This is a genomic window from Rhizobium sp. NLR16a (assembly GCF_017948245.1).
In the GTDB taxonomy this organism is placed as follows: domain Bacteria; phylum Pseudomonadota; class Alphaproteobacteria; order Rhizobiales; family Rhizobiaceae; genus Rhizobium.
On the sequence record NZ_CP072865.1, the window covers coordinates 454,973 to 912,389 of the forward strand.

Below are 457,417 nucleotides of genomic sequence, written 5' to 3' on the forward strand. Positions count from 1 at the left end.
TCACCTGCCGGCAATCGAGCGCTGCGGCATAGTCGAGCGCCTGCTCGAGTCCATCGCGGAACTCCTCTGCACGCTCCGGCAGGCAGGCGATGCCGCGCTCGCCGCCGGCCCAGTCGCCGGACGGCACGTTGAAGAGCGCCTGTTTCAGGCCGCTTGCCTTCAGCGCCTCGGCAACCTTCTCCCTGGGTTCGGCATAGGGGCCCAGATATTCGAGGGCACCGAAGCCGTCCTTTGCAGCAGCGGCGAAGCGGTCGAGAAAGGGCAGGTCTTGGTAGAGGAAGGAAAGGTTGGCGGAAAATTTCGGCACGGGATCGTCCTTAGATATCGGCAGACGCGACGAAACGATGCCGGTGCAGCATGCGCTTGTCGCGAGGGTCGGGATTGGGAACGGCGGAGATGAGGCTCTTTGTATAGGCCCCCTCAGGAGCGGTGCAGATCTGTTCGGCCTCGCCGAGTTCGACGATCTTGCCGCGATGCATGACGGCGACACGATCGCAGAAATAACGCACCACCGAAATGTCGTGCGAAATGAAGATGAAGCTTAGGTTCAGCCGTTGACGGATATCGAGCAGCAGGTCGAGAATCTGGCTGCGAATCGAGACATCGAGAGCGGACGTCGCCTCATCGGCGATGATGATGCGTGGGTCGAGCGCAAGCGCGCGAGCGATGCCGATGCGCTGGCGCTGGCCGCCGGAGAAGGCATGTGGATAACGCTCCATCCCCATCGGGTCGAGGCCGACAAGGCGCATCAGTTCGGCGACACGGTCCGCCAGCGCCTTGCCCCTTGCCAGCCCGTTGACAACAAGCGGATCGCCGATCACCTCCTTGACAGTCATGCGCGGATTGAGCGAGGCGAAGGGATCCTGAAAAACCAAGCGGACTTCGCGATGGAATGTGCGGAGTTCGCGCTTGGTGAGTTTGGTGACGTCGATCTCGCCGCCGTCCTTGCCGCAATAGCTGATGCTGCCCGAGGTCGGCTCGACGGTGCGCAGGATGAGCCGACCGAGTGTCGTCTTGCCGGAGCCGCTTTCGCCGACAATACCGAGGTTTTCGCCGGGATAGAGATCGAAGCTGGCGTCGTCGACGGCGCGCAACGTGTTGGCCTTGCCGTGCCAACCATAGATCTTGCTGAGGTGGCGGACGGACAGGATCGGCTGCGGTGCCGCCGGCGACAGTGCTATGGCGGGCAGCTTGCCATCGACATGATGCGTGAGCTTGACTGTCGAGGCAAGCAGTTGGCGGGTATAGGGATGTTCGGCGGCATGGTAGATTGCATCGACGGGTCCGCGCTCGACGATGCGGCCGAAGCGCATGACGGCGACATCGTCGGCCACTTCGGCGACGATCCCCATGTCATGGGTGATGAGCAGCATGGCCATGCCGCGTTCGACCTGCAGGCGCTTGATCAGATCGAGGATTTCGGCCTGGGTGGTGACGTCGAGGGCTGTCGTCGGCTCGTCGGCGATGAGAATGTCGGGATTGCCGGCAAGCGCCATGGCGATCATGGCGCGTTGGCGCATGCCGCCGGAGAATTCGAAGGTGTAGCGGTCAGCCATCTTGTCCGGGTTCGGGATCTCGACCTGTCGCAGCAGTTCGACGGTCCTTTCGCGGGCGGCGCGATGATCGAGATCACTGTGCAGGCGCACCGCCTCAATGATCTGCGAACCGATGGTGTGAACCGGCGACAGCGAACTCATCGGCTCCTGGAAGATCAGGCCGATGCGGCGACCGCGGATGGCCCGCATCGCCCGATCGGACGGCTTCAAGACGGCAATATCGGTGATGCCGTTACTTCCGGTGGCCCCGTCGCCGTCCCTGAGCAGGATGCGGCCGGAAACAATACTGCCGGGGCTGTCGACGATCTGCAGCAGCGAACGGGCGGTGACGCTCTTGCCGGAGCCGCTTTCACCGACGAGGCACAGCGTTTGCCCGCGTTTCAGCTCGAAACTGACATTTTCGACGGCGTGCAGGATGTGGGTGCGCAGCCTGAAATCGATCGAGAGGTTTTCGACGGAGAGAACGACGTCTTTTGAAAGGTCGGCCATGGTTTCCTCCTCAATTGTCGTAGGGGTCGGCGGCATCGCGCAGGCCGTCGCCGAAGAAATTGAAGGACAGGACGGCGATGACGACTGCGAGCGACGGCCAGATCAAGAGCCACGGCGCGGTGGCGACGGTGCGGATGTTCTGGGCGTCCTGCAGCAGCACGCCCCAACTGACGACCGGCGGCTTAAGGCCGATGCCGAGGAAGGAAAGAGAGGTCTCGGCGACGATCATGGTCGGTACGGCCAGTGTGACGACCGCAAGGATATGGCTTGTCAGTGACGGCAGGATATGCCGAAAGATCAGCCTGGTCTCGCTGGATCCGTCGAGCCTGGCGGCAACGACGAAATCCTCACTGCGCAGCGCCAGGAACCGGCCGCGCACTTCACGCGCCAGGCTGGTCCAGCCGAGCAGCGAGACGATGATCGTTATGACGAAATAGACATTGACCGGCGACCATGTCAGCGGGATCGCCGCCGCCAGGCCGAGCCACAGCGGGATGGTCGGCATTGCACTGACGACCTCGATGACGCGCTGGATCAGCGTATCGACCCAGCCGCCGTAGAAACCGGAGATCGAGCCGAGCACGACGCCGAGGATCAGCGACATGGCGACGCCGACGAGGCCGATCGACATGGATACGCGGGTGCCGTAGACGAGCCGAGAGAAGACATCGCGGCCGAGCCGGTCGGCGCCGAGCAGGTACATCGGGTCGTTTTGGTTGAGCGGGCCGATCAGGTGCCGGTTCATCGGGATCACGCCCCAGAGATCGTAGGCCGCGCCTTTGACGAAGAAGCCGATCGGGACGACCTTGGTGTCGTCGACGACGAAGGTGCGGCGTAGCGCCACCTTGTCGATCTCGACCTTGTAGCCCTTCACATGGATATTGAACTCAGAGCTGCCGTCCGGCTTTTCGACGAAGAAGCTGAAGCCCTGCGGCGGGGCATAGGTGTATTGCGGCCGCGAGGTCATCGGCAAAGCGGGCGCCAGGAATTCGGCGAACAGACCGACCAGATAGAGGCAGAGGATAATGACGCCGGCCACCATCGCCACCTTCTGGCGGATCAGCTTGCCAGCGACCAGCCGCCAGGGACCGATCGCTGCGGTCGAGACGGTCTTGCCCTGTTTCAATGGGCTGATCGAGGGGCCATCGGCAACAGTGTGAAGCGGACCAGCATGATTTCCGAAGGTCTCGTGCGTGCTCATCGCGTTCGCCCTCAATTGAACCGGATGCGTGGATCGAGCAGGGCCAGCAGCAGATCCGACAGCAGCATGCCGACAAGGGTCAGCGCGCTCAAAAGCAGAATGAAGCTGCCGGCGAGGTACATGTCCTGCGAGATCAGCGCGCGGAAAAGCAGGGGACCAGCGGTCGGAAGGTTCAGCACGATGGCAGTGATCGTCACGCCCGAAACGAGATGCGGCAGCACCCAGCCGATCGCCGAGACGAAGGGATTGAGCGCGATTCTGACCGGATACTTGAGGATCACCTTGTATTCCGGCAGTCCCTTGGCGCGGGCCGTAACGACATAGGGCTTGTGCAGTTCGTCGGTCAGGTTGGCGCGCAGGATCCGGATCATCGCTGCCGTTCCAGACGCGCCAATGATGATGATCGGGATCCAGAGATGGGCGAGGAAATCGCCGACCTTGGCAAAGCTCCAGGGCGCTTCGGCATATGCCGGCGAGACCAGCCCGCCGACGCTCTGGCCAAGAAATTTATAGGCGATGTACATCAACGTCAGCGCCAGGATGAAGTTCGGCACCGCAAGGCCGATGAAGCCGAGAAAGGTGAAGACATGGTCGCCGACGGAGTGGCGGCGGACGGCGGAATAGACGCCGATCGGCAAAGCCACGATCCAGACGAAGAGCAGGCTCAAGAGCGAGATAACCAGCGTCGAGCCCATACGCGCCCAGATCAGCCCGGAGACTGGCTGACCCCACTCGAAGGAGTAGCCGAAGTCGCCGCGGCTGACGATGCCCCAGATCCATTTGAGGTATTGGACATAGAAGGGGTCATCGAAGCCGTAGATTTCCTTCAGCCGCTCGATCTGAGCGGGATCGACGGTTTGGCCGCTGTCGCTCATGGTGGCGATCATCGAGGTCAGGTAATCACCTGGCGGCAGCTGGATGATCAGGAACGAGATCAGCGACATGCCGAACAAGGTCGGGATCATGTAGAGTACGCGCTTGAAGATATAGCCAAGCATCGAAACGTTTCTCCTCCCGTCGGGAACGCTGTGACGCGCCTCCCCCGGATCTTCACGCGCCGTCGGCCCTTCAGGCCGAAAGCGCTCCTCCGTCGCCTGTCACTTCATTTCCAGGTGAGATGCAGGACTTCCAGCCGGTCGATACCGGGCACCTCCACCTGCGCACGGCCGTTCGCAAGGCTGAAGCTTGCGGCGCGGTCGGCAACGACGAGCCATGCCTTCGCCACCGATCGGCCCTCCGGAATCTCCACCGAAATGGTCTGCGCTGCCAGAGGGTAATTGTCGCGGATCGGGCCTTTCATCATCATCGGGTTGGTGAGGTTGAAGAGGCTGACTGCCATGCCCTCACCGTTTTCGCGTAGCGCCAGATCGATGACGCCCTTGCCCTCGATGGTGACGCGTGGTGTCTTGCCGAGTGCCCAATGGACGGCGTTGGCGAGGAGCCGCGCATGATCGACGGCATAGACCTCCCAGAAGATCTCACCGATATTCCAGGGAATATAGACTGTGCGGCCACCCTTGCCAGTCTCGCGGGCGATGACGGCAGCACCTTTTGGTTCTTCTCGCGGATAGACCTCTTCCATCGGCAGATCGGGAAAGTCGGGAACGTAGAGGAAGGGCGCCTTCGCATCGGCCGACGGTACGGCGTGGATCAGGCGAGTGCCGCCCATGATGCGCTCGGCGCCGTCGAAGCCCCGGTTGATCGGGTGATCGCCGGAAAGTGCGACATAGGTGTTCTTGACGATGCCGCGCGGGCCGGAGACGTAGCTGGCACCCAGCACGTCGGCGAGGCCGAAGTCGGGGCGCTTCTTGCCGAATTCGTCGCGCAGCGACGTCTCGTAAGAGGCAATCATGCTGCCACCGCGATCGACATAGGCGCGGATCGCCGCGTTCTGCGCATCCGAAAGGCAGGAAGCGTTGGCAAGGATGATGAGCTTGAACCGATCGAGGCTCTCGTCGGTCAACACCTGGTCCGAAAGCAGCTCGAAGGGCAGGCGGGCCTCGACGAGGGCATGGTAGAAACCGAGGTCGTGCTTCTCGGCGGAATGCCGTTCTTCCGGCGCCCAGTGGCGCAGCGTCGTCGAGGGATCGATGACGGCGATTTCGGCGGTCGGCTTCATGCTTTCCAGCACCGGCTCGATGGCTGCCTGCAGGGCGAATGCGTCGGCCACCGGCTCGACCCAGCGTTTGTCAGGCACGACGCCGTTGAACTTGGTGAACCAGGCGTAGAGGCCGTGGGCGGTGCCGTCATTGATCCAGAGCTGCATCTCCTCGCCCGAGGTGACGGCATCCTTCCAGCGATATTCCTCCTCGGGGCCGATCGAGGTGATCAGCACGACCGGGCGGTCGGGGAAGGTGGCTCGGATGCGCTTGCCATTGCGGCCTGCCGACCAGCCGAGCTCAAGGCCCTTGCGGCCCTGATGGTCGACGACGAGGAAGGGGCAGTGTTTGGCGATGACCGAGAGATCGAATTCCATCAGCGAAGCGCCACCCATGTTCGGAATGAAGCTCGCATGCGGGCGGATCGCTTTGACGGCATCGTCCCACTGCGCGATCATGTCGGTGAGCACGCGGCGGCGCCACTGCACCCAGGCCTGCCAGGCGGGATCCTCGGCATCGGGTCTTGCAGGAAGGGCATAGCCGAACATGTCCTTGAAGCGGCGGGCGCTGTCTTCGCTGTAATCGACGCCGTGGCCCTGCCAGCGATTGGCGAAGACCGCGTCGATATCGTATTTGCGGACGATCTCCTTGACCACCTCAGGCATGAAGACGGTGTTGTAGTCGCCATAAGCATTGGTGACCCAGACATCGGGATAGGCCCAGTGGCGGCGCGGCGTGCCGTCGGCATTGATCATCACCCATTCCGGATTGGCTTTGGCGGCATCGTCATGGACCGCATGCGGGTCGACGCGGGCCATGACGTGCATGTCGAGCTTGCGGGCGGCATCGACGAGCGCGCCGAAGATATCCTTGTCGCCGAGATATTTGCTGACATAGTGGTAAGGCACTTCGCTCGGATAATAGGCGATATAGCCGCCGGCACTGAGGCAGACCGCGTTCGATTTCGTGCGTTTGAAGACGTCGATCCAGAAGGCCGGGTCGTATTTCTCCGGGTCGTCTTCCACGAAGGTCAGCTGGGTCCAGCGGGTCGCGGTCTTAAACCAGTCCGGCGTCCTCAGCGTGTGGGTGTTCTGTCTCCTGGCGTCGAGCATCGTCTTCATCCAATCATTGGCAAAAGAGAGCGCCTCAGCGCCAACCGGAGGGGCCGGCGCCTGAGAAGGCATCATGGAAAAAGGTCATCAGAGCGGTTCAATCTTACCAGTCGTGTAATCGCTCTGAGTTTTTGTCTTAACGCAGTTCCAGGAAAACCGCTTCGCATTTTCCTGGAACTGCTCTAGACCTTGTAGAACTGCTCCGGCATGGTCGGAGCGGGCGTCGGCCAGCCGAAGGAGTTCGGCATGGTTTTCGTGATGTTCTTCATGTTGTTTTTGACGATGCCGTAGCCGTCGGGCGGCAGCGAGATGCCGAAGACATAGAAATTGTCGGCGGCGCCTTGAAGGATCTGCTTCATGACCTCGCGCTGGCCCGATGGGTCGGAAGTCGTCTTCAGCTTGTCGTAGAGCGCAAGCTGGTTCTTCGTGCTTTCCGGCGGTTCCTCGGCATTGGCATTGGTGCGGTCGCGATACCAGAGTTGCCAGGCCGGGGCGTACATGGCGTTGGCATCGGTCGGCACGTAGTAGCGCGGGTCGAGCATGGCGGCGACGCCGCCATTTGCGCCGAACTGATGGGCGGTCGCATCGAAATCACGGCCCTGGCGGACGCGCGTCTCCCAGAGCGAACGGTCCATCGTGCGCATCTGCGCATCGATGCCGACCGCCTGGAACATCGGGATCACCAGCTGGAAGAGATCGAGGAAGACGGCGCGCGCCTGGTCGATCTCGAAGATGATCGTCAGGCGGCGGCCCTTTTCGTCGAGGCGGAAGTTCTGGTCGTCGCGCTTCGGCACGATCTGATCGAGCATGGCATTCGCCTTGTCGACGTCATAGGCCGTGAACTGCGTGGCGAGTTGCTCGTTGTAAAGCGGATCTTCCTTCTTGATCGACGGCTGGGCAGGCGCCCCCTGGCCGACGAGCACCGCATCGATCAGCGACTGCCGGTCGAGTGCGGTCGAGAGTGCGGCACGGAAATCCTTGTTCCGGAAGAGCTTCCGCTTGGTCTCGTCATTGTGGTTCAGGTTGAAGATGAAATTCATGACATTGGCTTCGGTCGAAGTCAGCGTGTAGAAATCATAGCCGCCCTGCTCACGCGCATCGTAGAGAACCGATTTGTTGTTCGGCGTGGCAATGTACTGGTCCATCAGGTCGACCTCGCCCTGCATGGCCTTCAGCAGCAGAACCTGCGGGTCGGCGACCATCTGGTAAACGATGCGGTCCATATAGGGCAGCTGGTTGCCCTCGCTATCAACCTTCCAATAGTATGGATTGCGCTCGGCAACAGCCCGTTCGGTGTTTTCGCCTGGCGCGATCGTGAACACCCAGGCATGCACGCAGGGCTTCTTCGAGGAGTTGAGGAAGAAGGCGTTGTCGTCCTGGAAGCCGGCGGCCGCCTGGAACGACGCGATCCAACTTTCGAAGCCGCGTTGGTTGGCGAGTTCATCGGCCTTCGGATTGTAATCGATGTGGAATTGCTCGAGATAATGCTTCGGCGTGCGCGTCGTCTGATCGTTGTTTGCCCAGGCGACCTGCAGCGGGAACAGGCCGTTCGGCTTGTCGAAGATGACCTTGAAGGTCTGCTCGTCCACGATCTCCAGCTTGGCCGGCTTACCGCCGGATTTCCAATGATCCTGACCGACAAAGGCGACGCGCTTGTCGGTGAAAACAGTATCGTACCAGAACTTGATGTCGGCGGTGGTGTAGGGATGGCCATCCGACCATTTCATGCCCTTGCGCAGGCGGATCGTATAGACCTTGGAGTCGGCATCGCCCTCAAAGGACTCGGCGACATTCAGCGTCACGCCAGACCAATCGCGCGTATAGCGTAGCAGCGGCTCATAGGCCTGGTAGCGGAACAGCATCGACAGCGACCCGCCGCCGACTAGCGCCATGTTCCAGTCGCCGCCGTATTTGCCGATGCTTTCAACCGGTTTGACGACGAGCGGATTTTCGGGAAGCCTCTCCTGGAGACCCGGCAGGGCGCCGCTCGACACTTTCGCTTTCAGGACATCCGCTTCCTTGAAGTCAGCGGCGAAAACCGGCAGGGCCGGCATTATCAGGGCGGCCGACGTCCCGGCCAGAAACGCACGTCGTTTCAGCTTGATCATAGGGATCTCCTCCAAAAACCCGTGCCATTATCATTATTTTTGCTGTGGGGCCGGGATGAGGGAAAGATTACATTTGGATATTGTTAGGTAAAGCGTTATGTTCACGTTAGTGAGAAAATTTGGCATACAGGCGCAGTTGGTATAACCAGCGCCTATCAATCGAAGGGCGAGGTGCCACGTGGGAAGCAGGGGCCGGGTTACTTTGCAGACGATCGCGCGAGAGGTCGGGCTGTCGAAATTTGCGGTCTCGCGGTCGCTCGCCGGCAAGAGCGGTGTCAGCGAGGAAACGCGCGCGCTGATCCGCGACACGGCGCAGCGCCTAGGCTACACCAAGCCCGCCGGGCATGGTGCTGCCGGCGAGGTTGCGGTGGTCTTTCACGATCTCGATGCCGTCAACAGCGAGCTCTATATGCAGGTGCAGAACGGTGTGCAGCGAGAGGCTCATCGGCTTGGCATGACGCTGCGCGTGCGCTGGACCCATGATGTCGGCCAGTTGGAAGAGTTGGCGCGCAGCTGTGATGGCCTGATGCTCGTTGGTCCGCATGCCCGTGAGGCCGTGGCAGCGGCGAGCGCCACCGGCGTTCCGATCGTGCGTTTCGGCTGGGTCGATGCGCTCGAGCAGGTCGACCATGTCGGCGGCACCGACCATGAGGCAGGGCAGGCGGTGGTGGAGTATCTAGTCGGACTCGGCCACCGGTCCATCGTGTACGTCTATGGCATGCCGGGCCTGCGGGGACGTCAGGAGCGCCATTACGGCGCTCGCGAAATCGCCGAACGTTATCCTGATGTTGCGCTCCATGTTATGCAATTCGACGAAGAGAATGGCTTCGGCACGGCGTTCCGGGCGCTCGTGGACAAAGGCATTCGCCCGACGGCTTTTTTCTGCGCCCATGACGGGTTAGCGCTGACCGTGGTCTCCGAACTGCTTGGGCAGGGGTACCGCATTCCGGACGATATTTCGGTTGTCGGTTTCGGCGACTACTCGCCGGCGTCACTGATCTCGCCGGCGCTGACGACGGTGAGGATGGAGGGGCAGGAATGCGGGGCCGTGGGGCTGCGGCTATTGCTTGAGCGGATCGAGAATCCACGCCTGCCGGGCATGCCGGCGAGGCGCATCATGATCGCCTCGCGCATTATCGAGCGCCGCTCGGCCGGACCTTGCAAGGCGGCGGCGAGCGTCGATGTCCCCGGGGTTTAACCACCGAGCGCAGCAATGGCAGCCTTGACTGCGTCCGCGCCGGGCTTGGTCGGCCGGTATTCCAGACCGACGGCGCCGGCATAGCCGTTGGCGAAGATCCAGTCGAGGCGATGAGCGAGGTCTATCCCGCCGGAACCCGGTTCGTTGCGGCCGGGATGATCGGCGACATGGACGTGGAAAACACGGTCGAGGCGGCCGTCCAGCACGTCTTCGGTGCGTTCGCCCATCACGGCGGAATGGTAGATGTCGTAGACGATGCCGATCTCGGGGCGGGCGACGTCATCGACGACGTCGAGGCCTTCGCGGGTTGAATCGAGGAAGTAGCCGATATGATCGATACGGATGTTGAGAGGTTCTACGCCGAGCCGCACGCCGCTGCCTTTCAGGATATCGGCACCTGGTTTCAAGGTTTCGCTGAGGGCCCGGCGCTGTTCTTCACGGCTGAAGCCGGCGAGATCGTCGCCTGCCTGGGCGATCAGCACCGGCGCGCCGAGGCGTTTGGCGACTGTGACGGAATCGGCAAGGCCTTTCAGCCAGGCCTTCCGGTTGGCGGCATCGGTCAGCGCGATCATCGGCTCGGCGACGAGGCTGGTGACGGCAAGGCCGGTTTCCTTCAACGCCGCCTCGATCGCGTCCAGATCCTTGTCGGTCCAGCGCCAGAATTCGACCGCCGTCAGGCCGCCAGCATGGGCGCGACGGATGCGGTCGGGAAAGCTGTCGCCGTCCTCGGCAAACAGCCACTCTATACAGGCTGAATAACGTCGCATGAAAACTCCTCCCGGTGCGGATGCAGGCTGCGACAGAACGGAGACCGCCGCAAGAGGCGTTTGGGTGCTTGACGCCCGGATTCATTGGCGGAACACTTGCTTCCACGAGCCGGGATCGCCGGCGCTTCGGAGGAAGACATGGATCTGGGATTGAAGGGTAAGATCGCCGTCATAACGGGTGCGTCGGTCGGCATCGGACTGGCGATCGCCGAAGGGCTGGCGGCTGAGGGCGTGGACCTCGTGCTGGCTGCGCGTGGCGGCGAACGGCTGGAGGCGGAGGGCGCCCGCATTGCCGAGAAATTCGGCGTCAGCGCCACCGCCGTCGCCGCCGACGTCGCGACGGCTGCGGGAACGGAGGCGATCATTGCCGCGGCTGCCGAAAAGGGTGGCGCCGATATCCTCATCAATAATGCCGGCACCGGATCGAACGAGACCGTCATGGAGGCGCCTGATGAGAAATGGCAGGCCTATTGGGACCTGCACGTGATGGCCGCCGTGAGGCTTGCGCGCGGCATCGCACCGCAGATGAAGAAGCGAGGCGGCGGGGTGATCCTGCACAATGCCTCGATCTGCGCCGTCCAGCCGCTCTGGTACGAACCGATCTACAATGTCAGCAAATCGGCGCTGATGATGTTTTCAAAGACGCTCTCGACCGAGCTCATCCAGGACAATATCCGCGTCAACTGCATCAATGCCGGCCTGATCCTGACGCCCGACTGGATCAAGACCGCCAAGCAGCTGACGGCCGAAAGCGGCGGAAACTGGGAAGGGTACCTGCAAAGCGTTGCCAATGAGCATGCTGCCTCCAAACGCTTCGGCACGCCGGAGGAACTGGCGAACGTCTTCGTCTTTCTGAGTTCGGAGAGGGCGAGTTACTGCATCGGATCGACCTATTTCGTCGATGGCGGCATGCTGAAGACGATTTGATCGAAGCTGGCGCAATGAGCAGCACGGCAAGCCTGTTCTTCGCATGACTGCCAGCCGGCCGTGGACGTTGCCGATACAAGCTATAAAAATTAGCTATTTTGTTGTATCTTCACGCTTTCGACGTTATTTGCCTGCTATTGACGGGCAAATATTGCGGTTTTCAAAAGGCGACGACAATGCTGACGAAGAAGGGAAAATACGGCCTGAAGGCACTGGTCGATCTGGCGCGCCTGGCGCCGGGCGAGACTGCCTTCATCAATGACGTCGCGGCGCGCAACAATATTCCGAAGAAGTTTCTCGACACGATCCTGCTCGAGCTGCGCAATGTCGGTATCCTGCGTTCAAAAAAGGGGCCTGGCGGCGGGTATTCTCTCTCGCGGCCGGCTTCCGAGATCCGCATCGGCCATGTCATCCGCACGCTCGATGGGCCGCTGGCGCCGATCCGCTGCGCCAGCCGGACGGCTTACGAGGCCTGCGACGACTGCGCCGACCCGGAAACCTGTCAGGTGCGGCGTTCGATGACCGATGTTCGGGATGCGATCGCCGCCATTCTGGACAATATGACCCTCGACCAATTCGTCGCAGCCGGCGGCCGCATTGAAGACACCGGGGACGAATTGCCGATCTCCGCCGCCAGCTGAGACGTTTCGATTTCATACGGTCTAAAGCGCCATGCTGTGTCGTTCAGGGCTCATCTCGACATATGGTCGCCGGCGCGGTCCAGCAATCGATCGCGAGGCAGCGACAGCGCGTGGATGCGTGCATTGCGCCAATGGCGGTCGAGATTAAGGCCTATGCCGGTTGACGCTTCGCCCGCGAGCTCGAACAGTGCGTTTGCGGCGTTGAGAGCGGTTTCTCCGGCAGTGATCGCGGCCGCCGAGGCGGAAAAATAGGCATCCGCCATCGCAGCCTCTACAGGATTGACCTGGGCGATATCGAGTTTGCGGCCCGCTCGCTCCAGAGCTGCCGCCGTGATTTCGATGCCGACGGCGTGTTCGCCGAGCCGGGAGCGGGAGACGGTATGATCGCCAATGGCTGTCATCAGGTCGGCCCAGGCGGCCCGCGCGATGCCGAGGGCCACTCCAGCCTTGAGCAGCAGGCCGAGCGAAACGCCCGTCGAACCGGACGACGGGGCCGGCGCGATCGTGCCGGCATCGACATGCACTGCGCCGGCGAGCGTCGTTGCCGATCCATTGGTGCGCTGGCCGAAACCGTCCCAATCATCGACCACTTGCACGTCCCCGCTGTTGCGGCTGAGGTAGAGCGTCACAGGGCGGCCGGGCGGAAGTGTGAGGGCAGCGGCAATCCAATCGGCATAGAGAATACCGGGCGCCGGCCGCATCCGCCCGCTCAAACGGTACCCCGGTCCGTCGATCGACAGCTCGCTGCCGTCGGCGACGGTTGCGCCGGCGAAGCGGTCGCCGAGCAGCACACGGGCAAACAGCGATGCTTTCAGATCCTCGGCCGCCTGGGTACGGAGGGTTTCCAGTACGGAAAAGTGATTTTCCAGTGTCTCGCCAATCGAGGCGTCGGCCTCGGCAATGATCGCGATGATTTCGGCAAGCAGGGCGTTCGACACGTCGAGCCCTTCATGTTCGGGCGGAACAGAGATTGCCGTCAGTCCCGATATCGACAGCGCGTCGAGCTCGGCAAAAGGCAGGATGCGGTTGATATCGCGCTCATTTGCCTGATGACGGAATGTGTCGGCGAGGTTGCGAGCCGTGGATACGGCCTCCTCTTCGTTTTCGATGCGGCGGGCCGGCGGCCTCAGACGGTCTTGAAACTGCGATAACGTTCCCATCGCTCACTCTTTCCTCGAAGGATGACAGGATTGAGGGATTTTCCTTCGAATGATAAGAACGGTTTTTCCAGAAAAACCGGACGCTTCGAATTTTCTCACCAACTTGATCGCCTCGCCCTCCACTCTACTTATGGTTAACCGGGGCTATCCAATTGAGGAACATGATGGGTGAAGCACTTGCTCGCCATAGCGAGGTTTGGAAAATGGGGCGCCAGCCGAGACCGCGTCTGACGCTGGATATCGCCGAGATTCCAACTTATGCGATCGGCGACATTCACGGCCGCTACGATCTGCTTTTAAAAGCTGAGGAGGCGATCCTGCAAGATGGCGCGCGATTGCCCGGGCAAAAGCTGATCGTGACACTGGGTGACTATATCGACCGGGGTCTGGAATCGGCGCAGGTCATCGCTCACCTCATGGAGCCGCCGCCTGATGGTTTCGACCGCATCTGCCTTGCCGGCAATCACGAGATCGCCATGCTCGACTATGTCGACGGCTGGCTCCCTTATGACGACTGGATGCGGATGGGGTCAGCGGAATCGCTGAAATCCTATGGCCTCGATCCGGAGCATCTGCCGCTCGTCTTTCCCTCCGGCGTGCAGCTCGACGCCTTTCTGCGGCAGTCTCTGCCGCATACGCATCTCGATTTCATGCGAGCGCTGCCCATCATGCTGGACACACCGAGCGTGGTGTTCGTGCACGCCGGCATCGACCCGATGCTGCCGCTCTCCGCACAGACGGATGAGGACCTGGTCCTCATCCGCCACCGCTTTCTTGAAAGCAGGGTTCCCTTGCCGAAACTCGTCGTCCACGGCCACACGCCCAGCGACGAGCCCGACATTCGCCCGAGGCGGCTCAATCTCGATACGCGCGCCTTTCGCAGCGGTAGGCTGACCGTTGCCCGGTTCTGGCAGGGCCGGGTGCATCTGTTTTCCACCTGACATCATCCCACCGGGAGGCTGTATGACACCGTGATCAGACCGTCTCGCTTTGGGCCGGGGCGGCTTCGACCGGCCTTTCAGCCGGCCGGCTGCGGCGCCAGCCGCGCAGAACGACATAGAAGACCGGCGTCAGGAACAGGCCGAAGAGCGTCACCCCGAGCATGCCCGAAAAGACGGCGGTGCCGAGCGACTGGCGCATCTCGGCGCCGGGGCCGGTGGCGATGGCGAGCGGCAGAACGCCGAAGATGAAGGCGAATGCCGTCATCAGGATCGGGCGCAGGCGAAGGTGGCTCGCCTCGATGGCGGCCTCCACTGGCGTTTTTCCTTCCTCTTCCGCCTGCCTGGCGAACTCGACGATCAGAATGGCGTTCTTGGCCGCAAGGCCGATCAGGACGATCAGGCCGATCTGCGTCAGGACGTTGTTGTCCATTCCTCTCAGCGAGACCCCGATCAGTGCGGCGAGCACGGCAAGCGGGACGATGAGAATGATCGCGAGTGGCAGAACCCAGCTTTCATATTGGGCCGCCAGCGCCAGGAAGACGAAAATGACGGAGAGGGCGAAGATGTAGACGGCGGTGTTGCCGGTATGGGTTTCCTGATAGGCGAGTTCCGTCCATTCGAAGGTCGTCCCCGGCGGAAGGATCTTGGCCGCCAGCTCCTCCATCTTCTTCAGCGCGTCGCCCGTCGAGGTGCCGGGTGTCGGATTGCCCTGAAGCGGCACCGAGACATACATGTTGTAGCGCTGGACGAGCGCCGGGCCGCTGGAATCCTGAATGTCCATCAGAGTGCCGAGAGGAACCAGCGCGCCGGTCGCCGAGCGTACCTTCAGCGCGAGAATATCCTCCCTGTCCATGCGGTATTGCCGGTCGGCCTGGGCGCGAACCTGGTAGACGCGGCCGAACGCGTTGAAATCGTTCACGTAGGCGACGCCGAGGTTGATCGAAAGCGCATTGAAGATATTGGGGATCGGCACGTTCAGGAAGCGCGCCTTGTCGCGGTCGATCGACAGGAAATATTGCGGGCTGGCATCGGAGAAGGTCGTAAAGACGCCGGTCAGCCCTTCGGTCGTTGCCGCCGCCCCCATCATCTGGCGGGCAAGGCCCAGCACGCGCGTCATGTCGGGATTTTCGAGATCGGAAATCTGCATCTTGAAGCCGCCGGAGTTTCCGACGCCGCGCACGGATGGCGGCGGGATTGCGATGATGAAGGCTTCCTGGATGCTCTGCAGCTTGCCGAAGAGCTCGCCGATGATCTTGTTGGCGTTTTCTCCGCCTTCCTCGCGTTCGGCGAAGGATTTGAACGGAACGAAGACGACCCCCGCATTCGAGGCATTGGTGAAGGTCGCTCCGCTGAAACCGGCAAACTGCACGGCATTGCCGACGCCGGGCACGGTTCGGGCGATGTCGCCCACCTGTTTGACGACGGCATCAGTCCGCGCCAGCGAGGCGCCGTCCGGAAGCTGCACCACAACGATCGCGTAACCCTGGTCCATGGTCGGGATGAAACCCGAGGGCACCCGGGTGGTCATGTACCAGGTCGCGCCGAGCAGGCCGGCGAAGGCGAGCATCGAGCAGGTCAAGCCTATCCAGCTGCCGACCAGGTGCCGGACGGTCCACGAATAGCCGGAGCTCATCCGGTCGAAGCCGCGATTGAAGCCGTTTGCAAGACCGGTGCCCAGGCGTGAGGCAATGCTTTTGCGCTTCGTCTCGTGATCGTGGGCTTTCAGCAATATGCCGGCAAGGGCGGGCGAAAGCGTCAGGGAGTTCAAGGCCGATATCGCAGTGGTGACCGAGATCGTCACGGCGAACTGCCTGTAGAACTGACCTGATATGCCCGGAATGAAGGCCGTCGGCACGAAGACCGCGATCAGCACCAGCGAGATCGCCACCACAGCGGTGCCGACTTCGTCCATCGTCACGTGCGACGCCTGCTTCGGCGTCATGCCGCGCGCCAGATTGCGCTCGACGTTTTCCACCACCACGATCGCGTCGTCGACGACGATGCCGATGGCGAGCACCAGGCCGAACAGCGTCAGCATATTGAGCGAGAAACCGAAGGCGAGCAGGATAGCGAAGGTGCCGATCAGCGACACTGGGATGGCGACGATCGGGATGATCGCGGTCCGCCAGGATTGCAGGAAGACGAGAACGACGATCGCCACCAGGATGGCCGCTTCGGCGATGGTTCTGTAGACCTCATCGATCGAATCCGAGATGAATTCGGTCGTGTCGTAGACGATGCGATATTCCAGGCCCTCCGGGAAACTCTGGGAGATATCCTTCATCAGCGTCTGGACCTGGTGGGCCGTATCGAGAGCGTTGGTTCCCGGCCGGGCGAAAATGCCGAGAGCGACCGCAGGGTCGTTGTTGAGGTAGCTGTTGGTGACGTAGTCCTGCGCGCCGAGTTCGATGCGGGCGACATCCTGCAACTGTACGAGCCGGCCCGCCCCCGTCGATTTGACGATGACATAGCGGAACTCGCGCACATCGGAGAAACGCCCATCCGTTCGCACCGTATATTCGAAGGCGTTCCTGCCGGTCACCGGCGGCGCGCCGATCTTGCCGCCGGAGACCTGTACGTTCTGGTCCCTCAGGGCGGAGACGACGTCATCCGAGGTCATGCCATAGGCGGAGAGTTTTTCCGGATCCAGCCAGATGCGCATCGAATACTGCCGTTCGCCGAAGATCTGCACATCGCCGACGCCGTCGAGGCGCACGAGCACGTCACGGATGCGGTTGCGGGCATAGTTCGAGACGTAAAGCTGGTCATAACGATGCGACGGCGACAGGAGGTGCACCACCATCATCAGGTCGGGCGAGCTCTTGTCGGTGGTCACGCCGAGCCGCTGAACCTCCTCGGGAAGACGGGGCAGCGCGATGGAAACGCGGTTCTGGACCAGCACCTGCACCTTGTCGAGATCGGTGCCGAGCTTGAAGGTGATCGTCAGCGACATGGCGCCGTCGGCGCTGGAATAGGACGACATGTACAGCATGTCTTCGACGCCGTTGATCTGCTGTTCGAGCGGGGTCGAAACGGTATCGGCGATGGTCTGCGGGTCGGCGCCAGGATAGGAGGTGCGCACGACGATGGTCGGCGGCGCGATCTCCGGATATTGAGAGACCGGCAGCTGCGTATAGGCGATGCCGCCGACGACGAGAAAGAGGATCGAGATGACGGCCGCAAAAATCGGCCGGTCCACGAAGAAATGGGCGAATCTCATTGTCCGCTCTCCGCGTTTGCGGATTCGGGGGGCGTGTCCTGCCGCTCCTGCGGCAGTTCGCTCATCTGCGGCGTGATGGTCGAACCCGGCCGCGCCCGCATCAGGCCGTTGACGATGATCGTCTCGGTGCCGTCGAGACCTTCGCGGATGACGCGATAGCCGTAGAGCCGAGGTCCGGGCCGCACCGGCTTGGTCGAAACCTTGCCTTGCGCGTCGACGACATAGACGACGCGTTCGTTCTGGTCCGAGCCGATCGCCTCATCGGGAACGAGAATGGCCTTGTAGGTATTGGAGGCTGCGACCTGCACACGGCCGAACAGGCCCGGCTGCAGGACGAGGTCGGGATTTGCAAGGCGGGCGCGGATGCGGATGGTGCCGCTCTCATTGTCGACCCGGTTCTCGGCGAAATCGAGCTTTCCCATGAAAGGTTTGGCGGTGGGGTCGGAGATCGTGACGGATACATCGACGCCGCCGCCGCCGAGCTGCAGATCCTTGCCCTGCTTGCGTGCGGTGTCGGCGAAATTCAGCAGGCGGCGCTCGTCGACGTCGAAATAGAAGTCGATCGGGTCGAGCGAGACGATCGTGGTGAGCACCGTCTGGTCGGCCTGCACGAGATTGCCGGTCGAGAGCAGGCGGCGGTCGATGCGGCCGCTCAGTGGCGCCCTGATCTCGGTATATTCGAGGTCGAGCGCCGCGCGGTCGGCGGCGGCCTGAGCGCCGCGGACATTGGCCTGGGCGGAATCGAATTCACGGCGGCGATCGTCCAGCGTCTGTGCGGATTGGCTGCCACTCGAAGCGAGCGACTGGGCGCGCTTGTACTGAGCGTCGGCGAAAACAAGGGTGGACTGCGACGCTTCGAGCGCGGCCTTCGCTTGGCTGAGCGCGGTGACGAACGGCCGCTGGTCGATGACGAAGAGCAGGTCGCCCTGCTTGACCAGGGCGCCATCTTCGAAATGAACTTCCTGCAGGTAGCCGCCGACGCGCGAACGCACGGAGACTTCGTCGACCGGCTGGAAACGGCCGATGAATTCGTCATTGTCGATGACATCGCGCACCACCGGCTTCGCGACCGTGACAGGGGGAGGGGCGGACGGTGCGCCCTGCGCCATCGCGACCATAGGCATGAACGTGGCGATGCAGGCGAGCAACAATTTCCGTCGAAGCGCGAAAGTCATATCGGTCCCTCCAATCGCGGCGGCCGATCGACTGCCACCGAACTTAAGATGAAGTGATGCTATTCATGTCTTGTTGCTTTGAACGAAAGCCTCTGGCTCCCGTGATTTCCCCGGCGTTCAATCGTTGGAAGGGAAAGCCGGTATGCGATGCACAATGGAAAATCGAAACGCTATGGAACGGGATATAAGCGGCAGCGACAAAAAATAGCAAATGCCAATTATTCGCTTTTCCGGAATCCGTGAACTTCATGGAACGGCATCAGCTTTCGACGATCTCATCTCGACCGGGCGGCAGAACGGCAAGCTCAGCCCAATCAAGCTCCTGTTCCAGCATATGAAAGACGTCGTCGTCGATCTCGCCGGCGCGGCGCATCGCGGCCAGTTTGCGGCGTTTCGCACCGATGACATTGCGGCGCTGTTTGTCGAGCCTGCTGACCTCGCGCGGGTGTTTGCCGTCGGCGGCGATCTCGCGCTCAGAGGTATAGACGTCACGCAGAATGCGGGTCGATTTGTCTTGACCTTCAAGCTCGGCAAGCGCCGCGTCGATCAATGCCACGCGGGCTTTGGTGATGTCGCGGTTCAGGGATGTGTCCGGATCGAATTTCAGGAAGCGGATCAGCGGCCCGAGCGTCAATCCCTGGACGATGAGCGTGCCGAGAACGACGGCCAGCGCGCTGAGCAGGATGATATCGCGATCATGGAAGTCGATCGGCAGGGCGAGCGCAGTTGCCAATGTTACGAGACCGCGCATGCCGCACCAGCCGGCAAGTAGGCTCGCGGCAAACGTGGGAGCAGCTTGTGTCGTGAGACCGCGCTCGGCAAGAAAGGTGATGGCGCGGTTATAGACGAGCACCCAGGCCAGGCGCACGACAATGACAGTGACGAAGACCGCGGCTGCCAAGGTCATGGCAAAATTCAGGCGGCCGGGATCGAGATCGAGGACGATCTGGCGGACCTGCAAGCCCATCAGCAGGAAGGCGAGCACGTTAAGCAGGAAAACCGCGGCTTCCCAAACCGAATAGGAATGAATGCGATGCCGGGCCGTCTGCCGCTCCGGCATGTAGCGGGCGATCACCATGGCATATGCGACGATCGCCAGGATCGCCGAAAGGTGCAGTCGCTCGGCAATGATCCACGTGCCGAAGGTGGCGACGAACTCGAGCAGCGTGCCGCCGAGCGTGCCGGCGAGCTTCAGACCAACGATCATGTAGAGACGGCCGAGAAGATAGCCGAGGATGAGACCGCCCGGCGCTGCCAGCGTCAATTCTGCCAGAATGCCGGTGAAGAAGGCGGGATTGGTGGCGGCCGCCACTGCGGCGCTGAAGATGAGGAGGGCGACTGCGTCATTGAGCAGGCTCTCGCCCTTGAGGATTACATAGGTCTGGCGCGGCAGATTGAAACGGTCGAGCATGACGGTCGCCGCAACCGCGTCCGGTGGGGCGACGATAGCGCCGAGTGCGACGGCCACGGCAAGCGGCAGGCCGGCCATTGCGACGCCGACGGCTGTGACGGCCGCGGCCGTCAAAATGACGGCGATTGCGGCGAGCGAAAAGAGTGGCAGCCAGTTGCGCCTCAACGTCCTCGGCGGCAAATCGTACGCGGCATCGAAAAGTACGGGTGCGATGAAAAGCGCCAGCGCCAGCCTGGGATCGATCGCCACCTCCGGAGCCCATGGGAAGGCAGCGACAATGATGCCGGCGATCGCCAGCATGGTCGGATAAGGAACACGGAACTTCCTGGAGAATTGCAGGAAGATGATCGCCACCAAGAGCAGCGTCAGCATGCTTTCGAAGAACGCCATGGGCCCTCCAGGCCATTTCAGCGGGTGGTTCTTTGCCTGAAACTAGGGCCGGGCGATGCCACGGCTACCGTTCGAGCCTAAAGCTGTGAGGGACGGCAAGCGCCCGGCCGCGGCCTGCGGCATTTTGGCCGGGGTTGCGGAATCGCCGGCTTACGCTCTTGTGCAGGCATCTGTACTCAATATATGTGGCCATATCATAAGTATGCTTATAAATATCCGGCATAGGTTTCCATGAACGCCACGCCCACACTCGGTTTCCTTCTGCACGACGTCGCACGGCTGCTGCGCAAGCGGTTCGAGCAACGCGCGAAATGCCTCGGCCTGACGCGGTCGCAATGGCAGACGCTCGCCTATCTCTCGAACAACGAGGGCATCCACCAGAGCGGCCTTGCCGAGATTCTCGAAGTCGAGCCGATCACGCTGGTGCGCATTCTCGACAAGCTCGCCGAACGTGGGCTCATCGAACGCCGCCAGCATCCGACCGACCGGCGGATCTGGCTGCTCTACATGCGCGACGAGGCGCATCCCCTGCTCGCCGAAATGCGCGAACTTGGCGATGTCACCCGCGCAGAGGCACTGGACGGGGTCTCAGCCGAGCAGCGCGAGCAGCTTTTCCACATCCTGTCCGTAATGAAGACCAACCTGGTCCAGGCATGCAGGACCCCGGTTGACGAGAATGAGATGAACGATGGCTGATCAATCTCCCCTCCGCGTCGTTGCCGACGCCAATGCCAAGTCACCTGTTGAAGAAAATGAAGCGAAACAGCAGGAAACGGTAGCCGAAGCGCCTTCATCCAATTCAGCGCCGGCTGCTGCCGTGGCTGCGCCTGGCGGTAGCAAGGTCCGCCGCCGGCGCAGTCTCACGCGGCCGATCCTGTTCGCGCTCCTGCCGGTGGCGCTCGTCGTCGGCGGCTATTATTACGTCAATGGCGGCCAGGTGATGTCGACCGACAACGCCTACATCCAGGCCGACATGGTCGGGGTCACCACCGATGTCTCCGGCATCGTCGATCAGATCGACGTGCATGAGAACGAGGCGGTCAAGGCGGGGCAGGTGCTGTTCAGCCTGAGGGCCGATTCCTTCAAAATCGCGCTCGACGGCGCCAAGGCGCAGCTCGGCGCGCAGCGCAACCAGATCATGAACCTCAAGGCGAGCTATCAGCAGTCTCTCGCCGAGATCACCCAGGCGCAGGCCGATCTGCCCTATTACCAGGATCAGTTCGACCGGCAGCAGGCCCTCGTCAACAACGGCAGCGCGACGCAGTCGGCCTACGACGAGGCCAAGCACAATCTGGAGGCCGCTCAGCAGAAGGTTGCCGTCGCCAAGGCGGAAGCAGCAACGACGCTCGCCCAGCTCGGCGGCAGCGCCGACCAGCCGGTCGAGGAAAACCCGCTCTATCTGCAGGCCAAATCGCAGGTCGACAACGCCCAGCGCGAACTCGACCACAGTGTTGTCAAGGCGCCGTTCGACGGCATCGTCACCAATGTCAACGCGCTTCAGGTCGGCTCCTACCTGCAGGCCTCGCAGCAGGCCTTCTCGCTTGTCGCCACCGATCATCTGTGGATCGCCGCCAGCCCGAAGGAAACCGAGCTGACCTATGTCAAAGCAGGTCAGACCGCCGAGATCTACGTCGACACCTATCCCGGCGTGACGTGGAAGGGTAAGGTCGAGAGCATCAGCCCGGCCTCCGGCTCCAGCTTCTCGCTGCTGCCGGCGCAGAACACCACCGGCAACTGGGTGAAGGTCGTGCAGCGCATTCCGATGCGCGTCAGCATCGAGGATGCCGCAGGCAAGCCGCCGCTGCGCGTCGGCATGAGCACGGTCGTCGACATCGATACCGGCCATATCAGAGGCCTGCCCGACTTCGTCAACACGCTTCTGGGCCGGCCTCAGGGCGAGGACCATGAGTGACGCTCTGGCATCTCCGGCGACCTCGGTCGCCAATCGCGGCGCGATCACGGCCTGCGTCATCCTCGCCGTCATCATGCAGGCGCTGGACACGACGATCGCCAACGTGGCGCTGCCCTATATCCAGGGCAGCGTGTCTGCCTCCGCCGACCAGATCAATTGGGTGCTCACTTCCTATATCGTCGCGGCGGCGATCATGACGCCGCCCTCCGGTTTCCTCGCCGCGAAATTCGGCCGCAAGCGCGTGCTGCTCGTCGCCATCGCCGGCTTCGTGGCCGCCTCCGTTCTCTGCGGCCTTGCGCAATCGCTGAACCAGATCGTCGCCTTCCGCCTGTTGCAGGGCCTGTTCGGCGCATCGCTGGTGCCGCTTTCCCAGGGCATCCTTCTCGACATCTATTCTGTCGAGGAACGCGGTTCGGCCATGGCGCTTTTCGGCGTCTCGGTCATGGTCGGGCCGGTGCTCGGCCCGGTCATCGGCGGCTGGCTGACCGACAATATCAGCTGGCGTTGGGTGTTCTACATCAACGTGCCGATCGGCGCGCTCGCCTTCATGGGCATCGTCGTCTTCGTCACCGAGACCAAGCGGGATCTGCTCGCCAAGCTGGACTGGTTCGGTTTCGGAATGATGAGCCTGTTCATCGCCGCGCTGCAGCTCTTCCTCGACCGCGGCGAACAGCTCGACTGGTTCTCCTCGGGCGAGATCATGGTCGAAGCGATTGTCTGCGCCGCGGCATTCTATCTGCTTCTGGTGCACACGCTGACGGCAGAGAAATCCTTCGTTAATCCGAAGCTGTTTCTCGACCAGAACTTCACGGTCAGCATGATCTTCATCTTCGTTGTTGGCGTCACCTATCTCGCCTCGTTGGCGCTGATGACCCCCTATCTGCAGACGCTTATGGGCTATCCCGTCATCACCGCCGGCATCGTCATGGGGCCGCGCGGGCTCGGCACCATGCTCTGCATGTTCATTGTCGGACGGCTGATCGGCAAGGTCGATACGCGCTTGCTGCTGGTGCTCGGCCTCGGCTTGACCGCCTGGGCGATGTACGACATGACGGGCTGGACGCCCGATGTTTCGCAATGGACGATCGTCTCGGTCGGCTTCATCCAGGGCGCCGGCCTCGGCTTTCTCTTCGTGCCGCTGACGACGATTGCCTTCGCGACGCTGCCCGCCCAAATGCGTGGCGACGGCACCGGCCTCTACAATCTGTCGCGAAACATCGGTTCGGCGGTCGGCATCTCGATCGTCTCGGCACTGATCGTCGAGAACACGCAGAGCAATCACGAGTCGATCGCGGCCTATGTGACGCCTTTCAACCACGCCTTCAACGCCATGGCGGCGCAAGGGTTGAGCCCCCTGACGGCCACTGGCCGTGCTTCGCTCAACGAGATCATCACCCTGCAATCGACGATCATCGCCTATATGGACGATTTCAAGCTCTTGATGCTGATGTCGCTCGCGGTCATCCCGCTGGCGCTGCTGCTGCGCAAGCCGAAGGCGGCGCCCGCCGTCGACCACAGCGCGGTCATGGAATAGACTTCAAGCGTTTACGCAATCCCTGGGAAAGCCGGCTTCCGGTTTTTCCTGGCAAAACCGCTTCACACTTTTGCTGGAATTGCTTAGCGAAACGGTTTGCTGAGATATCGCGATCCCTGAATGCCGAAGCGCCACGGTGCTTCGGCATTTCTAGTGATGCCGATGCGTTTTCCCGAGACGACAGGCACCGGCGCAGACGGTGTCAGCGCATAGGGCGGGCGGTCGAGCGGCCTGTCGTTGATTTCGATATCGATGCCGAGCGCCTGGCAGAGCTTGCCCGGGCCGCTGCAGAGCGCCGTCAGCATATCGGTGCCGCGCCGCTCCGTCATGGCGGCAATTCCCGTTTCCGGCTCGAGCGCCCGGATCAGCACGGCCGAGCCCGGATGACAGACGAAGTTCAGGCACCAGTACATGCCGTAGATGCGGTAGATGTAGACATTGCCGGGCCGGCCGAACATGGCGCCGTTGCGCCTGGTCGGGCCGCGAAAACTGTGCGAGGCTTCGTCATCGGGGAAATAGGCTTCGGTCTCGGTGATGCGGCCGCCGGCGCCATGAACTGTGAGATGGCAGCCGAGCAGGTCGCGGGCCACAGTGATCGCGTCGCGCTCGAAAAACGCCCTGAGGCCTTCGCCGGCAAGCGCGCCGGCGCCGATCGAGCTCTTTGTCATTCCACCATCGGTCATAACCGAGGCAGATAACATTCGCTGCCGCCGCCGTCATCCCAAAACCATTTGATGAGGCCGGCCGCGTCAGCGGCCGGCATTCGGATCACGCATCGGGATCGAGGATGATGTAACCGAGACCGGATCACTGGCAGGGAAGGAATCTTCCAGACCTTCCTCCAGCTCCTCTTCGAGCAAGGCCGGATCCTTGCTGCGTGCGCCGTCGCCATGGGCTGGTTCGGTTGCTGCCGCAAGCAGGGCCCTGGCGCGCGCGACCGCATTTTCCGAAGTCAGTTGGGCTGCGCTTCGCAGCGTTACGGCAATGCTGTCTTCGCCTTCACCGCCGAATTCGACGACGAAACCGTCTTCCGTCTGATAGACGGTGATATCGCTGAGTGCCATGGCCCTTCCCCGCAAGCGCTCATATTAGCAAAGCGTGTTTTTGGAATTTTGTCGAGTGAAGACCTTCACCAGCCAATCGACGAAGACGCGCACGCGCGGCGAAAGCTGGCGGTTGCGGGGATAGAGCAGGGAGACCGGCGTCGGGGTCAGCGGAAAATCCGGGAGCACGTGGACCAGCGTGCCGTCGGACAGGTCTTTTTCGGCGTGGTAGCGCGGGATCTGGATCAGGCCGAGGCCCATCCTCGCTGCAGCAACATAGCTTTCGGCGGCGTTGACGGTGACGGCCGCGGGAATACTTAGCTTGCGTACCGTGCCATCGACGATGAATTCGAGCGGCAGCAGACCGTCCGCGCTGCTGGAGCGGAAGCCGACCATGCGATGGCCGGCAAGCCGGTCCGGATGCTGCGGCAGGCCGCGCGCGGCGACATAGGCGGGAGAGGCGAGCGTGACCTCATCAAGCATGGCGACACGCCTGATGATCATGTCGCTGTCCGCAGGCGTACCGACGCGCAGCACGCAATCGATGCCTTCGTGCACCAGATCGACCAGCCGATCGCCTTCGCTCATATAGAACTCGATCTCGGGATAGCTCTCCAGAAAGGACGGCAAGCTCGGCAGCACGAAATAGCGCGCGAGCGTGCCGTGCACATCGACGCGCAGCAGGCCTTTCGGTCTGGCGCCGGCAAAGGCCCCTTCCGCGTTCTCGATGTCGGCGAGGATCGACAGGCAGCTCTGATAATAGGCCTCGCCGTCGAGCGTCGGGCTGACATGGCGCGTCGTGCGCTGGAGCAGGCGCACGCCGAGGCGGGCCTCGAGCTGCTTGACAGCGTCAGTAACGGTCGAGCGCGGCAGGCCGGTGTCTCCCGCAGCGAGGGTGAAGCTGCGGCGCTCTACAACGCGGCAGAACACACGCATGGCATCGAACCTGTCCATCTTCTTTGTTCGTATTTCCCGGATAGTGATGGCGGAGAATGCACGATTATCCGCCGCAGGAAAAGGCTCATCTTCTTCTCATCGAAAACGCGCTGCGGCGCAGAAGGAGAAGAACAATGGCTTCCAACAAAGACAGCAAGATCGCACTGGTCACCGGCGCTTCCCGTGGTATCGGCGCGGCCGTTGCCAGACGCCTCGCCAGAGACGGTTTCACCGTCGTCGTCAACTATTCCGGCAGTGCGGCCGCGGCCGAAGACCTCGCCCGAGAGATCGAGCAGGCTGGCGGCAGGGCGCTGGCGGCCAAGGCGGATGTCAGCGATGCTGAAGCCGTCCGGCGGATGTTCGACGCTGCGGAAGACGCCTTTGGCGGCGTCGATGTGCTCGTCAACAATGCCGGCATCATGATGCTGTCGTCGCTTGCCGAGGCTGACGACGAAAACTTCGATCGCCAGATCGGCGTCAATCTCAAGGGCACTTTCAATACGCTCAGGGAAGCGGCCCGGCGCCTGCGCGATGGCGGCAGGGTCATCAACTTTTCGACTTCGGTCGTCGGGCTGAAGCTCGAAACCTACGGGGTTTACGCCGCCACCAAGGCCGCCGTCGAAACGCTGACGGCGATCATGGCCAAGGAGATGCGCGGCCGTAACATCACGGTCAATGCCATCGCGCCCGGGCCGGTGGCTACTGATCTTTTCCTCAACGGCAAGACGGAGGAACTCATTGCCCGCATGGCGAAGATGAACCCGCTGGAGCGGCTCGGCTCGCCTGAGGACATTGCCTGCGTGGTCGCCTTTCTCGCCGGCCCGGACGGCGGCTGGATCAATGGCCAGACGCTGCGCGCCAATGGCGGCGTGATCTGACGAAGGCGCCGTCATCGCAATCATGTGAACGAAGATTGTAGGTCTTCCCCCTTACAATCTTGTCGGGAGTGGCTATAGTTACTTTATCGCGAGAGAGTGGAGTTCCCTGACGCTCTCTCCCGAACCTCCAGAGCCTGCCGCGCCCAGTCTGCGGCGCGACAGGTCCGATGTTCAAAATTTGCGGCCCGTCGAAGGTTTCTCTTGCCTTCCGGGCCGTCTCTGTTTTGCCGCCGCGCGACATGCTCTAGAAATCGTTCAGCTTGGCCTCGACCAGGAGCTTGACCAGCCAATCGACGAAGACGCGGACCTTGTTGCTGAGGTGGCGGTTCGGTGGATAAACCACATAAAGCGGCACCGGATCGCGGCGCCAGTCCGGCAGCACGCGGACGAGTTCGCCCCGCCGCATCGGTTCACGCGCCATGAAGGTCGGCACCTGCGCGACGCCGAGGCCCGTCAGGGCCGCGGTCAGATAGGTGCGGCTGTCATTGACCGAGGCGATGCAGCGCGGGGTAGTCTCGACCATTTCGTTGCCCCTGCGAAATTCGAAGGGCAGGGTCCGGTTGTTCTGGGCGCGGAAATAACTGACGGAGTAGTGCGTGGCCTCCAAATCCTCCGGCCGTTCGGGCATGCCGAATTTCTGAATGTAGCTCGGCGAAGCGCAGGTGACGAGCTCCATCTCCGAAACGCGCCGGGCTATCAGCGACTGGTCGGTGGGCGTGCCCGCCCGCAGCGCGCAATCGACGTTTTCGACCAGGTAATCCACCGTGCGGTCGCTGACCCCCAGATCCAGACGGATGTCGGGATAGCGTTGGTAGAAATCGCAAAGTGCCGGAACGACGATGGCGTCAGCAAAGGCGCCGCTCATCTCGATGCGCAGCCGCCCGCTCGGCAAGCTTTGCGAGTTGGAGAGGCTGCCGTCGAGTTCCTCCAGCTCGGAGATGATCTGGGCGGCGCGTTCGTAATAAAGCGCGCCGTCCGTGGTCACCATGACCCGTCGCGTGGTGCGGTTCAGAAGCTTGGTGCGCAGATGCGCTTCCAGGCCCTGGATGAGATTGGTCACCGTCGCCTTGGGCATTGCGAGCATGTCGGCGGCGCGGGTGAAATTGCCCGTCTCCACGACGCGGATGAAGACGCGCATTGCCGAAAGTTGATCCATCGGTTTCAAGTCCGCAGTTTGCGTTGCACCATTATTCGAGAATCGGAACAGTGTTATCGCGATATTGCTTCTTATTCCCTGTTCTGAATAACAATATCTTTTTTATACGAAATGCAAGCGGCAGGTGCTGTGTGCCCGGCGGTTGCGTGCAAAAGAGACAGGATCGATGACGGTAGAATGGAAGGACATGATGCTGGATAAGGTGGCCATCGGCCCCGTTTCCGCGCGCGTCTACCAAGGCGCCGATTACGGCAAGGGTCCGCCGATCGTGCTTTACCTGCATGGGGGGGCATTTCTCGACAGCGAAACGAATGTCGACCGGCCGGTTGCCGTCAGTCTCGCCAAAGCCGGCGCCATCGTCGCCGCCGTCGACTACAGCACACTGTCCGGCAACCTCTTTCCGAAGGCGTTGGAAGTCTCCTTCTCCGTTTTCACCTATCTCGCCAACAAGCGCGCCGCTGGTCTCGGCGACCGCAAGTCGCTGCTATTCGTCGCCGGCGAGGAGGCGGGCGGCAACGTCGCTGCCGGAGTGGCGCTCAAGGCGCGCGATGAGATGCCGGATGCGCTCGACGGCCAGGTACTGATTTCACCGCTGCTCGATCCCTTCATGGGCACGTCGTCGATCCGCAAGGCCGAAGCGATCGGCATGCGACAGCGCTGGGCGGACGGCTGGAGCCATTATCTGAGCGGTGGCGGCTGCCACCCCTACGCGGCCCCCTGCCTCTGTTCGCGTCTTTCAGGCGTCGCGCCAGCGCTGATATTCACCGCAGAGGACGATCCTCTGCACGACGAAACACTCGGTTACGGTGCCCGCCTGAAAAAGGCCGGCGTCGGTGTGCGCCAGCATGTCCTTCCCGCCGGGACGGGCTGGCCCTCGATTTATGGTGGGAAATCTGGGGAGGCACCCGACTGGCAGGAACACGTCAGCCGCCATTTCGGACGTTTCCTACAGGACGTAAGCGTCCAACCGCAATTGCATTGAAGAAGATCTGATATTTTGGCGGCCTGGGGCCGCAAGGAGAGTACTGATGACGTCCAGAAGCAAGCGCTGGGCCCTCGTGGGCGCCGGCATAGGACTTATTGCGTCCGTTTCAGGCGCTGCATTGTTTTTCGAGCTGCCGATGAGCACGACGGCTACGGCAGCTTCCGCTCCCGCGCAGCCTCCCGCCGTACCGGTGACGGTGGCCGTGGTCGAAGCCCGCGACGTGACGGCCTGGGAGACCTTCTCCGGCCGTCTCGAAGCGGTCGATCGTGTCCAGGTCCGTCCCCGTGTCGAAGGCGCGATCCTTTCGGTGGCTTTCCGTGAGGGCGCGCTGGTGAAGCAGGGCGACCTGCTCTTCACCATCGATCCGGCTCCCTACCAGGCGAGCGTGGCGCAGGCCCAAGGCCAGGTGGCTTCGGCCGAAGCCAAGGTCAGTCTGGCGCAGACCGAGCTTGACCGCGGCCGCAGGCTTTCCGATAACCGCACCATCTCCCAGAGCGATCTCGATCAGCGCCAGAGCGCGCTGGCCGAGGCGCAGGCAGGCTTGCGTTCGGCACAAGCCGCGTTGCAGTCTGCCCAGCTCAATCTCGATTATACTCAGGTACGGGCGCCGGTTGCCGGCCGCATCGGCAAGATCGAGGTGACGACAGGCAACCTGGTTGCGGCCGGATCGGCCTCGCCTGCGCTGACGACGCTCGTTTCGGTCGATCCGATCTATGCGAGCTTCAACGCCAGCGAAGAGATGGTGACCCGCGCTCTCGCCCAGCTGCCGCAGACGGACGGCGCCCTGCCGCCCGTCGAAGAGATTCCGGTCGAGGTCGGCACGCTCGCCGACGAAGGCACGCCGATCAAGGGCAAGCTGCAGTTGATCGACAACGAGGTTGACGCATCGAGCGGCACCATCGGTGTGCGCGCCGTCTTCGATAATCCGGGCGGACGCCTCATCCCCGGCCAGTTCGTGCGCGTGCGCATGGGCCAGCCGAAGGCCGAGAACAAGATCGTCATCAGCGACCGCGCCGTCGGCACCGACCAGGACAAGAAATTCGTCTTCGTCGTCGACGGTGAGAACAGGGTCGCCTACCGGCAGGTGCAGCTCGGCGCTTTGACTGAGGGGCAGCGGGTGGTCGAAAGTGGCCTGAAGGCCGGCGAGAAGATCGTCGTCAACGGCCTGCAGCGCATCCGTCCCGGTGCCGTCGTCGTTCCGCAGATGGAAGAGAAGGTCGCGACCGCTCAGTAAGATCCCGCCTTCTCCTGCGGGGAAGGCCGATACCCGAAATAATATGACCCGCCGGCGGCGCCTCACCCGCCGGAGAGGGAGTTTGCATCCATGTTCACCCCGGAGAGGGCTTTGAAATGAACATCTCCAGATTCTTTGTCGACCGGCCGGTCTTTGCCGGCGTTCTTTCGGTCCTCATCGTCGTTGCCGGCCTGATCGGCCTGCGGGCGCTGCCGATTTCCGAGTATCCCAACGTCGTGCCGCCGTCGGTCGTCGTGCGCGCCACCTATCCCGGCGCAAATCCGAGCGTCATTGCCGAAACCGTGGCGACACCGCTCGAAGAGCAGATCAACGGCGTCGAGGACATGCTCTACATGTCGAGCCAGGCGACGTCGGATGGCGTGCTCAATGTCACCGTCACCTTCAAGCTCGGCACCGACCCTGACAAGGCACAGCAGCTCGTGCAGAACCGCGTTTCGCAGGCCGAACCGCGCCTGCCGGCGGAGGTGCGCGCCCTCGGGATCACGACAGTCAAGAGCTCGCCCGACTTCATCATGGTCGTCAACCTCGTCTCCGACGGGAACAGCCACGACATCACCTATCTTCGCAACTACGCGACCTTGAACATCAAGGATCGGCTTGCCCGCATCCCCGGCGTCGGCCAGGTGCAGGTGTTCGGCGCCGGCGATTATTCGATGCGTGTCTGGATCGACCCGCAGAAGGCCGCCGAGCATGAACTCGCCGCCAGCGACATCAGCAACGCGATCAGCTCGCAGAACGTCCAGGCGGCCGCCGGCATTATCGGCGCCTCGCCGAGCCAGCCGGGCGTCGACCTGCAGCTCAACGTGAATGCCCAGGGCCGCCTGCGTACGCCCGAGGAGTTCGGCAACATCATCGTCAAGACGGGCGCCAATGGCGAGATCACCCGCCTTCGCGACGTCGCCCGCATCGAGCTTGGCGCCGCCGACTATACGTTGCGGTCGCTGCTCGACGGCAAGCCGGCCGTCGCCGTGGCCGCCCTTCAGGCGCCCGGGTCGAATGCGATCGAAATCGCCGACAACGTGCGCGCAACCATGGATCAGCTGCAATTGGCCATGCCTGAGGGCGTCAAATACGAGATCGTCTACGATACGACGAAATTCGTCCGCTCCTCGATCGAGAAGGTCATCGACACGCTGCTTGAAGCCATCGCGCTCGTCGTCCTCGTCGTCATCGTCTTCCTGCAGACGTGGCGCGCTTCGATCATTCCGCTGATCGCGGTTCCGGTCTCCATCATCGGCACTTTCGCGGTCATGTATGTCTTCGGCTTCTCGATCAACGCGCTCAGTCTGTTCGGATTGGTGCTTGCCATCGGTATCGTGGTGGACGACGCGATCGTCGTCGTCGAAAACGTCGAGCGCAATATCGAGCATGGCCTGTCGCCGCGCGCGGCCACCTATAAGGCGATGAAGGAAGTGTCCGGTCCGATCATCGCGATCGCGCTGGTGCTCGTCGCGGTATTCGTGCCGCTCGCCTTCATCTCCGGCCTGTCGGGTCAGTTCTATCGTCAGTTCGCGCTGACGATCGCGATCTCGACCGTCATCTCGGCCTTCAACTCACTGACCCTGTCGCCGGCCCTCGCCGCCCTTCTGCTGAAGGGCCACGACGCGCCCAAGGACTGGCTGACGCGGTTCATGGACGCGATCTTCGGTTGGTTCTTCCGTGGCTTCAACCGCCTCTTCGGCGCAGGCTCGAATGCCTATGGCAAAGGTGTTGGCGGCCTGGTGTCGCGCAAGAGCATCGTCATGGTGGTCTACCTGGCGCTGGTCGGCGCGACCTACAGCATGTTCACCACGGTTCCCGGTGGCTTCGTGCCGTCGCAGGACAAGCAGTATCTGATCGGCTTCGCTCAGCTGCCGGATGCCGCAAGCCTCGACCGCACGGAAGACGTCATCAAGCGCATGACCGATATCGCGCTCGCGCAGCCCGGCGTCGCCAATGCAATCGCCTTCCCCGGCCTGTCGATCAACGGCTTCACCAACTCTTCGAATGCCGGCATCGTCTTCGTGACGCTGAAGGATTTCGAGGAGCGTAAGACGCCGGATCTTTCTGGCGGCGCCATCGCCATGGCGTTGAACCAGAAATTCGGTGCCATCCAGGATGCCTTCATCGCCATGTTCCCGCCGCCGCCGGTCAACGGTCTCGGCACGACCGGCGGTTTCAAGCTGCAGATCGAGGATCGCGCAGGCTTGGGCAACCAGGCGCTCGATGAGGCGACCAAGGCAGTGCTTGCCAAGGCCTACCAGACGCCTGAACTTGCCGGGCTGTTCTCCAGCTTCCAGATCAACGTGCCGCAGCTCTATGCCGATCTCGATCGCGCCAAGGCCGAGCAGCTCGGGGTTTCCGTCACCGACGTCTTCCAGACGCTGCAGATCTATCTCGGCTCGCTCTATGTGAACGATTTCAATGCGTTCGGCCGCACCTACAGCGTCCGGGTGCAGGCCGATGCGAAATTCCGCGCCCAGCCGGAAGATATCGGGCAGCTGAAGGTCCGTTCGGCATCGGGCGAGATGATCCCGCTTTCGGCGCTGCTGAAGGTGGAGCCGAGCACCGGTCCCGAACGCGCCAACCGTTACAACGGCTTCCTCGCCGCCGATATCAACGGCGGTCCGGCACCGGGCTTTTCGTCCGGCCAGGCGCAGGCGGCAATCGAGAAGATCCTTCGCGAGACACTGCCTGCCGGCATCGACTTCGAATGGACGGATCTGACCTATCAGCAGATCCTGGCCGGTAATTCGAGCGTCGTCGTTTTCCCGCTGGCGCTGCTGCTGGTCTTCCTGGTGCTGGCTGCCCAGTACGAGAGCCTGACCCTGCCGCTGGCGATCATCATGATCGTGCCGATGGGCGTGCTGGCCGCGCTGACGGGTGTCTGGCTCACCGGTGGAGACAATAATATCTTCACCCAGATCGGTCTCGTGGTGCTAGTCGGCCTCTCGGCGAAGAACGCGATCCTGATCGTGGAATTCGCCCGCGAACTGGAGTTCGAGGGCAGGACGCCGCGGGAGGCGGCGGTCGAGGCCAGTCGCCTTCGCCTTCGCCCGATCCTCATGACCTCCATGGCCTTCATCATGGGCGTCGTGCCGCTGGTCGCCTCCACGGGCGCCGGCGCGGAAATGCGTGCCGCCATGGGTGTCGCGGTGTTCTCCGGCATGATCGGCGTGACCTTCTTCGGCATCTTCATGACGCCGGTGTTCTACGTGCTGCTGCGACGGCTGACGGGCAACCGTCCGCTCATCCAGCACAAGCCGGACGAGCACAAGGAGGAAGAGGCCGAGGTCATCCGGCTAGCAGCGGAATAAACGGAATTCAATCTTCCTTTGTCGAGTAAATCGGGCGGGAACTTCGGTTCTCGCCCGTATCGATTTCCGACACCCGACGAAAATGCGTTACGTTCATCAAAACGGTTGCAACCGTGGACGAGGGGACTATCAAAGACGGATAGCAGATGGGAGGATCGGCGCGGCTCCATCTCCACCATCCGGGTAGTCGATGCCGGCAAGCCGGCGCGGTTGCGGAAATGGTGACGGAATGCAGTGCTTCGCTTCTCGACTTCAAAGAGAAGAATAGCCGATCGGGAGGATGATAATGACGGACAGCCAACCGAAGAAGCGCCGCCTGCGTTCGCAGGATTGGTTCGACAATCCCGATCATATCGACATGGCGGCGCTCTATCTCGAGCGTTTCATGAATTACGGCATCACGCCGGAAGAACTGCGGTCCGGCAGGCCGATCATCGGAATTGCCCAGAGCGGTAGCGATCTGACGCCCTGCAACAGGGTGCATGTCGAGCTCGCCAAGCGCGTGCGTGACGGTATTCGCGACGCGGGCGGCATCCCCATCGAATTTCCGACGCATCCGATCTTCGAGAACTGCAAGCGCCCGACCGCCGCCCTCGACCGCAATCTAGCCTATCTCGGCCTTGTCGAGATCCTCTACGGCTATCCGCTCGACGGTGTCGTGTTGACCACCGGCTGCGACAAGACCACGCCTTCGGCAATCATGGCTGCTTCGACAGTCGATATTCCGGCCATCGTGCTCTCCGGCGGGCCGATGCTCGATGGCTGGCACGAGGGGGAACTGGCCGGCTCCGGCACCGTCATCTGGCGGATGCGGCGGAAATATGCGGCCGGTGAAATCGATCGGGAGGAGTTTCTGCAGGCGGCGCTCGATTCGGCTCCATCCGTCGGTCACTGCAATACGATGGGCACCGCCTCGACGATGAATGCGCTGGCGGAAGCACTCGGCCTATCGCTCACCGGCTGCGGCGCCATTCCGGCCGCCTACCGGGAGCGGGGGCAGATGGCCTACCGCACCGGACGGCGCGCCGTCGAGATCGTGTTCGAGGATCTGAAGCCATCGGATATCCTGACGCGGGCCGCGTTCCTCAATGCGATCCGCACCAATTCGGCGATCGGCGGCTCGACCAATGCGCAGCCGCATCTGGCTGCCATGGCCAAGCACGCCGGCGTCGAACTTTATCCGGATGACTGGCAGGTGCACGGCTTCGATATCCCGCTTCTGGCCAATGTCCAGCCGGCGGGCGCCTATCTCGGCGAGCGCTATCACCGCGCGGGCGGCACGCCGGCGATCATGTGGGAGCTGCTGCAGGCCGGAAAGCTCGACGGCGACTGTCGCACGGTGACGGGGAGGACGATGGCCGAGAACCTGAAAGGCCGCCAGGCCAGCGACCGCGAGGTCATCCGGCCTTTCGACGAACCGCTGAAGGAGCGGGCGGGCTTCCTCGTCCTCAAGGGCAATCTCTTCGATTTCGCGATCATGAAGATGAGCGTAGTCTCGGAAGATTTCCGCCAGCGCTATCTTCTGGAGCCCGGGCGGGAAGGTGTTTTCGAGGGCAGGGCGGTGGTTTTCGATGGTTCCGAGGATTATCACAGGCGCATCAACGACCCTGAACTCGGCGTCGACGAGGATACCATCCTCGTCATCCGCGGAGCGGGGCCGCTCGGCTGGCCTGGATCGGCTGAGGTCGTCAACATGCAGCCGCCGGATCATCTCCTGAAACGCGGCATCCGGAGTCTGCCGACGATCGGCGACGGCCGTCAGTCGGGCACCGCCGACAGTCCATCGATTCTCAACGCCTCGCCGGAAAGTGCAGCCGGTGGCGGCCTCGCCTGGCTTCGGACCGGCGATGTCATCCGCATCGATTTCAATGTGGGGCGCTGCGACATGCTGGTGGATGACGCCGAGATCGAGCGGCGCAAGGCCGACGGCATTCCGGCGGTGCTGGCGGATGCGACGCCGTGGCAGCGGATCTACCGCCGCTCGGTCACGCAACTGTCTGACGGCGCGGTTTTAGAGGGGGCTTCGGAGTTCCGCCAGATCGCGAAAAACACGCCACGGCACAACCATTGATGTGGTTTGAACGCAGATTGCAATCTCATGATCCAAAAAGGAACGTCGTAACGAACAGTTCACCTAGTGACCAGTTCGGGCGTCCGCACAAGGCTTCTTTAATGCCGGCTTGAGACCATATTGCAATTAAGGAAGCTTCCAAGGCTGAGACCGCGTTGTCAGAAAACAAAGCCACACGATCCGAACAAGAGTTCCAGGATCTTCTGCGCCGGCTCGAACTCGCCCTCGATGCATCCCGGATCGGAGTCTGGGAGTACAGCATCGCCAAGGGCGGGATCTTGTGGGATGCGCAGATGCACCGGCTCTACGAAACCGGCGAGACATGCCGACATGTGCCGGCATGGTTCTGGTCGAATGCGATCCACCCTGATGACCGCGAGCGGGCCGAACGCGATTTCGAACAGGCGATCACGGCGCGAGGCGCATACGACTCGCAATTCCGGATCGTGCTGCCGAGCGGCGAGATCCGCCACCTTCGCTCGCGGGCGCATTTCTATGTGGATGCGGAGGGGGCGCCCTCCTTCATCGGCGCCGAATGGGATGTGACGGCCGACGTGCAGCTCAACGCGGAACTCGAGCGACAGAAGATGGTGGCCGAGGCGAGAGCGCTGGCGCTTGAGGAAAGCAATGCGCGCATCGAGCATGTTGCCGATCATGATTACCTTACCGGTCTGCCGAACCGCCGCCTGCTCGACAAACGGCTCGCAGAGCTGCCGGCGGACCGGAGCGTCACGACGCTTGGCGTCCTGCATCTCGATCTCGACCAGTTCAAGCAGATCAACGACAGCCACGGCCATGCGGCCGGCGATGCGGTGCTGCGGGCCGCGGCCCTTCGCATCACCGCTGCCATTCCCGCGAACGGTATGGTTGCCCGCGTTGGCGGCGACGAGTTCGTTATCGTGCTCGTCAATTTCGCCGATCTCGCGGAATTGAGACTGATCACAGAGGATGTTCAGCGGCGGCTGCGGAAGAAGATCCGTTTCGGTCAAGAGATGCTGCAATCCGGTGCATCGATCGGCGTTTCATGGAGCGGCGATCGGCGGGCACGCAACCTCCTGGCCGAATCCGACCTGGCGCTCTATCAAGCCAAGAAGCTTGGGCGCAACCGCATCGAATTCTTTACGAGGCAACTGCAGGAAGATCTGCGATCGAAACGCCGCCTGGCTGAAGAGCTCAAGCTCGGTCTGGATCGCGGCGAGATTGTTCCCTATTATCAGGTGCAGCTCGACGCCCAAACGCGCGAGGTGATCGGCTTCGAGGCGCTGGCCCGCTGGAAACATCCCGAGAAGGGCGTGCTTGCGCCGGGGGTGTTCCTCAAGGTCGCCGACGAGCACGGGCTTGCGGCCGAGATCGACGCCGCGATTCTGAAGAGCGTTCTCGAAGACCGGTTGTCCTGGCAGTTGCGGGGCGTTGCGGTTCCGCGCATCGCCGTCAACATTTCGGCGTCGCGCCTTGCCGATCCGGCGCTGCTCGGCAAATTGAAGAAGCTCGATATTCCGCCGGGCGCAGTCGTGTTCGAGCTGGTCGAGACGATTTTCCTGGACGACAGCGACGAAAAGCTGCTCGATCATATCGATGACATCAAACAGCTGGGCATCGACATCGAAATCGACGATTTCGGATCGGGCCATGCCTCGCTCATCGGTCTCGTCAAGCTGCGGCCGAAGCGGCTGAAGATCGACCGGCAACTCGTTGCTGAGGTCGTCAGCTCGGACGAGCAGCGGCGCGTCGTAGGATCAATCGTCGAGATCGCCAAGGCGCTCGATGTCGAGGTGATCGCCGAGGGCATAGAGACCGAGGCACACGCCGCGGTGCTGGCGCAGTTGGGTTGCGACGGTCTGCAGGGTTATGCGTTCGGCTATCCCGCGCCGGCAGCCCAGACAGACCGGCTGTTCCCTTCGCTCGCGGGCGGAGTGGAAAAGCAAAGGGCAGCGATAGGTGGCTGATTTCCGCTGAAATGCTTCTTGGTCTTCGGGGTTGAGTAAGCGAGAGATTTCGGCGCGACATTTATTCGCGCCGGCAGGACGATTATTGGGCGCCAAGTAATTTTCTTGAGCTTGCAACGGCATTGTTTCATGGTAATGCGGAAACGAAGCTTACTGAAAACGACTATAGGCGTGGTCAAGACCATCGGCGCTGCTTCTCCATCATTCGCAGGTGCGGTGGCGGTGACCTGACAATTGCTTTGCCGTTGGCGGGATGGACTTGCGGGACATTCAATCTGGGAAGGGCGCATGAATTCGGAATTTGCCGTTCGTTCGATGCGGCCCGGCGAATTGGAACTCGTGCTCGAATGGGCGCGTCAGGAGGGGTGGAATCCGGGTCTCGACGATTCGTTTGCATTCCTCGAAGCCGATCCGTCGGGATTTTTCGTCGGCTCCGTCGGTGAAGTCCCCGTCGGCTCGCTCTCAGTCGTCAAATATGGCGACAGCTTCGCCTTTCTCGGCCTCTACATCGTTCACCCGGATTTCCGCGGCAAGGGCTATGGCAAGGCGATCTGGGAAGCGGGGATCGCCACGGCGGAAGGTCGGACGATCGGTCTCGACGCCGTTGCCGCGCAGCAGGGGAATTATCGCAAGGCTGGCTTTGAGCCCGCCTATTCCACCATTCGTTACGGCGGTGTTGCCTCCTCTTTGCCGGGCTCGACGCTTGTCGCGCAGCCGGCGCTGGATTCACGCCTGGAAGGGCTGCAGCGTTATGATGCGGCGATCTTTCCGCAGCCGCGGGATGCCTTCCTCGCCGCCTGGTGCAGCAGCCGTAAGGGGCGGCGTACGGCTGTGGTCCGCAAAAGCCACAAGATCCGCGGCTACGGCACGATCCGCCGCTGCTATGAAGGCTACAAGATCGGCCCGCTTTTCGCCAACGATGCAGACAGCGCCGCGGCGCTGCTTGTCGAATTAATCCCCGAAGCAAAGGGCGCTCAGATCTTCATCGACATCCCCGTCGAAAACCGCGAGGCGATCGCGCTTGCCGAAAGCATAGGCCTCCAGCCGGTGTTCGAGACCATGCGGATGTATCGGGGACCAGCGCCAGCCATCCCGTTGAAGCATGTCTTCGGAGTGACGACGCTGGAGCTTGGTTAGCTAGTCCACGGGCGAGGCGGGCACGGTGGGAGCGGACGCTTTCGGTCGGCCCTTTTCGGCGATCGCGATGCCGCCGAGCGTCAGCATCAGCGCTATCATATGGAAGGACTGAAGCCGTTCTCCGATCAGAACGACGGAGAGCAGTGTTCCGAACACCGGCACGAGATTGATGAAGAGACCGGCGCGGTTGGCGCCGATAGCCTCGACACCCTTGATATATAGGATCTGCGCCAGCAATGAGGGGAAGATCGCCGTATAGAAGGTGATGCTCCAACCGGCCTGGTCCGGCCACTGCGCAACGCCGCGGGCGATCTCCCAAAGAAGCAGCGGCAGCGAGGTCAGCATGGCGGCGAGGGCGGGAAAGGCCATCAGCGTGCGCCAATCCACCGCCGGTTTCCAGCGCAGGAAGATGGTGTAGAGCGCATAGGCGGCAATCGCGATCAGCATCAGCCCGTCGCCCCGGTTGAGCTGCAATTGCAGCAGCGTGGCGAGGTCGCCATGGGAAGCCGTCAGCGCCACGCCCAGCAGCGTCATGCCGAAGCCGAAACATTGCGCCAGCGAGATACCAGTGCGGAAAAAGAAGAAATTCAACAGGAAGATCAGCATCGGAATGCCGGCTTGCTCGATGGCGACGTTGATCGCCGTCGTATATTGTACCGCCGAGTAGAGCATGGCGTTGAAGAGTGTATAGCCGATGGCGCCGTAGCAAAGGAGCAGTGGCAGGTTTTTCCTCGCCACGGGCCAATCCTTCTTCAGTTGCGGCACGGATATCAAGGCGATGAGCGCGACGGCGAGGAACCAACGCAGAAAGGTCAGCATCATCGGGCTGATATGACCGACCGCAAGTTTGCCGGCGACGGAGTTGCCGCCCCAGCAGAGGGTGGCGATGACGAGGCAGATATAGGCTGTGGCTTGCAAGAGCGTGCTTCCTCGTCACTTTGCTAGAGATAATCGGCTTTTTCCCAGGGGAAATAGACTGCCGGCTGCTGATTTGTCACGTAAAAAGCCCAATCGGCTGTGACAACAGGGTCGCTTTCCCAAAAACAAAGCTTTATAGATGCGCGGGTTTGAGCAGGTGCGCGGTTCTCCGCCGGTAACAGGAAGAGTTGGATGACGAACGTAGTCGTGGTCGGTTCGCAATGGGGTGACGAAGGCAAAGGCAAAATTGTCGATTGGCTTTCGGAACGTGCGGATATTGTCGTGCGCTATCAGGGCGGCCACAATGCCGGCCATACGCTCGTCATCGACGGCACGAGCTATAAGCTCTCGCTGTTGCCTTCCGGCGTCGTGCGTCCCGGCAAGATGGCTGTGATCGGCAACGGCGTCGTCGTCGATCCGCATGCCCTGATCGCCGAGATCGGCCGGCTGGAGGCGCAGGGCGTGAAGGTGACGCCTGATAATCTGCGGATCGCCGACAATGCGACGCTCATCCTGTCGCTGCACCGCGAGCTCGACGCGATGCGCGAGGATGCGGCGTCCAACAGCGGCACGAAGATCGGCACGACGCGCCGCGGCATCGGCCCGGCCTATGAGGACAAGGTCGGCCGCCGCGCCATCCGGGTCATGGATCTTGCCGATCTCGACAGCCTTTCCGGCAAGGTCGACCGCATCCTGACGCATCACAATGCGCTTCGCCGCGGCCTCGGCGTCGCCGAGGTCAGCCACCAGGCGATCATGGACGAACTGACCTCGATCGCCGATCGGGTGCTGCCGTTCCGCGACACGGTCTGGCTGTTGCTTGATAAGGAGCGTCGCAAGGGCGCCCGCATCCTGTTCGAAGGCGCGCAGGGCAGTTTGCTCGACATCGATCACGGCACCTATCCTTTCGTAACCTCCTCCAACACCGTGGCCGGCCAGGCGGCGGCCGGTTCCGGCATGGGACCTGGCTCACTCGGCTATATCCTCGGCATCACCAAGGCCTATACGACACGCGTCGGCGAAGGTCCGTTCCCGACGGAGCTAACCGACGAAATCGGCCAGTTCCTGGGTGAGAAGGGGCATGAGTTCGGTACCGTGACGGGGCGCAAGCGTCGCTGCGGCTGGTTCGACGCAGCATTGGTGCGCCAGTCGGTCGCCACCAACGGCATCACCGGCATCGCGCTCACCAAGCTCGACGTGCTCGACGGTCTCGAGGAATTGAAGATCTGCGTCGGTTATATGCTCGACGGCGAACAGATTGATCATCTTCCCGCAAGCCAGGGAGCGCAAGCTCGGGTCGAACCGATCTATGTCACGCTGGAGGGATGGAAAGAATCGACCGTCGGCGCCCGCAGTTGGGCGGATCTTCCGGCGCAGGCGATCAAGTATGTTCGCCAGGTCGAAGAACTGATCGGAGCGCCGGTCGCGCTCCTTTCCACCAGTCCGGAACGGGACGACACGATACTTGTGACCGATCCGTTTGAGGATTAAGGTCACGGCCCACTGTGGAGGACAGTTCGGCAGAAGGCCGGACTTCTTGAGAAAGTAAGAATGGCGGATTTTATTGCAGTTATTCGGCGGGCCGTCGATGGCCTGGCTGAAAATACCCCCGAGATGCGGGTGAAAGTCTACGAGCGTGCTCGCGGCGCAGTGCAGCGGCAGCTCGAGAATATGAAGCCGCGTCCGCCGGAAGCCATGCTGCAACGCCAGCTCGAAAAGCTCGAGGCCGCCATCCGCGAAGTGGAGGCTGAACACTCCGAAGCGCTGCCCCTCGATGAGGCGGCTGGCGCCGGCGCCGCGCCGGAAATCTTGGAAGAACAAGCGGTTCCTGACGAAAGCACGTCGCCGCCTGCGCCCCAGACGGCTGTCGACGAGCCGGCCGGTGAAGCCGATGCGGGATCGCCGACAACCGACGCAGCCCACGAGCCGGATCACCTGGAAGCCGACGCACGGCAGGAAACTGAGGAAGAGGTCGCGGCTGAGGAGCCCCTTTCCGCGGAACCTGAGCCCGAACAAGCACCTGTTTCCGCTGAGACAGCTGCACCCGTCGAGGCCTATTGGCATCCCTCGCATGAGGAGGAGGCGCCGGCCGAGGAATGGCATGCCGGCGAGGCGCGTGACGTCGCCGCCGAAGAAATGCAGCCGGAACATCACGGCTTCGAAACGCCATCTGCCGATCATTCCTACGAGGAAGCCGACGAGCATCGTGCCGATGAGCAGCATCCCCAGGAGATCGCGGCCGAACCGGCGATGGCGGAAAGCCATGAGCCGAAGGCCGAGGCAGCTTACGAGCCCATCGAGTCGTTTCAGCCGATCACACGCGGCATGGAGCATGCATCCAACCGGCTCGTGGAGCCGGTCGCCGATTTCGATCGGGCGGAATTCGTCGAACATAGCCGCGAGGAGCCGCTGCAGGCGGATGCTGCGGGACATTTCGATCCTGTCTGGGCCGAGCCTGCCGTCGAGACGCCGGCTCCGGCGCCCAAGGATGCTGAGACCGAATGGGCCGAAGAGGAGCTCCGGCAATATTCGGAAACGGCGCCGGTCACCGGCGACGCTTCGGCGCGTGCCTTCGAAGACGTGATATCGAGTCTCGAGAAAATGGCGCCCGCCGCTGTCATGCCGGCCGCTAAGGAAGCTTTCTCCTGGGAGAAGGCTGCCTTTGACGACCTGCCGCCGATCGAGGCAGGCACCGACAAGAAGACGCCCGTTTCATCGCATTTCGACGACGTTGATATCTTCGCGGAGGTGCACGACGGCAAGCCTACACCCCCCGCCGGCGCGCCGAGCGAGGAGTGGCGCGAAGCGAAGGCCCTGCGTGGCTATGACCGCCGCGGTCCGATCGCCGCCGACGATGACGACGCCAATCCGGCGATGGATATCGATCAGATCGTCGCCTCGAAGCTGCAGGGCAAGAATTTCCGCATGGAACCGAAGCGCCGCCGCTTCGGCATCGGCACGATAATCACTCTCCTCTTCGCGCTTATCCTGATCGGTGGCGGCGCCTATGCCGGCTGGATGAACAGAGAAGCGCTGGTGGCGATGGTCGATGGGCTTGTCAGCTCGGCGCCATCGCAGGCTACGAGAAACGAGGCGGCAATGACGCCGGCGGGGTCCGAGACGTCGACTCAGGCCACGCCGACTCCAGCCCAGCCAGTTGCGCCGGAAGCGCAGAATCCGCCGCCGGCCGCGGCACAGCCGAACCAGCAAGTGGCGTCATTGAACAATGACGGCGCGGCGGCCAATTCCAAATTTACGCAACGACTGCTTTCCGACGGAACTGAAGTCGATAGCGGTCCGGCGACGGTGCCGGGAACGCCGACTGCCGAAGGAAAATCGGTGGCCGAACAGAATGTTGCGGCAGCGGATACGCCGCCCGCCAGCGCGCAAGGCGATGCGGCCCCGCCCGAAACGCTGACGCCGAACGGTCCCACGGCATCGCCGCAGCAGGCTGCGCCGGTCGGTTCGTCGGAAAAAATGTTCCTCTATGAGGAGCGTATCGGCCAGAGCTCGCCGACGGCCATCGAGGGAACGGTCGTCTGGAGCGTCCAGCACGAGGCCGGCCAGGACGGCCGGCAGGAGGCGACGGTGCAGGGCAACGTCAGCGTTCCCGAGCGCAACCTCTCCGCTCTCGTTACCTTCAAGCGCAACTCCGATCCGTCCCTGCCGGCAAGTCATCTCGTCGAGATCGTCTTCTCGGTGCCGCCGAATTTCGAAGGCGGCAGCATCGAGAGCGTCCAGCGCATTTCGATGAAGCGCACGGAACAGGATCGCGGCGACGCGCTGATCGCGGTTCCGGCCAAGATCACCGATGATTTCCACATGATTGCGCTCAACGACTATCCCGATGCGCGCAAGGCCAATCTCGATCTGTTGTCGACCCGCAACTGGATCGATATTCCGATCACCTACCGCAACGGCCGCCGTGCGCTGCTGACAATGGAGAAGGGGGGCACGGGAACGAACGCCTTCAATACAGCCATCAAGGAGTGGACTGCACTCGGGGATGTCTCCACGAGCCAGTGAGTGGGTTCTCGATGCCTTGTGCCACCGGCCTCCTCATTCGCCGGCTGGCTCCCGCTGGCGTCGAGCCACAGGTCTCGACCCGTCCTTCGGACCCCCGCTGGGGAGAAGAGAATCGTGGCAAGCTCCTGTCTTTCATAAAGCATTCTTTTTGGAAATGAGGGCGAGCAGCTTGCTCCTCCTCTTCTCCCCAGCAGACGGTGGCCCGAAGGGTCGGATGAGGGGGGCTGCACGGCACCCCTTTGACGTCCTTCCCGCAGGCGTCGCCCGCTACAAAACAAAAACGCCACCTCCCGTCTAGGAGGTGGCGTTTGCAATTCTCGAGCTCAGCCGATCAGGCCGTGGCTTCGACGACGCGAATGGCCTTGGCGCGTTCCAGGGCTTCCTTGCGAACAGCATCCTGCACCTTTTCAAAGGCGCGGACTTCGATCTGACGGACGCGTTCGCGGCTGATGTCGAACTCGGCCGAGAGATCTTCCAGCGTCACCGGATCCTCGGCAAGGCGGCGGGCCTCGAAGATGCGGCGCTCGCGTTCGTTCAGAACACTCATTGCTTTGGCCAGCATGCGCCGGCGGGTTTCGAGCTCATCCTGTTCGATCAGCACGTCTTCCTGGCTCTCATGGTCGTCCACAAGCCAATCCTGCCATTGACCGCTGTCGCCTTCGGCCGCCTTGATCGGCGCGTTCAGCGAGGCGTCGCCGGAGAGACGGCGGTTCATCGAGATGACCTCCTCCTCCGAGACGTTCAGCTTGGTGGCGATTTCCGAGACGTGCTCCGGCTTCAGGTCGCCGTCGTCGATCGCCTGGATGCGGCCCTTCAGCCGGCGCAGATTGAAGAACAGACGCTTCTGGTTGGCGGTCGTGCCCATTTTCACCAGCGACCACGACCGTAGGATATATTCCTGGATCGAGGCCTTGATCCACCACATGGCGTAGGTGGCGAGGCGGAAGCCGCGTTCGGGATCGAATTTCTTGACGGCCTGCATCAGACCGACATTGCCTTCAGAGACGACTTCGCCGATCGGCAGGCCGTAGCCGCGATAACCCATCGCGATCTTCGCGACGAGGCGAAGATGGCTGGTGACGAGTTTATGGGCAGCGTCGCGGTCGCCATGCTCGGCATAACGCTTGGCCAACATATATTCCTGCTGCGGCTCCAGCATCGGGAATTTGCGGATTTCGTCGAGATAACGGTTGAGACCGGCTTCGCCGGCGGTAATGGACGGCAAGGTATTTCGGGCCATAGTGCACCCTCCTAAAGTGAATTCCGGCTCCCGATGGAAACGCGCCCCCGCGTTAAAAGGCGAACCGGGACGTGCGGCTTTTGTTCCAAGCCCGCACTAAGTCCATATACAGATAAGTATGGCGAAACGGCGGTTCAAGGTGCCGCTCACGCAGGTGTGAGGCGGCGAGAGCGGTGTCCCGAAGCCGCTTTATCGTCGCAATGCCTCGACCAGTTTCACCATATCGTCCGGCAGCGGTATTTCGAAATGCTTGAGTTCGCCGGTGCGGGGATGCTCGAATTGCAGCATGAAGGCATGCAGTGCCTGACGGCCGAAACCATTGACAACCTTGCGGATCTCTTCGGGCAGCAGATTGGCCTTGGTCCTGAAGCCGGCGCCGTAAACGATGTCGCCAACGAGCGGATGACCGATATGGGCCATGTGCACGCGAATCTGATGGGTGCGGCCGGTTTCCAAGTGGCACTCGACCAGCGACGCGAGCGCGGTCGCGTCAGGGTTCTCCTGGAAGCGCTCGATCACTTCGTAGTGGGTGATCGCCGCGTCGGCATCCTGGCTGTCGGTGCGCTTGACGGCCCGGCGGGTGCGGTCGCCGGTGGCGCGGCCGAGAGGCGCATCGATTGTTCCCGACAGAGCGCGGGGACGGCCCCAGACGACTGCCCGGTAAGCCCGCTCCAGCGGCATGCTGCGGCCGTGGTCGGCAAATTGAAGCGAGAGGTGGCGATGGGCGACGTCGTTCTTGGCGACGACCATGACGCCTGTCGTGTCCTTGTCGAGACGATGGACAATGCCAGGACGGCGCACGCCGCCGATGCCGGAGAGCGTATCGCCGCAATGATGGATCAGCGCGTTGACCAGAGTTCCTGTCCAGTTACCGGAGCCGGGATGGACGACCAGACCTGCCGGTTTCGATATGACGATAAGGTCATCGTCCTCATAAAGGATGTCGAGCGGGATATCTTCGCCCTTTGGGGTCGGGTCTTCAGGTTCGGGCAGGGTGATTTCGAAGCTGTCGCCGACGCGCACCTTGCGCTGCGGATCGGTAACCTGCTCGCCTCGCAAAGAAACCAGCCCCTCCTTGATCAGCGCCTTGATGCGGCTGCGGGAAAAATCCTTACCGACCTGCGCGGTCAGCCATGCGTCGAGCCGGCCTTCGGCGGTTTCATCGGCGGTCAGGACTTTTCTAATGCCGGCTGCTTGTTTAAAGGGGTCGCTCAAGACGCTTCTTCTCCGACGTATTTTTAGAACGGAACGCAAAGATGACCGCAATCGAGCCAGACGACCAGGAAGAGAAGCCCCTTGATCCGGCGATGGAAAGTGTCCGGCGCAAGATGGTCCGCCTGCAGATTGTATCCGGCGCCATCATGTTCGTCAGCCTTATGGCGGTCTTCGGCGCTGTTGTCTACAAGACGATGCGCGAGCCCAAGGAGACCGCGTCCACTGCCGCAGCTTCCGGTGTGCCTTCGGATGCACCGCTTGCTGCGACCCTTTCCCTGCCGCTCGGGTTCAAGGTGCAGTCAACCTCGTTTTCGGCGGGACAGATCCTGTTCTATGGAGAAACGGTTGAAGGCACGAGGAAGGCGCTGGTATTCGATCTGAGGACCGGCCGCACCGTCGCCGACGTCACCGTCGCCGGGAATTGAGGCGAGATGGCCCCGATCGTCATCGACAGCGCCGACGACCCACGCATTGCCGAGTTTCGCGATATAAGAGAGCGTGACCTGACGGGCCGGGAAAACCGCTTTATCGCCGAAGGCACTGTCGTGCTGCGCATGCTCGCCGAGGCGCATGCGGCACGTCGCGGCTTCTCGGCCGAGAAAATCCTGCTGCTGCGCAATCGCGTCGACGGTCTGCAATCCATCCTCGAACGGTTTCCGGCTAGCGTGCCGGTTTATGTCGCCGAGGCTGAAGTGCTCGATGGTGTCGTCGGCTTTCATCTGCATCGCGGCGTTCTCGCCCTCGGCAAGCGAGAGGACCGCGGCGAGGCAGCACTTCTCGACGCATTGCCGGAACGGGCGCTGGTGCTGGTCGGCTGCGGCATTTCCAACCACGACAATGCCGGCTCGATGTTTCGCAATGCTGCCGCCTTCCGGGCGGATGCCGTGCTGCTCGACGAAACCTGCTGCGATCCGCTCTATCGCAAGGCATTGCGCGTGTCGGTCGGCTCGGTGTTGAGCGTTCCGCACCGGCGCGGCGGCAAGGCGCTGGACCTGCTTCTGGCGCTTGCCCAACGTGGGTTTGCGATCTGGACGCTGTCGCCGCATGGGAAGACCGACATCCGCGCCATTCCGGCCGGGGCACGCATGGCGCTCGTCATCGGCACGGAGGGGGAGGGCTTGCCGGAGGCACTGCTGGCGCACTTTCAGAGCGCCCGTATCCCGCAATCGGAGGAGCTCGACAGTCTCAACGCGGCGACTGCGACGGGGATCGCATTGTTTTCCATGGCCTCCGCCATGGGGCGGATCTGACGTTTGGAACGACGCGCGTCGGATCGATGGGCTAACGCACCGGATTGGCGATGACGGCCGCCGCCCTGTCGGCAAGGCTGACGCGATCGTTCGGGTTCTTGTTGCCGGCATCCGGCAGCAGCGCGTGGATCGGTGAGGAAGGGCCCTCGTTGAGTGCGGTCAGCGCGACCATATTGGCGGCGATCGAGGCGATCTCCTCGCGGATCGCGCCATCGCGTCCGGTGACGGACTTTGCCTTCTGCAGGCGCTCGGCAAGGGCGGCGCTGCGCTTGCGGACATCCTCGCCCATCTCAGCCGTCACAGCGGCCGTGTCGAGCACGGATGCGGTCGTGTCTTCAGCCGTCAGTTCCGCCGGTAGTTCCGCCGCTATCTTGGCCAGGCCGGCATCGCGCAGCACCCGGTTGATCTTGCGGATCTCGGCATTGGCGGCTTTCAACTGCTCCTTCAACTTGGCGATCTCCTGCTGACGGCGGGCGAGCTGCGTTTCCTTCTCGGCGGCGGAAGCGCTTTCGCGTGCAGCCTTGTCCTCCAGGCGGATCACCATATGCTGCTGCTGCGTCAGTTTCTGTTCGGCATCCCTAGCCCGCTTCTGGAGCAGGTTGACGTCCTGGCGCAATGTGTCGCGTTCGTCGCGCAGCGCGTTGGCGCGGAATTTCAGGCTTTCCGCTTCGGTCTCACGCGCGGCGAGATCGATTCTCAGCCCGTCGGCCTGTTCGATGAGTTTGCTCAGCCGCGTTCGCATTGTCGCCAGTTCGCTCTCCTTGTCGGCGGCGGATTGTTCGGCAATATGCAGATTGGTTTTCAACTGGCTGATGTAGTTCTCATCCTTGCGCAGGTGCGAGCGCTGCTCGGCCGCCTCGACATGCATCTCGCCGATCTGGGCCTGCAATTCGCCGATCTCGGCGGCGAGCCTGCCGGCATCGACGGCGAGCGCATCGTGGCGCAGCTGGAGCGACAGGGATTTCTCGCGCTCACGCAGAAGGTCCTGGGTGGTGCGGGCATTCTCGGCGGCATGAAGCGCGCGCACCATATCCTTCTGGGCGCGAACCTCCTGCGGGCTCAGCGGCATCGTCGCCTTGAGACGGTTTTCGGTATACCAGACAATGCGGCGGTGAACGGCCGGCGAGACCAGAAAGACGAGGAAGGCCGCGGTCAGGAAGCCCAATCCGAACAAGAGAGCGTATTCGATCACGGCGCGGCCATCGATTCGACAGTTAATACGGGGTCAGCCGCGATGATTAAGCATGCATGGCACGCATGGCAAGGCCGCCGATGCCGGCGGCAGCCGATTCCTGCCGCTTTACCGCCTCAGAAGGGGTTCCAGGTCGGCGCCTGGGTGATCTTGAGATAACCGACATTGACCCCGAGGCGGGCGCCGACGCCAGTGCGGATCGGCACAACCAGCACGTCATTGTTTTTCAGCACCGTCATGCCGAAGCCGGCGATCACATAGGCCGAGCCACTGACGCCGCCGAAGCGGGCATAGATGCCGTCGATGGAGGGCAGGTCGTAGACCAGCATCATGACGCGCGAACCCTGGCCGCCGTAATCGATGCCGAGAGACGGGCCCTGCCAGTAGAGCGGATGCTCGCCGGCGTTCTTGGTGTTGAGTTGGCCTTCGCCGTAGGTGAGACCGGCGATGAAGGCGCCGCCGCCTTCCTGCCCAAGAATATAACCGTTCGGCAGGCCGTATTTCTGGAAGGCGCTCTCGACCACCTTGGCAAGGCCGCCGCTGGCGGAGCCGAAGAAGGAGTGGCCGGCATCGATGATTTCCTGCATCGTATACTGACCGTTGTTCTGGGCCGCGGCCGGCCCGGCAATCATCAGCGAGGAGAAGACGAGGGCCGAAAGCAACCTGCAGAAGCCAATGAATCGGTGCGGAAATCGAGGGCGCATGATGTCATCCGTTCGTCGTTTGGCTGGAGCGGGCACCCGCTCGCGTCGATTGCTGCATTTTGCGCCGATGATCTTAACAATCGGTTTACCAAATATGGTGTCATTATGGCACTGAATACGATCGCAAACTTCGCGCAATTTTGATGAAGCATATTTGCGGGCGCGATGAGATTGCCGCCCTTCAGGAGACGATGATGTCCAAGAACCCGAACCTCACCCTGTCCGGCCCGGATCTGGCCGCGCTTCTCTGCAGCCGCGTTTGCCACGATGTCATCTCGCCCGTCGGCGCGATCAACAACGGCCTGGAGCTTCTGGATGAAGGCGGCGCTGATTCCGATGCAATGGATCTGATCCGCACCAGTGCGCTCAACGCTTCCGTCCGCCTGAAATTCGCGCGCCTCGCCTTCGGCGCATCGGGTTCAGTCGGCGCCTCGATCGATACCGGCGAGGCCGAGCGGGCCGCCAAGGATTTTGCCCTCGCCGAGAAGAAGACCGAGGTGATCTGGAACGGACCGCGTGCCATCGTGGCCAAGAACCGCGTCAAGCTGTTGCTCAACCTCTTCCTCGTCGCCTATTCGGCGATTCCGCGCGGCGGCGTGCTCGAGGTCACGCTCGAAAATCCTGAATTCGAGGCCAAGTTCACCCTCTCGGTGAAAGGCAAGCTGATGCGTCTGCCGCCGAAATTCGTCGAGATATCGACGGGGACGATCGAGGAAGCGATCGACGCCCATTCGATCCAGCCGTACTACGCCGTGCTTCTGGCCGAGGAGTGCGGAATGACGCTCGACCACAGCGCAAGTCCGGACGAACTGGTGTTCACGGCGACGGTTGCTGCGGTCTGATTTTTCGGCGTGCAGCAGCATGCTCTCGCCCGTCCGGTAACGATTCCTTAGCCTGATGGACCTATTCTCTTAGGTTGTGGAAGACCCCTCGTTGCGACGAATGCGGGGAAAGGAGTAGTCATGCAAAGGTTCATGATCACCGATAATTCGGACATTGTCCGTAAGGTCGGCAAGCGCATTCTCTCCGAACTCGACTTTCTCGTCAGCGAGGCCTCCGATGCCGCCGAGGCGCTGCAGCGCTGCCAGGCAGAGTTGCCGGAATACCTCATCGTCGATTCCGGCATGGAAGGTGCGCTCGACCTCATCGCGGCGATCCGCGCCATGGACGGCGGCAAAGAGGTCAAGATCTATTACTGCGTCATCGAGGCGGATCTGAAGAAGCTGATGGCGGGTAAACGAGCCGGCGCCACCGATTTCCTGCTGAAGCCGTTCGATCGTAAGATCCTAACCGCCGTTTTCGGAAACCGCGCGATTGCTGCCTGACATCAGCTTTCTTCCCGGCCGCATCGGCCGTCCCTGAGCATAGTGCCGCAAGCGCCGCCGGGCTCCGGCTGACGCTGCGCTTTTCCTTGACCGGAATGTTAACCTGTTCGGCCAGATCAGGCGGAATCCCTCTAACGGGGCGGCAGCGCCGGCGGTGCAAACGAAAAATCCCGCCGAAAGGGCGGGATTTCGTCATCCGATAAGGGGGATCGGAAGATCAAGCGGTTTCCGCATATTCGGTGCCATCCGGCTCGCGAAGAACGTAACCACGGCCCCAGACGGTTTCGATGTAATTGGCGCCGCCGGCGGCGTTGGCGAGCTTCTTGCGCAGCTTGCAGATGAAGACGTCGATGATCTTCAGCTCCGGTTCGTCCATGCCGCCGTAAAGGTGGTTCAGGAACATTTCCTTGGTGAGAGTGGTGCCCTTGCGGAGCGAAAGCAGCTCCAGCATCTGATATTCCTTGCCCGTCAGATGGACGCGCTGGCCGCCGACTTCGACGGTCTTGGCGTCGAGATTGACGATCAACTCGCCGGTCATGATGACCGACTGGGCGTGACCCTTGGAGCGGCGAACGATAGCGTGGATGCGGGCGACGAGCTCGTCCTTGTGGAAGGGCTTGGTCATGTAGTCGTCGGCGCCGAAGCCGAGGCCGCGAACCTTGTCCTCGATGCCTGCCATGCCCGACAGAATGAGGATCGGTGTCTTGACCTTGGACAGCCGGAGAGTGCGGAGCACTTCATATCCGGACATGTCGGGCAGGTTCAGATCGAGAAGGATGATGTCGTAATCATACAGCTTGCCCAGATCGACGCCTTCTTCACCGAGATCGGTGGTGTAAACATTAAAACTCTCTGATTTGAGCATCAATTCGATGCTCTGCGCCGTAGCGCTGTCGTCCTCGATGAGAAGTACCCGCATAATTATCCCCTTTACCGCCGCCGAAAGGTGGTCTGGCCCCCTACACGCTACCCGAACAAGCTACGTGATTTGGAAGCTGCCACGAAATGGTTAACAAATTCTAATTCACTCTGGCAAGGAGTATCGAATTTATTAAATAATTTTTCCATTTCTCTGTTTTCCAATAGGAATCTCAAAAAGGCGTTCCTCAACGTTAACATTAGGAAACAGCGCTAACTGATTCATCCGACTCGCCAATGAAAAGGTTCGAACTTCGTGCCGTGGCATTTACCGACCCTTAAATCATCGGGCCTATCATTAACGATGCCCGTAAACGAAAGGTTACCAGCGGTAGGTTTTTGTTAATATCGCAGGAAATTTTTTAGCAAACCGTGTCAAAGCGGCGCGCAGGGCGGTTTCAAGTTGAGCCGGGGTCTCGCATCACGGGAGTAATGCGTATGAAGTCGCGAGAAAGTCTCGTTCGCCTGAAAGAGTTTCAGGTGAACGAAAAACGACGTCAATTGCAGCAATTGCAGATGATGATGTCCGAATTCGAACGGATGACGAAGGATCTGGAGAGCCAGATCGTCGTCGAGGAAAAGAAGTCCGGTATATCCGACCCGAATCACTTTGCTTATCCGACCTTCGCCAAGGCCGCGCGTCAGCGGGCCGACAACCTGCAGGTTTCGATCAAGGAACTGAAGATGCAGGAAGAGGCGCTGGAACTGGCGCTTGAGGAAATGCAGGCGGAATATGCAAGGGCGACGGCGCTGGAAGAACGTGACAGCGGCGTCCGCGCCGCCAGGGCCTGAGAGAAAATGCGGGCGCCGGCGTCGGCGCCTGACGATCGCCTGAGAGAGGCCATGTATGATGGGCGCGCTGTCCGTCATACATGGCTTTTGGTGTTTCCCGCCTTTTGCGTCCGCACGCCGCCGCTCCCCGCGGCGACCGCTTCAGGCGTCGCGAATCAATTCACGACATCCTGCCATTCCGGATGACGTTGCGCCTGCGCCTTGAAGAACGGGCAGAGCGGGATGATCTTCCAACCGCCGGCGCGGGCCGCTTCCACCGCGTGAAGCGCCAATGCCTGGCCGACACCCTTGCCGCGCAGGGCATCGGGAACTGCCGTGTGATCGATGATGACGTGCTTCGGCGAGGTTCGCGAATAGGTCATCTCCGCCTCGTGCCCCTCGACGTCCACGGCATAACGGCCACCGGATACGCCTTCCTCATTTCGGATATCCATCGTCTTTCCTCGTGCACAGATATTAATCGCAGCCGACGGTGACACGGCGGCGCGGTCGTGCCAAGGCGGTAGAACAGTTCCTCAGGGAGACGCAGTGTTCATGAAAAATGTCGGATCGACGCGAGGTCTTTGGCAATGAGCGCGCTTTCGATCATCCGCCCCGCTCTTCTCGTGGCCGCGCCGTTCCTCCTGGCGCTCGGCCTGATCTTACCGCTGGTCCGTTTCGAGACGCTGTATTTCTTCGATCAGACCCCTTCGCTCATCGAAATCGTCGTCTCGCTCTGGCAAGGCGGCGATGGGCTGCTGGCGGCGGTCGTCGCGCTGGTCTCGATCGTGCTTCCGTTTCTGAAGATGATCGGGATTGCGGCGGAAGCGACGGCTGCCGGCAGCGGGGCCGGGAGGCAGTTCTATCGGCGCGTCGTGCCGCATCTGTCCAAGTGGTCAATGATGGACGTGCTGCTGGTCGCGATCGTCATTGCTGCGGCGAAGACAACGGGGTTGGCGGATGCCTTCACGCAGCCCGGCCTCTGGTGCTACGCCGCCTCGTCAATAATTTCGGGCCTTCTTCATTCCCTGATGGGAGATGCGTCCGGCCCGAAATAAATGTCGGCGATGGCGCGCGATCAGTGGCGATATTGCTGGATGCGCGTGGTGCGCAGGCCGGCGAGGCCATGGCTGTTGATCGACGACTGCCAGGAAAGGAACTCTTCGACCGTGAGCGTGTAACGCTCGCAGGCCTCTTCCAAGCTCAACAGGCCACCGCGAACAGCCGCGACAACCTCTGCCTTGCGGCGGATCACCCAGCGCCGCGTATTGGGCGGCGGAAGGTCCGCGATGGTCAGGGGGCTGCCATCGGGGCCGATGACATATTTCACTCGGGGACGTATCATTTCGGTCATTGGACTCTCTACACAACGCAAGACCACGAGCGCCACTCTAGCCTGCCACATTTAAAAATTGCCTAAGCCCAACGTAAGACTTTGATAACAAATTTAGATGCCCGGAGTGGCCGGTGAACGAGCGAAGCAAAATCCCGCCGGCTCTCACGAGCACGTCGATCTCTTCTACGGCATCGGACCGGTGACGCCGATGAAGCGGACGGTTCCGCCGATCTTCCGTGAGGAGGGATCGATTGCGGGAAGTGCGGCCGATCAGGAAAATTGCCGCCGCTGCACGCTCTTCCAGGTGCCCGGCCTGAAAAACGGCTTCGCCTTCGCATTGCCAGCATTGACCTGAAACAATACATTTTCGCTACTCGGGCAGCCATGCATTCTATGGCAGTGCGCTTTAGCTGCGTGAGCTTCTGGAGCAGCTCTCAGGCAACAGCAATCCTGAAGATGGCTCGCCGGCAACGTCTAGCCGGCCCCAGATCGGAGAGCTGCGCTGTCGGCGAATCGCAAGAGCAGCGATGAGATCGCGATCATTCTCGATCTCTCATCGCACGCTGTCGACGGTTATCTGAAGAGCGCGATGTAAAAGCCATACAGGGTCGACCGCACGCAGGCGGTCGCCAGAACGGCACCGGCCGCCCTGTCCTTTCTCACAAAAAGGCGAGAGCAATTCCAGGCAAAGCGTAAAGTGCTTTTGCCGGGAATTGCACAATACAAAAGGTTAGAGCGGTTCTGCGCTTCCGTGGAAAGCTGAACCGCTGTTAAAAGCCTTTTCCGCCGGTCACTTCTGACACAACGGTCCCGACGATGATGCGCATGTCCATCAAGATCGAGAAATTCCCGACATAATAAAGATCACAAGCGATGCGGGCGCGCGCCTTGGCGGGACGATCGGTCGGACCGCGCAGGCCACGCATCTGGGCAAGACCGGTCATGCCGGGGCGCATGGCGTGGCGCTGATGATATTCCGGCACGAGCTCTTCATAGAGCATGCCGCCGGCGCGCATGCCGATTGCATGGCAGCGAGGACCGACGACCGACATATCGCCCAACAGCACGTTCAACAGCTGTGGCAACTCGTCGATATTCGTGCGGCGCAGAATGGCGCCGATGCGGGTGATACGGGGGTCGTTCTTCACCGTCTGGGCGACGCCCGAGACATCGCAGAGATCGGTACGCATGGAACGGAACTTGTAGACCTTGATGGCCTTGCAGTTCTTACCCCAGCGGGTCTGCTTGAACAGCACCGGTCCCGGGCTGTCGAGCTTGATCAGCAGGGCGACGAGGAGAAGGAAAGGGGCGAGGACGAGGAGGGCGCTCAACGACGAAACTATGTCGAACGCCCGCTTCAGGGCGAGATCCACCCACGGCGCCTGGGAGGCATCGCTATGGATGACAGGGGTTTGAATCTTCAGGCTCGGCTGCTGGCGGCGGCTCGGCCGGAAGGAATCAGTCGAAATGGTGTTGTTTAATTCCGTGATGCTCAAGGATCGTACTCTGTTGTCTTCGAGGGGCGCGGCGGCAATAGGCGATCAATGGTTTGCCCTGTGACCAGGGCTGCACTCAGGTGTTGGTAACCCTACTAAAACGGAAAAATGCGACAATTGTGTAATGGTGTCCAGAGAAATATCGCATCGCAACAAATCTTTCGCACTTGCGTTAAGTTGAGGCAACCTCATGATATTTCGTTAATAATTGGAATTTCGTCAAGGTTTCTAGGCTCTTGGCGAGGGCTTCCACAGGTCTGTCCTCGTGTTGTTTCGACACGCGACCGACGGTTGGCCGACGGCATTTTTAACGAATTCCGACGTGAATTTTTTTGCCGGATATGTTCGGCCGTTCTCAATCTGTGTCAAAATATGACAAAATCAAGGCCGAATCGGCAGGGGTTCGAACCGGTGAAGATGGACGTTAAGCCCACCGGGAATCACGCGCGCCGCATCGGCCAAATCACTTTCCGATTTCTACGAGTGTCTGCGGTGCGGCTCGAACGCGGCAGGACGATATTTGAACGATTAAGAGCAGGGGCCGCAGTGGTCGCCACGCGCCAAGGCGTTCGTGGAGCGGGCGGCAGGCGCAGAACATATCATGAGCGGGACCGCGTATCATGGCATTTGCGAATGCCCGCGGACGGTCACGCCGGTTCGAGGACGCGTTTCCTGCCGCCCCAGGAAATGAAGTTCGGGTTGGCGAAGTCGAAATCGGCCGCTGTCCCCGTCTTGCCATAGGTCAGCGGCGCTCCGTCGAGCGTCACCGTCGATCCCCCGGCAGCGCGCAGCACCGCATCGCCGGCCGCGGTGTCCCACTCCATCGTGCGGGTGAAGCGTGGATAGACGTCGGCCTTGCCTTCCGCCAGCAGGCAGAATTTCAGCGAGGAGCCGATATTGGTGCATTTGGAGATCGCGTGATCGGCGAGGAAGGTTCCCGTCTCCGGGCTGTTGTGACGAAGGCTTGCAAGTGCAAGCCGGTCGTCCGGCTGCTCGCGCACGGCAATTGCGGTGCGCGCCCCGATGGTGAAGTCCTCGGTGACATCAAGCCTTTCGGCACGGCCGTGCTCTCCTAAGAAGGCGAGCCCGAGCGCCGGCGCGTAGACGATCCCGGCGACCGGGGCGCCGTTCTCGATATAAGCGATGTTGACGGTGAATTCCTGCCGTCCGTCGACGAATTCACGGGTGCCGTCGAGCGGGTCGACCAGGAAGAAGCCGCGGCCGCTGATGTCGGGCACGCTTCCAGCGGCAACCGACTCTTCCGCCACGACGGGTATATCGGGATAATCCCTGGACAGATGGGCGAGGATGATGCGTTCGGCCTCCTCGTCGGCAACCGTAACCGGGCTCGCGTCCGCCTTCATGGTGATGGGAAAGCCTTCGCGCAAGATCGCGATGATGGCCTTACCGGCTTCGAGCGCCGCCTTTTCAAATGTCGTCAGCATTGTCCTTTTGCCGTTCGCCGCGCCGCGAGCGCCCGCTGTCGCTCGTCGTCAACCATCCCTGTCGCACCAGATATCGATATGGTGGTTCTCGCCGCGCCCCGCACCCCCGATAACGCAGATTGAAGATGCTACCATAAGTTCCCGCAGCTGTCAGGCGAGGATGGCGGCATTTACCTGTGAAATACCATTCGCAAAAACTGCAGGCTCAAGGGTTGAATTTGCGCTTTCTTCCAGCCTTATGGAATAGCTTACGCGGGAAGCGGCGCAGGAAATCGACGGCGCGCTTGCCGGATGGTTAAGCCGGCAGCAGGTTTTGGCTAAAAATGGGTCGGTCTTTGCCGATTTTCTGTGGATTCTGGTTCAAAATGCGCCATTTAGGCCTGTTCGAATAAGAATCTGCTGGCGTAAATCCTTTTTGTCTTCACATTTTCACCGAAACCGCTATGCATGCGGCCTATGAGGTTCCTTGAACGAGGAGCCGAATAACCAAAAAGAGATGCAGCATCTTCGGCTCGCATCCAGGGGAAAACGACATATGGAGTATTTCGTCCAGCAGCTCTTCAATGGGCTGACGCTCGGATCCATCTATGGCCTCGTGGCTATCGGCTATACGATGGTTTATGGCATTATCGGCATGATCAATTTCGCCCATGGCGACATCTTCATGCTCGGTGGTTTCGCCGCTCTTATCGTCTTTCTCGTCCTCACATCCATCTTCGCAGGTCTCCCGGTGGCAATTTTGCTGCTGGCGATGCTTGTCGTCGCGATGCTGATGACGAGTCTGTGGAATTGGACGATCGAGCGTGTCGCCTACCGTCCGCTGCGCGGATCCTTCCGCCTTGCACCGTTGATCACCGCGATCGGCATGTCGATTGTGCTGTCCAACTTCATCCAGGTGACGCAGGGGCCGCGCAACAAGCCGATCCCGCCGATGGTGAGCTCGGTTTACCAGTTCGGCAACATCTCGGTGTCGCTGAAGCAGATCATCATCATCCTGATCACGGCGGTGCTGCTGACCGTCTTCTGGTATATCGTCAATCACACGGCCCTCGGCCGCGCCCAGCGCGCCACCGAGCAGGATCGCAAGATGGCGGCGCTGCTCGGCGTCAATGTCGACCAGACGATCTCGATCACTTTCGTCATGGGGGCGGCGCTGGCTGCCGTCGCCGGGACGATGTATCTGATGTATTATGGCGTCGCTTCGTTCGCCGATGGTTTCACGCCGGGTGTGAAGGCATTTACCGCAGCCGTTCTCGGCGGCATCGGCTCGTTGCCGGGCGCCGTTCTTGGTGGGCTGATGATTGGCCTGATCGAATCGCTGTGGTCAGCCTATTTCACCATCGCGTATAAGGATGTGGCGACCTTCGCCATCCTCGCTTTCGTGCTGATCTTCAAACCGACGGGCATCCTCGGACGGCCGGAAGTCGAGAAGGTATAACGTCATGGCAAATATCGAGAATTCTGCAGGCAAGCCCGATGCCGGACTTGTCCGCAAAGGTCTTATCGAAGCCCTTTTCGCCGCCGTTCTCTCCCTCGGCATGTTCGTTCTCTATGTCGGCCTAAAAACCGATCAGAACATCAACAACGAGCTGATCATCGTCCAGCGTTGGGGACTGCTGGCGATTTTTGTCGCTATCGCCGCGATCGGCCGTTTCGCGATGGTCGTTTTCATCAAGCCGAATATCGACCGCCGAAAACTCCGCAAGGCGCGGGAAGGCGATCTCGACATTTCGACCGAGAAGAGTTTCTTCCATCGGCATTTCCTGAAGATCGCGCTGCTCGCGCTACTGCTTTATCCCATGGTGATCGTGGCGCTCGTCGGCGCTCAGGGCTCGTTGAAATGGGTCGACAATTTCGGCATCCAGATCCTGATCTACGTGATGCTCGCGTGGGGACTGAACATCGTCGTCGGCCTCGCGGGCCTTCTCGATCTCGGCTATGTCGCCTTCTATGCGGTCGGCGCCTATTCCTACGCCCTGCTGTCGAGCTATTTCGGCCTGTCCTTCTGGTTGCTGCTGCCGCTTTCCGGCATTCTCGCAGCGCTCTGGGGCGTCATTCTCGGCTTCCCGGTGCTGCGCCTGCGCGGCGACTATCTCGCCATCGTCACGCTCGCCTTCGGTGAAATCATCCGCCTCGTCCTGATCAACTGGACCGACGTGACCAAGGGAACCTTTGGTATCTCGAGCATTCCCAAGGCGACGCTCTTCGGCATTCCTTTCGATGCGACGGCCGGCGGCTTTGCCAAGCTCTTTCACCTGCCGATGTCTTCCGCGTACTACAAGATTTTCCTCTTCTACCTGATCCTGGCGCTGTGCATGCTGACGGCCTACGTCACCATCCGCCTGCGGCGCATGCCGATCGGGCGTGCCTGGGAAGCGCTGCGTGAAGACGAGATCGCTTGCCGTTCGCTCGGCATCAACACGGTGACGACCAAGCTGACGGCGTTCGCGACGGGAGCCATGTTCGGTGGCTTCGCGGGCTCGTTCTTCGCCGCTCGCCAGGGATTCGTCTCGCCGGAATCCTTCATCTTCCTGGAATCGGCCGTCGTTCTCGCCATCGTCGTTCTCGGCGGCATGGGCTCGCTGACCGGCATTGCGATCGCCGCGATCGTCATGGTGGGCGGTACCGAAGCGCTGCGCGAAATGGATTTCCTGAAAGCAGTCTTTGGGCCCGACTTCACGCCGGAACTCTACCGCATGCTGCTCTTCGGTCTCGCCATGGTGGTCGTCATGCTATTCAAACCGCGCGGTTTCGTCGGATCGCGTGAACCAACCGCCTTCCTCAAGACACGCAAGGCCGTATCTGGAAGCTTCACCAAGGAGGGCCACGGTTGATGAGCCCCGTCACCAATACGATGTCGAGCGACACGCTTCTCAAGGTCGAGCACCTGTCGATGAAGTTCGGCGGCCTGATGGCCATCAACGACTTTTCCTTCGAGGCCAAGCGCGGCGACATCACCGCGTTGATCGGTCCGAACGGCGCCGGCAAGACCACCGTCTTCAACTGCATCACCGGCTTCTATAAGCCGACGATGGGGATGATCACGCTTAATCAGAGAAGCGGCAAGCAGTACCTGCTGGAGCGTCTCCCGGACTTTCGCATCACCAAGGAAGCCAAGGTGGCGCGAACGTTCCAAAACATCCGGCTGTTTTCCGGCCTGACGGTTCTGGAAAATCTGCTCGTCGCCCAGCACAACAAGCTGATGCAGGCGTCGGGTTATACCATTCTCGGCCTCATCGGCATCGGTCCCTACAAGCGAGAAGCGGCCGCATCGATCGAGCTGGCGCGCCATTGGCTCGAGAAGGCCGATCTGATCGACCGTGCCGATGATCCGGCAGGCGACCTGCCTTACGGCGCCCAGCGGCGTCTCGAGATCGCGCGTGCAATGTGCACGGGCCCAGAATTGCTTTGCCTGGACGAACCGGCCGCAGGCCTCAACCCACGCGAATCTGCTAAGCTCAACGAGCTTCTGCAGGGCATTCGAGCCGATACCGGAACCTCCATTCTCCTTATCGAGCATGACATGTCTGTGGTTATGGAAATCTCCGATCACGTCGTCGTGCTTGAATATGGCCAGAAGATTTCCGATGGCACGCCCGACCATGTGAAGCACGACCCGAAGGTCATTGCGGCCTATCTCGGCGTCGAGGATGAAGAAGTGGAAGAGGTGATCGCAACCGTCGAGCAGCTCGAAGGAGGCGCAAACTGATGGGCGATGCAGTCATGACGGGTCAACCGCTTCTTCAGGTGAATGGCGTCGAAACCTACTACGGCAATATCCGCGCGCTGGCCGGCATCGATGTCGAGGTCAACAAGGGCGAGATCGTCAGTCTGATCGGCGCCAATGGCGCCGGCAAGTCGACGCTGATGATGACGATCTGCGGCAGCCCCCAGGCCCGTAAGGGCTCCGTCGTCTTCGAGGGTCGCGAGATCACCCGTATGCCGACCCATGAAATCGCACGCCTGCGCATCGCGCAGTCGCCGGAAGGGCGTCGCATCTTCCCGCGCATGACGGTCATGGAAAACCTCCAGATGGGGGCGGGTCTCGACAATCTCAAATATTTCGCCGAAGACGTCGAGAAGATCTTCACGCTCTTCCCGCGTCTCAAGGAACGTCACGCCCAGCGCGGCGGCACGCTTTCGGGCGGCGAGCAGCAGATGCTGTCGATCGGCCGCGCGCTGATGGCGCGCCCGAAGCTGCTGCTGCTCGACGAACCTTCGCTCGGCCTGGCGCCGCTGATCGTCAAGGGGATTTTCGAAGCAATCCGGAAGCTCAATGAGCAGGAAGGCCTCACCGTGTTCCTTGTCGAGCAGAATGCATTCGCGGCGCTGAGACTCTCGCACCGCGCTTACGTGATGGTGAACGGCAAGGTGACCATGAGCGGCTCCGGCAAGGAACTGCTCGCCAATCCGGAAGTCCGCGCCGCCTATCTCGAAGGCGGAAGACATTAGTCGAAGGGAGAGTTTGACATGCAGGGACTTTTCTTCGAAAGCGACGACGGCGTCCGGGTTGTCATTCGCGCCCTCGTCGTACTGATCGGCTTCTGGACGGCTTGGCGAGCCGGCAAGGCGGTGGCTGACGGCTGGAACAATTATCCGCTCGCCGTCGTCTACACTTTCCTCCTTGCCTGGGCGATGCAGTTTCTGCACCACGCCCTGTTCAATGGGCCGATGCTCAGCGGTCTCTTCTATGGCATCGACTTCGTGACCTTGCTGGTCTTCTCGACGGCCGGCTACCGCTTTCGCCGTACCAATCAGATGGTCAACAACTATTACTGGCTGTACGAAAAAACTTCCGCGTTTTCGTGGAAGGACAAACATTGACAGTCCGTTGAAACTAGGCATGAATTGCCTTCAGAGTGGAACAGCTTTCCTGGCGCAGTCGATGGTGGGTAATGCGCCGGGCCTTGGACCAGAACCCGCCCAAAAATTGGGAGTAACAATATGAAGAAGTCTCTTCTGTCGGCAGTGGCTCTGACGGCGATGGTCGCCTTCAGCGGCAACGCTTGGGCCGACGTCCTCATCGCTGTCGCTGGTCCGCTGACCGGCCCGAACGCCGCTTTCGGCGCTCAGCTTCAGAAGGGTGCCGAGCAGGCAGCCGCCGACATCAACGCTGCTGGCGGCATCAACGGCGAGCAGATCAAGATCGAACTCGGTGACGACGTTTCCGACCCGAAGCAGGGCATTTCGGTCGCCAATAAATTCGTTGCCGACGGCGTCAAGTTCGTCATCGGCCACTTCAACTCGGGCGTTTCGATTCCGGCTTCGGAAGTCTATGCCGAAAACGGCATCCTCGAAATCACCCCGGCCGCCACGAACCCGAAGTTCACGGAACGGGGCCTCTGGAACACGTTCCGCACCTGCGGCCGTGACGACCAGCAGGGCGCCATCGCCGGCAAGTATCTCGCCGACCACTTCAAGGACGCCAAGATCGCCGTCGTTCACGACAAGACCCCCTACGGTCAGGGCCTTGCAGACGAAACCAAGAAGGCGATGAATGCCGCCGGCCTGACGGAAGTCATGTACGAAGGCATCAACGTCGGCGACAAGGACTTCTCGGCGCTCATCGCCAAGATGAAGGAAGCCGGCGTCTCGATCATCTATTGGGGCGGTCTGCACACCGAAGCCGGTCTCATCATCCGTCAGGCCGCAGACCAGGGCCTGAAGGCAACGCTGGTTTCCGGTGACGGCATCGTTTCGAATGAACTGGCTTCGATCGCTGGTGACGCTGTCGCCGGTACTCTGAACACCTTCGGCCCCGATCCGACGCTGAACCCGGCCAACAAGGAGCTCGTCGAAAAGTTCAAGGCCGCCGGTTTCAACCCAGAAGCCTATACGCTCTACTCCTACGCAGCGATGCAGGCGATCGCCGGCGCAGCCAAGGCTGCCGGTTCGGTGGATCCTGAAGCCGTTGCCACGGCCATGAAGGAAAAGGGTCCGTTCCCGACCGTTCTCGGCGACATTTCGTTCGACGAAAAGGGCGACCCGAAGATTCCTGGCTACATCATGTACGAATGGAAGAAGGGCGCGGACGGCAAGTACACCTACGTCCCGCAGGGCATGTAAGCTTCGCTTGCCTGTCGATAACATGATCTGATCGAAGCCCGGTTCGGCCGGGCTTCTTTCTTTTTAGGGACATCTCAATCGTGGTGCGCCCTTTCGAGGCGAGGGACGTGCCAGATCGAGCCGTTCGAAAGCTTGCAACCGACATCGCGCCGGGTGGCGCTCCGTTTCAATATCCCTCACATTTCATGCAGAACATGCGTCGCCTTCACGGCCGCCGACGCCCGGTTTTCGACGCCGAGTTTCACGTAGATCTGTTCGAGGTGCTTATTCACGGTGCGCGCCGACAAACCCAGTATTTCGCCAATGTCACGGTTGGCCTTGCCCTTGGCGATCCAGAGCAGCACTTCGGATTCTCGTTGGGTGAGCGAAAAACGCTGGCGCAGCATCTCGTCGTCGCTGCGCTGGCTGGCGGCAGTGAGGCGGAAGAGATATTCATCCGGGCCAATTGCGCCTAGGAAGGCGAGCTGCAGCGCCGCCTGGCCGGCATGGGTGATTGAGATGATGCCGTCGCGCACTGCTGCCCCGCGGTCACGCATCCAGCCGGCGATATGGCGGACGACGATCTCCATGCCATCGTCACTGCCCATGGCGGCATTGACCAGCCGGGTCGCCTGCGGCGTCGACCAGTGGATCGCGCCGTCGCCCTTGACCGCCAGCAGGTGACGGCCGGCAGCGTCCAGTGCAACGCGGGCGCTCTGGGCCGAGCGGGCATTGCGCAGATGGACGCGGATGCGGGCGCGCAGTTCGTCGATGTTGATCGGCTTGGTGAGGTAATCGACGCCGCCGGATTCCAGCGCGTGCACGACATGCTCGGTCTCCGTCAGACCGGTCATGAAGATGACGGGCACCTGCGCTACAGTGGCATTCGCTTTCAGCCTTCGGCAGGTCTCGAAGCCGTCCATTACGGGCATGACGGCGTCGAGCAGGATGAGATCAGGCGTGATCCGCTCGACGATGCCAAGCGCTGCCGTGCCCGAGGTGGCGATCAGCACGGAGAAGCCGGATTGTTCGAGCGCGTCTGTGAGGAAACCGAGCGCTTCGGGCGAGTCGTCGACCAGCAGAACGATGTCGCGAGGGAGGGCCGGCTCAGCCAATGGATTCCACCTTTTCGTCGAAGTCGTGCAGGAAGGTCATGAAGCCGGCCAGATCGAAGGCGGCCACATAGGGTCGAAGAGCCTCGGTGAATGGCCGATTTGCCTCCACCTTGGCAAGGTCCGAAAGCTTGGCTTCGATGCCCCTGATGTAACCGATCTCGCCGAGCCGCAGCAATTCCTGCACATGGGCTGCACCCGGGCCCAGCATCGGCGCTGCGATCTTTGCAGGAGCGGCGGGGGCGTCATCGGCATAGACCCAGTTCAGGCCAAGATGCAAGGCGAGCTTGTCGCGCAGCCGGCGGATGTCGACGGGCTTGCCGATCGCATCATTGTGGCTGTCGTCGCTGTCACTTAGAACCGTCGCATCACCGATATTGGCCGAAAGCATCACAACCGGTGCTGTCTGGCCGGCCTCGCGCAGACGCGAGACGAGCTGCCAGCCGCTCATGCCGGGCATCAGGATATCGACGAGGAACAGATCGGGCAGGATGCCGTCGATCAGCGTCAGGCATTCGGCGCCGCCTGCGGCCGTCAGCACGATGAAATCGAGCGGCGCCAGGATTTCGCGCATCATCTCGCGGTGATCCTCATTGTCGTCGACGACGACGATGGTGCGGCGCGGACCGTCGTAACCGGCGATGCGTTTTTCTTGCGGCGGCGCGGCGGCGCGCATGACGGCGGACAGCATCAGCCGCACGCGGAATGTCGAGCCTTCGTCCTTGACGCTCGATACCGCAATCTCGCCACCAAGCGTGTTGGTCAGAAGCCGGGTGATGGTAAGCCCGAGACCGAGGCCCGGCATCGGCCGCACGCTGTCTGCCTCGCCCCGCTGGAAAGGTTCGTAGATCCGCATCAGGTCCTTCTCGGCGATGCCGCGGCCGGTATCGGTGACGGTGAAGGTCGCGACCTGGCTGCGATAGGCGACATCGAAGGTGACGCTGCCTTCGTCGGTGAACTTGATGGCATTGGAGAGCAGGTTGACGAGAATCTGGCGCAGGCGCTTTTCGTCGGTGCGGACGAATTGCGGCAAGGCGGGCGAGCGATCATGGATGAAGGCGAGCCCCTTTGCCTGCGCCTGCGGCCGAAACAGCTCGATGATCTGGTCGAGGAAATCCTGGATGTTGATCTCGTTGGAATAGACCTGCAGGCGGCCGGCCTCGATCTTGGAGATATCGAGCAGGCCGTCGATCAGCCCGGAGAGATGTTCGGCGCTGCGGCGGATGACCTTGATCGAGGATTGGCGCGGCGCCGGGATCGTTTCGTCGCGTTCGAGGATCTGCGCATAACCGAGCACGGCGTTCAAAGGCGTGCGCAGCTCGTGGCTGAGGCCGACGACATAGCGGCTCTTGGCGCGGTTGGCAGCCTCGGCCGTCTCCTTGGCGTTCTGCAGCGCGGCATCGGTTTTCTTGTGGGCGGCGATTTCCTTGAGCAGCAGCGTGTTCTGACGGGAGGATTCCTCCTCGGCAACGACACGGCTGTCATGGGCGAGCACATAGAACCAGCAGACAACGCCTGAAATCACCGAAAACACGAAGAAGACGATGAGGATCGTGCGATTGACCACGTCTGCCGTTTCCGGCGAAGCGGAGGCAACCTGATGGGCGATCATCGCCAGGATCGCGCCGATGGCGGTCAGCGCCAGCGCAACGGCGATGGCGTAGCGGCCGAGGCGCGTCGTCAGCTTGCCCAGAATGCTCTCGGGCAGCAGCGTTCTCGCGACCGTGCCGACCTGGGCATTGAAGCGAGCGGCTGGCTTGCACATGTCGTGGCAGCGGCTGTCGAGCGAACAGCAGAGCGAGCAGATCGGTGCGACGTAGGCCGGACACCAGGCCATATCCTCTGGCTCGAATGGATGCTCGCAGACGGAACAGGTGATATTCGTCTGGTTCTTCCAACTCTGGCGCGGCTTGCGCGCGAGGTAGAATTTTCCCTTTGTCGCCCAGGCGAGCGCCGGCGTGGCGATGAGGGCGATGACGAGGGTGATATAGGGGGCGAGTGAAGCGGCTGTCTCGCCGAAGGCGCCGAAATGGGCGACCAGCGATATCGTCGCCGACAGCGTCATGGCGCCGAGGCCGACCGGGTTGATGTCGTAGAGATGGGCGCGCTTGAACTCGATGCCAGGAGGGGCAAGTCCCAGCGGCTTGTTGATGAAGAGATCGGCCGAGATCGTGCAGAGCCAGGCCATGGCGATGATCGAGAAGATGCCGAGCGTCTCTTCCAGCAGCCGGTAGATGCCGAGTTCCATCAGGAGCAGGGCGATTGCGACGTTGAAGACAAGCCAGATGACGCGGCCGGGATGGCTGTGGGTCAGCCGCGAGAAGAAGTTCGACCAGGCGAGCGAGCCGGCATAGGCGTTCATCACGTTGATCTTGAGCTGCGAAACGACGACGAAGGCGGCCATCAGCAGCAGTGTGGCGTTATGCCAGGGAACCATGTAGCCGAAGGCGGTCAGATACATCTGCGCCGGATCGGCGGCACGGTCGAGAGGCACGCCCGAGGCGAGGGTCAGCACGACGAGGAACGAGCCGGCAAGCAGCTTCGGTGCGCCGATGATGACCCAGCCGGGACCGGCGAGGAAGACGGCGAGACGATGGCGCCACTTGCGCTGCGAGACCGGCGGCAGGAAGCGCAGGAAGTCGGCCTGTTCGCCGATCTGCGACATCAGCGCCAGGATGACGGCGGAGGCCGCGCCGAATTCGACCAGATCGAATTCGGCAACGGTGCCAGCCGGACCCGAAGCATGATGGATGCCGGCGAAGGCGCGCCAGAGATCGAACTTTTCCCAGTCCATGAAGGCGATGAAGATGAAGGGCAGGATATTCAGCACGATCCAGAAGGGCTGGGTCATCAGCTGGAACTTGCTGATCAGCCGCACGCCGTGCGTCACCAGCGGGATCACCATGACGGCGCTGATGATATAGCCGATCCAGAGCGGGATGCCGAGGGTGAGCTCCAGCGCCCCGGACATGATCGAGGCCTCGATCGCAAACAGCATGAAGGTGAAGCCCGCATAGATCAGCGAGGTGATGGTCGAGCCGATGTAGCCGAAGCCGGCGCCGCGGGTCAGAAGATCAATGTCGACGCCGTGCCGGATGGCGTATCGGCTGATCGGCAGACCGATCGCCAGCATGGCGACCGAGGCGACGATGATCGCATAAAAGGCATTGGTGGTGCCGTAGGAGAGGGTGATCGCGGCGCCGATCGCTTCGAGCGCCAGGAAGGAAATTGCACCGATGGCCGTCTGCGAGATGCGCTCGGAGGAAAAATGCCGGGCGCTCTTTGCGGTGAAGCGCAGCGCGTAATCTTCCAGCGTCTGGTTGGCGACCCAGCGATTATATTCGCGTCTCACCGGAATGATGCGTTGGCGCGCTGTCATGCCCTCTTTCCGGCACTCTCGTTGGGCTCATCGTTTCCACTGCAGTTTTGGCGGGATGGACGGGAAAGGCAAGAGGCTGAGCACTGGCGGATTCGCAGAACAGTAATATTTTTGAAACGGCGCTGTCACATAAGCGCTCTAACCCTCCTGCCGTTCGTTCAACCATTTCGGGTGCAGCCATGTCTGTTTCAAAACTTTGCCGCCTGAGCACCGCTCTTGTCTGCCTCCTTTCGATCGTGCCATCGCTTGCCGCCGCCGAGCAGACCACGGCCGCGAAAGCGCCTTATGCTGAAACAGGAAACACCAATAAGCGCGGTGACGCATGCTTCTCGACGGTGGACACCAATGCTGCCGTCCATCTTCTCTCCGGCCTTCTCGAGGTCTGGACCCCGCGCACGCCTTTCGTCGATGCCGGTGTGGAAGCCGCAGCCAAGGACAATTGCCCTGCAGTCGCCAAGACGGATTGGGACGGCATCCCTTTCAGCAAGACCGACGGCCAGATCGTCAACAAGCCAGTCCACGATGCGAACATCGCCTATGTCGTGAAGGCGACGAAGGCGCGGACGGCCGAGCAGGCGGTTGCCGCCTATCTCGACGATCGGCGCGGCAAGAATACCAGCATCGTCGATGGTCTCGGTCCGCTGACGGATGCCTGGAAGGCCGGTTCCAAGCAGATCACCACGATCACTGAGGTGGCGGCCGACGCGACGACGGTCAAATATGACGACAAGGGTAACAATCGCGGCGCCGGCAGCAAACCGGACACGGAAAACAAGACCGATGCCAATCCGGACATGGGTCTCGCCATCGACTTCATCAACGCCGCGAGCGGCGATGGCTCGACAGAGCCCGCCAAGCGCTATTTCAAATATGCCCGCCCCTATCGCTGGAGCCCGGACGTTTCGGTCGTCCCGACGCTCGAGCCCGCCAAAAGCGGCAAGCCGGTCGAGGACGGTGGCTTCCCCAGCGGACATACGGCGGAAGCCTGGCGGGATGCGCTCGCCATGGCCTATCTGGTGCCGCAGCGATTCCAGGAAATGATCGCGCGTGCCAGCGAAATGGGTGAAGACCGCATCCTTGCCGGAATGCACTCTCCCCTCGACGTTATGGGCGGCCGCATGCTCGGCACCGCCACGGTCGTTTATAACCTGAACAAGTCCGACGATTCAGCGCTGAAGAGCGCCGCCTACGCCCAGGCGCAATCATGGCTGATCGCCAAGTCGGGTGTTGCGGATGCGGGTGCGCTCGAAGTCGCAGCCCATGCGGCGCCACTTTCGGCGGACCGTTTCGCCGATCATGATGCCAATCGCGCTTACGTTCTGCAGCGCCTGAGCTATGGCCTGCCGACGATCCATGCGACCGATCAGCCGGCTCGCGTGCCGGAGGGCGCCGAAACGCTTCTCGAAACCCGTCTGCCTTATCTCGATGGTGAACAGCGCCGCGAGGTGCTTGGCACAACGGAAATCGCTTCGGGCTATCCGCTGCTCGACGACGCGGAAGGCTACGGTCGCCTCAATCTCTTTGCCGCCGCCGACGGCTATGGCGCCTTCAAACAGGATGTGACCGTGATGATGGATGCGGCAAAGGGTGGCTTCAATGCGATCGACACCTGGCGCAACGACATCGGCGGCAAGGGCAAGCTGGTAAAACGCGGCAGCGGCATTCTCGGTCTTTCCGGTGCCAACAGCTATGCTGGCGGCACCGTGCTGGAAGAGGGCGTGCTGGTAGCCGGCTCCCCCTCGGCCCTCGGCGCCGGCGGGTTGATGGTCAATGGCGGTTCTCTCATCGTGGCGGCCGACAAGCCCTTGGCCGTGGGCGGCGACTATCAGCAGCTCGCCAGTGCGACGGCGAAGCCGACGCTCGGCGCGAATGGCGCCGGCACGCTGGTCGTTGCAGGCAAGGCGACGCTCGCCGGCGATCTTGACGTGACGCTCGCCCATGGCTTTGCCCCGGCGCCGGGAACGAAGATCGAAATCCTGAAGGCCGCGGCTGTCACCGGCACCTTCGGCAAGTTCACCATCTCCGGCCACAGGGCGACCGTCTCCTACGGCCCGACCTCGGTCACCCTGACGATCCACGGCTAATATCGAACCGACAGGGCATCCCCTTTGATGGGGATGCCCGTGCTTTCCCGGCGTGCTCATTCGACCCCTGCGCCTACGTCATTTTGCGTATGTGTTTTCGCGCTGCAGCACCCGATAGTCCCCTCGGCAACAGTTAACTCCGTTTCCGGCCTGTTGCGGAACAAGAGAGGGGATCAACCAATGAATCTCAAATCCACGATTACCGGTGCCGCGCTCGGCGCCGTCATGGCAGCGTCGGCTGCCTTCAGCTGCGCGGTGGCCGCCGATGACACGATCAAGGTCGGCGTGCTGCATTCGCTCTCGGGCACGATGGCGATTTCCGAAACCACCCTGAAAGACGCCATGCTGATGCTCATCGACGAGCAGAACAAGAAGGGCGGTCTTCTCGGCAAGAAGCTTGAAGCCGTCGTCGTCGATCCGGCTTCCGACTGGCCGCTCTTCGCCGAAAAGGCCCGCGAACTGATCGAAAAGGACAAGGTCGCCGCCGTCTTCGGCTGCTGGACCTCGTCCTCGCGCAAATCCGTCCTGCCGGTTTTCGAAGAGCTGAACTCGCTGCTCTTCTATCCCGTGCAGTATGAAGGCGAAGAATCCTCGCGCAACATCTTCTATACGGGTGCGGCCCCGAACCAGCAGGCGATCCCTGCCGTCGACTACCTGATGAACACTGAAGGCGTGAAGCGCTTCGTGCTCGAAGGCACCGACTACGTCTATCCCCGCACGACCAACAAGATCCTCGCGGCCTATCTCGAATCCAAGGGCATTCCGAAGGAAGACATTCTCGTCAACTACACGCCGTTCGGCTTCTCCGACTGGCAGACCGAGGTCGCCAAGATCAAGGAATTCGGCTCGGCCGGCAAGAAGACCGCCGTCGTCTCCACCATCAATGGTGACGCCAACGTTCCCTTTTACAAGGAACTCGGCAACCAGGGCATCAAGGCGACCGACATCCCGGTCGTCGCCTTCTCGGTCGGCGAAGAAGAGCTTGCCGGTCTCGATACCAAGCCGCTGGTCGGCCATCTCGCCGCCTGGAACTACTTCGAGTCCGTGGAAAGCCCGGCCAACAAGAAGTTTATCAAGGAATGGCATGCCTTCACCAAGAACGACAAGCGCGTGACGAACGACCCGATGGAAGCCGCCTATATCGGCTTCAACGCCTGGGTGAAGGCCGTACAGGCCGCCGGCACCACCAATACCGATGCCGTTCTCGACAACATCATCGGCGTCACCGTTCCGAACCTCTCCGGCGGCTATGCCACCGTCATGCCCAACCACCACATCACCAAGCCGGTGCTGATCGGTGAAATCCAGGCTGACGGCCAATTCGAAATCGTCCAGCAGACGCCCGCCGTCGTTGGTGACGAATGGTCTGATTACCTGCCCGACTCCAAGGACCTGATCTCCGATTGGCGCAAGCCTCTCTCCTGCGGCAATTTCAACGTTGCCACCGGCAAGTGCGGCGGCAAGGGCTCCTGAGGAGACCCATCCGCTGATAGCCTGAAGACTTCCGTCCGGAGCCGATCCGGGCGGAAGCTCCGTCCTTACCGCTGCGCCGCAAGGCCGACGATACTCAAGGCGAGAGAGCCGATGTTTCGCGCCATCAAGATTCTCCTTCTGACATTTTGTCTGATGCTTCCGGGCCTGACGCTTTCTGTGACTGGCCTTCGCGCCGAGGACGACGTGCACGCTCTCGTCGATGCGCTCGGCGTCGGCGGCTTTCCCGAGCGCGAGGCGGCCATCCGGGCGCTCGCCGCGTCCGGGGATTCGCATGTGAGCCAGATCCTGCAGCAGCTGAGCGATGGCCAACTCTACGTCAATTCGGAGGGCGGTCCCGTTCTCGTTCAGGATGGCACGGAGGACGAGCCCACCTATTCGGACCCGATCACCGGCGAGGCGGTTGCCGATGTCGACCCCGACATGATGTCGAAGGTCAAGATCAACAATTCGCTGCGCACCACGATCACGACTGTGATGAGCCAGCTGACGCTTTTGAGCCCGAATCGCTCCGCGCGGCTCACGGCGGCCGAGGGCATGTTGAGGGATGCCGATCCCGCCAATCTCGAACTGCTGAATTCGGCTCTTTCAGCCGAGAAGGACGGCCAGATCAAAAACACGATGGAAGCGGCGCGGGCCGTGATGGTGCTGAAGAGCGATGCCGGCATCGAGGAGAAGCGGGCCGCCATCGACATGATCGCCGCCCGCGGCGGCCGCGATGCGCTGACGATCCTGACGACGGCGATGACGAATGCCCCCGACGATCTGAAGCCCGCGATCCAGACGGAGATCAATGCGATCAACCGCGACCTGGCGCTCTGGGATGTCGTCCAGAACATCTGGTACGGCCTGTCGCTCGGCTCGGTGCTGCTCTTGGCCGCGATCGGCCTTGCCATCACCTTCGGCGTCATGGGCGTCATCAACATGGCGCATGGCGAGATGGTGATGATCGGCGCCTATACGACCTACGTTGTGCAGGAATATATCACCTCGGCCTTTCCGTCGCTTGCCGATTATTCGCTTGCCTTCGCGGTGCCGGCCGCCTTCGTCTTTACCGGTTTCGTCGGCCTCGTCATCGAGCGCGTCGTCATCCGTTATCTCTACGGCCGGCCGCTGGAAACGCTGCTCGCCACCTGGGGCGTATCGTTGATCCTGCAGCAGGCGATCCGCAGCTATTTCGGCCCGACCAACCGCGAGGTGCGCAATCCGAGCTGGATGTCCGGCGCCTTCGATTTCGGCGGGCTCGTCATCACCTGGAACCGGCTCTGGATCATCGTCTTCTCGATGGTGGTGTTCCTGACACTCCTGATGTTGCTCAAGCGCTCCGCCTTCGGCCTGCAGATGCGGGCGGTGACGCAGAACCGACGCATGGCCTCGTCGATGGGCATCCGCACCGGCTGGGTCGACGCCTTCACCTTCGCGCTCGGCTCCGGCATCGCCGGAATGGCCGGCGTGGCGCTCTCGCAGATCGACAATGTCTCGCCGAACCTCGGCCAGAACTACATCATCGACAGTTTCATGGTCGTCGTCTTCGGCGGTGTCGGCAATCTCTGGGGAACGCTGGTCGGCGCGCTGTCGCTCGGCGTCGTCAACAAGTTCCTCGAGCCCTTCGCCGGCGCCGTGCTCGGCAAGATCCTGGTGCTCGTCCTCATCATTCTCTTCATCCAGAAGCGTCCGCGCGGGCTCTTCGCACTCAAAGGAAGGGCGGTGGAAGCATGATAACGGCCTTCCTTCTCCGGTCTCTCGATCGCAGGATCTCCATTGCCGTCGCCCTGTTGCTGGCGGTCGCCATTCTCGTGCCGGTGCTGAACCTTGCTACCGGCCCGACGCACCCGCTGCACGTGCCGACCTATATCATGGCGCTGTTCGGCAAGTATCTGACCTATGCGCTGCTGGCGCTGGCGCTCGATCTCGTCTGGGGCTTCTGCGGCATCCTTTCGCTCGGCCACGGCGCCTTCTTCGCGCTCGGCGGCTATGCGATGGGCATGTATCTGATGCGCCAGATCGGCTCGCGCGGCGTCTACGGCGATCCCATCCTGCCCGATTTCATGGTGTTCCTGAATTGGAAGGAACTGCCCTGGTTCTGGTACGGCTTCGACCAGTTCTGGTTCGCGGCACTGATGGTGCTCCTCGTGCCCGGGCTGCTCGCCTTCATCTTCGGCTGGTTCGCCTTCCGCTCGCGAGTCAACGGCGTCTATCTCTCGATCATCACCCAGGCGATGACCTACGCGCTGCTGCTTGCCTTTTTCCGCAACGACATGGGGTTCGGCGGCAATAACGGCATGACCGATTTCAAGGACATCCTCGGCTTCAACATCCAGGCTGACGGCACACGCGCCAGCCTCTTTGCCGCGACCGCGGTCTTCCTGGCGCTGTCGCTCACGATCGCCTCGGCAATCGTACGTTCGAAATTCGGCAAGGTGCTCGTCGGCGTGCGCGATGCGGAAAGCCGCACACGCTTCCTCGGCTACCGCGTCGAGCATTTCAAGCTCTTCACCTTCGTCGTCTCGGCGATGATGGCCGGTATTGCAGGCGCGCTCTACGTGCCGCAGGTCGGCATCATCAATCCTGGCGAATTCGCGCCCGCCAACTCGATCGAAGTCGTCATCTGGACGGCGGTCGGCGGGCGGGGAACGCTGATCGGGCCGATCATCGGCGCGATCCTCGTCAACGGCGGCAAGACGATCTTCACGGGCCTCTTTCCGGAGTTCTGGCTGTTTGCGCTCGGCGGCCTCTTCGTCGCCGTCACGCTGTTCCTGCCGAAGGGCGTCGTCGGCACGATCTCGCACCATCTCGGCAAACGGAAAGCCGTCTCCGATTCTGTCCCGCCGGCGGCAGAGGAAGATGGCATCGAGCCGAAAATCCAGGCAGCGGAGTGAACACAGTGATTCCCGACGTCAAACCGAATAGTGTGCTTTATCTCAGCGGCGTCTCAGTTTCCTTCGACGGCTTCAAGGCGCTGAATTCGCTCTCGATCGTCATTGAGCCCGGTGAGCTCCGCGCCATCATCGGCCCGAACGGCGCCGGCAAGACGACGATGATGGATATCATCACCGGCAAGACCAGACCCGATGAGGGCGAGGTGTTCTTCAACGGCACAATCGATCTCACGACAAGGGATGAGGCCGACATTGCTCAGCTCGGCATCGGCCGCAAGTTCCAGAAGCCGACGGTCTTCGAAAGCCATACGGTCTGGGACAATCTGGAACTGGCGCTGAACCGCCGCCGTGGGGTGTTTTCGACGCTGTTCTACCGGCTTTCGGGCGGGGACAGGGCACGGATAGAGGAAATCCTGGAAACCGTGCGGCTGACGCACCGGCGCGACGAACTGGCGGCCAATCTCTCTCATGGGCAGAAGCAGTGGCTGGAGATCGGCATGCTGCTCGCGCAGGAGCCGAAGCTGCTGCTCGTCGACGAACCGGTGGCCGGTATGACGGACGCGGAGACGGCGGAAACGGCGATCCTGCTCAAGGATATCGCCAGGACCCGGTCGGTTGTCGTCGTCGAACATGACATGGGCTTCATCCGCGACCTCGGCGTCAAGGTGACGTGTCTTGCAGAAGGTTCGGTGCTGGCCGAAGGATCGATCGATTTCGTCAGCTCCGATCCGAAGGTGATCGAGAACTATCTGGGACGGTGAGGAATGCAACCTCCAGGCTTGAACCTGACAAAAGAAGGCGCTCTAAAACGAGTGGGTTTCATTGTGGGGTTTCATCATGGCTTTTCTCGGTATTCTGGTCGCGGCGCTCAGCGGCGCGGTTATCTGGTATTGGCGGTTTAAAATGGTGCGCGAGGCGGGAAACGAGATTATCGATTCAGTCGAGCGTATGCGGGGCGCTTATAAGCGCGGAAAGCGCCGCAAACAGGCGGAGGCGGCGCCGCTCGCTTCGATCGCCGATCCGGCGATTGCGGCGGTCGCCTTCTTCTTCTGCCTTGCCAAGGAGAAGCCGATGTATGTCGACGCGGCGAGGGATGTCATCCGCGGCCGCATGAAAGGCATCATTCGGCCGGCCGACATGGAAGAGGTTCTGGTTTTCGGCGAGTGGGCGTCCAAGAACGTCACCAGTCCCGAAGATCCGATCCGCCGGTTCAGGGATCTTTGGATCAAGGTGCTCGACATGCAGGAGCGCCAACAACTGATCGGTATCGCCGAGGACGTAGCTGCGGTCGGCGGCGAGAGAACGAAAGAACAGGACTATGCCCTGCAGACGCTGAGGCGCAGCCTGATGAACTGATGGGGAATGGTGAACGGATGCTGACAGTCGAAAACGCAAATCTGCATTATGGCGCCGCGCAGGCGCTGCGCGGCATCTCCATCAAGGCGGAGATGGGCAAGATCACCTGCGTGCTGGGCCGCAATGGGGTCGGCAAGAGCTCGCTGTTGCGCGCCGTCACCGGCCAGCATCCACTGTCGGCCGGCGCCGTCACCTTCAACGATACGAAGCTGAACGGCCTGCCGCCCTTTGCCCGCGCCAAGCAGGGGATCGGCTATGTGCCGCAGGGCCGTGAAATCTTCCCGCTGCTCACCGTGAGGGAAAATCTCGAAACCGGCTTCGCGCCGCTTGGCCGCCGCGACCGCAATATTCCCGACGATATCTTCAGTCTCTTCCCGGTGCTGAAATCGATGCTGTCGCGGCGCGGCGGCGATCTTTCCGGCGGGCAGCAACAGCAACTGGCGATCGGGCGTGCCATGGTGACGCGGCCGAAGATCCTCGTGCTCGACGAGCCGACCGAGGGTATCCAGCCGTCGATCATCAAGGATATCGGCCGGGCGATCCGTTATCTCCGCGATTCCACCGGCATGGCGATCCTGCTCGTCGAGCAATATCTGGATTTCTGCCGGGAGCTTGCCGACTACGTCTACATCATGGATCGCGGCGAGATCGTGCATGAGGGGCTGGCGGAGACGCTGGACACGCCGGAGGCCCGCCGGCATCTGACCGTCTGACGGGCAGATGCCGCGTTTTGCGGCAATGAGAGCGGCGCTTCGTCGATCTCCCGCACGCATCGCGGTGTCTTCCGGGCGGCATGGGAATTGCTTGCTTTCCGTGATCCGCGCGATGAAATGAAAAGCGGTGGCGCGACCGAAAGGGACGAAATGACGATTGCGGCGGCTGGTACCAGACCGCAAAGAGCGGAGGGACGCGGGCATCTGGCGGCAAGGCTGCTCGACGGCCGCACGCGCATCCGCGAGCTCTATCAGGAGGGCGCGGCGAAGATCCGCCTGCCCGATACGTTCGATACCTCGATGGAAGCCGTCATCATCAATACCGCGGGTGGGCTGACCGGCGGCGACCGGATGGATTGGAGCGTCGTTGCCGGCGCCGGTACGAAGATCGACGTTACCACCCAGGCTTGCGAGAAGATCTACAAGGCATCGGCGGGCACCGCCGAGGTGACGACCCGCATCGAAGTTGGAATGCGAGCGCGCGTAGACTGGCTGCCGCAGGAGACGATACTCTTCGACCGGGCTTCACTTTTCCGCCGGCTCGATGTCGATCTCGACGAAAGCGCCGAGTTCCTGGCCGTCGAGGCGGTGCTGCTCGGCCGCAAGGCGATGGGTGAGGCAGTGGAGACGGGACTCTTTCGCGACCGCTGGCGTATCCGCCGTTCGGGCCAGTTGATCCATGCCGAGGAATTGAAGCTTTCCGAAGGTATTTCGACGCTGGCGGCGCGTCGGGCCGTGCTTTGCGGGCAGGTGGCCTTTGCGACGCTGCTCTATGCCGGGCCGCTTGCGGAGGCCTATCTCGGCAAAGTGCGGACGCTCCTCGAAGGGCCGATGGGCGGTGCAAGCGCCTGGAACGACAAGCTCGTCGTGCGCCTTGCGGCAGCCGACGGTTTCTCGCTGAGAAAAATCCTGATCCCGGTCATTTCCACCTTGCGTAATGGTGCGCCTGTGCCGAAAGTCTGGAATCTCTGAATTTAAGCACGAAGCAGATGGATACGTAATGAACCTCACTCCAAGAGAAAAAGACAAGCTGCTGATATCGATGGCGGCGATGGTGGCGCGGCGGCGGCTGGAGCGCGGCGTCAAGCTGAACTATCCCGAGGCGATCGCGCTGATCAGCGATTTCGTCGTCGAAGGCGCCCGCGACGGCCGCCCGGTCGCCGAGCTGATGGAGGCCGGCGCCCATGTGATCGGCCGCGACCAGGTGATGGAAGGCGTTGCAGAGATGATCCACGACGTGCAGGTGGAGGCGACCTTCCCGGATGGCACCAAGCTCGTCACTGTGCACGAACCGATCAGGTGAGGAGATAGAAATGCTGGAACTCAGACCCAATTGCGAATGCTGCGACAAGGATCTGCCGCCGGAGAGCGCTGAAGCGCGGATCTGCACCTATGAATGCACCTTCTGCGCCGATTGCGTGGACGGCGTATTGAAGGGCACTTGCCCGAATTGCGGCGGCAATCTCGTCGCCAGGCCCATCCGGCCGGCCGCCATGCTTGCCAAAAATCCGGCTTCGACGAAACGTGTGCTGAAGGCCGAGGGCTGTGCGCCCAGGGCGGCTTAGGGAGAACTCTATGATTCCGGGCGAAATCATTGCCGCTAGCGGCGATATCGAACTCAATGCTGGCGCGCCGACGGTGACGCTGGAAGTTTCCAATACCGGCGACCGGCCGGTGCAGGTCGGCAGCCACTATCATTTCGCGGAGACCAATGCCGGACTTTCCTTCGACCGCGCGGCGGCGCATGGGAAACGTCTCGATATTCCGGCAGGGACGGCCGTGCGCTTCGAGCCGGGGCAGACGCGTTCGGTGACGCTGATCCCGCTGTCCGGCAAGCGCGAGGTTTACGGCTTCCGCCAACTCGTGATGGGAAAGCTTTAGAAGAACGGGAGAGGCGAATGCGTCTGAATATTTGCCTCATCGGGGCGGCGATGCTGTTTGTGGCCGGCCGTGTGTCCGCGCAGGATGTCGATTGCAAGAATCCGCAGACGCAATCGGATATGACCTCCTGCGAAGAGGAGCGCCATGAGGCTGCCGACAAGGCGCTGAACGAACAGTATAAGAAGACGCGGGCCGCCATGGCCGCGATCGACAAGGATCTCGATGGCGACATGAAAGGCGCGGAGAAGGCGCTGGTCAAGGCGCAGCGCGCCTGGATCGACTATCGCGATGCAGAATGCGATGCCTTCGGATTTCAGGCCCGCGGCGGCACGATGGAGCCGATGCTGGTTGCCGGATGCCTGGCCGAGGAGACGGATAAACGCACGAAAGAGCTGAAACAGCTCGAAGACACGATGAGCAATTAGGGTGATCAAAAAGATCGTAATCGTCGGCAATGGAGAGGTCGCAGAAGGTCAGGCAGGCATCATCGATGCCGCTGATTTCGTCATCCGCTTCAACGATTGCCGCTCCTACGGCGCCGGCGGCAGACGCACGGATGCCGTTGCAGTCTGCAATACCGGCCGGCCGGCCAAGGCGATGCTCGCCTCGCCGGCGTGGCGCGCCCATCCCGGCGTCGTCGCGGCGCGCGAAATCTGGTGCGTGCGCGACCCGGAAAAATTTGCCGCCATGCGGGCGCTGCTTACTGCCTCTCATCCGGAGCTCGACGATTTCTGCGACGACTATACGGATGCGTTCGCTGCCTTCTGCACTGACGCCGGCAAGGCGCATGTCGTCATCGGTAAGGCGCTCCACGAGGACGTTGACGCCTCGCTTTCGGCCTTTGCGCCGGCGCCCTATGTGGTGCCGAGCAGCGGCATGATCGTCATCGCCGAGGTGCTGAACAAATATCCCCACGCCGAGGTGATGCTGGCCGGCTTCGGTCACGCCGGCTGGGAATGGCACCCGTTTGCGGCCGAACGGCAGCTTGTCGATAGTTATGTTGCCGCCAGCCGTCTCACGCGACTCGGCGAAAAACCACTTGTCTCTTCCTCCCACGGAGCCTGATGAATGCCCTACAAGATCTCCCGCGCCGCCTATGCCGGCATGTTCGGACCGACGACCGGCGACAAGGTGCGCCTTGCCGATACGGAGCTCTTCATCGAGATCGAAAGGGATTTCACCAGCTATGGCGAGGAGGTGAAATTCGGCGGCGGCAAGGTGATCCGTGACGGTATGGGCCAGAGCCAGGTGACGCGGGCCGACGGCGCGGTCGATACCGTCATCACCAATGCGGTGATCGTTGATCATTCGGGCATCTACAAGGCCGATATCGGCCTTAAGAACGGGCGCATTGTTGCGATCGGCAAGGCCGGCAATCCCGATATGCAGCCGGGCGTCAATATCATCGTCGGCCCGGGCACGGAGGCGATCGCCGCCGAAGGCAAGATCGTTACTGCAGGCGGCATGGACAGTCATATCCACTTCATCGCGCCGCAGCAGATCGAAGAAGCGCTGATGTCCGGCATGACCTGCATGCTCGGCGGCGGCACGGGGCCGGCGCATGGCACGCTTGCCACCACCTGCACGCCCGGCCCCTGGCATCTCGCCCGCATGATCGAAGCGGCCGACGCCTTCCCGATGAACCTTGCCTTTGCCGGTAAGGGCAATGCCTCGCTGCCGGGAGCATTGACCGAAATGGTGCTGGCCGGCGCGACCTCGCTGAAGCTGCACGAGGACTGGGGCACGACGCCAGGCGCCATCGACTGCTGTCTGTCGGTCGCCGACGAATATGACGTGCAGGTGATGATCCACACCGATACGCTGAACGAAAGCGGCTTCGTCGAGGATACGATCGGCGCCATCAAGGGCCGCACCATCCATGCCTTCCACACGGAAGGGGCGGGCGGCGGGCATGCGCCCGATATCATCAAAATCTGCGGCCAGCCGAACGTCATCCCGTCGTCAACCAATCCGACGCGGCCCTATACCGTCAACACCATCGCCGAGCATCTCGACATGCTGATGGTCTGCCATCACCTGTCGCCGTCGATCCCCGAGGATATCGCCTTTGCCGAAAGCCGTATCCGTAAGGAGACGATCGCGGCGGAAGACATTCTGCACGATATCGGCGCCTTCTCGATCATCTCGTCCGATAGCCAGGCTATGGGCCGCGTCGGCGAGGTGGCGATCCGCACCTGGCAGACGGCCGACAAGATGAAGCGCCAGCGCGGCCGGCTGAAGGAGGAAAAGGGTGATAACGACAATTTCCGCGTCCGCCGCTATATCGCCAAATACACGATCAATCCGGCGATCGCCCACGGTCTCAGCCATGAGATCGGCTCGGTCGAGATCGGCAAGCGCGCCGACCTCGTGCTCTGGAACCCGGCCTTCTTCGGCGTGAAGCCCGACATGGTGCTGCTCGGCGGCTCCATTGCGGCGGCCCCGATGGGCGATCCGAACGCCTCGATCCCGACGCCGCAGCCGGTGCATTATCGGCCAATGTTCGCCTCCTACGGTCGCAGCCTCACCAATTCCTCCGTCACCTTCGTCAGTCAGGCCTCGCTCGACGCCGGGCTGAAGGGCAGGCTCGGGGTCGCAAAGGAACTCGTGGCGGTGAAGAATACGCGCGGCGGCATTTCCAAGGCGTCGATGATCCACAATGACCTGACGCCGGAGATCGAAGTCGATCCGGAGACCTATGAAGTCAGGGCAAACGGCGAATTGCTGACCTGCGAGCCGGCGACGGTGCTGCCGATGGCGCAGCGCTATTTCCTGTTTTAGGCCAGCATCCGTGCATGCGGGGCGGCTGATGAGGACGGGCATCCGCTGGCTGTTGCAGGCCCTATTCCTGCTTCTGATTCTGGCAGCGGGCGGGACCTTCATTCCCCGGCCGTTGATTGCCCCGGTCAAGGCGTCGCCTGCGGTGCCGACCCACCGGGTGCTTCTGCTGTCGGGACCGATCCATACCGATATTGCCATTCCGCTCGATGCGGAGACGCGGGCTGCCTTTTCCTTTCTCGATGATCCCGATTTTCCGCTCGGTCACCCGAATGCGGAATGGCTCGTGGTCGGCTGGGGCGGCCGCGCCTTCTATCTCGAAACACCGACCTGGGGTGAGCTAAAGCCGCTGCCGGTGCTACGGGCGCTGACGATCGATCGTTCGGTGCTGCATGTGGATCTCGCCGGCCATATTGCCGAGCCGCAGCCTGATGTTACCGCATTCGTTATTGGTGACGATGAATTGGCGCGGCTGCGCCAATTCATCGCTGACAGCTTCGTCCGCAACGCGGGCGAGATCGCGCCGATCCCGGATGCGGGTTACGGGGAGATCGATCGGTTTTTCGAAGCCAAGGGATACTTCAATGCCCTCTTCGGCTGCAACACCTGGACTGCCGCTGCACTCCGTTCGGCGGGGCTTCGGACTGGCTTATGGAACCCGCTTCCACAATCATTGCGATTGTCTGTCGGTGTCTACAATTGACGCACTCGCTGGCCTATCCGCTCTTAAACGAAATTGTGAACAGAGCTCTCCGTTCGGTTGTAAAAACCACTGGGAAAACCCGGCTTTTCTCCGGCTAGTCCATTCTGAAACAACCCGGCGCAAGATCGTGATAAAGCTATTATATATCAGTATATTAGCTGCTCGTGCGCGTTGTTCGATTCAGGGATTGGAGACTTGCAGCCCCTGCTAGAAAAAATCTCTCCACCGAATCGTCGGAAATCGTTCGAATTTTAGCGAGTCGATTAAGACACCCGCAGCAATTGGGCTCTTATCAATGCTTTGAAACGCCGGGCAGGAAGGTCGATTCTCATGAGAAACTGGATGTCGCTGCAGGCCGATTTTGGCGATTTTCAATATCGCAGGCACGTCTATGTCTTTGCGCTGAGGATGAGCTTTCTTGCCGTCATTTTCTCCGGCGTCATCATTGCGCTGACGATACCGCCACTCGGTTTTCTCGGGCTGCTGCCGGTGACCCTTTCGCACGCGATCGGCTTCGGCGCCATTTTTTCCTGGCTTGTCGGCGGCACGGTCTCCGGAATGCTGTCGCTGGCCACAGGCTTCACCATGCATGAGCTGACGCTATCGCGGGCGAAGTTCGAAAAGCTCAGCCGCACCGATACCCTCTCCGGCCTGTTGAACCGGCGCGCCTTCACAGAGGCGCTGGATCGGATCGAAGGCGACGCCTCGCTCGTCATTTTCGACGTCGACCGTTTCAAGGCGATCAATGATCGCTTCGGCCATGCCTGCGGCGATGCGGCTATCACGGCGGTCTCGGCGGTGCTGATCACCGCCTTCGACGAATCATCCGTCGTTGCGCGCCTCGGTGGCGAGGAATTCGGCGTCATCGTCTCCGGCGAACCGCTGGAGAAACGGTTGGAGCGGATCCAGGCCGTGCAGTCCGATATCGCCGGCAGGCCGCTCGTGGCAGATGGGAACCATATTGCCATCACCATTTCCGGCGGCGTGGCCGATCTCATTCCTGGGCGCAACAAGCAGCAGGTCTACGCCTCGGCCGACCGGGCGCTTTATCTCGCCAAGGCGCTCGGACGCAATCGCGTCGTGCACGAGCGGGAGGGACTGCATCATGCCTGGCACGGACTTGCCGAAGCTGGTCCCGACACGGAGGGCAGGGGATTAAGCAGCGACAACGTGATGCAGGCCTACGGGATATAAAAGCCAAGCTGCTAACGAAAGGCCATTGGTGCTTGCATCGGCAAGAGCTATTTTGCATGGTCGCCCTTTCAGCAAAACGGACAAGTCATGCAGCGCGTTACCTCCTATCTTCCTGTCGGAACCCCGTCCTCCCACCCGACCGCCCAGGTCAAACTACCGCATGATTTGCGGCATCTGCGCCGCAAGCTGCTGCATCTGGAAAATGGCGAGATGGTCATGCTCGATCTCAAGGATCCGGTGCTCTTCGCCAATGGCGACCTGCTTGTGCGCGAAGACGGCGAACTGATCGAGATCCTTGCGGCCGACGAGAAACTCTTCGAGATTCGCGGACGCGACCGCACGCATCTGGTCGAGCTTGCCTGGCATCTCGGCAACCGCCATCTTGCCGCCCAGATCGAGGAAGACCGCATCGTCATCCTGCGCGACCATGTCATCCGCACCATGCTGCAGGGGCTCGGCGCCACCGTGCTCGATATCGAAGAGCCCTTCCATCCGGCACGTGGAGCCTATCATTCCCATGGCGGACATTCGCATGACCACGGGCACGCTCATCACGACCACGGGCACAATCATGACCATGGGCATGACCATGATCACACGCATGGCCATGACCACAAGCATGACCACACCTGCGACCATGATCATGGGCACGGGCATCACGGCCACAAACACGACTGAGGCTCGATGAGCGAAGATCGTGAGTTACAGGCACTGCTGCGCCTGACGGCATGGCTTTCACCGGCCTTTCCGATCGGCAGTTTTGCTTATTCGGGCGGGTTGGAGCGGGCGGTGGCCGATGGGCTCGTCACCGGTGCGTCCTCGCTTGCGGACTGGGTCGTCACGCTGATCGGCCATGGCTCGGTCTGGAACGATGCGGTGCTTCTGGCAGAGAGCCACAGGTGCCAAGCGATCCTCGCGCGGCTTACGGAGGTTGCCGCACTCGCCGAGGCGCTTGCCGGATCGCGCGAGCGTCATCAGGAAACGATGCTGCTCGGCGCGGCCTTCCTCTTGGCGGCGCGAGCCTGGCCGGATGAAGTTTTCGAAAGGCTGCCCGGCAAGACCGCCTACCCCATCGCGGTCGGAGCGGTTGCGGGCGCCCATGGCATCAGACCGGAGAAGGTGCTCGCAGTCTTTCTGCATGCCTATGCCTCGCAGGCGATTTCAGCAGGCATCCGACTTGGCGTCGCCGGGCAGAAGGATGGCGTTGCCATACTTGCCGGGCTTGAAGAGCAGATTGCGGGGATCGCGCGGCGGGCGGCAGCCTCAACCCTCGACGATCTCGGTTCGGCGACGGTGCAGGCCGATATCGCCAGCCTGCGCCACGAAACCCAGGCGACCAGACTTTTCCGCTCGTAACCTACCAAAATAATCCCGCAACTGCGCCATTTGACGGTGGCGCCTACCGGCGGCCTCGCTATCATCGCAATCCTATTGGAGTACGACATATGAAATCACGAAACGGACCTCTTCGCGTCGGCATCGGCGGGCCGGTCGGCTCGGGCAAGACGGCGCTGACGGAAAAGCTCTGCAAGGCGATGCGCGACGATTATTCCGTCGCTGTTGTCACCAACGACATCTATACGACCGAAGACGCTGAGGCGCTGGTGCGCATGCAGGCCCTGCCTTCGGAGCGCATCGTCGGCGTGGAGACGGGCGGCTGCCCGCACACCGCCATTCGCGAGGATGCGACGATCAATCTTCAGGCGATCGCGAGCCTCAACGAGCGCATTCCCGATCTCGACGTGGTCTTCATCGAATCCGGCGGAGACAATCTGGCGGCAACTTTTTCGCCGGATCTCGCCGATATCACCATCTATGTCATCTCCGTCTGCCAAGGCGAGGAAATCCCGCGCAAGGGCGGGCCAGGCATCACCCGCTCGGATCTGCTCGTCATCAACAAGAAGGATCTGGCACCCTATGTTGGCGCGGATCTGGAGGTGATGGACCGGGACGCTACCCGCATGCGCGCAAGCCGCCCCTTCGTCTTCTCCGACATGAAGCGCGGCGACGGCGTCAGCTCGATCGTCAGCTTCCTGAGGGAGCAGGGCGGGCTTTGAAGCTGCGCGACAGGCGATGTTGCGGAACGTCGAACTGAAACGGGCCGGGAAATTGCTCCCGGCCCGTTCTGTTTTTCGGATTTCGCTCATTCAGCCGCGAACGGCGGCAGGCGAAGCACATTGGTATCTTTGGCGCTCTTGCGCTTGCTTTCCGGCTTTTCGATCGCGGTCAGGCGCTCGTCCAGCGCATCGATATCGCTGCGGTTCTCGCGGGTCACGCGGGTAAGATCCTCGCGCGAGAGCGGCAGGTCTTCCTCGTCCTTCCTGCCGACCAGGCGTCCAAACATCCAGCCGAGCAGGCGGGACAGATCGTCCATGATCAGGAAGAAGGAAGGCACGACGACGAGCGAAAGCACCGTCGAGACGATGATGCCGCCGATCACGGCGATTGCCATCGGCGCGCGGAACGAGCCGCCTTCGCCGACGCCGAGCGCGGACGGCAGCATGCCTGCCGACATGGCAATCGAGGTCATGATGATCGGCCGGGCGCGTTTGCGGCCGGCTTCGACCATGGCTTCGACCCGCGTCATGCCCTGGTGGCGCATCTCGATCGCGAAATCGACGAGCAGGATGGCGTTCTTGGTGACGATACCCATCAGCATGAGAATGCCGATCATGACTGGCATGGACAGCGGATTGTTGGTGACGATCAGGCCCGCCGCGACGCCGCCGATCGCGAGCGGAAGCGAGAAGAGGATGGTGAAGGGCTGGATCACGTCCTTGAAGAGCAGGATCAGCACCGTCAGCACCAGCAGAAGGCCCATCAACATGGCGTTGACGAAGCTCTGCTGCATCTCGGTCTGCACCTTGGTGTCGCCGCTTTCGGCAAGATGCACCGTCGCCGGGATTTTGGCCGCGTTGACGATCTCACGGAAGCGGGCCGAGGCCGTGTCGAGCGCCACGCCCTGCGGCAGGTCGGAACCGATCGAGACGACGCGGTAGCGGTTATTGCGCTTGATCGAGCTTACGCCTTCCGAATAGTCGATATTGGCGACGCTCGAGAGCGGAACGGTGCCGCCGCTGGCGGTCTGGATCTTCAGTGCCCGGATGGCGGCAAGGTCGCGGCGCATGTCGAGCGCTGCCTGCACCCGGATCGGGATCTGGCGATCGTCGAGCGAGATCTTGGCTAGTGCCGCATCGACATCGCCGATGGTGGCGACGCGGATCGTCTCGGAGATCTGCTGCGGCGTGATGCCAAGGCGGGCGGCTTCATCCTTGCGCGGATACACTTGCAGTTCCGGACGGGGCAGGGCACCGTCGGCGCTGACATTGGCGAGCAGCGGATCGGCGCGGAGTTTCGATTCCAGAATGCCGACGGCCTCGTTCAGGTCCTTCTCGTTTTTGGAGAGAAAGTTGAAGGAGAGGTCGCGTTCGCCGCGGTCGTTCAGCTTCAGGATATGGACATCGGGAATATCGCGCAGTTTGGCAAAGACTTCCTTTTCAATATCCCATTGCGGGCGCTCACGGCCGTGGACTTCCACCTTGGGCAGCATCGGCCCAATGACCGGGATACGGCCGAGCACGTCGTTGACCACCTTCTTGACCAGCGACTGGTCGAGCTTGTGGAGTGCCAGCGTGATGGTTGCACGGCGCAGTTCGAGATCGCCCTTCGGAGATGCGCCGCCGAGAACGAAGACGCTCTCGACGCCGTTGATGTCCTTGACCCTGTCATAGATCGCATTGGTCGTCTTCTCGGTGTCGTCGAGCCGCGCATTGGGCGGTAGCTCGACGGAGAGAACGATGCGTGAGGCGTCTTCCGGCGGCAGGAAGCTGCCCGGAACCTTCATCAGCAGGAAAACCGAGCCAACGAGAAAGCCAATCGCCGCAAGCAAAGTCAGATATCGCGAATACTTATGCCCGGTCGTTCCCCGGATCAGGCGCGTATAACCCTTCATCAGCAGACTGTCATTGTCGTGATGGTCTTCCATCCCGTCTTCGGCGCGCATCAGATAGGCGGCCATCATCGGGGTGATCAAGCGCGCGACCAGCAAAGAGAAGAAGACGGAGAAAGCGACGGTCAGGCCGAACTGGATGAAGTACTGGCCCGGAATGCCCGGCATGAAGGAAACCGGCACGAAAACCGCGATGATGGTGAAGGTGGTGGCGATGACGGCGAGGCCGATTTCATCCGCCGCCTCGATCGCCGCCCGATAGGGCGTCTTGCCCATTTTGATATGGCGGGCGATGTTCTCGATTTCCACGATCGCGTCGTCGACCAGGATACCTGTCGCGAGCGTCAGGGCGAGGAAGCTGACGAGGTTCAGCGAGAAACCCATCATGTCCATGACCCAGAAGGTCGGGATTGCAGAGAGCGGCAGCGCGATGGCCGAAATCAGCGTCGCCCGCCAGTTTCGGAGGAACAGCAAAACGACGATGACGGCAAGCAGGGCGCCTTCCAGCAGCGTGTGGATGGCGGCTTCGTAGTTGCCGTAGGTGAAATAGACCGAATCGTCGATCATTTCGATCTTCACGTTCGGATTTTCGCTTCGGACCTTATCGAGGCTCTGCGCGACCGTTTCGGCGACGCTGACCTCGCTGGCGCCCTTCGAGCGGAAAACGCCGAAGGTAACAACAGGCGTATCGTTGAAGCGCGAAAAGGATTTCGGCTCCTCATAGGTGTCCTTGATCACGCCGAGATCGGACAGCTTGACGAAGCGTCCGCTCGGCAGCGCAATCGTCGTGTCGGCAAGTTCGGCGACGTTGCGGGCATCGCCCAGAACGCGGATTGCCTGTTCACTGCCCGCCACCTGGCCGCGACCGGAGCCGAGATCGACATTGGTGCCGCGCAGCTGATCGTTCACGCTTGCGGCGGTGATGCCGTAAGCATCGAGCTTACCAGGCGCGAGTTCGATGCGCACTTCGCGCTCCGCGCCGCCGTAGCGGTCGACGCGGCCGATGCCGGCCTGGCCCTGCAGGGCGCGCTTGATCGTGTCGTCGACGAACCAGGAGAGTTCTTCCAGCGACATGTCGGGTGATGACACGGCGAAGGTCTGGATCGCCTGGCCCTCGACATCGACCTTGGTAACGATTGGTGCTTCGGCCGTCGCCGGCAGATCGCTGCGGATGCGGTCGATCGCGTCCTTGACGTCCTGTACGGCCTGTTCCGTCGGCACTTCCATCCGGAACATGACGTTTGTCTGCGAGCTGCCGTCGGTCACCGTCGACTGGATTTCGTCGATGCCGGTGATCGAGGCGATCGCATCTTCGATCTCCTTCGTCACCTGCATTTCGAGTTCGGCCGGCGAAGCGCCGCTTTGCGTGACGCTGATCGAGACGAGCGGTACGTCGATGTTCGGGAAGCGCGTGATCGGCAGCGTGTTGAAGGACTGAATGCCGATGAAGATCAGCAGGCAGAAGGCCAGCAGCGGCGCGATGGGATTTCGAATGGACCAGGCTGAAAAATTCATCGGATGGTCTCTTTAGTTGGAAGCGGAGGGCTGTTCACGCACCGGCGTGATGTGGTCGCCGTCGCGGACATAGGCGCCCGCCTTGGCAACGACCTCGTCGCCGCTCTTCAATCCATTGACGATCTCGACATAGGCGCCGTCCTGGATGCCGGTCTCGATCTTGGCGAATTTCACCACGCCGTCTTCGACCTTGCGGGCGGAGGAACCTTCGTTGCCGGTGAGCACCGCCGTCAAGGGAAGCGATACGCCCTCGGTTTGGCGGACGATGATCTCGGCGCTACCATACATGCCGGAACGCGCCTTGCTGTCATCGTCGATGGAGATATGGACGAGGCCGAGGCGGGTCACCGAATCGACGGTGGGTGAAACCAGGCGCACGGCGCCGGAAAGCTTTTCGCGGCTGCCGGAAAGCGATATCGTCGCCTTCTGGCCGGCCATGATCCTGACGATATCGCTTTCGGCGACTTCGGCAACGAGCTCGATATCGCCGTCGCGGATGATGGTGAACAGCGGATCCCCGTTGCCGGCGGCGATCGCGCCGACCTTGGCGTTCTTCGCAGAAACCACGCCGGCAACCGGCGTCTTAACGTCGGTGCGGGCGAGCTTCAGATCGGCGTCGGCGATCTGGCTGTCGAAGACCTTCAGATCGGCTTCGGCGACCTCGATCGCCTGTTCGGCGGAGACGACGCGGGCATTGGCGGCAGCGGCGGTTGCATCGGCCTGCTCGACCTGGGCGGTAGAAACGGTGCCCTTCTTGCCCATTTCCTGGGCGCGGGCCTGCTGCTGCCTTGCCTGTTCTGCATTGGCCTGCGCTTCGATGAGCTGGGCGCGCAGCTGGGCGAGGCTTGCCTCGCCCTTGGCCTTGGTCGCCATCATCTGGCTCTTCTCCAGGACCAGCGCGTCGTCGTTCAGCGTCGCCAGCGTGCTATCCGCCTGAACCTTGTCGCCGATATCGGCTTTCAGCGTGCGGATCGACAGTCCCTCGACCTGCGGCTGGATATAGACTTCCTCGACGGGCTTGACCGTTCCGGTGCCGATGACACGGTCGACAAGGGTGCGGTTCACAGCCGTGGTGACAACGATCGCCGGCAGGTTCTGCTGCGGCTTTGCGACCGGCGCCTCCTGCGAAAAGGCGGTGGATGCAGCCAGCGCCGCTGCAAAAAGGGTGGATGCGCCTAAAATTCCGGTCGGCTTGCGTGCCATGCGTTTTCGTCCAATCTCGTCAGAAGGTTAGCCGAATTCGCGCGTCTGCCATTGAGCTCGCGACCAGGCCACTGCCTTTCCTGCATTCTCAGGGGTATCCACACGTCTTTTGCCGTCTTCATCCCTCGCCGGCAAATCGGCTTCTAATTGGTATCGATTTGCTCGATATGCAAGCCCGGCAGAAAACAATTCCCCATGAGCTGATATTAATTACCATCAGAACTTGAATCAATCACCGAAGGGTTATGCGAACATGACGATGATTGATCCTGCCTCTATCCAATGACGTTTGACGCCCGATAAATGCGACAGCTGCACGGTGTTTTTTCATCAAGCGGGAAAAATATCAAACGCGCGGAAATATTCTCCGCGCGTTTGCCTCAAATGTGGCCGTCCTTACTTGGATGCGGCGTCGGTGATCTCGTGCGTCCAGGCGCCCGACGGTTCCTTGCTGATGATCTTCTGGTCGAGCAGCGCTTTGGCGGTGCGGGCATAGAGCGCCTCGTCCAGCTTGCCGGAGCCGTCGCCGACGAGCTTGGCGACTTCGCCCATCATGCGCTTCTGATGGTTTTCGTCCTGGCCGCCATTGTCCACGACGATCTCTGCCGCCTCGTCCGGGTTCTCGGTCGCATATTTCCAGCCCTTCATCGAGGCGCGGACGAACTTGACCATCTTCTCCTTGAACGCCGGGTCCTTCAGCTTGTCTTCCATGGCGTAGAGGCCGTCCTCGAGAAGGTCGTTGCCCATTTGCGTATAGTTGAAGACCGTCAATTCCTCCGGCTTAAAGCCGGCATCGATCGCCTGCCAATATTCATTATAGGTCATGACGGAGATGCAATCGGCCTGCTTCTGGACGAGCGGCTGCACGTCGAAGCTCTGCTTCAGCACGGTGACGCCGTTCGGGCCGCCTTCGGTGGAAAGACCCAGCTTGTTCATCCAGGCGAAGAAGGGGTATTCGTTGCCGAAGAACCAGACGCCGAGCGTATGGCCCTTGAAGTCGGCCTCGGTCTTGACCGGGCCGTCCTTACGGCAGATCATTTCCAGGCCGGACTTCTGATAGGGCTGGGCGATGTTGACCAGCGGAACGCCCTTTTCGCGGGCAACCAACGCGCCGCCCATCCAGTCGACGATGACATCGGCGCCGCCACCGGCGATCACCTGCTCAGGCGCGATATCGGGACCACCCGGCTTGATGTCGACGTCGAGGCCTTCCTCCTTGTAGAAACCCTTCTCCTGGGCGACGTAATAACCGGCGAACTGGCTCTGTGTGACCCATTTCAGCTGCAGAACCACCTTGTCGGCGGCCATAGCATGGGCCGCTGCAAGCGACATGGCGCTCGCCATCATTGCAACCATCAATTTTTTCATTTTCTTGTCCTTACCCTCTGAAGTTATGCCCGGACCCCATTTGCGAGGCCGCGCGCGCCTAGCCACCACGGATAGACGGATGCCAGAACGTCACCGCCCGTTCGGTCAGGGCGATGATGCCATAAAAGATCGAGCCGGCCAGCGCCGCGACGGCGATTTCCGCCCAGACCATGTCGACATTCATGCGGCCGATCTCGGTCGAGATGCGGAAGCCCATGCCGACGATCGGCGTCCCGAAGAATTCCGCAACGATGGCACCAATCAGCGCCAGCGTCGAGTTGATCTTCAGTGCGTTGAAAATGAAGGGCATCGCCGCCGGAAGCTTGAGCTTGAGCAACGTCTGCCAGTCGCTCGATGCGTAGGTGCGCATCAGGTCGCGCTCCATGCTGCCGGAGGCGGAAAGGCCTGCCACGGTGTTCACCAGCATTGGGAAGAAGGTCATGATGATGACGACGGCGGCTTTCGACGGCCAGTCGAAGCCGAACCACATGACCATGACCGGAGCGATGCCGATGATCGGTAGGGCCGACACCATGTTGCCGATCGGCAGCAGGCCGCGGCGCAGGAAGGCGATGCGGTCGGCCAGCACCGCGACGACGAAGCCGCTCAGGCAGCCAACGATATAACCGATCAGGACCGCCTTGAAGATCGTCTGTCTGACGTCGTCGCCGAGGATGGGCAGAGAGGCCATGATGCGGGCGCCGATGGCGCTCGGCGGCGGCAACAGGATGAATGGAATGCCGGCGCCGCGCGTGATCGCTTCCCAGAGGATGAGAATCCAGGCGCCGAAAATCGCCGGAATCAGCAGTTCGAGCACCGATGCACCGAAGGCGGCGGCAGGCGGCACTTTCGAAAGCTCCGTGACGCATCGCCAGGCGAGCAGCCAGGCAGAGAAGAGCAGCAGGAAGTAAGCCCGCGTTGCCGTGCCCTCGTTGCCGGAAAGTGCCGCAAGCAGCAGCCAGGCGGCGCCATGCGCGCCGATGAAAAGCACGGTGGCGCGATAGGCCGGTGGCTGCGGTGCAAAGGACAGGAGAGCGGCCGAAGCGATGACGATGAAGATGAGGCTCGCGGTGCCGTCGGTCAGGGGACGGGCTGCACCGTTGGACAGAAGCGGCAAGGTCGCCAGCGCCGTGACGCAGAGAAGAAGAGCCGCCGTGCCTTGCCAGGAGAAGGTCAGGCGCCTCATGCCGGCCTCCCGCCCATGGCGCGGTCGACGATCTTCGCCGCCAGGCCGACAATCGCGACCAGAACGCCGGCAAGCAGCGAGCCGGCGACCAGCGCCGCCCAGATGTCAATTGTCTGGCTGTAATAGGAGCCGGCGAGCAGCTTCGAACCAATACCGGCAACCGCGCCCGTCGGCAGCTCACCGACGATGGCGCCGACGAGGCTTGCTGCGATCGCGACCTTCATCGAGGTGAAAAGAAACGGGATCGAGGCAGGGACGCGCAGTTTCCAAAAGGTCTGCATCGGACTGGCATTATAGGTGCGCATCAGGTCAAGATAGAGGATTTCGGGTGACCGCAGCCCCTTCACCATGCCGACGGCGACGGGAAAGAAGGAGAGGTAGGTGGAGATCAGCGCCTTGGAGACGAGACGGGAGGCGTCGGAATCGAGGTTCAGCAGATGCGCCAGCGCATTATCGCCTGTGAGCACGTTGTAGGAGATGATGACGATCATCGGCGCGATGGCGAGGATCGGTATCGTCTGGCTGGCCACGAGCCAGGGCATCAGCGAGCGGTCCATGGCGCGGTTGTGCACGATCAGCACGGCGAGAAGAATGCCGAGCAGCATGCCGAAACCGAAGCCGAGCAGGGTGGAGGAGAGCGTTATCCAGCTGTGATAGACGAGGCTGCGGCTGCTCGAAAGGCTGCGCAGGAAAGTGTTCTCATAGACATTCTGCGCCACCTGATGCGGCGCCGGCAGGATCGGCTTTGGCTGCGCCAGCGTCTTGCCGATGAATTCCATCGTGGTCGGCGTGACGCCGGCGCGGCTGTCCATGTCACGCTGGAACGGCGCATTCATGAGAATGGCGGCGACATACCAGATGGCGATCAGGCCGAGCAGGATCGTGGTGACAGGAACGATCTTGTTTTTGAAGGTGTCTGGTTTCACAGCGACTGCCTCCATCTGTTGGCGTCGCGTGCGGAGCCACCCCCCTCTGCCCTTGAGATCAACGCTCTAAACCTCATGGCTATGCCCCGTCCTCAGCCCCTCGCGGACACGATGGGCGATTTCCAGGAATTCGGGGGTGTCGCGGATGTCGAGCGGGCGTTCGGCCGGCAAGGTGGAGTCGATCACGTCGGTCACGCGGCCGGGGCGCGGCGACATCACCACGATCTTGGTCGAGAGGTAGACCGCCTCGGGGATCGAGTGGGTGACGAAGCAGATCGTCTTGTTGGTGCGGGCCCAAAGCTTCAATAGCTCTTCGTTCAGATGGTCGCGGACGATCTCGTCGAGCGCACCGAAGGGTTCGTCCATCAACAGCAGGTCGGCGTCGAAGGCGAGCGCGCGGGCGATCGAGGCGCGCTGCTGCATGCCGCCGGAAAGCTGCCAGGGGAATTTCTTTTCGAAGCCGGAAAGGCTGACGAGGTCGAGCGCCTCGGCGATGCGCCGCGTGCGATCAGCGCCGCGATAGCCCATGATCTCCAGCGGCAGGGCGATGTTGCTTTCGATCGTGCGCCAGGGATAGAGCGCCGGCGCCTGGAAGACATAGCCGTAGGCACGGGCCCTGCGCGCCTCCTCGGGCGTCATGCCGTTGATCGAGATCTCGCCTGATGTGCTCTTTTCGAGATCGGCGATGACCCGCAGGAAGGTCGTCTTTCCGCAGCCGGACGGGCCGATGAAAGAGACGAAATCGCCCTTGCGGACATCGAGATTGACATCGCTCAGCGCCCGAACGGGGCCGTCATTCGCTTGATAGGTGAGACAGAGATCCTTGGCGGATACGACCGAGGGTGCTTGCATCAATGCGACCGATCTTGTTTTCCCCGCGGGACCGCGGTTTGCGTGTTACCATCGCCGCAGGCTCTGCCGGCGGCACAATTTACGGAGTAAGAAGATGGATGCGACATCAAAACCCACCTGCCACATCGTTCGTCCCAAGCACGCCTATGACGGCAAGCAGGGGCTCAGCTATTTCGAAGGGATAGCGGCCGAGACCGTCGGCGCCACGGGCATCTGCATGCACCTCCTGACGATCCCGCCCGGCGTGCGTGCCAAGGCGCACCTGCACGAGGCGCATGAGACGGCGATCTACGTGCTCTCCGGCGAGGCTCATACCTGGTACGGTGACCAACTGGAGCATCACGTCGTCACCCATGCCGGCGAGCTCTTCTACATCCCGGCCGGCGTGCCGCATATGCCTGCGAACCTCAGCAGCACGCCCTGCACGGCGGTCATCGCCCGCACCGATCCGCACGAGCAGGAAAGCGTCGTGCTTCTGCCGGAGCTGGACGCGTTGGTGCCGGCGTGAGGTCATCCGCATGGAGGCGTCGTTCCCCAGATGATGGCCGTATCGTTATGCTCCATCGTCACACGCCGGTTGCCGGGATGCCGCTGCGTTCCACCTTGCGCGGGGAGGTGATCTCCTTCCAGGTGGACAGCGCTTTGCTGACGGCTGTCACCGGTTCGCGTCTGACGAACTCGCCGTGGCCCTCGCGGGTCTGGATCGTGTTTTCCTCGATCGCGACGACGCCGCGCGTCAGCGTATAGCGCGGCAGGCCGGTTACTTCCTTGCCTTCGAAGACGTTGTAGTCGATCGCCGACTGCTGGCTCTTGGACGAGATAACCTTCGAACGGTTCGGGTCCCAGACGACGATATCGGCATCGGCGCCGACGAGTATCGCGCCCTTCTTCGGATAGATATTGAGAATCTTGGCGATGTTGGTCGAGGTGACGGCGACGAATTCGTTCATCGTCAGGCGGCCGGTGTTGACGCCGTGCGTCCAGAGCATAGGCATTCGGTCTTCAAGGCCGCCGGTGCCGTTCGGGATCTTGGTGAAGTCGCCGACGCCGAAACGTTTTTGCGCCGTGGTGAAAGCGCAGTGGTCGGTTGCGACCACCTGCAACGAACCGGAGGCAAGTCCGGCCCAGAGCGAGTCCTGATGCTGCTTGCTGCGGAAGGGCGGCGACATGACGCGGCGGGCGGCATGGTCCCAATCGGGGTTGGAATATTCGCTCTCGTCGAGCGTCAGGTGCTGGATCAGCGGTTCGCCATAGACGCGCATGCCCTTGGCGCGCGCCCGGCGGATCGCCTCGTGCGCCTGTTCGCAGGAGGTATGGACGATATAAACCGGGCAGCCGGCCATGTCGGCGATCATGATGGCGCGGTTGGTGGCCTCGCCCTCGACTTCGGCGGGACGGGAATAGGCATGCGCCTCGGGGCCGTTATTGCCTTCGGCGAGCAGCTTTGCCGACATCGAGGCGACGACGTCGCCGTTTTCGGCATGCACCAGCGGCAGCGCGCCAAGTTCGGCGCAGCGCTGGAAGGAGGCGAACATCTCGTCATCGTCGACCATCAGCGCGCCCTTGTAGGCCATGAAGTGCTTGAAGGTATTGATGCCCTTGTCGCGGACGATGGTCTCCATCTCCTTGAAGACCTGCTCGCTCCACCAGGTGACGGCCATGTGGAAGGAATAGTCGCAATTGGCCCGCGTCGATTTGTTGTCCCACATGGTCAGCGCTTCGAGCAGCGACTGGCCAGGGGCGGGAAGGGCGAAATCGACGACCATGGTCGTGCCGCCGGAAAGCGCCGCACGCGTGCCGCTCTCGAAATCGTCGGAGGAATAGGTGCCCATGAAGGGCATTTCGAGATGGGTATGCGGATCGATGCCGCCGGGCATGACGTAACAGCCCGTGGCATCCAGGCTCTCTTCACCTGAGAGGTTCGGGCCGATCTCGATGATCTTGCCGCCGTCGATCTTGACGTCAGCCTTGTAGGTGAGGTCGGCCGTGACGATGGTGCCGTTCTTGATGACTGTGGTCATGGCTGCTGTTCCTTCTCCCTGCGGTCTCTTGTTGTTACTGCTCAACTGCCATCGTGGGCGTACCACTTCGCAGGAGCGCTGCACCCTTGGCGATGAGGCTGTAGACGGCTTCCTCACTCAGCTCATCTGGCGTGTCATGCTCTTCCTCGTAATACCAGTCGGGCTGGTCAACGACGTCAGTGCCGCCGACGGACAATGACCAAAAACCATCGCTTTCGCGAAAGTAGAAATCCTTGCCATCGATCAGCCCAGTTGACTGTACGGGATGGCCGCCGTTGGGACGTTCGACCAAAATGCCGGGCATGGAAGGGCCGAGTTCGATTCGAACGACACAAGGCCTAGGTCCATAGATATAATAGGTTCGATGGGGCCCATTTGGGTCGGGGTCATCCGAATTGGCCAGTTGGACCCCGGAAGGTTTATACCGCCAAAAGCTGGGTATTTGCGGAAGCCTAATCCGCTCGCCTGCAGTGTTGACGCCAACATAATAGATCTGCACGCTAGGGATGTCGCCCCACGGCCCTTCAGTCACTGGCACCACATTGGAGGTGGCCCATGCGATGTCGTCGGCAGTTCGCTGAATTCCGAACTTAAAGGCATCGGCATAGTCGAGATACGTCGTTGGCAAGTTCGACGCCATCACACCACAATCTCCGCCGTCTCCACAACAGCATGGAACAGCACATCGGCACCCGCGGTCGCCCATTCCTTGGAAATCTCTTCCGCCTCGTTGTGGCTGAGCCCGCCGACGCAGGGGCACATGACCATGGTAGCAGGCGCCACCTTGGCGGCCCAGCAGGCGTCGTGGCCGGCGCCGGAGATGATGTTCATGTGGCTGTAACCCAGGTGTTCGGCGGCAGAGCGAACCGAGGCGACGAGCTTTTCGTCGAAGGTGACCGGCGCGAAATGGCCGATCGCCTCGATGGAACAGCCGACACCCAGTGCATCGCAGATGCCAGGCGCTTCCGCTTCGATCTTTGCCCGCATGCGATCGAGCTTGGCCTTGTCGGGCGAACGGATGTCGACGGTGAAGACCACTTTGCCCGGCAGCACGTTGCGGGAGTTCGGCGAGAAGAAGACCTGACCGACGCCGCCGACGGCGCCCGGCTGTTCGCCCATCGCGACAGCCTGGACCATTTCGAGGATGCGCGACATGGCGAGGCCGGCATTGACGCGCATGTTCATCGGTGTCGAGCCGGTATGGGCTTCCTTGCCGGTGAGCGTGAATTCCAGCCACCACAGGCCCTGACAATGGGTGACGACGCCGATCTGCTTGTCTTCAGCTTCGAGGATAGGGCCCTGCTCGATGTGATATTCGAAATAGGCGTGCATCTTGCGGGCGCCGACCTCTTCGTCGCCGACCCAGCCGATGCGCTTCAGCTCATCGCCGAAGAGATTGCCTTCGGGATCCCTGCGGTTATAGGCGAAGTCCAGGCTGTGCACACCGGCGAAGACGCCGGACGCCAGCATGGCAGGGGCGAAGCGCGCGCCTTCCTCGTTCGTCCAATTGGTGACGACGATTGGATGCTTGGTCTTGATGCCCAGGTCGTTCATCGTCCGCACGATTTCCAGGGCCGAAAGCACACCGAGAACGCCGTCATATTTGCCGCCGGTCGGCTGGGTATCGAGATGCGAGCCGACATAGACCGGCAGGGCATCGGGATCGGTGCCGGGGCGGGTGGCGAACATCGTGCCCATGCGGTCAACACCCATGGTCAGGCCCGCTTCGTCGCACCATGTCTTGAAAAGGTTTCGGCCCTCGGCATCCGAATCCGTTAGCGTCTGGCGGTTGTTGCCGCCGGCGATTCCTGGGCCGATTTTCGCCATGTCCATGAGACTGTCCCAGAGACGGTCGCCATTGACGCGCATGTTCTCGCCTGGTGCTGCCACCATTCTTCAAGCCCTCACCTGTTTGCGGCAGTCATGCAAGGGGCATGCCCGCCTGTTCCCATGGTCTGATCCCGCGCCTCTTATTGGTTTTATCGAGCGCAGGAAAATCGCCAGTTGCCTTTGTTTTTCATCTGGCGGATATTTGACCGATTGGTAAACATTACAACTTCCACCGCCGGGCTCAAGACGAAAATCACGAAAATTGCCGATAAAAATGCGGGCAGTTGCTCAAGAAAATGGCAGGACCGACCCTAGCCAAGACTTGAGCGAAGAAGTTGAATTGCAAGGGGAAACGATAGCCTATGGCTATTCCGAGAGCAGCGAAGACCTTGCGGCGGACGCGAATCCAGGAGGAGAAGGAAGAGCAGATTCTGGAGGCGGCGCTCGATGTCTTCTCGGCCCGCGGCTTTCGCGGCTCGACGATCGATCAGATCGCCGAAGTGGCCGGCATGTCGAAGCCCAATCTGCTCTATTATTTCCGCACCAAGGAAGCCATGCACCGGGCGCTGATCGATCGGGTGCTCTACACCTGGCTGGAGCCGCTGCGCGCCTTCGACGCCGAGGGCAATCCGGAGGAAGAAATCCGCAGCTACATCCGGCGCAAGCTTGAGATGGCGCGCGATTTTCCGCGCGAGAGCAGGCTTTTCGCCAACGAAGTGCTGCAGGGTGCCCCCCATATCGAGGACGAGCTGAAGGGGCCACTGAAGGAATTGGTCGACGAGAAGGCGGAGGTCATCCGCGCCTGGACGAAATCAGGCAAGATCGTCGAGTGTGATCCCTACCACCTGATCTTTTCGATCTGGTCGACGACGCAGCATTATGCGGACTTCGACGTCCAGGTGCGCGCCGTGCTGGGGCAGGAGCACGCCGGCGAGGGGCGCTTCGAGGATGCGGCGCGGTTTTTGGAACAGCTTTTCATCGGCGGGCTGCGGCCGGATACTGCGAGAACTTGACCGTTTCACCCTCCCTTCGGAAGCTGCACCCGGGCAAGAAGATCCGTGATGCCTTCGGTCGTATAGGGCTTCTGCAATACCGGCGCGCCCGAGTGGGTGTTGGCTTGGGCGATGCCTTCGCCATAACCCGTGGCAAAAACGAAGGGCACGCCTGCGGCTGCCAATCGGTCGGCAATCCCGAAACTCGTCTCGTCTCCCAGATTGACATCGAGAAGCGCGAAATCGAAGGACCGGCCGGCCAGGATCTCCATCGCCTCGGCGACGCTGGGCGCCGTCGTCACTTCGGCACCGAGGCGGCGCAGGATATCCTCGCCATCCATGGCGATGATCAGGTTGTTTTCCACCAGCAGGATCTTCAAGCCGGAGAGCGGCTCCCGGTCAGCGGGAACAGTCTTGCGTTCCGCAACGCCGGCAGCCGTCGCCTGGGGCAATAGACTCTGGTCGACATCGCTCACGTAGCGGGCCGGTATCGAAAAATCCGCCTCCAGCCCTTCCTTGATGTAGCGGATTTCGGCCTTGCCGCCGAGGTCATAGGGAATGGAGCGCCGGATGATCGTCGAGCCGAATCCGTGACGCTCCGGCTCGGCGACGGGCGGGCCGTCCTTTTCGCGCCAGCCGATGCGTAGACTGCCTTCATCATCGCGATGCCAGCCGAGCTCGACGGTGCCGCTGCCGGCGCCGGAGAGGCTGCCGTATTTGGCGCTGTTGGTCATCAGCTCATGGAAGACCAAGGCGACGATGGTAAAAGCCTGGGGCTCTAGGAGGACGTCTTCGCCGCTTATCCGGAAGCGTTGCGCGTTCTTTCCGAGGTAGGCCGCGGTTTCAGCCGACAACAATTGCCGCAGCGAAGCGGGTGCCCAGTGATCCCTCGTGATCTGGTCATGGGCGCGGGCGAGCGACTGAATGCGGCCCTCGAGCTGACGGACATAATCGCCGAGGCCGACCGACGTCGTCTGCGACTGCCGGATGATGCCGGTGATCAGGCTCAATATGTTGCGGACGCGGTGGTTGAGTTCGGCGATCAGCAGTTCCTGCCGCTCGTTCGCCACCTGGCGGGCCATGCTGGCCTCGTCGGTCAGACGCAGCACCACCTCGATTAACGTGACGCGGATGGTTTCAGCGACCCGGCGCTCGGCCTCGGTAAAGGGCAGGGAGCGGCCGCGCACCAGTTCGGACCAGGCTTCGAAACTCTTGCGCGGCGTCAGCCGCGGACCGTTGGGGCCGTATTCCACTGGCTTGTGCGGGTCGCCGCCCCAGCGAACGGTGCGCACCAATTCCTGACGGAACAGCACGACGTAATCGCGCGGCGAACGCGAGATCGGTATGGCGAGCATGCCTGCCACCGCATCGTCGATCTCAAGATCCGGATAGGTTTCGCCAAGCCTGTCCACCGCATAGATGCGCCCGCTGGCGTTGCGGTTGAGGTGGCGGACGAGGGCCGAAAAGCCTCTCTCATCCGGCCCGATCCCGGCAAGCGCCATCCGGCCGTTGATCCAGACGCCGATCCCGTCGGCGGGAACGGCGTCGGCGAGCGCCTCGATCAGCCAGGCCGGATCGTCGAGCAGGCTGGCATTGTCGGCGACGGAAGTGAGAAGCCGGTCGGCGATGCGGCGCGCCTTGGTCTCGTAGTCGAGCGCCAGCCGCCGCTCGCGGCTTTCCAGGCGCGAAGCGAACATTTGGCCGAAGAGTTCGGCGGTGGAGCGGCTTTGCGCCGACGGCAGACGCGGACCGTAGTGATGGCAGGCAAACAGGCCCCAGAGCTTGCCGTCCACGACGATCGATATGGAGAGCGACGCACCGACCCCCATGTTCTTCAAATATTCGATGTGGATCGGCGAGACCGAGCGCAGCACCGACATAGAGAGATCGAGCGGCTGGCCCTCTTCGTCCAATTGCGGGAGAACCGGCACGGGCACCGCGTCCACATCGGCGATGATGCGAAACAGATTGCGCAGATAAAGGGCGCGCGCCTGCACCGGAATGTCGGAGGCCGGATAGTGCAACCCAAGAAACGAGCCAATGCCGCTGCGGGCGGCTTCCGCCACGACCTCGCCCGAGCCGCCTTCATCGAAGCGATAGACCATGACCCGGTCGAAGCCGGTAAGCGCGCGTGCCTGCCTCGCGCCCTCGCGGAAGAAGGCTTCCAGCGTCTCAGTTTGATCGAGGCGGGAGATCATGCTGCGCATGGAGAGCGACGGGGCGTTGCGCTTGTCTTGCTGGCTGCGCTCGCCTTCAAGGATGACCAGATTTTCTTGCAGGTGGACGGCGAGGTCGAAGCGGGACTCCTCAGGCAGCAGGGTAATGTCGAAAATGCGCTCGACGACATCGGAGCTGCGTATGGTGGTCAGCTTGTTGCGGATCGTGTGGACCGCCTCGGGCAAGATCAGCGACGAGACGGGACGACCGAGCGCGTCGGTGTGTTCCACCCCGAGAAATTCCGCAAGATTCGCCGAGGCCCGCGTGACCATCCAATCGAGCGATATCGCCAGGAGGAAACCGAACGGCTGGATGGCGCCGAGCTGATGGATGGGCTCACGATCGCAATTGGTGAGATCGACGGGTTGGCGCACGCTGCTCATGCGACGGCTTCCAGTTCGAGTTGGCCGGCTCTGAGGAAAAGTTCGAAGAGCATGCGGGCCGCCGAAATGGTGGCGGCGGGAACGTCGACGCTGCTTGCATCGAGACGATCCATGAAGACCCTAGTAGCGCCCTTGGACCCCTGCGGCGTGAGATAGCTGCTGGGCAGGTGATCGGGCACGGACCTGGCGAGCATGGCGCCGCCGAGCTTGGAGCCTTCAAGGACGTAGAGGGCGCCCCAGAGCGCCGCGTCGCCCTGCAATGGCGGTGGCGGAAGGCGCTTGGGCAACCGGTCGCCGAGTTCGCCGATGTCGGCAAACAGCAGCTGCGCGCGCCTTCTTTCCGGCCAATCGGGCAGCAGGCGAACGACTCCGGCTTCCTCGAGCGCATGTTCGGCTGCCGGTATGATGCGGGCGTGCGCGCGCAGGAATGTCCTGTACTGCTCTCTGCTGGAGAGGTCGAAAATGCCGAAGAGCTTATCGACTTTGGCGTGGCAATCTGCTGTTTCTGCGCGGAGCACGCTTCGAAGTGACATACGGACCGTGTTCTGAGTGAAGTGGCAGAGGATGCTGCGAATGCGAGAGCGACGAACTAGCGATATATTGCAGCGTCTCGGCATTTCCAGAGAAACCTATAGAAAAACATGGGCTTCGCCTCCGGCTCGATTTGGTGAGATTCAGCTCATGATCGCCGGCAGTTCCGCGGCCAGCGTATCGATGGCAAGACGCACTTTCGGCAGCATCACCGGCGATCGCGGCCAGACGGCATAGGCTTCAAATATGGTGGATGGCGTATCGGTCAGAACCCGCACGAGTTCACCTGAGAGGACCCTGTCCCGCACCAGCCAGCAGGTCAGCCAGGCAAGCCCGCGGCCTTCAACCGCGGCGTCTGCGATCGAGGCGAGATCGTCGAGCCGTAACCGCGATGTCGGCAGAACTTCGCGTGGGGGCCCGGCCGGAGCCGGGAAGGTCCAGGCCTTGTCATTATCACCCCTGCGATAGACGATACCATGATGACGGGCGAGATCGTCGAGCGTTTGCGGCACGCCATAGGTTTCGAGATAAGCGGGCGAGGCGCAGACCGTCATTGTTTGCCGGGCGATCGTGCGCGCCATCAGGTCGGGATTGTCCTTCAGAGGACCGTTGCGGACGGCAAGGTCGAAGCCGTCCTCCGAGAGATCGACGACCCGATCGCTGAAGGATAAGTCCAGTTCGAGATCGGGGTGGTCATCGAGCAGGCGGGTCAGGATCGGCGCGGCGCAATGGCGCCCGAACAGTGCCGGCATCGATACCCGCAGCCTGCCGCGGACCTCGCGCCTGCCCGACTCAAGCTGGGCCTCACCGATCCGGATTTCCTCGATGGCTCTCAGGCACCGCTCATAGAAGAACCGGCCCTCGTCGGTGAGACTCTGGGTCCGGGTCGTGCGGTTGAAGAGCCGGACGCCGAGTCGCTGTTCGAGCCTTGCGATTGTCTTGCTGACTGCCGAGCGGGTGAGGTGAAGCCGTTCGGCGGCGGCGGAGAATCCGCCGGCTTCGACCGTCTGGACGAAGATCGAAATCCCCTTCAACTGCTCCATCGTTGTTTCCTTTGCGGCACCAGTTTGACGATTTTATATCGCAACAGGCGATCAATATTCAACGATATATCTGCTACTCCTCCAATCGAGAAGGAGCAGAAAGATGCAGACGACAAGGCAGTGGCAAACCGACGCTATTGGGGCGGAGGCCAATCTGAAGATTGGTGAAGCGAGAATTCCCGACGTGTCCGGCACGATGATCCGGGTGCGGACGCAGGCGGTCTCCCTCAATTTCCGCGACAGGCTGGTGCTCGAGAGCGGCATGGGACTGCCGCTGCAGTTTCCCTTCGTACCGGCCTCGGACATGGCAGGCGAGGTCGAGGCCGTCGGCCCGGATGTCACACGCTTCAAACCCGGCGATCGAGTTATCTCCACCTTTTCCCCGGATTGGATCGACGGACGCGGGCCGGGCACTGCGCGCAATCCGCCTTACCAGACGCGCGGCGGCTTCTATCCCGGCGTGCTGAGCGAACACACCGTGTTTTCCGAAGAGTGGTTCACACTTGCGCCGAAAACGCTCGATGCCGCCGAAGCGAGCACGCTGCCCTGCGCCGGGTTGACGGCATGGTTCGCGCTGATCGAATGCGGCAAGCTCAAGGCCGGCGACAAAGTGCTGGTACAGGGAACCGGCGGCGTGGCGCTCTTCGGCCTGCAGATTGCCAAGGCACATGGCGCCGAGGTCTTCATCACATCGGGCAGCAGCGAAAAGCTCGACCGGGCGCTGGCGCTTGGCGCCGATCACCTGATCAACCGGCATGAGCGCGACTGGGTGGAGCAGTTCCATCGACTGACCGGCGATTACGGCGCCGACCACGTGCTCGAAATCGTCGGCGGACCGCATCTCGGCCAGGCGCTGAAGGCTGTGGCGGTTAACGGACGCATTTCGGTGATCGGCGTCTTCGAGGGTTTCGAGATCTCGGCGCCGGTGGCGCCGCTGCTTCTCAAGGCGCCCGTCATGCAGGGAATTACGGTCGGTCACCGCAGGGCGCTGGAGGATCTGGTGCGCGCCGTCGACCAGATCAGGCTGAAGCCTGTTATCGACAGGCATTATGGCTTCGAGGAGCTGCCGCAGGCGCTCGATCATCTCTATCGAGGTCCCTTCGGCAAGATCGTCATTAAGTTTTGAGAGATGCGCTCCCCTCGCATCGCGAAGGGGAGCGATACCCTATTCGGCAGCGGCGGCTTGGCTTTCGAAGGCGAAGCCCTCGTCGGCCCAGCCGGTCATGCCGCCGATCATCAGCTTGGCCCGGAGGCCGAGCTTGGCGAGGCGGAAAGCGGCCTTGTCGGCGCCGTTGCAGTGAGGACCGGCGCAATAGACGACGAAGAGCGTATCGCTGGCCCATCCCGACATGCGGTGGGCGGTCATCTTGCCGTGCGGCAGGTTAACCGCGCCAGGCACATGCGACTGCGCAAACAGCGCCGGCGAGCGCACGTCGAGGAGAACGAAATCGACCTTGCCGGCGGTAAAGGCAGCGCGGACATCCGAGCAGTCGGTTTCGAAGGCGAGCTTGGCGGCATAGTGGGCGACAGCAAGATCGGGTGCGGCAGCGGGGATTTCGGAGACGGAACTCGGCATTTGTTTTTCCTTCTAGTTGGAATTGCCGCCTGGTATCGCCGATGCTAGAGATTTGCGAAATTGGCCAACATGACTGTCAGCGTAAAGATCATGCCAAACACATCTCCGCGGCGGAACGGACCGCTGGTCGCCGTACTTGCCTATGACGGGCTCTGCACCTTCGAATTCGGGATAGCCTATGAGGTCTTCGGCCTGCCGCGTCCCGAGATGGGCGAGGGGTGGTATCGCTTCTCCGTCTGCGGTATCGAGCCGGGGCCGCTTCGCGCCGCCGGCGGATTGACGGTCGCGGTCGACAAGGGGCTGGAAGTGCTCGATGCGGCGGACCTGATCGTCGTGCCCGGCTGGCGGTCAATCGATGCGCCGGTGCCGGAACCGCTTTCCGCCGCTCTCAAGGCAGCGCACCAGCGCGGCGCGCGAATCATGTCGCTCTGTTCCGGAGTTGCGGTTCTTGCCGCGTCCGGGTTGCTTGCCAACCGCAGGGCTACAACGCATTGGCGCTATGTCGCCACGATCGCAGCGCGTTATCCTGACATCACGCTCGACGCGGATGTACTCTACATCGATGAGGGCAGCCTGCTGACAGCGGCCGGCAGCGCGGCCGGCATCGATCTCTGCCTGCATGTCGTGCGCGGCGATTTCGGCTCGGAGGCGGCAAACAGCGTCGCCCGCCGCCTCATCGTGCCGCCGCACCGCGAAGGTGGGCAGGCACAGTTCATCGGCGCGCCGATTCCGCAGGAACGTGAGGGCATACGCCTCAGCCCGCTGATCGAATGGATGCGTCAAAGCCTTGCCGTGGAGCAGCCGATCAGTCTGCTCGCCAAAAGGGCTGGCATGAGCGTTCGCACTTTCCAGCGCCGCTTCGAAGCGACGACAGGTCTCAGCGTCGGCGAATGGCTGCTGAAGGAGCGGCTGCGCCATGCGCGCGACCTTCTTGAAAGAGAGCTTGCCGTATCGCTCGACGACATCGCGATATCCAGCGGCTTCGGCACCTTGGCGACGATGCGGCACCACTTCCGCAAGCGGCTGGGCACGAGCCCGAATGCCTATCGGAAGTCATTTGGCGGCTGAGCGCGTTATCCCGACATAGGGTCCAACTTTTCAACGCGTTCGATATCGCCGAAAGCCGTCAACCCGTCGGTTGTTTAACAGGCTGGTCCGAGAGCTTCACTTACATTCTATCGCGAAGGTTTCGTACGGCTTGAGCTCAACGGTTTCGCCGATCGTGTGCACCGGTTCATAATTGCAGATCAGGCATTCTCCATGGATCGCCAGCTCTGTCGGCAGACTTACCGCAATTTCCCGCGGCGTGAAATTGGCGACGACAATGATCCAGCTCCTGTCGAGCGTGCGGGTATACACGAAGACATCGGGGTGTTGGTCGAGCCAGGACCGGTACTCCCCATAGACAATGGCAGGGTGGGTTTTCCGGAGAGCGATCAGCTTGCGATAATGGTTCCAGATCGACTTTTCGTCCTTGATGGCGGCTTCGGCGTTGACCTTCGGGTAATTGGGATTGACCTCGATCCAGGGGGCGCCTGTGGAAAAGCCGCCATAGGGGGCAGCACTCCATTGCATCGGTGTGCGGGCGTTATCGCGGCCGTTCTCGTTTGCTCCGCGGATGAATTCCTGCGGTGAAAGGCCGGCCTCCACGTGCAGCCTGTGCATGTTGATGGTTTCGATATCGCGATACTGTTCGATCGAGGTGAAGGGGACGTTCGTCATGCCGATCTCCTCGCCCCGATAGACGAAAGGCGTGCCTTTCAGGAGATGCAACACGGTCGCCAGCATCTTCGCCGACTCGACGTGATAGCCGCTGACATTGCCGTAGCGCGAAACGGCGCGCGGCAAATCGTGATTGCCCCAGAAGAGCGAATTCCACCCATCTTCGGATAGAGCAAGCTGCCACTTGCTGAGCACGGTCTTGAGATTCACGAGGTCGAACGGCTTCGGGCGCCATTTGCCATAGACCGCGTCCCATTGCTGGGTGACGTGCTCGAACTGGAAGATCATCGACAGTTCCCGGCGTTCACGCCCGGAATAGAGAAGGGCCGCGCCGGCGTGGCGCTCCAGGCTTCGCCGACGGTCAGGATATCGCTGTTGCCGAAGGTCCTGGCATTCATCTCCTGCAGATAATCGTGCAGATGTGGTCCGTCCTTGACGAGTTCCTGATCCACCTGCTTGCCGATATAGTCGATGACATCCATGCGGAAGCCGGCAATGCCGCGCTCGAGCCACCAGTTCATCATGTCATAGATTTCCGCCCGTACCCCGTCGATCTCCCAATTGAGGTCCGGCTGGCGGCGGGAAAACATGTGCAGGTAGTATTCGCCGGTGGCGGGATCGAGCGTCCATGCCGGCCCGCCGAAGGAGGATTTTAATCTGTTTGGCGGTCCTCCGTCTGGGGCGGGCTTGCGCCAGATGTAGAAGTCGCGGAATGGGTTGTCGAGGTCTTGGCGGGATTGAAGAAACCACGGATGCTCGTCGGAGGTGTGGTTGACGACGAGGTCGAGCATGATGCCGATCCCCTGGTCTTTCGCCTCAGCCACCAACTGGTCGAAATCTGCGAGCGTGCCAAACTCGAGGGCGATGTCCCGATAGTCGGATATGTCGTAACCATTGTCGTCCATCGGCGACTTGTAGATCGGCGACAGCCAGATGATGTCGATCCCGAGTTTCTTCAGGTAATCGAGCTTTGCGGTGACGCCGGGAAGATCGCCGATGCCATCTCCGTTCGAGTCGCAGAAGCTGCGCGGATAGACTTGGTAGACAGTTGCCGTATGCCACCATTTCGGTTGGAGAGGCGATCGCACGGGACCTCCCAGCGATGTCGTGGACTGATCCATCGGAGGCTTTCCTACTTGTTTGGGATCTTGGGAGAACACCGATGACGCCCGCGGGTTCCACCGGGCCGGACCTTCATCCGGTTTCCCGCGGCCTCGGTGGACCTGGAACCCCTCCTTCCGGGACCGTTAGAAGGTGTGCAAGAGAGATTAACGGGAGACCGTCGCGGTGCCGAACCGTATCAGCAGCTGGTATGAGGACGCGGTGATCCACATCCACAACGTCGGGCGCAATCAGCGCGAAATCATCGACATGAGGTGCTGCCCGCTTTCAGGTCCGGGGGCGACGGCTGCTGCATCTCTCATTCCGGGGGAACGTGAAAGACAGGCCAGGATCAGCTGATGAGGACCTCAAATGCGGCTGCTCTCGCACTCTGCGCACCAGTTGCCTGTCCAAAGGAGGTATCATGTTCAAGAAATACGCCTACGCCTGGATCGCCGTCGGCTTCTTTCTGTTTTCGCTCGCCGGCCATTGGTTATTTGGCTGGTTTGCTTTTGTCGGGGAGCAGCAGAGCCACGGTCAAGCCGCTGATATCGATGCCTATCTCATGGAGATGGGCAGAGACACCTTTGAAAATTGGCAGTCCGAATTCCTGCAACTGCTCTGGCAGGTCGTCGGTCTTGCCTACTTTCTCTACATCGGATCTCCGTCTTCGAAGGAAAATGATGACCGCGCGGAAGCGAAACTGGACGCTCTGATCCGATTAAATGCCGGAGAAAGGGCTGAAGCGATCATCGCCGAAATTGATAAGCACTTCATGAGAACCGGTGGACATGCGGGACCATACGCCCACGACCTGGAAACGCGCAGGGGGTCTGAGAGGATCGGCGGCGCCACCTGAACTGGCCTATGAAGCGCAGCTGCCGATAAGCCCCGCTTCATGGGACGGTTATGCGAGGTATTGGATCAGGCCGGCGTCTTCTGCTCGCGAAATGCCGGCTTGCCAGCCCTTCACGGGTACTCCTGAGGCGTTTCGCCGGTTCCCGACTTTTACAGGTGCGAGGACCAAAGCGATATCTCCGTTCAAGACCCAACGCTTCTGGAAATCATAGGGCCGGCGTCCGCTGCCACCATATGAGGGATCTTCACTCGACCACGAGAGACACCATTGATGACCTTGCGGTGAAGCAAAAAGCGGATCCGGCAGACTGTCGACCACGAGATCATTGCCGAAGTTGATCAGCAATAATCTCTCATCAGACGGTTTTTCCGCGAAGAACCTCAGGAGGAAGGCGGTGCTGGACAAGAGACTGCCGTCCAACTGGCCGTCACGGGCGCACGCCTGGCGAGAAAATGCCTTATCTGTCTGACGCAGATTCAGCAGGTCGCGATGAAGCTGAACGATCGCCGCGTTCCTCTCCCATTCGGCCCAATCAAGCTTCACCTTGTCGAACGTCGCGCGAGCACATGGATCAGCCATGTGTCTAATGAGTTCTTCATCCCTCAGGTTCGGGAATTGGCTGATAAAACTACGCCGTCCCTGCCGTACGATGTCGGCAATTTCTCCGTCGTGATCGGCGAAATAATAGAACGGAGAAGAGGAACCAAACTCCTGTCCCTGAAAGAGCATGGGCGTCTGCGGCCCCAGCAACTGGAGCGCCGTCAGGGCTCGAAGTCGTGCCGGAGACGTTATGTGGCCGATTCTGGCTCCTATGCCGGAGTTGGCGACCTGATCGTGATTTTGGAGAAAATGTACGAAATTCCACGGTTTGAGGTCGAGCCCGGCGGCTCCCCGCGGCCGATCCTGCCAATCATATCTTTGTCCCTGAAACAGGCAGCCATACTTGGCGGCAGAAACGAGTTCCTGAGCCGTACCGCGATGATCATGATAATAGGCTTCATTGCGGCCCGTCAGCGCCACTGTCGCGGAGCGGTGGAAATCCTCATTCCACAAGGCGTCCAGCCCATGCCCTCCCACCTCAGCCGGCCGCACCATATTGGTTTGTTGCGGCTCATTTTCGCTGACGAGATAGATTTGACGCTGTCTCGCTGCTGCGCGAGCTTCCCTGGCGATGACCGTGACGATGTGTTCGCGGCTTGAGTCGAACAAGGCCTGCGTTGCATCGATGCGCAATCCATCAAAATGAAATTCGTCGATCCAATAGGCCGCGTTCTTTGCGACATATTCGCGAACGCCACGGCTGTTCGCACCATCGAAGTTGATCGACTTGCCCCATTCGTTCGAGTAACGCTCGGTGAAATAGTCTGGTGTGAATTCGCAAAAACGCTCGCCTTTACCGAAGTGATTGTAGACCACGTCGAGGATCACCCCCATGCCGATCCGGTGGGCTTCGTCGACGAAGGCGCGCACATCATCCGGTGGTCCATAGAGCCGGGTGGGAGCATAGAGCAACGTGCCGTCGTAACCCCAGCCGAACTCGCCTTCAAACTCGTTGATCGGCATTACTTCCAGGCAGTTGATGCCAATCGACCGAAGTCTTGCCAGTTTTTCCCGGGCTGCCGCAAAGGTGCCGTCCCTTGTGAAGGTGCCGATGTGCATCTCATAGAGAGCAGCTCCGGAGGCGCGGATTCCCTGCCAATCGTGGTCATTCCACTGATACTGCGCCGGATCCACGACAACTGACGGCCCGGATGGACCCTTCGGCTGAAAACGCGAGGCAGGATCGGCAAGAAGATAACCTGCATCCCCAAAGTGAAACCGGTATCGCGTCCCTGCAGCCAGGCCGGGCAGATAGAGGCAGAAGTAGCCGTCGTCCTCCGCCGGCATCTCGTATTCGGAATTTTCCTCGATGACGGCGAAACAGCGTTCTCTGGCAGGGGCCCATAGTCGGAACGAAACGCCGCCAGCATCAACCTCCGCTCCGATCGGGAGGCGTCGGCTCGAACTGGGGGACACCGGTTTCGACTTTTCGCTGTTTGAGTGGTCGTGCATGGCTCTCTCGTGGAGATCGCCTGCGCTAACTTCGGCAGCCTCATGATGTTCCCAGAATTGCTTTCCGCCACCTTTCGGGGCCGCCCATCAGGCCCAAAATCCGCATTTGCAATACAGCGCAACGCCGCGGACCGAACTTGTCCGCGGCGTCGCGAAGCAGTCACTCCGCCGCTTGGCGGGCCATCGGATTATTCGGGTGGGTCGTCCAATTGGCGTAGTTCGGATCGACGACGCGGCCGGTGCGCTTGTCGAGGGTACCGGCAGCAAGCGGTTCCATGGTGATGCAGTTCTCGACCGGGCAGACGTTGACGCAGAGATTGCACCCGACGCATTCCTCTTCGATTACCTCGAAATGACGCAGACCGTTGACGACATTGGTAATTGCCTGGTGCGAGGTGTCCTCGCAGGCGATATGGCAGCGGCCGCATTTGATGCAGGCGTCCTGGTCGATCTTCGCCTTGGCGACATAGTTGAGGTTCAGATATTGCCAATCGGTGACGTTGGGCACGGCGCGGCCGGTAATGTCGTCGAGGCTACGATGGCCCTTTTCGTCCATCCAGTCGGAGAGACCCGTTATCATCTCCTGCACGATCTTGAAGCCATAGGTCATCGCCGCGGTGCAGACCTGGACGTTGCCGGCGCCGAGAACGAGGAATTCGGCTGCGTCCCGCCAGGTAGTGATGCCGCCGATGCCGGAGATGGGCAGGCCATAGGTTTCCGGATCACGGGCGATCTCGGCCACCATGTTGAGGGCGATCGGCTTGACCGCCGGGCCGCAATAACCGCCATGGCTGCCCTTGCCACCGACCGTCGGGTTGGGGGCGAAGTTGTCGAGATCGACTGACACAATCGAGTTGATCGTATTGATCAGCGAAACGGCGTCGGTGCCGCCGGCCTTGGCGGCGCGGGCGGGACGGCGGATATCGGTGATATTGGGCGTCAGTTTGGTGATGACGGGCATGCGGGTGTACTGCTTGCACCAGCGCACGACCATCTCGATATATTCCGGCACCTGGCCGACGGCCGAGCCCATGCCGCGCTCCGACATGCCGTGCGGACAGCCGAAATTGAGTTCGATACCGTCGGCGCCGGTCTCTTCGACCAGCGGCAGGATCGCCTTCCAGGCCTGTTCCTCGCAGGGCACCATGATCGAGGCGATCAGCGCCCGATCCGGCCAGTTCATCTTCACCTGCTTCATCTCACGCAGGTTGGTGTAGAGGTCGCGGTCGGTGATGAGCTCGATATTGTTGAGTCCCAGCAGGCGGCGGTCGGCGCCAAAGATCGCGCCATAGCGGGGGCCGTTGACGTTGACGACGGGCGGGCCTTCCTCGCCGAGCGTCTTCCAGACCACGCCGCCCCAACCGGCCTTGAAGGCGCGCTCGACGTTATAGGCCTTGTCGGTCGGCGGCGCGGAGGCCAGCCAGAACGGGTTCGGGGATTTGATGCCGACGAAATTGTTGCGGAGATCAGCCATTGTTCATTCTCCCCTTCAAGCAACCGCGACAGCCGGAACGGCTGTTGCGGAGAGGGCGCGATGGATGGATTCAGCCGCGTCGCGGCCGTGGGCGACGGCGGAAACCGTGAGATCCTCGCCGCCAAAGACGCAGTCGCCGCCGGCCCAGACGCCGTCGAGCGAGGTGCGGCCTTCGGCGTCGACGGCAATGCGGCCGGACTCCATGCGCAGCGAACCGAGGCCCGCGGCATCAAAGGTCTGGCCGATCGCCTTGAAGATCTGGTCGGCGGCAATCACGCCGGTCTCGCCGGTGCCGACGAGGCGGCCTTCGAGGATTTTGGTATATTCCACTTCGATCGCGGCAACTTTGCCGTCCTGCGACAGGATCGATTTCGGCGCCAGCCAGTGGCGGATGATGACGCCCTTGGAACTGGCCAGATCCTGCTCGTATTCCGAGGCGTTCATGTGCTCCTTGCCACGGCGATAACAGATCGTCACTTCCTCGGCGCCGAGCAGCTTTGCCTGCACGGCAGCGTCGATCGCCGTCATCCCGCCGCCGAGCACGACGACCCGGCGGCCGATGGCAATGTCGCTCTTGTCGTCAGCCTGGCGAAGGGCGGCGATGAAATCGACGGCGTCGTCGACGCCGGCTAGGTTTTCGCCCTCAATGCGCAGGGCGTTGACGCCGGCAAGGCCGATGCCGAGGAAGACGGCGTCATATTGCGCCTGCAGATCGGAAAGCGAAAAATCGCGGCCGAGGAGGGCGCCTTGCTTAACCTCGATGCCGCCGATCGACATGATGTAATCGACTTCCCGCTGGGCGAAATCGTCTACTGTTTTATAGGTGGCGATGCCGTATTCGTTGAGGCCGCCGGATTTTTCCCTGCCGTCGTAAATCGTGACGGAATGACCCTTCACGGCCAGGCGATGTGCGGCGGCAAGGCCTGCCGGGCCGGCGCCGACGACGGCAATCCTTTTGCCGCTCGCCTCTGCCCTGATATAAAACTGTTTGCCGGCCTGCATGGCGGCATCGGTCGCATAACGCTGCAGGCGGCCGATTTCGACGGGCCGTTCCTCGGCCGTATTGCGCACGCAGGCCTGCTCGCACAACTCTTCGGTGGGACAGACGCGGGCGCACATGCCGCCGAGGATGTTCTGGTCGAAGATCGTCTTTGCCGAGCCGAGCGCATTGCCGGTCGAAATCTGGCGAATGAAGAGCGGAATGTCGATCGAGGTGGGACAGGCCGTCATACACGGCGCGTCATAACAGAAATAACAGCGGTCGGCGGCGACCAGCGCCTCATGATTGTCGAGGCGCGGATGCAGATCGGAAAAATTAGCGTCATACTCGGCGGGCGAAAGCCGGCCAGCATGAATCCCGGTTTCCAGTCGTTCCATTGAAGTTCCCTCATTATTGGTAAACGGCCTGTGAGGGAAAGCGTAACTCAGGTTTAAAAATTTATCAAACGGTAAAATTTTGACGGATCCTCCTGGAGAGGGTGCCGGTAAATCGCTGTTTTTTAACGTTTAATTTCTTCAGTTTTGACCGATGATTTATCTGAAGATGCGGCGAGGGAAGAGCATCAGAAAAAAGATTAAAAAAGGACGATTTTTTTCGAATGCGAGGGAACCAAATCCTGGCTTCGCCGTTATCGCGATATCCGGATGGTGATCGCATCGACCCAACATGCGCGCCCCCAACCCACTATCCGGACGTACTCACGGTCCCCTCCCGGTGAGTGAAGACAGCCGGTGCGCCGCCCTCGCACCGGCTGTTTTTCTGTTGCTGACAGGCCTGTCGTTTCCGGCTATCACACACGCTTGAAGATCTCGAATTCGGTTTCCGGAATGGTCAGCCGATATTCGATGCGGCCGGGCACAAGGCTCAATTCCGCTTTGCCGTTGACAGACGAGGGCACGACACGCTCCAGCACGGTGCGGCCGAAGCTGTTGTCGCTGAATTCATGGACCTCCGACTGATCCTGCAGCACTTCGGCCCAGGCGATCTCGATTGCCTTCCTGTCGTTGATCATCGCCTCGCGGCAGTTCAACGTGATTGAGGCGGCGCCGCCTGATATTGCCCCGTAGGAAGCGGAGTTGACAATGAGCTCGTGGAGGGCGAGGCCGAGATGCACGGCGGCATTCGGCGTCAGATGGGCATTGATGCCGTAGATCGGCATGGAGCCTGATGTCTCCGGCCAGTAAGGAGCGAACTGTTTTTCAGCGAGCTCGAAGAGATAGGCGCCCCGCCAGCTTGAATCCGTGACGAGGTCCTGGGAATTGGAAAGCGATTGCAGCCTGCCGCGGAACTTGAGGAGGAAGCTGTCTAGCGAGAGCGTGTTGCGCGCTGTTTGGGTCGCAATGCCCTGAATGATGGCGAGAAGGTTCTTCGAACGGTGCGATAGCTCACGCAGCAGCGATTTCAGCACTTTTTCGCGATGCCGGCTCTCAGTGACCTCCGTCATCACGGACAGAAGTCCAAGCGTGCTGCGGTCGCCAGTGCGTTGGATCTTCAATTCATAGGTACGCATTTCGCCGTCGACATCGATTTCGACCTCGGCATTGTTGGGAATGCCGGTCTCCAGCACCTTGCGTTTCAGCGCCGTCAGATATTGCCCATGGACATCGCCGAAAAGGGCGGCATCACTGCCGCCGGGCATCAAAAGCGCTGCGAAATGCGGCGGCAGATTTTCGGCGTAGAAGATTGAAAGCCGGGCGTCCTGGCAGAGGATCGAAATCCCGGCGCTGCCGAGCGCCCGCTCCATCATTGCGGCTTTGCCTTCGAAGGTGAAAGGCGTGCCCGACAATGGTTCAGTCGTATTCACTCGGCCGCCTTTCCTTGTGACATCTCGGAGCGTCGCTGAACGGAACGCCCCGCCAGAAACCGCCTGCCAACTCTAGAATAAAGCGCTGCAAAAACCGTTAAAGTCATCGGGGCACCCCGGTAGCACGGGAACGCCTGTCTCGGCGGTTTGGTTCCGAGAACCGGAAAATTGCGTCTCAGGCGGCTACCTTGGTCGATTCATTGAAGAAAAGCGCTTGGCTGATCAGGGCCTTGACCATGTCGGGGTTGAACGGTTTGGTCACGAGGAAAGTGGGTTCGGGGCGCTCACCCGTCAGAAGCCGTTCCGGGAACGCGGTGATGAAGATCACCGGCACGCTCGACGTCTTGAGGATGTCGTTGACCGCGTCGATGCCGGAACTGCCGTCGGCAAGCTGGATGTCGGCGAGCACCATGCTCGGCTTCGTCTTGTTGTAGAGCGCTACGGCTTCGGCATGCGTGCGGGCAATGCCGGTGACGCGATGGCCGAGGCTTTCGACCATTTGCTCTATATCCATGGCGATCAGCGGTTCATCCTCGATGATCATGATGTCGGTTGCGACCTGACGGGAGATTTCCTGCGAGGCCTTGTCGAGCAACTGCATGACATCCTGTTCATCGAGTTCGAGGATTTCCGCGATTTCTGCAACGCGGAAATTCTCCACTGAAGCGAGCAGGAAGGCCTGACGAGCGCCCGGCGAAACCTTGGACAGGTTGAGCGTGGCGCGCTGTTCCCATGCATAAGGGGAGGTCGGCTCTGGAATCTGGACCGCAGTGGAACCAAACAGTTGCGTGAACAGTTTGTAAAGCGCGACCCGGTCATTTGGGGTATCCGGAAAGATCGACAGGTCGGCTATAATGGCTTCGAGAACGGCGGCGACGTAAGCGTCACCTGAAGTCTGAGTGCCGGTAAGGGCGCGGGAATAGCGACGCAGATAAGGAAGGTGCGGCGCAATTCGAGTAGAAAGTGTCATCAAGGGCTCCCGTATGCAGGCCGGTCGTAGGTTCAATGGGCGGTTAACGCTTCCTTGGTAAAAAAGTTCCTGAACGGCAGGAACTTTTTTTGTCGCGCCGCATTATCCCACCCGACGAAGAAAGGGCGTAGCATTTGATCCATGCCGCGGCAAATATCAGCGATATCGATAGTGGAACGGTCGGTGTCGGTGGTTGATTTCTTGATTGCACGCCTCTGGAACAGATAACGGTGAGAAGACGAGTTGATGACTACACGCAATAAAGAGGCGGCGGATCAGCGGAAGCTGGAGCTGCGGGCAAGCGATATTCTGGACCCGAACAACCAGATCGGCGTCAAGCTGCGGTCGCTCTATGCCGCGGCACAGGAAGAGGCGATCCCCGATCGTTTTCTCGACCTTCTCGAAAAGCTCGACCATGCTGAAATGATGGCTTCTGCCAAGATGGCCGAATAGGATCGTCGCATGGAAGAGAAACTGCAACCCAGCTTCAAGCGGGAATTGCTGGCGGCCCTCCCTAGCCTTCGCGCTTTCGCCATTTCGCTGATCGGACGGCACGATCGCGCCGACGATCTCGTCCAGGATACCATCATGAAGGCCTGGGCCAAGCAGGACCATTTCGAGATGGGCACCAATATGAAGGCCTGGCTCTTCACGATCCTGCGCAACGAACTCTACAGCCAGATGCGCAAGAGCGGCCGCGAGGTGCAGGACAGCGACGGGCTGTTCACGGAATCGATGGCAATGCATCCCTCCCAGTATGGCGCACTCGATCTGCAGGATTTCAAGAAGGCGCTCGATCAGCTGCCGCCGGACCAGCGCGAGGCGATCATCCTCGTCGGCGCCTCGGGATTTTCGTACGAAGAGGCCGCCGAGATCTGCGGCTGCGCCGTCGGCACTATCAAAAGCCGCGTCAACCGCGCGCGGCAGCGCCTGCAGGAACTGCTGCAGATTTCAGGCGAGGCCGATTTCGGCCCCGACGCCACTTCGGCGCCGCTGACCTCGAAGGCTTTTGCGTTCTGAGAGGTGTTGCATGTGGAGCCGATCTGCTCTTCGGGGCACCGGCTTTTGCCTCGGTGGGGCCGGGAAACGGCGCATCCGCGTAACGGTTGCTTGTGCGAGGCACCAACTCTCCACCTTCATTCCTGCCCTCGGGTCAAAGCCCGAGGACAGGAATGAAGGAGGTTAGCGTGGTGCCGCTATCGATAATCGCACGCCAAGCTTTGTGGCCCTTCCCTAATCCTCCCGCTTCGAACCCATAAGATTGGCCGCGACGATGGCGGCCAGGACGCCGGCAGTGAGCAGCGGTTGGGCGCGGACGAGGCCCAGTCCCACCGTCGCCAGAGATTCCAGCGCCGCACGGCGATCGCGGGCGCGGCGAGCCTCGCGGGCGTTGATGATAGACATCACCACTAGCACGATGATTGCGATCAGCATCGCGCCGACGGCCAGGAAGAAGACGGCGGCGAGCGGACCGTAGATGCCGGCGAGCCAAATGGCGCCGGCGGCCACCGACAGCGCATAAGCCGTGAGGAGGAAGAGCGCGGCAAGCGCGATGAAGATGCTGTTGCGTTTGACGCGCGCGACGGTCCGATGCACGCTTGCGCCCATCAGCAGGCTGAGGATCGAGAGCATCGTGCTTCCTCAGCGACGGGCGAGGAAGGCGATGGCCAAGCCGAAAGCGGCAGCGGCGCCGATAGTTGCCAGCGGATGTTTGCGCACCGTCTCGCGCATTTCGGTGGCTCCGCGCTCATAGCCGTGCTGCAGTTCGCGCAGCAGATCCTCGCTGCGGCTGAGCAGTTCCTCATAGCCAGCGTTGGCCTGGCTGCGAATCTTCTCGCTCTGGTGGCGCGAGTTCTTGCCGACGAGGCGCGTTAATTCGGCGAGCTCGTCGCGCAATGCCTCGATCTGTTCTTCGATACCGGATTCGAGATGGTGGAAGGTGCCGTTGCGGCGGCTGCGGCCGGACTGGAAAATAGAATAGCTCATGGCTGTCTCCATTGGCTGGGGCGCGCGCGAGCCCGCCTGTTTCGCACGAGGGTCACCACCGTCCGTTGCATGAATGATGTCGCCCGGCATTGACCCAGATCATTGCCGACAACGTTTTGGCAGGGCAAAAGTTCCGCCCGCGCAGGCTCAGGGACAGCAGCGGGCGCTGTGGGCAAGCACGAAAGGCGTGCCGTCAGCCGGCGGCGGCGAGCCGGCCGGATTTCATCAGCACGATCCGGTCGGCAACGAGCGCTGTCAGGTTGAGGTCGTGCATGACTGCGATGACGCCGCCGCGTTCGCAGAAATTGCCGGCGAGCGTCACGATGGTCAGCTGGTGGCTGATATCCAGACCGGAGACCGGCTCGTCGAGCAGCAGCCAGCAGGGCTTGCCGTCGACGACGGTTCGGAAATCTGGCAGAGCACGCGGGCAAGCTGCACGCGCTGCTGTTCGCCGCCCGAAAGCTCTTGGTAAAAGCGGCCTTCGAAGCCGACATGGCCGACGGAAGCGAGAGCGGCGGCGGCCGTCTGATCTGATTTGTCGGGGCGCAGGTTCAGGCCCAAGGTGAGGCCCATGCGGACGATCTCGCGCAGGGTGGAGGGAAAGGAAATGGTGCTTGCCTGCGGCAGCACGCCGTCAACGGCGGCAAGCTGCCGCAGGCAAGATCCGCGCTTTCGACGATCCGGTGCTGCGCCGCAGGCTCTAAGGGCAGTGGCACATGCTTAAAGGTGTCTGGCTTTTCAACCATCATTTCGGCAGGCAATTCCGTGGTACCGGGATCTGAAGGCCTCCGGTTGTGTTTACAATTAACTTGACTTGCTTACTCATAGTTTTTTAAAGACGCAATAGGAGACTAAAGCAGTCAAGTTTTTGAGATTGCTGATACGAAGCCGTCCGCTGACGGCTCGCGACAATGCGGAGAAGATTATGACGGGTGGGGTTGCGGCCGTAATGGCCGGCTTGGTGGTTGCAACCGTGGTCCAGGCGCAGGAGGCGGCGCTCGCAACCTCTCTCGATGTCGAACTGAACGCGCTGGCGCCTTCGCAGAAGGGCTGCATGATGACCTTCGTGGCGCTCAACAAGCTGTCCTCCGCCATCAACAAGGTTTCCTTCGAGCTCGCCTTCTTCAATGACAAGAATGCCGTCGACCGCATCACCGTTCTCGACTTCCGCGATCTGCCGCAGGGCAAGAAGCGCGTGCGCCAGTTCGACATGCCGAATGTCAAATGCGAGAGCGTGACCCGCATCCTCATCAACGACACGCCGGTCTGCGACGGGCCGGTCGCCGGCGAATGCATGAAGGGTCTCGTCACCCGCTCGCAGATCTCCGTTCCTTTCGAAGGATGAGAAGACGCCGGGGATGAACCCCGGCGGACATGTTTCCGGCTGTCCGAGGCGTAAAGAATGGCGATTTCAGCGAAATCCGGATCGGAACACGTGCTCATCGGGGAGGAGAGTGCCGACACCAGCCTGAACGACAACGCGCCCGGCATGCACCCCGGCCACGAGCTTCCCGAACTGCGAAACGCGCAGCGGCAGCCGGCCGGCGAAACGGTGATCCACTATACGCATTTAGCACAGATCTCTTCCTTTCCCGGCCATCCGGAAGCCGAACCGGTCGCTCACGTTTCCGCGCCGCCGATGGATGCGGCGGTGGAGAAGCAGGAAGACGATCAGAAGCCGGTGCGGCGGCGGGTGGCGCTGACGTGTGTCGGTTCGTTCTTCTTTCATGTCGCGCTGGCCGTGGCGCTGCTTGTCGTTATGCCCAAGCCTTCTGACGAGACACTGGTGGAAGCAGGCGAAGCGATCAGCGTCATTATGCTCGGCAGTTCTGATGCGGATCAAAGCGCAGCCGGCGAGACCGATGTCACGATCCAGCAAGAAATCGTTCCAGAAGCTGTCGAACCCGATGAGATCAAACCGGTAGAGACAGCAGAGGTGCAGCCGGAGGCCGTCCAGCCGACCGATGCGGAGCCTGTCGAAGCTGTTCAACCGGCGCAGGAGATTACACGTCAGTCAGCGGAGACGGTGACGGCTGCGGAGCCGGAAGTTCTTGTATCGGAAACCCCTGCGGAAACTTCAGTCGTACAGCCGATGTCAACGGTGGTGCCTGAACAACCGGTGGACACTCCGGTGATGTCTGTCGAGCCACCTGTGGCGGCCGTGGTGCAGCCCGAGCAGGAAGAGATCAAGCCTGTCGAGACGGCCGCCATCTCTCCCGAGCCGGAACAGCCGGCAGAAATCGTTACGCCAGCGCCGAGACCCAAGCTTGAAAAGCCAGTGGAAAAGAAGCCGGTGGGAAGAAAACAGCCGCCGAAGAAAGCGCAGGGCTCGGAGGGCGATGCCAAACAAGAAGCGCGCAGAGGTGTGGCAGATGGGCAGGCAGACGCCAATTCCGATAACAATTCACGGACATCGGGCGGTGGGAATGGAGCCGGCGCCGCGTCGGAAGCCAACTATAAGGGCAAGCTCGTTGCACGATTATTCCGTTGCGTCGATCGGATGGAGGCGCGGTATCGGAGGGCTCGCGCCAGCTTAACTGTTCGCATCACCGTCAGCCGCGGCGGCGATATCACAGCGTCGGGCATCGTCCGCGGGTCAAGCTTGCCAGATGTGGATCGTGCCGCACTTGCCAGGGTAGCTTCCTGCAATCTTCCGGCTATGCCCGATGACCTGACGGCATCCCAGCGCACATACACCTTTCCGGTTGAGGTCACTCCGCGATAAATATGATAAATACAATCAACTTTATACTTTACTCCAAAAATCAAGTTTAATAAGGTCCGTCCGCACACGCAGGAATCGTGTGACGATCAACCAGCGAACGGGTGGCATATGGCTCGCAAGGGCAAGAAGGGATCGAACCGGGAGGTCCGCGAGACCGCGGGCGAGGAGGCCGGACAGGCATCCAACGGACGATCCAAACTGGGTGGCCGCAGTTTTCTTTATGTCGGCGGGCGTGACTGCCAGGTGGCGCATCTGCGCCAGATCGCCAGCAATTTCGGCGCCGAGCTCATTCATCACGATGGCGGCCTGCGCGAGGCGGTCTCCCGCATCGACACGCTGCTTCCCTCCGTCGACTGCGTGTTCTGCCCTATCGACTGTATCAGCCACGATGCCTGCCTGCGCGTGAAGACCGGCTGCAAGAAGTTCAGCAAGGCCTTCATCCCGCTTCGAAACGGCAGCAAGTCCAGCCTGGAACGTGCGCTGCAGACGATGAACGAACGAGACACTTCCCGATGAACGACCAGCGCCTCGACGGATTCACCATGATCGGCCTGCACAAGCTCGCCGCGCAGAGCGGCGACGGCCTCGTGCCCGAACTCCACGAACTGTTCCAGCAGCACACCGCACGCCAGCAGCTCCATCAGAATGTGACACTGTTCCCGACCTGGGAGGCGCGCATGCCTGGGGAGGCGGCCACGAGACCGCTTGGCGCGGCTGCGGCAAACGGCAATAATGTTCTCGCCTTTCCCTCGCCTGCTGCGAAGGCGGCCAAGAAGGCGTAAGGAGATTTCATGTATATCGCAATGAACCGCTTCAAGGTCGTAACCGGGACCGAGGGCGATTTCGAGACGGTCTGGCGCAATCGGGATTCCAGCCTCGCCGAGGTCCCCGGTTTCGTCGAATTCCGCCTGCTGCGCGGCAAGGCCAACGAAGAAGAGGGCTACACGCTCTATTCCTCGCACACGGTCTGGAAGAGCGAAGACGATTTTCAGAACTGGACGAAGTCTGAGAACTTTCGCGCGGCGCACCGCAATGCCGGGGACCGCAAGACGATGTACAAGGGGCCGCCGGTTTTTGAGGGTTTTAATGTGGTCGACGGGATTTAAGGCTTGGCCCTTAAGGAATGCCGGTGCCGCCTCCTCCCTCTTCTCCCCGCTGGGGAGAAGGGGTGACTCTACGCTCTGACCCGAAACACAGCACCCGCCGCCACGGCCAGCCAGCCGAGCATCATCGCCCATCCACCGGTCGGCGCGGCATAGGGGAAGAGGCCAGCGCCGGAGAAGCGGAGCGAGACGAGATCGCCGGCAAAGAACAGTGTTCCCACGATCATCAGAAAACCGGCCAGCCCGGCGGTCTTGAGCCTGGCGATGCCGAGCGCCAACGCCAGCAGGGCCGGGGCGTGCGCAAGGCACATGGCGGATGCAGAAGCCGCAAGGTTTGCCTCGCCCCCGCCATGGGCGGCAAGGGCGGCGAGCGCCACGCCGACTGCGCCGAACAGGCCGGCAAAGAGATAGAGCGCCGGCTCCAGGCGCGCGTTGAGGCTCATGACTCTTCCTTGTTTTGCATGTGATGGGCGAGGCGTTCGACCGGCGCCCAGATGAGATCGCGCAGTGCCTGGCTTGATATCGTCTCGTCGAGCGCGCGGCGGAAGCAGAGCAGCCATTCGTCGCGCTCCACCGGCCCGATCTCGGCAACGAAATGGCGGCTGCGCAGGCGCGGATGGCCGCGCTTGTCGGTATAGAGCGGCGGGCCGCCAAGATAGCCGCTCATGTATTCGTAGAATTTTTCTTCGCTGCCTTCGAGGCTCGGCGGGTGCGCGGCGCGCACGTTGCTTGCCTGCGGCAGCGTATCCATCAGCGCGTAGAAGCGATGCGTCAGCGCCCGCACGGTGGGATCGCCGCCGATCGCTTCATATAGAGTGGTGACCTTCTCCGTCACGGAACCATCCCCGGTATTATCTCATCCCCGGCTCTTCATGCACCCGATGGAAAACGATCGCAACTGTCATCAAGGTGCCGCGGCATTTCGCGCATAGTGCCTGTGGGGCATGGGCTTACGCCGATTCTTCTTGACAAAACCGTCCGGACGGTATCTTTATCTCGCATGTCAAACGCTCATCATCGCAAGAAGCAACCCGCTATCGTACGCCAGCAGTTGCTGGAGGTCGCCGCGCGTCTTGCTGCCAGCGAAGGCATGGCGGCCGTGACGCTCGATGCGGTTTCCGCTGCCTCCAGCGTCAGCAAGGGCGGCTTGCTGCATCACTTCCCGACAAAGAATGCGCTGCTCGACGCGCTGTTCGAGAGCCTGCTCGAAAGGTTCGATGCCGATATCGAGGAACTGATGCGCGGCGATCCCGTGCCGCAGGGCCGCTTCACCCGCGCCTATCTCAATGCGGTGTCCGGTCTCAAGGACCGTCCCGACGATTCCAGGAGTTGGACGCAGGTGACGATCGCGCTTCTCGCCGAACCCCGGCTGCGCCTTCGCTGGCGCCAATGGGTTCAGGCGCGGGCCGAGGAATATGTCGGCACCGACTCCTCGCTCGATGCACAGATCGTGCGCTTCGCCGCTGACGGGCTGTGGTTCGCCGATACGTTGGAGAGCCATGACATCAGCAGTGCTTTGAGGCTGAATCTCATCAGCCGTCTTGTCGAGCTCACGGGAAAGTAATGCGAAAAGGAATTCGTCATGAGCCAGGCCGCCATCTACGGGCTGCTCTTTGCAGCCATCGTGCTCGAAGTCATCGGCACTACGGCGCTGCAATTGTCGCAACAGTTTACGCGCATCGGGCCGACGGCGCTTGTCGTCGCGTGTTATGCCGCGGCCTTCTATTGCCTATCCTTGACGCTGAAGAGCATTCCCGTCGGCATCGCCTATGCAATTTGGAGCGCTTTGGGAATCGTGCTGATTTCTTCGGTTGGCCTGATCTTCTTCAAGCAGCGCCTCGACCTGCCGGCCATTGTCGGCCTCGGGCTGATCATATCGGGCGTCATCGTCGTCAATCTGTTCTCTAAATCCGTTTCTCATTGATTTCATTGCTATATTTCAGAAAGTCCTCTGGAGTCTCACGGAAGAAATTTTCCCCTTTGTCAAACCCCTGACAAAGCGATATGTGTTGCTCGGACGTGGAGGAGATCGAGGCGCACCCAAGCGCCTTTTTCCAAAGCGCTTTGAATTTCCCGCCTGTCGATACTTCCGGCTTCCAGAGGAGCACATCATGACCATACGCACCGTCGTCTGGGGTGAAAACATCCACGAGAATACCAATGCGATCGTCCGGGGCATCTACCCTGAAGGCATGCATACGACGATCGCCAATGCGCTGAATACCGATGCCGGCATCTCGGCGACCACGGCGACGCTGCAGGAGCCGGAACATGGGCTGAGCGAGGCCCGGCTTGCCGAAACCGATGTCTTGACCTGGTGGGGCCACAAGGATCACGGTGCGGTCTCAGACGTCGTCGTCGAACGTGTCGCCAGGCGCGTCTGGGAGGGCATGGGCCTTCTCGTGCTGCATTCCGGCCATTTCTCCAAGATCTTCAAGCGGCTGATGGGTACCCCCTGCGCGCTGAAATGGCGCGAGGCGGGCGAGCGCGAGCGGCTGTGGACGATCAACCCGCGCCATCCGATCGCCGCCGGCATCGGCGAGCATTTCGAGCTCGAGAACGAGGAAATGTATGGCGAGCAATTCTCGGTGCCGGAGCCGCTTGAAACGGTGTTCATCTCCTGGTTCCAGGGCGGGGAAGTGTTCCGCTCGGGCCTGACCTGGCGCCGCGGCGCCGGCAACATCTTCTATTTCCGCCCGGGCCACGAGACCTATCCGACCTATCACGACGCCACGGTGCAGAAGGTGCTGATCAACGGCGTCAAGTGGGCCTACAACCCTGAAGGCGCGTTGACTGGCATTACCGACGCTCCAAATGTGCCCGTGGAAAAGGCATTGGAGCCGATCGTCGAGCGCGGCCCGAAACTGCACCAAGCCGGCGAAGCCGGTTATCGCTGAGGAGCATTCATGCGACTACTCGTTCTTGGCACGGGCGTGATGGCGAAAAACCAGCTCACCCACTTCAGCAAAATCGACGGGGTGACGGTGGTTGGCGCTGTCGACACCGACCCCGACCGGCTTTCCGCCTTTGCCGACAAGTTCAATATCGAAAAACGGTTCCATTCCTTGGATGAGGCGATCGCCTGGGGCGAGTTCGAGGCGGCGACGAACATCACACCCGATCGCATCCATCACCCGACAACCATGGCGCTGATTGCGGCCGGCAAACATGTGCTCTGCGAGAAGCCGCTTGCGGAAAACTATCCGAAGGCGCTGGAGATGACGGAAGCGGCCGAGAAGGCCGGCGTCATCAACATGGTGAACCTTACCTATCGCAACGTCGCGCCGCTGCAGCGCGCCCGCGAGATGGTGCTATCAGGCGAACTCGGCACGATCAAACATGTGGAGGCGTCCTATCTCCAGAGCTGGCTCGTATCGCGCGCCTGGGGCGACTGGCGCACCGAATCGACCTGGCTGTGGCGGCTTTCCACCGGCCACGGCTCGAACGGCGTGCTCGGCGATGTCGGCATCCACATCCTTGATTTCGCCGCCTATGGCGCCGCCACCGACATCGACCATGTCTTTGCGCGGCTGAAGACCTTCAACAAGGCGCCGGGCGGCCAGATTGGCGAATATATGCTCGACGCCAATGACAGTTTCACCATGTCGGTCGATTTCGCCAACGGCGCGCTCGGCGTGATCCATGCCAGCCGCTGGGCGACGGGCCACCTGAATGAGCTGAAACTGCGCATCTACGGCGAAAAGGGCAGCCTCGAGGTCATCCACCGGCCGGCCGGATCGGAACTGCGCGGCTGCCTTGGAGACGATGCCGAGACCGCCACCTGGAAGGACATCGAGGTGGCGCCGGTGCCGACCAACTACCAGCGCTTCGCCGAGGCGGTGGCAAGCGGCATCCAGCCCGACCCTAACTTCCGCCACGCCGCCAATCTGCAGAAGGTGCTCGACCTCGCCATGGAGACGGAGCGCGAGCGGCGCGAACTGAAGGTCTGATCAGCGCCTCGAAATAACGAAACCAAACGGTCGGTCAACCAGCTGGCCAGCCGCTGGTGCATGCGCACGAAAAAGGCCCCGCCGAGGCGGGGCCGGAGGTGGCCGGGCCGCAGCATGCGGCCTCGGCGGTTTGATTATTCGATGACCTGCACGACGCGATGGGTGCGGGGTTCGACGATCACGCGGCGGTCATTGATGACCGTATAAGCATATTTCGGGTTGTCGGGCACCGGAGTGACGACGACATCGGCCGGAAGCGGCTTGCCGACGACGATCGGCTGCTCGACGACCACGCGGGAGGTCGGGGCCGGCTGCTGCTGAACGTAGGTGACGACCTCACGCGGCGGCGGATCGACCACGGCACCGGCAACGCCGCCGGCTATGCCGCCCACGGCAGCGCCTACGGGGCCACCGACGATCGCGCCGGTGATGGCGCCGCCGGCAGCGCCGGTCACGGCTCCGTCAGCCAGAGCGTTGGTAGCAAGCGACGACAGCGCAAGGGCGCCGGAGACAAGTAGGATCTTGTACATTTTGCTTCTCCTTTGCTGGGGTTGCGTTTGGGTAACGACGACGCCAAATCGAGGTTCCCGCAGCAAAGAGTCACGCTTTGGAAGGCCGGTTCATATTCTGTGAGGCGGCTGAGGCATCCGCCGGATTGGATTATTCCAGGCGCCGGCGGAATAGCCAGGCGGCGGCGCTGAGCGTCACCGTGGCGATCAGCGCCAGCGGGATGGTCTGGTTCACCACCTCGCTCAACGGGATATCCTTGAGGAAAACGCCTTTGACGATCACCAGGAAATAGCGCAGCGGATTGACGTAGGTTATCGGCTGCAGCCAGCCCGGCATGTTTTCGATGGGGGTCGCGAAGCCCGAGAGCAGCATGGCCGGGACCATGAACAGGAAGGCGCCGAGGATCGCCTGCTGCTGCGTCATCGACAGCGCCGAGATGAAGAGGCCGAGGCCGGCAACCGAGCCGAGATAGAAGATCGCGCTGCCGTAAAGCAGGAAGAGCGAGCCGCGCAGCGGCACCTCGAAGAGAAAGACGGCGGCGAGGACATAGACGGTGATGTGGAAGAGGCCGATCAACATCGGCGGGATGAGCTTGCCGATCAGGATCTCGTGCAGGCGCAACGGTGAGACCATCAGCTGATCGAAGGTGCCGAGCTCGCGCTCGCGGGCGATCGACAGCGCCGTGACGATCAGGCCGATGAGGAGCGCGATGCTGGCGATCAGGTTCGGCACCATGAACCATTGATAGGTGAGGTTCGGGTTGAACCAGTTGCGCGGCACGGATGAGACGATGCTGGCGCCGGCGCGTTTGCCGGCCGTGGTATCGGCGGCAAGCGCCGCGCCGATCTGCGAAAGGTAGCCCGCAACGATCTGCGAGGCGTTGGAGCGGCGGCCGTCGAGCACCACCTGCAGGTCGCTCGGCGTTCCCGCTTCGATATTGCGGGAAAAATCCGGGCCGATTTCGACCGCGGCGATGACCGTCTGATTGTCGATCGCCACCTGGACCTCCGCCTGCTCGGCGGCGATCTCGATATTGCGGAAGGTCGGCGAGCCATCGATGCGCTCGATCAGCTCCTGGCCCCAATGGCCGCTATCGCGGTTGAGGATCATGACGTCGACATTGCGCACTTCGAGCGTCGCCGCATAGGAAAAGACGAGAAGCTGGACGATCGGTGGGCCGATCAGGATGGCGCGGCCCTTGGGGTCGCGCAGCACGGCGAGCAACTCCTTGACGATGAGGGCGTAAAGCCTTGTCCACCCCATCTCAGCCAATCCTCTTTCTGGTGCTGCGTGCGGCCAGCACGAACATGACGCCGCCGATCGTCAGCATGACCGAGATTGCTCGACCGAACATTGGCCAGATGTCGCCGGCGAGAAACACTGTCTGCAGGCTGGGGATCAGGTAGCGGGCCGGCACGATGAAGGTGATCCACTGGATGATCCTGGGCATAGAGTTGATCTCGAACAGGAAGCCCGAGAGCAGGAAGGCCGGCAGGAAGGCGGAGATCAGCGCCAGCTGCGAGGCGAGGAACTGGTTCTTGGTTGCCGTCGAGATCAACAGGCCTTGCCCCAGCGCCGGGATCAGGAAGGCGGCCGACAGGGCATAAAGCCCGGCGACCGAACCGCGGAACGGCACGCCGAAGAGAAAGACCGCAAGCAGCACGCAGAGCGTCATCGAGGTGAGACCGAGCAGAAAATAGGGCAGGATCTTGCCGGCGAGCAGTTCGACGGCCGTCGCCGGCGTCGCCATCATTGCTTCCATCGTGCCGCGCTCCCATTCGCGGGCGACAACGAGCGAGGTCAGCAGTGTACCGACAAGCGTCATGACAATGGCTATCGAGCCCGGCACGAGGAAGTTGCGACTGGTCAGCTCCGGATTGAACCAGAAGCGCTGCTCAACTGCGATGGCGGGACTGTGGGAGGCGACGTCCGCCTGCCTCTGCTGTTCCCAGTTGGCAACGGCGCCCTGCGCATAGTTCTGGACGAAATTCGCCGTGTTCGGATCGGAGCCGTCGACAATCACCTGGACCTCCGGGCGGTTGCCGGCGGTATAACGGGTGGTGAAATCGGCCGGGATGACGACGATGCCGCGCACCTTTCCGATCACGAGATCTTCTTCGAACAGGCGGCGGTCACGGCCGATCACCACGTCGAAATAGCGCGAGGCCCGAAAGCTGGCCGCGAGGTCCTGCGTCAGCGGCGTCATCTCTTCGGTCACGAGGCCAATGCGGGTGCGCGTTGTATCGAGCGAGACGCCGTAGCCGAAGAGGAAGAGCAGGATCAGCGGCAGTACAAAGGCGATGAGGATGCTGCTCGGGTCGCGGATCGCCTGGAAGCTTTCCTTGCGCACCAGAGCTGCAAGACGCCGGAGCCGGCCGGAGGAAATGCTCATGATGCATCATCCGCTTCCGATTGCTGCACCAGCGCGATGAAGGCGTCCTCCATCGTCGGGTCCGGCGCATCCCTTGTCGCGACACGTGCCTTCAACTCATCGGGAGAACCGAGCGCGATCGAACGGCCGCGGTAGATCAGCGATATGCGGTCGCAATATTCCGCCTCGTCCATGAAATGGGTGGTGACGAGCACGGTGACGCCTTTTTCGACCAAGCCGTTGATATGCGTCCAGAACTCGCGGCGAGTGATCGGATCGACGCCGGAGGTCGGTTCATCGAGGAAGAGGGCGCGCGGTTCGTGCATGACGGCGCAGGCAAGCGCCAGCCGTTGCTTGAGCCCGAGCGGCAGATCCTTGGCGGGTTCGCGGGCGTGGCGGCCGAAATCGAAAATATCGGCCATTAGCGCGATGCGCTCGCGCCTGCGCTGCCGACGAAGGCCATAGACACCGGCGAAGAATTCCAGGTTCTGCATGACGGTAAGATCGCCGTAGAGCGAGAATTTCTGTGCCATATAGCCGAGCTGATTGCGCGCTTCCGCAGCGTCGCGGCGAAGATCGAAACCCGCAACGCGGCCTTCGCCGCCGGTCGGTTTCAGCAGGCCGCAGAGCATCTTGAAGGTGGTGGACTTGCCGGCGCCGTTTGGCCCAAGCAGGCCGAAGATCTCGCCGCGGCGGATATCGAAGCTGATGTCGTCGGCGGCGGTGAAATCGCCGAAGCGCTTGGTCAGGCCCTTGGCCTCGATCACCGGCCGGTCGCCCTCGGCCTTCAGCGGCTCTTGCGCTTCGGCAAGCCGGGAGCGGCCGCCGGGGCCGCCGCCGAGCATATCGACGAAGGCATCCTCGAAACGGGCCGGGGCTGGGGAAAGCGATGCGCCGTTACCGGCCTTGCCGATATCGGGCGTCTTGCCGCTGGCTGCGACGAGGCGGATCGCCTCGCCCTGGATCACGCCGTCGATGACCCCATCGGCCTGCAGGAGTTCGGCGAGAACCTGTCGACGGCGCCCCGTGACGTCGGAGACCCGGAAGACGCGGTCTTTGACGCGCTCGGTCATTTCGTTCGGTTTTCCCGAGAAGAGCAGTTTTCCCTGGTTCAAGAGCAGCACGTGGTCGCAGGCTTCAGCCTCGTCAAGGTAAGCGGTCGACCAGACCACGCCGATGCCTTCCTTCGTCAGGTTCTCAACCATCTTCCAGAGGTCGCGGCGCGAGATCGGATCGACGCCGACGCCCGGTTCGTCGAGCAGCAGCAGGCGCGGCTTTTTCAGAAGCGCGCAGGCAAGGCCGAGCTTCTGTTTCATGCCGCCGGAGAGCTTTCCGGCGAGCCGGCCGGTGAAACGCTTGAGGTCGGTGAAGGTCAACAGTTCGTCGAAGGCGCCGGCGCGTTCGCTCTTCGGCAGGCCGCGCAAATCGGCATAGAGATCGAGGTTTTCCTGGACCGAGAGATCCTCATAAAGACCGAAGCGCTGCGGCATGTAGCCGGTCGCCGCCTGAATGCCGGCGGCGTTCTTTCTGGTGTCGAAGCCCAGAACCTCCATCGTTCCGGTATCGGGCAGCATCAGGCCGGTCATCAGCCGGATCAGCGTCGTCTTGCCGGCGCCGTCGGGGCCAACGAGGCCGGTGATCGCGCCGCCGCCGATGACGCCGGAGACGGCGTCGAGGGCTGCAGGCGCACCCCCAAAGCGCTTGGTGACGCCGTCGATCCGAACGAGCGGCCTGGCGTCTCGACCGGGTTCGGGGGCAGTCATTGTCCGCCTGCCGGTGGCGCGGACAGCCGCACCGTGACCGGCATCCCCTGCCGCAGGTCGGGGCCGGGTTTGTCGATGACGATCCTCAGGCGATAGACGAGATCGGTCCTCAGTTCAGGCGTTTCCACCGACTTCGGCGTGAACTCGGCGACCGGCGAGATGAAGCCAATGGTGCCTTCATAGGGTCTATCCGGCAGGGTATCGGAGGCGACGGATACTTTCATCCCGGGGTGGATGCGGCCGAGATCGGGCTCGGCGACGTAGCTGCGCACCCAGACAGGTTCGGTGAGTGAAAGCACGAAGACGGTATCGGCCGGCGAGACGATCGCGCCATTTTCCCGCACCCGCGAGAGGATGACGCCGTCGTTCGGAGCACGCAATTCGGTGTCTGCGAGCGAGGTTCGGGCCGAGGCGAGTGTGGCCTCGGCGGCCTTCAGCTGGGCGTCGGCGGCGGCGATATCCTCGACGCGTGAGCCTTCCTGCAGCAGCTTCAGTGCCTCGCTGGCGGATTGCGAGCGGGCGGCGGCCATCGCCTTTGCGGCGGTCGCCTGGTCGAGGTTCGCTTCGGAAATCGTGCCCTGCGGGCGAAGCTGGCGGGCGCGGTCATAGGCGAGGTTGGCATTCTGCAGATCCGCGAGGCTTTCGTCGTAGGCAGCTCGCGCTTGGGCGATCTCGGTCGGCCGCGGGCCGGCCTTCAGCTTGTCGAGCGTCGCGCGAAGGGCAGCGGCATTGGCCTCGCCGGAGCGAACGGCGAATTCATAGGGTGCGGCGTCGAGGTTCGCCAGGACCGTGCCGCTCCTGACGACATCGCCCTCGTCGACGCGCAGTTCGGAGAGGCGGCCGCTGACGCGGAAGCCGAGCGAGACCTGACGGATATCGACATTGCCGTAAAGGACGAACTCGCGCCGCGCCTCGGGCAACCAGCCGAACCGCTCGGGCAGGCCGTACCACCAGGCGGCGGCACCTGCCGCAACCAAGAGAAGGATCGCGAGGGGGAGGATGCGTTTCATGCTGCGCCTCCTTTCGGCGGGCCGATGACATCGGCCAGTTCGGCAGCAAGGCCCCGGAGGATTTCCACCTGTTCCGGGCCGAAGGCGTCCCATTCCATCTGGGCGAGTACGGAGGCATGGGCGAAGCGGAAGATGAGGATGCTGCCGACGAGGTTGAAAGTGCGAAGGCGCACATGTTCGGACGCCGGATCCTCGCCGAGAATGGCGCCGACCAGACGCCGGCCCATTTCGATCATCGGCCGCATGATGCCTTGATAAACCCGCTTGAAAGCTTCGGTCGGCTCCATCTGCTCGCGGATGAGGAAACGGGCCCAGGGTTCGGATTCCTTGGCGACGAAGAGCGTCACCATGGTCTGCAGAACCTCGGTCAGGAAGAGTCGGGCGTCGGCTTCCCCGAGCGGCTCGCCGGCTGCGTCGAGCGCCATCAGATGCGCGCCAATGCGCGCCCGCATGCCGCTGACATGAGCGTCGATCTGCATCATCAGATATTCGGCGGTGGCGATATAGAGGCCTTCCTTACTGCCGAAATAATAGGGAATCGCCTGCAGGTTGACGCCGGCGGCTTCGGTCAGCTGGCGTGTCGAGGCGCCATCGAAACCGTAGCGCCCGAAGACGTCGAGAGCGGCGGTGAGCATCTTCTGGCGCGCGATCTCGGCGCGGGCTGAAGCTGGCGGGTTTGGCTTGTCGCGTTCTCGGGTCATGACATTTTTATAGCGTCGTTAGTGAAATCAGTCAATCGATTGATTATATCGCGGCAACCACTTTCGGGTGAGGACGCAAGCTGCGACTTTCCCTGCCTTGGATCAGGATGAATTCCACGCACGGGCCCAAATATGCCAAGTGCCATTCTCGGCGGCTCTGAAAGCATATTGTTTCGCGTTATACGCTCATTTTCTGACACAAAACTGCCTTGCTCTTTCCGTATCGGCAGATCGATGCGTATTCAGATCTATATTATCGCGCTGCTGTTGAGCGCCATTATGTGGTCGATCTCGTTCGATGCGGCGCGAGAATCCTATCATGCCGCCCAAAGTGCGGGATTGATGCCGAACCTGCATATCAACAAGAAGCTGGATCGCATTCTCTAGACTGCGATCAGCGTCCAATCATGGACGTTTTGCCGATGCCGCCGTCCAGCCGCCGGCCAAGGCGTTTTCATGCCTGTCTCGAGCCCTTCCGTATAGAAAGTCGAATTTCGTAAAATTTGATCGATCTGCTTAAAAGCCCTGCAAATACTGACCTGTAGAGTGTTCTCATGAAGGCGGCCGAAGCGTGGACAGACGCGTCGATCGCTTGGAGCCGGGTGAAACGAAAGCCCGCCGATCCGAAAACGGGGACTTCGACATGCAGAAAACTCTTGCCGCCATCGCCCTGACCTTGAGCATTGCCGCGGGGGCCGGTCCGGCCTTCGCCATCGGGCCTGCGAGCCTCGCCCGCGACCTGATCTACACTTCCGCCATCGGCCGTTCGCCTGAAATTCCCTTGACGACACGCGCCGGTTTCGTGCGGCCGAGCGCTCCCCTCGTTCTGCGCGGCCCAGCTGTGGTCGAGGCCAGGGGGTATCAGTTCAACGCCTATTCGCGGAGCCTGAGCGTTGCCATCGAATATGTATTCTCGACGGCGGTCGGCGCTGTGGAAGCGGTCACGTTCCTCCGCTAAAGCAACCCGCTTCAGGCATCCAGTTCTCGACGTACGTCGATATACCAGTCGACGAAGGCCTTGACGCCGACGTCCAGTGTCGTGTCGGGTTTGTATCCCGTCAGTGCCACGAGAAGATCGGGGGCAGCGAAGGTGCGCGGCACGTCGCCCTTCTGCATTGCCAGCATCTTGCGGATGGCAGGGCGGCCGAGCGCTTTTTCCACCGTCTCGACGAAATCCATCAGGCTGACGGGCTGACCGCCGCCGATATTGACGACGCGGAAGGGCGCCTGGTGCGAAAGTGTTTCGATCCCAGCGTCACCGAGGCGATTTTCCTCGCTCGGGGCAATTGCCGACAACCTGACGATTGCTTCGATGAGGTCGTCGATATAGGTGAAGTCGCGGCTCATATTGCCTTCGCCGTAGATCTCGATTGGCTGGCCTTCGAGCATGTTCTTGGCGAATTTGAACAGCGCCATATCGGGCCGGCCCCATGGGCCATAGACGGTGAAGAAACGGAAGGCCGTCGTCGGGATCTTGTGGAGATGGGCATAGCTGTGCGCCATCAATTCCATCGATTTCTTCGTCGCCGCATAGATGGTCAGCGGCTCGTCGGCGCGATCGGTCTCGCGGAAGGGGACGGTCGCGTTGGCGCCATAGATCGATGATGTCGAGGCCAGCATCAGGTGGCGAACTTCAACCCGCCGGGCGATTTCCATGATATTCCAGGAGCCTTCGACATTCGAATGTATATAGGCTTCGGGATTTTCCAGGCTGTAGCGGACGCCGGCTTGCGCGGCGAGATGGATCAGGATGTCAGGCGCGGCCGCGGAGACTGCCCCCTCCAGCGCCGGCCGGTCCTCAAGCATTGATATGACAGGCCGGAAGGCCGGAAACTGAGAGAGTGCGGCGTGACGCATCTCTTTGAGCTTGACGTTGTAATAAGGCGTGAGGCCGTCGAAACCCGTCACCTCATGCCCTTCCTGCAACAGGCGCCTGGCCAGATGAAAACCGATAAAGCCGGCAGTGCCTGTAATGAAGTAGCGCATTCCCACCTTTTCTCGGCTCCCTGCCGACGGCAAAAGCCGGTTCCGTAAAATGGCACCCACTTACAGGATAAAAAGAGGCCGAGTCGATAGGCCTTTGAAAGATAGCACCTGACGCGGCTCTGCTGTCGTCGTTTCCGGACATTATGCTGCATTGCACCATAGGGGCTTGCATGTTATGGGCGACGGGTCGTCTCGCGCATGATGCCGAAAAGGTTGAGCGGTTTTCGGGCGACATCCTGTTCAGGCGGAACCAGGGATTGATGAGAAACATAGTTTATTGGATTCTCTCTGCGTTTCTGACCCTGGCCATTGCGGTCGTGTCGCTGCGCTATCTCACGAATTTCTGGCTGCTCTCCTTCATCTACAGTTTTCAGATCCATCTCGGCCTCACATTCGCCGCCGCCAGCCTCGTCATCCTGGCTGTCAGAAGACATGCTTACGGCGTTGCCCTTCTGCTTGTCTCGCTGCTCCTCACGGCGCACGGCGTTATCATGCTACGTGAATTTGCGGAGGACGACAGGGGAACGGGAACGGCGCCGCTTTTCCGTCTGATGTCGTTCAACGTTGCGATCGATAACTGGAAAAATTCGACCGCCGTCGCGGATATGGTGATCGCTTCGAACGCCGATGTCGTCAATCTGCTCGAAGCCAAGCCGCTGACGTTCCATCTGCAGCGATTGTTCAAGGTCTATCCGTATCATATCGGCTGCGACCACGGCAAAGACAGCTGCGACACACTGGTGCTGTCCAAACGCCCGTTCGTGACCCGCCAGGTCGCGAGCATCGGCAGCTTGCGGAAAGACAGGCTGGTCGCAGCGAGCGTCGATTTCGGCGGGCAAACCGTCAATCTCGTATCGGCCCATCTGACCAAACCCTATTACGACGATTACCAGATGGAAGAGTTGGGAGATCTCAGCAAAGCGCTTGATGCGATCTCAGGTCCGCTGGTGCTGTCCGGCGATTTCAATTCGTCGTCGATCGCCCCCAGCATTCAGGCTCTCCTGCGCAAGCAGAAGCTGAAGACTATGGCGCCCGAACCGGCGACATGGCCGATCGCGGCCGATCGATACGGCATCGCCATCGATCACATATTCGCGCGCGCGCCGCTTCATCTGACGTCATTGAAACGCCTCGACGACAATCTCGGCTCCAACCATTCCGGCCTGATCGCCGAATTCATTGTCGATAGGAGCGGCGAGACGGCGCCGGCACAATAAACAGGCAAGATAAGCCGGGCTGAAATCAGAATCTGGTTCGGCCGCCCTTGCGGTCGATCATCTGAAAATTCTTGCCGTCAGTCTTCACGTTGACGCAGTCGGTCGACTTGTCGGGAAACCGGACACAGACCTCGCCATTGTTGATCTTGTAGCCATTCTTGCTGCCTTCGCGATATTCATAGCCGTTGCTGCTTTCTTTCAGCTCCGACGTGCCGGGCAGATGCTGGCGGATTTCCGCCTCGCTTGCGGCGCGCATGTTCGCCGTTTGGGCAAAGGCCATTGCCGGCAGCAGGATTGAAAGAAATCCGGCGAGGGCGGGCAGGGTACGCATCAGAGGACATCTCCTGTCAGGTCTGTCGGCTCATTCATTCTACGAGAATCCCGGAGGGGAATTCAACAGGGATGGTGGTCATGCCGGAAGCGCCGGCGGGCTGATCTGGCCTGCCTGTCGTTCCGGCACTTGGCTTAAGTTCTTCCGAATTCGTCAACGATGCGGATGATATCGTCCTCGCCGAGATAGGAGCCCGTCTGAACCTCGATGAGCTCGAGAACGATCTTGCCGGGATTGGCGAGACGGTGGACTTCTCCGAGCGGGATATAGACGCTTTCGTTCTCGCGCAGCATCTGCACGTTGTCGCCGATCGTCACCTCGGCCGTTCCCTTTACGACGACCCAGTGCTCGGAGCGATGGTGGTGTTTTTGCAGCGAAAGCTTCTTGCCCGGCGTGACGAAGATGCGCTTCACCTGGAATCGGTCGCCGTTGAAGATCGAGGTATAGCCGCCCCAGGGGCGATAGGACGTCGGATGGGTTTCGGTGAATTTCGCCGTGGCGGAAGCGGAGGCCAGCATCTTGACCAACTGCCCGACATTCTGGCTGTCCTTGAGCGGACCGACATAGACCGCGTCCTCGCTGGCGATGACGGCGACATCGTCCATGCCCTGGACGGCAAGGTGCACGCCGTGGGTCATGACGAGCGAGTTGCGGGTGTTGACGACGGTCGTGTTTGCGGCGGCGACATTGCCGTTGTCGTCGCGGACGCCTGATTTCCAGACCGCATCCCAGCTTCCCATATCGGACCACTTGAAGGGCGAGGGGACGACGGCGGCCTTCGAGGTCTTCTCCATGATCGCATAGTCGATGGAGATATCAGGGCTCTTTGCGAAATGATCGGCATCGAGGCGGGTAAAGTCGAGATCGCGGCTTGCCTTGGAAACGGCCTTGCCTGCCGCCTTCAGTACGTCGGGCGCATATTCCTGAAGTTCGGCAATCAGCTCTGTCACCGGGAACATGAAGATGCCCGAGTTCCAATAGAAGCCGCCATCGGCCAGCATCTGCTCGGCCTTGTCCAAGGCCGGCTTTTCCACGAAGCGGCTGACCTTGTGGGCGCCGTTTCCGAGCGCTTCGCCGATTTCGATATAGCCGTACCCGGTCGCGGGCTCAGTGGGGTTAATGCCGAAGGTGACGAGCTTGCCAGCAGCGGCCGCATCGCGGGCGATGCGGATGCAATCGAAATAGCTCTTGTCGGCAAGGATCTCGTGATCCGAAGCGAGCATCTGGATGATCGTGTCCTTGCCGAAGAGCTCGGCGGCGAGCGTCGCGGCGGCGGCCACCGCTGCGGCGGTGTTGCGGGCAACGGGCTCGAGCAGCACGGCGGCGAGCGGAATGGCAAGCGCGCGGGCCTGCTCGGCGACCAGGAAGCGGAATTCCTCGTTGGTGACAACGATCGGGGCTTCATAGAGCGCGGGATCGGAAACACGTTCGAGGGTGTCCTGGAACAGCGTCTTGTTGCCGACGAACTGAATGAATTGTTTCGGCGCGGTGGCACGGGAAAGCGGCCAGAGCCGGGTGCCTTTACCGCCGGCCATGATCACGGGAACGATTTTCTGCGTCATAGGCGGGTTCCTTGAAATACGTTTTCGTCGCATGATTGTCGGGCGCCTGCCCAGTCTCTAATTCGATTGAGCCCTGCCTGCAGCAGGGCCAGAGCTGCAGTTTCGCTTCCGGCCTCGACGTAGCAGCGCATTTCCGGCGCGTTGCCGGACGGGCGGAAATGGATGATCCCGCCATCTCCGAGCGTCACTCGAAGGCCGTCTATGTCGGATTTCGCCGCCACCTCGCCGATCGGCAGCAGGAAAGCGGAGAGATTTTCATCCGAGGCGCGCAGATATCCCATCAGCGCCGCACTGGTCTCGATCGCGAAATTCTCCAGGCGGTCGGCGGCGGCAAAGGGCAGGCGATAGGAGGCAGCGATAACAGAGAGCGGCTGCCGGCGTTTGGCGGCGAGCGACAGGATCGCCAGCATCGGGACGAAGCAATCGCGTGTCGGCAGGGCGCGCACGGCTCTGCCGTTAATAACGAAGGGGGTTGCGGTCAGCAGCCCGCCATTGGCCTCGAAGCCCATTACGTGATCTCGCCCAGCGGCGACGGCTTCTTCCATGCCTGTTATGACGAAGGGCGAGCCGACGCGGGTGCGCGTGACGGTAAAGGAGCCTGCTGCCTCGATGCCGGAATTGGAGGTCACCGGTGTCACCACCGTGCCGGCTCCAAGGAAATTGGCTGCCACCAGGCCGAGAAGATCGCCGCGCAGTGGCGTGCCGGTTTCGTCGGCGACCAGCGGGCGGTCGCCATCGCCATCCGTCGAGACGATTGTATCGAAGCTGTGATCGGAGACCCAGCGCTTCATCAGCGTGATAGTCTCCTCGGAAACGGCTTCTGTATCGACCGGAATGAAGCTTTCCGAACGCCCGAGAACGGTGACCTCAGCGCCATAATGGGCAAGAACGTCGACCAGGAGATCACGGGCTACGGTGCTGTGCTGGTAGACGCCGATCTTCAGGCCGGACAGCGCGCCTTGCGGAAGCAGGGCCGTATTGCGTTCGAAAAAGAGCTGTTGACAGATCGCCTCACGATCTTCCATCGCCGCTGGCGCCTGCATGACCGCTTCGCCGCTTTTCTCGATTTCGGCGGCCAAGGCGGTAATCGCAGCCTCGTCCGATTTGTCGATCTCGCCGTCCGGACGGTAGAACTTGATGCCGTTGCGGTCCGCCGGAATATGAGAGCCGGTTATCATCAGGCATGCGGCCTTGCTTTCAAGACCATAAAGAGCAAGGGCTGGCGTCGGGACATTGCCGCAGTCGAAAATGCGGAAGCCGAGCGCGGCAAGCGCGCCAGCGCAATTGCCCGAGATTTCAGGGCTGGAATCGCGAAAGTCGCGGCCGATCAAAATGACGTCGCCGGTCTGTGCCTTGCCGCTTTTCAGCAGATATTTGCCGAACGCCATCGCGTAGAGAGCCGAGGCACGACCCTTGAGATCCACTGAAAGTCCGCGAAGGCCGCTCGTGCCGAATTTCATTTGAAGAGGTGCCTCCAGTTTACAATCAAGGTTCTACTCAGGCCGCCTGCCGGCGTAAATACCGAAGCCGTCATATAGTTAAACACGAACGACGATGCCTCGGACAGCCTCTCGCAGTCTTCTCCCGCCGATCCTAAAGACGTAGACCCATTGCCGACAGGCATTGCAGCGTAGATCGATTTTGTTAGAACCGTGTGTCCATTGTTTCGTCCTATGCTGAAGGGTTCCTGATGAGCGATACATCCGTCAGTCTCGATGAGGGCTGGAAGGCCGCGCTGGCGGGGGAGTTTTCAAGCCCCTATATGCAACAACTCAAATCCTTTCTCGTCGCGCAGAAACGAGTGGGCAAGCGGATCTTCCCGAAGGGCAGCGAATATTTCCGCGCTCTTGATCTGACGCCGATTGTCAACGTCAAGGCCGTCATCCTCGGACAGGATCCATATCACGGGCTTGGGCAGGCTCATGGACTATGCTTCAGCGTCCGACCCGGCGTGCGCATACCGCCCTCCCTCGTCAATATCTATAAGGAGATGGAGACGGATCTCGGCATAGCGCCAGCGCGCCATGGTTTTCTCGAACATTGGGCAAAGCAGGGCGTGCTCCTGCTGAACAGCGTGCTGACGGTCGAGGAAGGGCAAGCGGCCGCCCATCAGGGCAAGGGGTGGGAGCGCTTCACCGATGCCATTATCGGCAAAGTCAATGACGAATGCGAATCTGTCGTCTTCATGCTCTGGGGCTCCTATGCCCAGCGCAAGGCCGCATTTGTCGATACCACGCGGCATCTGGTGCTCAAGGCGCCGCATCCCTCGCCGCTTTCGGCCCATAACGGCTTCTTTGGCTGCAAACATTTTTCCAAGGCGAATGCCTTCCTTCAGTCCCGCGGACGGGCGCCGATCGACTGGCAATTGCCGGCAGATCCTTACGGCGCCTGATGTGAACGCGGCTCGATCTTCGTTCACTAATAATAGACAATGCGTTTTGGTCTCTGGGTCTATTCCGGAGGCCGGCTGAGGCGCATTTATGATCCATCAAAAGCCCGCGGACTGCGGGCAAGAAAGGGGTCTCACATGCTCGATCAGATCAAGGGTCTGCACCACGTCACGTCGATGGCGGAGGACGCCCGCACCAACAATCAGTTTTTCACCCATGCGCTCGGCCTGCGGCGCGTCAAGAAGACTGTCAATTTCGATGCGCCTGATGTCTACCATCTCTACTATGGTGATGAGACCGGTGCGCCCGGCACGATCATGACCTATTTCCCGTTCCCGAAGATGGCGCAGGGCCGGCCCGGGACCGGGGAAGTCGGCACGACGGTATTTTCTGTCCCGCAAGGCTCGCTCGGCTTCTGGAGCGACCACTTCGCCACGCTTGGTCTCGGCGGTCTGAAGGCTGAGGAAAGCTTCGGCGAAAAGCGCCTGAACTTCTCCGGCCCGGACGGTGACGGCTTCGCGCTTGTCGAGGTCAAGGATGATGCCCGCCAGCCCTGGACGCATGGCGGCATCAGCGAAGACCACGCCATTCGCGGCTTCCACTCCGTCGCTATGCGGCTGAGAGACGAGGGCGCGACGGCCGAACTCTTGAAGTTCATGGGTTATCAAGTGGCTGAGGAGCGGGACGGCATCAAGCGGCTGATCAAGTCTGACGGCAACGGCGCGCACCTCATCGACCTTGAGACGATGCCGAACATTGCCCGCGCGCTTCCCGGCGCCGGCTCCGTCCACCATGTCGCCTTTGCCGTCGAGAATCGCGAAAAGCAGCTCGAAGTGCGCAAGGCCCTGATGGATACGGGCTATCAGGTGACGCCTGTGATCGACCGTGATTATTTCTGGGCGATCTATTTCCGCACGCCGGGCGGTGTTTTGTTCGAGGTCGCGACCAATGAGCCCGGCTTCGACCGTGACGAAGACACGGCTCATCTCGGCGAAGCGCTGAAGCTGCCGCAGCAGCACGCTCATCTTCGTGCCTTGCTCGAGCAGCATCTGCAGCCGCTCGAAGCGTAGGGAGGGCGAGATGACCGAAACCGGATATGTGCACCGGCTGCGTGCCGGTGCACCTGACAAACCTATTCTGCTCGTGCTGCACGGCACCGGCGGCGACGAAAACCAGTTCTTCGACTTCGGCCGACGGCTGTTGCCCGAAGCAACGATTCTTTCGCCGCGTGGCGATGTTTCCGAATACGGCGCGGCGCGGTTCTTTCGCCGCACCGGCGAAGGGGTCTACGACATGTCCGACCTTTCACGCGCGACGGAGAAGATGGCGGCCTATGTCAAGGCGTTTGCCGACGAATATCGGGCTTCCCACATTCTCGGCCTGGGTTTTTCGAATGGGGCGAATATTCTTGCTAACGTGCTGATCGAAAAAGGCATCTTCGATGCGGCGGTTTTGATGCATCCGCTCATTCCGTTTCAGCCCCAGGCTCGCTCGACGCTCACCGGAAGAAAGGTTCTGGTGACAGCCGGGCAGCGGGATCCCATCGCTCCGGCCGCGGTGACCCAGGCGCTGTCTGCGCACCTGGAGGGCCGGGGCGCGGAAGTCAGGACGGTCTGGCATGCCGGTGGGCACGAGATCGCGCCATCGGAGATCAATGCGGTTAGCGACTTCCTCGGCGGCTATTGACCTTTGCCACAGTGGCCAAGACTGCGAACGGGGCCGGCGAATGCCGGCCCCGCATCGTCGCTGATCGACCAATTATTTGAAGCGCGTCGCGATCTTCGATTCGCTCCTTGCGCTTTAGGTCGCTGATTACGCATGGCGTTGCTGCAAAACCGCAGCACAGTTTTGCGCGACATGCTCAGGGGCGATGAGGATATTTGCCCCTTATTGCCTTCATGTAAAAATTCCCCGGCGATTCTGCCATCGTCAAACCGACGACGACGCCTTTGGGGACACCTTCATATTCTCGTCTCTGGCCGTTGGTCAGATAGACCCGTAGATGCCGGCTGTCTTCGTCGTAGCTGATCGCCTCGATAAGTTTCGAATCAACCGCAGTTTCCACTTTGCACCCCGCAGTTTTGGATCTCAGATTCCTGATCAATAATCGTCATTCACGCTCGCGGCGCACCATCTTTAAGCGGCGTCGCAGGGTCGTCAAGCGTGATCTGCTTTAACGTTCATTTTTTCCGGATGCCTCTCGCTGTAGTTGATTTATGCAGCTTTTCCGGAGGCCTCGCCTGTGGAAAGCCGTCGGTTTCGAGTTCTCCCCGGTCTGGAGACTTTGGGTGGCACAGCCGAATATGAAAGAATCGATCCAGTAGACAGAAGATTAACCGGCGATTAATCATCATGTACTAAAATACAACTTGATATTGATGGTGATATCTTCTCTACGAAAACATAAGCACAGAAACGCCGTTGTCCGTGGCAGCCGTTTATCTATCGTTGGCGAGCTTGCCTCGCTTCGCACCCAGGATTCACGCAGGAGACCCTTGCGCTTTCACTTGGGAGCTACAGGGATGGACAATCCGCATTGTTTGATGTGTTGGACGCGCAGCGTTCTGTCGCGACCCCAGACGAGGCTGGTGAAGGCGATTCAGCAAGCGGCGAAAGATCAGGTCGTTTTGAATGTGGCAATAAGTTGCGGCTACATTGTCAACGCCGCGATCAGGCCAACTTCTTATGAACACTGAGTTGCGTGCCATTGCAGCGATGGATGGGAAATCGATCAACCCGCCAATCGGTCGGGTCTCATAAATGGGTTACATGTCTAATTATCTAGGACGGTGGCGACAACAGATACCGATACTGGCCGGCAATCGTAAGAAGCGCGCTCGGTTGAGCTTTGCCGAAGGCGACTTCGCTGCGGTCTACGCCATGAGCGATGTTCACGGATGTTACAACGAGCTCGTCGAGGTGCATCGCCGCATCGAGGAGGATGCAGCACGCATTCAGGGGCCGAAACTCATCGTCATGCTCGGCGATTATGTCGATCGTGGACCCGATTCGAGCGCGGTTCTGGAGTTCCTGAGCAAGAACCCGCCGCCAGGATTTCAGCGCCTGGTTCTTTGCGGCAATCACGATGCTGAACTGGTGAAGCTCTATCGCAAACCGGCTGGTATTCTCGAATGGCTGGGTTTCGCCGGGACGGAGACGCTGCACTCATACGGCATCGATATCGAGCATCTCCTGCAGTCGGCGGCGGGAAATGAAACGATCACCCGCGTCATTCGCAATATGATACCCGAGCGGCATATCCAGTTCCTGGAATCGCTGCCGATCATGGTGCGCCTAGGCAGGGTGGTTTTTGTGCATGCGGGCGTCAGACCCGGCATCGATCTCGAGAAACAAAAAGACAACGACCTGATGTGGATCCGGCAGCCCTTCCTCGACGAAGGACCGCAGCTTCCTGTCCTCGTGATCCACGGACATACTCCGGGGCGAGCCCCGACATTCGGTCCGCAACGCATCGGCATCGACACCGCGGTGTCGGCGACGGGCCGGCTGACCGTACTGACGATCAAGGGGACGAGGGTAGGGCTGCTTTAGCGCGCCGTGCGACTTTTCAGACGAAGGACGCGCTCTCCGCACTCTGGATTTGCGCATCGTATTTTTCCAAGAGTCATTTCTGATCTTCGTGCCGATGCGCTCGGCGAAGAGAGCGTGGCGCACGCTCCAAAAACAAACGCCGCGGGATTGTGCCGCGGCGTCAGAAGGTTCACATGGCTGCCAGGCTCCGTCAGGCGTCCTGGTAAAGATTGGTGCCGATACCGGTATAGGTAAAGCCGTGTTTGCGGATTTCGTCGCTGCGATAGATGTTGCGCAGATCGACCAGGACCGGAGCGCGCATCGACTGCTTCAGGCGATTGAAATCGAGTGCGCGGAACTGGTTCCATTCGGTGACGATGACGATGGCATCGGCGTCGGCCGCGGCTTCGTAAGGGCCGTTCGCATATTCGATGTTCTCGATGACCTTGCGGGCATTGTCCATACCCTCTGGATCATAGCCGACGACCTGGGCGCCGGCGTCCTGCAGCGTCTGAATGATGGCGATGGCCGGGCTGTCGCGCATGTCGTCGGTATTCGGTTTGAAGGTCAGTCCGAGGATGGCGACTTTCTTGCCGCGAATGTCTCCGCCGACCGCCGAAATGACCTTGCGGCCCATTGCCCGCTTGCGGTTGTCGTTGATCGAGATCGTCGTTTCGATCAGACGGACCGGTGCGTCGTAATCCTGCGCCGTCTTGGCAAGGGCAAGCGTATCCTTGGGGAAGCACGAACCGCCGTAACCCGGACCGGCATGCAGGAACTTGGAGCCGATACGGCCGTCAAGGCCGATGCCGCGCGAAACGTCCTGGACGTTTGCGTCGACCCTTTCGCAGAGATCGGCGATCTCGTTGATGAAGGTGATCTTCATGGCCAGGAAGGCGTTAGCCGCATATTTGATGAGCTCGGAGGTGCGGCGGCTCGTGAAGACCAGGGGAGCCTGGTTGAGGTAAAGCGGACGATAGACTTCGGTCATGGTCTCGCGTGCCCGGTCGTCGTTCAGTCCGACGACGATCCGATCAGGACGCTTGAAATCCTCGATCGCCGCGCCTTCACGCAGGAATTCGGGATTGGAGACGACGGCGACGTCAGCCGAAGGATTGGTTTCCCGCACGATGCGCTCGACCTCGTCTCCAGTGCCGACCGGCACCGTCGACTTGGTGACGATGACTGTGAAGCCTTCCACATAGGTGGCAATCTCGCGCGCAGCCGCGTAGACGTAGGAGAGATCGGCATGGCCGTCGCCGCGACGAGACGGCGTTCCGACCGCGATGAACACAACGTCGGCGCCACGAACGCTTTCGCCGACATCCGTCGAAAACGACAGGCGGCCGGTGCTGGTGTTTTCGGCAACCAGTTGATCGAGACCCGGCTCGTAGATCGGAATGCGGCCCTCGCGAAGAGCCTCGATCTTACTCAGATCCTTGTCGACGCAGATGACGTCGTGGCCGAAATCCGCAAAGCAAACGCCTGAAACGAGGCCGACATAGCCTGATCCAATCATCGTGATGCGCATATTTCCCTCAAATCATTAGAGTAGAACGTCATGCTGCGTCGCAGCATGGCGTTCGTCATACTGAATCTGGGCCAAAAGACAATATCGAAGATCGCTTAATACCCACATCGGAAGTCGTGTCGAGGGTGCCGCTGTTCGTTGCCGGCCGCCCGCTCGACAGCAAAAACATAGGTTTATGTGGGCGATATGACAAGTCGAGCGTTCGTGAGAGCCGGCTCTATTTCAATCCGGGAATGAGGCGAACTGCTCTATCGGCTGCTCGGCTGCTACAGCCGGTACCAGACGTACGGGTCCGTTCCCGATTGGATCTTGTCCCAGCGCAGATCTGTATCGCGCCAGTTCTTGATGCTGCTTTGCCTGTTGTCGAGGACCAGGTCGCCCTTGTCGGTTCTGACCACGAGGACGGCATGCCCTTCGCCGGAAGGTGTATAGGCCGTTGCAATCCGCAAGGCGCGCGATGACCAGCCCATCGCTATCAGCCGGCTGCGCTTGGTCAATGCAAAATCTTCGCAGTCGCCGCTGCGCACATTCACCTTCCAGACATCGCCGTTCAGTTCGTTGCGGGAATCGTTGCGGCCAATCATGGTACGATTGACCGTGTGGTTCACATTCTTCAGCTGCAGCATTTCCTTGTCCGTCAGTGCGATGACCGCCAGACCGTTGTTGTCGCGGCATTCGGCGGGGTTCTGGGCGCAGAACAGCACCTGGGCGAAAGGCGGAACGATCTTTTCTTTTTCGGAGATATAGCTGACCTCGGAACTGCTGGTCAGGCCGCGGGCGAAACCTGCGGGGCCGGCCGCAAGTGCAGAGCAGGCATTTCCTACTGTAAAAGCCAGTGCCAGAAGTGTAACGAAGGTTTTCTTCATCTCTTAATCCCCGTCAGGGCAAGCGATTGAGATCAGGCTTGCCTTTTGGTTCAGTCAATGGCATGGCGATTTAGTGATCTGCCAAGTATTGGGCACAGAACGCCTGTCCCGTTTCTGCTGCTTGAAGGAGCATAAGCGGGTCCTGTCTCGATTGGCTTAAGCCGTTCGCGACAATTTTAACGATGTGGAATTCTGTTGCACTTTAACACGCAAGCGCTTGATATGCAACTTATGTTAGTACGAGTATATTAACCGTAATGGTTGTGATTGCCTCGTTTTCCCTGCCGGTGAGTGAAGTCCCAAATGTTATCCAACCTCATCAACAGGCAGGTCTTGCGGGAGACGATTCTCGTTGCCTTCATCGGCCTGGTGATATTGACGCTCATTCCTTTTGGGAGTGTCACACCTTTGCCCTTCGCCTTCGCCGCAATCGGAATGTTTGCTCTCGCGATCGTTTCGATATTGCTGTTTGCCGAGCCAATACAAAGCAGGTGGGTGTTCAAGATCGCCTTGCTTTTGCTCGTCGTGCTGGCGAGCTGGGCATTCATCCAAACGATTGAACTGCCGGCCAACTGGCTGGCAAACCCCGCCTGGGGCGCTGCGCGCGATCTGGCGGGCGTCCAATATGCGGCGATCTCCGTCGAGCCGGCCGACACGCTTGCGTCGATACTCAGGGTGGCCCTGCCTTTCGTGACTTTTCTGACCGGACTTATCTTGTGCGATACCGATCAACGAGCGCGGAAAGTGCTCACCAGCCTGGGGCTCGCGGCGGGGGGCATCGCTGTTTTCGGCCTGCTGCAATTTTCGATGTTTCCCACCATCCTGATCGTCATAGAGAAACACGCCTACCTCGACAGCCTGACGGCCGTCTTCGTCAACCGCAATACGGCCGCGACTTTCCTCGGGCTAGGAACGTTGCTCATGCTGACGCTGGTCAGGGACAATGCCCGGTCTTACTCAGTCCATCCGCCCGGCGAACCAGGCCGAAACCTTCTGCTCTTGAGAACGTGGATCTATATTCTGCTTCTATGCGCATGTTTCACCGCGTTGATGCTGAGCCGATCACGCGCCGGAATATTCGCGACCTTTGTCGCCGCGCTCATTTATTTTCCCTGGCTTGCCCTCAATTGGAAGAGTTCAAGTCAACATTTAACACCGGTGTCGAAATGGCGTTCGGTAGTGAAGTTTCTCTCGGCGGTCATTTTCGTCGTCCTGTTGCTGAGCATGTTTGCAGGGCAGGCGATTTTGCGCGCGCAGGAACGGCGGCTCGAGGATGATGATCGTTTCTGTATTCTGCCCGGCATATGGCGTGCCATTTCGGATCACTGGCTAACGGGAACCGGCCTTGGAACCTTCCGCACCGTGTTTTCCGCCTACCGCGATCCCGCCTGCGGCATCTTCGGGATTTTTGACCGTGCACACAATTTCTACCTCGAAGGCATTCTGGGTCTGGGGATAATGTTTCCGGTTGCGACGTTTCTTGTTTTCGCAGTGCTTGCGAAAGTTTTCCGGCGCGGGCTCTCCGACAGGCGGCGCCTGCGACATTATGTTCTGCTCGGCATAGCGGGGACGGTTCTGGTCGCCCTTCATGCCGCGGTCGATTTTTCGCTGCAAATCCCTGGTTTCGCGGTATTTTTTTCCGCATTCCTGAGCGCCGTCGTTGCGATCAGCCTCGGCCGCAGTCGCGGCGAAATCGATCGGCAATATGGGTGATCGATCCGCGCCAAACGGCTTTAAATGAATGGAATTTATGAAGGTTTTTCGAAAATACCGATTGATTGGGGGCTGCGGGTTGACTCTTAAACGCAAGAAATTTTATAGCGGACGCAGCCTTTAGATTATTGCCGGCGTCAGAGAGCCGGGCTGAGCCGTTCGTTTACTGAAGGGCTCGGCGTTGCCGGGCTGCCACAGTTAGAGAATGATAAACGGCATTCGGTAATTATTGATCAGGGATTGTCTTGTAATTTGTCCGATTGCGGAGCAGTAGCTTCAAGGGCGTCAACACGGGTTATTCTATGGGTTGTTTTCCTGTCGGTAGTACACGCGTCGCCATTGTTGTAGCGCTAACGAGTATTTTGGCAAGCTGCACGTCCTTGCCAAGATCCGGTCCAGATCACAAAGATGTCGATCGAGGGGCCGCGGTAAAGGTAACAACGAAGGAGCGTCGCGTCGGTATCGACTACGCCCTGGTTGACCTCAGCAAGAACGTCCTGTCCTATTTCACCTCTCCGCAACCGACCTCCTTCAAGGGTTTTGGCGGTGGGCGCGGTGGAGCGCCTGAAATTCCGCTCGGTTATGGCGATGTCGTCGAGGTTGCGATTTTCGAAGCTCAGTCCGGCGGTCTCTTCATTCCCTCCGACGCCGGTAGCCGGCCCGGCAATTATATCTCTCTGCCGGCGCAGACCATCGATAGAAACGGAACGATCACGATCCCCTATGCGGGTCGCGTTCCGGCTGCGGGTCGCCTGAAGGAGACCGTCGAGCAGGATGTCGAAGATCGTCTGGCCAGCCGCGCAATCGAGCCGCAGGTGGTTATCACCACGACAACCAACCGCTCCAGTCAGGTGGCCGTGCTTGGTGACGTCAACAATCCGCAACGCGTTCAGATCAGCCCGGCCGGTGAGCGCATCCTCGACGTCATTTCCGCCGCGGGTGGTTTGACGACCAATAACATTGAAACGAATGTGACGCTGCAGCGCCGCGGCAGAACGGCGACCGTCGCCTACAATACGCTGTTGAAAAATCCGGCGGAGAATATCTATGTCGCGCCGGATGACACGATCTCGGTCGATCATGAGCGCCGTACCTATCTCGCGCTCGGCGCCGCCGGCGTCAGCGGCCGGTTCGATTTCGAAGAGTCGGATCTGACTCTCGGGGAGGCCATCGCGAAGGCGGGCGGCCTGCGCGACGACCGAGCGGACCCAGCCCAGGTTCTGCTCTATCGCCTTCTCCCGAGGAAGACGCTTGCGGCGATGCATGTAGATACGACGCGGTTTGCGGGCGATACGGTTCCCGTGATTATCCGCGCCAATCTTCGTGATCCGGCCACCCTGTTTGCCGCTCAGCAATTCAAGATGGAAGACAAGGATATTATCTATATTTCCAATTCGGACTCTGTCGAATTGGTCAAGTTCCTTGACATCGTAAACTCGGTATCGTCCACTGTCGCCGGCGTGTCGGACGACGCACGCGATACCCGTAATGCGGTGCAAGAACTCGGAAATTAAGTGGGAAAGAGCCGGCGCCGAACGCGTACGATCGGCGCCGCGGCCTGTTTTCGACAGCGGATTTGATGAAGGAAGCCACTTTTATGGCAAGGTTTAGTGTTCATCGTAAACTTGCATATAGCGGAATTGCCGCGGCAATTTTTGTCGGCATGACGTCGGGCGCCTTTGCGGCTGCTTGCCTGGGTCCTGCAAACCTGACTTCCATTGATGTCGGCGGATTTACGGCCAATCCCGCCGTTCTGCTCGATCTGTCCGATCCGTTGGTTCTGTCGTCGCGTGTTCGTGCGCTGGTCGGAAGCAGCAACGACGCGCTGTCGCCGGTGATCGAGCAGGCCAAGAAGGCGAATGCCGCACAGATGGCGGCCATCGGCTCCGGTCTCGCGCGGGCGGCAAACAGTTGCCAGGTGACAGATCCGCAATTCAAGCTGGTTATCGAAAAGGCTGTCGCCGAGGCGGCGAGCGCCGATCCGAACCTCGCGCCGCTGCTTGCTGCCTTTGCAAAGGTCCTGGCCGAAGGCGGGACCGCGGCGCTCGGCCCCGGCGCAAGTGCCGCCGCAGCAGCACCCGGCATCGGCAATGATGGGCAGGTTGGACAAACCGGCCCGGGGTCGGACGATGGCACGCCTTTCGACGGCGCTGCGACGACTGCCGGTACGCTGATAGTTTCGAACGCAGATTCCGACTCGTCTTCGAGCACTACTACCACTACTACGTTTGTCAGCACGAATGGGGGAGGACAGTCGTCCGCTGACACGACGGAGTCGACGAGTCAGAGCGTCCCGGTCACACAATAGCTGGAATTGCCTGTAGATCTTGGCGCTTGACGCCTTTGTTGGAGATCGAAATTGCTGTCGCCAGATAAACTTACGCCGCGTATCGACGCCTCCCGCGATACAGGAAACGAAGCTGATTTCATCGATTTCGACAAGCTGATCGCAATTGTTCGCCGGCAATGGCGGATCGTAGCGGTGTGCGCTTTCGCCTTCGCCATTCTTGGTGTCGTCTATGTGCTGACTGCGGTGCCGGTCTACACGGCCGAGACCAAAGTGCTGATCGACCGCAGCGACAATCAGATGATTAACCAACTGGCGGCTTTCGGCCAGCTGGACGATGACGAGGGCACGGTCCTCAGCCAGGTCGAGCTGTTGAAGTCCGACACGATCGCCTATGCGGTCGTCGACAAGCTGAAACTTGTCGATGATCCTGTATTCACGGCGCAGAAGAACTCGCTTTTTTCTGTCGCAACGCTGAAATCCCTGGTCAATTTCCGCTCCTGGTTTGCCGACGACGGGGCCGTTGCTCCTGATGCGGAAATGAAACGGCGATGGGCTGCGGAAACCGTCGCGGGAAATATCGATGTCGAGCGTGTCGGCAAATCCTACGTCCTCGACGTCAGCTACACCTCGCAGTCGCCGGATCTGGCGCGAGAAATCGCCGCTGCCATCGCCGATGTTTATCTGGTTGATAAGCTCAATTCGAAATATGAGGCGACACGCCGGGCCGGCGAGTGGCTGCAGGAGCGTATTGAAGAACTCCGGCAGCAGGCGCTGGACACCGACCTCGCAGTGCAGAAGTTCCGCAGCGAGCATGGACTTGTCGAGGCAGGATCGGGCACTTTGCTCAGCGAGCAGCAGCTTTCCGAACTGAACAGCCAGTTGATCAAGGCTCAGGCCGAAACGGCGCAGGCCGAGGCGAAATATACTCGCATCAAGTCGATCATCGAAGCCAAGCAGACCGATGCGATCGTGACCGATGTGCTTGACAGTTCGATTTCAAACGACCTTCGCAAGAAATATCTGGAAGCTTCGAAGCTCGAGGCCGAGATCGAGGCGCGGCTTGGTCCCGACCACGTGCAGGCAGTCCGGCTCCGTGCTGAGATGGCCGAATATGAACGGCTCATGTTCGACGAGCTGAATCGCATCGCCGAAAGCTATCAGAGCGAGCTCACCGTTGCGCAATCCCGCGAAAAATCGCTGCGCGACAGCGTTGATAAGGCAACGGGTGTAGCGGCAACGGCGGGCGAGACGCAGGTACAGCTCCGCGAGCTCGAGCGGACGCGGGATACTTACAAGAATCTCTATCAGAGCTTCCTGGCGCGCTATCAGGAAGCGATCCAGCAGCAGAGCTTCCCAATTACCGCCGCACGCATCATCACGACAGCGGAGACGCCGACGAAGCCGAGCGCGCCGAAAAGAAGCCTCGTCATCGCTTTCGCCATGTTCCTGGGATGCGCGTTCGGTAGCGGCATTGGCGCTTTCCGTGAATTCCGCGATCGCTTCTTCCGCACCGGTGACGATGTCAAGGATATGCTCGACGTCGAATCACTTGGCGTCATGCCGTTGATCGAGAACAACGTCGAGGATCCGACGCTCGTCGATCCCGGGAACCCGCGAAGCATCGCCAGGGGCGGCAAGACCACGACTTATGTCGAGGAGCATCCGCTGTCGGCATTCGCCGAGACGCTTCGAAGCGCGAAGATCGCGATCGATATCAGTGCCTCCGACCAGCGCTGCAAAGTCATCGGTGTGGTGTCGAGCTTGCCCGGTGAAGGCAAGTCGACGACCGCCATCAATTTTGCCAAGCTTTTGGCCATGCAAGGGGCACGGTGCCTGCTGATCGACGCCGATATGCGCAATCCGGGAGCGACGCGGGCCATCGGCCGCCACGCGGAGGCCGGCTTGCTTGAAGCAATCGTCGACAATCGCCCGCTGAAGGATCTCATTCTCCTTGACCCCAAAACAAAGCTCGCATTCCTGCCGACCGTGGCACGCTATCGCGTTCCGCATTCGTCGGAGCTGCTCGCGTCGCGCGGTATGGATCAGCTTCTCGAGCTTGCGCGTCAAAGTTTCGATTACATTATCGTCGACTTGCCTCCTCTGGCTCCGGTGGTGGATGCACGCGCCATTAACCCGAAGCTCGACGCGGTCGTTTTCGTGATCGAGTGGGGCAAGACTTCGCGGAAGGTGGTTCAGTCGACACTGTTGTCCGAACCGGATCTCTATACGAAGTGCGTCGGTGCCATATTGACCAAGGTCGATCCGGCGCAGATGAAGCTCTACCGGACATTCGGTTCCAGCGAGTATTATTATAAGCGCTATTCGCGGTACTATACCGAAAGCTGATGCTCGGCATTCGGTATGTTTCGCCCACGAGAATCGTTTTCCTCCTCGTCGCTGTGGTCTTTACGGCGCTGGCCGGCCGAGAACTCTATGCTTCGATAAGGACGGCCAGCATTTCGCTTGTCGCCGAGAGGATAGAACGCGGCGAAACTGTCGCGAACGATGTCGCGGCCAGATATGCGGCGCGCGCTGTCGAGGTGGTCGACGGACACTATTGCCGATCTGACATCGTCGCCGCCGGCGTCACGCTCATTCTGACGCAGCTCGATCGACAGAACGTCAATGTCAACTACGACGCTTGGGCCGCTGCGGCGTCAAATGCGCGTCAATATTTGCGGCATGCCCTCTCGTGCATGCCGACAAATAGCAACTTTTGGCTTCGGCTTGCGGCCGTGCAGTCGAAAATCGCAGAAGATCCAGTCTCGATTGCGGAAATGATGAAGCGTTCGGTCGTGCTCGCGCCCCACGATCAAGGAATGATTTTATCGCGGTTTTATTTCTGGAACGATTTTACCAGCGTAACCCTTTCCGCTGCAAAGATTGCGCTTGATAGCGATCTCACCACAATGCTGAAACTTGGCGATCGCTGTATGGTCAATGCCGCGATAAGGAAGGTCAACCCGCAGCTCCGCCCGATCTTCGATCGAACTTGGGCGAGCGTAGGAGAGGGGGCTACAGCGCGGTTTCGACAGCGCTGCGGCAGATAATCGTTCTCCGCCATTCCTGAAGAGCGTAGCAAGCTTAAGCTGCCTAAACCCGCATCTGAGATGAAACATTGTCAGAGCGGACAAAGCAGGTCTTGATACAACATCAACAACGTCCGCCGCGTAAGCGGCGGGCGCTGCATCATCGATGGTTTATCGATGATCAGACGGTTGCGCCGGAGACGACGTCCGTGCCCGTGATGTTGAGCGTTAGAATGCCGACATCCGTATGGCCTTCACCGTCGGAGATCTTGTAGTACTGGATTGTTTCGGTGATATGGTCGCCTGGAGCGATATCCGAAGCTAGGTCATAGGTAAACGAGCCGTCCGCCTTGACATGGAAGGTCCCATAGGTGCCGGCAATGTTCGTTGTTGCGGTCGGGTCGCCGTTTACGCTGGTGTTGGCGAACTGACGCAGGAAAAGATGGCCATTGTCGCCAGGAATGTCGTTGGTCAGCAGATTGCCGGCGATGGCGTCGCCCTCGTTGAAGCTGAGATGGTCGTCAACAGCAATCGGCTTTACCTGGGTGACACCCTGGATATTCAGCGTGAATAGGCCGAAATCGGTATGGCCGGCGCCATCGGAGATCTTGTAGGAAACCCGTTCGTGGAGCGTCTCACCGGCGGTGAAGCCGACCTTTGCAGCGTCACTCAATACGTAAGTATAGCTTCCGTCCGGCTTGACGTAGAACGTTCCGTAGTCGCCTGCGATTGCGGTAATCTGATTGTTGCCCTGCTTGGCACCAACGCTCTGGTGGTCGAAGGCGCGAAGGAAAAGGTTGCCATCGGATGTGTCGTTGCTGAGCAGGTTCCCGGAAATGACGTCGGTTTCCAGAAATGTTGCAGTATCGTCGGTTGCGTGAATAGCCATCTGTGTCTCTCCTTGAAATTGCTCTTCGCCGGTCACTTTTGACTTCGGCAAGCCGGATGATTAAGAGTATCTTAATACATGGAGTCAAGCGTGTAGTTAACGACAGACAAGCACTTCAGAGTGTATTGATCTGCAAGTATACGCGCGCAATGTGCATAAGTCGATGAAAGTCCTAAATATTATAGTTTTAACAATTAGTGATCGCCCGTGCCGTTGTAATCTCGCTGTATGGTTCTTTCGCGATTAGAAAATCGTTGTTCCATGACAAATGTAGTAACCTTGTCCGACAGTGTATCACCCCGTAGGGCTATTGTGTAATCGCGACGGATTATTAAGCGGATTTGCAAAGTCGCAGGGCCCTCTCCCATCGGTTGGTAGTATATCGCCGAAAATAACCCTTCCGTTTACCGCATATAGGTTCAGTTTGGGAACGTTGTGCTGCGCTGGAGCGGGTATATGCCGGCTTCAGCTTGCTGCGGATCACAGTGCGGTAGTGTGCCGAATCGAGGTAGAATGGGCGTTGGTGGCTCTGCAACCTTATCGCGGTACAATATTTTGAGTACACTAGAATAATCATGCTCCGAATGTAAGAATATTCCGAGATATCGCGCATTTTAGTGTTTCATTTTAGCAGCCGGAGAGATGTCCGCAGTTAGAAGGTCTTCCATAACCTCGGGAGATCGCAGCATGACCGTCTATTACGTGAATTCAGTAACAGGATCCGACCATAACAGCGGAACCGGTGAAAGTTCAGCCTTTGCGACGTTGTCCGCTGTGGAAGCCTTAAAACTAAATCCTGGCGACAGCGTGCTGCTTGCTGCCGGAAGCGTCTTCAACGAACAGTTCGACCTGAAATATTCCGGCACTGTCAGCGCTCCGATCACCATCGGCAGCTATGGCATCGGTGATGCGCCGGTCATTCACAGCAGCAATAACGGGATACACGGTTCCAAGGCTTCGAACATCATTGTCGAGAACATCAAGATCGCCGATACTGGCGCCAACGCGATCTATGCAGGGAGTGTATCGAACTGGATCGTCCGCAACGTCGAGGTCTCGAATACCGGTCAGGCCGGAAAGGCCGGCTCGCTCAGCTTCCAAAGCAGCCAGAACATCACGATCGAGAATAGCACCCTGACCGGTGTGCATGCCGATGGCATTTGGATGGATAAGGTCAAGGGCGTCACCCTCGTCAACAATACCGTTACCAACAGTCAGGGGAGCGTGGCTGACGCCATTCAGCTCAACAACAGCAGCAATATCCTGATCAAGGACAATCATCTCGAGCAGACGGAAACCAATAGCGCCAAGGGCGTCCTGGTGCTGATCCGGGCTCAAGATGCCGTGGTTGAGGGCAATACCCTTGTCGGCGGCGGTTTCGGGCTGAGCGCTCAGGCGGGCACGAACATCGCCATCCATGACAACGACATCTCTGGATATGGCGGCTACAGTTGGTCGTACGGCATCGGTCTTGGCGACTCCGGCGATGCGAAAAATTACGATATTAGCGGAAATTACCTGCACGACGGCGTCTACGGCGTCCTGGTCAGCGCTGTCGGCAATCCCGCCTATGTCCGCGAGAACATCATTGTCCACGACAATGTCTTCGACGACCTGACCGCGTCGGCACTGAAGGTCGACAGGTCTGCATCAGGCTCCTTCTATGACAATGTCATCGATAGTTCGGTGTCGACGCTGACGATGCCCGCTGCAATCGCTGCGCAGAACACGTTCTCCATCGGTGAAAACAAGACGCTCGAACAAGCGCAGGCCGAGCTTGACAGCGCAGCGGGCAGCGCGAGCGGCGACACGTCGTCGAGCAATGAGCAGACTCCTGTCGCACCGGTTTCCGAGCATGTGGAGGTACCGGCGCCTCAGGTAGGTTCTCCGGCGCCCAGCATGGAAACGCCGGCCACGACCGCGCCTGCAGCGGTCGTTCCGAAAATTGTTGCGGTCCACGATAGCTTGAAGATCGCGGAAGATACCGGCAGTGCCTATCACGGAAATCTGCTTGATAACGACAATGCGATTAACGGCACAATACTGCTTCGCCGCTTCGGTGACAGCGCGGTGGACAAGCACGGCCTGACGCTGACCGGAAAATACGGCGTCATCCACGTCGAAAGCGACGGCGATTATAGTTATACGGTCGATGCCACCAAACTCGCAGGCCTCAGCGGCAAAGTCAGTGAGTTCTTCCAATACAAAATCTCCGATGGCGCTTCCCATATCGATACCGACAGCTTGAGCGTGTCGATCAACGTCGACGCATTCCATAGCAGTCACGCCTCGCACGTCCTGGCGTGAGGCTGTACCGGAGTCTGGCGCATTCCCGCGAGCCGCGGGCGGATTCAATTTGCGAGGCGGCCAAGTTTTCGCTGGTGGGCGATGCGAACGGCACCCTCTTGATCGGAAAAGTTCGCGTCTGTAAAAGCCAAATCAAACTACAGATTGCATTTATAGTTTAGTTCGTCAGTAAAAGCCGGATTTTAGTTGCCACATGCTCGCCGCTTTTAACCCTTATTGGCGGTCTTGCGATATTCACTTGCTTCGGCTCGTTTACTTATCGTAGTGTTGAAGTTAGACCGCTGAAATTGCTCGTGTTAAGTTTGTATTTTCGGTCATTTTCAGTGGGATTTATGTTCTACGTCATGGCTCGCAAGCGGGATCGGCAACGGTGCCGGGGATCCGAAGGCAGCCATGTCAATGATCGGATTGATGGCCGGTAACTGCACTGTGGACCAGCATTTCGTTGGTGCGCGATGCGGTAGAAGAGGATTGCTTCGTGTTTCAAAGTTCAGCAGCTGATGTCAATGAACCGTCCAAAGCCTTGCGGAAATGCAAAGGAGGACTGATCTTCATTGGTATAGCTAGCGCGCTTATCAACATACTTTATCTGACAAGTTCATTTTTCATGCTTGAGGTGTATGATCGGGTCATTCCCAGCAAAAGCATACCGACGCTGGCCGCCTTGGCAATACTTGCGTTGACTCTTTATGTTTTCCAGGGCGCGTTCGAAGTTCTCAGGAGCAGAATGCTCGTTCGCGTTGCCGGTGCGCTTGACGAGATGGTGAATGGGCGGGTGTTTCGGGCGTTGATCAAAGCGCCGCTGAAGGTCAAGATCGGCGGAGACGGGCTTCAGCCGCTGCGGGATTTCGATCAGATAAGAACGTTCTTGTCCGGCATGGGCCCGACGGCAATGTTCGATCTGCCCTGGCTTCCTTTCTATCTCGTTATCTGTTTCCTGTTTCATCCAGCAATTGGATATATCGCGATCGGCGGATCGCTCGTTCTCGCCATTCTGACGTTCCTGACCAACCAGGGGACGCGCACGCTCTCCAAGCGGCAATCGGAAGCCGCCAACATGCGCAACGGATTTGCGCAGAGCTCGATCCGCAATTCCGAGGTCATTCATGCCATGGGCATGGCAGGCACCATGGCCGAGATCTGGGACCGCAAGAACGGCGAATACCGGAACATCACCCGGCAGGCATCGGATGTCGGCAACGGATATGCGACGCTGTCGAAGATTTTCCGCATCGCCCTGCAATCGGGAACGCTGGCAACAGGCGCGATCCTGGTCATTCAGGGTCAAGCCTCTTCGGGTATTATCATCGCCGGTTCCATCCTGACGTCCCGCGCTCTGGCGCCTGTGGAGGCGGCGATCGGAAATTGGCGCGGTTTCGTTTCCGCCCAGCAGAGCTGGGCGCGGCTTGCGAACCTGCTGAAGACAATTCCGGAGATCCAAGCCCCTCTCGCGCTGGCTGCACCTTCCAAGCAGGTCACGGTTGAAGGTGTCGCCAGCGGACCGCCGGCCGGCCAGCGGCTGGTCATTTCCGATATCAGCTTCGGCCTGAAAGCCGGGAGCGCTCTCGGGGTCATCGGCTACAGCGCCTCTGGCAAATCGTCGCTGGCGCGGGCGATGATGGGCATCTGGCCGACGGTCAGAGGATCCATTCGTCTGGATGGCGCGGCGCTTGACCAGTGGGACGGCGACGCACTCGGCCGGCATATCGGTTATCTTCCGCAGGATGTCGAGCTCTTCTCCGGCACCGTCGCGCAGAATATCTGCCGCTTCGCTAAAGAGATGTCGCCGGAAGCGGTGGTTACCGCGGCGAGGGCGGCGCGCGTTCACGACCTCATTCTGCGTCTGCCGAACGGTTACGAGACCGAAATCGGCGAAGGCGGCGCTGCGCTTTCTGCGGGCCAGAGACAGCGTATCGCGCTTGCGAGAGCGCTCTACGGCGAACCATTCCTCGTCGTGCTCGATGAACCGAATTCCAATCTGGATGAGGAAGGCGAGCGGGCGCTGAGTGCTGCGATCATGAGCGTGCGTGCACGTGGCGGCATCGTCGTTGTCATCGCGCATCGCTCCGGCGTTCTGGCAGTGTGCGACTTCGTGCTGATGATGCAGGAGGGCAGGATGATCGCATTCGGTCCTAAGGAAGAAGTTCTGGCGCGGGTCAGCCGGACCGAGGCAGCACGAACCCCGATTGCCGAGCGCGTGGCTCAGCTTAAGGTCGTGGTCGACGGCAATGCGGCGGAATAGGCCGGAAGGAAGATCGTGAGCAAAGTTATTAGTGAATCCAAACGCTCCCTCAATCGCCATGTGGCGGTTGTCGGCGCGCTCTCCATTGCGTTGGTTTGCGGCATTGGCGGTTGGGCGGCGACGACGGAACTTTCCAGCGCCGTCATCGGCGAAGGCGTCGTTGTCGTCGACGGCGACGTCAAGAAGATCCAGCATCTGACGGGCGGCATCGTCTCGGAACTTCTGGTCTCCGAAAACGAGCATGTGTCGGCCGGACAGGTTTTGATACGGCTTGATGGAACGGCGACAAGAGCACAGCTGTCGATTGTCGAGAGCACGCTTGCTCAGCTTTATGCGCGCCGCGCCCGCCTGAAGGCGGAGCGGATTGGCGCCGAGTCGTTCGAAGTCGAAGAAAACCTCAGCGATCTGACATCCAGCACCGCGGCGCAGCAGCTGCTCGACGGCGAGCGAAAGTTGTTCGACAGCCGCAGATCGGCGCTGACCGGAATGAAGAGCCAGCTGGCGTCGCGCAAGGATCAACTGGGCGAGCAGATCAAGGGCTTGGTCGTTCAGATTAACGCCACAAGCGATTCCCTCGGCTTAATCGAACAGGAGCTCGAAGCCGTCGATGTTCTCTACAAGAAGGGTCTGGTCACGCTTCAGCGTTTGAATACGCTCAAGCGCGCCCGCGCCGATCTCCAGGGTAACAGCGGTCAGGAAATCGCTGCAAAGGCAGAGGCCGAGGGCAAGGCGATCGAAATCGACCGACAGTCGATTCAGCTGGATGAGGATCGCCGTTCGGAGATCGCAAAGGACCTGACCGATGTCGAAGCGCAGATCGCCGAAAATGAGGAGCGCCGCGGCACTGCGCTCGATCAACTCCGCCGTCTCGACATCACCGCGCCGCTCAGCGGCCGCGTTCACGAATTGTCGGTGCACACCGTCAATGGCGTTATCGAAGCCGGTCAGACGCTGGGGCTCGTCGTTCCCGAAAATGACGATCTTACCGTCCAGGCGAAGGTCGCCACCCGCGATATCGACCAGGTCCATGTCGGCCAATCCGTCGATGTGCGTTTCAGCGCTTTTGATCAGCGCACGACGCCCGATGTGCAGGCGGTGATCACCTCAATTGCGCCTGATATCGTCAAGGATGAGCGGACGGGGATCAGCTACTATCCACTGCGCGTCAAGCCGGAGGCTCAAAGTATCGCGAAGCTGAAATCGATAAAGCTCTATCCCGGCATGCCGGCCGAAGTCTTTATCAAGATCGGCGACCGGACCGTCATCTCTTATCTCACAAAACCTCTGACCGATCAGATGCAGCACGTATTTCGTGAGGAGTGATTGGCGCTCCTCGGCGTCGTTGCGGCATGTCGAGGCAGCTGCTATCCCGGTTGAATGCGAGGCTGATTTGCGCACTGAAGCGGACGTGACAATCTGTCCTTCATGATATTGTCTCAAGCCTGCTGCAAGGTCGGCTCCAAGGGCCTGCCAGCCGTTCCACAAGGTTCTCCTGCCGGGCGACGTATAGCTCTCGCCGAGATATGGTTCTGTCATGATATGTTTGCGGCTTTGGCGAGCGGCGCCGACCGAGAGGCGACTGGCATCGGTTCTGGTTCTGCTTTTAGCGTGCCTCGTAATGGTTTTGATGACTGGAAAGAGTGATGCCGAGAACCTTCCGCCGCTGAAAATTGTGGCTTTCGGAACATCGCTGACAGCGCGCGGGGGATGGCAGCCCGGCCTCCAGACAAGGCTTTCTGCCTGCCTGCAGAGATCCGTGAGAGTGGAGAGCGTCGCAAAGAGCGGCGAGACGTCGACATGGGCTTTGACCCAGCTGGATCGGGTCGTTGCCGAGCAGCCGGATATTATTCTGATCGAGCTCTACGCCAATGACGCGACATTGCATCGGTTCGTGTCCCTGGCACAAAGCCGAAGGAATATTGCCGACATTCTCGATCAGCTTCGTCAACGCCTGCCGCGGGCGCGGATCATCCTCATGGCGATGAATCCATTTTCGGGACTGCGGGGGCTAATCCGTCCTTTTGCCGGTAGCTATATCTCGGCTCATCAGGCGGAAGCACGGAAACGCGGCCTGGAGTTTATCGACTATCGGCCCGATTGGGAGCGTCTGACCCCTGACGATCTGGCCGCTGCAATTCCTGACGGCGCCCATCCGAGGCCCGAAGTCGCATCTAAGATCATCGTTCCCCAACTCGCCCGGCACATAGCCGGCCGCGATTGCAGAGAATGAATTTCCTCTGTCTCGAGGGCGTCTGCGCCCGTTGGCGGTTTCAACCTGCCGCGAGATAACCCTTTAAATACTTGACCAGCGACGTCCGGCCGGCATCGGAAACATCTTCATGAGAGGGGCTGTCCAGGTCCTGCAGGAGATAGTCCTTGAGTTCGTCATCGCTTTGGGCGACATAGATGCCCGGCCGGCCGACAAGCTGACTGACCGTGGCAAGCTGGTGATCGTTTCGATGCTCACCAAGAGCCGCCTTCCGTGGAACAAGAATGATCGGTTTGCCGAAACGCTTCGCCGTGAGGACCGTGCCGATTCCCGCGTGAGAGACGATGACAGTCGCATCGCGAAAGACCTTATCGAAGTCCGCAGGCTCGATATTCTTGATCCATTTCATGTTCTGTGGAGTATAGGTGCCCTTGCCAATCTGAGCCAGCACCGGTCTGGTCAGATCCTTGGCGAAGGTATCGACGGCCTTGACGAGGCGATCAAACGGCAGCTGCGTTCCGACGGTGACAAGGATCAAAGGACAGCTCCTGCGTAATGGGGGCCATCCGGCCGCGAGAGATGTTGCCATTGCGTGAGCCAGAGCGTTGCAATATGGCCGGCCAATTTTCCCGATAAGGAGAGTTTCTCGACATTGGCGACACTATCGATCCAGATCGTTCGCTTGCCCATGAGCCTGCCGGCCAACAGGCAGAACAGGCCTGGAGCTGCTCCCGTCGACAGGATGACATCGGGCTTCAGCTTGAAGACAATGTAGAACGCGCTGAAAAAACACTTGATTGACATAACGATCGAGTCCCGGCTGCAATCGGGCAAAACCAAGCCATTGCTGATATCGTACTTTTTTAAGAGACCGGGAATCGTGGTGGCGAAAAATACCTCGCTACCCTCGAAGGCAGCGCGCATAGCCATCATCTGTTCCCAGTGACCACCTCCGGACGAAGCGGCGAGAATTTTCCGTTTTTTTCCGTCAGTCATATTAGGTCCATCCTCGCACTATCTTATGGTTCGCGCTGCTATGGTGTCTCAGCATATTTAGAGCCCGCTGAGAATTGTTCACATTTTGCGAGCCATGCGTTGGAGAGTGTGATTTCCTATTGCAATGCATCATTTTTGAATGCAATGCAATGCAAGCGGCTCGGCCGGCATTGACTTCACGAGTGGCAGTGTATCGTCTTGTATCACCTCGAAAGGACAATCGGATGCACAACAATCCCGTACGCGCTTACCGTCCCGATATAGATGGTCTTCGTTCGGTTGCCGTCATTTCCGTTGTGCTATTTCATGCAGGTCTGAGGTCATTTTCGGGCGGATTCGTTGGTGTCGATATTTTCTTCGTCATCTCCGGGTATCTCATTACAGGACATATTTATGGCGACATTCTAAAATCGGAATTCAAATTCACAAGATTCTATGCGCGGCGGGCACGGCGCATATTGCCGGCGCTGTTTTTCGTATTGGCCGTTTCGTTTCTGATCGGTTTTCTCCTCCTGTCCCCGGGCGAGTTCAGGAAATTTTCGCATAGTGCCGTTGCCGCCATGTTAGGCTTTTCTAACGTCTATTATTGGCTTTCCAGCAACTACTTCTCGCCGGCATCCGACCAGCTGCCCATGCTGATGACCTGGAGTCTCGGCGTGGAGGAACAGTTTTATATGGTCTTTCCCTGGATCATTTTGTTCCTGAACCGCTACTTTAAACAGGCTATTCTTCCCGCGATCGCAACGCTTGTCGTACTCTCCTTCATATTTTCCGTTGCAGCGTTGAAGATCAATCCCGCTTTCACCTTTTACCTGCTTCCGACGCGCGCATGGGAACTGGGGATTGGCGGCATTCTCGCTGTTATGGAGACAAAGGGTTTGCGTCTCGACCGGGGGGGCAGCGCAGTCGTCAATGCCATTGCATTGATCGGCGCGATATTGGTTGTCCTACCGATCTGCGTCTACAACGATTCCACGCCTTTTCCCGGAGCTGCGGCGCTTTTGCCGGTTCTCGGGTCGGCGCTGCTGATTGCGACCCCAAGCTCGATCGTGGCTTTTGCGCTCGGTTCGCGGCCGTTCGTTTTTATCGGGCTTGTCTCATATTCCTGGTATCTGTGGCATTGGCCTCTTTTGAGCTTCGCCAGCGTCGCATCCGTCTGGCCATTGCCGCAATCGACGGCTTTGCTCATCGTTGGAACCTCATTTATTCTGGCGGTTCTGACGTATTATCTCGTGGAGAAACCGTTTCGGCGCCCGGGTCTTTCCAATGGCCGCACACTTTGGCGCTACGCCGCGGCCTTGGCGGTTTTCGCGTTTCCTTTCGCGCTGACCGCACTACTGGCCGGCGTTCCACAGAGATTTGGTTCACAGGTTGCCAGGATTGAACAGATCGCAGGCGGGCGTGAAGCGTGCCTCGTATCTTATGGTGCAACCTCCCCAGCTCTCGGCAGCAACTGCCAACCTGCAGGCAATACCGAGCCTGCGATAGCTTTGATCGGCGACAGCCATGCGGCTGCCCTTGCGCCCGGATTGCGAGCCATCGCGCAGGAGCGGGGTTACCAGCTTTACGTCTTTACAAAAACATCCTGCCCGCCGCTGACAAGCGCCACGCGCTATATGCCCAACCATCCGCTCCATGCTGCAGAATGCTCGGCTTATAATGCCAAAGTATTGGGTTTGCTGCGCGAAAACGACGCGATCAAGAAAGTTATCTTGGCCGGGTACTGGTCTGCTCCGATGCGTGAAGCAGAGACCGGTTCGCGCTATATCAGCCCAGGAGCCAATGGCGCAGAGCAGGCCGAAAACCAAAATGGGCCGACCCTGGAGTCGGCACTTGCATCGCAGATCGCTCAATTGCGGGCCATGAACAAGGATGTCGTCCTTCTGCAAGACGTTCCACTGTTCAACTTTAATCCTGTCCGCGCCGTGCTCCAGCGTGCCATACCCTTCAGAGCTGCGTTTGGAGGATGGCTCGACGGCGATCGTAATCTGACACCATATGATGCTCCGATGAAAGCTGTCGCGAATTTCGACGATCCGGTCAGGGATATCATCACGCGTGTCGCGGAGAAATCACCGCCTGGCGTGATCCTGGTCGATCCTTTCAGCGCGCTTTGCCCGCGAGCTCGGTGCAGTTTTTCCACCGCCGACGGCGCCCCGTTGTTCATAGACAACCAGCATCTATCGACGGTCGGCTCGGAAGTTGCCGCCAGGGCGGTCCTTCCGGCAGATGACGAGGAGAAAATGAGGACGACGTCTTTTTCCGACAAACAGTCTCGGGTGACTGGTATTGTGAGGCATATTGACATGCCGGTGCGCTGAGTTCGCCTCAGCTCCTGTGTGAACAGTGGTGACTTTCACCTCTTCACATCCCGCAACGAATGCGCCCGAGCGCCGGTGCAATCAATGCGCTGTCATCCGCGGCCTCGACGCCATGGGATCGACCAGTTGAAAGATTGGCGGCTTCCAGTGTTCCGGATGACGTGCGTCGTTTGGGACGCACGACTAAAGCGCGTCGCTTTCAATCCACGCATCGTGCTTTCCCAAAGATCGATTCCAACTTTCGGGCAAAGGCGCTACGCCGCAACAACCTTAGCTCTGAGGCTGATGGATTTGAGGTAGCGCCCAACTGGCTTTTCGATGAACATATAAATCAGAGCACCGCCACCGGCAGCAATCGCCACATCCATCGGGCGCCAGAACCAAAGATAGCGAAAATTTATGCCTGAAAGTGCGCTCAGATCACTGAACAGCGTTCGGCTCAAGGTGAAGAACAGCTGCTGAAATATGTAGACCGAAAACGACGCAGCGCCCAAAAATCTCAACCACGGTATGTTAGGTGCCCAGCCAAGCCTCTCGCTCGTCAACGCCGCGACGACGACCAGCACCGCAAGCCCACTCCATGCTAGCCTGCCCAGCAGGTACGAGCAGGCGAACAAGGTGGCGGCGAGAATTATGGATATCAACACGGACCGCAATACCGAAACACTTTGCAGCGTCAAGCCGTATGTTCGCCCTAAAATCGCACCTGCCAAGAACTCAAGGAGAAGAGAGTTGGTATAGATTTTAAAGGCTGCGCCTTGCAGCGGTGCGATCTGTCCCAATGTCACCAGCGCAACGAGGCACCCCGCCAGTGCCCAAATGCGGAGATTTTGCCGGATGAGCAGGATAAGAGAGAACACGGCATAGAAATACATCTCGTAGTTCAGGGTCCATCCCTGCAGGATCACAGGCCAAGTCTCTCCGTCCATGTTCTCGTATGGAATAAAGAGCATAGACAAGATCACCGGAACGATACTGGGTTCATATTGATGAACCGGAATTCCGATCAACACCAAAAGGCCGGCGGAAAGAATCGCGATCCAATACATTGGAACCACGCGAATAACTCTATCGAGCAGGAAGGCAGACGGGCTTTTGTCTTTCGCGTCAGTTGTGGCGATCATAACGAAGCCACTGATAACAAAGAACAAGTCAACGCCATATGCCCCGATCCAAAATATCTCGAATCGGTGATACAGCAACACTCCGATGGCTGCCAAAGCACGAAGATATTGAAGTGATAAAATCTCTTGTGGTTTCTGTTTGGTGAGCATCCCCTTGCCCCTTATTCGCGCGCGACCTCACGCGAAAGCGGGCCGCCGGCACGCCAGCATTACCCCTTGTCGTGACGGCTGTTGGTTCTTTCCTGTCGAGTGTATTTGGTATGGTTTCTCAAAAAATATTTAAAACTTCTATCCACTCTGTGTGTTCATCGACGAGCCATCGCGCTTCATTCTGCTTAGCGGAAGCGAAACAACCAGGTAAGGCCAGAGAATGACTGGCGCCAGCATCATTCCCGCTTCCATCATTGAGCCAACCACGATCAGAAGAATGATTGCAACTTCCTTGGAGTGTGTGGCGCGAAGCTCGGTTGAACGCTGGATCGTTACTAGACGGCCGCCCAAACGCTGAAGAATAAAGGCTGTCCAGGCAATCATGCCCGGAACCCCGATGTTGAGGGCAAGTTCCAAGTAGGTGTTGTGGGTGGAGCGCGCGTCGAAGGTCAGCGAGACATATTGCTCCATAATTTCCGGCTGACGGAAAACGGCAAAACCGTAACCAAAAAGAGGGCGGTCGTACACCAGCGGCATCAACTGTTCCCAGATGTTGGTCCGTCCGGAAAAGGTAAGGTCTTTTCCAAATGCGTCCGCAATCATTTGTGCAACGCCAAGATAGGCGAAGGATGCCGCCACCCCCAATATAATGCAGAAGAAGAAAACAATGAAGGAGCGCGCCAGGGAGTTTCCCACGGTTTGCATCATACGTGAGCCGGCCAATGTGGCCACGCCGATCGCCACCATAACAACCGCAGTCGAAGATTTGGAAACAACGATGAGTAGGAGAGTACACAGCAACGCCGCCCAGCGTAGAAGTTGGCTATAGCGTAATGGTCCTCTTGGTATTCCCAGCGACAGCATGGTTATGAAACTGACGGCACAAAACTGACCAAGACCGTTCTTGTGGTAGAATAGACCCTTAACCATGCCGGCATAGGATCCTCCCATCACAGCATATCTTGGCAAGGCCACGGTATACAGGATGTTGGCAAACGCCGCGAACATACCAAAGGTCGCCAGAAGCCGGAAGGTTTCAACGCTGCCGTATCGATGCCGGTAAAGCAACGGCGCTACTGTCAGTACGGCGACGGCGGCAATGCCGCGCACGGATGCGCTAAAACTGATGGAAAGCCCAAGGGAAATGATTGACAGTATAATAACGACGAAAACCAGAACCGGTATCCTACGAAAATAGGAAAGGAAACGGTTTGGTTCCAATACGAAGTAAAGGCCGATCAACGGAATGAGGCTATACAGCATCAGTTTCTGCGCAAACGGATCAACAGATGCATCTTCATTGAAGTTTGAGGGATAGCCGTACCACATCCCGGTTGTTCGCAAGAGTGTTAGGTAGAACATTCCGGTGAGAAGGACGCGGACAAGCGTTTCCTTTCTGATGCCGCGACGTGGCCGCGGCCGGACGACTGGCCGCAGGATGATTTCCTGGTCCGGAAGATAAGAATGGCCGAGACTCATCCGAGGGTACTCCTGCAAACAGTATCAGAAGGCGGCATTGGGCCTGTATTCCTGGTATGCGTGTCCGAGAATCCCGTTCACCATGCCGGCACCGCGTAGCACATGGGTGAGTGCCCGCATGCCCCAATAGGGTGAAACCAGGATCGCCGGCAGCATGACCAGCCCAAGCATCACTCTCGTGGCGCCATAGGCCGCGCGATAGAGCCGGCGCTTGAGGTTGCCGTGCAGGACTTCGCTGACGGCGAAAGTGTTGCCGAGCCGGTATTGTCGCTGCAACACCCATTTCCAAGTCATGCGGCTGGCGGGAACAATATCATAGACGAGCGCCTTGTCAGCCCAGAAAACCTGCATGCCACGGCGAATTGCCTGATTGAAGAAGAGATAGTCAGTGCCCCCGGTGAAGCGCATTTTCTCTTCGAAGCGTAGATTCCATGAGCGGATGAGGCGATAATCGAACATGACATTGTTCGAAGCCGCATAGGAAATGCGCTGACCGTCCTTGTTCTTCTTGCGCTCGAAAACCCTTGCCTTGATGAAATATTCCGGCGGATTCTCGGGATAGACCGGCTGGACCGGACCGTAGACGCAATCGGCGCGATTATTCTCCCGGGTCTCCAGCATCGCATCGAGCCAGCCGTCGACCGGCCATTCGTCATCGTCGAGAAAGCAGAAGAGGTCGGTGCCGGCTGGGGCCGAATCGAGCGCGCGATTGCGCGCAAAGGGAATGCCCTGGTTCGGTTCGACGACATAGATTAGATCGTAGGCGCCCGTTTGGCCAAAGGCCTCGACCGTGGCTCTTGCACTGCCGGCGGCATCGTTGTCGACGATCACCATCGTGAGATGATAGGGGCGAGCCGGGTGCCTGGTCTGGCGTGTCATCACATTGAGCAGCTTGGCAATTCCGTCCAGCCGCCGATAAGTCAGCACGCCGACGGCGATGTTCAACGGCGGCGCCCCTGACGGATCAGTTCCGGCGGATGAATGCGGAAAGGTGTCCTGCTGGTTCATGACTGTCCTCTCCGCAACATATTGCCCAAACGCTTGCGCGCTGCCATCAAGGCCACTTCGTTGACGGCATCATCGCCGAACGGACCGCCGGCCACCGTGTTGCGGGCTTCGCTCCTCAGTTTCAAGAGCGATGTCGTTTCGGCAATGCCTCCCGCCACCAGGCTCTTGCCGAGCGCATGCAGCCCATCATAGCGGCGCGCCAGCTCCAATCCTGTGGCGATCATGATCCGTGGGCGCAGTGTTTTTGCCCTGTTCGTGCCCGTATAGCGGTTCGAGGCGTGAATGCGCTGAAAGGTCAGCGGCGTTTCGACAATGGCTCCGCGACCGAGATAGGCGGCTGCAAACTTGATGTAATTGTCGCTGAGCACGACATCTTTCGCGACCGACATTGGCAGGATCTGGGACAGAAGATCGCGTCGGAAGCTCAAGCCGGAGGTCGGCACCGGAAGCGAGGGAAAGCCGCCCCTGCGCAGTGTGTCCCGTTTGTCGAACAGCGTCACCTGCAACTGCGCGGGAGGTAGGTCGCCTTCGTTGGTTGTCACACGGTCGAAGCACCAGTCGATCTCGTTGCGGTCATAGATCTCGGCGATGCGCGCGAGTTTGCCAGGCAGAAACGCATCATCGGCATCAAGGAGAAAGAGGATGCCGCCACTCGCGGCCGCAAAACCCGCATTGAAGCTTGAGGCCTGCCCGCCGTTTTCCTTCAATACGGATCGGATCTGCTCGCCGTAGGAAGCGAGGATCTCCCTGGAATCATCCGTGGAGCCATCGTCGACGACAATCACCTCGTAGTCGGGACAGGTCTGCGACAGGACGCTGTCGATGCATGGGCGCAGGAACTGCCCATAATTGAAATTGTTGATCAGCACCGAAAGTTTCAAATTACCGCCTCCTGGGCCAATCGATTACCGCCCCAGCGGCGCGTACCGGCGAATGCCGGCACGATAGCCACGCATGTAGTAATATTTCCAAATCGCCCAGAAACGCTTCTTTGACCGCGGCAGGAGATAGAGGAGGGCAGCACGGAAAGCCCACTGTGCGCTTTCGATCCAGGTCGGCAATGGAACGCCGCTTATCCTCACGCCCTCCGGCACCTCATCAGGAAAGAGTGCCGGCATGCCGTAGCCAAGCCGCTCGCCGCGTTTCTGCACCCAATCCTCGGTCACGCTCGATGCCGGGATCCAGTGGTGAACCACGGCTTCGGCGCAACGATAGGATTTGGCTCCGCCCGCGGCCAGGCGGATGATGATTTCAGCGTCTTCACCCATTGCGAACATCTTTCCCGGAAGAGGGCCGATATCTTCTCGATAGCGTACGCTTGTCCCCAGCAGCTCTCGCCGAACGATTGTGTTCGGGCCCCAAACCTTTGTCGGATCGCACGGTCCGCTTTGCGTTTCATCGACGATCGCGAACGTCGATCCCATGGGAATCCAGTCGATAAAGCGGTCCTTCGGCTCCTCCTCCCAATCTGGAACGATTCTGCCGCCGAAGACGCCATAGCTCGGATGGGCTGCGGCACAGTCGACGATCGCTTTCAGCCAATTTGGTTCGGCGCGGATGTCGTCGTCGGTAAGGACAACGAGATCCCCCTTCACCCGATCCAAGGCCAGATTCAGCGCGCTGGATTTTCCCGGCTTGCGCTGCTGCAGGATGGTGATCGGAAGCTTCTCGCTATACGATTTCAGAAGGTCGAACGTATCGTCCTTGCTATTATTGTCGACAGCGATCAATTCCCATCGATCATGGGGAAGCTCCTGGCTCACCAATGAATCCAGAGTATGGCGCAGCCGGCGGCTGGCGCCATTATAGGATGAAAAGAGCACGCTGGCGAAAAGATCCGACATCAGTTACCAACCCTCTTGGTGAAGTCGAAAGAGAAAAGCCTCATGATTTGACTACCTATGCCTATTGGACGGATCGTTTTGCTATGCGGGATTCGACCGCGTCCCGCCGAAGAATTCGCGCCGATAACCGCCGCCGAGAACCCTCAGCTTGCGAAAATTGCGCAACAACCGTCGCGGCTTCAGAAGTACGCCACGATTGAGAAAATACTGCCGCATCAGGCTCGGCGCGCGGCTGTGCGATCCGCCATGGGCGACCCGGTAGACTGCTCCCCGGAAAGGCAGTTTGGTCAAGGGCGCTCCGCGCTGGGCAAGAATGTCCGCAATGCGGACGTGGCTGCCCAGCATCGACTTGATCCAGTCGAGAGAGGCGTCTTCAAACCGCTGCGGCAGTTCATATAGATCGGCGCGAATGATCAGCGAGGTGCCGCAGAGATGGCTGAAGTCGTCATGGCCGAGCAGAAAATTGCCGCCGTCGTCCCAAATGTAACCGTTGTCGATCGTCCATCCGTTGGCATCCCGGTTTTCCGATACATATTGCACGATCCGGGAGCTGACGAAATCGTCGTCATCGACAATCATGAAAAAGCGGCTGTCGGCCGCGGCCAGCATGCCGCTCAGAACGCGCCGGCCTTTGTCGGCGCGGAAGGCATCGAGGAAGTCTTCCTTGCTGCCCTTTCCGAGTTCGTGCATGTCGTTCGGCGGAAACGTCACACGAACGGCGGAAAATTTTTCCGGCAGATCAGGCAGGTCGGCGCCTTCGTTGGCTACGATGATGCCGCGCCAATCTCCATTGGTCTGATTGGAAATGGAGGCCACGGTCTGGCTGAGATTTGCCTTCAGCTTGCTCCAATCGCGCGCGTTGTCCTGATGTCGGACCGGGATGATGAAGGTGACAAGTGGCATCGAATTCCCCCTTAAGCCCGCAGGCCCACAGCTTCTTTCTCCGCGACGCGTCCGTTGGCAGCCTGCTGACGCGCCCACTCGATTCCGTCTTCGAGCGATGTCGCTTTGTAGGAAAGGTCGGTACCGCCGGAGAAAGCATTCATGAAGCGGCGGATCTTTCCATAGCTGTTGTCCAGCACCGCATGCGGACGGCCGAGCAGCAGCGAGCAGATATGGACGTGCAAGCGATCGGTCACGATCGCGCGGGCGCGCGAAATCTGACTGATGCCACGCTCGAAGCGGTTATGAGCCGCAGCGTCCAGCCTGCGCAAGGCAACTTCGCTCGGCTTCAATGCGAGATAAGCCGAGGCTACGCCCAACTTCTTGGCGATGTCCACCTTCCGCTTCGATTCTGTAATCCAGTCTTCCACAGGAATATCGGAAGGAATCTTGCGATCACCGCCGCCGACGCGTTCCGCATCCTCGCGCAACATGGCGAGGACGGGAATCTGCGTCGCCCTTTCCGGCAGCGGGCCGATGGCAAAGGCCATGTCCGGGCACAGCCGCACGGTGCAGTCGAAGTGCTTCTCGGAAAACTCCTTCGATTCTTCGTCGCGCACCAGCAGTACGAAATTCTTGTGGCGTCCGATGGCCTTTTTGGACTGCTCGATGCGCTCGGGCGAGCTGTAGTGGATCGACTGCGGGAACTGGATGATCTGCCGATCCGGGAAGCGTTCCATGATCATTTCACGGAAGTCCTGGTGGGCGACCCAGATATCGCCGAAATTGCCGCCGCCGTGAATGAAGATCGGGCCGGTCGGCACACGCCGTTTCAGCTCGTCGGCGGAGAAGTCGTGAAGCCTGGAGACATAGTCCGGGCGCTTTCCGAAGCGATCCCTGAGATAGGCCATCTCTCCCAGCCAGATCGCCGAGTCGCCGCAATTGCGGATGTCGGGAAAGTCGAGAATCGCAAGCGGTTCATCGCGCGAGACATAGTCCTTCAGGCAATCATGGATCATGCCGTTGAGTTTTGCGATCAGCTCCGATCTGGATTGGCTGGTCATTCTGCCTCTCTTGTTGATGTTCGTTTTAACTTCAGGCCGATTTGGGTACGGCAATACGTTTTGCTTTTGACAGGAACTTGACAGCGATACGCTGAACTTCAGTTTCCGGGCCGTTGGGCCTTTTCATCGCAACCCAGAGAACAAAGCTCGACCCGGCGTAGATGATGCCGCCCGTGATGACGAGCAATGCGAGATAGAGCGCCAAGTGCAGCTTGTCTGTAGGCATGCTCAGAATGTGCGACAATCCCCAGACGCCGGCGGCCATCAAGGCGACGCTGGCAAGCGCGCGGAAATTGGCTGCGAGCTGCTGCAAGAACGGCAGATTGATCAAGCGCTTGACGAGAAGCATGTTGACCACGGTGGAAATCACGCCAGTCAACACGCGGGCATAAACGACGCCCGGAAGCCCGGCCATCATGAGGCCGGCGATGATGATGGGAATGCGGACCACCAGCATCTGCGTGTCGCGGATGAACAGCATCTTCGTATGGCCCTTCGCCATGCCGAGCGGCTGGACGAGCGAGCCGAGTGTCTGCAGGGCAAACACCGATGCGAGCGCCTGGACGATGAAGATGGCGGGAATCCACTTCTCTCCCAAGGCAAGCCGCATCATTGGCTCGGCCACCACGGCCATGCCGATGCCCGCCGGAAGCGCCACGGCGGCCAGCAGCGCCTGGGCGCGCTGATAGGCTGCGACCAGCCGGACCGGATCGTTGCGGACCTTGGAGAAGCCTGGGTAGATCGTCTGGTTCAACGGCGCCGTGGCCTCGCGCGTCGGCAGCGTCGAAAGGGTGTTGCCGACCGTGTAGTGGCCGAGCTGCGTGGCGCCGAGCAGCTTTCCGATCAGCAGATATTCGATCCGCCAGTTCAGCGTGTTGACGATCTGTCCGGCCGTGAGCCACACCGAGAACGAAAACAATTCGCGTGCATGCCGAAAGGTGATGCGCGGCCAGAACGGCAGGACGGTATAGGAAACGATGATATTGGTCACCTGATAGGCGAGGGTGCCGATCACGAGAGCCCAGTAACTCTGATAGATGGCCGCAATCGCCACCGTCACGATGAAGCCGACCAGCTTTTGCGAGACGTTGAGGACGAATTCCTGCCAGAAGATCAGATCGCGCTGGAGCATGACACGGCGCGGATTGGCAAGACCGCTCAAGAGCAGGCTGAAACTCAAGGCGAGCATGACGCTCGTCAGCCGCGGCTCGTTGTAAAACTCGGCGATCGGATAGGATGCGGCGGCAAACAGCAGCGCCAATATCGCGCTTCTCGTCACGCTCAGGGTCCAGACCGCGCTGAAGTGCGTTTCGCTGGGCGACTCGTGGCGGATAAGCGCCTGATTGAGCGAGAGTTCGGTGACCGAACTCAGAATGACCTGGATCGTCGTTGCAATGGCGACGAGACCGAAATCAGCCGGCACCAGATACCAGGCGAGCACGAAGGTGCTGAGCGCCGAGAGCCCGTTGACGATGGCGCGGGACAAACTCAGCCACATGCTGCCCTGAATCAGCCGGTCGGTAACACTGCTCATGGGCGAACGGCTCCTGAGGTCGATGACGTTGACCATTTCAGCGGGCTGCGGGTCCATCCGGAGTACTTCTTGCCCTTGCGGGAGCGGTGAATATTGGCGGAATTAGAAAGCATCATGCCTTATTGCCTCGTCACGGGGTCTGCGACATCAAAGGGCGCTGGCCGTTGGAAAAATCCTGCTTCAGCCGATCCAGCTCGACCAGCATTTTCTCGTGCGCTCTTCCGATAGCCTCGTCGGAGCTGAGCTGTCCGGGCTTCTCAGCCACCCGCTGCAGCGTCTTGACGGTCGAGCCGAACACATAGTTGCCGGTCAGCTGCCGGATGCGGCGGTGACGGAACGTGATGTTCTTCAACAGATATGTGTTCTTCCGCACCAAAGATGCGCCTGCCTCGACGAGGTTGGAAGGGCCGATGGGATCGAAGTCGATCTCCAGATCGAGCGCACTCGCCCAATCATACCACTTGGCGCGATTGCTTGGTGCGATCGGCCGGATCGCCCGCCACGGAACGCGCAGCGCATCCGATATGATGCAGCCATGCATCGCCTCGGAGACGACCTTATGCGATGCGCTGATTTCGGTCAGAACCTTTTCCACCGACCAGCGGGGATCGATGTAATGGATGCCGGCGAGCTCACAGACCTTGTCCCAGCTGCCGTACATGGCGCTTTCGTAGTGCGGCATAAAGGAGACGGGGTAGCGCTTCTCAACGCTCTTTGCATCCCAGCAACTGCGCGTGAGGATGCCCGAATCGCCGATGGCGTAGCTCGGATCGATGCCGAGGGCCTCGGCAGTCTTCTTTCCGCGCACGAAGTAGAAGGTCCAGGTGCCGTCGACCTTCGGCGCGTTGGTGTAGCCGCCATAGCCCGAGCCGAAGACGATCTTCTGTAGGTCCGGGTCGAAATTGTCGTAGAGGATCGAACCGATGCCGAGAAAGAGTCGGCTCTCATCGTCATTGAAGAAGCCGGGCAGCAGACGTTCCCAGAGCCAATGGTTCAGTTCGTCGCCGAAATTCTCGTGTTTCCCGCGATAGGCAAACATCTTCATCGTGCTTCTCCAGTCGGCAAGTGCGTCACGATCTGCGTGACCGTTTCGTCCTCGCGGGCCATGCGTCCGTAACGCGAAATGATCTTGATGTCGCTGCGGATTATCTTGGCCGGGTTGCCGGCCACGAGCGAGCGCGGCGGCACGCTCTTGGTCACCACCGAGCCGGAGCCGATGACACATTCGTCGCCGATCTCGACGCCGGGCAGGATGATGCTGCGGGCGCCGATGAAGCAGCGTTTGCCGATCCTCGTGTGAAGGTAAAGCCCGCGCGTGAGGTCGTGGGTCAGGATGGCGGCTTCAAAGGCGACGTAGGTTTCGGCGCCGATGTGCAGTCCCTTCGGATTGGTCTTGTCGAAGCGCACGCTGAGTGAAAAGCTGGCAGTCGGATCGATGTCCATACCCCAGAATTTCGTGTAATAGAGCCACTTGGCCTTAACGATCCCGTTCCGCAGCGGCCGAAATACGTTCAGTCCCCATTTCGGCTTCTTTCCTGTCTGCACCATCAAGTCCGACCCCGGCTGGAAAATTCGTCTAGAACGGAACTGTAGTAGTCCTCTAGCATCCCCGTTTGACGACATATGTCGAAGCGCTCGGCCACCAGAAGCGGTGCTCGCGCGCTGAAGGCTGTCCACAGGGCCTGATCGTTGAGCAGCCTTCCGACCGCTTCCGCCATGCCCGCGACATCCCGCTCCTCCACGAGATAACCAGTTTTCCCCTCTTCGATCGCTTCGCCCACGCCCCCCGAGCGGAATGCGACGACCGGAGTACCGACGGCTTCGGCTTCCAGATTGGCGAGGCCGAAGGCTTCCGCATGACCATTGTCGAGCGTCACGCTGCCATGAAGATAGAGTTCCGCACTGGCGAGCAGATCCCTTATCTCAGTCTGAGACAGATTTTCATGGATCGTGACGCTTGGCAAGGAACGGCGCGCCAAGGCCTCGATTTCCTCCTTCAATGGTCCCTGTCCGACCATGACGAATTCAACCGGGGTACCGGCGGCCGCCACGCGTGAAAGCGCGTCGATCATGAAGCGGTGGCCCTTATAGTCGACGAAACGGGCGATGGAAACCACCAATCCCTTTTTTCGGGGGCGCGGCTCCATTTTGAAGAGATCGAGATCAATGCCGATGTGATGGCGAAAGACGCGGTCGGCGCGGAAGCCGAGCGCCAGCAGCCGCTCTCGGATGAAATCGGAAACGGCTATGTTCCAGCTGTTCCAGCCTGCCATCTCGCTCCGGCCCTTGGCGAAGAAACGCACCTGATTGAAGCCGCCCGGCTTTTTCGGATCGCCGCGATAGGTGGCGTCGAAGCCGTGAAATGTCGTGACCAGTGGCTTGCCGGCGGCCCGCGCCAGGGGACCGATGACATAGCCGTTCTTGCCGAAATGGGCATGGACAAGATCGGCTTGGCTGATCGCGGGAAACAGGAAGGGCAGCCCGATCTGCGGGATTTTCAGAAGCAGCTCACCGGCCCGCGCGACCGGAGACCGGCGGATGTCATGAACCGGGACAGTGGATTTTTTCGTATGGGCGGAAGAGATTCGCGAACCGGCAAGAATTTCAGCTTCGAAGGAGCGAAACGCCACTGCCTGGTTGAGAACAAATGCCTGGCTGGCAGGCAGAAATTTTTCCACGTAAATAACGGCTTTTCTCATGAATCTGTTCGCGTCTCCACTGTCTTGGCGATCACATTGCCTCTATTGCCCGCTTGATGCCGTCAATCGAACTTCTCGGATCGTTGTTTTCGTCGTAAAGATTAACGCGCTTCGTGCATGTCGCGCCGGGTTTGGTGTCCTTCTCGTCAAGCCCGCCATATTTCTCCGACATGCCCCAAACGGTGGCGCCTTTCAAGTCACCACGCTCGGCTGCGATGGTGATCACGTCACCGAAAATCTCAGCATAGGAGACCGGCGTGGAGCTCGTCTCCCGGCTGAGGAAGTGGCAGGACGCATCGAGTTCGGTGATAAAGACCCCAACACCCATATCCTTCAGCGTTGCACAGAATCGGCCCATTCCCTCCGGATCAATCCGATCAAGACCGGGGCGGAAATGCGATTGCAGCCCGACGGCGCCGATCGGCGTCTTTCTGGCGACGAGATCCTCGACAATCTTCAGGATGCGTGCACGCTTCTGTTCGAACACGCCGGATTTTTTCTCCAGGTGCGTCTCGTTGAGAACCAGCACCGCGTCGGGATTGGCCTCGTGTGCCATGTCGAAGCTCATGCGGATATAGTCGTCGCCAAGAAGGCGTCGGAAAATACAGTCCCGCAGATCCGGCGCATCATATTCCAAAGGTTCGTTCACCACATCCCACGCATCGATCGACCGCTTATAGCGAGCGACAACCTGTTTTATATGACGGTTCATCGCCTCCCGAATGGTCTCAGCGTCGGTGATGGCGGACACCCAGTCGGGCGTGCGATACCAGACGAGCGTGTGTCCATAAACCCTCATGTTGTTTTTGCGTGCAAACGCAACGATTTGATCGGCGGGCCCGAAGGAAAAGACGCCTGGCCGCCTTTCCGTTGCATTCCACTTCAGCGCATTTCGCGGCGTTATCGAATTGACGTTGTCGATGTATATCTGAGACGCAATCGGATTGCCGACATCCTCCGGATCGATCGCCGAACCGAATCGAAACGATTTTCTGTCGGCAAGGGCGCGCAGCCCCGCGGACGGCGGCACCTGCGCCAAAGCCTGACCCTCGCGCGCATATAACAGGGCGAGCGGAATGGAGGCGAGGAAACGTCTTCTATTCACTCTTTCTCTCACTGTTGGCTGTGTTTAACGTCTGCGGCGGAATCAACGGGTCAAGCTTGCGGACTGCGATCCATCGCCGTCGATCTTAATTAGGATATCGGTACAACTTTCGATGTCTTTTCAGCGATGTGGATAACGACGGTAATTTCCAGATTCTTCTGCATGATCCAAGATATCAAACCGCTGCGGGAGGAAGCTCGCTATGAAAGATTGGTTTAATTACCTGATGAGCTATTTTTGTATGGCATTTCAAAATGCCGCTTTTTTTATGGCGCCTGTTCGCAGCGGCGTATCCCTTCTTGATGATCGGCAGTTCGCGACGTTTGCTCTCGGGGTAGTCGGCATCATTCTCCTCCTGTTCGGCGCGCTCGTCAGAACCTCGTTGCGATTGCGTCGATCGGCACGCGTCATCCGCTCGCTCAACGACGAACTTGCGCAGGCTACTCAGGACCTCAATGTGGAGCGTCTCTGGCGTCTGGCCGGCGGTGAAGGGGCCGAACGGCCAGGTTCAGTCAGCTTGATGGAGCTTTACAGGATCCTGTCCAGATATCACGGTGATGCAAGTCGCATCGTCTGAAGTGCGCCGCACGCGGCTCTAATTGCGATTTTCTGCCGGCGGCTCTTGACGGGGAAGTTGCGGCTGCATGCGGTTGGCCGCAATTGTGGGCTCCGGCGCAGGAAGCCATGTTCTGCCGGAAAAGTAATTCCTCGCCCTTCTTTGGGGGCCCGACGTTGCATCCAGCGAGAGGGTAAAATTGTAGCGCTCCGGATTGAGCACTTCGTGGGTGAAGGCGATGTTGGCTCCGAAGCCGTCTTCCTTGACATCCTTCAGGTTTTTTATCGCATTCAGGGTCTCATGAAAATCGAGCCATTGCGGTTGACGCAGCATGGTTTCGAAAATGCGCAGGATAGCCGGATCGAGCTGGCCGTTCTGATCCGTTCCGGGATTGACGACCTTCACGCGCATACTGCTGATCGTGCCGGCGGCATCGCCACGAACAATGACGAAGATTGAATTCGCGAGCTGATCCTTTTCGCGCTTGGCGCTGTGCTCGTAAAAGCACTCGAACGTGCCGGCGTTGAAGCTGGCCGCCGCCCATTCGCTGGTCTGAACGCCAGCTTGGCGCAGCGCCGCGCACATTGCAGGCCCGGATATGCGCCATGTGCGCAGAAAGGCCGACGCGGTCTGTGCCATGGGCGCTTCGGTGGCATGCAGGGGAAGCTTGTAGACTGCCGGCGGCGCCGGTCGGGGAAGGGTTTTGGGCGGTGACGGCTTAACCTCAGGGGGGGAAAGGTCGAAGCCGAAATAATGCCCAACCGCCTTTAAATGTTTCATGTCGTTGGACAGAAGCACCGTTCCGATGACCAGCGAGAGGGAAATCGTCAGCAACAACCAGAAGATCACGGGAATCCGCGGTTTTCCTGCCGGCTGTTTCGCATATGCGGGCGACGAATTATCGGGCAAGCTTGTCTTCTCCGGCACGCGAGAAGGGTTTCGTTGGTCTGTCTGGAGTATACATGATCCGGTTAAATATCTTTGGCTTCGTGTCTGCAACCGAGCGCGCTCTTTCATCCGCGCCCTCATGAAAAGCGCGACAGGTTCGCCGAAAGCGCTTCAACAGCATTCCAGCCGAGAATTCCACCACAGCGTTCGGCAATTCCGCGAGAGGTAGCCGCTGATCTTGCCGCTTCTGTGATCGCATAAACGGGCATTCTCGGAACTGGATTGAAATAAATTCGAGTTTTTTGAAAAGATTGTTGAATTGACATGTTTATTTCAACTAACGGTCGGTAATATTTGGATATTTCCTATCTTTATCGGGTAAATTAGCTCAATTTCCGCAATTTTTTCGCGCAAAGCATTTAAAATTATCCAACGAATTCCAGGTTTTGCAGAACATATATTTATATGCTGACGAATTTAGGTGAAATCGATCAAATTTTCGACGTATTAATCGATAGGGTTTGCGCGCAACAGCAGAAAGGAGAGACCATGTCCATCGAGCTAGACGCAACCACCTATATTCACGCCAAACCGACAACCGCACACTCCTACATATTGCCCAAAATCTTCGATGTACTGGGGGATCATTTCGACGGGTCTGCGGAAAATGACGTCTTCGATCTCGGATGCGGCACCGGCGGGGCCGCCGCGGCTCTTGCGAAAGCAGGATATGATGTCGTCGGCGTCGATCCCTCCAGCGACGGGATCGGAAAGGCCAATATCCGTCATCCCGGGCTGGCGCTGAGCGTTGGCTCGGCCTATGACGACCTGTCCCGGGATTATGGCAGTTTCAGTGCCGTTATCAGCCTGGAGGTCGTCGAGCATGTCTACGATCCGAAGAGCTTCACCTCGACGATGTTTGATCTCGTCAAGCCGGGCGGCATCGCGGTGATATCGACGCCCTATCACGGCTATCTGAAGAATCTTGCACTGGCTGCGACGGGAAAAATGGACGATCACTTCATGCCGTTGAAGGATCATGGGCATATCAAGTTCTGGTCGAAAAACACGTTGCGCACACTGTTGCTGGAGACCGGCTTCGATAACGTCCGTTTCGAATATGTTGGAAGAATTCCTGCCTTCGCCAAATCAATGATCGCCGTCGCCGACAAGCCGCTTTAGCCAGTCGGCGCGACATCGTGTCGTTCGCCGCAGTAGTTCAGGGTTGGTTTCTACTGCATGCTGTGCTGAAAAAAAACGTTACGAAATATTTACTTTTAGTTGCATTCTTGCTTAAACTCTCCATTATACAGCGCGCGTACTGATGAAGCGGGAGACTTAAGCAGATGAAGGCCAAATCGCCGAATTCCATCGATGTCTATGTTGGCAACCGCGTGAGAGTTCGGCGAAAGACGCTCGGGATGACCCAGCATGGTTTGGCCGAACTTCTTGGCATCACCTTCCAACAGATTCAAAAATACGAAAAAGGAACGAACCGGATCGGCGCCAGCCGCCTTCAGCGCATTTCCGAGATCCTTCGCGTGCCGGTCGGCTTCTTCTTCGAGAACGGTGGTTCCGGGCCGATCGAAGGCGAGACGAGCGAATTGAACAAGTTTTTATCCTCGAAGGAAGGGCTCGCGCTCAATAAAGCGTTCATCGCCATCGAGGATCCCAACATCAGGCAGAAGCTGGTGGCCTTGGCCAAAACTCTGGCGATGACGGGATTGCCTGACGTCGACAGCGACCTGCAGGATCCTTTTATACACAACTGAGGACGGGCCGTGCTTCATCTGCAGACATTCGGCGATCTGCGGCTGACTGAATCGGATGGCGAGCCGGTTCGCTATCCGATCAAGGGTCTGTTGATGATGGCCCATATCTATGCGGGTGGGAGCCATGAACTCAGCCGTTATGAACTGGCCCAATTTCTATGGAGCGACGTCGAGCCCGAGTTGGCGCGGCTCAACTTGCGCAAAATGCTGTCCCGCATCCGCGAGATGGACGGCGGACGCACCGAAATAGCTTTCGATTTCAGTGCCACGATGGTGTGCCTCAACAAGCAGGCGGTTTCCAGCGATCTGGATGTCTTTCGGGCCAGCGGCCCGCCGCTGGATCGACTACAGGCGATCGCCGAATCGACCCAGCGCGGTTTCATCGGAAATATCAAGCCGGCGACAAAGCAGATAGATGCTTGGATCAGGGCGCAGCGTGACGCCCATGCGCTGCAGTTGCGGCAAGCATTGCTGGAGGCGGTGCCCGATGTGCAAAAGCCGGGTGCGGCGCGCATCATTTCCAGCGCCGCCCTGCAAATCCTCGAGCGGGATCCAAATGACGAGCAGGTCAGGGCATTGCTGCATCGGCTATCCGGCGGCTCATCGTTCGGCGAGAGATTGCCGGATGGCGGCGGTCATGCAAGGGTGGAGGTGAAGCGTCCCGAGTCCGGCAGCCAGTCGACCGATATCGAACGCATATCGCCGATCCCGCGGATCCTTCCCCGTCTGGTGTTGCTTCCCCCGACGGCGAAGCACGCCGATGCCGGACTTGCCCTTGCCAACGCCCTGATCGAAGACGTCACAATCGAACTCTGTGCGCTTCGGCATATTTCCATCGTCGCTCCGCACACGGCCGGACAGATCCGCCGCGACTCCGAAAAAGCCGCGGTGGTCGCCAGGCACTCGATCGCCTATCTTCTCGATACCCGACTTTCCGAAGAGGGATTGTTCGCCCAGTTGATCTATTTCCCCACGGATGAGATCGTCTGGGCCAATCGCTTTAAGATGACCCCCGATATATTGCCGCGTCAAAGGCGGGTTATCGCCCAGCAATTGACCGAGTCGGTGGCGCGTGAGTTGGCTGAAAACGAGGAGGAACGGCTACGTTTCGAAGCCAATCCTGAGGCTTATCACGCCTATCTCGTCGGCTCGAGCCTGATGAGCAAGCTGACGCTGCCGCATATCCGGCGGGCAAGGAAGGCGTTCAGGCTGTCGCTGTCGCATAGGTCGGATTTCTCCCCGTCATTTACGGGGCTGGCAAGAACGTTCACCAGCGAGTGGCTCGTGACGGCGCAGGGAAACGATGAACTGCTGCACCTGGCGGAGCAGCATGCGCTTCGCGCAATCGAGCGAGATCCGGAATCGGCGGCGGGCCATCGTGAGCTCGGGGTCACCAGACTTTATCTGGGTGATGTGGATGCCAGCGTCGCAGCCCTTAATCTGGCGGAAGAGCTCAGTCCGCATTTTGCCGATGTCATCTACAGTCATGCCGACACGCTCGTGCATGCATCCCGCCCCGGCGACGCGCTCGCCAAGATCAGAAAGGCAATTTCGCTCAATCCGATCGCACCTGACGCCTATCTCTGGTGTGCCGCGGGAGCAAGTTTCTTCCTGGAACAGTATGAGGAGGCCATCGCCTATGTCGAGGCGATGAAAGACAAAGCACCGGCCCATCGTATCGCCGCGGCCAGTTGCGCAATGATCGGCGATCGAAAACGGGCACTCTTCCATCGGCAGCGCGCCGAAAGCATCAACCCGGTGTTCGACGTCGAGAAGTGGCTCGCCATCGTTCCCTTCAAGGAGCACTGGCAAAAAGAGCTATATCGGGAGGGCCTGTTGAAGGCTGGTTTTTAACAATAGCTGAGGGGCATACCATGGCGAAAGCTGTCATTATAGGAATACCGGGCGAGGAAGGTCTTTGGCTAGCCGATCTCGACGCAGGCACCGTCAAGCCGCTCAATCCGACGGGGGAATTGGCGACTGCGAGCAGCCTGCGCAAAGCCGGCGGCATATTCGTGAAGGGCGTCGATTTGGCCGTCGCCGTTTCGTCGGCGCAGGTCGCGCTTTCCGGTCACGTCGACGGCTGAGCCGGCATTCTGACGGACCGGTCCATGTATTCCGACAGGATCCTGTCGCCGCGGGAAACCCTTTCCCGCGTCGAGCCTTTTTTGGCTCGGTTCGGCATAACGAGGGTTGCGCGACATACCGGGCTTGATGACGTCGGAATTCCCGTCTGGTGCGCCTATACTCCGAATTCGCGATCAATCGTGATTGCTCAAGGAAAGGGCCTGACCGATCTCGATGCCAAGGTGTCCACTGTCATGGAGGCCATTGAACGGGCAGTTGCCGGCGAACCTTTCGTCGATCTTGTCCGCAGCACCTCGTTCGGTCTGCAGGCGATGGGGCACAAGATCGATACGCTGAACTGCCTGATCGCCATGCATAAACCCGATCTCGGGCCCGACGAGGAGACGGAATGGGTGGCCGGCATCAACATCCTCACCGGCGAAACGATTTATATCCCTTTTGAAGCAGTGCTGCTCGACCGCACGCGTGATGCGCGATACTGGATGTCATCTGACGGCCTGGCATCGGGAAACAATATCGAGGAGGCCGTTTTCCACGGGGTGCTCGAACGGATCGAGCGGGATGCGCATGTGCTGTGGCAGGTTGGCGCGGAAAGGGATCGTTATGCCGGCTGCGTCGACCCCCGCGGCTTCCGGGACGATGCACTGACCGGGTTGATCGACAAGATCGAAAAACCAGGATTGGCGCTCAGGCTCTTCGATATCACAAGCGACATCGCCATTCCCTGCTTCACCGCCATTCTGGGTCCCGGCGATTCCGCTCCAGGCCAGCGGGATTGCCGCGGCGGCAGCGACATTCGCCTTGTCGAGGTGACCGGTGGTACGGGAGCCCATCCGTCTCCCGTGCGCGCGGCCATCCGGGCGGTAACGGAAGCCGCGCAATCCAGACTTACTTATATCAGCGGAGCCAGGGACGATATTTCTCCCGCCACGTTCTCGAGATCCTTGCCGCCGCTGATGCGGCGAGCCTTCGACGCAGTTCCGGTCTCGCCGGCTGCCGGTCCTTTCCGCCACCGAACGCCGGAACAACGGGATCTGACGCATTTGCTGCAGCATGTGTTGGAGACATTGCGAAACAAGGGGATCAGTTCGGTCATTGCCGTACGCCTGAGCGACAACACGCTTCCCTTTGGCGTCGTCAAGGTCGTTATCCCCGAACTCGAAAATCCGGAGGGGCCGCGTGCTCGCCAGTTTGGAACAAGGGCGCTCGCTAGAGCGATAGGTTTTTGAAGGTCATTTTCGCGGGTCCCAGTCTTCCCGACGCAGCCTCACTTGCCGGCGAGGGGATACGCGTCCTGCCGCCCGCCACGCAGGGCGATGTTCTGGCTGTGGTGGAACAGGGTGCCAATGTCATCGGCCTGATCGATGGCGGTTTCGAATACGCCGCGCCGGTCTGGCACAAGGAAATTCTCCGTGCTCTTTCGCTTGGCGTGACGGTCTTTGGGGCGGCAAGCATGGGCGCGCTGCGCGCTGCGGAATGTCATTCATTCGGGATGATCGGGATCGGCCGCATTTTCGAAGACTACCGGACGGGTCGGCTGGTCGATGATGCCGCCGTCGCGCTCGTGCATGCGCCGAGCGCACTGGGCGGCAAGCCGCTGACGATACCGCTCGTAAATGTCAGCGCCACGCTCGATGCCATGGAAAGGAATGAGTTGCTCCCAGATCCGCGGCGCCAAGTCATCGAGGACGCCGCGAGCGCAATATTCTTCAAGAGACGGACGTGGCGGGCAATCGTCGAGCAATGCGCTGGCGTAGCTGAGCCGGATCGCCCGCAGCTTCTGACTGCCCTCGTGTCGCATTCCGTTGATCAAAAGCGCGTCGATGCACTGGAATTGCTAAAGGTGGTGCAGTCGACCGCCGATATTCGCGTGCATGCCGATTTGTCCTGGAAACTGCGCGAAACCTCGTTCTCCACACGGCCTGTATTGTGAAGTGAAGCCGACGACCGTCACCGAGAGTTGTGTCACGCTTTTTTCACGGGCCCGACCACGTCAGCCCGCGTATCATCTCTTCCATTCGTTGGAGAAATGGGCATGGGCGTGACATCGACTGTTAAAATAGATGGAGATTTAGGGGCGAAAGACGGTCTGGACGAACTGGTCGCACTGGCACGGATGATCGCCTATGCACGCCAGGTTGCTCAGGATGTCAAACTGCAATTCGCGGCGAATTGCCTCGACCTTGCTCTTGAGGCGGTGAAGCAGGAAGTCGGGGAGGGGCTGACCAGAGAGTTGGCCGAATTGAGCTCTCCGGTTCCCCTCGTGAGCATAAAAAGTCATTAGAGCCCCGTGCGTCCTATCGGACGCACAAAGGACGCTTTAACACCCTGATCCAGGCATCGCGCTTTCCGAAAATCGATTGCGGTTCCCGGCGATGTGCCGGTCGGTGCCTTGCTGCTTCAGAACTTTGGATAACCGTGAAAAATAGCGTGGGCTCCGAGGTCATGGGCGCCCGTGTACCGGTGATGGTCGCGAACAGCAGGGTCTCGATCGTTTCAAGAGACGGGTGCTGCCGGCTGAAATGCCAGCTGCTCTGCAGGCCCAGTGTATCGGCAATCCATCTGAATTATTAGCTTCGGAGAGGCCCGGCGCCTCGTGGGCTGTCGGATGATTGCCGCTTGGTCAGAATTTGTTCGATGCCCGGCAGAAAGATAGGCTCAAATGAATGGTAAGCGGTTTCGTTGACGTTGTCTCCGGGCAAGGAGACGGCGGCGATGCTCGTTTCAGGGGCGTCTGGCGCCGGCCGGCCTGGCCGATCCCTGATTTCAATGGGTCAAATTGCGCTTCTGTGCCAGCAGTAAAATGTAATCGTCGGCAATGTCGGCGATAGCCATTGCGACTTCCGCCGGATCGCACCCCTCGACCTTCGTGTTTGCAATGAACTGATAAACCGCCTTCTCAATCTGTTTCCGGCAGATCATCACGCGTTCATCATAACCAAATTCCGGAATCTGCGATGCCATATCACTCATCAGATCGGCTCCTCACTACTTGCAGTGACCATGACACAAATTACAAGTTGAGCAAGTAAATGCTTTATGAACGGTTAATTCGATGACGAGGTGCGACCATTTCGACACAGGTTTGGTCGTGAGCGGACATTCGGGGCTTGTTGCCTGCGGCGAGGCGTTGGGTGCTCCGGAGCCATCGTTCCATGCGGGGGCGCTTGAACAAGGGTGGACGTCTCTTAGGCTGCGGCTTGTCGTACCGAGGGTCTCGGCTCATCACGCGAATTGTCATGACCAGTCGAAAGCTGCTTCATGCCATCTGGTCGGTGGCGTGATGAACGGCGATAATTCCTTGATTCACCGCTGTTTCAAAGCGTCATTCGCCTCAAGATCATCATTCTTTGATATCGAATTGCGCCGCCACGTCTTCGGTGCCGGTCGATCCGAAGACTGCCGGGTCGCCGGTCGTTGTGCCCCTTCAAAAGTATTATTTGGTTGCTGCGCAGCCGACACGGCGATGGGCAAAATAACCGGAGCGGTTTTGTGTTTTCTAACAAGAATTCATATCGGTTATCTACCGGTCAGAAATTAATAAGCCCCAAGGAGAGCATAATACAAATCAAATTATATCAAACCATGAAAACATTCATTTCAGACAAAAGTTGCATTTATATTTCTACCGAAAGATGAATGAGATTTTGCTAATGATATGTATAAGATGTGGTGACCAAATATAACCCACAGCAGGATGATCTCTGATCGACAATAATATCACCTGCGTAACTGCCCCGTCATTGCACCGGAGCTTCGGTCCTTGCTTGTGTTGTCGCTGATTTCGTCTTGTCCGACCCCGGAACCATCGCCGTTGGCTCAAACGGAGTCGGCCGGCGATCAGTCCGGCATCTCCAGCCGAAGGCGATCGGCTCGCACCTACCAGGGGTATGCCCGTCGCCAATCGCCTTTGCCCTGACGAAAACCTGGCCCGGCGGAATGCTTCAAGCTAACCCTGAAAGACTCTGGTCAGCAAAGCTGAGGACCCGCCGGGGTGGTGACGGGTCCTCGGGCAAGATTGCCTGCGCAGTACGAAGCTATGATTGCCATTAAATTCGATATTGTCACGGATTATTATTGTGGATTATGCTTTTCCCACAATTTATCGCCTTTTCAGTGTGCCTAATATTTGTGGTTTTCTCAATTGTACTTAAAAGGAGGGGTCTTGCCGATAGAGTGGAAGCGCCGGCGTTCCGAAGCATTTCGTTTTCTCTCGATTGGCGGAGATGCTCCATCTTCGAGGCGTCGCAACGGACTTTCCGCCGCACCGGCCGATCTTCGATAGGTGCCGGAACAAGGCCTTCGTCCTGAAGCGTCACCATCCGCCGACCAGCGGGATAGGGGGTCCAATTCCTCTGAGCGGCCGCACTTTGGCCAAAGCCCTGCGCGTCATCGATCTCGACGGGTGTGGGTTCCTTGTCGGGCTAAAGTTCGTTGTTGGGCATGAATGTCGGCATCGGCGAGTTTGAGCTCGGCATCCTGCGAACGCGCATGATTGGCGCGGCCCGCGCCAAAGCGCAGCGGGACCGGCAATCTATCGAATACCAACAGCTGCTGGCTAGAAATACCTTTGTCGAGTAACCACTATTCCATCTATTGACACTCAAGCCTGCATCTTGGTGTATCTTAATTGCGATCGTGGAGACTTCGGAGTTGAGAGCTTGAAGAAATCGGCAAGAAGTGATGTAACTGTTGCTGTTGTAATCCCGGCCTATAACGCGGAACGAACTCTGGCTGAAACAATCAGCAGCGTTCGTAATCAAACACATCAAGCGCTCGATATCGTCGTGGTGGACGACGGTTCTAAGGACCATACCCTGGCTATTGCGCAAGCAATCGCTGACATAGATCCGCGCGTGCGAGTATTAGAGCAAAGAAATTCCGGCGTCGCGGCTGCTCGAAATGCGGGTTGGCGCTCTACGTCTGCCGACCTAGTGGCATTCCTTGATGCGGATGACCTTTGGTCACCTGATAAAATTGAGCGACAATTGGCGGCATTGGAGAGAGGCGGTCCTAAAGTCGGGCTGGTCTACACTTGGTATGCGATGATTGACCACAAGAATTACATCATTTACCGCAGCAATGAAGTTTCCATCGAGGGAGATGTGCTCGACGAGGTACTTGCGGATAACTTCATTGGAAATGCAAGCTCGCCACTCGTACGGCGGAATATTCTTGACGCGACGGGAGGATTTGACGCCTCACTCCAACAGCGTGACGCGCAGGGATGTGAAGATCTCCTCTTCTACTGCTTGGCCGCTGAATTCTCATCTTTTGTGGTGGTGCCGGATCATCTTGTCGGCTATCGCCAAACCCCCGACAACATGTCATCCAACCTGACGCGAATGCTAAGGTCCTGGATTCTGGTCGCGGAGCAAATGCTCAAGAGACACCCGGAAAAGGATTTTGTAATCCGTGTCGGCCTACGCCGCTGTGGCCGGTGGCTCGTCCAGAAGGCGGTTGAACAGGGCCGATACCGCGCGCTCATCGAACTTGTGGCAACAATGTCGCGACATGACAAGCCAATTGCCGCCAAGATGCTCGCGGTCGACACGGGATCAAAGGCAATGAGGAGCCTCAAAAGAAAGGCCCGATCATGGCTGAAACGGGAATCTTGTTTCTCTCCAAACGCCAATCATCGCTTTGCTCTAGGAACAAAGTACGATGCGGGTTGGACGGTGGAACCCTTTGTCTCAGCCAAATAGCAGATTTGCGAAATCTGACTGGGTGATCCCGCGAAAAACCTCCTGTCTTTTCAATGCGAGCTTATCTGCATCCGCCCGCACCGTGCCACCGACGCAGCTTAGCCCGATCCGGTAGCCACACTGTTCGGCTATGTCCCGGATAGCGGGGTCGAAGTCGCCGTACGGATATGCGACCGCCAGCACTTCGCGACCTAGGCATTTCTCAAGCATAGCTTTGGAGCCAGCAAGCTCTCGCAACAGGCTCTCCGGTGCCAGGGCAGATAAACGCACGTGCCGGGCACCGTGGGCGCCCAGCGTCACGTCGCTTTTCGCGACCGCCGCAAGTTCCTCCCAAGTTAGCAGTGGAGCTGGCGGTCCATAGGCCGAATCCCATATTGCAGAGCCGCCGACCCTCTCGGTTGGGACAAAGAGAGAGGATGGGAAGCCGTATCGATGCAGCAGCGGAAGGGCATGCGTCATAAAATCGCGTGTAGCGTCGTCGAAAGTCAGAACTAATGTCTTTTCGGGCGGTTTGGCACCTTCGTCGAAACAGGCAAGCAGCCGATCCAATGTTATTCCGCGCCATCCGGCGTCGCGCAGGAAGGCCAGTTGAGATTCAAAAGCCTCCGGAGACTGGCGGTATCGAGAAAGCTGTTCCGGGCCGTCGTCGGAAACCTGATGATACATCAAGATCGGGACATCGTTCCAGTCGGCGGCCGCTTCCACAACCTGCCCGCCTCTCCAGCGCACTTGGCTGGCGACCTGAAGAGGCAAAGGCTGCGCCGTGTTTACTTCCACGCGTGTCGGCTCAAGGAAGCCCCCGTGCTCTACCTTCTCGAACCTTTGGATTCTATAAAGCGGACTCTTGGCTTCAACCGAGAGAGTTAAGTCCGGATGCTGGTCAAACATCTCACCTATGCCAATCGCGCCGAATTCATGCGGCCACCCAAATCCTGTCTCATTCGGCCTATCAACCAGGAGGTTGGCGTGGGCGGTAACGAACCAACCACCAGTGCGAAGACTGCCCGCAATCTTATCGACTATCTGCCGGAGCTTTTCTCTGTTCTCGAAATAGTACAGAACTTCACTGCAGACGATGAGATCGTAAGGCCCTTCCAGGTCGTCGCGCAAAAGATCCAACTGGCGATAGGCTACCGTGGAATCATGGTCCTGAAGCGAGGCCGCTCGAGCGACCGCCGACGCCGAAATGTCGGTTGCCAGCAGGTTGTCGACGCGGGCGGCCAACATCCGTGTAAAGGTTCCTTCCGCGCAGGCCAGCTCAAGGCCGTTTGAAAAGCGCCGATCGTCCAACAACGACAGTGTTTGGAAATATTTCACAGTCTCATAGTTGTTTCGGTAGTCCCAAGGATCGACCTGGGAAAAAAGCTCCTCCCAGTACGCTTCCGTATCGTACCTTGGCACCTCATCGCCCACCGGTCCGGTTTTTTTCGACGGCGTCTCCTTTAACATCCGGGTCGAGGCTGCAACCGCCCGCTGACGTTCCTCTTCGACGATTCGATCGAATTCAACGCGCCCAGCATGCGCGATGCCCGATATCGACTCGACGCGTGTCGGTGTCGGCTCCTCTCTGCTCCACCGACGCGCGACTCTCTTAGCTTTGGCCCAATATGATATTTTCGCCATGAGCTTCAGCACCCGTCGAGCTACTCCGCGGTGGCTTGGCGCTGCCCTGTTGGCGGAGGAGGCGCGCCGGTCATCCTGATCGAACTCCGGGCCGAACACCATCCTGAGTCGATTTCGTATCGTATCGGCTTCGATTGCTCCAAAGACAACAAACTCCACTTGCCCTAGCGGGGTCGGACCTCGCCAGATGCAACAGCGCAACCGCTCAATGCCGGGCAAGATGAGGTCGACGATAGGGCGATCCAAGTCAATTGGCTGTATCCTTGTTGTTCCGATCGTGGTGAGCACGTTGGTGGGTAGTTGGTCAGCGACCTTTCGCTCCATTGAACGAACCAACAGGGAACCAAAAGCTTCTTGGGGACCATGCCGATTAAACCAAGCCTCCAGTTCGGGAAGCTTGTCCTGGATCTTCGCCCAAAGTCCGGGCCAAATCGGCTCGTCCGGGAAGGCGCCGACCACAATGCCGTCTATCATTACCTCGATGAGCGCGTAGACATCGGCGTCAGGTGGAATAGGCTCTGCCACTCGGTCGAGCAGTTCGCCAGGATTGTCGCCTTGGCCTATTGAGGCGCCGACGAGCCAGATCGCGAGATACCAGCACGCTGTTCCCAACGCGGCCTGCGTTATTCCCTGGGCGAGCGCCGGCACCGGATCGGTGACGCGGGGATCGGAATGGTGGCCGCGCCGGATCACCTTAAGACCAAAATCGAGATGTTTGACCCTGTTTGACGACAGCGAGCCGGCCGTTACGCTAACATCAGCCATCAGGCCTTCGACAGGCGCAAACTCGGCGCCAGCCCGGGCGAGGCGCTGCCACAGGTCCCAGTCCTCGCACATTTTCATCTCTGGATCGAAGCCGCCGATTTCTGCAAGCCGGCACCGGCGAAGCAAGGCGGCGTGAATCGCGAAGGGGCAATAGCGCGCTGTTTCGGCAAACGGATTGTCCATTTTCACCGCGGGGTGAGGCTGCCACCAGGGAGCCCCATGTCTCAGGCGGCGCCAACCACAATGCAGAATGTCGGCCTGCGGCAAAGTTCGTGTGTGATGCAGCATGATCTCGAGATGGGACGGTGCCAACGCGTCGTCTGAGTCGAGAAAGACGACCCACTCGCCTTTCGCCTCTGCCAGCCCCGCATTGCGAGCAGCTGACACGCCGCTCTGCTCCTGCCGCAGCACGCGGAAGCGCGTATCCCGAGCTGCGAAACGATCCGCGATCTCGGCGGTCTGATCGGTTGAGCCATCATCAATGATGATGCATTCCCAGTCAGAATGACTTTGCGCTATCAGGCTCTCCAACGTCGAGGAAAGTGTTGTTTCCGCTCCATGCGCCGGTGTAATGATGGAAACTATGGGCATAATTGTTGCTTCCTGCGATAAAGATCACGCTGGAGTTACCGTGTCAGTTCGCGAGTATGATGATCTTTACTACTTTGAGGCAAGGTGTATTTAACCGATGGCAAAAGTGAGCCGAAATGCCTGAGCATCTCAAGGATCATGCGCTGGATCGCGCGAAGCGAGGGGACCAATACTGGCGTCGTGATCGGTGGAAGGCGTTGATTCACATCTGTCTGCAATGGAACGATCTGCTGTTAGCACTTCTGGCACGCGATCTGAAGATGAGATATCAACGGTCTGCAATTGGCCTCGGCTGGTCCTTGATGCGGCCATTGAGCCAGCTGCTGATTTTTTCCCTGATCTTTCGTCACGTCCTTCCCCTAAATATTCCCCATTACACCACCTTCGTCTTTTCCGGTGTTTTGGCCTGGGGTTGGTTCAGCACTGCTGTACCCGCAGCGGCGACTTCCATAACCGGCAGCAGCGAATTGGTGCGCCGGCCAGGCTTTCCGATCGGGATACTCCCTGTTGTCGCAGTCATCACACAGGCAGTGCACCTTCTGCTCGCTCTGCCACTCCTCTTCATCATCTCGTTTATCGAGACCGGGGGCCTTACTTTAAGCATCGCGGCACTTCCACTCGTTTTCATTGCGCAGGCGCTGTTCACGATGGGTCTGTCCTATCTTGTTGCGATCGCGCATGTCCATTTCCGCGATACTCAACATTTGGTAGGTGTATTTTTGATGCTGGGTTTCTACCTGACGCCCGTGTTCTACAGCCCGCTTAAGGCGAGTGAGCCGATGGCGCTAATTCACACCTTGAACCCGATGGCCTGGATTCTCGAGGGCTACCGCGCCATTTTCGTCGAACACGCGTGGCCTCCCGTTGCTATCTATTGGAAGACTGCGCTGATTTCTTTGCCGATGCTCTTCGCCGGCATTTGGCTGGTCGAGCGTGGCAGCGCGCGCCTGGTGGACGAACTATGAGACAAGGCGCCATCACCGTCCACGACGTCGGCAAACGCTATCGTGCGCAAGGGGGGGGGCGCTCCACCACCTTGAAGGGTTACCTTCTGTCCAGGCGGTCCATGGTGCAGTCGAAAAGCTTTTGGGGCCTGCGCCATATCAGCTTTGCGGTTACGCCAGGGCAAGCTGTGGGCGTTGTCGGGCTGAACGGGGCCGGGAAGTCCACTTTGCTGCGTCTGATCGGCGGCGTTGGTCGTCCCGACGAAGGGCGGATCAAGGTGGTGGGTCGAATTGGCGCCTTGCTCGATATTGGGGCGGGGCTGACCGACGACTTGACGGGGCGCGAGAACATCTACTTGCTGGGCGTTATCGCGGGAATGCGGCGAACCGAGGTTGCCGAGCGGTTTGACGAGATTGTGGCCTTCGCCGAGTTGGAGGCGGCGGTTGAGAACCCGGTTCGCAGTTACAGCACCGGAATGCGCATGCGCCTAGCATTCGCCGTGGCAGTCCATGTGCGCCCGGACGTCTTGCTTATCGATGAGGCCCTCGCCGTGGGCGACCAAGCCTTCCAGCAGAAGTGCATTGCAAGGGTGAAGGAGATACTGAATGGCGGCGCCACTATTTTCTTCGTGTCACACGACGTCTCGCAGATAAGAGAAATCTGCGATCACGTGCTGTTCCTGAGAGCCGGCCGCGTCGTGGGCTACGGGCCAATCGACGAAATGCTGCCGCTTTATACCTCGGCTGTCGAGGCGAAGGTCGCCAGCGTCCAGCACGAACAGTTCGCCGTTACAAAATTGCCCGTCGAACTGGTGCCGCAGGTCAGCCGGTTCGGCAATGGTGAACTCCAGATCACAGCCGTGGCGTTGCTGAATGAGCAAAGCACGCCGACAAGCACCATCGCTGCGGGCGACCGGCTGTCAATTTCATTGACCTATGTTGGTGCCACCAGAGATCGCAATGCCATTATCGTCATCGGCGTCTACGCTGCGGACGATACGTGCTGCTTCGAGATCGACAGCAAGTTGGCCGAATTCGCTCCTGTCGTAGACTCGGACACGGTGCGCATCGAAACAACACTCAATCGAATCGACCTGGCTCCGGGCGACTATCGCGTTACGGTGGGCCTTTTTTCGGCAGATTGGCAGCAGGTTTACGATTATCATGCCGAAGTCTATCCGCTCGCCGTGACCGGACCCGGCCCAAGAAAGGGTATGCTGAATCCTCCGACACTGTGGCAGCAGGTGCAGTCGCGCCCCGCCGCCTCGCCGGACCACGGCTCATTGGGTCAGCCCAGATTGGATCCGAACTCCTGATGCGCCTTGCGGTTCGAGACATCGACATTCTTGACCTTCCGCCGGATTTTGAACCGACGGGTGACTATCAGGGTGCGCTTGTGCTGATCCGGGTCGCCGGTCGTCCGTGCGGCCAAGCCGTGATCGCCTTCGACACCGAAGGCGGCAAGACGCCAATTAAGGAACGAATTCTGTCTGCGGCCGGTTCGTCGGTGTTCGAGGCTTGGTTGAGGCATCGGCTGGCCCTCCCTGACCCGTCACCGAGGCCTAGTCAGCTGCCGAAGGCTTCCGTCGTGATCTGCACGCGCGATCGTACCGAAGATCTGGAGCGCTGCCTCATCGGGCTATTGGCTATGCCCGATAAGGCCGATATCCTCGTCGTCGACAATGCCCCATCGAACGACGCCACGCGAGATTTAGTCAGCCGCTTCAACACTGTGAGATATCTGCGCGAACCGCGCCCTGGTCTCGACGTCGCGCGCAATACTGCCCTTCGCAACGCACGAGCAGACGTCGTTGCGTTCATCGACGACGATGCGGTCCCCGACCCGCTATGGCTTAGAACCTTGCTTCGCAATTTCGAGGACCCCCTGGTGCTGGCCGTAACCGGCCTCACCATGGCGGCAGAGCTGGAAACGGACTCGCAGATCGCCTTTCAACATTTTGGCGGTTTTTGCCGTGGCTTCAGGCGCCAGGTCTATGACGCCCACAACCTTGACCCGTTCACCGGATGGCATGCGGGTGCCGGCGTCAATATGGCATTGCGCCGAACCATCGTTGACGCGGTAGGATGGTTCGACGAGGCCCTCGACGCCGGAACGCTCAGCCTGGCGGGTGGCGACACGGACATGTTCCGGCGTGTGCTCGAAGCCGGTTATCGGATCATCTACGATCCCGAGGCTCTGAACTGGCACCGCCATCGTCGCTCAAGCAAGGAACTGCAGCAGCAGATGTATGGCTACGAGGCTGCATCGTTCGCCATCTTGACGAAGGCCCTCGTGTTCGAGGGAAACCCGCGTGCGCTACCTCGCATGGTTCGTTCTTACATCAGGCTTCTTCGGCGAGTTTTTCAACGTCGACAGACACACCAATTCAGCCTGCCTTACAACGACGCCTTAACCCAGTTCAGAGGGGCTGCGAGCGGCCCGGTCCGTTATCTGCGCGCGCGGGCGCGAGCAGCGAAGGCAGGGCATAAGGATGGTTGACATCAGCGTTATCATACCAACGCATAACCGTGCCGCCATGCTGAGGTCGCTTCTGGGCAAGCTCGACGCTCAGCGAGATGGGACCCCCGCATTCGAAATCCTGGTTGTGGCGGACGGCTGTGAGGACGACACGTCGACAATGCTCGCGTCGCTTCGTACCCGCGTTCCCCTTCGTACCCTGTCGTTGCCGGGCGTCGGTCCGGCACTCGCCCGTAATGCGGGGTCGCAGGTCGCGAGCGGCCGTTTATTGATCTTCCTTGACGACGACATTGAGCCCGGGGAAAACTTTGTTGGGGCGCATGTCGGTGAACATCAGCGCCACCCAGGGGGCGTAGTGATAGGCCCCTATCCGCCACTTCCGCACATTGCGACGGACCGCTTCCGCCTCAGCGCCCGCGAATGGTGGACGAGGCACTTCGAGCGCGTGTCCCTCCCTGGACATCGGTTCGCTTTTACCGATGTGCTGACAGGAAACCTGTCGCTGGATGCGGAACTATTTCACGCTATGGGCGGGCTCGATCCTCAATTCGCCCGTGCACGAGAAGACTTCGAATTTGGTCTCCGTTTGATCAAAAAAGGAGTTCCAATTCGTTTTGCTCCTGACGCACTCGGCTATCATCTCGAACATCAGACGATGACACTCACCGGAAAGATGGTGCGCAGGCATCAGGAGGGACGCTCCGATGCCTTGATGGCTCGCAAGCACCCCGACATACAGCGGCTGCTCGAGATCCATCGGTTTGCCGAAAGAAAGGGGTGGAAGAAACGTTTGCGAAGGATCATCGCCACCCGAGCCGGTTTTGTCCTTGACCCCCTCGTCAAGGCTGGTCCACGCGTCCTCCAAATGTTGGAAAAGGCTGGCCTTCGCAGGCTCTATGAGAAGGTAGAGCGGCAGCTCAATGGATATCATTATCTTCGCGGCGCCGCCGAAGTGTTGGGTGAGGATTGGCGGCTTCCGCCGGATCCGACTGCTTCGGCCAACGAAATCGAGGTGCTCGAGATCAATCTGGACCAAGGCCTTGAGGCAGCCGAAGCCATGCTGGCGGAACGTCGCCCCCTCGCTGCTCGTATCGTGAATGGGACGGTACTCGTCGGCGACATGTGTCACCAGATCGGCGCCGAACCGTGGGACGCACGGCACCTCCGTCCGTGGCTGAACCGTCAGGCAATACGCGGATATCTTCCTGTGGCGCTTGCCGAATGGCAGGCTCTGCCGAACAACGTCCCTACGCGTTTGTCGGACTTCACATTGAACTTCCTCAATAACGCCAGTTTCCGCGCGCATGCATTCGAACAGCACCTCCAGTGGATGCAGGCGAAATTGCGTTCAGCACTCGATGAAAATACGAGTAAATCGTAGCGGCCAGACTGCTGCAGCCGAGGCTAGAGCTTTTCCGGGTTAGATTGAAGCATTCTGCCGGAGCAGGTTTTCGTCAGGGCAAAGGCGATTTGCGACGGGCATACCCAGGTACGTCCGAGCCGATCGCCTTTGATCCTGGCGGAAGCATGCCCGGCCCACCGGCCGCACCGCTTCGCCGTGGGCGAAGCGACAAGTGCGTCCGGCGATTCCAAGGTCTTGCAGATTTGCCAAGCAAATCTGCGGGAGGGTTGGCTGAAACGGGCCGGCTGATCGACCGGCCGGCTTGGCCGTAGAACTGGGCTACGACGCGCGCCGGCCGGTCGACCATCCGACTCCGTTTGAGCCAACAGAATGATTCAATCTAACCCGGAAAAGCTCTAGATAGTGAAGGGGTACCGGAAAATTCATATCCTTGAGATCAGACGGAATTGGTACTCGCATCCATACACTCTCGATCGCACCCTTGAGCCGTGCGCATCGAGCCTAAATCGAGATCGATCTTCGGAAGGCACGATGCGTCAGTTCGGAAAATCGGAGTAGCCTTCGTGCGTCCGAAAGCTGCCCGATTAGCGCCGCGCCGTTCGCAATTGCGATGACTGTTGGTCCGTCTTCAGTTTTTCCCTGAACCAGTCGAGCGTCAGAGCCACACCCTGTTCATAAGTGATCTTGCACGACCACTCGGGCATGACGTAGTTCGCATTGCTGAGGTCCGGCCGCCGGTTGGTGGGATCCTGCGGGGGGGAGGGCTCGAAGACGATCGGCGCGCCGCCGACGAGGCGGGAAACATATTGCGCGACCTCCAGAACCGAGATCTCGCGATCGTTGCCGACATTCAGGGGCCCCTTATAGTCGGTTTGGTTTATCCAGAAATATCGGGCGAAACCGTCGACGATATCGTCGACATAACCCCAGCTGCGGGACTGCAGACCGTCGCCGAATACGGTGATCGGCCGGCCCAAGAGCGCCTGGGTGATGAAGTTGGAGACCGCGCGCCCATCGTCGGCGCGGGTGCGGGGGCCATAAATGTTGAAGGGGCGGACGACCTTGACGTCGAGCCCCTGGGTGCGCTGCATTTCGAACAGCAGCGATTCCGTGCAGCGCTTGCTCTCGTCGTAGGACGAGCGTGGCCCGGTACAGTCGACCTGGCCTTTGTAGGATTCCGGCTGCGGCGAGACCAGCGGATCGCCATAGACTTCGGAAGACGAAGTAAAGCCGAAGCGACCGCCCTTCTTCAGAAGATCGAGAAGCCGCATTGCCCCGAGAAGATTGGCGGAAATCGTCCGCTTCGGCTCCTTCATATACCAGGGCGGCGACGCGGGAGAGGCAAGGTGGTAGATTTCGTCGAATTTATCGGAGGTCTGCAGGGTTTCGACGTCCGATTTCACGAAGTGGAAACGCGGGTCCTTGATGTGCTCTATGTTTTCGAAAAGTCCGGTCCAAAGATTGTCGACAACGACGAGTTTCTGAACGTCAGTCCTGAGCAGAAGTCGGTCACACAGATGAGATCCGATGAAACCAGCTCCGCCCGAAATCAATACAGTTTTCATTTGCATTGCCCCTGATGACTTCAAAAAGGTAATTGTCTATTAGCATTCCCTATAAGAACTGGCAATTGCCTAGAGAAATTCTAAGAAATACTCGCGCGTTAATCTTAATTATTAATGTTCAGTACTTAAGGTAGCATCGACCTGTGTACTGCGGGGCGAAGTTGCGGACTGTTGGACATGCTATAGCCGGCTCGACTACAGCATGTCCGTCAGTCGCAAAGAGTTCTCTATCATAAGGGCGCAGTCGCGCATCGGGCTAAGGTCCGACTCGAGACGAGCACTTGATTCAGAGCATTGCCCTCGCTGTGCTTCGCGGACGACGCGTAAACAGTCCGCTCCGCGTCCGTCACGCAGACTGCACCCTTTGCGATCAGTCGGCCGCAAGCGCGGTCAAAATCTGATAGGCGGCGGCCACCCGATCCTCATTGGGATAATTTTTATTGGCCAGGATGGCGATTCCGAGGCGTTCCTTGGGAATGAAGGCGACATAGGCGCCGAAGCCGTTGGTCGAGCCTGTCTTGTTGATCCAGACGTCGTCACGCGGTTTCATCGGTGGCCTGAACTCAGAGACCGGAATTGTCTTCAGCATCGCGGCCGAATTGCCCTCGAGCAGGCTCGCCAGGGTGGCGGGATAGGCATATTGCTCCCAGATCAGATCCTGGGTCATCGCCCCGACGCTGAAATATCCGGTATGGGTCCTGGCAATCGCCTGCTGCAGCGTTTGGTCGAGCTTGACCAGGCCCATATTGGCGCCGACGAAGCGGATCATGTCGCCGGCGGTCGATCTCACGCCATAGGCTTCGGAGGAGAGCAGGGCGGGGGTCAGCCGCGCCGGCTCGCCACTGCGCTTATAGCCTTGGGCATAATCGGCCAGCCGCGACTTTGGCACCTTGATAAAGGTGTTCTTCAATCCGAGAGCGGCAAACAGTTTGCCCTCCATCAGGGCGGTGAAATCGCCGCCCATCGCCTTCGCCGTGATGTAGCCGAGCATGCCGATGCTTGGATTGGCGTAACTTCTCTGCGTCCCCGCCGCGTAAGAGGGCTCCCAGGCAGCGAAATAGGAAAGCAGCCGCTTTTCGGTGTTGACGTCGTCAGGCAGCTGCAGCGGAAATCCGCCAGCGGCATGGGTGGCGAGATTGATCAGCGCGACATCGCCGAACGGCTTGCCCTTCATCGCCGGCAGATATGTGCTCACCTTGCCGTCAAGCGAAAACCCGCCCTTCGCGTCAGCGTAAGATGCCAGCGTCGCAGTGAAAGTCTTGCTGATCGATCCGAGTTCGAACAGCGTCGTCGGCGCCACGGACCGGCCGGTCTCTTTCGACTCGACGCCATAGGTGAAGACATGCTGCTCTCCATCGATGGTGATGCCGACGGCAACGCCCGGGATGGCATTCTTCTCCATGACCGGCTTGATCGCGGCGTCGGCGATCGCCCTCACTTTCGCGGCATCGGCGGCAAAGCCGCTTGCGCAAGTGCATGTCGAGATCAAAGCGGCTGATAAAATTCTTACCCCAATAATATTCATATCGGTCATCCTCCAAAGGTCGGTCAACAGAGCGTGAAGCGCACTCAGGCCGCGTTTAAAGGCGCTGTTTTCCGATCACAAACGATGATATCTCGCGGGAGATAAAAGAAAATCTAGGGCTTACATGGTTCGTCCATTCCTTCCGCTGAACGGTCTCCGCGCCTTCGAAGCCTCCGCGCGACATCTGAGCTTCACCCGCGCCGCAATCGAGCTCTGCGTCACCCAGGCGGCCGTCAGCCAGCAGGTCAAGGGCCTGGAGAAGCGGTTGGGGGTGGCGCTGTTTCAGCGCCTTCCCCGCGGCTTGAAGATCACCGCGGAAGGCGAAGCGCTGCTGCCGACGGTCACCGCCTCCTTCGACCAGATGGCGACGACGCTCGGCAGGATCGAGGCAGGGCAGGTGCGCGAGCTGCTGTTCCTCGGCGTCGTCGGAACCTTCGCCGTCGGCTGGCTCCTGCCGCGGCTTGCGGATTTCCAGCGCCGGCATCCCTTCATCGATCTGCGCATTTCCACCAACAACAACCGCGTCGATCCGGCGGCGGAAGGGCTCGATTTCGCCATCCGCTTCGGCAGCGGCTCATGGCACGGCACGCAGGCTGAGAGCCTGTTCGAAGCGCCGTTTTCGCCTCTCTGCATCCCGAAACTGGCCGATGATCTCCAATCGCCGGCAGACCTTGCCGGAGTGACGCTGCTTCGCAGCTACCGCACGGATGAGTGGAGCACCTGGTTCCAAGCCGCGGGCGTGCCGCCGGCCGCCCAAGTCAATGCCGGCATCGTCTTCGATTCCTCCGTCGGCATGATGGAGGCGGCCCTGCAAGGGCTCGGCGTGGCGCTCGCCCCGCCCGCGATGTTTTCAAGGCACCTCTGCTCGGGCGCGATCGTTCAGCCTTTCGCCACCGCCATCTCGCTCGGAAACTATTGGCTGACGCGCCTGCAGTCGCGGCCGGTCACGCCGGCCATGCGCATTTTTTCCGACTGGATCTTTTCGGAAATCGAAGGGTAATGCAGGGGAGCGCCCACCGGAATGGGCGCTCCGATTAGGGCGTCATTTCTGGATGCAGGTGTCGACCGTATCCTTGGTGCACTCGTCAAGCCCGGTGAAGACCGGATCGTCGACCTTCTTGCCGGCGATGAGATCCATCATCACGGTCGGCGCCTTGTAGCCCATTTCGAAGGGCCGCTGGCCGACGAGCGCGGTCACGAGGCCCTCCTTGGCGATCGCCACTTCGTCGCCGATCGTGTCGGCGGCGCCGATGACGAATTCGTTCTTGCCGATCTTGTCGGCCATCGGCTTGAACAGGTCGCGATAGGGCTGCGGTGCGCCGAACAGCGGCCAACCGCCCATGATGCCGAAGGCATCGAGGTCGGGATTGGCGGCAAGGATGTCGGTCATCGCCTGCACGCCCTTGGCGCCGTCGTCATTGGTAAAGACCGGGCAGCCCGCCACCTCGGTCCAGCCGCCTTCGCCCTTCAGGGCGTCGAGCCCCTTCTTGCCGCTCAGCGTGTCACGCATGCCCTGGGCGCGGCGCAGGATGTTGTCGGCGCCGGGATTGCCCTCGATGGTGCAGATCTTGCCGCCCTTCGGCTTGGCCTTCTTGATATACTCGCCGATCTTGGCGCCCATCAGGTAGTTGTCGGTGCCGAGATAGGTCTTGCGCAGAGCCGAATCTTCGGCCGCCAGATCGGCGTCGAGCGTCATGACGGGCACGCTCGGATTGGCCGTCTTCAGCGTCTGGGCGATCAGCTTGGCGTTGGAGGGCGAGATGGCGATTGCCGCCGTATCGGCCTTGCCGAGCATATCCTGGACGATCTGCGCTTCGCCGGCCTCGTCCGAGGTCGATGCCGGGCCGGTATAGAAGCATTCATATTCGGCCGAGGCGTTTTCCTTGTTCCACTTCTGGCAACCCTGGTTAATCGCCTCGAAGAACGGATTGTCGAGGCCCTTGACGACGATGACCAGCTGCTTCTTGGCGGCCATGGCCTCACCGGCCGTGAACGCCAGGACTGCAGCAGCACCCAGCAATAATGCCTTCCTCATAGCTTCCTCCCTTTTGAAATGGCGGACGCCTTCGCCCGCCCTGTTATCAACCGGGATACCAGACGATACGAGGCTCCTCCCTTGAACGCCGGTATTCCCAGGCTGAATCGATGAGCTTTTCCAGATCGTAGACGGGGCGCCAGTCCAAGAGGAACTTCGCCTTGCTGTTATCCATCCAGTTCGAGTGATATTCGCTCGGGATGTCGACCGAGCCGAGCCCGCGCGTGCGGGCGAGATAAGCGGCGACCTCGCCGTAATCGACCGGCCGGTCCATCGCGATGTTGAAAAGCTGCCCCACGGCGCGCGGATTGTCGATCGCCGCCAGGATCGCCGTGACAAGATCGTCGACATGGACGAAATTGCGCTTCAGCGGCCGCCCGTCGGCATCGCGCAGCAGCGGCACCGTGCCGGCGCGCGCATAACGTTCCGCATCGGCCGGCGGCACCAGGCTCTTCCAGTCCGGCCCGCCGAAGACATCGTCACCAAAAGAGAGGGTAAACTTGAAATCGTCCTTCTCCATGATCCAGGGAGCGCGCAGGCAGCAGCTGTTGATGCCGTATTGGATGGCGAACTGCTCGAGCATCACCTCTTCCAGCACCTTGGAGAGCGCGTAGCAGCCGGGATAGGCGCTATGCGGCGTCTTTTCGGTCACCGGTCCGTCATGGCGATAGAAGAAATGCCCGATGCCGGCATCGCCGCCGATCAGGATGAACTGCTTTGCCGTGGGGCTGGCGCGGAACGCCTCGAGCAGCCAGAACAGCCCCTTGACGGTGATGTCCATCACATCCGCGGGGATCTCCTTGCAGGTGGCGAGGTGCACGACATGGGTGACACCGTCCATCGCCGCTGCGACGACGTCGCTGTCGGCGATCGAACCCTTCACGACACTGACGCGGTCGGTTTCATCAAGCACGCGATTATGGCAAAGCGCGCGAATGCGTGCTTTGGAAAATCGCGGCTCGTCAAGCAGCCCAGTAATGAAGCGCCGCCCGACCTTGCCCGTAGCCCCGGTGACAAGGATCAGCATACCTCTCTCCCCAGCAACAGCTAATATGCGCGCGTTTCCCGCGTCAATCTGTATTTGTCGTACTAAATAGATTTTTGTGATGAGGGGCCGTTTTAGCGGACATTCGATTGACGATTCCTGGCGCTTTTGCATTAATGAACCCAATCGCTCTTCCGGGAGGAGATCGGCAAAAGCGAGATCGCAGGCGTCTGACCGGCAACTGGCGGCGAAGGCAGACCTGCAGGTTCCGGGGAGGGTGGTCGGCTGGTTGCGGTTCTCGAACTCACCAATATTTCTAAGCACTTCGGCGCCATCCAGGCTGTCAATGACGTGTCGTTTACGCTCGAAGCCGGCCAGGTCGTCGGCCTGATGGGCGATAACGGCGCCGGAAAGAGCACGCTGGTCAAGATGATCGCCGGCAACTTCCGGCCGAGCGAGGGCACGATGCGCCTCGACGGCAAGGAGATCGTCATGCACCGGCCGGTCGAGGCGCGCCAGCACGGCATCGAGATCGTCCATCAGGATCTGGCGCTCTGCAACAATCTGACGGCCGCCGCCAACGTCTTCCTCGGCCGGGAGCTCAGTCGCGGCGTCGGCCCGTTCCGCATTCTCGATTACAAGACGATGTATCGGCGCGCCGGCGAGATCTTCAAGGAGCTGAAATCGGAAACCCGCCCGCGCGATCTCGTCAAACAGATGTCGGGCGGTCAGCGGCAGGCGGTGGCGATCGCCCGCACCATGCTGTCGGAGGCGAAGATCGTGCTGATGGACGAGCCGACGGCCGCCATCTCGGTTCGCCAGGTGGCCGAGGTCTTGAACCTGATCCGCGAGCTGCGCGATCGCGGCATTGCGGTCGTGCTGATCAGCCATCGCATGCCCGACGTGTTCACCGTCGCCGATCGGGTCATCGTCATGCGCCGCGGCCGGAAAGTCGCCGACAAACCGATTGCGGCGAGTTCGCCGGAGGAAGTGACGGGTCTCATAACAGGCGCCATCGAACAGGTTTGAGCGGCGCGGCACGGCAGAAAAGAAGGTCAGCAATGGCAGTTACCCTTGACCAGACGATTGCGCAGAGAGAGCGAAGCCGGCTTTCGGAGTTCGTCGGCAGCCAGACCTTCTGGGTGCTGATCGCCGTCATTCTCGCCTGCCTCTTCCTGTCCTTCGCCACCGATTCCTTCGCGACGGCGAAGAACCTCTACAACATCACCCGCAACGTCACCTTTGTCGCCATCATCGCGCTCGGCATGACGCTCGTCATCATCACCGGCGGCATCGACCTCTCCGTGGGCTCGGTGCTCTGCCTCTGCAGCATGGTGCTGGCGGTCACCATGCATGCCGGCTACGGCATCGAAATCGGCATCGCGGCCGCGATCGGCACGGCGCTTGTCGTCGGCGCCTTCAACGGCGTGATGATCGCCTATCTCGATTTCCCGCCCTTCGTGGTGACGCTCGGCATGCTGTCAGTGGCGCGCAGCCTCGCCATGGTCGCCTCCAACAACACCGTGGTTTTCCAGTTCGGTCCCGATCACGACAAGCTGCTGGCGCTCGGCGGCGGAGCCTGGTTCCTCGGCATTGCCAATCCCGTCCTTTACATGATCATCCTGGCGCTGCTCACCGGCTTCGTGCTGCGCTGGACGCGCTTCGGCCGCTATATCTTTGCCATTGGCGGCAATGAACACGCCGCAACGCTGACCGGGGTTCCCGTGCGCCGCATCAAGGTCGCCGTCTACATGATCTCGGCGCTGTCTGCCGGCATTGCCGGCATCGTCCAGACCGGCTGGCTCGGCGCCGTCACCACCAATATCGGTGCCGGCATGGAGCTGCAGGTCATCGCCGCCGCCGTCATCGGCGGCGCCAATCTCGCCGGCGGCGTCGGCACCGCCTTCGGCGCCCTGGTCGGCGCGGCGCTGATCGAAGTGATCCGCAACAGCCTCGGCCTGCTCGGCATCAACGCCTTCTGGCAGGGGACCTTTATCGGCGGCGCGATCGTGCTGGCGGTGCTGTTCGATCGCATCCGGAATTTCAGGCAGAGCGAGTAGGCTGCGATCCTTCGACAGCCGCCTGCGTAAACCATGAGCTGAAGCGCGAGCGGATCCGAAAGGTCTCGGCGCGCTTTGATGCTACCGCAACCTAGGCTGCCGGCGGGCGGTATCGGATCGACTTCGCTCTTTCCAGGGCCAGGATCGTATCCTCGACTTCGAGCAGCACGGTGGTCTCGATCGAGCTGAGCGCGCCGCCGGCGCCGATCGCAAGCGTGACGGCCGCCATCGATACGTTGTCAGGCGCCTCCCACAAATTCCATCCGTCATGCTCGCCGAAGGCGTACCAGAACCCATGGAGTTTGCCGCCCACGGATTCGATGTAGCTGCGTGCCGCCTCGCGGCGATCCTCAGGCTTTTCGATCATGCGCGCCCAGGTCTCGGGCGTGTAGCTGAAGCGTGTGAGATACATGGCCATGGTCTGCTTCCTCCGCCAGACCGACTGAGTAAACGCTTAAGCCAAGAGGAAGGCGAGTCACTCAATGTGCGTATCCAATGGAGGGTGCCGGGGGACGGCCCGGCGGCGAAGAGGGCGCCGCCGGGACCAGCTGTCAGGCCTCGATGATGTAGACAACCGTCAGAGCATTCGGATCGACGATAACGATCCGGCCATCCGCAAGGATGAAGAAGCGATAGCCTACATACTGCGGAACGATCTTGACGATGCGTGGGGGCAGTGGTTCAAGCCGGACTTTCTTCGGGATTTTCACCCCGACGGAGACCGTGAAGTCCACTTCCTTCACCGGCTTGACATGGACCTCCTTTACGACCGTTCGAATTTCGGTCTGCTGCTCGACCGAGATGTTGACGTTGGTTTTGGTGTTCGTCTGGTTGTTGGTCGTCGTGTTGTTGTTGACGTTGGTTTCGGACGAGCTCTTGTTTGTCATCGTCGCGTTCTGATCGCTCGGCTGCTTCGACGTATCGCCGCTCTGCGTGGTGGTGGTGCCGGATTTGGCGGCGGGCTTCTGTTCGGTCGTGGTGGCGCCGCTGGCGTCCGGCGATGCGGGCTTGGTTTCCGTCGAAGCCTTGCCCGAGGGGCTTCCACTCGTCGAACCGTTGTCGTTCGAAGGCTGTTCAGCGCTCTTTTTCATGTCGGAGCCCTGGCCGGATTTCTGTTGCGTCGTCTGGCCCTTGCCCTGCGGGCAGGCTCCGGAAGCATCGGGGGTGCAGTCGGTCTTGCCGGAGCCGGCCTGCGAACCGGAATCCGTGCTTTGAGAACCGGACTGGGTCTGGCCGCTGCTCTTGGTGGCGTCCTGCTGGGCCGCGGCCGGCAGTGTGGCAAGCGGCGACACGCTAAGCGACAGCACTGCCAGAAGCATGGTGAGATGGTTGCTTTTCATGATCAATCTCCGAAGTTCGAACGCGCGATGCCGCCTGCACCCTCATGTGTGACATGCGCGCCCTGATTGGAATGGCGGCTTTGCCGCCCAGGGGTCATTCGATGACCTGGATAACCGTCCGCGAGGAAGGTTCGACGATCACACGCTGATCGTTGACGATCGCGTATGCATATTTCGGATCATCGGGAATTGGCGTCACGACGACGGTCTCCGGCAGGGGTTGCCCGACGACAACCTTCTCCTTCGCCACGACGCGCTCAGCCGGGGCGGGAGCCTGCTCGACATAGGTCACCACCTTTGACGGCGGCGGATCGATGACGCTGCCTGCGACGCCGCCGACAATGCCCCCGACGGCGGCACCCACCGGGCCGCCGACGATGGCACCCGTCGCGGCGCCACCGACCGCACCTGTGACCGTCGACTGCTGCGCAAAGGCAGACGCCGATGCCAGCAGGATGCCAGCGGCAGTTGTTACTGCTTTGATATTCATTTATTGCTCCATTGATGCGGTTGGTTCCGCTGGAGTGCCAACCGGCTAATGGAGGAACGGTTCCGGAGTTAGGTCTTCAGGCCGGGGCTTTAGCCGACCTTGGTCCCAGCCGCCGACTCCTCGCTACTGCGTCGGGAAACGGCTCAGCATCCGGTCGTGGACATTCTCCTGGCCGACGATCATCGCCGCCAGCGAGATGGCTTTCTCGCGGTCGGCGGGCTTTGTAATATAGCCTTCCAGCAGCACGACGGGACCGAGCATCCTGACCTCGATAGCGCTGCTGTCGATGTCGGGATCAGCGGAAAGGGCTGCTTCGATTGTGGCGATGGTCGCTGCCGAACTGTGGCCTTGCGGACAGCGCTCTTCGTGGTTGTTGTTGTCAGGGCCGAACTTCATCTCCTCCTCCCGTTCCGCCCCTCCACGGACCTGCAGGTTACATGACTCTGTTATATGAACAGCAGGTGCCGCCCTTCCAGTCCGACTTAGGTCCGGCTTTTCCCCGGCATCACCTGCCTTAGATGCTTCCCGTCCGATTCAAGGGACATCTCAGGAAGGTTTTGGTCTGTCGCGAAACACCGCCGAGACCTCCTGGCGAAGCGCCAACCTGCCGATCCAGGCCCCGCGTTTCAGGGGATAGGGAAGGCTTCTTGTGAGGGTAAAGCAACGAATGGCAATACAGACGGTCGGTATCGTGGACTGGCACACAAGCGAAGACTTCGCGCCTCTGATGCTTGTAATGGACGGTCAGGAAAAACACAGGCTGGTCCGGTCGCTCGGCGAGGTCGCCGGCGCGCTTATCGCCGCCTGGCCGACGGATGACGGCCGGGAATATATAGCGGCTGTAAAGACCTGCCTGGACGCGATCCAGGGCAATATTTCGCCCCATGTAGCGCGCGCCGCACTCATTCGCGCCGCGGAGGAAGCCGGAATACGGGTGATCGCGGTTGTTCACTGAGCCAGTGAGATGTTGCCTGAGGCGGCGGCATTTGTACGGCGGCATGAAATGGTGGGTCGGTGTCTTGAGGTATTGTGGATCGCACAGAGCATAGGGGTGCGCGCGGAGACAGGAGAGGCTCCCTCTGCGCGATCCGAAGCAAGAAACGCCCGCGGGCCGTAAGAGTTTCCGTACGGTGCCGTACGGAGCAAAGTACTTCTGCAAAATAAAGCCCCGCTGACTTGCGGGGCTGCAAAGAGTTGGAAAGGACAAATGCGAGGTCGACCGAGCGACGATCACATTCGCACTCCTAACGCACCGGTACTGAAGAAGTTCCTGCGACGCATGATCTATCAATACGGATCTTGAGCACTGGGCGATTGATGATATAGTTCAAACTTTGCGTTGAAACTTTTTGATCGCTCTGATCTGATCGCGAAGAGAGAGAAGAGCATCTCTGTTATTGCCGCGTCGCCATCAGCTCTCCGCCATTGTCCCTACAGCAACTGAGCAATTCTCTGACGCAAGCCTAGAAACGCCTTCTATCGTTTTCCAGTGGTCAACCCTCCGGGAGCGACGAAAACCGGCTGGCGTCGAACGGACCTGTGGCGGCGACCGGAACGGGATTCTCGTCTGAAGCCGCGACATGCGCTTCGCGATGAACCGTGCGGGGAGAAAGGCGAGGCGCGCTCAAGCCAAACGCCGCCCCGGGAGAATGCAGCGCCCATTGCATCAGCGCCGCTTCGGACGTCGATCCAAGGAAATCTGCTTCTTCCCAAGACGCGATCATCGGCAGGGAGGCGATCATGTCAACGTCCTGCCTGGAGGTCTGCTGTGCGCCGACGACGGGATGGAAGCGCGCGTGAGCCGGCGATGCGGGCGGCCGTTTCTCCGGAAGGGCTGCAATCGGGCCGATCGAGGCAGTTTCCAGCCTGTCGTCCGCGCCCGCGTCCTGCGCAACGGCTGACGGGCGCATCGCCGGTATCGGAATCGGGAGAGATGAAAGATCCGAAGCAGAGCCTTTGTCATCCCGCTCGACCGCGCCGGTCTGCTGCGCGAGCGCATTCAAGGCCCGGCTCTTCGGCGCCGGCAGCAGCGCCGTCACCAGCTTGCCGTCCTTGGTGTCGCCGCTCGGCGTGCTCGACGCCGCCACGTCTTCGTCTTCTCCGGCGGTGCTGGCGATCTCGATCGCGGTGGCACTGACGCGCTTCCTGTAGTTTGCAACCGCCTGGTTATATCCCGGCAGCGGGCGGCCATCGGCCGGAAGATGCATCGTCTTCCCATTCGGGAATATGCGCGCGAGTTCCTGCCGGGACATGCGGGGCCAGGCCCGGACATTGCCGACGTCGAGATGCACGAAGGGCGATCCCGAGGTCGGATAATACCCGACACCGCCGACCTGCATCTGCATGGCAATGGCACGCAGCGTTGAAAGCTTCACGCCGGGAACGTAGAAATCCATCGCCTTGCCCAGCATGTGCTGGCTCTTCTTGGCGACTCCAGTGCTGCGCGAGCGATTGCGCAGCATGTTGTTGGTGGCAGGGGACCGATAGGCGGAGACGACGTGGATATAATCCTTGCCGCCGCTCTTCTTGTACACCTCCCAGACCAGGTCCAGCAGCCGCGGATCCATCCGCGTCGGCTCGTTCCTTCGCCAGTCGCGCAGAAACCGGTTGATCTGAGACAGGCCCTTGGGATCGAACTTTCCATCCCGCTTGTAGGTAATCGTGGCCCTTTCGCCCGTATGGGTAAAGAACAGCTTCAGCGCCCGATCTTCCGCTGAGGCGAGGGACGCAGAACCGATAAGTGCCGGCAGCGCAAATAGAGCCGGCAGAATGGTCTGCGATGCGAAGCGTTTGGCACGCGACAGGAGCGCGGCAATTCCGCCCAAGGCTTCACCCGATAAACCCTGTGAATACTTCAACACGAACAAACCCGTCCCACACCAAACACTCGGACGACGCGCGGGAACGCCGCATCCATCAGGCTCAGTAAAGCCAGTTTATGGTCAACAAATTCCTAACGATCAGTTGCGCAAGCTTGGCGTCTCACCGCTTAATTCGATGGAGAAGCGGAAGAGGTGGCGTTCGGCTGAGAACTTGCCGTTCGTTCGGCTTGGCTGGCGTGCGGCGGTACCAGGAAATCGAGCAGGCCGTCGCTGCGTAGATCGGCGGTTCTCTTTTCCAGAATGTCACCAATCAAGGTTGTCAGAAATTCTGCTGTCATATGGTTCCAGTCTGTGATGAACGGAACACCCTTGCTGCTGGTGAGGCATTTCTCCTTGTCGTAATCGCAGTGAAGCTTGACGATATCGACATAGGTGAACGCAAGATCGGAAGGGAACAACGGCAATTGCGCCAAAGGCTGGTTGGCCGGCGGATAGCTCGCTTCCCGCAGGCATATGGAGGCATCGGATTTTCTCTGAAACATCAGCCCCAGGCACGAGTGCGATTCGTCGAGCTGGAAATAGTTTCCGAAAACGAAAACGCGCGCGTTATCCGAGTGGCTTTTCATCCAGGAAATAAGCTCGAACCTGAACGCGTTGGCGGTGTACTCGAAAGGCCGAAGGCTCGTGAGGAAGATCGCTTTCGTTCGGCTGAGCAATGATTTGTCGTTGATATATTGTTCAAAGGGAATGCAGTATTTGTCGTAAATGCTGGCGCGAGAGGGGGCTTTGACATTATCGTTCTTGATCTCGACCATGCAGTTCAAATAGCTGAGGGCCACGACTTGATACCGGTCGGTATCGATGTAATTTTTCAGCGCAATCGACCAGTTTCTGGCGTGCGAGTCCCCAATGATGAAGATCACGGGCTTCTCAGCTTGAATGTTGTCGTTCAAGCTTAAAAACGTGCTTTCGAGCCGTGCTTCGTTCGCCTGCGCGAGAGGTGAATAGACGTCATCCAACCTGTGAGGAAAACCGGCCATCATGATTGCTGAAAGGACAGCAGCCGCGATGGTTGCAACGGATGAGCTTAAGGTGACCCAGAGAGCGCGGCTTCTCCTGCTGTGGCGAAGGGGCTTTTCGACGACGACAAAGCTGACGACTGAGACCAGGACCGTCACCGTGATGGCGAGAAACTTGTCGCTGTTGCCGAAATCCAAGCTCGTCAGCCGCCAGAAGGCGAAGACCGGATAATGCCACAAATATAAGGAGTAGGACACCAATCCGGTGAGCGCCGCAGGCCGAGAAGCCAACAGGCGCCCGATTGCGTTCTCGCGGCTGGCGAATGCGAGCACCAGACAGGTCCCGAGAACTGGAATCACAGTGACCCGGCCAGGATGAACCGTACCCTTTTCAAACAAGATGAGTGAACCAACAACGAGGATAAGCCCGGCCGCCGCGAGCAACGGCTGGGGGCGAGGCCGTCCACGCCGCACCTCGTAATAGGCGAGCAGTGTTCCGGCCAGCAGTTCCCAGGCCCGGGTGAGCGGCGAGTAGAAGGCCTGTTGCGGATCGTGCCGTACCGTGACGAAACAGAATACAAAGCTCAGGGCTGCCGCGACCAACACGCACGGCAAAAACCTGGATTTCAGGTATCGGCGCACGATCAGCAACAAGACCGGAAACCCAATATAAAATTGCTCTTCGACGCTCAACGACCAGGTGTGAAGAAAAGGCTTGAGAAGGGTATTGGGCTCCCCGTACTGCGCGGCGGTAAAATAAAAATAGATGTTCGATCCAAACAGGAGCGAAGAGCCTATGGAGTTCGCGTAGTCAGTGAGTTCCAACGGCAACAAAAAATAATAGGCGAAGGGCATCGTCGCGAAAATGACTGCGAACAATGCAGGCAGAATTCTTCGGGCACGCCGGGCATAGAATTTGAGGAAATCGATACGTCCCGTCGCTTCGATTTCTGTCAGCAAAATCCGGGAAATCAGGAAGCCGCTGATCACAAAAAACACATCGACGCCGATGTATCCACCCTGAAGCAACGTGTGGCCGGCAACCGTGAACTCGGCGTGATAGAGAATAACCGCTATCACCGATATGGCCCTTAGGCCGTCAATCTCTGGTCGGTAAACCTTCAAGCGTACTGCCTTCGATATCGAGAGGGTAACTCTGGTCGCGCGCATCAGTGGCGCTTTCGGGGCTGCCTAGCACAGAGATCTTGGCGGGAGAACAGTAGGGCCTGCTAAAAGGTTTGGGGGCGGGGTCGATTCCGACCTTAATTTTCTGCGCTGTTGTAGTTCAGCATTCCGGAACCCTCCTCAACGGACAATCAGAAGAAGCGACGCAACTGCTATCATCTTCGCACCAGACAGGATTGATTTCTGACGCGCCACTGAGGGCGCTCAGCCTTGCTGAGGAGGGTCGCGCGGAGCGTCGCTTGGGAGTGGACCGGAAAATTGCCTCCGCACGACCCAACTCTGGGTGGATCGCCGAGAGGAAGGCATTATGCGATCTGAAGTACTGGCTTTCTCCCGCGATCCGGTGAGTTAACCTGTATTGTCCAATGCGGTTCCGGTACGATTCTGGACAAACAGCGCCCCGCAGCTTAGCGGGGGTTGGCACAGTGGGGTTCTTTTGAAGGAATCGCGCACCTGGGCGCTGCAAATTACTTTGCACGAGCTCAGAAATTTTTCAAAAATATTACTTTTAACGGTTCTGCGTTCACAAATGAATTTTCAACCAGTGGGAATATTTTTCGATTTCGCACGAAAACACAAATTGACTTCTACTTGCAGTAATATCTCGTAACATTGAGGTGGGTGGGCTGCTCAGCGATCACTTTGCTATACCCCGAGCATTGTATCTCCTGTGCGTTGGGCGGCCATCCCCTATTCGACCTCAATCACACCAATCGTTGCGTCGCCTCGGGCTCCAGCTGCGAGCGAAGCCTTCCACAAGGAGCTTCTTCCCGATCTCTTCCCCATTCGTTCGATAGATGTTTACGAGGGAGTGGGGAGGGGATCATCGCCAAGGATCGGAACAGCACCTATCGGAGCGGCCGAGGCGGCGAGTGACTGAAGATCAAATGCATCCAGAGCGACAGCTTCGCGATCATTGGATATGAGAAGTCGACAGCCTCGTTCGGCGGCATCGGCAGGCTTCTGCTCGCCGCGCGCAAAGGAGGGCAGCTCGTCTATGTCCAGGCAATGAGAAATGGAACATGAACTGCCGCCACACATTATGTGCTTGCAGCTTGGCTCATTTCATCTTGAAGGAGATTTCACATGAATAACCTAATCTGGCTCGTCGGCGCCGTAGTCATCGTACTCGCTATCCTGAGCTTCTTCGGCTTCCGTTGAGAAAGAAGTGCGGCGGCTCAACTGCACCATCCATGAACGCAGGAGCACGCCGCTACGCCGGACGAAGAACCCGACCGGCGCAGCATCTTATATGGGGAGCATTAGCAGTGACTTAAATGCCTGCTGTCCGACTCTCTGTGGGATCGAGGCTGTTCCGTCGAACTCGGGAGCCTCAAATGTCCACGGTTGGCGGCGCGCTCAAACAGAAATGGCGAAGGCATGATGACTAAGCTCGCTAGGCCGCTCCCGTACGGCTGGATGAAGGTAGAGGTGTAAGTAGACTGCTTAGCTGTCATCATTTCGCACGTAGGTGCTCGCCATAATACGGTTTAGGCACTTCCATCAACATCGCATGATCGGCAAATCAGCTCGCGAACTATCTGCGATCCGGCTGGCGGCGTCTTCAGGGAGGGTGACGGTGTCGCGCGTGGTCATGGCCGGCCGTAACCGTTATTCCGACGGGTTGGAGAAGCCGCGGTAGAAGCGTGTCGGCTTCAGCAGCGAACTGGTGATGTTGGCGACGATCGCCCCATCCGCCTCGCTCTTCGCCTTCGCTTCCTGCCACTCACGATCAGCGATGAATTCGGCCCATTTCTGCTCGCGCTCCGCCAGCGACCGCCATTCGAGCAGATAGGTCAGATCGTTGCTGGAAGAACCGATCATCGTCGTCCAGAAGCCGAGTGAGCGGATGCCGAGGCGTTCCCAGATCGCCAGCGTCGCGGTCTCGAAACGCTGCTGTAGTGCCGGCAGCCTCTCCGGCAAACATGTATAGATGCGCAATTCGTGGATCATTGTATGCTCCTCATGCGGGATGCCCTTTGGAGCGTCCTCAAACCGCTCTCGGAAATGAAGGGTAGTTTACGAAATTCCGTAAGGCAATCAATGGTTCCGCGGTGCCCCTCAGATCCGCGATTTAAGAGATTTGGCTGAACCGCTCAGATCGTAAGTGTCGTCATCTTCCATGTCAGCGATGTCGTCAGCCAACACTTCAGCTGCTCGGATAGAATGGCAGCCAGATTGTCGAGAGGCATGGCAAGGTCAGGGTCGCTGCCATTGGCATCAAGGCAAATCCGCCGCAAGGAGCAGTTAAATGCACATAACTCGCATCGAAAGAACAACTGCCGGGCCGGACGATTTTGGCGGCGACGTTATCTTTTGTTTTCGTGTGACAACCTCGTGCCAGGTTGCGCCAAAGATCTCGCCCCGCCACAGCTAAACGGCGAAGTGAGGCATGAGAGATGTGGACAAGGCTATTGGAGCTTGATTCCTATATGCTTCCTGCAGCTTTTCGCCGCTGATGCAAATCCCGAAAATGCCTGAAAAAATTGGCGCACCCGACAGGATTCGAACCTGTGACCTTTGGAATCGGAATCCAACACTCTATCCAGCTGAGCTACGGGTGCATGCCGAAGGCGGTTTGAATCGCCTGTCCGATGGGTGGTTCTTAGCCTAGCTTGCGGCCGGCTTCAATCGCGAAATTCTCGGAAATACCGATGCTTGCAATTTGGCGCGCGTTTTTATCCGTCAGCCTGCGGAATGCCACATAAAAACTCCGCCGGCCTTGTGGGCGGCGGAGCTTGGTTGTCTAGGGCAGGGCGCCGGCGGTCAGATCTGCATGGCGCCGGGGCCGGGGATGGCTTTCGGCGGCACCTTGCCGAGGATGATCATGCCGAGCACCTCGTCCTTGGTCACGTCCTCGGTGCGGGCGTGGCCCACCACCTGGCCGTTCTTCATCACCGAAACGCGGTCGGCGAGGTCGAAGACATCGTGGATGTCGTGGCTGATGAGGAAGATGCCGATGCCTTCCTTCTTCAGCTGCTTGATCAGCTCGCCCACCTGCGCCGTCTCCTGCGGGCCGAGGGCCGCCGTCGGCTCGTCCATGATCAGGATGCGGGCGTTGAAGAGGATGGCGCGGGCGATCGCCACCGATTGCCGCTGGCCGCCCGAAAGCGCCTTCACCGGCTCCTTGAAGCGCTTGAAGTTGGGGTTCAAGCGCCCCATCACCTCGCGCGCCGAGGCTTCCATCGCCACGTCGTCGAGCGTGCCCCAGCGGGTCTTCAGTTCACGGCCGAGATAGAGGTTGGCGGCGGCGTCGACATTGTCTGCCACAGCAAGCGTCTGGTAGATCGTCTCGATGCCGTATTTCTTGGCATCGCGCGGGTTGCGGATCTCGGCCGGCTCGCCATTGATCAGGATCTCGCCGCCATCGCGCTTGTAGGCGCCGGAGAGGATCTTGATCAGCGTCGATTTGCCGGCGCCGTTATGGCCGAGCAGGGCCACCACTTCGCCGGGGTAGAGATCGACCGAGGCGTTGTCCACGGCGTGGATGCCGCCGAAGGAGATCGAGATGTTTTTCAGTTCCACGAGGGGAGTGCGTTGATCAGCCATATCTGGAGCTCCTCTCACTTGGCACGGGCGCGGTAGACGGTGTCGAGCCAGACCGCCACGACAAGGACGGTGCCGACGACGACGCTCTGCAGCGGTGTGTCGACATGCGCCAGCACCATGCCGGATTGCAGAGACTGCATGACGAGCGCGCCGAGCATGGCGCCGGCGATGGTGCCGGTGCCGCCTGCCAGCGACGTCCCGCCGATAACGGCGGCGGCGATGGTGTAGAGCTCGTCGAGCGTGCCCTGCGAGTTGGTCGCGGCGTTGAGGCGGGCGGTGGAAATCGCCGCCGCAATGGCTGCGAGTACGCCCATCAGCGCGAAGATGCGCACCGTCACCCAGCGGGTCTTGATGCCGGCAAGTTCGGCCGCCTCGGGGTTGCCGCCAATCGCGAAGACATAGCGCCCGAAGCGCAGGCGGGTGGCGATGAAGGTCATGATGATGCCGACGACGATGGCGATCAGCACCGGCACGGCGATGCCGTAGGGAATATCGAGGCCGGTTTCCGGCCAGGGGATATTGTTGGTCTCGGCATATTTCTTGGCGATATTGATCGGCCAGTAATAGCTGTTGGCGATCGAGACGGCGCCGAGGATCAGCACGCAGCTCAAGGTCGCGAGAAAATATTCCGCCCAGATCGGCCGGCGCGGAAAGCCAAAGCGGCGGCGCTGATGGCGCGAGCCGATGATGCTGGCGATGACGAAGAGGCAGGCGGCGATGCCGACGACCCAGCTCCAGGTCGCGCCGATCGAGCCCTCGGCGCCGCCGCCCATGATGCGGAAGGTCTGGTCCATGGGGGCAACCGTCTGGCCGCTGGTGACGAGCCAGGTCGCGCCGCGCCAGACGAGCAGGCCGCCGAGGGTGACGATGAAGGAGGGAACGTTGAGGAAGGCGATGATCATGCCCTGGAAGGTGCCGATCAGGCCGCCGGCAATGATGCCGATGAGCAGCGTGACCACCCAGGTGAAGGGGCTGTCGAAGCCGATATATTCGGGCAGGATCTTCGCCTGCGTCACACCCATGATCATGCCGCAGAGGCCGAGCACGGAGCCGACCGAAAGGTCGATGTTGCGGGTGACGATGATCAGCACCATGCCCGTCGTCATGATCGCGATGTCGGTCGTCTGGACCGAGAGGTTCCAGAGATTGCGCGGGGTCAGGAACAGGCCGCCGGTGATGATGTGGAAACCGATCCAGATGATGACGAGCGCGCCGATCATGCCGAGCAGGCGCGTGTCGATCTCGGTGGCGCGGAAGAAGCGGCTCACCGGATTGGCTTCCGCCGTTCGCGGCCCGCTTGAGGTCGTTGATTTTACCATTTCGGCCATGGGTTTGCCGTTCCCCCATTCTTGTTTGGACGGCTGCGCCAGCATGCGAGAGGCTGCCAAAGGCGTCATTCGTCTGTCTTCAACTGACCATCGCGATGCTTCCGGAAGCCGGTCGCGTGGCGTCGCGACGCTCTTCCGGCAGGGAATGCAAGTCTGCGATGGTGCGGCGAGGCGGAGAAAACTTCGTCGTTGGAATTCCCGTCCGCATCCGGCGCCGCAACGGTATCCGCTGCGGCGCCGGTTATTCTAATTCAAAGCTGGCCTATTTGCAGGCAGCAACCGTGCCGGCTTTGACGCCCTGGCAGGCTTCAGCCTTGGAAATCCAGCCGGCGTCGATGACGACGTTCAGATTGTCCTTGGTGATGGCAAGCGGCTTCAGGAAGACAGACTGCATTTCCACGCCCTTCGGCCCGCCCTTGAAGGCCTGGGCGCCGTCGATCTTGCTCATATCCTTGCCGCCCGCGAGGTCGAGAGCGATTTCAGCGGCGCGCTTGCCGAGTTCGCGGCTGTCCTTCCAGACGGAAACCGTCTGCGTGCCGAGCGCGATGCGGTTCAGCGCCGCCTTGTCGCCGTCCTGGCCGGACACCGGAACGGAGCCGGCGAGGCCCTGGGCGTCGAGCGCTGCGATCGCGCCGCCGGCCGTGCCGTCGTTGGAGGCGACGACAGCGTCAACCTTGTTGTTGTTGGCGGTCAGGAACTGCTCCATGTTGCGCTGAGCATTCTCCGGCAGCCAGCCGTCGGTATAGGCTTCGCCGACATTCTTGATCTTGCCGGCGTCGATCGCAGCCTTCAGCACTTCCTGCTGGCCCGAGAACAGGAAGTCGGCGTTCGGGTCGGAAGAAGAGCCCTTGATGAAGACGTAGTTGCCTTCCGGCTTGGCTTTGAAGACGCCCTCGGCCTGCAGGCGGCCGACTTCCTTGTTGTCGAAGGTGATGTAGAAGGCAGCCGGGTTTTCGATCAGCCGGTCGTAGCCGACAACCGGGATGCCTTCGGCCGCGGCCTTTTCGATCGCCGGGCCGATGGCGTCGGAATCCTGGGCAAGGATGATCAGCGCATTGGCGCCCTGCGAGATCAGCGATTCGACGTCGGTGAGCTGCTTGGCGGCCGAGGACTGCGCGTCAGCGGAAATATATTTGGCGCCCTTGGCTTCGAGAGCCTTCTTGATGGCGGCTTCGTCGGTCTTCCAGCGCTCTTCCTGGAAATTCGACCAGGAAACGCCGACGACGAGATCGGCAGCCATGGCGGCAGTATGCACGGAAACGAGAATGGCAGCCCCTGCCATCAGTTTCATAATAGACTTCATAAGTGTCCTCCCGAGTGAGTTGCGACCGGCCCAGCCCATGCTTCCTCCGGCCACCGCGAAAGCTGTCGAGATTTTTTTCTCGACAGTCGAGAAATTAACTGTCAGAGATTTTTTCAACTGTCAACTCTGCATCGCCGGCTTAATTCGCTTGCGCAAAAGCGACCGGAGATGCAGGGGAAGGTGAGGGCGGATGAAGAGCATGATGCCGAAAACCGTAAGCGGTTTTCAGGCGGCGTCATGGTCTCACGAAAGCAGGAGGAGAGGGCGGCATCCATGCTGACCAAGTCGAGCACGGAGCTGGTCCGGCAGAGAAACAGCGTGCTCGTGCTGTCCGTGCTGCGGCGCCACGGCGCGCTCGCCCATACCGAAATATCCGATTTCACCGGCCTTTCCTCGGCCACCATCTCGGCGATAACAGCCGATCTGGAACGCGCCCAGATCATCGAAAAGTCCGAGCAGCAGGCGGCAAGCGGCCGCGGCCGGCCGCGCGTGCTGTTGCGCCAGCGGCGCGATTGCGGCTATCTGATCGTCGTCATCATCTCCTCGGATGCCGTGCAATATTCGCTGGTGGATTATGCAGGCAAGCTGATCGACCGCTTCAGCGAGGAGCGTTCGCATGATCCGGCGGGTGCCGTCCGCTTCGTCGCCCGGGTGCAGGCCGGGCTTTCGCGCATTCTCGATCGCTCCCGGATCTCCCAGGACAAGGTGCTGCTGATCTCGATCAGTTCCAAGGGCCTCGTCCATTCCGCCGAGCCGGTTCTTCTGTGGTCGCCGATCTTCGGCAGTGACCAGATCGATTTCGCATCGGCGCTGCGACCGGACTGGCAGGCCAAGGTCATCCTCGACAACGAGACGCTGCTCGTCGCCGCCGCGCTCGGCGCCCGCGAGGAGATCGCCAAGGGCACCGATTTCCGTTCGCTCGCGGCACTGTCGCTCGGCCACAGCATCGGACTCGGAATCGTCCGGCGCGGCGGCCAGACCGGCCAGGAGATCTCCGCTCCCAATTTTGGCCACATGCTGCACATGGCGGGTGGCGGTCTCTGCCGCTGCGGCACCCGCGGCTGCATCGAAGCCTATGCCGGTTTCTACGCCATCCTGCGCAGCGCCTTCGAAGTGCCGCTCGATACGATCCCGGCCAAATTCGTGCCCGTCGCCGAACTCGACAAGATCGCCGCCCGCGCCCGCCAGGGCCACCGAACCTCGGCGTTCGCTTTCCGCCAGGCCGGGCTGGCGCTCGGCAACGGTCTGTCGCGCATGCTGAGCCTCACCGAACGCATGCCGATCGCCATCACCGGCCCCGGCACCCGCTACTATGACCTGCTGCGCCAGGGCATCGAAGAGGGCCTCGGGCAGTCGCATATCGTGCGCATGGAAGGCATGCCGGAGATCCGCGTCGTCGCCGACGAACCCATCCTCGTCTTCGAGGGCCACCTCAACCGGGCGCTCTCGGTGATCGACCAGGATATTGTGCTGTCGGGGGGGCAGGGGGCGGATTAGGGAGAGATCCTGGCGGCGCTTCGGCGTTGATGGCTGCCCCTCACCCTAACCTTCTCCCCGTAATAACGGGGCGAGGGGACTTGCCCTGCGAGAGGTAGCGAGGGACGGAGAGGCCGCGGCATATTCCCTTCGTCCCGTTATGGCAGCAGCCGGATGAGGGGCAGCCCCGTCACAAGTCGGCCAGCCCTGACACAAGGCCGAGCACAGCCAAACGCAAAACGGCCGGGCAGAGCCCGGCCATCTCATGCACGACTTCCGGTCGGGAGAGGACCGTCAGCCGATCTTGATCAGCTTGCCTTCCTTGACCGACTGGACGGCGGCGTCTGCGAGCGCCAGCGCTGCCAGGCCATCGGCGCCGGAGGGGGCAAACTTCGTGCCCTTCTCGATCGCCGCGATGAAGGCGGCGATCTCGTTGGCATAGGCTTCGGTGTAGCGGGTCATGAAGAAATCATGCAGCGGCGGGCGGGTGTAACCGTCGCCGTTTGCCACCTCGATCGAGACCGGGCGCTGGTTTTCGGCTGCCGCCATGCCCTTGGAACCGTGCACTTCGATGCGCTGGTCATAGCCATAGGTGGCGCGGCGGGAGTTGGAGATGATGGCCTGCTTGCCCGAAGCGGTCTGCAGGACCACCGAGACGCTGTCATAATCGCCGGCTTCGCCGATCGCCTTGTCGACGAGCACGGCGGCGGTCGCCAGCACCGAGACCGGCTCTTCGCCGAGCAGGAAGCGGGCCATATCGAAATCGTGGATCGTCATGTCACGGAAGATGCCGCCCGAGCGCTTGATATAGTCGACCGGCGGGGCGCCGGGATCACGCGAGGTGATCGTCACCATCTCGACATCACCGATCTTGCCGTCGTCGATGACCTTGCGCACCGCCATGAAATGCGGGTCGAAGCGGCGGTTGAAGCCGACCATCAGCTTGGCGCCGGTCGCTTCCACCACCTTGATGCAGGCCTTGACGCGGGCGACGTCGAGATCAATGGGCTTTTCGCAGAAGATCGCCTTGCCGGCGCGGGCGAAGCGCTCGATCAGGTCGGCATGGGTGTCGGTCGGCGTGCAGATGACGACGGCGTCGATATCCTTTGCCGCCTCGATTGCCCCGATGGTGCGGACTTCGCAGCCATAGGCAGAAGCGATTGCTTCCGCCGCCTGCGGAAAGGCGTCCGCGACCGCAACCAGCGTCGCATTGGCATCGCCGCTGACGGCCTTGGCGTGGACCTTGCCGATGCGGCCGGCGCCGAGAAGACCAAATCTTACAGTCATTTCAATCTCCCTTGAATTCGGAACAAATAAACCGAATTACCATAAATCTGGAATTTTCATTCCATCATCTGCGCGTCGCGTCAAGCCCGCGACTCTTTCACATTTGCAAGATTCCAACTAAAGGACAGTGCGACAAAATGCGACCGCGGGGACAGACATGCAACTGATCGATCCGAATCATCCGGCATACCAGCGCCTCTGGGTGCGTGTCGGCATCGTTGCCGTCTGCTTCGGCTGGGCCGCGGTCGAGATTATTGGCGGTGATCCCTTCTGGGCGGTGATCTCCGCGGCGGCCGGCGCCTATGCCTTCTATATGCTGTTCTGGACCTTCAAGCCGCAACAGCAGTCGGCAGAGCCGGCTGCGCAGCCTGGCACCGAGGGAGAGGACGAGGCCGATGAGACATCCGCCAAAAAGCCCTCGAAAGATGGGCAGGCGGAATAGTAGCGGGCGATTCGCCGATCAAGAGATCGGCGAGCTCATCGGCTTCGTCGCAGCCGAAGCGCGCCGCGCTCTTTCCGATGCGCGCCGCGCTTGACATCTTTGTTCGATATTGTCGCAAAGCCGGCGCACGGCTTCGGGTGAAGCGAGCGCGGTCTATGCGCATTCCCGTCCTGTCAGAGTGACAATTCCCTGGCTTGCGCGTCGATCTTTTCGCAAGCATCCCCGAAGGGATCGCGTATCGGTACAAGTGGCGAGACGCCGAGCAGAAGAAGCGCTTTCAAATGCGACCAGCCGCCTCCCAACAAAGGCGCAAAAGATGTCATCACGATGTGTTCCTCGCCATAGAGACGCTGGTATTCTGCAAAATTGCAGAAGTTCTCGTGATTGCTGTTTTTCAGATGGAAGGACTCAGCCGCAGCACCTTCGGCAAGGATAGCTTCGTGCGTATCGAGCATGACGGCATAGTAGTCGATCGATCGGTCGGGGGCGGGAGCGACCGGTGCAATCGTCGTGCCGTTCACGAGCTCCTTCACCTGGATCAAAACGCCGTTCAGGTACAGCGCGTGGCCAGGCGACAGATAAAGATCCGAATGGGGTGTGTGCCCGTCCAGTGCGCGGCGGCAAACTCGGATCGGCACGACGTCTTTTTGCCAGCGTCCGCCGCTCGTCTTGAAGCTTTGGCGGCCGACCCACTTTACCGCACGGGTGCTGCCATCAGGAAGGGCAACGCGATCACCGATGCTGAGATCCTCGACGGGCTTCTCACCGCCATCGGTGAGGATCGCCGTTCCCCGCAGGAAGCAATTTGCGCCGCTGCCGCCATGGCCACCGCTCCCGCCGGAACCTCCGTGTCCACCGGAGCCGCCCCGTCCCCAACGCCGACCCATCGCTTTGGCCGGAGAGATGGAAATTGCCGTGGCCATGGCTGCCAGGCCGGCAAGGCGAGCACCGGCGGCTGCCGCTACACCTAGAAAATGTCTGCGCGCCGTGTTGCGCGGTTGCTTCGGATCTTCCGTAGATGACATGTGGGCGGTCTCCTGAAAACATTTAAACCGCTCGATGCTACAACGTGTTGTATCGCATTCAATTTCGCCAGTTAGCGCTGTGCCCTACTGAAAAGGGCGTAGGCATGGCTGTAGGATCCTGAAAATACGCTATGTCCGATACCAAAAAGCAGGAGGTTTATCCGCTACCTCAGCGCGAAATAATCGAACTGAGTACGATGATGATCGGTTGAATCGCGGGAAAACAGCACATATAGCGTGCTCGAATTGAGCCGGATGGCGGCTCTCTTCCATAGCGTCGGGAGTTTGCCGGCGTTCGAGATAGCGTCAGCTTTGCGGCAGGCGGCGCATCGCCTCGTCGATCAGCAGATTGGCGATCATCATGCGCCTGTTGGCATTGTCGCGGAAAGGCTCTGCGACGCCGTCAGGATGATTGGCCCTGGCAAAGGCGCGCCGCTTCTCGTTCAGCGTCTGTTGGGTATCGGCGGCAGCGATCGCCAGTTCGGCGGCGATCTCTTCCGGGGCGATGCGGGCGAGGTGGTCCGGCATGACCGGTTCCGGCGCCGGCGGGGGAGCCTCCTCGGCCGCAGGCTCGCTGCCCAGATTATCGAAATATGCTTCGCCGATCCGCTGCGATGCGACCGAAATGCCTTCCATGACATCGAATGCGAGGCCGGTGGCAAGCCCGGATACGCGGTGGGCAGCCGGCCCCTGCGTCTCTTCGACCGGTTCTTCCTCCGCCTTCAGCCGCTCGAGCACCGATTCAAATACTGATTGTCCGAACAGCATGCGCCTTCCTCTCGAAGACGTTAGATCCTGGCAAGATGGTGCAGGGCTTGCGGTCAAATCGGTGGAGCATGATGTCGCCCGGAAAGCTCACATCTAGCCGCCCTGCTTGCGGCTCTCCTCGAGGATGATGTCGTAGAGCAGCTTGGCGCTCGGCGGCAGCGCCCGTTCTCTCGCCGTGATCAGGCTGTATGGCTTGACGTTGATGTCGAAATCGATCGGCAGCATGCGCACGTCGGACGCCTTGGCGCCTTGGCTGGCGAGGAAATGGGCGACATCGACGGCGACGGGGGCGATCGCATCGGTTTCGCAGACGATGGCGCAGGTGAGCAATAGCGAAGAGGTGTTGACGATGTTCCCCGGCAGCGCCACGCCGCGCGACAGGAAAATGTCTTCGATCGTGCGGCGCAGCAGCGTGCCCGGCGGCTGGAACACCCAGTCGTAATCCCTGACGTCGGAAAGACTGCTTGTCTTCTTTTTTTTGAGGAGCGGATGGCGGTTGCGCACAATCAGGCAGGCGCGTTCGATGCCAATCTCTTTCACTTCGAACAGGCGCGGGTTGAGGTCGTCGGGAATGCGGCCGATGATGAAGTCGTGGCGGGCCGCAAGCAGCTCGCGCGCCAGCACATTGCTCGTCTCCACCTGGATGTTGATCTCGATGCCGGGATAGGCCTTGCGCACCCTGTTGATCGCCGGCACGACGAGGCTCATGGCCGGCGCCGTCACCGCGCCGATGAACACCGGGCCGCCCTTGCCGCTCTTCAATTCGCCGATCTCGCGGCTCGCCTCGCGCAGCTCCAGCAGGATCTTGCGGGCGCGTCTGGCAAGGGCCGCGCCGAAGGTTGTCAGCACCACGCCTCGGGCGACGCGTTCATAGAGCGATGTCTTGGTGATCGCCTCCATTTCCGACAGCATGCGCGATGCAGCGGGCTGCGAGATGTTGAGCACATCAGCGGCTGCGGAAATTTGTCCGCTATCTTCGATTGCGACGATGATGCGCAGGTGATTTAGCTTAAGTCCCGAACGGAGAAAGCTGTCGTCGCCAAAATTGTCGCTGTGGATATCGACGTGATCCATCGAAACGGGCTCTGAAACGATCGTCATGGTTGCAGCCTCCCCACTGCGCTCCATCAAAAGTAATACTTTTTAACGATATACCAAAATTGTTATGCACATTACCACTTATTCTATTTGACAGTTATAGGAATCCATACCAGTTTGCCGCCGTGTGCTGGTTGGCACTCAACACGTGTGAGATCGTGGAGGAGACCTACTTCGTTTCTCACCATCTGAAGTAACTATCCAATACGGAACCTGCCACAGTTTCGGGGCGGGCGATTTTTCGTCCGCTGCTCTATTAACAAGGGAGAGAGAAATGAAATCCATTATCTCATTGATGGCCGCGGCTGCCTTCGGCGTCGCTTCGTTCGTTGCACCGGCGATGGCCGCCGACAAGGGCACCGTCGGCATTGCCATGCCGACCAAGGCTTCGGCCCGCTGGATCGACGACGGCAACAACATCGTCAAGCAGCTGCAGGCTGCCGGTTACGGCACCGACCTGCAGTATGGCGACGACGACATTCCGAACCAGCTGTCGCAGATCGAAAACATGGTGACCAAGGGCGTCAAGGTCCTCGTCATCGCTTCGATCGACGGCACCACGCTGTCCGACGTTCTGCAGAAGGCACACGACGCCGGCATCAAGGTCATCGCTTATGACCGTCTGATCCGCGATTCGGGCAACGTCGACTACTACGCCACCTTCGACAACTTCCAGGTCGGCGTTCTTCAGGCCAACTCCATCGTTGACGGCCTCGGCCTCAAGGACGGCAAGGGCCCGTTCAACATCGAACTCTTCGGCGGCTCGCCGGACGACAACAACGCCTTCTTCTTCTATGATGGCGCAATGTCCGTCCTGCAGCCCTACATCGACTCGGGCAAGCTCGTCGTGAAGTCCGGCCAGACCGGCATGGACAAGGTCGGCACGCTGCGTTGGGATCCGGCAACGGCCCAGGCCCGCATGGACAACCTGCTCTCGGCAAACTACACCGACGCCAAGGTCGATGCCGTCCTGTCTCCCTATGACGGCCTCTCGATCGGCATCATCTCCTCGCTGAAGGGCGTTGGTTACGGTACGGCTGCTCAGCCGCTGCCGATCGTCACCGGCCAGGACGCTGAAATCCCGTCGGTCAAGTCGATCATTGCTGGCGAACAGCACTCGACGATCTTCAAGGACACCCGCGAACTCGCCAAGGTCACGGTTGCCATGGTCGATGCCGTCATGTCCGGCAAGGAGCCTGAGGTCAACGACACCAAGACCTACGACAACGGCGTCAAGGTCGTTCCGTCCTATCTGCTGAAGCCGGTTGCCGTCGACAAGACCAACTACAAGCAGATCCTCGTCGACAGCGGTTACTACACCGAAGACAAGCTGAAGTAAGTTAAGCTGGAGGCCGGAGCTCGCGCTTGCGGGTTCCGGCCTTCGATTTTATGATTACCCATCCATTGACGGGCTGGGGGCGCTGGAACTTTGACTATGGACAATACCATCCTCGAAATGCGGAGCATCACCAAGACGTTCCCGGGCGTCAAGGCGCTGGAGAACGTGAACCTCAAGGTTCGCAAGGGTGAAATTCACGCATTGGTAGGCGAAAACGGGGCCGGCAAATCGACCCTGATGAAAGTGCTATCGGGCGTCTATCCCACCGGAAGTTATGACGGCGACATCGTCTATGAAGGCGAGACGCGCAACTTCAAGGCGCTGAGGGACTCCGAAGAAATCGGCATCGTCATCATCCACCAGGAACTGGCGCTGGTGCCGTTGCTGTCGATCGGCGAAAACATTTTCCTCGGCAACGAGAATGCCAAGAGCGGCGTCATCAGCTGGGACGAGACCTTCAATCGCACGAAGCAGCTGCTCAAGAAAGTCGGCCTGTCCGAATCTCCGAACACGCTGGTGACCGACATCGGTGTCGGCAAGCAGCAGCTCGTCGAGATCGCCAAGGCGCTGTCGAAGAGCGTCAAGCTGCTCATCCTCGACGAGCCGACGGCGTCGCTCAACGAAAGCGATTCCGATGCGCTGCTCACCCTGCTGATGGAGTTCCGCAAGCAGGGCATCACCTCCATCATCATTTCCCACAAACTGAACGAGATCCGCAAGGTCGCCGACCAGATCACCGTCCTGCGCGACGGCATGACCGTCAAGACGCTCGACTGTCACGCCGACGAGATCAGCGAAGACATTATCATCCGCAACATGGTCGGCCGCGATCTCGAAGACCGCTATCCCCCGCGTTCGGTGCCGATCGGCGAAACCATTCTCGAAGTGAAGAATTGGAACGCCTATCACCAGCAGCACCGCGACCGCCAGGTCCTGCACAATATCAACGTTACCGTTCGCAAGGGCGAAGTTGTCGGTATCGCCGGGCTGATGGGGGCAGGGCGCACCGAATTCGCCATGAGCCTGTTCGGCAAGTCCTATGGCCACAAGGTCTCGGGCGAGGCGCTGATGCACGGCAAGCCGGTCGACGTCAGCACCGTGCGCAAGGCGATCGACGCCGGCCTCGCCTACGTCACCGAAGACCGCAAGCAGCTCGGCCTGGTGCTCAACGACACGATCCTGCACAACACGACGCTCGTCAATCTGAAGGCGGTGTCGAATGCCTCGGTGATCGACAGCGTCAAGGAATCGCGGGTTGCCACCGACTATCGGTCGAAGCTGCGTATCCGTTCCTCGAGCATCTTCCAGGAGACGGTCAATCTCTCCGGCGGCAACCAGCAGAAGGTGGTTCTGTCGAAGTGGCTGTTTTCCGGTCCCGATGTCCTGATCCTGGACGAGCCGACGCGCGGCATCGATGTCGGCGCGAAATACGAAATCTACACTATCATCAACCAGCTTGCCGCCGATGGGAAAGGCGTTCTGATGATCTCATCGGAAATGCCGGAACTGCTTGGCACTTGTGACCGCATCTACGTGATGAACGAAGGACGCATCGTCGCTGAACTGCCGAAGGGAGAAGCAAGCCAGGAAACCATCATGCGCGCTATCATGCGCTCAGGGGAGAAGAAACAATGACGCCGATCAATCAACCCATCGCTGAGCAGGGGCGTGTCGTCTCGATCGGAGACTATATCCGCGGCAACATCCGCGAATACGGCATGTTCATCGCACTCATCGCGATCATGGTGTTCTTCCAGTTCTCGACCGGTGGCGTTCTCTTCAGGCCGCTCAATCTGACCAACATCATTCTGCAGAACTCCTTCATCGTCATCATGGCGCTCGGCATGCTGCTGGTCATCGTCGCCGGCCATATCGACCTTTCCGTCGGGTCGGTCGTCGGCTTCATCGGCGCCATCGCCGGGGTGATGACGGTGCAGTGGCACGTCAATTATGTCCTGGCGGGTGTCGTCTGCCTGGCGCTCGGCGCGCTGGTCGGCGGCCTGCAGGGCTATTTCGTCGCCTATCACAAGATCCCGTCCTTCATCGTCACGCTCGCTGGCATGCTGGTTTTCCGTGGCCTGACGCTGTTCGTGATGACGGCATCGGGCACCGGCACCAGCATCGGTCCGTTCCCGCCGGAGTTCCAGCTGATCAGCATCGGCTTCCTGCCCAACCTCATCGACATGGGCGGCATCAACTCGACCTCGATCATCCTGACCGTCGTCGGCGCCGTCACTCTCTTCTACCTGGCCTGGCGCAAGCGCCTGTCGAACGAGAAGCATGGCAATGACGTCGAACCGATGGGCTTCTTCCTGGCCCAGAACATCATAGTCTCGCTTGCCATCCTGGGGCTCGGCTACCAGCTGTCAATCTATCGCGGCTTCCCGAACGTGCTTGTCGTCATGCTCGTCCTCGTCGCTGCCTATGCCTTCATTACTCGCCGTACCACGATCGGCCGGCGCATCTACGCCATGGGCGGCAACGAGAAGGCGACCAAGCTTTCCGGTATCAATACCGAGCGGCTGACCTTCCTGACCTTCGCCAATATGGGCCTGCTTGCCGGTCTGGCCGGCCTGATCGTGGCGCTGCGCCTCAACTCGGCGACGGCCAAGGGCGGTTTCGGTCTCGAGCTCGACGTCATCGCCGCCTGCTTCATCGGCGGCGCGTCGGCCCAGGGCGGCGTCGGCAAGGTGACGGGTGCGGTGATCGGCGCGCTTATCATGGGCATCATGAACAACGGCATGTCGATCCACGGTCTCGGCACCGACTCGCAGCAGATGGTCAAGGGTGCGGTGCTTCTCGCCGCCGTGTTCTTCGACGTCTACAACAAGAACAAGGGCTGAGCGCCTAAGCGCAGCCCAGGCATTCGCAGTCATATGAATGATGGATTCCGGCTCCCGTGGGAGCCGGACGGGCGGAGCTTTTTCTAAAACTCGCCGAAACGAGAAGGATTGAAGTCGTGCTTATTTCCCAGATCAAGGGTGCCAACGGAGAGATCGTCGTCGCCGTGCGCGAGCAGGGCGGCGCGGCCAGGTCGGTCAACAACGCCGGCAGCGTCTATGCGCTGGCGATGGAAGCCGCCGACGGCGGCAAGTCGCTTGCCGCTGTTATCGAGGCCCATGGTTACGGCGAGACCGTCGACCTTGAGAAGGCTTATGCTGAAGGCCGCTTCCTGCCGCCGATCACCCATCCCGACGCCGCCCACCTGCATCTGACCGGCACCGGCCTCACCCATCTCGGCTCTGCCGCCACTCGTGATTCCATGCACAAGAAGACCACCGAGGCGGCCGAGGAAACGCTGACCGACTCGATGAAGATGTTCAAGATGGGGCTGGAGAACGGCAAGCCGAAGGCTGGCAAAAAGGGCGTGCAGCCCGAATGGTTCTACAAGGGCAACGGCTATGGCACGGCTGCCCCCGGTGCTCCGCTCGTCTCGCCCTCCTTCGCGCTTGACGGCGGCGAAGAGCCTGAGATGGCGGGCATCTATGTCATCGCCAAGGACGGCTCGCCGTTCCGCATCGGTTTTGCCCTGTCGAACGAGTTTTCGGACCACGTCACCGAACGGATCAACTATCTCTATCTGGCCCACTCGAAACTGCGCCCGGCGGCCTATGGTCCGGAAATCCGCATCGGCGCCGCGCCCGACGATATCCGCGGCACTTCGCGCATCAAGCGCGGCGACAAGGTGATCTTCGAAAAGCCCTTCCTGTCGGGTGAGGCGAACATGTCGCACACCTTTGCGAACCTCGAATATCACCATTTCAAATATGGCCTCTTCCGTGTTCCGGGCGATGTCCATGTCCATATGTTCGGCACGGCGACGCTGTCCTTTGCCGACGGCATCAAGACGGAAGAGGGGGACCTCTTCGAGATCGAAGTCGCCGAATTCGGCCTGCCGCTGCGCAATCCGCTGAAGGTGGCGGCCGAAGAAGAGATTGTTGTCAAGCAACTCTGATTTTCGAGGCCTGGCCGCGTCGGCGGCCGGCCGTGTTTGTAAACGGTAAAGGAGGCTTGTTGGGCCCATGACCATTTATCAAAACCTGATCGCCGGCGAATGGGTCGGCACGGACGCGACGAAGAACATCAACCCGTCCGATACGAACGAGGTCGTCGGCCTCTACGCCAACGGCAGCGCGGAAGACACGAGAAACGCTATCGCCGCCGCCAAGGCCGCCTTTCCGGCCTGGTCGCGCTCGGGCATTTGGGAACGCCACGTCATCCTGAAGAAGACCGGCGACGAGATCATGACCCGCAAGGACGAACTCGGCGCGCTGCTCGCCCGCGAAGAGGGCAAGACGCTGCCTGAGGCGACCGGCGAAGTCATCCGCGCCTCGCAGATCTTCGAATTCTTCGCTGGCGAGGCCCTGCGGCTCGCAGGCGAGGTCATCCCGTCAGTTCGCCCGAATATCGGTGTCGAGATCACCCGCGAAGCGCTCGGTGTCATCGGCATCATCACGCCGTGGAACTTCCCGATCGCCATCCCCGCCTGGAAGATCGCGCCGGCGCTCTGCTACGGCAACACGATCGTCTTCAAGCCGGCCGAACTGGTGCCGGCCTGCTCCTGGGCGATCGTCGACATCCTCAATAGGGCAGGGCTGCCGAAGGGCGTCCTGAACCTCGTCATGGGCAAGGGCTCGGTCGTAGGCCAGGCCATGCTCGAAAGCCCCGATGTTCACGGCATCACCTTCACCGGCTCCACCGGCACCGGCCGACGTGTCGCCGCCGCGTCCATCGAGCATAACCGCAAGTTCCAGCTGGAAATGGGCGGCAAGAACCCGATGGTGGTGCTCGACGACGCCGACCTCAACGTCGCCGTCGAGGCTGCCGCCAATTCCGGCTTCTTCTCCACGGGCCAGCGCTGCACTGCTTCCTCGCGTCTGATCGTCACCGAAGGCATCCACGACAAGTTCGTCGCGGCGCTCACCGACAAGCTGAAGACGCTCGTCGTTGACAATGCGCTCAAGGCCGGCACCCATATCGGTCCGGTCGTCGACGAACGGCAGCTGAAGACCGATACCGACTATATCGAGATCGGCAAAAAGGAAGGGGCCAAGCTCGCCTTCGGCGGCGAGGTCATCTCGCGCGAAACGCCCGGTTTCTATCTGCAGCCGACGCTGTTTACCGAAGCGACCAACCAGATGCGCATTTCGCGCGAGGAAATCTTCGGACCCGTCGTCTCGGTGATCCGGGCGAAGGATTACGACGAGGCGCTTGCCCTCGCCAACGACACGCCGTTCGGGCTCTCGGCCGGCATTGCCACGACCAGCCTGAAGCATGCGACGCATTTCAAGCGCAATTCGGAAGCCGGCATGGTCATGGTCAACCTGCCGACGGCGGGAGTCGATTTCCACGTTCCGTTCGGCGGCCGCAAGGGGTCGTCCTACGGCCCGCGTGAGCAGGGCAAGTATGCGAGCGAATTCTTTACCGTGGTCAAGACGGCCTACACGTTGGCTTGAGACATATCCGATGACCCGGGCCGTACGAGGCGGCCCGGCAATCACCTGAAGGACAGAGATTATGAAGAAGAAAGCGGAATGGCCGCGCAGGCTGAGGTCGCAGGAATGGTACGGCGGCACGAGCCGCGACGTGATTTATCATCGCGGCTGGCTTAAAAACCAAGGTTATCCGCACGACCTGTTCGACGGACGGCCTGTCATCGGCATCCTTAACACCTGGTCGGATATGACCCCCTGCAACGGTCATCTCAGAGAGCTCGCCGAGAAGGTGAAGGCGGGCGTCTGGGAGGCCGGCGGCTTCCCGCTCGAAGTGCCGGTGTTCTCGGCATCGGAAAACACCTTCCGCCCGACCGCGATGATGTACCGCAACCTTGCGGCACTGGCCGTTGAAGAAGCGATCCGTGGCCAGCCGATGGATGGCTGTGTGCTGCTCGTCGGCTGCGACAAGACCACGCCGTCGCTCTTGATGGGGGCGGCCTCCTGCGACCTGCCGTCGATCGTCGTCACCGGCGGGCCGATGCTGAACGGCTATTTCCGCGGCGAGCGCGTCGGCTCCGGCACGCATCTGTGGAAGTTCTCCGAAATGGTGAAGGCCGGCGAGATGACGCAGGCCGAATTCCTCGAAGCGGAAGCTTCGATGAGCCGCTCGTCGGGCACCTGCAATACGATGGGCACGGCGTCAACGATGGCGTCCATGGCCGAAGCGCTGGGCATGGCGCTCTCGGGCAATGCCGCAATCCCGGGCGTCGATTCCCGCCGCAAGGTCATGGCGCAACTGACCGGCCGCCGTATCGTGCAGATGGTCAAGGACGATCTGAAGCCCTCGGAGATCATGTCAAAGCAGGCCTTCGAAAACGCCATCCGCACCAATGCGGCGATCGGCGGATCGACCAATGCCGTCATCCATCTGCTGGCGATCGCCGGCCGCGTCGGCATCGATCTGACGCTCGACGATTGGGACCGTTGCGGCCGCGACGTTCCGACGATCGTCAACCTGATGCCGTCGGGCAAATACCTGATGGAAGAGTTCTTCTATGCCGGCGGCCTGCCCGTCGTGCTGAAGCGCCTCGGCGAGGCGGGCCTCCTGCACAAGGATGCGTTGACGGTCTCCGGCGAAACCGTCTGGGACGAGGTCAAGGACGTCATCAACTGGAACGAGGACGTCATCCTGCCTGCTGAAAAGGCGCTGACCTCTTCGGGCGGCATCGTCGTGCTGCGCGGCAACCTGGCGCCGAAGGGCGCGGTGCTGAAGCCTTCGGCAGCCTCGCCGCATCTCCTGGTGCACCGGGGCAGGGCCGTCGTGTTCGAGGATATCGACGACTACAAGGCGAAGATCAACGACGACAATCTCGACATCGACGAGAATTGCGTCATGGTCATGAAGAACTGCGGCCCGAAGGGTTATCCCGGCATGGCCGAGGTCGGCAACATGGGCCTGCCGCCGAAGGTGCTGAAGAAGGGCATCCTCGACATGGTGCGGATATCAGACGCCCGCATGTCGGGAACGGCCTATGGTACCGTCGTGCTGCACACCTCGCCGGAAGCGGCGGTCGGTGGACCGCTGGCGGTCGTCAAGAACGGCGACATGATCGAACTCGACGTGCCGAACCGTCGCCTGCATCTCGACATATCAGACGAGGAACTGGCGCGCCGTCTCGCCGAATGGCAGCCGAACCATGACTTGCCGACATCGGGCTATGCCTTCCTGCATCAGCAGCATGTCGAAGGAGCCGATACTGGCGCCGATCTCAACTTCCTCAAGGGATGTCGCGGAAATGCGGTCGGCAAGGACAGCCACTGAGCAGGGCTTGCGGATCTGGAATCGCGAAGAGGCGGGGCTTTTTGCCCCGCCTTTTTGCTGAAGATTTCTTTCGAACCGTTCGCGCTCGAACTTGTTGAATGCGGATATAGTGCTATATGCTGTACAAGTGTACAGGAGATATGGTCATGTCAAAGGTAATCGGTGCTGCGGAATTCAAGGCGAAATGCCTGAATCTGATCGATCAGATGCGCAGCGACGATGAATCCATCGTTATCACCAAGCGCGGCAAGCCGGTTGCCGTGCTTTCCCCGGCGCGCGACACAGGCGAACGCAAGAGCATCATCGGCGCGATGAAGGGCAGCGTATTGCGCTATGACGATCCTCTGTCTCCGGCCCTCGAGCCGGAGGATTGGGACGCCCTCCGTTGATCGTCATCGATACGCACATCCTCGTCTGGGCAATGCAGGACGATGCGCGTCTGGGTTCACAGGCCCGGGGCATCATTGACGAGATGACCGGCAAAAGCCGGATTCTGATTTCGGCGATCACAGCCTGGGAAATCGCCATGCTCGTGCAGAAGGGGCGCTTGGCGCTCGGCGACGATGTCGGGCGATGGATCGACAGCGCTCTGTCGCTCCCCGGGATTCAGCTCGCGCCGATCGAGCCTTCCATCGCGATAGACAGCGTCCGGCTGCCCGGCGAGTTTCATGCTGACCCCGCGGACCGCATCATCGCGGCTACAGCCCGATTTCATCGCGTGCCGTTGCTGACGGCGGATCAGGCAATCCTCAGCTACGGAGCGCGCGGCCACCTCCAGGTCGTCGCGGCTGGATAGATACGCCGTTACCGCCCTCGCTCAGCTCTGGCTCTGGCTTTGCATCTGCCCGTTGTCTTCCACCTTCACGGTGACGGACAGCGTTTCCCCCGGAGTGCCGATACGCATGCCCGAGATCGGGGCCGCGTCGCGGTAGCAGAGGCCGGAGGCGATGCGGACATAGCGTTCATCCGGGCAGATTTCGTTGGCCGGATCGAAGCCGACCCAGCCGAGCCCGGAGATATGGGCCTCGGCCCAGGCATGGGTCGCCGACTGTTCGATCTTTTCTTCCATCATCAAATAGCCGGAGACATAACGCGCCGGCACCTGCAGGGCGCGGGCGGCGGCGACGAAGATGTGCGCATGGTCCTGGCAGACGCCGCTTTTCTTCTCCAGCGCCTGTTCCGCCGTCGTCGCCGTGTCGCTGGTGCCGGGGCGGTAGTCGACCGTTTCGTGGATGGCGGCCATCAACGCATGCAGACGGGCGAGCTCGTTATCGCCGCTGACGCTTTTAACCAGTTCCTTGACCAGCTTGCCGCTTTTGGTGAGCGGCGTCTCGCGCAGGAAGAGCCAGAGCGGGCAGAAACCGGTATGTGGGCCGGTGACGCCGTTATTGTCCGCGGTCTCGACCTCGCCCTCGGCGAGGATTCGCGTCACGTGCTGCGTGCCTTCCAGCGAGACCAGGTTGACGTGGTTGCCGTACTGGTCGTCGTATTCCACCTCCGGGGTGGCGCCCTCGACTTTCAGGGACCAGCCGAGCACGTTCTGGGCTGCCGTTGTCGGCGGTGTCAGTCTCAGCCGTTGCAGCGAGAACTGCGCCGGTTCGTCGTAGCGGTATTCGGTGAGATGGCTGATTTTCAGTCTCATGTGCTGATCCGCTTAAACGTAGAACCGGTAGCCGTCGGAAATCTCGGCACCGAGCTGGTTGTTGCGTGAGACGAAGTCCTCGAGGAACTCGTGCAGGCCCTGATCCATGATGTCGCGGATCGCCCGCGTCTGCAGCGTGGTGCGGATCGCGTCGGCAGTATCGTGGGCGGGAAGCCGCTCCTCGTAATCCTGGGCGAGATAGCCGAGATTGCTGACGATCTTCTCGTAGCAATAGGCAAGCGAGCGCGGCATCTGGACATTGAGGGTAAGGAAGTCGGCAATGTTCATCGCCCGGTACTCGCCGTCGTAGGCCCAGCTATAGGCGCGGTGTGCGGACACCGAGCGCAGGATCGACTCCCACTGCACGTTATCGAGAGACGAACCGACTGACGAGACCGAGGGCAGCAGGACGTAATATTTCACGTCGAGGATACGGCTGGTATTGTCGGCGCGCTCGATGAAGGTGCCGATGCGGGCGAAATTATAGAGCTCGTTTCTGAGCGTCGAGCCATGAAAGGCGCCGCGGATGAGGCCGGCGCGGCGCTTGATGACGTCGATCACCTCAGGCAGGTCGGCGGCTTTCACGCGCTTTTCGAGCAGGGATTTCAGATCGATCCAGCATTCGTTGGTCGCTTCCCAGGTCTCCCGCGTCAGCGCGGTGCGCACCATGCGGGCATTGTTGCGGCCGAAGTCGATGCAGGACATGACGCTCGACGGGTTGGAGCGATCGCGCAGGAGATAATCGATCGCGTCGGCATTGGTCAGCTTGGCGTGGCCCTCGTCATAGGCCTCGCGTACGCCGGCACTTTGCAGCACGCCGTCCCAGTTGTCGTCGCCGGCGCTGCTGCGGGTGAGCGACATGCGCAGCCCGGCATCGACAAGACGGGCAATATTTTCGGCGCGCTCGATGTAACGAAACATCCAGTAGAGGCCGTTTGCGGTTCTTCCGAGCATCAGTCCTCCAGTACCCAGGTGTCTTTGGTGCCGCCGCCCTGGCTGGAATTGACGACCAGCGAGCCTTGCTTCAGCGCCACGCGGGTAAGCCCGCCCGGAATAATCTGGACCTTGTCGGAAACGAGCACATAGGGGCGAAGGTCGACATGGCGGGGCGCGATGCCCTTGTTGACGAGGATCGGCACGGTGGAGAGCGACAGCGTCGGCTGGGCGATGTAATTGTTCGGCTTGGCCTTCAGCTTCTCAGCGAAATCGGCGCGCTCCTTTTTCGATGCCGTCGGTCCCACAAGCATGCCGTAGCCGCCGGAGCCGTGCACTTCCTTGACGACCAGCTCTTCCAGGTGCTCCAGCACGTATTTCAGGCTCGATGCTTCCGAGCAGCGCCAAGTCGGGACGTTTTCGAGCAGCGCCTTGCGGCCGGTATAGAATTCGACGATCTCCGGCATGTAGGAATAAATCGCCTTATCATCCGATATGCCGGTGCCCGGCGCATTAGCAATGGTGATGTTGCCGGAGCGGTAGACATCCATGATGCCGGGAATGCCGAGGGCGGAATCGGCCCGGAATGTCAGCGGATCGAGGAAGTCGTCGTCGACGCGGCGGTAGAGCACGTCGATCGCCTCGTAGCCGCGGGTCGTGCGCATCTTCACCTTGCCGTCGATGACGCGCAGATCCGAGCCCTCGACCAGTTCGACGCCCATCATGTCGGCCAGGAAGGAATGTTCGTAGTACGCAGAATTGTAGATGCCCGGAGTCAGTACCGCGACGCGTGGCTTGCCGGTGCAGCCGGGAGGAGCCAGCGAGGCGAGGCTTTGGCGTAAGAGGTAGGGATAATCCTCGACGCGCTGCACCTTGTTCTCATGGAAGAGCTCCGGGAACATCTGCATCATGGTTTCCCGGTTTTCCAGCATGTAGCTGACCCCGGAAGGGGTGCGGGCATTATCCTCCAGCACGTAAAACTGGTCTTCGCCTGTTCGTACGATATCGGTGCCGACGATATGGGTGTAGACGCCGCCAGGCGGGCGGAAGCCGATCATCTCGGACAGGAAGGCGACATTGTTTTCGATCAGTTCGCGCGGGATGCGGCCGGCGCGGATGATTTCCTGCTTGTGATAGATATCATCCAGAAAGGCGTTGAGCGCGATTACCCGTTGCTCGATACCCTGGGCGAGCTTGCGCCATTCGCGGGCGGAGATGATGCGGGGGATGATATCGAAGGGGATGAGCTTTTCGGAACTGTCGGCATGGCCGTAAACGGCGAAGGTGATGCCGGTCTTCCGGAAGATATTTTCCGCGTCGCGGGACTTGGCAATCAGATGCGACCGGTCTTGGCTGTTGTACCACTCGAAATATTTTTCATAAGGCGGGCGGGGGCTCTCGTCCCCGGTAATCATTTCATCAAATGCCAAAGGTGCGGCTCCCCTTTTTTGTTCATTTGAATACAACGCAAATTGCAATGCAAGAACCATGCGCAGTTCGGAGAAAAGATTTTGCGGTGCGGGAAAGAGTGAAAATTCGGGCGTTTGGAGCAGCGTCGCGCGGTATGGCGGATGACTGCTCGCCCGGGATTGCGCAAAATGTGAGCATTTGATTGGTTTTCGGTCGATCGCAATGCGTTGGTGGTGCAGGCGCAAATTCGAACGTCTTATTCCTGTGACGAGGAGAAGGCATGCCGTGCGGCACCCCCTCTGGCCTGCCGGCCCCAGGGTCGAGCCACCGGTCTCGACCCGTCCTTCGGACCCCCCATAGGTGGGGAGATTGGCTGGGCGCACTGGCTTCCCCAAACAACGACGGCAGAGCTATTCGATCCAGCAGAGAGGGACGGATGATCCAACCGCTTGTCGATCTCCACCCTTGTGGGGGAGATGGCCGGCAGGCCAGAGGGGGTGCCATACGGGATGTCTATTCTGTAACTCTCCACCCACCCATCAGCGAAATTTCAAATAAGCATCAACGCTTCGCCTTTGACTGCGGCCTTCGGTTGCCGCTATCAGCACGGTAACTCTTTACCCGAGATGTCCCGATGCCCCTCGACCGCTTTGCCCCCGCTCTCTTCGTTTTCCTCTGGTCCACGGGCTGGGTGGTGGCGAAATTTGCGGCGCTGCATTCCGAGCCCTTTACCTTTCTTTCGATACGTTATGCGCTGTCGGCCTTGGCCTTCCTGGCCTTTTGCCTAGTGACCAAGGCCCAATGGCCGAAGAGTCGGGCGACGGTGCTGCGGGCCATTTATTCCGGCTTTTTCCTGCACGGCTTCTATCTCGCCGGTCTCTGGTGGGCGATCGCCAACGGCGTGCCGGCCGGCATATCTGGGATCATCGCGGCGCTGCAGCCGTTGCTGACGGCGACGGCGGCTCCCTTTCTCGTCGGCGAGCGGTTGCAGAAGACCCAACAGGTCGGCCTCGCTCTCGGCTTCATCGGTATTGCCATCGCGATTTCGCCGAAGCTGTTCGATCCGGCGACGGCCGATCTCAGCCATGCCGCCCTGCCGCTGGCGATCAACCTCATCGCCATGGGCTCCGTCACCTACGGTACGCTTTATCAGAAGAAACATCTGCAATCCGGCGACCTCAGGACCATCGCGACGCTGCAATATGTCGGCGCTCTCATCCTCACCCTGCCGCTGTCGCTGATTTTCGAACACCAGCATTTCGACGGCACCCCGCAGGCCTATGGCGCGCTTCTCTGGTCGGTCTTCGGCCTGTCGATGGGCGGTGTCGGGCTGCTGCTTTACCTCATCCGCCGCGGGCAGGTCTCGCGCGCCGCTTCGCTGATCTACCTGATGCCGCCGGCCGTCGCGATCGAAGCCTTCATCGCGTTCGGGGAGCGGCTGACGCTGCCGTTGATTCTGGGCACGGTGATCGTCGTGACGGGCGTATATATGACAAACCGCAGGGTCCTTCAGCAGGCCCAGGCGAGCGTATAGGCTGATCGCTGCGCCAATGTCGAACAAGCGGATGGCCTGAACCTCAACTGACCGAGGTCGCCGGCGATTGCCGACGACCTCACATCCAAAGCGCCGTAGAGCGCTACTCGGCACATCAAGCAGCAAGCAACGATCAGTTGCGGGGCTGCAGCAGCGCCAAGGCAACCGTTGACGCAGCCAGCACAGCGGTGAGAGTCAAGGGTCCCACAGCGCCGTAGTGGTCGACGATATAGCCGCCAAAAACCGCGCCGATACTGATGGCCACCTGGAAAGAGACGACCATCAGGCTACCCGCCGCCTCCAGAGCGTCGGCGGCCGCGCGGGAAAGATTGGTCGGCAGCACTACCGGCGCCATGCCGAAGGCAAACCCCCAAAGCGTGACGAGTGCAAACGCAACGCCGGCATGAGCGCCCCAAAGCACCAGAGCGAGTGCGGCAAACGCCATCAATACAGCCGTGACAGCCAGTGCCATGCGGATGCTCGCGTCGGCCATCCGGCCACCGGCAACATTGCCGATCACGGAGGCGATGCCGAACCCGAGCAGCGCCAGGGCGATCGATTTGGTTTCAAGGAGCGTCACTTGTTCTAGGAAGGGACGCACATACACCGATCCGGCAAAATGCCCGGTCATCAGCAAAAGGATGGCAAGCATTCCCAGTTGAATGCCGCCCCGTCGCGTTAGCCGGAAAACGTCGGCGAGGCTGTTGCTTGTGCTTGTAGGGAGCGTCGGCAGGCTGAGCAGCTGCAGCAGCATGGCAAGCGCGGCAAGCCCGGCTGTCATTGCCATGGCGCTGCGCCATCCCAGCCAATCGCTGATCAAAGCACCCATTGATGGGGCAGCGATCGTGGCGAGCGAAACGCCGAGGGTGACGATAGCCATGCCCCGACCTGTCGCATTTGCGCCGACCAGCCTCGCAACGACGGCCACTGAAAGCGCCCAGAAACCGCTCAGCGCGATGCCCAACCCAGCCCGGCCCAGCAACAACAGCCAAAAATCGGTCGCTAACGATGCAAGTATGTTAGAGCCGACAGCCAACGCACTGAGACCGACCAAGACCGCCTTGCGGTTCAGTCTGCCGATCAGAACATTGCTCAACAGGGCGGCCACGGCGCCGACGGAAGCGGTGGCGGTGACGACTTGTCCGGCCGTTCCTTCGGAAATGCCGAGGTCGCGCGCCATTGGCGTCAGCAGGCCCGCCGGCAGGAACTCAGCAGATACCAGTGCAAAGCTGGTGGCCGCCATCGAAAGAACGGCAAACCAGGTTGCCGCGCTCCACGCCGATGGTTCAGGCGTCTCCAGGCCAATTGCGGCCCCGTCAAATTGTGATGTTGTGTCCGTCATTGATGGATCTCCTGTGTTCGGAGATCTTCATAGACGAAGTTGTCAGGATGATATGTGTCTCAAAATCCGAAATCCATATCCATTCGTCCGGAAGAACTTGTGCGACGCACAATCCCAGGTGAAACGTTTGTGACGCGCTTGAAGGCACGCGCGAAAGACGCCTCGGACTCATAGCCCAACCGGGAGGCAACCTCGGCAACCGACATGCCGTTTTGCGCCAGCAAGTCGCGGGCAAGCTGCATGCGCAGACGGGCGAGATAATGTGCCGCGCCTTCTCCCAAGATAGCGCTGAAGCGCTCGGCGAAGATCGAGCGCGACTGGCCTGCCACACCAGCGAGGCTTTCGAGGGTCCAGTTATGGCCAGGATCCCTATGCATGGCCGCCAACACACGACCGATATTGGGATCGCGGATGGCGGCGAGCCAGCCGGTGGTGGAGGCTCCACTGCAGTTGACCCAGCAGCGGATAAGCCGGGCTGCGAGCAAGTCCGCCATACGCGACAAGACCGTCGCGCTTCCCATCTGGGGCTGTGCCGCCTCCGCCGACATAGCGGCCAGCAGGGGGCCTACGATCGTGTCATTACCGGCCACGTCGCAGCCCTTGATGATCGGCGGCATCAGGGCGATCAAGGGGTTAAGCGCATGGGCGCCCAAAGTCATGGAGCCGCAGAAGAGGGTGCTAGTGGCGCCCGTTCCTTCCCGCAAGACGTCGCAGACGTTGCTGCCCAAATTTGTAATCTGACAGCTTTTAAGCGAGTCGCCCTCAACGTCCGGCGCGCTCGCCAATCGATGTGCGATGCCTTGCGGCAGCAGCACCAGATCGCCATCGTTCAACTCCTGCCAAGCGTGGGCTTCGGTATGGATCCAGCACGGACCCTGGCTGACGAAGTGAAAACGAAGCAGCTGTTGTTGCGGAAAGGCGATGCTCCATGGATGCCTGAGCTCACAGCGTCCATAGTTGACTCCACTCAAGCGAAAGTCCTGCAGGACTTCGCTCAGGGCATCCATTGGGATGGTTGACGGCGACAACGGCCGGGACGGATGGTCAAGCATGGAGCCAATTTAGGTCTCAAGCGTCCGGGATGCAAGCGGTCCGGCTTCTCGGCGCGGTCTTTGCGGCGTTATGCTGCCCGTCGACGGCGGCTTCACAGCGCATTGTTTTGCAAGGCTCCCGCCAGTGCTGCGAAGGCGGCTTCGATCTCCTCAACCGGGGCCGTTCAGAAAACGGGAAGCGCGACCGAGTACTGCCGTCGCGGTGTTGCCGTCTGCACGCTGAGAAAAGGCCGGGGCATCTCACCCAATGCTCCGGCCTCATATTCAAGACCGAAGCACCGGCCTTTTCGCCTTGAAATCAATCGGCGCCTCAGGCGCGTTCGCGGCGCTGGCCACCGTTGCGGTTGCCGCCACGGCGGTTGCCGCCGTTGCCGTCGCGGCGCTGTTCGCCGCCCTGGGCCTGGTGTGGGCCGCGATCTTCGCCGTGTTTGCGGGCCGGGCGGCCGTGGGCGTGCCGGCCGTTGCCGCGGTGATGACCGCTCGGCTCCCCATTGGCGTGGTGGCCATTGCCGCCATGGGCGGGGCGCTGCGGCTTTGCCGGGCGGAAATCGGAGGTCGAGGCCAGATCATTGTCGGGGCCGAAATCCGGGGCCGCTTCGCCGCGGCGCTGGCCGCGGAAGTCCGCGTTGCGGCTTGGGCGCTCGGGACGCGGACGGCGCTCACGGCGTTCCTCACCGCCGGCGCGGGTTTCGCTGCCTTCGCCGTCGCGGCGCGGGCGGCGTTCCTGGCGGCTGCCGCGATGTTCCGAACGGTTGGCATCGTCACGGCCTTCGCCGCGGCCCTGGCCGCCGCCGCGATTGCGGTTGTTGCCATTGCCGTTGCCGCGGCGCGGGCCGCTGGCACTGATATGTGCCGGCGGCTCGCCGCTGGCAACTGATATGTCGATGCCCATCAGGCGCTCGATATCGCGCAGCAGCTTGGCCTCGTCGGGGGCGCAGAAGGCGATAGCGATGCCGTCGCGGCCGGCGCGCGCCGTGCGGCCGATGCGATGGACATAGGCATCCGGCACTTCCGGCAGGTCGTAGTTGTAAACGTGGCTGACGGCCGGGATATCGATGCCGCGGGCGGCGACGTCGGTGGCGATCAGCGTCTTGATGCTGCCGTCGCGGAAGGCCTTCAGCGCTCGCTCGCGCTGGCCCTGGCTCTTGTTGCCGTGGATGGAGGCGACGGAATAACCGATATTGTCGAGATGCTTCATCAGCTTCTCCGCACCATGCTTGGTGCGCAGGAAGACGATGGCGCGGCCGTCGGGGTTTTCGGTCAGCGACTTGCGCAGCAGTTCCGTCTTGTCGTTCTTGCCGGCGACGAAATGCACATACTGCTCGACCTTGTCGGCAGCCTTGCCGGGCGGCGTGACTTCGACCTTCACGGGATCGACGAGATATTCGCCGGCGAGATCGGCGATCGCCTTCGGCATGGTGGCCGAAAACAGCATGGTCTGGCGCTTCTTCGGCACCAGCTTGGCGATCTTGCGCAAGTCGTGCACGAAGCCGAGGTCGAGCATCTGATCGGCCTCGTCGAGCACGAGATAACGCACCGTCGTCAGCGTGATGGCGCGGCGGTTGACGAGGTCGAGCAGGCGGCCGGGCGTGGCGACCAGGATGTCGGTGCCCTTTTCGAGCTGCAGTTGCTGCTTGTTGATCGAGACGCCGCCGACGACGACGTTGACGCGCAGATGCGACTTGCGGATGAACTTCTTCAGGTTGTCGGCGATCTGGTTCACCAGCTCACGGGTCGGCGCCAGGATCAGCGTCCGCGTCGTCCGGTTATCAGGGCGGCGCTCGTCAGCGAGCAGCTTTTCGATGAGCGGCAAGCCGAAGGCGGCTGTTTTGCCGGTCCCGGTCTGGGCAAGGCCGATCAGGTCGCGGCCTTCGAGGAGGAGGGGGATGGCCTGTTCCTGGATCGGCGTCGGTGTTTCGATGCCGAGCTGGAACAAGGTTGCGACGATCGGCTTGGAGACACCAAGCGATTCAAAATTAGTCAAGGCATAACCTTTCGGGGCGCCACAATGATTAGCGCCGGAACGCACCATGCGATCCGGTTTCATTCTGGCGTCAAGAACCCCGCGTGAAGTGGGAACTTGCAAGTTGGAAAAAGCTTTCCAGCGCTTCTGGCCGCTGATTGGGAGTGCGGCGTTCTATCGAAATGCGCTTTTGTCCCTTCTTCCTGCGTTTCGTATTTTCTAGCAGGGGCACGCTCACGCGGCGGCCGGAAGGGTGAAAGCTGAGCCGCATTTGGGCTAGTTCGCTGGAAAAGTCAAGTGCAGCGCACAAAAAGGCATTAGCTCCGGTCGGGCGAGGGCATTCTGAGGACGAAACTTTCCGATGCGCTTTCCGCGCCGTTGACAAGGATGGCAATGCGATGCTCGCCGGGATAGTAGCGCCGCGTGGTGATTGGCCGCATGGCGTGGCGGCGTCCGATCGCATGGGTTTGGCGGGGGGCTAATGTAACCGTCTTGCATTTGACGACCTTGGGCGAAAGCGAGCCATCGGCTTTCACGTGGTGGATGGCGTAGTCGATCATCAGTGAGTGGGTGGTTTCGCCTGAATTGGTCAGGCGGATTTCGAAATCCAGCCCTTCGCCGAACATCACCTCGCCGTTCAGAAGCCGCAGCTCGCACGTCAGCGCGGCAGCGGCACCGAAACCGAAATTGGCAAGCGCCCGCGCATGGCCTTTCTTCAGGAGTGTGCGAGAGGCATGTTTCAGCAGACGGCGGCGCTCGGCCGATGCACCCTCGATGTGGCCGGCGATGAGGGCGGCGACCAGATCCGGATGATCCTTGGCGATATCGTTCAGACTGTTGGCGACGGAGCGGCGCACATAATCCTCCGGATCATCCATCAGCGCGGTGAGGATCGGCAGGATTGGCGCGGGATCTTTCACGAGCTGCGGCAGCCGCATGGCCCAGGGCAGGCGCGGCCGCGTTCCTTCGCTCGCCAGCCGGCGCACATGCTGGTCGGGATCGCCGACCCAGCTGGAGATGATGGTAAGCGCGCGCTCCTGGTCACGATGGATGAAGGGACGGATGCCGAATTCGCCGGTGAAGTGCGGCGTCAGCGCCTTCAGGAGATCAAGGCCGAGATCGAAATGATCAGGGCCACGGGCAGCGATGAACTGATTGACCGGCAACAGCATCCAGCCGGAAAGCCCGGGTCTGCCCGATGCAGGCAGGCTCGCTATCAGGATGGCGGCGGCTTCGGGGAAATCGCCGGGAAGAGTGGCGAACAGCGCGTCGCGGATTAGCGCCGAGCGCTCCATTAGTTCCAGCGCTGCGATGCCGTCGGTCGCGAGCCTTATGAAGCGCTCCCTGTCGAAGGACGGCGCGTTGAAGGCGATGCGATCGGCCATATCGCCAGCCAGCCCTTCATGCAGCAGGTTCTTGAGCGGTTCCGGCATGCTGATCCTCCCTCTGTGGCAGGATTGGACCGGCGCCGCCGGGAGGTCAAGCGGCGCCGGATGCGGTTTTTATTCCGGGCAGACCTTGACGCGGTAGGGGTCGCCCCAATCGTCGTGCCGCCATTCGATGTGGCAAGACGGCCGGTAATAGGTCCGGTAGACGGGATAAGGGCGATAGGCGGGGTAGGCCGGATAGACGGGGTAGGCAGGGCGGGCGGCCTCTGACAGCAGGGCGCCGCCGACGACGCCAGCGGCAAGGCCGCCCCAGAAGGCATCGCGGGGATGGGCATCGGCTGTGGTGGCGGTGGCGAGAGAGGCGCCGGCACAGGTCAGCGCGATTAGGCCCGTCGCCATGGTCTTATGAAGAACGGACATGGTATTTTCCTTGATTTAGACTGGCTTCTCTAAAGCCATGGCCAGACTCCGCCCGGATCGCGGCGGAGCGATGGCCGCACAAGGGCTCTCCGGATTAAATTTTGGTCATGATTTCAACGGCAGTCGAGAGCGAAACGGATTGCGGCCGGCCGCATTTGCTGCCGACGATGCTTCGGGTTCGCGCAGAAAATGCGGCCTCTTCGCCTGATAAGCCGGCGTGTAAAATTCCGCTCTCGAAATTTATGGTTAAAACCTTGTTAAAAGCCTTGGCGTTATAGTCTTTGTCGTTGATATTTCATTCATTGCGGGAGCGACAATTATTTGAAATCAGCCGGCGACATTCTGGAATTGGCTTGCCGCCGGATCGCTGATCTGGACACCCCGGCCTATGTCAAGAATAGCGAGCTGCGCTACATCGCCGTCAACGAGGCCTATGCCGATTTCCTCGGCCGCGAGATTTCCGATTTCATCGGCAGGCGGAGCCGCGAGCTCTTCGACCGTCCCGAGGAAGAGGATCGCGAGGATAAGGAGCGCCGTGCGCTGGTGTTCGGCACCGAGGAAAACGCCGTCTGCTTTGATGCCGCGGGCGTTGGCCACGAGCGCATCCAGATCGAAAGCTTCTCGCCGTCGCCGGAGCGGATTTACGTCCTCGGCATCTTTGAAGACCGCGAGCGCCGGGCCGTTGCCGGCAGGAAGGCCGCCGGCAGCTCTCAGGCTGTAAACGATTCCGGAACTGCCGCCGACCTCGCCCAGGTGCGCGAGGCACTGGAGAATCTCGCTCATCCGATCGGCATCATTGCGGCGGACGGGCGCCCGCTGGTCGTCAATGCAGCCTATCGCAACGGCGCGACGCCGGTGGCCGCCGGCGAATCGGCTTGGGGAGAGAGCGTCAACGAACTCGACGTTCTACGTACCGTCCTGGAGGACCTGCCGGTTGCGGTTTTCGTCCGCGACGACAAGCACCGCCTGGTCTATGCCAACAAATATTATGAGACCTTCAGCGGGCGCGCCCGCTCCGAGTATCTGGGAATGACCGAACACGAAATGTTCGGGCCGGAAGGTGCTGAGGCGATCTACCAGGAAAACCTGCTGGCGCTCAGGGACGGCATTTCGGTGGAGCTCGAGAGCGAGATGCCGAGCAATAGCGGGCATGTCTATCCCGTCATCTCGCGCGTCAACCGTGTCATGACGGCGGATGGGCGAACCTATGTCGTCGGCTCCTTTTCCGACATCTCGCCACTCAAGGAACGCGAAAAGGCGCTGATTGAATCGCGCAAGCAGCAAGAGATACTGCATCGGGACATCGAGAGCATTCTGCGTTCGCTGCCGATCGGCGTGCTGATCCTCGATAACGACCACCAGATTCTCTACGTCAACGACGAATTCTACAGCATCTGGGAACTGCCGCTCGACGATCGCTTCGACGGCCGCCCGTTCATCGACGTCATCCGCCGCAATGACGAGCTCGGCCGCTACGACGGGACGCAGACGCCGGAAGAGATCTACGCCTTCCGCAAACATCTGTTCGAGGCCGAAGAGCCCGAGCCGATCGAGCTTGGCTGGGCGGGCGGCAAATCCGTGATCTTCGACAGCCGCCGCATCTCCAACGATCGTATCCTGCTGACCTATGCCGATATTTCGGCGGTGCGCGAGCGGGAAAAGGAAATCCACGAGACGCGTGCAGCCCTTGAGCGGCTCGGCGAAATGATGCGCGACGCGACGCACGCCATGTCGCAGGGCATTGCCATCGTTCAGGACGGAATCATCAAGATGTCCAATGAGGCGATGGCCGATATCCTGCAGATCCCGCCGCACTATATCGAGGCTGGCCAAGGCTGGCTCGGCATGTTCGAATTCTGTGCGGCGCGCGGCGATTTCCACGATGCGGCGGAACAGATCCTGCAAGAGTGGCGCGCCAACATCGCGGCCAGGCAGCCGATTTCCACCGCCTTCCATGTCGGCGGCGAGCGCTGGGTAAACATGGATGCAACGGTCAGCCGGGGACAGCATTGGGTGGCGCTGTTCACCGACGTCACCGAACTCAAGAGCCGCGAGGAGGAATTGCGCCAGCTCCTGTCGCGCGCCGAAGCCGCCGACCGCGCCAAATCCGAATTCCTTGCCAATATGAGCCACGAGATTCGCACGCCGATGAATGGTGTACTCGGCATGGCGGAACTGCTGGCCAAGACCAATCTCGACGCGCGCCAGAAAACCTTCATCGACATCATCGTCAAGTCGGGCAATGCGCTGCTGACTATTATCAACGACATCCTCGATTTTTCGAAGATCGATGCCGGACAGATGAAACTGCGCAAAGCCGCTTTCGATATCACCGAAGCGGTGGAGGATGTGGCGACACTCCTCTCCTCGCATGCAGCCGAGAAGAATATCGAACTCCTGGTGCGGGCAGCACCGGACCTGCCGGCCGCGGTGATCGGAGACGCCGGTCGTTTCCGCCAAATCGTCACCAATCTCGTCGGCAACGCCGTCAAGTTCACCGAGCGCGGCCATGTCTTCGTCGATGTCGGCTTCGAGACGATCGCTGGTGGGGAGATCATGGCGATCATCCGCATCGAGGATACCGGTATCGGCATTCCCCGAGAAAAGCTCGAAACGGTCTTCGACAAGTTTTCGCAGGTCGACACCTCGTCGACCCGCCGGCATGAGGGAACGGGGCTCGGCCTTGCGATCACTGCCGGCCTCGTCGATCTCTTCGGCGGCTATATCAATGTCGAGAGCGAATGGGGCAAGGGCTCTGTCTTCACCATCAATCTGCCTTTAGCGGTGGCGGCCGCCCGCCTCGAGCCGAAGCCGCTGCCGATCAATGTACAGGGCGCGCGCATCCTCGTCGTCGACGACAATGAGGTGAACCGCCGCATTCTCACCGAGCAGCTTTCGCTCTGGGGCTTCGACGGAGTGGCTGCCGAGGGTGGCGGCACCGGTCTGGCGATCCTCAAGGCAGCGGTCGATCTCGGTGTCACCGTGGACGCTGTCGTGCTCGACTATCACATGCCCGACATGAACGGCGCCGATGTCGCGCGCCGGCTGCGCGCCGATCCCCGCTTCGTCGAACTGCCGATCATCTTCCTGACGTCGATGGATATTTCCGGCACGGAAAAGGAATTCGCGGCGCTGAACGGCCATGCGCATCTGATGAAGCCGGCACGCGCCAACGTGCTGCGCAACACCGTCGTCGAAGTGGTGCGCGCCCGCCGCGTGAAGCAGGCTTCGGAAGCCGAGATCGCCCGCCTGCGGGTTGAGGCGGCCGTGCCGGCGCCCGCGCCTGCCCTGGTGCCGCAGAAGCGGACGGCCGAATTCGTCGACGTCCTCGTCGCCGAGGACAACGAGGTCAACCAGATCGTCTTCACCCAGATCCTGCAGTCGACGGGGCTTTCCTTCCTGGTCGTCAACAACGGGCAGGAGGCGGTTACCGCCTGGGAGAGCCACACGCCGCGCATCATCATGATGGACGTTTCGATGCCCGTCATGAACGGTCATGAGGCGACACGGACGATCCGCGAGAGGGAAAAGGGGCAGGGCCATCGGGTGCCGATCATCGGCGTCACCGCCCATGCGCTCGAAAGCGACCGCGAGGCCTGCCTCGATGCGGGCATGGACGACTACATGTCGAAGCCAATCAGCCCGGAACTGCTGGAGGAGAAGATCCGGCAATGGCTCGGCAAGGACGAGCTGCAGCCGGAGCGCACCAGCTACTGATCTTTTATTCGCTGAACGCCTTTATGCCGCAGAGCATTTCGCGCTTGCCGGCGAAGCCCTTGCGGCGTTCGACGGCAAAGCCGGCGGCGATGAGGTTGCGGCGCACGAAGCCGGCCGCGGCGTAAGTTGCGAAGGTGCCGTCGGCCACGGTCTTTTCGTTAACCTCACGCATCAGTTCCACCGACCACATGTCGCCGTTGCGCGAGGGGGCGAAGCCATCGAGATACCAGGCGTCGAAGCCGGGCTTTGCCGCCGCGACGCCGTCGAGCGCCGCGCCGCAGACGACGCTGAGCCGCGTCTGGGCATCGAGATCGAGCGAGACAGTGCGAACAGGCGTCTGCGGCCATGCCGCCGTCAGGGCTTCGCGCTCGGCATCGATTTCGCCCCAGTGCGAGAGCGCCCGGCCGATCTCTTCGCCGCGCATCGGGTGCAGTTCGAAGGAGATGAAATGCAGGTGCTGACCGTCTGCTCGGTGCAGTTTCCATTGCCGCCAGGTCTCGGCAAAGTTGAGCCCGGTGCCGAAGCCGAGTTCGCCGATCACAAATTCGGGCCGCCCACTCCAACGCTCCGGCAGGCCGTTGCCGGCCAGGAAGACGTGCCCGCATTCCAGCCGGCCATCGGTCTGGCAATAAAAATGATCGCCAAAGGCGGTGGAATAGGGCATATCGCCGTCGCGCCATTCGAGCGGCTGCGGCGCGCCCGCGCCAATCTTATCGGGGTTCACGTCTTTCATGGAAAAAGCCGATAGTCCTCAGCAAGCGCCCGGTCAATCTTCTTGCGATTTGCTGATCGTCGGCGGTGGCATCATGGGTCTCTGGGCTGCCGTCCATGCCGAACGCCGCGGCATGAGCACCCTCCTCGCCGACGCCGGCAGCTTGGGCGGAGGCGCGAGCGGCGGCCTGCTCGGCGCGCTGATGCCGCATATGCCGGACCAGTGGTCGGAGAAAAAGCAGTTCCAGTTCGACGCGTTGGTCTCGCTTGAAACCGAAATTGCCACGCTTGAGGCCGAAACCGGGCTTTCGGCTGGCTACAACAGGTCTGGGCGGCTGATCCCGCTGCCGAAGCCGCATCTCAAGCGCATCGCCCGCGGCCATTCCGGGGACGCCGAACGCCATTGGCGGGCAGGCGAACGCCACTTCCACTGGCATGTGCTCGACAGGGCGCCAGTCGGTGGTTGGCCCGACGCATCTGCCGGCGAAAGTGGCTTCGTGCATGATACGCTCGCCGCCCGTGTTGCGCCCCGCTCATTGATCTCAGCGCTCATCGCCTTGCTGCGGCGGGCAAAACACGTGCGTATCATGGAGCATGCGGCCGTTGCCGCCCTCGATCCCGATCGTGGCACCGCGGAAATTGGCGGCGAAACCATTGCCTTCAGCCGCTGCATCCTGGCTGCCGGCCATCAGTCCTTTCCGTTGCTGCAGGAGCTGACGCCGGGGGCGAAAAGGCCGCTCGGCCAGCCAGTGAAGGGGCAGGCGGCGCTGTTGAGGGCCGATGTCGACCCGGCGCTGCCGACGATCTTCCTCGATGGGCTCTACTTGGTGGCGCACGAAGGCGGGTATGCGGCAATCGGCAGCACCAGCGAGAACCGCTTTGACGATCCCGGCTCGACCGACGCGCAACTCGACGCGCTGATCGAGGCGGCGCGGGCGATCGCGCCGGCGCTCCGCAACGCCCCTGTCATCGAGCGCTGGGCAGGGCTTCGCCCGAAGGCCATCGACCGCGATCCGATGATCGGCCGCCATCCCGTCCATCCCCGATTGATCGCACTGACCGGCGGTTTCAAGGTCAGCTTCGGACTGGCGCATCGGCTGGCGGAAGCTGCGATTTGTATCGCCGGCGATACAGATTGTGAATTTTCGCTGCCGGAAAGCTTCGCGATATCAAGCCATATTGCTGTCGCTTCATGTTAAACGTGAATTAGATACAGCTGCGTTTCGTTATTCTGTCATGCAAATCACCTATCTGCTTGCGCATTGGAAGCGCCGGATCTTGCCGGCGCTCACTTCCTTGATGGAGGAAATTGCATGCGCTATGCTATTTGCTTCACGCCTCCGGCGAGCGACCCCCTGTCGCTCGTGGCCGCCAATTGGCTAGGCCGAAACGTGTTTTCGGGCGATATGGTGGAGCCTCCGGCCGTCCGCGGCCTCGGCATTCACGAGATCGCCTTTTATACCGCCGTGCCGCGACGCTATGGTTTTCACGGTGTTTTGAAGGCGCCTTTTCACCTGTCCGCCGGCACGTCGGAATCGCAACTCCTGCGCGATCTCATGCGTTTTGCCGGGACCTATGCCCCTTTCCAGATTCCCCGTCTGGAGATCGCCCGGCTCGGCAGTTTTTACAGCCTGATGCCGAGCGCTCCCTGTGAGCCGATCCAGTATGTGGCTTCGGCGATCGTCCAGGAGTTTGATCGTTTCCGGGCGCCGCTGAGTGAAGCCGACATCGAGCGAAGTGATCCCGACGGGTTGTCGGCGGCGCAATTTGCCAATCTGCATCGTTGGGGCAATCCCTATGTGATGGAGGAGTTCCGCTTCCATATGCCGGTGACGGGCCCCATCAATGCGATCGACATGCCCCGCATCGAGCCGGTGCTGCGAACGATCTTCGAGCCCGTCTTGAGGGAGCCGGTGATGGTTTCGAATGTGGCTTTGATGATCGAGGAAGGCACCGGCGGCCCCTTCCGCGTTCACTCGCTCCACCCGATGGGCAAGGTCAGCGCGCGCAGGATCGCCTGAGCCGATATCAAGCTAAGCCATTGTGAATGACAGAGAAATTTTGCTGCGCAGTTTCCGTCTCGACATTCCGGCTGCGGATGATACCGTTCCCCGTCTTTTCAGAAGGTGATTTGATGGTATCCGAGACCTACCCGCGCAATCTCGTCGGCTACGGGCGTCAGACGCCCGATCCGAAGTGGCCGGGCGACGCCCGCGTCGCCGTGCAGTTCGTCATCAATTACGAAGAGGGCGGCGAAAGCTGCATCCTCGAAGGCGATCCGGCTTCCGAAAACCTGCTGTCGGAGATCGTCGGCGCGGCCGCCTGGCCGGGGCAGCGCAATCTCAACATGGAATCGATCTACGAATATGGTTCGCGGGCAGGCTTCTGGCGGCTCTGGCGGATGTTCACCGGTCTCAAGGTGCAGGCGACCGTCTACGGCGTGACGCTGGCGATGGCCCGCAATCCCGAAGCCGTCGCGGCCATGAAAGAGGCCGGCTGGGAGATCGCCAGCCACGGTTATCGCTGGCTGGAATACAAGGATTTCCCCGAGGATCTGGAGCGCAAGCACATTCTCGAAGCCGTGCGCCTGCATACCGAAATTACCGGCGAGCGGCCCTTCGGGATGTACCAGGGAAAACCTTCCGACAACACGCTGCGACTGGTGCAGGAAGAGGGCGGTTTCCTCTATTCCTCCGATTCCTATGCTGATGACCTGCCTTACTGGGTGAAGGGCATCGACGGGAAGCCCTTCCTGATCATCCCCTATACGCTCGAAACCAATGACATGCGTTTTGCCACGCCGCAGGGTTTCAACGCCGGCGATCAGTTCTTCACCTATCTCAAGGATGCTTTCGATACGCTTTATGAGGAAGGGAAGGACGGCAGCCCGAAGATGATGTCGGTCGGCCTGCATTGTCGCCTCGTCGGGCGTCCGGGCCGGGCGGCCGCTCTGAGGCGCTTCATCGAATATGTGCTGAAACATGACAAGGTCTGGATCCCGCGCCGCATCGAGATCGCCGAGCACTGGCACAAGCATCATCAGCTGGATGCGCTTTAATGCTGTCGCGCGAGGATTTCGTTTCCCGCTTCGGCGGCGTCTTCGAGCATTCCCCTTTCATTGCTGAACGGGCCTATGACGCGGGCAGCCTAACGGAGCCGCTGACGGCATCAGCTGTGCACGCAGCGCTCACCGCCGTCTTCCGTGCGGCAAGCCGGGATGAGCGTCTCGGCATTCTGCGCGCCCATCCCGATCTTGCCGGGCGTCTGGCGATAGCAGGTGAACTCACGGAAGACAGCCGCAAGGAGCAGGCCGGCGCCGGTCTCGATCGGCTGAGCCCGGCCCAACATGCCCGCTTCACCGAACTTAATGCAGCCTATGTCGAAAAATTCGGCTTTCCCTTCATCATCGCCGTCAAAGGGCTCGACAAGGACGATATCCTTTCTGCCTTCGAAACGCGGATCGGCAATGACCTGGATGAGGAATTCGCGACCGCCACGACACAGGTCGAGCGGATCGCGCTGCTGCGCCTGACATCGATGTTGCCGGAGGGCGAATGAGCGAGCATCGTGCTATCGACTATCTCAATGAAATGCAGAAGGCGGCAGCCGAAGCGCTATACTTCGTGGGCGGAATGGATGAGGCGGCCTTCGCCGAGGACAATCTCACCTTCAAGGCGGTTGCCTTCTGCCACTTCACCATCGGCGCGGCTGCGTCCCGACTGCTCGTAACCCATCCGGAATTCGCAACCGAGCATCCCACTCTGCCGTGGACAAAAATCTGCGGAACGGGCAACCGTATCCTGGAAGACGTCTTCGCCCTCGATGCCTCCGACATCTGGGATGCAACCTATCGCACGCTGCCGGAACTTCTCGTCGAGATCGACGCCATTCGTCACTGGCATGCCGAAGGCGAGTGAACCATTGTCTGATTTTCTCGACACCCGCCCGCTTACCAGATCGGCCTTCGCCCCCTTCGGCGAAGTGATCGAAGCCGATCCAGCCTCGATGCGGCTCATCAACGGCGGCACGACCGAGCGCTTTCATGCATTGGCCGCAGCCGAGGCGGCGGGCGAGGGCGCGCGCGTCATCATCAATATCTTTCGCGGCCAGCCGCGCAGCTTCCCCTATGACGTCGACATGATGGAGCGCCATCCGTTCGGCAGTCAGAGTTTCTCGCCGATTTCCGGCCGCCCCTTCCTCGTCGTCGTCTCCGAGGACGAGGGCGGACGTCCGGGCAGGCCGCAGGTGTTTTTCGCGCGCGGAAACCAGGGTGTGAACTATCGCCGCAATGTCTGGCATCACCCCCTGATGGCGCTCGGCCAGACCTCCGATTTCCTGGTCGTCGACCGCGACGGCCCTGGCAATAATCTTGAGGAATTCTTCTTCGAAACCCCCTATGTCATCAAAGAGCCAGCCCCATGACCGGACTGACGACACATGTGCTCGACACCGCCCTCGGCAAGCCCGCCGAGGGCCTCAGGATCGATCTTTTCCAGCTCGACGGCGAGATCCGCAGACATCTGAAAACGGTGGAGACCAATGCGGACGGCCGAGTCGATGGTGGCCCGATGCTTGCCGGCGAAAACTTTCACGTCGGCACCTACGAATTGGTCTTCCACGCCGGTGAGTATCTCAGGGCCTGCGGCACGCCGCTGCCGCATCCGGCCTTCCTCGACCTAGTGCCGATCCGCTTCGGTATCGCGGATGTCACTGCGCACTATCACGTGCCGCTGCTGCTTTCGCCCTATGGCTATTCCACCTACCGGGGAAGCTAGATGCGTTTTGCCGCAATCGCCGACATTCACGGCAACTATCTGGCGCTCGAGGCGGTGCTTGCCGATATTCAGGCGCAGGGCATCGAGGAGATCGTCAATCTTGGTGATTTCTTCAGCAGTCCGCTGAATGCCGGCCGGACAGCTGATCTGCTGATGGCGCTCGGCCTGACCTCGGTGCGCGGCAATCACGACCGCTATCTCATTGAGCAGGACCCGGCCCTAATGCACGCCTCGGATGCCGTCGCCTACCGGCAACTGACGCCATCCCATCTCGATTGGCTGCGGGGTCTGCCGTTCGATACCGTCTATCGCGGCGAGGCCTATCTCTGCCACGCGACGCCGAAGGACGACAATCTCTACTGGCTTGAGTCCGTCTCGCCGGAAGGGCTTGTCTTCCTGAAGCCGATCGAAGCGATCGAGGCGCTCGCCGAAGGCATCGACCTGCCGCTGATCCTCTGCGGCCACAGCCATGTGCCTCGCGCCGTTCGCCTCTCCAATGGCCGGCTTATCGTCAATCCCGGCAGTGTCGGCTGCCCTGCCTATGATGACGTGCTGCCCTATTATCACAAGGTCGAAGCCGGCCATCCGTTGGCCGGCTATGCCATTCTAGAAAAGACGGCGGCGGGATGGACATGGCAGTTCAGGAACGTCGCCTACGACCATATGGCGATGTCGGCACTGGCCGCCGAAAGGGGCCGTGCCGACTGGGCGAGCGCGCTGGCGACAGGCTGGGTGCGATAGCCCGGACCTGTCTGCGCTCTGATCAATCCTTCTCCGGCGCCTGAGGGGCGATCGTCTGTGCAGGAGCCGCGGCCGGTGCCACAGGCGTTACTGGCGTGGCAGGCGGGGTTGCCTGTTTTGCAGGAGCCGCGGCTGAAATTACCGGTTTTGCGCCATCAAGCTTTCCAAGCAGGGATGAAATGGCATTGTCGCCGTCGAAGCCGGCCTCCTTCAACAATTTGTCGAGGATCGGCTTGTTGGCCTGATAGGAGAGCAACTGGCCGGCCAGCCCATCGCCGAGACCAATGCCGCTTTCACCGTTCGCGCCGTTTCCGCGGCCGAGCATGCCGCCGGTGTCGAAGATCCTGATGTCGGAGATCTTCTCGATCGGCTTGACCGCCTCGGCGAGTGCCTCGGGAATGATGCGGATACGCTCGCGAGTGATCTCGAACTCGATGATGGTCTGGCTGAGCTTGTTGCGGGCTTCGTTGAGCAGGGCTTCGCTTTCAGCCTGAGCCCGGCCGGTTTCGAGAATGCCCTTGGCCTTGATGATCGCCGCATCCGCTTCGGCGGTCGCAAGCGTCTTGATGGCTTCCGCCTGGTCGATCGCGGCCTGTTTCTCGGCTTCGGCGCCGACGGTGACGGCGGTGGCTTCGGTTTCGGCAGTCTTGCGCGCGTCGATCACGGCGATCTGCTTTTCGCGCTCGGCGATTTCGATGGCCTTGGCGGTGCCGACCTTTTCCTCTGCCGCGATGGCGCGGGCGCGGGCCATTTCGGCAGTGGCCTTCGCCTCGGATTCCTCGCGGCTCTTGTTGGCAACGGCGATGGCGCTTTCCTGGGCGACGATCTGAAGGTCGCGCTTGGCTTCGGTATCGCGCTGCTGGACGGCGCGGGCGGCATCGATGTTTGCGCTTTCGCGGGCCTGCTTGGCGGCTGCCTCGCGCTCGGCGATCGCCTGTTCGGAGGCGATGCGGGCCTCCTCCTCGGCGCGTTTGGCCGCCTGTTCCTGCTGTGCGGTTTCGGCGCGGGTCGCGGCGGATTTGTTGGCGATGTCGCGTTCCTGGTTGAGCTCGGCTTCGCGCTTCGTCCGTTCGATCGCCAGCGACTGCTGGCGGGCTTCCAGATCCTTCTGGGCAATGGCGACTTCGGTATCGCGAACGATTTCGTTTCGCTCCTTCTTGCGGCCCTCGGTGATGCGGGTCAGCGCCGCCAGACCTTGGGCGTCGAAGAAGTTGTTGGCGTTGAAATGCTTGATGTCCGTTTGATCGAGGCGGGTGAGCGACACAGATTCCAGCTCGAGACCGTTCGACTGGAGGTCGGCGCCGACGGCTTCCTGCACCGCCTTGACGAAATCCATGCGCTGCTCCTGCAGCGCGTCGAGGTTCATGGTCGCCGCCACCGAGCGAAGGCCATCGACGAATTTCGCTTCGATGAGGATGCGGAGCGCCTCGGCGTCGTTGGTGCGGCTGCCAAGCGTCTGGGCGGCCAGCGCGATCGAGGAGCCGTCGGGTTTGACGCGGACGTAGAATTCGGCGCCGATATCGACGCGCATGCGGTCCTTGGTGATCAGCGCATCGCCTTCGCCGCGGCGGACTTCGAGGCGCAGCGTCTTCAGGTTCACCCGGGCGATCGAGTGGAAGATCGGCAGAACGACTGAACCGCCGTCGAGCACGACCTTCTGGCCGCCGAGACCGGTGCGCACATAGGCCTCGTCGCGGCTGGAGCGCGTATAGAGAGAGGCGAGGACAAAACCGATGCCGAAGATCAGAACGATGCCGATGCCGGCCGGTAGAATAATGTCATACATCATGGCTGCTCCCTGAAAGATTGATTATCCGCTGCAGCGGGATCCGCCAGTGCGGGAATGGCGATAAATACATCTGCCTTGCGATCGACGAGGAGAACCTCGGTGCCGACCTTGAGAGGGCCTTGGTCTCTGGCGGCCTTGGCTCTCAGCACGTGCCAGTTTCCATGCTGGTCCTTGACGCGGACGCGTCCGGGCAGTCCCTGGTCGAGCGGGCCGAGCGATACTTCGGCGGTCCGGCCGATCAGCGCGTCGAGATCGACGGCATAGGTCTCGTCGTGCGGCACGATCCGCGCCACGGTCCTGCTCGATGCCCTGACCATGGGAGCCGTGACCAGGATGGCGGGAATGGCGGCGACGGCGGCAGGAAGCGGGGCCTAGAAGGCGTTGGCGACGGCCTGTATGGCAAAGCCCGTCATGGCGAAGAAGCCGAGCGCCAGCATGATGAGGATGAGCAGGGGAACGCCGCCGACATTGAGCCAGGACAGATAGCCCGAAAGCCCGTCATGGCCATGGAAATCCGGTTTTCCCAGAAATTCCATGATCGAAAAACCCATGACGGTCGCAAGCATTTCGATTGCGGTCAGGCCTGCGAGCACGGCGGCGGCGATGGCGAAGGGAGCACATTCGGGGGCGAAGAGAAGTGCCATCGGCGTTACCGGTTATCCGCCTTGAAGCGCGCGAGGCGCGCCTCGATTGCCTGTTCGCGGTGCAGCCGGTCGAGTTCGTCCAGTTCGGAACTATGGATATGCTCGTCTGATGGAACGCCGGTCAGCCGCGAGACCGCGGCGGCGGCGCGGGCCGCACCCGCGCCCGGCGTGGGCCTGCCGTGCCCGGCCGCGGCCTGTTCGGGATGCTGGGCGATGCTACGCTTGAAATCGGCAAGGCGGGCGTCGGCCTCGCGGCGCGTTGCAAGCACAGCCTGCAGGGCTTTCTGGCCGTCGTCCACCTGCTCGCTGGCATCGGCCAGCGCCTTGTCGAGCGCGGCGATCTGGGATTCCAGATCGATCTGGCGGGCGACGCCGGCCTTTGCGAGATCGTCGCGCCCGGAGGAGACGGCGAGGCGGATCTTTTCATCGAGCGCATTCATGTCCTCGACGATTTCGTCCCTGCGGCTCTGGATACGGTATTCCTCGGCGCGCGCCTTGCCGAGGTCGGTGCGGGCCTCGTCCGCCGCCGCATCGATCTCGCGGATTGCCTGTTCGATAACGGCGATCTTGTTGACGCCTTCCGCCTTGTCGACCGCTGCATTCGCGATGCCCGCGATCAGGCGACCCATGCGTGAAAGAATGCCTTCATTCGCCATGTTTTCCTCCATCCGAGCGGAATTCGGCGTGACGCCGATGTGAATCTCGTAATGATTGTGGCCGGCAACAAGATAGGCCGGAAAAATACTCTCCCATCCCCTGGAATAACCTGCGACGTCGAAGGGTACGGCAACGCGTCCGTGCACGGTGGCGATCGTCAGGTCCGCAGGGCCTTTGATGGCGAAGAGCTTGTCGTCGAGCGGCAGCTGCGGCGGATCGGCGATCACGCCGCGATTGGCGGCGAAATCGCGAAGGCCGAGTGTGACCAGCCGTGCCGGCAGGCCCGTCTGGTCGCGAACGGTTTCATAGGCAAGCTCATGCAGGACGACGAGATTGGCGCCCGCCTTGTCGTCGATGATCTCAGTGAGGATGTCGATCATCCTGCGATAGGCGGCAATGGTGTCGTCAAGCGCCTGCCGGGCCTGATGATCCGGCGCCAGTGTGTAGCGCAGCAGCGATGGGTGAGATGTCTTACCTATGTTTGCCATAGCATAAAACATAAAGCACCGCTTTTGTGCTTTCAAGAGGTTGCGCTGAAAATACAACCTGGTTTTAACGGAGGGAGGTTTGGAAGGAGCACGTGCCAAGCAACTCGAAAGAAACAGCGTTCGACATAGTTTCCGGAATAGCTTGCCGATGCAAGGACCAGCGCCCGATCGGCTCCGCTTCCTATCCGGCGGCCGTTTGCGCCTCACGAATACCGGCGCGGATACGGTTGATGGTGGTCCATACGAGAAGCAGAGCCACAACTGCCCAAAGCCACGAGGTCCACGCTGCAAATGTACCTCCAACCGCGATAAAGATGCCGAGCGCGCCGAACAGCACCGCACGGTCGCTCTTGCCCAGCGGCCCGTCGTAACGCCGGCTTGCGCCGACCGTTTGACCGAGGATGCCGGCAACTTCCGTCAGCGCCGAGAGGAATATGACAGCCATGACCGGCATCAGATCGTTCGGATCGATGAGCGCAAACGGCAAATAAAGGGCGGCATCCGACACGACGTCCCCGATCTCGTTGAGATAGGCGCCCAAAATGCTCGTCTGCCCATGTTCGCGCGCCAGCATGCCGTCAATGGCATTGAGGCCCATGCGCAGCAGAAACCATACAGGCACCAAGAGAAACCAATGCGGAAGCGGGGCGACGCTCAGAAAAAGGCCAAGTGCAACCGAGATGGCGGCAGCAACCGAGGTCACCTGATTGGCGGTGACGCCTCGTGCCGCCAGGGAGCGCACCAGAGGGCGGAGAATATCCTGAAATCGGGACTTCAATTGGTAAACGGACATGCTACCTCAGTGGAATTTCGTGGCATGATCATAGTCTATCGGCTCGGACGTGCAGATCGTCGTACTTGTGAGGAAAGTCCCATTCCATGTCGATCTTCTCAAGGACTTACATTTGCAGCTAGACTTTTGCAATAAAAGCAAATCACTGTTGCCGCTAATGGTTGCAACTCATCCATCAATCAGAATTGGAGAAGATCATGCTGCAAACTGCCGATAGCGTGCAACCGGCCTTGACGGCCAGACCAGTGCGTGAATCCGAATTTGTCTCGCATGACGGCACCCGACTGTTTTATCGGACATGGCCTGCGACCGGCGCTGTAGCGAAGGGCGCGATCATTCTTCTCCATCGCGGCCACGAGCACAGCGGCCGGGTCGCCCATCTCGCCACCGAACTCGGCCTCGATGATTTTGCCTTCTACGCCTGGGACGCACGCGGCCACGGGCGTTCGCCGGGAGAGCGCGGTTATTCGCCATCCTTTGCCGCCTCGGCGCGTGATCTCGATTGCTTCGTCCGTCATGTCAGCGAGACCAGCGGCACTGCTGTCGAAAACATCGCCGTCATTGCGCAGAGCGTCGGCGCGGTGCTGGCCAGCACCTGGGTGCACGACTATGCGCCGCCGATCCGTGCGCTGGTGCTGGCCTCGCCGGCCTTCAGCGTCAAGCTTTACGTGCCGTTTGCCAGGGAAGGCATTGCGCTCCGGGAAAAGCTCAAGGGAACGTTCTTCGTCAATTCCTATGTCAAGGCGAGGTTTCTGACGCATGATCCCGAGCGCATCGCCTCCTTTGAAGCCGACCCATTGATATCTAGGCCGATTGCCTCCAACATTCTGTTGCAACTCTATGAGGCGGCAGCCCGCGTCGTCGACGACGCCCGCGCCATCACCGTTCCGACCCAGTTGCTGATTTCCGGCAGCGACTGGGTGGTGCGGCATGCGCCGCAGCACCGGTTTTACGAAAACCTCGGCAGCCGCATCAAGGAACGGCATGTGCTCGCCGGCTTCTACCATGACACGCTTGGCGAAAAGGACCGCGCGATTGCGCTCGCCGAGATCCGCCATTTCATCGATGCGCGTTTCGCCGAGCCTCGGGCGCCTGCCGACCTTCGCACAGCCCATGTCCAGGGCTATACCAAGGACGAGGCCGACCGGCTCGCGAGCCCTCTGGAGGCCACATCCCCGCGCGGCATCTACTGGGCGCTCAGTCGTCTCAACATCAGGCTCGGCGCGCTGGTGTCCGAAGGCATAAAGACCGGGGTGAAGACCGGTTTCGATTCCGGCTCGACGCTCGATTACGTTTACGAGAACGAGCCGCGCGGGCTCGGTCCCGGCGGGCGATTAATCGACAAGGTGTTCCTCGAGGCGATCGGCTGGCGCGGCATCAGGCAGCGCAAGCTGCACTTGCAGGAACTGATCGACCTGGGGCTGCAGCGCCTGAAGGCAGCCGGCCGGAGCACCCACATGCTCGACATCGCGGCCGGGCACGGCCGTTATGTCCTCGATGCCATCGAGACGGCTGTCGTGCGTCCCGATAGCGTGCGGCTGCAGGATTATTCCCCCATCAACGTCGAGGCCGGCCGCAACAGCATCGCCGCGCGTGGACTGGGTGATTTCGTGAGCTTCCGCCAGCAGGACGCCTTTGACGGCGAGGGGCTGGCTGCAATCACGCCGGCTCCGGATCTCGCGATCGTCTCCGGCCTTTACGAGCTGTTTTCCGACAATGCGATGATCGCCGCTTCGCTCGATGGGATCGCCCGCGCGATTCAGCCCGGTGGCCTGCTCATCTACACCAACCAGCCATGGCATCCGCAACTGGAGATGATCGCCCGCGCGCTCACCTCCCACCGCGGCGGCCAGGCGTGGGTGATGCGGCGGCGGACGCAAGAAGAAATGGACCAGCTGGTCGCCGCCGCCGGTTTCCGCAAGATCGAACAGCGCATCGACCAGTGGGGCATTTTCACCGTCTCGCTGGCGGAGAGAGTTTGAGGGCAAAGCCGTTGGAGCAGGCACGTTCTCCTCTTTCCCGGACAGCGCCGGTCCTGAAGCGGGCCGCACTCTGGCTCGCCTTCCTGGCGCCGTTCTTCTATCTGACCTATGGCGGCGCCAACTGGCTGGCGTCGCAACGCGCTGATGTGCCGAACATCGCCTTCACATGGGAAAGCGCCATTCCGTTTCTCGGATGGACGATCATTCCATATTGGTCGATCAACCTGTTCTACGGGCTCTGCCTGTTCATCAACACGACGCCGCGCGATGTGGATATGCTGGCGAGGCGTTATCTGACGATCCAGTTGATCGCGGTCGCCTGCTTTATCGTGTTTCCGCTCGAAGCGATCTTCGTGCGGCCGGCAACGAGCGGCCTGCCTGGTTTCATGTTCGCCGTCCTCGGCGGCTTCGATAAGCCGTTCAACCAGGCGCCGTCGCTGCATATCGCGCTGCTGGTGGTGATCTGGGACCATCTGCGCGGCCGGCTGCCGCGGAGGGCGCGGCTTGCCTGGCATGTCTGGTGCTTCCTCATCGGTGCCTCCGTGCTGACGACGTGGCAGCATCACGTCATCGACATACCGACCGGCGTGCTGCTTGGCCTTTTTGCCACCTGGCTTTTCCCGCGCGATGCCCGTTCCCCTCTTGCCGATTTTGCGTTGAGCGGCGATCCGAAGTCGCGCCGTCTCGGCACTTATTATCTGTGCGGTGCCCTGGCATTTCTCGGCATCGCAGCACTCTTTACTCCTCTATCGCCTGCAGCGCTTCTGTTGCTCTGGCCGGCCGTTGCGCTGGCGATCGTCGCAGTCGGATATCTCGGCGCCGGCCCGCAGATATTTCTGAAACGTGCCGATGGTCGAGCCGCACTTACCAGTCGCTGGCTACTGGCGCCCTACCGGCTCGGCGCTCTCATCAACGTTTGGCTCTGGACACGCAGAATGCCGGCATCCGTGGCGATCGCCGATGGCGTCCATCTCGGCCGTTTTCCGCGTCGCCACGAGGCCGACCGTTTTGCCACGGTGATCGATCTTACCGGCGAACTTCAGCGCCCGAGCGGGACGTCAACGCAATGGTGCAGCTTTCCCACCCTTGATCTCATAGGCCTCGACAAGATCCAGACGCTTGCCGCGGCGGACCTTATCGAGGTTGCCCGCCACCAGGGACCGGTTCTTGTCTGCTGTGCGCTCGGTTTCCAGCGGAGCGCCGGCGTCATCGTGCGTTGGCTGCTCATCAGCCGACGTTGTGAAAATCCAGCCGAAGCGCTGCGGCTGATCGAACGGGCGGGGCGGCGGGTTCATCTGCCCTTGGAAAGCATTCATGCCGTGACGGAGGGCTTGCAATGACGCAGTGGAATGCCACGGCCTCGGCGGCGGCGCGAAGTCTCGGCCGCAATTCGATCGTCTGCGGGCTGACGGCGCTGTTGCCGCTGACCGCCGGCCCGATCCTCGGGGGATATCGAGGCTTCGCTCCCGGGCTCGGCTGGCTCTTGATGCTCGTTTTCTGCGGGATCGTCCTTGCGCTGGCGATCCATCTCCTTTTCGATGCGCTGTTGTTCCGCCTCGCGTCGAGCCACGAGACAGAGGCCGCCGCTCTCGCCGCCGTCGACGACGTGCTGTCCCGGATGCAGCTTCGCAAGTTTGACGGGGCCGCGCGTGGCCTCGAGCGGCGGATTGCTGGATCGCGCCGCATCATCTGGCGGCAGCGTTTTGCGCTCGCCATCTATCTCGTGATTTTCGCGATCCTTCTGTTCAATGCCGCCGATGGCCAGCCGCTATGCTGAATGGCACGGCAGGTGATTGAGAGGCTCGCCAGCACGTCTGGCCGGCCTCGCCCGCGCAATCAGAGCAGGTCATTGCCGCCCTGATATGATCGACGAGTCTATGTCGTTGATGTCGCGCTTGCCGCAGAGCGCCATGGTGATGTCCATTTCCTTGCGGATGATGTTGAGCGCCAGGGTGACGCCTTCCTTTCCCATGGCGCCGAGCCCGTAAAGAAAGGGGCGGCCGATATAGGTACCCTTGGCGCCAAGCGCCACGGCCTTCAAGACGTCCTGGCCGGAGCGGATGCCGCCATCGAGATGGACTTCGATGCGGTCGCCGACGGCATCGACGATCTTCGGCAGCATGCTGATCGAGGAGGGGGCGCCATCAAGCTGGCGGCCGCCGTGATTGGAGACGATGATCGCATCGGCGCCGGTGTCGGCTGCGGCCTTCGCATCCTCCGGATCGAGTATGCCCTTGATGATCAGCGGGCCGCCCCATTGTTCCTTGATCCAGGCGACATCCGACCAGGACAGCCGCGTGTCGAACTGCTCGTGCGCAAATGTCGGCACCGAGGCGACATTGGCGACATTCTTTGCATGGCCGACGATATTGCCGAAATATCGGCGCTTCGTCTTCAGCATATCAAGGCACCAGAGGGGCCGGGTTGCCATCTGCCAGAGATGTTTCGCGGTCAATTTCGGCGGGGCCGAGAGACCGTTGCGCAGGTCCTTGTGGCGCTGGCCGAGGATCTGCAGGTCGGCGGTCAGCACCAGCGCCGAGCATTTCGCGGCCTTGGCGCGACGGATGAGGTCGAGGACGAAATCCTTGTCTCTCATCACGTAGAGCTGGAACCAGAAGGGACGCGTCGTCACTGAGGCGACGTCCTCGATCGAGCAGATGCTCATCGTCGAGAGCGTGAAGGGAACGCCGAATTCTTCCGCTGCGCGCGCGGCCAGCATCTCGCCGTCGGCATGCTGCATCCCGGTCATGCCGGTCGGCGCGAGCGCCACCGGCATGGACACTTTCTGGCCGATCATCGTCGTTTCGAGCGTGCGGTCGCTCATGTCGACCAGCACGCGCTGGCGCAGCTTGATGTCGCCGAAATCGCTTTCATTCGCCCGATAGGTGGATTCCGTCCAGGCGCCCGAATCCGCATAGTCGAAGAACATTTTCGGCACGCGGCGCTGCGCGAGTTTTTTCAGATCGTCAATGGTGAGCGGAGTGGCCATGAATCGAACCTTCTACACGTATAAATGCGACCATCGCCCATAACATGAATCCCAAAAGGAGCGTTACGGGAAACGGCCGCCCCAGACGGTCTTCACTGTACCTTGTTGGCGGGAACCGATATCGTCAAAGCCCTGTTTTCAAGGCAATGCCGGAAACGTAGGTCTCGGCGATCGCTCTGTCGTCGCCCATCGTCTGAAGCAGGAAGAGTTCCTCGGGCAGGGTCTTTACCGTTTCCATCTTCAGCGCCATGGCCGGCGTCGCGGCCGCGTCGAGGACGACGAGGTCGGCTTCGGTGCCAGGGTCCAGCGTGCCGATCCGGCCAGCGAGCGACAGCGCCTCGGCATTGCCGCGGGTCATCAGGTAGTAGCTTTCCAGCGGGTTCAGCCGTTCACCAAGCAACTGCTGGATCTTATAGGCCTCGTCCATTGTTTTCAGCATCGAATAGCTGGAGCCGCCGCCGATATCGGTTGCGACACCGATGCGGACCGGCTTTTCGCGTCGCGCCAAGGCCTTCAATGGAAAGAGGCCGGAGCCGAGGAAAAGGTTGGAGGTCGGGCAGTGAACGGCGACGGCGCCGGCCTCGCTCATGACATCGGCCTCGCGTTCGGACAGGTGGATGGCGTGGCCGAAGAGACTCTTCCGCCCGAGCAGACCATAGCGGGCGTAAATGTCGGTATAGTCGATCGCCTCGGGATAGAGCTCGCAGGTGAATTTGATCTCGTCGTGGTTTTCCGACAGATGCGTCTGAATGTGCAGGTCGGGAAATTCGCGGGCGAGCGCTGCTGTCGCTTCCATCTGCGCCGGCGTCGAGGTGATGGCGAAACGCGGGGTGATGGCGACGTGGTTGCGGCCCTTGCCGTGCCAGTCCGCTATCACCTGGCGGGTCTCGTCATAACCCATCTCGGGCGTGTCGAGCAGGCCCTGGGGGGCGTTGCGGTCCATCATCACCTTGCCGCCAACCATGCGCATATTGCGCTTCATCGCCTCGGCGAAGAAGGCGTCGGCCGAGGTCTTGTGCACGGAGCAGTAGGCGACCGCCGTCGTCGTGCCGTGGCGGATCAACTCGTCGTAGAAATGTGTGGCAATCCTTTCGGCATGCGCGCTTTCGACGAAGCGGCATTCCTCGGGGAAAGTGTAGGTGTTCAGCCATTCGAGCAGGTTGGCGGCATAGGAGGCGATCACCTGCATTTGCGGAAAATGCAGGTGCATGTCGATGAAGCCGGGGAGGATCAGATGCGGGCGGTGATCGATCTCGGCCGTGCCTTCGGCGGCTTTCGCCTTGATCTCGGCATAGGGGCCGACAGCGGCGATCAGCCCGTCCTCGATCAGCAGGCCGCCGTCTTCCTCGTAGAGATAACTCTGGCTGTCGGCGAGACTCAGGGGCGCGCGATGGAAAGAGAGGAGGCGGCCGCGAAGAAGTGTCGACGTCATTGTTTTTTGCCTTCGACTGCGCTTTCGAACCAGGCGACGAGCAGCCTGCGTTCGTCCGGCGTAATATCGGTCACGTTGCCGGGTGGCATGGCATGGCTGCGGCCTGCCTGTATATAGATTTCCCGGGCATGGGCGGCAATTTCCGCGTCGTTTTCGAGCATCACGCCTTTCGGTGGCCGCACGATGCCTTCATAGGCGGGCTCGGCGGCATGGCACATGGAACAGCGCGTCGAGACCAGCTGCTTGACGGCAGGAAAATGCGGATCGCCGGCGAAGTGCCGGAAGGCGGGGGCGACCGCCGCCGTATCCGCATCGCCGGTCAACAGCTTTGGCGCGGTCGAAAGCCACATGATCAGGATGAAGAGGACGACGGTGACGATCCAGGTCCAGGTCGGGCGGCCTTTCCTCGCATGGGTGGTGTTGAACCAGTGGCGGATGGTGACGCCCATCAGGAAGACGAGCGCCGCAATCACCCAGTTGAACGCCGTACCGAAGGCCAGCGGATAATGGTTCGACAGCATGAAGAAAATGACGGGCAGCGTCAGATAGTTGTTGTGCAGCGAACGCTGCTTGGCAATTTGACCGTATTTCGGATCGGGCGTGCGCCCGGCGATGAGATCGGCGACGACGATCTTCTGGTTCGGAATGATGATCATGAAGACGTTGGCCGACATGATGGTCGCAGTGAAGGCACCGAGATGCAGGAAGGCGGCGCGGCCGGTGAAAAGCTGCGTATAACCCCAGGCCATGAAGACGAGCACGACATAGAGCACTGCCATAAGACCCCAGGTATCCCGGCCAAGCGGGGATTTGCACAGCAGATCGTAGACGACCCAGCCGAAGGCCAGTGACGCCAACGAGATCAGGATTGCGACCGTCGGCGTGATATCAAGGACGTGGCGATCGATGAGAAAAAGGTCGGCACCGCCATAATAGACGATGCAGAGCATCAGGAAGCCCGAGATCCAGGTGAAATAGCTCTCATATTTGAACCAGGTCAGATGCTCAGGCATCTGAGCGGGCGCCACCAGATATTTCTGGATATGATAGAAGCCGCCGCCATGAACCTGCCATTCCTCGCCATAGGCGCCGGGCGGCAGATGCGGGCGTTTCACCAGTCCGAGATCGAGCGCGATGAAATAGAAGGACGATCCGATCCAGGCGATCGCGGTAACGACATGGAACCAGCGCGCCGCGAAGGCGAGCCATTCCCATGCTATGGCATATTCATACATCGAGTTCCCCTATCTTCCTCCGACTCGTGACATTGCGGAAAATTTGCCGGGGAGGGAAGAGGAGAATGATGAACCGCACATGCCCTTTGCAACATGGCGAGCGTCGCGGGTCACGCCAGTCGCCAGCGATGTTGCCGAGGTCGCCAATCGCGGACGCACAGCCGATCTGTTACCCTCGTGCCTAAAAGCTGCCGAGAAGGCCATGCATTATTACTGTCTCATATTGGATCTGCTAAAATTGGCGGATCTTGAAACTATGATGAGCGGATACAGTTAGGTTTGCAGGCCGCCGGCATGAAATAACAAGAACCGTTGGAGATCGGCGGCGCATTCATCGACGGAGAGATGCCCATGCGCAGCATTCTGACGTGTGTAATGATGGCATACGCATCGTTGGCGATGGCTCACGACGCACCTTCGGGGTGGAGTTATGACCCCTATTGTTGCAATGGCGACAGTCATAATGGCGATTGCCAGATGATTCCGTCCAAAAGCGTCGCGGTGACACCAAACGGATATCGTGTGACATTGATGCCGGGCGACCACCGGCTGGTCACGCATGCTCACGTCTTTCTGCTGCCGATGACGAAGGCGATGCAGTCCGGCGATGGTGATTATCACCTCTGTCTGTTCCCCAACGAGAACACGCCGCGCTGCTTCTACGCGCCGGAAATGGGATTTTGAAGCCGAACCTACTAAGCCCTGTTCAGGTTGATTGGCCCTGATGCGTTTGTCGGGTCAGGTTCCGGCGGCGTTCATCTCCTCCAGGATCCAATTGCGGAAGGCCTTGATCTTCGGTACGTTGCGGCGATTTTCGGGATAGGCGAGCCAGTAGGCCTTGCCGTCGCTGCGGGTTAGATCGAAGGGCTGGTAGAGCCGGCCGAGCGCGATTTCGGCCTCATAGAAGGCAGGGTGAAGGATGGCGATGCCGTGGCCGGCCATCGCCGCGTCGGCTTCCATCGCCTGCGAGCCCAGCTGGTTGCGCGGGCGTCGATCGAGATCCGTATCGGTGACGCCGGCAGCCTCGAACCATTGTTTCCACCAGATGTCGCCGGCATCGAAGAGATCGAATTTCAGCAGATCGCGCGGCTCTTTGATGCCCCCTGCCGATTCCGCCAGCTTGGGGCTCAGCATCGGCGTGAACTCCAGGCCCATCAACCGGTGCAGCGCGAGCCCCGGCCAGTTACCGTCGCCCCAGCGGATGCCGACGTCGATCTGCTCGCGGCCGAAGTCGATGATGTCGGAGGTCGCCTGAAACCGAACCGCGATCGCCGGATGCTTCAAATGGAAGGAGCCGAGGCGCGGCGCCAGCCATTTCGACGCGAAGGTATGGGTCGAGCTGATGGCGAGCGTGCCTTCGACGCTGTCGCGCGCCGTCGCCATCGCGTCATGCAGCATGGCGAAGGCTTCGGTCACCTTCGGGGCCAGCCGTACACCGGTCTCCGTCAGCGCGATCTGGCGTGGGCGACGCAGGAAGAGCGGCTCGCCGACATTATCCTCCAGGAGCTTGATCTGGTAGCTGACGGCCGTCTGCGTCATTCCGAGCTCGTCACCCGCCTTGGTGAAGCTGCCAAGCCGGGCGGCGGCTTCGAAGACGCGCAGCGCATTCAGCGGAAATTGCTTCGAAAGTTTCATGGATAAGTTCTCTTGATGCAGGCAGACGATCGTTCGATTGGAATTGCACCATTTTTCGCGGCAGACTGCAACTCATACCATCAATCTGATGAGGTGACGTCATGGATTGCCATGCTATCGAAGAGAGCCAGCCGCAACGGAACAGCAGTGTTTTCCTACGTCTTGCCGGCTGGCTCATGGCCAGTTTCCACCGCTTGCCGCGCCTCGATCTTACGGCCGCGCCCGATCGGGTTAAGCGCGATCTCGGTTTCCTCGACGGGCGCGATCCCTATTATGAGGACGAGCGCATGCGGTAGGCCGCAAGCGCCGTCAGGATCTCGGCAGCGGTCATGGCGGCGATCACTTCGGGGCGCTTGTCCCTGACCGTCGAGCCGCCGATCGGCAGCGTCAGCCGCTCCATCCAGCCGTGCTCGCCGTCGCCTTCGCGTGAAAGCCAGCTTGCGAGGGTGGCGCGCTTGGTGGCGGAGCCGATCATGCCGGTATAGGCGAGGTCGGTTCTCGCAAGCGCCTCGCGAGCGATGAGGAAATCCAGCGCGTGGTCATGGGTCAGGATGACGACCGCGCCGCCGGCGGAAATATCTTTCACCAACGCTTCCGGCATTGGCACGAGCCGGGCCTTGATTTCATCCGGCAGGTTGGCAAGCTCTTGCTGTCTCGTTTCGACGACCGTCACCGACAGCGGCAGCGGCGCAAGGGCTGCCGCCAGCGCCCGGCCGACATGGCCGGCGCCAAAGAGAAAAACCTCCGGCAGGCGCTCAATCTCGCCTGCAAGCCTTGCCTTGAGCTCATCCGTCAGCGCTTGCGTCAACCGCCGAAACCGCAGTTGCGTGCGCCCGCCGCAGCATTGGCCGATTTCGGGGCCGAGCGGGATGTCCATGATGGCCGTTCCGCCGGTTCCAGCCAGAATCTCGCGCGCTTTTGCGATTGCCATGAACTCGAACTGCCCGCCACCGATCGTGCCCCAGAGGGCGTTCGCCGAAACAAGCATGAAAGCGCCGGCCTCGCGCGGAGTGGAGCCTTGCGTGCCGGTGATGTCGACCAGGACGCTCTCGGGGTGGGCGGCGAGGAAGGTGGGGAGGTCCTTCATGGCAAGGCAACCGATGGGTATGTGGCTGCGGTCCCCCCCTCTGTCCGGCAGGACAGAGGGGGGTGCCACCCACTCGGCCCGTCCTGCTCAAACAACAAATCAGCCGGACGCATCCTACACCCGCTTCATCCGCTCCACAGCCATCAGCACCCGTTCCGGAGTCGCCGGCGCATCGAGTCTCGGACAGACGTTATAATCGGCGACGCTAGCGACCGCCATCGACAGGGCTTCCAGCACCGAGATCGCCAGCATGAAGGGCGGTTCGCCGACCGCCTTGGAACGGCCGATCGTCGCTTCGGCATTCTCTGACCATTCGGCCAGCCGCACGTTGAAGATTTTCGGCCGGTCGGAGGCGAGCGGGATCTTGTAGGTCGACGGGGCATGGGTGCGCAGCCGTCCCTTGTCGTCCCACCAGAGCTCTTCCGTCGTCAGCCAGCCCAAACCTTGGACGAAGGCCCCTTCGACCTGGCCGAGGTCGATCGCCGGGTTCAGCGAGCGGCCGACATCGTGGAGAATGTCGGTGCGGTCGATCAGATATTCACCGGTCAGCGTATCGATCGAGACCTCGGTGCAGGCGGCGCCGTAGGCGAAATAATAGAAGGGGGTGCCGCGGCCGGCCTTGCGGTCCCAGTGGATCTTCGGCGTCTTGTAGAAGCCGGCGGCTGAAAGCTGGACGCGGGCGAAATAGGCCTGCTTGATGAAATCACGGAAGGGGATCTCGAACTCGCCGACGCGCACGCGGTTTGGCAGGAAGACGACGTCGGAGGGGGCCACATCCCATTTTTCGGCGGCAAAGGCCACCAGCCGTTCCTTGATCTGGCGGGCGGCATCGTAGGCCGCCATGCCGTTCAGGTCCGAGCCGGAGGAGGCGGCGGTGGCCGAGGTGTTCGGCACCTTGGCGGTCGTCGTTGCGGTGATCTTCACCCTAGAGATATCGATCTGGAAGCTGTCGGCCAGCACCTGCGCCACCTTGGTATAGAGGCCCTGGCCCATTTCGGTGCCGCCATGGTTCAGGTGGATCGAGCCGTCCTGATAGATATGGACGAGGGCGCCGGCCTGGTTGAAGGCGGTCATGGTAAAGGAGATGCCGAATTTGACCGGCGTCAGCGCGATGCCCTTTCTGATGTAGCGGCTGTCGCGGTTGAAGGCGATGATGGCGTTGCGTCGCGCCCGGTATTCGGCCGTCTCCTCCAGTTCGTCGACGACACGGGCGATGATATTGTCCTCGACCTCCTGGTGGTAAGGTGTCAGCGTGCGCCCGGAGCCCGGCTGGCCGTAGAAATTCAGCTTGCGAATATCGAGCGGATCCTTGCCGAGGGCGTAGGCGATCTCCTCGATGAAGCGCTCGGCGCCGAGCATGCCCTGCGGACCGCCGAAGCCGCGGAAGGCGGTGTTGGAGACCGTGTGCGTCTTCAAGGGTTTCGACTGCAGATGCACATGCGGGTAGAAGTAACTGGAATCAGCGTGAAAGAGGGCCCGGTCGGTCACCGGCCCCGAGAGATCGGAGGAGAAGCCGCAACGCGCCGCATAAGTCGCATCGACAGCGTGAATACGGCCGTCAGCGTCGAAGCCCACTTCGTAATCGACGAGGAAATCATGGCGTTTGCCGGTGGCGCTCATATCCTCGTCGCGGTCGGGGCGGAACTTGATGGCGCGGCCGAGCTTCTTGGCCGCAAGGGCGGCAAGGGCCGCGAACTGGCTGCCCTGTGTTTCCTTGCCGCCGAAGCCTCCGCCCATGCGGCGCACATTGACCGTCACCGCGTTCGAAGGGATGTCGAGCACATGGCCGACGATGTGCTGGATCTCGCTCGGATGCTGGGTCGAAGACCAGACGGTTACCTCGTCATCCTCACCGGGAAAGGCGACGGCGATATGGCCTTCGAGATAGAAATGCTCCTGTCCGCCGATGCGCATTTGGCCCTTCAGGCGCATGGGTGCGTTCGGCATTTCCGTTTCCGGCTCGCCGCGCTGCAGCGTCATCGGCGTGGTGACCAGCGGGCTGCCGTTTGCAAGTGCGCCGTCGATATCGCTCCAATGCGGGAGGTCGCGATAGGCGATCTTCGCCAGCCAAGCGGCGCGGCGGGCGGCCTCGCGCGTCTCGGCGATGACGGCAAAGATCGGCTGGCCGTGGAACTGAACCAAAGTTTCGGCGAGCAGCGGCTCGTCATGGCTGCCGTTGGAGCTGACGTCGTTGACGCCGGGCACGTCCTTGCCGGTGAAGACCCAGACGACGCCGGGATAGGCGGCGACCTCGGAGAGATCGATGCTGAGGATTTCGGCGTGTGCCCGGTCGGAGAGGCCGAGCGCGCCGTGCAGCAGGCCGGCGGGTTCGGGGGTGTCGTCGATATATTCGGCCGTTCCGGTAACGTGTTTGTGCGCGGAATCATGGCGCAGAGAGCCGTACATTGGGCCCGAGATGACGACTTTGGGGTCTTCGAAGGTGGACTTGTCCATTAGATCAGCCCTCCGCGAACGGAGTTAGGAAATGCGGCTACTCCGCACTCCCTCATTCCTTTGCCCTCAGGGCTTCGCCCGAGGGATGTCACAGGAATCCAGCCACGGCGCGTCTGCGCCGTGAATGACTCATATGACGCTGAGGAAATGTCTCCTGCGCCCAGGGACTTGGGCGCGCTGGATTCCTGTGACAAGCACAGGAATGAGGGAGAGGAGGAGACCGCGACTATTCCCATCAAGGCTTGCATTCCGGGCGTTCTGATCAATTTCTCCATCACGCCACCTCCTCGAACCGCTTCAGCTCCGCCGGCGCGCCGACAGTTTCCAGATAGAACCGCGTCAACAAATTCTTCGCCGTCAACTGGCGGTATTCCGCCGTGGCGCGCCAGTCGGTGAGCGGTTGGAAATCGACGTCGAAGGCGGGGCGGGCGGCCTCGATCGTTGCTTCAGTCCAGGATTTGCCGATCAGTTCGGTCTCCACCGTGCGAGCGCGTTTCGGCGTTGCCGCCATGCCGCCGTAGGCGATGCGGATGTCGGTGACGATCTCCGCGTCGTCGAGGGTCAGCAGGAAGGCGCCGAGCACGGCGGTGATGTCCTCGTCGCGGCGCTTGGTGATCTTGTAAGCGGCAAAGCGGCTGTTTGCGGGATAGGGCACGAAGACGCTCTCGACGAACTCGCCGGGCCTGCGGTCCTGTTTGCCGTAGGCGATGAAGAAGTCCTCGAGGGGGATTTTGCGCTGGCCTTCGAGGGAGCGCAGCGTCAACGTCGCCCCGAGCGCGATCAAGGGCGGCGGACTGTCGCCGATCGGGGAGCCGTTGGCGATGTTGCCGCCAATCGTGCCCATGTTGCGCACCTGCTCGCCACCGATGCGGTCGATCAGCCGCCCGAGCGCCGGGATTTTCCGGGCGATCGCTTCGAAGGCCCTGGTGTAGCTGACGCCAGCGCCGATGGTGACGCCGTCCTCGCTTTCGGTGACGGTCTGCAATTCGCTCAGGTGGTTGATGAATACGACCGGGCTCAGCCGCCGCATCTGCTTCGTCACCCAGAGGCCGACATCGGTCGAGCCGGCAACGACGGTCGCGTCGGGCTCCTGCGAGAGAACTTCGGCCAGTGCCTGGACAGAAGCCGGCACGATCAACCGGTCTTCGCCTTTGGCAATCAGGATGGTGCCGCTCGCCTGCATGGCCCAGAGCCGTGCGATGATTTCCGAGCGCGTGCGCTCCAGCGGGTCGAACAGCGCGCTCGGGCGCATCAGGCTCACCTGCTCGGCGGCCTTGACGATTGGCTCGTAGCCGGTGCAGCGACACAGATTGCCTTGCAATGCCTTTTCGATCTCGCGGCGACCGGGTTTTTCCTTTGTCAGCCATAACCCATAGAGCGACATCACGAAGCCCGGGGTGCAGAAGCCGCATTGCGACCCATGACAATCAACCAGCGCCTGCTGCACCGGATGCAGCGCGCCATCCCGGCCGGCCAGGTGCTCGACCGTCACCACGTGCGTGGCGTGCAGCGAGCCGGTGAAACGGATGCAGGCGTTGACGGATTCATAGGCAAGCTTGCCGTCGACGAGCCGGCCGACGAGCACGGTGCAGGCCCCGCAATCGCCTTCCGCGCATCCCTCCTTGGTGCCAGTGAGGCGCCGCTTCAACCGCAGAAAATCGAGAAGCGTCTCGGTCGGCCCGACATCGGTGAGCTCGATGTCCTCGCCATTCAGGATGAAGCGAATGCTGTCGTTCATGATATTCCCGGTTATGTTTTCCAAATGGTTAGGCCGCCGTCCAGCCACCGTCAATCGAGATGTGGGTTCCGGTCACCTGGCAGGCGGCATCGCTCGCAAGGTAGATCGACAGCGCACCGATCTCCTCGGCCTTGACAAATTCGCGCGTCGGCTGCGCCTTGAGGATGACTTCGCTCTTCACCTGCTCCTCGGTGATGCCGCGCGCCCTGGCGGTATCGGGTATCTGCTTTTCGACGAGCGGCGTCAGCACATAGCCGGGGCAGATGGCGTTGACCGTCACGCCGAACTCCGCAAGTTCCAGCGCCGCTGTCTTCGTCAAGCCTAATATACCATGTTTTGCCGCCACATAGGCGGATTTGAAGGGGGAGGCGACGAGCCCGTGAGCCGAAGCGATGTTGATGATGCGGCCATATTTCTTGGCCTTCATCAGCGGAATGGCGGCGCGCATGGTGTGAAAGGAGCTCGACAGGTTGATGGCGATGATCTGATCCCATTTTTCGACCGGGAAATCCTCGATCTTCTCGACATGCTGAATGCCGGCATTGTTGACGAGGACATCGACGGTGCCGAAGGTTTTTGCGGCGGTTTCGATCAGGTCGGCGATCTCGGCGGGCTTGGTCATGTCGGCGGGATGGTAGATTGCCCGGCCCTTCGATACCGATTCAAGCCGCTCGACGATCGCGTTGATTTCATCGGCATTTCCGAACCCGTTGATAACGACGTTGTCGCCGGTTTCGGCGAAGGCGGTGGCGATCGCAAGACCGATGCCGCTGGTGGAGCCGGTGACGACGACTGATCTGCTCATGCTGTTTCTCCGTGAATGCCGATGCTGCGTCGCAGCGTTAGCCTCGAGGTTATTCCCAAAGGCGGCAGGCTGGCAATTCCGCTTTATTCGCTTTTCTCGCCCGCATCCGTGTCCTATTGATTTGCCATGATAATCAGCGTGGAGCATTTCCGTTTTTCTCCGAATCACGGAAATGCTCTATCTCTTTGATCCACGCAATTCCGGACGCAAACCGCTACGCGCTTTTGCTGGAATTGCTCCAGGGAGAAGGATTTCATGAGCGGATATGTTCTGGCGATCGATCAGGGAACAACGTCGACACGGGCGATCGTTTTTGATGGCACCATGCAGGTCGTCGGCAAAGGCCAGAAGGAATTCACTCAAATCTATCCGCGCTCCGGCTGGGTGGAGCATGATCCTGAGGAGATCTGGGATTCAGTCGTCTCCACCATCCATATGGCGCTGCGTGAAGCCAAGGTGATGGCGAAGGACATTGCCGCGCTTGGCATCACCAACCAGCGCGAGACCGTTGTTGTGTGGGAGCGCGAGACCGGCCGGCCGATCCAGAATGCCATCGTCTGGCAGGATCGACGCACGGCGAGCTACTGCGACAACCTGAAACGGCAGGATCTGGAACGGGTTTTCACAAAGAAGACCGGACTCATCCTTGATCCCTATTTCTCCGGCACGAAGCTCTCCTGGATGCTTGCTAATGTGAAGGGGGCGCGGGCGCGTGCGGCCCGGGGCGATCTCTGCTTCGGGACGATCGACACCTTCCTGATCTGGCGGCTCACCGGCGGCAAGAGCTTCGTGACGGATGCCACCAACGCCTCACGCACGCTGATGTACAACATTGCCGAAAATGCATGGGACGAGGATCTGCTCGACATTCTGAGAGTGCCGGCCGCCATGCTGCCTGAGGTCAAGGATTGTGCCGCCGATTTCGGCACGGTCGATTTAGAGATATTCGGCGCTGCCATCCCGATCCTCGGTGTCGCCGGCGATCAGCAGGCGGCGACCATCGGCCAGGCCTGTTTTGCGCCGGGCATGCTGAAATCGACTTACGGCACGGGCTGCTTTGCGCTGCTCAACACCGGCACAGACATGGTGCGTTCGAAAAACCGACTGCTGACGACAATCGCCTATCGCCTCAACGGCGAGACGACCTATGCGCTTGAGGGCTCGATCTTTATCGCGGGTGCTGCCGTGCAATGGCTGCGGGACGGGCTTCGCATCATCGGCAGTGCCGCCGAGACCAACACGCTTGCCGAAAAGGCCGATCCGACGCAGGAGGTCTATCTCGTGCCCGCCTTCACCGGCCTCGGCGCGCCATATTGGGATGCCCAGGCGCGCGGCGCGATTTTCGGGCTGACGCGCAACAGTGGGCCCGCTGAGCTTTCCCGGGCGGCGCTCGAAGCCGTCTGCTACCAGACCCGCGACCTGCTCGACGCCATGCAGAAAGACTGGAAGAACGGCGCCGAAGATACGGTGCTCCGCGTCGACGGCGGCATGGTCGCCTCCGACTGGACGATGCAGCGCCTCGCCGACCTGCTCGACGCGCCGGTCGATCGCCCGGTGATCCTGGAGACGACGGCGCTGGGCGCGGCCTGGCTCGCCGGCAGCCGGGCGGGGGTGTGGCCTGACAGGGATGGGTTTTCGGCGACATGGAAACGCGACCGGCGTTTCGAGCCTGACATGGACGAGAAGGTGCGGGCGGCAAAACTCAAGGGTTGGAAGAATGCGGTCAAGCGGACGCTTACCGAAGGCTAGCCTTCGGTAAGCGCCTTGGTTCCTGCAACCGCCGCTGACCCGGATAATTTTTTGATGCGGCCTGTCGGCTAAGCGGTTACTCCTTCGTCATTCGGAAAGAGGAGTGACCGATGCTTTATGCAATCCTTTGTTACGCCCATGAGGAAACCGTCTTCGCCTGGACCAAGGAGGAGGAGGCTGCCGTCATGGAAAAGCTTTACGCCGTGCAGGAGCCGCTTGCCAAAGCCGGTAAGCTGGGTCCCGTCGGTCGGCTGATGCCGACGACGGCGGCGACGACCGTTCGCAAGGGCAAAGACGAGGCTCTCGTCATCGACGGGCCTTTCGCGGAAACGAAAGAGGCGCTTCTCGGCTTTTACGTGGTTGACTTCGAAACGCTGGAGGAGGCGGTCGCCTTCTCGAAACAGCTATCCGCGGTCAATCCCGGCTCCTCCTCTTACGAAATTCGGCCTTTCTACGTGTTCAGGCCGGGAGATGCTGCATCATGACCGACATTGCCTGGATCGACCTCGCGCTTGCCTCGGCCCGCCCGAAGGCGCTCGGCGCGCTGCTGCGCTATTTCCGCGATCTCGATACCGCGGAGGAGGCGTTTCAGGAGGCATGCCTGAGGGCGATCCGGACATGGCCGGAAAGAGGACCGCCGCGCGATCCGGCGGCATGGCTCATTTTCGTCGGTCGCAACAGCGGCATCGATGCGGTGCGCAAACGATCGAAGCTGCAGGCGTTGCCGGACGAGGACGTCATTTCCGATACTGAGGATGCCGAAAGCGACATTGCCGAGCGGCTGGATGCTTCCAATTATCGCGACGATATCCTGCGGCTTCTCTTCATCTGCTGCCATCCCGATCTGCCGGCGACGCAGCAGATCGCGCTGGCGCTGCGCATCGTCTCCGGCCTTTCGGTGACGCAGATCGCGCGCGCCTTCCTGGTCTCCGAAAGCGCCATGGAGCAGCGCATCACTCGGGCCAAGGCGCGCGTCGCCAAGGCGGGCGTGCCTTTCGAAACGCCGAGCCCTGAGGAGAGGGCCGAACGCCTGTCGATCGTCAGCACGATGATCTATCTGATCTTCAACGAGGGCTACACCCAGGCGAATCCCAAACATGAGGCGGCCGCCTTCAGCGACGAGGCGATCCGGCTGGCACGGCTGATGCTGCACATGTTTCCGTCCGAACCGGAACTGATGGGGCTGCTTGCGCTCATGCTTCTGCAGATATCGCGCCGCCCGGCGCGTTTCAGCGCCGAAGGCGAGATCGTGCTGCTCGAGGATCAGGACCGCTCTCTCTGGAACCAGCTTTTCATCAATGAGGCCCTGGCGCTGCTCGACAAGGCGCTACGCCACCGCCGGCCCGGCCCCTACCAGCTTCAGGCGGCCATCGCCGCCATCCATTCGCGCGCGAAACGTGCCGAAGACACCGACTGGACGGAAATCGATCTGCTTTACCGGGCGTTGGAGCGTATTCAGCCCTCGCCTGTCGTAACGCTTAATCGCGCGGTCGTCGTTTCCAAGCTGCATGGGCCGCAGGAGGCGCTGGATCTCATCGATCCGCTCGGCGAGAAACTCGGAGGCTATTTCTATTATCACGGTCTGCGGGGCGGGCTGCTGAAGCAGCTCGGTTTGACCAGCCAGGCGCGCGAAGCCTTCGACCATGCCATCGCGCTTGCCCATTCGGCGGCGGAAGCCGCGCATATCCGCCGGCAGATCGACAAGATGCAGGAAGAGGCGGCGCAGCCGATTGCAAATTAATTCTTCGTGGTGTCGGAACGGCGAAGTTTACACGTCCTTGTAACAACCTGAGACGAAACAGGTTTCATTCAAACGGAGAGATGTTGAAATGACCGCCAGCACGCAACATGAACTCGTCCTTATCAGGGAATTCCACGCCCCGCGCGATAAGATCTTCAAGGCATGGACCGATCCGGATCTCGTGAAGCAGTGGTTCGTCCCGCGCCCGTGGAGTGTGGCAGACGCGACGCTCGATGTGCGCCCCGGCGGCGCGAGTGTTGTCGTCATGCAGGATCCCCAGGGCAATCGGTATCCGAATCATGGCGTCTATCTCGAGATCGTCGAGAATGAGAAGATCGTCTTCACCGACGCCTATACCAGCGCCTGGGTGCCTGCCGAAAAGCCTTTCTTCACCGGCGTCATTCTGCTCGAAGACCTCGGTAACGGCAGGACGAAATATACAGCCAAGGCGCTGCACTGGCGCGCCGAAGACAAGGAAGCGCACGAGAAGATGGGCTTCCACGAGGGATGGGGCAAGGCGGCCGATCAGTTGGCGGAATTGTTGGCGAAAATGTGAGCGGCGGGGACGGCGTGGTGAAGGCTGTGCCGTCCCGTGCTTCAAGTGTGGCACGAGGCGGTTTGGAAGATGATTCCACCTGTGCTTCGAAGTCGTTGAATTCAGATTCTATCCTGTGCCAATCTGCTGGTATGAAAGGGTACGTCTATATCCTCGCATCCGGACGCAACGGCACGCTCTATACCGGCGTGACGCGTGATCTTGCCGGCCGGCTATACGAGCATCAGAATGAGCTGACGCCGGGTTTTACGTCGAAGTATGGTGTCAAGACACTGGTGTGGTTCGAGGAGCATGATCTGCTGACGACAGCGATCACGCGCGAAAAGACGATTAAGAAATGGCCGCGACTGTGGAAGCTCAATCTGATCGAGCGGGAGAATCCTGAATGGGAGGACATTTCGTTTCATCTCTTGGGCCTGTGAGAGGAGAAGTCTCCTGTCGCGCAGTCGCAGAGGTCAACAACGATGGTTCACGCAGTTCAGCATCTAACAAAAACGCTCTGAATAGTATGGGATATGGTTGGCCAGGTGCGCACCATTTGCTCCCTCATTCCTGTGCTCGTCACAGGAATCCAGCAGCGCCATGTCCATGGCGCAGGGACTCTTTGCCATCGTACAATGTTCGCTCAGTTAGATGTAGCTGAGGGTGCGAACCCTTAATAACTGCCGCCGCCTATCAAGATTCTCGAACAATCCGTTCCACAATTTGTGTTTGCGCTCCATCGCCGCCATCCTTATCTCCGGATCGAGTTCAACAGGATGCCGACGATGGAACTGGGCCTTTACACATTCGCCGATGTCAATCCCAATCCCTCCCGCAGCAAGGGAGCGGAAGGGGCCGAACGGCTGAAGCATCTGATCGAGGAGATCGAGCTTGCCGATCAGGTGGGGCTCGATGTCTTCGGGCTTGGCGAACACCATCGGCCGGACTATGCGGCGTCCGCTCCCGCGGTGGCGCTGGCGGCTGCGGCCGTCAAGACCAAAAACATCCGGCTGACGAGCGCGGTTACTGTGCTCTCCTCCGACGATCCGGTGCGTGTGTTCCAGCAGTTTTCGACGCTTGATCTCATTTCGAACGGCCGTGCCGAGATCATGGCAGGGCGTGGCTCGTTCATCGAGTCTTTCCCGCTGTTCGGCTACAACCTCGAGGATTACGACCAGCTTTTCGAGGAGAAGCTCGATCTGCTGCTGGCGCTGCGCGATGATGAGACTGTCGCGTGGAAGGGTGAGCTTCGCGCGGCGATCAACGGACGCGGCGTCTATCCCAGGCCGCTGCAGGATCCACTGCCGCTGTGGATCGCGGTTGGCGGCACACCGCAGTCGGTGGCGCGCGCCGGCGCGCTCGGACTGCCGGTGGCGCTCGCGATCATTGGCGGCGAGCCGCGCCGTTTCGCGCCGCTCTTCGATCTCTACCGCGAGGCTGCGCGCCGGGCCGGGCAGGATCAGGCGAAGCTGAAGACCAGTATCAATGTCCATGGCTTCATCGCGGACACGACGGAGAGAGCCGCCGACCAGTTCTACGGACCACAGGCGGAGGTGATGAACCGCATCGGCCGCGAGCGCGGCTGGGGACCGACGAGCCGGGCGCATTTCGATCTTTCGCGCGGGCCGAACGGCGCGCTTTTCGTCGGCGATCCCGAGCGGGTCGCGGAAAAGATCATCGCCCATCACGCGATATTCAAGAACGACCGCTTCCTGCTGCAGATGGCGATCGGCCTGATGCCGCATGATCAGATCATGCGTGGCATCGAGCTCTACGGGACGAAAGTGGCGCCGATCGTCAGAAAGGCATTGACTGAAAAGAGCGAAGGAGTGAAAGCCTCAGTTTGAGGCGGCCGCGGCCGCCCTGTGGAAGGGCGGAACAGACGAATGGTTATCGCAAACGACGACGAACTGGTGAAGCTCAAGGAGATCGGCCGCATCTGCGCCAATGCCATCCAGGTGATGGCGGCAACGATAGAGCCCGGCATGACGACGCTGGAGCTCGACCAGATCGGCCGCAAGGTGCTCGAAGATGCGGGCGCACGCTCGGCGCCGGAGTTCTGCTATCAATTTCCGGGCGCGACCTGCATCAGCATCAACGAGGAAATCGCCCACGGCATTCCCGGCCCGCGCGTCATCCGCGCCGGCGATCTCATCAATATCGACGTCTCGGCCGAGAAGGACGGCTTCTTCGCCGATACCGGCGCCTCCTTCGCGGTGCCGCCCGTCAAGCCGAAAATCGAGCGGCTCTGCCGCGACGGTAAGCGGGCGCTCTGGGTCGGGCTCAACCAGGTGAAATCGGGCGAATCGCTGGCAAAGATCGGCACCGCCGTCGGCGCTTTCGCGCAGAAGAACCGCTATACGCTGGTCGCCAATCTGGCGAGCCACGGCGTCGGCCGCTCGCTGCACGAGGAGCCGGCCGAGCTCTCGACCTGGCCGGATCCTTCGGAAAAGCGTGTGATGACGGATGGCCTCGTCTTCACCGTCGAGCCATTCCTTTCGCTCGGCGCGACATGGGCCGAAGGCGGCGACGACGCCTGGACGCTCTATGCCGATCCGAAGGCGCCGACGGTGCAGTTTGAGCATACGGTGGTTGCGACGCGGAATGGGCCGGTGATATTGACGCTGCCGGATGGGCGGGTGTAGGGCTGGGGTCAGTGGGCTCGCCCTTGGGCTTGGAATCTTCAGGTCGCTTCGTGGGGAGCGCTCACCTCTCCTTTTTGTTCCTGTGCTTGTCACAGGAATCCAGCCACCGCGCGTCTGCGCGGTGATTGACCCATATACAATTGAAGAGAGTCTCCAGCGCCCAAGGACTTGGGCGCACGGGATTCCTGTGACAAGCACAGGAAATGAGGGTGGTTGTGGTGGGCGCACATGTCAATTCATTCGGCTTGACCGCCACGTCCCTTCGCTCCCGCGCTTCGATCTGCGCCCTAGATATTGTGGTTCAAAAACGGCGGTGAAAATCCTACCTTTCGCAGAATTGATCGATCGATCAGAAATAGTCGTTTGTGGCCTTTGCGTTGCAGCGCGATAAGCGGTGCATGCTTTCCCGTCCGCCTCGCTCCGCGCCCAACCTGGTTTCGATTGCTGCTGCCGGCGCCGTGGCCATGGCGGCAGCCATGGGCTTCGGGCGCTTCTCTTATACGCCGATCCTGCCCGGCATGATGAGCGGCGTGCCGCTTTCGGCGGCGGATGCCGGCTTTATCGCGTCGGCGAATTTCGTCGGTTATCTCGTTGGCGCCGTGCTGGCGGCTTATGGCTGGGCGGCGGGGCGCGAACGGCTGGTGGCGCTCTTGGCACTGCTTGCCAACGCAATCCTGCTCGCTGCGATGGCGGCCACCGATTCCGTTGCGATCTTTGCGGTCATCCGGCTCCTGGCCGGCCTTGCCAGCGCCTTCGCGATGGTGTTCACCTCGTCGATCGTGCTCAGCCACGGGGCTGCTGCCGGCAATGACCATGTGCAGGCGGCGCATTTCGGCGGGCCTGGAGCGGGCATTGCGCTTTCGTCGGTCATGGTGCTCCTGATTGGTCTTGGCTTTCACGATGAGCCGGGCGGCTGGCGCGCCGATTGGATCGGCGGGGCGCTCTATTGCGCGGCAAGTCTCGCCATCGTCTGGTGGCTCTTGCCCACGGCGCCGGCACAGGCAGCGCGGTCGGGCAAGGAACCGGCGCTCAACTGGAGCCGGCCGATGGTGCTTGTCACGCTGTCCTACGGCCTGTTCGGCTTCGGCTACGTCATCACCGCGACCTTCCTCGTCACCATCGCACGCATGGCGGCGACGGGAGCTTTCGTCGAATTTCTCTGCTGGTTCATTGCCGGCGTGACGGCGGCGGTGGCGCTGTTTGCCTGGAAGCCGCTCGTCAGACCGCTTGGACTCGGCGGCGTCTATGTCGCGGCGCTTCTCATCGAGGCCGCCGGTGTGCTCGCCACCGTAGCGCTGCCGCCTTCGGTCGCGCCGCTGATCGGCGGGGCGCTATTCGGGGCGACGTTCCTGGCGATCACGGCCTACGGACTGCAAATCGGCCGCAAGCTTTCCCCGAAGAGTCCGCGGCGGATCCTGGCGATGATGACGGCCGCCTTCGGCGTCGGCCAGATCGTCGGACCGATTGTTGCCGGCTGGATTGCCGAACGCTCGGGCAGCTTTACCCTGCCGACGGTGATCGCTGCCGCAGCACTTCTTGTCTGCGCGGCGCTCGTAATGCCCGTCATCAGGAAAATCGCCTAACCGATTACATCTGCGTAACAATCGGCTGAACCCATTGCTGCTTCCTTCGAACTGCCTTAGTTTCCGGCACAATCAGTGTTCCGACACTCCCGAGACTCACAGTTCAGGAAAGCAAAGCTCCCCGTGTTTCATTCCTTCTTTCCCCAGCCGAAACCTTTCTTCATTTCGCTTGTCGTCTGGACGCTAATTTCAATATTGGGCTGGTATTTCTTCGCGGCCGGTCTCGGCGCGTCGCTCGGATTTGCACCGGTTGCAGAAGAGCAGCAGCCGATCGATCTTTCCTTCTTCTTGCTGCCCGAAAATGTTTGGTTTTACAGCTATTTCTTTCTCTCGGCGATCATCTTCTGCGGCGCTTGGCATCTGAAGGCGCTGCACCATCCCTGGAAGCTGTGGTCGATCTGGGGTTCTGCGCTCATCATTTTTGTGACCTATTTCGGCGTGCAGATCACGGTCGTGATCAACAATTGGCGCCGCCCATTCGGCGACCTTCTGCAGAACGCCCTGTCGAAGCAGCCGGGCATTTCCGTCGACAATTTCTACAGTCTGATGTGGGTCTTCTGTCAGATCGCGTTCCTCAGCATGTTCGTGTCGATCATGACCGACTTCTTCACCAGCCACTACATCTTCCGCTGGCGCGCCGCGATGAACGATTTCTATATGTCGAAGTGGGAAAAGCTGCGGCACATCGAAGGTGCTTCACAGCGCGTGCAGGAAGACACGATGCGTTTTTCGAGCACGCTCGAGGGTCTCGGCATCAGCCTCATCAATTCGGTGATGACGCTCGTGGTCTTCCTTCCGATCCTTCTGGCACTGTCGCACTATGTGACTGAACTGCCGGTCATCGGCCCGCTGGCGAATTCCCTGTTCTGGCTGGCGCTGTTCTGGTCGGCATTCGGCACGCTGCTTCTGGCGGTCGCCGGTATCAAGCTGCCGGGCCTGAACTTCCGTAATCAGCGCGTGGAAGCCGCCTATCGCAAGGAACTCGTCTATGGCGAGGACCATGCGGAGCGGGCGCAGCCGCTGACAGTCAGGGAGCTTTTCAACAACGTTCGGCGGAACTATTTCCGCATGTATTTCCACTACATGTATTTCAATGTCGCCCGCTATTTCTACATTCAGGCGGACGCACTCTTCGTGGTCTTCATGCTGGTGCCGACGATCGTGGCCGGGACGATCACCTACGGCATCTTTCAGCAGATCTCGACGGCCTTCGGCCAAGTCAGCAATTCGTTCCAATATCTGGTCAATTCCTGGACGACGATCATTGAGCTGCTCTCCATCCACAAGCGCCTCAAGGCCTTTGAGGCGGCCATTGACGACGAGCCGCTGCCTGCGATCGATCGACACTATCTGGAGCGCGAGGCTGGTGTCGTGCATGCGGATGGTTGATGCCTAGGATTTGGCTGGAGCGGGCGAGGTGGTGCCATGCGGCCCCCTCATCCGGCTGCCACCACCGACCGGGGTCGAGCCACTGGTCTCGACCCGTCCTTCGGACCCCCGAGGGGAGAAGAGACTCGTGGCAATGCCTCGCCTTGATCCATCGCTCGAGAGAATTTTCGTGGACTTTGCGATTCCCTCTTCTTCCCAGAGGGGAGAAGGTGCCCGTCAGGGTGGATGAGGGGGCCACACGGCACCACCCCCCGTTCTCAAAAGCTTTCGTCAGAGCCCCGACGTCCGCTCCAATTTCCCACGCGCCTCGATCATCGGAATCGCTTCGGAATAGCTCACACAGGCCACGTCCGCCCGGTGGCAGACGTCGCTGACCAGGCGGTCAAGCGCGCGCCAGTAGGCGCCGCCGTTCATTTCGACGAAATGGAAGCCGAGCTGGAGGGGGATGCGGTCGCCGTTATACTGGCTGTCGAAAACCTGGGAGAAGGCGGCGTAGGCGCGGTCCTCGAATGCCTTCGTATCCGCGCTGTCCTCCTGACCCTTGGAATGGCGGACGAAGAGGTTGTAGTCCATGCCGATGACCGGCTTTTCGCTGGGGCCTTCGGGAATCAGGGGGAGGCCGAAGCGGAGGATGCCGTCTTCCTCGACAGGCATCGCCGGGCCTTTGGTCACGAGGCTTGCGTCATAGGTGAAGCCCGCCTTCTTTTCGGCGGCGATCATGTCGGCGCCCGCCGTCGCCGAGAGATAGGGGGCGCGAAAGCCTTTGATGCCATGGTCGACCAGATCCTGCCAGCCGGCGGGTTCTTCAAGGCCGACGCTCTTCCAGGCATTTTTCAACGTCGCATGGAAGGTCGCGTATTCGGCCGACCAGTCGGCCTCGCTCCAGAGGCGGCCGTCAAAATGGCCGCACGCATGGCTTGCTATGTCGTGGCCTTCGAGATGGGCGTGCCAGATATTGCCGAGGCGCTCGCGGATCTCGTCGTCGCTCCGGGCAAAGCCGACATTGGATTTTCCGGGTTTCTGGTGCGGCGCCTGATAGGCCTTTTTCGCCGCCTCGTTCATCAGGAAGGTGCAGGAAAGGAAATAGGTGAAATGGGCGCCGTTCCTGGCGGCCATCTCGCGGCTTTTCAGCCAGAGCGCGTTGTTGTGGGCACCGTCGAAGGAGATGATGACCAGTTGCTTTGGCCGGTCGGCCGCCTCTGCCACCGCGGGAAGAACGAGAGAGGCAATCAGACAGGTGGCGAGGAGAGGGCGAGACATGGGCACCGCGACAATTTGTTCGCGGTTTCCCTCCGATAGAATTGCGGCGAAGCTGCGGTCTTGCTGGTATTTTTTCCCGCCAACCGCTAAGTCATGTCAAACTGCACGGAAGGGACCGCAATGGCACTGCTTATCGTCGGCATCATACTTTTTCTCGGTGTGCATCTGGTGCGGGTGGTGGCTCCGGATCTGCGTCGCTCGATGATCGTGCGCCTCGGCGAGAATGGCTGGCGTGCCGGGTATTCGGTTGCGAGCATCCTCACACTGATCCTGTTGATCTACGGATTCGGGCAGGCCAGGCAGGTGACCGGCATGCTCTACAATCCGCCGGTCTGGATGGCGCATATCACCATTACGCTGATGTTGATCGCGCTGATCTGTCTCGTCGCCTCGCTGTTGCCGGCCGGATACATTGCGAGCAAGACCAAGCATCCGATGGTGCTGTCGGTGAAGATCTGGGCGCTGGCGCATCTGCTCGCCAATGGCGAGACGTCGTCGGTCCTGCTGTTTGCGGCGTTCCTTGCCTGGGGCGTGATCGTGCGCATTTCGCTCAAGCGTCGCGAGCGGGCGGGCGAAATCACGCGCCGGCCCTTCGTCTCGGCCAAGTACGACCTCTATGCCCTTGTCATCGGCATCGTCGTCTGGGCGCTGATCATCTGGAAGCTGCACGAATGGCTGATCGGCGTTTCGCCGCTCGCCATGTGACGAATCTTTCACATCCCCCTTACAATGGCGGCAAAATGGGGTAGAAGGCCGGAAATGTGCGTGTCATGCACATGCGTATAGGTATTTCCGCGGCCGGAGACGAGAATGGCATTCAACGACGACAGCTTCATCCGTGAAGTCAACGAGGAATTGCGGTCCGATCAGATGAAGGGCGCCTGGCGCCGGTTCGGCCGCTATATCATTGTCGTCGCCATCCTGATCGTCGCCGGCACCGCCGGCAAGGTTCTCTATGAATATTGGGACGACAACCGCTCCTCCAGCGCCGGCGACCAGTTTCTGGCGGCGATGAAGCTTGCCGACGAAAACAAGAACGACGAGGCGCTGGCCGCGCTTGAAAAGCTGGAGAAGGAAGGCCATGGCGCCTATCCGGTGCTGGCGCGCATGCGGGCGGCGACCGTCAAGGCGCAGAAGGGCGACGCTGCGGCGGCGATCACCGCCTTCAACGAAATCGGCAAAGACAACAGCGTTCCGGCTGCCGTGCGCGATGCCGCCAAAATGCGCGCGGGCTGGCTGCTGATCGAGAACGGTTCTTATGAGCAGGTTTCGGCCGCGATCGAAGAAATGGCCGTGCCGAGCAGCGCCTTCCGCCATTCGGCGCGCGAAGCACTCGGTCTGGCCGCCTACAAGGCCGGCAACATGGCGCAGGCGCGGCAATGGTTCCAGTCGATTGTCGACGACACCGGCAGCCCGCGTCCTGTTGCCAATCGCGCTCAGATGATGCTTGATCTCATTACCGCATCCGGCAAGGCGCCCGCCGCGCAGGGCTGAGTTTTAAGGAAAAAGAATGAGTTTCACGGTCGCCATCGTCGGTCGTCCGAATGTCGGCAAGTCGACGCTTTTCAACCGCCTGGTGGGCAAGAAGCTTGCGCTCGTCGACGATACACCCGGCGTGACGCGCGACCGCCGGCCGGGTGACGCGCGGCTGATGGGTCTGACCTTTACGATTATCGACACGGCCGGTCTGGAAGAAGCCGACGAGGAAAGCCTGCAGGGCCGGATGCGCGCGCAGACGGAAGCGGCAATCGATGAGGCTGATCTTTCGCTTTTCGTCGTCGACGCCAAGAACGGGCTGACGCCAGTCGATACTGCCCTGGCCGAAATGCTGCGCCGGCGCGGCAAGCCGGTCGTGCTCGTCGCCAACAAATCCGAGGCGCGCGGCTCCGACAGCGGCTTCTACGACGCCTATACGCTCGGCCTCGGCGAGCCGACGCCGATTTCGGCCGAGCACGGGCAGGGCATGCTCGACCTGCGCGACGCGATCGTCGAGGCGATCGGTAAGGACCGTGCCTACGCCAAGGAGGATGTCGCCGTCACGGACGTTGATATCTCCCACTCGGCCGATGAAGGTGAGGACGAGGACGAAGAGCCCGCTTATGACGAGACCAAGCCGCTCCGGGTGGCGATTGTCGGCCGTCCGAATGCCGGCAAATCGACACTGATCAACCGTTTCCTCGGTGAGGACCGGCTGCTAACCGGGCCGGAGGCGGGCATTACCCGCGATTCCATCTCGGTCGAATGGGACTGGCGCGGCCGCACTATCAAGATGTTCGACACGGCCGGCATGCGCCGCAAGGCGCGGGTGACCGAGAAGCTGGAAAAACTTTCCGTGGCCGACGCGCTGCGCGCCATCCGTTTCGCCGAGACCGTCGTCATCGTCTTTGACGCGACGATCCCTTTCGAGAAGCAGGACCTGCAGATCGTCGACCTCGTGCTGCGTGAGGGCCGCGCGGCCGTACTTGCCTTCAACAAGTGGGATATGATCGAGGACCGGCAGGCGGTGCTGGCGGATCTGCGCGAAAAGACCGATCGGCTGCTGCCGCAGGCGCGCGGTATCCGCGCTGTGCCGATCTCCGGCCAGACCGGCTGGGGCCTCGACAAGTTGATGCAGTCGATTATCGATACCGACAGGGTCTGGAACAAGCGCATTTCGACGGCGCGGCTCAATCGCTGGCTGGAGACGCAGCAGATCCAACATCCGCCTCCGGCCGTTTCCGGCCGCCGCATCAAGCTGAAATACATGACACAGGTCAAGGCCCGTCCGCCGGCCTTCATGATTTCCTGCACCCGCTCCGACGCGCTGCCGGAATCCTATACGCGCTACCTGATCAACGGGCTGCGCGCCGATTTCGATATGCCGAGCGTACCGATCCGCATCCATTTCCGCTCGCCTGATAATCCGTACGAGTCGAAGAAGAGGCGGACGTAGGGTTTAAGGGTGGTTGGGCTCTTACGCGGCATTGTTGCGCCGCGCGCCCGTTCTTCTGCTCGTCTAGCGGCGACGACACGCTTCGCAGCGCCCTGCACAGAAAGAACTGATCAGTCTGCGGATGAGAGAGGCCCGGCGGTTTCGCCGGGCTTTCTGCTTCTTGGAAGCGACTTGGCAAATTGCCAGGCCTTTTTCCATTTGGGCGTGATGACCCCATTGGCCGCGCGAATATTGTTGATGAATTGCTGCGTTGCCGCTTCCCAGGAATATTGCATGGCAAGCTCACGCGCCTTGGTGCGCGAGGCGGAGAGAGCGGCCAGGCACGCGGCCTGCAGGTCGGCGTCCAGTGCTCCGACCTCGCTGTCCTCGCCGATGATATCGAGCGGGCCGGTGACCGGGTAGGCGGCGACCGGCACGCCCGATGCCAGGGCTTCGAGAATGGTATTACCAAAGGTATCGGTGAGCGAGGGGAAGACGAAGACATCGGCCTGCGCGTAGATTTTCGCCAGATCCTCGCCGAATTTCACTCCGGTGAAATGGACGTTCGGATAACGCTGCTCCAGCTCGGCGCGCGCCGGACCATCGCCGACGACGACTTTGGAGCCTGGCAGGTCGAGGTCGAGAAATGCCGGAAGGTTCTTTTCCAGCGCCACGCGGCCGACGGTCATGAAAATCGGGCGAGGGAGGCCAAGGGGCTCCGGCTCAAGCGGCATCGGATGGAATTGCGTGGCGTCGATGCCGCGGGTCCAGGGCATCAGGTTCTTGATGCCTCTCGCGGCCAGTTCGCGCGCAAGGCTTGGCGTCGCGACCATGCAGCCGGCGCCGCCATTGTGGAACCAACGCACGAAGGCATAGAGCCAGCTCTCCGGGATCGGCAGGCGGGCAGACACATATTCTGGAAAGCGTGTGTGATAGCTGGTGGAGAAAGGCATGCGCTTGCGCAGGCACCAGCGGCGGGCGGTCAATCCCAGCGGACCTTCGGTGGCAATATGCACATAGGTCGGATTGTGCTTTTCGATCTCTCGCGCGACACGTCGGTAATTGGCAATCGACAGCCGGATTTCCGGATAGGTCGGGCAGGGGATGCTATGGAAACGCTCCGGCGTCACCATCGCAACCTCGACACCCATTTTCGCCAGTTCGCGATTGGTGTTCTCGATCGAGCGAACGACTCCGTTGACCTGCGGATGCCAGGCGTCGGTAACGATTACCAGCCTTTCCGGCAGGTTTCCGGCGGCTGCGGCATGGGCCCAGCTCTCGCCGCTATAAGTGTTTGCCGGACGTTGCAGCATGTCGCGATTTCCATCCGCGTTGCAGTGATCTGTCAACGCTCAACCCCAAAGCGGGGTTCCGGAACGGCGATTCCCGCTTGCCTATTTTGAGGCATGACCATGATGGAAATATTACAGCCGCTTGCCAGTATTTTCAGGCGTTTAGCGGCTCGATCGGCGCGAATATGCCAGCGGCCGACGATGTTTTTCAGGCAGAAAGAATGACGGCGCCGGTCGGAGACCGGCGCCGCTTGGGAGGTTAGGCGGCAGCGGAAGCCGAACCGGCGAGCGGAACTTCCGAGATCGTCTTCAGAACCTGCGAAGCGATCTGGTAGGGGCAGCCCTGCGAGTTCGGGCGGCGATCTTCCAGATAGCCCTTGTAATCGTTCTTGACGAAGGAGTGCGGCACGCGGATAGAAGCGCCACGGTCGGCAACGCCGTAGGAGAACTTGTTCCACGGAGCCGTCTCGTGCTTGCCGGTCAGGCGCTTGTCGTTATCGGGACCATAGACGTTGATGTGATCCATCAGGTTCTTTTCGAACTGCGCCATTAGCGCTTCGAAATAGGCCTTGCCGCCGACTTCGCGCATGTACTTGGTCGAGAAGTTGCAATGCATGCCCGAACCGTTCCAGTCGGTGTCGCCGAGCGGCTTGCAGTGATATTCGATGTCGATGCCGTATTTTTCGGTCAGGCGCTGCAGGAGGTAACGTGCCATCCAGATCTGGTCGGCGGCCTTCTTGGAGCCCTTGCCGAAAATCTGGAATTCCCACTGGCCCTTGGCCACTTCGGCGTTGATGCCTTCGTGATTGATGCCGGCAGCGAGGCAGAGATCGAGATGCTCTTCGACGATTTCGCGGGCGACGTCGCCGACATTCGAATAGCCGACGCCGGTGTAGTAGGGGCCCTGCGGAGCCGGATAACCCTGCTCGGGGAAGCCGAGCGGGCGGCCGTTCTGGTAGAAGAAATATTCCTGCTCAAAGCCGAACCAGGCATCTTCGTCGTCGAGGATGGTGGCGCGGGCGTTGCTCGGGTGCGGCGTGACGCCATCGGGCATCATGACTTCGCACATGACGAGCACGCCGTTGGTGCGGGCCGGGTCAGGATAGATGGCGACGGGCTTCAGCACGCAATCGGAGCTGCGGCCTTCGGCTTGCATCGTCGACGAGCCATCGAAGCCCCAGAGCGGAAGCTGTTCCAGCGTCGGGAATGCGTCGAATTCCTTGATCTGCGTCTTGCCACGCAGGTTCGGTACCGGGGTGTACCCATCGAGCCAAATATACTCGAGCTTATATTTTGTCATCGTGACTCTCTCAATGCGACGAAGGTGAGCAAACCCGGATGATCTGGGCGCGCAAACGCATCCGACCGCCAGGGGATGCACCTAGTGAAGCACGTAGCGTGCCAGTTTGATCGCCGGCGAAAGAAAAATCTTCAATGAGCCGCTCGATCCGCGCTTTTTCTTTCTCGAAAAGAAGCCTGTTTGAACGGTCGAAGGCTGATTCCTCAGGAGGATAAAGAGGTTTTCCGCCTTGGAACCGGATGAAAATTTGGGCGTTTTGCTTGAAATGGTGAAGTGTTGAACAAATAGGCGGAAGCTTCGGGCGCAGACAGCATATGGATCAATCATAGTTACTTCATGCATATATTTTGTGCAATTTGCATAATCTATGTGCATCATGCTATGGTCGCAGTCCTGATATCGATGCGCCGAACGGAATGGAGGCGATCTCATGCCCACCGGTTTCCATCGCGAATCCGCGACGATCTACCAGTTTCCCGTCAAGCCGACCCGGGCCGCAAACCGGTTCGAACGCGCAAGGCTGATGGAGCGCGAGGCGGCTGATGTCTGCGACGCCGCACTCGACAGCTGCTGGTATCATGACGAGGCGGTTCGCGAGACAGATCGGCCGACGAAGTCCTGATTTTTACACCCTTAACCGGGAAGAATGCTGAGAAGGCGGGGAGCGCCCGCGCATGGCATATCTGCGCGGCGGTCACGCGCGGGCTCAGCCACCACTCAACCCGAGTTTTTCTCTTGCAACCAAGGCCCCATGCTCGCTGACGACGCGAGCCGCCACGCCTGCGGCGAAGCGGGCGGCTGCCGGCGCGTCCTGACTCTCAAGATAGCGTGCGAGGAAGGCACCATTGAAACTGTCGCCAGCACTGGTGGTGTCGACGACGTTTTCGACCTTTTCGGCCGGAACGAAGGTCTCCTCACCGGCGAAACTCAAGGTGACGCCGTCGGCGCCGTTCTTGACGACGACATTGATGGCGCCGAGTGCGAGATAGCGCTGGATCGTTGCTTCGATGGAATCGTCGCCGAAATGGGCGGCCTCGTCGTCGAAGCTCGGCATGACGAGCACGGAAGAGCGGGCGCCCTCGCTGATCGTCGCGTGCATGACATCGTAGCTCGACCACAGACGGGGACGGATGTTCGGGTCGAACACCACGAGCTTGCCGGCTGCCTTGGCGCGGCGGACCTCCGCGAGCAGCGTCGCGGCATCCTCCTGCGGCAGGATGGCAAGGGTGATGCCGGAGAAATAGACGAGATCGGCGCTCTCCACCGCCTCGCGCAAATGATCTGGATCGGCAGCCAGGCTGCGGGCGGCCGAACTGTCGCGCCAATAGCTGAAGGAGCGTTCGCCGTTCTTCAGGTTGATCATGTAGAGGCCCGGCGTCCTGCCCTTGATGCGGCGGATGAGGTTCGTGCCGATACCCGCTCCGGCGATAAAGGCAGCCATCTCGTCCGACATGGCGTCGTCACCGAGCGCCGTGAAATAATCGACCGACCAATCGGGACCGAGGCAAGCGCGAGCATACCAGGCGGTGTTGAAGGTATCGCCGGCAAAGCCCTTGCGCAGCAGACCGTCGCCGGCCTGCGAGAGCTCCACCATGCATTCACCGATCGACAGAAACCGTCTTCCGTTCACCTTGCCCTCCCGGCATCGGAGCGCCGCTGATGCAACAGCCGCTCTATCGCTTTGAATAAACGCTTCATGCGCTGATACGCGGAGCCGGGCGGAGTGACAAGGGTCGATATTGCGAGCGCCATTGCGACCAGAAACGGAAAGCCGCCTTCGCAGGCTAAGCGAAGGCGGCGCCGGCGAAGGGTGTCTATTCGTGAATGGTGTAACTGCCGAGCGCGCAAAGGTCCTGCGTGTCTTCGGTGGTGTCGAGGTTCGAGTCTTCGTCGAATTCGAAGCGCATGTCGTATTTGCAGACGGTGCGGCCGTCGGCGATGGTGATGTTCACAGTCTCGCCCGGATTGAGGACATCCTCGCCAAAGACGTCTTCTTCCCAGTTGTTGACGCCGGTCGGCGAGCTGTAGAAGCGCGTCAGGACGGAATTGGTCCCGTTGGTGAGCTGGAATTTCAGATCTTCGGCATACGACGATACGGCGGAGGTGGCGATGATCGCGGCTGCAAGCGCGATCAATCCGGATAGTTTCGATTTCATATATGCGTTCCCCAGGCCCATGATCAGGCGGAGGCAGGGATAGCATATCCGCATCTAATTCTTTGTTATCGGAGACTATGGATTCCGAAGTAAGTGTGTTTTGGCCGTTTCGCGGCGAAGGGGATGTGAGAAGTCTTTGGAAAAGGCGGGCCGCTTCATAGGGCCCGCGTTCCATTCACGGCCTGTCCATATGATAGCAGGCCGCCTTCTGGCCGGGACGAACCTCCTCGGTCGGCGGCATTTCGGTGCGGCAGATGTCGGTTGCCTTCCAGCAGCGGGGAGAGAAGACGCAGCCTTTCGGCGGGTTGAGCGGCGAGGGCGGATCGCCCTGGAGGCGGATGCGGGTGCGCAGGCGCGCGAGCTTCGGATCCGGGATCGGCGCGGCGGAAAAGAGCGCCTGTGTATAGGGATGGGCCGGATGATCGAAGACGGTGGCGCAGTCGCCTGATTCCACTACCCGACCGAGGTAGAGCACCAGCACATCGTCGGAGATCAGGCGCACGACCGAGAGGTCGTGGCTGATGAAGATCAGCGTCAGCCCGAATTCTTTGCGCAACTTGCGCAGAAGCGTGATGACCTGGCCCTGGATCGAAACGTCGAGAGCCGAAACGGGCTCGTCGCAGACGATGAGCTTCGGTTTGGTGATGATCGCACGCGCAATGCCGATGCGTTGCGCCTGGCCGCCGGAGAATTCGTGCGGATAGCGGTTGATCATCTCCGGCACCAGGCCGACGGCGCCCATGATGTCGCGCACCCGCTGGGTACGCTCGGACTTCGAAAGTTTCGGTTCGAAGACAGTGAGCGGCTCGGCGATGATGTCTCCAACCGTCATGCGCGGGTCGAGCGAGGCGATCGGATCCTGGAAGATGATCTGCATGTCGCGGCGCGCGGCGCGCATTTCCTCCTCCGACAGGTCGAGAAGATTGCGGCCTTGCCAGAGAATGCGGCCCCTCTGCGATTTCAAAAGCCGCAGGATGGAGCGGCCGAGTGTGGATTTGCCACAGCCGGATTCGCCGACGACGCCGAGCGTGCGGCCTTCGGCGAGGTCGAAGCTGACATTATTGACGGCGGTAAGGAAGACCGGCGGCTTGAAGAGGCCTTTCGCCGGCAGTTCGAACTGGGTGGTGAGGTTTTCGACTCTCAGCAGCGATCGCTCAGCCATGGTTCAGCAACTCCTCACGACGCGGGAACGGGTGGTAGCAGGCCGCACAGTGGCGCGGCGCCAGGGTTTCGAGCGGCGGCGGGCGGTCGATGCAATCGTCCTGAACCTGCGAACAGCGTGGCGAGAAATTGCAGCCCTTTGGCAGGTGCTGCAGGTTCGGCGGGCGCCCCGGAATGACGACGAGGTGGTCGACATCCTGGTCCGGCCGCGGGATCGAGGCGTGCAGGGCCGCCGTATAGGGATGGGCGGGACTATCGAAGAGTTCGTCGACAGGCGCCTCCTCGACAATGCGGCCGGCATACATGACGGCGACGCGGTCGGCGAGGCCGGCGACGACGCCGAGATCGTGGGTGATCATGATGAGCGCTGTGTTCATCTCCGCCGTCAGATCGTTGAAGAGATCGAGGATCTGCGCCTGGATCGTAACGTCGAGCGCCGTCGTCGGCTCGTCGGCAATCAGGAGCTTCGGCTTGGTGAGCAGCGCCATGGCGATGACGATGCGCTGACGCATGCCGCCTGACAGTTCGTGCGGATAAAGGTGGAAGCGCCGCGTTGGGTCGGGGATGCCGACGCGTTTCAGCATGTCGAGGGCAGCGTCCGATGCGGCGCGCGCCGTCAGGCCGCGGTGAACCTCGAGCTGTTCCGTCAGCTGCCGGGAAATCTTCAGCGACGGGTTCAGCGCCGTCATCGGGTCCTGAAAGACCATGGCCATGTCCTTGCCGCGGATCTGGTCGAGCTCGCGCGGTCTCAGCGACAGCACGTCCTTGCCTTCGAGCAGCGCCTGTCCTGTCGTCTTGCCGTTCTTGGCGATGAGGCCCATGATGCCGAGGAAGGTCTGGCTCTTGCCGGAGCCGGACTCGCCGACGATGGCGATGCGCTCGCCGCGCCGCACGGTGAGGTTCATGTTGGAGACCGCCTTCACCTCGCCGTCGGGCGTCGCGAAGGTGATCGAGTAGTCCTTGAGTTCGAGCAGGATGTCATTTTCTTGGAGCATTCTATCGATCCTTCGGGTCGAACGCGTCGCGCAGGCCGTCGCCGATGAAAAGCAGGCTGAGCAGCAGCATCACGAGGAAACTTGCCGGGAAAATCAGCAGCCAGGGCATGCTTTCCATGGCGTCGGTTCCCTCGGCAATAAGCGTGCCGAGTGAAGTCAGCGGTTCCTGCACGCCGAAGCCGAGATAGGAAAGGAAGCTTTCCGTGGCGATGATTTCAGGCACCGTCAGCGCCGCGAAGATGACCACCGGCCCGACGAGGTTCGGGATGATGTGCTTGACGATGATCTTGAACGGCCGCTGCCCGGAGGCCCGCGCCGCCTCAATGAACTCGCGATGCTTGATCGACAGCGTCTGGCCGCGCACGATACGGGCCATAGTCAGCCATTCCAGCGCGCCGATCGCGGCAAAGAGCAGGTAGACGTTGCGGCCGAAGATCACCATCAGCAGGATGACGAAGAGGATGTAGGGAAGCGCGTACATGATGTCGACGAAGCGCATCATGATCGCATCCAGCCTGCCGCCGATATAACCTGAGATCGCGCCATAAAGCACGCCGATGACGACCGAGACGACGGTCGCCGTCAGCGCGACGGCAAGCGAGACGCGGGTGCCGTAGAGCACACGGGCGAGAAGGTCGCGGCCGTTCGGGTCGGTGCCGAAATAATGGCCCGTCTCGATCGAGGGCGGGATGCGGAAGGCCGCCCAATCCGGATCCTCGTAGTTGAAGGGAATGAACCAGGGGCCGAGGAAGGCGGCGAGGATCAGGAGCCCGAGGACGGCGATCGACAGCACGGCGGCCTTGTTGCGCGCCAGGCGACGCAACGCATCCTTGGTCAGCGAACGGCCTTCGGGTGCGAGACCCTCCGCTTGCAGAAGCTCCTGGGCGAGCAGCTCGCGCTTCGCGGGATTGAGGATCATCGGTTTCTCACTTTCGGATCGAGCCACGCATAGGCGATATCGACGAGAAGGTTCAGGAACACGATCAGCACCATGTAGAAGATGACCGTACCGAGAACCATTCCATAGTCGCGGTTCAACGCCGCATTGACGAAGTAGCGGCCGATGCCGGGCAATCCGAAGATGCTCTCGACAACCAGCGAGCCGGTGAGAAGGTAGCTTGCCGCCGGTCCGAGATAGGAGACGACAGGCATCAATGCAGGCTTCAGCGCGTGGCGCATCACCGTCAGCCGCGGGCCGATGCCCTTGGCCTTGGCGGTGCGGATGAAGTTCTGGTTCATCACCTCGATCATCGAGCCGCGGGTGATGCGCGAGATGCGCCCGGCATGCGGCAGGGCCAGAACGATGATCGGCAACACGAGGAATTTGAGCGAGCCGTCACCCCAGCCGCCGACCGGAAACCAGGCGAGGTGGATGCCGAAGATCAATTGAAGGATCGGCGCGATGAGGAAGTTCGGCAGCACGACGCCGATCAAGATGAGGCTGCCGAGAATGTAGTCCGGCGTCTTGTTCTGGTAGAGCGCCCCGAGACAGCCGACGGTCACGCCGACGAGGATGGCGAGCAGGAAAGCGGCCGTGCCGATCGTGAAAGTATAGGGCAGACCGATCATGATCTGCTGAGCGACGCTGAAATCCTCACTGGAGAAGGAGGGCCCGAGATCGCCCTTGAGCAGATCTCCGACGTAGAGCAGGTATTGCTGGATCAGCGGCTTGTCGAGATTGTAGTGGGCCGCGAGGTTCTTGAGGATGACCGGCGGCAATGGCCTTTCGCCATCGAAAGGGCCGCCGGGGGCAAGGCGCAGGACGAAAAACGAGGCTGTCACGGCGATCCACATAACGGGGATCGTCGACAGCAGGCGACGGAGAGCGTATTTGATCATGGTCGTGGGCCGGTCCTTCCCGCGCGGGGCGGGAAGGACCGTTTTCCCTTACTCTTTCATCGACAGCCAGCGCGTGCGGTGGATGTCCTGGATGTTGTCGACGAAGCCTTCGACCTTCGGTGAGACGACGTTCTTCGAGACATAATAATAGATCGGCAGGGCGGCGGATTCATCAAGCGCCAGCTGCTCGGCCTTCTTGAAGATTTCGGCGCGCTTCTTCAGATCGGTTTCCGCGTTGCCGTCCTTGATCAGCTTGTCGTAATCGGGATTGGACCAGCGGCCGTAATTCATCTGGACGCCTGTTACCAGCAGGTTCAGGAAGTTGTCCGGATCATTATAATCGGCAAGCCAGCCGGCACGGCCGATTTCGACCTGGCCACGCTGCATCTGGTCGTAATGCACCTTGGTTTCGGCATTGACGAGTTCGACGTCGACGCCAAGCGGCTTCCACATGGATGCGATCGCAACGGCGATGCGCTTGTGGTTGTCGTTGGTGTTGTAGCTGAGAACGGCGTGAAGCGGCTTGTCCGGGCCGAAGCCGGCCTCAGTGAGCAGCTTCTTGGCTTCGGCGACCTTGTCCTTATACGGCAGGTCCTTCCAGCTGACATAGGCCGGCTCGCCGTAATTGGCGGTGCCCGGCGGAACCCAGGAATAGGCTGGCAGCTCGCCGGTGCCGAGGATCTGCGGGCCGATGACCTCACGGTTGATCGCCATCGACAGTGCCTGGCGGACGCGCTTGTCGCTGAAGGGCGGCTTCTGCGAGTTGACGACATAATAATAGAGGCCGGAGAAGGGAGCGACATGCGCCTGGCCCGGCAGGTTCTTCTTCATCCACTCGTACTGGTCGGTCGGGAAGTCGGTGAGGATGTCGAATTCGCCGGCACGGTAACGTTTCAGTGCGGCTTCCTGATCCTCGAGCACGAAGAACTTGGCGCCGTCGATCTTCAGGTCCTTGGCCCCGTACCACTGGTCGTTCTTGACTGTTGTGACGTGCGAGCCGGGAACCCATTCGACTGGCTTATAGGGGCCGTTGGTGACGATGTTGCCGATCTTGACCCAATCCTGGTCCTTCGCCTCGACGACATGCTTCGGCAGCGGATAGGCGGTGTAGTGCATCAGCGCATTGAGGAAATAGGGGGTCGGATTTTCGAGGGTGATCTCAAGCGTCTTGTCGTCGATCGCCTTGACGCCAAGCTGGCTGAGATCGGTGATCTCGCCCTTGTTGATCTTTTCGGCGTTCTTGATGGTGAACTGCAGATAGGCATAATCGGCGGCGTTCTTCGGGTCGACGAGGCGCTGGAAGGCGAAGACGAAGTCTCCTGCCGTTACCGGCTGGCCATCGGACCACTTGATGCCGTCGCGAAGCTTGAACGTGTAGACCTTGCCATCAGGCGAGATGGTCCAGCTTTCGGCCTGGCCGGGGACTGGATTGTCCTTGGCATCCTCGGTGACGAGGCCTTCGAAAATGTCGCCGGCGATGCGGTTCTCCCAGTCGCCGGAAAGTTTCTGCGGATCGAGCGACTGCGGATCGCCGCCATTGTGGATGTTGAGCGTCGCCGCGTGCGCCGAAAACGCCAGCAATGTGCCAAGCATCGCGGAGGCGAGAAATTTTTTCGTGAACTGGTTCATCGTGGGTCCACCTTTCTAGGCTTTGCGCCTTTATTAGACATCTGTTCCCGATTTTCGACCTCTTACGTGCAGGTCAGTGCGCACCTTATCGCAAAGGCTTTGCGTTGCAACCCCAAATCCGGGGGCTGGATTGAGGTTGTGGACAAGCCCATATGCGTCTCCCTCTTGTTGGATCGCGACGAAACGTCGCGGCGGTCGCGGTTCCGTTCATAACGGCTTCACGTGGTTGTCTTTTGTTTCGTCCGCTTTAGTGTGTCGAGCGCAAACGAGGCAGGAGATGTAGCCGATGGCATTGCAGGCAGGCGGGAATGCGGGCTGGTGGCGCGGAGCGGTGATCTATCAGGTCTACCCGCGCTCGTTTCAGGACACGAACAGCGATGGGCTCGGCGATCTCAAAGGCATCACCCGCCGGCTGCCGCATATCGCCAGCCTCGGCGTCGATGCGATCTGGCTTTCACCCTTCTTCAAGTCTCCCATGGCCGACATGGGTTACGACGTGTCCGATTATTGCGACGTCGACCCGATCTTCGGCACGCTCGCCGATTTCGACGAGATGATGGCCGAGGCGCACAGGCTCGGCATCAAAGTCATCATCGACCAGGTGATCTCGCACACCTCCGACCGACATCCCTGGTTTGTCGAGAGCCGGGCGAGCCGGAGCAATGCGAAGGCGGACTGGTATGTCTGGGCCGACCCGAAGCCGGACGGGACGGCGCCGAACAACTGGCTGTCGATCTTCGGCGGGCCGGGCTGGGAATGGGACGGCGTGCGCCGGCAATATTACCAGCACAATTTCCTGACGTCGCAGCCCGACCTCAATTTCCACAACGCAGAAGTGCAGGAGGCGGTGCTGGAGACGGTGAAGTTCTGGCTCGATCGCGGCGTCGACGGCTTCCGGCTGGACACGGTCAACTATTATTTCTGCGACAAGCAACTCAGAAGCAATCCGCCGCACGAGCCCGATACCAATGATGGGGGCCTCGATGCGCCCGACACCAATCCCTATGGCATGCAGAACCACCTCTACGACAAGACGCAGCCGGAAAACATTGGCTTCCTCAAGCGCTTCCGCGCACTGCTCGACCGCTATGAGGATCGCACGACCGTCGGCGAAGTCGGCGACGGTGCACGCTCGCTGAAGACGGTGGCCGCCTATACGAGCGGCGATGACAAGCTGCACATGTGCTACACGTTCGATCTGCTGGGACCGGATTTCACCGCCGCACATATCCGCGGCTGCGTCGAAGCCTTCCAGAAGGTGGTGACCGACGGCTGGGTCTGCTGGGCATTCTCCAATCACGACGTCATGCGCCATGTCAGCCGGTTCGCGCTGACCGAAGAGGAGCGGCCCGTCATCGCCAAGCTCGCGATCTCCGTACTTGCGGCGCTGCGCGGTTCGATCTGCCTTTACCAGGGCGAGGAGCTCGGACTGCCGGAAGCGGAGCTTGCCTTCGAGGATCTGCGCGATCCCTACGGCATCCGCTTCTGGCCGGCCTTCAAGGGCCGCGACGGATGCCGCACGCCGATGCCTTGGGAAGCCAGCAAGGCGCATGCAGGCTTCACCTCGGCTGAAAAGAGCTGGCTGCCGGTGCCTTACGAGCAGGCTGCGCTTTCCGTGGATACGCAGGAGGACAGCAACAGCTCGGTGCTGCACCACTACCGCAGGACGCTCGCCTTCCGGAGGAGCCAGCCGGCGCTTGTTGACGGCGAGATGACCTTCATCGGCACCAACCAGGACCTGCTCGCCTTCACCCGCGAAAAGGGTGAAGAGAAACTGCTGTTCGTTTTCAACCTGACGCGCAAACCGGCGGAATTCCGCCTGCCTGACGGCATGGTGTTCGGAGAGCCGTTGACCATGCCGGGGTACGAGGCTGTGGACGGAGCCGGAACGGTCACGCTTGCAGCGCTGGACGGGTTCTGCGCGCGGGTTGGTGGCCTCTCGAAGCTGCTCGGGACGGTGCCCGTTGCGAAACCTGTTGAGAGTGAATGGCCGGAAGCCTGGCAGTAAGCACTCCAACCCTGGCGCTACTTACCCGATCAGCGCGAATTTGTCCACATCGACCATGCCGCGGTCGGAAATCTTCAGATGCGGGATGACGGGCAGCGGCAGGAAGGCCAACTGGAGGAATGGCTCTTCCAGCGTGGCGCCGAGTGCCAAGGCGGCCTTGCGCAGATGGTGCAGCGTGTCGCGCACCTTCTCGTAGGGTTCCAGACTCATCAGGCCGGCGACGGGCAGGGCGATTTCGCCGGTTATCTTGCCGTCCTCGACCACGACGAAACCACCCTTGATCTCGCCGAGGCGGTTTGCGGCGCGAGCCATGTCGTCCTCATTGACCCCGACGACGCAGATATTGTGGCTGTCATGGCCGACGGTGGAGGCGATCGCACCCTTCTTCAGGCCGAAGCCTTGGACGAAGCCGTTGGCATGGTTGCCGTTCTTGCCGTGGCGCTCGATGACGGCGACCTTGATGATGTCGTTGGTTAGATCGACCGTCGTCTCGTTGCCCTTGGCCGGCAGGCGGTAGCGGCGATGCTCGGTGATGATCTTGCCCGGCATGACGCCGATGACCGATGTTTCGCCCTCGGCGACCGGCACACCGAAATGGGCGGCATTGACCGGCCGGGCCTTGACGCTGTCGAGGCCGATCGGGGCGACCGGTCTGCGCGTGGCAAAAAGCGCGTCGGTCACGCGGCGGCCGGCGGAAAAAACCATCTCTGCACGGCAGCTTTCCAGGCTGTCGAGAACCACGAGATCGGCGCGCCAGCCGGGCGCCACCAGGCCGCGGTCTCTAAGGCCGAAGGCGCGAGCGGCCGAGATCGAGGCGGCGCGGTAGATCGCCAAGGGCTCGACGCCGTTGGCGATCGCCGTGCGGATCATATGATCGAGATGGCCCTGTTCGGCAATATCGAGTGGATTGCGGTCGTCGGTGCAGAGCGCGAGGTAGGGGGAAAGCCGCTCGGTGATGATCGGGATCAGCGCGGCGAGGTCCTTGGACACCGAGCCCTCGCGCACCAGGATATGCATGCCCTTGCGGATCTTTTCCAGCGCCTCGGTGGCGCTCGTGCACTCATGCTCGGTGCGGATGCCGGCCGAGAGATAACCGTTGAGATCCTTGCCGGACAGAAGCGGCGCATGACCGTCGATATGACCGCCCTGGAAGGCGTCAAGCTTGGCCATGCAGATGGGATCCTTGTGGATCACGCCGGGGAAATTCATGAACTCGGCAAGGCCGATCACCTTGGGATGGTCGCGGAAGGGCAGCAGGCTTTCGATCGGCAAGTCAGCGCCCGCAGTTTCGAGATGCGTTGCCGGCACGCACGAGGAGAGCTGGACGCGGATGTCCATGATCGTCTCCAGCGACGATTCGAGGAAGAATTCGATGCCCTCGGTGCCGAGCACATTGGCAATCTCGTGCGGATCGCAGATAGCGGTCGTGACGCCATAGGGCAGGACGCAGCGGTCGAATTCATGCGGCGTGACCAGCGAGGATTCGATGTGCAGATGCGTGTCGATGAAGCCGGGAACGACGGTTCTGCCCGAGATGTCGATCTCGGTCTCGCCCGCATAGTCGCCCGCGGTGCCGACGATGCGGTCGGCGCCGATGGCGATGTCGGAGCGGACGATTTCGCCGGTGACGAGATCGAAGAAGCTGCCGCCCTTCAGCACGATGTCGGCGGGGATACGGCCCACACCCTGGTCGATGAGACGTTCGAGTCTGTTGGTCATGGCACCGCTCACATTGCAACCGATTCCGGAACTTATAACCGATCTGCAGCGACATGCGATGCCCACAAGCGAAACCGGGCGCTTATAGCGCCCGGTCGCAATCTCTATATCCTGATTTATTCCGCAGCGACGATCTTCCCGCCTTCCCACTTGTAAAGCGAGAAGCTTTGCGAGGTCAGGTCGCCGGTCTCGCCGTAGGTGAGCTTGCCGATGGCGGTCGGAACCTCCATCCCGTCCTTCAGAGCAGCCGCGACGGCTTCCGCATCCTCGGCGCTGCCGGCCTTTTCGATGCCGGCTTTCAGAACTTCGACGGCGGCATAGGCGTTGAGGGTGAAGGCCTCGGCCGGAATGTTCTTGGCGGCGAGCGCATCGGCAGCCGTCTTGGAGTCCGGGCTCTTGGTGGCGTCGGAAGCATTGGTGAACAGCGTGCCTCCCGCCGCATCGGTGCCGATCGCCCAGAATTCGGTGTTCGAGAGGCCGTCGCCACCGATGATCATCGCGTTGGCGGAGAGGTCATGCAGCTGGCGGGCGAGCAGGCCGCCCTCCGGGTGGTAGCCGCCGAAATAGACGATGTCGACCTTCTCGGACTTGATACGGGTGGTGAGGGCGCTGAAATCCTTGTCGCCAGGGGTGATCGCGTCATTGACGACTTCGGTGACGCCGCCGGCGTTCAGCGTTGCCTTGAAGGCGTCGGCAAGACCTTTGCCGTAGGCGCCCTTGTCGTTGACGATGGCGATGCGTTTGTCCTTGAAATTCTTCAGCACGTATTTGGCGGCGACTTCGGCCTGTTGATCGTCGCGGCCGCAGGTGCGCAGCACATTGGTGAGGCCGCGCTTGGTGAGGTCCGGGGCTGTTGCGGTCGGGGTGACCATCAGCACGCCGTTTTCAGCCAGAACGTCCGACACCGGGATCGCAACGCCCGATGTCACCGGGCCGACGACGAAGCGGATGCCGTCGCCAACAACCTTGTTGGCGGCGGAAACGCCCTGCTTCGGTTCGCCGGCATCGTCGGCCAGTTCCAGCACGACCTTCTCGCCGAGAATGCCGCCCTTCTTGTTGATCTCGTCGACGGCAGTCTGAGCGCCGTTCTTCACCTGATCGCCATAGGCGGCGACGGGACCGGTCAGCGGCGCGATCAGGCCGATGGTGATGTCGGCATGAGCAAGGGGCGCAAAGGCGAGTGACGCGACGAGGGTCGCCGTCAATGTCTTGAGGGTCATTGTCTGTCTCCTTGGATGGGGTCGTCGACCCGCGATGATGTGCCGCGCCGGCTTTCCCGATCATTCAACAGACTCCAGAGGCTGCGCCAAGGACGATCGGTAACGGTGCGATCAGCGAACCCGCCGGCCATGTTTGACTCGGGGAGGGCTCATGGCAAGATTTCTAGAAATTTTGATGGGATTGCGCAAGTTCATAACAAAATGGAAGGAAAATTCGGCGGATCCGGCTGAAAATTCAGTTGGAACGGATCATTTTCTCCGTTTTGTCGCGATTTTCAAACGCGAGGCGGCGAATGGTCACGACCTGCTTCCGGACAAAATCACATCCATAAGGTTGTCTTTAATTTCCCTATTAACCGTTAGTTTGGCCAATGGCAGTAGTATCCATGGGACCCCGAATACCGCCGCATTGAAAAAGAGAACAATACAAAGAATTAGATAGACCTATCGGGAAACAGAGATCTGCATGCTCAAGCGTATCGACGCCGGTCAGGTGTGTATCGGAATGTTTGTGGAGGTTATCGAGGGCCTGTGGCAGGATCCGTTTTTGTCCAAGCGCAGATTTTCCCTGCGGCGTGAGATTGATGCTGCAAAAATTCGTAAATGCGGCACTGCCGGCGTCGTCATCAATACCAGCAAGGGGCTCGATACCAACGGCCTGCCGGGCCGCGACGTCGAGATCGACATTCAGGCCGCGCGCGAGACCGTCCAGAAATCCGTGCAGTTGCTGGAAGAGGCTTTCGCAAAGCTGCGGAACGGCGATGGAGTCAGCATAGATCACGTGGCGCCGGTGATTTCGTCCGTCTCCAAGTCGATGGATGAGAACCCCGCGGTGTTCCTGAGCGTCACGCGCCTGAAATCAAAGGACGAGGTAACCTTCCTGCATTCCATTTCGGTGAGCGCGCTGATGATCCTTTTCAGCCGTCATCTCGCACTCGACGAGCATACGATTCAGATGCTCGGCACCGCGGGTTTGCTGCACGATGTCGGCAAGCTTGAAATTCCGCTTGAGGTGCTGAACAAGACGGGGCCCCTGGAAAAGGATGAAATCGGCTTGCTTCGGGGCCATCCGGAGAAGGGGCACGCGATCCTGTCGCGGCAGGAGGGCATGTCGGACATCGTTCTCGACGTTTGCCTCAATCATCACGAACGCATCGACGGCAAAGGCTATCCGCGCAGCTTGCCCGCCAGCGAGGTGAGCCTGCACGCGCGGATGGCCACGATCTGCGATGTGTATGACGCCATTACCTCTGTGCGGCCATATAAGGCGCCGTGGAGTGCCAGCCAGGCACTGAAATGGATGTTCGGCGCCGAGGGGCATTTCGATCGCCAGCTCCTGAAAAAGTTCGCCCTCTGCCTTTCCGTCGCCTCTGTGAACTGAGGTTTAAATTTTCAGACGGAAAGACCCGCGAGAACATTGTCTATCGCGGGTCTTTTGATGAGAGCCTCGTGAGCGTCTTCAGATGTTGTTCTGAAGAATGGTCCGCAGCTTGCCGAAGAGTTCGTCGATATGCTGCTTCTCGATGATCAGCGGCGGGGAGAGTGCGATGATGTCGCCGGTGGTGCGGATCAGAAGCCCGCTCTCATAGGCCTTCAGGAAGGCGGTGAAGGCGCGTTTCGTCGGCTCGCCGGCGATCGGGTCGAGTTCAATTGCGCCGATCAGGCCGGTGTTCCTGATGTCGATGACGTTGGGGCAATCCCTGAGTGAATGCAGCGCGTCGGCCCAGTAGTTGGAAAGTTCGCCGGCGCGGGTGAGCAGACCTTCTTCCTTATAGGTGTCGAGCGTGGCAAGGGCTGCGGCGGAAGCGATCGGGTTACCGGAATAGGTATAGCCGTGGAAGAACTCGATCATGTGCTCCGGGCCGTTCATGAAGGCATCATGGATCTCGGAGGTGACGAAGACAGCGCCCATCGGAATGACGCCGTTGGTCAGTCCCTTGGCGGTAGTGATCATGTCGGGCTTGACGTCGTAATATTGCGCGGCGAAGGGGGCACCGAGACGGCCGAAGCCGGTGATGACTTCGTCGAAGATCAGAAGGATGCCATGTTTGGTGCAGATTTCGCGCAGCTTCTGCAGGTAGCCTTTCGGCGGAATCAGGACACCGGTGGAGCCCGCCACCGGCTCGATGATGACGGCGGCGATGGTGGAGGCGTCATGCAGCGTGACGATGCGCTCGAGTTCGGTAGCGATGTCACCGCCATGCTCAGGTTCGCCGCGGGTGAAGTTGTTCTTGCCGGGCTGGTGGGTGTGCGGCATGTGGTCGACACCGGTCAGGAGCGTGCCGAACATCTTGCGGTTGGCGACGATGCCGCCGACGGAGATGCCGCCGAAATTGACGCCGTGATAGCCGCGCTCCCGGCCGATCAGGCGGAAACGCGAACCGTTACCCTTCACGCGGTGATAGGCAAGCGCCACCTTGAGCGCGGTCTCGACGGATTCGGAACCGGAATTCGTGTAGAGGACGTGGTTCATGCCCTCCGGAGCGATATCGACCAGCCGGTTCGCCAGTTCGAACGCCTTGGGATGGCCGAGCTGGAAAGCCGGCGCGTAATCGAGTTCGCCCGCCTGCTCGCGGATCGCTTCGGTGATTTTCGGGCGGCAGTGGCCGGCGTTGACGCACCAGAGACCAGCCGTGCCGTCCAACACCTGACGACCGTCATGGGTGGTATAATACATGTCCTTGGCGCCGACGAAAAACCGCGGCTCCTTCTTGAACTGGCGATTTGCCGTAAACGGCATCCAGAAGGCACGAAGATCGTTCGGTGCATTGAGGCGGTTGGACATGCTGTTCTCCTGACCGTTGGCGGCCCGTTCCCAGGGGCTTGTCGCCCGAATTTTTACTGCCCGGTCAAATTATCAGGGCTTCCCAACGCGTCAACGAGAAAAGTCCCGACAAAAAAGCGCGACCGGCAAATTGCGAGATTTGCCGGTCGTTTTGAGTTCAGCTGCTTGAATACGTTGCCGAGATTTGCGGGGAGCATTTCCTACGGCGCGGGCACCGGCCGACGTTCATGTCAGCGCTATCATCAGGCTGCGGATCTGCTTCTGCTCGGAACGAGGTAGATGTCTTCGAGCGTCGCCAGGATCTTCATGACCGGCTCGGATGTACTCGAATAGTAGATGGTTTGAGCGTCGCGGCGGGTCTTGACCAGCTTCTGCGCGCGCAGTTTCGAAAGGTGCTGTGAAAGCGCCGACTGGCTAAGGCCGACTTGTGTGGCAAGCACTCCGACGGCGACCTCGCCTTTTACCAGGCTGCACAGGATCAGCAATCTTTTGGGATTGGCCATGGCTGACAATAGTGCTGCCGCCACATTCGTGTGGTCAGCCAAATCGGGGGTTTCCATATTGTTATCTTCCTAATGCGAAACGTACATCATCTATCTGGTAAGGGCTGTCTGCCGGAGCCCGCGGCAAAATTAGCAACTGGGCTCGAAGATTGTATATACCTAAATTTAAGGTATCGAGTATGCTATTTTAGATATGTTTGAACAAATGTGATCGGAATCCACAGCGAGCGTTTCGAATTCGCATCGCACCAAAAAGTCGCTGGAAATGATCTCAAAACCCGCCGGATCGATACCGCAGATGCGCCAAGAAGCCGATTTCGGGGCTTTTAAGCGCATGGCAAGGGTTTGCGCCACATCGGAATGGCGCTCTACTAAATCTCGCACTATTTCGGCCGCTTTGGCGGCAACCTCTTCGTTTGCCGGTGATTGGATGATGAGATCCCCGCCGTCGAGACGGTAGGCGCGGCCGAAGCCGGCGTTGAGGCTCGCCTGCTCCGGTTTGAGACGGAAGAAGAGGAAATCGGGGAAATCGATATAGAGATTTGCCTTGGGATGGCGATCGAGGAAACGCGTGCGAATGCGCTCGTGGAGCCGATGACCATGCTCAATCGGCTCCGCCGTGCATTGGGTCGTCAGCCGGCCATGGGCAAGCGGATCGCCCTTGCCGGGCTCGCCGGTCAGCAGCGAGGCGCGCGGGTCTCTTGCGAGCGCCTTTGTGTGAGCCGAAAGTTTCGAAACCAGGATGACGGGGGCGCCGTCGATATCGGTGGCGAGGAGCACTCGGCTGGCAAAGGGAAAACCAGTATCGGGATCGAGAACGGCAATCGCCGCGTACCGTGCGGAGCGCAACAGCACGCGGGCGAGCCTGCGGGCCTCGTCGTCGGTTTCGCGTAAGGGCGAGGGCTGATCTTTCATACCCGCTTTGTGGCAAAGCGGATCGAAAACATCAAGCGTCCTCCTTGCGGCGATGACGCGTGAGGCCGGCGACGACATCCTGGGCGGTGATCGTGCCGATGACCGTACCGTTTTCCACGATGCCGATGCTGCCCGGCTGGCGGGCGAGTACGTCGAGGACATCGACGAGCGGAGTTGCGGCACGGGCCGTGGCGCTGACGCTCATGCCGGCCGCCGTCTGGCCGAGACCGGGCTGCATGACGTCGGCGGCGGTCAGCATGTTGATCGGGTTGAGGTTCTGCACGAAGTCGGCGACATACTGGTCCGCGGGGTTCTTGACGATGTCGTGCGGCGTTCCGCACTGAATGATCCGGCCGCCCTCCATGATGGCGATGCGATTGCCGATGCGGAAAGCCTCGTCGAGATCGTGGCTGACGAAGAGAATGGTCTTCTTCAGCCGCCGCTGGAACTCCAGGAGTTCGTCCTGCAGGCGGGTGCGGATCAGCGGGTCGAGCGCCGAGAAAGGCTCGTCCATGAGCAGGATCGGGGCGCCGGTGGCAAAGGCGCGGGCAAGGCCGACACGCTGCTGCATGCCGCCGGACAATTCGTTGACCTTGCGGTTCGCCCATTTCGTCAGGTTGACGAGTTCGAGCTGCTCGCCGACGCGGGCCTTGCGTTCGGCCTCCGGCATGCCGGCGAGTTCGAGACCGAAGCCGACATTTTCCGCGACGGTGCGCCAGGGCAGCAGGGCGAACTGCTGGAACACCATGGAGACGGTGTGGGTGCGCAGTTCGCGCAGCGCCTTGGCATTGCATTTGTAAGGATTGACGAGGCCGGTGGTCGTGGAGACCGCGACGTCGCCGCGCACCACGGGAGCGAGCCCGTTGACGGCGCGCAGCAAGGTCGACTTGCCCGAACCGGAAAGGCCCATCAGCACGAGGATCTCGCCTTCCTCGATCGTCAGCGACGCATCGGCGACGCCGAGCACCAGGCCAGTCGCGGCGCCGATCTCGTCACGCGTTTTGCCCTGGTCGGCCATGGCAAGAGCGGCTTCCGGCCGATCGCCGAAGATAATGCTGACATCCTTGAAGCTTACCGCGGTCATGCGCCGTCTCCTTCACCCGCCGTGCGGAACATGCGGTCGAGAATGATCGCCAGGATGACGATACAGAGACCGGCTTCGAAGCCTTTTGCGACATTGACGGTGTTCAGCGCACGCACGACCGGCACGCCGAGACCATCAGCGCCAACGAGTGCGGCGATGACCACCATCGACAGCGACAACATGATAGTCTGTGTGAGACCCGCCATGATCTGCGGCGCCGCGAAGGGGAGCTCGACCTTGCGCAGCACCTGCATCGGCCGCGCGCCGAAGGCGACCGCGGCTTCGACAAGGGAGGGCGGCGTCGAGATAATGCCGAGACGTGTCAATCGAATGGGAGCGGGGATCGCGAAGATGACGGTCGCGATCAGGCCCGGAACCATTCCAAGGCCGAACAGGATCAGTGCCGGGATCAGGTAGACGAATGTCGGAATGGTCTGCATCAGATCAAGTACCGGGCGCATGGCGGCATAGACCCAGGCGCGGCGGGCGGCCGCGATACCGAGTGGAATGCCAATCACCATGCTGACGAAGGTGGAGGCGAGCACGAGGGCGAGCGTCTCCGTCGTCTCCTTCCAGTATCCTTGGTTCATGATGAGCAGCAGCCCAAGACAGGTGAAGAGCGTGATCGCGATCGACCGCCGCAGCCAGAAGGCGAGGGCGGAAATAATCGCGATGACGATCAGCGGATGCGGCTTTTGCAGCACGAAGAGCAGGCCGTCGATGACGTGCGACAGCAGAAAGGCAAGCTGGTTGAAGAACCATTCGCCATTCGAGGTCAGCCAGTCCACGAAGGATTTGGCCAATGGGCCGATGGGAATCTTAGAGTCGGTGATCCAATTCAAGAGCGCGCCTATCCAGAAAAATAACAATCGGACAAAAATGAAGCGGGGCGGCGAACCGCCCCGTTCATGTGATCAAAGGCCGAGGCTGGTCTTGGCGGCCGCCAGAGCGTCGCCCTTGCCGTCGCGGGTCTTGACGCCGGCGAGCCAGGGCTCGAGCGCCGACGGGTTGGCCTTCAGCCATTCGGTAGCCGCGGCTTCCGGCTCCTTGCCGTCGTCGAGGATCTTACCCATGATCTGGTTCTCCATGTCGAGGGAGAACGTCAGGTTCTTCAGCATCGCGCCGACATTCGGGCATTCGCCGAGGTAGCCGGCGCGGACATTCGTGTAGACCTTGGCGCCGCCGAAGTCGGGACCGAAGACGTCGTCGCCGCCCGTGAGATAGGTCAGCTTGAAGTTGGTGTTCATCGGATGGGGTTCCCAACCGAGGAAGACGACGGGCTTGCCTGCCTTCTCGGCGCGAGCGACTTGGGCGAGCATTCCCTGTTCGGAGGATTCGACGACTTCCATATCCTTCATGCCGAAGGTGTTCTTTTCGATCAGATCCATGACGAGGCGGTTGCCGTCATTGCCGGGTTCGATGCCGTAGATCTTGCCGTCGAGATCGTCCTTGTGGGCGGCGATATCCTTGAAGTCCTTAATGCCGAGCTCAGCACCCTTGGCGTTGGTGGCGAGCGTGTACTTGGCGCCAACGAGGTTGGGGCCAAAGGATTCAACCGACTTGTCATCGATATAGGGCCGGACGTCCTTTTCCTGCGTCGGCATCCAGTTGCCGAGGAAGATGTCGATGTCCTTGTTCTTCAGCGAGGTATAGGTGACCGGCACCGAGAGTACCTTGACGTCGGTCTGGTAGCCGATGCTCTTCAGGACGACGGAGGCGGTCGCCGTCGTGGCGGTAATGTCAGTCCAGCCGACATCGGAGAAGTGGACGGTGGAGCAGCTGTCGGGATCGGCGGCGAAAGCGGCGGTCGCAACGGAGAGGGCGGCGACGGCAGTTGCAGTGACGAGTTTGAATGCGCTTGTTGTTTTCATTTTAGACTCCCAGTCTTTAGGTCCCCAAGCCAATCACCAATAGCCCAGTTTGACAAGCGACCTCAGTGTGTTTGCGTCGTATCGACGGGTGCGATTGCGACGTTCGCAGATTTTTCGCAGTCGCGGGTTTTTTGCGCCTTTCGGCGGGTTTCGGGCGTCAATTCCTGTGATTATTGCCGTTGCGGGGCTTTTCTTTGCCGATCCGAGCTTTCAATAAACCGATCAGGGAGAAATCCGATGGCAAAGCTCTATTTCAACTACTCGACGATGAACGCCGGCAAGTCGACGATGCTGCTGCAAGCCTCCTATAATTATCAGGAGCGCGGCATGCGCACGTTGCAGCTGATCGCCGCCTTCGACGAGCGCGCCGGCCGCGGCGTCATCGGTTCGCGGATCGGGCTGGAGGCGAGCGCCATACCCTTCGAGCCGGACGAGGATCTGTTCCGGCTGGTCATGACGCAGAGCGGCGAAGGGGCGCCGATCTCGTGCGTCTTCGTCGACGAGGCGCACTTCATGACGCCTCTCCATGTCTGGCAGCTTGCCCGCATCGTCGACCGACTCGGCATCCCCGTCATGGTCTACGGGCTGAGGACGGATTTTCAGGGCAAGCTGTTTCCGGCCTCCCAGGAGCTTTTGGCGATCGCCGACCGAAATGCGCGAGGTGCGCACGATCTGCCACTGCGGGCGTAAGGCGACGATGGTGGTGCGGCTGGACGCGCAGGGGAAGGTGTTGCACGAAGGCGCGCAGATCGATGTCGGCGGCAATGAGAAATATGTCTCACTCTGCCGCAGGCACTGGGATGACGAAATGAATGGGGCCTGGATCGCCGAGCCGGTGTGAGGCGGTGACAGAGCCGGTTTTCTTCGGCGTCTGGAGCGGCTAGCTTGGGCAGAAGATTCTCCGGAGGGATGAGGTGCGCAAAGCTCCGCCGTTCGACAGTCAGTACGAAGCCGCAGGCGGCCTTGCCGAAAAGATTGCGGCCGAGGGAGCCTATTGCGAAGCCTGCATCCGCGGCTTTGACAGCGACGAAACACGATCGGCCGACGAGGTTTTTCTCGAACAGAATGCGCGCTTCCAGGCCCATATCGCCGATGGCGCGGCGCTCGATGCGTTGCTTGCCGAGCTGGTCTTTACATTGGACCGGATGACGGGGGAGGTTTCGGCCGATCTCGACAGTTCCCGCGGATTGACGCTGCGCGAGAAAATGGCCGGCTGGACATCGCGCCAGCGGATGTGGCGCATGTATACCGAACGCGTGCGCGAGGCGCCTGCCATCGAGCGGCTGCTCGATCTCCTCGCGAAATCCGACGCGCTCGCCAGGCTGATTGTAAGCCAGCGCACCTCGATCATCGAACGCCACAAGATAGCCGAACACGGTCTCGTAGGCATTGTCGAGCAACGGCGCCGGCTGGTCGATTCGATCGACATCGCCCGACTGAAGATGAAGGAGCTCAACGCCAAAGCACTGACGACGCAGGGCCGTATCGGCGTCTATGGCAACAGGGCGCACTGGGAACAGATGGAGGCAGAGCGGCGGGCGTTGAAGGCGGAGGCCGAACGAATTTCCGCGGAGGAGCACGAGATGCGGGAGGACAGCCAGCGGCGCGAGCGCTTCATCGGCCTGTTCCAGGCTTTGGTGGATTCGCTGAATGGCCGGATCGGTACCTGCAACGTCTTGCTGCGCAAGCTGATGATCGATGTCGAGGAGCGGCTGATCATCTATCAGGCGCAGGTCGATACCGACCGGCCGGGCATGAAGGCCAGGATCAAGCCGGAGCTTTTCCCCGATATTGCAGCGCCGATCAGGCTGTTCGAGAAGGGGATGCTGGTCGCCCAGGATCTGGAGCGGCGCAAGAGCCGCGCCGACCTGGAAGCCGCAGGAAAGTTTCCTGCTTGGGCCGAGCCGTCGCAGGCAGTGTCGGGAGCGCCGCTCATCGATGCCGCCCGCAGGTCCTTCCGCTTCAGGTTGCCATTTCTGCGCTCCTGATCCGTGACGCCGCGCTGTTCGCGCTGCTTTCATTCGTAAAAATCGGGCGGCTCGTGTTGTGCTCGGGCGGGCGAGCGCATATGTGGATGCAGCGGGGCGGCGATGTCCTCCTGCTTAATTCCTTAACTCGGAACCGATTTAAGGAATTATGCAGCAACTCAAAGTGCTACAGCGTCCTTAGCGCGTGTAAAAGCGCGCGGCGCTGTAGTGTTCGCCTCGCCTGACAGGAGACGACGATGCTTGACCGGATTGCCGGTTTTTTCAGGCTGATCGGCCAGACGATCGGCCGCTGGGCCCGCCTGTTTTCCGCCTGGGCCTTCTGGCCCTTCCTCGCCGCGCATGGCTGGTATCAGCGCCGGAGCTGGATGATCCAGTTGCCGATCGTCGCGTTCGTCGCCCTCTTCGTCATGCTCTACGGCTATTTCTTCTGGCAGACGCAGGTGTGGACGAATTTCAACACCGCTTTCGTCGATCAATATCGGCTTTCCGAACGCAAGGTACCCGCCGGGCAGGAACTGCCGGTCGCCGAAGGGGCGGGTGCTGGGACCGCCAAGACCTGCCAGCGCTCGGCTATCGTCGATGTCGCCGCTGACCTGACCGATTTTAACGTCGACCAGAATGCATGGATTTCCTCCATGCTGCTCTACAAGATGGGCTTCTTCGGCATCGACTGGGACCACACGCCCTTCCTCGACAACAAGGCCTCGTTCCAGCGCGGTATCAACCAAGCCGTTCGTCGGACTTCGGCGGAGCTTGTCGACACGCTCGGGCGCGTGCGTGGCACGTCTGGCATCAACAATGACCTGCAGAGCGCACGCGGCAATCTGCAGTTCGACGAATACAGCTGGTATTTCGGGCTCAATCCCTTCGGCCCGAAGACGCCGACGCCTTCCTTCTACCGTACGGCGATAAGAGACCTGCGCAAGTTCAACACAGATCTCGCCGCCTGCAACGCTGTTTTCGACGGCCGCGCCGACAACCTCATGCAGTTCATCGACCGCATCGCCAACGATCTTGGTAGCACCTCCGACATGCTTGCCGAGCGCTCGGAACACCACAATCGCGGCTGGTTCGACACGCGCGCCGACGACCGATTCTGGTTCGCCTACGGCCAACTCTATGCCTATTACGCCATCCTGACCGCCGCGCAGGCGGATTTCTCGCAGGTCGTGCGGGAGCGCAATCTGGGCGCGATCTGGGGCGGCACCACGCGGCAGTTCCAGGCGGCACTGCGCATCCAGCCCGCGATCATCTCGAATGGTCGCGAAGACGGCTGGATCATGCCGAGCCACCTCGCCACCATGGGCTTCTATATCCTGAGGGTGCGCTCGAATCTCGTCGAGATCCGGTCGGTGCTCGATCGTTAGGGCGTCGGTCGTCAGCGGCATGCGGTATGATCTTCAAAGCCAACGACGCGCAGCTAGGCTGCTCGAAGCGAAGAGACACGATTCCCCCTATTCACAGGATGACGTGCCGATCCTCTTCTGATTTTTCAGCTGATCAGCTTTAATCGAATTGCTTTGGCTACCAACTGGGTCCGGTTGACGCAATCGAGTTTTTTGATCGCATTGGTCATATAGGCGTTCACGGTATGGTCCGAGAGCGTCAGGATCTGGCCTATTTCGATCGAGGTCTTGCCCTGTGCCGTCCAGCGCACCACTTCAAGTTCACGCGCCGACAGCGCATTGTGCGCGCTTTCCTCGTTGCGTCTGACCGCATTGAACGCGTCAAGGGCATGCAGAGTGATGATCGCCAGCTCGTTGACCTCGCTCTGGCTGAGCGCCGCACGCTCGCCGCAGAACCAGAAGACCAGGCGCCGGCCATCGACTGCAATGGTCGGCATGGCAACGCCCGCAGGTATCGCATGGCGCAGCATCAAGGCGCGCAGTTCGGCCGGAAAGGCCTGTCCATTGACGGCATCGCTGAGGTGCCAGGCCTGCGGCACGGCCGACTCCCTCAACCGTACGCCGAAAGGGCAACCACGCATCATGTTGGCGCGATCGAAATCTCTGATATAGGCCGCGGGAAGCGAGCTTTCGATCAGCAGCGGCTTTAGGAGAAGGTCTTCCGGTGAGGGAGCGTGCATCAGCGTCGCATAGGACAGTCCGAAGGCCGCGGAGACTCTGCCGAGCCCTTGCGCAAACAGGCTGCGTGTTCCTGCAACAGCAAGTTCCGCCGAAAGCAACGACTGTCTTTCAGAGGTGGTCATGTAAGACATTTGTACGCCTCCGGCAGCCTCAATGTTAACGCTATCAAATACACAAACACCGCCGGAAGCTAGTCCCAATTGCCTTTTGTCAAGCCGATCAGCCTGAAACGCACAGAAATAGTCACAACTGCGCGCGCATCGGTTGAGTTGCGGCTTGCGCAAGTAGCGTTGTGGTATCTTTGACTTCTGCTGCGGCGGGATAGCTGGGGATTCTTCCTGCTCCACGCAGGAAGAGAATCACGCCGGAAGAGCCTGGGCGGCGGGAGGCGTCGAAATCCGGCTTGCTGCGGCACGATGCAATTGATAAGCGTATCATCATGTATAACTGAGGCGATTTAATCGTGCGCTTTGCACCTGGTTGGCATTTTAAGCATCTGTTTTCTCTGGCAGTACTTGTTGTTCTTTTGTTGAACTTGTCGCTCGGTGCCGCGCCTTCGCAGGCGGCTGGGCAGAAGAAGCAGGCAGGGCAACCCCCGATGCGTTTCATCATCGTGCGCAGCCTCCTCTGCATGGAAGACTGTCCTGAATGGATATCGGCGGAGGGCCGCATAACCTCCGATACTCCCACCCAGCTTAGGAAAGTTCTGAAGAAAATCGGGGACAGGAAACTGCCTGTCGTCTTCCAGTCGGAAGGCGGTGAGGTGGATGCTGCCTATGCGATGGGCCGGATGATCCGCAAGGCAGGCCTGGAAACAGCTATCGGGGGGACGCGACTGAAGGATTGCCCGGAGGATGATGCGCGCTGCGCTGCGGCTATCGCCAAGGATGGCAGCTCGGTCGGCGTCACCTATTCGGATGGTGCATACTGCTTTTCTGCGTGTCCCCTGGCCTTCGCCGGCGGCATCTCGCGCGTCTCGTCGCAATGGGCCTTCATCGGCGTCCACCAGATCACGACCGTCTACAACAGGGTGCGTATCTCCTATCGCATCGAATATAAGATCGTGAACGGCAAGAAGGCGGAAATTTCGCGCAAGGAGGTTGGACGCAAGGCGGCGGGACAGAGCAGCTCCACCAAGCTCGGCAAGAAGGCCACTGCTGCCCTGAAGACCTATTTGAAGGAGATGGGCGTCAGCGGTGATCTGATCGCTTTGATGATGAGTACGGCTCCTGATCGCATCACGATCGTACCGCCCGCAGATGCACTTCGCATGGGTCTGAACACCGACATGCTGGCTTACAATGAGTGGCCGGGAATGCCGCTCTGCGGGCCGGGTGCAGCCACTGATGCCGTCTGCCACGGCCATTCGGCGGTCGAAGCGGCTGAGGCGCCCGGGCAGGCTGCAGTCGCAGACACAAGCGAGAAACTGCCGACAACCCAGCCGATGGACTTTCTCCTGATGCATCACGGCAATTGTCAGGAGGAGTGCACGCAGTGGATTTCTGCGGAAGGAGACATCACTCCCGATACCCCGGCCCGGCTGAAGGCGATCTTGAAGCCGCTCGGCGAAAGAAAGCTGCCGATCGTGCTTCAGTCCAATGGCGGGGACATGGATGCGGCTTTCGCAATGGGACGCATCATCCGTGCTGCAGGTCTGGAGACCTCGGTTGGCAGAACACGGTTGCCGAACTGCCCGACCCTAAATCCGCGTTGCAAGGCGAGCATGGCCAAAAGCGGGTCGACCGAGGGGGAGGTCTCCGCCGGCGGTGCATACTGCCTTTCGACCTGTGCTCTCGTCTTGATGAGCGGAACGCCGCGGATTGTCGGATATTCCGATATCGGCCTTGTGAGACCCACGACGGCTGAATCTACGAAATTCTTCGCCTATTTCGAAGAGATGGGTGTCAATGCCGAGTCTTTCGAGGCGATGATGATCGCGACCTCGATTGAGCGAAAAGAAATCCCTCGTGCGCAGGCGCTCGAGCTTGGCATCGTCAATGGCATCATCCCTTATGGTGATGAGCCCGGCGATCGCCTGTGTGGACCCGATGCCAAGGAAAGTCTTCGATGCCCCAGAAAAGCTGAGGCAGAGATCGTTCCTGTTGCTGGGGCCTCGAATTGACGCGGAAGGGAACGCCATGACAGCGGTTTGCCCACGCACTGACGTGACAACCAGTTCGTCGTCCCTCTATCCCTTGTCCTTCAAATCGTTCTTCGATGTCACGCTCATGAGCTTCTCGAGGAAGCCGAGCATGACGGCCGAGGCGACGAAGGCGAGGTGCATCAGAGTCAGCCACATGATCTTGCCGTCGTCGTATTTGTCGGCATTGAGAAAGACCTGCAGCAAGTGGATGGAGGAGATGGCGACGATCGAGGAGGCGACCTTGATCTTGAGGCTACCTGAATCGAGCTTGCCAAGGAAGGAAACCTCGTTGTCCGCATCGCTGGCCTCGTCGAAACGGCTGACGAAATTCTCGTAGCCTGAAATCATCACCATGACGATCAGACTGGCGACGAGGGCGGCATCGATTAGGCCGAGCATGGCAAGGATCATTTCCGCCTCGTCGAGCACGAAAACATCGGCGGCGATTTTCAGGAACTTGTAGCCGAAGGAAACGGCATAGACGGCGAGCGCCGCCACCAGGCCGATATAGAAGGCGACCAGGATCCAGCGGCTCGACAGGATGATGCGCTCGATGATGAGTTCCAGTGCTTTCATGTCTTTACCTTAAGAAGCCGCGATCGTTGAGCGCCACATAATGATCCAGCAGGGCGGTCGCAAGGCGAGCGCTATTCACAGCATGCCGATATTTCGATATCCCAGTGGCGAGGACAAGCGCTTTCGCGCCCGCGAAAGGCCGGGACGGAGGAGCATCCATGCCATCAATCAAATCCGATATCGAAATCGCGCGCGCCGCGGCCAAGAGGCCGATCTTCGATATTGGGGCAAAGCTCGGCATGGCGGCCGAGCAGCTCGTCCCCTATGGTCACGACAAGGCAAAGGTCAGCGCCGAGTTCATCGCGGCGCAGGCGGGCAAGAAGGACGGCAAGCTGATCCTCGTCACAGCGATCAATCCGACGCCGGCCGGCGAGGGCAAGACGACGACAACAGTCGGCCTCGGCGACGGGCTGAACCGGATCGGTAAAAGGGCGATCGTCTGCATACGCGAGGCGTCGCTCGGTCCCTGCTTCGGCGTCAAGGGCGGGGCGGCCGGCGGCGGCTATGCGCAGGTCGTGCCGATGGAAGATATCAACCTGCATTTCACCGGCGATTTCCACGCGATCACCTCGGCGCACAATCTGCTGGCGGCGATGATCGACAACCACATCTACTGGGGCAATGGAGAGAATATCGACATTCGCCGCATCGCCTGGCGGCGGGTCATGGACATGAACGACCGGGCGCTAAGGAGCATGGTCTCCTCGCTCGGCGGCGTCGCCAACGGTTTTCCACGCCAGGGCGGCTTCGACATCACCGTCGCTTCCGAGGTGATGGCGATCCTCTGCCTGGCCACCGATCTGAAGGATCTGGAGCGGCGGCTCGGCGACATCATCATCGGCTACCGCTTCGACAAGACGCCGGTGCATGCGCGCGATCTGAAAGCCGACGGCGCCATGGCCGTGCTGCTCAAGGATGCGATGCAGCCGAACCTCGTGCAGACGCTGGAGAACAATCCGGCCTTCGTACATGGCGGTCCCTTCGCAAATATAGCCCATGGCTGCAATTCGGTGACGGCGACGAAGACGGCGCTGAAGCTCGCAGATTACGTGGTGACGGAAGCGGGATTCGGAGCGGATCTCGGGGCTGAGAAATTCTTCAATATCAAATGCCGCAAGGCCGGGCTGAGGCCGGACGCGGCCGTCATCGTCGCGACCGTCAGGGCGCTGAAGATGAATGGTGGCGTCAAGAAGGAGGATCTCGGCACCGAGGATGTCGTGGCGTTGAAAAAGGGCTGCGCCAATCTTGGCCGCCACGTTGCCAATGTGCGCCGCTTCGGCGTGCCCGTGGTCGTCGCGATCAATCATTTCGTTTCGGATACCGATGCCGAGATCGCGGCGGTGAAGGAATTCGTGTCGCGGCTCGGCGCTGAAGCGATCCTCTGCCAGCACTGGGCGAAGGGTTCGGCCGGTATCGAGGAACTGGCGCATAAGGTGGTGGAACTGGCCGAATCCGGCCAAGCGAAATTTCAGCCGCTCTACGGCGACGACATTTCGCTGTTCGAAAAGATCGAGATCGTCGCCTCGAAGATCTACCATGCCGGCGAGGTGACCGCCGACAAGGCGGTGCGCGATCAGCTGCAGACATGGGAGGAGCAGGGCTACGGCAAGCTGCCGGTCTGCATGGCGAAGACGCAATATTCCTTCTCCACCGATCCGAACCTGCGCGGCGCGCCAGAAGGCCATATAGTCTCCGTGCGGGAGGTACGGCTTTCAGCCGGCGCCGGCTTCGTCGTCGCCATCACCGGCGAAATCATGACGATGCCCGGCCTGCCGAAATCGCCCTCAGCGGAACGGATTTTTTTGAATGAGCAGGGTTATATCGAGGGGTTGTTCTGATCAGGCGTGGTGAAGGGACGGGATGCGGCCTCTCGATCCTCTCTTCTCCCCGAGGGGAGACGGGAATATGCCGCACCGTCTCCGTTCCCCGCCAGTTCTTGTTTGATGATGGGGTCCTGACCTTCGACGTTAATGACAATAACGATAGCCGCCCTTCCTTTCGATGATGTCGAGATGGAAATGGGTTTCGTGGGCCGCGTCGCTTTCGGGGTCGAGTACGGTCGTGAAATAGAGGCAGCCGGCGGCGCTGACGGCGCGTTGGAAGGCACCGGTCAGCGTTGGGTCCTCGCGACGGGAGCGGACGGCGACATCCTCGCCCTTTTCGAAATGGAAGCTGGCAATATCGATGGCGTTGCCGCGGGCATGCTCGGAGATCTTGCCTGTTTCGGCGCCATTGCGCAGGCGGCACATATAGGCGGTAGCCTGGTTGACGACAGTGATGCGACCCTGCTCCGGCAGGGCGGCGGAAGCGGCAGGGATGACGCTCTCCTTCATCCAGCGGGCAAGTGCGAGTGCCGCCGGGCAGCGGATCGTTGCCTCCGGTTTGACGGCGATACCGGGCAGAGCCTCCGAGACGATGATCGGTTTGTCGATGCCGCAGCCGTTGCCGTCATCGATGCGCGGCGTTTCCTTGAAGACGGCACCCAGAGCCTTGAGTGCAGACGTGCATTCGGCATGCTCGGCGTCACTCTCGGATTCGATCGTCAGATGCTGCTCTTCAAGCGTCTGCTCGCCGGGCGGCTTTTCTTCCGGTGGAGTCTGCGGGCTCTCTAGCTGGCCCGGCGGAAGCGGCGGGCCCTGCATCGGTTCTGAATGCTCAGGCTTTGCCGGTTCGGCTGGCGAGGCAGGCGGCTGGTCCGGTGCGGATGTCTCCGGCTCCTTTACGTCAGGTTTCGGCTGAGGGGCCGGCACCTGTTCAGGCGCGGAGGGTTCCGCTTTTTCTGAGGACGGGCGGGTGGGGGCGGCCGTCTGCCCGGCATCGGGCCGAGGCTCTGGCAATGGGCCGTGCGGGGGCAGGCGGGCACCAGCCAGAAAGGCGGTAGCGGCGAGGAGGATCGCCAAAGTCGAAAATTTTCTCAATCCATGCGATTCCTAATATTGGTGGCTAGAGGCAACGCATGAGAGCGTTTTTCGTTGCAATCGTGCAACATTTTTGACGATCGCAAAAACCTGACAATAATATCCAACATAAGGCGGGGCGATTTGTGTTGACTGTTATCGTCATGTTTTCACCGGGCGGATCGCCACTTTCCACACTCGTTATCAGAATTTCATCGAGACGGTGACGAGCGTTGACGCGACCGGCTTCAGAGCTTCAATTACACCAACGTGGCTGCGGCGACGATCTCGGGTGTTGAAGCAAGTGCCGTCAAGACGTTCAATAACGGCATCAATCTGCATGCTCGCTTGCCTATGCCTACGGCAGGAATGAAGAAACCACCCAGCGCCTGCGCTCGGTGGCGCCGTTCAAGGCGATTGTGGGCGGCGGCTGGAGCAATGACACCTTCGGCTTCGATCTGTCCTCGAAGCTATCTGCCGGCATGCTCACAGACCATCTCAATACACCCGTCACCAACACCAACGACACAACCTTCGATGCGCACGGTTACGCAATCATCGACCTGAACGGCTGGTGGACGCCGGAACAGTTGCCCGGCCTGCTCGTTCAAGCTGGTGTCTACAATATTTTCGACCAGAAATATTTCAATGCGCTGGCCGTACGTGACGTCAACCTGGTCTCGACCGCATCGCAGCCTCGCGATTGGTATTCCGAGCCGGGCCGTACCTTCAAGGTGTCGCTCACGAAGACATTCTGATTGCCGGCGACACACTTTCACGGCTGGGGAGGGGCGGCTTTCGGGCCGCCCTTTTTCATTGCGCAATCGCCTCTTGCGCGGCGGCTGATCTCAGGCTAACAATTTTCCATGATTACGTCCTTGAACATTGCTGTTTGGTGGTGGGCTCGCTGAGGCGGCCTCGACCAATCGTGTCCAAAGACGACGAGTGAGCCGCCCGAAACTTCGAGGCGGCTTTTTTGTTTTATCGCCGCCTGTCGTCCGGGCCCCGATAACGGAGTGGAACAATGGTAACGATCCTGCGGGATGATGGTGCGGAACTCTACGAGACCAAGGGCGGCATATCAGTCACCCGGCAGCGGCGGGCAATCCCCTATGCCGATGCGGTCTCTTCCTATATCGACAAGCTCGACGAGCGCCGCGGCGCGGTGTTTTCGTCGAACTACGAATATCCGGGCCGTTATACCCGTTGGGACACCGCCGTCGTCGATCCGCCGCTCGGCATCTCTTCCTTCGGGCGCAACGTCTGGATCGAAGCCTATAATGAACGCGGCGAGGTGCTCCTCGGTTTCGTGACCGAACGGCTGCAGACCGTCCCTGACCTCGTGCTCGGCGCTTCCTCAGCCCGGCGGCTCGACCTCTCCGTCAAGACGCCGGACCGGGTGTTCACCGAGGAAGAGCGCTCGAAGATTCCGACGGTGTTCACAGTGCTGCGGGCCGTGAGCGATCTTTTCTACTCGCAGGCGGATGCGAGCCTCGGGCTTTACGGCGCCTTCGGCTATGACATCGCCTTCCAGTTCGACGCGATCGATCTGAAACTGACGCGCCCTTCCGACCAGCGCGACATGGTGCTCTACCTGCCGGATGAAATTCTCGTCGTCGACAACTATGCCGCCAAGGCCTGGATCGACCGGTATGATTTCGCGAAGGACGGCGTGACGACCGAAGGCAAGGCGGAAGATATCGCGCCCGAGCCCTTCAAGCAGACGGATGCCATTCCGCCGAAGAGCGACCACCGGCCGGGCGAATATGCCGAGCTCGTCGTCAAGGCGAAGGAAAGCTTCCGCAAGGGTGATCTCTTCGAGGTCGTGCCTGGGCAGAAGTTCATGGAGCGCTGCGAAAGCAAGCCTTCCGACATTTCCAAGCGGCTGAAGGCGATCAATCCGTCGCCCTATTCCTTCTTCATCAATCTTGGCAATCAGGAATATCTGGTCGGCGCCTCGCCCGAAATGTTCGTGCGGGTCTCCGGACGGCGCATCGAGACCTGCCCGATCTCGGGCACGATCAAGCGCGGCGACGACCCGATCGCCGATAGCGAACAGATCCTGAAGCTCTTGAATTCGAAGAAGGACGAGTCCGAGCTGACCATGTGCTCGGACGTCGACCGCAACGACAAGAGCCGCGTCTGCGAGCCCGGTTCCGTCAAGGTGATCGGCCGCCGGCAGATCGAGATGTATTCGCGCCTCATCCACACGGTCGATCATATAGAAGGCCGGCTGCGCGACGACATGGATGCCTTCGACGGTTTTCTCAGTCACGCCTGGGCGGTGACCGTCACCGGCGCCCCGAAGCTCTGGGCGATGCGCTTTATCGAGAGCCATGAAAAAAGCCCACGCGCATGGTATGGGGGGGCGATCGGCATGGTCGGCTTCAATGGAGATATGAACACCGGCCTGACGCTGCGCACCGTGCGCATCAAGGACGGCATCGCCGAGGTGCGTGCCGGTGCGACATTGCTCAACGATTCCATTCCAGAGGAAGAAGAAGCCGAAACCGAATTGAAGGCCTCCGCCATGCTTTCCGCCATCCGAGACGCCAAGACCGGCAATTCCGGCAAGATTCAGCGCGACGTCGCCAGCGTCGGCAAGGGCGTCAGCATCCTGCTGGTCGACCATGAGGACAGTTTCGTCCATACGCTCGCCAATTATTTCCGCCAGACGGGGGCAACGGTTTCGACCGTGCGGACGCCGGTGCCGGAAGAGATCTTCGACCGGCTGAGCCCGGATCTGGTCGTGTTGTCGCCCGGGCCCGGAACGCCGAAGGATTTCGATTGCAAGGCGACGATCAAGAAGGCGCGGGCCCGCAACCTGCCGATCTTCGGCGTCTGCCTCGGCCTGCAGGCGCTCGCCGAAGCCTATGGTGGGGAATTGCGCCATCTGGCGCTGCCGATGCACGGCAAGCCGTCGCGCATCCGCGTGCTGGAACCGGGCATCGTCTTCTCCGGCCTTTCGAAGGAAGTGACGGTCGGCCGCTACCACTCGATTTTCGCCGATCCCTCGACTTTGCCGCGTGAGTTCATCATCACGGCGGAGAGCGACGATGGCACGATCATGGGTATTGAACATGCCAAGGAGCCGATTGCCGCGGTGCAGTTCCACCCCGAATCGATCATGACGCTCGGCGGCGATGCCGGCATGCGGATGATCGAGAATGTCGTGGCGCACCTGGCGCGCAAGGTGAAGACGAAGGCGGCTTAAACCAAGTATCATCTCGCCCCTTCCGTACGCGGACGGGGCGAGGGTTGACTCTGCCAGGAAAATCAGAACATTTCCGGAACGATCAACCGGGAATTATCGCCGTGGCCAGTGCCGAGAAATTCATCGTCCTTCCCTACCGCAAGAACCGCGGCAATCTCGTGCCAGGCGAAATGCGGCAGGCATCGAACGCCGTCAGCGCGGAAAAGATCGCCTCGGCGATGGCCGAGCGTTTCGTCGGGGTCGCGGCCTATGCCGTCATCGTCGATGAGGAGACCGGCGACATGAGCTCGCCGCGACTGCTCGCGCGGTATGGCGAGATTGCCGATCTCAACGCCGCCTGAGCGCGATTTTCCCATGGAGACGTCGCTCTACCTGCCGGTCAAAGCCTTCCTGGAGGCGGCGGGTTACGCCGTCAAAGGCGAGGTCGGCGGATGCGATCTCGTTGGCTTGAGCTATGGCGAGCCGCCGGTCGTGGTCGTCTGCGAACTGAAGCTCACCTTCAACCTCGAACTTCTTCTCCAGGCGGTCGATCGCGCGGCGATGAGTGATGAGGTCTGGATCGCGGCGCGGGTTTCGGCCAAGGGGCGTGGGCGAGAGACGGACAAGCGCTACCGCGACCTTTGCAGGCGGCTCGGCATCGGCATGCTCGGCGTCTCGGATGGCGGCGAGGTCAGCGTCATCGTCAGTTCCATCTCGCCGATGCCGCGCACCAATCCCAAGCGGCGTTCGCGCCTCGTCAAAGAGCATCAGTGCCGTCGCGGCGATCCTGCCGTTGGCGGCGGCTCGCGGGCGCCGATCATGACGGCCTATCGCCAGCAGGCGCTGCTCTGCGCGGCCGCGCTCGATCGGGGAATTGTGCGCCCGCGGGATATGAAGGCGCTTACGCCGAAGGCCGGTCCGATCCTGCGCGACAATGTCTATGGATGGTTCGAGCGCCAGGAAAAAGGCGTCTACGCCCTGACGTCGGCAGGCCAGGCCGCTCTTCTGCGGTGGCCGCAATCTCTCCAGTCCGATCCCGCTCCCTCGGCGGTGTAGAAGATCGCGTATCGTGTGCCTGCGCTGCTTTCACATCGGCACGCGGCCACAGCTGTGAAGGACGCGTCATTCTCTTTGACAAATCCTCGATCATCGCCCATATCACCCTCAACTGGGCCGCCTGCGCGACATTCGCGTGGGCGGTTTTGCATTTCAATGGCTTGGATCCTGCAATTCATTCGCAACCGCAGGAGGACGATATGAACGACAACGGCGATCTGACGGTTCGGAAGCTGGCGATGTGGGGAATTCCGCTGTCGCTCGGCGTCATGGGGCTGAAGATGGTGGCTTGGTGGGTGACCGGATCGGTGGCGCTGCTGTCGGACGGGCTCGAATCCACGGTCAACGTTGTTGCCGCCTTCGTCGCTTTCTTCGTGATCCGTTATGCGCAGAAGCCGGCCGATCAAGACCATCCCTTCGGCCATCATAAGGCGGAATATCTCTCCGCGGTCACCGAGGGCGTGCTGATCGTCGTTGCCGCGCTGCTGATCGTCAACGAGGCGGTCGGCTATCTCGCTGCGCCGCGCATGCTCGATGCACCGATGCTCGGCCTTGCGATCAATCTGGCGGCTGGCGTCATCAATGCGGTCTGGGCGAGCCTGTTGATCCGGACCGGACGCAAACATCGCTCGGCGGCGCTGGCGGCGGATGGACAGCATATCATGTCGGATGTGGTGACATCCGTCGGCGTGCTCGTCGGCCTGCTGCTGGCCCTGGCGACGGGTAATGCGATCTTCGACCCGGTTCTTGCGATTCTCGTTGCCATCAACATTCTCTATCAAGGCTGGAGGGTGATCTCGCAATCGATCGGCGGTCTGATGGACCAGGCGGTCGAGCCGCAGGAAGAAGAAGCGATCAAGCAGGCGATCGCCACCCATGCGGCGGGTTCGATCGGCGTGCATGACCTGAAGACGAGGCGGGCAGGCGCCGTCACTTTCATCGATTTTCACATGGTGGTGCCTGGCACTATGTCCGTGCGGCAGGCGCATGATATATGCGACCGCCTTGAGGATGCCATCAGAGCGGTGCATGAGGGCGCCAAAATAGCCATTCATGTGGAGCCGGAGGGCGAAAAGGCCCATGGCATCCGCGTCAAAGTCGTCAAGGAGGCATGATGCCGAATACCGATGTTTCCAGCCTGTCGATGCTGGGTCAGCAAACCGAAACCGCGAAATCGCCGGAGGAGGCGGTGCTGGAAAAAGTGCCGTCCAATCATGCCGGCACCGACTATGTCGTGCGCTTCACCGCGCCGGAATTCACCTCCCTCTGCCCGATGACGGGGCAGCCGGATTTCGCCCATATCGTCATCGACTACATCCCCGGCGAATGGCTGGTGGAATCGAAGTCCCTGAAACTCTTCTTGTTTTCCTTCCGCAATCACGGCGCCTTCCACGAGGATTGCTCGATCTACATCGCCAAGCGCATCGTCGAACTGGTCGACCCCAAGTGGCTGAGGATCGGCGCTTACTGGTATCCGCGTGGCGGCATTCCGATCGACGTCTTCTGGCAGACGGGCAAGCCGCCGGAAGGTGTGTGGCTGCCGGAGCAGGGCGTCGCAACCTATCGTGGCCGTGGGTGAGGCGCGCTCGGGCGTAGCCCGAGCAATCGATTTGAGTGAATCGATTGCAGCGACGAACGCCCTGAGCCCAAGCGAAGGGCCGGGATACGGGGCGGCAATGTAAAACCAACTGCCGCCCATTTCCGCCCGTTAAACCTCAGACATCCGTAACGTCGCCGGACGAGTCATCACTGTAATCGTCCGCATCGTCGTAATCGGCCTGTTGCACATCGTCGTCATTGTCATTGCCGGCATTATCCGCGGCCTGACGGGTGTCGTCATTGCCATAATAATTGTTGATGATGGTCTCTTCGGTCGGTGCGGTAGCATTGCCGAACGGGTTGGCGCCGAAGGGCGAGCCCCAACCGAGCGAAGACATGTGATTGCCGAAGATGCCGCTCAACGAGTTGGCAAGCAGCATGCCGCCGGCAACGCCGGCTGCCGTGCCGAGAGCGCCGCGTAGAAAACTGCCGCCGGCAGACGGCGCGTAGGCCTGCTGGCTCCAGGGGCCGGCGGGCTGCTGCGGCGTCTGGCGATCGTAGCCGCGCGGCTCGTCATAGGCGCGGGACGGTTGGCTCCAGGGGCCGGGGTTGGAGGGGACAGGCGCGGGCTGCTGCGTCTGGGTGTTGCCGAAGATCGAACTCAGGAAGCCGCCGCCCTGTTCTGCCTGGTGGTGCTCGCTGGCTCCGGCTTCAAACTGCCGCACGCGCTCCTCGAGTTCCTTGATGTGGTTGGCGGCCGCTTCCAGCCCTTTTTCCTGCACGATGACGGCCTGGGCGAGATAATAAGTGGCGGACGGCTGCTCGCGCGTCGCCTGATCGATCAGGGCTTCGGCTTCGCGATCGCGCGGCTGGGCTTGCGCGGTGCGCACGCGGTCGAAGAGGGCGGTCAGCAATTGGCGTTCTTCCGGTGACATGTCCGGTCTCCTGTTGATTTCATTTGGCGGTTGCCATGTGAGAGGTGAGGTAGGAACCGATTCCGGCTTTTCAAAGCCTTCCAACCGTTACATTTCAGTAAGGCTTGCGGAACGATGCGCGGCTTCTTAAGGATATCTCCACCGCTTCGGTGCCTTGTGTTTTTCCCGCATTGTTTTAGGCATTGAGTCGCACTATGTGCGAGGAACCCGAATTCATCTCCGAGAGGTTCGAATGAACGACGAAGAACAGGACGACAAGACGAAGGAACTGCCGCTCGGCAAGGAAACGGAGGCGAATCTTTTCAAGTCGCGTTCGATCTTCATCTATGGACCGATCAACCAGGAACTGGCGCAGAAGGTCTGCTCGCAGCTCGTCGCGCTTGCCGCGGCCAGCGACGAAGACATTCGCATCTATGTCAATTCGCCCGGCGGTCACGTCGAATCCGGCGATTCCGTCCATGACATGATCAAGTTCATCAGGCCGAAGGTCTGGATGATCGGTACGGGCTGGGTCGCTTCGGCCGGCGCGCTGATTTACGTCGCGGCTCCCAAAGAGCGGCGCCTGTGCCTGCCGAATACGCGCTTCCTGCTGCACCAGCCGTCGGGCGGCACGCGCGGCATGGCGTCCGACATCGAGATCCAGGCACGCGAGATCATCAAGATGAACGAGCGTCTGAACAAGATCATGGCGGAGGCTACCGGCCAGCCGATCGACAAGATCGCCAAGGATACGGATCGCGACTACTGGCTCTCTGCCGAAGAGGCGAAGGATTACGGCCTCGTTTCGCGGATCGTGACGTCGCAAGCCGACATCTGAGTTTTCTGGACTGAAGCGTTCAAGACGCCCTTGCCTGCCGACCGCAGGCAGGGGTGTCTTGCTTTCAGATGGCTTGAGGTCATCGACCAGCAGAGCTGGACGGAAAGCCCTCAATCTGGACTTGCGCAGGCGGCAGCCATCATGCTCCATGCGCCATTCCCGCAGCTCAGAGTCCGCCATGCTCAAAGATTTTTCCGTCCAGGCCCTGTTCATGGGGCTGCTTACCGCTTTCGTCGGCTCCGCCAGCTCCTTCGCCGTCGTGCTGCACGGGCTGCAGGCGGTGGGTGCGACGGATGCGCAGGCCGCTTCGGGGCTGATGGCGTTGTCGATCTCCATGGGCGTCTGCGCGATCGTGCTCAGCGCCGTCACCCGATTGCCGATCAGCATCGCCTGGTCGACGCCGGGGGCGGCACTGCTGGCAAGCACCGGAGCGATCGAGGGCGGTTTCAATGCAGCGGTCGGCGCATTCCTGATCTGCGCCGTACTGATCATCATTGCCGGGTTGTTCAAACCGCTCGGCCGGGCGGTGGCCGCCATTCCTGCGCCGCTCGCCAATGCGATGCTCGCCGGTGTGCTGATCGGTCTCTGCTTCGCGCCGGTGAAGGCGATCGGCTTCAATCCGCTGCTCGGTCTGCCGATCGTCATTTCCTGGATCGTCGTCGGTGCCTTCAAGCGGCTCTGGGCGGTGCCGGCCGCGCTCGCAGCCTTCGTGCTGGTGCTCGCCTTCGGCATCGATATTCCCGATGGCGCTTTCGCCTCGCTCGAACGATCGCTGATGCCGACGGCGGAAATCGTCCGGCCGGTATTCAGCTTTGCGGCCTTCATCTCGATCGCGCTGCCACTCTTCATCGTCACCATGGCCTCGCAGAACATTCCGGGCATCGCGGTGCTGAAGGTCAATCATTACGATCCGAAGCCAGGCCCGCTTTTTGCCGTAACCGGCTTCTTTTCGCTGCTGTCGGCGCCTTTCGGCGGCCATGCCGTCAACCTGGCGGCGATCACCGCGGCCATGTGCGCCGGGCATGACGCCCATGCCGATCCGAAGCGGCGCTATTGGGCATCGCTGATCGCCGGCGTCGGTTATATCATCCTCGGGCTGCTTGCCGGCGCGGTGACGGCCTTTGTCGCCTTGGCGCCGCCCGTTCTGATCGAGGCGGTGGCGGGGCTGGCGCTGGTCGGGGCCTTCTCATCCTCGGCGATGTCGGCTTTCCAGGCGCAGGAATCGCGCGAGGCGGCGGCGATCACTTTCCTCGTCACCGCATCCGGCGTTTCCTTCGGCGGCATCTCCGGCGCTTTCTGGGGATTGATCGCCGGCGGGCTGATGCTCGTGCTGTCGCAGCTGGTGAGGGTTTGGAAAGACCGGCCTCAGTCCGGGTAACGAAGGCGGCGGGCCGCGAGGGCTTGCCAGTTTCGCTGCCCAAGGTTATAAGCGCGGCCATGAAGACCTCTGGCGCCAAGATTTCCGAGACGATTGCACGCGGCCGCATCGCCCTGCGTGACGTCTCGAGCGCCGTGACCTCGCTTCTTCTCCTCGGCCTTACGCGCGGTTGCCGGGTCCGTTGAGGAGCGCCCGGCGGCCGAAAGCCCGCCCGGTATCGCTCCTCGCGACTCACTTTCAAAATTGACCCAACGACCGAAGAAGGTCCGCATTTGTTTATCGCCAAGTCCGATGCGATCGGCTAAGAGGCGGGGCAAATGCCGGCACGAGGAGACAAGACAATGGACAATACCAACAGCCGATCCTCCGCGAAGGGCATGCCCGATGCCGCGATGAAGTACCGGCCCTATCCGCAGGTGAATATTCCCGACCGCACCTGGCCGACCAAGACCATCACCAAGGCGCCTGTCTGGTGCTCGGTCGACCTGCGCGACGGCAATCAGGCGCTGGTCGACCCGATGGGCCACGACCGCAAGGCCCGGATGTTTCATCTGCTGCTCGAGATGGGCTTCAAGGAAATCGAGATCGGTTTCCCCTCCGCCTCGCAGACCGATTTCGATTTCGCCCGCTGGTGCGTGGAAGAGGGTAACGTGCCCGCCGATGTCTCGTTGCAGGTGCTGGTACAGTGCCGCCCGGAGCTCATCACCCGCACCTTCGAAGCGCTGGAAGGCGCAAACCGGCCGATCGTGCATTTCTATAACTCGACCAGCGAGCTGCAGCGCCGCGTCGTTTTCGCCAAAGATGTGCAGGGCATCAAGCAGATTGCCGTCGACGCCGCCAAGATGATCACCGACATGGCAGCCAAGGCCGGCGGCGGCTATCGTTTCGAATATTCGCCCGAGAGCTTCACCGGCACCGAGCTGGAGGTGGCGCTGGAGATCTGCAACGCCGTCATCGAGGTCGTCAAGCCGACGCCGGACAACAAGCTCATCATCAACCTGCCGTCCACTGTCGAGATGGCGACGCCGAACGTCTATGCCGATCAGATCGAATGGATGTGCCGCAATCTCGACAAACGCGAGAACCTGATCGTATCGCTGCATCCGCATAACGACCGAGGCACCGGCATCGCCGCCGCCGAGCTGGCCTTGCTGGCAGGCGCCGACCGCGTCGAAGGCACGCTGTTCGGCAATGGCGAGCGCACCGGCAATGTCGATGTCGTGACAATGGCGCTCAACATGTTCACGCAGGGCGTCGATCCCGGGATCGACTGCTCGAATATCGAGCGGATCAAGGAAGTGTTCGAATATTCGAACCAGATGGCGATTGCAGAGCGTCACCCCTATGTGGGCGAGCTGGTCTATACGGCCTTCTCCGGCTCGCATCAGGATGCGATCAACAAGGGCATGAAGGCCGCACAGGTCGCCAACCATCCCGTTTGGGAAGTGCCGTATCTGCCGATTGATCCGCGCGATGTCGGCCGTTCCTACGAGGCGATCATCCGCATCAACTCGCAGTCCGGCAAGGGCGGCATCGCCTACATCCTGCAGCAGGATTACGGGCTCAACCTGCCGCGCAACCTGCAGGTCGAGTTCCGTGAAGATATCCAGCGCATCACCGACGTCGAGGGCAAGGAGCTTCCCTCGAAGCGCATCTACGACCGCTTCATCGAGCGTTACGTGACGCAGCCCGAGGCGCGCCTCAAGTTCGTCGACCACCACACCTATCCCGACACCGAGCGCAAAGGCCAGCGGATCGTAGCAGCTGAAATCACCGATAATGGCGAGACCAAGCGCATCGAAGGGCGCGGCAACGGCCCGATCGACGGCTTCATCAACGCACTGTCGCATTATCTCGGCATCGAAATGTCGGTCGAGGACTATTCCGAGCATTCGCTGCAGCACGGCTCGAATGCGGCGGCGATCTCCTATGTCGAGACCTCCTATCCCGGCGGCAAACTCTTCGGCGCCGGCATCAACACCAACATCGTCGCGGCATCGCTGGAAGCGATCGTCTCGGCGGCCAACCGGGTGCTCGAGGTGAAAGCCGGCAAGGCTTGATCTGCGAAAGGTTCAGGCCGCGATCGTTTGGGTAGGACGCGGCCTGACGATTAGGTTGACTTCGTTCCGCCTTCGCTAAGCGCAAGCGAAAGCAGTGAAAGGCGTGCCGTGTGGCCCCCTCATCCGCCCTACGGCCCCTTCTCCCCGCCGGGGAGAGGGGGAAACCGAGACCGTCGCCGCGAGTCTCTTCTCCCCAGTGGGGAGAAGGTGCCGGCAGGCGGATGAGGGGGCCGCTGGCGCTGAACGTCGATTTCCCCTATCGCGTCAAATCGTCGATCTGCCGATCAGATCGCCGTGGCGATCTTCATGGCGAGCTGGCCGAGGGTGGCTTCGGCGGAGGGGCCGGCGAGAACATAGGAGGTGCCGGCATTGTGCCAGGTCACCAGGCCAATCTCGTCCTTGATCGTTTCCTTGAAGTCGTCGGTTTCAGGCGGCTGCGCGTCCTTGCGGAAGCAGATGGAGATGATGTCGCCGTCGCTGTTGGAATAGACGAGCTGACCGACGGGGCGATTGTCGCCGAGAATGACGCGGGCACCCTGGAAGGTCCAGGATTCGGTGCTGAGATCCGGCACACGGAAAGGCACGCCGATGGCGGTCGTCAGCCAGCTGGAGATTTCTTCGGCCTGTGATGCCGGCACTTCGACGAGGTGACGGGGCTGGCGGATCAGCAGGCGTTGATAGGCGGTGACGTCGCCGAGCCAGTCGTTGGTATTGGCAGGCGCCGTGGCGGTCGTGGTGGCGATCTCGTCGGCATCGGGGGTGGTGCCGGCAAAGTAGCCGATGCCGCAACCGACGACGAAGAGGATAAGAGCGGCTGCCAGCGCCTGCGGGCCGCTCGGGGCCAGTTTCACCTGGGGGCGCATGGCGCGCTGGGCGATCGGCGTCTTTGGCGGCTGGGTGCTCTTGATCGAGCGGACGAGGGCGAGCGGCACCGGCTCCTTCAGGACATCGTCGAGGCGGCGGCGGCCGAAATCGGCGCCATGGCGCAGCTTTTCATGCAGACGACGCGCATTCTCGTCGCTTGCCAGGCGCTGTTCCAGTTCGTGCCGCTGCTCGGGAGAGACCTCGCCGTCGAGAAGGGCGGTGAGCTGGGCTTCGAGCGGCAATTTCCTAAGATCGAGCAATTCAGTACCTGTGGATGGGGTGGGTGCCGGCAAGTCCGGCGAAATGCAGCCTTGCGGTGGCAAGCTGGGAGACGACGCTTGCCGTCGAAATTCCCATGATGTCGGCCGCCTGCTGATAGCTATGTCCTTCGACATCGACGAGCAGGAAGACCGAAGAAACGCCGTCCGGCATTTCGGCGATCATGTGATGGATGGCGTCGGGATCGACCGAGGCCGAGCGTTCACGGGCAGCCTCTCGGATGTCGGTGACGTTGCCGCGTGCCGAGGCCTTCGGCTTCCGCTTGCGGCTGTCCTCCGTCCACTGCTGACGGGCAAGCGTGTATATCCAGCTTTCCAGTCGGCCTTCGCCATTCCACTGGTGCCCCTTGGCAATGGCACGCAGACAAACGGCTTGGATAAGTTCGTCGGCCACGCCGGCTTCGCCCGCGAGCGTGATCGCGAAGCGGCGAAGGTGGGGCAGAAGGCCGACGAGATCACGCCGGAGGTCGATGGTCGTTGCGGGCTGACGCATTGTCTATCCAAGAAGCATTCACAATGGTTTCGCGGACGAAAGCTTCGCCATCGGACGCGAAACCGGCTTTGTCGGCACCGGGGATGCAGATGCTTTATGAAGCAAATCCACTGCACTTCGCAAGCATTCGGTCATCTTATCCCCTTCCCAAGGGGTTTTCCTAATCTGGACCGCAAAGCTTGCGTCAATATGTCCTGTAACCGTTTAAGCTTTGCAGCAGCGCGCGGTAGGCCCAGGTGTCTTCGCCGCCGCGGTCGCGAATTTCGACGAGCTGGACGCGCGCCCCTTCGATGTCTCCTTGTTCCACCAGCGCCATGCCCATGTAGGAGCGGGCGAGAATATAATTCTCATCCGCCTTCAATGCCTTGCGGTAATAGGACATGCCGAGCTCCATGCGGCCGGCCTTGCGGTTGGCATAGCCAAGATAGTTCAAAATCCGCGGGTCGTTCTGACTACGGGCAAGGTTGAGCACGGCGATGGCATTCTCATACTGGCCGGCATAGGCGAATTCGCGGGCGAACTTATAGAGATCGTCATCGTTGAAGCTGTTCTTCTTCGGGGTGACGCATTCCTTCTTGGCCTTGTCCCAGACCTTGCCGCCGGTGCAGGTTTTGGTCGTCTGGGTCTTCGGCGGCGGATTGGTGTCGTCGTTGCTGTCGCCGACGGCGAAAGCGGCCGTCGCGATGGCGAAGGCAAAGCCGGCGGCAAGTGTTGTTCTGCACGGGCGATGGAAGGGGGAAGTCATTGGCGGCTCCGTTCTGAGGCAATGCAGTCGGTCGGATTGTACGCTTACCGGCAAAAATACCAAGAGGGTAGGCCGCCTCCGTGGCAAATGTTGCGACAGTGGCAAAGGGCCTTCCGAGATTGATTCACCTACTGCATAAAAAGAGTCCGAAGCCAGCGCTAAGGGGCGAAAATATCGACGCTTTCCGGCATCATCGCATCGCCTGTCCGGTTCAGGCTGAAGCGCTTGCCGGTGAGTTCCCAGGCGCCCGGAGAGCCATCGATGGAAAAGAGGTTGTAGGCCGCCGGCGGCTTAATGCTGCCCGGTCCCTGCGAGGCCGATGCTATGCCGACGACTGGCACCGGCTGCACCTGGCCGCGCAGCCAGTGCAGCGTATTCAGATGCGTGTGGCCATGCAGCACGAGCTCGGCGCCGCCGGTCGAAATCACGGCCGCGAAGCGGCGGATGCCGATCATGCGTTTGTAGAAGGCGGTGGCGCCGCGGATCGGCGGATGATGGATCATGACGACGCGGAAGAGACCGGCTTCGCCGGCCGCACGCAGCATGTTCACCGTATCGCGGGCCTGGCGGGCGCTGAAAAAGCCGGAGGCTGCGAAGGGGGGCGTGGCGACGGCCGTGGAGCAGCCGACGATCGCAACCTTGCCGCGGACGCGCAGATAGGGAAAGATGCGGCGGTCTTCCTGCCATTGCGGCGGGGCGAGGTCGCCGCGGACATAATCGTACCAGGCGCGCATCGACTTTTCGTAAGCGCCCGGCACATAGGCGTCGTGATTGCCCGGAACGACCGAGGTGTCGGCGGGATCACCAAGCACGCGCAGCCAGGCGGCGGCGGCGCGGATCTCGATGCCGCTCGCCAGGTTGACGAGGTCGCCGGTGACGGCCAAATGGTCGGCCTGATGGGCGCGGATGTCATCGAGCAGCAGATCCAGCGTGCTGGCGAAAAGGTGCTTGCGTCGATTTCGATGCCAGTTCACAAAGCCGGTTATGCGTTTGGAAAACAGCTCTTGAATGGAAAGACGGGGCAGTGGTCCGAGGTGGACGTCGGAAATATGCGCGAGCTTGAACATGCTACGAGACATAGACCAGCTTATTGACAAATCAAACACATCCGGCGCGACGAAGAGCCGAAACGGGACGAAGGTGGATAAAGAGAAGCGGCCCCCTCACATCAGGCTGGCCCTGCGCCTGCTGCATGTCTATTTCTCCTTCGCCCGCGGCATGACGATGGGCGTCAGGGCCGCCTGCTTCGATGCGGACGGCCGGATCTTCCTCGTGCGCCACAGCTATATCGGCGGCTGGCATATGCCCGGCGGCGGGCTGGAGCGCAACGAGACGGCGGAAGAAGCGCTGGCCAAGGAACTGCGCGAGGAGGGCAACCTCAGAATCATCGGGAAACCTCGGCTGGTCCAAGTCTATTTCAACACCACGACCACCCGGCGCGACCACGTCGTATTCTATCGCGTGACCGTCGAGCAGACGGCGCCGCGGCCGCCGGATTGGGAGATTTCCGACAGCGGGTTCTTTTCGCTCGACAGCCTGCCCGAGGGCACGACCGAGGCGACGCATCGCCGCCTCGCCGAGCTTCGGGGCGAGCAGGAACCCGACCACCGCTGGTGAGAAGCTTTAGGCCGCATTGCAGCAATTTAAAGTTCTACAGCGTCCTTTGCGCGTCTAAAAGACGCGCGGCGCTGTAGCGCGGCCATGCGGGCTGTCGAGATCAAGCGCCGGGCCGACCGGGACGATGCCGGTCGGATTGATCGTCTTGTGACTGCGGTAATAGTGCTGCTTGATGTGCTGCAGGTTTACCGTCTCGGCAACGCCTGCCGTCTGATAGAGATCCCTGAGATAGCCCGGCAGATTGCGATAATCGGCGATGCGGCGAATGTTGCACTTGAAGTGGCCGACATAGACCGGGTCGAAACGCACCAGTGTGGTGAAGAGGCGCCAATCGGCCTCCGTCAATCTGTCGCCCAAAAGGTAGCGGCCCTTGCCCAGGCGTTCGTCGAGAATGTCGAGTGTTTCGAATAGTTTGCCGACATTTTCCTCGTAAGCTTCTTGAGTTGTGGCAAAGCCTGCCTTGTAGACGCCGTTGTTGACGGTGTCGTAGACGGTGGCGTTCAGCATGTCGATCTCGGCACGCAGATCCTCCGGATAGAAATCGGCCTTCGAACCCGTCAGCCCGTCGAAGGCGCTGTTGAACATGCGGATGATCTCGGCCGATTCGTTGTTGACGATCGTGCCGGTCTGCTTGTCCCAGAGGGCGGGAACGGTGACACGGCCGGAATAGTGCGGATCCGCCTTGACGTAGATCTGCCAAAGCGTCCCAGCGCCAAACAGATGGTCGCTGGCAGCGCCGTCACCGATCTTGAACTCCCAGCCATTCTCGAGCATCAGCGGATCCACGACAGAAACCGAAATCAGCTCCTCCAGCTTCTTCAGCTTGCGGAAGATCAAGGTGCGATGGGCCCAGGGGCAGGCGAGGGAGACATAGAGATGATACCGCCCGGCCTCAGCCTTGAAGCCGCCGCTTCCGGAAGGCCCGGCCTCGCCGTCCGCCGTCACCCAGTTGCGAAATTGCGAGGGCTGCCGTTTGAAGTGCCCCTTGCTCTCCTTCGTGTCGTACCAGATGTCGTGCCAGACGCCGTCCACAAGCATTCCCATGATCTTCATTCCCTTGATTGCCGTGTTGGAATCGAAGTTAGCTGAGATAGTGGGGCTTTGCAGGTGGTAAAGATTGAACAGTGCGTCACGCCCCCCACGCCAGCAGGATCGGGTGTGCATTTTGCGTTGGACGGCGGAAATTTTTCCTGCTATCGGCCTTTTCACGATTTGAGGAACGCCTGCCTGATGTTCATTTCCAGAAACCCGCGACGACGCTGATGCTCCCGAACGCCGAAGGCGTGTTCGAGACCCATCAATCCGTCCAACCGGTTTCTGCCATCATGTACAAGCACGATCTCGTCTACCTCACCGAAGACGCGTCCCACGACGCCGCCATCGAACATATCAATGAAGAAGCCTTCGGTCCGGGCCGCTTCGCGCGGGCGGCCGCGCGTATCCGCGAGCAGGGGCCGCACGACCTGTCGCTCTCCTTCATCTGCGCTGACGACGGCGAGACGATCGCCTCCGTGCGCATGACGCCGGTGCTGGCCGGCACGGTGAAGGGACATCTTCTTGGCCCGCTTGCCGTTCGACCCTCGCACAAAAACATAGGTATCGGCCGAGAACTGGTGCGGATCGCGGTGGAAGCTGCGCGGCGCAAGGGTTCGGAAGCCGTCATCCTCGTCGGCGATCCGCCCTATTACGGTCCGCTCGGCTTCGAGAAGGTGGCCTATAACGCGCTTGCCTTTCCAGGTCCCGTCGATCCCGGCCGGGTGCTGGTCGTTCCGATCGCCGAGGGTGTGCACGAGCGGCTGAAAGGCATAATCGCCTGGCGCGGATGATCAGAGATTTTTCCGGAGGAAGCTGCGGGTGCGGCCTTCCGGGAAATCCTCAAGCTCGCCGAAGATTTCATAACCCTGGCGCAGATAGGCGCGGAGAGCCTGCGGGTTGAAGGTATCGATCCAGGCGCCACGACATCCTCGCGCCTTGGCCTCGTCTTCCGCTTTTGCGAGGATCCTGCCGGCTATGCCCGTTCCGCGCAGCGTATCGGGGATGTAAAGCATTTGGGTGAAGAGCCAGCCCCAGGCAGTAAATCCCGACAGGCCGCCGGTCACCTTGCCGTCGGTATCGCGGACGAGGACGGCGAGCGGCTGGCGGTCCGAAGGGCCGACATCGCTGTTATTGAAGGCCGAGAGCGCATCGGTGATGGCCGCGAGCTCCACAGCCGAAGGCGATGCCGTAAGCTCGAATTCCGGCATGCGACTATCGCCCTTCGCGCCACCACATGGCGCCGAAAGCGAGCAGCAGGATGCCGACGCCGGCGAAGCCGGCAAAGAGCGGCAACGTGTTGATTCCCTTCAGGACCGTTTCGTTGGTCATGCGGATCATCATACGCTCGTTGTCGGAGACGCGGATCTGGCCGCGCACCGGCAGGATCGGCGGAACGCTGATCGCGCCCTTTTCGCTGGCGACACGGGTCACGAGACCTTTGCTCCTGTCAACGACAGGCTTCAGCACATCGGTCGTCGAGATCATTGCCTTGAATTCCGGCGCATCGACGGCGCCGATGTGCACAAGCGTCGATAACTTGCCGTTACGGATTTCAAACAGGCCGACCTCGTACATGCGTTTCTCGGCCTTGTAGAGCCCGGGTTCCGTCTGGGTGAGTGGCAAGGTTTCGGTCTTACCGGAGGGATAACGCACGGTGGCGTTACCGGGATTGTCGCCGATTGTCTGGCGGGTGACTTCAAGGGTTCGGCCGGAGGCGCGCGCCGTCAAGGCTTCCTCCTCGAGCGCCGGTTCCTTCATCAGCCAATGAGCGATGCGGCGATACAGCGAGACATTTGGACCGCCGCCTTCGAAGCCGCGCGCCCAGAGCCAGCCCTGATCTGAAAGCAGCATGGCGACGCGGCCTTGGCCGGCGCGGTTCAGCACCAGCAGCGGATGGTTGTCGGCGCCAACCATGATCGTTTCGCCCTGCGGCCGTTCGACATCGACGCTACGGAACCAGCGGCCCCAATGCGGCGGGTCCTCGCCGGAGCCGTCCAAGCCGCGCGTGACCGGATGCTTGCGCCCTTCCTCGGAGAGACGAGGATAGAAGGCCTTTTCGATCATCCGGCCAGTCGGCTCTGCCGGCAGCACGGAGGCGAGCGGCGTCATCGCGATCGACTCTGGGCTCGCATGTTCCGGACCGGCGGCGATCAGCAGCGCGCCGCCGTTCTCCACGTATTGCGCGATGTTGTCATAATAAAGCATCGGCAGCACGTTGGCGCGGTCCTGATAGCGATCGAAGATGATCAGGTCGAAATCCTTGATCTTGTCGATGAAGAGTTCACGCGTCGGGAAGGCGATCAGCGACAGTTCGTTGATCGGCGTGCCGTCCTGCTTTTCCGGCGGACGCAGAATGGTGAAGTGAACGAGATCGACCGAGGCGTCGGATTTCAGGAGGTTGCGCCAAGCGCGCTCGCCGGCATGCGGCTCGCCGGAGACGAGCAGGACGCGCAGATTCTGGCGAATGCCGTCGATGACGTGGACGGCGCGGTTGTTGGCGGTGGTGACTTCGCCGGGAAGCCCGGCGACGGAAAATTCGAGCACGTTGCTGCCGCCAGCCGGCACCTTGAAGGAGAAAGGCGTATCCTGGCCGGGCGTTGCCTGCAAGGTAGCGATCTCGTCGCCGTTCAGCTTCACCGTGACGTCGGCCGTGCCGCCGGGGCTCGGACCATCGTCGAAGACGCGCAGGACGACCTGCTGCTCCTCGTTGACGATGCCGAAGCGCGGTCCCTTGATGACTTCGATGCGACGGTCGAATTCTTTAGGCTTGCCGGTGACGAGACCATGGATCGGCGCATCGAAGCCGAGCGTCTGATTGGCGGCCGGGACATCATGGACTTCGCCGTCTGTCAGCATGATGGCGCCGCCGATGCGGGCGGATGGGACGTCGGCGATGTTGGCTGCCAGCGCGTCGAACAGGCGGGTGGACGGAACGTCGGAGTTGACGTCGCCTTCGACATCGACGAAGCGGGGTTCTATCTGGGGGAAGCGGGCAAGCTGCCCTTTCAACGCCGCAAGCGCGTCATCGGTCATCTTCATGCGCTCGGGCGTCTGCTGGCTCTGGCTCCGGTCGACGATGACGGGGACGATCGTCGACAGCTGATCTCGATCCTCCTGCAGCAGTACGGGATTGGCAAGGGCGGTCAGCAGGGCGAGGGCGGCCAGTGTCCTGATCCAGGCGCCGCGAATGCCGCGCCAGATCGCAAAGGCGGCGATAAGAGCGCTGACGACGGCCAGTGCGGCCAGAATCGGCCAGGGCAGGAAGGGTGAGAAATCGAAGGTCATCTCATTGCCCTAACCGTTCGAGGAGGTCGGGAACATGAACCTGGTCCGTCTTGTAGTTGCCGGTCAGCATGTACATCATGATGTTGACGCCGGCCCGGTAGGCATATTCACGCTGCCCTTCATCCGAGGGCACGGTCGGCAGTATCGGCGTGCCGTTTTCGTCGACTGCCCAGGCGCCGGCGAAATCATTGCCGGTGATCAGGATCGGCGAAACCCCGTCGGCCGTCGCCGCCGATTTTTCGGTCGTTTCGCGGCCACCTTGGCGGGCTTCGATCCAAAGCGGGCTGCCGGCATAGCGGCCGGGAAAGCTCGACAGGAGATAGAAGGATTTCGTCAGCACGTGATCCGATGGAACCGGTTCGAGCGGCGGTATATCGAGATTGGCGAGGATTTCCTGCAGCCGCTGGCCGTTAGCGCTGACATTGCCGCCATTGTCCAGAGCGCTGAGCTGGTCGCGCGTGTCAAAAAGCACGGTGCCGCCGTTGCGCATATAGGCGTCGATGCGGCTGATCGCGGCCGATGACGGCATGGGCGCCGTTGCCGAAACCGGCCAATAGATGATCGGGTAGAAGGTGAGTTCGTCCCTGGTGAGGTCAAGGCCGACGGGCGGCGCCGGCTCCAACGTCGTGCGGAAGGTCAGGAACTGGGTCAAGCCCTCAAGGCCGCGCTCGGATATATTGTCGACTTCCTGCTCGCCGGTGACGACATAGGCGAGATGCGTGTTGTCAAGCCTCTCCAGAATGAGGTCGTCATCGGGCCGGGAGTCGTTGGCGTGAAGTGTGCCGGGCTGCAGCAGGAAGCCTGCGCCGAGTACGACGGCGATCACGCCCACGGCGCGAGCGGCCGGGCGCAATCGCGAGAAAGCGCCGTTCATGAAGAGGACGATCAGGCTGTCGGCGAGCAGCAGCAGAAAGGCGACCAGGAAAAGAGCCGGCTTTGCCGACCAGCTTTCGCCACCGATCAAGCCTTCGCGCACGGCGTTGGTTCCAGCGGTATCGAGCGGCGTCAGTTCGGCGTTCTCGGGCAGCACGTTCAATGAGGTGAAACCATCTTCCGAACCGTAGAGGCCGGGCGGATTGTCGAAATTCGCCGTCGGTTCGGCTCCGGCCCTGGGGATCAGAGGTCGCGCCGAGCCAGTCTCGGAAACGAGCACACCCTTGGCCGTCAGCATGCGGTAGGGCGGAAGGGTCTCGGAGACACGCGCGCTGCTGCGTGCCTCGGACGTCACACCGCCTGAGCGCGATATCTGCAGGAGGTGACGCAGCATATCGACGAAAGTGCCCGAGATCGGCAGATCGGACCAGGTCGCTTCCGCGGTGACGTGGAAGAGGACGATCTGGCCGGATGCCAGCTGCTTCATCGTCACCAGCGGCGTGCCGTCGGCGAGGCTGGCCCAGGTGCGTTCGGCAAGGTCGGGTGTCGGCTCGGCGAGCACCTGCCGTTTGACGACGACATCGGCGGGACGCGGTATGCCCGCGAAGGGGCCGATGCTCGGAAATTCGGCCAGCGATTGCGGTTCGCTCCAGGACAAGGTCCCGCCCAGCGCTCGTTCTCCCTGGCGTAGGATGACGGGAATGAGCGGATCGTCGGCAGGTGCCGCCGCCATGCGCGGGCCGGCGAAACGTAGGAGCATGCCACCATTCGATATCCAGCGTGTCAGAGGTTCGTAGGTCTCCTCCGGCAGGCGGCCGATATCGGCCATGATGATGATCGAAGGGTTGTTGGCGAGAAGCTTCGGTATGGCGACGGCCAGATCGGAATCGGTGGGCTGGATGAGATCCGCATAGGGCTGCAGCGCCCGCTGGATGTAGTAGAGCGGCGAGAGCAGCGGCTGGAATTCATCGGCTCCGGTGCCGGACAGGAGGACGACGCGGCGGCGCTTGAACGCGTCGTCGAGAAGGTGGACCGCGCCTGCCGTCGCGCCGTTGTCGACGCTGATGCGGGCGAAATCGTTGCGCATCTCGAAGGGAGCGGTGATCGAACTCGTGGCAACGCTCTGGCCGGGACGGAAATCCACCCTGCCGTTGGCGATCGAGCGGCCTTGGGCATCGACGGCGTTCAGCGCCACTGATGCGGGGCGCGAACTGTCGAGCCGTGTGACCTTTACGGTCATGGCGTCGGCCGCATTGCTGGCCGCGGTGACGGCAACCGTCTTCGTGGCATCGCCCTCGATCAGGCGCAGATCGGCGGGCTGGAGCTCGGCGAGCCTGCGCACCGTCGGATCATCGGCCTTGGCGGCGGCGCCGTCGGTCAGGAAGGCGAGAGTGCCGGGCTTGACGCCATTGAGCGCCGCGCGCAGCGCTTGGAAAGCGCGCTCGCGATCGGGAACCAGCGGCCGCGGCTCGGCAGCCCGCAGCTTGTCGCGGGCGCTGGCTGCGGTGCCGGGCACGGCATCGTTGGTCGGATCGGCGGTGAAGGCGATCGCTACCGGCGCGCCGGCGGATTCGGCATCGTCCACCAGCGCGTCGGCGGTCTGGACTCGGCGCTCCCAATCGGGTGCTGCCGCCCAGCTGTTGTCAACGAAGAGGACGAGCGGGCCGCCCGATGCCAGAGAATTGGTGCGCGGATTGAAGACCGGATCGGCAATCGCAAGGATGATGATGGCAGCGAGCAGCATGCGCAGCAGCGTCAGCCACCAGGGGCTTTGCGCCGGCGTTTCCTCGCGCTTCAGCACCGACGCAAGGATCGTCAGCGGCGGAAAGACCTCCGTTTTCGGACGTGGCGGCGTCAGCCGCAACAGCCACCAGATGACCGGCAAGGCGATGAGGGCGCCGAGAATGGCGGGATAGGCGAAAGCGAAGGGGAGGGCGTTCATAGCAGCCCTCCATGCGTTGCCTTGGCCGGCATGCCGGAGAGGTACATGTGGACCGCGACCAGCGCCTCCGAGGCAAGATGATCGGTCCGGTGGGTCGTAAAGGTCCAGCCGAGATGGCGCAGCGACTGGCCGAGGCTCTCCCTGCGGGCGAGGTAGGCGTTGCGATAGGTCTCGCGGATGTGTTCGGCGCGGCCGGAGATGAGCTTGGCCCCCGTCTCCGGATCAATGAATTCGGTGCGGCCGCTATAGGGAAAGATCTCTTCGGCGGGGTCCGATATCTCGACCACGTGGCCGTGCAGGCCGCGGCGGGCAAGCGGACCGAGCCGCTCCATGATAACAGGAGCGTCGTCGAGGAAATCGCCGATGAGCACGAGGTCGCTCCAGCCGCGGATCATTCCCGTTTCCGGCAGTCCGCCGGTCAGCGGCGCGTGCATGAGCGCGGCTGCGAGGCGTTCGGCGGCATTGCGGGTGGAGGCAGGTTCCATGATGCCGGGGCAGCCGATGCGTTCGCCGGAGCGGGCAAGGATTTCGGCAAGCGCCAGCATGACGACCAGCGCCCGGCTTTCCTTGGAGACGCTGCCGTAGCTCGACTTGTACATCATCGAGGGCGACATGTCGCACCAGAGCCAGATGGTGTGCGCTGCTTCCCATTCGCGCTCGCGCACATAAGTATGGTCGTCGCGGGCAGAGCGGCGCCAATCGATGCGCGACAGGCTCTCGCCCTCTGCATAGGGCCGGAACTGCCAGAAATTCTCGCCGATGCCGCGTTTGCGACGGCCGTGCCAGCCGGCGATCACCGTATTGGCGATGCGCTTGGCTTCCACCAGGCAGTCCGGCATCAGGGAGGCCCGCTGCCTGGCGCGGGAGAGGGCATCGCTGCCTGACGTCGGGTTGACGGTCTGTCCGATAGATGCCACGCGTCCGGCTTCCTTATCCCTTTGCCTGCCTGACCAGGCCGGCAATGACGTCGCGCACCGACATGCCTTCGGCGCGGGCGGCGAAGGTCAGCGCCATGCGGTGCTGAAGAATGGGTTCGGCAAGCGCGAAGATATCATCGAGGGACGGGGCGAGGCGGCCCTCGTAGAGCGCGCGGGCGCGCGCGCAGAGCATCATCGCCTGGCCGGCGCGCGGGCCCGGACCCCAGGCGACGTTCTTGTCGGTCGAGGCATTCCCCTGACCGGGGCGGGCGGAGCGCACCAGCGAAAGGATGGCGTCGACGACCGTCTCGCTCACCGGCATCTGGCGCACCAGGGCCTGGATTTCGATCAGCCGTTGCGCATCGATGACGGCTTCTGGCCGGGTTTCGCCGAGGCCTGTGGTCTCGAGCAGGATCTGTCGCTCGGCGGCGAGCTCGGGATAGTTGACGTCGACCTGCAGCAGGAAGCGGTCGAGCTGGGCCTCGGGCAGAGGATAGGTGCCTTCCTGCTCCAGGGGGTTCTGGGTGGCGAGCACATGGAAGGGAGCCGGCAGGTCATAGCGCTGGCCGGCGATGGTGATGTGATATTCCTGCATCGCCTGCAGAAGCGCCGACTGAGTGCGCGGCGAGGCGCGGTTGATTTCGTCGGCCATCAGGAGCTGGGCGAAGACCGGGCCTTTGACGAAACGGAAGGAACGGCGGCCGCTGTCGTCCTGATCCATCACCTCCGACCCCAGAATATCGGAAGGCATCAGGTCTGGCGTGAACTGGACGCGGTTGGCAGCAAGGCCGAGCACCTCGCCGAGTGTCGTCACCAAGCGGGTCTTGGCAAGGCCGGGGACGCCGACGAGCAGGGCATGGCCGCCTGATAGCACGGCGAGGATGGTGTTCTCGACGACGCTCTCCTGACCGAAGATCACTTTGGAGACTTCCCCGCGGATGGCAGCGATATCGGAGAGCGCCCTTTCGGCGGCGGCGACGATCGCCTTTTCATCGAGGCTGGCTTCGGTCTTCATCATACCCACGGGCATCTCCAACGGCTGAAATCATTCGGCAGCGAATCGGCGGACTTATACATCTGCCTCATACTCGATAGAGTTATGGAGATGCGACGGGCTGACAAGTTCGTTACGAATGACTATCTCGTGACTTCACTTCGTTAAGGACAAACCGGGACGGAAGAATGGCAGCCGAAGAAATCAGCGGACAGGCGGATGCGGCGGGGCTTGCCGCGCTGATTTCGCGCGCGTCGCAGGAAACCGCCGGCAAAAAACGAGGATTGCCCCCGGTCGAACGGTGGAATCCGCCCTTCTGCGGGGATATCGACATGGAGATCAGGGCCGACGGCACCTGGTTCTACATGGGCACGCCGATCGGCCGGCCGGCGCTGGTGCGGCTTTTTTCGACGGTGTTGCGCAAGGACGAGGACGAAAAGACCTACCTCGTAACTCCTGTGGAAAAGGTCGGGATCAGGGTCGTGGACGCGCCGTTCGTCGCCGTGGAGATGAGCGTGACGGAGCGGGAGGGCAAACAGGTACTGACATTCCGCACCAATGTCGGTGATGTCGTGGAGGCGGGAGGAGGGCATCGGCTGCGCTTTGCCATTGCGGGCGGCAATGCCGAACTGAAACCCTATCTGTATGTGCGCGGGCGGCTGGAGGCGCTGGTGTCGCGTGCGGTGATGTATGAACTGGCGGCACTCGGCGAGACGCTCGACGTGGAGGGGCGGGCGATGTTTGCGGTCCGCTCCGCCGGCGAGGTCTTTCCCGTCATGCCGGCCGACGAACTGGATGCGCTTTCCCGATGAACGATGCGATCACCCAACGTTATCCGCTGTTCTCAGCAGCTGAATTCCGCCGCCGTGCGCTCGATCAGAATGGCGGGCCGGTGGACCATGCCTGGCGTGATCACGGCGACCATATCCTCAACCCCGATATCGTGGAGGAGATTGCGACCTTCAAGCTGCGCGATGCCGCCGTGCTCGTGCCCGTCGTCGACGACGGCGAGGAAGCGCGGGTGATCTTCACCAAGCGCACGGCGACGCTGCGCAAACATTCCGGTCAGATCGCCTTTCCCGGCGGCTCGATCGATCCGGCCGATATCTCGCCCGAAATGGCGGCGATCCGCGAGACGGAGGAGGAAATCGGCCTGCCCGGTTCCTTCGTCGAGACAGTCGGCAGGCTGCCGAATTATCTCGCTTCGACCGGCTTCCGCATCACGCCCGTGCTCGGCGTCGTCAAGCGGGGTTTCGCGCTGACGCCGAACCCGGCCGAGGTGGACGAGGTGTTCGAGGTGCCGCTCTCCTTCCTGATGAATCCGGCCAATCATAACCGCGACAGGCGCGTGATCGACGGCATCGACCGGCATTTCTACCGCATGCCCTATGAAACCAGAATGATCTGGGGCATCACCGCCGGCATCGTCCGCACGCTCTACGAAAGGCTTTACGCATGACCGGCATTGCCGACCAGGCATGGTTCCGCGATCCGGCGCTCGCCCGGGTCCTGGCACTTCTCAATACCGATGACGGGGAAGGACGGGTGGTTGGCGGCGCGGTGCGCAACAGCCTGATGGGCCTGCCGGTCAGCGATATCGACATCGCCACGACGCTGGCGCCCGAAATTGTCATGGAGCGGGCAGCAGTGGCCGGCATCAAGGCGGTGCCGACAGGGCTGCAGCACGGCACGGTGACGCTCGTCATCGACGGCAAGCCCTTCGAGGTGACGACCCTGCGTACCGATGTCGAGACCGACGGACGCCGCGCCAAGGTCGCTTTCAGCACCGATTGGAAGGCCGATGCCGAACGGCGCGACCTGACGATCAACGCGCTCTATGCCGATGCCAAGGGCGAGGTGGTGGATCTCGTCGGCGGGCTTGCGGACATCGAGACGCGCAAAATCCGCTTCATCGGCGATGCGGCAAGGCGTATCGCCGAGGACTATCTGCGCATCCTGCGCTTCTTCCGCTTCTTCGCCTATTACGGTTCCGGGCGGCCGGATCCCGAGGGTCTGAAAGCCTGTGCTGCGGCGCGTTCGAAACTGAAGACGCTCTCGGCCGAGCGCGTCTGGTCGGAGCTTAGAAAGCTGCTTGGTGCCGGCGATCCCGGCCGGGCGCTGCTCTGGATGCGGCAGGTGGCGGTGCTGACGGAAATTCTGCCGGAATCGGAGCGGTGGGGGATCGATGCAATCCCTTCTCTCGTTGCCACCGAAAAGGCGCTCGGCTGGACGCCCGATCCGCTGTTGCGCCTTGCGGCGATCGTGCCGCCCGATGCGGCGCGGCTCACGGCGCTTGCGGCCCGGCTGAAGCTCTCGAATGCGGAAGCCGCCACCCTGACGGCCTGGGCGAAAGCGGAACCGGTCAATGACGAGATATCGCCGGCCGCCTTCGAGCGACTGCTTTACCGCAACGGCGCGGACGGTATCACGACGCGGCTGAAGTTGGCGCTCGGCGTTGCGCGCGGCAAGGCCGAAGGCGATCTTGGCGAAATGGCGCGCTCCGCGCGGCTCGGCAAGCTCCTGGATCAGGCCGTGAACTGGAAGAAGCCGCAATTTCCTCTAAATGGCGGCGATGTGATGGCGGCGGGCATCGCATCCGGTCCCCGCGTCGGGGAACTGCTTGCGGTGCTGGAAAACCAGTGGGTAGAGGAGAATTTCGCCGCTGACCGGCCAGCACTGCTCGCCCGGCTGCAGGAACGCATCCAATAGGGATTATACGCCGCATCGGGTGGATGCGGCGCTGTCATAGTCGTCGCTGCCAGGACGCGGGCACCCGCTCTCAGGCGGCGGTGGCCTCGTCGCGGATGCGTGCCTTGATGTTGTCAACCATGTTTTCGCGTATGATCGTTTCGCCGTGAGCAGTCTTCAGGTGCTCAACGGCGCGGCGAACCACTTCTGCGTCATTATCCGCCCGGGTGTGCCAGGCGCAGCCGGGAACGAGCGTGCCACATTCGAAAAGTCGCATGGTTTTCTCCTCTGTCTGGAACGCAACGGCCATCGCGTTCTCACGCGATTGATGAAATGTACGTGCGAAGAGAAGGTTCCGGCCGGCAGGAGGTGGCGACCGGAGAAGGTGTTCAGTCGGGCATCGCCCAGGCTTTGAAAGTATCCGAGAGATGGCCCGGCGTGTTGCTGTTGGCTGCGTCGTTCTGCAGTTCCTCCGGCGACTTTCCGCCGGCCAGTTGCAGCTTGACCTGCTCGATGAAGCAGCACAGCGGCAGATCGGAGCCACTCTTGGCCCGCAGTTTCTCGGCAATGCGGATAAGGAACTCGGGTGTGTCGATTGCACGGAATGTTTCCTGGACATCCGTGGACGCAGGCGAGCCGCTTTCTGTCGTCATGACAATCCTCCTCCGATTGTTACGCACGTACATATAAAGTTAGGACTCACTGAATTTTTATGAAGGTCCCTCAGTTCGAATAATCGATGAGATTTTACAGTCTCACGGCCAGCGCACGACAGGCGGCAGCGAGGAGAGAATGGATTCGACGTTGCCGCCGGTCTTCAGGCCGAAGATCGTGCCGCGATCATACAGCAGATTGAATTCGACGTAGCGGCCCCGGCGGATCAATTGTTCGTCACGATCGGCCTCCGTCCACAACTTGTTGAAGTTGGAGCGAACGATCTTCGGATAGACCATGGCGAAAGCCCTGCCGACATCGCGCGTGAAGGCGAAATCGGCGTCCCAGCCGCCGGCTTCTTCGCTCGAATGCAGCCAATCGAAGAAGATGCCGCCGATGCCGCGGGGCTCGTTGCGATGCTTGAGGAAAAAATAGTCGTCGCACCAGCCCTTGTAGGCATCGTAATCGGCGACGGCATGGTTTCGGCAGGCGATTTCCATGGCTTTGTGGAAGAGCTGGCTGTCCTCATCCTCCTGGGTGCGGCGGCGCGACAGCACCGGCGTCAGATCGGCGCCGCCGCCGAACCAGCGGCTTGTTGTGACCACCATGCGGGTGTTCATATGCACCGTGGGAACATTGGGGTTGACGGGATGGGCGATCAGCGAAATGCCCGAGGCCCAGAAACGCGGATCGTCCTTGGCACCCGGTATCTGGGTGCGAAAGTCCGGTGAGAATTCGCCGTGAACGGTAGAGGTGTGGACGCCGACCTTCTCGAACACGCGGCCTTCCATCATCGACATGCGGCCACCGCCGCCAGCGCCTTCTTCACGCGACCAGTCCTTGGCGACGAAGCGGCCGGGCTCCTGATCGGACAAGGGGCCTTGCAGTTCGTCTTCGAGGGCTTCGAAGGAGGCGCAGATCGTATCGCGCAGTCCTTCGAACCAGTTGCGGGCGGCCGCCTTCTTCTCTTCGATATCCGCAGGCAAGCCGATCGGCAGTTCCGGTCTTTCCATGTCACGCCTCCGCGGCCGGCATCCGTTCAGGATGCGACTCGCTCATTCCCTGTTGCCCGCCACATCTAGCAGGTGGCGCCGCCTCTCGCCAAGGCTGCGGCCGGGGCATCGAGATTCGACTCGCAAAGCAAGGGTTTCGATACTATCTTTTCGGCAGAGGTAGGGTTGATGGCAAAAATTCCAGGACCTCCGTCCTTCGACGGCCTGAAGCGCAGAATGGCGAGACACCGGGCGGAAAATCCTGCCCGCAAGAAAGACCATTTCGTGCGTGAGACATATTGCCTCGGCCTCCTCGATGCCCGCGCCAAGGCGCGCGAATGGTTCGACGAATATCCGAAAGCGGCCTATTGGACCGAGGTCGAAAGCTGGCGTCAGCTCGACGGCGACCAGATCGAATTCACCATGCGCCGTCTGCCTTCGGCCGACTGACCGTCACTCCGCGACAGCACGCACGCGGCTTTCGATCAGAAGGCCGCTTTCATCCAGGATCGGATGCGCCACCGAGACGATGTGGGCGTTGATCCTCTTCAGGTCACGCAGCATATCGAGATGCAGCGAGCTTGTCTGCAGACTGTCGGCGCGTCCGTCACGCAGGCGCTCCAGATGGTGTTCGGCCGACTGTTTCTCCATGCGCCGGACCTCTACCTTTGTCTCCATCATCTGACGCGCAAGATTGAAATCGCGAGTGACGAAGATCGTCTGGGCGACACGAAGATTGTCGATCGTCAGGTCGAACAGCTTACGCAATTCCTGATGACCGTCGTCGGAAAACCTGAGCCCGAGCGAGATCTTCTTCGATATCTGCTCCAGCAAGCCTTTCTCGATGATATCGCCCATATGTTCGAGATTGATGGCATAATCGATGATAACGATCGAACGGCGGGCGTTCTCGTCGCTGAGCCCCTCGCGGCCGAGCTTCGAGAGATAGACCTTCACCGCCTGCTGCAGCTTGTCGACACGCTCTTCGAGGATCGCGATTTCGGAAAGCTTGGAAGAGTCATTGCCTTCGAAGGCCTCGGAGACTCGGATCAGCATGCGCTCGATGATGTCGCCGATGCCGAGCACTTCGCGGGTGGCGCTGGTCAAAGCAATGACGGGCGTCGAAAGCTCATGGGCGTCCAGATATTTCGGAGCCGTGTCCGGCTCGGCCTGATCCGGAACCAGTCGGGTCATCAGCGTGGCGAGCGGCCTCGAAAAGGGCCAGGCGAGGGCGGCGAGCAGAACATTGAAAAGCAGATGCGCATCGACTGGGAGCTTTGACGGTCCGAAGGGCAGCACCTGAATGAATTCCGCGCCGTAGCCCGCGAGCGGCAGGGCGATGATGCAGCCGAGCGCACGGACGGCGAGATTGCCGAACGTGACGCGTCGCGCCGAAACCGGCCCGGACATCGTCGCGACGACGGGCGGTATCGCGCCGCCGAGATTGGCGCCGAGCACGAGCACGATGACGAGTTCGGCAGAGATCAGGCCGGCCGAGGCGAGCGACAGGATGAGCACCACCACAGCCAGACTGGACGATGAGACGAAGGCGAGCGCTGCCGAGAAAAGGAGCGCCACGGGCAGAGCGCCATCCAGCAGACTGATGAAAGCGGCGAGAGCGGGGGAGGCGCGCATCGGCTCCGTCGCAAGGCTCAGGAGATGCAGCGACAACAGCATCAGGCCGATCCCGATCAGCGCTGCGCCGCCGCCTTGGCGGGTGCTGGAGCGGCCGCGGTAAAGCACGATGCCGGAGAGGATCAGGAGCGGTGAGAGCCATTCGATGCCTGTCGCGACGATCCATGCAGTGATCGCCGTGCCGACATTGGCGCCGAGCAGGACGAGCTGGGCCATGCGCGGATTGATCAGATCACGTTCGACGAAGGAGGCGGTCATCAGCGCTGTTGCCGTCGAGCTCTGCAGCGCGACGGTCGCGACAAGTCCCGACAGGAATGAGCGAAGGCCGCCGCGCGTGCCGGTCGCCAGCCCCGTTCTCAGCCGGGCGCCGAAGGCCCTGGACACGCCGTCCTTCACCTGCGCGAGGCCGAACAGCAGCAGCGCCACGGCTCCGAACAGGTTGATCATGATGATCGTAGAATCCATTTTCTTGTTTTATTCTGCTTTCGTCAGTCTAAGGGCGTCGGCCTGATGGCCAATCTTCCCAAGTTATTGAAATTGTGAAAATCGTGCGGGGGTTTTGATTGTCCGGCTAATGAATATACGCCGGTTTGATCGATTGACAATGTCGATTTCCGACACTTGTTGATATATTCGGCAATCCGTTCAGACAGCCGCCGATCAAGCCCAGACGGTTTGGCGCATCGCCTCGCCGACGATCATGGCCGCCGAGACTGCGACATTGATCGACCGCTGGCCTTCGACCATCGGAACGAGGATGCGGGCGTCGGCTCTCTCGTGCACGTGATCCGGCACGCCGGCGCTTTCGCGCCCAAACAGCAGGACATCATCCGGGCGGAAGGCGAAGTCGGTGTAGCGGTCGGCGGCCTTGGTCGAGGCGAGGATCAGGCGCCGGCCTGATGTGGCGCGCCAGGCCTCGAAGCGGTCCCAGCTGACGTGGCGGGTCAGCGCCGCGGCGGCGATATAATCCATGCCCGATCGTTTCAGGTTGCGGTCGGAGACGTCGAAGCCGGCGGGCTCGATCAGATCCACGGCAAAGCCGAGGCAGGCTGCAAGGCGCAGGATCGTGCCGGTATTGCCGGGAATGTCCGGCTGATAGAGTGCCAGTCTGAGGTTCGCCATGTATGCGCCGCTTGTTCGTTTAGACGCGGGGAGGCCTAATACAACTGTGATTTCGGCGCAACAGGACGCGGTTTGGCCCTAAAACGCGCTATTTGCGCCAGTTCAGGTCTGGAAGTTTCGCACTTTTCGCGTTATGCATGCACATCTTCGAACGCCAGCAGGGAGGGCCTCATGAATATTTTGCTCATTTCGCGCTTTCCTGCCGTGATGCCGATCAAGGCGACATGGCACCGCTAGAGCGGGCTTCTTTCTAAAACTTCCCTTTTGATCCATTGTGCGGCTGTTTCAGCCTCGCCCCTTGAACGTCCGGTTCCCATATGTGCTTGCATGCGCCGGGATGGCGCGAAGCCGGGAGCCGGAACGGTGATGTTTCGGAGCAATTTCATGTTTGGCTGGTTCGAGCAGCGACTCAATCCCTTTCCGAGCGAGGAGCCCGTCGCCCCCCCGAAAGGTCTCTTTGCCTTCTGCTGGCATTACAGCAAGCCGGCAGCGCCGTGGCTCGGCCTGATGGCAGTGCTGACGTCGCTGATCGCCATCGGCGAAGTGGCGCTCTTCCAGTTCCTCGGCGACATCGTCGACTGGCTGACCAATGCCGATCGCGCCACCTTCCTGCAGACGGAAGGCCACAAGCTGTTCTGGATGGCGGCTCTGGTGCTGGTCGGCTTGCCGCTGGCGGCAGGGCTCGATTCCCTCATCATGCACCAGATGCTGCTCGGCAATTATCCGATGATGGCGCGCTGGCAGATGCACCGCTTCCTGCTGCGCCACAGCATGACCTTCTTCGCCAACGAGTTTGCCGGGCGTGTCGCGACCAAGGTGATGCAGACCTCGCTTGCGGTGCGCGAAACGGTGATGAAGATCCTCGACGTCTTCGTCTATGTCGTCAGCTATTTCCTGACGATGATCATCGTGATTGCCGCGGCCGACTGGCGGCTGATGATCCCGATTCTCATCTGGCTCGCAGTCTATGTCAGCATCGTCTCTTACTTCGTGCCCCGGCTTCGCAAGCTCGCGGCCCAGCAGGCGGATGCGCGCTCGATGATGACGGGCCGCGTGGTCGACAGCTATACGAACATCGCAACCGTCAAGCTGTTCTCGCATGCGGGACGCGAGGAGATCTATGCCAAACAGGGCATGGACGAGTTCCTGCAGACCGTGCACAAGCAGATGCGAAAGGTGACGCTGTTCCATATCAGCGTCTACCTGAACAACTGCGTCGCGCTCTTTGTCGTCTCGGGCCTGTCGATCTGGTTTTGGCTGAACGGGGCGATCTCGGTCGGAGCGATCGCCATCGCCATCGGTCTTGCCATGCGCGTCAACGGCATGTCGCAGTGGATCATGTGGGAAGTCTCGGCGCTGTTCGAGAATATCGGCACGGTCTATGACGGCATGGAGATGATGAGCAAGCAGCACGACATCATCGACCAGCCGAATGCGCCCGCAATGACGGCCAAGAAGGGGGCGATCCATTACGATCGCATTCGCTTCCACTATGGCAAGGGCAAGGGTGTCATCGACAATCTGTCGCTTGACATCAAGGCAGGCGAGAAGGTGGGTCTGGTCGGTCGTTCCGGCGCCGGCAAGACGACGCTGATGAACCTGCTGCTGCGCTTCTATGACCTGGAGGCCGGCCGCATCACGATCGACGGGCAGGATATATCAGGCGTCTCGCAGGAGAGCCTGCGTTCGCTGATCGGCGTGGTGACGCAGGACACCTCGCTGCTGCACCGTTCGATCCGCGACAACATCGCCTATGGCCGGCCGGAGGCCACCGACGCCGAAGTGATCGAAGCGGCCAAACGCGCCAATGCCTGGGAGTTCATCGAAGGGCTCGTTGACATGCAGGGCCGCCAGGGGCTCGACGCGCAGGTCGGCGAGCGCGGCGTCAAGCTCTCAGGTGGTCAGCGGCAGCGGATCGCGATCGCCCGCGTCTTCCTAAAGGATGCGCCGATCCTCGTGCTCGACGAGGCAACCTCGGCACTCGATTCCGAAGTCGAGGCGGCGATCCAAGAAAACCTCTTCGCCCTGATGGAGGGCAAGACGGTGATCGCGATCGCCCACCGGCTTTCGACGCTGACGGAGATGGACCGGCTGATCGTGCTCGACAAGGGGCGGATCGTCGAGGCCGGTTCGCACGCCGAACTGATCGGAAGCGGCGGCATCTACGCCGACCTCTGGAACCGCCAGTCCGGCGGCTTCCTCTCCGATCATGCCGAAGAGGCGGAAGAGGCCGCGGAATAAGAATCGACCCTCCCGGCGTGAGCGGGGAGGGCATTTTCATGATTTCGATGATTTGTGCTCGCGAGACGATTGTCGAAGACCGGATGCGCTCGTGCCGGCGTTCTTTTCAAAGACTGTCGGCCCAGTCGATCACGCGGTCATGTCCGACGACGACGATGCTGTTGGCGGCCGCGATCGTGCGCAGCGCCACGATGCGGCGGCGCTCCTCGCTGTCGAGCCAGGCGGCGATAGCCTCGATGACGATCTCGTCGCGCGGCAACGCCAGGTCGAGAGCCAGGGCATCCAACCTTTCTGCAAGCGGAAGCGGAATATGCGCATCGAGCATTTTCGTTTCCATGACGTCTCTCCGGTTAAGCGCGATCCTATCGTCAGATTGTGACGGGTTCGGGGGCAATCAATGGCGATGCCGCCGATGTTATCGTCTATTACCAAAATATAAGGTTGCGTCCGCTTTTCATTCCCTTTGCCACTCCCCTCAATCCGCCTATATCGCTTGCATGTTTCTGCGACCCCTCTTCCGCCTGTTTGAAACCTGGATCGATCCGTTCCGCCGGCGCGACGACTTGCAGCCGCCGCGCGCTACGCTCGGTTTCATCTGGTTCTACATCGGCCAGGCGAAGATGCCGTTCATCGCCATGCTCATTCTCGGCGGCACGTCGGCGGCAATCGAGGCCGCACTCTTCTGGTTCGTCGGACGCCTCGTCGATATTCTCGCTAGTATTGCGCCCGGCGCCGGCTGGAGCGGTCTTATCGCGGCCCATGGCGGCGAGCTGTTCGGCATGCTCGCTCTCATCGGGCTCGTGCGCTTCGTCGTTGCCTTCCTGATTGCCCTCGTCGATCAGCAGGTGATCACGCCGGGCTTCTACAATCTAGCACGTTGGCAATCTTATCTCCATGTCTCAAGGCAATCATTGTCGTTCTTTCAGAGCGATTTCTCCGGGCGTATCGTCACCAAGGTCTGGTCGGCCGGCCAGGCAACCGGGGATCTCGTCACCTCGTTGATGGAAAGCGTCTGGTTTGTCGGAATTTATGCGGTAACGACGCTGGTGCTCGTCGCCAGGCTGGACTTTACGCTCGCCGCCGTCGTGCTGTTCTGGCTTGGCGCCTTCAGCCTGCTTGCCCGCCACTTCGTCCCACGGATCCGCCATCACTCGCGCGAAACGGCGGAGGCCGGATCGATGCTGAACGGCCGGATGGTCGACGCCTATAGCAATATGCAGACACTGAAGCTGTTCGCGCGCGATGAAGAGAGCGACCGCTACATGCGCCAAGGTTTCGATATCTATCAGGACACGGTGATGCGCTTCACGCGGTTCATTACCGGTGTGAGGGCCTCCATGGCGCTGCTCTCCGGCCTGATGATCGTGACGATGGCGGGCTTGAGCGTCGATCTCTGGCTGCGCGGCCTCGTCAGCTCGGGCGCGGTGGCGTTCTCGCTGGCGCTGGTGCTCCGGCTGAATTTCCTGCTCGGCAGGCTGATGACGCAGTTCAACGGCATCATGCGCAATCTCGGCACCATTCAGAACGCCGCCGAACTGATTTCGCAGCCGCTCGGGCTCGTCGATCGGCCGGATGCGAAGAGCCTGGTGATCCGCCAGCCCGGCGTCCGCTTTGACAATGTCTCCTTCCGCTACGGCAAGGGTCAGCAGCCCGTCGTCGAGAATTTCTCCCTGACCATCCGCCCGGGCGAGAAGGTCGGGATCGTCGGGCGTTCGGGCGCCGGCAAATCAACGCTGATGAATCTGCTGCTGCGCCTCTATGACATCCAGGACGGCCACATCTTGGTCGACGGTCAGGATATATCGGCCGTGACCCAGGAATCGCTGCGGATGCAGATCGGCGTCGTCAGCCAGGATACGTCGCTGCTGCACCGTTCCGTGCGCGACAATATCCTGTTCGGACGACCGGATGCCGGCGAGGAGCGGCTGGTCGACGCGGCCCGACGCGCCGAAGCTGTGGACTTCATTGCGCGCCTGCAGGATCAGCAGGGCCGTAGAGGTTTCGATGCGCATGTCGGCGAACGCGGCGTCAAACTATCGGGCGGGCAGCGGCAGCGCATCGCCATCGCGCGAGTCATGCTGAAGGACGCGCCGATCCTGGTTCTCGACGAAGCGACGTCGGCGCTCGATTCGGAAGTGGAGGAAGCGATCCAGTCCAATCTCCATCGGATCATGGAGGGAAAGACAGTGCTCGCAATCGCCCACCGGCTTTCGACGATCGCCGCGCTCGACCGGCTGATCGTCGTCGACCTTGGCCGGATTATCGAGGAGGGCAGCCACGACGAGCTGCTTCGCCGCGGCGGGCTCTATGCGGAACTCTGGGCACGCCAGTCCGGCGGATTTCTCGCGTCCGACGAGGATGCAGGCTCAAGGATCGAGGACGAATTCCGCCATGAGGCCAAAATGGTTTGATCCGAAACTGTTCTCGATGCGGCGGACCGATTTCAGCCGCAGGGGCGCTTTGCTGAAGACGTGATCGATCGAAATGCCGAGCGGGCCGGCGGCGATCGGCCATGTCGCAGGCTCCAGCGATGCGGTGCCCAAGCCTTGGCTGCGCATGAGATACTGCACATCCGGCGCCAGAATCGACGTATTGAAATCACCAGCAAGCACGAGCGGTCCCGGCAGCGAAGAGATAATCTCGGCGAGATCTTCGACTTCCAGGCCGTGGAATTCGTCATAATAGGGTTTGGTCAGGTGCGCGGCGAGCAAGTTGACCTTCTGGCCGTCGAAATCGATCGTCGAGATCGTCAGCCGGTTGCGCCACAGCAGGCCGAGGCTGCGGATGCGAGGTTCGATCAGCGGGCGCTTCGACAGGACGAGCGTATCGCATTGCTCCATGCCGACGCCGCAGCCGACGTAATAGGGGTATGTCTTCAGCAGTCGCGGCAATTCGGACAATACCGGTTCGGCCTCGAGGATGTTGACGACGTCGGCGCCGGATCCGATCGCCATGTCGGCGATATCAGCGCCGTTTGCGAAATTGTCATTCTCTATATTGAAGGACATCAGCTTGAAGAGAGCAGGGCGGCTCTCGTCTACCTTAGGCTCGACGAATTCACGCGCCATCACGATGCCGTGGACGGCGAGAACCATCGATGCGCCAAGTGTCAGCAGCGCGTACCAATGGCGCTTGAAGAGGAGGGCTATGCCGGAGGCCACTGCTGCGGCCGCTGCCAGATGGATCTGGAAGCTATAAAAAAGAGAAAGCAGATAGAAATCTTTGGCATAGCGCAGCGAGATGATAGCGAGAACGAGGGTTGTGAGAACGCTCATTACGCAAAAGATCGTGTCTCTCATCCGCTCGGGTCCGGCTGGCTGGCATCGTTGCGGTTGCGCCTAACACGGTGGCTTTTGTGTTGCAATGCAACATAAGGGCAAGCGGGTGTTTGCCGTAAAAAATTCATCTGAAATTTCCCGCGACATTGTGCCCTCATCCCCTTGCCAAGGCTGGACATAATTTGCGATCAAGCTTAGAACGCGCCGGATTGCCGGGGAATCTATGGCCGAAATGTGTCCAGATCGATTCGTCAGCAGAGGGGGCGGGGCGGAATTCCGCGATAATTGCGCAGAGGATGGTTAAGCCGTGAGCGAACACGTAACGACAAGCGAGGCTTCAGCAGAGCCCACTCGCCGTGATTTCCTTTATCTCACCACTGGTATGGCGGGCGCTGTCGGCGCCGTTGCTGTCGCATGGCCGTTCATCGACCAGATGCGTCCGGATGCATCGACGCTGGCGCTTGCCTCCATCGAAGTCGATGTCGCGAGCCTTGAGCCCGGCATGTCGCTGACGGTCAAGTGGCGCGGCAAGCCGATCTTTATCCGCAACCGCACACCGGAGGAAGTGAAAGCGGCAGCTGATGTTCCGCTGGCGGATCTCAAGGATCCGATCGCGCGCAACGCAAACCTTCCACCTGAAGCGCAGGCAACCGGTGTTGACCGTTCGGGTGGCAAGGACAAGGAAAATTGGATCGTCATGATCGGCACCTGCACCCATCTCGGTTGCGTTCCGCTCGGTCAGGCCGGTGAGTACAATGGTTGGTTCTGTCCCTGCCATGGCTCGGTCTACGACACGGCCGGCCGCATTCGCAAAGGCCCTGCGCCGCAGAACCTGGCGATTCCGACCTTTTCATTTGTGTCCGATACCAAAATCAAGATCGGTTGAGGGGAGACTGATTTATGAGTGGCCATTCCAGCTACGAACCATCAACCGGCTTCGAAAAATGGGTCGATGCGCGCCTGCCTCTGCCGCGCATGGTCTATGACAGCTTCGTGGCATATCCGGTTCCCAGAAACCTGAACTACGCCTATACCTTCGGCGCGATGCTTTCCGTGATGCTGATCGTGCAGATCCTGACGGGTGTCGTGCTCGCCATGCACTACGCCGCCGACACGACGATCGCTTTCAACTCCGTTGAAAAGATCATGCGCGACGTAAACCACGGGTGGCTGCTGCGCTACCTGCATGCCAACGGCGCATCCTTCTTCTTCGTTGCCGTCTATCTGCACATTGCCCGGGGCCTCTACTATGGCTCTTACAAGGCACCGCGCGAAATCCTCTGGATCCTGGGCGTGGTCATCTACCTGCTGATGATGGCGACGGGCTTCATGGGCTACGTCCTGCCCTGGGGGCAGATGTCCTTCTGGGGCGCGACCGTCATTACCGGCTTCTTTTCGGCCTTCCCGCTGGTCGGCGAATGGGTGCAGCAGTTCCTGCTGGGCGGCTTTGCCGTCGATCAGCCGACGCTGAACCGTTTCTTCTCGCTGCATTACCTGCTGCCTTTCATGATTGCGGGCGTCGTCGTCCTGCATATCTGGGCGCTGCATGTGACCGGCCAGACGAACCCGACCGGCGTCGAGGTCAAGACGAAGACGGACACGGTGCGTTTCACGCCCTATGCGACGATGAAGGACGCCCTCGGCGTCTCCGTCTTTCTGCTCGTTTACGCCTATTTCGTCTTCTACCTGCCGAACTTCCTCGGTCACGCCGATAACTACATCCCGGCCGATCCGTTGAAGACGCCCGCCCACATCGTTCCCGAATGGTACTTCCTGCCGTTCTACGCGATGCTGCGTTCGATCACCTTCAACATCGGCCCGATCGACTCCAAACTCGGTGGCGTGCTCGTGATGTTCGGCGCAATCATCGTGCTCTTCTTCCTGCCGTGGCTTGACACCTCGAAGGTCCGTTCGGCGGTCTATCGTCCCTGGTACAAGCTGTTCTTCTGGCTGTTCGTGCTCAACGCGATCATCCTCGGCTGGCTCGGTTCGCAGCCTGCGGAAGGCAGCTACGTCATCGTGTCGCAGATCTGCACGCTTCTCTACTTCGCCTTCTTCCTGGTCGCGATGCCAGTTCTGGGTCTGGTGGAAACGCCGCGCCGCATCCCGAACTCGATCACTGAAGCGGTGCTTGAAAAGCGCAACAAGACCACTGGCGCCGCCGCGGCGGCCAATGCGTAAGCGAGCGACGGAAGGGAATAGAACTATGAAAACGCTTGTTGCAAGCATTCTGCCGCTTGCCGTCGCCGCTCTCCTTGGCAGTGCCGCTTTCGCAGAGGAAGCGACGCCCGCGAATGGTGCAGCTCCCGCGCATCACGAGGAAGGCGCGACGCCGCACTATCCGCTAAAGGAACCAAAGGAGCAGGAATGGAGCTTTGCAGGCCCCTTCGGCCACTACGACAAGGCTCAGCTCCAGCGCGGTCTCAAGGTTTACACGGAAGTCTGTTCTGCCTGCCATTCGATGAGCCTCGTGCCTTTCCGCACGCTCGACGAACTCGGTTATTCCGAGGCACAGGTGAAGGCATTCGCTGCCAATTACGAAGTTCAGGACGGGCCGGACTCGGCCGGCGAAATGTTCACCCGCAAGGCAGTCCCTTCGGATCATTTCCCATCGCCCTTCGCCAATGCTGAAGCGGCGGCTGCGTCCAACAACGGTGCGGCTCCGCCTGATTTTTCGCTGATCGCCAAGGCCCGTGAGGTCGAGCGCGGCTTCCCGCAATTCGTCTTTGACATCTTTACGCAGTATCAGGAAAGCGGCCCGGACTACATCTACTCGCTGCTGACCGGCTATGAAGAGCCGCCATCCGGCTTCCAGGTGGCTCAGGGCGCGCATTATAACCCGTATTTCCATGCTGCCGCCGTTCTCGCTATGCCGAAGCCGCTTTCCGACGGCCAGGTAACGTATGACGACGGCGCGCCGGCGACTGTCGATCAGTACGCCAAGGACGTTTCCGCTTTTCTGATGTGGGCCGCTGAACCGCATCTCGAGGAGCGCAAGCGCACCGGCTTCATGGTCATGGTGTTCCTGGCGATCTTTACGGTGCTGATCTACCTGACAAAGCGCTCGGTTTACGCCAACAAGGAACATTGAGCGTTCCGTGTCCGAATTCGAAAGGCGGCTTGCGAGCCGCCTTTTTTGTTGGTTCCACCCCCGGCAATTGATAGGGTGCAGCCGGTTTTATGCGCTCGCAGATACGGACTTTCCATGAACAATATGCTTTCGGAGCTTGCCGCCAGCATCCGCTCCATTCCTGACTATCCCAAGCCCGGCATCATTTTCCGCGACATCACCACGCTGCTCGGCAATCCCCGCGCTTTCCGCCGCGCGGTCGACGAACTCGTGCAGCCTTATGCGGGCCTGAAGATCGACAAGATCGCCGGCATGGAGGCTCGCGGCTTCATCCTCGGCGGTGCGGTGGCGCACCAGCTTTCCTCGGGCTTCGTGCCGATCCGCAAGAAGGGCAAGCTGCCGCATGACACCGTGCGGATCGCCTACAGCCTGGAATATGGCGTCGACGAGATGGAGATGCATCGTGATGCGGTCGAGCCTGGGGAGAAGGTGATCCTGGTCGACGATCTCATCGCCACCGGCGGCACGGCCGTGGGGGCGACGCAGCTTCTGCGCCAAATGGGCGCGGAAGTGGTCGGTGCCTGCTTCGTCATCGACCTGCCCGATCTTGGCGGTCGCAGGAAGCTGGAAGAACTCGGCGTCGTGGTGCACACGCTGGTCGAATTCACTGGACACTGACCCCTGTTGCGACGGGGTCAGTCGTACTCCAGCACACCGCTTTCGAAGCGCATCACCGGATCGCCGTTCTGATTGACGCCTTCGCAGAGAATGGTGTTGAGGTGCCACCCCGGCCGCGACGCGAGCGGCCGGCTGGAGAGAAGGGCGACGGAATAGCTCACGACGTCGCCTGCAAAGACGGGCCGCAGCCATTGCAGCTTCTGAAAACCGGGCGAGGGGCCGAGGTTCGGTGCCGTCAGGCCTCTTTCCCTAAGCGCGATGCTTTGCTTTTTCCAGAAGGCGAGGAAGGTCCGCATCCAGGCGGCCGTGGTATGCCAGCCCGAGGCGCAGAGGCCGCCGAAAAGGGTGTCTTTCGCCGCTTCCTTGTCGATATGAAAACGCTGCGGATCGTAGCGTCCGGCAAAGCGGATGATGTCTTCCTCGGTGAAGGCATAGCTGCCGATTTCGGCCTTCGCGCCGAAAGGATAAAGTTCGGCCATTCTCATGCCGGCAGCTCCGGGTTCATATCGGCGTCCTGCGGGGGGCGCATGCGGATCATGACCGAATTCTCCGAAAGGCAGACGAGTTCGCCGCGCTGGTTTTCCAGCACGTGGCGGAATTTGACGATGCCCATGCCGGGGCGCGAGCGCATCGGCCGCGTTTCGAGTACGCTCGAATGGCCCTGCAGCGTATCGCCCGCGAGCACCGGCTTTCGCCATTCCATCAGATCGATGCCCGGCGCCCCCTCGCAGAGGGCGTTCAATATATAGCTGTCGGCCATCATGCGCATGAGCATTGCTGAGGTATGCCAGCCGGAAGCGGCAAGTCCGCCGAGGATGCTGGCGCGGCCGGCAGCTTCGTCGAGATGCATCGGCTGCGGGTCGAATTCTCTGGCGAACTCGATGATTTCTGCGGCGAGCACCAGCTTGGGACCGAGGGGGAAACGGTGTCCGGGCTCGAAATCTTCGAAAGACAGCTTTTCTGCCGGCATTTTCTCCTCCGCCATATGCAGCGCATAATGCTTACAATAGCATCCGCGCGGGCTCAATGATTCCGGGGAGAAACCGGTATGACTGAACTGAGGTCGATACTCGACGAAGCGGCGCGCGAGGGGCTAATTTCGCCGGAAGCGGGTGGGCGTCTTCTGCCGTTTCTCATCGAGCGCGGCGTTGCCGTTGCCGAAGCGCCGGTGACAACAACAGCCGAACCGCAGCAAACATGGTCGGATACCGAGATGCCGCGCTTCGTGCGCGGCTTCCACGACGTGCTGATCACCATCGGCGTTATTGTCGCGGTCGTCGGCCTCTGGGGGCTGGCGCCACTTTACGCCGTGCCGGTTGCCATCATCGTGCTTTCGGAAATCCTGGTGCGGCGCCAGCGGCTCGCTTTGCCGGCTGTCAGCCTGACGATCGCACTGTTCTGCTGGACATTTTTGATGATGTCCCGCGTCTTCACGCCGTGGACCTCCGAAATCGGGGCGGATCTGACGCAGTTCGTCGCCGGCTTTCCGATCCTGCTCGGCGTCTATTATGTCCGCTATCGCGTGCCGTTGTCGCTGGCGCTCACCATCATGTCGACGCTTGCTTTGGTGCTCACGCTGCTTTTGCGACTGGTGCAAGGTCTCAGCGGCAATCCCGCGTTTTTTGTCGATCATCTTGGTGTGCTGGCCGCGGTCGCTTTCGTGTGCGCGCTCGGCCTGTTCGCGACGGCGCTTTATTTCGATCTCGGCGACCGGCTGCGGCGGACGACGCGTTCGGATATCGCCTTTTGGCTGCATCTCGGCGCGGCGCCGGCGCTGCTCTACAGTGCCGTCTCCCTACTGTCGTTCGGGGAAAGCGGCAGGATCTTCGACCTGGCGAACATGTCGGCCCGGACTCCCGTGGTCGTCGCGACCGTGGCGGCGCTGATGCTGATCGGCCTCGTCATCGATCGTCGCGCCTTCGTCACGTCGGGGCTGCTGTCCCTCGGCTTTGCGATCTTCAGCGTCGTTCGGAAGGGAAATGCGACTGTCGACACCTACATCTTCACGACGCTGATCGTCGTCGGCGCGATCGTGCTCATTATCGGAACAGGCTGGATGCCGCTTCGGCGGCTGGTGCTCAGGGCACTGCCGCCGGCAATCGCAAACAGGCTGCCGCCCGGTTAACGCGGCAACGATTTCATCAGGTGTTGAAACGGAAGTGGATGACGTCGCCGTCCTGGACGACGTATTCCTTGCCTTCGTCGCGCGCCTTGCCGGCATCCTTGGCGCCAACTTCGCCATTGTACTTGATGTAATCGTCGTAGGCGATGGTGTTGGCGCGGATGAAGCCGCGTTCGAAATCCGAGTGGATGACGCCGGCGGCCTGCGGCGCCTTGGTGCCGCGCTCGATCGTCCAGGCGCGCGTCTCCTTCGGGCCGACGGTGAAATAGGTGATGAGGTCGAGCAGCTTGTAGCCGGCGCGAATCAGCCGGTCGAGGCCCGCCTCGTCAAGGCCGAGGGCAGAGAGGAATTCCTTGGCTTCCTCTTCGGCAAGCTGGGCGACCTCCGCTTCGATCGCCGCCGAGATGATGACGGTTTCGGCGCCCTGCTCCTTCGCCATGGCGGCGACGGCGGCGGTGAATTCGTTGCCGGTCGAGGCATCGCCTTCGGCGACATTGCAGACGTAGAGCACCGGATGCGAGGTGAGGAGGTTGAGGCCCTTGAGGATAGCGATCTCCTCGGCATCGAGCTTCGACAGCAGCGTGCGCACCGGCTTGCCTTCGTTGAGCAGCTTCAGCGAGGCTTCCATGATCGGCAGCATCGCCATCGACTCCTTGTCCTTGCCGGTGGCGCGCTTGCGCGTCTGCTCAGTGCGGCGCTCCAGGCTCTCGAGATCGGCGAGCATCAGTTCGGTCTCGATCGTCTCGGCATCGGCGACAGGATTGATGCGGCCCTCGACATGGGTGATGTCGCTGTCCTCGAAACAACGCAACACGTGCACGATGGCGTCGACTTCGCGGATATTGGCGAGGAACTGGTTGCCGAGGCCTTCGCCCTTCGAGGCGCCGCGGACGAGGCCGGCGATATCGACGAAGGAGATGCGGGTCGGGATCAGTTCCTTGGACTTCGCGATGTCGGCGAGCTTGCGCATGCGCGGATCGGGCACCGCGACTTCGCCGGTGTTCGGCTCGATGGTGCAGAAGGGGTAGTTCGCCGCCTGCGCGGCCGCCGTCTTGGTGAGCGCGTTGAAGAGGGTCGATTTGCCGACGTTCGGCAGACCGACGATGCCGCATTTGAAGCCCATGGCTTGATCCATATCTAGTGGTAAACTTTGCCCTGCCTATGCGGGAATGGCCGGCTCGGGTCAAGGGTTTGCGGCACGAATCGAAAAAGCAAGGCCGGCCGGCTTGAAGGTAAGGCGGTTTAGCCTTACCTTTGACGGAAAGGATAGAGCTGACATGACAACCCTGACAGTGACGGCAAAAGGACAGGTCACCTTGAGAAAAGAAGTGCTTCGGCACCTCGGGATCAGGCCCGGCGACAAGATCGATGTCGATCTCCTGCCTGGTGGCAAGCTTGAGGTCGTTGCGGTCAAAACGCAGCCGGCCAGCGGCTCCATCGAGAGTTTCTTCGGAAGTATCGAGAACAAGGGCAATATTCATGCGACGCTCAAGGAGATCGATGAGGCCATAAAGGCGGGCGGGGCTGGCGAGGTCGGCGTCGCTGATGATCGTTGATACGAATGTGCTCGTGCGGGCGGCCGTGGATGACGATCCGAAGCAAACGGAACGTGCAAGGATGTTGATGCGCGAGGCTGAGCAGCTGTTCGTCTCCAACCTGACGTTCTGCGAGTTCGTTTGGGTCGTCGGTCGGATTTATCGCAAAAGCGCCGCCGAGATCGCCGCGACCATCCGGCTGCTGATAGCCGACAGGAAGGTCGTCTACGATAGAGCAGCTGTCGAGGCTGGATTGTCCTTCCTCGATGCCGGCGGGGATTTCGCCGATGGCGTCATCGTCTTCGAAGGCCGCAGGCTTGGCGGCGAAGTATTCGCGACCTTCAACAGGAAGGCTGCCGCCATCGTCGAAAGCGCCGGGCGAGCCTGCCTGCTGCTCTCGTCGGAGTGATATCCGTCATTGAACTGCCGTGCTGACGGTGCAATATAGTCCGGCGGATGTTTCTTCCGCCTTTTCATGTCATCAACGGGTGGATTTTCCGATGAGTGACAATGACGTTGCCCTGAAACCGAAGACCAAGGTGAAGCCGAAGCTGGACAGGCCGAAGCTCTACAAGGTCATTCTCGTCAACGACGATTATACGCCGCGCGAATTCGTCATCGTGATCCTGAAGGTCGTTTTCCGCATGAGCGAGGAGACCGGCTATCGGGTGATGATGACGGCGCACAAGCTCGGCTCCTGCGTGGTCGTCGTCTGCGCTAAGGATATTGCCGAGACCAAGGCCAAGGAGGGCATCGACCTTGCCAAGGAGATGGGCTTTCCGTTGATGTTCACCACCGAGCCTGAGGAATAGCTGGGCTCAGGGCCGGCGGATCTGATAGCCCGTCTTGTCCTGCAGGAAGAGGCAAGTCTCGTAGAAGCGCAGCGTCGCCGGGTTTTTATAGCCGGTGAGCCGCATCACCTTGTAACAGCCGGCGTTCCGCGTCAGATTTGGGACGATGATCACCGCGAGGTCGCAGCAGCAAAATTGCCAGCAAAGCCGATGAACAGGTCATGCCGGGCTGAGCGAGGTTGGCGGACAAGATTGCCGGCGCCGGAGGGATGTTAAGATCCTGGTCCGGCATCCGTCTTATTCCCCCTTGTTGCCGAACATCTTCTTCAGCATCTCGGCCATCGGGCCGCTGGTCGGCAGCTTCGGCTGATTGCTGTTGCGGGCCTGGCGGATATGCGATTGGCCGGCCGGCTTCTTGTCGCTATCCCTGCTTTCCTTTCGCGGATTCTCTTCCTCGGCCTTGCCGCCGAGCGCCAGCGCGATCTTGTTCATCAGCTGCGAATCCTCGTTTCGCACCAGCATGTCGGCATTGTCGGCGAGCGTATCGAGAAGCGGCTCCAGCCAGACCTTGTCGGCCTTGGCGAAATCGCCGAGCACGTGGTTCTGCACCATTTCCTTGACGCCGGGATGGCCGATGCCAAGGCGCAGCCGCCGGTATTCCTTGCCGCAATGGGCGTCCAGCGACTTGATGCCGTTATGGCCGCCATGGCCGCCGCCGGTCTTCAGCCGCGCCTTGCCAGGGGGCAGGTCGAGTTCGTCATAGATCGCGACGAGGTCGGCGGGCTGGAGCTTGTAGAAGCGCATCGCCTCGCCGACGGCCTCGCCGGAGAGGTTCATGTAGGTCTGCGGCTTGATCAGCAGGACCTTGTCGCCGCCAAGCTCTCCCTCCGCAATTTCCGCCTTGAACTTCTTCGACCAGGGGGAGAAGCTGTGGCGCCGATGGATGGCGTCGACGGCCATGAAGCCGATATTGTGGCGGTTGCCGGCGTATTTGCCGCCGGGATTGCCGAGACCCGCAATGATCAGCATGGCCTGTCGTCCTCGCTTAAGCTTTTCCGACGTTCACCACCCGGAAACGGGAGCAAAGTCAAGCGGAAAGGGCGGCGGGCGCACCGAGCGGCATCAGTCCGACAGGTTCATGCCGTATTTCTGGAAGATCTGCCTCTGGTCGCCATCAGCGATCAGCTTGTCGAGGGCAGCCTGCATCTTGGCGTGCAGATCGTCGGGAAAGCTCTTCTCGCAGGCGATGCCCATTGGCTGGGAGGAGAGCACGGTTACGATCTCCACCGGCTGATCGGCCTTCAGCTTTTCGAAGTAGAGTTCGGAGATCGGCATCATGTCGATGCGGCCGCTGAGCAGCTTGCGCAGTGTGGCGTTGAAGTCACTGGCGACGTCCAGCTTGGTGAAACCCTTCTCCTTCAGGATCGTCTCGGTGTAGTCCTCGCGCTGGGTGCCGATCGTATATTTCTTTGCCTCTTCGAGATTGCTGGCGGTGATGCCCGAACCCTTGCGGGTGATCAGGATGTTTCGGTCGATGAGCAGCGGTTCGACCCATTTGAACAGTGGGTCGCGCGCGCTGTTGTGGGCGGTGGCGAAAACACATGTCATCGGCGCGGTGCGGGCAAGGCTGAAAGCACGCGCCCAAGGCATGACCTCGATCGTGTAGTCGACGCCGATCGCGGCCATCACCTTCTCGACCTGCTCGACGGTCGCGCCCTTGATCTCTTTGCCTTCGCGATAGTTGAAGGGAGCGTAATCCTCGGTCGTGAAGGCAACCGTCTGTGCGTGAGCCGCGCAGGGCAGCGCCAGGCATGCGAGAAGCAGGAGCTTTTTCATCGTCTCATCTCCTTGGGTCTTCGTTTATGAGGCGCGCGCGACGGCCGACTGCGGGGCCATCAGTTCCTCGATGAGTGCGGCTGCGTGCTGCGGACGATGGAAGAGATAACCCTGGCCGTAGTCCAGACCCATCTGGTGAAGCGTGCGGCATTCCTCTTCCGTCTCGATGCCCTCAGCAATGACGGTGCAGTTCATCTTGTGGGACAGGGTGGTGATGCCTTCAATCAGCATGCGGCTCTTCTGGCGCACGTCGTCGTCGCCGTCGTTAATCGCGCGGGTGAAGGACTGATCGATCTTGATGATATCGACAGGGAAACGATTGAGGTAGCTCAGCGACGAGTAGCCGGTGCCGAAATCATCGAGCGCGATGCGGCAGCCGAAGCGGCGAAGTTCCGTGACAATCATGCGAATCTGCGGGTTGTCGTGCATCAGCACGGCTTCCGTGATTTCGACGACGATGCGCTCGGGGCGGATGCCGTGGCGACCGACGATCGCAGCAAGACGGGCAGGCAGCGCCGGCTCGAACTGCAGCGGCGAGAAGTTGATGGCAAGGTAGGTATCCTGCATCCCCGATATGCGAGAGATTTTCGCGAGATTGGAGATCGCCTTTTCCATGATGAGGTTGCCGACGCGGACGATCTTGCCCGTCTCCTCTGCGACGCTGATTATTTCGGCCGGCGGCATCAGGCCCTTCTGCGGATGGTTGAGCCGCATCAGCGCCTCGAAACCGGCGACGCCGCGGCCGTTCAGATTGACGATTGGCTGCAGGAACGCCTCGAACCAGTTCTCGGAGAGACCGGCTTCGATATTGGCCTCGATTTCGGCGCGGCTGCGGGCGCGGTCGAGCATGGCTTTGTCGAAGAGCTGTGCGCCGTTCTTGCCGTCCCGCTTCTTGGCATACATGGCCATGTCGGATTTCTGCAGCAGCTCGGCGGCGGTCGCGGCATGATGTGGGTAGATGGCGATGCCGATGGAAGCGCTCAGATGCATGTCCGGGGCAAATGGCGTTTCGAAGATTGAGGCGATCTGCTCGCACATCGCCTTTGCGCGTGTTTCGGCGTCTTTCGCCGGCAGCAGGATGGCGAACTCGTCGCCGCCGAGACGGGCCGCCTCGTCGGAGGGGGCAAGATGGGTCTTCAGGCGCTCGACGAGTTCGATCAGCGCCGTGTCGCCGGCAGCGTGCCCCATATTGTCGTTGATCCACTTGAAGCGGTCGAGATCGACGAAGAGGCAGGCGAGTTCCTGGCCGGCGGCGTCTGCGGCAGCGATTTTGTTGTCGAGCACCGCCTCGAAGCCCTGGCGGTTGAGGAGCCCGGTCAGATGGTCGGTGATTGCCTGGCGATGGTTGCGGTCCTCCGAAGCCTTGAGCTCGGTCACATCCGTCATGACGGACAGCGAGAGGCGATCGTGAGCGCCGGCGGCGGCTTCCGATTCCATAATGAGGACGTCCATGGTGCGGCCGTCCAGGCAGACGAATTTGACGGTGACCGTCATGCCATTTTCGCCCTGGCGGCGCTTGACGAACTTATCGCGGCTGCTTGACGTCACCAGATCTGCGAAATTGCGGCCGATGATCTCGGGGCGGCTATATCCGGTGGCAAGCAGCCAATAGTCGCTGACGGCGGTGATGCGGTCTTCCTCATCGAGCGAGAAGAGCATGGCGGGTGTCAGATTGTAGATATCGGTGGCGCGACGATGGGCGAGCTTCAGCTCCATCTCCTCGCTTTCGAGCTTGGTTTGCATCTCGTTGAAGCTCCGGGCAAGCCGTCCCATCTCGTCGTTCGACTGCCAGTCTACATGATGGCGCGAGCCGAGCTGCCGGGTGGCCTCGATTGCCGCCGTCAGACGCATCAGCGGCTGGATGACGAAGAATCGGTTGCCGATCAGCGCTGTGCCGAAAACGGTCAGAACCGCGAAGATGAAGATCGAAATGAAGACGACCTCTTCCTGCTTCAGACCGGAAAACAGTCCGAGGGCGGGATAATAGACGCTGATGCTGCCGAGGTTCTTCGGACCGTCGACGGTGTTGTAGATGATGGCACGCGACACCTGCACGAGCTTGCCGTCAAAGGAACGCGGAATCGTGGATTGGCTGACGTCGAGCTGGCCCGACTGATCACGCACCTCGACCTTGACGATGGCGCCTTGGGAAACGACCGTCGCGCTGATCTGGGTGACACTTTCCTCGTCGAGGTCCCAGAGCGGTTTTGCCAGCGCCTGAGCGTTGGCGACAAGAAGAACAGAGATATGGTCGCGTATTTCTTTGTCGGCGCGCTCCGAGGAAAGAAAAAGGAAGAGAACAAAAAGCGGAGCGACAAAAACAAGCAGCGCTCCGCAAACAATCCCAAAAAACCTGTTCTCAACGGAATTGTTCATGGTTCCGTCTACTCCCCCAGGCCGGCATACTTGCTGTCGCGCGTTCGGGCCGGCTTCTTCGCAGCTGACGGCCCATGCTTTCACGAATATGTTAAATGTTGCTGAAACGGAGGCTTGGCAGGCAATGAAAAGCCCGCCTTCCCCGTAAGCTGGCTCTAGAAAGTTGGATGGCAACTTTCTAGAGCCAGTTCACCGGGGAGGCGGGCTATATGCTTTCAATTGGTCGAAGCGATCAGGCTTCGGCTTCACCTTCAGCTTCCGTGGCGCTCTCGTCGACGCCGGCAGCCGGAGCGACGATGGTGGCGATCGTGAAGTCGCGGTCGATGACCGGGCTGACGCCCTTCGGAAGGGTGACTTCCGAAATATGGATGCTGTCGCCGATCTTCTTGCCGCTGAGGTCAATGTTGAAGAATTCCGGGATCGCATCGGCCGGGCAGTGAACTTCAACTGCGTGGCGGACGATGTTCAGAACGCCGCCGACCTTGAGGCCCGGAGACTTCGTTTCATTGACGAAGTGAACCGGGATTTCGACGGTCACCTGGGTGTTGCCGGAGACCCGCAGGAAATCGACATGCAGCGTGAAGTCGCGGACCGGATCGAGCTGGTAGTCCTTCGGCAGAACCTTGTACTTCTTGCCGTCGACTTCGATGGTCGCTACGGTGGTCATGAAGCCACCGGCATGAATGCGCTTCGTCACCTCATTGGTGTTGATAGCGATGGCAATGGGGGCCTGCTTGTCACCATAGATGACAGCGGGAATCAAACCGTTGCGGCGAAGTTCACGGGCGGACCCCTTACCAACCCGTTCGCGCGCCTCGGCCTTGAGCTCGTAAGTTTCCTGGCTCATGGCTTTTCCTTTCGAGGTTATTTGGAGAGTTCGGCGGCGGGCAAAAGCCTTGTTCCGTCGAACCGGAGGCGGGTTTTCCCGTCCTCATCCGCGTTGCCTCCAAGGGTGTCTACGCGGACCGGTGGCCTATAGTATAAGTCGTCCTGAAACGCAAGTTGCCGATAGCGCCGGTTTTCCGACGATGGAGGGGCTTTCGCCGGGGCGCTCCATCATTTGAGAAGAGCGAACTCGCCCAGATTGCATCCGCACCCATCCCAATGCGAGAACCTTGTTGAAATCACTCGCGATCTGCACCTGGTCAAAGGCAAGATTGCCAGTGCCTATCGCCGCTTGGCTTGACATCGGCGCGCTTCGCATCTTTGGATGGCCGCAACCGAAAAGCGGCTGAGGAGAAAACCGGACCATGCGTCTCAAACTTGTCACGGCAACGAGTATGCTTGCCCTTTGCCTTTTCACCGGGGCCGAGGGCGCGGAGATCAACCAGGAGGGCGCCAATGCGGTCAAGGAGACCCTGACGAAGCTGCTTCCGCAGGATTTGGCAAAAAGCGGTCTCATCACCGTCAATCCGGCCGGCACGCGCTATGAGGTCATCTATGATCTGGCGAAGCTGCTTACCAAGGCCGATCCGGCGACGTTTGCGATCACAGGGCTGACACCGTTTTCGATGTTCGCCACGCCATTGGACAGCGGGCTCTGGAACGTCGAAGGCGACAACAAGCTCAACGTCTCGGGCCATTTCAAGGGTCCAGACCAGAAGCCGACGGATTTCACCTATTCCATCGCGTCGCTTGTTTACACCGGCGTCTTCGACCCGGCGATCAGCTATCTGCGCTCCGGCACCTTCGCGGCTAAAGACATCAAGGTATCAAGCAAGTCCGAAACCGAGGAAGTCCATGCCAGCATCGCCAGCATGGACCAGAAGCTGAGTTCGACCGACAGCACAGGCGGCAATGGACGTATCGATTTTGCCGGCAGCGGCTCGATGTCTGATTTCGTCGAGCAGGTTTCCGGCCTGCAAATGCCGCCCATCGAACTTCGTGCCGGCTCAATCGATGTCGATGCCAAGGTGAACGGCCTGCCGGCCAAGCAGATTCGCGAGATAGTCTTCTTCGTGCTCGACCATCTCGATGAGAAGGAATTGAGCCCGGAAAACAGCGACAAGCTAAAGGGAATAGTGAAGGAAGCCTTCCCCCTTCTGACCTTGTTCAGCGAGACGATCGGGGTCAACGACCTGACCGTCAGCAGCGAGATGGGCAAGGGCGGCGCCAAGGCATTCGGCTACAACCTCGCCATCGATGGGCCCAGTGACGCAATGCGTTTTGGCTTCGGCATGAATGCGCAGGAGATCAGCCTCGACACACCGCTGATGCCGGCAAACTATTCGGCCTTCATGCCGAGCAACTTCGATTTCCAGCTCGCGCTTCCGAACCTGGATTTCGCAAGCTTCGGCGACGCCCTCATGGCGATGGATTTCAAAGATTCGGCGTCCGAGAAGACCGGCGAGGAGATGGCGAAGAAGCTCTTCCGCGATGGCCGGCTTGCCGTCGAGTTTCCGAAGATCAGTGCCAAATCGCAGGTCTATGACGTCGATATAACCGGCAGGATCGAAGGTCGCGTCGATACCGAGAAGGACTATTCGATGGAGGCGACGATCCTCGCCCGCGATCTCGACAAGACGATCGCGGCGGTCCAGGAGCTTGCCAAGACGGACCCCGATCTCAACCAGGTCTCCTTCGGCATCATGATGGTGAAGGGCTTTGCCAAGATCGATCCGGATGGCCGTTCGCGCTGGGACGTCAGCATCAGCCGCGACGGTTCCGTGGCGGTCAATGGCCAGCAGATCAAGGGACCGGATGGCCCGAATCAGGATCAGGGGCTGGAGTCGGACCAGGAGCAGGAACCGGATCAAGGACAGGACGTGATACCTGCGCCGCCGCAGCAGCCTTGAAGGTTCTCGATTGGAATCGAAAAAGAAAGAGGCCGGCTTGTGCCGGCCTTCAGGCCGCTGACAAACCACTGCAAAAGCCGTGTCGCCATCTTCGGCCTTGTGCCGAGGATCTCATCCGGCCGATTAAATATCTGAAAATAATGCTTTCCTGCCAAGGAATTGCAAGGGCCAGATGCTCGGCACGCCGAGTATGACGGAGGAGGCTTTTTAATCGAAAAGGCTGGAGACCGACTCTTCCTGGCTCGTGCGGCTGATGGCTTCGCCGATCAGCGGGGCCGTCGTCACGACGCGGATATTGTGCGCTGAAAGCACCGCCGTTGTCGGCTGGATTGAATCGGTGATGACGAGTTCACGCAGCTTCGAGGAGGTGACGCGGGTGACCGCGCCGCCCGAGAGAACGCCGTGCGTGATATAGGCGGTGACGCTGGAGGCACCCTGGGCGAGCAGTGCGTCGGCCGCATTGCAGAGGGTGCCGCCGGAATCGACGATGTCGTCGATCAGCAGGCAGTCCTTGCCGGTGACGTCGCCGATGATATTCATGACCTCGGATTCACCCGGCCGATCGCGACGCTTGTCAACGATGGCCAGAAGACAGTCCAGCCGTTTGGCGAGCGCGCGGGCGCGCACCACGCCGCCGACGTCGGGCGAGACGACCATGACGTTGCTGAGGTCATAATGGCTCTTGATGTCGCGCGTCAGCACGGGCATGGCGAAGAGGTTGTCTGTGGGGATATCGAAGAAACCCTGGATCTGACCGGCATGGAGATCGAGCGTCATGACGCGATCCGCGCCGGCTTCGGTGATGAGGTTGGCAACCAGCTTGGCGGAGATCGGCGTGCGGCCGGATGCGCGGCGGTCCTGACGGGCATAGCCGAAATAGGGAAGAACGGCGGTGATACGGCGTGCCGACGAACGACGCATCGCGTCGATCATTATCAGCAGCTCCATCAGGTGGTCGTTGGCGGGAAAGGCGGTGGGCTGCACGAGGAAGACGTCCTCGCCGCGCACGTTTTCCTGGATTTCCACGAAGATTTCCTGGTCGGCAAACCTTCGGACACTGGCTCTTCCCAAAGGAACATTGAGATAGTTGCAGATCGCTTCGGCGAGTTGCCGGTTCGAATTGCCTGCGAAAACCTTCATTTTGGTCCGCCTATTATGCGCTGATAGCCGCGCTTTTTAGTCAGCTTCCCCGTGAATGCAAGGGCAAAGGCGCCACAGACTTTCATATTTGCAAAAAGTTTGTGACTAACCACCCTGAGTTTGCCGCCAGGAGGTGAATTCCGCGATGGTTTTCGAAGCGATCTGTTGCATCACCGAAGCCGGGACACCCGCCCAAGGGTCGGCCGCGGCTGTCGGCACGCTTTCCTGGCCTTGGATTCGGTGCAGGCGGGCGCCGCCGCCATCGAGAACGTCCCAGACATAGACCACGGTGACCTTGCCTTCGTCACCGAAGGCAGAGAGGTAACCTTTGAGGATGTAATCGCTGCTCGTGTCATTCGAGCTCTTGATGGAAAGGCCGTGGGCGCGCGCCTCGGCGCCGAGCTGGCGCGAGAGCGGAGTCACGGCTTGCACCGGCGCCCCGATGATCGGCAGGAAGCGCACCGTATTGCCACGCGCGGAAGATGCGCCGGGCGCGAGGCCGGCGGTCTGCTGCGGTTGCTGCGTGTCAAGCAGCTGGCCGGGCTGTGTTGGAGTCTCGGCGCCGGCAGCGGCCGGCGGCAGCGCCTGTCCCTCGATCGGGGCGGAGGCGGCGGGCGAGGAGCCGTTTCTCGACAGCGCGTCTGCCTGCTCCTGCATCGTCGTCGGCGGCGCGCCGCTGCCGGGTCGATAGGTTCTTTGCGACTGATCATAGGCCGGATGATAGCCACTCGGCTGCGTGCTCCCGGCAAAAACCGGCTGGCGGGTGCCGGCCAGACGTTCTGCCTCGCCCTGCGTCACCGGACTTGACGGCGGAGTTCCGGAGGATTCGCCGATGCCGACTAGCGGCGTCAGCGCGTCGGTGGTGTTGCAGGCGGTCAGCAGAGCAATGACGAACAGGAGCGTGGGCACAGTCGCAGTTCGCGTCATCCCGTGATCCGTCCTTCCCACAATCGTATCAGCCCGCCCGGATTTATGCGGGCGGGCACGGTCCTCTGTCAATTCCGGATTCTCACCGGTCAGTCCCGGTCTTCAAAGGCCGATGAAATCGAGCGAATGACGGGAAAGTGGGCGCGGTGCATCCGCCGTCGTCAGGTAGGTCTGTCCGAGCGTCATTGCCGTGCCGGTATCGGAATCGGCAATGATCATGTGCACGAACAGCGACATGTTCGGCTCGATCGGCTGCGGATTGCCGACATGGAACATCTGGTGCTCCATCCAGGAGGGCGAGAAGCGGGCGCCGAGCGAATAACCGCAGGCATTCAGCCGGTGGCGGGCGAGGCCGCGCTCGTCCATGATCCTGGCATGCATGTCGAAGACGTCACCAAAGGTGTGGCCGGGCTTCAGCACCGTCTCGATCGCCTCGATGGTTTCGCGGCAGGCATTGTAGAGCTCGCGATGGCGTTGCATCGGCTCGCCGATGACGATCGTGCGCATCATGGCGGCATGGTAATGCGCATAGGTGCCGGCCCATTCCAGCGTCAGCTGGTCGTTGGCGTCAAGCTTGCGGCGGCCGGCCTTGTAGCGGCAGAGCAGGGCGTCGGCAGCCGAGCCGATGATGAACTCGTTGGCGGGATAATCGCCGCCGCCGGAAAAGACCGCACCCTGCATGGCGGCGAGGATATCGGCTTCGTCAGCGCCGGGCCTGGTCAGCCGGATCGCGGCGTCGAGCGCGTCGTCGGCGAGAGCGGCGGCGCGCTCGACATAGGCGACCTCCGTCGGGCTCTTGACGAGACGAAGACGGCTGACGAGATAGGAGGCGTCGACGATCTGGCCGAAAGTGGTCAATTGTGCGTCGAGCAGACGGGCGACGCGGCCGGTCATGCCGTGGGTGTCATATTCGACGCCGATGCGGGCGCCGAGCAGATCCATCTCGACCATGAGGTTCTTCAGGTCGAGCGTCGGATCGGCATTGACCCTGTCGACCCAGATGTGGACGTCCTCAAGGATCGATGTGTGTCTGGCCTGGCGAAGATCCGCCGAGCGGGTGATCAGCGCCATGGTGCCGTCGCTCTTGACGATCAGCGTCTGGAAAAAGCAGTAGCCGAAGGTGTCGTAGCCGGTCAGCCAGTACATGCTTTCCTGGGCGAAGAGCAGCAGGGCGTCGAGCTTTTCTTCCTTCATCTTCTCGGTGAGGCGCGCAAGCCGGCTTGCGAACTCGGCCTTTTCGAAGTGCAGTGCCATTCTGCTCAAGTCTCCCTGATTGATATCGCTGAAATCTGGCGGCCGTAGTCCGGCTCGCCGCGATGTGTCGTCCGGCGATAGGAAAAGAAGCGCTCGCTATCCGGATAGGTGCAGAGCCCGAGGCTTTCGGCCTGCACGCCAGCCCGCGTCAGCCTGTCGATCGTCAGCGCCGGCAGATCGAACATGGCGCGGCCCGGCGTTGCGGACGGCTTGAAAAAGCGTTCGTAGTCCGAATTCTCGGCGACGAAGCGATCGACGAATTCCGGCCCGACCTCGTAACTCGCCTGACTGATCGAGGGGCCGAGGCAGGCCAGTATGCTGGCGCGGTCGGCTCCCAATGCTTCCATGGCGGCAATGGTGTTTTCGAGAACACCGGTCAGCGCGCCCTTCCAGCCGGCATGGGCGGCGCCGATGACGCGATTTTCGGGGTCGGCAAAGAGGATCGGGCCGCAATCGGCGGCCAGCACGCCAAGGGCAATGCCGGGAACTGCCGTCACCATCGCGTCCGCGTCGGGACGGGCGCCATCGTAATCGGCGCCAATCGTCACGACGTCGGGCGAATGCACCTGATGAACAGTTGCCAGCCGCTCGAGCGGCAGATCGAACCAGGCGGCGACACGGCGGCGGTTTTCCACGACGTTCCCGCGCTCGTCGTTGGAGCCGAGGCCGACGTTGAGACCGCGATAGATCCCTTCGGAAACACCGCCTTTCCGGGTGAAATAACCGTGGCGGATGGTGCCGCCCGTCGCTTCGTTCAGCAGCGTGCTTTGGATCGGTGCGGGAGAGGCCGCGTCCTGCATCTGTAATTCCGGGTTTTTCGAGGGGTTTGTTTTGTCCCGAGCGCATCGCATCCACGGCGCGCTTCAAGTTCCTGTTTCGCGCGGATGTTGGCTCAGCCGCCTGCGCCCTGTCAATCCACCGGGCGAAAGGGCATGAGATCAACGGCAGGGTGGGAGACCGCCATGACCTTGAAGAGTTCGCCCATCCGACCCTCACCGGCGCCGGCAAGCCTGTCGATCGCCGACTGGATCACCTGCTGGGTCTGCGGTTCGCGGTCACGCCCGAGGGCGGCGGCGCGTTCGAGAATGCCGAGGCCGGTCAGAAAGTCACCCTGGTGCAGGGCGCCGTTCAGATGGAGGCCGGCCGTCATCGCCGTCTCGGCGAGCTGCTGGAAATCGACATGGCTCGTCAGGTCAGCTTCGCCGGGGTGGGCGAGCGGCGGGTCGAATTCATGCATGCGCACCGCCTGCAGCGTATCGCCGAAGCCAGTGACGAGATGGCCGTAGTCGATGACCAGCGCCGTGCCGCCGAAGGCGCGCAGCCGCTCACAGATCGCCATCATCACGGCCTGGCGGGCGGGCGAGATCTCGAAGAGCGTGCCGAGCGGGAGGTTCTGCACTGGTTCCGGCAGTAGGGCAGGATCGATGCCCGCGACACCTGCGGCAAAGGTCAGTTCGCCATCGGCGTCAAGCCCGACCATGCGCTCGCGGAAACCCGTTTGCGTGCGGACGAACTGCCGGATCGGGATCGCGTCAAACAATTCGTTGGCGGCAATCAGCGTGAAGCCCGGCGGGACCTCATCAAAGCCACCGTGCCACGCGATCCTTTCGCCATAAGCTTCGAGTGTCTGGCTCTGGACGTCGCGCAGGCGCTCGCTGGTTTCGACGAGATGCACGCTCATCGTGTCGAAGAGCGGCGGGGCGATGCGGGCGATGACGCGCAGCATATCCGCCATCATCGTGCCTCGGCCGGGGCCGATCTCGACCAGGCGCACATCTGCCGGCGTGCCATGACGCTGCCAGGCATGGACGACGAAGACGCCGATCATCTCGCCGAAGATCTGGCTGACTTCGGGCGCGGTGACAAAATCGCCGGAACGGCCGAAGGGCTCGCGGGTGCGGTAATAGCCGTGCTCGGGATCGGCGAGGCAGAGCGAGAAATAGTCGGTGACGCTGATCGGGCCGTTGGCCTGGATGATCGCCTTGATCTTTTCGCCTAGAGCGGTGGTCATGTCGCGCGTCCTGCCGGTTTAGAGCTGCGGCGCGGCCTGGCGGCGGGCCCGCAGGATCGCCCAGAGGCCGAGCAGGATCATCGGGGAGGAGAGGATCATGCCCATGGTCAGCCAGTTGGTGCCGAGGAGGTAACCGAGCTGGGCGTCCGGCTCGCGGAAGAACTCGACGAAGATGCGCGACAGTGCATAACCGCAGACGAAGACGCCCGTGATGAAGCCAGGGCTTTTCAGCGCGCGCATGCCGTAGACGAGGGCGGCAAGCACCAGGAGCAGAACGATGCCCTCAAGGCCGGCCTCGTAGAGCTGGCTCGGATGGCGGGCGAAGGGACCACCGGTCGGGAAAACCACGGCCCAGGGGACGTCGCTCAGCCGGCCCCAGAGCTCGCCATTGATGAAATTGGCGATGCGGCCGAAGAACAGGCCGAAGGGAACGACGGCGGCGACGATATCGAACAGGCTCCAGATCGGAATGGCATTGCGGCGGGCAAAGATGATCATGGCGATCGTCGTGCCGGTCAGGCCGCCGTGGAAGGACATGCCGCCGTTCCAGATTTCGACTGCGCGGATGGGATCGCGCAGGATGGCGGAGAGGTCATAGAAGAAGATATAGCCGAGACGGCCGCCGAGCACGACGCCGAGGGCGGCCCAGACGATGAAATCGTCGAGCTGCGTCTTCGTCATCGGCGATGTATTGCCAGGCCAGAGACTGTCGTTGGCGGCGAGGCGGCGCGCATAGGCCCAGCCAAGCAGGATGCCGGCGACGTATGCCAGGCCGTACCAGTGAATCGCCAACGGACCGAGCGAAAAAGCGATCGGATCGATGTCCGGGAAAGGCATGATGGCAAGGAGATTGGCTGCTATCGGCAAGATTTTCCCATCCGTTGAGGTCGGCGGAACATGCCGCCGCGATCCCGGACGGTCAAGTGCATTGTTCGTGATCGCTCCTCCGCTACCTTCTTCAGGATAAGGCTATCCCGCGCAAAGCGCTTGCATCCCAGGTGGCGAAGCCCTACCTCAATCTTCGGGGCCCCGAAGGGCTGAATTCACCTTATACGAAGGGAGAAAAACGCCATGACGACCGGAACGAACCGCATCATGGACGAGTTCGCCAAGCTGATGACCGACGCGGCAGGTGCCGCCCAGGGCGTCCGCAAGGAGATCGAGACGGCTTTCAACGCGCAGGCCGAGCGTTGGCTGAACAGCATGGACGTCGTCAAGCGCGAGGAATTCGAGGCCGTGCGCGAGATGGCGATCAAGGCGCGTGATGAAAATGAGGCGCTTGCCGCCCGTATCGCGGCGTTGGAGGCCAAGCTCGCCGGCGAGAGCCACTAAATTCCCATATGGCGCAGATGCGGCGTTGCCTTCATGCCACACGCCGCATCTGTCACAAAAAATTCCAGGTGAGTTTTCCACCTGTGGACACTGCCAAAAAAGCCAATACGCAGAGTCGTTTAATCTCCCTTCTGAATTGAGTTTCGAAGTGCTTTCCACAGCAGGTCCGCCCTATTTTCCCTTCTGGGGGCTGGCAGGTGGCAAGGGTCATTATACACTGATTTTAAATGATGATTCGAAGCGACTTGGTAAGCTCCGGGCAGGTTATCTGCGTTAAGTCTGGCAGCGGTTCAACGATCATCCGATGGTGGTTTCCGGTATTGCGTGTGTCTTTCTTGTGTTCGTATCCCAAGCTAAGCCGCATTCGTTCCGGTCAAGAAGGTGCTGCATGAACCTGATGGAATTGGAAGTCGAGCGTCAGTCGAACCCGGTCGATATGATCGAGTACGTGGCCTCCAACAACGACTGGTCGTTCGAGCGGTCCGGCGAGGACGAGATCGCAATGACGGTCGAGGGGCGCTGGGCGGACTATCACGTTTCCTTTTCATGGATGGAGGAATTCGAGGCGCTGCATCTTGGCTGTGCTTTCGATATCAAAGTCCCCGACATCAGGGTCAACGAGGTGGTCAAGCTGCTCTCGGCGATCAACGGGCAGGTGCTGATGGGTCATTTCGACCTCTGGCGTCAGGAAGATGTCGTCATCTTCAGGCAGTCGCTGCTGCTTGCAGGCGGCGCGGAGCCGACCAATCGCCAGGTAGAGGTGCTGCTTTCCAGCGCGCTCGACACCTGCGAAGCCTATTTCCAGGCATTCCAGTTCGTTGTCTGGTCCGGCATGGACGCGGCGAAGGCGATGGAAGCCGTGCTGTTCGAAACGGTAGGCGAGGCATAAGATGCCAGCGAAGGCTTTCTCCTCGGCAAATCCCATCGTGCTGATCGGCGCCGGAAACATGGGCGGAGCCATGCTCTCCGGCTGGCTGAAGAGCGGCGTTCCGGGTTCGGCCGTCATCGTTGTGGATCCCGGCCCCTCGTCGGCGATGCTGGCGACGATCAAGGAAGCCGGTGCGATGCATCTGACCACGGTCCCTGCGGAATTGAAGGCGAGTGTCTTATTCCTCGCGGTCAAGCCGCAGGTGATGGAGACGGTGTTGCCGGCGGTGAAGAGCGCCGTCGGACCGGCGACGGTCGTTGTCTCGGTCGCAGCCGGCAAGACGCTCGGTTTTCTCGAAAGACATCTCGGCAAAGCCGCCATGGTGCGAGCCATGCCGAACACGCCGGCTATGGTCGGCCGCGGTGTGACGGGGGCCTTTGCCAATTCAGGGGTCAGCAATCCGCAGCGCGAACGCGTCCATGCCCTTCTCAGCGTCTCCGGCCCGGTCGAATGGGTGCCTGCCGAGGCCGATATCGATGCCGTGACGGCGCTTTCCGGCAGTGGCCCGGCTTATGTATTCTATCTCGTCGAATGTATGGCGGAGGCAGGCCGAAAGCTCGGCCTGCAGGCGGACCTCGCCATGCGTCTTGCGCGGGAAACGGTCGCGGGGGCTGGTGAACTCTTGCACCAGTCCCCCGACGATGCTTCGCGGCTGCGCCAGAATGTGACGTCTCCCGGCGGCACGACGGCGGCGGCGCTCGCCGTGCTGATGGCGGAGAACGGCATGCAGCCCCTGTTCGACAAGGCGCTCGCGGCAGCGCGCAAGCGGGCCGAGGAACTGGCCGGCTGAGGAAGAACCACATGGCGGAAGAGATCAGCTACGCCGATTTCGAGCGTGTCGACATCCGTGTCGGTACGATCATCGAAGCGAGCCCCTTTCCGGAGGCGCGCAAGCCGGCTTTCAAGCTGCTCATCGATTTCGGCCCTGAGATCGGCATCAAGAAATCCTCGGCGCAAATCACCGTGCATTATACGCTGGAAATCCTGATCGGCCGGCAGGTGCTCGGCGTCGTCAACTTCCCGCCGCGGCAGATCGGGCCGTTCCGTTCGGAAGTGCTGACGCTGGGATTCGAGGACGAGAATGGCGCGATCGTGCTTGCGGCGGTCGAACAGCCGGTGCCGAACGGCAGGAAGATGATGTGAGTATCGGCTCACATCGTTCTGCCGGGTGGTGCCTGACGTGTCTGCATTGGATGCTCAGCGAGGCCTGATTTCCTGCAGAAACGGATTGCTTCGCCGTTCGTCGCCGATGCGGCTGCCGGGCCCGTGGCCGCAGATGAAGCCAACGTCGTCGCCGAGCGGCAGGACCTTGTCGCGGATCGAATCCAACAGCTGCTGATGATTGCCGCCCGGCAGGTCGGTGCGGCCGATCGAGCCGTTGAAGAGCACGTCGCCGAGATGGGCGAAATTCTGCGCGCGGTTGAAATAGATTACGTGGCCGGGGGCGTGGCCGGGCGTGTGATAGACCTCGAATTCGTGGGCGCCGAAGGAGACCTTGTCGCCGTTCTTCAGCCAGCGGTCCGGCAGAACATTGCGCAATCCAGATATGCCGTATGTCGCGGCCTGGGTCTCAATCCGCTGCAGCAGCGGCAGGTCGTCCTGATGCGGGCCGACGATGTCGACGCCGAGCGCTTCCTTCAACTCCCTGGCGCCGCCGGCATGGTCTAGATGACCGTGCGTCAGCCAGATTTCCTTGATGGTCAGGTCGCCGTTCTCAATCGCCTGAAGGATCAGCGGCACGTCGCCGCCCGGATCGACGACGATGCCTTCCCGGGTATCGGGATCGAAGAAGACCGTGCAGTTCTGCTGAAAGGGTGTCACCGGAATGATGCCGGCCTGGAGCATGCCCATAAGTGCCTCGCTTGGGTGTCTCGGGTGCTCAGGGTATAGTCTGAAACGGCGTCGAGGACAGCCGAAATCTTCGGCTTTTGACGCGTGTTTCACGGCAGCAAGACCCACTGCAACACAAGTTTATACGTCCCTTCCACCGTACGGCCCGTCGGGGAAGTCCAGTTTTGTTATGATTTTTCAATTGCTTGCCAGCGCGTATTTACAGGTGTTGTTTTGCCGGGTCGGGGCGCGTGGGAACATCGTAGAACGCCGCGCGTTGTCCGGCCATCGAAACCAAGGAGACGCTCACATGACCTTGAAGAGAAACATCCTATTGGCTGGAGCCGTGCTCCTGGCGAGCGGCAGTCTGGCGCAGGCGGAGATGGTGGCGACCACGGTCAACGATCTCAACGTCCGCGCCGGTCCGGGCCCGCAATATCCGGCAGTCGGCCTTGCCACCCGCGGCTCGACCGCGGTGCTCGACGGCTGTATCGAGGGCAGCCGCTGGTGCCGTGTCGACGTCAATGGCATGCGCGGCTGGGTCTATGCGGATTATCTGCAGATGGACTACGGCGGCAACCAGGTTATCGTCGAGCAGCATCGCGCCGAGATCGGCGTTCCCGTCGTGACCTACGAGTCGACCGCCAGCGTTGTCCCGGCTGACCCGCAACCGGCGCCGGGCGATGAATTGATCGGTCCCGTTGGAGCCGTCGAAACGATCACTCCGCCGGAGACGGTGCGGACCTACATCGAGACCAATCCGACCGAGACAGTCCGGCTTGGCGGCGATGTGGTCGTCGGCGCGGAAGTGCCTGCCGACGTGACTTTCGAGACGATTCCGGACTATGAATACCGCTACACAAGGATCAACGACCGGCCGGTGCTGGTCGATCCAGGTACGCGTCGGATCGTCTACGTCTATCAGTAAGATCATCGGGAAATCCGAAACGAGGCGGTCGGCAGGCCGCCTCGTCCGGGCAATTCCTCCTCCCGCCTTAATCCCGCAAGGATGGATTTTCCCAGCTTTCTTTCTTTGTATGAGAAAATAATAATATATTAAGAGTTCGGCCTCTTAGAGACCGGCGTTGCTTCCGCGGCCTAACCGGTGCGACCGAACCTGCGAGGAAACATTCGCTGAAATCAGGCAGTTCCTCCGGCCGGATCGCGCCCTCGATCACCTCGATGCCAAGCGATCCCAAACCTTCTCCGGCGCTTAGCGCGCCCTGCCTGTTGATTGTTGTCCCCATTACGTTTTATCCACAGGCGGTAAGGGAATTACTTATTGCGGTCGGAAGTTCCGGCGGACCTTGGTTTCCAAAAGAAGTGTCAGGGAAACTGAGAAGCTGGGAGCTCCCACGAAAGTTCGGCAAAGCTGGCAGCCGCGTAAATTTATGCCAACAATACTGATCTATATTTTGCGGATAGTTTCCCGCAACATGCGGAACGAGAAAGGAAATGCCGAGTGTCACGACAGACCGGTCTGAAAGCAGGCAAGCCGGAGCCGTTGGCCACGCCGATGGAAGATACAGGCGGTATCGATTTCGAGATCATCGAACTGTTCTTCTTCGCCTATCGCGACTTCGTTTCCGATCCTGACGCCATCCTCGAGAAGAGCGGCTTCGGCCGGGCGCATCACCGCGTCGTGCATTTCGTCAACCGCAATCCGGGCATGACGGTGGCTGATCTTCTCGACACACTGAAGATCACCAAGCAGAGTCTTGCAAGGGTGCTGAAACAGCTGATCGACTCAGGCTATATTCGCCAGGTGGCCGGTCCTGAGGATCGGCGGCAGCGCAAGCTTTATCCGACGAAATCGGGCCGCGAGCTGGCGCTTGCCCTTGCAGAGCCGCAATCGCGCCGCATTGAGCGGGCATTCGAAGGAGCCTCTGCGCAGGAGCGGGAGGGCGTGAAGGCCTTCCTCGGAGGCATGCGGGACAGAAAGAAGGCGGATTGAATGGCGGTCAGGACAGGTATTTCCGACGATGCGGCGCATCTGCTGGTGGTCGACGATGACTCCCGCATCCGCGCGCTGCTCAATCGTTATCTCGCGGAGAACGGCTTTCGCGTCACTGTCGCGGCCGACGGCGCCGAGGCGCAGCGCAAACTTGCCGGTCTCGATTTCGATCTCATCATCATGGATGTGATGATGCCGGGCGAATCCGGCATAGACGTCACCCGCGGGCTTCGGGCCATCAAGAATGTGCCGATCATCATGCTGACGGCGCTGGCGGAATCGGGCAACCGCATCGAAGGCCTCGAGGCCGGCGCCGACGATTATCTCTCAAAACCCTTCGATCCGCGCGAGCTGGTCCTGCGCATCAACAATATCCTGCGCCGCAACGCTGGCGGTGAGGGGCTGAAGATTGAACAGGTCATGTTCGGGCCCTACACTTTCTCCTTGACCCGCAAGGAGCTGAAGAAAGCCAGTGAGGTGATCCGGCTTACCGATCGCGAGCAGGAAATCATGCTGCTCTTTGCGCGGCGCGCCGGTGACACCATCCCCCGTCACGAACTGATCGGCAATGACACAGAGGTCGGCGAGCGGACGATCGACGTGCAGATCAACCGGCTCAGGCGCAAGATCGAGGAGGATCCGGCCAACCCCGTCTGGCTGCAGACGGTTCGCGGCATCGGATACAGGCTGAGCATCGACTAGATTTGAGAAGTGGAGCATGATGCCGATGACGTTCACACTTTCCCGCATCGTGCTCTGAACGGCCGGGACCGACGATGGTGACAATGGACAGTTTGCGGCGGGAAGACCGCGCTCCGGCGGCGGGCTGGCGCTGGATCGTCCGCTGGCTGCGGCGCCGATTGCCCACCGGACTCTACGCGCGCTCACTGCTGATCATCATCATCCCGATGGTGCTGCTGCAATCCGTCGTGGCCGCCGTCTTCATGGAGCGTCACTGGCAAATGGTGACCGAACGGCTGTCGCTCGCCGTCACCCGCGACATCGCCGCGATTATCGAGATCGTCGAGACCTATCCGCAGAATTCGGACTATAGCGAGATCATCCGCATCGCGCGCGATCAGCTCAACTTGCAGATTTCGATCGAGCCGGACGGCGATCTGCCGCCGCCGCGCGTCAAGCCCTTCTTCTCGATCCTTGACGGCATTCTCAGCGATGAGATCACCGATGAGATTCACCGGCCTTTCTGGATCGACACGGTTGGTAACTCGAATCTCGTCGAAATCCGCATCAAGCTCGAGAACAAGATACTGCGGGTGCTGGCCAAACGCAGTCAGACCTATGCCTCAAACACCCATATCTTCATCGTCTGGATGGTCGGCACGTCGCTGGTGCTGATCGGCATCTCGATCCTCTTCCTGCGCGGACAGATTCGGCCGATCCTGATGCTGGCCCGGGCTGCCGAAAGCTTCGGCAAAGGGCAGAAGCCCGACAATTTCTATCCGCGCGGCGCCGACGAGGTCAGGCGCGCCGGCCTTGCTTTCATTCTGATGCGTGAACGCATCGAACGGCAGATCGAGCAGCGCACGGCGATGCTTTCCGGCGTCAGCCACGATCTGCGCACCATTCTCACCCGCTTCAAGCTGCAACTGGCGCTCGCCGGCGACAATCCCGACCTGCATGGCCTGAACGACGACGTCAATGATATGCAGACGATGCTGGAAGCCTACATGGCCTTCGCCCGCGGCGAGGTCGAAGAGGATGTTGGCGAACTGAAGCTCAGCGAGATCTTCGCCAAGCTGGAATCCGATTTCGTCCTGCATCGTAAAAGGTTCAGCTATTCGATCGAGGGCGACGACGACATTTCCGTCAGACCGAATGCGTTCACGCGTCTCGTCACCAACCTTGCCTCGAACGCGCGCCGTTATGCCGACAGGCTCGACATCGAGGCCAAGCACAATGCCAAGTGGCTGACTGTTATTTTTGACGATGACGGGCCGGGCATTCCGGAAAAGAATCGCGAAGACGTGTTCAAGCCGTTCTTCCGGCTGGACACGGCCCGCAACCTCGATGCATCGGGCACTGGCCTCGGTCTTGCGATCGCCCGTGATATTGCGCGCAGCCATGGGGGCAACGTCACGCTCGGCGACAGTCCACTCGGAGGCTTGAGGGCGACGATCCGCATTCCCGCTTAAATGTCCGTTGCCGTCAGCTTCACGGCCTTGCGCGCATCGAACTCATCCAGGCGCTCGACGATCCAGCGCCAGAGAGTGACAACCTGCATGAGCAGATTGCGGCCGAGCGGCGTCAATTCATATTCGACGCGCGGTGGAATCTCGGGATAGAGCGTGCGAATAATGAGGCCGTCGTTTTCGAGCGTGCGCAGCGTCTGAGTCAGCACTTTCTGGCTGATGCCATCAACCCGCTCCATGAGGCGCGAGAAGCGTAAGGGCGCGCCGGCATCGGACAAGACGTGCAGGATGCGCAGCGGCCATTTCGCCGCCGCCCGCTCGATCAAGGCGCGCGCCCGCGCATCCTGCTCGTCGGTCATGTTGCAACAGAAATCGAACATTTCGCCGGCCATTCCCAGTTACCTCAGGGTGTGTATAGATCATACTGGTACCTTCTTTCGAATGGAAACAATACGACCTACATGCTCCGGGAACCAATCAAGGAGAGGTTACCGATGTCGAAGGTGTGGTTGATTACAGGCAGTTCGCGTGGTCTCGGTCGGGCGCTGGCGGAGGCGGTTCTGGCAGCCGGCGACAATCTGGTGGCGACGGCGCGCGATCCCGCTCAGCTTGCCGTTCTTTCCGAACTGTACCGCAGTCAGGTGCTGACGCTGGCGCTTGACGTGACCGACGAGCAGGCGGCAGCTGCCGCGGTGGAAGCTGGCGTGAAGCGGTTCGGCCGTATCGACGTGCTTGTCAACAATGCCGGCTACGGCAATGTCGGCCCGATCGAGGATACCAGCCTTGCCGATTTCCGGGCCCAGATCGAGACCAACCTGTTCGGCACTGTTATCATGACCAAGGCGGTGATCGCCCTGATGCGCGAACAGGGTGCGGGCCATATCATCCAGTTCTCATCCGTTGGTGGCCGTATCGGACCGGCTGGACGCGGCGCCTATTCGGCAGCCAAATTCGCCGTCGAGGGCTTTTCGGAGGTGTTGTCGAAAGAGATCGCGCCATTCGGCATCAGGGTGACGGTGATCGAGCCGGGCGGCTTCAGAACGGATTTTGCCGGTGCCTCGACGGTGCTGGCCGAGGGGCGAGCGAACTATGCGGAAACGGTCGGCGCCACAGTGCGCTTCCAGCGTGAATATGACGGCCGTCAACCTGGCGATCCTGCCAAGGCGGCTGCGGTCGTCATCCACATTTCAGGGCTCGAACAACCGCCGTTCCGGTTGCTGCTCGGCAGCGATGCGGTTCGCAATGTCGAGAAAGCGGATGCGGCGCGCATCGAGGCCGATCGAGAATGGCGTGCCGTCAGCGTCTCGACTGATTTTGACCCGGATGCCGAAGCGGGCCTAATGCCTTGGGAAAAGAAGACCGCCTAAACTCGGCAAAAAACAAAAGCGCCGCTGAGGAGCGGCGCTTTGTATCAGGAATTTTGAACAATCAGCCTGCAGTGCAGAAATGGCTGCGGCCGTCATTGCCGATATAGGTGCCGCTGCGCGGATCGAAGGAGCGGTAGCGGTAGGAGCAGTAACGCTCCCATTGCGGTGACCAGGGCTCCACCGAGGTGCGGACGGGCGCATAATATCTCGGCTGTTCGACATACTGCGGCTGCTCGACATAGACGCGGCGCGGGGCGCGATAGACCGGAGCAGGCTCGTAATATCCCGGCTCGTAAGGCGGGTCGATGTAGCGGGGTTCGTCGTAAACAGGGCCGTTATTGGCGTTGGCGATGGCCGAGCCGACGATCAGACCGGTGGCGAGGCCGACAGCGCCGCCGACCAAGGCGTCGTTGTTGTTATGATGGCGCCAGTGGCGGTCGCCGGCCGAGGCGTCGCCGATGACGGAGAGAGTAAGCGCGGCAGCCGTTGCCGTCAGCAGAAGAGTTTTGGCGAGCCTGTTCATAACCATCAAGTCCCAATCTCGGAAACCGAACTCCGGCTCCTTCTCGATGGTGTCAGTCCTAGAGATTTCTAGCTGAACGAAGGCTGAACGACAAAACCCGGCATTGCTGCCGGGCTTCAACTCGAATTCGACAGCCTAGTTAAGGGCTCAGCCGGCAATCTGCAGATTGACAGCCTTGGGCCCCTTGCCGCGGCGATCCGGCTCCGTGTCGAAGCTTACCTTCTGGTTTTCCGTCAAACCGGCCAGCCCGGAGGCCTGTACGGCAGAAATGTGAACGAAGATATCGGCGCCGCCCCGGTCCGGCTTGATGAAGCCGAAGCCCTTGTCGGTATTGAAGAATTTTACAGTGCCAGTCTCGGCCATGCGTCAGGTCCTTTTCTCTCTGCCCGCCATCCACACGGGCAGCATCATAGCATTGCCTCCTTGCGGGAGGCGTTAGCAGGCAAGTCTTGAAATGTGAGAAAAAGGTCCCCTCTACCTCGGCCTGTTCCAAGCAGGACTTTCGCCTGCTTTTTCTGGAACCGGCTGACCGGAATATTAGCGTTCCCGGCGCGCAAATACTTAAGGACTTCCCATGCTCGCAAAATGCCCGAACGAGCCGAGAGTGCTGCGTTTAAGGGATTTTGGCAAGCAAAAGTTTTTTAACGTGTCCTTCCGGGCACACTGCTCCCGACATCTGGTTTGCGCAAAAACGCAAAATTTCCGTCGCGAACGGAGGATGATTAACGATTCATATCGTCCGCAATGTAAGTTTCGGGCAGATTTTGCCAAAAATGCAACGTAAACGGGCCTTGCGGGTTCCTAAAATTTTTTTCCAGATCCGGCGTCCACCCATATTTGGAGGCGTGTTCAGACGGCTGGCAAGCGGCGGCGAGCAAATCCGGGGACGATCTCGACTACAAGCATAGCGATAAACATTAGCGCACAACCTGTATATCCTGTCGCCGGCATCGACTCACCGAGAATCAGGGCTGCGAGCGATGCACCGAAGAGCGCTTCGGACGAAAGGAAGATCGCCGCCTGCGACGGCGTCGTGTAGCGCTGCGCGATTACCTGCAGCACGAAGGCCAGACCGGACGAGAAGATGCCGACATAAAGGATCTCGGGTCCTGCGGACCAAATCGCGGAAAGGCTGATCGGTTCGACCGTTGCGGCAATGGCCAGCCCGAAGACAGTGGTAACGGCAAATTGCGTGGCCGCCAGCGCGAGTGGCCTTCCGTTCTCGGAGACGGTCGTGCCGGCAAGGGTGATCTGGATCGCCCAGAAGACGGCGCAGACCACGGTCAGGAGATCGCCTGAGGTGAGCGCCGAAAGATGACCGCCGGATAGGAGATAGATGCCGGCGAGCGCCATCAGCGCGCCCGGCCAGATGATCCAATGCGGGGCACGGCGCAGGAAGAACACGGCAATGAGCGGCACGAAGACGACATAGAGGCCGGTGATGAAGCTGGAATTCGTTACCGTCGTCGTCTGCAGGCCGACCTGCTGGGTGGCAGCGCCGCTGAAAAGGGCAAGGCCGGTAAGGACGTAGAGCCTGGCATGGCGCGCGCTGGTCTTCGCCTCTGCCTTGCGCGCTTCCAGAAGAACGAAAGGCAAGACGGCCAATGTGGCAACCGCAAAACGCAGGGCGATGAACCAGAAGGGGCCGATCGCCTTCATCGCCGTCGATTGTGCGACGAATCCGCCGCCCCAGATGGCGGCGGCAAACAACAGGAGGAGATTCGCCTGAATGCGCGTCATGTCGTCCTCCAAGGGAAGGGAGATGTGTCCGAGCGGTTAGCAGTTGCCTTTCCGCTAGGCAAGGGCGAAGACTTGGTGCTGATGGGGGAGGTGGAGGCATGCAACACGAAAAACAGCGGCCGGCGAGCGACATGGCTGCACCCGGAACGGCAAGCTATTCCGGTACGCCGCTTGCCAGGAAGCTCGGGCTTGCGCATGGGCAGGCTGCCGCTCTTCTCGATGTTCCCGAAACGATCGAAGACATCGTTGGTTTCGCCGGTTTTGCTTCGGTCGTCCGCGTGCTTCCCGAGACGCTTTTGCGGGCGTTTGACTATGTGCATCTATTTGTCACTGAGCGCATGGTGCTGGAAGCGGCGGCGCCAACGCTTTTGCGGGTCCTAAAGCCCGACGGCATGATCTGGATCTCCTGGCCGAAGAAGAGTTCACGCGTGCCGACCGATATCACCGAAGACGTGCTGCGGGAGATCCTGCTGCCAACTGGCCTGGTCGACATCAAGGTCTGCGCTGTCGACGGGACCTGGTCGGGGCTGAAATTCGTCATTCGCAAGGAATTGCGCAGCGCGCTGTGATCGCTCAACCGTTGCTGGCCGGAGCGCGCGAGACCCTGAGCAGCGCGCCGTCGTCCTCGTCCGTCACCATCAGCAGCGCGCCATCGGGCGCCACGATGACGTCGCGGATGCGGCCGTAATCACCTTCGAACAAGCGCTCTTCGGCGACGAAGGCGCCGCTCTCGTCGCGCTGCATGCGCGAGAGCAGCTGGAATTTCAGTGCCGCGACGAGGAAGTCGCCGTCCCATTCCGGGAACATGGCGCCGCGATAGACAGCGAGCGCGCCGGGCGCGATCGAAGGATCCCAATAGTGCAGCGGCTGCTCCAGCCCTTTTTTGGCGGTGCCTTCGCCGATCTCGGCGCCCGAATAGTCACGGCCGTAGGTGATGATCGGCCAGCCATAATTCTTGCGGGCTTCGATCCGATTGATCTCGTCGCCGCCGCGTGCGCCATGCTCGACGGTGTAGAGCTTGCCGTCCTTGGCATCGAAAGAGATGCCCTGCGGGTTCCGGTGGCCCTTCGACCAGATCTCCGGCAGCGCCTTGCCGCCGTCCTTGAACGGATTGTCGGCGGGGATGCTGCCGTCGGCATTGATGTGAACGATCGAGCCGGCATCGTCCTGCCAGTCCTGCGAGCGGTCGCGGTCGCCGCGGTCGCCGACACTGATGAACAGCGTGCCGTCAGGGGCAATCGCGATACGCGCGCCATATTGGATGTTGCCTGAGGTGAAGCGCTTCATGGTGAAAATCGGCGTCACCGCCTCAAGCGTCTTTTCGTCAGGAGATAGCGTCGCGCTGAAGGCCTCGGTGCCGGAGCCCTGCTTGTTGGCGATGGCGGCGGTGAAATAGAGTTTTCTGCTCGCGACAAAGTCCGTGGCAAGCGCCACGTCCATAAGACCGCCCTGGCCGCGGGCATTCACTTTGGGCACGTTGCCGATCGGCTCGGAAAGCTTGCCATTGCGGATGATACGTATGCGGCCCGGCCGCTCGGTGACGAGATAGGCGCCGTCGGGCAACACTTCGACCGCCCAGGGGTGTTCGAGACCATCGGCCAGTTTTTCGACGCGAACCGTAGGACCCTGCGTGTTGACGGTATCGGCCGCATTGGCCGAAGTGGCGCCGAAAAGAATCAGCGTCGCGGCGAAATGGAAGGCGGATATTCTTGTCATTTGCTTCCCCGTCGTCTCTCCATCCGGAACGTGGAGTGGGCAGGGCAGAGCTTCAAGCCTCAGTCTGTCTGTAATAACGGCTTTGTGTTTGCCGGTTGAACGGAGCCGGCCGCGTTACCATCGACCAGTTCGGCTTCGAGGATGTAGCGCAGCGGCCCGCGTTCGGTCGCATCGAAAGGCCAGCAGGTGGTCAGTACAAGGCGGCGGCCATCGGAGGAGGGGTCGATGCCGCTCGCGTCCCAGGGGGCAACGCGGCCTTCGCCGGCCTTGAATGTCAATAGCTTGCCGTCGCGGCGGGTAACTTCGATCGTATCGCCCGGCCTTATATATTGCAGCCAGCGGAAATGGGTGTCGCGATGGGCGGCGATGACGGAGGTGCCTTCGTCGCCCGGCTGCGGTGTATTGGCGAGCCAGGCCGGACCGAAGGCGAGCGCTTGGCCGGAGGCGCCGGAAAGCACGATCGCCTCCTTGCCGAGGCGCGGCGCACGCACCCTCGCTTCAGTGATGAAATCGGCCCAAGGCCAGGGTTTCGTCTCCTTGCCGCTCAGTTCGGCGGCAAAAGCACGCTTCAGCAGGACCTGAGAGATTTCTGCCTTCGCCTTCAGCAGGAGGCCGTCGCCGATCAGCGTCAAGCCGTAGAAAGCAAGACCGGCAATGGCGAAGGCGATCGTCTTTTCGATCGGCGAAAGACGCCAGAGGAAGAAACCCTTTCTCCTCCGTGCCTTCGGCATGTCGTGGGCCGTGGCGGCGGCCATGGCGAGTTCCAGATAGGTCGGAAGCGGCTCGAATTCGGCCGCTTCCTGATTGTTGCTAGAAGCCATCGCGCTTGGCTCCGGCAGTGACGAGACCCTTGAGGCGGCGGCGCCAGATGGCGAGCCCGCTCGCCGCCGCCAGCGCCAGCAGCAGCATGGTGAGCCCGCGCATGATCTGCTCGTCGGCGCGCGTCGCCGTCTGCGGCAAGTTCACGGTTGAGCTCTTCTGCGCGATCAGCATGGCGGCTTTCGCCGTCGGCGCCGCGGCCATCAAGTTGGCGATCTCGGGCGATGCGGCGAGATCCTGGGTTGCGGCTGCGGTCCGTTGCGGTTCGGCTCTTCCAACCGGCGTGGCCGCGCCATGGCGTTCGGCGCCGCCAGAAGGGACAGCATTTTCGCCGAAGACCTTTCCGAAGTCCCAACCTTCGGGGAGGTTGAGCGGCAGCTTCGTCGAGCCGAGCGGTTCGGTTGCCGGCCGCGACGGCGTGACGTCGACGGCGACCAGACTGGTGACGCGCGAGACGAGGTGGTGGGCGAGCGCCACCGTCTCGATGTCCTTGTCGAGTGCCGCGGGGTCCTGGCGCTCATAGGCACGGGCCTCGAAATCGTCGATCTTGCGTCGCGCCCAGAGCTTGGAAATGCCGTTGCCGTCTGCGGCATTGGCGATATCCATCTCGACGCGCCAGGGCTGGTTGCCTGTCTTGCCGACGATCTGCAGCTTGCCGGTAGGCTTTTCCTGCGGCAATTCCGCAGTCAGAACGACGGGCTCGCCGCTATAGAGGTCGGGCATCGGGTTCGGCGTGATATCCTCGGCTTCGATGCCTTCGAAGGTTGCGGCGATATCGGTCATTGCGGGGTTCTGCAGCTTGGCGAAGAGTTCGCTCATGCGGCTTGCCACCTGGTCGGTCGAGCCAATCTGGGTGAAGGTGCCGCGGCCGACCTCGGCGGCTTTGGTCATGAAATAAGTGTTCGGCGCCGAGCCGATGCCGACGGTGAATACGCGGGCATCGCCGTGGTTTGCGGTGATTTCCTGGAAGAGCTGTTTTTCGTTGCCGATCGCGCCATCCGTCAGGAAGACGACCTGGCGCAGAGCGCCGGTTGCGACGGGGCCTTGGTTGCGAAGTGCATCCTCGAGCGCCGGCAGCATTTCCGTGCCGCCATCGGCGTTCAGGCTCCGGACGTAAGCGATGGCCTTTTCGCGGTTATCGGGAGTAGCGGCGACGAGGCCGTTGAAATAGTCGGTCATCGTATCGTCGAAACGGATGACGTTGAAGCGGTCGTCCGGGTTCAATCTGGAGATGGCAAGCGCCAAGCTTTGTCTTGCCTGCTCGATCGACTGGCCGGACATGGAGCCGGAATTGTCGATGACGAAGACCACTTCGCGTTTTGCCGGCGCTGCCGCATCCGGCGCGGTGGGCGGGGTGACGAAGGCAAGCAGATAGGTCTTGCCATCAATCGCTTCGCGGAAGAGGCCGGCGCCTGGCGTCTTGCCCGGAGCGGCTTTCCAGGTGAGCTCGAAATCTTTGTCGGCAGGAACCGCGTCTCCTTTCAGGCTGATCGTTCTCGCCTGGTCGCCGTCCTCCCGGATATCGACGTCGTGGAAGGACGACTTCACTCCACTGAGCGGGAAGCTAGCCTTGAGATTGACTGTCAACGAGATCGGATTGATTTTGGCATTCTCGCGCGGATCGAGCACCGGGGTTTCGATCTTCTCGCGATTTTCCACCGGGTCTCTCGGTGTTGCGAAGCCGGCACCGTTGTTGAACTCGACGGTCTGGACGATCGGCGCCGGATTGTAGCGCGGCGCGACGACCATTGGGAAACGCAGCGAGAATTCGCCGCCGGACTGGTGGACCGTCTGCTGATATTCGATCTGCACGACGATCTCTTCGCCGGGACCGATATTGGCGACCTGGTTGGTGAAGATGTTCGGCCGTTGCTGTTCGAGCAGCGCTGTCTTCTTGCCCTCAGCCTTGGCCTGCTCGTAGATCTCGCGGGCTTCCTGGCGCGGCTTGATCTGGCCTTCGATGAAGCGTTCGCCGATCTGCATCTTCAGCGCATCGACGGCGGAATTGTCCGGCAGCGGGAAGACGTAGGTGCCCTCGACCCAGCCCTGGCTCGGGTTCTGGAAACGCTGGGTCACCTTCACCCTGGCGATCGGGCCGGAAACAGCGATTGCGACGTCGGTCTTCAGCCGCGGCGCTTCGACATAAAAGCCCGGTTCCTTCGACGGGAAGAGCAGCGAGCCGCTATTGACGTCGTTCGGCCGTAGAAGGGCCGCGAGCTGGCCGGATGCCTGCCGCGTCTCGGCGCGGGCGGCAGAGGCAAGCCCCAGCATCGCAGCGATGCAGGCGACAAAGGCGGTGACGGCGACAAGACATGAAATGGAGATCCGGCGCATGCGCATGCGCCCAATGGCGAACTCATCTTCCAGAAACATTGGCCTACCCTCAATAACCAATTTTGGATGAGGGAATGATGCAGCTTCGATCTCGGCGCGCTCGCGACCGAATTGCGGCGGCGGGCGGCATTTGTTGCGGCTTATTCGTGGCGCGATTGAAATCCGGCGATCTCTCTGATTTTAAAAGACGAAAAACATGATCATCGTCACCGTGAAAATACCGCGGCCGGGGTCATACCCTGCCCAAATCCCGTGCCCCCAATTGTCGTGACGTTCATGGATGGGTAATTCTGTAGACCAGCAAATCATCCGAATCCACAAGCTTGGTTGCGGTCTTGTTCAGATAATCGATGACGCCGACATGATGCTCGATGAACCGTAGATCCTGCTTGTCGGCGGCGTTCTTCGCCACGCCGAACAGATCCGCCCCCTGCCGCGCAGGTCCTCGAGCTGCCCGATCGCCGTGGCGTCATTGGCGACGAATTTCGACCATTCGGAATCGCCTCCGCCGGGTGGAAACACCCATCCGCGCGCCCTGCTGTAATAGACCGCGACGGGATCGCCGGCCCTCGGGCGCGATGGCGACGACAAGGTCGCCCGGTTTCGCCAGCCGCGCCAGTTCCTCGTCAAGCAGCTTGCCCTTCATGGCGATTGGCTTCTTCATCGTCCTGACGAGGGGGAAGGGTCGACCAGCCCACAGCGACGACCACGATGCAGATCAAGCGGAGCACGACCGCCGGGGTTGTCTTAGATGAAAGCTTTGCCAGAAGAAGCGCGCCGTGGCCGCAAATATCGCGGCCGGCACATGGAAGATGTGCAAGTTCCATACATTGCTGGTGATCTCGCCCGCCGCAGCCAGATAGAGGATGACAGCTGCGGCCAGCCAAACAAGAGTGTGCGGTGCGTTTCGACTGCGCGCTGCAAGTCCCGGTGAGAACGACGGCGGGTCCGCCCGCCGGTGCGGCAAAACGATCGATAAGAATCATTGCCCCCATCACGCCTTTGCCCTTGAAATGCCGTCATACATTGGACATAGAGCTAACCGCAGAACTCCGGTCCCGGCTTTCTGCCCGTTTTAACCAATAGGACCGATATCATGGCCTTCCTTGCCGATGCTCTTTCCCGTGTGAAGCCTTCAGCCACCATCGCCGTTTCCCAGAAAGCGCGCGAGCTGAAAGCGAAAGGACGCGACGTCATCGGCCTCGGCGCGGGCGAGCCGGATTTCGATACGCCCGACAATATCAAGAAGGCCGCCATCGACGCGATCAACCGCGGCGAGACGAAGTACACGCCGGTTTCCGGTATCCCTGAGCTGCGCAAGGCGATCGCCGCCAAGTTCAAGCGCGAGAACGGCCTGGAATATTCCTGGGAGCAGACGATCGTCGGCACCGGCGGCAAGCAGATCCTGTTCAACGCCTTCATGGCGACTCTGAACCCGGGCGATGAGGTCGTCATTCCGGCGCCCTACTGGGTGTCCTATCCGGAGATGGTGGCGCTCTGCGGCGGCACGCCGGTGTTCGTTTCGGCCACCCAGGAGCATAATTTCAAGCTCCAGGCCGCCGATCTCGAAAAGGCGATCACGCCGAAGACCAAGTGGTTCATCTTCAACTCGCCGTCCAACCCGACGGGTGCGGCCTATACGCATGCCGAACTGAAGGCGCTGACCGACGTGCTGATGAAGCATCCGCATGTCTGGGTGCTGACGGACGACATGTACGAGCACCTGACCTATGGCGACTTCAAGTTCGTCACTCCCGTGGAGGTCGAGCCCAGCCTCTACGACCGCACACTGACGATGAACGGCGTCTCCAAGGCCTATGCCATGACCGGCTGGCGTATCGGTTATGCCGCCGGCCCGCTCCATCTCATCAAGGCAATGGACATGATCCAGGGTCAGCAGACCTCGGGTGCGACGTCGATCGCCCAGTGGGCGGCTGTCGAAGCGCTGAACGGCACGCAGGACTTCATCCCGGCGAACAAGAAAATCTTCGAAGCTCGCCGCGACCTCGTCGTGTCCATGCTGAACCAGGCCAAGGGCATCGTCTGCCCGGTGCCGGAAGGCGCCTTCTACGTCTATCCGTCCTGCGCCGGCCTGATCGGCAAGACGGCGCCGTCGGGCAAGGTCATCGAGACGGACGAAGATTTCGTTTCCGAGCTTCTGGAATCGGAAGGCGTCGCCGTCGTTCACGGCTCCGCCTTCGGCCTCGGCCCGAATTTCCGCATCTCCTATGCGACGTCGGAAGATCTGCTCGAGGAAGCCTGCCGCCGCATCCAGCGCTTCTGCGGCGCCTGCAAGTAAAACGAACCGCGATCATATCGATCGAAGGCCTGCCGGTGACGGCGGGCCTTTTATTTATCCGGCGTTGACGGTGTGGCTGCATGTGGCTACATTTGGTATCATGAAGACCGTTTCGATCCGTGACGCGAAGAACCGCCTGACCGAGCTTGCCCGCGAGGTCGAGGCAGGCGAGACCATTGTCGTCACGCGGAACGGCCGACCGGTGTTCGACCTGGTGCCGCATCAGAAACGCGGCGGTTTGAATCTGGAGGCCGGTCAGGCCTATCTTCGTGCTCGGGGTATTACCAATCCGGTGCCGTTCATCGCGGATGATTTTGACGATCCGCTGCCGGAGGATTTCCTCCTGAGGCCTTTGCCGGAGTCATGAGACTTCTTCTTGATACTCACATCGTTCTCGCGATCCTGAGGAAGGATGCTGGCGCGCGATTTCCGGAGATCGCGTCGCTGCTCGGCGACAGCAAAACCGTGGGCTTCGTCAGCGTCGCGAGCCTTTGGGAAACGGCGATCAAGGCTCGTCTGGGAAAGTTGGATCCCGGCATGCCGCTCGAAGACATTGCCGGTTCTCTTGAGGAAATAGGGCTGATCCTGCTGGGGATCGAAATTCAGCATGTGATTACTGCCGCCGACCCCGAGCCGGAGACGCGTGATCCCTTTGATCGGCTGCTGCTGGCGCAGTGCAAGGTCGAAGGCTTGCAGCTTGCCACCGTCGACCGGCTGCTCGTCGATCATCCTTTGGCGCTGCGGCTTTAGAGCCTTTCCTGGTCAGATTGCAGCGTTCTGCCGGAGCAGGTTTTCGTCAGGGCAAAGGCGATTGGCGACGGGCATACCCGCAGGTACGTCCGAGCCGATCGCCCGACGCGCGCCGACCGGTCGACCATCCAACTCCGTTTGAGCCAACAGAATGCTGCAATCTGACCAGGAAAGGCTCCAAGTTCACATCCCGATTCAACCCGTTGCCGCATTGAATCCACTTCGCCTCGCAAGTCGTTGAATTCCGATTCAAAACGTGACGGGGAGTGCCGGTGGGGCGGGTGATCTGCTGTTGCGGGCGGACGCCAAACCAACTAGATATCCGGCATCAAGTTCAAATTGCCGCTTCGGGGGTCCGGATTTTGCAGCAGAGTGCCGTCATCGTCTGTTCTGACGTTAACATGCTCCCGGCCGCCTGCTGCACTCTGCTTTCCGTCAAGCGCAATCTTACCAATGCTGATGTAGAGTTCCTGCTTCTCGGCATTGACCTCAAGCCGCACGAGGTCGCCGAGGTCGATAATTTTGGGCGGCTTCACGGTATGGCGATCAGGGTGTTGCCCTATAAGACGCCCGACACCGGCCTCCAGGCGCGGGGCCGCTGGTCCGCCGCCACGCTGGCGCGGCTCTATATGGATCGGGATATACCAGAACATATCGAGCGCCTGCTTTACCTCGATGCCGATGTGCTCGCGGTGGCATCCGTCGACGAACTCTTCACGCGGGATCTCCAAGGCAAGGCGCTTGCTGCCGTCGACGACTATGTCATGGCCTTTCCCGAAAAGGCCGGCGCACGCCAGCGCAAGATCGGCATGAGCGAGGGCGGCCGTTACTTCAATGCCGGCGTGCTGCTGTTCGACTGGTCGGCCTGCCGGGCGAGGGGGCTTTTCGCAAGGACCCGGGAGATCTTCGAGGAACGGTCGCACCTGTTCGAGAACAACGACCAGGATGCACTGAACGTCACTTTCGATAGCGATTGGCTGGTGCTCGATCCGCGCTGGAATACGCAGACGGGCCTGCTGCCTTTCGTCGGCCGGCCGGCCATCTTTCATTTTACCGGCCGCAAGAAGCCGTGGCAGGCGAACGTTCCCTGGGTGCACCGGCGGATGGCCGATCGTTATGCCGAAGATCTTCGCAACACGTCCTGGGCGTCTTTCTGCAGGCAACCGTCGACGACGGACCGAGTGGCGGGCTTCCTCTCGCATGTGGGAAAGCAGATCGGCGGGCTGACGCGGCTTGCCCGGATGCGCGCCTATTTCAGCAACAGCTAGTCGGGCGGGCGGAACGCGTCGTCCTTGGAAAGTGCATGTGAGGCGATATGGAAGCAATCCCCAGCGATAACAAGGCTACGACCACTCCGGATGGTGGCTTCAATTTCCTGACGCCGGAAGCGTGGAAGGCGTTGTTGTCGGGCTATTCCCATATCGTGCTGGTAGCAAACAGCGAGGCGGTCGATATTGAACGGCTGCGGAGCGAATTGCCGGAGACGGCGCTCTACGTCTTCTTCAACAAGGTCTACAAGGTGCTCGACGAACCCTTCGTCGGCCATTCCATGCTGGTTGCCCGCAGCGACGTGATGGGCGCCCATATCGTCCACCGGCGCGAGGCGGCGGATGTCTTGCGGTTCTTTGGCGGCGACGATTTCCTCGGCGTCGTCAACATCCGGGTCTCCGTCGAGGAAAATCTCAGCGAAAAGAGCCGCTTCGAAGGCGCTAAGGCCCGTCACCTTGATCTGACGCAAATGCTCGCCGATCTCTATCCGATCGGCAAGATCGCGACGAGCGGCTTTGCGGTGGCGCTGTGGCTCGCCGATCTGCAGTTGCCGGGCAAGATCCTGCTTGCCGGCTTTTCGGCGAAACGGAGCGAGAAGTGGAAGGTGTTCGACGTGCACGATTGGACGTTCGAGCAGATCTTCCTGCGTCTCTTTGCGCGCATGGGATCGATCTCGATGATGGGCGGCGTCGATGCCAGCCCCTATTCGGCGCTCGCCAAACGGTTTCCTGAGGTGCCGCCGATCGAGATCGCGATGACTGCGGCTGAGGTCTTGTCGGAGCGGCTCGACAATACGAACAGCCAGATCGACAGGCTGATGTCCGTCACCAAGTTCATCCGCGCCGTCGACAATTTCTTTCGGCGGTTCAAACCGAAAACCCGCAAGCAGCGTTTTCTCGAAAAGTCGAAGGGATGACTGTCGCGGGCCTTTGCTAACAGGCGTGGGTGGCCACGAAAGCTGTTGCCGATACTGGCGATCAAGGTGGACAATGGAACAACAGAACGTTCGAATATTTGTGGGATTCGATCCCAAGGAAGTGGTCGCCTACCACGTTCTCGTGCAGAGCATCATCGAGAAGTCGTCGATCCCGATCGAGTTCTCGCCCATTGCGCTCTCCAACCTTGGCGGGATTTTCACCCGCCAGCGCAACGCGATGCAATCCACGGAGTTTTCCTTCTCGCGTTTCCTGACGCCCTATCTCAGCGGTTACGACGGCTGGAGCATCTTCATGGATTGCGACATGCTGATGCGTGCCGATATCGCCGAGCTTTGGGCATTGCGCGACGAGCGTTACGCCGCCATGTGCGTCAAACACGATTACCAGCCGAAGATCGACACCAAGTTCCTCGGCCAGGCACAGACCAAGTACGAAAAGAAGAACTGGTCGAGCCTCATCCTCTTCAACAATGACGAATGCCGCGCGCTGACGCCCGACTACGTCAATACCGCGACCGGGCTGCAACTCCATCAGTTCAAATGGCTGGAGAATGAAGACCTCATCGGCGAATTGCCGGTGACGTGGAATTACCTCGTCAATGAATACGACTACCGCGAAGACGCCAAGAACGTCCATTTCACCGATGGCGGGCCTTATTTCGAGGAACACAAGAACGACGATTACGCCGAGGAATGGTTCGCGGCCCGCGAACGCCTGCTCTTCGCCCAACAGTCCGCCTAAACAGCCTGTTCTTTCCCTTTTTCCGCGGTGAGGGAGCCCTCAGAGACCAAGCGCCGTCAGCATGACGAAGGTGGCGAAGAGGATGAAATGCGTCATGCCTTCTATGGCGTTGGTCTCGCCGTCGTTGAGGTTGATCGCGGCGGCAATCAAGGTGATCGTTACCATCACCGTCTGCACCGGGGTCATCGCCATGATGAAGGGCTGGCCGGTATAGAGTGCGATCGCCTCCATGACGGGCACCGTCAGGATCACCGTCGACAGCGAGGCGCCCATGGCGATGTTGACGGTCGCCTGCATTCGGTTCTTGAGCGCCGCCCGCAACGCGGTCAGGATTTCAGGCGCGGCCGAAATCGCCGCGACGACGACGGCGGTCACCGCGATCGGCGCGCCGCTGTCGCGCAGGCCTTCGGTCATGAAAGCCGACATGAACTCCGCCAGCAGGCCGATGATGACGACGCCGACGAGGATGGTGGCGATCGAGACAGCGGCCGGTCCGTCGGCGCCGTGTTCTTCCTGACTTTCCCGCTTCCGCTCGGAGCGCGGATAGCTGTAGCTGAAGAAATAGCTGTGCTGGCCGACCTGCATACGCAGGAAGAGGCCGTAGAGAGCGATCATCGCGACGATGGTAAAGGCGGAATAATAGTGCCACTTATCGCTCGGCACGAATTCCGGCACGATCATCGAAATGCCCATGGCGGTCAGGATCATCACGCCGTAGGTCTTGCCCGAATTGTCGTTGTAGGGCTGCTCCCCATGCTTGAGGCCGCCAAGGAGGGCCGCGAGGCCGAGGATGCCGTTGATATCGAACATCAGGGCCGAGTAGATCGTGTCGCGCACGAGCGTCGGCGAGCTCTCGCCGCTCATCATGGTGGCGAGGATGATGACTTCGACGGCGAGAGCCGAAAGTGTCAGAATCATCGTGCCGTAGGGATCACCGACCTTGACGGCGAGGAGTTCGGCATGATGGGCGACGCGGATGGAGGCGAGTACGATGGTGGCGACCAAGGCGGCGGTGGCGATGAGCGCCAAGCCGCGCCCCATCTCGATAACCGTGTGTTCCAGAAGATAGGCCATCACCGCGACGACGAGTGCGGTGACCAGAAACCTCTCCTCGTTAAGGCGTGACGCGATACCCAAGCCTCGGCTCCCGTTGTGATTCACGCCTTTTAACTAAGTCACTGATTTCGGAAGGGAAGCGCACGGTGGCACTCTGCTATTTGCAGTCTTCGGCGTTTAATGGAATACTGAACGCCATCGGGGCCGGAAAGCAGATCGCGGCGTCCTCGAATTCTCGTCACGCGGCCGCGATGATCCGGACCCTGTCCGGAAGCATGCGAATGCGCAACAAGATGATGAGGAGACGGATGCATGATCAAGGTGGTCTATGAAGTCGTGCCGCATGACGGCGGTTGGGCCTACAGGCTTGGAGGCGTCTATTCCGAGGCATTCCCGACCCATGCCGAGGCGCTCGAAGCTGCGCGCATCGTCGCGGCCGAACAGCAGGTCGGCGGCGATTCCGCCGAGATCAGCTGGCAGGACGAAAACGGCAAATGGCATGAGGAATATGCTGAGGGCGGTGACCGGCCGGAAACCGAGGTGGTCGACGGCTTATGGCAGGAGCGATCGGCTGGAGCCTCGCAGAGCGCTGGACATTAACCCTAAAGCGCGTCGTGATCTTTCAGATTCGCTCGCTGCGATTTAAGTCCTTGTCTTTGCGCATGCCGTTATCGCACAACCGCGCGCTTTTGCGCGACATGCACCTAGCCCCTCAATGCCCGCGTGACAATCGTGTCGACAAACTCGCGCTTCTCAGTGGTATAGCGATCGCCATCCATTCGGAATTCAGCTGCCAGCCTGCGTTTCAGCGCGGCATAATCGGCCGCCGCCTCGGGATGCGCGATGAGATAATCCCGGAAAGCCAGCCTGTTTCGATGCGTGCCGTTGCCGGCCGGGCAAAGGTAGACGCGCTCCGCCGGCATCGAACCTCTCGATAAGAATGCCCAAACCTCGTCGTCATAGCGGTTGCCGCGCGGTTCGTAGTTTTCCGAGAGAAGCACCTGCGTCGCATTCTCGATATGCTCCAGACCGGGAAGGACAATGTCGATATCGATGAGGGGCTTGGCGGCCATACCGGGTATGGCGGTGCTGCCGACGTGATCGATGGCGAGCGCCTGCGGCAGCAAAGCCAACAGCTTGGCTCGGATGCGCTGGAAAGCTTCCGGCCATTCCCTGTCATAGCTCACGAGTTCAACCGGCTTGTGCATCGTTATCTCCATAGATGCTGCGAGATTGCCCATGATTCTCATCGAAAATCGATCTCGATCTCCGCTTGCGCGCCGGTGGAATGACGATGGTAAGCCCGGATCCCCTTGACCAGCGCGTCGAAAGTGGCGCGGCAGCGCGGTGAGGTCTTCAGGCTTTCGTGCATGACCACCCATGTGCCGAGCGGAATCTCGAACGCATCGGGAAGCACATGCACGAGGTCGGGGTTTTCGCGGGCCAGTCCGATCTGGCAGAGGCCGATGCCGACGCCGGCGCGGATTGCGGAGAGCTGGGCAAGATTGCTGTCGGTCCTGTAGGAGAATTTGATCCCTTCGGGCGCCGGATAGCGTTTCATCACCATGCGGACGTAGGCCGTCTGCCGGTCGAAGCCGATGAGCCGGTGGTTGGCGAGGTCCGCCATGGTTTGCGGAATGCTGTGCCGTTCGAGATAGCGGCGGTGGGCGTGGAAGCCGATCGGGATGTCGCCGATGCGGCGCACCATGAGAGCATCCTGCTGCGGCTCGGCCATGCGTACGGCGATATCGGCCTCGCGATTTACCAGATCTTCGATCGCATCGGATGCCGAGAGCTCGATGTGGAGTTCGGGATAGGCTTCCTGCAGCGGCCCGAGAATCCGAGGCAGGATCTCGACGGCGACGACCTCGCTGGCGCTGACCCTGACCGTTCCGGCTACCCTCTCGCGCTCGCCGGATGCGGTGCGCAAAAGGGCGGCGGCGGTTGCCGCCAGCGTTTCGGCATAGGGTTTCAGCGCCTGTGCGGCGTCGGTTGGCACGAGGCCGTTCGGCGACCGGATGAAGAGCTCGGCGCCGATCGCCTGTTCCAGTGCGTCGACATGGCGGCCTATGGTCGGCTGCGTCAGCCCCAGTTCGCGCGCGGCGGCCGAAAGCGACCCCTGCTGGAGCACGGTCAGGAAACTGCGGTAGAAATCCCAGCTTGGTTCGAGAGGCATATGTTTTTGTATAACTGATCCACTTATTTCGTCAATTTTGTTTATCGGAAAGCAGGGGCATAGTCATCTCATGCAATTGAAAGGAGATGATTGCGATGAGTGGAGAGACCAAGATCACGGCGCTGGTTCTCGGCGCGACCGGCGGCATCGGCGGCGCAATCGCCCGCAAGCTTCTCGCCCGCGGGTGGCGCATCCGGGCGCTCAACCGCGACGCCGCCAAGGCATCGAAGAACGAGCCGGCATTCGAATGGGTGCAGGGCGACGCGATGAATGCCAGCGACGTGCTGGAGGCGGCTGAAGGTGTTGACCTGATTGTCCACGCGGTCAATCCGCCCGGCTATCGCGACTGGGAAAAGCTCGTGCTGCCGATGCTCGACAATACCATTGCCGCCGCTCGCGCCGTCGGTGCGCGCATCGTTCTGCCGGGCAACGTCTATAATTTCGGTCCCGATGCTCTGCCGGCGCCGACGGAGGAAAGCCCGCAGCATCCGGTGACCAGGAAGGGTGCGATCCGTGTCGAGATGGAGACGCGGCTGAAGGCGGCATCGCAATCCGGCGCGGGCGCGATCATCGTGCGGGCCGGCGATTTCTTCGGTCCGGGCGCAACGGCCAACAGCTGGTTTTCATCGGGGCTGGTGACGCCGGGCAAGCCGGTTGGCACAATCAAGAATCCGGGACGGCGCGGCGTCGGCCATCAGTGGACCTATCTGCCCGACATGGCGGAAACCATCGTCCAGCTCATCGAGCGGGCCGATCGGCTGCCGCCCTTTGCCGTTTATCATATGGATGGCTTCTGGGATGCCGATGGCATGCAGATGGCGGAAGCGATCAAGCGCGTTTCCGGTGGCAAAGCAAAGATCGCCGGCTTCCCGTGGTGGATCGTGCCGCTCGCCGCGCCTTTTATGCCCATCATGAGGGAGATCAAGGAGATGCGCTATCTCTGGAAGGTGCCGCTCAGGATGAGCAACGCCAAGCTTGTGGCCGAACTCGGCAAGGAGCCGCGCACACCGATCGATGAGGCGGTGAGAGCCACACTCGTGGCCCTCGGCTGCCTGCCCGAACCGCATCACGACACAGCGGCCGCCTTCATTGCGCATTCGCCGGTTTCACCTCGTTAAGGTTGGTAACGCTTCATTTCGATCGCTGAGATAGGCCCGCCAAGTTCCATATCCTGGATAATCGTCATTGTCGACATTCAGCCGGTGATGCGCCTGCCGGTCTCTGCCGCCTCATCGGGGCGGAGAGCCAGGAATTCGAAGAGCCGGGCCACCGCTTCCGCGCCGGGATCGATATGGCCTTCGAGCTGCTTGGCGTTGATGTATGCGGCGCGTCCGGCTTTCGCATGAACGAGCGTGGCGGTCAGGTCCGCGCCGGCGCGGGCGGCTTCCGCAGCCGCGGCAAATCCCACGTCGAGCGCATCCAGGGCCGGCGAGAGAGCATCGACCATCGTCCGATCGCCCAGACGCGCGCCGCCGATCTCCTGCATTCGGGAGAGGCCGGCCTTGAGGGCTTCGCGAATGCTCAGCCCGCTCGATGCGCCATCGCCGGCCGCGGCAAAGAAGATTGCGAGAAGCACACCCGAGGAGCCGCCCATGGTCTGGCTGAGTTCCTGCCCCATGGCCCGGAAGAGCTGGGTGTGATCAGAGAGGGGGAGACGATCAAGCGCCTCGATGAGCGAGCGGGCAGCACCGGCCAAGGTCGAACCGGTATCGCCGTCGCCCGACTTCGCATCGAGCGCATTCAAGTCCCTCTCCGCGCCGATGAGAAGATTGCAGCAATCCGTCAGGAACTGGCGGGTGGGTTCGTGCCTTGATGCAATCGGGGCGATCGGCGTCAATCCGTCCGGCAGCGAAAGCACCGTAACAGGTTTGACGGCTGTCACGCCCGGCCAGGCGGCAAGTTCAACCGGCTTGGAAAGAAGCTCCAGTTCTGCCTTGCCGGCAGGGAAGACCGAGATTGAGAATCCCTGCATGTCGAGAGACGTCATCATCGGCGCCGGTCCGACGATGTGTGAAATCCTGCCCGCGATGGCTGACTGGAGGAGTTCGTGAACGACGACCGACATTTCCAGGACCGAGGTGCCGCCGAGGTTGTTCACGAGGACGACGTGAGATCTGTCATCCATCGATTGCGCAAGACGCTCGACCATCGCGGCGACCGCGCCTTTCGCACCCGAATATTCGACCTGCTCGACACCGGCTTCACCGTGAATGCCGAGACCGAGCTCGGCGTGACCGTCCGGAATTCGGTGCTCCTTCGGAGAGCCCGGCACTGTGCACGTATCGAGCGACATGCCGATCGAACTGGTGTTTTCGATCACCCGGCGCGCGGCTTTGCTCACCGCCCCGAGGTCGGCGCCGCTCTCGGCGAGCGCACCCGCGATCTTGTGAACGAACAGGGTTCCGGCCACGCCGCGGGACTGCGGGAGATCCGGCAGCGCGATGTCGTCATCCACGATGACCATGCTGACGTTCAGGCCAAAGGCGCGTGCGCGTTCGGCGGCGAGACCGAAATTGAGGCGGTCGCCGGTATAGTTCTTCACGATGAGCAGGCAGCCGGCTGGTCCGGTGACGGCCAGGATACCGGCAAGGATCGCGTCCACGCTCGGCGAGGCAAAGACATCGCCGCATACGGCTGCAGTCAGCATCCCCTTGCCGACGAAACCGGCGTGTGCGGGCTCGTGTCCCGAGCCGCCGCCGGAGACGATCGCAACCTTGCTCTTGTCCCAATCGGAGCGGACGACGACGCGAATATGCGGATATCCGTCGAGGCGGCTGAGCGCGCCGCCGGATGCGGCCAGAAGGCCGTCGAGTGCTTCGGTGACCGCGTTTTCCTTGCTGTTGAGGAACTGTGACATTCTCGCCTCCCTTAAACTAAGCGCATGCCGGCCGCGTCGAAATAGAGCGGCTTGTTCGGCTGGATCTTGATGGTTTCACCGCCCTTGAGCTCGGTATGGACGTCGGTGACGGTGATCAGATTATGTGTCTTGAACGTGATATGGAGGCGCGTCTGATCGCCGAGATGTTCGACGCGCGTAACCGTCGCATCCTGGCCATCGCCCTGATCGATATGCTCGGGCCGCAAGCCGATCGATTTGGCCTTCGCCGGCGCGCCTGGGAAGAGCTCCGCGGGAATGACATTGATGCGGGGCTGCCCGAGGCGCGTCGCGGCGTAGATGCTGACCGGATGTTCGTAGATCTCACGCGGGGAGCCGAACTGGACGAGCCTGCCCTCTTGGAGAACGCCGACATGGGTTGCCATCGTCATCGCCTCGACCTGGTCGTGGGTGACATAGAGCAGCGTCGCGCCGGATCTGGCCTGGATATTCTTGAGCTCGATTCGGAGATCGGCGCGAAGCTTGGCGTCGAGTGAGCTCAGCGGCTCATCCATCAGATAGATCTGCGGGTTCCTGACCAGTGCGCGCCCGATCGACACGCGCTGCATTTCTCCGCCCGATAGCGCGGTCGCCTTGTTGTCGAGCTTGTGGGAGATCTGGAGGATTTCCGCAATCGCGTTCACCTTCTCGTCGATCACGCGCTGCGGCGTCTTCAGCAAGGGCGACTTCAGGGGAAATTCCAGGTTCTGGCGGACCGACAGATGCGGATAGAGCGAATATTGCTGGAACACCATGGCGACGTTGCGCTGGGCCGGCGTCAGGCCGCGCATGGACCGTCCGCCGATCATGACTTCGCCGACATCGGGGTTGTCGAGGCCGGACACCATGCGCAAAGTCGTCGTCTTGCCCGCACCCGTCGGTCCAAGAAGGACCACGAACGAGCCGTCGGGGACGATCATCGAGACGTCATCGAGTGCACGATGGCCGGCGAAGGATTTGGTGATGTTTTTCAGGATGACCTCAGCCACGGCGCACCACTCCTTCGTTGGCCTCGGAAACAAGCGCGTTTCCGGTCGCAGAGTCAAAGATCGTCAGGTTCCTGGAATCGAAATCCAGGCCGATCAGTTCGTCGACATGTGCGGATTGATTGGACGGTGTGCGGGCCTTGATCTCACCGTGGGCGGTGTCGATCGTGACGATCTGCGTCGTGCCGAGATATTCGACGGCAATAACCCGCCCGCGATAGGCTGAATCGTCGGTGAAGCTGATATGTTCGGGTCTTACGCCCAGGGCGAGTTTGCCAAGGCGTTCGTCCCGGCAGACCGGAACCTTCACCACGTGTCCGGCGAGGCTGACCTGGTCGTCGCCGGCGCCGATCGAGCCTTCAAATTCGAGGAAATTCATCGGCGGCGAGCCGATGAATTTCGCAACAAACTTCGTCGCTGGCCAGTCGTAGATCTGCTGGGGCTTGCCGAATTGTTCGACGACGCCGTGGTTCATCACCACGATCTTGTCGCCCATCTGCATGGCTTCCAGCTGGTCATGGGTCACATAAACGGTGGTCGCGCCCATGCGGTCATGCAGAGCCCGCAATTCTTCGGCCATGTGCTCGCGGAACTCGGCGTCGAGCGCGCCGAGCGGCTCGTCCATGAGGAAGGCCTTCGGATTGCGCACGATGGCGCGACCGAGCGCGACGCGCTGCCGATCGCCGCCGGAGAGGCCACCGACCGGCTTATCGAGGATGTTCTCGATCTTCAGGATCTTCGCGACTTCCGCGACGCGCGCGGTGACCTCGGCCCTCCTCATGCCCTGGCTCACCAAGGGATAGGAAATGTTCTTGCGGACGTTCATGTGGGGATAGAGAGCGAACATCTGGAAGACGAAGGCGATGTCGCGCTCGCTCGCCCTCTTCATCCCCACCTCTTCGCCGCCGATGTAGATTTCGCCGCTGGTTGGAAGCTCGAGCCCCGCCATCATCCGCAGGGTTGTCGTCTTGCCGCAGCCGGACGGGCCGAGAAGCATGAAGAACTCGCCGTCTTCAACGGTGAAGGTGGAAGCCTTCACCGCGTTGAAGGCTCCGAAATCCTTGCGCACATTCTGAATTCTGATCTGTGCCATGCTTCACTCCGGGAAATGGCTGACGACGACGAACATCACTGTTCCCACAAGCGTCACGATGAAAGAGTAGGAGTAGAGCGACAGCGACAGGGGCTGCATCAGCATCACGACGCCAAGCGCGATCAGGATCGACGCCACCATTTCCCATGCATCGCGGCGCAGGCGGAACAGGCGATTGAGAAAGGTCGTCATTTGCGGACCGCTCCGAAGGTAATGCCGCGCAGGAGATGTTTGCGAAGCAGGATCGTGAAGACCATGACCGGCACCAGGAAGATGGTGGCGCCGGCGGCGACGGCGGGCCAGTCCTGGCCGCTGACGCCGATGATCGTCGGGATGAACGGCGGCGCCGTTTGCGCGTTGCCCGATGTGAGGAGGACGGCAAAGGCATATTCGTTCCATGCGAAGATCAGGCAGAAGATCGCCGTCGATGCGATGCCGGTGACGGCCTGGGGCAGCACGACTTTGTAGAAGGCCTGGAAGCGCGTATAGCCGTCGATCAGTGCCGCCTCTTCGTATTCGATCGGGATTTCGTCGATGAAACCCTTCAGCAGCCAGACCGAGAGGGACAGGTTTACCGCGGTATAGAGCAGGATCATGCCGGCATGCGTGTCGCTGAGACCCAGCGATCGGAACATCAGGAAGATCGGGATGGCGACGGCGATCGGCGGCATCATGCGCGTCGACAGAATGAAGAAGAGAAGATCGTCCTTCAACGGCACCTTGAACCGCGAAAAGGCATAGGCAGCCGCCGTGCCGAGCGTGATGCACAGGACGGTCGAGCCAAATCCGATGATGACGGAATTATAGAACCGCTCGGCAAAGCGCGAAGCACCGGTAATGACGACGCCCTCCTTGCGGACCAGTTTATCGTACCAGGTCGTCGGTTCGCCCAGTGCCTTGAGTTGATCCTCAGGCACGCGGGTGCGGGTCGTGAAGAGGTTCACATATCCCTCGACCGTCGGCTGGAACACCATTTTGGGCGGATAGGCGATCGCGTCCTCAGGTGATTTGAAACCGGTCCCGATGATCCACAGCAGCGGAAGGAGGGTGACGACGGCGTAGAAGACGACCAGAATACCGGCAACCCACTTCTGACGCCCGGATGGTTCGGTTACGGAATAGCTCATCGTTGTTTCACCTTGTTCAGAGCTTTGACGTAGATCGACGCAAGGCCGAAGACGGTGACGAAAAGAATGACGGCGTAGGCGGATGCGTAGCCGGTTCGCCATTGCTCGAAAGCGGCGCGCTTCAAATTGATCGAGGTCAGTTCGGTGATCGATCCCGGACCGCCGCCGGTCAGCTGAACCACGAGGTCGAACATCTTGAAATTCTCGATGCCGCGGAAGAGGACGGCCAGCATCAGGAACGGCAGCACCATCGGGATGGTGATGGTCCAGAACTGACGCCATTTGCTCGCGCGGTCGCATTCGGCCGCCTCGTAAATGCTGTCTGGAATGGAGCGCAGTCCTGCAAGACAGATCAGCATCACGAAGGGCGTCCACATCCAGGTGTCGACGATGACGATGGCCCAAGGTGCCAGCGACGTGTTGGCGATCATCGAGAAGCTGGAAGGATCGTTCCCTGTGAGGAAGCCGACCACGTAGTTGAACAGGCCGATTTGCGGCTGGTAGAGAAAGGTCCAGAAGTTGCCGACGACGGCGGGGCTCAGCATCATCGGAAGCACGATGATCGTCGTCCATAGGTCGTTGCCGCGGAACTTCTTGTTGATCAGATAGGCAAGCGAAAAGCCGATCAGCACCTGCAGCACGATGGTCCAGATCAGGAAATGAGCGGTGGCCTGCATGCTCTGCCAGATATCGCTATCCGTCAGGATGTTGATGTAGTTGCGCAAGCCGACGAACTCGATCGGCGCGTTGGGCCGGTTCACCCTGAAGTTGGTGAAACTCAGCCTGATCGTCCAGATCAGTGGAAAGATGTTGATGGCGAGCAGCAACACGATCGACGGTGTTACGAAGAGCCAGGCTATTGCGCGATCGGACAGGCCTTTGACCCGGGCCGCGATTGCAGGCGGAGTCGCGCTGGCGACCCGATCGATCGGGGAATGGAGCATGTTCATCTCCTTGGCATGAAAGATGGTGGTATGCAGGGCCGGCTCGGTCCACATGGCCGGCCCTGCGCGACGCTCACTGCTGGGAGAAAGCGGCTGTCAGCGTCAGTATTTTCCGTCGTCCTCGAAGACGCCCGTCCAATCCTTCACGAGGCCGTCGAGCGCGACTTTAGCGCTGCCCTGGTTTGCGACCACATAGTCGTGGAAGCGCTTCTGCGATGCCTGGAGGAGAGAGGCGTAGGCAGGTTCGGCCCAGAAGTCCTTCACGATCGCCATCGAATCGAGGAACGGCTTGGAGTAGGGCTGGCTGGAGGCGAAGCCCGGATCTTCCACGACTTCCCGAAGCGCGGAGTAGCCGCCGAGCTTCCACCATTTCTGCTGGATTTCAGGCTGACCGAACCACTTGATGTAGTCGAGCGCTTCCGTTTGTTTGTCGGAAGCGGCGACGACCGAAATGCCCTGGCCGCCGAGCTGGGCAAACTGCACACCCTTCGGGCCGGCCGGATTGGGGAAGTAGCCAGACTTGTCGCCGCCGACATTGCCATCGGCGTTGATCCCCGGCCAGGTGAAGGTGAAGTTCATCTGCAATGCGACCTGACCGGATTTATAGGCGTCGACGTCCTGGGTCATGTAGGCGTCGGAATGGCCGGGCGGCGTGCAGCAATCGTAGAGCTTCTTGTATTCTTCAAGCCCGGCGACTGCATCGGGCGAGTTGACGAAACCTTCGAGATCGTAGGGCTTTTTCGGGTTCTGATATTCGAAGCCGTAGCTGTAGAGCGCATTCATGGCGCCCATGGTGATGCCTTCGGAGCCCCGTTCCGTATAGATCGCCGCGCCGTAGACCTTCTTGCCGTCGATTTCGCGCCCCTGAAAGAACTGGGCAATATCGACCAATTCGTCCCAGTTCTTCGGAACGGCGAGATCACGGCCGTATTTCTTCTTGAACTCGGCCTGCAATTCGGGACGTGAGAACCAGTCCTTGCGATAGGTCCAGCCGACCACGTCGCCGAAGGCCGGCATTGCCCAGTAGTTGGGCGAGTTCTTCGGCCATTCGGCATATCCGACGACGGTAGCCGGGATGAAATCGTCCATCTTGATTCCTTCCTTGTCGAAGAAATCGTTGAGCTTGACGTACTGCTTGTTCTCGGCCGCGCCGCCGATCCACTGGCTGTCGCCGATCAGCAGGTCGCAGAGTTTGCCGCCGGAATTCAGTTCGTTGAGCATGCGATCTGCAAAATTCGGCCACGGCACGAATTCGTAGTGCATCTTGTTGCCGCTCTTCGCCTCGAAATCCTTGCTGAGCTCGACGAGCGCATTGGCAGGATCCCATGCCGCCCAGCACAGGGTGAGGTCTGCGGCCTGGGCATGCGAAGCCGTACCGGCAGACGCGACGATATACATCCCGGCAGCGAGTGCCGAGCTCATCAAAAGAGACTTCATAACTGCGATCCTCCCGTTGAACCTCCCGACCTCCATCGCGAGGGTGAATGAAAAGCATTGCGGCAAGGGCGCATATGCTGGAGCGCGCTGTGGCCGCGTTATCGACTGCCCTTTCCGGTCTGGCCCGAAGAGCCGTCGTAAATTATTTATAACTGAGGTGCGCACCTCAGCGCAAGCAAATTTTGAGGTGCGCACTTCAATTCTTGCAATTTTCATTTTTTTGAGGGAAACGTGAACGGTCCAAATCGCATCAGGAGCCCTTATGCGGCCAACAGCAAAAGACCTTGCGGAAGCCGCCGGCGTCAGCCTCGCGACCGTTGATCGCGTATTGAACGATCGCCCGAACGTGAGCAAAAAAGCGGTTCGCAGCGTTCACGAAGCCATTGAACGGATTGGCTTTATCCGCAACCCGGCGGCTGTGAGCCTGGCGCGCAACAAGAGCTATCGGTTCAGGTTTGTCCTGCCCAAGTCTGGCGATCTTTATCTTCGCGAGCTTTTGCGACGGGTGGAGGAGTTGGGGCAAGCCCTAAAGGGCGATCTTACCGATATCGATTATGTTCAAATTTCCACCGACGACGCGCATGGGGTGGCGAAGTATCTTGCTGGAATAGGTGAGGAAGAACTCGACGGAGTGGCGCTGATGGCGCCGGAATCGCCCCAGGTGCGCGATGCCGTGGCGCGGCTGCTCGAACGAAACATCAAGGTCGTGCAGTTTCTGTCCGGCCAGGAAAAGCTTCCCGCGGCCGATTTCGTCGGCGTGGACAATTTCGCGGCCGGGGCGACCGCCGGAAAGCTGATCGGCACATTTGCCTGCCGGACGCCGGGCAAGGTGATGGTGGTGGCCGAGACGATGCAATCGCTTGACAGCATTCAGCGCCGGCACGGTTTCGACACCATAATTAATGAGCGATTCCCGTTCCTTAGGTCTCTTCCTTCGATAGAGACGCATGCCGATGAGCGGCGCGCGAACGAGATCATCGGGCGTGTGCTCGATAACAACAAGGACATTATTGCCGTTTATGTTCTGAGTTCCGAGGCGCGCATTCCTCTTTCGGCAACCGCTGGGAAAGTCGATCTCGTCAACCTCGCAGTGGTCGTCCATGAGCGTACGCCGTTCAGCGAGGAAGCCTTGCGCGACGACCGCATCGACGCCGTCATCGCACAGGACCCTGGTCATGCGGTGCGCAGCGCAATCCGTATCATGCGGGCTCGCTCGGACGCCCGCGAGCCGCTGGCGGAACAGGAGAGAATAAGGATCGAGGTCCTTCTCAAGGAAAATCTCTGAGGAATCAATCCGCGACCCAGCGCCAGTTGAGGCGCGAACCTCATTGTGCTGCGACATGCTCTAGGCCCGAAGCTCGGAAAGCGCGATCCGCGCGACCGTCAACGCCGTCTCCGCCTGCTCGATATTGGGGTCGCCAAGGAACCAGGCGGCGGAAAGGCCCGAATAGGCGGCGATCCATTGCAGCAGCCGCTTCGGCTCCAGCCGGGCTTCTGCCGAGACGATGTCGAGCTGGCGGCGGAAACGGGCGGGGTCGGTAATGGTGGGCAACTCCTCGTTGGCGAAGATATTGGCGAAATCGAAACCGCGCTCGCCGCGGAGCCGTTTCGGATCGATCGCCAGCCAGCCGCGCTCCTCGAAATCGAGAATGTTGCCGTGGTGGATGTCGCCATGGAGGACGGAGAGATCGCGCTGATCGGCAAGGAGGACGTTGGCGACCGCCGAGCAATCGGCAAGCGTGCCGCCATATTTGGCGGCGGCTGGCTCGAGTTCGCGGAACCAGAGGGTGAGGGGAATGGGATCGGGGAGCGGTCTTTCGCGCGGAGCATGCAGCCGGGCTGCGGTGCGGCAGAGAATGCGGCTCGCTTCGTCGTCTTCTCCGTTCATCGCCATGGCAAGCAGCGAGCGTTTCCCGGTTGCCCTTTCCAGCAATACGGCGTCGTCTTCGTGGGCATAGACATGCGCAGCGCCGTCGCCGTCCCACCATTGCATCAACAGGGCGCCGTATCGTTCGTCGATATCGGTCGCGACTTTCAACATGGCGGGCCTCTCCTGCCAGAGGACCGGCAGCAGGCGGCTCGAATGGGTGATGATGGGCTCGCCGTCCGATATGAGCGACCAGCGATCGAGATGGGAAGCAAACATGCGTCCCATATAGGGATACTCAACGCAGAAATCCCACCTCTCGATGGGATTTCTTGATGCGTAGAAGAAGTCTCAAGCGACCTTTTCGAGGGTGGGATAGTCGAGGTAGCCTTTGGCGGCGCCACCGTAGAAGGTCGACTGGTCGGGCGTGTTGAGCGGCAGGTTCTTTGCCAGCCGTTCGACGAGATCGGGATTGGCAATGAAGGGCTTGCCGAAAGCGACGAGATCGGCGCGGCCGCTTTCGGCGGCATCGATCGCGAGATCGCGGTCATAGCCGTTGTTGACCATCCAGCTGGCCTTGCCGCCGGCGGTTTCATAGGCCTTGCGCAGCGCCTTGTAATCGAAGGAGGGGTTGTCGCCTTGCTTGTAGTCGCGCTCGCCGCCGGTCTGGCCTTCGATGACGTGGATATAGGCGAGGCCGTATTTCGCCAGCCCTTCGACGACATGGGTGAAGGTCGCCTGCGGATTGGAATCATAGCTTTCGCCCGACGGCGTCACCGGCGAGATGCGGATTGCGGTGCGGCCTGCGCCGACTTCCCTGACGACAGCATTGACGACTTCGAAGGTCAGGCGAGCGCGGTTCTCGATCGAGCCGCCATATTGGTCGGTGCGATCGTTGACGCCATCGCGGATGAACTGATCGAGCAGATAACCATTGGCGCCATGGATCTCGACACCGTCGAAGCCGGCATCGATCGCGGCGCGGGCTGCCTTGCGGTAATCCTCGACGATGCCGGGGATTTCGGAGGTTTCGAGCGCGCGGGGCTCGGAGGTATCGGCAAAGCTGCCGCTTCCGTCGGCGTTGACCAGATAGGTCTTTGCCTTGGCGACGCGATTGGTCGAGGAAACCGGCTTGCCGCCGTCCGGCTGCAGCGTCGTGTGCGAGATGCGGCCGACATGCCACATCTGGACGACGATCCTGCCGCCGGCGGTGTGGACGGCGTCGGTCACGCGCTTCCAGCCGTCGAGCGCTTCCTTGCTGTAGAGACCGGGCACGTCGGCATAACCCTGGCCCTGATGGGTGATCGCGGTCGCTTCGGTGATGATCAGGCCCGCCGTGGCGCGCTGGCGGTAATATTCGACATTGAGGTCGTTGGGGATCGCGCCCGGCGAACGGTTGCGGGTGAGCGGCGCCATGACGATGCGGTTCCTGACGGCGATATCGCCAACCTTGGTGGGTTCGAAAAGCTTGGCCATGATGGTCCTTTCTTTTGCGGGAGGATCACTCTGCGGGGGCAAGCGCAGCTCGGCCCTTGGCGGAGAGATAGGTGAGCGCCGTCGCACCCAGGCCGATCAGGGCCATCAGGGCTGCGGCGAGCGGAACGCGGGTGAGATCGAAGCCGGCATCGATGACCAGGCCGCCCGCCCAGGCGCCGAGCGCATTGCCGGTGTTGAAGGCGCCGATATTGATCGTCGAGACGAGGTTCGGCGCATCCTTGCCGAAACCGACGACGCCGACCTGCAGCGCCGGCACGGCGGCAAAGCTTGCGGTCGCCCAGAGAAAGAGGGTGATTTCAGCCGGGATGAAGAAACGGCTCGTATAGCTGAAGGCGATCGAAGTGACGGCGATGGCGGCGAAGACGCCGGCAAGTGTGACGCCGAGCCGCCAATCGGCAAGCTTGCCGCCGATGAGATTGCCGACAGTCAGCCCGAGGCCGATCAGGAACAGCGTCCAGGTGACGCCCTCAGGCGAAACGCCGGTGACGTCACGCAGGAGCGGCGCGATATAGGTGAAGAGGGCGAACATCGAGGCAGCGAAGAAGACGGTGGTGGAAAGCGCCAGCCAAAGGCCGCCATTCCTGAGTGCCGCAATCTCGCGCAGGATGCTGCCGGTTTGCTGCTTCTTGTCCTTCGGCAGGATGGCGATCAGGCCAAGAATGGTGACGGTGCCGATGACGGTGACGACGCCGAACGTGGCGCGCCAGCCATAGGCCTGGCCGATCGCGGTGCCGAGCGGCACGCCGAGGACGTTGGCAAGGGTCAGGCCGGTGAACATCAGCGCGACGGCGCGGGCCTTGCGGTCTTCGGCGACCAGGCCGGCGGCGACGACCGAGCCGATGCCGAAGAAGGCGCCGTGGCAGAGCGCGGTCACGATGCGAGCGATCATCAGCACCCAATAATCGGTCGCCAGAGCGCAAAGCAGGTTGCCGGCGATGAAGAAGGCCATCAGCGCAATCAGGGCGATGCGGCGCTTCAGCTTCGCTGTCGAAATTGCCATGACGGGTGCGCCGATCGCGACCGCGAGCGCATAACCCGTCACCAGCCGTCCGGCTTGCGGGATGGTCACCGAGAGATCGGCGGCGACTTCCGGCAGCAGACCCATGATGACGAATTCGGTCGTGCCTATCGCAAAGGAGCTCAAGGCGAGCACGAGAAGGGCGAGGGGCATTCTAGAGATCCCGTGTCAGCTGCTTGAGGAAAGCAGCGATCGTTTCTTCGTTGCGCTTGTAGAAGATCCACTGGCCGACACGTTTCGTGGTGACGAGGCCGGCGCGCTGCAGGGTTCCGAGATGAGCCGAGACGGTGGATTGAGATAGGCCGCAACGCTCGAACTGGCTGGCGCAGACGCCCATTTCAAAGGGATGCTCCTGCGTTGGGAAATGTTCCGCGGGATTCTTCAGCCAGCTCAGAATGTCCATCCGGGTAGGGTGGGCGAGAGCCTTGATGATCTCGTCTTTGTCCATCGTCGCTTATCGAACTATAAATCGTGTTTGAACGATATATTGATCGTGGGATGCCGATATGCAAATCACGGAGACGTGAGGCGGCAGCTTTTGTTGATTGGGCAAATTTTGGGCAAAAAAAGAGGGCCACCGGAAAACCAGGGCCCTTTGAATTGTGAAGGTCAATAACCTCCAGAGGGGAACAGCTAATGCGGTGGAACTGGGAGAGAAACCACGAAATGCATCAGCTGGATTGGATATGGTGCTTCCTTAGGCAGGTTTCAATGCTTTTTTGTGCATGCCTGCTATGCGCCGCACAATTTTTTTGCGGCGCGGCATTTCTCGAAGCGGCAAGGCAAAAAAAGAGGGCCGCTGGAAAACCAGGGCCCTTATAATTGTGAAGGTTCAAAAACCTCCAGAGGGGAACAGCTAATGCGGTGGAACTGGGAGGAAAAGCCACCATGTGCATCAGCTATGTGCGATATGGTGGTTTAATGGGCAAACGGCAACCCTCATTTGTGCATGCCAGTCATGCACGCAATGCATAGTATGGAAATCATTCCATAAAACTGGCTCAAAAGTTCCAGTTTCTCGCTTTGCTGACGATGAAATCGCGGAAAGCCTTCAGCTTGGCGGCATTCTTGATCTCGTCGGGATAGCAAAAATAGGTGTCGAAAGACGGCACGTCGGCATTGATCGGCAGCTGAATCAGGCCAGGGTCGCGGCCGACGATATAGTCCGGCAGGCAGGCGACGCCGATTCCGAGCAGGCAGGCGCGCTTGATCGAGGTCTGGCTGTTGATCTGCAGATGCGGGATGCGCTTGTTGTCGGAGGAGCGGCCGGCGACTTCGAGCCAGTTGACGTCCAGCAGGTAGCTCGGCGCCGGCTCGCCGAAGGTGATGATACGGTGATTGTCGAGATCCTCGATCTTCTGTGGTTCGCCATGGCGATTGATATAGGAGGGGGCCGCATAGACGTGCATGTGCACGGTGAAGAGCTTGCGCTGGATGAGGTCGGATTGCTGCGGCTGGCGCAGCCGGATCGCGCAGTCGGCATGGCGCATGTTCACATCCACTTCCTCGTTGTCGAGGATCAGCTGGATCTGAACGTCGGGATAAAGCTGCAGGAATTCCTGGATCTTGTCGGTGAGCCAACCCTGGCCGAGGCCGACCGTCGTTGTGACACGCAGCTTGCCGGACGGTGTCTCGGTCGTCTCGGTGAGTTGCATCTTCACGGTTTCGAGCTTCAGCAGCACGTCATGAGCGGTGCGGTAGAGCAACTCGCCCTGTTCCGTCAGGATCAGGCCGCGCGCGTGGCGGTGAAACAGCTTGGTACCGACATCCTGCTCCAGCGCGCTGACCTGGCGGCTGATGGCGGATTGGGACAGATGCAGTTTGTCCGCCGCATGCGTGAACGAACCCGCCTCGGCAGCTGCGTGAAAGATACGCAGCTTGTCCCAATCCAATGGCATTCCCCCACCCCTCATGCCGGTCTTACTCCGCAGCCACGGCGATAGGCATGTGGCCCGTCAGATATCGCTCGGCTTCGAGCGCTGCCATGCACCCCAAGCCGGCGGCGGTGATTGCCTGGCGGAACGTATCGTCGGTCACGTCGCCGGCGGCATAGACCCCCTCCAGGCTGGTCGCGGTCGAATCCGGCGCGGTCCAGAGGTAGCCATTGTCCTTCAGCTTCAGCTTGCCCTTGAAAAGCTCGGTTGCCGGGGCATGGCCGATGGCGACGAAGACGCCGTCGATCGGCATTTCGGTAATCGCACCGGTTCTGACGTCGCGCAGACGCGCACCAGTCACCGATTGCGGCATCGGCGGCTTGGCCGGGGTACCGGTGATTTCGGCGACCTCGGTGTTCCACAGCACCTTGACGTTTTCCTTGGCGAACAGGCGCTCCTGCAGGATCTTCTCGGCGCGGAAGGAGTCGCGGCGGTGCACCAATGTGACCGACTTCGCGATATTGGAGAGATAGAGCGCTTCTTCGACGGCGCTGTTGCCGCCACCGACCACGATGACGTCCTTGTTGCGATAGAAGAAACCGTCGCAGGTAGCGCAGGCGGAAACGCCGAAGCCCTGGAAATGCTGCTCGCTTTCGATGCCCAGCCACTTCGCCTTGGCGCCGGTGGCGATGATCAGCGTATCAGCGGTCCAGACCTGGCCGCTGTCGGTGCGGGCGACGAAGGGACGCTGGTTCAGGTCGACTTCGGTTACGAGGTCGTTGACGATCTCGGCGCCGACATGTTTTGCCTGCTGCAGCATCTGGTCCATCAGCCAGGGGCCCTGGATCGGATCGGCAAAGCCCGGATAATTCTCGACATCGGTGGTGATCATCAACTGGCCGCCCTGTTCGAGACCGGCGATCAGGACCGGTTTCAGCATGGCGCGCGCGGCATAGACCGCGGCGGTATAGCCGGCGGGTCCGGAACCGATGATGAGCACCTTCGTATGGCGGGCGGGCATGTCATTTCCTTTCGACTGGCAGGAGGGCGGCGGCTAAAAGGCGATTGCGGCCGTTTCGCGGTCCATGCGCCATTTATGAACGTCCAATGCTATTATTCAAGGGCAGCCTTGCATTACCAACAAGGCAAATCACGCTGTTGTGCAAGATTCCGTCATCGGCTTGAAACTTTCTTGCGTATTTCGCCGCTTTATATAGAAGCTCGCCGCTACGAATTAAAGAAAGGCCGCGATGTGGGTCGCACGGAACTCGACGTCATCGACATAAAGATCCTACGGGAGCTGCAGGCCGATGGCCGCATGACAAATGTCGAACTCGCCGATCGCGTCGGCATCTCGGCACCTCCCTGCCTGCGCCGGGTCCGCAAACTCGAGGAAGCCGGGATCATCGAAGGCTATCACGCCATGTTGAACAGCCCGAAGCTCGGCTTCGATCTGGTCGCTTTCTGCATGGTCGGGCTCAAACACCAGTCGGAAGGCAATCTCAAGGCGTTTGCCGCCGCCACCACCGAATGGCCGCTGGTGCGTCAGGCCTGGATGGTCTCGGGCGACAGCGATTTCCTGTTGCATTGCGTGGCGGAGAATCTCACCCATTTCCAGGATTTCGTCATAGAGATTCTGACGGCGAACGAGCATGTCGACACCGTGCGCACCATGCTGACGATCCGGCAGGTAAAGAAGCTCGGATTGGTCGAAGTCTGAAACAACCTAAAGCGCGTCGTGATCTTTCAGATTCGCTCGTTGCGCTTTAGGTTTTGCTTTTACCCATGTCGTTGCCGCAAAACCGCTGCACACTTTTGCGCGACATGGCTATTTGCGCGAGGCGTAGCCGCCCCGGTGGATGCCGTGGCGCTGCAGCTTGTCGTAAAAGGTCTTTCTCGGAATGCCGAGCGCCTCGATGGTGCGGCGCACGTCGCCGTTGTTGCTGGCGAGTGCGTCGCGGATGATTTCCGCCTCGTAGCGCTCCAGCCGCTCGGGCAGCGTGCCGCCGGTCGGCTGCGGGGGAGAGGATGGGGCTGCGCGGCCTTCGAGGCCCAACACCACGCGTTCGGCATAGTGGGAGAGTTCGCGGACGTTGCCGGGCCATGAATGGGTGGCAAGGTGGTGGCGAACCGCCTCCGAAAGCGGCGGCACATCGCGGCGGAAGCGCTCGGCGGCGCGCGCGGTAAAGTGGGAAAACAGCAGCGGAATATCGTCGCGGCGTTCCCTCAGCGGCGGAATCGAAATCGTCACGACATTCAGCCGGTAATAGAGGTCCTCACGAAAATCGCCGCGCACCTCGGGGTCGCCAAGGTCGATCTTGGCGGCCGCGACGACGCGCAGATCGACCGGGCGCACCTCGTTGGTGCCGAGCGGGGTGATCTCGCGCATTTCAAGCACGCGCAGCATCTTGACCTGCGTGGCGACAGGCATGCTTTCGATCTCGTCGAGGAAAAGCGTGCCGCCGCTTGCATGCTCGATGCGGCCCATACGGCGCTTCTGCGCGCCGGTAAAGGCGCCGGCCTCGTGGCCGAACAGTTCGCTTTCGATGACGGTTTCGGGGAGTGCCCCGCAGTTCAGCGCCACGAAATTGCCCTTCCGGCGGTGGCTCCACTGATGCAGGATCTGGGCGACGACTTCCTTGCCGCTGCCGGTTTCGCCGGCGACCAGCACGTCGACATCGGTATCGGCGATGTGGCGCAGAATTTTCCTCAGGTTTTCCATGGCAGGCGTCTGGCCGATCAGTGGCAAAGTCTCCTGCGCGTCTTCGGCGGCCCGGCGCAGCGCGCGGTTTTCCAGAACAAGCTGCCGCTTCTCGCCTGCGCGGCGTACGCTGTGCACGAGCCGATCGGCAGCGAAGGGTTTGGCGATGAAATCATAGGCGCCGTCCTGGATGGCCTGAACGGCCATCGGAATATCGCCGTGGCCGGTCATCAATATCACCGGCAGGTCGCCGTCCATGCCCTTCAGCGTGGCGAACAGCTGCAGCCCGTCGATCTCGGGCATGCGGATATCGGTGACGACGGGGCCGGCAAAATCGACCGTTAGTTCCTCCAGGGCGGCTTTCGCGCCGTCATAGGCCGAGACGGAGAAGCCGGCGAGTTCGAGGGTCTGGGCGGTGGCACGGCGCAGATCCCTGTCGTCGTCGATCAGCGCAACGGGCATCGGTGTGGCCATGATCAGGCCCTCCTCAGATGAACGATGAACCTTGTCCCGCTGCCATCGCTCTCCACCTCCATCCGGCCGCCGTAATCGCCGACGATATCCTTGGAGATAACGAGGCCCAGCCCGAGACCTTTTTCCTTCGAGGTGTTGAAGGGCGTGAACAGGCCCTTGCGGATATCGGGCGAAATGCCGGGGCCGTTGTCGGCGACCGTCAGCGTCACCATCTCCTGGTCATTCGATGTCCTGACCTCGACGCGCGCCTCGTCGGCTTTCGGGGCCACGGCCTCCAGCGCATTCTGAAGCAGGTTGATCAGCACCTGCTCGAGACGGATCCTACTGCCCATGACCTGCAGTTCGGCCGGCGGCAGCTCGATGTCGAGCGTATCCATGCGTCCGGCAAATCGGCTACGCAGCAGCATCACCGCGCCCTCGATGACGTCCTTCAGGCCTGTCGGCTCGGCGCTGCCGCGGCCCTTGCGGGCGAAGCTCTTCAGCTCCTCGGTGATCGAGCCGATGCGCTCCGTCAGAGCGGCGATGTTCTGAAGATTTTCACCGGCGGGCGCCGTCTGGCCGCGGTCGAGGAAGGTGCGGGCATTGTCCGCATAGGCGCGGATGGTCGCCACCGGCTGGTTGATCTCGTGGGCGACGCCGGCGGCCACCTGGCCCAGGATTGCCAGCCGGTTGGCCTGCACCAGATCCTGCTGCACGGCCTGCAGCTTCTGCTCGGTGCTGCGGTGACCGGCGATCTCGGCCTGCAGCCGATCCCGCGCCTGGCTGAGATCAAGCGTCCGTTCGGCCACGCGCCGTTCCAGTTCTTCGCGCGCCTGCTGCTCCCTGAAAATTCGAAGGGTGGTCGTCTGGCGGCGGCGCAAGAGGAAGGCTGCGCCCGCCAGCAGCGGCAAAAGCAAGAGCAGCGCCAGCATGCGCGTTTCGCGGACCGCGGCATCGATGGACGGCCCCAATGCAACAAGATGCTGCAGATGCCAGCCGGTCGCAGGGATCGGCATCCCCACATCGAGAAAGCTGGTTTTTCCCGCGCCGCCGGGCGTGACGATCTCGACGACATCAAGCCTGTCGCCTAGGTGACTGATGATATCGAGCGGCAGCGGCTGAAGCGGCGCGTCGCCGAATTGAAGGCTCTCGCGGATCGCCGTCAGCCGATCCTCGGCGATACGGCCGATCGTCATGAACCGCCAGGAGGGAATGCTGGTGATGAGGACAATGCCACGATCGTCGATGACGTAGGACGGGGCGCCCGAGCCATTCCAATCCGTCTCGATATCGTCGAATTCGACCTTGACGACGACGACGCCCAGGAGACCGTCATCGCCTGATATCCGCTCGGAAATATAAAGGCCGGGCTTCTTGCTGACGGTGCCGAGCGCGAAATGCTCTGCCTGCCCTCGAGCGACAGCGCCCTGAAAATACTCGCGGAAACGATAGTCGTTGCCGACGAAGCTCGTCGGTTCGCGCCAGTTGCTGGCTGAAACCGCGATTCCGTTCTTGTCGATGACATAGATGACGGCGGCCTTCGTGCCGGCGGCCAGTGTCTCAAGCTTCCGGTTCAACTGCTCGAACGTGCCGGCGTCGCGTCCAGCCAGGGCGGCGGCGAGCGCGGCATCTTGCGACAGCACGAAGGGCAGCGCCCGGTATTTTTCGAGGACGGTGCGCAGCAGCGCCACGTTCATCCTCGCATCGTTGCGGGCCTGTTCCTCCAGGGCAGCCTCCGCCCGGCGCCGGCCGATCTCGCCGCTGACCCAGAGGCTTGCGACGATGGCCGAGAGGGCGAGCACTGCATAGGCCCACCACATCCGGCGGATGCGGTGCTGCAAGGGCAAGGCGGGCCAAGGCCTTTGCGAGACTGACAAGGACATGGGGGATTTGTGCATTTTTCCGCACGAGACGCAAATAGATTTGTGTGGCTTTTCGCATCTCCTGAACGAGCCATCGGCCTACAGAAAGATTTTATGCTGGAAATACAAGGCTCTAGAAAGGTGGCGCGAAACTGGCACGGCGCTTGCGAAAGAGATGGCAACAACGGCTGAGCTGTTGGATTGAAGCGAACGGCTCGGGAGGCCGGAGTTCGTTCCGGACGAGCCTTTAGGAGGAAATCATGATCGCAGCACCACTCGATACAGTCGCAGACAGCAAGGGCAGGAAGCCCTTTTATTCCCATCTCTACGTCCAGGTTCTCGCCGCTATCGCTGCGGGTATCATTCTCGGTCATTTCTATCCCGACCTCGGCACCCAGCTGAAGCCGCTCGGCGATGCCTTCATCAAGCTCGTCAAGATGGTGATCGCGCCGGTCATCTTCCTGACGGTGGCCACCGGCATTGCCGGCATGAGCGACCTGAAGAAGGTCGGCCGCGTCGCTGGCAAGGCGATGCTCTACTTCCTGACCTTCTCGACGCTGGCGCTCGTCATCGGCATGATCGTCGCCAACGTCGTCCAGCCCGGCGCCGGCATGAACATCGATCCGGCATCCCTCGACCCGAAGGCCGTCGCCACCTTTGCCGATAAGGCGCATGAGCAGAGCATCGTCGGCTTCCTGACGAATATCATCCCGTCGACGATCGTCGGCGCCTTTGCCGATGGCGATATTCTGCAGGTGCTGTTCTTCTCGGTGCTCTTCGGCATCGCGCTCGCCATGGTTGGCGAAAAGGGCGAGCAGGTCGTCAATTTCCTCAACGCCCTGACGGCCCCCGTCTTCAAGCTCGTTGCCATCCTGATGAAGGCCGCCCCGATCGGCGCCTTCGGCGCCATGGCCTTCACGATCGGCAAGTACGGCGTCGGATCGATCGCCAACCTCGCCATGCTGATCGGCACCTTCTACCTCACCTCGCTGCTCTTCGTCCTTGTCGTGCTCGGCGCCGTCGCCCGCTATAACGGCTTCTCGATCCTGGCGCTGCTGCGCTACATCAAGGAAGAATTGCTGCTGGTTCTCGGCACCTCGTCTTCCGAAGCCGCACTTCCGGGACTGATGAACAAGATGGAAAAGGCCGGCTGCAAGCGCTCGGTCGTCGGCCTCGTCATCCCCACCGGCTATTCCTTCAACCTCGACGGCACCAATATCTACATGACGCTGGCAGCCCTCTTCATTGCCCAGGCGACCGGCATCAATCTCTCCTGGGGTGACCAGATCCTGCTGCTGCTGGTAGCGATGCTGAGCTCCAAGGGTGCTGCCGGCATCACCGGCGCCGGCTTCATCACCCTTGCCGCGACGCTCTCCGTCGTGCCCTCCGTGCCGGTCGCCGGCATGGCGCTCATCCTCGGCATCGATCGCTTCATGTCGGAGTGCCGGGCGCTGACCAACCTCGTCGGCAATGCGGTCGCGACGATCGTCGTTGCCCGTTGGGAAAACGAGCTGGATACGGCGCAGCTCGCCAGAGCGCTGGGCGGCCAGGCAGAACAGGGCGCTCCGGCTGCCGGACTTCAGCCGGCGGAATAACAGGCCGACCTGTTCGCCATTCTTGGATATTTGCAGCGGCCCGTCATCCGATGGGCCGTTCGCTCGTTGATAACTCTCGTTCTCTAGTCGACGTCATCCTCGGCCTTGTTGTGCCGAAGGATCTGCTGCCCTATCAAACGGAGGCAGATGCTCGGGAAGCCTGAGCATGACGAAGGAGAAGTTGGCCGGCTTTTTCAGCAGGCAGTTTCCCGTTTCGGCTTTAACCACTGTTGTCGCCGAGAAGGCGATCGTAAACAGCGCCAATCGCTTTTGCTTCCTTCTCCAGCGCGAAATTCGCCCGGACATGACGCAATGCATTCTCGCCATGCACGATCGCCAGCGCCGGATCTGCGATATAGGGGGCGATTGCCCGCGTCAGCGCTTCGCCATCGCCTGCAGCCACGACCGAACCGGTCTCGCCCTCGGCAATGAGTTCGGCATAGGCGCCCGCATCCGATGCCACTACGGCCGTCCGCGAGGCCATGGCTTCGAGCGGCGTCAAGCCGAAACCCTCGTTGCGGGAAGGGGCGACGTAGAGCGTCAGGCGGCGATACCAGACCTTGATATCAGGCACTTCGCCGAGAAACAGGATGCGGTCGGTGAGCCCGGCGGCGGCGACATCGGCCTTGAGCTTTTCGGCGAAGGCGGTGTGCTCGGCCGTCACGCGGCCGGAGACGACGGCTGTCCATTCCGGATGCTGCGGCAAGAGCTCGATCATCGCCTTAACGAATAGATCGGTGCCTTTCTGATGGCGCACGCGGCCGAAGCAGCCGACGAGATAGCGGCCGGGCAGGCCGGTCGCGGTTATGCCGTCGTCGGCGGTTTCCGGTGGGTGAAAGAGAGAAAGGTCGACGCCGTGCTGGATGACAGTGTGAGGCACTTCGAGGAAGGAGCCTGAGCGGTCACTGGTCGCGATCACCGCGTCCATGCGGCGGATCAGCCATTTCGTATAGGCGGTGTGACGGCGTTGCGCCGCCGAAGTGAAGAGCAGCTTCAGCGGCATGCGCAGGACATGGCGAAGCAGGATGCCGACGGCCATCTCATTGTTGCGGCGGGCGTGCCAGACGCGGTGACGTCGCCTGGCCGGCGGACGCCACAGCCCGAAAAGCTGCGCCCATCTCAGTTTGGCCAAGCCCTCCGGCAGGCCGGGGCCGAGCGTCGCTATGCGCATCCCAAGCCAGATCTGGCATGGGATGAGCTGAACGATGGTCGACGTGACGCCGGAGAGCCGGCGCTTGAAGTTGGGCGCGATGATCTCGACGTCACGAATATCCGGCAAGGAATGGGTCTCGTGTCTGACGGGCGATCAGCCCCAGGAAACCTGTAGGATTTCGTAGGCCTTGGAGCCGCCCGGCGCATTGACCTCGATGGAATCGCCGACTTCCTTGCCGATCAGCGCACGGGCGATCGGGGAGGAGATGGAGATGCGGCCGGCCTTGACGTCGGCTTCCTGGTCGCCAACGATCTGGTAGGTCTTTTCTTCCTCGGTGTCCTCGTCAACGAGCTTCACCTTGGCGCCGAACTTGATCTTGTCGCCGGACATTTTCGTGAGGTCGATGACCTCGGCGCGGGCCGTCAGGTCTTCCAGCTCGGTGATGCGGCCCTCATTGTGGCTCTGGGCTTCCTTGGCGGCATGGTATTCGGCATTTTCGGAAAGGTCGCCATGAGCACGGGCTTCGGCGATCGCCTCGATGATTCGGGGGCGCTCCTCCTGCTGACGCCAGCGCAGCTCTTCCTGCAGCTTGACGAAACCACCCTGTGTCATCGGTACCTTATCAACCATTTTTCTGTCCTTCACTCCTTGCGGCCGCCGTCTTGCGTCAGCACAGTCAGGCACACACAAAAGAAAACAGGTCCCGAAGAGGAACTTCGGAACCGTGCCACAATCATAGTTGCATGCTTATAGCAGATCGCCACGGCTGATTTCCAGAAAATTCGCATAAATGAAACGGATACCCGCTGGTACGTCGGGTGATGCGTGCCAAACGGGGGAGCGGCAGCCGCGCCGGGATTGACTTTGCGCCATGGAACATATAGTGAACATACTAATGAAGAAGTCGCTAACCGAACGTTTGGCCATCCTTTCCGATGCCGCAAAATACGATGCTTCCTGTGCCTCCAGCGGCACGGTGAAACGCGATTCGAGCGCAAGCGGCGGACTGGGTTCGACCGAGGGATCCGGCATCTGCCATGCCTATGCTCCGGATGGACGGTGCATTTCGCTTCTGAAGATCCTGCTCACCAATTTCTGCATCTACGACTGTGCCTATTGCGTCAATCGCTCCTCCAGCAATGTCGAGCGCGCACGCTTCACGACGGAGGAAGTCGTCTGGCTGACGCTCGAATTCTACCGACGCAACTATATCGAAGGCCTCTTCCTTTCCTCCGGCATCATTCGCTCTTCCGATTACACGATGGAGGAGATGGTCCGCATCGTCCGCGAGCTGCGGGTGACGCATAATTTCCGCGGCTATATCCATCTGAAAGCGATCCCCGAGGCGTCGCCGCATCTGATCGAGGAGGCGGGGCTTCATGCCGATCGGCTGTCGCTTAATATCGAGCTGCCGACCGACAGCGGGATTTCCCGTTTCGCGCCGGAAAAGAAGCCCGTCAATATCAGACGATCGATGGCGGATATCAGGTCGAAGATCGAGGCTGCCGATGAACCGACGCTTAAGACCGGGAAACGCCAGCGTTTCGTGCCAGCCGGCCAGAGCACGCAGATGATCGTCGGGGCGGATGGGGCCGATGACGCGACTATTCTGGCGAGCAGCGGCCGGCTCTACAGCAGCTATGGCCTGAGGCGCGTCTATTACTCCGCCTTCAGCCCCATCCCGGACTCCTCGAAAAACCTGCCGCTGATCAAGCCGCCGCTGATGCGCGAGCATCGGCTTTACCAGGCCGACTGGCTCTATCGGTTCTACGGTTTCGGCATCGAGGAGATTACTGCGAACCAGGCGGACGGCATGCTCGATCTCAATCTCGATCCGAAGCTTGCCTGGGCGCTTGCCAACCGGGGCGAATTTCCCGTCGACCTCAACAAGGCCGAGCGCGAGCGGTTGCTGCGTGTGCCGGGCCTCGGCACCAAAACCGTGAAAGCGATCGTCTCTGCGCGCCGTTTTCGTCGCCTGCGGCTTGATGATCTCTCCCGACTCGGAGTTTCGATCAAGAAAGTCCAATCCTTCATCTCCGCGGAAGGCTGGTCGCCGCGACGGCTGGTCGACCGCCCGGACCTGCGCGCCGTGTTCGAGCCGCAGCATGAACAATTGTCCTTGCTGTGATGCGCCGGGTCGTGCTTGCAGGACGTGGAGATCTTGGCGAATGGCGCGATGCCGCACGCGTTTTGGCGGCAGCCGGCATCTTGCCCGAGGAGATCGACTGGCGCGAAAAAAGCGCCGAGGCCGATCTGTCGTTTCAACGGGACGCCATGCCGCCAGCGCCTGCGACAACGCGTAAGCCGATGACGGTGCCGCCCGCTTTCATCGAGCTTGCTGAGACCGTCCTCTGCCATTCCGATCCGGCGCGATTTTCTCTGCTGTACCGTCTCCTCTGGAGGCTGCAGCTGGATCGGCAACTGCTGGAGGTGACCTCCGACGAGGATGTTGTGCGGGCCAGGCTGATGGCGAAGAACATTCGGCGCGACGCGCACAAGATGACGGCCTTCGTCCGTTTCAAGGAAGTCGGCGCGGTATCGGCAGGTCGTCGGAAATTCCTCGCCTGGTTCGAGCCGGACCATCATGTCGTCAGGCGCACGGCTCCCTTTTTCCAGCGCCGTTTCAGCGACATGGACTGGCTGATCGCCACGCCCAAGGGCTCGGCGGCCTGGAACGGCGAGCGGCTGACGATTGCCGACGAGCCATGCGAAAGGCCTAATCTCACCGATGCCACGGACGAACTCTGGCGAACCTACTATGCCAGCATCTTCAACCCCGCGCGGTTGAAGGTGAAGGCGATGCAGGCGGAGATGCCGAAGAAATACTGGAAGAACCTGCCGGAGGCCGACCTCATTCCTGGCTTGATTGCATCGGCCGAAAGCAAGGTGCGGGAGATGGCGGCGCGGGAGGCGACGCAGTCGCTGCCGTTTCACGACCGCTTGCAGCGGGCCGCGCGCAATCTCCCCGCAGAACCAGCGGCTACTGCGGGCACGCTGGAAGCACTGCGCGCGGAGGCCGCTGTCTGCACACGCTGCCCGCTTCATGCAAATGCGACGCGGACGGTATTCGGAGAGGGGCCGCGCGATGCGCAGGTGATGTTCGTCGGCGAGCAGCCGGGCGACCAGGAGGATATTTCCGGGCGTCCCTTCGTCGGTCCCGCCGGCAGGCTTCTCGATCAGGTGATATCGGAGGCGGGCATCGACCGCTCGAGGCTCTACGTCACCAATGCCGTCAAGCATTTCAAATACGAGCCGCGGGGCAAGCGTCGCATCCATCAGAAGCCGAATATGAATGAGGTGAAGCATTGCCGCTGGTGGCTCGATCGCGAGATGGCGCTCCTCAAGCCGAAACTGATTGTCGCATTGGGGGCGACGGCGCTTGCGGCGCTGACCGATGTCAAAGAGCGCCTGCAGGATGTCAGGGGAAGGGCGATGGCGATCGAAGGAGGGCGCACGCTCTTCGTGACGGTGCATCCGTCCTATCTGCTGCGCATTCCGGACGAGCGACTGAAGGCGGAGGAGCTGGCCCGGTTTCGCGTGGATATGCTGAAGGTTCAGCGGCTTATGGTCTCAGCCGGATAAATTGATTCCGGTGGAGTTCGCGCCACTGCCCGTCGAGCGGTGGCGCTGCCCTGTCTCAAGCGAAGTAACTTTGCAGCGGCCGCACTTCGAGATTGCCGGCCTTCAGCGCCTTGATCGCCTGGGCGGCGGCTTCGGCGCCGGCCATCGTCGTGTAATAGGGCACCTTCTGCATCAGCGTCGCACGGCGCAGCGACTTGGAGTCCGAGATCGCCTTGTTGCCGTCGGTGGTGTTGATGACGAGTTGGACCTGGCGGTTGCGGATGGCGTCCTCGATATGCGGACGGCCTTCCAGAACCTTGTTGATCTTGGTGGCGGTGATGCCGTTTTCGCCGAGGAAGCGGGCGGTGCCGCCAGTTGCCAGCACCTTGAAGCCTTCTTCGACGAGGATGCGGATCGCCGGCAGCACGCGCGGCTTGTCCTCGTCGCGCACGGAGACGAAAACCGTTCCGTCACGCGGCAGTTCGACGCCCGCGCCGAGCTGCGACTTGGCGAAGGCCAGTGCAAAATCGGTGTCGAGGCCGATCACTTCGCCGGTCGAGCGCATCTCCGGGCCGAGCAGCGTGTCGACGCCGGGGAAGCGGGCGAAGGGGAAGACGGCTTCCTTGACGGCGATGTGCGTGAGCTTACGCGGATCGGGCTTCGGCCCGTAGGCGGCGAAGGTGGCGTCAAGTTTCTCGCCGGCCATGACACGGGCGGCGATCTTGGCGATCGGCGCGCCGATGGTCTTGGCGACGAAGGGCACGGTGCGGGAAGCGCGCGGATTGACCTCGAGCACGTAGACGATGCCGTCCTTGATGGCGAACTGGACGTTCATCAGGCCGCCGACATTGAGCGCCTTGGCCATGGCTTTCGCCTGGCGCTCCAGCTCGTCGAGCAGTTCGACCGGCAACGAGCGCGGCGGCAGCGAACAGGCCGAGTCGCCGGAATGGATGCCGGCTTCCTCGATGTGCTCCATGATGCCGGCGACATAGACGTCGGTGCCGTCGGAGAGGCAGTCGACGTCGACTTCGATCGCATGGGTCAGGTAGCTGTCGAAGAGCAGCGGGTTCTTGCCGAGCAGGGTATTGATCTGGCCGGTCTTGTCGTTGGGATAACGCTGCTTGATGTCCTCCGGCACCAGTTCCGGAACCGTGTCCAGCAGGTAGGTCTGCAGCTGGCCCTCCGAATGCAGGATCTGCATGGCGCGGCCGCCGAGTACGTAGGACGGGCGAACGACAAGCGGGAAGCCGATTTCGGCGGCGACGAGGCGGGCCTGCTCGACCGAATAGGCGATGCCGTTGTTCGGCTGGTTGAGGTCGAGCTTCATCAGAAGCTTCTGGAAGCGGTCGCGGTCTTCGGCGAGGTCGATCATATCAGGCGCGGTGCCGAGGATCGGAATGCCGTTCTTTTCGAGCGCCTCGGCAAGCTTCAGCGGCGTCTGGCCGCCGAACTGGACGATGACGCCGACGACTTGCCCCTTCTCCTGCTCGGCGCGCAGGATTTCGATCACGTCTTCGGCCGTCAGCGGCTCGAAATAGAGGCGGTCCGACGTGTCGTAGTCGGTCGACACGGTTTCCGGGTTGCAGTTGATCATGATCGCTTCATAACCGGCATCCTTCAGCGCGAAGGCGGCATGGCAGCAGCAATAGTCGAACTCGATGCCCTGACCTATTCGGTTCGGGCCGCCGCCGAGGATGACGACCTTCTTGCGGTCGGACACCAAAGCTTCCGAGCGGGCGGCGCCGACGAAGGGCGTCTCGTAGGTCGAATACATATAGGCGGTCGGCGAAGCGAATTCGGCCGCACAGGTGTCGATGCGCTTGAAAACCGGACGGACGTTCAGGCCGTTGCGCAGTTCCGCGACTTCCTTCGGGCGCTTGCCGGTCAGCGTCGCCAGGCGCGCGTCGGAGAAGCCCATGGCCTTCAGCATGCGGAGGTTGGCAGCATCATTGGGCAGGCCGTGCTCGCGGATGCGGGCTTCCATGTCGACGATGTTCTTGAGCTCGGCGATGAACCAGGGGTCGATCTTGCAGCCTTCATGCACCTCTTCGATGGTAAGGCCCTGGCGCAGCGCCTGGGCGACCATGCGCAGGCGGTCCGGCGTCGGCGTGCCGATGGCGGCGCGGATGGCGTTCTGGCTGGACTCGCCTTCCTCGAAGTCGGGAATCTCGATTTCGTCGAGGCCGGTCAGGCCGGTCTCGAGGCCACGCAGCGCCTTCTGCAGCGATTCGGCAAAGGTGCGGCCGATCGCCATGACTTCGCCGACCGACTTCATGGCCGTGGTCAGAACAGGCGAGGCGCCGGGGAATTTCTCGAAGGCGAAACGCGGGATCTTGGTGACGACATAATCGATCGACGGCTCGAAGGAGGCCGGCGTCGCGCCGCCGGTGATGTCGTTTTCCAACTCGTCGAGCGTGTAGCCGATAGCGAGCTTGGCGGCGACCTTGGCGATCGGGAAGCCGGTGGCCTTGGAAGCGAGTGCCGAGGAGCGCGAGACGCGCGGGTTCATTTCGATGACGACGAGGCGGCCATCTTTCGGATTGACGGCGAACTGGACGTTCGAGCCGCCGGTCTCGACGCCGATCTCGCGCAGCACCGCGATCGAGGCGTTGCGCATGATCTGGTATTCCTTGTCGGTCAGCGTCAGCGCCGGGGCGACAGTGATGGAATCGCCTGTGTGGACGCCCATCGGATCGATATTCTCGATCGAGCAGATGATGATGCAGTTGTCCGCCGTGTCGCGGACGACTTCCATCTCAAACTCCTTCCAGCCGAGCACCGATTCTTCGATCAGCACCTCGGTGGTCGGCGAAGCATCGAGGCCGCCGCCGACGATCTCGAAGAATTCCGAGCGGTTGTAGGCAATGCCGCCGCCGGTGCCGCCGAGGGTGAAGGAGGGGCGGATGATGGCCGGCAGGCCGACATGGTCGAGCGCCTGGGCGGCGATCGCCATGGCGTGGTTCAGGTAGCGCTGCTTGCGGTCGCTCTCGCCGAGGTTCCACTGGTTTTCCAGCTCGTCCAGCGCCTTGTCGAGGTCGGGGCCGGAAAGGCTTTCGCGCAGTTTGCTGCGCTCGGCCTCGTGCGTCTTGCGGTCGAGATCCTTGATGTCGGTGGCGTTTGCCAGCATCGAGCGCGGCGTTTCCAGGCCGATGCGGGCCATGGCTTCGCGGAACAGCGCGCGGTCCTCGGCCATGTCGATGGCGGCGGGCTTGGCGCCGATCATCTCGACATTGTAGCGGTCGAGCACGCCCATGCGTTTCAGGGAGAGAGCGGTGTTCAGTGCCGTCTGGCCGCCCATGGTCGGCAGCAGTGCGTCCGGGCGCTCCTTGGCGATGATCTTGGCAACAACTTCGGGGGTGATCGGCTCGACGTAAGTGGCGTCGGCGAGACCCGGATCGGTCATGATCGTCGCAGGGTTGGAATTGACGAGGATGACGCGGTAGCCTTCCTCCTTCAGCGCCTTGCAGGCCTGGGTGCCGGAATAGTCGAATTCGCAAGCCTGGCCAATGACGATCGGTCCCGCGCCGATGATGAGAATCGATTTGATGTCTTGGCGCTTCGGCATGGGCGATATCCATTGTCTGGCTGCGCAGAAAGCCGGCCAGGGTGGAGATCACCGGGTCGGTTGCGCATGCTGGGTCTTTTCAGGCTAGAAGCGGCTTATAGGCAAATGTTTTTGCAAACGGAACCCCATAAATCGCGGAATCGACAGGAATCCGAATAGGCGCGAATGGCTATTCCTGTCCGGGGATGACCAGCACCCGGATTTCGCCGCCGCGCGCCGGATTGATGATCGCTTCCGGGGCTTCTGCGAGCCCGATCCTGCGGGAGATCAACGGCTCGACCTTGATCCTGCCGGTGGCAATCAGATCGGCGGCGCGGCCATGGGTGAAAGGGTTGACGAAGGAGCTTATCAGCCGGACTTCGCGAAACAGCAGGTCGAAGGGCTCGATCTCGATCTTTGCTCCCTGCGGCATGACGCCGAGAATGACGGCGCTGCCGCCGCGGCGGGCAAGCCGGGGCGCCTGCTGCATGGTATCCGTGACACCGGCGCATTCGAACACGACATCGCCGCCGCCGGGCAGCAGTCCGTCCGTGTCGGTGAGACGGGCAATGATATCGCCGTCGCCCGGATCCGCTGTTGCCGTGGCGCCGAGGCTTTCGGCCAGCCGGCGTTTTCCAGGGCTCCGCGTCACCAGCACGACGCGAGTCGCGCCGGCGAGCCTGGCCAACTGAAGGGTGAGCAGGCCGATCACGCCGCCACCGAGCACGATGACCGAGGCGCCGGCTTGCAGCCCGGCGAGATCGACGCCGTGAATGCAGCAGGCGAGCGGCTCGCAGAAGGCGCCGTGGAGCGGATCCAGATCGGCAGGCAGCGCGAAGGCCTGGCTTTGCGGCATGCAGACAAAATCCGCGAAGCCGCCGTCGCGGTGAATGCCGATCGCCCGGAGGTTCCGGCAGAGATTGACGCGGCCGCGCCGGCATTCCTCGCAGCCGCCGCAGGAAATGTTCGGATCGCCGGTCACGCGCATGCCGGGGCGGAAATCGGTCACACCCGGTCCGACCGTCTCGATGATGCCCGCGAATTCATGGCCGAGCGTCACCGGCGGCTTCGACGGAAATTCGCCGTGGAAGATATGGCGGTCAGTGCCGCAGATGCCGCAGGCCTCGATCCGGACGAGCAATTCACCCGGACCTGGTGCCGGCCTTTCGACTTCGCAAAGATGCAACTGTCCCGTCGCTTGCAGACGTACCGCCTTCATCGCCATCTCCTCCCGCATTCTCCCCTTCAAACAGGAAGAGCGAAAGCAGGAGTCGCGTCAAGCGGTTGACGCATCTTCTTTACGTGATGGGAGACGCATGTCGAGGCATGGCTGCGGCCGACCGGGCTGAGGGAACAATATCCTCTCCCTGAAGTTTTCGAGCCGAGAAACTGGAGCTGTGATGATGGATCCGAAAGACAAGGAACCGGCGGAAGGCTCGCGGGAGACCGTGGATAAGGAGCTGGCACTTCAGGGCCAAGGCAAGTCGCATGGCGGCGGCAAAAGTGGCGGAGAAAAGGGACCGGCGCAACCAAACCCGAGGAAAAAGTGAGCCGCTCAACCGCCTGTGTTGCATGCGGTTGAAGCCGCTGGAATTCCTCCTGTCGGCGGTTATATAAATTCCTTGAGCGCAAGCACGGGCATTGCCGGGGAGAACGAAAATGGAATGGAGAGGCCGGCGTCAGTCCGACAATATCGAAGATCGTCGCGGCAGTCCCTCAGGCGGCGGTTTTGGCCGTGGTGGTGGTTTCAGCTTTCCCTCGGGCGGCGGCGTCCGCCGCGCCGGCGGCGGCTTGAGCATCGGTACCATCATTTTCCTCGTCATCATCTATTTCATCTTCAAGATGATGGGTGTCGATCTGCTGCAGGTGCTCGAGACCGGCGACATGTCAAGCGGTCCCGGTTATGAGCAGAGCGAATCCGGTGCTCGAACGCCCGCCAATGACGAAATGACCGCCTTCGTCCGTACCGTCCTTGCCGAGACCGAGGATACTTGGAACGGCATTTTCCAGGCACAGGGCCGAGATTACGAGGAGCCTCGGCTCGTGCTTTTCTCCGACCAGACGCAGTCGGCCTGCGGTTTCGCTTCTGCCGCGACTGGCCCGTTTTATTGCCCTGGAGATCATAAGGTCTATCTCGACACGGCGTTCTTCCAGGAGCTGTCTGACCGCTTCGGCGCATCGGGCGATTTTGCCGAAGCCTATGTCGTTGCCCATGAGGTCGGCCATCACGTGCAGAACCTGCTCGGCATCCTGCCGAAGTTCAACCAGGCCCGTCAGCGCATGAGCGAAGAGGAGGCCAACAAGATGTCGGTGCGGGTCGAGCTGCAGGCCGATTGCTTCGCCGGCATCTGGGGCAAATACACGCAGCAGAAGGGCATCTTGGAAGCCGGTGATCTCGAGGAGGCGCTGAACGCCGCCCAGCAGATCGGCGACGACACGCTGCAGAAGCGCTCGCAGGGTTACGTGGTGCCCGAGAGCTTCAACCACGGCACCTCGGCGCAGCGTGTCAGGTGGTTCAAGCGCGGTTTCGATAGCGGGCAGCTGACGGCGTGTGATACGTTTTCCGGGCCGGTTTGAAATGCCCCTCATCCGCCTGCCGGCACCTTCTCCCCGCACGCGGGGCGAAGGGCATATGCCGCGGCCTCTCGGTTTTCCCGCACAAGTCTCGTCTGGCACGTTCCCTCGCCCCGTTTAGGGGAGAGGGTTAGGGTGAGGGGCTGTACCCCCCTCGCGCCTTACCTCTCACTATCCATATGCTGCAGCATATGTTCCGGATAACGCCCGCCCGCGGCCGCGTCCTTTGGCACGGCGCGTTCAATCGCGGCGAAATCCTCCGGCGACAGGTCGACGGCGCGTGAACCGAGCGCCTCGGTCAGCTGGTCGCGGCGGCGGGCGCCGATGAGGGGGACGATATCCTTGCCCTTGGCGGCGACCCAGGCGATGGCGATCTGGGCGACCGAGACGCTTTTTGCTCGGGCGATCTCGCGCAGCTGCTCGACCAGCGCGAGGTTCTGATCGATATTGCCTTCCTGAAAGCGCGGACTATGGGTACGGAAGTCGCCGGCGGCGGCCTGGCCCTTCTGCCAATGGCCGCTGATCAGGCCGCGCGAAAGCACGCCGTAAGCGGTAATCGAAATGCCGAGTTCACGCGTCGTCGGCAGGATGCGATCCTCGATCCCGCGCGAGATCAGCGAATATTCGATTTGCAGGTCGACAATCGGGGCGGTGGCGGCGGCGCGACGGATCGTCTCGGCGCCGACTTCCGACAGACCGATGTGTTTGACGTAGCCTGATTGGATCAGGTCGGCGATCGCGCCGACGGTGTCCTCGATCGGCACATTCGGATCGAGGCGGGCAGGGCGGTAGATGTCGATATAGTCGACGCCGAGGCGCTGCAGTGTGTAGGCGAGAAAATTCTTCACGGCCGCCGGGCGGGCATCGATGCCGCTCCATCCGCCCGCGGGATCGCGAAGCGCGCCGAACTTGACGCTGATGACAGCGTCTTCGCGCCTGCGGCCCTTCAGTGCCTCGCCGACCAGCATTTCGTTGTGGCCCATGCCGTAGAAATCGCCGGTGTCGAGCAGATTGACGCCGGCATCGAGCGCGGCATGGATCGTCGCAATGCTCTCCGCGCGGTCGGCGGGACCATACATGCCCGACATGCCCATGCAGCCGAGGCCGATGGCCGAGACATCGGGTCCGGTCTGTCCCAAACGATAGGTCTGCATTGTCTTCTCCTTTGTTGCCCAGCCTGGCGCGACGGGTCATCGACGCCAAAGCAGCGCTGCCGATGCGGTTTTAGCGCTTTCGCATCCGGGTGATAATCGGACGACACCGAACAGGCTGTGCGGGAGCATGCACAATGCACGATCCCTTGATTGATCTGGATGCCTCCGGGGCGATTGCAAGGGAAATCATCCCCTCGGCGATTGGAAACAGCAGTGCGCGTCCGACGGTTGAGGCTCTGACGATTTTCCCGTACAACTCAACAATGCTGTGGAGTGTTCACGGATTGTTTCGGTTTCTTTTCTGAGCTATGTCACTTTCCGGCGATGAGATCGTCTTTTCAGAAATAACTGCTGTTGAGATGCTTCATGCTTGATCCCAAATTCGTTCGCCGCGGCCTGTTTCTGGTCTTTATCATCCTCTTCCTTGACATTATCGGCATCGCCATCATCATGCCGGTGCTGCCCGCCTATCTGGAACAACTGACCGGCGGCAGTGTCAGCGATGCGGCGATCGACGGCGGCTGGCTGATGCTGGTTTATGCCGGCATGCAGTTCCTGTTCGCGCCGCTGCTCGGAAACCTCTCCGACCGTTTCGGCCGCCGGCCGATCCTTCTTCTTTCAGTGCTGACCTTCGCGATCGACAATTTCATCTGCGGCATCGCCACCAGCTTCTGGATGCTGTTCGTCGGCCGCGTGCTGGCCGGCATCAGCGGCGGCAGCTTCGCCACCTGTTCGGCCTATATCGCCGATATCAGCACGGAGGAGAACCGGGCGAAGAACTTCGGACTGATCGGCATCGCCTTCGGCGTCGGCTTCACCATCGGCCCGGTCATCGGTGGATTCCTCGGGGAATTTGGCCCACGCGTGCCGTTCCTCGGCGCTGCCGCTTTGTCGCTTCTCAATTTCATTGCCGCCTGCTTTCTGCTGCCGGAAACGCTGGAGGCGAAGAACCGCCGCCACTTCGAGTGGAAACGCGCCAATCCGCTCGGCGCATTGCGCCAGATGCGCCATTACCCTGGTATCGGCGGGGTCAGCCTCGTCATGTTCCTGTTTTTCCTGGCGCATGCCGTCTATCCCTCGGTCTGGTCTTTCGTCTCGACCTATCGCTATGGCTGGAGCGAGGGCCAGATCGGTCTTTCGCTCGGCATTTACGGCATCGGCGCAGCACTCGTCATGGGGCTGGTCCTGCCGCGCGTCGTGCCGCTGCTCGGTGAATGGAAGACCGCGCTTCTCGGCCTCTGCTTTTCCGCTGCGGGGCTGACCGGCTATGCCTTCGCCTGGGAGGGTTGGGTGGTTTATGTCGTCATCGTGGCGACGGTCATCGAAAACGTCGCCGATCCGGCGCTGCGCAGTATTGCCGCCGGCAAGGTGCCGCCTTCGGCGCAGGGCGAGTTGCAGGGCGCGCTGACCAGCCTCAGCAGCATCACCACCATTGTCGGGCCGCTGATCTTCACGCAGATGTTCGGCTATTTCACGCGGCCTGAGGCGCCGGTCACCTTTGCCGGTGCGCCTTATCTCACGGCTGCCGTGCTCATTGTTCTGGCCGCCGGGGTATTCCTCACGAGGGTTCGAGCCCGCAAGCCGGCCGAGGCGCTGGAAGGCGTGAGCTGAACCGATCAGAAATGGTGATGGTATGATGAATTTTTCATCATCTGCCTGTTTTGGGGTAGTTCTTTGCGGGGCTTTGATTTAAGCCCCAGTGATATTTTTGCGCCAACTACGGGGCGTTGCAGATCTCAATCACAGGACTGGTGTCATGGACACGCCGATCGACGCGCGCAGCCTTGCGCCGACAAGCGATAATCGTTGGGGGGCGCATTTCCGCGCAACACTGGCGCTCGGCATTCCGCTGATCGGCGCGCAGCTCGCTCAGCTCGGCATCAATACCACCGACGTGATGATCGTCGGGCGCCTCGGCGCCGAGCATCTGGCGGCGATGGTGTTGTCGGCTCAATTCCTTTTCACCATCCTCATCTTCGGTTCCGGTTTTGCCATCGCCGTCGTTCCGATGGTGGCGCAGGCCTATGGTCGCGGCGACGTCGTCTCTGTGCGCCGATCGCTGCGCATGGGGCTGTGGGTGGTGATTGGATATTGGGCCGTCATGCAGCCCGCTTTCTTCAATTCCGAGCAGATCCTGCTCTTCGCGCAGCAGAAGCCCGAGGTGGCCAAGCTCGCGCATGGCTATATCATGATCGGTCAGTTCGGCGTGCTGCCGGCGCTGCTCTTCAACGTGATGCGCGCGCTTGTCAGCGCCATCGGCAAGGCAGCCATCATCCTCAACGTCACCATTGTTACGCTGGTGATGAACGCGTTCTTCGCCTATGCCCTCGTGCTCGGCCATTTCGGCTTTCCGGCGATGGGGCTCGAGGGTGCGGCGATCGTGTCGGTCGTGGTGCAGACGGCTGGTTTCCTCTTCATCCTTGCCTTCGTGCAGAGGCGGGAGGAGACGCGCCGCTACGAGATCTTCGTGCGGTTCTGGAAGCCAGATTGGCATGCGCTGCTGGAAGTCATCCGGCTCGGTTTCCCGATCAGCGTCACCATCCTTGCCGAGGTCAGCCTGTTCACGGTTGCCTCGCTGCTGATGGGCTATATCGGCACGATCGAACTTGCCGCCCACGGCATTGCCCTGCAATGGGCCTCGATCGCTTTCATGATCCCACTCGGCCTCAGCCAGGCGGCGACGGTGCGCGTGGGTGTCGCGCACGGGCAGGGCGATTATGACGGGCTGGTGCGGGCTTCGATCATGGTGTTCATCCTCGCCTGCGCCATTTCGGCGGTGGGCTCGGTGCTCTTTGCCACCATGCCGCAATTCCTCGGCAGCTGGTTCCTCGACGTCAGTTCGCCCGAGGCGCCCGAGGTGCTCGCCTATGCCGGGCCGCTGATCGTCGTTGCCGGGCTTTTCCAACTGGTGGATGGGCTGCAGGTGATCGCCAACGGATTGCTGCGCGGCCTGAAGGACGCGCGCGTGCCGATGATCATGGCGCTGATCGCTTACTGGCCGATTGGCTTCTTCCTGGCCTGGGCCTTCGCTTTTCCGCTGGGTCTGGGTGGCATCGGCATCTGGTTCGGCTTCCTCGTCGGGCTGGCGGCGGCGGCCGCGATGCTCTGCGGACGGTTCTATCTTCTGCTTCGCCGGGAGGGAGCGACGGCCGGCGCCTGAGCCGGCCGTCTCATGCTCAGGCGGCGACAGGCTTGTAACTGGCGATATCGGCTCGAATGCCGAGACGCGAAAACATTTCCTGCGGATCGAAATTTGCGGCCTTATGGGCGGCCATCACGGCTGCCCGCGCGCGCTCGACGACCTCGGTATTCTGCCATTCGGCAATGGTGACGAAATTGAATTCGCCGGGACCCGCCACCTGCTCCAGCACCTTGTGTTCGATGAAGCCCTCCTGTGCCTCCAGCAGCTTGTGGGTCATCATCACTTTGACAAGAAATTCCTCACGCGCCGCCGCCGGCACGATGAACTTGTCGATACGATAGAAAGCTCCGCTCATCTATATCTCCTGCATCGGATCTGCAGGCAGTTCTGTAATTCCTCAAGCATGCTTGAGGTCAAGAGTGAAAGGGGAAGGGCCGGTCGAATGCCCATTGCTTTCCTGTTTCGGGGATATTTTCCAAGCTTGATGCACCATTGCGTGGAGCTTCAACGTCGGGTGCGTCCATGAGCCATTGGAAAAGTCGATCTCAACCAAGATCGCTCTAAGCCGCGGCTGGAAGTTCTTTCTTGCCCTCTGTCTCCCTGCTATTCTGGAAGTGAGGAGACGGCGCGATGAGCGAGAACCGAAAGCTAGCTGCAATCCTGGCCGCAGACGTGGTCGGGTACAGCCGGCTTGCCGGCGCCGACGAGGACCGCACCCTGGCGAGGTTACGGGCACTGCGCAGCGATCTCATCGATCCGACGATCGCCGTGCACCATGGCCGGGTGGTGAAGCGCACCGGCGACGGGGCGCTGGTCGAGTTCCGCAGCGTCGTGGACGCCGTGCGCTGCGCCATTGAGGTGCAGAACGGTATGGTTGAGCGCAATGACGGCGTGCCACAGGACCGTCGCATCGAGTTCCGGATCGGTATCCATCTGGGCGACGTCGTCGAGGAAAGCGACGGCGATCTGATGGGCGACGGCGTCAACATCGCCTCGCGATTGGAGGGCGTCGCCGCGGCGGGCACAATCTGCCTGTCCGAGGATGCCTATCGCCAGGTCAAGGCGAGGCTTGATCTCTCGGTCAGCGATCTCGGCACCACGCAACTCAAGAACATCGCCGAACCGATCCGGGTCTATTCGCTGCAAGTCGGCAGCGCCGGGACCAAGGCTGCCGCGACTTCCGAAACCGGGACGAGCCAACCGGCGACGGCAACGTCGCCGAAGCTGTCGATCGCCGTCCTGCCCTTCGCCAACATGAGCGGTGACGCCGAACAGGACTACTTCGCCGACGGCATCTCGGAAGACATCATCACGGCGCTATCGAAGTTGTCGCAGCTCTTCGTCATCGCCCGCAATTCGTCGTTCACCTTCAAGGGCAAGAACGTCCAGGTGCAGGAGGTGGGCACGAAGCTCGGCGTGCGGCATGTTCTTGAGGGCAGCGTACGCAAATCGGGGAACAGGGTACGCATCACCGCGCAGCTCATCGACGCGACCACCGGCGGACATTTATGGGCGGAGCGGTTCGATCGCGACCTAACCGACATATTCGCGGTTCAGGACGATGTAACGCAGCAGATCGTCGATGCGCTGGCGGTCAACCTGACAGAGGGGGATCGAAAAAGACTGGTGCCGGGGCAGACCGGGCGCCCTGAGGCGTATGACTGCTTCCTGCGTGGCCGGGAACTGTGGCACCGGCTGACGAAGCAGACGAACAGCGACGCCCGCAAACTTTTGCGACGTGCCGTCGAACTGGACCCGGACTTCGCCTCGGCGCACGCCTTCCTCGCCCTTACCCACGGGCTCGACTACCTGAACCGGTGGAGCGCGTCGCCGCAACGCTCTATCGAGCAAGCTGAAGAGGCTGCGACGCTGGCGGTAGCGCGGGATGATAACGATCCTGTTGCACACTGGGCGCTGAGCGTGCTCAAGCTTTACTCGCGACAGCACGATAGAGCCATCAACGAGGCCGAGCGCGCGATAGTCCTCAATCCGAACTTCGCTGAAGGGCAGGTCAGCCTCGGCGAGGCACTAATCTATTCAGGCAGAGCCGAGGAGGCACTCGCCTGTTTCGATCGGGCGAGGATCTTGAACCCGTACTTTCCTGATGTCGTCCTGCACTTTCAGGCCTTGGCTCTGTTTCAACTGAGAAGGTACCAAGAGGCCGTCGAACTATTGCTGCAGCGCGTGAGCCGCAACCCCGTTACTGATGTCTCGCGTGCGCTTTTGGCCGCCTGTTACGGGCACCTCGGCCGTTTCGAAGAGGCTCGCGCGACGTGGCAAGAAGTGCTGCGGGTCAATCCCGAATACTCCCTGGAATACCGCCGCAAAGTCTTGCCCTTTAAGAACCCCGCCGATTTCGAGCTTGTCGTGGAGGGGCTACGCAAGGCCGGTGTCGTACAATGACGAATGATTAATGTCCGATCTTCAACCCGTTGCCGCCGTTTGCACGGAGGACGCAGGAGTGCGTTTGCCAGCAGGATGATCTTTCGCATGATGGCTGTGATGGCGACCTTCGGCGGCTTGCCGGCTTTGATGAGGAGGTCGTATTTGGCGCTGAGTTCCGGGTTGAAGCGGCATGCAACGAGGGCCGGCATGTAGAGTGCTTGCCGGACGATGGCCCTTCCGCCGGCAATGAAAGCGCGTCCGGTCCATCGTCCGGACTGACGGGAGATCGGCGCCAGTCCCGAGAGCGCGGCTGCGGCCTTCTCGTCAAGTTCCCCCAGTTCGGGCATCTCGATGAGCAGCGTAAAGGCCGTGACCCGCGACACGCCAGGGATCGAGATGAGAATCTCGAGCCTGGCCTTCAGGGTCGCGTCTTCGGCAATGAGCGCCATGATGGCCTCGTCCACGGCCTTGATCTGGCGCTCGATCTGCCTGAGCCGGTGGGTGTTATGTCTCTTCAACAGTGGATTGGACAGGTTCTTCGCCTGTTCTTCGCGGCGGTCCTGTCCTTGATGAGGGCCAGCCGCGCCATATGCAACTCTTTCAGATCATTGTGGATTTGCGTGTTGGCTTGCAGGATGCGCGGTTCAAGAAGCGCGCCGAAGCGGGCCAACAGTGCGGCATCGATCCTGTCTGTCTTCGCAAGCCGGCCGGTGGCCTCTGCAAAGCGCCGGGCAACGCGGGGATTGACCTTGCAGAGCTGCAATCCCTGCATCGCCATGAAGCGCTCGAAGGCCTTGTGATAGGGGCCGGTTGGCTCATAGACAATGCGCCCCGCGCCCTTTGGGCCGATCCATTTGAGAATGGCAGCAAAGCCCTTGCGGTCATTGGTAACATTCAGCGTTTGGCCGTCCGGCAGGCGGTGCAAGTCGATATGGTCTTTCGAGATGTCCGCGCCGATGGTAATATCCGTCATCTTTTCCGCCTCCTATGCTTGTCATCCGAGCCCAAAGCTCAGGTATCCGTTCAGGACGATAGGAAAAGATGGGGGCGATCAAACTCTAGCTCGGCCCGGCATTCGCAAGAACGTCGACCTGCCATTTCACGATCCGTCCCCCATCGCCGGAGAAGGATGGCCGTCCTCTCCGGCGCTTCTTTATCTCAACAAGAAGCGTGGAAATCATAAGACAAGCCTTTTCTGGTCAGCTTGAAGCATCTGCCGGAGCAGGTTTTCGTCAGGGCGAAGGCGATTGGTGACGGGCATACCCCAGGTACGTCCGAGCCAATCGCCTTTGATCCTGGCGGAAACATGCCCGGCCCACCGGCCGCAGCGCTTCGCCGTGGGCGAAGCGACAAGTGCGTCCGGCGATTCCAAGGTCTTGCAGATGTGCCAAGCAAATCTGCGGGAGGGTTGGCTGAAACGGGCCGGCTGATCGACCGGCCGGCTTGGCCGTAGTGCTGGGCTACGACACGCGCCGGCCGGTCGACCATCCGACTCCGTTTGAGCCAACAGAATGCTTCAATCTAACCCGGAAAAGCTCTAGTGGCTGCCGGTTTAACGCGCCCCTGCCAAATCGGCACTCTCGAAATCACCGCTCTGCGAGCGCCGGTTCGCCCTTTTTCTCGCGCACCATGTTGACGAAGCGGCGGAAGAGATAGTGGCTGTCCTGCGGGCCGGGTGAGGCTTCCGGATGGTGCTGGACGGAGAAAACCTGCTTGCCGAGCACGCGCAGGCCGCAATTGGTGCCGTCGAAAAGCGAAATATGAGTCTCTTCAACGCCATCGGGCAGCGACTTCGAGTCGATCGCGAAGCCGTGATTCATCGAGACGATCTCGACCTTGCCCGTCGTGTGATCCTTGACCGGGTGATTGGCGCCGTGATGGCCCTGATGCATCTTTTCGGTCTTCGCGCCCAATGCGAGGCCGAGCATCTGGTGGCCGAGGCAGATGCCGAAGACCGGGATATCGGTCTTAACAAGCGTCTTGATGACAGGCACGGCATATTCGCCGGTTGCCGCTGGATCGCCGGGACCGTTCGACAGGAAGATACCGTCCGGCTGCAAGGCGAGCACGTCTTCGGCGCTCGTTGTTGCCGGCACGACGGTCACCTTGCAGTCGAGGCCGGCAAACAGGCGCAGGATGTTGCGCTTGACGCCGTAATCGAGGCAGACGACGTGATATTTCGCATCCGCCGCGCCGAGTTCGCCGTAACCTTCGTTCCAGACCCACGGCGTCTGCGCCCATTGTGAGGACTGGCCGGACGAGGCGATCTTGGCGAGATCGAGACCTTCCAAGCCGCTCCAGGCCTTGGCTTCGGCCTTCAGCGCCTCGATGTCGAAGACGCCGTTGGGGTCGTGGGCGATCACCGCGTTCGGAGCGCCGTTCTCGCGGATCCAGGCGGTGAGCGCACGCGTGTCGATGCCGCAAAGGCCGATGATACCGCGGGCCTTCAGCCACTGGTCGAGATGCTTGGCGGCGCGGTAGTTTGAGGGGTCGGTAATGTCGGCCTTGAAGATGACGCCGACGGCGCCGTGGCGGGCCGCAGGGGTCAGGTCCTCGATATCTTCGTCGTTGGTGCCGATATTGCCGATGTGGGGAAAGGTGAAGGTGACGATCTGGCCCAGATAGGAGGGGTCGGTCATAATCTCTTCGTAGCCGGTAAGCGCCGTGTTGAAGACGACTTCGGCCTGGACCTTGCCGGTGGCGCCGATGCCCCTGCCTTCGATCACCGTGCCGTCGGCAAGAACGAGCAGGGCGGTCGGCTTTTCAGTTGTCCAGGGTGCTGTTGCGGTCATCTTCATCCCGTTTCCGGCGGCCGATGCGCCTAGCCGCGCTCGTCGCCATTTGATCTCGCAGGCGTGTGGGCACGGCAATGCCGCGCGCTTCAGGCCTGATCACGAATTTTGGTGCAGGTGGCGGTAAATAGCCACGCAATCGCTCAGCGTCAATCTTTGTAGCCGGGATTGCGGCCGTTTTCCTGCGCTTTATCGCGACGACCGCGCAATTTATTTGATCCGTCGCATCGGCGTGGTTTATGAAGCGGCATCAAAAAAGGAGTGAAGACATGCTGCGCGATCAACTCGCCACCCAGCTGAAAGAGGCGATGAAGGCCAAGGATTCGGAGCGGCTGTCGACCGTTCGGCTGATTCAGGCGGCCATCAAGGACCGCGACATTGCCAATCGCGGCGCCGGCAAGGAGCAGGCGAGTGACGACGAGATCCTGCAGATCCTCGCCAAGATGGTAAAGCAGCGCGACGAATCGGCAAAGATCTATGAGGAGAATTCCCGACCGGAGCTCGCTGCCAAGGAGCGTGCGGAAATCGCCGTCATTCAGGACTTCATGCCGAAGCAGCTTTCCGACGGCGAAGTGCGCGCCAATATCTCGGCGATCATCGCGGAGACGGGTGCCGCCGGAGTCAAGGACATAGGCAAGGTGATGGCGGCGCTCAAGGAGCGTTATGCCGGCCAAATGGATTTCGCCAAGGCATCGGCAACCGTCAAGGAGCTTTTGAACGGATAAGCATCAGATGGCCCGTCTCGCCTGCGGCTCTCGACGGACCGCAGGTCCGAGCACGGCCTCGGCGGCGGCATCGACGATGGCAAACTTCGCCGCCTGATAGTTCCAATATTCGAGGATGAAGCGGCGCGACAGCCAGAGGTCGCCCTTGCGCGAAGGTTCTGTCCAGCCGACGCTTTCCATGGTCGCGGCCTGGGTCAGAAGCCGCTTCAGGTGGGTATTGGAAATCATGAATTGTTCGCGGAGCTCCCGGAGCGACAGGGGACCGATAACGACGCGCTCGGCCGTGCGAGGAAATTGCGGAAGGCGGGAGATCAGGTAATCCATCACGAGTCCGCCGGAATTCGCCCGGTTGAAGAGGTTGAAGGTGGGGCCGGGATTGCGCACGGACTCACTGCCGATGATCGCCCTTGCGATCCGCGGCTGAATCGCAGCCATTGTTGCGGAGGGGGCGACGGTGATCTGGTCGGCGCGTTCGCCGCCGTCGAGGCTGTCGAGGATCATCATATGGGTGACGAGCCATCGGGTGAAATGCTGTTCGGCAATTTCGGTCGGTTCCAGATAGCGTGTGCGCTTGTCAGGTCCGGGCACCACACGCAGGAAACGATAGGCCAGCATTTCCTGCATGAAGGCTGCGGCCGTGTTGCGGCTGGCAATGTCATTCTTGACTGCGAAATCGACAAAGCGGCCGGAATAGAGGCCGCCGCTCTGGCCGTCGTCGGGATGACCGTAATGAAGTGCGAAGCCGGCATGGGCCATCAGCCAGCGCTGCTGCGCGGCGAAAATCGATGCGATGCGCGGGCTCTCGCGATAGATCGCAAGCAGTTGATTGACGCACTGTAGGATCGCAGCGAGAAAGCGATCGTCTGCTGCAAGATTTTCCGCGGTGAAAGCCATTGGGGAAGGGTCCAGGGGTTCGGCGCATACATCTTTCATGCACGCGCCGTCTGTCAACGGTTTTGTCGATAAGCGGTTAATTTCAAAGGGAGAGTTGGCAAACAGAGCCTAAAATTTAAGAAGGCAGGAGCTGGGGGCGCTCCTGCCTTCTTGCTCTTTGCTCCCGCCGGCAACGCAGGGCTGAGGCCCAAGCCGGAGGGTATTTGCAAAGGCACCCTTGCGAAGCGGCGCCGGGGGTAGGGATGGTGCTTCGCTCGGGGATCGCTTTGTTGGGATCGAACCTATGGCGGTGCGGTTCTCCGTTCAAATTACAAAAAAATAATGATTGCCGGAAACGGCGCTTCGAGCGACCTCGAGGCGAAGGTTCGGTTGGCGCCGCGCGGATCAAGAGGCGCGATCGACCTTGGTGATAAAAGCCTGTTTTGAAACATTTTAATTCGATTTCGTGTTTCGCCAGCACTTATGTCGCAACTGTTGCGGTGGCCGACCCCAGGCTGTTCGGCGACTATAATGTCGCACCCCTGTCGCAGGGGTGGTCACGCGTTGTTGATTGGATAACCGACGCCGCCACCGTTGGATGCACTTGCCTGTGAATAGCGGGTTTTCCCGACGAGTTTCGTGGCATGGTGCGGCAAAGCAGCTTATATGGAGTTTGGCCAAGAGGGATAAATGCGCTTTTCCAACACCTTTCTCGATGAGATCCGCGACCGCGTTCCGATTTCGAACGTGATCGCGCGCCGCGTCAGCTGGGACAAGCGCAAGACCAATGTCTCGCGTGGCGACTACTGGGCCTGCTGCCCGTTCCATGGCGAGAAATCGCCGAGCTTCCACTGCGAGGACCGAAAGGGTCGGTATCACTGCTTCGGCTGCGGCGTCACCGGCGATCACTTCCGCTTCCTGACGGAGCTGGAGGGCTTGAGTTTTCCCGAGGCCGTGCAGCAGATTGCCGACATGGCGGGCATGCCGATGCCGCTTGTCGACGCCGCGATGGAGAAGCGCGAGAAGGAGCGCGGCTCGCTGATCGACGTCATGGAAATGGCGACCAGCTTCTTCCAGGACCAGCTGCAGACGGCCCATGGCGCAAAGGCGCGCGCCTATCTGCGCGATCGCGGGCTGACGGGGCGAACCATTGAGACCTTCCGTCTCGGTTATGCGCCTGACAGCCGCAATGCGCTGAAGGAATTCCTCGCCGGCAAGGGTGTTTCCAAGGAGCAGATCGAGGCCTGCGGCCTGGTCGTTCATGAAAACGTGCCGGTCTCCTACGACCGTTTCCGCGACCGCATCATGTTTCCGATCCTCTCGTCGCGGGAAAAGGTGATCGCCTTCGGCGGCCGCGCCATGTCATCAGATGCACCCGCGAAATATCTGAACTCCAACGAAACCGAGCTCTTCCACAAGGGCAATGTCCTTTACAATTTTGCCCGCGCGCGCCGCGCCATACAGGGGCTTGGCCGCGGCGATCAGGACGACAATGCGAGCGGCACCATCATCGCCGTCGAAGGTTATATGGACGTGATCGCGCTCTATCAGGCGGGCATCGAAAACGCCGTTGCGCCGCTCGGCACGGCGCTCACCGAAAACCAGCTCGAGCTGCTCTGGAAGATGGTGCCGCAGCCGGTGCTCTGCTTCGATGGCGACGGCGCCGGCATCCGCGCCGCCAATCGCGCCGCCGAACTGGCGCTGCCGCATCTGAAGCCCGGGCGCTCGGTCCGCTTCGCGCTTCTGCCCGACGGCAAGGACCCTGATGATCTCGTACGCGATGAGGGGCGCGCGCCGTTCGACAAGGTGATGAGCCAGGCAAAGCCGCTTTCGGAGATGTTGTGGAGCCGGGAGATCAACACCGGCAAGTTCGATACGCCCGAGGCGCGCGCCGAGCTCGAAGCGCGGCTGAAGCAGCTTGTGGCCGTCATCGCCGACGAAAATGTGCGCCGCCATTACCAGCAGGATATTCGCGACCGGCTGAACGCCTTCTTCCAGCCGCAGTTCCAGAACCGCAACAATGGCGAGCGGCGCGGTTTCAGCGGCAATTCCCGGAACGGCCGTGACAATGCGGCCAAGGCAGGACCGAAAAGCCCCAGCCTGATTTCCGACCGGCTCGCCCGCTCGGGCCCCGTGCGCGGACACCGGGACAATACGGCGCTGCGCGAGAGCGTGCTGGCGCTCACCATCGTCAATCATCCGGCCCTGATGATCGACGATTATGACGAGATCGCCGCGATCGAATATGACAGCCGGGAGCTGCAGCGGCTCTGGTCGGCGATGCTCGGCGCAGCCGCGGCCGTCTCCGGGCCGCATCTGACGCGCGAATATCTGACTGAACGGCTGGAATTCGAAGGCTTCGGTCCGCTTATCAAGAGCCTCGACCAGCAGGTGCGCAATGCGAGGCTGTGGACGGCGACCGAGGAGGCGGCGATGGAGGATGCCCGTGAGGGCTATCGTCAGGCGCTCGCCTTCCACAAACGGGCGAAGGCGCTGCGACGGCAGAAGATGGAACTCGAACGCGAGATCGCGCTGGCGACCGAAGCCGGCGACGGCGAGGCGATCGTTCAGCTGATACGGGCGCAGCAGGAAGTGCATCTTGAAGGCGTACGCCTCGAGAACCAGGAGGCGATCATCGACGGCTTCGGCGTGCTTTCCGGCCGTGTCAAAGGGGCGGCGAGCCACTGATGCCGCTCAGCGAACGCAATGAGCCAGGCTTTTCCGCTTCCGATGCGCTGTTTTCCGCCGGCCGCTCGCCGCTCGACGTCCTGAAGCAGGTCTATGGTTATTCCTCCTTCCGCGGCAAGCAGCAGCAGGTGGTCGAGCATATCGTTTCGGGCGGCGATGCCGTGGTGCTCTTTCCGACAGGTGCGGGAAAATCACTGTGTTTCCAGATTCCGGCGCTTTGCCGCGACGGCGTCGGCATCGTCGTCTCGCCGCTGATTGCGTTGATGCGCGATCAGGTGGAGGCGATGAAGCAGCTCGGCATCAGGGCTGCGGCACTCAATTCGTCGCTGTCGCGCGAGGAGTTCGTCGAGGTTCGCCGGGCGCTTTCGGCGGGAAAGCTCGACCTCCTCTACGTGACGCCCGAGCGCATCCTGACGGACGGTTTCCGCGAGCTGATCGCCAGTGAGAAGATCGCGCTGTTTGCGATCGACGAAGCCCACTGCGTCTCGCAATGGGGCCATGATTTCCGGCCGGAATATCGCGAGCTCGGCCGCCTCGCCGAGCAGTATCCTGATGTGCCCCGCGTGGCGCTGACGGCAACGGCGGACCCGCATACGCGTGACGATATCATCGAGCGGCTGGGGCTCGGCAATGCCGAAATCTTCACAACCAGCTTCGACCGGGCGAATATTGCCTATGAAATCGTCGAGCGCGACCAGCCGCGCCAGCAGCTCCTGCGTTTCCTCTCCGGCCACAAGGGCAACAGCGGCATCGTCTATTGCCTGTCGCGCGCCAAGGTCGAGGATACGGCCGACTGGCTGAACGGGCAGGGCATCCGTGCGCTGCCCTATCACGCCGGCATGGACCGGGCGCTGCGCGACGCCAACCAGGATGCTTTCCTCAAAGAAGAGAACCTCTGCCTGGTCGCCACCGTCGCCTTCGGCATGGGCATCGACAAGCCGAATGTGCGCTATGTCGCCCATCTCGACCTGCCGGGCTCGGTGGAGGCCTATTATCAGGAAACCGGGCGCGCCGGCCGAGACGGGCTGCCGTCCGAGGTCTGGATGGCCTATGGCATGGCCGACGTCATCCAGCGCCGCCGCATGATCGACGAGGGCAATGCCGCAGACGAGATCAAGCGGGTCGAGCGCGCCAAGCTCAACGCTTTGCTCGCGATCTGCGAAACCGCCTCCTGCCGCCGGCAGGCGATCCTTGCCCATTTCGGCGAGGCGCATGCCGGCCAATGCGGCAATTGCGACACCTGCCTGAAGCCGGTCGAGACCTGGGAAGGCACGGAAGCCGCGATCAAGGCGCTTGCCGCCGTCTACCGCACTGGCGAACGCTTCGGCGCCGGCCACGTCATCGACGTGCTGGTCGGCAACGTCAACGAAAAGACCGAGCGTTTCGGCCATGTGAATATGCCGGTCTTCGGCGCCGGCAAGGACATTCCGGCGCGCACCTGGCAATCCGTCTACCGCCAGCTGCTCGCCATGGGGCTGATCCGTATCGATCATGAGGCCTATGGGGCGCTGAAGCTGGAGCCGGAGGCGCGCGCCGTCTTCAAGCATAAACGGCAGGTTTTCTTCCGCAAGGATCGGCCGGCCTCGGAACGGCGCACGAAGAAGGCCGAGCGCAGCGAGCGCAAATCGGGCCTGACGGGCGCCGACGGGACGCTTTTCGAGGCGCTGAGAGCCGAGCGCATGGCGATCGCCAAATCGCTCGGCGTGCCGCCTTATGTCGTCTTTCCCGATACGACGCTCATTGCCTTTGCGACGGAGCGGCCGCGCAGCCGCAAGGAATTGCTCGGCATATCCGGCGTCGGGCAATCGAAGCTCGAGCGTTATGGCGACGCTTTCCTGGAGATCATTCTTTCGCATGACACGGATTGAACGGACCTGCTGATTTTGGTGCAGCGAGAAGACAAGCAAGCAGCGATATGCTAACCCGATTGCTATAAAAAACGTCAGGAAGGGCCGCCCATGACCTCGCCATTTCTTTCCCATCTCCGGGCCGAAATTTCGGCGCTCAGGGATGCCGGCCTCTACAAGTCAGAGAGGGTCATCAGTTCCAAGCAGGCGGGCGAGATTGCGATTTCCACCGGCGAGCGGGTGCTGAATTTCTGCGCCAACAACTATCTCGGCCTTGCCGACAACGAGGAACTGGCCGAGGCCGGCAAGAAGGCGCTCGACCGCTACGGCTACGGCATGGCTTCGGTGCGCTTCATCTGCGGCACGCAGGAGGAGCATAAGCAACTCGAAGCCCGCATTTCCTCCTTCCTCGGCATGGAGGATACGATCCTCTATTCCTCCTGCTTCGATGCCAATGGCGGCCTGTTCGAGACGCTGCTTGGCGAAGAGGATGCGATCATTTCCGACGCGCTGAACCATGCCTCGATCATCGATGGCGTGCGGCTCTCCAAGGCCAAGCGCTTCCGCTACGCCAACAACGACATGACGGCGCTGGAAGAGGAGCTGAAAAAGGCCGAAGGCAGCCGCTTCAAGCTGATTGCCACCGACGGCGTCTTCTCCATGGACGGCATCATCGCCAATCTCGGTGGCGTCTGCGATCTCGCCGAGAAATACGGCGCCATGGTCATGGTCGACGACAGCCATGCGGTTGGTTTCGTCGGCAGGAACGGTCGCGGCTCGCCGGAACATTGCGGTGTCGAGGGCCGGATCGATATCATCACCGGAACGCTCGGCAAGGCGCTCGGCGGCGCGTCCGGCGGTTACACTTCGGCGAGAGCCGAAGTCGTCGAATGGCTGCGGCAGCGTTCGCGGCCCTATCTGTTCTCGAACACGCTGGCCCCCGTCATCGCTGCCGCCTCGCTCAAAGTATTCGACCTGATCGAAAACGGCGATGCTCTACGCAAGCGCCTTGCCGACAATGCCGATCTCTTCCGCAACGAGATGACGAAGCTTGGCTTCACCCTTGCCGGCGAAGGCCATCCGATCATTCCGGTCATGTTGGGTAATGCAAAGCTCGCCCAGGACATGGCGGGTCTGATGCTGAAGAAGGGGATCTATGTCATCGGCTTCTCCTTCCCCGTCGTGCCGAAGGGCCAAGCCCGCATCCGCACACAGATGTCGGCGGCGCATTCGAAGGCGGATGTGGAACGGGCGATCGCGGCCTTTGCGGAAGCTGGGCGGGAACTGGGGGTGATTTGAGAATGGAAGATTGCCCCTCACCCTAACCCTTGCCGGGGTCGAGCCACTGGTCTCGATCCGTCCTGCGGACCCCCGTAACGGGGCGAGGGGACGTGGCAAAGGCAGCGTTGAGGATGACGAAACCGGTGCGGCACATCCCCTTCGCCCCGCGCGCGGGGAGACGGTGCCAGCAGGCGGATGAGGAGCCGGAATAGGCACTGACCAAGGATACAAATATGTCGAACATGATGAAGGCGCTGGTCAAGTCGAGGCCCGAGGTCGGGCTCTGGATGGAGAATGTGCCGGTGCCGGAGGTCGGGCCGAACGATGTGCTGATCCGGGTGAAGAAATCGGCGATCTGCGGCACCGACGTTCATATCTGGAATTGGGACCAGTGGGCGCAGAAGACTATTCCGGTGCCGATGGTCGTCGGTCATGAATTCTCCGGTGAGATCGCCGAGGTCGGTTCGGCGGTCACCCGCTATCATGTCGGCGAGCGGGTCTCCGGCGAGGGGCATATCGTCTGCGGCAAGTGCCGCAATTGCCGGGCGGGCAGGGGGCATCTCTGCCGCAACACGCTGGGGGTCGGCGTCAACCGGCCGGGTTCCTTTGGCGAATTCGTCTGCATTCCCGAAAGCAATGTCGTGCCGATCCCGGACGATATATCCGACGAGATCGCCGCGATCTTCGACCCCTTCGGCAATGCCGTGCATACCGCGCTTTCCTTCGATCTCGTCGGCGAGGACGTGCTCGTCACCGGCGCCGGCCCGATCGGCATCATGGGGGCGCTCGTCGCCAAGCGTTCCGGCGCTCGCAAGGTCGTCATCACCGATATCAATCCGCATCGTCTGGACCTGGCGCGCAAGCTCGGTATCGACCATGTCGTCGACGCATCGAAAGAAAATCTCGCCGACGTGATGAAGGCGATCGGCATGACGGAAGGGTTCGACGTGGGGCTCGAAATGTCGGGCGCAGCACCCGCCTTCCGCGATATGATCGACAAGATGAACAATGGCGGCAAGATCGCCATTCTCGGCATTGCACCGGCCGGGTTCGAGATCGACTGGAACAAGGTGATCTTCAAGATGCTCAATCTCAAGGGCATCTATGGCCGTGAGATGTTCGAGACCTGGTACAAGATGATTGCCTTCGTCCAGGGCGGCCTCGATCTTTCGCCGATCATTACCCATCGCATCAAGATCGATGATTTCCGCGATGGTTTCGAGGCGATGCGGTCGGGCAATTCAGGCAAGGTCGTGATGGATTGGATGTGAGGAGGACGACATGCTCTATGGAAGCTGTCATTGCGGCAACATCGCTTTCACTGTCGAAGGCGAATTCACAGAGGCGCTCGACTGCAACTGTTCGCTCTGCCGCAGGCGGGGCGGCCTTCTTGCCTTCGTGCCGCGCGAGAAGCTGGTGCTGAAGACACCTGAGGAAAATATCTCGACTTATACTTTCAACAGGCACGTCATCCGGCATCATTTCTGCGCCAAATGCGGCATCGCACCCTTCGGCGAGGGCGTGGCCCCTAATGGCTCGGCGATGGCTTCGATCAATCTGCGCTGCATTCCCGCTGTCGATCTCGGCGCACTGAAGGTGACGCCCTATGATGGCGCTGCGCATTAGCCCGCCGATACCCGCCCGGAAAGAGGGAAATATATCCCCGTCGCAACTGCGTCAAAAAGCTGAAACAACGGGCGCGGCGAGCAAAATCTCGGCCGCCCTTGTCTTTTGTTTGCTGCTTCTTAAATAAGGTTCGCAATCGCAGCCGCGGTTCAAAGCCTGTGGATAAGGCTTTTTCCGAGTTTTCGCGGGCTTTTTTGCTGGAAAAGCTTGACGAGAACAAAAAATGTGGGAATCACCGTTCGACTTGTTGAAGCGGTGAACAGGGTCAAGGCGGATCGCGCAACCATGGCCGGAAATCCAAAGGCAAGAAAACTTTGCTGTCCGGTGCCGGCGATCGTGGTTAATCAGACTTTAAATGTCATCCCGTTAGGTGGGCTCAGGTGATTGAAGGGCGACGCGAGCGGCGCGTCAGGCCCTGAGACGGCCCATTCACCGTAGCGAGATTGGATAGCGTCAGGAAGGCGACGATATAAATGGCAACCAAGGTCAAAGAGAACGAAGACGCGGAAGTCGAACGCGACGGCGCAAGCGACGGCCCTCTTCTCGATCTTTCCGACGACGCGGTCAAGAAGATGATCAAGGCCGCCAAGAAGCGCGGCTATGTGACGATGGACGAGCTGAACGCCGTCCTGCCGTCCGAGGAAGTGACCTCCGAGCAGATCGAAGACACGATGTCGATGCTGTCGGACATGGGCATCAACGTTATCGAGGACGAGGAAGCCGAAGAGGCTGGTGCTTCCGGCAGTGGCGATGACGATGACGCCGGCGGCGATGAGGACAGCGAAGGCGGCGAACTCGCGCCTTCGGCTGGCACCGCGCTGGCGACCGCCAAGAAGAAAGAGCCGACCGACCGTACCGATGATCCGGTGCGCATGTATCTGCGCGAGATGGGCTCGGTGGAGCTTCTGTCGCGCGAGGGCGAAATCGCGATCGCCAAGCGCATCGAAGCCGGCCGCGAGACGATGATCGCCGGCCTCTGTGAGAGCCCGCTGACCTTCCAGGCCCTGATCATCTGGCGCGACGAACTCAACGAAGGCACGACGCTGCTGCGCGAGATCATCGATCTCGAGACGACCTATTCCGGTCCGGAAGCCAAGGCCGCGCCGCAGTTCCAGAGCCCCGAGAAGATCGAGGCCGACCGCAAGGCGGCGGAAGAGAAGGAAAAGACCCGGCGCGCCCGCTCCGGCGACGACGACATCACCGATGTCGGCGGCGAAGGCCTGCCTCCTGAAGAGGAGGAAGAGGACGAGGACGAATCCAACCTCTCTCTCGCCGCGATGGAAGCCGAGCTGCGCCCGCAGGTCATGGAAACGCTCGACATCATCGCCGAGACTTATAAGAAGCTGCGCAAGCTGCAGGACCAGCAGGTCGAGCAGCGACTGGCCGCTACCGGCACGTTGTCTTCCGCCCAGGAGCGCCGCTACAAGGAGCTCAAGGACGAACTGATCAAGGCGGTCAAGTCGCTGTCGCTCAACCAGAACCGCATCGACGCGCTGGTCGAGCAGCTCTACGACATCAACAAGCGCCTCGTGCAGAACGAAGGCCGCCTGCTGCGCCTGGCCGAATCCTACGGCGTCAAGCGCGACTCGTTCCTCGAGCAATATCAGGGCGCCGAGCTCGATCCGAACTGGATGAAGTCGATCGGCAATCTGGCCGCCCGCGGCTGGAAGGAATTCGCCAAGTCAGAGAATACGACGATCCGCGACATCCGCCAGGAGATCCAGAATCTCGCGACGGAAACCGGCATCTCGATCTCGGAATTCCGCCGCATCGTGCACATGGTGCAGAAGGGCGAGCGCGAAGCCCGAATCGCCAAGAAGGAAATGGTCGAAGCGAATCTTCGCCTCGTCATTTCAATCGCCAAGAAGTACACGAACCGCGGCCTGCAGTTCCTCGACCTCATTCAGGAAGGCAATATCGGCCTGATGAAGGCGGTCGACAAGTTCGAATACCGCCGCGGTTACAAGTTCTCGACCTATGCAACATGGTGGATCCGTCAGGCGATCACCCGCTCGATCGCCGACCAGGCCCGCACGATCCGCATTCCGGTGCATATGATCGAGACGATAAACAAGATCGTCCGGACCTCGCGCCAGATGCTGCACGAGATCGGCCGCGAGCCGACGCCGGAAGAACTGGCCGAAAAGCTCGCCATGCCGCTCGAAAAGGTCCGCAAGGTCCTGAAGATCGCCAAGGAGCCGATCTCGCTCGAAACCCCGGTGGGCGATGAAGAAGATTCGCATCTCGGCGATTTCATCGAGGACAAGAACGCGCTGCTGCCGATCGACGCCGCCATCCAGGCGAACCTGCGCGAGACGACGACCCGCGTTCTCGCCTCGCTGACGCCGCGCGAAGAGCGCGTGCTGCGCATGCGCTTCGGCATCGGCATGAACACCGATCACACGCTCGAAGAAGTCGGCCAGCAGTTCTCGGTCACCCGCGAACGTATCCGCCAGATCGAAGCGAAGGCGCTGCGCAAGCTGAAGCATCCGAGCCGCTCGAGAAAGCTGAGAAGCTTTCTGGACAGCTAAGAAACTGCAAGCTGCGCTCGATCCTCGACAGCTGAGGTTTCGACAATTGCCGTCATGATTGGAAAGCCGGGCGTCGTGCCCGGCTTTTGCTTTTGTGATTAATACCAATGATCCCGGCGGCTTTCTTGTCGCTCAGTGGTGACAAGATTATAGTCCGGCCACGGGGGAAGAAATCGATCGCGGTGCGCGAGCGAGGACCGACGCATACCCGTGTCGGACGAATCCTCCGTTCGGAGGTGCAAGATGACCACTTACATTGTGTTGATCAACTGGACGGACCAAGGCGTGCGCACTGTTCGCGACTCGTCAAAACGGCTGGATGCGGCGAAGAAACTGCTAGGCGACATGGGCGGCTCCTTCAACCAGTTCTTTCTGACGATGGGCGGCCACGACATGGTGGCTGTCTGCGAAGCGCCTGACGATGCCGTCATGGCGCGATTTGGCCTTTCGCTGGCGATGGCCGGCAATGTCCGCACCCAGACACTGAAGGCATTCCCGGAGGCTGCCTATCGAGAGATCATCGGCTCGCTCAGCTAACGCATGCAGAATTTCAGCGCCTCTCCCCATCAAGGGCGCGGCCTCGGCCCCGCTCGTGGGTGGCCCGTTGCCCGGGTCTGAGGAGGGAACGGATGGCGCACCGGCCAGCGATGGCTTCGGCGCGATCACGAGGTTTTTTGCTTTTGCGGCTTGATGCTGCCGGCTTTAAAGGCCACATCGCTGCTGTGACAGACGAAGTGGACTTGGTGGAGACGAATCACGAAACGGCAAAACGGCGGCCCGAAATCCGCTGGGGTATCGGTGTGTCCGTGCTTCTGCACGTGCCGGTCGTTGCGCTTCTGATTTTCGGCTTGCCGAAGATCGAACCGAAGCCCCCGGAGGACGAGAGCGTGAAGGTCGAGCTCGTCCCGCCGCCGGAGGAGCAGAAGCCGGAGGAGAAAAAGGTCGAGGAGAAACCGAAAGAGGAAGAGAAGCCGCAAGAGCAGGCGAAGGCTGAGTTGCCTCCACCGCCTCCTCCTCCACCGCCGCCTCCGGCTGAAAACAGGACAGCAGAACAGGCCAAGCCTGCTACCCCTATGCCAAGCTTGAAGCCTGTCTTTGAGTTCGGTGACAGGGACAGTGGACCCGAAATATCGGCAGCGGGGAATTCATCCCAGGGCGACGCTAAACCTGCGACAGCCGCACCTCAGCATGACACACAGCCGGAACAGGCGCTTGCTGAGACTTCTGCAGAAAAGCCGCAGACTGAGACGCCGCCGGAAAGGCCGGTTCCGGAGGATGTAAAGCTTCCTGAGGTTGCTACGGCTGATGTTTCTCACGAGCGCAATGCGCCTTTGGCAGAAACTAACGGTGACGCCAAGACTGATATTGAAGTCGTCAAGCCACAGGCGCAGAAGCCTCCTGAGCCGCCGAAGGCGGAAGTTGCAAAGGACGACCTGCCCAAAGCAAAGACGTTATTTTCGCAGACAGCTGACGATGATCCAGTGGCGAGGATAGCGATGAGCGGGGTGCCGCGCGGCAAACGTGTCGCCCAGCTTTGCGGCAACGAGCTCCAGCAACAGCTCTTTCATGGCTCGCCTAGCTTTCAGCCGATTATAGTGCCCACTTTCCCACTATCCCGCGGCACAGTTCTCGACATAAAAAGTGCGGCTTTCCGCACTGCTAAAGGCTGGTACAAAATCCGTTTTCGTTGCGAGGTCAACGGGGATGCCACGAAAGTCGTCTCGTTTGCCCATGAGGCCGGTGGGCTGATCCCTCGCAATCAGTACGCAACCTACAGCATTCGTGAGTAGTTACGCGATCCACAACGGCGTCACTGGAACCAGCCACGCGCAAGGAACCGCACCTAGCCTGTCCTCATTGGCCGTGATGGTACGGTGAAGCAGGGACAATGATATGTCGAACGAAATCGAGCGTTTTCTTGAGCGTCAGGATGAAGCCGTCAGCGCGCTGTTCCTGGAAAACAAGGGCGACGAGCTGACCGATATTCTGGTGGCGGCCCTTGAAGAGGCGTTCGAGATCCTGGTCGAAGCCGCGCCCGCCGAAACGCTGCATTGACATCTTTCGAGAGATTGCCTGGCCCGCTTGCTGCCCGTCTGTCTGGCTACCGGATGGAGCGGGATGCGCTCGGCCGTTCGGCCGCGAGCGTCTTTCGCCTGGAAGGCGAGGGCCTGCCGGCGCTCTATCTGAAGGTCGAGGCGGCGGGGCCGTTCGGCGAGCTTGCCGATGAGGCGGCCCGGCTCGCCTGGCTCAAGGCCTCCGGCCTGCCTTGCCCGGAGGTGATCGCCCGTGAAAGCGACGACGAACGTAACTGGCTGCTGCTCAGCGCGCTGCCGGGAACCGATCTCGCCAGTGCTTCGGCGCTGGCGCCCCTGGCGCGCATCGAATTGCTGGCGGAGGCACTGCTCGATCTTCATCGCCTGCCGATCACTTCCTGTCCGTTCGATCACCGCCTGGAAAAGCGCCTGCCGGTAGCCAAGGCGCGCATGGAAGCAGGAATCGTCGATGAGGAGGATTTCGATCCGGCCCGGCTGGGAAAGAGCGCCGCCGAACTGTTCGCTGAGCTCAAGAGCTTAAGGCCGGCCAGCGAGGATCTCGTCGTCACCCATGGCGATGCCTGCCTGCCGAACTTCGTCGCTCTACACGGCCAATTCTCAGGCTATATCGATTGCAGCCGCCTCGGCGTCGCCGACCGCTACCAGGATATCGCGCTCGCCTGCCGCAGCATCGCCTATAACTTCGGCGAGGCGCTGGTGCAGCCATTTCTCGATCGTTACGGCCTGCCGGCGCCCGATCCGGCGAGGATCCATTACTATCAGCTGCTCGACGAGTTCTTCTAAAGCATGTCGCGCAAAAGTGTACAGCGGTTTTGCGAGAACGATATGCGTAAAAACAAAGACCTAAAGCGCGGAGAGCGAATCTGAAAGATCGCGACGCGCTTTAGACGGTTGCGTCATCAAGGCGCGGCTGGCAGAGTTGCCGGCATCGGACCTGCGGATGTCAAATGCCGAAAAACCAGTTCAGGATGCTGCGCTCGGCGCTTTCAGGCGTCGAAGCGGTGGAAGCCGAAACGCCTCACAGTTTCGCCAGGCACACGCATGAGCAGTTCGGCATCGGCCTCGTCTCGTCGGGGGCGCAGAAATCGCTCAGCGGGCGCGGCATGGTGGAGGCGGAGGCTGGCGATATCATCACCGTCAATCCGAACGAGGTGCATGACGGCGCGCCGATCGGCGAGCGTCGGTCGTGGCGCATCCTCTATTTCGATCCCGAGATCGTCACCGGCCTCTCGCAAGAGATCGGCGCAAGGCGCTCGGAAATCTCCCATCCCGTCATTCGCGATGCGGCGATCGCCAGCCGCTTCGAAACGCTGTTTTACGCGGTGACCGCGAGTGCTGCCGACGGGCTGCTCTGCGAGGAACTGCTTCTGCAACTCGTCGCCGATGTCATGCGCGAAGGCGGCGGCAGCGAGGCGAGGCCGCCGGTGCCGTCATCCATCCGCGCGGCGCGGGATCTGATCGACGACGATCCTCTTGCCGCCGTCTCGCTGGCCGATCTTTCCCGGGAAAGCGGCCTCAGCCGCTTCCAGCTGCTGCGCGGCTTCGCGAAGGCGACGGGACTGACGCCGCACGCTTATCTCGTCCAGGCCCGCATCCACATCGCCCGGCGGCTGATTTCTCAGGGCACGCCGCTTGCCGAAGCCGCCTTTGCCAGCGGCTTTGCCGACCAGAGCCACATGACGCGCGTCTTCGTGCGCAAATACGGCCTGTCGCCGCGGCTTTATGCCGGGGCATTTCTCTGAGCGGTGGAAGGCTGATTCGTGCTGCCGCAGGCTGCGACCTCTCTCCAGCGTCCGGCTAGACGTGCCCCTCAAGGGGCCTCGAAGGACGGGGCTGGCCACCTTGCTTCGATTCAAACGCCCTGCAATTTCGTTCAAGACCCCGACTGACCGCTGCTGTTTCTTCGGCGCATCCAATCGGAGGCGCGGAATGTCGAGACAGGTTCAAGGCTATTTCTATCTGGCGCTCGCCATGCTGACGGTCGGCAGCACTGTCATCGCGAGTAAGATCATTGCTTCGGGACTGCCGCCGTTTACCGCCACCGCCTTGCGCTTCGCCCTCGCTCTTCCCG

General features: G+C 60.9%; 418 protein-coding genes, 1 tRNA gene and 13 pseudogenes (2 of these 432 cut by a window edge). 215 read left to right on the forward strand and 217 right to left on the reverse strand.

The features are described from left to right. The 6 genes from otnI to J7U39_RS02070 form a co-directional block, all read right to left on the reverse strand. Positions 1 to 307, reverse strand: the beginning of a protein-coding gene (gene otnI / locus J7U39_RS02045; protein WP_210630033.1) for a 2-oxo-tetronate isomerase. It extends 488 nt beyond the left edge of the window; only the first 307 of its 795 coding nucleotides appear in the window; it begins with the start codon at positions 305 to 307; its stop codon lies beyond the left edge, outside the window. Between the two features lie 10 nt (positions 308 to 317). Continuing rightward, a complete protein-coding gene (locus tag J7U39_RS02050; protein WP_210630034.1) occupies positions 318 to 2,045 on the reverse strand; it encodes an ABC transporter ATP-binding protein in 1,728 nt (575 codons plus the stop codon). 10 nt (positions 2,046 to 2,055) lie between these two features. Beyond that, positions 2,056 to 3,246 carry an ABC transporter permease gene (locus tag J7U39_RS02055; RefSeq protein ID WP_210630035.1) on the reverse strand — a complete coding sequence of 397 codons (1,191 nt, stop codon included), beginning with the start codon at positions 3,244 to 3,246 and terminating at the stop codon, positions 2,056 to 2,058. Between the two features lie 11 nt (positions 3,247 to 3,257). Then, on the reverse strand, positions 3,258 to 4,244 hold the full coding sequence (locus tag J7U39_RS02060) for an ABC transporter permease (protein WP_210630037.1): 987 nt from the start codon (positions 4,242 to 4,244) through the stop codon (positions 3,258 to 3,260). Between the two features lie 104 nt (positions 4,245 to 4,348). Further along, positions 4,349 to 6,457 (reverse strand): alpha-amylase family protein, encoded by a 2,109-nt coding sequence (locus J7U39_RS02065; RefSeq protein WP_168297360.1) that lies wholly within the window; start codon positions 6,455 to 6,457, stop codon positions 4,349 to 4,351. Between the two features lie 182 nt (positions 6,458 to 6,639). Next, positions 6,640 to 8,565, reverse strand: a complete 1,926-nt coding sequence (locus J7U39_RS02070) for an ABC transporter substrate-binding protein (RefSeq protein WP_210630038.1) — start codon at positions 8,563 to 8,565, stop codon at positions 6,640 to 6,642. Positions 8,566 to 8,743: 178 nt separating this feature from the next. On the opposite strand from J7U39_RS02070, the gene J7U39_RS02075 reads away from it, so the two are divergent. Beyond that, a complete protein-coding gene (locus tag J7U39_RS02075) occupies positions 8,744 to 9,763 on the forward strand; it encodes a LacI family DNA-binding transcriptional regulator (RefSeq protein WP_168297274.1) in 1,020 nt (339 codons plus the stop codon). Here the strand turns inward: J7U39_RS02075 and J7U39_RS02080 are convergent. Beyond that, the gene (locus tag J7U39_RS02080) at positions 9,760 to 10,530 is read right to left on the reverse strand and encodes a TIM barrel protein (protein ID WP_210630040.1); all 771 of its coding nucleotides are present in this window, start codon (positions 10,528 to 10,530) and stop codon (positions 9,760 to 9,762) included. The genes J7U39_RS02075 and J7U39_RS02080 overlap by 4 nt on opposite strands. Before the next feature lie 138 nt (positions 10,531 to 10,668). Between J7U39_RS02080 and J7U39_RS02085 the strand changes: the two genes are divergently transcribed. Together J7U39_RS02085 and J7U39_RS02090 are read left to right on the forward strand one after the other, a co-directional pair. Further along, a complete protein-coding gene (locus J7U39_RS02085) occupies positions 10,669 to 11,457 on the forward strand; it encodes an SDR family oxidoreductase (protein WP_210630041.1) in 789 nt (262 codons plus the stop codon). A 176-nt stretch (positions 11,458 to 11,633) separates the two neighbouring features. Beyond that, positions 11,634 to 12,098, forward strand: coding sequence for an Rrf2 family transcriptional regulator (locus tag J7U39_RS02090; RefSeq protein ID WP_085780172.1), 465 nt, complete (start codon positions 11,634 to 11,636; stop codon positions 12,096 to 12,098). Between the two features lie 50 nt (positions 12,099 to 12,148). Here J7U39_RS02090 and J7U39_RS02095 read toward each other — a convergent pair whose 3' ends face one another. Continuing rightward, positions 12,149 to 13,258 carry an acyl-CoA dehydrogenase family protein gene (locus J7U39_RS02095; protein WP_210630043.1) on the reverse strand — a complete coding sequence of 370 codons (1,110 nt, stop codon included), beginning with the start codon at positions 13,256 to 13,258 and terminating at the stop codon, positions 12,149 to 12,151. A gap of 164 nt (positions 13,259 to 13,422) precedes the next feature. Here J7U39_RS02095 and J7U39_RS02100 point away from each other — a divergent pair, with 164 nt between their 5' ends. Beyond that, positions 13,423 to 14,199, forward strand: a complete 777-nt coding sequence (locus J7U39_RS02100) for a metallophosphoesterase (RefSeq protein WP_210630045.1) — start codon at positions 13,423 to 13,425, stop codon at positions 14,197 to 14,199. 34 nt (positions 14,200 to 14,233) lie between these two features. On the opposite strand, the gene J7U39_RS02105 is transcribed toward J7U39_RS02100, so the two are convergent. The 3 genes from J7U39_RS02105 to J7U39_RS02115 form a co-directional block, all read right to left on the reverse strand. Next, positions 14,234 to 17,419 (reverse strand): multidrug efflux RND transporter permease subunit, encoded by a 3,186-nt coding sequence (locus J7U39_RS02105; RefSeq protein ID WP_210630046.1) that lies wholly within the window; start codon positions 17,417 to 17,419, stop codon positions 14,234 to 14,236. Further along, positions 17,416 to 18,594: an efflux RND transporter periplasmic adaptor subunit gene (locus J7U39_RS02110; RefSeq protein ID WP_210630048.1), complete on the reverse strand. Its 1,179-nt coding sequence runs from the start codon at positions 18,592 to 18,594 to the stop codon at positions 17,416 to 17,418. Before J7U39_RS02110 ends, J7U39_RS02105 begins: the two co-directional genes overlap by 4 nt. A gap of 259 nt (positions 18,595 to 18,853) precedes the next feature. Further along, a complete protein-coding gene (locus J7U39_RS02115; RefSeq protein WP_210630049.1) occupies positions 18,854 to 20,395 on the reverse strand; it encodes a cation:proton antiporter in 1,542 nt (513 codons plus the stop codon). A gap of 231 nt (positions 20,396 to 20,626) precedes the next feature. Between J7U39_RS02115 and J7U39_RS02120 the strand changes: the two genes are divergently transcribed. Genes J7U39_RS02120 through J7U39_RS02130 form a run of 3 tightly spaced genes read left to right on the forward strand, consistent with a single transcriptional unit; the run spans position 20,627 to position 23,841 of the window. Continuing rightward, positions 20,627 to 21,091 (forward strand): MarR family transcriptional regulator, encoded by a 465-nt coding sequence (locus J7U39_RS02120; RefSeq protein WP_210630051.1) that lies wholly within the window; start codon positions 20,627 to 20,629, stop codon positions 21,089 to 21,091. After that, positions 21,084 to 22,307, forward strand: coding sequence for an HlyD family secretion protein (locus J7U39_RS02125; RefSeq protein WP_210630053.1), 1,224 nt, complete (start codon positions 21,084 to 21,086; stop codon positions 22,305 to 22,307). Before J7U39_RS02120 ends, J7U39_RS02125 begins: the two co-directional genes overlap by 8 nt. Beyond that, a complete protein-coding gene (locus tag J7U39_RS02130; RefSeq protein ID WP_210630054.1) occupies positions 22,300 to 23,841 on the forward strand; it encodes a DHA2 family efflux MFS transporter permease subunit in 1,542 nt (513 codons plus the stop codon). Before J7U39_RS02125 ends, J7U39_RS02130 begins: the two co-directional genes overlap by 8 nt. An 83-nt stretch (positions 23,842 to 23,924) precedes the next feature. Here the strand turns inward: J7U39_RS02130 and J7U39_RS02135 are convergent, their stop codons facing one another. The 3 genes from J7U39_RS02135 to J7U39_RS02145 are packed head-to-tail and all read right to left on the reverse strand — an operon-like array spanning position 23,925 to position 25,838. Continuing rightward, positions 23,925 to 24,542: a DNA-3-methyladenine glycosylase gene (locus J7U39_RS02135; protein WP_210630056.1), complete on the reverse strand. Its 618-nt coding sequence runs from the start codon at positions 24,540 to 24,542 to the stop codon at positions 23,925 to 23,927. A gap of 48 nt (positions 24,543 to 24,590) precedes the next feature. After that, complete coding sequence (locus tag J7U39_RS02140; protein WP_210630058.1) at positions 24,591 to 24,905, reverse strand: hypothetical protein; 315 nt, start codon at positions 24,903 to 24,905, stop codon at positions 24,591 to 24,593. Positions 24,906 to 24,929: 24 nt separating this feature from the next. Further along, positions 24,930 to 25,838 carry a LysR family transcriptional regulator gene (locus J7U39_RS02145; RefSeq protein ID WP_210630060.1) on the reverse strand — a complete coding sequence of 303 codons (909 nt, stop codon included), beginning with the start codon at positions 25,836 to 25,838 and terminating at the stop codon, positions 24,930 to 24,932. 116 nt (positions 25,839 to 25,954) lie between these two features. On the opposite strand from J7U39_RS02145, the gene J7U39_RS02150 reads away from it, so the two are divergent. Further along, a complete protein-coding gene (locus tag J7U39_RS02150; protein ID WP_210630062.1) occupies positions 25,955 to 26,698 on the forward strand; it encodes an SDR family oxidoreductase in 744 nt (247 codons plus the stop codon). 244 nt (positions 26,699 to 26,942) lie between these two features. Here the strand turns inward: J7U39_RS02150 and J7U39_RS02155 are convergent, their stop codons facing one another. Next, positions 26,943 to 27,854, reverse strand: coding sequence for a LysR family transcriptional regulator (locus J7U39_RS02155; RefSeq protein ID WP_183699066.1), 912 nt, complete (start codon positions 27,852 to 27,854; stop codon positions 26,943 to 26,945). A 166-nt stretch (positions 27,855 to 28,020) separates the two neighbouring features. On the opposite strand from J7U39_RS02155, the gene J7U39_RS02160 reads away from it, so the two are divergent. From J7U39_RS02160 to J7U39_RS02185, 6 genes are all read left to right on the forward strand, one after another. Further along, entirely contained in the window at positions 28,021 to 28,836 is an 816-nt protein-coding gene (locus J7U39_RS02160) for an alpha/beta hydrolase fold domain-containing protein (protein ID WP_183699068.1), read from the forward strand. Positions 28,837 to 28,882: 46 nt separating this feature from the next. Continuing rightward, entirely contained in the window at positions 28,883 to 30,073 is a 1,191-nt protein-coding gene (locus J7U39_RS02165; RefSeq protein WP_183699070.1) for an efflux RND transporter periplasmic adaptor subunit, read from the forward strand. Between the two features lie 116 nt (positions 30,074 to 30,189). Beyond that, complete coding sequence (locus J7U39_RS02170; protein WP_183699072.1) at positions 30,190 to 33,390, forward strand: multidrug efflux RND transporter permease subunit; 3,201 nt, start codon at positions 30,190 to 30,192, stop codon at positions 33,388 to 33,390. Between the two features lie 286 nt (positions 33,391 to 33,676). After that, complete coding sequence (locus J7U39_RS02175) at positions 33,677 to 35,461, forward strand: IlvD/Edd family dehydratase (RefSeq protein ID WP_210630064.1); 1,785 nt, start codon at positions 33,677 to 33,679, stop codon at positions 35,459 to 35,461. Between the two features lie 155 nt (positions 35,462 to 35,616). Further along, positions 35,617 to 37,407: a GGDEF domain-containing phosphodiesterase gene (locus tag J7U39_RS02180; protein ID WP_210630066.1), complete on the forward strand. Its 1,791-nt coding sequence runs from the start codon at positions 35,617 to 35,619 to the stop codon at positions 37,405 to 37,407. A 288-nt stretch (positions 37,408 to 37,695) separates the two neighbouring features. After that, positions 37,696 to 38,544 (forward strand): GNAT family N-acetyltransferase, encoded by an 849-nt coding sequence (locus J7U39_RS02185; protein WP_210630067.1) that lies wholly within the window; start codon positions 37,696 to 37,698, stop codon positions 38,542 to 38,544. On the opposite strand, the gene J7U39_RS02190 is transcribed toward J7U39_RS02185, so the two are convergent. Next, positions 38,545 to 39,462, reverse strand: coding sequence for a DMT family transporter (locus tag J7U39_RS02190; RefSeq protein WP_210630069.1), 918 nt, complete (start codon positions 39,460 to 39,462; stop codon positions 38,545 to 38,547). A gap of 192 nt (positions 39,463 to 39,654) precedes the next feature. Here J7U39_RS02190 and J7U39_RS02195 point away from each other — a divergent pair, with 192 nt between their 5' ends. Both J7U39_RS02195 and J7U39_RS02200 read left to right on the forward strand, forming a co-directional pair. Next, entirely contained in the window at positions 39,655 to 40,953 is a 1,299-nt protein-coding gene (locus J7U39_RS02195; RefSeq protein WP_210630071.1) for an adenylosuccinate synthase, read from the forward strand. Between the two features lie 60 nt (positions 40,954 to 41,013). Then, on the forward strand, positions 41,014 to 43,488 hold the full coding sequence (locus tag J7U39_RS02200; RefSeq protein ID WP_210630073.1) for a hypothetical protein: 2,475 nt from the start codon (positions 41,014 to 41,016) through the stop codon (positions 43,486 to 43,488). A gap of 331 nt (positions 43,489 to 43,819) precedes the next feature. Here J7U39_RS02200 and rpoH read toward each other — a convergent pair whose 3' ends face one another. Both rpoH and J7U39_RS02210 read right to left on the reverse strand, forming a co-directional pair. Further along, positions 43,820 to 44,728 carry an RNA polymerase sigma factor RpoH gene (gene rpoH, locus J7U39_RS02205; RefSeq protein WP_020922112.1) on the reverse strand — a complete coding sequence of 303 codons (909 nt, stop codon included), beginning with the start codon at positions 44,726 to 44,728 and terminating at the stop codon, positions 43,820 to 43,822. Between the two features lie 189 nt (positions 44,729 to 44,917). Further along, positions 44,918 to 45,943, reverse strand: a complete 1,026-nt coding sequence (locus tag J7U39_RS02210; protein WP_210630074.1) for an RluA family pseudouridine synthase — start codon at positions 45,941 to 45,943, stop codon at positions 44,918 to 44,920. A gap of 41 nt (positions 45,944 to 45,984) precedes the next feature. On the opposite strand from J7U39_RS02210, the gene J7U39_RS02215 reads away from it, so the two are divergent. Then, the gene (locus J7U39_RS02215; protein ID WP_064804557.1) at positions 45,985 to 46,368 is read left to right on the forward strand and encodes a hypothetical protein; all 384 of its coding nucleotides are present in this window, start codon (positions 45,985 to 45,987) and stop codon (positions 46,366 to 46,368) included. 6 nt (positions 46,369 to 46,374) lie between these two features. Next, a complete protein-coding gene (locus tag J7U39_RS02220; protein WP_210630076.1) occupies positions 46,375 to 47,193 on the forward strand; it encodes an RNA methyltransferase in 819 nt (272 codons plus the stop codon). 31 nt (positions 47,194 to 47,224) lie between these two features. Here J7U39_RS02220 and J7U39_RS02225 read toward each other — a convergent pair whose 3' ends face one another. Beyond that, positions 47,225 to 48,385, reverse strand: coding sequence for a hypothetical protein (locus J7U39_RS02225; protein WP_210630078.1), 1,161 nt, complete (start codon positions 48,383 to 48,385; stop codon positions 47,225 to 47,227). Between the two features lie 116 nt (positions 48,386 to 48,501). Beyond that, positions 48,502 to 49,089: an EipA family protein gene (locus J7U39_RS02230; protein ID WP_210630079.1), complete on the reverse strand. Its 588-nt coding sequence runs from the start codon at positions 49,087 to 49,089 to the stop codon at positions 48,502 to 48,504. Between the two features lie 194 nt (positions 49,090 to 49,283). On the opposite strand from J7U39_RS02230, the gene J7U39_RS02235 reads away from it, so the two are divergent. Next, entirely contained in the window at positions 49,284 to 49,931 is a 648-nt protein-coding gene (locus tag J7U39_RS02235) for a histidine phosphotransferase ChpT (protein ID WP_210630081.1), read from the forward strand. A 120-nt stretch (positions 49,932 to 50,051) separates the two neighbouring features. After that, positions 50,052 to 50,414, forward strand: coding sequence for a response regulator (locus J7U39_RS02240; protein WP_210630083.1), 363 nt, complete (start codon positions 50,052 to 50,054; stop codon positions 50,412 to 50,414). A 217-nt stretch (positions 50,415 to 50,631) separates the two neighbouring features. On the opposite strand, the gene ctrA is transcribed toward J7U39_RS02240, so the two are convergent. Further along, a complete protein-coding gene (gene ctrA, locus J7U39_RS02245) occupies positions 50,632 to 51,333 on the reverse strand; it encodes a response regulator transcription factor CtrA (protein WP_007533606.1) in 702 nt (233 codons plus the stop codon). A 437-nt stretch (positions 51,334 to 51,770) separates the two neighbouring features. On the opposite strand from ctrA, the gene J7U39_RS02250 reads away from it, so the two are divergent. Then, the gene (locus J7U39_RS02250) at positions 51,771 to 52,124 is read left to right on the forward strand and encodes a flagellar export protein FliJ (RefSeq protein WP_210630084.1); all 354 of its coding nucleotides are present in this window, start codon (positions 51,771 to 51,773) and stop codon (positions 52,122 to 52,124) included. A 155-nt stretch (positions 52,125 to 52,279) separates the two neighbouring features. Here J7U39_RS02250 and J7U39_RS02255 read toward each other — a convergent pair whose 3' ends face one another. Then, entirely contained in the window at positions 52,280 to 52,558 is a 279-nt protein-coding gene (locus J7U39_RS02255; protein ID WP_210630086.1) for a GNAT family N-acetyltransferase, read from the reverse strand. Positions 52,559 to 52,693: 135 nt separating this feature from the next. Between J7U39_RS02255 and J7U39_RS02260 the strand changes: the two genes are divergently transcribed. Further along, positions 52,694 to 53,161 (forward strand): paraquat-inducible protein A, encoded by a 468-nt coding sequence (locus tag J7U39_RS02260; RefSeq protein WP_210630088.1) that lies wholly within the window; start codon positions 52,694 to 52,696, stop codon positions 53,159 to 53,161. Between the two features lie 20 nt (positions 53,162 to 53,181). On the opposite strand, the gene J7U39_RS02265 is transcribed toward J7U39_RS02260, so the two are convergent. Then, the gene (locus J7U39_RS02265) at positions 53,182 to 53,457 is read right to left on the reverse strand and encodes a DUF1153 domain-containing protein (protein WP_007533628.1); all 276 of its coding nucleotides are present in this window, start codon (positions 53,455 to 53,457) and stop codon (positions 53,182 to 53,184) included. Positions 53,458 to 53,563: 106 nt separating this feature from the next. On the opposite strand from J7U39_RS02265, the gene J7U39_RS02270 reads away from it, so the two are divergent. Then, positions 53,564 to 53,794 carry a hypothetical protein gene (locus J7U39_RS02270; protein ID WP_210630090.1) on the forward strand — a complete coding sequence of 77 codons (231 nt, stop codon included), beginning with the start codon at positions 53,564 to 53,566 and terminating at the stop codon, positions 53,792 to 53,794. Positions 53,795 to 54,209: 415 nt separating this feature from the next. Here the strand turns inward: J7U39_RS02270 and J7U39_RS02275 are convergent, their stop codons facing one another. After that, complete coding sequence (locus J7U39_RS02275; RefSeq protein WP_210630091.1) at positions 54,210 to 54,935, reverse strand: sugar transferase; 726 nt, start codon at positions 54,933 to 54,935, stop codon at positions 54,210 to 54,212. Positions 54,936 to 55,582: 647 nt separating this feature from the next. Continuing rightward, a complete protein-coding gene (cysQ, locus tag J7U39_RS02280; protein WP_210630093.1) occupies positions 55,583 to 56,380 on the reverse strand; it encodes a 3'(2'),5'-bisphosphate nucleotidase CysQ in 798 nt (265 codons plus the stop codon). Between the two features lie 535 nt (positions 56,381 to 56,915). Here cysQ and J7U39_RS02285 point away from each other — a divergent pair. The 6 genes from J7U39_RS02285 to J7U39_RS02310 all read left to right on the forward strand — a co-directional run bounded on the left by J7U39_RS02285 (position 56,916) and on the right by J7U39_RS02310 (position 62,446). After that, positions 56,916 to 57,818, forward strand: a complete 903-nt coding sequence (locus tag J7U39_RS02285) for a branched-chain amino acid ABC transporter permease LivH (protein ID WP_064811172.1) — start codon at positions 56,916 to 56,918, stop codon at positions 57,816 to 57,818. A gap of 4 nt (positions 57,819 to 57,822) precedes the next feature. Next, the gene (livM, locus tag J7U39_RS02290; protein WP_210630095.1) at positions 57,823 to 59,214 is read left to right on the forward strand and encodes a high-affinity branched-chain amino acid ABC transporter permease LivM; all 1,392 of its coding nucleotides are present in this window, start codon (positions 57,823 to 57,825) and stop codon (positions 59,212 to 59,214) included. Next, positions 59,214 to 60,089 carry an ABC transporter ATP-binding protein gene (locus J7U39_RS02295; protein ID WP_210630096.1) on the forward strand — a complete coding sequence of 292 codons (876 nt, stop codon included), beginning with the start codon at positions 59,214 to 59,216 and terminating at the stop codon, positions 60,087 to 60,089. Before livM ends, J7U39_RS02295 begins: the two co-directional genes overlap by 1 nt. Further along, positions 60,089 to 60,832 carry an ABC transporter ATP-binding protein gene (locus J7U39_RS02300; protein WP_176536353.1) on the forward strand — a complete coding sequence of 248 codons (744 nt, stop codon included), beginning with the start codon at positions 60,089 to 60,091 and terminating at the stop codon, positions 60,830 to 60,832. Before J7U39_RS02295 ends, J7U39_RS02300 begins: the two co-directional genes overlap by 1 nt. A gap of 18 nt (positions 60,833 to 60,850) precedes the next feature. Next, positions 60,851 to 61,204, forward strand: coding sequence for a DUF6867 family protein (locus J7U39_RS02305; RefSeq protein WP_184453684.1), 354 nt, complete (start codon positions 60,851 to 60,853; stop codon positions 61,202 to 61,204). 120 nt (positions 61,205 to 61,324) lie between these two features. Continuing rightward, a complete protein-coding gene (locus J7U39_RS02310) occupies positions 61,325 to 62,446 on the forward strand; it encodes a branched-chain amino acid ABC transporter substrate-binding protein (protein ID WP_020922104.1) in 1,122 nt (373 codons plus the stop codon). Positions 62,447 to 62,622: 176 nt separating this feature from the next. On the opposite strand, the gene J7U39_RS02315 is transcribed toward J7U39_RS02310, so the two are convergent. Both J7U39_RS02315 and J7U39_RS02320 read right to left on the reverse strand, forming a co-directional pair. Then, entirely contained in the window at positions 62,623 to 63,540 is a 918-nt protein-coding gene (locus J7U39_RS02315; protein WP_210630097.1) for a response regulator transcription factor, read from the reverse strand. After that, positions 63,533 to 66,916: an ATP-binding protein gene (locus J7U39_RS02320; RefSeq protein ID WP_210630099.1), complete on the reverse strand. Its 3,384-nt coding sequence runs from the start codon at positions 66,914 to 66,916 to the stop codon at positions 63,533 to 63,535. Before J7U39_RS02320 ends, J7U39_RS02315 begins: the two co-directional genes overlap by 8 nt. Before the next feature lie 179 nt (positions 66,917 to 67,095). Here J7U39_RS02320 and J7U39_RS02325 point away from each other — a divergent pair, with 179 nt between their 5' ends. From J7U39_RS02325 to ureG, 19 genes are all read left to right on the forward strand, one after another. Beyond that, positions 67,096 to 69,000 (forward strand): phosphatase PAP2 family protein, encoded by a 1,905-nt coding sequence (locus tag J7U39_RS02325; RefSeq protein WP_210630100.1) that lies wholly within the window; start codon positions 67,096 to 67,098, stop codon positions 68,998 to 69,000. A gap of 180 nt (positions 69,001 to 69,180) precedes the next feature. Further along, the gene (gene urtA, locus J7U39_RS02330) at positions 69,181 to 70,473 is read left to right on the forward strand and encodes an urea ABC transporter substrate-binding protein (protein ID WP_210630102.1); all 1,293 of its coding nucleotides are present in this window, start codon (positions 69,181 to 69,183) and stop codon (positions 70,471 to 70,473) included. 111 nt (positions 70,474 to 70,584) lie between these two features. Further along, entirely contained in the window at positions 70,585 to 72,210 is a 1,626-nt protein-coding gene (gene urtB / locus J7U39_RS02335) for an urea ABC transporter permease subunit UrtB (protein ID WP_210630104.1), read from the forward strand. Continuing rightward, on the forward strand, positions 72,207 to 73,370 hold the full coding sequence (gene urtC, locus J7U39_RS02340; protein ID WP_210630105.1) for an urea ABC transporter permease subunit UrtC: 1,164 nt from the start codon (positions 72,207 to 72,209) through the stop codon (positions 73,368 to 73,370). Before urtB ends, urtC begins: the two co-directional genes overlap by 4 nt. 5 nt (positions 73,371 to 73,375) lie before the next feature. Next, positions 73,376 to 74,131, forward strand: a complete 756-nt coding sequence (gene urtD / locus J7U39_RS02345) for an urea ABC transporter ATP-binding protein UrtD (RefSeq protein ID WP_210631573.1) — start codon at positions 73,376 to 73,378, stop codon at positions 74,129 to 74,131. A 76-nt stretch (positions 74,132 to 74,207) separates the two neighbouring features. Continuing rightward, positions 74,208 to 74,726, forward strand: a complete 519-nt coding sequence (locus J7U39_RS02350) for a hypothetical protein (RefSeq protein WP_210630107.1) — start codon at positions 74,208 to 74,210, stop codon at positions 74,724 to 74,726. Positions 74,727 to 74,743: 17 nt separating this feature from the next. Then, complete coding sequence (urtE, locus tag J7U39_RS02355) at positions 74,744 to 75,439, forward strand: urea ABC transporter ATP-binding subunit UrtE (RefSeq protein ID WP_210630109.1); 696 nt, start codon at positions 74,744 to 74,746, stop codon at positions 75,437 to 75,439. A 150-nt stretch (positions 75,440 to 75,589) separates the two neighbouring features. Next, positions 75,590 to 76,411, forward strand: a complete 822-nt coding sequence (locus tag J7U39_RS02360) for an urease accessory protein UreD (protein WP_210630111.1) — start codon at positions 75,590 to 75,592, stop codon at positions 76,409 to 76,411. Positions 76,412 to 76,439: 28 nt separating this feature from the next. Further along, positions 76,440 to 76,742, forward strand: coding sequence for an urease subunit gamma (locus J7U39_RS02365; RefSeq protein WP_064695492.1), 303 nt, complete (start codon positions 76,440 to 76,442; stop codon positions 76,740 to 76,742). A gap of 10 nt (positions 76,743 to 76,752) precedes the next feature. After that, entirely contained in the window at positions 76,753 to 77,004 is a 252-nt protein-coding gene (locus J7U39_RS02370; RefSeq protein WP_210630113.1) for a DUF1272 domain-containing protein, read from the forward strand. A gap of 10 nt (positions 77,005 to 77,014) precedes the next feature. Continuing rightward, positions 77,015 to 77,320 (forward strand): urease subunit beta, encoded by a 306-nt coding sequence (locus tag J7U39_RS02375; RefSeq protein WP_003542314.1) that lies wholly within the window; start codon positions 77,015 to 77,017, stop codon positions 77,318 to 77,320. Between the two features lie 17 nt (positions 77,321 to 77,337). After that, the gene (locus tag J7U39_RS02380) at positions 77,338 to 77,745 is read left to right on the forward strand and encodes a lysozyme inhibitor LprI family protein (RefSeq protein WP_210630115.1); all 408 of its coding nucleotides are present in this window, start codon (positions 77,338 to 77,340) and stop codon (positions 77,743 to 77,745) included. 1 nt (position 77,746) lies between these two features. Further along, positions 77,747 to 78,385: a Urease operon accessory protein gene (locus J7U39_RS02385; RefSeq protein WP_210630117.1), complete on the forward strand. Its 639-nt coding sequence runs from the start codon at positions 77,747 to 77,749 to the stop codon at positions 78,383 to 78,385. A 3-nt stretch (positions 78,386 to 78,388) separates the two neighbouring features. Continuing rightward, a complete protein-coding gene (gene ureC / locus J7U39_RS02390) occupies positions 78,389 to 80,101 on the forward strand; it encodes an urease subunit alpha (RefSeq protein ID WP_210630119.1) in 1,713 nt (570 codons plus the stop codon). Positions 80,102 to 80,129: 28 nt separating this feature from the next. Further along, positions 80,130 to 80,801 carry a TIGR02117 family protein gene (locus J7U39_RS02395; RefSeq protein ID WP_210630121.1) on the forward strand — a complete coding sequence of 224 codons (672 nt, stop codon included), beginning with the start codon at positions 80,130 to 80,132 and terminating at the stop codon, positions 80,799 to 80,801. A 330-nt stretch (positions 80,802 to 81,131) separates the two neighbouring features. Then, a complete protein-coding gene (locus tag J7U39_RS02400) occupies positions 81,132 to 81,995 on the forward strand; it encodes a GGDEF domain-containing protein (RefSeq protein WP_210630123.1) in 864 nt (287 codons plus the stop codon). An 87-nt stretch (positions 81,996 to 82,082) separates the two neighbouring features. Then, positions 82,083 to 82,673, forward strand: coding sequence for an urease accessory protein UreE (gene ureE / locus J7U39_RS02405; RefSeq protein WP_210630124.1), 591 nt, complete (start codon positions 82,083 to 82,085; stop codon positions 82,671 to 82,673). Between the two features lie 6 nt (positions 82,674 to 82,679). After that, entirely contained in the window at positions 82,680 to 83,351 is a 672-nt protein-coding gene (locus J7U39_RS02410) for an urease accessory protein UreF (RefSeq protein WP_210630126.1), read from the forward strand. An 89-nt stretch (positions 83,352 to 83,440) separates the two neighbouring features. Further along, positions 83,441 to 84,052 carry an urease accessory protein UreG gene (ureG, locus tag J7U39_RS02415; protein WP_210630128.1) on the forward strand — a complete coding sequence of 204 codons (612 nt, stop codon included), beginning with the start codon at positions 83,441 to 83,443 and terminating at the stop codon, positions 84,050 to 84,052. Between the two features lie 86 nt (positions 84,053 to 84,138). Here the strand turns inward: ureG and J7U39_RS02420 are convergent, their stop codons facing one another. From J7U39_RS02420 to J7U39_RS02445, 6 genes are all read right to left on the reverse strand, one after another. Next, on the reverse strand, positions 84,139 to 87,459 hold the full coding sequence (locus tag J7U39_RS02420; protein WP_210630130.1) for an efflux RND transporter permease subunit: 3,321 nt from the start codon (positions 87,457 to 87,459) through the stop codon (positions 84,139 to 84,141). Positions 87,460 to 87,471: 12 nt separating this feature from the next. Then, positions 87,472 to 88,662: an efflux RND transporter periplasmic adaptor subunit gene (locus J7U39_RS02425; RefSeq protein ID WP_210630131.1), complete on the reverse strand. Its 1,191-nt coding sequence runs from the start codon at positions 88,660 to 88,662 to the stop codon at positions 87,472 to 87,474. A 396-nt stretch (positions 88,663 to 89,058) separates the two neighbouring features. Next, positions 89,059 to 90,030, reverse strand: coding sequence for an ABC transporter substrate-binding protein (locus tag J7U39_RS02430; protein ID WP_210630133.1), 972 nt, complete (start codon positions 90,028 to 90,030; stop codon positions 89,059 to 89,061). Between the two features lie 58 nt (positions 90,031 to 90,088). Then, positions 90,089 to 91,216 carry an ABC transporter permease gene (locus J7U39_RS02435; protein WP_210630134.1) on the reverse strand — a complete coding sequence of 376 codons (1,128 nt, stop codon included), beginning with the start codon at positions 91,214 to 91,216 and terminating at the stop codon, positions 90,089 to 90,091. After that, positions 91,213 to 92,142 carry an ABC transporter permease gene (locus J7U39_RS02440; RefSeq protein WP_210630136.1) on the reverse strand — a complete coding sequence of 310 codons (930 nt, stop codon included), beginning with the start codon at positions 92,140 to 92,142 and terminating at the stop codon, positions 91,213 to 91,215. Before J7U39_RS02440 ends, J7U39_RS02435 begins: the two co-directional genes overlap by 4 nt. A 66-nt stretch (positions 92,143 to 92,208) precedes the next feature. Beyond that, positions 92,209 to 92,994, reverse strand: coding sequence for an ABC transporter ATP-binding protein (locus J7U39_RS02445; protein ID WP_210630137.1), 786 nt, complete (start codon positions 92,992 to 92,994; stop codon positions 92,209 to 92,211). Positions 92,995 to 93,088: 94 nt separating this feature from the next. On the opposite strand from J7U39_RS02445, the gene J7U39_RS02450 reads away from it, so the two are divergent. Then, the gene (locus J7U39_RS02450; protein ID WP_210630139.1) at positions 93,089 to 93,502 is read left to right on the forward strand and encodes a cupin domain-containing protein; all 414 of its coding nucleotides are present in this window, start codon (positions 93,089 to 93,091) and stop codon (positions 93,500 to 93,502) included. Between the two features lie 58 nt (positions 93,503 to 93,560). Here the strand turns inward: J7U39_RS02450 and hydA are convergent, their stop codons facing one another. The 3 genes from hydA to J7U39_RS02465 are packed head-to-tail and all read right to left on the reverse strand — an operon-like array spanning position 93,561 to position 96,908. Then, positions 93,561 to 95,015 (reverse strand): dihydropyrimidinase, encoded by a 1,455-nt coding sequence (hydA, locus tag J7U39_RS02455; protein WP_210630140.1) that lies wholly within the window; start codon positions 95,013 to 95,015, stop codon positions 93,561 to 93,563. 34 nt (positions 95,016 to 95,049) lie between these two features. Next, positions 95,050 to 95,655, reverse strand: coding sequence for a hypothetical protein (locus J7U39_RS02460; protein WP_210630142.1), 606 nt, complete (start codon positions 95,653 to 95,655; stop codon positions 95,050 to 95,052). Then, a complete protein-coding gene (locus J7U39_RS02465) occupies positions 95,655 to 96,908 on the reverse strand; it encodes a Zn-dependent hydrolase (RefSeq protein ID WP_210630143.1) in 1,254 nt (417 codons plus the stop codon). Before J7U39_RS02465 ends, J7U39_RS02460 begins: the two co-directional genes overlap by 1 nt. 299 nt (positions 96,909 to 97,207) lie before the next feature. Here J7U39_RS02465 and J7U39_RS02470 point away from each other — a divergent pair, with 299 nt between their 5' ends. After that, positions 97,208 to 97,858: a TetR family transcriptional regulator C-terminal domain-containing protein gene (locus J7U39_RS02470; RefSeq protein ID WP_210630145.1), complete on the forward strand. Its 651-nt coding sequence runs from the start codon at positions 97,208 to 97,210 to the stop codon at positions 97,856 to 97,858. Positions 97,859 to 97,863: 5 nt separating this feature from the next. On the opposite strand, the gene J7U39_RS02475 is transcribed toward J7U39_RS02470, so the two are convergent. From J7U39_RS02475 to J7U39_RS02485, 3 genes are all read right to left on the reverse strand, one after another. After that, the gene (locus J7U39_RS02475) at positions 97,864 to 100,437 is read right to left on the reverse strand and encodes an HWE histidine kinase domain-containing protein (RefSeq protein WP_210630146.1); all 2,574 of its coding nucleotides are present in this window, start codon (positions 100,435 to 100,437) and stop codon (positions 97,864 to 97,866) included. After that, positions 100,434 to 100,970 (reverse strand): biliverdin-producing heme oxygenase, encoded by a 537-nt coding sequence (locus J7U39_RS02480; RefSeq protein ID WP_210630148.1) that lies wholly within the window; start codon positions 100,968 to 100,970, stop codon positions 100,434 to 100,436. Before J7U39_RS02480 ends, J7U39_RS02475 begins: the two co-directional genes overlap by 4 nt. Positions 100,971 to 101,111: 141 nt before the next feature. Continuing rightward, positions 101,112 to 102,011 (reverse strand): LysR family transcriptional regulator, encoded by a 900-nt coding sequence (locus tag J7U39_RS02485; RefSeq protein ID WP_210630149.1) that lies wholly within the window; start codon positions 102,009 to 102,011, stop codon positions 101,112 to 101,114. Between the two features lie 103 nt (positions 102,012 to 102,114). On the opposite strand from J7U39_RS02485, the gene J7U39_RS02490 reads away from it, so the two are divergent. Then, the gene (locus J7U39_RS02490; RefSeq protein ID WP_210630151.1) at positions 102,115 to 103,137 is read left to right on the forward strand and encodes an NAD(P)-dependent alcohol dehydrogenase; all 1,023 of its coding nucleotides are present in this window, start codon (positions 102,115 to 102,117) and stop codon (positions 103,135 to 103,137) included. A gap of 39 nt (positions 103,138 to 103,176) precedes the next feature. Here J7U39_RS02490 and J7U39_RS02495 read toward each other — a convergent pair whose 3' ends face one another. Continuing rightward, positions 103,177 to 103,587, reverse strand: a complete 411-nt coding sequence (locus J7U39_RS02495) for a rhodanese-like domain-containing protein (RefSeq protein ID WP_210630153.1) — start codon at positions 103,585 to 103,587, stop codon at positions 103,177 to 103,179. Positions 103,588 to 103,656: 69 nt separating this feature from the next. Here J7U39_RS02495 and ftrA point away from each other — a divergent pair, with 69 nt between their 5' ends. Further along, positions 103,657 to 104,655, forward strand: a complete 999-nt coding sequence (gene ftrA, locus J7U39_RS02500) for a transcriptional regulator FtrA (RefSeq protein WP_210630155.1) — start codon at positions 103,657 to 103,659, stop codon at positions 104,653 to 104,655. A 96-nt stretch (positions 104,656 to 104,751) separates the two neighbouring features. On the opposite strand, the pseudogene J7U39_RS02505 reads toward ftrA, so the two are convergent. Further along, a pseudogene (locus J7U39_RS02505) lies at positions 104,752 to 106,430 on the reverse strand (alpha-glucosidase). Positions 106,431 to 106,834: 404 nt separating this feature from the next. Here J7U39_RS02505 and J7U39_RS02510 point away from each other — a divergent pair. After that, positions 106,835 to 107,269: a DUF6766 family protein gene (locus tag J7U39_RS02510; RefSeq protein WP_210630157.1), complete on the forward strand. Its 435-nt coding sequence runs from the start codon at positions 106,835 to 106,837 to the stop codon at positions 107,267 to 107,269. A 48-nt stretch (positions 107,270 to 107,317) separates the two neighbouring features. Here the strand turns inward: J7U39_RS02510 and treZ are convergent, their stop codons facing one another. From treZ to J7U39_RS02535, 5 genes are all read right to left on the reverse strand, one after another. Then, the gene (treZ, locus tag J7U39_RS02515; RefSeq protein ID WP_210630158.1) at positions 107,318 to 109,321 is read right to left on the reverse strand and encodes a malto-oligosyltrehalose trehalohydrolase; all 2,004 of its coding nucleotides are present in this window, start codon (positions 109,319 to 109,321) and stop codon (positions 107,318 to 107,320) included. A gap of 160 nt (positions 109,322 to 109,481) precedes the next feature. Next, a complete protein-coding gene (gene preA / locus J7U39_RS02520; RefSeq protein WP_210630160.1) occupies positions 109,482 to 110,795 on the reverse strand; it encodes an NAD-dependent dihydropyrimidine dehydrogenase subunit PreA in 1,314 nt (437 codons plus the stop codon). A gap of 15 nt (positions 110,796 to 110,810) precedes the next feature. Next, positions 110,811 to 112,172, reverse strand: a complete 1,362-nt coding sequence (locus tag J7U39_RS02525) for an NAD(P)-dependent oxidoreductase (RefSeq protein WP_210630162.1) — start codon at positions 112,170 to 112,172, stop codon at positions 110,811 to 110,813. A 413-nt stretch (positions 112,173 to 112,585) separates the two neighbouring features. Beyond that, positions 112,586 to 113,581, reverse strand: a complete 996-nt coding sequence (locus J7U39_RS02530) for a sensor histidine kinase (RefSeq protein WP_210631574.1) — start codon at positions 113,579 to 113,581, stop codon at positions 112,586 to 112,588. A 193-nt stretch (positions 113,582 to 113,774) separates the two neighbouring features. After that, positions 113,775 to 114,569: a response regulator gene (locus J7U39_RS02535; protein WP_210630163.1), complete on the reverse strand. Its 795-nt coding sequence runs from the start codon at positions 114,567 to 114,569 to the stop codon at positions 113,775 to 113,777. A gap of 246 nt (positions 114,570 to 114,815) precedes the next feature. Here J7U39_RS02535 and J7U39_RS02540 point away from each other — a divergent pair, with 246 nt between their 5' ends. Both J7U39_RS02540 and J7U39_RS02545 read left to right on the forward strand, forming a co-directional pair. Then, the gene (locus tag J7U39_RS02540) at positions 114,816 to 115,022 is read left to right on the forward strand and encodes a NepR family anti-sigma factor (protein WP_011426508.1); all 207 of its coding nucleotides are present in this window, start codon (positions 114,816 to 114,818) and stop codon (positions 115,020 to 115,022) included. Between the two features lie 9 nt (positions 115,023 to 115,031). Beyond that, positions 115,032 to 115,589, forward strand: a complete 558-nt coding sequence (locus J7U39_RS02545; RefSeq protein ID WP_011426507.1) for an RNA polymerase sigma factor — start codon at positions 115,032 to 115,034, stop codon at positions 115,587 to 115,589. Between the two features lie 213 nt (positions 115,590 to 115,802). Here the strand turns inward: J7U39_RS02545 and J7U39_RS02550 are convergent, their stop codons facing one another. The 4 genes and pseudogenes from J7U39_RS02550 to J7U39_RS02565 form a co-directional block, all read right to left on the reverse strand. After that, positions 115,803 to 116,201, reverse strand: coding sequence for a hypothetical protein (locus J7U39_RS02550; protein ID WP_210630165.1), 399 nt, complete (start codon positions 116,199 to 116,201; stop codon positions 115,803 to 115,805). 9 nt (positions 116,202 to 116,210) lie between these two features. Next, a complete protein-coding gene (locus J7U39_RS02555; protein ID WP_210630167.1) occupies positions 116,211 to 116,555 on the reverse strand; it encodes a DUF883 family protein in 345 nt (114 codons plus the stop codon). A 202-nt stretch (positions 116,556 to 116,757) separates the two neighbouring features. Next, positions 116,758 to 117,206: pseudogene (locus J7U39_RS02560) on the reverse strand (ATP-binding cassette domain-containing protein); the annotation flags it as partial. Between the two features lie 8 nt (positions 117,207 to 117,214). Then, positions 117,215 to 117,304: pseudogene (locus tag J7U39_RS02565) on the reverse strand (hemin uptake protein HemP); the annotation flags it as partial. A 176-nt stretch (positions 117,305 to 117,480) separates the two neighbouring features. Here J7U39_RS02565 and J7U39_RS02570 point away from each other — a divergent pair. The 5 genes from J7U39_RS02570 (at position 117,481) to J7U39_RS02590 (ending at position 120,386) form a co-directional block, all read left to right on the forward strand. After that, positions 117,481 to 117,900: a hypothetical protein gene (locus tag J7U39_RS02570; RefSeq protein WP_210630169.1), complete on the forward strand. Its 420-nt coding sequence runs from the start codon at positions 117,481 to 117,483 to the stop codon at positions 117,898 to 117,900. A 57-nt stretch (positions 117,901 to 117,957) separates the two neighbouring features. Then, positions 117,958 to 119,280, forward strand: coding sequence for an energy transducer TonB (locus J7U39_RS02575; RefSeq protein ID WP_210630171.1), 1,323 nt, complete (start codon positions 117,958 to 117,960; stop codon positions 119,278 to 119,280). A 108-nt stretch (positions 119,281 to 119,388) separates the two neighbouring features. Continuing rightward, a complete protein-coding gene (locus tag J7U39_RS02580; RefSeq protein ID WP_210630173.1) occupies positions 119,389 to 119,796 on the forward strand; it encodes a DUF2325 domain-containing protein in 408 nt (135 codons plus the stop codon). Next, positions 119,793 to 120,062: a hypothetical protein gene (locus tag J7U39_RS02585; protein WP_210630174.1), complete on the forward strand. Its 270-nt coding sequence runs from the start codon at positions 119,793 to 119,795 to the stop codon at positions 120,060 to 120,062. The genes J7U39_RS02580 and J7U39_RS02585 overlap by 4 nt, the downstream gene beginning before the upstream one ends. Positions 120,063 to 120,071: 9 nt before the next feature. Next, on the forward strand, positions 120,072 to 120,386 hold the full coding sequence (locus tag J7U39_RS02590; protein WP_210630176.1) for an antibiotic biosynthesis monooxygenase: 315 nt from the start codon (positions 120,072 to 120,074) through the stop codon (positions 120,384 to 120,386). A gap of 68 nt (positions 120,387 to 120,454) precedes the next feature. Here J7U39_RS02590 and J7U39_RS02595 read toward each other — a convergent pair whose 3' ends face one another. Then, positions 120,455 to 120,826, reverse strand: coding sequence for a DUF423 domain-containing protein (locus J7U39_RS02595; RefSeq protein WP_210630177.1), 372 nt, complete (start codon positions 120,824 to 120,826; stop codon positions 120,455 to 120,457). Then, complete coding sequence (locus J7U39_RS02600) at positions 120,823 to 121,218, reverse strand: group II truncated hemoglobin (protein WP_210630179.1); 396 nt, start codon at positions 121,216 to 121,218, stop codon at positions 120,823 to 120,825. The genes J7U39_RS02595 and J7U39_RS02600 overlap by 4 nt, the downstream gene beginning before the upstream one ends. 165 nt (positions 121,219 to 121,383) lie before the next feature. Between J7U39_RS02600 and J7U39_RS02605 the strand changes: the two genes are divergently transcribed. From J7U39_RS02605 to J7U39_RS02620, 4 genes are all read left to right on the forward strand, one after another. Next, positions 121,384 to 121,947 carry a TetR/AcrR family transcriptional regulator gene (locus J7U39_RS02605; RefSeq protein WP_210630181.1) on the forward strand — a complete coding sequence of 188 codons (564 nt, stop codon included), beginning with the start codon at positions 121,384 to 121,386 and terminating at the stop codon, positions 121,945 to 121,947. Between the two features lie 18 nt (positions 121,948 to 121,965). After that, entirely contained in the window at positions 121,966 to 122,307 is a 342-nt protein-coding gene (locus J7U39_RS02610) for an SMR family transporter (protein WP_064804454.1), read from the forward strand. Positions 122,308 to 122,494: 187 nt separating this feature from the next. Beyond that, entirely contained in the window at positions 122,495 to 123,280 is a 786-nt protein-coding gene (locus J7U39_RS02615) for a ThuA domain-containing protein (protein WP_210630182.1), read from the forward strand. A 9-nt stretch (positions 123,281 to 123,289) separates the two neighbouring features. After that, positions 123,290 to 124,333, forward strand: a complete 1,044-nt coding sequence (locus J7U39_RS02620; protein WP_210630184.1) for a Gfo/Idh/MocA family oxidoreductase — start codon at positions 123,290 to 123,292, stop codon at positions 124,331 to 124,333. Positions 124,334 to 124,467: 134 nt separating this feature from the next. Here the strand turns inward: J7U39_RS02620 and J7U39_RS02625 are convergent, their stop codons facing one another. From J7U39_RS02625 to J7U39_RS02650, 6 genes are all read right to left on the reverse strand, one after another. Further along, positions 124,468 to 124,863 carry a DUF1236 domain-containing protein gene (locus J7U39_RS02625; RefSeq protein WP_210630185.1) on the reverse strand — a complete coding sequence of 132 codons (396 nt, stop codon included), beginning with the start codon at positions 124,861 to 124,863 and terminating at the stop codon, positions 124,468 to 124,470. Positions 124,864 to 124,993: 130 nt separating this feature from the next. After that, on the reverse strand, positions 124,994 to 126,106 hold the full coding sequence (locus J7U39_RS02630) for an ABC transporter permease (protein WP_210630187.1): 1,113 nt from the start codon (positions 126,104 to 126,106) through the stop codon (positions 124,994 to 124,996). Between the two features lies 1 nt (position 126,107). After that, positions 126,108 to 127,235, reverse strand: a complete 1,128-nt coding sequence (locus J7U39_RS02635; protein ID WP_210630189.1) for an ABC transporter permease — start codon at positions 127,233 to 127,235, stop codon at positions 126,108 to 126,110. After that, positions 127,232 to 128,977 carry an ATP-binding cassette domain-containing protein gene (locus J7U39_RS02640; protein ID WP_210630191.1) on the reverse strand — a complete coding sequence of 582 codons (1,746 nt, stop codon included), beginning with the start codon at positions 128,975 to 128,977 and terminating at the stop codon, positions 127,232 to 127,234. Before J7U39_RS02640 ends, J7U39_RS02635 begins: the two co-directional genes overlap by 4 nt. Continuing rightward, the gene (hlyD, locus tag J7U39_RS02645; protein ID WP_210630193.1) at positions 128,974 to 129,987 is read right to left on the reverse strand and encodes a secretion protein HlyD; all 1,014 of its coding nucleotides are present in this window, start codon (positions 129,985 to 129,987) and stop codon (positions 128,974 to 128,976) included. Before hlyD ends, J7U39_RS02640 begins: the two co-directional genes overlap by 4 nt. After that, complete coding sequence (locus tag J7U39_RS02650) at positions 129,984 to 130,688, reverse strand: CerR family C-terminal domain-containing protein (protein WP_210630194.1); 705 nt, start codon at positions 130,686 to 130,688, stop codon at positions 129,984 to 129,986. Before J7U39_RS02650 ends, hlyD begins: the two co-directional genes overlap by 4 nt. 234 nt (positions 130,689 to 130,922) lie before the next feature. Here J7U39_RS02650 and J7U39_RS02655 point away from each other — a divergent pair, with 234 nt between their 5' ends. Then, positions 130,923 to 131,075 carry a hypothetical protein gene (locus J7U39_RS02655; protein ID WP_009988813.1) on the forward strand — a complete coding sequence of 51 codons (153 nt, stop codon included), beginning with the start codon at positions 130,923 to 130,925 and terminating at the stop codon, positions 131,073 to 131,075. A gap of 184 nt (positions 131,076 to 131,259) precedes the next feature. Beyond that, positions 131,260 to 131,646 (forward strand): hypothetical protein, encoded by a 387-nt coding sequence (locus J7U39_RS02660; RefSeq protein ID WP_210630196.1) that lies wholly within the window; start codon positions 131,260 to 131,262, stop codon positions 131,644 to 131,646. A gap of 11 nt (positions 131,647 to 131,657) precedes the next feature. Here J7U39_RS02660 and J7U39_RS02665 read toward each other — a convergent pair whose 3' ends face one another. Then, positions 131,658 to 132,674: an NAD-dependent epimerase/dehydratase family protein gene (locus tag J7U39_RS02665; RefSeq protein WP_210630198.1), complete on the reverse strand. Its 1,017-nt coding sequence runs from the start codon at positions 132,672 to 132,674 to the stop codon at positions 131,658 to 131,660. Between the two features lie 260 nt (positions 132,675 to 132,934). Here J7U39_RS02665 and J7U39_RS02670 point away from each other — a divergent pair, with 260 nt between their 5' ends. Beyond that, positions 132,935 to 133,891: an endonuclease/exonuclease/phosphatase family protein gene (locus J7U39_RS02670; RefSeq protein WP_210630200.1), complete on the forward strand. Its 957-nt coding sequence runs from the start codon at positions 132,935 to 132,937 to the stop codon at positions 133,889 to 133,891. A 25-nt stretch (positions 133,892 to 133,916) separates the two neighbouring features. Here J7U39_RS02670 and J7U39_RS02675 read toward each other — a convergent pair whose 3' ends face one another. The 3 genes from J7U39_RS02675 to J7U39_RS02685 all read right to left on the reverse strand — a co-directional run bounded on the left by J7U39_RS02675 (position 133,917) and on the right by J7U39_RS02685 (position 137,244). Beyond that, positions 133,917 to 134,222, reverse strand: coding sequence for a hypothetical protein (locus J7U39_RS02675; RefSeq protein ID WP_210630202.1), 306 nt, complete (start codon positions 134,220 to 134,222; stop codon positions 133,917 to 133,919). A 134-nt stretch (positions 134,223 to 134,356) separates the two neighbouring features. Next, the gene (locus J7U39_RS02680; protein WP_020922051.1) at positions 134,357 to 135,784 is read right to left on the reverse strand and encodes a mannose-1-phosphate guanylyltransferase/mannose-6-phosphate isomerase; all 1,428 of its coding nucleotides are present in this window, start codon (positions 135,782 to 135,784) and stop codon (positions 134,357 to 134,359) included. Beyond that, the gene (locus tag J7U39_RS02685) at positions 135,781 to 137,244 is read right to left on the reverse strand and encodes a phosphomannomutase (RefSeq protein ID WP_210630204.1); all 1,464 of its coding nucleotides are present in this window, start codon (positions 137,242 to 137,244) and stop codon (positions 135,781 to 135,783) included. Before J7U39_RS02685 ends, J7U39_RS02680 begins: the two co-directional genes overlap by 4 nt. Positions 137,245 to 137,474: 230 nt before the next feature. Here J7U39_RS02685 and ung point away from each other — a divergent pair, with 230 nt between their 5' ends. The 3 genes from ung to J7U39_RS02700 all read left to right on the forward strand — a co-directional run bounded on the left by ung (position 137,475) and on the right by J7U39_RS02700 (position 139,860). Next, positions 137,475 to 138,176 (forward strand): uracil-DNA glycosylase, encoded by a 702-nt coding sequence (gene ung, locus J7U39_RS02690; RefSeq protein ID WP_210630205.1) that lies wholly within the window; start codon positions 137,475 to 137,477, stop codon positions 138,174 to 138,176. A gap of 135 nt (positions 138,177 to 138,311) precedes the next feature. After that, the gene (locus tag J7U39_RS02695; protein ID WP_210630207.1) at positions 138,312 to 139,244 is read left to right on the forward strand and encodes a VOC family protein; all 933 of its coding nucleotides are present in this window, start codon (positions 138,312 to 138,314) and stop codon (positions 139,242 to 139,244) included. Positions 139,245 to 139,254: 10 nt separating this feature from the next. Continuing rightward, positions 139,255 to 139,860, forward strand: coding sequence for an alpha/beta hydrolase (locus J7U39_RS02700; protein WP_210630209.1), 606 nt, complete (start codon positions 139,255 to 139,257; stop codon positions 139,858 to 139,860). A 175-nt stretch (positions 139,861 to 140,035) separates the two neighbouring features. On the opposite strand, the gene J7U39_RS02705 is transcribed toward J7U39_RS02700, so the two are convergent. Then, complete coding sequence (locus J7U39_RS02705) at positions 140,036 to 140,278, reverse strand: KTSC domain-containing protein (RefSeq protein ID WP_064804427.1); 243 nt, start codon at positions 140,276 to 140,278, stop codon at positions 140,036 to 140,038. A 656-nt stretch (positions 140,279 to 140,934) separates the two neighbouring features. Here J7U39_RS02705 and J7U39_RS02710 point away from each other — a divergent pair. Continuing rightward, a complete protein-coding gene (locus tag J7U39_RS02710) occupies positions 140,935 to 141,726 on the forward strand; it encodes a metallophosphoesterase (RefSeq protein ID WP_210630211.1) in 792 nt (263 codons plus the stop codon). Positions 141,727 to 141,916: 190 nt separating this feature from the next. Here the strand turns inward: J7U39_RS02710 and J7U39_RS02715 are convergent, their stop codons facing one another. Together J7U39_RS02715 and J7U39_RS02720 are read right to left on the reverse strand one after the other, a co-directional pair. After that, the gene (locus J7U39_RS02715; RefSeq protein WP_210630213.1) at positions 141,917 to 143,236 is read right to left on the reverse strand and encodes a UDP-glucose/GDP-mannose dehydrogenase family protein; all 1,320 of its coding nucleotides are present in this window, start codon (positions 143,234 to 143,236) and stop codon (positions 141,917 to 141,919) included. A gap of 266 nt (positions 143,237 to 143,502) precedes the next feature. Then, positions 143,503 to 144,102, reverse strand: coding sequence for a transglutaminase-like cysteine peptidase (locus J7U39_RS02720; protein ID WP_210630215.1), 600 nt, complete (start codon positions 144,100 to 144,102; stop codon positions 143,503 to 143,505). 303 nt (positions 144,103 to 144,405) lie between these two features. On the opposite strand from J7U39_RS02720, the gene J7U39_RS02725 reads away from it, so the two are divergent. The 5 genes from J7U39_RS02725 to J7U39_RS02745 all read left to right on the forward strand — a co-directional run bounded on the left by J7U39_RS02725 (position 144,406) and on the right by J7U39_RS02745 (position 151,155). Next, positions 144,406 to 145,815: an O-antigen ligase family protein gene (locus J7U39_RS02725; RefSeq protein WP_210630217.1), complete on the forward strand. Its 1,410-nt coding sequence runs from the start codon at positions 144,406 to 144,408 to the stop codon at positions 145,813 to 145,815. 302 nt (positions 145,816 to 146,117) lie between these two features. Then, positions 146,118 to 147,329, forward strand: a complete 1,212-nt coding sequence (locus tag J7U39_RS02730) for a polysaccharide biosynthesis/export family protein (protein WP_210630219.1) — start codon at positions 146,118 to 146,120, stop codon at positions 147,327 to 147,329. Positions 147,330 to 147,412: 83 nt separating this feature from the next. Continuing rightward, a complete protein-coding gene (locus tag J7U39_RS02735; RefSeq protein ID WP_210631575.1) occupies positions 147,413 to 148,123 on the forward strand; it encodes a sugar transporter in 711 nt (236 codons plus the stop codon). Between the two features lie 51 nt (positions 148,124 to 148,174). Further along, positions 148,175 to 150,451 (forward strand): polysaccharide biosynthesis tyrosine autokinase, encoded by a 2,277-nt coding sequence (locus J7U39_RS02740; protein WP_210630221.1) that lies wholly within the window; start codon positions 148,175 to 148,177, stop codon positions 150,449 to 150,451. Beyond that, positions 150,451 to 151,155 carry a hypothetical protein gene (locus J7U39_RS02745; RefSeq protein ID WP_210630223.1) on the forward strand — a complete coding sequence of 235 codons (705 nt, stop codon included), beginning with the start codon at positions 150,451 to 150,453 and terminating at the stop codon, positions 151,153 to 151,155. Before J7U39_RS02740 ends, J7U39_RS02745 begins: the two co-directional genes overlap by 1 nt. A 160-nt stretch (positions 151,156 to 151,315) precedes the next feature. On the opposite strand, the gene J7U39_RS02750 is transcribed toward J7U39_RS02745, so the two are convergent. Further along, positions 151,316 to 152,023: an Ig-like domain-containing protein gene (locus J7U39_RS02750; RefSeq protein WP_210630225.1), complete on the reverse strand. Its 708-nt coding sequence runs from the start codon at positions 152,021 to 152,023 to the stop codon at positions 151,316 to 151,318. A gap of 687 nt (positions 152,024 to 152,710) precedes the next feature. Here J7U39_RS02750 and J7U39_RS02755 point away from each other — a divergent pair. From J7U39_RS02755 to J7U39_RS02770, 4 genes are all read left to right on the forward strand, one after another. Then, a complete protein-coding gene (locus tag J7U39_RS02755; RefSeq protein ID WP_210630227.1) occupies positions 152,711 to 154,330 on the forward strand; it encodes a right-handed parallel beta-helix repeat-containing protein in 1,620 nt (539 codons plus the stop codon). Between the two features lie 478 nt (positions 154,331 to 154,808). Continuing rightward, a complete protein-coding gene (locus tag J7U39_RS02760; protein WP_210630229.1) occupies positions 154,809 to 156,572 on the forward strand; it encodes a type I secretion system permease/ATPase in 1,764 nt (587 codons plus the stop codon). Positions 156,573 to 156,587: 15 nt separating this feature from the next. Beyond that, entirely contained in the window at positions 156,588 to 157,895 is a 1,308-nt protein-coding gene (locus tag J7U39_RS02765; RefSeq protein ID WP_210630230.1) for an HlyD family type I secretion periplasmic adaptor subunit, read from the forward strand. 211 nt (positions 157,896 to 158,106) lie between these two features. Then, positions 158,107 to 158,802 carry an SGNH/GDSL hydrolase family protein gene (locus tag J7U39_RS02770; protein WP_210630232.1) on the forward strand — a complete coding sequence of 232 codons (696 nt, stop codon included), beginning with the start codon at positions 158,107 to 158,109 and terminating at the stop codon, positions 158,800 to 158,802. A 40-nt stretch (positions 158,803 to 158,842) separates the two neighbouring features. Here the strand turns inward: J7U39_RS02770 and J7U39_RS02775 are convergent, their stop codons facing one another. Together J7U39_RS02775 and J7U39_RS02780 are read right to left on the reverse strand one after the other, a co-directional pair. After that, positions 158,843 to 159,319, reverse strand: a complete 477-nt coding sequence (locus tag J7U39_RS02775) for a glycosyltransferase (protein ID WP_210630234.1) — start codon at positions 159,317 to 159,319, stop codon at positions 158,843 to 158,845. Then, positions 159,316 to 159,777 carry a glucuronosyltransferase gene (locus J7U39_RS02780; protein ID WP_210630236.1) on the reverse strand — a complete coding sequence of 154 codons (462 nt, stop codon included), beginning with the start codon at positions 159,775 to 159,777 and terminating at the stop codon, positions 159,316 to 159,318. Before J7U39_RS02780 ends, J7U39_RS02775 begins: the two co-directional genes overlap by 4 nt. Positions 159,778 to 160,001: 224 nt before the next feature. Here J7U39_RS02780 and J7U39_RS02785 point away from each other — a divergent pair, with 224 nt between their 5' ends. Continuing rightward, complete coding sequence (locus J7U39_RS02785) at positions 160,002 to 162,098, forward strand: acyltransferase family protein (RefSeq protein ID WP_210630238.1); 2,097 nt, start codon at positions 160,002 to 160,004, stop codon at positions 162,096 to 162,098. 254 nt (positions 162,099 to 162,352) lie between these two features. On the opposite strand, the gene J7U39_RS02790 is transcribed toward J7U39_RS02785, so the two are convergent. The 12 genes from J7U39_RS02790 to J7U39_RS02845 form a co-directional block, all read right to left on the reverse strand. Continuing rightward, positions 162,353 to 163,372 carry an acyltransferase gene (locus tag J7U39_RS02790; protein ID WP_210630239.1) on the reverse strand — a complete coding sequence of 340 codons (1,020 nt, stop codon included), beginning with the start codon at positions 163,370 to 163,372 and terminating at the stop codon, positions 162,353 to 162,355. A gap of 138 nt (positions 163,373 to 163,510) precedes the next feature. Beyond that, positions 163,511 to 164,851: an O-antigen ligase family protein gene (locus J7U39_RS02795; protein WP_210630241.1), complete on the reverse strand. Its 1,341-nt coding sequence runs from the start codon at positions 164,849 to 164,851 to the stop codon at positions 163,511 to 163,513. A 24-nt stretch (positions 164,852 to 164,875) separates the two neighbouring features. Further along, positions 164,876 to 165,859 (reverse strand): glycosyltransferase family A protein, encoded by a 984-nt coding sequence (locus tag J7U39_RS02800; protein ID WP_210630243.1) that lies wholly within the window; start codon positions 165,857 to 165,859, stop codon positions 164,876 to 164,878. Continuing rightward, positions 165,856 to 166,740 carry a glycosyltransferase family 2 protein gene (locus J7U39_RS02805; protein WP_210630245.1) on the reverse strand — a complete coding sequence of 295 codons (885 nt, stop codon included), beginning with the start codon at positions 166,738 to 166,740 and terminating at the stop codon, positions 165,856 to 165,858. The genes J7U39_RS02800 and J7U39_RS02805 overlap by 4 nt, the downstream gene beginning before the upstream one ends. Before the next feature lie 24 nt (positions 166,741 to 166,764). Next, on the reverse strand, positions 166,765 to 167,703 hold the full coding sequence (locus J7U39_RS02810) for a glycosyltransferase family A protein (RefSeq protein ID WP_210630247.1): 939 nt from the start codon (positions 167,701 to 167,703) through the stop codon (positions 166,765 to 166,767). A gap of 81 nt (positions 167,704 to 167,784) precedes the next feature. Further along, on the reverse strand, positions 167,785 to 168,606 hold the full coding sequence (locus tag J7U39_RS02815) for a galactosyl transferase (RefSeq protein ID WP_210630249.1): 822 nt from the start codon (positions 168,604 to 168,606) through the stop codon (positions 167,785 to 167,787). Positions 168,607 to 168,617: 11 nt separating this feature from the next. Next, positions 168,618 to 169,649: a polysaccharide pyruvyl transferase family protein gene (locus J7U39_RS02820; protein ID WP_210630251.1), complete on the reverse strand. Its 1,032-nt coding sequence runs from the start codon at positions 169,647 to 169,649 to the stop codon at positions 168,618 to 168,620. A gap of 31 nt (positions 169,650 to 169,680) precedes the next feature. Next, complete coding sequence (locus J7U39_RS02825) at positions 169,681 to 171,183, reverse strand: lipopolysaccharide biosynthesis protein (protein WP_210631576.1); 1,503 nt, start codon at positions 171,181 to 171,183, stop codon at positions 169,681 to 169,683. 130 nt (positions 171,184 to 171,313) lie between these two features. Continuing rightward, a complete protein-coding gene (pssM, locus tag J7U39_RS02830; protein WP_210630253.1) occupies positions 171,314 to 172,228 on the reverse strand; it encodes an exopolysaccharide glucosyl ketal-pyruvate-transferase in 915 nt (304 codons plus the stop codon). After that, the gene (locus J7U39_RS02835; protein WP_064804382.1) at positions 172,225 to 172,731 is read right to left on the reverse strand and encodes an acyltransferase; all 507 of its coding nucleotides are present in this window, start codon (positions 172,729 to 172,731) and stop codon (positions 172,225 to 172,227) included. The genes pssM and J7U39_RS02835 overlap by 4 nt, the downstream gene beginning before the upstream one ends. Beyond that, positions 172,731 to 173,882, reverse strand: a complete 1,152-nt coding sequence (locus tag J7U39_RS02840; protein WP_210630255.1) for a glycosyltransferase — start codon at positions 173,880 to 173,882, stop codon at positions 172,731 to 172,733. Before J7U39_RS02840 ends, J7U39_RS02835 begins: the two co-directional genes overlap by 1 nt. A 31-nt stretch (positions 173,883 to 173,913) precedes the next feature. Then, entirely contained in the window at positions 173,914 to 174,987 is a 1,074-nt protein-coding gene (locus J7U39_RS02845) for an endo-1,4-beta-xylanase (RefSeq protein ID WP_210630256.1), read from the reverse strand. A gap of 202 nt (positions 174,988 to 175,189) precedes the next feature. Between J7U39_RS02845 and J7U39_RS02850 the strand changes: the two genes are divergently transcribed. Beyond that, positions 175,190 to 175,564 (forward strand): hypothetical protein, encoded by a 375-nt coding sequence (locus J7U39_RS02850; RefSeq protein WP_210630258.1) that lies wholly within the window; start codon positions 175,190 to 175,192, stop codon positions 175,562 to 175,564. 18 nt (positions 175,565 to 175,582) lie between these two features. Here J7U39_RS02850 and J7U39_RS02855 read toward each other — a convergent pair whose 3' ends face one another. Together J7U39_RS02855 and J7U39_RS02860 are read right to left on the reverse strand one after the other, a co-directional pair. Then, positions 175,583 to 176,452, reverse strand: coding sequence for a DUF6030 family protein (locus J7U39_RS02855; protein ID WP_247241711.1), 870 nt, complete (start codon positions 176,450 to 176,452; stop codon positions 175,583 to 175,585). Between the two features lie 116 nt (positions 176,453 to 176,568). After that, complete coding sequence (locus tag J7U39_RS02860) at positions 176,569 to 176,757, reverse strand: hypothetical protein (RefSeq protein WP_210630262.1); 189 nt, start codon at positions 176,755 to 176,757, stop codon at positions 176,569 to 176,571. Between the two features lie 223 nt (positions 176,758 to 176,980). On the opposite strand from J7U39_RS02860, the gene J7U39_RS02865 reads away from it, so the two are divergent. From J7U39_RS02865 to J7U39_RS02895, 7 genes are all read left to right on the forward strand, one after another. Continuing rightward, positions 176,981 to 177,613, forward strand: coding sequence for a methyltransferase domain-containing protein (locus J7U39_RS02865; protein WP_184453866.1), 633 nt, complete (start codon positions 176,981 to 176,983; stop codon positions 177,611 to 177,613). Positions 177,614 to 177,777: 164 nt separating this feature from the next. Continuing rightward, the gene (locus tag J7U39_RS02870; protein ID WP_210630264.1) at positions 177,778 to 178,203 is read left to right on the forward strand and encodes a helix-turn-helix transcriptional regulator; all 426 of its coding nucleotides are present in this window, start codon (positions 177,778 to 177,780) and stop codon (positions 178,201 to 178,203) included. Positions 178,204 to 178,212: 9 nt separating this feature from the next. Next, positions 178,213 to 180,057 (forward strand): peptide antibiotic resistance protein, encoded by a 1,845-nt coding sequence (locus J7U39_RS02875; RefSeq protein ID WP_210630266.1) that lies wholly within the window; start codon positions 178,213 to 178,215, stop codon positions 180,055 to 180,057. 20 nt (positions 180,058 to 180,077) lie between these two features. Beyond that, positions 180,078 to 180,290 (forward strand): hypothetical protein, encoded by a 213-nt coding sequence (locus tag J7U39_RS02880; RefSeq protein ID WP_085779099.1) that lies wholly within the window; start codon positions 180,078 to 180,080, stop codon positions 180,288 to 180,290. Between the two features lie 42 nt (positions 180,291 to 180,332). Continuing rightward, positions 180,333 to 181,520 (forward strand): YcaO-like family protein, encoded by a 1,188-nt coding sequence (locus J7U39_RS02885; protein WP_210631577.1) that lies wholly within the window; start codon positions 180,333 to 180,335, stop codon positions 181,518 to 181,520. Next, positions 181,517 to 182,224 carry a TfuA-like protein gene (locus J7U39_RS02890; protein ID WP_210630268.1) on the forward strand — a complete coding sequence of 236 codons (708 nt, stop codon included), beginning with the start codon at positions 181,517 to 181,519 and terminating at the stop codon, positions 182,222 to 182,224. The genes J7U39_RS02885 and J7U39_RS02890 overlap by 4 nt, the downstream gene beginning before the upstream one ends. Before the next feature lie 102 nt (positions 182,225 to 182,326). Then, positions 182,327 to 182,575: a hypothetical protein gene (locus tag J7U39_RS02895; RefSeq protein WP_210630270.1), complete on the forward strand. Its 249-nt coding sequence runs from the start codon at positions 182,327 to 182,329 to the stop codon at positions 182,573 to 182,575. Between the two features lie 482 nt (positions 182,576 to 183,057). On the opposite strand, the gene J7U39_RS02900 is transcribed toward J7U39_RS02895, so the two are convergent. After that, complete coding sequence (locus tag J7U39_RS02900; RefSeq protein ID WP_004676311.1) at positions 183,058 to 183,264, reverse strand: hypothetical protein; 207 nt, start codon at positions 183,262 to 183,264, stop codon at positions 183,058 to 183,060. A gap of 1,464 nt (positions 183,265 to 184,728) precedes the next feature. Between J7U39_RS02900 and J7U39_RS02905 the strand changes: the two genes are divergently transcribed. Continuing rightward, positions 184,729 to 184,872, forward strand: coding sequence for a hypothetical protein (locus tag J7U39_RS02905; RefSeq protein WP_210630272.1), 144 nt, complete (start codon positions 184,729 to 184,731; stop codon positions 184,870 to 184,872). 80 nt (positions 184,873 to 184,952) lie between these two features. Beyond that, positions 184,953 to 185,996, forward strand: a complete 1,044-nt coding sequence (locus J7U39_RS02910; protein ID WP_210630273.1) for a glycosyltransferase — start codon at positions 184,953 to 184,955, stop codon at positions 185,994 to 185,996. Here the strand turns inward: J7U39_RS02910 and J7U39_RS02915 are convergent. After that, the gene (locus J7U39_RS02915; protein ID WP_210630275.1) at positions 185,985 to 188,975 is read right to left on the reverse strand and encodes a trifunctional glycosyltransferase/class I SAM-dependent methyltransferase/polysaccharide deacetylase; all 2,991 of its coding nucleotides are present in this window, start codon (positions 188,973 to 188,975) and stop codon (positions 185,985 to 185,987) included. The two genes, J7U39_RS02910 and J7U39_RS02915, sit on opposite strands and share 12 nt — an antisense overlap. A gap of 116 nt (positions 188,976 to 189,091) precedes the next feature. On the opposite strand from J7U39_RS02915, the gene J7U39_RS02920 reads away from it, so the two are divergent. The 4 genes from J7U39_RS02920 to J7U39_RS02935 are packed head-to-tail and all read left to right on the forward strand — an operon-like array spanning position 189,092 to position 193,779. After that, a complete protein-coding gene (locus J7U39_RS02920; RefSeq protein ID WP_210630277.1) occupies positions 189,092 to 189,940 on the forward strand; it encodes an ABC transporter permease in 849 nt (282 codons plus the stop codon). After that, positions 189,937 to 191,235, forward strand: coding sequence for an ABC transporter ATP-binding protein (locus tag J7U39_RS02925; protein WP_210630278.1), 1,299 nt, complete (start codon positions 189,937 to 189,939; stop codon positions 191,233 to 191,235). The genes J7U39_RS02920 and J7U39_RS02925 overlap by 4 nt, the downstream gene beginning before the upstream one ends. Continuing rightward, the gene (locus J7U39_RS02930; RefSeq protein ID WP_210630280.1) at positions 191,235 to 192,419 is read left to right on the forward strand and encodes a glycosyltransferase; all 1,185 of its coding nucleotides are present in this window, start codon (positions 191,235 to 191,237) and stop codon (positions 192,417 to 192,419) included. Before J7U39_RS02925 ends, J7U39_RS02930 begins: the two co-directional genes overlap by 1 nt. Further along, entirely contained in the window at positions 192,412 to 193,779 is a 1,368-nt protein-coding gene (locus tag J7U39_RS02935) for a glycosyltransferase (protein WP_210630282.1), read from the forward strand. The genes J7U39_RS02930 and J7U39_RS02935 overlap by 8 nt, the downstream gene beginning before the upstream one ends. A 566-nt stretch (positions 193,780 to 194,345) precedes the next feature. Here J7U39_RS02935 and J7U39_RS02940 read toward each other — a convergent pair. Together J7U39_RS02940 and ampC are read right to left on the reverse strand one after the other, a co-directional pair. After that, complete coding sequence (locus J7U39_RS02940; RefSeq protein ID WP_210630284.1) at positions 194,346 to 195,326, reverse strand: NAD-dependent epimerase/dehydratase family protein; 981 nt, start codon at positions 195,324 to 195,326, stop codon at positions 194,346 to 194,348. A 370-nt stretch (positions 195,327 to 195,696) separates the two neighbouring features. Further along, positions 195,697 to 196,851 (reverse strand): class C beta-lactamase, encoded by a 1,155-nt coding sequence (gene ampC / locus J7U39_RS02945; protein WP_210630286.1) that lies wholly within the window; start codon positions 196,849 to 196,851, stop codon positions 195,697 to 195,699. 124 nt (positions 196,852 to 196,975) lie between these two features. Here ampC and J7U39_RS02950 point away from each other — a divergent pair, with 124 nt between their 5' ends. After that, on the forward strand, positions 196,976 to 197,851 hold the full coding sequence (locus tag J7U39_RS02950) for a LysR family transcriptional regulator (protein ID WP_210630287.1): 876 nt from the start codon (positions 196,976 to 196,978) through the stop codon (positions 197,849 to 197,851). A 42-nt stretch (positions 197,852 to 197,893) separates the two neighbouring features. Here the strand turns inward: J7U39_RS02950 and J7U39_RS02955 are convergent, their stop codons facing one another. Continuing rightward, positions 197,894 to 198,886, reverse strand: coding sequence for a sugar-binding protein (locus J7U39_RS02955; RefSeq protein ID WP_210630289.1), 993 nt, complete (start codon positions 198,884 to 198,886; stop codon positions 197,894 to 197,896). 46 nt (positions 198,887 to 198,932) lie between these two features. Continuing rightward, entirely contained in the window at positions 198,933 to 199,913 is a 981-nt protein-coding gene (locus tag J7U39_RS02960; RefSeq protein ID WP_210630291.1) for an NAD(P)-dependent oxidoreductase, read from the reverse strand. Positions 199,914 to 200,156: 243 nt separating this feature from the next. Here J7U39_RS02960 and J7U39_RS02965 point away from each other — a divergent pair, with 243 nt between their 5' ends. Beyond that, complete coding sequence (locus J7U39_RS02965; protein ID WP_210631578.1) at positions 200,157 to 200,900, forward strand: ATP-binding cassette domain-containing protein; 744 nt, start codon at positions 200,157 to 200,159, stop codon at positions 200,898 to 200,900. A gap of 32 nt (positions 200,901 to 200,932) precedes the next feature. Continuing rightward, a complete protein-coding gene (locus J7U39_RS02970) occupies positions 200,933 to 201,931 on the forward strand; it encodes an ABC transporter permease (RefSeq protein ID WP_085779084.1) in 999 nt (332 codons plus the stop codon). A gap of 91 nt (positions 201,932 to 202,022) precedes the next feature. On the opposite strand, the gene J7U39_RS02975 is transcribed toward J7U39_RS02970, so the two are convergent. From J7U39_RS02975 to J7U39_RS02990, 4 genes are all read right to left on the reverse strand, one after another. Continuing rightward, complete coding sequence (locus J7U39_RS02975; protein ID WP_210630292.1) at positions 202,023 to 202,349, reverse strand: GYD domain-containing protein; 327 nt, start codon at positions 202,347 to 202,349, stop codon at positions 202,023 to 202,025. A 133-nt stretch (positions 202,350 to 202,482) separates the two neighbouring features. Then, positions 202,483 to 203,271, reverse strand: a complete 789-nt coding sequence (locus J7U39_RS02980) for a DUF1236 domain-containing protein (protein WP_210630294.1) — start codon at positions 203,269 to 203,271, stop codon at positions 202,483 to 202,485. Between the two features lie 94 nt (positions 203,272 to 203,365). Continuing rightward, positions 203,366 to 203,761: a DUF1236 domain-containing protein gene (locus J7U39_RS02985; protein ID WP_210630296.1), complete on the reverse strand. Its 396-nt coding sequence runs from the start codon at positions 203,759 to 203,761 to the stop codon at positions 203,366 to 203,368. A 123-nt stretch (positions 203,762 to 203,884) separates the two neighbouring features. Beyond that, complete coding sequence (locus J7U39_RS02990; RefSeq protein WP_210630298.1) at positions 203,885 to 204,157, reverse strand: BON domain-containing protein; 273 nt, start codon at positions 204,155 to 204,157, stop codon at positions 203,885 to 203,887. A gap of 277 nt (positions 204,158 to 204,434) precedes the next feature. Between J7U39_RS02990 and J7U39_RS02995 the strand changes: the two genes are divergently transcribed. Further along, positions 204,435 to 204,716 carry a DUF982 domain-containing protein gene (locus tag J7U39_RS02995; protein ID WP_210631579.1) on the forward strand — a complete coding sequence of 94 codons (282 nt, stop codon included), beginning with the start codon at positions 204,435 to 204,437 and terminating at the stop codon, positions 204,714 to 204,716. A 538-nt stretch (positions 204,717 to 205,254) separates the two neighbouring features. On the opposite strand, the gene J7U39_RS03000 is transcribed toward J7U39_RS02995, so the two are convergent. From J7U39_RS03000 to J7U39_RS31650, 3 genes and pseudogenes are all read right to left on the reverse strand, one after another. Next, the gene (locus J7U39_RS03000; protein WP_210630300.1) at positions 205,255 to 206,622 is read right to left on the reverse strand and encodes a DUF882 domain-containing protein; all 1,368 of its coding nucleotides are present in this window, start codon (positions 206,620 to 206,622) and stop codon (positions 205,255 to 205,257) included. A 128-nt stretch (positions 206,623 to 206,750) separates the two neighbouring features. Continuing rightward, entirely contained in the window at positions 206,751 to 208,727 is a 1,977-nt protein-coding gene (locus tag J7U39_RS03005; RefSeq protein WP_210630302.1) for an acyltransferase family protein, read from the reverse strand. Positions 208,728 to 209,487: 760 nt separating this feature from the next. After that, positions 209,488 to 209,610: pseudogene (locus J7U39_RS31650) on the reverse strand (thermonuclease family protein); the annotation flags it as partial. Between J7U39_RS31650 and J7U39_RS31655 the strand changes: the two are divergent. Then, positions 209,604 to 209,789: pseudogene (locus tag J7U39_RS31655) on the forward strand (ATP-dependent DNA ligase); the annotation flags it as partial. The pseudogenes J7U39_RS31650 and J7U39_RS31655 overlap by 7 nt on opposite strands. 609 nt (positions 209,790 to 210,398) lie before the next feature. On the opposite strand, the gene J7U39_RS03010 reads toward J7U39_RS31655, so the two are convergent. The 5 genes from J7U39_RS03010 to xylF form a co-directional block, all read right to left on the reverse strand. Continuing rightward, on the reverse strand, positions 210,399 to 210,740 hold the full coding sequence (locus tag J7U39_RS03010) for an NIPSNAP family protein (RefSeq protein WP_138393473.1): 342 nt from the start codon (positions 210,738 to 210,740) through the stop codon (positions 210,399 to 210,401). Between the two features lie 534 nt (positions 210,741 to 211,274). After that, a tRNA-Arg gene (locus J7U39_RS03015) sits at positions 211,275 to 211,351 on the reverse strand. 202 nt (positions 211,352 to 211,553) lie between these two features. Beyond that, entirely contained in the window at positions 211,554 to 212,336 is a 783-nt protein-coding gene (locus J7U39_RS03020) for an ATP-binding cassette domain-containing protein (protein ID WP_085738045.1), read from the reverse strand. 14 nt (positions 212,337 to 212,350) lie between these two features. Then, positions 212,351 to 213,664: a sugar ABC transporter permease gene (locus J7U39_RS03025; RefSeq protein WP_210630304.1), complete on the reverse strand. Its 1,314-nt coding sequence runs from the start codon at positions 213,662 to 213,664 to the stop codon at positions 212,351 to 212,353. Between the two features lie 262 nt (positions 213,665 to 213,926). Further along, the gene (gene xylF, locus J7U39_RS03030; protein ID WP_085860222.1) at positions 213,927 to 214,967 is read right to left on the reverse strand and encodes a D-xylose ABC transporter substrate-binding protein; all 1,041 of its coding nucleotides are present in this window, start codon (positions 214,965 to 214,967) and stop codon (positions 213,927 to 213,929) included. A gap of 273 nt (positions 214,968 to 215,240) precedes the next feature. On the opposite strand from xylF, the gene J7U39_RS03035 reads away from it, so the two are divergent. Then, positions 215,241 to 216,464, forward strand: coding sequence for an ROK family protein (locus tag J7U39_RS03035; protein WP_210630306.1), 1,224 nt, complete (start codon positions 215,241 to 215,243; stop codon positions 216,462 to 216,464). Positions 216,465 to 216,737: 273 nt separating this feature from the next. Here the strand turns inward: J7U39_RS03035 and iolG are convergent, their stop codons facing one another. Next, complete coding sequence (gene iolG, locus J7U39_RS03040) at positions 216,738 to 217,730, reverse strand: inositol 2-dehydrogenase (protein ID WP_210630308.1); 993 nt, start codon at positions 217,728 to 217,730, stop codon at positions 216,738 to 216,740. 157 nt (positions 217,731 to 217,887) lie between these two features. On the opposite strand from iolG, the gene J7U39_RS03045 reads away from it, so the two are divergent. Then, positions 217,888 to 218,172 (forward strand): hypothetical protein, encoded by a 285-nt coding sequence (locus tag J7U39_RS03045; protein WP_210630310.1) that lies wholly within the window; start codon positions 217,888 to 217,890, stop codon positions 218,170 to 218,172. Positions 218,173 to 218,345: 173 nt separating this feature from the next. Here J7U39_RS03045 and J7U39_RS03050 read toward each other — a convergent pair whose 3' ends face one another. The 3 genes from J7U39_RS03050 to J7U39_RS03060 form a co-directional block, all read right to left on the reverse strand. Next, complete coding sequence (locus J7U39_RS03050; protein WP_210630312.1) at positions 218,346 to 219,197, reverse strand: Hint domain-containing protein; 852 nt, start codon at positions 219,195 to 219,197, stop codon at positions 218,346 to 218,348. A 306-nt stretch (positions 219,198 to 219,503) separates the two neighbouring features. Then, on the reverse strand, positions 219,504 to 219,965 hold the full coding sequence (locus tag J7U39_RS03055; RefSeq protein WP_210630314.1) for a hypothetical protein: 462 nt from the start codon (positions 219,963 to 219,965) through the stop codon (positions 219,504 to 219,506). 93 nt (positions 219,966 to 220,058) lie between these two features. Next, complete coding sequence (locus J7U39_RS03060; protein ID WP_210630316.1) at positions 220,059 to 221,066, reverse strand: LysR family transcriptional regulator; 1,008 nt, start codon at positions 221,064 to 221,066, stop codon at positions 220,059 to 220,061. A gap of 271 nt (positions 221,067 to 221,337) precedes the next feature. Between J7U39_RS03060 and chvE the strand changes: the two genes are divergently transcribed. The 8 genes from chvE (at position 221,338) to J7U39_RS03100 (ending at position 230,455) form a co-directional block, all read left to right on the forward strand. Continuing rightward, complete coding sequence (gene chvE, locus J7U39_RS03065; RefSeq protein ID WP_004668889.1) at positions 221,338 to 222,402, forward strand: multiple monosaccharide ABC transporter substrate-binding protein; 1,065 nt, start codon at positions 221,338 to 221,340, stop codon at positions 222,400 to 222,402. A gap of 96 nt (positions 222,403 to 222,498) precedes the next feature. Beyond that, positions 222,499 to 224,037, forward strand: a complete 1,539-nt coding sequence (mmsA, locus tag J7U39_RS03070) for a multiple monosaccharide ABC transporter ATP-binding protein (RefSeq protein WP_064804299.1) — start codon at positions 222,499 to 222,501, stop codon at positions 224,035 to 224,037. Continuing rightward, positions 224,034 to 225,245 (forward strand): multiple monosaccharide ABC transporter permease, encoded by a 1,212-nt coding sequence (gene mmsB, locus J7U39_RS03075; RefSeq protein WP_210630318.1) that lies wholly within the window; start codon positions 224,034 to 224,036, stop codon positions 225,243 to 225,245. The genes mmsA and mmsB overlap by 4 nt, the downstream gene beginning before the upstream one ends. Positions 225,246 to 225,361: 116 nt before the next feature. Next, positions 225,362 to 226,357, forward strand: coding sequence for an AraD1 family protein (gene araD1 / locus J7U39_RS03080; protein WP_210630320.1), 996 nt, complete (start codon positions 225,362 to 225,364; stop codon positions 226,355 to 226,357). A gap of 67 nt (positions 226,358 to 226,424) precedes the next feature. Further along, positions 226,425 to 227,858, forward strand: a complete 1,434-nt coding sequence (locus tag J7U39_RS03085; protein ID WP_210630322.1) for an aldehyde dehydrogenase family protein — start codon at positions 226,425 to 226,427, stop codon at positions 227,856 to 227,858. 61 nt (positions 227,859 to 227,919) lie between these two features. Next, positions 227,920 to 229,659, forward strand: coding sequence for an L-arabinonate dehydratase (araD, locus tag J7U39_RS03090; protein WP_210630324.1), 1,740 nt, complete (start codon positions 227,920 to 227,922; stop codon positions 229,657 to 229,659). A gap of 146 nt (positions 229,660 to 229,805) precedes the next feature. Further along, positions 229,806 to 230,048, forward strand: coding sequence for a type II toxin-antitoxin system prevent-host-death family antitoxin (locus J7U39_RS03095; RefSeq protein ID WP_210630325.1), 243 nt, complete (start codon positions 229,806 to 229,808; stop codon positions 230,046 to 230,048). Further along, on the forward strand, positions 230,045 to 230,455 hold the full coding sequence (locus tag J7U39_RS03100) for a type II toxin-antitoxin system VapC family toxin (RefSeq protein WP_210630327.1): 411 nt from the start codon (positions 230,045 to 230,047) through the stop codon (positions 230,453 to 230,455). The genes J7U39_RS03095 and J7U39_RS03100 overlap by 4 nt, the downstream gene beginning before the upstream one ends. Before the next feature lie 21 nt (positions 230,456 to 230,476). On the opposite strand, the gene J7U39_RS03105 is transcribed toward J7U39_RS03100, so the two are convergent. From J7U39_RS03105 to J7U39_RS03115, 3 genes are read right to left on the reverse strand one after another with little or no spacing between them, the layout of a single operon-like run. Next, on the reverse strand, positions 230,477 to 231,301 hold the full coding sequence (locus tag J7U39_RS03105; protein ID WP_210630329.1) for a transglutaminase family protein: 825 nt from the start codon (positions 231,299 to 231,301) through the stop codon (positions 230,477 to 230,479). Between the two features lie 12 nt (positions 231,302 to 231,313). Further along, complete coding sequence (locus J7U39_RS03110) at positions 231,314 to 232,255, reverse strand: alpha-E domain-containing protein (protein WP_210630331.1); 942 nt, start codon at positions 232,253 to 232,255, stop codon at positions 231,314 to 231,316. After that, a complete protein-coding gene (locus tag J7U39_RS03115) occupies positions 232,255 to 233,664 on the reverse strand; it encodes a circularly permuted type 2 ATP-grasp protein (protein ID WP_041678724.1) in 1,410 nt (469 codons plus the stop codon). The genes J7U39_RS03110 and J7U39_RS03115 overlap by 1 nt, the downstream gene beginning before the upstream one ends. 614 nt (positions 233,665 to 234,278) lie before the next feature. Here J7U39_RS03115 and J7U39_RS03120 point away from each other — a divergent pair. After that, the gene (locus J7U39_RS03120; protein ID WP_210630333.1) at positions 234,279 to 235,178 is read left to right on the forward strand and encodes a DMT family transporter; all 900 of its coding nucleotides are present in this window, start codon (positions 234,279 to 234,281) and stop codon (positions 235,176 to 235,178) included. A 133-nt stretch (positions 235,179 to 235,311) separates the two neighbouring features. Here the strand turns inward: J7U39_RS03120 and J7U39_RS03125 are convergent, their stop codons facing one another. From J7U39_RS03125 to J7U39_RS03145, 5 genes are all read right to left on the reverse strand, one after another. Continuing rightward, positions 235,312 to 236,520, reverse strand: a complete 1,209-nt coding sequence (locus J7U39_RS03125; protein WP_210630335.1) for an MFS transporter — start codon at positions 236,518 to 236,520, stop codon at positions 235,312 to 235,314. A gap of 59 nt (positions 236,521 to 236,579) precedes the next feature. Further along, positions 236,580 to 237,572: an AraC family transcriptional regulator gene (locus J7U39_RS03130; protein ID WP_210630337.1), complete on the reverse strand. Its 993-nt coding sequence runs from the start codon at positions 237,570 to 237,572 to the stop codon at positions 236,580 to 236,582. A gap of 310 nt (positions 237,573 to 237,882) precedes the next feature. After that, the gene (locus tag J7U39_RS03135; protein WP_210631580.1) at positions 237,883 to 239,604 is read right to left on the reverse strand and encodes a DEAD/DEAH box helicase; all 1,722 of its coding nucleotides are present in this window, start codon (positions 239,602 to 239,604) and stop codon (positions 237,883 to 237,885) included. 248 nt (positions 239,605 to 239,852) lie between these two features. Beyond that, positions 239,853 to 240,968 (reverse strand): DNA alkylation repair protein, encoded by a 1,116-nt coding sequence (locus tag J7U39_RS03140; RefSeq protein WP_210630339.1) that lies wholly within the window; start codon positions 240,966 to 240,968, stop codon positions 239,853 to 239,855. Between the two features lie 69 nt (positions 240,969 to 241,037). Beyond that, on the reverse strand, positions 241,038 to 241,343 hold the full coding sequence (locus J7U39_RS03145) for a hypothetical protein (RefSeq protein WP_210630340.1): 306 nt from the start codon (positions 241,341 to 241,343) through the stop codon (positions 241,038 to 241,040). A 321-nt stretch (positions 241,344 to 241,664) separates the two neighbouring features. Between J7U39_RS03145 and J7U39_RS03150 the strand changes: the two genes are divergently transcribed. Beyond that, entirely contained in the window at positions 241,665 to 245,060 is a 3,396-nt protein-coding gene (locus tag J7U39_RS03150; RefSeq protein WP_210630342.1) for a response regulator, read from the forward strand. Positions 245,061 to 245,064: 4 nt separating this feature from the next. Here J7U39_RS03150 and mnmD read toward each other — a convergent pair whose 3' ends face one another. Then, entirely contained in the window at positions 245,065 to 245,793 is a 729-nt protein-coding gene (mnmD, locus tag J7U39_RS03155) for a tRNA (5-methylaminomethyl-2-thiouridine)(34)-methyltransferase MnmD (RefSeq protein ID WP_210630344.1), read from the reverse strand. Between mnmD and J7U39_RS03160 the strand changes: the two genes are divergently transcribed. The 8 genes from J7U39_RS03160 (at position 245,792) to J7U39_RS03195 (ending at position 251,287) form a co-directional block, all read left to right on the forward strand. Then, positions 245,792 to 246,970, forward strand: coding sequence for an FAD-binding oxidoreductase (locus tag J7U39_RS03160; RefSeq protein ID WP_210630346.1), 1,179 nt, complete (start codon positions 245,792 to 245,794; stop codon positions 246,968 to 246,970). The two genes, mnmD and J7U39_RS03160, sit on opposite strands and share 2 nt — an antisense overlap. 114 nt (positions 246,971 to 247,084) lie before the next feature. Further along, positions 247,085 to 247,792: a DUF1045 domain-containing protein gene (locus J7U39_RS03165; protein ID WP_210630347.1), complete on the forward strand. Its 708-nt coding sequence runs from the start codon at positions 247,085 to 247,087 to the stop codon at positions 247,790 to 247,792. A gap of 113 nt (positions 247,793 to 247,905) precedes the next feature. Continuing rightward, entirely contained in the window at positions 247,906 to 248,829 is a 924-nt protein-coding gene (puuE, locus tag J7U39_RS03170) for an allantoinase PuuE (RefSeq protein ID WP_210630349.1), read from the forward strand. Next, the gene (uraD, locus tag J7U39_RS03175) at positions 248,829 to 249,329 is read left to right on the forward strand and encodes a 2-oxo-4-hydroxy-4-carboxy-5-ureidoimidazoline decarboxylase (RefSeq protein WP_210630350.1); all 501 of its coding nucleotides are present in this window, start codon (positions 248,829 to 248,831) and stop codon (positions 249,327 to 249,329) included. Before puuE ends, uraD begins: the two co-directional genes overlap by 1 nt. Next, positions 249,326 to 249,688: a HepT-like ribonuclease domain-containing protein gene (locus J7U39_RS03180; protein ID WP_210630351.1), complete on the forward strand. Its 363-nt coding sequence runs from the start codon at positions 249,326 to 249,328 to the stop codon at positions 249,686 to 249,688. Before uraD ends, J7U39_RS03180 begins: the two co-directional genes overlap by 4 nt. Continuing rightward, complete coding sequence (locus J7U39_RS03185; RefSeq protein WP_210630352.1) at positions 249,672 to 250,193, forward strand: ureidoglycolate lyase; 522 nt, start codon at positions 249,672 to 249,674, stop codon at positions 250,191 to 250,193. The genes J7U39_RS03180 and J7U39_RS03185 overlap by 17 nt, the downstream gene beginning before the upstream one ends. Then, positions 250,190 to 250,546 (forward strand): hydroxyisourate hydrolase, encoded by a 357-nt coding sequence (gene uraH, locus J7U39_RS03190; protein ID WP_210630353.1) that lies wholly within the window; start codon positions 250,190 to 250,192, stop codon positions 250,544 to 250,546. The genes J7U39_RS03185 and uraH overlap by 4 nt, the downstream gene beginning before the upstream one ends. Continuing rightward, entirely contained in the window at positions 250,547 to 251,287 is a 741-nt protein-coding gene (locus tag J7U39_RS03195) for a metallophosphoesterase family protein (protein WP_210630354.1), read from the forward strand. A gap of 22 nt (positions 251,288 to 251,309) precedes the next feature. Here J7U39_RS03195 and J7U39_RS03200 read toward each other — a convergent pair whose 3' ends face one another. The 4 genes and pseudogenes from J7U39_RS03200 to J7U39_RS03215 form a co-directional block, all read right to left on the reverse strand. Continuing rightward, the gene (locus tag J7U39_RS03200; protein ID WP_210630355.1) at positions 251,310 to 253,076 is read right to left on the reverse strand and encodes a flotillin domain-containing protein; all 1,767 of its coding nucleotides are present in this window, start codon (positions 253,074 to 253,076) and stop codon (positions 251,310 to 251,312) included. Next, positions 253,073 to 253,720: pseudogene (locus J7U39_RS03205) on the reverse strand (OB-fold-containig protein). The gene J7U39_RS03200 and the pseudogene J7U39_RS03205 overlap by 4 nt, the downstream one beginning before the upstream one ends. Positions 253,721 to 253,725: 5 nt before the next feature. After that, positions 253,726 to 254,877, reverse strand: coding sequence for a PspA/IM30 family protein (locus tag J7U39_RS03210; RefSeq protein ID WP_210630356.1), 1,152 nt, complete (start codon positions 254,875 to 254,877; stop codon positions 253,726 to 253,728). A gap of 169 nt (positions 254,878 to 255,046) precedes the next feature. After that, positions 255,047 to 255,658 carry a CDP-alcohol phosphatidyltransferase family protein gene (locus J7U39_RS03215; RefSeq protein WP_210630357.1) on the reverse strand — a complete coding sequence of 204 codons (612 nt, stop codon included), beginning with the start codon at positions 255,656 to 255,658 and terminating at the stop codon, positions 255,047 to 255,049. Positions 255,659 to 255,855: 197 nt separating this feature from the next. On the opposite strand from J7U39_RS03215, the gene J7U39_RS03220 reads away from it, so the two are divergent. The 3 genes from J7U39_RS03220 to J7U39_RS03230 are packed head-to-tail and all read left to right on the forward strand — an operon-like array spanning position 255,856 to position 259,417. Continuing rightward, positions 255,856 to 257,640 carry a bifunctional alpha/beta hydrolase/class I SAM-dependent methyltransferase gene (locus J7U39_RS03220; RefSeq protein WP_210630358.1) on the forward strand — a complete coding sequence of 595 codons (1,785 nt, stop codon included), beginning with the start codon at positions 255,856 to 255,858 and terminating at the stop codon, positions 257,638 to 257,640. An 11-nt stretch (positions 257,641 to 257,651) separates the two neighbouring features. Continuing rightward, on the forward strand, positions 257,652 to 258,980 hold the full coding sequence (locus J7U39_RS03225; protein WP_210630359.1) for a phosphatase PAP2/dual specificity phosphatase family protein: 1,329 nt from the start codon (positions 257,652 to 257,654) through the stop codon (positions 258,978 to 258,980). Then, positions 258,977 to 259,417 (forward strand): hypothetical protein, encoded by a 441-nt coding sequence (locus J7U39_RS03230; RefSeq protein ID WP_210630360.1) that lies wholly within the window; start codon positions 258,977 to 258,979, stop codon positions 259,415 to 259,417. Before J7U39_RS03225 ends, J7U39_RS03230 begins: the two co-directional genes overlap by 4 nt. Positions 259,418 to 259,486: 69 nt before the next feature. Here J7U39_RS03230 and J7U39_RS03235 read toward each other — a convergent pair whose 3' ends face one another. The 3 genes from J7U39_RS03235 to J7U39_RS03245 form a co-directional block, all read right to left on the reverse strand. Then, positions 259,487 to 260,629, reverse strand: coding sequence for an alpha-hydroxy acid oxidase (locus J7U39_RS03235; RefSeq protein WP_210630361.1), 1,143 nt, complete (start codon positions 260,627 to 260,629; stop codon positions 259,487 to 259,489). Positions 260,630 to 260,753: 124 nt separating this feature from the next. Further along, positions 260,754 to 262,061 (reverse strand): guanine deaminase, encoded by a 1,308-nt coding sequence (guaD, locus tag J7U39_RS03240; protein WP_210630362.1) that lies wholly within the window; start codon positions 262,059 to 262,061, stop codon positions 260,754 to 260,756. Continuing rightward, entirely contained in the window at positions 262,058 to 263,296 is a 1,239-nt protein-coding gene (locus tag J7U39_RS03245; protein WP_210630363.1) for a urate hydroxylase PuuD, read from the reverse strand. The genes guaD and J7U39_RS03245 overlap by 4 nt, the downstream gene beginning before the upstream one ends. A 351-nt stretch (positions 263,297 to 263,647) precedes the next feature. On the opposite strand from J7U39_RS03245, the gene J7U39_RS03250 reads away from it, so the two are divergent. After that, complete coding sequence (locus J7U39_RS03250; RefSeq protein ID WP_011426364.1) at positions 263,648 to 263,980, forward strand: hypothetical protein; 333 nt, start codon at positions 263,648 to 263,650, stop codon at positions 263,978 to 263,980. 54 nt (positions 263,981 to 264,034) lie between these two features. Here J7U39_RS03250 and J7U39_RS03255 read toward each other — a convergent pair whose 3' ends face one another. Then, on the reverse strand, positions 264,035 to 264,931 hold the full coding sequence (locus J7U39_RS03255; RefSeq protein WP_210630364.1) for a LysR substrate-binding domain-containing protein: 897 nt from the start codon (positions 264,929 to 264,931) through the stop codon (positions 264,035 to 264,037). Between the two features lie 101 nt (positions 264,932 to 265,032). Between J7U39_RS03255 and J7U39_RS03260 the strand changes: the two genes are divergently transcribed. Next, complete coding sequence (locus tag J7U39_RS03260) at positions 265,033 to 265,227, forward strand: hypothetical protein (RefSeq protein WP_210630365.1); 195 nt, start codon at positions 265,033 to 265,035, stop codon at positions 265,225 to 265,227. Here the strand turns inward: J7U39_RS03260 and xdhC are convergent. From xdhC to J7U39_RS03280, 4 genes are all read right to left on the reverse strand, one after another. Next, positions 265,203 to 266,018: a xanthine dehydrogenase accessory protein XdhC gene (gene xdhC / locus J7U39_RS03265; protein WP_210630366.1), complete on the reverse strand. Its 816-nt coding sequence runs from the start codon at positions 266,016 to 266,018 to the stop codon at positions 265,203 to 265,205. The two genes, J7U39_RS03260 and xdhC, sit on opposite strands and share 25 nt — an antisense overlap. 114 nt (positions 266,019 to 266,132) lie before the next feature. Further along, the gene (gene xdhB, locus J7U39_RS03270) at positions 266,133 to 268,472 is read right to left on the reverse strand and encodes a xanthine dehydrogenase molybdopterin binding subunit (protein WP_210630367.1); all 2,340 of its coding nucleotides are present in this window, start codon (positions 268,470 to 268,472) and stop codon (positions 266,133 to 266,135) included. 274 nt (positions 268,473 to 268,746) lie between these two features. Next, positions 268,747 to 270,210 (reverse strand): xanthine dehydrogenase small subunit, encoded by a 1,464-nt coding sequence (gene xdhA, locus J7U39_RS03275; protein WP_210630368.1) that lies wholly within the window; start codon positions 270,208 to 270,210, stop codon positions 268,747 to 268,749. Between the two features lie 28 nt (positions 270,211 to 270,238). Next, complete coding sequence (locus J7U39_RS03280; protein ID WP_210630369.1) at positions 270,239 to 271,015, reverse strand: 3-hydroxybutyrate dehydrogenase; 777 nt, start codon at positions 271,013 to 271,015, stop codon at positions 270,239 to 270,241. A gap of 255 nt (positions 271,016 to 271,270) precedes the next feature. Between J7U39_RS03280 and glpK the strand changes: the two genes are divergently transcribed. From glpK to sbmA, 9 genes are all read left to right on the forward strand, one after another. Further along, complete coding sequence (glpK, locus tag J7U39_RS03285; RefSeq protein ID WP_210630370.1) at positions 271,271 to 272,764, forward strand: glycerol kinase GlpK; 1,494 nt, start codon at positions 271,271 to 271,273, stop codon at positions 272,762 to 272,764. A 110-nt stretch (positions 272,765 to 272,874) separates the two neighbouring features. Continuing rightward, entirely contained in the window at positions 272,875 to 273,249 is a 375-nt protein-coding gene (locus J7U39_RS03290) for a YciI family protein (protein ID WP_210630371.1), read from the forward strand. Beyond that, positions 273,246 to 274,505, forward strand: coding sequence for an RNA polymerase sigma factor (locus J7U39_RS03295; protein ID WP_210630372.1), 1,260 nt, complete (start codon positions 273,246 to 273,248; stop codon positions 274,503 to 274,505). The genes J7U39_RS03290 and J7U39_RS03295 overlap by 4 nt, the downstream gene beginning before the upstream one ends. Before the next feature lie 88 nt (positions 274,506 to 274,593). Then, positions 274,594 to 275,061 carry an SRPBCC family protein gene (locus J7U39_RS03300; protein WP_210630373.1) on the forward strand — a complete coding sequence of 156 codons (468 nt, stop codon included), beginning with the start codon at positions 274,594 to 274,596 and terminating at the stop codon, positions 275,059 to 275,061. A 131-nt stretch (positions 275,062 to 275,192) separates the two neighbouring features. Beyond that, entirely contained in the window at positions 275,193 to 275,483 is a 291-nt protein-coding gene (locus tag J7U39_RS03305) for a GIY-YIG nuclease family protein (protein ID WP_210631581.1), read from the forward strand. 345 nt (positions 275,484 to 275,828) lie between these two features. Then, complete coding sequence (locus J7U39_RS03310; protein ID WP_210630375.1) at positions 275,829 to 276,890, forward strand: LLM class flavin-dependent oxidoreductase; 1,062 nt, start codon at positions 275,829 to 275,831, stop codon at positions 276,888 to 276,890. A gap of 39 nt (positions 276,891 to 276,929) precedes the next feature. Next, positions 276,930 to 277,688: a type I methionyl aminopeptidase gene (map, locus tag J7U39_RS03315; protein WP_210630376.1), complete on the forward strand. Its 759-nt coding sequence runs from the start codon at positions 276,930 to 276,932 to the stop codon at positions 277,686 to 277,688. Positions 277,689 to 278,086: 398 nt separating this feature from the next. Next, a complete protein-coding gene (locus J7U39_RS03320; RefSeq protein WP_210630378.1) occupies positions 278,087 to 279,271 on the forward strand; it encodes a YbfB/YjiJ family MFS transporter in 1,185 nt (394 codons plus the stop codon). A 123-nt stretch (positions 279,272 to 279,394) separates the two neighbouring features. Beyond that, positions 279,395 to 280,660, forward strand: a complete 1,266-nt coding sequence (sbmA, locus tag J7U39_RS03325; RefSeq protein WP_210630380.1) for a peptide antibiotic transporter SbmA — start codon at positions 279,395 to 279,397, stop codon at positions 280,658 to 280,660. 270 nt (positions 280,661 to 280,930) lie between these two features. Here the strand turns inward: sbmA and J7U39_RS03330 are convergent, their stop codons facing one another. Then, the gene (locus J7U39_RS03330; RefSeq protein ID WP_210630382.1) at positions 280,931 to 281,920 is read right to left on the reverse strand and encodes a polysaccharide deacetylase; all 990 of its coding nucleotides are present in this window, start codon (positions 281,918 to 281,920) and stop codon (positions 280,931 to 280,933) included. 120 nt (positions 281,921 to 282,040) lie between these two features. Here J7U39_RS03330 and J7U39_RS03335 point away from each other — a divergent pair, with 120 nt between their 5' ends. The 3 genes from J7U39_RS03335 to der all read left to right on the forward strand — a co-directional run bounded on the left by J7U39_RS03335 (position 282,041) and on the right by der (position 284,852). Further along, entirely contained in the window at positions 282,041 to 282,625 is a 585-nt protein-coding gene (locus J7U39_RS03335; protein ID WP_210630384.1) for an NnrU family protein, read from the forward strand. A 105-nt stretch (positions 282,626 to 282,730) separates the two neighbouring features. After that, positions 282,731 to 283,414 carry a tetratricopeptide repeat protein gene (locus J7U39_RS03340; RefSeq protein WP_210630386.1) on the forward strand — a complete coding sequence of 228 codons (684 nt, stop codon included), beginning with the start codon at positions 282,731 to 282,733 and terminating at the stop codon, positions 283,412 to 283,414. Positions 283,415 to 283,430: 16 nt separating this feature from the next. After that, the gene (der, locus tag J7U39_RS03345; protein WP_210630388.1) at positions 283,431 to 284,852 is read left to right on the forward strand and encodes a ribosome biogenesis GTPase Der; all 1,422 of its coding nucleotides are present in this window, start codon (positions 283,431 to 283,433) and stop codon (positions 284,850 to 284,852) included. Between the two features lie 110 nt (positions 284,853 to 284,962). Here the strand turns inward: der and J7U39_RS03350 are convergent, their stop codons facing one another. From J7U39_RS03350 to J7U39_RS03360, 3 genes are all read right to left on the reverse strand, one after another. Continuing rightward, positions 284,963 to 286,144: a glycosyltransferase family 1 protein gene (locus J7U39_RS03350; RefSeq protein ID WP_210630389.1), complete on the reverse strand. Its 1,182-nt coding sequence runs from the start codon at positions 286,142 to 286,144 to the stop codon at positions 284,963 to 284,965. A gap of 238 nt (positions 286,145 to 286,382) precedes the next feature. Continuing rightward, positions 286,383 to 287,423, reverse strand: coding sequence for a glutamine synthetase beta-grasp domain-containing protein (locus J7U39_RS03355; protein ID WP_064804195.1), 1,041 nt, complete (start codon positions 287,421 to 287,423; stop codon positions 286,383 to 286,385). A gap of 81 nt (positions 287,424 to 287,504) precedes the next feature. After that, positions 287,505 to 287,750 carry a hypothetical protein gene (locus J7U39_RS03360; protein WP_210630391.1) on the reverse strand — a complete coding sequence of 82 codons (246 nt, stop codon included), beginning with the start codon at positions 287,748 to 287,750 and terminating at the stop codon, positions 287,505 to 287,507. Between the two features lie 103 nt (positions 287,751 to 287,853). On the opposite strand from J7U39_RS03360, the gene gstI reads away from it, so the two are divergent. Continuing rightward, a complete protein-coding gene (gstI, locus tag J7U39_RS03365) occupies positions 287,854 to 288,045 on the forward strand; it encodes a glutamine synthetase translation inhibitor GstI (protein ID WP_064804193.1) in 192 nt (63 codons plus the stop codon). 84 nt (positions 288,046 to 288,129) lie between these two features. On the opposite strand, the gene J7U39_RS03370 is transcribed toward gstI, so the two are convergent. From J7U39_RS03370 to J7U39_RS03400, 7 genes are all read right to left on the reverse strand, one after another. Next, the gene (locus J7U39_RS03370; protein ID WP_210630393.1) at positions 288,130 to 289,053 is read right to left on the reverse strand and encodes a sugar kinase; all 924 of its coding nucleotides are present in this window, start codon (positions 289,051 to 289,053) and stop codon (positions 288,130 to 288,132) included. Positions 289,054 to 289,237: 184 nt separating this feature from the next. Then, positions 289,238 to 289,579 (reverse strand): hypothetical protein, encoded by a 342-nt coding sequence (locus tag J7U39_RS03375; protein WP_210630395.1) that lies wholly within the window; start codon positions 289,577 to 289,579, stop codon positions 289,238 to 289,240. A 175-nt stretch (positions 289,580 to 289,754) separates the two neighbouring features. Further along, positions 289,755 to 290,741 (reverse strand): oligopeptide/dipeptide ABC transporter ATP-binding protein, encoded by a 987-nt coding sequence (locus J7U39_RS03380; RefSeq protein WP_210630396.1) that lies wholly within the window; start codon positions 290,739 to 290,741, stop codon positions 289,755 to 289,757. Then, positions 290,734 to 291,735: an ABC transporter ATP-binding protein gene (locus J7U39_RS03385; RefSeq protein ID WP_210630398.1), complete on the reverse strand. Its 1,002-nt coding sequence runs from the start codon at positions 291,733 to 291,735 to the stop codon at positions 290,734 to 290,736. Before J7U39_RS03385 ends, J7U39_RS03380 begins: the two co-directional genes overlap by 8 nt. Before the next feature lies 1 nt (position 291,736). Beyond that, positions 291,737 to 292,654 carry an ABC transporter permease subunit gene (locus J7U39_RS03390; RefSeq protein WP_210630399.1) on the reverse strand — a complete coding sequence of 306 codons (918 nt, stop codon included), beginning with the start codon at positions 292,652 to 292,654 and terminating at the stop codon, positions 291,737 to 291,739. Beyond that, positions 292,651 to 293,574, reverse strand: coding sequence for an ABC transporter permease subunit (locus tag J7U39_RS03395; RefSeq protein ID WP_210630401.1), 924 nt, complete (start codon positions 293,572 to 293,574; stop codon positions 292,651 to 292,653). The genes J7U39_RS03390 and J7U39_RS03395 overlap by 4 nt, the downstream gene beginning before the upstream one ends. Before the next feature lie 48 nt (positions 293,575 to 293,622). Further along, a complete protein-coding gene (locus J7U39_RS03400; protein WP_210630403.1) occupies positions 293,623 to 295,203 on the reverse strand; it encodes a peptide ABC transporter substrate-binding protein in 1,581 nt (526 codons plus the stop codon). Positions 295,204 to 295,489: 286 nt separating this feature from the next. Here J7U39_RS03400 and J7U39_RS03405 point away from each other — a divergent pair, with 286 nt between their 5' ends. Further along, positions 295,490 to 297,211: an alpha-glucosidase family protein gene (locus J7U39_RS03405; protein ID WP_210630405.1), complete on the forward strand. Its 1,722-nt coding sequence runs from the start codon at positions 295,490 to 295,492 to the stop codon at positions 297,209 to 297,211. A 21-nt stretch (positions 297,212 to 297,232) separates the two neighbouring features. Here J7U39_RS03405 and ade read toward each other — a convergent pair whose 3' ends face one another. Next, positions 297,233 to 298,930 carry an adenine deaminase gene (gene ade / locus J7U39_RS03410; protein WP_210630406.1) on the reverse strand — a complete coding sequence of 566 codons (1,698 nt, stop codon included), beginning with the start codon at positions 298,928 to 298,930 and terminating at the stop codon, positions 297,233 to 297,235. Positions 298,931 to 299,046: 116 nt separating this feature from the next. Next, complete coding sequence (locus J7U39_RS03415; RefSeq protein WP_210630408.1) at positions 299,047 to 300,150, reverse strand: branched-chain amino acid ABC transporter substrate-binding protein; 1,104 nt, start codon at positions 300,148 to 300,150, stop codon at positions 299,047 to 299,049. 151 nt (positions 300,151 to 300,301) lie between these two features. Between J7U39_RS03415 and J7U39_RS03420 the strand changes: the two genes are divergently transcribed. After that, entirely contained in the window at positions 300,302 to 300,592 is a 291-nt protein-coding gene (locus tag J7U39_RS03420) for a hypothetical protein (protein WP_210630410.1), read from the forward strand. 24 nt (positions 300,593 to 300,616) lie between these two features. Further along, positions 300,617 to 301,531 carry an HD-GYP domain-containing protein gene (locus J7U39_RS03425; RefSeq protein ID WP_210630411.1) on the forward strand — a complete coding sequence of 305 codons (915 nt, stop codon included), beginning with the start codon at positions 300,617 to 300,619 and terminating at the stop codon, positions 301,529 to 301,531. A 78-nt stretch (positions 301,532 to 301,609) separates the two neighbouring features. Here the strand turns inward: J7U39_RS03425 and J7U39_RS03430 are convergent, their stop codons facing one another. The 6 genes from J7U39_RS03430 to J7U39_RS03455 all read right to left on the reverse strand — a co-directional run bounded on the left by J7U39_RS03430 (position 301,610) and on the right by J7U39_RS03455 (position 307,308). Beyond that, positions 301,610 to 302,935 (reverse strand): aspartate aminotransferase family protein, encoded by a 1,326-nt coding sequence (locus J7U39_RS03430; RefSeq protein ID WP_210630413.1) that lies wholly within the window; start codon positions 302,933 to 302,935, stop codon positions 301,610 to 301,612. A 242-nt stretch (positions 302,936 to 303,177) separates the two neighbouring features. Then, the gene (locus J7U39_RS03435; protein WP_064684394.1) at positions 303,178 to 303,495 is read right to left on the reverse strand and encodes a metalloregulator ArsR/SmtB family transcription factor; all 318 of its coding nucleotides are present in this window, start codon (positions 303,493 to 303,495) and stop codon (positions 303,178 to 303,180) included. Between the two features lie 108 nt (positions 303,496 to 303,603). Then, positions 303,604 to 304,353, reverse strand: a complete 750-nt coding sequence (locus tag J7U39_RS03440) for a pyridoxamine 5'-phosphate oxidase family protein (RefSeq protein WP_210630414.1) — start codon at positions 304,351 to 304,353, stop codon at positions 303,604 to 303,606. Positions 304,354 to 304,384: 31 nt separating this feature from the next. Further along, positions 304,385 to 305,437: a choline ABC transporter ATP-binding protein gene (gene choV / locus J7U39_RS03445; RefSeq protein WP_210630416.1), complete on the reverse strand. Its 1,053-nt coding sequence runs from the start codon at positions 305,435 to 305,437 to the stop codon at positions 304,385 to 304,387. Beyond that, a complete protein-coding gene (gene choW / locus J7U39_RS03450; protein ID WP_210630418.1) occupies positions 305,434 to 306,279 on the reverse strand; it encodes a choline ABC transporter permease subunit in 846 nt (281 codons plus the stop codon). The genes choV and choW overlap by 4 nt, the downstream gene beginning before the upstream one ends. A gap of 72 nt (positions 306,280 to 306,351) precedes the next feature. Next, positions 306,352 to 307,308, reverse strand: coding sequence for a choline ABC transporter substrate-binding protein (locus J7U39_RS03455; RefSeq protein ID WP_210630419.1), 957 nt, complete (start codon positions 307,306 to 307,308; stop codon positions 306,352 to 306,354). A gap of 237 nt (positions 307,309 to 307,545) precedes the next feature. Between J7U39_RS03455 and J7U39_RS03460 the strand changes: the two are divergent. From J7U39_RS03460 to J7U39_RS03470, 3 genes and pseudogenes are all read left to right on the forward strand, one after another. After that, positions 307,546 to 308,149, forward strand: a pseudogene (locus J7U39_RS03460) (thymidine kinase). Between the two features lie 73 nt (positions 308,150 to 308,222). After that, the gene (locus J7U39_RS03465) at positions 308,223 to 309,296 is read left to right on the forward strand and encodes a hypothetical protein (protein ID WP_210630420.1); all 1,074 of its coding nucleotides are present in this window, start codon (positions 308,223 to 308,225) and stop codon (positions 309,294 to 309,296) included. Positions 309,297 to 309,532: 236 nt separating this feature from the next. Further along, complete coding sequence (locus J7U39_RS03470; protein WP_210630421.1) at positions 309,533 to 310,663, forward strand: DUF2333 family protein; 1,131 nt, start codon at positions 309,533 to 309,535, stop codon at positions 310,661 to 310,663. 125 nt (positions 310,664 to 310,788) lie between these two features. Here J7U39_RS03470 and J7U39_RS03475 read toward each other — a convergent pair whose 3' ends face one another. Then, the gene (locus J7U39_RS03475) at positions 310,789 to 311,514 is read right to left on the reverse strand and encodes a LuxR family transcriptional regulator (protein WP_210631582.1); all 726 of its coding nucleotides are present in this window, start codon (positions 311,512 to 311,514) and stop codon (positions 310,789 to 310,791) included. A gap of 112 nt (positions 311,515 to 311,626) precedes the next feature. Then, on the reverse strand, positions 311,627 to 311,995 hold the full coding sequence (locus J7U39_RS31660) for a hypothetical protein (RefSeq protein ID WP_247241714.1): 369 nt from the start codon (positions 311,993 to 311,995) through the stop codon (positions 311,627 to 311,629). Here J7U39_RS31660 and J7U39_RS03480 point away from each other — a divergent pair. Further along, positions 311,982 to 313,505 carry a hypothetical protein gene (locus J7U39_RS03480; RefSeq protein WP_247241716.1) on the forward strand — a complete coding sequence of 508 codons (1,524 nt, stop codon included), beginning with the start codon at positions 311,982 to 311,984 and terminating at the stop codon, positions 313,503 to 313,505. The genes J7U39_RS31660 and J7U39_RS03480 overlap by 14 nt on opposite strands. 66 nt (positions 313,506 to 313,571) lie before the next feature. On the opposite strand, the gene J7U39_RS03485 is transcribed toward J7U39_RS03480, so the two are convergent. Beyond that, complete coding sequence (locus J7U39_RS03485) at positions 313,572 to 314,102, reverse strand: TIGR00645 family protein (protein WP_210630423.1); 531 nt, start codon at positions 314,100 to 314,102, stop codon at positions 313,572 to 313,574. Positions 314,103 to 314,260: 158 nt separating this feature from the next. Between J7U39_RS03485 and J7U39_RS03490 the strand changes: the two genes are divergently transcribed. Then, positions 314,261 to 315,940 carry a formate--tetrahydrofolate ligase gene (locus tag J7U39_RS03490; protein ID WP_210630424.1) on the forward strand — a complete coding sequence of 560 codons (1,680 nt, stop codon included), beginning with the start codon at positions 314,261 to 314,263 and terminating at the stop codon, positions 315,938 to 315,940. Between the two features lie 129 nt (positions 315,941 to 316,069). Here J7U39_RS03490 and J7U39_RS03495 read toward each other — a convergent pair whose 3' ends face one another. Further along, on the reverse strand, positions 316,070 to 317,020 hold the full coding sequence (locus J7U39_RS03495; protein WP_210630425.1) for an extensin family protein: 951 nt from the start codon (positions 317,018 to 317,020) through the stop codon (positions 316,070 to 316,072). 148 nt (positions 317,021 to 317,168) lie between these two features. Here J7U39_RS03495 and J7U39_RS03500 point away from each other — a divergent pair. The 6 genes and pseudogenes from J7U39_RS03500 to queF form a co-directional block, all read left to right on the forward strand. Then, positions 317,169 to 317,757, forward strand: a pseudogene (locus J7U39_RS03500) (TonB-dependent receptor); the annotation flags it as partial. A gap of 266 nt (positions 317,758 to 318,023) precedes the next feature. Further along, the gene (locus J7U39_RS03505) at positions 318,024 to 320,213 is read left to right on the forward strand and encodes an anthranilate synthase (RefSeq protein WP_210630426.1); all 2,190 of its coding nucleotides are present in this window, start codon (positions 318,024 to 318,026) and stop codon (positions 320,211 to 320,213) included. 101 nt (positions 320,214 to 320,314) lie between these two features. Further along, positions 320,315 to 320,554, forward strand: a complete 240-nt coding sequence (locus tag J7U39_RS03510) for a hypothetical protein (RefSeq protein WP_210630427.1) — start codon at positions 320,315 to 320,317, stop codon at positions 320,552 to 320,554. 13 nt (positions 320,555 to 320,567) lie between these two features. After that, positions 320,568 to 321,248, forward strand: a complete 681-nt coding sequence (locus J7U39_RS03515) for a DUF2161 family putative PD-(D/E)XK-type phosphodiesterase (RefSeq protein WP_210630428.1) — start codon at positions 320,568 to 320,570, stop codon at positions 321,246 to 321,248. Positions 321,249 to 321,448: 200 nt separating this feature from the next. Further along, the gene (gene emfA, locus J7U39_RS03520) at positions 321,449 to 322,363 is read left to right on the forward strand and encodes a cation diffusion facilitator family transporter (protein WP_210630430.1); all 915 of its coding nucleotides are present in this window, start codon (positions 321,449 to 321,451) and stop codon (positions 322,361 to 322,363) included. Further along, positions 322,363 to 322,827 (forward strand): preQ(1) synthase, encoded by a 465-nt coding sequence (gene queF / locus J7U39_RS03525; RefSeq protein ID WP_210630432.1) that lies wholly within the window; start codon positions 322,363 to 322,365, stop codon positions 322,825 to 322,827. The genes emfA and queF overlap by 1 nt, the downstream gene beginning before the upstream one ends. Positions 322,828 to 322,963: 136 nt before the next feature. Here the strand turns inward: queF and J7U39_RS03530 are convergent, their stop codons facing one another. Beyond that, complete coding sequence (locus J7U39_RS03530; protein WP_210630433.1) at positions 322,964 to 323,722, reverse strand: DUF2076 domain-containing protein; 759 nt, start codon at positions 323,720 to 323,722, stop codon at positions 322,964 to 322,966. 232 nt (positions 323,723 to 323,954) lie between these two features. On the opposite strand from J7U39_RS03530, the gene J7U39_RS03535 reads away from it, so the two are divergent. From J7U39_RS03535 to leuA, 4 genes are all read left to right on the forward strand, one after another. Next, positions 323,955 to 324,539 carry an ATP-dependent Clp protease proteolytic subunit gene (locus J7U39_RS03535; RefSeq protein ID WP_210630434.1) on the forward strand — a complete coding sequence of 195 codons (585 nt, stop codon included), beginning with the start codon at positions 323,955 to 323,957 and terminating at the stop codon, positions 324,537 to 324,539. A gap of 148 nt (positions 324,540 to 324,687) precedes the next feature. Then, positions 324,688 to 325,917 carry a benzoate/H(+) symporter BenE family transporter gene (locus tag J7U39_RS03540; RefSeq protein ID WP_210630435.1) on the forward strand — a complete coding sequence of 410 codons (1,230 nt, stop codon included), beginning with the start codon at positions 324,688 to 324,690 and terminating at the stop codon, positions 325,915 to 325,917. A 59-nt stretch (positions 325,918 to 325,976) separates the two neighbouring features. Further along, positions 325,977 to 326,102 carry a hypothetical protein gene (locus tag J7U39_RS32155; RefSeq protein WP_259665256.1) on the forward strand — a complete coding sequence of 42 codons (126 nt, stop codon included), beginning with the start codon at positions 325,977 to 325,979 and terminating at the stop codon, positions 326,100 to 326,102. A gap of 156 nt (positions 326,103 to 326,258) precedes the next feature. Continuing rightward, positions 326,259 to 327,977 carry a 2-isopropylmalate synthase gene (leuA, locus tag J7U39_RS03545; protein ID WP_210630436.1) on the forward strand — a complete coding sequence of 573 codons (1,719 nt, stop codon included), beginning with the start codon at positions 326,259 to 326,261 and terminating at the stop codon, positions 327,975 to 327,977. 284 nt (positions 327,978 to 328,261) lie between these two features. Here the strand turns inward: leuA and J7U39_RS03550 are convergent, their stop codons facing one another. From J7U39_RS03550 to J7U39_RS03565, 4 genes are all read right to left on the reverse strand, one after another. Beyond that, positions 328,262 to 329,101: an anti-sigma factor gene (locus J7U39_RS03550; RefSeq protein WP_210630437.1), complete on the reverse strand. Its 840-nt coding sequence runs from the start codon at positions 329,099 to 329,101 to the stop codon at positions 328,262 to 328,264. A gap of 1 nt (position 329,102) precedes the next feature. Next, on the reverse strand, positions 329,103 to 329,612 hold the full coding sequence (locus J7U39_RS03555) for an RNA polymerase sigma factor (protein WP_210630438.1): 510 nt from the start codon (positions 329,610 to 329,612) through the stop codon (positions 329,103 to 329,105). Positions 329,613 to 329,796: 184 nt separating this feature from the next. Continuing rightward, positions 329,797 to 330,357 (reverse strand): hypothetical protein, encoded by a 561-nt coding sequence (locus J7U39_RS03560; protein WP_210630439.1) that lies wholly within the window; start codon positions 330,355 to 330,357, stop codon positions 329,797 to 329,799. 158 nt (positions 330,358 to 330,515) lie between these two features. Next, entirely contained in the window at positions 330,516 to 331,424 is a 909-nt protein-coding gene (locus tag J7U39_RS03565) for a metallophosphoesterase (RefSeq protein ID WP_210631583.1), read from the reverse strand. A gap of 73 nt (positions 331,425 to 331,497) precedes the next feature. Here J7U39_RS03565 and J7U39_RS03570 point away from each other — a divergent pair, with 73 nt between their 5' ends. Then, complete coding sequence (locus J7U39_RS03570; RefSeq protein ID WP_210630440.1) at positions 331,498 to 331,974, forward strand: NUDIX domain-containing protein; 477 nt, start codon at positions 331,498 to 331,500, stop codon at positions 331,972 to 331,974. Positions 331,975 to 332,028: 54 nt separating this feature from the next. Here the strand turns inward: J7U39_RS03570 and J7U39_RS03575 are convergent, their stop codons facing one another. Next, a complete protein-coding gene (locus J7U39_RS03575; RefSeq protein ID WP_210630441.1) occupies positions 332,029 to 333,018 on the reverse strand; it encodes a glutathione S-transferase family protein in 990 nt (329 codons plus the stop codon). A gap of 218 nt (positions 333,019 to 333,236) precedes the next feature. Between J7U39_RS03575 and J7U39_RS03580 the strand changes: the two genes are divergently transcribed. Beyond that, entirely contained in the window at positions 333,237 to 333,800 is a 564-nt protein-coding gene (locus tag J7U39_RS03580; protein WP_210630442.1) for an N-acetyltransferase, read from the forward strand. On the opposite strand, the gene J7U39_RS03585 is transcribed toward J7U39_RS03580, so the two are convergent. The 5 genes from J7U39_RS03585 to J7U39_RS03605 are packed head-to-tail and all read right to left on the reverse strand — an operon-like array spanning position 333,801 to position 341,050. Further along, a complete protein-coding gene (locus J7U39_RS03585; RefSeq protein ID WP_210630443.1) occupies positions 333,801 to 334,217 on the reverse strand; it encodes a GNAT family N-acetyltransferase in 417 nt (138 codons plus the stop codon). Between the two features lie 4 nt (positions 334,218 to 334,221). Next, positions 334,222 to 336,294, reverse strand: a complete 2,073-nt coding sequence (locus tag J7U39_RS03590) for a hypothetical protein (protein ID WP_210630444.1) — start codon at positions 336,292 to 336,294, stop codon at positions 334,222 to 334,224. Position 336,295: 1 nt separating this feature from the next. Next, a complete protein-coding gene (locus J7U39_RS03595; protein WP_210630445.1) occupies positions 336,296 to 339,109 on the reverse strand; it encodes a DUF4159 domain-containing protein in 2,814 nt (937 codons plus the stop codon). Continuing rightward, the gene (locus J7U39_RS03600; protein ID WP_210630446.1) at positions 339,106 to 340,026 is read right to left on the reverse strand and encodes a DUF58 domain-containing protein; all 921 of its coding nucleotides are present in this window, start codon (positions 340,024 to 340,026) and stop codon (positions 339,106 to 339,108) included. Before J7U39_RS03600 ends, J7U39_RS03595 begins: the two co-directional genes overlap by 4 nt. 13 nt (positions 340,027 to 340,039) lie before the next feature. Then, positions 340,040 to 341,050 carry a MoxR family ATPase gene (locus tag J7U39_RS03605; protein WP_210630447.1) on the reverse strand — a complete coding sequence of 337 codons (1,011 nt, stop codon included), beginning with the start codon at positions 341,048 to 341,050 and terminating at the stop codon, positions 340,040 to 340,042. A gap of 158 nt (positions 341,051 to 341,208) precedes the next feature. Between J7U39_RS03605 and J7U39_RS03610 the strand changes: the two genes are divergently transcribed. Genes J7U39_RS03610 through J7U39_RS03620 form a run of 3 tightly spaced genes read left to right on the forward strand, consistent with a single transcriptional unit; the run spans position 341,209 to position 343,729 of the window. Then, positions 341,209 to 341,832: a DUF1285 domain-containing protein gene (locus J7U39_RS03610; RefSeq protein ID WP_210630448.1), complete on the forward strand. Its 624-nt coding sequence runs from the start codon at positions 341,209 to 341,211 to the stop codon at positions 341,830 to 341,832. Beyond that, positions 341,829 to 342,479, forward strand: a complete 651-nt coding sequence (locus J7U39_RS03615) for a CoA pyrophosphatase (RefSeq protein ID WP_210630449.1) — start codon at positions 341,829 to 341,831, stop codon at positions 342,477 to 342,479. The genes J7U39_RS03610 and J7U39_RS03615 overlap by 4 nt, the downstream gene beginning before the upstream one ends. Next, entirely contained in the window at positions 342,476 to 343,729 is a 1,254-nt protein-coding gene (locus tag J7U39_RS03620; RefSeq protein ID WP_210630450.1) for a CCA tRNA nucleotidyltransferase, read from the forward strand. The genes J7U39_RS03615 and J7U39_RS03620 overlap by 4 nt, the downstream gene beginning before the upstream one ends. 70 nt (positions 343,730 to 343,799) lie before the next feature. On the opposite strand, the gene J7U39_RS03625 is transcribed toward J7U39_RS03620, so the two are convergent. The 3 genes from J7U39_RS03625 to hemF all read right to left on the reverse strand — a co-directional run bounded on the left by J7U39_RS03625 (position 343,800) and on the right by hemF (position 345,375). Next, positions 343,800 to 343,985, reverse strand: coding sequence for a DUF1059 domain-containing protein (locus J7U39_RS03625; protein WP_064806262.1), 186 nt, complete (start codon positions 343,983 to 343,985; stop codon positions 343,800 to 343,802). A 112-nt stretch (positions 343,986 to 344,097) separates the two neighbouring features. Beyond that, on the reverse strand, positions 344,098 to 344,361 hold the full coding sequence (locus J7U39_RS03630) for a hypothetical protein (RefSeq protein ID WP_210630451.1): 264 nt from the start codon (positions 344,359 to 344,361) through the stop codon (positions 344,098 to 344,100). A 102-nt stretch (positions 344,362 to 344,463) separates the two neighbouring features. Next, positions 344,464 to 345,375: an oxygen-dependent coproporphyrinogen oxidase gene (hemF, locus tag J7U39_RS03635; RefSeq protein ID WP_210630452.1), complete on the reverse strand. Its 912-nt coding sequence runs from the start codon at positions 345,373 to 345,375 to the stop codon at positions 344,464 to 344,466. A gap of 168 nt (positions 345,376 to 345,543) precedes the next feature. On the opposite strand from hemF, the gene J7U39_RS03640 reads away from it, so the two are divergent. After that, positions 345,544 to 345,804 (forward strand): hypothetical protein, encoded by a 261-nt coding sequence (locus tag J7U39_RS03640; RefSeq protein ID WP_064804101.1) that lies wholly within the window; start codon positions 345,544 to 345,546, stop codon positions 345,802 to 345,804. A 3-nt stretch (positions 345,805 to 345,807) separates the two neighbouring features. Here J7U39_RS03640 and J7U39_RS03645 read toward each other — a convergent pair whose 3' ends face one another. Then, the gene (locus J7U39_RS03645) at positions 345,808 to 347,454 is read right to left on the reverse strand and encodes a Na/Pi cotransporter family protein (RefSeq protein ID WP_210630453.1); all 1,647 of its coding nucleotides are present in this window, start codon (positions 347,452 to 347,454) and stop codon (positions 345,808 to 345,810) included. A gap of 195 nt (positions 347,455 to 347,649) precedes the next feature. Beyond that, a complete protein-coding gene (locus tag J7U39_RS03650; protein ID WP_210630454.1) occupies positions 347,650 to 348,111 on the reverse strand; it encodes a tRNA (cytidine(34)-2'-O)-methyltransferase in 462 nt (153 codons plus the stop codon). 384 nt (positions 348,112 to 348,495) lie between these two features. On the opposite strand from J7U39_RS03650, the gene J7U39_RS03655 reads away from it, so the two are divergent. After that, positions 348,496 to 350,352: an ABC transporter ATP-binding protein gene (locus J7U39_RS03655; protein WP_210630455.1), complete on the forward strand. Its 1,857-nt coding sequence runs from the start codon at positions 348,496 to 348,498 to the stop codon at positions 350,350 to 350,352. 106 nt (positions 350,353 to 350,458) lie between these two features. Here J7U39_RS03655 and J7U39_RS03660 read toward each other — a convergent pair whose 3' ends face one another. Then, on the reverse strand, positions 350,459 to 350,689 hold the full coding sequence (locus J7U39_RS03660) for a CopG family transcriptional regulator (RefSeq protein WP_210630456.1): 231 nt from the start codon (positions 350,687 to 350,689) through the stop codon (positions 350,459 to 350,461). 160 nt (positions 350,690 to 350,849) lie between these two features. On the opposite strand from J7U39_RS03660, the gene J7U39_RS03665 reads away from it, so the two are divergent. Then, the gene (locus J7U39_RS03665) at positions 350,850 to 352,763 is read left to right on the forward strand and encodes an ABC transporter ATP-binding protein (RefSeq protein WP_210630457.1); all 1,914 of its coding nucleotides are present in this window, start codon (positions 350,850 to 350,852) and stop codon (positions 352,761 to 352,763) included. On the opposite strand, the gene J7U39_RS03670 is transcribed toward J7U39_RS03665, so the two are convergent. After that, positions 352,719 to 353,651 carry an endonuclease/exonuclease/phosphatase family protein gene (locus J7U39_RS03670; protein WP_210630458.1) on the reverse strand — a complete coding sequence of 311 codons (933 nt, stop codon included), beginning with the start codon at positions 353,649 to 353,651 and terminating at the stop codon, positions 352,719 to 352,721. The two genes, J7U39_RS03665 and J7U39_RS03670, sit on opposite strands and share 45 nt — an antisense overlap. Before the next feature lie 286 nt (positions 353,652 to 353,937). Between J7U39_RS03670 and petA the strand changes: the two genes are divergently transcribed. The 4 genes from petA (at position 353,938) to J7U39_RS03690 (ending at position 357,378) form a co-directional block, all read left to right on the forward strand. After that, positions 353,938 to 354,516, forward strand: a complete 579-nt coding sequence (petA, locus tag J7U39_RS03675) for a ubiquinol-cytochrome c reductase iron-sulfur subunit (RefSeq protein WP_011426278.1) — start codon at positions 353,938 to 353,940, stop codon at positions 354,514 to 354,516. A gap of 14 nt (positions 354,517 to 354,530) precedes the next feature. Further along, positions 354,531 to 355,811 carry a cytochrome b N-terminal domain-containing protein gene (locus tag J7U39_RS03680; RefSeq protein ID WP_085778917.1) on the forward strand — a complete coding sequence of 427 codons (1,281 nt, stop codon included), beginning with the start codon at positions 354,531 to 354,533 and terminating at the stop codon, positions 355,809 to 355,811. A gap of 25 nt (positions 355,812 to 355,836) precedes the next feature. Continuing rightward, complete coding sequence (locus J7U39_RS03685; RefSeq protein WP_210630459.1) at positions 355,837 to 356,721, forward strand: cytochrome c1; 885 nt, start codon at positions 355,837 to 355,839, stop codon at positions 356,719 to 356,721. A gap of 114 nt (positions 356,722 to 356,835) precedes the next feature. Beyond that, positions 356,836 to 357,378 (forward strand): adenine phosphoribosyltransferase, encoded by a 543-nt coding sequence (locus J7U39_RS03690; RefSeq protein ID WP_210630460.1) that lies wholly within the window; start codon positions 356,836 to 356,838, stop codon positions 357,376 to 357,378. Between the two features lie 17 nt (positions 357,379 to 357,395). Here J7U39_RS03690 and J7U39_RS03695 read toward each other — a convergent pair whose 3' ends face one another. Continuing rightward, complete coding sequence (locus J7U39_RS03695) at positions 357,396 to 357,863, reverse strand: MaoC family dehydratase (RefSeq protein ID WP_210630461.1); 468 nt, start codon at positions 357,861 to 357,863, stop codon at positions 357,396 to 357,398. Beyond that, a complete protein-coding gene (locus J7U39_RS03700; protein WP_210630462.1) occupies positions 357,860 to 358,348 on the reverse strand; it encodes a MaoC family dehydratase in 489 nt (162 codons plus the stop codon). Before J7U39_RS03700 ends, J7U39_RS03695 begins: the two co-directional genes overlap by 4 nt. Before the next feature lie 78 nt (positions 358,349 to 358,426). Here J7U39_RS03700 and J7U39_RS03705 point away from each other — a divergent pair, with 78 nt between their 5' ends. Next, positions 358,427 to 359,503, forward strand: a complete 1,077-nt coding sequence (locus J7U39_RS03705; RefSeq protein ID WP_210630463.1) for a hypothetical protein — start codon at positions 358,427 to 358,429, stop codon at positions 359,501 to 359,503. A gap of 16 nt (positions 359,504 to 359,519) precedes the next feature. Here J7U39_RS03705 and ychF read toward each other — a convergent pair whose 3' ends face one another. Next, on the reverse strand, positions 359,520 to 360,623 hold the full coding sequence (gene ychF, locus J7U39_RS03710) for a redox-regulated ATPase YchF (protein ID WP_020921909.1): 1,104 nt from the start codon (positions 360,621 to 360,623) through the stop codon (positions 359,520 to 359,522). A 154-nt stretch (positions 360,624 to 360,777) separates the two neighbouring features. On the opposite strand from ychF, the gene J7U39_RS03715 reads away from it, so the two are divergent. The 3 genes from J7U39_RS03715 to clpS all read left to right on the forward strand — a co-directional run bounded on the left by J7U39_RS03715 (position 360,778) and on the right by clpS (position 361,847). Continuing rightward, positions 360,778 to 361,056 carry an AbrB/MazE/SpoVT family DNA-binding domain-containing protein gene (locus J7U39_RS03715; RefSeq protein WP_210630464.1) on the forward strand — a complete coding sequence of 93 codons (279 nt, stop codon included), beginning with the start codon at positions 360,778 to 360,780 and terminating at the stop codon, positions 361,054 to 361,056. Beyond that, on the forward strand, positions 361,046 to 361,444 hold the full coding sequence (locus tag J7U39_RS03720) for a type II toxin-antitoxin system VapC family toxin (protein ID WP_210630465.1): 399 nt from the start codon (positions 361,046 to 361,048) through the stop codon (positions 361,442 to 361,444). Before J7U39_RS03715 ends, J7U39_RS03720 begins: the two co-directional genes overlap by 11 nt. Before the next feature lie 91 nt (positions 361,445 to 361,535). After that, positions 361,536 to 361,847, forward strand: coding sequence for an ATP-dependent Clp protease adapter ClpS (clpS, locus tag J7U39_RS03725; RefSeq protein WP_210630466.1), 312 nt, complete (start codon positions 361,536 to 361,538; stop codon positions 361,845 to 361,847). A 6-nt stretch (positions 361,848 to 361,853) separates the two neighbouring features. Here the strand turns inward: clpS and J7U39_RS03730 are convergent. From J7U39_RS03730 to J7U39_RS03750, 5 genes and pseudogenes are all read right to left on the reverse strand, one after another. Beyond that, a pseudogene (locus J7U39_RS03730) lies at positions 361,854 to 362,073 on the reverse strand (GNAT family N-acetyltransferase); the annotation flags it as partial. Between the two features lie 50 nt (positions 362,074 to 362,123). Further along, positions 362,124 to 362,855, reverse strand: coding sequence for an aminoacyl-tRNA hydrolase (gene pth, locus J7U39_RS03735; RefSeq protein ID WP_210630467.1), 732 nt, complete (start codon positions 362,853 to 362,855; stop codon positions 362,124 to 362,126). A 93-nt stretch (positions 362,856 to 362,948) separates the two neighbouring features. Then, positions 362,949 to 363,662 (reverse strand): transporter substrate-binding domain-containing protein, encoded by a 714-nt coding sequence (locus J7U39_RS03740; protein ID WP_210630468.1) that lies wholly within the window; start codon positions 363,660 to 363,662, stop codon positions 362,949 to 362,951. A gap of 24 nt (positions 363,663 to 363,686) precedes the next feature. Continuing rightward, a complete protein-coding gene (locus tag J7U39_RS03745; RefSeq protein WP_210630469.1) occupies positions 363,687 to 366,038 on the reverse strand; it encodes an EAL domain-containing protein in 2,352 nt (783 codons plus the stop codon). Positions 366,039 to 366,270: 232 nt separating this feature from the next. Continuing rightward, positions 366,271 to 366,885 carry a 50S ribosomal protein L25/general stress protein Ctc gene (locus J7U39_RS03750; protein ID WP_210630470.1) on the reverse strand — a complete coding sequence of 205 codons (615 nt, stop codon included), beginning with the start codon at positions 366,883 to 366,885 and terminating at the stop codon, positions 366,271 to 366,273. 403 nt (positions 366,886 to 367,288) lie between these two features. Between J7U39_RS03750 and J7U39_RS03755 the strand changes: the two genes are divergently transcribed. After that, positions 367,289 to 368,833, forward strand: a complete 1,545-nt coding sequence (locus tag J7U39_RS03755) for a hypothetical protein (protein ID WP_210630471.1) — start codon at positions 367,289 to 367,291, stop codon at positions 368,831 to 368,833. Between the two features lie 207 nt (positions 368,834 to 369,040). Here the strand turns inward: J7U39_RS03755 and J7U39_RS03760 are convergent, their stop codons facing one another. The 6 genes from J7U39_RS03760 to lgt all read right to left on the reverse strand — a co-directional run bounded on the left by J7U39_RS03760 (position 369,041) and on the right by lgt (position 375,032). Beyond that, the gene (locus tag J7U39_RS03760) at positions 369,041 to 369,973 is read right to left on the reverse strand and encodes a ribose-phosphate pyrophosphokinase (protein ID WP_210630472.1); all 933 of its coding nucleotides are present in this window, start codon (positions 369,971 to 369,973) and stop codon (positions 369,041 to 369,043) included. A 105-nt stretch (positions 369,974 to 370,078) separates the two neighbouring features. Continuing rightward, positions 370,079 to 370,900 (reverse strand): hypothetical protein, encoded by an 822-nt coding sequence (locus tag J7U39_RS03765; protein ID WP_210630473.1) that lies wholly within the window; start codon positions 370,898 to 370,900, stop codon positions 370,079 to 370,081. A 102-nt stretch (positions 370,901 to 371,002) separates the two neighbouring features. Next, on the reverse strand, positions 371,003 to 372,154 hold the full coding sequence (locus tag J7U39_RS03770; protein WP_210630474.1) for a Xaa-Pro peptidase family protein: 1,152 nt from the start codon (positions 372,152 to 372,154) through the stop codon (positions 371,003 to 371,005). A 5-nt stretch (positions 372,155 to 372,159) separates the two neighbouring features. Continuing rightward, positions 372,160 to 372,954, reverse strand: a complete 795-nt coding sequence (gene pgeF, locus J7U39_RS03775) for a peptidoglycan editing factor PgeF (protein WP_210630475.1) — start codon at positions 372,952 to 372,954, stop codon at positions 372,160 to 372,162. Positions 372,955 to 373,064: 110 nt separating this feature from the next. Next, positions 373,065 to 374,165, reverse strand: a complete 1,101-nt coding sequence (locus J7U39_RS03780) for a class I SAM-dependent methyltransferase (RefSeq protein ID WP_210630476.1) — start codon at positions 374,163 to 374,165, stop codon at positions 373,065 to 373,067. Positions 374,166 to 374,183: 18 nt separating this feature from the next. Beyond that, on the reverse strand, positions 374,184 to 375,032 hold the full coding sequence (gene lgt / locus J7U39_RS03785; protein ID WP_210630477.1) for a prolipoprotein diacylglyceryl transferase: 849 nt from the start codon (positions 375,030 to 375,032) through the stop codon (positions 374,184 to 374,186). A gap of 204 nt (positions 375,033 to 375,236) precedes the next feature. On the opposite strand from lgt, the gene J7U39_RS03790 reads away from it, so the two are divergent. The 4 genes from J7U39_RS03790 (at position 375,237) to J7U39_RS03805 (ending at position 377,568) form a co-directional block, all read left to right on the forward strand. After that, the gene (locus J7U39_RS03790; RefSeq protein ID WP_210630478.1) at positions 375,237 to 375,497 is read left to right on the forward strand and encodes an accessory factor UbiK family protein; all 261 of its coding nucleotides are present in this window, start codon (positions 375,237 to 375,239) and stop codon (positions 375,495 to 375,497) included. 388 nt (positions 375,498 to 375,885) lie between these two features. Next, positions 375,886 to 376,386 carry a YbjN domain-containing protein gene (locus tag J7U39_RS03795; protein WP_004680153.1) on the forward strand — a complete coding sequence of 167 codons (501 nt, stop codon included), beginning with the start codon at positions 375,886 to 375,888 and terminating at the stop codon, positions 376,384 to 376,386. Between the two features lies 1 nt (position 376,387). Further along, a complete protein-coding gene (gene proC, locus J7U39_RS03800; protein WP_210630479.1) occupies positions 376,388 to 377,215 on the forward strand; it encodes a pyrroline-5-carboxylate reductase in 828 nt (275 codons plus the stop codon). Between the two features lie 11 nt (positions 377,216 to 377,226). After that, positions 377,227 to 377,568, forward strand: a complete 342-nt coding sequence (locus J7U39_RS03805; protein ID WP_210630480.1) for a tRNA-binding protein — start codon at positions 377,227 to 377,229, stop codon at positions 377,566 to 377,568. A 54-nt stretch (positions 377,569 to 377,622) separates the two neighbouring features. On the opposite strand, the gene J7U39_RS03810 is transcribed toward J7U39_RS03805, so the two are convergent. Continuing rightward, entirely contained in the window at positions 377,623 to 378,276 is a 654-nt protein-coding gene (locus tag J7U39_RS03810) for an MBL fold metallo-hydrolase (protein ID WP_210630481.1), read from the reverse strand. 289 nt (positions 378,277 to 378,565) lie between these two features. Here J7U39_RS03810 and J7U39_RS03815 point away from each other — a divergent pair, with 289 nt between their 5' ends. Next, positions 378,566 to 379,183, forward strand: a complete 618-nt coding sequence (locus J7U39_RS03815) for a DUF1236 domain-containing protein (protein WP_210630482.1) — start codon at positions 378,566 to 378,568, stop codon at positions 379,181 to 379,183. 166 nt (positions 379,184 to 379,349) lie between these two features. On the opposite strand, the pseudogene J7U39_RS31665 reads toward J7U39_RS03815, so the two are convergent. Continuing rightward, positions 379,350 to 379,442: pseudogene (locus tag J7U39_RS31665) on the reverse strand (branched-chain amino acid aminotransferase); the annotation flags it as partial. A gap of 275 nt (positions 379,443 to 379,717) precedes the next feature. Here J7U39_RS31665 and J7U39_RS03820 point away from each other — a divergent pair. From J7U39_RS03820 to J7U39_RS03830, 3 genes are all read left to right on the forward strand, one after another. Next, positions 379,718 to 380,209, forward strand: coding sequence for a MarR family transcriptional regulator (locus J7U39_RS03820; protein WP_210630483.1), 492 nt, complete (start codon positions 379,718 to 379,720; stop codon positions 380,207 to 380,209). Continuing rightward, complete coding sequence (locus J7U39_RS03825; RefSeq protein WP_210630484.1) at positions 380,210 to 380,911, forward strand: response regulator transcription factor; 702 nt, start codon at positions 380,210 to 380,212, stop codon at positions 380,909 to 380,911. Positions 380,912 to 380,985: 74 nt separating this feature from the next. Further along, entirely contained in the window at positions 380,986 to 382,362 is a 1,377-nt protein-coding gene (locus J7U39_RS03830; RefSeq protein WP_210630485.1) for an ATP-binding protein, read from the forward strand. Here J7U39_RS03830 and J7U39_RS03835 read toward each other — a convergent pair. Beyond that, a pseudogene (locus J7U39_RS03835) lies at positions 382,359 to 382,782 on the reverse strand (helix-turn-helix domain-containing protein). The gene J7U39_RS03830 and the pseudogene J7U39_RS03835 sit on opposite strands and share 4 nt — an antisense overlap. Before the next feature lie 71 nt (positions 382,783 to 382,853). On the opposite strand from J7U39_RS03835, the gene J7U39_RS03840 reads away from it, so the two are divergent. Continuing rightward, positions 382,854 to 383,726, forward strand: coding sequence for an oxidoreductase (locus J7U39_RS03840; protein ID WP_210630487.1), 873 nt, complete (start codon positions 382,854 to 382,856; stop codon positions 383,724 to 383,726). Positions 383,727 to 383,787: 61 nt separating this feature from the next. On the opposite strand, the gene J7U39_RS03845 is transcribed toward J7U39_RS03840, so the two are convergent. From J7U39_RS03845 to J7U39_RS03855, 3 genes are all read right to left on the reverse strand, one after another. Continuing rightward, positions 383,788 to 384,249, reverse strand: a complete 462-nt coding sequence (locus tag J7U39_RS03845; protein WP_210630488.1) for a BA14K family protein — start codon at positions 384,247 to 384,249, stop codon at positions 383,788 to 383,790. A gap of 147 nt (positions 384,250 to 384,396) precedes the next feature. Then, positions 384,397 to 384,612 (reverse strand): cold-shock protein, encoded by a 216-nt coding sequence (locus tag J7U39_RS03850; protein ID WP_003561293.1) that lies wholly within the window; start codon positions 384,610 to 384,612, stop codon positions 384,397 to 384,399. Between the two features lie 486 nt (positions 384,613 to 385,098). Then, a complete protein-coding gene (locus J7U39_RS03855) occupies positions 385,099 to 385,989 on the reverse strand; it encodes a DMT family transporter (protein ID WP_210630489.1) in 891 nt (296 codons plus the stop codon). A gap of 98 nt (positions 385,990 to 386,087) precedes the next feature. Between J7U39_RS03855 and J7U39_RS03860 the strand changes: the two genes are divergently transcribed. Further along, on the forward strand, positions 386,088 to 386,558 hold the full coding sequence (locus J7U39_RS03860; RefSeq protein WP_210630490.1) for a DUF3052 domain-containing protein: 471 nt from the start codon (positions 386,088 to 386,090) through the stop codon (positions 386,556 to 386,558). A 4-nt stretch (positions 386,559 to 386,562) separates the two neighbouring features. On the opposite strand, the gene J7U39_RS03865 is transcribed toward J7U39_RS03860, so the two are convergent. The 4 genes and pseudogenes from J7U39_RS03865 to J7U39_RS03885 form a co-directional block, all read right to left on the reverse strand. Then, complete coding sequence (locus tag J7U39_RS03865; protein ID WP_210630491.1) at positions 386,563 to 387,705, reverse strand: PQQ-dependent sugar dehydrogenase; 1,143 nt, start codon at positions 387,703 to 387,705, stop codon at positions 386,563 to 386,565. A 59-nt stretch (positions 387,706 to 387,764) separates the two neighbouring features. Beyond that, complete coding sequence (locus tag J7U39_RS03870) at positions 387,765 to 388,526, reverse strand: class GN sortase (RefSeq protein WP_210630492.1); 762 nt, start codon at positions 388,524 to 388,526, stop codon at positions 387,765 to 387,767. Further along, positions 388,516 to 390,897: a marine proteobacterial sortase target protein gene (locus J7U39_RS03875; protein ID WP_210630493.1), complete on the reverse strand. Its 2,382-nt coding sequence runs from the start codon at positions 390,895 to 390,897 to the stop codon at positions 388,516 to 388,518. Before J7U39_RS03875 ends, J7U39_RS03870 begins: the two co-directional genes overlap by 11 nt. 235 nt (positions 390,898 to 391,132) lie before the next feature. Then, a pseudogene (locus tag J7U39_RS03885) lies at positions 391,133 to 391,774 on the reverse strand (glycosyl transferase); the annotation flags it as partial. 180 nt (positions 391,775 to 391,954) lie between these two features. On the opposite strand from J7U39_RS03885, the gene J7U39_RS03890 reads away from it, so the two are divergent. From J7U39_RS03890 to J7U39_RS03915, 6 genes are all read left to right on the forward strand, one after another. Continuing rightward, positions 391,955 to 393,157, forward strand: a complete 1,203-nt coding sequence (locus J7U39_RS03890) for a pyridoxal phosphate-dependent aminotransferase (protein ID WP_210630494.1) — start codon at positions 391,955 to 391,957, stop codon at positions 393,155 to 393,157. A 100-nt stretch (positions 393,158 to 393,257) separates the two neighbouring features. Continuing rightward, a complete protein-coding gene (locus J7U39_RS03895; RefSeq protein ID WP_210630495.1) occupies positions 393,258 to 393,524 on the forward strand; it encodes a type II toxin-antitoxin system prevent-host-death family antitoxin in 267 nt (88 codons plus the stop codon). Next, positions 393,521 to 393,907 (forward strand): type II toxin-antitoxin system VapC family toxin, encoded by a 387-nt coding sequence (locus J7U39_RS03900; RefSeq protein WP_210630496.1) that lies wholly within the window; start codon positions 393,521 to 393,523, stop codon positions 393,905 to 393,907. Before J7U39_RS03895 ends, J7U39_RS03900 begins: the two co-directional genes overlap by 4 nt. A 362-nt stretch (positions 393,908 to 394,269) precedes the next feature. Next, entirely contained in the window at positions 394,270 to 395,175 is a 906-nt protein-coding gene (locus tag J7U39_RS03905; RefSeq protein ID WP_210630497.1) for a glycosyltransferase family 8 protein, read from the forward strand. 47 nt (positions 395,176 to 395,222) lie between these two features. Continuing rightward, complete coding sequence (locus J7U39_RS03910; RefSeq protein WP_210630498.1) at positions 395,223 to 396,092, forward strand: 3-deoxy-manno-octulosonate cytidylyltransferase; 870 nt, start codon at positions 395,223 to 395,225, stop codon at positions 396,090 to 396,092. 73 nt (positions 396,093 to 396,165) lie between these two features. Further along, the gene (locus tag J7U39_RS03915) at positions 396,166 to 396,855 is read left to right on the forward strand and encodes a glycosyltransferase (RefSeq protein WP_210630499.1); all 690 of its coding nucleotides are present in this window, start codon (positions 396,166 to 396,168) and stop codon (positions 396,853 to 396,855) included. Positions 396,856 to 396,894: 39 nt separating this feature from the next. Here the strand turns inward: J7U39_RS03915 and J7U39_RS03920 are convergent, their stop codons facing one another. Continuing rightward, positions 396,895 to 397,992: a calcium:proton antiporter gene (locus tag J7U39_RS03920; RefSeq protein WP_210630500.1), complete on the reverse strand. Its 1,098-nt coding sequence runs from the start codon at positions 397,990 to 397,992 to the stop codon at positions 396,895 to 396,897. A 231-nt stretch (positions 397,993 to 398,223) separates the two neighbouring features. Between J7U39_RS03920 and J7U39_RS03925 the strand changes: the two genes are divergently transcribed. Further along, positions 398,224 to 398,511, forward strand: coding sequence for a DUF2188 domain-containing protein (locus tag J7U39_RS03925; protein WP_064804010.1), 288 nt, complete (start codon positions 398,224 to 398,226; stop codon positions 398,509 to 398,511). Between the two features lie 104 nt (positions 398,512 to 398,615). Here J7U39_RS03925 and J7U39_RS03930 read toward each other — a convergent pair whose 3' ends face one another. Both J7U39_RS03930 and J7U39_RS03935 read right to left on the reverse strand, forming a co-directional pair. Then, positions 398,616 to 399,125 carry a GrpB family protein gene (locus J7U39_RS03930; RefSeq protein WP_210631585.1) on the reverse strand — a complete coding sequence of 170 codons (510 nt, stop codon included), beginning with the start codon at positions 399,123 to 399,125 and terminating at the stop codon, positions 398,616 to 398,618. Between the two features lie 32 nt (positions 399,126 to 399,157). After that, positions 399,158 to 400,087 (reverse strand): LysR family transcriptional regulator, encoded by a 930-nt coding sequence (locus tag J7U39_RS03935; RefSeq protein ID WP_210630501.1) that lies wholly within the window; start codon positions 400,085 to 400,087, stop codon positions 399,158 to 399,160. A 95-nt stretch (positions 400,088 to 400,182) separates the two neighbouring features. On the opposite strand from J7U39_RS03935, the gene J7U39_RS03940 reads away from it, so the two are divergent. Then, a complete protein-coding gene (locus J7U39_RS03940; RefSeq protein WP_210630502.1) occupies positions 400,183 to 401,205 on the forward strand; it encodes an NAD-dependent epimerase/dehydratase family protein in 1,023 nt (340 codons plus the stop codon). A 77-nt stretch (positions 401,206 to 401,282) separates the two neighbouring features. Here the strand turns inward: J7U39_RS03940 and J7U39_RS03945 are convergent, their stop codons facing one another. The 7 genes from J7U39_RS03945 to J7U39_RS03975 form a co-directional block, all read right to left on the reverse strand. Beyond that, entirely contained in the window at positions 401,283 to 402,944 is a 1,662-nt protein-coding gene (locus J7U39_RS03945) for a dihydroxyacetone kinase subunit DhaK (RefSeq protein WP_210630503.1), read from the reverse strand. An 11-nt stretch (positions 402,945 to 402,955) separates the two neighbouring features. Further along, positions 402,956 to 403,951, reverse strand: coding sequence for an ABC transporter ATP-binding protein (locus tag J7U39_RS03950; protein WP_210630504.1), 996 nt, complete (start codon positions 403,949 to 403,951; stop codon positions 402,956 to 402,958). Continuing rightward, positions 403,944 to 405,041 (reverse strand): ABC transporter ATP-binding protein, encoded by a 1,098-nt coding sequence (locus J7U39_RS03955; RefSeq protein ID WP_210630505.1) that lies wholly within the window; start codon positions 405,039 to 405,041, stop codon positions 403,944 to 403,946. Before J7U39_RS03955 ends, J7U39_RS03950 begins: the two co-directional genes overlap by 8 nt. Positions 405,042 to 405,044: 3 nt before the next feature. Beyond that, a complete protein-coding gene (locus tag J7U39_RS03960; protein ID WP_097610864.1) occupies positions 405,045 to 405,233 on the reverse strand; it encodes a hypothetical protein in 189 nt (62 codons plus the stop codon). Beyond that, positions 405,230 to 406,168 (reverse strand): carbohydrate ABC transporter permease, encoded by a 939-nt coding sequence (locus tag J7U39_RS03965; protein ID WP_210630506.1) that lies wholly within the window; start codon positions 406,166 to 406,168, stop codon positions 405,230 to 405,232. Before J7U39_RS03965 ends, J7U39_RS03960 begins: the two co-directional genes overlap by 4 nt. Further along, entirely contained in the window at positions 406,165 to 407,112 is a 948-nt protein-coding gene (locus J7U39_RS03970; RefSeq protein WP_210630507.1) for a sugar ABC transporter permease, read from the reverse strand. Before J7U39_RS03970 ends, J7U39_RS03965 begins: the two co-directional genes overlap by 4 nt. 102 nt (positions 407,113 to 407,214) lie before the next feature. Next, complete coding sequence (locus J7U39_RS03975; RefSeq protein ID WP_210630508.1) at positions 407,215 to 408,549, reverse strand: ABC transporter substrate-binding protein; 1,335 nt, start codon at positions 408,547 to 408,549, stop codon at positions 407,215 to 407,217. Positions 408,550 to 408,811: 262 nt separating this feature from the next. On the opposite strand from J7U39_RS03975, the gene J7U39_RS03980 reads away from it, so the two are divergent. Then, entirely contained in the window at positions 408,812 to 409,834 is a 1,023-nt protein-coding gene (locus J7U39_RS03980) for a LacI family DNA-binding transcriptional regulator (protein WP_210630509.1), read from the forward strand. Positions 409,835 to 409,894: 60 nt separating this feature from the next. Here J7U39_RS03980 and J7U39_RS03985 read toward each other — a convergent pair whose 3' ends face one another. The 6 genes from J7U39_RS03985 to trxB form a co-directional block, all read right to left on the reverse strand. Next, positions 409,895 to 410,695: an aminoglycoside phosphotransferase family protein gene (locus J7U39_RS03985; RefSeq protein WP_210631586.1), complete on the reverse strand. Its 801-nt coding sequence runs from the start codon at positions 410,693 to 410,695 to the stop codon at positions 409,895 to 409,897. A gap of 72 nt (positions 410,696 to 410,767) precedes the next feature. Continuing rightward, on the reverse strand, positions 410,768 to 411,892 hold the full coding sequence (locus tag J7U39_RS03990) for an alkene reductase (protein WP_210630510.1): 1,125 nt from the start codon (positions 411,890 to 411,892) through the stop codon (positions 410,768 to 410,770). A gap of 25 nt (positions 411,893 to 411,917) precedes the next feature. After that, positions 411,918 to 413,084 (reverse strand): MFS transporter, encoded by a 1,167-nt coding sequence (locus tag J7U39_RS03995; RefSeq protein ID WP_210630511.1) that lies wholly within the window; start codon positions 413,082 to 413,084, stop codon positions 411,918 to 411,920. A gap of 1 nt (position 413,085) precedes the next feature. Next, entirely contained in the window at positions 413,086 to 413,379 is a 294-nt protein-coding gene (locus tag J7U39_RS04000) for a metalloregulator ArsR/SmtB family transcription factor (RefSeq protein ID WP_210630512.1), read from the reverse strand. Positions 413,380 to 413,932: 553 nt separating this feature from the next. Next, entirely contained in the window at positions 413,933 to 414,829 is an 897-nt protein-coding gene (locus J7U39_RS04005; protein ID WP_085778879.1) for a LysR family transcriptional regulator VtlR, read from the reverse strand. Between the two features lie 22 nt (positions 414,830 to 414,851). Next, complete coding sequence (trxB, locus tag J7U39_RS04010; RefSeq protein WP_210630513.1) at positions 414,852 to 415,826, reverse strand: thioredoxin-disulfide reductase; 975 nt, start codon at positions 415,824 to 415,826, stop codon at positions 414,852 to 414,854. A gap of 231 nt (positions 415,827 to 416,057) precedes the next feature. On the opposite strand from trxB, the gene J7U39_RS04015 reads away from it, so the two are divergent. Continuing rightward, entirely contained in the window at positions 416,058 to 416,525 is a 468-nt protein-coding gene (locus J7U39_RS04015) for an Lrp/AsnC family transcriptional regulator (RefSeq protein ID WP_064695956.1), read from the forward strand. A 108-nt stretch (positions 416,526 to 416,633) separates the two neighbouring features. Here the strand turns inward: J7U39_RS04015 and J7U39_RS04020 are convergent, their stop codons facing one another. Next, on the reverse strand, positions 416,634 to 417,980 hold the full coding sequence (locus J7U39_RS04020; RefSeq protein WP_210630514.1) for a sigma-54 dependent transcriptional regulator: 1,347 nt from the start codon (positions 417,978 to 417,980) through the stop codon (positions 416,634 to 416,636). A 2-nt stretch (positions 417,981 to 417,982) separates the two neighbouring features. Continuing rightward, positions 417,983 to 419,857 carry an ATP-binding protein gene (locus tag J7U39_RS04025; protein ID WP_210630515.1) on the reverse strand — a complete coding sequence of 625 codons (1,875 nt, stop codon included), beginning with the start codon at positions 419,855 to 419,857 and terminating at the stop codon, positions 417,983 to 417,985. 224 nt (positions 419,858 to 420,081) lie between these two features. Between J7U39_RS04025 and J7U39_RS04030 the strand changes: the two genes are divergently transcribed. After that, positions 420,082 to 421,416, forward strand: a complete 1,335-nt coding sequence (locus J7U39_RS04030) for a dicarboxylate/amino acid:cation symporter (protein WP_210630516.1) — start codon at positions 420,082 to 420,084, stop codon at positions 421,414 to 421,416. A 220-nt stretch (positions 421,417 to 421,636) separates the two neighbouring features. On the opposite strand, the gene J7U39_RS04035 is transcribed toward J7U39_RS04030, so the two are convergent. After that, entirely contained in the window at positions 421,637 to 422,695 is a 1,059-nt protein-coding gene (locus J7U39_RS04035; protein WP_210630517.1) for a glycosyltransferase family 4 protein, read from the reverse strand. Between the two features lie 27 nt (positions 422,696 to 422,722). After that, complete coding sequence (greA, locus tag J7U39_RS04040) at positions 422,723 to 423,199, reverse strand: transcription elongation factor GreA (RefSeq protein WP_004672775.1); 477 nt, start codon at positions 423,197 to 423,199, stop codon at positions 422,723 to 422,725. Between the two features lie 265 nt (positions 423,200 to 423,464). Here greA and J7U39_RS04045 point away from each other — a divergent pair, with 265 nt between their 5' ends. Further along, positions 423,465 to 424,697, forward strand: a complete 1,233-nt coding sequence (locus tag J7U39_RS04045) for a putative DNA modification/repair radical SAM protein (protein ID WP_210631587.1) — start codon at positions 423,465 to 423,467, stop codon at positions 424,695 to 424,697. Continuing rightward, positions 424,697 to 426,151, forward strand: coding sequence for a UdgX family uracil-DNA binding protein (locus J7U39_RS04050; RefSeq protein WP_210630518.1), 1,455 nt, complete (start codon positions 424,697 to 424,699; stop codon positions 426,149 to 426,151). Before J7U39_RS04045 ends, J7U39_RS04050 begins: the two co-directional genes overlap by 1 nt. 55 nt (positions 426,152 to 426,206) lie before the next feature. Here the strand turns inward: J7U39_RS04050 and carB are convergent, their stop codons facing one another. Together carB and J7U39_RS04060 are read right to left on the reverse strand one after the other, a co-directional pair. Beyond that, entirely contained in the window at positions 426,207 to 429,695 is a 3,489-nt protein-coding gene (gene carB / locus J7U39_RS04055) for a carbamoyl-phosphate synthase large subunit (protein WP_210630519.1), read from the reverse strand. A 169-nt stretch (positions 429,696 to 429,864) separates the two neighbouring features. After that, positions 429,865 to 430,893 (reverse strand): zinc-dependent alcohol dehydrogenase family protein, encoded by a 1,029-nt coding sequence (locus tag J7U39_RS04060; protein WP_210630520.1) that lies wholly within the window; start codon positions 430,891 to 430,893, stop codon positions 429,865 to 429,867. 184 nt (positions 430,894 to 431,077) lie between these two features. On the opposite strand from J7U39_RS04060, the gene J7U39_RS04065 reads away from it, so the two are divergent. Both J7U39_RS04065 and J7U39_RS04070 read left to right on the forward strand, forming a co-directional pair. Further along, complete coding sequence (locus J7U39_RS04065; RefSeq protein WP_210631718.1) at positions 431,078 to 431,224, forward strand: hypothetical protein; 147 nt, start codon at positions 431,078 to 431,080, stop codon at positions 431,222 to 431,224. Positions 431,225 to 431,333: 109 nt separating this feature from the next. Beyond that, on the forward strand, positions 431,334 to 432,251 hold the full coding sequence (locus J7U39_RS04070; protein ID WP_210630521.1) for a neutral zinc metallopeptidase: 918 nt from the start codon (positions 431,334 to 431,336) through the stop codon (positions 432,249 to 432,251). Between the two features lie 158 nt (positions 432,252 to 432,409). Here the strand turns inward: J7U39_RS04070 and J7U39_RS04075 are convergent, their stop codons facing one another. Next, on the reverse strand, positions 432,410 to 433,402 hold the full coding sequence (locus J7U39_RS04075) for an aldo/keto reductase (RefSeq protein WP_210630522.1): 993 nt from the start codon (positions 433,400 to 433,402) through the stop codon (positions 432,410 to 432,412). Between the two features lie 134 nt (positions 433,403 to 433,536). Here J7U39_RS04075 and J7U39_RS04080 point away from each other — a divergent pair, with 134 nt between their 5' ends. From J7U39_RS04080 to J7U39_RS04090, 3 genes are all read left to right on the forward strand, one after another. Next, entirely contained in the window at positions 433,537 to 433,707 is a 171-nt protein-coding gene (locus J7U39_RS04080) for a hypothetical protein (RefSeq protein WP_210630523.1), read from the forward strand. A 61-nt stretch (positions 433,708 to 433,768) separates the two neighbouring features. Beyond that, complete coding sequence (locus tag J7U39_RS04085) at positions 433,769 to 435,013, forward strand: TCR/Tet family MFS transporter (protein ID WP_210630524.1); 1,245 nt, start codon at positions 433,769 to 433,771, stop codon at positions 435,011 to 435,013. Positions 435,014 to 435,158: 145 nt separating this feature from the next. Next, entirely contained in the window at positions 435,159 to 436,562 is a 1,404-nt protein-coding gene (locus J7U39_RS04090; protein WP_210630525.1) for an MATE family efflux transporter, read from the forward strand. Positions 436,563 to 436,578: 16 nt separating this feature from the next. Here J7U39_RS04090 and J7U39_RS04095 read toward each other — a convergent pair whose 3' ends face one another. Beyond that, positions 436,579 to 436,899, reverse strand: coding sequence for an antibiotic biosynthesis monooxygenase (locus tag J7U39_RS04095; RefSeq protein ID WP_210630526.1), 321 nt, complete (start codon positions 436,897 to 436,899; stop codon positions 436,579 to 436,581). Between the two features lie 275 nt (positions 436,900 to 437,174). On the opposite strand from J7U39_RS04095, the gene J7U39_RS04100 reads away from it, so the two are divergent. Next, positions 437,175 to 438,947 (forward strand): adenylate/guanylate cyclase domain-containing protein, encoded by a 1,773-nt coding sequence (locus J7U39_RS04100; protein ID WP_210630527.1) that lies wholly within the window; start codon positions 437,175 to 437,177, stop codon positions 438,945 to 438,947. Between the two features lie 50 nt (positions 438,948 to 438,997). Here J7U39_RS04100 and J7U39_RS04105 read toward each other — a convergent pair. Both J7U39_RS04105 and carA read right to left on the reverse strand, forming a co-directional pair. Then, a pseudogene (locus tag J7U39_RS04105) lies at positions 438,998 to 439,902 on the reverse strand (IS110 family transposase); the annotation flags it as partial. Between the two features lie 613 nt (positions 439,903 to 440,515). Beyond that, entirely contained in the window at positions 440,516 to 441,721 is a 1,206-nt protein-coding gene (gene carA / locus J7U39_RS04110) for a glutamine-hydrolyzing carbamoyl-phosphate synthase small subunit (protein ID WP_210631588.1), read from the reverse strand. A gap of 269 nt (positions 441,722 to 441,990) precedes the next feature. Between carA and J7U39_RS04115 the strand changes: the two genes are divergently transcribed. Continuing rightward, the gene (locus tag J7U39_RS04115; RefSeq protein ID WP_210630528.1) at positions 441,991 to 442,446 is read left to right on the forward strand and encodes a GatB/YqeY domain-containing protein; all 456 of its coding nucleotides are present in this window, start codon (positions 441,991 to 441,993) and stop codon (positions 442,444 to 442,446) included. Between the two features lie 3 nt (positions 442,447 to 442,449). Here the strand turns inward: J7U39_RS04115 and J7U39_RS04120 are convergent, their stop codons facing one another. Then, complete coding sequence (locus J7U39_RS04120; protein WP_210630529.1) at positions 442,450 to 443,340, reverse strand: hypothetical protein; 891 nt, start codon at positions 443,338 to 443,340, stop codon at positions 442,450 to 442,452. Between the two features lie 669 nt (positions 443,341 to 444,009). On the opposite strand from J7U39_RS04120, the gene dnaG reads away from it, so the two are divergent. The 12 genes from dnaG to J7U39_RS04180 all read left to right on the forward strand — a co-directional run. Beyond that, positions 444,010 to 446,007, forward strand: a complete 1,998-nt coding sequence (gene dnaG / locus J7U39_RS04125; RefSeq protein ID WP_210630530.1) for a DNA primase — start codon at positions 444,010 to 444,012, stop codon at positions 446,005 to 446,007. Continuing rightward, a complete protein-coding gene (gene recQ / locus J7U39_RS04130) occupies positions 446,007 to 447,875 on the forward strand; it encodes a DNA helicase RecQ (RefSeq protein ID WP_210630531.1) in 1,869 nt (622 codons plus the stop codon). The genes dnaG and recQ overlap by 1 nt, the downstream gene beginning before the upstream one ends. A gap of 90 nt (positions 447,876 to 447,965) precedes the next feature. After that, positions 447,966 to 449,153 carry a glycine C-acetyltransferase gene (locus tag J7U39_RS04135; protein WP_210630532.1) on the forward strand — a complete coding sequence of 396 codons (1,188 nt, stop codon included), beginning with the start codon at positions 447,966 to 447,968 and terminating at the stop codon, positions 449,151 to 449,153. A 215-nt stretch (positions 449,154 to 449,368) separates the two neighbouring features. After that, the gene (gene tdh, locus J7U39_RS04140) at positions 449,369 to 450,406 is read left to right on the forward strand and encodes an L-threonine 3-dehydrogenase (protein ID WP_210630533.1); all 1,038 of its coding nucleotides are present in this window, start codon (positions 449,369 to 449,371) and stop codon (positions 450,404 to 450,406) included. Positions 450,407 to 450,416: 10 nt separating this feature from the next. After that, positions 450,417 to 450,761 (forward strand): GFA family protein, encoded by a 345-nt coding sequence (locus J7U39_RS04145; protein ID WP_210630534.1) that lies wholly within the window; start codon positions 450,417 to 450,419, stop codon positions 450,759 to 450,761. A 473-nt stretch (positions 450,762 to 451,234) separates the two neighbouring features. Beyond that, positions 451,235 to 453,292 (forward strand): RNA polymerase sigma factor RpoD, encoded by a 2,058-nt coding sequence (rpoD, locus tag J7U39_RS04150; protein WP_210630535.1) that lies wholly within the window; start codon positions 451,235 to 451,237, stop codon positions 453,290 to 453,292. A 243-nt stretch (positions 453,293 to 453,535) separates the two neighbouring features. After that, positions 453,536 to 453,829: a GYD domain-containing protein gene (locus tag J7U39_RS04155; RefSeq protein ID WP_011426192.1), complete on the forward strand. Its 294-nt coding sequence runs from the start codon at positions 453,536 to 453,538 to the stop codon at positions 453,827 to 453,829. Positions 453,830 to 453,972: 143 nt separating this feature from the next. After that, a complete protein-coding gene (locus tag J7U39_RS04160) occupies positions 453,973 to 455,082 on the forward strand; it encodes a DUF930 domain-containing protein (RefSeq protein ID WP_247241748.1) in 1,110 nt (369 codons plus the stop codon). Between the two features lie 103 nt (positions 455,083 to 455,185). Next, a complete protein-coding gene (locus J7U39_RS04165; protein WP_210630536.1) occupies positions 455,186 to 455,347 on the forward strand; it encodes a hypothetical protein in 162 nt (53 codons plus the stop codon). Then, positions 455,344 to 456,129 (forward strand): APH(3')-II family aminoglycoside O-phosphotransferase, encoded by a 786-nt coding sequence (locus tag J7U39_RS04170; RefSeq protein WP_210630537.1) that lies wholly within the window; start codon positions 455,344 to 455,346, stop codon positions 456,127 to 456,129. The genes J7U39_RS04165 and J7U39_RS04170 overlap by 4 nt, the downstream gene beginning before the upstream one ends. 164 nt (positions 456,130 to 456,293) lie before the next feature. Next, positions 456,294 to 457,088 carry an AraC family transcriptional regulator gene (locus J7U39_RS04175; RefSeq protein WP_210630538.1) on the forward strand — a complete coding sequence of 265 codons (795 nt, stop codon included), beginning with the start codon at positions 456,294 to 456,296 and terminating at the stop codon, positions 457,086 to 457,088. A 187-nt stretch (positions 457,089 to 457,275) separates the two neighbouring features. Further along, positions 457,276 to 457,417: the 5' end (the start) of a DMT family transporter gene (locus J7U39_RS04180; RefSeq protein WP_210630539.1), read on the forward strand. The gene runs 752 nt beyond the window's last position; the window shows 142 of its 894 coding nt (coding positions 1-142); it begins with the start codon at positions 457,276 to 457,278; the stop codon falls past the right edge of the window.

Coding starts and splice junctions, on each gene's coding strand:
- J7U39_RS02050 (WP_210630034.1), bottom strand. CDS start 2,045: ATGGCCGACCTTTCAAAAGACGTCGTTCTCTCCGTCGAAAACCTCTCG.
- J7U39_RS02055 (WP_210630035.1), bottom strand. CDS start 3,246: ATGAGCACGCACGAGACCTTCGGAAATCATGCTGGTCCGCTTCACACT.
- J7U39_RS02060 (WP_210630037.1), bottom strand. CDS start 4,244: ATGCTTGGCTATATCTTCAAGCGCGTACTCTACATGATCCCGACCTTG.
- J7U39_RS02065 (WP_168297360.1), bottom strand. CDS start 6,457: ATGCTCGACGCCAGGAGACAGAACACCCACACGCTGAGGACGCCGGAC.
- J7U39_RS02070 (WP_210630038.1), bottom strand. CDS start 8,565: ATGATCAAGCTGAAACGACGTGCGTTTCTGGCCGGGACGTCGGCCGCC.
- J7U39_RS02080 (WP_210630040.1), bottom strand. CDS start 10,530: ATGCGACGTTATTCAGCCTGTATAGAGTGGCTGTTTGCCGAGGACGGC.
- J7U39_RS02085 (WP_210630041.1), top strand. CDS start 10,669: ATGGATCTGGGATTGAAGGGTAAGATCGCCGTCATAACGGGTGCGTCG.
- J7U39_RS02090 (WP_085780172.1), top strand. CDS start 11,634: ATGCTGACGAAGAAGGGAAAATACGGCCTGAAGGCACTGGTCGATCTG.
- J7U39_RS02095 (WP_210630043.1), bottom strand. CDS start 13,258: ATGGGAACGTTATCGCAGTTTCAAGACCGTCTGAGGCCGCCGGCCCGC.
- J7U39_RS02100 (WP_210630045.1), top strand. CDS start 13,423: ATGGGTGAAGCACTTGCTCGCCATAGCGAGGTTTGGAAAATGGGGCGC.
- J7U39_RS02105 (WP_210630046.1), bottom strand. CDS start 17,419: ATGAGATTCGCCCATTTCTTCGTGGACCGGCCGATTTTTGCGGCCGTC.
- J7U39_RS02110 (WP_210630048.1), bottom strand. CDS start 18,594: ATGACTTTCGCGCTTCGACGGAAATTGTTGCTCGCCTGCATCGCCACG.
- J7U39_RS02115 (WP_210630049.1), bottom strand. CDS start 20,395: ATGGCGTTCTTCGAAAGCATGCTGACGCTGCTCTTGGTGGCGATCATC.
- J7U39_RS02120 (WP_210630051.1), top strand. CDS start 20,627: ATGAACGCCACGCCCACACTCGGTTTCCTTCTGCACGACGTCGCACGG.
- J7U39_RS02125 (WP_210630053.1), top strand. CDS start 21,084: ATGGCTGATCAATCTCCCCTCCGCGTCGTTGCCGACGCCAATGCCAAG.
- J7U39_RS02130 (WP_210630054.1), top strand. CDS start 22,300: ATGAGTGACGCTCTGGCATCTCCGGCGACCTCGGTCGCCAATCGCGGC.
- J7U39_RS02135 (WP_210630056.1), bottom strand. CDS start 24,542: ATGTTATCTGCCTCGGTTATGACCGATGGTGGAATGACAAAGAGCTCG.
- J7U39_RS02140 (WP_210630058.1), bottom strand. CDS start 24,905: ATGGCACTCAGCGATATCACCGTCTATCAGACGGAAGACGGTTTCGTC.
- J7U39_RS02145 (WP_210630060.1), bottom strand. CDS start 25,838: ATGGACAGGTTCGATGCCATGCGTGTGTTCTGCCGCGTTGTAGAGCGC.
- J7U39_RS02150 (WP_210630062.1), top strand. CDS start 25,955: ATGGCTTCCAACAAAGACAGCAAGATCGCACTGGTCACCGGCGCTTCC.
- J7U39_RS02155 (WP_183699066.1), bottom strand. CDS start 27,854: ATGGATCAACTTTCGGCAATGCGCGTCTTCATCCGCGTCGTGGAGACG.
- J7U39_RS02160 (WP_183699068.1), top strand. CDS start 28,021: ATGACGGTAGAATGGAAGGACATGATGCTGGATAAGGTGGCCATCGGC.
- J7U39_RS02165 (WP_183699070.1), top strand. CDS start 28,883: ATGACGTCCAGAAGCAAGCGCTGGGCCCTCGTGGGCGCCGGCATAGGA.
- J7U39_RS02170 (WP_183699072.1), top strand. CDS start 30,190: ATGAACATCTCCAGATTCTTTGTCGACCGGCCGGTCTTTGCCGGCGTT.
- J7U39_RS02175 (WP_210630064.1), top strand. CDS start 33,677: ATGACGGACAGCCAACCGAAGAAGCGCCGCCTGCGTTCGCAGGATTGG.
- J7U39_RS02185 (WP_210630067.1), top strand. CDS start 37,696: ATGAATTCGGAATTTGCCGTTCGTTCGATGCGGCCCGGCGAATTGGAA.
- J7U39_RS02195 (WP_210630071.1), top strand. CDS start 39,655: ATGACGAACGTAGTCGTGGTCGGTTCGCAATGGGGTGACGAAGGCAAA.
- J7U39_RS02200 (WP_210630073.1), top strand. CDS start 41,014: ATGGCGGATTTTATTGCAGTTATTCGGCGGGCCGTCGATGGCCTGGCT.
- rpoH (WP_020922112.1), bottom strand. CDS start 44,728: ATGGCCCGAAATACCTTGCCGTCCATTACCGCCGGCGAAGCCGGTCTC.
- J7U39_RS02215 (WP_064804557.1), top strand. CDS start 45,985: ATGACCGCAATCGAGCCAGACGACCAGGAAGAGAAGCCCCTTGATCCG.
- J7U39_RS02220 (WP_210630076.1), top strand. CDS start 46,375: ATGGCCCCGATCGTCATCGACAGCGCCGACGACCCACGCATTGCCGAG.
- J7U39_RS02230 (WP_210630079.1), bottom strand. CDS start 49,089: ATGCGCCCTCGATTTCCGCACCGATTCATTGGCTTCTGCAGGTTGCTT.
- J7U39_RS02235 (WP_210630081.1), top strand. CDS start 49,284: ATGTCCAAGAACCCGAACCTCACCCTGTCCGGCCCGGATCTGGCCGCG.
- J7U39_RS02240 (WP_210630083.1), top strand. CDS start 50,052: ATGCAAAGGTTCATGATCACCGATAATTCGGACATTGTCCGTAAGGTC.
- ctrA (WP_007533606.1), bottom strand. CDS start 51,333: ATGCGGGTACTTCTCATCGAGGACGACAGCGCTACGGCGCAGAGCATC.
- J7U39_RS02250 (WP_210630084.1), top strand. CDS start 51,771: ATGAAGTCGCGAGAAAGTCTCGTTCGCCTGAAAGAGTTTCAGGTGAAC.
- J7U39_RS02255 (WP_210630086.1), bottom strand. CDS start 52,558: ATGGATATCCGAAATGAGGAAGGCGTATCCGGTGGCCGTTATGCCGTG.
- J7U39_RS02260 (WP_210630088.1), top strand. CDS start 52,694: ATGAGCGCGCTTTCGATCATCCGCCCCGCTCTTCTCGTGGCCGCGCCG.
- J7U39_RS02265 (WP_007533628.1), bottom strand. CDS start 53,457: ATGACCGAAATGATACGTCCCCGAGTGAAATATGTCATCGGCCCCGAT.
- cysQ (WP_210630093.1), bottom strand. CDS start 56,380: ATGCTGACGACATTTGAAAAGGCGGCGCTCGAAGCCGGTAAGGCCATC.
- J7U39_RS02285 (WP_064811172.1), top strand. CDS start 56,916: ATGGAGTATTTCGTCCAGCAGCTCTTCAATGGGCTGACGCTCGGATCC.
- livM (WP_210630095.1), top strand. CDS start 57,823: ATGGCAAATATCGAGAATTCTGCAGGCAAGCCCGATGCCGGACTTGTC.
- J7U39_RS02295 (WP_210630096.1), top strand. CDS start 59,214: ATGAGCCCCGTCACCAATACGATGTCGAGCGACACGCTTCTCAAGGTC.
- J7U39_RS02300 (WP_176536353.1), top strand. CDS start 60,089: ATGGGCGATGCAGTCATGACGGGTCAACCGCTTCTTCAGGTGAATGGC.
- J7U39_RS02305 (WP_184453684.1), top strand. CDS start 60,851: ATGCAGGGACTTTTCTTCGAAAGCGACGACGGCGTCCGGGTTGTCATT.
- J7U39_RS02310 (WP_020922104.1), top strand. CDS start 61,325: ATGAAGAAGTCTCTTCTGTCGGCAGTGGCTCTGACGGCGATGGTCGCC.
- J7U39_RS02320 (WP_210630099.1), bottom strand. CDS start 66,916: ATGACAGCGCGCCAACGCATCATTCCGGTGAGACGCGAATATAATCGC.
- J7U39_RS02325 (WP_210630100.1), top strand. CDS start 67,096: ATGTCTGTTTCAAAACTTTGCCGCCTGAGCACCGCTCTTGTCTGCCTC.
- urtA (WP_210630102.1), top strand. CDS start 69,181: ATGAATCTCAAATCCACGATTACCGGTGCCGCGCTCGGCGCCGTCATG.
- urtB (WP_210630104.1), top strand. CDS start 70,585: ATGTTTCGCGCCATCAAGATTCTCCTTCTGACATTTTGTCTGATGCTT.
- urtC (WP_210630105.1), top strand. CDS start 72,207: ATGATAACGGCCTTCCTTCTCCGGTCTCTCGATCGCAGGATCTCCATT.
- J7U39_RS02350 (WP_210630107.1), top strand. CDS start 74,208: ATGGCTTTTCTCGGTATTCTGGTCGCGGCGCTCAGCGGCGCGGTTATC.
- urtE (WP_210630109.1), top strand. CDS start 74,744: ATGCTGACAGTCGAAAACGCAAATCTGCATTATGGCGCCGCGCAGGCG.
- J7U39_RS02360 (WP_210630111.1), top strand. CDS start 75,590: ATGACGATTGCGGCGGCTGGTACCAGACCGCAAAGAGCGGAGGGACGC.
- J7U39_RS02365 (WP_064695492.1), top strand. CDS start 76,440: ATGAACCTCACTCCAAGAGAAAAAGACAAGCTGCTGATATCGATGGCG.
- J7U39_RS02370 (WP_210630113.1), top strand. CDS start 76,753: ATGCTGGAACTCAGACCCAATTGCGAATGCTGCGACAAGGATCTGCCG.
- J7U39_RS02375 (WP_003542314.1), top strand. CDS start 77,015: ATGATTCCGGGCGAAATCATTGCCGCTAGCGGCGATATCGAACTCAAT.
- J7U39_RS02380 (WP_210630115.1), top strand. CDS start 77,338: ATGCGTCTGAATATTTGCCTCATCGGGGCGGCGATGCTGTTTGTGGCC.
- ureC (WP_210630119.1), top strand. CDS start 78,389: ATGCCCTACAAGATCTCCCGCGCCGCCTATGCCGGCATGTTCGGACCG.
- J7U39_RS02395 (WP_210630121.1), top strand. CDS start 80,130: ATGAGGACGGGCATCCGCTGGCTGTTGCAGGCCCTATTCCTGCTTCTG.
- J7U39_RS02400 (WP_210630123.1), top strand. CDS start 81,132: ATGAGAAACTGGATGTCGCTGCAGGCCGATTTTGGCGATTTTCAATAT.
- ureE (WP_210630124.1), top strand. CDS start 82,083: ATGCAGCGCGTTACCTCCTATCTTCCTGTCGGAACCCCGTCCTCCCAC.
- J7U39_RS02410 (WP_210630126.1), top strand. CDS start 82,680: ATGAGCGAAGATCGTGAGTTACAGGCACTGCTGCGCCTGACGGCATGG.
- ureG (WP_210630128.1), top strand. CDS start 83,441: ATGAAATCACGAAACGGACCTCTTCGCGTCGGCATCGGCGGGCCGGTC.
- J7U39_RS02420 (WP_210630130.1), bottom strand. CDS start 87,459: ATGAATTTTTCAGCCTGGTCCATTCGAAATCCCATCGCGCCGCTGCTG.
- J7U39_RS02425 (WP_210630131.1), bottom strand. CDS start 88,662: ATGGCACGCAAGCCGACCGGAATTTTAGGCGCATCCACCCTTTTTGCA.
- J7U39_RS02430 (WP_210630133.1), bottom strand. CDS start 90,030: ATGAAAAAATTGATGGTTGCAATGATGGCGAGCGCCATGTCGCTTGCA.
- J7U39_RS02435 (WP_210630134.1), bottom strand. CDS start 91,216: ATGAGGCGCCTGACCTTCTCCTGGCAAGGCACGGCGGCTCTTCTTCTC.
- J7U39_RS02445 (WP_210630137.1), bottom strand. CDS start 92,994: ATGCAAGCACCCTCGGTCGTATCCGCCAAGGATCTCTGTCTCACCTAT.
- J7U39_RS02450 (WP_210630139.1), top strand. CDS start 93,089: ATGGATGCGACATCAAAACCCACCTGCCACATCGTTCGTCCCAAGCAC.
- hydA (WP_210630140.1), bottom strand. CDS start 95,015: ATGACCACAGTCATCAAGAACGGCACCATCGTCACGGCCGACCTCACC.
- J7U39_RS02460 (WP_210630142.1), bottom strand. CDS start 95,655: ATGGCGTCGAACTTGCCAACGACGTATCTCGACTATGCCGATGCCTTT.
- J7U39_RS02465 (WP_210630143.1), bottom strand. CDS start 96,908: ATGGTGGCAGCACCAGGCGAGAACATGCGCGTCAATGGCGACCGTCTC.
- J7U39_RS02470 (WP_210630145.1), top strand. CDS start 97,208: ATGGCTATTCCGAGAGCAGCGAAGACCTTGCGGCGGACGCGAATCCAG.
- J7U39_RS02475 (WP_210630146.1), bottom strand. CDS start 100,437: ATGAGCAGCGTGCGCCAACCCGTCGATCTCACCAATTGCGATCGTGAG.
- J7U39_RS02480 (WP_210630148.1), bottom strand. CDS start 100,970: ATGTCACTTCGAAGCGTGCTCCGCGCAGAAACAGCAGATTGCCACGCC.
- J7U39_RS02485 (WP_210630149.1), bottom strand. CDS start 102,011: ATGGAGCAGTTGAAGGGGATTTCGATCTTCGTCCAGACGGTCGAAGCC.
- J7U39_RS02490 (WP_210630151.1), top strand. CDS start 102,115: ATGCAGACGACAAGGCAGTGGCAAACCGACGCTATTGGGGCGGAGGCC.
- J7U39_RS02495 (WP_210630153.1), bottom strand. CDS start 103,587: ATGCCGAGTTCCGTCTCCGAAATCCCCGCTGCCGCACCCGATCTTGCT.
- ftrA (WP_210630155.1), top strand. CDS start 103,657: ATGACTGTCAGCGTAAAGATCATGCCAAACACATCTCCGCGGCGGAAC.
- J7U39_RS02510 (WP_210630157.1), top strand. CDS start 106,835: ATGTTCAAGAAATACGCCTACGCCTGGATCGCCGTCGGCTTCTTTCTG.
- treZ (WP_210630158.1), bottom strand. CDS start 109,321: ATGCACGACCACTCAAACAGCGAAAAGTCGAAACCGGTGTCCCCCAGT.
- preA (WP_210630160.1), bottom strand. CDS start 110,795: ATGGCTGATCTCCGCAACAATTTCGTCGGCATCAAATCCCCGAACCCG.
- J7U39_RS02525 (WP_210630162.1), bottom strand. CDS start 112,172: ATGGAACGACTGGAAACCGGGATTCATGCTGGCCGGCTTTCGCCCGCC.
- J7U39_RS02535 (WP_210630163.1), bottom strand. CDS start 114,569: ATGACACTTTCTACTCGAATTGCGCCGCACCTTCCTTATCTGCGTCGC.
- J7U39_RS02540 (WP_011426508.1), top strand. CDS start 114,816: ATGACTACACGCAATAAAGAGGCGGCGGATCAGCGGAAGCTGGAGCTG.
- J7U39_RS02545 (WP_011426507.1), top strand. CDS start 115,032: ATGGAAGAGAAACTGCAACCCAGCTTCAAGCGGGAATTGCTGGCGGCC.
- J7U39_RS02550 (WP_210630165.1), bottom strand. CDS start 116,201: ATGCTCTCGATCCTCAGCCTGCTGATGGGCGCAAGCGTGCATCGGACC.
- J7U39_RS02555 (WP_210630167.1), bottom strand. CDS start 116,555: ATGAGCTATTCTATTTTCCAGTCCGGCCGCAGCCGCCGCAACGGCACC.
- J7U39_RS02570 (WP_210630169.1), top strand. CDS start 117,481: ATGACGGGTGGGGTTGCGGCCGTAATGGCCGGCTTGGTGGTTGCAACC.
- J7U39_RS02575 (WP_210630171.1), top strand. CDS start 117,958: ATGGCGATTTCAGCGAAATCCGGATCGGAACACGTGCTCATCGGGGAG.
- J7U39_RS02580 (WP_210630173.1), top strand. CDS start 119,389: ATGGCTCGCAAGGGCAAGAAGGGATCGAACCGGGAGGTCCGCGAGACC.
- J7U39_RS02585 (WP_210630174.1), top strand. CDS start 119,793: ATGAACGACCAGCGCCTCGACGGATTCACCATGATCGGCCTGCACAAG.
- J7U39_RS02590 (WP_210630176.1), top strand. CDS start 120,072: ATGTATATCGCAATGAACCGCTTCAAGGTCGTAACCGGGACCGAGGGC.
- J7U39_RS02595 (WP_210630177.1), bottom strand. CDS start 120,826: ATGAGCCTCAACGCGCGCCTGGAGCCGGCGCTCTATCTCTTTGCCGGC.
- J7U39_RS02605 (WP_210630181.1), top strand. CDS start 121,384: ATGTCAAACGCTCATCATCGCAAGAAGCAACCCGCTATCGTACGCCAG.
- J7U39_RS02610 (WP_064804454.1), top strand. CDS start 121,966: ATGAGCCAGGCCGCCATCTACGGGCTGCTCTTTGCAGCCATCGTGCTC.
- J7U39_RS02615 (WP_210630182.1), top strand. CDS start 122,495: ATGACCATACGCACCGTCGTCTGGGGTGAAAACATCCACGAGAATACC.
- J7U39_RS02620 (WP_210630184.1), top strand. CDS start 123,290: ATGCGACTACTCGTTCTTGGCACGGGCGTGATGGCGAAAAACCAGCTC.
- J7U39_RS02625 (WP_210630185.1), bottom strand. CDS start 124,863: ATGTACAAGATCCTACTTGTCTCCGGCGCCCTTGCGCTGTCGTCGCTT.
- J7U39_RS02630 (WP_210630187.1), bottom strand. CDS start 126,106: ATGGGGTGGACAAGGCTTTACGCCCTCATCGTCAAGGAGTTGCTCGCC.
- J7U39_RS02635 (WP_210630189.1), bottom strand. CDS start 127,235: ATGAGCATTTCCTCCGGCCGGCTCCGGCGTCTTGCAGCTCTGGTGCGC.
- J7U39_RS02640 (WP_210630191.1), bottom strand. CDS start 128,977: ATGACTGCCCCCGAACCCGGTCGAGACGCCAGGCCGCTCGTTCGGATC.
- hlyD (WP_210630193.1), bottom strand. CDS start 129,987: ATGAAACGCATCCTCCCCCTCGCGATCCTTCTCTTGGTTGCGGCAGGT.
- J7U39_RS02650 (WP_210630194.1), bottom strand. CDS start 130,688: ATGACCCGAGAACGCGACAAGCCAAACCCGCCAGCTTCAGCCCGCGCC.
- J7U39_RS02655 (WP_009988813.1), top strand. CDS start 130,923: ATGCGTATTCAGATCTATATTATCGCGCTGCTGTTGAGCGCCATTATG.
- J7U39_RS02665 (WP_210630198.1), bottom strand. CDS start 132,674: ATGCGCTACTTCATTACAGGCACTGCCGGCTTTATCGGTTTTCATCTG.
- J7U39_RS02670 (WP_210630200.1), top strand. CDS start 132,935: ATGAGAAACATAGTTTATTGGATTCTCTCTGCGTTTCTGACCCTGGCC.
- J7U39_RS02675 (WP_210630202.1), bottom strand. CDS start 134,222: ATGCGTACCCTGCCCGCCCTCGCCGGATTTCTTTCAATCCTGCTGCCG.
- J7U39_RS02680 (WP_020922051.1), bottom strand. CDS start 135,784: ATGACGCAGAAAATCGTTCCCGTGATCATGGCCGGCGGTAAAGGCACC.
- J7U39_RS02685 (WP_210630204.1), bottom strand. CDS start 137,244: ATGAAATTCGGCACGAGCGGCCTTCGCGGACTTTCAGTGGATCTCAAG.
- ung (WP_210630205.1), top strand. CDS start 137,475: ATGAGCGATACATCCGTCAGTCTCGATGAGGGCTGGAAGGCCGCGCTG.
- J7U39_RS02695 (WP_210630207.1), top strand. CDS start 138,312: ATGCTCGATCAGATCAAGGGTCTGCACCACGTCACGTCGATGGCGGAG.
- J7U39_RS02700 (WP_210630209.1), top strand. CDS start 139,255: ATGACCGAAACCGGATATGTGCACCGGCTGCGTGCCGGTGCACCTGAC.
- J7U39_RS02710 (WP_210630211.1), top strand. CDS start 140,935: ATGGGTTACATGTCTAATTATCTAGGACGGTGGCGACAACAGATACCG.
- J7U39_RS02715 (WP_210630213.1), bottom strand. CDS start 143,236: ATGCGCATCACGATGATTGGATCAGGCTATGTCGGCCTCGTTTCAGGC.
- J7U39_RS02720 (WP_210630215.1), bottom strand. CDS start 144,102: ATGAAGAAAACCTTCGTTACACTTCTGGCACTGGCTTTTACAGTAGGA.
- J7U39_RS02725 (WP_210630217.1), top strand. CDS start 144,406: ATGTTATCCAACCTCATCAACAGGCAGGTCTTGCGGGAGACGATTCTC.
- J7U39_RS02730 (WP_210630219.1), top strand. CDS start 146,118: ATGGGTTGTTTTCCTGTCGGTAGTACACGCGTCGCCATTGTTGTAGCG.
- J7U39_RS02735 (WP_210631575.1), top strand. CDS start 147,413: ATGGCAAGGTTTAGTGTTCATCGTAAACTTGCATATAGCGGAATTGCC.
- J7U39_RS02745 (WP_210630223.1), top strand. CDS start 150,451: ATGCTCGGCATTCGGTATGTTTCGCCCACGAGAATCGTTTTCCTCCTC.
- J7U39_RS02750 (WP_210630225.1), bottom strand. CDS start 152,023: ATGGCTATTCACGCAACCGACGATACTGCAACATTTCTGGAAACCGAC.
- J7U39_RS02755 (WP_210630227.1), top strand. CDS start 152,711: ATGACCGTCTATTACGTGAATTCAGTAACAGGATCCGACCATAACAGC.
- J7U39_RS02770 (WP_210630232.1), top strand. CDS start 158,107: ATGATATGTTTGCGGCTTTGGCGAGCGGCGCCGACCGAGAGGCGACTG.
- J7U39_RS02780 (WP_210630236.1), bottom strand. CDS start 159,777: ATGACTGACGGAAAAAAACGGAAAATTCTCGCCGCTTCGTCCGGAGGT.
- J7U39_RS02785 (WP_210630238.1), top strand. CDS start 160,002: ATGCACAACAATCCCGTACGCGCTTACCGTCCCGATATAGATGGTCTT.
- J7U39_RS02790 (WP_210630239.1), bottom strand. CDS start 163,372: ATGCTCACCAAACAGAAACCACAAGAGATTTTATCACTTCAATATCTT.
- J7U39_RS02795 (WP_210630241.1), bottom strand. CDS start 164,851: ATGAGTCTCGGCCATTCTTATCTTCCGGACCAGGAAATCATCCTGCGG.
- J7U39_RS02800 (WP_210630243.1), bottom strand. CDS start 165,859: ATGAACCAGCAGGACACCTTTCCGCATTCATCCGCCGGAACTGATCCG.
- J7U39_RS02810 (WP_210630247.1), bottom strand. CDS start 167,703: ATGTCGGATCTTTTCGCCAGCGTGCTCTTTTCATCCTATAATGGCGCC.
- J7U39_RS02815 (WP_210630249.1), bottom strand. CDS start 168,606: ATGCCACTTGTCACCTTCATCATCCCGGTCCGACATCAGGACAACGCG.
- J7U39_RS02820 (WP_210630251.1), bottom strand. CDS start 169,649: ATGACCAGCCAATCCAGATCGGAGCTGATCGCAAAACTCAACGGCATG.
- J7U39_RS02825 (WP_210631576.1), bottom strand. CDS start 171,183: ATGAGCAGTGTTACCGACCGGCTGATTCAGGGCAGCATGTGGCTGAGT.
- pssM (WP_210630253.1), bottom strand. CDS start 172,228: ATGAAGATGTTTGCCTATCGCGGGAAACACGAGAATTTCGGCGACGAA.
- J7U39_RS02835 (WP_064804382.1), bottom strand. CDS start 172,731: ATGGTGCAGACAGGAAAGAAGCCGAAATGGGGACTGAACGTATTTCGG.
- J7U39_RS02840 (WP_210630255.1), bottom strand. CDS start 173,882: ATGAGAAAAGCCGTTATTTACGTGGAAAAATTTCTGCCTGCCAGCCAG.
- J7U39_RS02850 (WP_210630258.1), top strand. CDS start 175,190: ATGAAAGATTGGTTTAATTACCTGATGAGCTATTTTTGTATGGCATTT.
- J7U39_RS02860 (WP_210630262.1), bottom strand. CDS start 176,757: ATGTCAATTCAACAATCTTTTCAAAAAACTCGAATTTATTTCAATCCA.
- J7U39_RS02865 (WP_184453866.1), top strand. CDS start 176,981: ATGTCCATCGAGCTAGACGCAACCACCTATATTCACGCCAAACCGACA.
- J7U39_RS02870 (WP_210630264.1), top strand. CDS start 177,778: ATGAAGGCCAAATCGCCGAATTCCATCGATGTCTATGTTGGCAACCGC.
- J7U39_RS02880 (WP_085779099.1), top strand. CDS start 180,078: ATGGCGAAAGCTGTCATTATAGGAATACCGGGCGAGGAAGGTCTTTGG.
- J7U39_RS02895 (WP_210630270.1), top strand. CDS start 182,327: ATGGGCGTGACATCGACTGTTAAAATAGATGGAGATTTAGGGGCGAAA.
- J7U39_RS02900 (WP_004676311.1), bottom strand. CDS start 183,264: ATGAGTGATATGGCATCGCAGATTCCGGAATTTGGTTATGATGAACGC.
- J7U39_RS02915 (WP_210630275.1), bottom strand. CDS start 188,975: ATGCCCATAGTTTCCATCATTACACCGGCGCATGGAGCGGAAACAACA.
- J7U39_RS02920 (WP_210630277.1), top strand. CDS start 189,092: ATGCCTGAGCATCTCAAGGATCATGCGCTGGATCGCGCGAAGCGAGGG.
- J7U39_RS02925 (WP_210630278.1), top strand. CDS start 189,937: ATGAGACAAGGCGCCATCACCGTCCACGACGTCGGCAAACGCTATCGT.
- J7U39_RS02930 (WP_210630280.1), top strand. CDS start 191,235: ATGCGCCTTGCGGTTCGAGACATCGACATTCTTGACCTTCCGCCGGAT.
- J7U39_RS02935 (WP_210630282.1), top strand. CDS start 192,412: ATGGTTGACATCAGCGTTATCATACCAACGCATAACCGTGCCGCCATG.
- J7U39_RS02940 (WP_210630284.1), bottom strand. CDS start 195,326: ATGAAAACTGTATTGATTTCGGGCGGAGCTGGTTTCATCGGATCTCAT.
- ampC (WP_210630286.1), bottom strand. CDS start 196,851: ATGAATATTATTGGGGTAAGAATTTTATCAGCCGCTTTGATCTCGACA.
- J7U39_RS02950 (WP_210630287.1), top strand. CDS start 196,976: ATGGTTCGTCCATTCCTTCCGCTGAACGGTCTCCGCGCCTTCGAAGCC.
- J7U39_RS02955 (WP_210630289.1), bottom strand. CDS start 198,886: ATGAGGAAGGCATTATTGCTGGGTGCTGCTGCAGTCCTGGCGTTCACG.
- J7U39_RS02960 (WP_210630291.1), bottom strand. CDS start 199,913: ATGCTGATCCTTGTCACCGGGGCTACGGGCAAGGTCGGGCGGCGCTTC.
- J7U39_RS02970 (WP_085779084.1), top strand. CDS start 200,933: ATGGCAGTTACCCTTGACCAGACGATTGCGCAGAGAGAGCGAAGCCGG.
- J7U39_RS02975 (WP_210630292.1), bottom strand. CDS start 202,349: ATGGCCATGTATCTCACACGCTTCAGCTACACGCCCGAGACCTGGGCG.
- J7U39_RS02980 (WP_210630294.1), bottom strand. CDS start 203,271: ATGAAAAGCAACCATCTCACCATGCTTCTGGCAGTGCTGTCGCTTAGC.
- J7U39_RS02985 (WP_210630296.1), bottom strand. CDS start 203,761: ATGAATATCAAAGCAGTAACAACTGCCGCTGGCATCCTGCTGGCATCG.
- J7U39_RS02990 (WP_210630298.1), bottom strand. CDS start 204,157: ATGAAGTTCGGCCCTGACAACAACAACCACGAAGAGCGCTGTCCGCAA.
- J7U39_RS03010 (WP_138393473.1), bottom strand. CDS start 210,740: ATGATCCACGAATTGCGCATCTATACATGTTTGCCGGAGAGGCTGCCG.
- J7U39_RS03020 (WP_085738045.1), bottom strand. CDS start 212,336: ATGGCTGATCAACGCACTCCCCTCGTGGAACTGAAAAACATCTCGATC.
- J7U39_RS03025 (WP_210630304.1), bottom strand. CDS start 213,664: ATGGCCGAAATGGTAAAATCAACGACCTCAAGCGGGCCGCGAACGGCG.
- xylF (WP_085860222.1), bottom strand. CDS start 214,967: ATGAAGTCTATTATGAAACTGATGGCAGGGGCTGCCATTCTCGTTTCC.
- J7U39_RS03035 (WP_210630306.1), top strand. CDS start 215,241: ATGCTGACCAAGTCGAGCACGGAGCTGGTCCGGCAGAGAAACAGCGTG.
- iolG (WP_210630308.1), bottom strand. CDS start 217,730: ATGACTGTAAGATTTGGTCTTCTCGGCGCCGGCCGCATCGGCAAGGTC.
- J7U39_RS03045 (WP_210630310.1), top strand. CDS start 217,888: ATGCAACTGATCGATCCGAATCATCCGGCATACCAGCGCCTCTGGGTG.
- J7U39_RS03050 (WP_210630312.1), bottom strand. CDS start 219,197: ATGTCATCTACGGAAGATCCGAAGCAACCGCGCAACACGGCGCGCAGA.
- J7U39_RS03055 (WP_210630314.1), bottom strand. CDS start 219,965: ATGCTGTTCGGACAATCAGTATTTGAATCGGTGCTCGAGCGGCTGAAG.
- J7U39_RS03060 (WP_210630316.1), bottom strand. CDS start 221,066: ATGACGATCGTTTCAGAGCCCGTTTCGATGGATCACGTCGATATCCAC.
- chvE (WP_004668889.1), top strand. CDS start 221,338: ATGAAATCCATTATCTCATTGATGGCCGCGGCTGCCTTCGGCGTCGCT.
- mmsA (WP_064804299.1), top strand. CDS start 222,499: ATGGACAATACCATCCTCGAAATGCGGAGCATCACCAAGACGTTCCCG.
- mmsB (WP_210630318.1), top strand. CDS start 224,034: ATGACGCCGATCAATCAACCCATCGCTGAGCAGGGGCGTGTCGTCTCG.
- J7U39_RS03085 (WP_210630322.1), top strand. CDS start 226,425: ATGACCATTTATCAAAACCTGATCGCCGGCGAATGGGTCGGCACGGAC.
- araD (WP_210630324.1), top strand. CDS start 227,920: ATGAAGAAGAAAGCGGAATGGCCGCGCAGGCTGAGGTCGCAGGAATGG.
- J7U39_RS03095 (WP_210630325.1), top strand. CDS start 229,806: ATGTCAAAGGTAATCGGTGCTGCGGAATTCAAGGCGAAATGCCTGAAT.
- J7U39_RS03105 (WP_210630329.1), bottom strand. CDS start 231,301: ATGAGACTGAAAATCAGCCATCTCACCGAATACCGCTACGACGAACCG.
- J7U39_RS03110 (WP_210630331.1), bottom strand. CDS start 232,255: ATGCTCGGAAGAACCGCAAACGGCCTCTACTGGATGTTTCGTTACATC.
- J7U39_RS03120 (WP_210630333.1), top strand. CDS start 234,279: ATGCCCCTCGACCGCTTTGCCCCCGCTCTCTTCGTTTTCCTCTGGTCC.
- J7U39_RS03125 (WP_210630335.1), bottom strand. CDS start 236,520: ATGACGGACACAACATCACAATTTGACGGGGCCGCAATTGGCCTGGAG.
- J7U39_RS03130 (WP_210630337.1), bottom strand. CDS start 237,572: ATGCTTGACCATCCGTCCCGGCCGTTGTCGCCGTCAACCATCCCAATG.
- J7U39_RS03135 (WP_210631580.1), bottom strand. CDS start 239,604: ATGGTGCGTTCCGGCGCTAATCATTGTGGCGCCCCGAAAGGTTATGCC.
- J7U39_RS03140 (WP_210630339.1), bottom strand. CDS start 240,968: ATGCCGGAACCGCTCAAGAACCTGCTGCATGAAGGGCTGGCTGGCGAT.
- J7U39_RS03145 (WP_210630340.1), bottom strand. CDS start 241,343: ATGTCCGTTCTTCATAAGACCATGGCGACGGGCCTAATCGCGCTGACC.
- J7U39_RS03160 (WP_210630346.1), top strand. CDS start 245,792: ATGGAAAAAGCCGATAGTCCTCAGCAAGCGCCCGGTCAATCTTCTTGC.
- mnmD (WP_210630344.1), bottom strand. CDS start 245,793: ATGAAAGACGTGAACCCCGATAAGATTGGCGCGGGCGCGCCGCAGCCG.
- J7U39_RS03165 (WP_210630347.1), top strand. CDS start 247,085: ATGCGCTATGCTATTTGCTTCACGCCTCCGGCGAGCGACCCCCTGTCG.
- puuE (WP_210630349.1), top strand. CDS start 247,906: ATGGTATCCGAGACCTACCCGCGCAATCTCGTCGGCTACGGGCGTCAG.
- uraD (WP_210630350.1), top strand. CDS start 248,829: ATGCTGTCGCGCGAGGATTTCGTTTCCCGCTTCGGCGGCGTCTTCGAG.
- J7U39_RS03180 (WP_210630351.1), top strand. CDS start 249,326: ATGAGCGAGCATCGTGCTATCGACTATCTCAATGAAATGCAGAAGGCG.
- J7U39_RS03185 (WP_210630352.1), top strand. CDS start 249,672: ATGCCGAAGGCGAGTGAACCATTGTCTGATTTTCTCGACACCCGCCCG.
- uraH (WP_210630353.1), top strand. CDS start 250,190: ATGACCGGACTGACGACACATGTGCTCGACACCGCCCTCGGCAAGCCC.
- J7U39_RS03195 (WP_210630354.1), top strand. CDS start 250,547: ATGCGTTTTGCCGCAATCGCCGACATTCACGGCAACTATCTGGCGCTC.
- J7U39_RS03200 (WP_210630355.1), bottom strand. CDS start 253,076: ATGATGTATGACATTATTCTACCGGCCGGCATCGGCATCGTTCTGATC.
- J7U39_RS03210 (WP_210630356.1), bottom strand. CDS start 254,877: ATGTTTTATGCTATGGCAAACATAGGTAAGACATCTCACCCATCGCTG.
- J7U39_RS03215 (WP_210630357.1), bottom strand. CDS start 255,658: ATGTCCGTTTACCAATTGAAGTCCCGATTTCAGGATATTCTCCGCCCT.
- J7U39_RS03220 (WP_210630358.1), top strand. CDS start 255,856: ATGCTGCAAACTGCCGATAGCGTGCAACCGGCCTTGACGGCCAGACCA.
- J7U39_RS03230 (WP_210630360.1), top strand. CDS start 258,977: ATGACGCAGTGGAATGCCACGGCCTCGGCGGCGGCGCGAAGTCTCGGC.
- J7U39_RS03235 (WP_210630361.1), bottom strand. CDS start 260,629: ATGGCCACTCCGCTCACCATTGACGATCTGAAAAAACTCGCGCAGCGC.
- guaD (WP_210630362.1), bottom strand. CDS start 262,061: ATGACGTCGACACTTCTTCGCGGCCGCCTCCTCTCTTTCCATCGCGCG.
- J7U39_RS03245 (WP_210630363.1), bottom strand. CDS start 263,296: ATGTATGAATATGCCATAGCATGGGAATGGCTCGCCTTCGCGGCGCGC.
- J7U39_RS03250 (WP_011426364.1), top strand. CDS start 263,648: ATGCGCAGCATTCTGACGTGTGTAATGATGGCATACGCATCGTTGGCG.
- J7U39_RS03255 (WP_210630364.1), bottom strand. CDS start 264,931: ATGAAACTTTCGAAGCAATTTCCGCTGAATGCGCTGCGCGTCTTCGAA.
- J7U39_RS03260 (WP_210630365.1), top strand. CDS start 265,033: ATGGATTGCCATGCTATCGAAGAGAGCCAGCCGCAACGGAACAGCAGT.
- xdhC (WP_210630366.1), bottom strand. CDS start 266,018: ATGAAGGACCTCCCCACCTTCCTCGCCGCCCACCCCGAGAGCGTCCTG.
- xdhB (WP_210630367.1), bottom strand. CDS start 268,472: ATGGACAAGTCCACCTTCGAAGACCCCAAAGTCGTCATCTCGGGCCCA.
- xdhA (WP_210630368.1), bottom strand. CDS start 270,210: ATGAACGACAGCATTCGCTTCATCCTGAATGGCGAGGACATCGAGCTC.
- J7U39_RS03280 (WP_210630369.1), bottom strand. CDS start 271,015: ATGAGCAGATCAGTCGTCGTCACCGGCTCCACCAGCGGCATCGGTCTT.
- glpK (WP_210630370.1), top strand. CDS start 271,271: ATGAGCGGATATGTTCTGGCGATCGATCAGGGAACAACGTCGACACGG.
- J7U39_RS03290 (WP_210630371.1), top strand. CDS start 272,875: ATGCTTTATGCAATCCTTTGTTACGCCCATGAGGAAACCGTCTTCGCC.
- J7U39_RS03295 (WP_210630372.1), top strand. CDS start 273,246: ATGACCGACATTGCCTGGATCGACCTCGCGCTTGCCTCGGCCCGCCCG.
- J7U39_RS03300 (WP_210630373.1), top strand. CDS start 274,594: ATGACCGCCAGCACGCAACATGAACTCGTCCTTATCAGGGAATTCCAC.
- J7U39_RS03305 (WP_210631581.1), top strand. CDS start 275,193: ATGAAAGGGTACGTCTATATCCTCGCATCCGGACGCAACGGCACGCTC.
- J7U39_RS03310 (WP_210630375.1), top strand. CDS start 275,829: ATGGAACTGGGCCTTTACACATTCGCCGATGTCAATCCCAATCCCTCC.
- map (WP_210630376.1), top strand. CDS start 276,930: ATGGTTATCGCAAACGACGACGAACTGGTGAAGCTCAAGGAGATCGGC.
- J7U39_RS03320 (WP_210630378.1), top strand. CDS start 278,087: ATGCTTTCCCGTCCGCCTCGCTCCGCGCCCAACCTGGTTTCGATTGCT.
- J7U39_RS03330 (WP_210630382.1), bottom strand. CDS start 281,920: ATGTCTCGCCCTCTCCTCGCCACCTGTCTGATTGCCTCTCTCGTTCTT.
- J7U39_RS03335 (WP_210630384.1), top strand. CDS start 282,041: ATGGCACTGCTTATCGTCGGCATCATACTTTTTCTCGGTGTGCATCTG.
- J7U39_RS03340 (WP_210630386.1), top strand. CDS start 282,731: ATGGCATTCAACGACGACAGCTTCATCCGTGAAGTCAACGAGGAATTG.
- der (WP_210630388.1), top strand. CDS start 283,431: ATGAGTTTCACGGTCGCCATCGTCGGTCGTCCGAATGTCGGCAAGTCG.
- J7U39_RS03350 (WP_210630389.1), bottom strand. CDS start 286,144: ATGCTGCAACGTCCGGCAAACACTTATAGCGGCGAGAGCTGGGCCCAT.
- J7U39_RS03355 (WP_064804195.1), bottom strand. CDS start 287,423: ATGACAAAATATAAGCTCGAGTATATTTGGCTCGATGGGTACACCCCG.
- J7U39_RS03360 (WP_210630391.1), bottom strand. CDS start 287,750: ATGATTGATCCATATGCTGTCTGCGCCCGAAGCTTCCGCCTATTTGTT.
- gstI (WP_064804193.1), top strand. CDS start 287,854: ATGCCCACCGGTTTCCATCGCGAATCCGCGACGATCTACCAGTTTCCC.
- J7U39_RS03375 (WP_210630395.1), bottom strand. CDS start 289,579: ATGAAATCGAAACTATCCGGATTGATCGCGCTTGCAGCCGCGATCATC.
- J7U39_RS03380 (WP_210630396.1), bottom strand. CDS start 290,741: ATGGCTGAGCGATCGCTGCTGAGAGTCGAAAACCTCACCACCCAGTTC.
- J7U39_RS03385 (WP_210630398.1), bottom strand. CDS start 291,735: ATGCTCCAAGAAAATGACATCCTGCTCGAACTCAAGGACTACTCGATC.
- J7U39_RS03390 (WP_210630399.1), bottom strand. CDS start 292,654: ATGATCCTCAATCCCGCGAAGCGCGAGCTGCTCGCCCAGGAGCTTCTG.
- J7U39_RS03395 (WP_210630401.1), bottom strand. CDS start 293,574: ATGATCAAATACGCTCTCCGTCGCCTGCTGTCGACGATCCCCGTTATG.
- J7U39_RS03400 (WP_210630403.1), bottom strand. CDS start 295,203: ATGAACCAGTTCACGAAAAAATTTCTCGCCTCCGCGATGCTTGGCACA.
- J7U39_RS03405 (WP_210630405.1), top strand. CDS start 295,490: ATGGCATTGCAGGCAGGCGGGAATGCGGGCTGGTGGCGCGGAGCGGTG.
- ade (WP_210630406.1), bottom strand. CDS start 298,930: ATGACCAACAGACTCGAACGTCTCATCGACCAGGGTGTGGGCCGTATC.
- J7U39_RS03415 (WP_210630408.1), bottom strand. CDS start 300,150: ATGACCCTCAAGACATTGACGGCGACCCTCGTCGCGTCACTCGCCTTT.
- J7U39_RS03420 (WP_210630410.1), top strand. CDS start 300,302: ATGGCAAGATTTCTAGAAATTTTGATGGGATTGCGCAAGTTCATAACA.
- J7U39_RS03425 (WP_210630411.1), top strand. CDS start 300,617: ATGCTCAAGCGTATCGACGCCGGTCAGGTGTGTATCGGAATGTTTGTG.
- J7U39_RS03430 (WP_210630413.1), bottom strand. CDS start 302,935: ATGTCCAACCGCCTCAATGCACCGAACGATCTTCGTGCCTTCTGGATG.
- J7U39_RS03435 (WP_064684394.1), bottom strand. CDS start 303,495: ATGGAAACCCCCGATTTGGCTGACCACACGAATGTGGCGGCAGCACTA.
- J7U39_RS03440 (WP_210630414.1), bottom strand. CDS start 304,353: ATGAAAGATCAGCCCTCGCCCTTACGCGAAACCGACGACGAGGCCCGC.
- choV (WP_210630416.1), bottom strand. CDS start 305,437: ATGACCGCGGTAAGCTTCAAGGATGTCAGCATTATCTTCGGCGATCGG.
- J7U39_RS03455 (WP_210630419.1), bottom strand. CDS start 307,308: ATGAAAACAACAAGCGCATTCAAACTCGTCACTGCAACTGCCGTCGCC.
- J7U39_RS03470 (WP_210630421.1), top strand. CDS start 309,533: ATGCTTGACCGGATTGCCGGTTTTTTCAGGCTGATCGGCCAGACGATC.
- J7U39_RS03475 (WP_210631582.1), bottom strand. CDS start 311,514: ATGTCTTACATGACCACCTCTGAAAGACAGTCGTTGCTTTCGGCGGAA.
- J7U39_RS03480 (WP_247241716.1), top strand. CDS start 311,982: ATGCGTTTCATCATCGTGCGCAGCCTCCTCTGCATGGAAGACTGTCCT.
- J7U39_RS31660 (WP_247241714.1), bottom strand. CDS start 311,995: ATGATGAAACGCATCGGGGGTTGCCCTGCCTGCTTCTTCTGCCCAGCC.
- J7U39_RS03485 (WP_210630423.1), bottom strand. CDS start 314,102: ATGAAAGCACTGGAACTCATCATCGAGCGCATCATCCTGTCGAGCCGC.
- J7U39_RS03490 (WP_210630424.1), top strand. CDS start 314,261: ATGCCATCAATCAAATCCGATATCGAAATCGCGCGCGCCGCGGCCAAG.
- J7U39_RS03505 (WP_210630426.1), top strand. CDS start 318,024: ATGGTAACGATCCTGCGGGATGATGGTGCGGAACTCTACGAGACCAAG.
- J7U39_RS03515 (WP_210630428.1), top strand. CDS start 320,568: ATGGAGACGTCGCTCTACCTGCCGGTCAAAGCCTTCCTGGAGGCGGCG.
- emfA (WP_210630430.1), top strand. CDS start 321,449: ATGAACGACAACGGCGATCTGACGGTTCGGAAGCTGGCGATGTGGGGA.
- queF (WP_210630432.1), top strand. CDS start 322,363: ATGCCGAATACCGATGTTTCCAGCCTGTCGATGCTGGGTCAGCAAACC.
- J7U39_RS03530 (WP_210630433.1), bottom strand. CDS start 323,722: ATGTCACCGGAAGAACGCCAATTGCTGACCGCCCTCTTCGACCGCGTG.
- J7U39_RS03535 (WP_210630434.1), top strand. CDS start 323,955: ATGAACGACGAAGAACAGGACGACAAGACGAAGGAACTGCCGCTCGGC.
- J7U39_RS03540 (WP_210630435.1), top strand. CDS start 324,688: ATGCGCCATTCCCGCAGCTCAGAGTCCGCCATGCTCAAAGATTTTTCC.
- J7U39_RS32155 (WP_259665256.1), top strand. CDS start 325,977: ATGAAGACCTCTGGCGCCAAGATTTCCGAGACGATTGCACGCGGCCGC.
- leuA (WP_210630436.1), top strand. CDS start 326,259: ATGGACAATACCAACAGCCGATCCTCCGCGAAGGGCATGCCCGATGCC.
- J7U39_RS03555 (WP_210630438.1), bottom strand. CDS start 329,612: ATGCGTCAGCCCGCAACGACCATCGACCTCCGGCGTGATCTCGTCGGC.
- J7U39_RS03560 (WP_210630439.1), bottom strand. CDS start 330,357: ATGACTTCCCCCTTCCATCGCCCGTGCAGAACAACACTTGCCGCCGGC.
- J7U39_RS03565 (WP_210631583.1), bottom strand. CDS start 331,424: ATGTTCAAGCTCGCGCATATTTCCGACGTCCACCTCGGACCACTGCCC.
- J7U39_RS03575 (WP_210630441.1), bottom strand. CDS start 333,018: ATGGGAATGCTTGTGGACGGCGTCTGGCACGACATCTGGTACGACACG.
- J7U39_RS03580 (WP_210630442.1), top strand. CDS start 333,237: ATGCTCCCGAACGCCGAAGGCGTGTTCGAGACCCATCAATCCGTCCAA.
- J7U39_RS03585 (WP_210630443.1), bottom strand. CDS start 334,217: ATGCCGGAATTCGAGCTTACGGCATCGCCTTCGGCTGTGGAGCTCGCG.
- J7U39_RS03590 (WP_210630444.1), bottom strand. CDS start 336,294: ATGACCTTCGATTTCTCACCCTTCCTGCCCTGGCCGATTCTGGCCGCA.
- J7U39_RS03595 (WP_210630445.1), bottom strand. CDS start 339,109: ATGAACGCCCTCCCCTTCGCTTTCGCCTATCCCGCCATTCTCGGCGCC.
- J7U39_RS03610 (WP_210630448.1), top strand. CDS start 341,209: ATGGCAGCCGAAGAAATCAGCGGACAGGCGGATGCGGCGGGGCTTGCC.
- J7U39_RS03615 (WP_210630449.1), top strand. CDS start 341,829: ATGAACGATGCGATCACCCAACGTTATCCGCTGTTCTCAGCAGCTGAA.
- J7U39_RS03620 (WP_210630450.1), top strand. CDS start 342,476: ATGACCGGCATTGCCGACCAGGCATGGTTCCGCGATCCGGCGCTCGCC.
- J7U39_RS03625 (WP_064806262.1), bottom strand. CDS start 343,985: ATGCGACTTTTCGAATGTGGCACGCTCGTTCCCGGCTGCGCCTGGCAC.
- J7U39_RS03630 (WP_210630451.1), bottom strand. CDS start 344,361: ATGACGACAGAAAGCGGCTCGCCTGCGTCCACGGATGTCCAGGAAACA.
- hemF (WP_210630452.1), bottom strand. CDS start 345,375: ATGGAAAGACCGGAACTGCCGATCGGCTTGCCTGCGGATATCGAAGAG.
- J7U39_RS03640 (WP_064804101.1), top strand. CDS start 345,544: ATGGCAAAAATTCCAGGACCTCCGTCCTTCGACGGCCTGAAGCGCAGA.
- J7U39_RS03645 (WP_210630453.1), bottom strand. CDS start 347,454: ATGGATTCTACGATCATCATGATCAACCTGTTCGGAGCCGTGGCGCTG.
- J7U39_RS03650 (WP_210630454.1), bottom strand. CDS start 348,111: ATGGCGAACCTCAGACTGGCACTCTATCAGCCGGACATTCCCGGCAAT.
- J7U39_RS03655 (WP_210630455.1), top strand. CDS start 348,496: ATGTTTGGCTGGTTCGAGCAGCGACTCAATCCCTTTCCGAGCGAGGAG.
- J7U39_RS03660 (WP_210630456.1), bottom strand. CDS start 350,689: ATGGAAACGAAAATGCTCGATGCGCATATTCCGCTTCCGCTTGCAGAA.
- J7U39_RS03665 (WP_210630457.1), top strand. CDS start 350,850: ATGTTTCTGCGACCCCTCTTCCGCCTGTTTGAAACCTGGATCGATCCG.
- J7U39_RS03670 (WP_210630458.1), bottom strand. CDS start 353,651: ATGAGAGACACGATCTTTTGCGTAATGAGCGTTCTCACAACCCTCGTT.
- J7U39_RS03680 (WP_085778917.1), top strand. CDS start 354,531: ATGAGTGGCCATTCCAGCTACGAACCATCAACCGGCTTCGAAAAATGG.
- J7U39_RS03685 (WP_210630459.1), top strand. CDS start 355,837: ATGAAAACGCTTGTTGCAAGCATTCTGCCGCTTGCCGTCGCCGCTCTC.
- J7U39_RS03690 (WP_210630460.1), top strand. CDS start 356,836: ATGAACAATATGCTTTCGGAGCTTGCCGCCAGCATCCGCTCCATTCCT.
- J7U39_RS03695 (WP_210630461.1), bottom strand. CDS start 357,863: ATGAGAATGGCCGAACTTTATCCTTTCGGCGCGAAGGCCGAAATCGGC.
- J7U39_RS03700 (WP_210630462.1), bottom strand. CDS start 358,348: ATGCCGGCAGAAAAGCTGTCTTTCGAAGATTTCGAGCCCGGACACCGT.
- J7U39_RS03705 (WP_210630463.1), top strand. CDS start 358,427: ATGACTGAACTGAGGTCGATACTCGACGAAGCGGCGCGCGAGGGGCTA.
- ychF (WP_020921909.1), bottom strand. CDS start 360,623: ATGGGCTTCAAATGCGGCATCGTCGGTCTGCCGAACGTCGGCAAATCG.
- J7U39_RS03715 (WP_210630464.1), top strand. CDS start 360,778: ATGACAACCCTGACAGTGACGGCAAAAGGACAGGTCACCTTGAGAAAA.
- J7U39_RS03720 (WP_210630465.1), top strand. CDS start 361,046: ATGATCGTTGATACGAATGTGCTCGTGCGGGCGGCCGTGGATGACGAT.
- clpS (WP_210630466.1), top strand. CDS start 361,536: ATGAGTGACAATGACGTTGCCCTGAAACCGAAGACCAAGGTGAAGCCG.
- pth (WP_210630467.1), bottom strand. CDS start 362,855: ATGCTGATCATTGCGGGTCTCGGCAATCCCGGCGGCAAATACGCCGGC.
- J7U39_RS03740 (WP_210630468.1), bottom strand. CDS start 363,662: ATGAAAAAGCTCCTGCTTCTCGCATGCCTGGCGCTGCCCTGCGCGGCT.
- J7U39_RS03745 (WP_210630469.1), bottom strand. CDS start 366,038: ATGAACAATTCCGTTGAGAACAGGTTTTTTGGGATTGTTTGCGGAGCG.
- J7U39_RS03750 (WP_210630470.1), bottom strand. CDS start 366,885: ATGAGCCAGGAAACTTACGAGCTCAAGGCCGAGGCGCGCGAACGGGTT.
- J7U39_RS03755 (WP_210630471.1), top strand. CDS start 367,289: ATGCGTCTCAAACTTGTCACGGCAACGAGTATGCTTGCCCTTTGCCTT.
- J7U39_RS03760 (WP_210630472.1), bottom strand. CDS start 369,973: ATGAAGGTTTTCGCAGGCAATTCGAACCGGCAACTCGCCGAAGCGATC.
- J7U39_RS03765 (WP_210630473.1), bottom strand. CDS start 370,900: ATGACGCGAACTGCGACTGTGCCCACGCTCCTGTTCGTCATTGCTCTG.
- J7U39_RS03770 (WP_210630474.1), bottom strand. CDS start 372,154: ATGGCACTGCACTTCGAAAAGGCCGAGTTCGCAAGCCGGCTTGCGCGC.
- pgeF (WP_210630475.1), bottom strand. CDS start 372,954: ATGCAGGACGCGGCCTCTCCCGCACCGATCCAAAGCACGCTGCTGAAC.
- J7U39_RS03780 (WP_210630476.1), bottom strand. CDS start 374,165: ATGACCACCGCTCTAGGCGAAAAGATCAAGGCGATCATCCAGGCCAAC.
- J7U39_RS03790 (WP_210630478.1), top strand. CDS start 375,237: ATGACGACCGGAACGAACCGCATCATGGACGAGTTCGCCAAGCTGATG.
- J7U39_RS03795 (WP_004680153.1), top strand. CDS start 375,886: ATGAACCTGATGGAATTGGAAGTCGAGCGTCAGTCGAACCCGGTCGAT.
- proC (WP_210630479.1), top strand. CDS start 376,388: ATGCCAGCGAAGGCTTTCTCCTCGGCAAATCCCATCGTGCTGATCGGC.
- J7U39_RS03805 (WP_210630480.1), top strand. CDS start 377,227: ATGGCGGAAGAGATCAGCTACGCCGATTTCGAGCGTGTCGACATCCGT.
- J7U39_RS03810 (WP_210630481.1), bottom strand. CDS start 378,276: ATGGGCATGCTCCAGGCCGGCATCATTCCGGTGACACCCTTTCAGCAG.
- J7U39_RS03815 (WP_210630482.1), top strand. CDS start 378,566: ATGACCTTGAAGAGAAACATCCTATTGGCTGGAGCCGTGCTCCTGGCG.
- J7U39_RS03825 (WP_210630484.1), top strand. CDS start 380,210: ATGGCGGTCAGGACAGGTATTTCCGACGATGCGGCGCATCTGCTGGTG.
- J7U39_RS03830 (WP_210630485.1), top strand. CDS start 380,986: ATGGTGACAATGGACAGTTTGCGGCGGGAAGACCGCGCTCCGGCGGCG.
- J7U39_RS03840 (WP_210630487.1), top strand. CDS start 382,854: ATGTCGAAGGTGTGGTTGATTACAGGCAGTTCGCGTGGTCTCGGTCGG.
- J7U39_RS03845 (WP_210630488.1), bottom strand. CDS start 384,249: ATGAACAGGCTCGCCAAAACTCTTCTGCTGACGGCAACGGCTGCCGCG.
- J7U39_RS03850 (WP_003561293.1), bottom strand. CDS start 384,612: ATGGCCGAGACTGGCACTGTAAAATTCTTCAATACCGACAAGGGCTTC.
- J7U39_RS03855 (WP_210630489.1), bottom strand. CDS start 385,989: ATGACGCGCATTCAGGCGAATCTCCTCCTGTTGTTTGCCGCCGCCATC.
- J7U39_RS03860 (WP_210630490.1), top strand. CDS start 386,088: ATGCAACACGAAAAACAGCGGCCGGCGAGCGACATGGCTGCACCCGGA.
- J7U39_RS03865 (WP_210630491.1), bottom strand. CDS start 387,705: ATGACAAGAATATCCGCCTTCCATTTCGCCGCGACGCTGATTCTTTTC.
- J7U39_RS03870 (WP_210630492.1), bottom strand. CDS start 388,526: ATGGCTTCTAGCAACAATCAGGAAGCGGCCGAATTCGAGCCGCTTCCG.
- J7U39_RS03875 (WP_210630493.1), bottom strand. CDS start 390,897: ATGTTTCTGGAAGATGAGTTCGCCATTGGGCGCATGCGCATGCGCCGG.
- J7U39_RS03890 (WP_210630494.1), top strand. CDS start 391,955: ATGGCCTTCCTTGCCGATGCTCTTTCCCGTGTGAAGCCTTCAGCCACC.
- J7U39_RS03895 (WP_210630495.1), top strand. CDS start 393,258: ATGAAGACCGTTTCGATCCGTGACGCGAAGAACCGCCTGACCGAGCTT.
- J7U39_RS03900 (WP_210630496.1), top strand. CDS start 393,521: ATGAGACTTCTTCTTGATACTCACATCGTTCTCGCGATCCTGAGGAAG.
- J7U39_RS03910 (WP_210630498.1), top strand. CDS start 395,223: ATGGAAGCAATCCCCAGCGATAACAAGGCTACGACCACTCCGGATGGT.
- J7U39_RS03915 (WP_210630499.1), top strand. CDS start 396,166: ATGGAACAACAGAACGTTCGAATATTTGTGGGATTCGATCCCAAGGAA.
- J7U39_RS03925 (WP_064804010.1), top strand. CDS start 398,224: ATGATCAAGGTGGTCTATGAAGTCGTGCCGCATGACGGCGGTTGGGCC.
- J7U39_RS03935 (WP_210630501.1), bottom strand. CDS start 400,087: ATGCCTCTCGAACCAAGCTGGGATTTCTACCGCAGTTTCCTGACCGTG.
- J7U39_RS03940 (WP_210630502.1), top strand. CDS start 400,183: ATGAGTGGAGAGACCAAGATCACGGCGCTGGTTCTCGGCGCGACCGGC.
- J7U39_RS03945 (WP_210630503.1), bottom strand. CDS start 402,944: ATGTCACAGTTCCTCAACAGCAAGGAAAACGCGGTCACCGAAGCACTC.
- J7U39_RS03955 (WP_210630505.1), bottom strand. CDS start 405,041: ATGGCACAGATCAGAATTCAGAATGTGCGCAAGGATTTCGGAGCCTTC.
- J7U39_RS03960 (WP_097610864.1), bottom strand. CDS start 405,233: ATGACGACCTTTCTCAATCGCCTGTTCCGCCTGCGCCGCGATGCATGG.
- J7U39_RS03965 (WP_210630506.1), bottom strand. CDS start 406,168: ATGAGCTATTCCGTAACCGAACCATCCGGGCGTCAGAAGTGGGTTGCC.
- J7U39_RS03970 (WP_210630507.1), bottom strand. CDS start 407,112: ATGCTCCATTCCCCGATCGATCGGGTCGCCAGCGCGACTCCGCCTGCA.
- J7U39_RS03975 (WP_210630508.1), bottom strand. CDS start 408,549: ATGAAGTCTCTTTTGATGAGCTCGGCACTCGCTGCCGGGATGTATATC.
- J7U39_RS03980 (WP_210630509.1), top strand. CDS start 408,812: ATGCGGCCAACAGCAAAAGACCTTGCGGAAGCCGCCGGCGTCAGCCTC.
- J7U39_RS03985 (WP_210631586.1), bottom strand. CDS start 410,695: ATGTTTGCTTCCCATCTCGATCGCTGGTCGCTCATATCGGACGGCGAG.
- J7U39_RS03990 (WP_210630510.1), bottom strand. CDS start 411,892: ATGGCCAAGCTTTTCGAACCCACCAAGGTTGGCGATATCGCCGTCAGG.
- J7U39_RS03995 (WP_210630511.1), bottom strand. CDS start 413,084: ATGCCCCTCGCCCTTCTCGTGCTCGCCTTGAGCTCCTTTGCGATAGGC.
- J7U39_RS04000 (WP_210630512.1), bottom strand. CDS start 413,379: ATGGACAAAGACGAGATCATCAAGGCTCTCGCCCACCCTACCCGGATG.
- J7U39_RS04005 (WP_085778879.1), bottom strand. CDS start 414,829: ATGCCATTGGATTGGGACAAGCTGCGTATCTTTCACGCAGCTGCCGAG.
- trxB (WP_210630513.1), bottom strand. CDS start 415,826: ATGCCCGCCCGCCATACGAAGGTGCTCATCATCGGTTCCGGACCCGCC.
- J7U39_RS04020 (WP_210630514.1), bottom strand. CDS start 417,980: ATGGCCACACCGATGCCCGTTGCGCTGATCGACGACGACAGGGATCTG.
- J7U39_RS04025 (WP_210630515.1), bottom strand. CDS start 419,857: ATGCACAAATCCCCCATGTCCTTGTCAGTCTCGCAAAGGCCTTGGCCC.
- J7U39_RS04030 (WP_210630516.1), top strand. CDS start 420,082: ATGATCGCAGCACCACTCGATACAGTCGCAGACAGCAAGGGCAGGAAG.
- greA (WP_004672775.1), bottom strand. CDS start 423,199: ATGGTTGATAAGGTACCGATGACACAGGGTGGTTTCGTCAAGCTGCAG.
- J7U39_RS04045 (WP_210631587.1), top strand. CDS start 423,465: ATGAAGAAGTCGCTAACCGAACGTTTGGCCATCCTTTCCGATGCCGCA.
- J7U39_RS04050 (WP_210630518.1), top strand. CDS start 424,697: ATGCGCCGGGTCGTGCTTGCAGGACGTGGAGATCTTGGCGAATGGCGC.
- carB (WP_210630519.1), bottom strand. CDS start 429,695: ATGCCGAAGCGCCAAGACATCAAATCGATTCTCATCATCGGCGCGGGA.
- J7U39_RS04060 (WP_210630520.1), bottom strand. CDS start 430,893: ATGAAGGCGGTACGTCTGCAAGCGACGGGACAGTTGCATCTTTGCGAA.
- J7U39_RS04065 (WP_210631718.1), top strand. CDS start 431,078: ATGGATCCGAAAGACAAGGAACCGGCGGAAGGCTCGCGGGAGACCGTG.
- J7U39_RS04070 (WP_210630521.1), top strand. CDS start 431,334: ATGGAATGGAGAGGCCGGCGTCAGTCCGACAATATCGAAGATCGTCGC.
- J7U39_RS04075 (WP_210630522.1), bottom strand. CDS start 433,402: ATGCAGACCTATCGTTTGGGACAGACCGGACCCGATGTCTCGGCCATC.
- J7U39_RS04080 (WP_210630523.1), top strand. CDS start 433,537: ATGCACGATCCCTTGATTGATCTGGATGCCTCCGGGGCGATTGCAAGG.
- J7U39_RS04085 (WP_210630524.1), top strand. CDS start 433,769: ATGCTTGATCCCAAATTCGTTCGCCGCGGCCTGTTTCTGGTCTTTATC.
- J7U39_RS04090 (WP_210630525.1), top strand. CDS start 435,159: ATGGACACGCCGATCGACGCGCGCAGCCTTGCGCCGACAAGCGATAAT.
- J7U39_RS04095 (WP_210630526.1), bottom strand. CDS start 436,899: ATGAGCGGAGCTTTCTATCGTATCGACAAGTTCATCGTGCCGGCGGCG.
- J7U39_RS04100 (WP_210630527.1), top strand. CDS start 437,175: ATGAGCGAGAACCGAAAGCTAGCTGCAATCCTGGCCGCAGACGTGGTC.
- carA (WP_210631588.1), bottom strand. CDS start 441,721: ATGACCGCAACAGCACCCTGGACAACTGAAAAGCCGACCGCCCTGCTC.
- J7U39_RS04115 (WP_210630528.1), top strand. CDS start 441,991: ATGCTGCGCGATCAACTCGCCACCCAGCTGAAAGAGGCGATGAAGGCC.
- J7U39_RS04120 (WP_210630529.1), bottom strand. CDS start 443,340: ATGGCTTTCACCGCGGAAAATCTTGCAGCAGACGATCGCTTTCTCGCT.
- dnaG (WP_210630530.1), top strand. CDS start 444,010: ATGCGCTTTTCCAACACCTTTCTCGATGAGATCCGCGACCGCGTTCCG.
- recQ (WP_210630531.1), top strand. CDS start 446,007: ATGCCGCTCAGCGAACGCAATGAGCCAGGCTTTTCCGCTTCCGATGCG.
- J7U39_RS04135 (WP_210630532.1), top strand. CDS start 447,966: ATGACCTCGCCATTTCTTTCCCATCTCCGGGCCGAAATTTCGGCGCTC.
- tdh (WP_210630533.1), top strand. CDS start 449,369: ATGTCGAACATGATGAAGGCGCTGGTCAAGTCGAGGCCCGAGGTCGGG.
- J7U39_RS04145 (WP_210630534.1), top strand. CDS start 450,417: ATGCTCTATGGAAGCTGTCATTGCGGCAACATCGCTTTCACTGTCGAA.
- rpoD (WP_210630535.1), top strand. CDS start 451,235: ATGGCAACCAAGGTCAAAGAGAACGAAGACGCGGAAGTCGAACGCGAC.
- J7U39_RS04155 (WP_011426192.1), top strand. CDS start 453,536: ATGACCACTTACATTGTGTTGATCAACTGGACGGACCAAGGCGTGCGC.
- J7U39_RS04165 (WP_210630536.1), top strand. CDS start 455,186: ATGTCGAACGAAATCGAGCGTTTTCTTGAGCGTCAGGATGAAGCCGTC.
- J7U39_RS04175 (WP_210630538.1), top strand. CDS start 456,294: ATGCCGAAAAACCAGTTCAGGATGCTGCGCTCGGCGCTTTCAGGCGTC.